Below are 455650 nucleotides of genomic sequence, written 5' to 3'. Positions count from 1 at the left end.
TCTGCACTTTCTTCATGCGCATGCGGCTGGAGTGGAAAGTGAAGCGGTCCTGCGGACGCAGCGTGGAATGGGCCTGCAGCATGGCGGGCACCTCGGTCTCCATCGTGGTGTTGGAGCTGGGGACGATCTGGCCGATGCGGTATGTCTGGGTCATGGCGTGCCTTGTCGCGCAATGCGCGTTTGATAAAGATCAGATGGGTGTGTACGCTTCATTTTTGCAAAACCCGTGCCTTCTGGCAAACGGCAATTTCATCGGGGTTTGCACCTATGTTGTGCATGAATTGCACCAAAAAATGCAATGGCAGGCTTATCCTTGCACGCCGTGGTGCACTTGATGTGACTCAAGCAATAGAGTGCATACACCTGATTTGGCTGGTTTTCCTGCATGGCATGGATAGTGCTTTTCACCCTGCAAGAGCCTGCCGCAGCAACGGCCGCCCGCCCCGTCCCATCCCCATTCCCGCAAGGAGAGAACCGTGTCCCAATCCCCCCGTATCGCCGTCGTCGGCGCCGGCCTGGGCGGCGCCGCCGCCGCCAAGCTGCTGCTGCAGGAGGGCTTCGATGTCCGCGTGTATGAGCAGGCGCCCAGCTTCTCGCGCCTGGGGGCCGGCATCCATGTCGGGCCCAACGTCATGAAGATCCTGCGCCGCATAGGCATCGAGGACGCGCTCAACGCCCAGGGCTCGCACCCCGACTACTGGTACAGCCGCCATTGGCAGACCGGCGACGTGCTGGCGCAGATCCCGCTGGGCGACTATGCCGTCAAGGAATACGGCGCCAGCTACCTGACCGTGCACCGCGGCGATTTCCACGCGCTGCTGATCGATGCGCTGTCGGACAGCGTGATGGCCTACGGCAAGTTCCTGACGAAAGTCGAGGACCGCGGCGATGTCGTCGTGATGCACTTCGCCGACGGCACGACGGAAGAGGCCGACATCGTGATCGGCGCTGACGGCGTGAACTCCCGCATCCGCGAGGAGCTGCTCGGCCCCGAGCTGCCGAAGTACGCGGGCTACCTCGCCCACCGCGCCGTGTTCCCCACGCCCGAGGTCAAGGCGGGCATGCTGCCCTTCGACGCCTGCGTGAAGTGGTGGAGCGACGATCGCCACATGATGACCTACTTCGTCACCGGCAAGCAGGACGAGCTCTACTACGTGACCGGCGTGCCCGTCGAGCAGTGGGACCTGAACGACCGCTGGCTGCCGAGCAGCAAGGACGAGATGCGCGAGGCCTTCTCGGGCTGGCATCCCACGGTGCAGGCGCTGATCGACGCGACGGTGGAGGTGACGAAGTGGTCGCTGCTGGAGCGCGACCCGCTGCCGCTCTGGAGCCGCGGCCGCCTGGTGCTGCTGGGCGATGCCTGCCACCCGATGAAGCCGCACATGGCACAGGGCGCGGCGATGGCGATCGAGGACGGCGCCATGCTGGCGCGCTGCCTGAAGGAGGTCGGCGCGCACAACCACGAACTCGCCTTCGCGCTGTACGAGGCCAACCGCGCCGGGCGGGCGAGCAAGGTGCAGCGCATCTCGCACGACAACACCTGGCTGCGCACGAACGAGGACCCGTCCTGGTGCTTCGGCTACGACGTGTTCAGTATCCCCCTGGTGGAACCGAAGGTCGCCGCCGCGGCCTGATACTCCCCTGCCGCCGCCGAAACGCTTTCCATGGGACATCCCCTCCAATCCAGCAGCACGGCCCCCGGCCTCCGGCTGAGGGTCAACGGCCGCGCCTGCGACGTGCCCGCCGCGCCCGGCACGGCGCTGCTGCACGTGCTGCGCAACGACCTGGAGCTCAATGGCCCGAAGTACGGCTGCGGCCTGGGCGAGTGCGGTGCCTGCACGGTGCTGATCGACGGTGTGGCCGCGCGCTCCTGCGTGATCCCCGTGCAGGCCGCCGTGGGCCGCGAGGTGACCACGCTCGAAGGGCTCGGCTCGCGCGCATGCCCGGGGCCCACGCAGCAGGCCTTCATCGACTGCCAGGCGGCCCAGTGCGGCTATTGCCTCAACGGCATGGTCATGACCGTCGAGGCCCTGCTGCGCCGCAATCCCCATCCCTCGGAGCAGGAGGTGCGCAGCGAGCTGCACCACAACCTCTGCCGCTGCGGCACGCATGTCGAGATCCTGCAGGCCGCGCTGCGCGCCGCGCAACTGCGTGCGGGCGGCACGGGCGTGGATGGACTGGCGGACGATGCGGGAGTGCGTCCATGAGCCTGCCCGTCCGTTCCATCGCGCCCCCTGTCACGGATGTGCCGGGCGTGCCCGCGGATCTCCTGCACGGGCTGGCCGTGCGGCCCGACCGCATGGGCTGGGACGGGCTGCGCTACCAGGGCGATGTACTGGCCGATGCCCGGCTGGACGATGCGCGTGCCATGGCCGGCGTCGTCGCGGCGGTGCGCAGCGGAAACTTCCTGGGCGTGGTCGCCATGGCACCGGTCCATGCGCAGCAGGCGGCCGTGGCCCTGGCGCCGGTCTGGCGCGGGATGGATGCCGGTGGCGGTGCGCATGAGCCGCTGCCCGGTGCCCCGGTGGGCGATGCGTTCGTCTGGAACCCGCCCCGCACCGACGTGCCTGCCGGCGCGCGCGCCATCGCCTGGTGCATGGGCGACCATGCCAGCCTGTGGCTGCCCCGTTGCGCGCCGGATGTCCAGGCCCTGGTCGCCAGCGAGATCGCAGCGCTGCTGCAACTGCCCGTGCAGGCCGTGCGACTGTTCGTGCTGGACGGCGCTGCGCCGCCCGCGCTGGCATTGATGGACGCGGCGGCCGATGCGGCGCTGCTGTCCCGGGCCGTGGCCCGGCCCGTCAGCGTGACGTGCGGGGTGGGCTGCGAGCCGTGCGCGCTGGCACTGCAACCCGAAGTCCGGCCCTCCATGGTCACCGGCGCCGGCGCAGGCACCGCGTTGCGGCAGGCCCAAGGCGCAGGGCAAGCGCCAGCCCCCTTTGTCTTTTCCTCACCGCTGCCCTGGGCCGTGCGGCCCAGCTGCGCCCGCCTGCTGGGCCAGTCCGATGCGGCTCGCGCTGCGGCCCTGCCCGGCGTGCAGCACGCCGGCACCGTGCAGGGCGGGCGGCATGCACGCCACCTGTCGCAGGCCGGGGTGGACGATCTCAATGCCGCGCAGGTGTTCGCCAGCGAAAGCCTGTGGCACGAACAGGCGCTGGAGCAGGGGCAGGATCCGCTGGACTGGCGCCTGCGGCACCTGCCCGAAGGCCCGGCGCGCGACCTGGCCACGCGCGTGGCGCAGAGCGCGCCGTGGCCCGGGGACGGGCAGGAGGCGGATGGCCGCCTCCACGGCCGGGGCTTCGCGGCCGCCTGCATGCAGAGCCTGGATACCGAAGGCCGGGACCGCGTGGTCTGGAGCGCCTGGGTGGCCGAAGTGGCCGTGCATCCGCAGACCGGCGAGATCGAAGTGACCCGCGTCGCCGCGGGCCACGACAGCCAGCACCTGCAGGCAGCGCAGGGCGCCAGCGTGCACGCGCATACCGTGGAGCACGATGCGCGGTGGCTGGCCAGCGCACGCCGGCTGCTGGGCGCACCGGCCGCCTTCGACACATGGAACAGCCCGGCCTCCACCGAAGAGGCTCCGGCCGCGGGCGGTGAACTCCAGGCGGGAGGGCCGGGCGAAAAGGCCCTCGTCCGGCATGGCCAACTGGACCTGGACGGCGTGGCCACCTTGCCCGCCGCCGCCGCGATCGCCAACGCCATCCGCCATGCCACGGGCGTGCGCCTGCGCGAAGTGCCGTTCCAGACCGAGCCGCTGCGCCTCGCGCTGTCCGGCGAAGCGGGTGCGGGCGGACAGCCGGAGCGCAGCACGCTGCGCCGCGGCCTGGGCTGGCTCGCGGCCGGTGCCGCGGGCATCGCGGGCCTGGCCGCCATGGCGTGGCCACTAAAGCCGGCGCTGCCGCTCACCGACGGGCCCGATGCGTCGCTGTACTCGCCGCAGGCCATCGAGCGCGGCCGCCTGGTCGCGGCGGCCGGCGACTGCGTCGTCTGCCACACCGCGCCCGGCGGCGCCCCGAACGCGGGCGGCCTGGGCCTGGAGACGCCGTTCGGCACCATCTATTCGACCAACATCACGCCCGACACGGAGACCGGCATCGGCCGCTGGTCGTATGCGGCCTTCGAGCGCGCGATGCGCCAGGGCATCCACCAGGACGGCCGCCAGCTCTATCCGGCTTTCCCTTACACGGCTTTCGCCAGGCTCAGCGACGGCGACCTGCAGGCGCTCTACGGCTACCTGATGTCCCGGCCCGCCGTGCAGGCCCGGGCGCCCGAGACGCAATTGGCCTTTCCCTACAGCCTGCGCCCTGCCATGGCCGGGTGGAACCTGCTGTTCCACGACGCCACGCCCTTCCGTGCCGATCCGACCCGCAGCGCCGAATGGAACCGGGGCGCCTACCTCGTGGAAGGCGCGGGCCACTGCGCGGCCTGCCATTCCCCGCGCAACGCGCTGGGCGCGGAGAAGGGCGGCATCCACTACCTGGGCGGCGGCGAGGCCGAGGGCTGGAGCGCGCCCGCGCTCAACCGCCTGGCCGACGGCCCCCGGCCCTGGAGCCGCGAATCGCTCTACCAGTACCTGCGCACGGGCTTCTCCGCGCGCCACGGCGTGGCCGCCGGCCCCATGGCCCCCGTGATCCACGGACTGGCCGAACTGCCCGATACCGACGTGCGCGCCATCGCCACCTACCTGCTGGAACTGCCCGGACGCGCGCCGCAGGCCGCCCCGGCCGCGCATCCTGCACCGGTCACCGTGCCGGCCTCCACCCCGGCCACAGAGGTGGCGGCGCCCGTACGCACCCTGGACCGCCACGCCAGCGGCGAGCGCATCTACCAGAACGCCTGCGCCGTCTGCCACGAGGCCGGCAGCGGCCCGACCCTGTTCGGCGCGAAGCCGCAGCTGGGCCTCAACACCAACCTGCATGCCGCCACGCCGGACAACCTGGTCCAGGTCATCCTCCACGGCATACAGCAACCAGCCAACGACGCCCTGGGCTACATGCCCGGCTTCGGAGACAGCCTGGACGACCGGCAGATCGCCGACCTGCTCGGCTACCTGCGCGCCCGCTTCGCACCCGGGGAGAAAGCGTGGCCGCAGGACACGGACACGGTCCGCCGGCTGCGTGCCGCGGCGCATGCGGGTGCGCCATGACCACATGACCCGGCAAGCGCGGGCCGCGGCATGCGGAGCCGCGGACAAGAAGAGGAAAAGCGGGAGGAAGGTTTTTCGCGATCGGCCCCTCCGGGTGGCGCAGGAAGGGCCGATCGCACCAGGGGTTTTCTGGCAGGGCGCGTGCCGGCACGGCGGCGCGGCCTGGCGGAAGGGGCATATCAACAGCTAGCGGTGACGACCACAGGAGTTCCCATGTCATCTTCATTCGTTTCGGTGGAAAAAGGCATCCAGACAGCGGGTGTCGGCCGGTTCCAGTACCGGCTCTTCGTGATCTTCGGCCTGGTGTGGCTGGCCGACGCCATGCAGGTGCTGTCCATCGGCTTCAGCGCACCGTCCATCGCCAAGACCTTCGGCAAGACGGTGCCCGAGGCACTGCAGACCGGCACCTTCTTCTTCATCGGCATGCTGATCGGCGCCTTCGTCTTCGGCCGCCTGGCCGACCGCATCGGGCGCCGCCCGGTGCTGATGATGGCGGTGGTGATCGATGCCTGCGCCGGCGTGGCCTCGGCCTTCGCGCCCGAGTTCGCCTGGCTGCTGGTGCTGCGCTTCATCACCGGCATCGGCGTGGGCGGCACGCTGCCCGTGGACTACACCATGATGGCCGAGTTCCTGCCCAGCGACCGCCGCGGGCGCTGGCTGGTGCTGCTGGAATCGTTCTGGGCCGTGGGCACCATCTTCCTGGCCATCCTGGCCCTGGTGGCCGTGTCCTGGGGCAACGATGCCTGGCGCGTGATCTTCTTCGTGACCGGCATTCCGGCGCTGGTGGGCGTGGTGCTGCGGTTCTACATCCCCGAGTCGCCCATGTACCTGAACCGCAACGGCAAGTCCGACCAGGCGCGCCAGGTGCTCGAGCGCGTGGCCAAGGTCAACGGCAACACCACGCCGATCCCGCCGCTGCAGCCCGAGAAGCAGGAGCGCAAGTCGCTGTTCGCGCTGTTCTCGGTGGAACTGCGCCGCCGCAGCCTGGCGCTGTTCCTGGCCTGGGCGCTGATCTCCATCGCCTACTACGGCGTCTTCGTCTACCTGCCGGTGAAGCTCGGCAGCGAGGGCTTCGCCTTCATGCGCGGCCAGGTCTTCCTGGTAGTGCTGGCCCTGGTGCAGCTGCCCGGGTTCGCGCTCTCGGCCTACGGCGTGGAGCGCTGGGGCCGCAAGCCCACGCTGATCGGCTTCCTGCTGCTCAGCGCGGTGGGCTGCATGTTTTACAGCCTGGGTTCGTCGCCGTTCGTGGTGATCGGCTCCACCCTGCTCATGAGCTTCTCGCTGCTGGGCACCTGGGGGGCGCTCTACGCCTTCACCCCCGAGGTCTATCCCACCGACCTGCGCGCCAGCGGCATGGGCATGGCGGGTGCCGTCGCGCGCTTCGGCGGCCTGTTCGCCCCGGCCATCATCGCGCCGATCATGGCCACGCATTTCACGCTGGCCTTGGCCGTGCTGTCCGCCATGCTGGTGGGCGGCGCGCTGTCGATCTGGGCGGTGGATGTGGAATCGCGCAACCGCGCGCTCGATTGAAACGGGCCCCCGGCAGCGGCCGCGAGCGCAGTTGCCGGGGGGCGCCGTCCACCAGCCTTGCCATGCGCGCTCCCTACAATCCCAGCATGCCAGACAAGACCGCGACCGAGGATGAGGGGTATGTGTTCTCCGAACAGGTGGGGCATCTGCTGCGCCGCGTGTACCAGCGGCACACGGCGCTGTTCCAGCAGTACATCCCGGACTCCCAGCTGACGGCCGCCCAGTTCGTGGTGCTGTGCTCCCTGCACGACCAGGGCAGCAGTTCCCTGGCCGAGGTGGTGAAGGCCACCGTCATCGACCAGGCCACCATCCGCGGCGTGGTGGATCGACTGAAGCAGCGCGGCCTGATCAGCGTGGACCACGACCGCGTGGACCGGCGCAAGGTGGTGATCGAACTCACGGACGAGGGCCGAGACCTCGTGCGCACCATGCAGCCGTTCGCACGCAGGATCACCCAGAGCACCTACGGCCGGCTCAACCCTGCGGAACGGCTGGCGCTGGATTTCCTGCTGCGCAAGATGCTGGAAGGTGGTGAGGACGAGTAGCCAGCCTTCTTCCGGACCCCGAGTGGAGCGTGCCGAGGTGGCGCCCATGCCGCAGCCGGCCATCGCCGGCGTGAGTGAAAACCAACCCCGTTTCCTGCCATGAACTACATCAAACCGCTCAGCTTCCTGACTGCTTCGCTACTGGCCTGCTGCGGAGCCGCAGCCCAGACGGCCTGCCCCTCGGGCGTCGCCCCCGGCAGCGCGCTGTGCGGCCCAAGCTCCGATGGAGAAGCCGCAGCGCCTCCCCGGCCGACCGGCGAATGGATCAAAACGTGGGGCGCCATCGCTACCTCTCCCAGCGGCAACGGCGGAGTGAGTTCCCGCCAACTGTCCGAAGAGGCTGCCCGGAAAAAGGCTTTGGAGAACTGCAGGAGCGCCGGGACCCGGGATTGCAAGGTGGAGTTCGTCTACCAGAATCAGTGTGTCGCGCTGGTACATCCGGTGCAGGCCATGGGCGCCGCGTTCACCACGGCTGCTACGGCTGAGGAGGCGGTGCGCCTGGGCAAGGCCAGGTGCGCTGAGCTGGGAAAAGGAGAGTGCAAGGTGGCGATCTCCGAATGCTCAGAGCCCGTCTTCAGGAAATTCTGACAGCGCGAAAGCGGAAAGTGGTGCCGCCGCGGAACTTCCTGCTGAACAGGCAGGCCGGCCCATCGGATCCGGGTCCGCATCACCACATCCGCCGCAGCGCATTGTCCCGGCGCACCAGGGCGTGCCAGAGCGCCGCGGCGATGTGCAGGCCGATCACCCAGTAGAAGGCCGTTCCCAGCCATTCGTGGGCGGATTCGAGCGTGCCGGCGAACTGCTTGTCCACCCACGCGGCGGGCCAGGGGATGGATGCCTCCGTGAACGGCAGGCCGATGCCGCGGCCGCTCACCAGGCGGCAGGCCATGCCCAGCAGGGGCTGCACGATGAGGAAGGCATAGAGCAGGCCATGCCCCAGGTGCGCGCCGATGCGCAGGGGCGCCGGCAGTGGCGGATCGATCGGCGGCTGCGGCGAGCGCCAGCGCGCGAGCAGCCGCGGCAGCACGAGCAGCAGTACCAGCATGCCGAGCAGGAAATGCGATTCCACCATCAGCAGGCGGCTGTCGCTGCCGCGCTCGAAGGCCTTGCGCAGGTTGATGCTGGCATAGGCCAGCGCGACGAGCGCGAACATGGACCAGTGCAGCAGGCGCAGCGTGGCCGAATACTTGGAGGGCGTGTTCATCGTCGGGGCTCCTCGTGGGGGATGGCATGCGGGCACCGGATCTGCCTGCCAACGCGCGAGAGTGTGCCATGCCGCCCAGCGGAATTCCTGCTGCGGCGCAGGCGGGCAGGCTGACCGGGCCCTGCAGGGGAGCAAGGCCCATGGCGGCCATCCTCAGCCCGGAACCCGATAGTGGTACCCATAGGCCGTCCTGAACCCCATCGATTCATACAGCCGCAGCGCAGGCGTGTTCTGCGCACGCACCTGCAGGTAGGCGCTGGCCGCCCCGGCCTCGCTGCCCCAGTGCAGCAGGGCCTGCACCAGGGCGCGGCCGCGCCCGCTGCCCCGGTGTCCGGGCGCCACGGCCAGGTCGTACAGGCCTACCGCGTGGCGTTCCAGCACCGCCAGGCCGAAGCCCACGGCATGGCCGTGGGCGTCCCGCTGCAGTGCGTAGCCCACCGGGTGGGCGATGGCCTCGAGGATGCTGCGGTGCAGGTTGCGGTGGTGCAGGGCCACGCCATTGGCCGCCGCGAAGCCTTCCAGCCACGCGGGCGATGGCGAGGTGCTGACCAGGGTGCTGCCATCGGGCCGGGGCATCGAGCCCGGCGGCAGGGGCCGTTGCAGCACCAGCGAGGGGTCGAAGTGCTGGTAGCCCGCGTCCGCCAGTGCCAGGTCGGCTTCGGCCGGCGCCAGGGGCGTGATGCGGAACACGGCGGGCAGTCCATGCCGCGCGTACAGTGCTGCCGCCGCCTCGCGCACGCCATCGAACGGCGCACCCGGCACCAGTGCATTGGCCGAGTTGGCGCGCTTGGTATAGCCGCCCGACAGCCGGAACACCCAGCCTGCGTGGAATACCGTCTGGTGCGCGGGCCAGGCGTTGAAGGCGCGCTCTTCCAGCGCGCGGACGAGGGTTGCAGGGGCTGTGTCGGTCATCGTTCCTGTGCCTGTACCAGCAATGCGAGGGTGGACAGCGTCCGCAGCAGCGCTCCGCGCTCCGGGGACCGCAACTGCGCGGGAACGCCTTCCAGCAGCGCTGCCGTGCGGTCCAGGCCGGCGTGCCGGAGTTGGCGCGCCTGGTCCCGTGCCCGCGTCTCCAGCCCGCCCGGCTGGTGGCGCAGGCCCTGGCGCAGCCACTGTGCCAGCCATTGCGACGTGGCGCCGAGGAGGGCCTGAACACCCTGGGGTGTTTCGCTGGCCGTGCGCAGCGCGAGCGCCTGTGCGGCGGGGGCCTCGATCTGCGGCACCACCGCACGCTGGTCCGTGAGCAGGGCCAGCGGCTGCATCACGGCGCGGCCCTGGTGCAGGGCCGCCGGCCCCGCGACGGCGCGCAGGCTGCCCCATTCGCCCGACAGCGTACGCGCCAGCGCATCCACCGCGCCCGGCGCCGCCGCACGGTGCGGCAAGGCGAGATGCAAGGCGGCGGAGGCCGCATCTGCAGCGCCATCGCCATCGCCATCGCGGCGCACGATCCGTGCGTGCAGCACCTGCGCGGCGGCGTCCCAGGTGCACTCGTCGGCGTGCATGCCCGGAAAGGCCACCACGTGCAGCGGGCCCGATGTGCCCCCGGCCGCGCCCGTGGCCGCCTGGCGCGGCTGCACGAATTCCGGAGGCGCGTTGCGCAGGCGCTCCACCAGCGACTCCACGCTGCCCTGGCGCAGCGGGGCACCCAGGTCGTCCCAGGCCGTGGGCGACAGGGGCATCACGCCCGTCTGGCGCGCGCCGGAGCCGATGTCGATGGCGCCGTTGGCGCGCCGCGTCGCGGTCTTGGTGATGACCTGCCCCGCTGCGACCTGCCGCAGCGGAAAACCCGCCACCCGCCGGCCGGACAGCGCCTGCCCGGGGCCGCCTTCGCCGCGCGGCCACTGGCGCTCCAGCACCGTCACGGTCTGCGTGTCCGGGTCGGCGAAGAGCACGCTGGCGCCTTCGGCCGCGTCGTCGGCCCACAGCGCCGCGCCCAGCGATACGAGCTTGAGGTGGTCCAGCGCCACCTCGCCTTTCACCCCGATGCCCAGGACCTGGCTCGCATGCAGCGGCGGTCGCGTCGTGCCCGGCGGCTGCCCGGAGGCGTCCTCCGCATGCGCCGCGGCGCGCGGCCGCGCCCACAGTTCTGCAGCCACCTGCAGTGTCCGCGCCGGGTCGTCGCGGCTGCTGCGCGCCTGCTGGGACTGCAGCAGCAGCGACAGCTCGGCCAGGCCGTCGTCCACCCAGCGCCAGCCCAGCGCCTGCGCCTGGGCGCGCACGGCACCGAAGCGCGCGGCCAGGGCCATGGGAGGCTGCGACGTGCCTTCGAGCCACAGCGCCAGCAGCAGTTCGTCCAGCGCCTCGCGCAACTGCAGGGCTTGCGGAGCGCGCAGGCGCCCGGGGGGCGGCGCCGCGGCCACCGGGGCTGGACCACCGCTTTCGGGCGCCGCTGGCGGCGCATCGCCGCGCGGCGCGACCTCCACCATGGCCTCGTCGCCACCAGGAGCCAGTTCGCCCGCGGCCCGGAAGGCCCAGAGGGCCACCACCACGTGGGCGCAGCCGCTGCCCTGCTGGCAGTCGCAGCGTGCATGCACCAGCGAACTGCGCGAGAAAAAGCGCACCGTGCACATCGGCAGCCGCGCCGCGGGCGGAACCGAGGGGCTCTGCCAGGGCTGTACCGCCACCACCGGCCGCGACGCCGCCAGGCGCGCGGCCTGCTCCAGCACGGAGGGCGCGATGCTGGCCGCCACCGCCGCATCATCGAAATGGGCGGGGCTCCAGGGCCCCTCGGCCGCGGGCGCAGGAGCGGCCACGGCGGCTTCAGCATCGCCGCCACTGTCACTGCCGTCGCCGGCCCCAGGCGCGGCGTTGCGTGCATGGTCCTGCTGGTAGGCCAGCACCAGCATCACGCGGTGCCGGCACATGCCGCTGGCCGCGCAGGTGCATGCCGCATCGCGCAGCGTGCGGCCCGGCGGCAGGCGCGTGCGCGCGCCATCGGCGAACTCCGCCACCACCGTGCCGTCGGCTTCCGTCGCCAGGCGGGGCAGCAGGCCCGCGGCCACGTCCTTCTGCGCGCGCTTCACGAAGCCCGCGTTGGCCAGGGCGGTGAGCGCCTCGGCCGTGAGTTCGAGCAGGTCGGCCCGGTGCCCGGCGGCGCTCATGCCTGCACCTTCTCGGCCAGCCAGGCCGCGAGCTGCCCCGGCGTCATGGCGCCCACCTGCGCGCCCTCGCGCACGAGCCGCGCGGCCATCTCCCGGTCATAGGCGGGTTCGGCCTGCGCATCGAGCGCGGCCAGGCCCAGCACCCTGGCGCCCGCGCCGGTCAGCGCCTTCACGCGGCGCACCAGCTCGCCCGGGCCGCCGCCCTCGTAGAAATCGCTCACCAGAACGACGATGGTGCGCGAAGGATTGGCCACCAGCGACTGGGCATAGCCCACGGCCTTGGCGATGTCGGTGCCGCCGCCCAACTGCACCTTCATGAGCAGCTCCACCGGGTCGGACACGTCGGCCGTCAGGTCCACCACCTGCGTGTCGAACGCGACCAGCCGCGTGCGCATGCCCGGCAACTGCCAGAGGCACGCGGCCATCACGGCGCTGTGGATGACGGAATCCACCATGGAGCCGCTCTGGTCGATCAGCAGCACGATGTCCCAGGGCTCGGCATGCCGGCGCGTGCGGCTCGCGAACACGGGCCGCTCCAGGTAGAGCTTGCCGCGCGCCGGGTCCCAGCGGCGCAGGTTGGCCGCCAGGGTGCGCTGGAAGTCGAAGTTGCGCGCCACCTTCAGGCGCGAGAGCCGGCGCCGGTCGCGGCTGCCGCCGAAGGCCTGCCGCACCTCGGTCGCGAGCTTCTCCATGATGCGCCGCACGACCTCGGCGACCAGCCGGCGCGCGGCGGCCAGCACCTCGGGGTTCATCAGGTGCTTGGTGTGCAGCACCGCGCGCAGCAGCGATTCGGAGGGCTCGATGCGTTCCAGCACTTCGAGGTTGGTCACCACCTCGTCGATGCCGTAGCGCTCCACCGCGTCGCGCTCCAGGCGTTCGATCACTTCCTTGGGGAAGAGCGTGTGGATGGCGTTGATCCAGTCCGGGGTGCTCAGTGCCGATGGGCCCAGGCCTGCGCTGCGCTCGCCGCGTTCGGCGCGATCGCCATCGCGGCCATAGAGCCATTCGAGGGCCGCATCGGCCGCCTGCGCGGCTTCGCCGAGTGCGCCGCAGGCCGGCTCGGCCGGTTCGCCCAGCAGCAGGCGCCAGCGCTGCAGGGGATCGGGAATGGAGAGGGTCATGCCGGTGCTTCCATCCCGGTATCGATGGGCAGGCCCCAGGCGGCCAGCCGGGCAGCGGCTGCCGCCTCGCCAGCGCGCGCGGTGGCGATGTCTTCCGGCGAGAAGCCGCCGGCCTGCGCCGCGGTGAGGGTACGCCGCGGCAGGTGCTGCGCGCCGTGCAGCGCGAGCACCTGGCCGGCCAGGTCGCCGCGCTCGCGCGGCGGCAGCCAGGCGAACGCCGCGCGCAATGCCGGCAGGGCGAGGATGAACTCCGCATCGTCCAGCGCCCGGATCCGCCGGTCCATGCCCGCCGCGAAGGCCGGCTGGGTGGCCAGCGTTTCGCGCGCCAGGGCGAGCAGGCCGGCCAGCGCGTCGCCCAGGGTGGATGCCGTCATGGCGCCCAGCAGCGCCAGGGCCTCCTCCACAGCCTCGGGGGGCGCGGCATCGCCCGTGCCGGGGCGCCCCGACAGCGCCAGGACCGCGCCGAGCGCCGCGCCGCGGCCGACGGGGGCCGCCTGCGGATCGGCGGCCTTGCGCTGCCAGACGGCGATGGCCCGCGCGGGCTCCAGGGCCAGCGGTGCTGCCGCGCCCTCGTGCAGGTCGGCGAGGTGGTCCGCCACGATGCGGTGCAGGGCGCGGTGGCCCCGCAGGTGGTCCTCGACGTCGGCGGGTGCCACCGCGGCGGGGGCTTCCAGCAGCCAGAGCGCGCGGTCGAAGCCCGACTCCACCGCCACACGCAGCGCGGGCGCGCCCGCCATGCCCAGCCACCGGCCGTGCCGCAGCAGCGTGTGCAGCAGCCCCAGGGCCGGCGCCAGTGCCTCGAAGCGCGGCTCCTGGCCGATGGCTTCGCCGAGCTCTCGCAGCAACCCGTCGCTCACGGACGGCAGGCCTGCCCAGGCGGCGCGGTTCAGTCCTTCGGCCAGCGGCACGATGCGGCCGCGCGCGCGCCGCAGGTCGTCCTCGAGCCGGGCGCGCGCGGCATCCTCCAGCGTGGCGCCCCAGGCGCCCGCCTCGATGAGGGCGGCCTGCTGCTCCAGCGGCTCGCCGAGGCGCCAGGCCTCCTCGCGCTCGCCCGACATCGCTTGCGCCGGGCCGCGCGTGCGCACCACGCCGGGCAACTGCAGCAGGGCCAGCCGGTGCAGCACGCGGCTGCGGGCGCGGTCCCGGTCCTGCAGCAGGTCGAGCGTGACCGTGCCGCGCAGCTCCAGCCCGTGCGCGGCCAGCTCCGCCTGCACCGCCGCCACCAGCGGCGGCTGGGGCGTGCCGGGCGCGAGGCGCCCCACGGCGTCCCCGGCGAGCACGTCCATGGCTTCCACCAGCACCGGGTCGGTCCCCGCGCGCAGCGGGCCGCGGTAGGTCCAGGGCAGCGGTGCATCCAGGGCATCCTTCACCAGCGCACCGGCGAGCGCGTCCAGCCAGTCCGAGCGCAGGGGCTGCCGGTGCCCGCGCAGCCGCGCCAGGCCATTCGCCCGCGCATGCACGGCCATCAGGTCGGCCGTGGAGGCTGGCAGCTTGCGGCCGCGCAGGCGCTGCACCACGTGCCGCAGCGCCTCGCGCGCGGCGCCCTCGGGGCCGTGCTCCCACAGCCATTGGTAGTACTGCGGCGAGGGCATGCCGGAGGCATAGCCGGCGAAGGCATCGAGCCTGCGGAAGGTGTAGGGCACGAGGTAGGAGCCGAAGCGCGGCGCATCCTCCGGAGTGGCCGGAGTGGCCGGAGTGGCCGGAGCGGATACGGCCTCTTGCGCGGCGCCGTCTTCGCCGGGCCGCGGCACCACCGGCTCGCATTCCGGCAGGCCACGCCAGAGCCGCGCGAGTGCCGGGGCGTGGTAGCCGCCGCAGACCACCAGCACCGGGCCCGCGCCGCGCGCCATGGCCCACGCGATCCAGCGCGCCATCATGCGTTCACGCGCCTGGTTGCCCTCCGAGCCGGCCTCCCCATCTCCGCGCAGGTGGCTGAAATAGGTGGACAGGCGCAAGGCAAGGCTGTCGTCTCCACCGCTCCCCGCGTCATCCCCCGGCCCCTCGTCCTCGAAGAGATGGTCCCACAGCGCATCCCGGCCCTGCACCGCGAGCTTGTCCGCGAGAGTGCGTTCATAGGCTTCCGCGCGGGCCTGGTGTTGCGCATCGGCCGCATCGGCGTAGCGGTTCTCCAGGTGCGCGAAGGCCGGATGCCAGGCGGGCAGGTCGATGAAGCACACCTGCGCCCCGGTTTCGCGCCCGGCCTGCAGCGCCTGCCATTCGGGCGAATGCTCGGCGAACGGCGTCCACGATCCGCGGTGGGTGTCGCCGTGCGACAGGTAGCTGTAGATCGCCACCGGCAGCCGGTGCGGCAGGGCGAGCTCATCGAGCCGGCCGTTGAAGTCCGCCGGCCCCTCGATCAGCACGAAGGCCGGCCGCAGCGCGCGGATGCGCTCCGCCACCAGCCGCGCGCAGGCAGGGCTGTGGTGGCGCACACCGAGGATGACGGGATCGGCGCCCGGCACCGCGGCGTCCTTCACGGCAGCCGGTGGCGCGCTTCGTAATACGCGCGCCAGTGCGCGCCGGAGCGCTTGGCCGCCTTCTGCTCGAAGTAGCGGCGCAGCTTGGCGCGGTCGTCGGCGTTGTCCTTGACCACCGTCCCGGCAATGCAGTCCACCAGGTCGGCGGGCGAGCCCTCGCGCTGCTCCAGGAACCACGCGCGCACGCCCACGGCATGGGCCACGTTCACGGCCTCCGCAGTGGACATCACGGCCGAGAGGCGGTCCATGGCTGCATCCGCGGTCGCACCGCGGCCATCCGCCGGAGCGCCGCGCAGGTCGCGGAACGTGGAGACCAGCAATTCCACCACCGGTTGCGGCACGGCATGCGGAATGCCGCTCTGCGAGAGCAGCCGCGCGCTGGCATCCTGCACCAGCGACATTTCGCGGTCGAAGTCGAGGATGGGGAACACGGTCTCGAAGTCGAACCGGCGCTTGAGCGCCGCGCTCATTTCGTTCACGCCGCGGTCGCGCGTGTTGGCCGTGGCGATGATGTTGAAACCCTCGCGCGCATAGAGCATGGCATGCTCGCCCGCGAGCTCGGGCACCGCCATCACCCGGTCGGAGAGCATGCCCAGCAGGCAGTCCTGCACTTCCAGCGGCGCGCGCGTGATCTCCTCGAAGCGCACGATGCGCCCCTGCTGCATGCCCTGGTAGAGCGGCGCGGGCACCAGGGCGCGCGGGCTGGGCCCTTCGTTGATCAGCAGCGCATAGTTCCACCCGTACTTGATCTGGTCTTCCGTGATGGAAGCGCCTCCCTGGATGGTCAGCGTGGAGACGCCCGAGATCGCCGTCGCGAGCAGCTCGGACAGCAGCGACTTGGCCGTCCCGGGCTCGCCCACCAGCATCAGCCCGCGGCCGGTGGCCAGCGTCACCAGCATGCGCTCGATGCCCGCCACGGGCGCCACGATCTTGGGCGCGATGCCCAGTGCCGCATCGCCGAGGATGAAGCTGCGCGCGGCGCGCAGGCCCATCGACCAGCCCGGCGGGCGCGGGTCGGTGTCCTGGGCGCGCAGGCGCTCCAGTTCTGCGGCATGGAGGATTTCTGCGGGTGGGCGCTGCAGCGGGGCACCGGCGCTCGCGGCGTCGCCGGAAGGTGTCTTGGTGCGGGAAGTGGCCATGGTGCGGTGGGGTGGATTCAGGAAAGGGGAGTGGGCCGCCATGCGGTGGCGCGTCAGGCGCGCAGCCCCTCCATGTCGCGCACGAGTTCGCTGGCGGAGATGGGGTCCAGCCGCCCGATGGGCTCGGCATTCTGCATCTCGCCCCAGGCCGTCGGCTTGCCGACCTGCACGTCGCCCAGCTCCTGCTCGGGGTATTCGTCCACCATGCCCACGATGATGCCCGGGTCCAGGTGCAGCTCGATCACGCGGTCGGCGCCCAGCGGCTTGGTGAAGTACCAGATGCCGCCGCCATCCTGCGCCTGTCCTCTGCGCCAGCCCTTGTTCACCAGGCCCAGCACGCGGCCCGTGGGCACCTTGGCCTTGGTCCAGCGCGAGAGCTTGATGTCCGCCTTCTCCGCCTCGGTCAGCGTGTAGGTGTCGCGGCCGATCTGCGGGAAGGGCTGCAGCAGCTCGTAGTCCGCGAAGACCTGCCCGAAGGCCGCCGCGTCCGCGGGCGTGATCTCCAGCGCGTGCGGCACGCCGATGCGCACCTGTGCTCCCTCCGGAATGTCGAAGGGATCGTCCTCGGCCGTGGTGGCGCTGCCATCCTCCGCCACGCGGAAGCAGGCCGCGAGCCGGCCGCCATAGCTGCCGCCGTCCTCCACCTCGTACACGCCCCAGACCAGGCGCTGCACGATGTGGCGCACCAGCGGGTGGCCGGCCAGGAAGGTACGGAACACCTCCGGTGTCCACCGCCGGCGCGCGCACATGGCCACCTCCAGCCGCAGCAACTGCTGGCTGGCGATGGTGCGCGCATCCTTCTTCAGCAGCTTGAAGCGCTCCACCGCCTCCTGCGAGAGCGCGGGGTCGTCGGTCTTCTTGGGCTTGGGCAGGTCCGGCAGGCGTGCGCCGTCGCCGCCATCCGCCGAAAGCTCGCGCACATAGGGCTTGAGCGCCTCGTCGAATCCCACCTTGAAGGCGCGCGTCCCGAAGTCCAGCCGCAGCGTGCCTTGTGCGTCCAGTCCCAGGTCGGGCGCGAGCCGGTCCTCCAGTTCCTCGGGCGTGAGGCCGCGCGCCTCGGCGATCGCCGCGATCTTCTCGCGCGCCTTGTCCTGCAGGCCCTTGAACTTGATCTTCTGCGCGATGCCGTTGAGCAGCATCAGCGCCACGTCGGTGCCGATCTGCGCGAGCACGTCCAGCCCGGTGACGGCGCGCGCATGGGCGGATTCGCCCGGCCACGCGCGGATGAACGGCGTGAGCCGGCGGGCCGTGTCATCGGTGCCGAGCAGCCCGAGCGCGGTCAGTGCCCAGCCCTCCTTCGAGGGGCCACCGGCCTCCAGCCAGGCGCTGAAGGCGTCCCAGGCGAAGTCGGCCAGCGAATCGGGCGTGCAGGCTTCCCGCACCAGGGCGATGCCGGCATACACCCCCTCGCTGGTGGGGAAGGTGAGCATCTGCCCGAGCGCGTCGAGCGCCACGTCCGGCAATGCCTTGCCCTGGCCGGTGCCACTGCGCAGCACCGGCCGCCGCCAGCCGCGCGGTTGCCAGAATTCCGGCAGCTTCGCGCGCTTGGTGGGGAAACGGTCCAGCGGGCTCTCGTCGAGCACCGCGCGCAGCGCCTCCACCACGGCCTCGTCGCCATGGCGCGCCGCCACCTCCAGCAGCAGCGCCTCGTGGCCTTGAGCGCAAAGCAGGCGCAGTGCCGAACCTGCGCAGTCGCGCGCCTCGCCGGCCTTGCCCAGCGCCGGCGCGATGAGCGCGCAGGCCGCATGCTCGGGGTATTGCAGCAGCCATGCGCGGCCGGTGGCCCGCGCGGTCTTGAGCTTGGCGAAAGCCCGCGCCGCGGTGGGCGCGATCTCCACGGCGCCGTAGTGCATCGCCCAGGCCAGGTTATCGGCCGGTTTCAGTCGCACCATGGCAGCGAGTGCCGGCAGCGCGGGCAGGCCCAGCGTGGCGATCGCGTGCCCGATGTCGCTGCCTTCCGTCTCGCCTGCCACGGCGTTCCAGAACGGCACGGCCATCTCCGGCGGCAGGTGGGCCACCGCGGTGGCGTCGAGCGTGTACCAGTAGTAGCGTTCACGGCGGCGCTCGGCCACCAGGGCACGCCAGGCCGCGACCAGCGCTCCGGCATCTCGTGCGCGGATGGCCCGTGCGGCATCGTTGCGCATGGGCACATACTGCTGCTTTTTCCGGGTGTCGAAGCCCAGCAGGTTCAGCATCTCGTCCACGTCCTGGGCGGCGCTGGCATACCGGTTCATCTGCCAGGAGGACAGGCGCCGTGCTTCCTCGCGGGCGCCCAGCGCCCATTGCTCCACGGGCGCCAGCGGCAGCGGCTCCAGTGCCAGTACCGCCACTGCCTTCCGGGCTGCCTTGGCCAGCCACGGCGGTCGCGCCAGCACATCCGGCAAGTCGTCCGGGCCCGCCACCTCGGCGGGGCCGGAGAGCAGTGCCAGTTGCCGGTCCACGGCGCCCTGCGCAGCGGCGTCCAGCCAGGGGCGCAGCAACGGCATGCTGTCGCCGTGGGCACGCAGCAGGCGCGAGAGCATGGGGGTCAACAGGCCCGCGTCCTTGCCGTCGGCCGCCACCAGCCGCGACAGCGCGGTGATGCCCGCCAGCGGCCAGCGGTCCACCGCGAGCGATAGCCGCGCGAGCGCGCCCTTGGAACTGCTGGCCACCTTGGCCAGCGCCAGCACGGCCTCGGGCGTGCCGATCGCGGCGAGCGCCTCGCCCGCAGCCTCGTCGGCGGCACCGCGCTCCAGCACCGCCACCGCGGCGGAGCCGCGCTCGCGCACGGCGGTAGCCACCATGCGCCCGTGGCCCCAGAAGCCCGAGGAATAGGACAGCCGCGTCCTGGCGGCGATCGCCAGCGCGGCAGGGTCCTGGGCCGTCAGCAGCAGCCAGTGGGCCGTCTCGGGCGTTTCCTTTTCCGCAGCCAGCCGGTGTGCCAGCGCATCCGACAGGGCGGGCCGGTCGGGCAGCAGCAGCGCCATCACGGGCTGCCGGCTGGGGTGCAGGGAGGGCAGGGCGGCTTCGATCCGGTCTGCGCAGGCCTCCCATTCGGCCTGCGGCGCGGCCGCGAGGTAATTGCGGAAGGTCTCCTCGCCCTGGCCCAGCGGACCGCGCCAGCCGTTGGACATCGGGTGCGTCACCGCGCCGGACAGCTGCAGGCGGCGCTGCTGGGCCTGGGAGTCGTACACACCCGTGACCTCGATCCGCTGGGCCGCGATCAGGATGTCCACCGCGCCGGGCAGCCCGTACTGCGCCACCAGATAGTCCACCACTGCGGCGCCGCCCGCGTTCTCCCCGTGGTAGCCGGACATGGACAACGCCAGCGCCAGCAGTACCGCATCGGCCTCTGCGTCGGGTTGCGGGTCCGGCCGGGCCAGGCGGTCGGACATGCGCTGCAGCACATCGCGCAGCGCGGCGTCAGTGCCCGGCAGGTCCAGCTGCACGTCCAGTGCTCCCCGGGCCCGCTGCCAGGCCTGCGCCAGCGGCACGGTCTGCACCGGGGGCGGGAACCGGCGCGTGGCATAGGCCTCGCGCTCCATCTGCGGCGACAGGCGCACCGGATCGCCCTGCGCGAGCCAGGGCGCCACCGGCATCGCGCCGTCGCCGGTTGCCGCCACGGAGGCTGCCGGCGTGTCGTCGGTAGATGCCGCCTGGACCGCGCGGGCCGCGGCATCCGCGATCAGCGCCCGGGCACGCTCCTGCGCCCGCTTGGAAACCTGTGCCGTCGTGCCCCACCCCTGCAGCAGGCCTTCCGACTTGAGTTGCTCGAACGCCATGCCGGCGCCCTGGTCGCTCACCCCGTGCTGGCGCTTGAGCACCGCCGCCGAGAGCACGTCGTCCACCTTCAGGCTGCCTTCCGCGATCTGCGCCCACGTGGCCGCGACCGCGCGCTCGCACTGCGCGTCCAGGCCCTCGACCGGCGCTGCCGCCGTGCCCTTTGCCGATGCAGCCGATGCGGTGTCCGGGGTATCGCCAGGGAGGGGGGCAGGAGAAGGAGGCTTCGCTGGTGCCGGCTTCGCGGGCGCTGGCGACGCGCCGATGGCCGCTCCCGGTGCCACCCCCACTTCCGCATAGCCCTTGCCCGTCTTTTCGGTGACCAGCCTGGCCATCGCGGCCGTGGCCTTGGCCGTATCGGCAAATGGTTTGGTCTGGCTCTGGCCGGCGGTGCCGATGCGGCCCCACCGGATGTTCAGGTCGGAGCCGGCCTGCTCCACTTCCCAGAACTTGCTGGAGCTTCCCTCGATCAGTTCGAAACGGCGCATGAAGTCGTGAATCCTTTCGGAAAAAGAGCCTCAAGGGGCAGCGGCCCACGGGCCGCCGGTGCCGGCCGGATGCCGGCCGGGATCAGGGGCTGCGGGCCGGCGGGCCCGCGCCCTCCGTGCCTTCGGCGGGCACCGGCCCGCCGCCCTGGGCGGCGGCAGCAGCGGCCGCCTGCTCCTGGCGTTCCTTGGCCATCTGTTCCACCAGTTGCTGCCGGCCCTGCTGGGCCACGGCGATCATTTTCGCGCGGTCCTTGTGGTGCGGGTACATGCGGTCGGCCAGGGCGATGTTGTGGTGGCGGAAGCGGTTCGCCAGCGCCTCGGCCTCGGCGGCGGGCATGCCCATCACCTCCAGCACGGTGCGCGCGGTCTTCAGGCTGGACTCGAACACCTCGCGCTCCACCCGCGTCACGCCCAGGTCGCGCAGCGCGTTCCAGTGCGTCACGTCGCGCGCGCGGGCCACGATCTCCAGCTGCGGGAAATGCTTGCGCGCCATCTTCACGATCTTGAGCGACTGCTCGGTATCGTCCACCGCCACCACCAGCACGCGCGCCTGCGCCGCGCCCGCGATGCGCAGCAGGTCCAGCCGCGTGGCGTCGCCGTAGAACACGCGGTAGCCGAAGGTGTGCGCCACCTCGAGCATGTCCACGCTGTGGTCCAGCACCGTGGCCGGTACGCCCTGGGCCAGCATCATGCGGGCCACGATCTGGCCGTAGCGGCCGAAGCCCGCGATGATCACCGGGGCCTCCTGGGGCTCGGATATCTCTTCCACCTCCGGCGGCGCACCGTCCTTCAGGCGTGCATGGCGGCGCAGCAGCACGCGGTCCATCGCCGTGAGCAGCAGCGGGCTCAGCAGCATCGACAGCGCCACGGCGCCGATCAGCAGCGATGCCGTCTCCGCCGGGATCGCCCCCGCGCCCGCGCCGGTCTGGAACACCACGAACGCGAACTCGCCGCCCTGCGCGAGCAGCAGCGTGAACACCGGCCGCTCCTGGTAGGCCATGCCGGTGGCCCGCGCGAGCGTATGGATCACCACGGCCTTCACCGCCAGGAATCCGAACAGCAGCGCCAGCATGATCCAGGGCGACCGCATCAGCACGCCGAAGTCGATGGTCATGCCCACGGCCATGAAGAACAGGCCCAGCAGCAGGCCCTTGAACGGCTCCAGGTCGGTTTCCAGCTCGCGGCGGTATTCGCTCTCGGCCAGCAGCACGCCGGCCAGGAAGGCGCCCAGCGCCATCGACAGGCCCACCGCCAGCATCAGCATGGCCGTGGCGACCACCAGCAGCAGCGCCGCAGCCGTGAAGATCTCCGGCGTGCGGCTGCGCGCGATCCAGCGCAGCAGCGGACGCAGCAGCAGGCGCCCGCCCAGCACGATCGCGCCCACCACGCCGACGATTTTCGCGGCCTCCAGCGCCAGGCCGCTGGCCGTGTGGGGCTGCGCCGCGCCGCCCGCGCCCTCCGCGCCCGCGGCCAGCAGCGGCAGCAGCGCGAGGATGGGGATGGCCGCCACGTCCTGGAAGAGCAGGATCGAGAACGCCTTCTGCCCGCTGTCCGTGCGCATCAGGTTGCGCTCGGCGAGCACCTGCAGCGCGATCGCGGTGGACGACAGCGCCAGCCCCAGCGCACCGACCAGCGCCACGCGCCACGGCAGCCCGCAGGCCCAGGCCACCGCCCACAGCAGGGCCGCGCAGCCCAGCACCTGTGCGCTGCCGAGCCCGAAGATCGGCCGCCGCATGCTCCAGAGCCGGCTCGGCTGCAACTCCAGGCCTACCAGGAACAGCATCAGCACCACCCCGAACTCGGCGAAATGCAGGATGTCCTGCACGTTGCTCACCAGTCCCAGGCCCCACGGGCCGATGGCGATGCCGGCCGCGAGGTAGCCGATGATGGCGCCGAGCCCGAGCGCGCGCGCAATGGGCACCGCCAGTACGGCGGCGCCGAGGTAGAGGAATCCGTAGGTGAGCCAGGTGGGTGCGTGGGCCATGGACGCGGTGTCGGCAGCGGCAGGAGCGAGGAGAGGAGGCGGAAGAGGGAGCGCCGGGGCATTGTGCCCCGTTAACATGCTCCACCGTGTCGGCGGTCATGCCGGCACGGCATCCCCTTTCCATTGTCTCCTGCTGTCTTCCCATGGATTTTCACACCTGGCTCGCCTTCGCCGCCGCCGCCTGCCTCATCGCCCTCTCGCCCGGTTCCGGCGCCGTGCTGTCCATGAGCCACGGGCTGGCCTACGGCGTGCGCCGGACGGGCGCGACCATCCTCGGCCTGCAACTGGGCCTGCTGCTCGTGCTGGTGATCGCCGGTGCCGGCGTGGGCTCGCTCCTGCTGGCATCCGAGACCGCGTTCAGCGCGGTGAAGGTGATGGGCGCGTGCTACCTGATCTATCTCGGGTTCACCCAGTGGCGTGCGGGCGGCGCCTCGGTGTTCGGCGACGAAGGGGCCGCACCCCCCGCCTCCTGGCGCCGCCGCTGCGCCGCCGGCTTCCTCACCAACGCCACCAACCCCAAGGGCATCATCTTCATGGTCGCGGTGCTGCCGCAGTTCCTGACGGAGTCGCGGCCCCTGTGGACGCAACTGCTCGCGCTGGGCGCCACCATGGTCGTGGTGGACCTCACCGTCATGCACGGCTATGCCGCCAGCGCCAGCGCGCTGCGGCGGCTGCTGCGCAGCCCCCGGGCGGTGCGCAACCAGAACCGCGTCTTCGGCGGCCTGCTGATGGCCGTGGGCGCCGGGCTGTTCTTCGTGCGGCGCGGCGGGCAGCACGCCTGACACGGGGCTGCCTGCACGGCCACACTGCTGCCACGGACGGTTTGCGCCGTCACGCCGTGGCGCTACCATCGGCGTCCCGTACCGAACGAGTTCCGCCATCGAGGAGTCGCACATGCCCGTGATCGCAGTGGCAAACCCCAAAGGGGGTGTCGGCAAGTCCACGCTAGCCATGAACGTGGCCGGCTATTTCGCGAGCCAGGGGCACACCGTCGCCCTCGGCGACCTGGACCCCCAGCAGTCGTCCCGCCTCTGGCGCAGCCTGCGGCCGCCGGCCGCGCGCGCCATCGCCGACTGGGAAACGCCCGCCGGCGCCGTGCCGCGCCCCCCGCGCGACGCCACCCATGCGGTGCTGGACACCCCGGCCGGCCTGCACGGCGCGCCGCTCAAGGAGGTGCTCAAGCTTGCGGACAAGGTGGTGGTGCCGCTGCAGCCCAGCGTCTTCGACATCTTCGCCACGCGCAGCTTCCTCGACGAACTGGCGGCCCACCGGCAGGCGGCGTCCACGCAGATCGGCATCGTCGGCATGCGCGTGGACTCGCGCACCATCGCCGCCGACAAGCTGCAGGAATTCGTGGAGGGGCTGGGGCTGCCCGTCCTGGGCATGCTCCGCGACACCCAGAACTACATCCACCTCGCGGCGCAGGGGCTGTCGCTGTTCGATGTCTCGCCCGGCCGGGTCGCGCGCGACCTGGAGCAGTGGAAGCCCATCTGCGACTGGCTCTCCGCAGGCTGACGGCGCTGTCGCCGGGCCGACACGCCGCGGCGAGGCCCGCCCACTACAGTGCGGGCATGAAGAAGACCTTTCATTCGTATTCCGAACTGGCGGCCTGCGTCGGCAGCGAGGTGGCCGTCACCGAGTGGATCACCGTCACGCAGGAGCAGGTGAACCGGTTCGCCGAGGCCACGGGCGACCACCAGTGGATCCATGTCGATCCGGAGCGTGCCGCACAGGGGCCTTTCGGCGGGCCCATCGCCCACGGCTTCCTGACGCTGTCGCTGCTGCCGCGCTTCTTCGAGGCGGCCTTCGATATCGAGGGCGCGCGCATGGGTGTCAACTACGGCCTCAACCGCGTGCGCTTCATGTCGCCCGTGCCCGTCGGAAGCCGGTTGCGGGCGCGGCTCATGCTGCAGGCCTGCGAGCCTGCGCCGCCCGATGGCGTGCAGATGACCTGGCAGGCCACGATCGAGCGCGAGGGCGTCGACAAGCCCGTGTGCGTGGCCGAATCCCTCACCCGGAACTACGGCGCGAAGCCCTGATCGTTTGAACACAGGCCCGCTTCGCGCGGGCGCCGTGCAGGCGTGAAAAAGCCCGCCGGGCCGGAGCCATGGGCGGGCTTGCGGTTGCGTGCGGCGCCCGCACGTCCCGTCGCCGGGGTGCAGGTCGCCGCGGCGCGGTCTCAATGGTCGCCGCTGACGATCTCGTGCGAGCGGGCGGCCGCGATGGCTTCGGCGCGCACCTGTTCGCGGGTCACCACCTGGGTGTTGCCATTGGACAGGGCCAGCGGAGCGGGAACATCGGTCCAGTCGCCGCCGCGCGGCAGCGTGCCGTTCTGGCGGGCGGCCACCAGGTCGGCGATCACGGCTTCGCGCGTCAGCGTGCTGGGGGTGCTGTCGTTCACGGCCGGGTAGTTGTTCCAGTCGCCCTGGATGCGCGTGTCGGCCTGGGCGGAGAAGGCGCTCAGGGCGAGCAGGGCGGCGGCAATGGCAAGAGGCTTGCGGTTCATGGTGTGGTCCTTTCAGGCGGTCTGTCCGTGCGTCGGGGAATGTCCGGGCAAGGCCGGCTTGCTGCGCGGAGGCGCGGCGCCGGTCTTGTCCTGCCTCGGTGAGCCCGACGGGTCGCTCATCGATGGGTTCGACTGTACGCAGGGTTAACCCCCAGAAAAACAGCATCGGTGGCAATGATTAATTCATGAAATTGAAATAATCTGATTTCATGAATTCCCTTCATTGCGATCATGGATAGATTGCTCACCATGCGCGTCTTCCAGTCCGTGGCGGACGAAGGCGGCTTCGCGGCTGCCGCACGGGCGCTCGACCTGTCACCCGCCGCCGTCACCCGGCTGGTGGCCGACCTGGAGGACCACATCGGCACGCGGCTGCTGCAGCGCACCACCCGCAGGGTGTCGCTCACGGAAGCCGGGGAGGCCTACCTGCTGCGGGTGCGCAGCATCCTGGCCGACGTGGACGAGGCCTTCGCCGTCGCCCAGGCGCACACGTCCGAGATCGCCGGCGTGCTGCGCCTTCTCGCGCCACCGGCGCTGGCCGTGCACATCCTGGCCCCGCTGGTCGCCGGCTTCCGCCAGGCCCATCCGCGGGTCACGCTGGAGATCCACGCCGATGCTTCGCTCGACCCGCCGATCGGCGACTACGACATCACCCTGCTCGGTGCCGACGAGCGCTTCAACGCCAACGTCATCGCCCGGCCCATCGTCTCGCTCGACGGCATCGTCTGCGCCTCGCCCGAGTACCTGCGCGCGCACGGCATTCCGCAGGTGCCGGAAGACCTGAAGCACCACCAGTGCCTGCTGCGGCGGCGTTCCGAGACCCGGCCCGGCGTGATGCGCCTGCTCGAGGGCGGGGACGAAGGGCGTGCGGTGGAAGTCGCGGTCCAGCCTGTGTGCGTATCCAACCACATCGACACGCTGCTGCGCGCCACGCTGGACGGGGCGGGCATCAGTTCGCAGCCGCTCGACCTGACGGCGCCCTACCTGCGCAGCGGCCGGCTCGTGCGCGTGCTGGAGTCCTGGACCACGGGGCACTTCACGCTGTATGCGGCACTGCCGAGCCGCAAGTTCATGCCCGCGCGCACCCGGGCCTTCCTGGATTTCCTGAGCCAGCGCACGCGGCTCTCCATCGAGGAGGCGATGCAGGCCCCGGGGGCACAGGGGTAGGGCGGTGGAAAACCGGCCTTCAGGCCGGCTCGGGCAGCGCGAAGCCGTTCTGCCGCCAGGCCTCGTACACCGTCACGGCGACGGCATTCGACAGGTTGAGGCTGCGCTGGCCCGGGAGCATCGGCAGGCGCAGGCGCTGGGCGGGCGGGAAGGCGTCCCGCAATTCGGGCGGCAACCCCCGGCTTTCGGCACCGAACACGAACCAGTCTCCCGGGAGGAACAGGCTCTCGTAGACCGTGTGCACCCCGTGCGTGGTCATGGCGAACACGCGCTCGGGGTTGGGCTGGGCGTCGCGCAGGAAAGCCGTCCAGCCTGCGTGCTGCCGGACTTCCGCATACTCGTGGTAGTCCAGGCCCGCGCGCTTCATGAGCTTGTCTTCCATGGAGAAGCCCAGCGGTTCCACCAGGTGCAGGGTACAGCCCGTATTCGCGGCCAGCCGGATCACGTTGCCGGTGTTGGGCGGAATTTCCGGTTCGACGAGGACGATGTGGAACATGGACCTATTGTGTGCCGCAGCGTGCGGGCGCCCAGGCGCGGTGGATGGCAGATTGCAAAAAAATGTATCGGGCGGCGCAGCTCGCCGGCCCGGCCATTTGCCCTCCCTCCACGACCTTCAGGCCGTGCGCGCCAGCACCACCGCGTCCACCCGGGAGGCACCGGCCTGCAGCAGTACGTGTGCGGCAGCGTGCAGGGTCGCACCGGTGGTCATCACGTCGTCCACCAGCACGATGCGTTTGTCCCGCACCCGAGCGGCCCGGTCCGGCGCCACGGCGAACACGCCGTCCAGATTGCGCAGCCGCCCGGCGCGCGACAGGCTGCTCTGCGCCGGCGCGGCCCGCAGGCGCACCAGCGTGCGGGCGTCGCATCGATCCGGCGACAGCGCTGCCGCCAGCAGCGCCGACTGGTTGAAGCCGCGTTCGCGCAACCGCTCCGGCGCGAGCGGTATCGGCAACACCGCATCCGCCGCATCGAGCAGCGGCTCGGTCCAGGGCGCTGCGCGCACCAGCAGGGCCAGGCTGGCGGCCCAGCCGGGATCGGAGTGGAATTTGAACCCGGCCAGCGCGTCCGACCACGGATAGCCGTAGTCCACCGCGGCGACACAGGCCGACAGGGGCGGAGGATCGCGCAGGCAGTCCCCGCACCGGCGCACGCCCGCGGGCACGGGCAGGGCGCAGGTCGTGCACCGGGGGCGGGGCTGGGCGAAGCGCTCGGCGCAGGCATCGCACACGCGGCGCGCCGGCCAGGCATGGCAGACCGCGCACTGGCTGGGCACCGCACGGACGGCGGCCGCGAGCCCGTCCGATATCCCCGAGAACCACTGCTTCCACATGGCATCAATATACTGCCCGACCCGCTTCCCGCCCTCCGCCCCCGATGTCCGCGCCCCCCGACCGCCAGCTTCCCCCCACCATCGACCCGGCCGCCGCCGCGCGCTGGCATGCGGCCGCGCCCGCTGCCTCCCCGTGGCTGCACGAAGAGGTCGCGCGCCGCATGGAAGACCGGCTGCAGTGGATCCGGCAGGCACCCGCGGCCTGGGCCGACTGGGACCCGGTGCGCGGCGGCCTGCAGGGGCACGGGCTGGTGGCCCGCCGCTATCCCGGGGCCGTGGCGTGGATCGCCGAGACCGCGCCGCGGCACCTGCCGGCGGCCCGCGAGGCGCTTGCGCGGCCCTGGTGGAGCCCGGGGCGCTGGGCGTCCGGCGCCCCGCGGTTCGGCCTGCCCCCGGACGGCGGAGTGCAGATGCTCTGGGCCAACATGGCGCTGCACCTCTCGGCCGATCCGCAGGCGCTGATCGCCCGCTGGCACCGTGCGCTGGCCGTGGACGGCTACCTCATGTTCTCCTGCCTGGGGCCCGACACCGTGCGCGAGCTGCACGCGCTCCACGCGGCCCTGGGATGGCCGCCCGCGGGGCACGCCATGACCGACATGCACGACTGGGGCGACATGCTCGTCCAGCAGGGCTTCGCGGAGCCCGTGATGGACATGGAGCGCATCACCCTGACCTTCGCCACGCCCGCGCGGCTGCTGCAGGAGCTGCGCGAACTCGGCCGCAACTTCCATCCCGCGCGCTTTCCCGCGCTGCGGGGCCGCGCCTGGCGCGACCGGCTCGAGCAGGCGCTGGCCGACCGCCTCGCCAGCCCAGACAACGGGGGGCAGCTCGCGCTCACCTTCGAGATCATCTACGGCCATGCCTTCAAGCCCGCCCCGCGGCTCAAGGTGAGCGAGAGCAGCGCGGTCTCGCTGCAGGACATGCGCGCCATGCTGCGCCAGGGGCGCACGCCCGGGCCCTGACGGCCACCCCGGCCGTGCGCCGCGCCGTGCGGCGGGTTTTCCCGGGCGGCTACGGTCGGTGACCTGAATCAACCGCAAGCTACAATTTACGGGTTATGGGGCTTGGCCAGCCCGTGCGCAGCATGCACGGGCCACGCACCCCGCGCCGCGCGCCTGCCCGAGTGCGTGGCGCCTTCGCGCGCCATGACCCGGCCGACCTGTCGCACGGCCGCCTCCTTCCTTCTCATGGTTTGTACTGGGCTGGGCCGCGGATGGCGCCTGCGCTATTGCAATCGCGACACGGGGACGGCATGCTGCGCCATGCACGGCTGGCCGCCTTGCAGGGTGGCTGGCCGGTGCATGCAGGGACAGGAGAGAGACACCCGCGCGGCGCTGCCGGCACCGCGCGTTCGATCACGCCGGGTTCATGCGGAACCCGGGGCACCGCGGCCGGGGGCCGCCGCGCCCCGGCTGTCGGAATCCGCATGCCCCTCGGGCGCCGCCCGACCCACGCGGGCGCACCCAGGGGAAAAGGGTTAATTGAGGCTGAGAAGTGAGAACTATGAAGAAAAGCATTTCCAACCCGCTGCCTTCGTTGCTGCTGCTGTGCGGAGCATGGGTGGGGGGCGCTGCGCACGCGGTGCAGGACCTCCCCGGCGGCCCGGCCGTGCGCCAGCTCAATCTTGCACCCCCGGTCACACGCATCGCCGAGGAGCAGCATTTCCTGCACTGGATGATGCTCGTCATCTGCACGCTGATCTTCGTGGGCGTGTTCGCGGTGATGTTCTATTCCATCTGGAAGCACCGCAAGTCGCAGGGCGCCAAGCCTGCCAACTTCCACGAGTCCGTCACGGTCGAGGTCATCTGGACCATCGTCCCCTTCATCATCGTGATCCTCATGGCCCTGCCGGCCACCAAGGTGCTCGTGGCCCAGAAGGACACCACCAACGCCGACCTCACGGTGAAGGTCACCGGCTACCAGTGGAAGTGGGGCTACGACTACATCAACGGCGAGGGCCAGGGCCTGGCCTACATCTCCACGCTCGACAGCAGCCACCGCCGGCTCTCCGACAGCGGCAACGTCGCGGATGCGCCGCCGGACTACCTGCTCAAGGTGGACAACCCCCTGGTCGTGCCCGTGGGCAAGAAGGTGCGCGTGATCACCACCGCCAACGACGTCATCCATTCGTTCATGGTGCCGGCTTTCGGCATCAAGCAGGACGCGATCCCCGGCTTCGTGCGCGACACCTGGTTCCGTGCCGACAAGGTCGGCGACTACTACGGCCAGTGCGCAGAGCTCTGTGGCAAGGAGCATGCCTACATGCCCATCCATGTGAAGGTGCTCTCCGCCGCCGACTACACCCAGTGGGTCGCCGCCGAGAAGAAGAAGGCCGCCGCCAAGGCCGACGATCCCAACAAGGTCTGGACGCTGACCGACATCGTCGCCCGCGGCGAGAAGGTGTATGCCGCCAATTGCGCCGCATGCCACCAGCCCAACGGCAAGGGCGCCGGCCCCATCAAGCCGCTCGACGGCTCGGCCATCGTGAAGGACGAAGACCACACCAAGCAGATCCACATCGTGCTCAAGGGCGCGGCCGGCGGCGCCATGCCCTCCTGGGCGCAGCTCAGCGACACCGACCTCGCGGCCGTGGTCAGCTACACGAAGAACGCCTGGTCCAACAAGACCGGCCAGATCGTCCAGCCCTCGGAAATCGTGGCCCAGCGTGGCAAGTGAGACAGCTAAAGCATTGAGGAACCCGACATGAGCGCAGTTCTCGACCCCACCGGGCATGCCGCCGGCCACGACCACGGCAGCCACGACCACGACCATGCACACCACGGCCCCACGGGCTGGCGCCGCTGGGTGTTCGCCACCAACCACAAGGACATCGGCACGCTGTACCTGCTGTTCTCGTTCACCATGCTGATGATCGGCGGCATCCTGGCGCTGCTGATCCGCGCCGAGCTGTTCCAGCCCGGCCTGCAGATCGTGAATCCCGAGCTCTTCAACCAGCTCACCACCATGCACGGCCTCATCATGGTGTTCGGCGCCATCATGCCGGCCTTCGTGGGCTTCGCGAACTGGATGATTCCGCTGCAGATCGGCGCGTCCGACATGGCCTTCGCGCGCATGAACAACTTCAGCTTCTGGCTGATGATCCCGGCCGCGCTGATGCTGGTCAGCTCGTTCTTCATGCCCGGCGGCGCACCCGCCGCGGGCTGGACGCTCTATGCGCCGCTCACGCTGCAGATGGGCCCGTCGATGGATGCCGGCATCTTCGCCATGCACATCCTGGGTGCCTCGTCCATCATGGGCTCGATCAACATCATCGTGACCATCCTGAACATGCGCGCTCCGGGCATGACGCTCATGAAGATGCCCATGTTCTGCTGGACCTGGCTCATCACGGCCTACCTCCTGATCGCCGTGATGCCCGTGCTGGCCGGTGCCATCACCATGACGCTGACCGACCGCCATTTCGGCACCAGCTTCTTCAACCCGGCAGGCGGCGGCGACCCGGTGATGTACCAGCACATCTTCTGGTTCTTCGGCCACCCCGAGGTGTACATCATGATCCTGCCGGCCTTCGGCATCATCAGCCAGATCGTGCCTGCCTTCAGCCGCAAGAAGCTCTTCGGCTACGCCTCCATGGTGTATGCCACCTCGTCCATCGCCATCCTGTCGTTCATCGTGTGGGCCCACCACATGTTCACCACGGGCATGCCGGTCACGGGCCAGCTGTTCTTCATGTACGCCACCATGCTGATCTCCGTGCCCACGGCCGTGAAGATCTTCAACTGGATCGCCACCATGTGGCGCGGCTCCATGACCTTCGAGACGCCCATGCTCTTCGCCGTGGGCTTCATCTTCGTGTTCACCATGGGCGGCTTCACCGGCCTCATCCTTTCGATGGCGCCCATCGACATCCAGCTGCAGGACACCTACTACGTGGTGGCCCACTTCCACTACGTGCTGGTGGCCGGCTCGCTGTTCTCCATGTTCGCGGCCTACTACTACTGGGCGCCGAAGTGGACGGGCGTGATGTACTCGGAGCGCCGCGGCCAGATCCATTTCTGGGGCTCGCTCATCACCTTCAACATCACCTTCTTCCCGATGCACTTCCTGGGGCTGGCCGGCATGCCGCGCCGCTATGCCGACTACCCCATGCAGTTCGCCGACTTCAACATGGTGGCCTCCATCGGCGCCTTCGGCTTCGGGCTGATGCAGGTGTACTTCTTCCTCGCCGTCGTGCTGCCCGCCATGCGCGGCAAGGGCGAGCCTGCACCCCAGCGCCCGTGGGAGGCCGCCGAGGGGCTGGAGTGGGAGGTGCCGTCGCCGGCCCCGTTCCATACCTACGAAACCCCGCCCAAGCTCGACGCATCCGCCACCCGCGTGATCGGCTGACGGTACAGGCCTGGAAGGAGCGCGAGCGACATGGCGACACCCGAGCAGAAGAAGGCGAACCTGCGCATGGCCATCATCCTGGCGAGCATTGCCGTGGCCTTCTTCATCGGCTTCATGGTCAAGATGGCCTGGAGACTATGAGGCACCCCCTGAGTCGCTGCGCGCCTTCCCCCTCCAGGGGGACGACGCCCGTGGACCGGCGAAGCCGGTTCCACGGCGCCTGCTGGCGTGGCCTGCTCCGCGGCCTTCGGATGGGTGAAGCCGTGTCGGGTTGCTGCGTCCTGCGGATCGTGCCGCAGGAGGAAGGGGTCCGATGAGCCGCCGCCGCGAGAACTTCAAGATGGTGGGCAAGCTGGCCGTGATCTCGGCCGGCATGTTCGCGTTCGGCTACGTGCTCATTCCCATCTACAAGCACATCTGCGAAGTCACGGGCATCAACATCCTCTCGCTGTCGGAGCGGCAGGTGCCGGGCAACGGCGTGGCGGGCCGCGACGTGAAGCTGCCCGCGAACACGCAGGTGGACACCAGCCGCACGATCACGGTCGAGTTCGATGCCAACGCGCGCGGTCCGTGGGACTTCAAGCCCGCCCGCTCCTCCGTCCAGGTGCATCCGGGCGAGCTCACCACCGTGATGTACGAATTCCAGAACGTGCAGAACCGCCGCATGGCGGCCCAGGCCATCCCGAGCTATGCACCCCGGCAGGCGGCGGCGCACTTCAACAAGCTCGAGTGCTTCTGCTTCAACCAGTACACGCTCGAGCCCGGCGAGAAGCGCGAATGGCCGGTGGCCTTCGTGGTCGATCCGCGCCTGCCCAGGGACGTGACCACGATCACGCTGTCCTATACGTTCTTCGAGGTCGGCGGCAAGACGCCGCCGGCGCCCTCCACCGTGTCCGCGGCTCCGCAGTCCCACCCGGAGGCCGGCTCATGACGGGATGGCGCCATGAACCCCGCCACGCCTCCCCCACCGCGCGCCCCGGATCGCTGTGGCGCACGGTGCGGGCCGTGGCATGGTCGCTGCTGGGCATCCGCAAGGGCGACGAATACCGGCAGGACACCGAGCGCATCAACCCGCTGCACATCATCGCGGTCGGCCTCGTGGCCATCGTGCTGCTGGTGGCAGGCCTCATCGCCGTCGTGAACTGGGTGGTGTAGCCGCCCGGTCCGATCCCGAGAAGACGAAAGACGACAAGAAGGAAAGAGACAGGAGCCAGCCATGAGTGCATCCACCCCCCAGGGCACCACGCCGTACTACTACGTTCCCGCGGAGTCGCGCCATCCGGCCATGGCCGCCGCGGGCCTCTTCTTCGTGATCCTCGGCGCGGGCCAGTGGGTCAACGGCCACGACTGGGGCAAGTATTCGCTGTTCTTCGGCCTCGCCTGGTGGCTGTTCGTGCTCTACCAGTGGTTCCGCGACGCGGCCCGCGAAAGCGAGGGTGGCCTCTACAGCCGCAAGATCGACCTCTCGTACCGCTGGAGCATGAGCTGGTTCATCTTCTCCGAAGTGATGTTCTTCGGCGCCTTCTTCACCGCCCTGTGGTGGGCGCGCTCGCATTCCGTGCCGGCGCTGGGCAGCCTCGACAACGCACTGCTCTGGCCCGACTTCAAGGCCGTGTGGCCCAGCATGGCCGCGGGCGCCACGGCCTCGCCCGCCGGCATCGTCGAGCCCTTCCAGACCGTGGGCCCCTTCTGGCTGCCCACCATCAACACCGCGTTGCTGCTCACCTCCGGCGTCACCCTCACCATCGCCCACCATGCCCTGCGCGAAAGCCACCGCGCACGCGCCATCGGCTTCATGTGGGTCACCGTGGTGCTCGGCTTCGTGTTCCTCTGCGTGCAGGGCTACGAGTACTTCCACCTCTACACCGAGCTGAACCTCAAGCTCAGCTCCGGCGTCTTCGGCTCCACGTTCTTCATGCTGACGGGCTTCCACGGCTTCCACGTCTTCGTGGGCATGCTGATGCTGCTGTTCATCACGCTGCGGCTGCAGAAGGGCCATTTCACCGCGGAACGCCACTTCGGCTTCGAGGGTGCCGCCTGGTACTGGCACTTCGTGGACGTGGTGTGGCTGGGCCTGTACGTGCTGGTCTACTGGCTCTGAGCCGGCGCCCGCACCGGCAGGAAAGCGCCTCCGGGCGCTTTTTTGCATCCGGGGCCGGCGGAGGAGAGGGGTTTGGAGCCGCTCCTAGCGCCCGACGGGCAGGCCCGTGGGCTGGATGTAGCCCAGCTTCCATGCCGCGAGCAGGCACAGGAAGAGCAGAATGGACAGCCCCACCCGTACCGCGAGCGCCCGGGCCATGTGCCGGCCGCGGCGGGCGTCGTCCCGCCCCGTGCGCATCATGAAGAAAAGCGCCGACGCGAGGCTCGCCAGAATGGCCAGGAAGGCCAGCACCACGACGTATTTCATGCAGCCCATTATCCGCAAGCGCACCAATGGTGCCAGGGGTTTCCGCCCGGACTGGCGCTTCTGGTGCATCACCGCCGCCACCGTCGCCACCATGGCCGCCACCGCGGCACTCGGCCGCTGGCAGCTCTCGCGCGCGGCGGAGAAGCAGGCCTGGCAGGCCATGGTCGATGCACGGCAGGCGATGCCGCCCGTGCCCGCCACTGCCCTGGCGTCGCTGCCGCCTGTCTCGGGCCCCGGGGGAACCGGCACGAAAGCCCCCGCCGAGGACGGCGCATCCGGCATGCCCGGCAGCAATCCCCTCGTACACCGTCCGGCGGTGCTCCGGGGTCGATGGCTTCCCCAGGATACGGTCTTCCTCGACAACCGGCAGATGCAGGGCCGCCCCGGGTTCTTCGTCCTCACGCCGCTGCAGCTCACCTCGCGGGGGGCCGAGGGGGCCGTAGTCCTCGTGCAGCGCGGATGGGTGCCGCGCGATTTCCAGGACCGCACGCGCCTGCCCGAGGTGCCGGCACCTGCGGAAGATGTCGAAGTGCATGGCCGCATCGCGGCGGCGCCTTCGCGGCTCTACGAGCCCGGTGGGCCGGCTTCCGCCGCAGGCGGCGAGGGGTCTTCCCGCATCCGGCAGAATCTCGACCTGGCGGCCTACCGCGCCGAGACGGGGCTGCAGCGGCTCGCCCCCCTCACGGTGATCGAGACGGGCGGGCCCGACGGTCCGCTGCTGCGCGACTGGCCGGCGGTCGATGCCGGGGTCGCCAGGCACCATGGCTACGCCTTCCAGTGGTTCGGGCTCTGCGCCCTCGTGGCAATCCTCTATGTCTGGTTCCAAATCGTCCGACGCTTCATTCGCCCAGGCCGCCAGCCGGCCCCCCCCGCCTGACGGCCCGGGTTCCTCCCATCCGCTGGGCCTGAGCGTGCACGGCCTGCCGGCCGCGGCGGATGCCGTGGCGGCGCTGGAAAAGCGCGCGGGGCAGGGCCGCTGGAAGATGCTGGGCGTGCTGCTGGTGTGCGCCGCCCCCGTCATCGCGTCCTACACCGCCTATTACCTGGTGCGCCCGGAGGCCCGCCGCAGCTACGGCGAACTCATCGATCCGCAGCGGCCCCTGCCCGATGCCCTGGCCACCCGCGGCATCGACGGCACGGCGTCCGGACCGCTGGGCGCGCTGAAGGGGCAGTGGCTGCTGGTCAGCGTGGCATCCGGCGCCTGCGACGAACCGTGCCGCAACCACCTCTACCTGCAGCGCCAGCTGCGCGAGAGCCTCGGCAAGGACAAGGAACGCATGGACTGGGTCTGGCTCGTGACCGACGCGGCCCCGGCCCCGGCCGAGATCGCCCCCGGCCTGCGCGATGCCGTGGTGCGCCGCGTGGACGCCCAGGCGCTCGCGGCATGGCTGGCCCCGGCCCCGGGCCATGCGCTGTCCGACCATCTCTTCGTCGTGGACCCGATGGGCCACTGGATGATGCGCTTTCCCGCGCGCATGGACTCCGCGGGCGCTGCACGGGCCAAGCGCGACCTGGAGCGGCTCATGCGGGCCTCGTCGTCGTGGGACCAGCCGGGCCGCCCGGAGGCACGGCCATGAGCCGCGCCTGCCCGGGCGCGCGCGGGGCGATGCCCACCGGAGGTGCCGCGCCATGAACGCCACCCAGCCGCTCTACGATTTCGCGCCGCTCGCCGAGCTGATGCTGCTCGGCCTCGCGATCGCCCTCGGGCCTCTGGCCTGGGTGGCGTGGCGCAACCGCCATGGATCGCCCGTGCGGCGCTGGCAGGCGCTGGCGATCCTCACGCTCTTCCTCACGTTCGACCTGGTGCTGTTCGGCGCCTTCACCCGGCTCACCGATTCCGGGCTGGGCTGCCCCGACTGGCCCGGCTGCTACGGCAATGCGAGCCCGGTGGGCGCCCGCGCGGAGATCTCCGCCGCGCAGGAAGCCATGCCCACCGGCCCGGTCACGCACCGCAAGGCGTGGGTGGAGATGGTCCACCGCTACCTGGCCTCCGCCGTGGGCGTGCTCATCATCGCGCTCACGGTGGGCGCATGGTGGCAATGGCGCCGCCACCGCCGTGCCGGCACGGATGCCGGGCAGGAGCGCATGGCCGTGCATCCCTGGTGGCCCACGGCCACGCTCGTGTGGGTCTGCCTGCAGGGGGCCTTCGGCGCCTGGACGGTGACCATGAAGCTTTTCCCCGCCATTGTCACGCTGCACCTCGTCGGCGGCATCGTGCTGCTGGCCCTGCTGTGCGTGCAGGCCGTGCGGCAGACCCAGGCCTCGCGCGGCATCGCGCCCGCCCTCCTGGCGCCTGGCCTGCGCGCATTGCTCGTGGTGACGGCGGTGCTGGTGGGCCTGCAGATCCTGTTGGGCGGCTGGGTGAGCACCAACTACGCCGTCCTGGCCTGCTCCACCTTCCCCACCTGCCAGGGCAGCTGGTGGCCCGACATGGCCTTCCCGGAGGGTTTCCAGATCTGGCGGCCTCTCGGCCTGCTGCAGGACGGCAGCCACATCAGCTTCGCAGGCCTCACCGCCATCCACTATGCCCACCGGCTGGCGGCCTATGCCGTGCTGGCCGCGCTCGCCCTGCTGGCCTGGCGCCTGCGCGCCGTGCCGGCATTGCGGCCGCAGGCCCGCTGGCTGGCGGGGCTGGCGCTGCTGCAGTTCGCCACCGGCCTGTCCAACGTCGTGCTCGACTGGCCGCTGGTGGCCGCCGTGCTCCACACCGGCGGCGCAGCCGCCCTCGTCGTCGCGCTCACCTGGACCCTGGCCGCCAGCCGGGCCGTGGGTGCCAGGGACAAAATGTCCACCCCCCGCGCGGTTGAAACCGCTGCGGGTGCCCCGAGAATTTCTTCGCCATGAGTGCCGCTTCCGCTTCCACCGCATCCCCCGCGGTGCCTTCCCGCTTCTCGCAGTTCTACGCGCTGACCAAGCCGCGCGTGGTCCAGCTCATCGTTTTCTGCGCATTCATCGGCATGGTGCTCGCGGTGCCCGGCCTGCCGAGCGGGGCGCAGTGGCTGCACATGGCCATCGCCTGCTTCGGGATCTGGCTGGTGGCGGGCGCCGCCGCAGCCTTCAACTGCCTCGTCGAGCAGCACATCGACGCCAAGATGAAGCGCACCGCCTGGCGCCCCACGGCCAAGGGCGAGTTGTCCAACGCCCAGACGCTCGCCTTCTCGGCACTGCTGTGCCTGGCCGGTTCTCTCGTGCTCTTCGCCTGGGTCAATGCGCTCACCATGTGGCTCACCTTTGCCACCTTCGTGGGCTACGCGGTCATCTACACCGTCGTGCTCAAGCCGCGCACGCCGCAGAACATCGTGATCGGCGGAGCCTCCGGCGCGATGCCGCCGGTGCTGGGCTGGGCGTCCATGACGGGCGACGTGGGCCCCGAGCCGCTGATCCTCTTCCTCATCATCTTCCTCTGGACGCCGCCGCATTTCTGGGCCCTCGCGCTCTACCGCGTCGAGGACTACCGCAAGTCCGGCCTGCCGATGCTGCCCGTCACCCACGGCAATGAATTCACGCGCCTGCAGGTGCTGCTCTACACCTTCATCCTGTTCGCCGGCTGCCTGATGCCCTTCGTGTACGGCATGAGTTCCTGGATCTACCTGGCCGCGGCCGTGGTGCTCTGCACCGGCTTCTGCGCCTATGCCTTCCGCCTCTGGCGCAGCTATTCGGATGCGCTCGCGCGCAAGACCTTCCGCTTCTCCCTGATCCACCTCAGCCTGCTCTTCGCGGCGCTGCTGGTGGACCACTACGTGCTCTGAACTGCCATGCCCATGCACAAACGCACCCTTCTTCGCAGCGCAGCGGCCTGCGCCCTGCTCGCCGGCGCGGCGGGCCTGCTCGCGGGCTGTTCCAAGGAACAGGCCCCGTCCTTCCAGGGCGTGGACATCACCGGCGCGGAGTACGCGCGCGACCTGGCGCTGCCCGACCACAACGGCCAGCAGCGCCATTTGAAGGACTTCGCCGGCAAGGTGGTGGTGGTCTTCTTCGGCTACACCCAGTGCCCGGACGTCTGCCCGACCTCCATGGCCGAGCTGGCCGAGGTCAAGCGCTCGCTGGGGGCGGACGGCGACCGTCTGCAGGGCCTGTTCGTCACGGTGGACCCGGAGCGCGACACGCCCGAGGTGCTCAAGGCCTACATGACCAATTTCGACCCGAGCTTCCTGGCACTGCGCGGCACGCCCGAGCAGCTCGCTGCCGTCGCCAAGGACTTCAAGATCTACTACAAGAAGGTGCCTGGCAAGACGCCCACGAGCTACACCATGGACCATTCCGCGGGCAGCTACATCTACGACCCCGCCGGCCGGCTGCGCGTGTACCACCGTTACGGCAGCGGGGCGCAGGCGCTCGCTTCCGACGTCAAGGCCCTGCTGCAGGCCCCCGCCGCCTGAGCTCGGAGGGCAGGGCGGGACGCGCTCCGCACCGCGGGGCCGGCGTGCCTGCCCAGGCCGCGGAGGCGTCACACGCCGAGCGCCTGCGGAGCGGCGGCGCGCGTCGCGGGCGCGGTACGCGCCACCCGCCAGGATGCCGGCCGCGCCGTATCGCGCGCAGATGGCGTGGTGCGCCTCACGGGGGAGGGGGGCGGTGGCGTATCCTCGGCCCGTACCGCCTGGCTCGCCAGCAAGGCGACCAGCGGTGCGCGCACGATGGCGCAATGCCAGCGGTCGTGGCGCACCACGGCCCCCTGCTGTGCCAGCTGCGTCAGCGACCGCGCAATGGTTTCCCGGGTGGTGGCCAGCAGGGAGGCCAGCACCGTATGGGTGGGCAGCCGCACGAGCGTGCTGCGCTGCAACTGGGACAGCTGCAGCAGCGCGCTGGCCAGTTGGGCAGGCACGCCGCGCAGGTGCAGCAGGCCCGACCAGTCCGCCAGCCGTGACTGCGCCTGCGCTTCCTCGTGCAGCAGCGCCTGCAGGAATTCCGAATCCAGCCCGCCGGAGCGCACCAGCGCGGCAGCCGGCAGCCTGCACAGCCGTCCTTCCTGGACCGCGACCCAGGTCAGGCGCTCGGCCGTGCCGAGCACCGCACCGGTGCCGAGAGCCTGACCGCAGCCCGCCATGGCCACGGGGCGCGCCACCTGGTCGGGGCCCGTGCGCTGCAGCAGTGCCGTTCCCACCTTGAGCACCGACAGGGAATCGGCCGTTTCCCCCTGGAGCTGGAGGACATCCCCCTTGCGGAACCGGTGCTCCTGCACGAGCGTGGGCCAGGACACCCTCGCGGCATCGCTCTGGCGGCCGATCAGGCACTGGTGCCGGCTGGAGCATTCATGGCAGTTCTGGCGGTCCGTTTCGGAGGCGTCGGAGAGGGACATGGCCGGCTCAGGCGTAGGCCACGTCGCCATGGCGGCTCGGCACGAGGGTGCCGGCGGAAAGCGACATCATGAGCAGTGCGATCCGCTCATGCAGGATCACGGTCTTCTGGTTGCCGGAGTCCACCATGTGTTTGCGCAACGCTTCGCGCACCGGCGCCTGGCCGGTGACGTCGATCACGATGTCCGCCGCGGCGCCATGCTGCTGCAGCAGGTCCATATAGTCCTGGTGGACGGGCACGCCATGGCTGCGTGCCAGGGCGACGCCGGGCAGCGAGAGATCCAGTTCCGCCACGCCCAGCACCTGGACGAAAGGCGCGGCCAGCAGCTGCCGCAGCAGCGGCGTGCCCGTCTGGCCGGCACCGATGACGATGATGCGGAATGTTGGCATGGCAGGGAACTCCCGGAAGTTGGATCGATGACAGGAGTCTGCAGGCGCGACGCCCTGGCGGGCATGATCTACATCAATGGCCGCGCTGCGTTCGCTGGGGCGGGGCGCCCGCGTGCCGTCAGTCCACCCGGATCTTCTGCGCGCGGATCACCTGCTCCATCTGCGACGTGTCCGCCTCGATGCGGCGGGCCAGTCCTTCCGCGGAGGTGCCGGCCACCTGCCAGCCCTGCTGGAACAGCGCCTCGCGCACTTCCGGCGTCCGGGCGATCCCGGCGATCGCCGTGGAAAGGCGCGCCCGGTGGGCGGAGGGCATCGACGCGGGCGCGGCGAAGGCATTCCAGATCTCCAGCTGGAAGTCCTTCACGCCAGCCTCGGCAAGGCTCGGGATCCCCGGCACGAGCGAACTGCGGCCGGCCGAGGTCACGCCCAGCAACTGTAGCTTGCCGCTGCGTTGCTGTGCCACGGCCAGCGCCGGCGGCAGCAGGGCCATCTGCAACTGCCCGCCGAGCATGCCCATGGCCACCTGCGGATAGCCCGGATACGGGACATGCACCGGCGCGATGCCCGTGCGGGCCTTGAGCAGTTCGGTCCCGATATGTCCCATGGTGCCGACGCCGGGCGTTCCGTAGCTCCAGCGGTCGCCCGCCTGGCGGGCTGCCTCCAGGAAGGTGCGTGCATCCGCATGGGCCGGCACCCCCGCCTGCGCCACGGGCGCCGTCAACACCAGCGGCGACACGCCCACGAGGCTCAGCGGCGCAAGATCCTTGTGCGGATCGAAGGGCAGCGAGGGGTTGACCAGCTTCGCGATGGTGAAGTTGACGTTGATGAACAGTCCGATGGTGTGGCCGTCCGTCGCCTTGGCCACGGCATCCGCGCCGATGTTGCCGCTGGCGCCGACCTTGTTCTCCACGACCACCGGCTGGCCCAGCGCACGGGCGAGCGGATCGGCGAAGGTGCGGGCCGTCAGGTCGGGCGAGGAGCCCGGGGGAAATCCCACGATGATGCGCAACGGCCTGGACGGCCACGCGGCACCCTGTGCCGGCGGCGGCGCTGCCACCGCCCATCTGCAGCCCAGCAGGGCGGCTCCGGAAGCGAGGATGCGGCGGCGGGCCAGGGAGATGGGAAGCGACTTGTCTGGGCGTTGCATGGAATGTGCGGCAGATGGAAAAAAAGGCGCGCTACCCGTCCAGGTAGCACGCCCGATTATCGCTGTCGCCACGAATATTCCGTAGCGCGAAACGACGTGAAGGGGTCAGGCGTATTCCGCCAGCGCCTTCTTCATCTTCTTCATCGCGGCCACTTCGATCTGCCGGATGCGCTCCGCGCTCACGCCGTACACCGCCGCAAGTTCATGCAGCGTCATGCCACCCGAGCCGTCGTCGTTGACCTTGAGCCAGCGCTCCTCGACGATGCGGCGGCTGCGGTCGTCCAGCGTGGCCAGCGCATTCGCGATGCCGTCCGTGGCCAGCACGTCGCGCTGGCGCGATTCGATCATGGCGGTCGGCTCATGCGTGCCGTCGGCCAGGTAGGCGATGGGGCCGTAGGCCTGTTCACCATCGTCCGACGGGGCCGGGTCCAGCATCACGTCGCCTCCCGACAGGCGCGTTTCCATCTCGATGACTTCTTCGCGCTTGACGTTGAGCTGCTGGGCCACGACGTCGATTTCCTGCTCGGAGAGCGTCTCGCGGTGGGTACCCGTGTTCCCGGCGGCGGAATCGGCCTTGAAGCCCTGCTTCATCGAGCGCAGGTTGAAGAACAGCTTGCGCTGGCTCTTGGTGGTGGCCACCTTCACCATGCGCCAGTTCTTCAGGATGTACTCGTGGATCTCGGCCTTGATCCAGTGCATCGCGTAGCTCACCAGCCGCACGTTCTGGTCCGGATCGAAGCGTTTCACGGCCTTCATCAGGCCCACGTTGCCTTCCTGGATCAGGTCGCCGTGCGGCAGGCCGTAGCCCAGGTACTGCCGGGCGATCGACACCACCAGCCGCAGGTGCGACATCACCATCCGGCCCGCGGCTTCCACGTCGTTGTGCTCCTTCAGCCGGCGGGCATAGGTGCGTTCCTCCTCGGCCGTCAGCATCGGCAGACGGTTCACGGCGGAGATGTAGGCATCCAGATTGCCCAGCGGGGGGATCAGGGCCCAGGCATTGGCCGGTGCGAGCGCGGTGGCGGCGGTTCCAGACTGAATCGTCATTCCAGAAATCCTTTCTTCCATGCTTTCACTTTAGCAGTCTATTGGAGGGAGTGCTAAGGTCGAAGTTCCTTTCCCTGCGTAGGACTGGGGATGTCTGCGAAGTGGGAGGGCGATTTCCGTCGGTTCCTGTCGACTCCCGGTGGGGCTTGTACTTTTCTCGCTGAGTTTTGTACTCGTCCGGCAAGGCTATTGGCACGTAAGCTTTTGATTCTGCACCCGCGCACTGCCGAGTCTCCGTGCGGTGCGACATCGCTTCGACCTCACCCACTCTCAACGCGGACGGAGCGCCGGAAGATCAGCACGAGGTGGGCTAGCTTGCATCGACCGGTGAAGCTCTGCTCAGGTGTTATCTTTGAAAGAAAGACACCGTGAGTACGTTGATGGAACAAGAGATCCAGCGCAGGACGGTGTTGGTGCAGGGCTTGATGGGTATCGGCAGTAATGACAACCCAGGCGGGCTCCGCTGGCGCATGCGAATAGGAACACCGTGACACTTGAACTTCTGGGCGCCTTCGGCAAGAGCTTTCTCTTCGTGGTGGCCGCGCTGCTGCCGATCCTGAACCCGGCCGCCACGGCGCCCATCTTCCTGGGCCTGACCGAGGGTGCATCACCGAACACGCGCGCGCTGCTGGCGCGCCGCATCGCACGCAACATGTTCTGGCTGCTGCTGGGTGCCATGCTGGTCGGTTCCTACGTATTGGAGTTCTTCGGCATATCCTTGCCCATCGTGCGCGTGGGTGGCGGCATGATCGTGGCGGCGACGGCCTGGCGGTTGCTGACGGCCACGCAGGCCACGGTGGACAGCCGCACCGAACTGGCCGAGAGCTTCACGCCCGACATGGCGCGGCGCCAGGCTTTCTACCCGCTCACCTTCCCGGTGAGTTGTGGGCCCGGCTCGATCGCGGCGGCCATCACGGTGGGTGTGTCGCTGGCCGACGCGCGGCTGTCGCTGTCACTGGCGCGGATGGGCGGCGGCGTGCTGGCGCTGCTGTCCGTCGCCGTACTGCTGTATTTCGCCTTCCGCTATGCACAGCAGCTGCTCAAGCCGCTCGGCGAAGCCGGCTCGGTGATCTTCCTGCGGTTGTCGGCTTTCATCCTGCTGTGCCTGGGCGTGCAGATCGTGTGGGATGGCGTGTACGAGCTGGGCGTCGCGATGTTGCGCGACGGGATGCTGCCAGTGCATTCTTGAGCGAAAACCATTAGTGGCGAATGTGGGCGCAAGGCGGTGAGTCGCCGGGCCGCGGCAGGATCCGCCTTCGCTGCCGCAGACTTTCGGCGTCGGCCGACAGGCCCCGCTGCAATGCGTGGACACCATGCCGCATGACCGCGTCGCCACCCGCTCTCCCTGGCGCTCCCTCGAGCCCACCTGCACATCCGATTGCAAGCCCGTCTTCTACCACCCGCGCCTCGACCCGCGACCTGACGCAAGGGCCCATCGGCCGCACCCTTCTGGTCTTCGCGCTCCCCATCCTGGCTGGCAACGTGCTGCAGTCGCTCAACGGCTCGGTCAACGCGGTGTGGGTGGGGCGCTACCTGGGCGAGGCGGCGCTCACTGCCACGGCCAATGCCAACAACATCCTGTTCCTCTTGATCGGCGCGGTGTTCGGCGTGGGCATGGCGGCCACCATCCTCGTGGCGCAGGCCATGGGGGCGCGCAACCCGCAGCAGGCGCGCCGCGTGATCGGCACCAGCGCGACCTTCTTCGGCGGCACGGCGGTGCTGATCGCGGCGGCCGGCCCGCCACTGTCGCGCGAGATCCTCGGATGGATGGGCACACCTGCCGCAGCCCTCCCGCTGGCCGAGGCGTACCTGCGGACGCTGTTCCTGGCCGTGCCGCTGCTCTACCTGTTCGCTTTCATCTCGGCCGTGCTGCGCGGTGCGGGCGACACGCGCACGCCGTTCCTGTTCCTGCTGCTGGTGGTGGTACTGGATACAGCGCTGAACCCGCTGCTCATCTTCGGCTGGGGGCCCGTGCCGCGCCTGGGTATCGCCGGCTCGGCCATGGCGACGCTGGTGGCCAATGCCACCAGCTTCGTCGCGCTGCTGGCCTGGCTGCGCTGGCGCCAGCACCCGCTCTGGATCGGGCGGGCCGACTGGCGGCTCTTCGTGCCCGACGGGGCCATCCTGCGCGCGCTGGTCGTCAAGGGGCTGCCGATGGGGGCTCAGATGGTGATGATCTCCACCGCCATGCTGATGCTGATGGGCCTGGTCAACGCGCAGGGCGTGGTCACCGCGTCGGCCTATGGCGCCGCGCTGCAGCTCTGGACCTATGTGCAGATGCCGGCCATGGCCATCGGGGCGGCCTGCTCGTCCATGGCGGCGCAGAACGTGGGCGCCGGCCGCTGGGAGCGGGTGGACGGCGTGGCCCGCAGCGGCACGCTGTTCAACTTCGTGCTGACCGGCGCTATCATCATGCCGCTGGTGCTGCTGGACCGCACGGCGCTGTCGCTCTTCCTGCCTGCCGGCAGCGCGTCGCTGGAGGCGGCGCGCCACTTGAATCACATCGCCGTGGGCTCGTTCCTGTTCTTCGGCGTGACCTTCGTGCTTTCGGGCGTGGTGCGCTCCACCGGCGCGGTGGTGCCGCCGCTCATCATCCTGGGCCTGGCGCTCTGGGGCATCCGCCTGCCGATCGCCTACGGCCTGCAGCCGTGGCTGGGCGCGGATGCGATCTGGTGGAGCTTTCCGGCGAGCGCGCTGTGCGCCATGCTGATGTCGATGGCCTACTACCGCTGGGGCCGCTGGCGCCAGGCGCGCATGCTCGCACCGGCCGAGCCGGTGGTGGCGACCCCGGCCGAAGTGGGTGGCCTGCCGCCGTCGCCGGTCTGCGCGCAGGCAGGCGCAGCGCACGGGTCACCCGGCCAGCAGGCCTGGCAGTCCGGCGCGACGCACCGGCCGGCTTGATGCTTTCCATGGCGGCAGGGGGTGCGCGTTCATAGCGCACATCGACAGCGCCAGCGTGGCTTTCATGCCGTGAGGGCAGCTGTGGGGCGGGAGAAACCCACTGCAGTATGGGAGGCGCGGCCGTCGCCCAGGTTGAACGTCGCCACGCCCCGCACGAGATCCTCGGCCTGCTTTTTCAGGCTGCCGGCCGCCGCCGCCATCTCCTCGACCAGCGCGGCGTTCTGCTGCGTGGCCTGGTCCATCTGCGTGACCGCTTCGCCCACCTGGCCCACGCCCGATGCCTGCTCCACGCTGGCGGCGCTGATCTCGCCCATGATGTCTGTCACGCGGTTAATTGCGCCGACGATCTCCGTCATGGTCGTGCCGGCTTGGTCCACCAGGGCGTTGCCGGCGGTCACGCGCTCCACGCTGGCGCCGATGAGGTTCTTGATCTCCTTGGCCGCGTCGGCGGAGCGGCCCGCCAGGCTGCGCACCTCGCTGGCCACCACCGCGAAGCCGCGCCCCTGCTCGCCGGCGCGCGCGGCTTCCACGGCGGCGTTCAGCGCCAGGATGTTGGTCTGGAAGGCGATGCTGTCGATCACCTGGATGATGTCGGAGATCTGTCGTGACGACTCGTTGATGCCGCGCATCGTCTCCACTACCTGGCTGACCACCTGCCCGCCCTGCATCGCGACGGTGGCCGCGTTCTTGGCCAGCTGGTTCGCCTGGCGCGCGCTGTCGGCGTTCTGCTGCACGGTCGATCCCAGTTGTTCCATGGAGGCGGCGGTCTGCTCCAGCGCGCTCGCCTGGCTTTCGGTGCGGCCGCTCAGGTCCTGGTTGCCCTGGGAGATTTCCGCGCTGGCCGTGGCCACGGCTTCCGCGTTGTGGCGCACGTTGCCCACGGTCGTGCGCAGGTGCTCACGCGTGTCCTCCAGCGCCTGCAGCATCTGCGCCAGTTCGTCGCGTCCGGAGGCCACCACCACGTGGCTCAGGTCGCCCCGTGCCATGCGGTGCGCCGCATCGGCGCACAGCCGGGCGCGGCGCGACAGGTTGCCCGCCAGCATCACCGCGATCACACCGCTCAGGCCCACCATGGCGACCAGCCCGGTCACCAGTTCCACGCGGCCCTGGTGATAGGTCTCCATGGCACGCCCGGCGGCCAGATCGCTGCCTTTGTTGTTGATGGCGATCAGGTCGTCGAGGCCCTTGTTGGCCGCGCGGTATGCAACGCCGGCAGGCCCCACGAAAATCGCGCGCACCGCCTCGATGTTGTTCTCGCGCGCGAATTTCAGCTGCTGCGGCAGCGTCGAGCTGTAATCCGCCACCTGGGTGCGCAGTTCCTGGTAGATCCTGCTCTCCTCGGCGCTGGTGAACAGGGGGGCGGCCTCTTCCACGGACTTGTTCAGTGCCGTGCTCGCGTTCTCCACCGTCGCGATCGCCTGGGGCATCGGCGAATTGGGTCCCGCAAGGATCAGCCCCAGGCGGGCAATGCGCAGGGCCGACAGGTTGCGGCTGATCGCCCCGGCAGCGGACACGCTGGGCAGCGACTTGCGGGAAATCTCGACCGAGCGATCGTTCATGCTCGACAGGTTGGCGATGCCCAGCAGGCTGACGATACAGGCGATGACCAGCACCAGCCCGAAGCCGGCGATCAGTTTGGACCGTATCGTCCAGTTGTCGAGGTTCATAGAGTCTTTCGTTAGGGAGCCGCGCATGCGCTGCTATCTAGGTTGCAGGTTTGCGAATGCATGCGTGGCGAGTTTGTTAAAGATCGCACTTAATGTAATCATATGTAATGAAGTTGGCATTTCTGTAGGAAGAGAGCTCTTCTTTGGCCGAAACCTTCCCTGGACGATCGGCACTGCCCCCGGTCCTCAAAGCAAATCGCCCGCCACCGGCTATCCGGTGGCGGGCGATTCGATGCGCTCCAGGGCGGGCGGCGCGTCAGGCCATGGCCTGCATCTCTTCCATCAGCTCCTCCTTGCGGGCCTGCAGCGTCTCGCGCATGGCCACCAGGTCGAGCTTGCGGGATGCGCGGGCCTTGACGAAGATTTCGTTGCGCTCTTCCTTGACGTGGTGGTCGATGTATTCGCCCAGGACGGTCACCTTGGCATCGAACTTGTCGTCCATGGCATCACCATCCTGGATCTGGGCGATGAGGTCCTTGGCGCTGGCGTGCTCGACCTCGGCCTCGTCGAGCAGGTCGGTCTCGCGCAGCGCTTCGCGCAGGGCCGGGTAGAAGATCTCCTCCTCGATCTGCGCGTGCACCGTCAGCTCCAGGCAGATCTGCTGCGCCAGTTCGCGCTTCTTGGCGATGGACGTCTTCGATTTGGAGCCTGCGAGTTCTTCGTACTCCTTGAACATCTTCTTCACCTTGCGATGGTCCGCATCCAGGAGGCTGCAGGCATCGGCAGGGGTCCGCTGGTTCGTCGTCGTGGGCATGGCGTTTTCCTCGTAAGGTGTTGGAAAGCCCATTGTCTTTTTGCCGTCACGCCTGGCCGTAGGAGCGGCGCCTGTGTATCCGTCTTCCCACGGCGCTGCGGGCCATGCGAATGGCTCCTGTCGAGCTGGTGCCGGATCGGCGCAGCATGGGCGGTGCCGCAGCGGCGCATCCGCGTGCGCACCTGGTTTCAGGGGCGATGCTGTCGCTGCTGCGGCTGGAGGGCTTCCGGTGGGGCCATGCGCCGCAGTGTCCCGTCGAAATGCGGTGCGTCGGAATTCCAGTGCAGTTGCCTGATCAGGTGGTGGATCTCGTCCGGAGCACCCTGCAGGTAGCGGCGGAGCGCGTGGCCGTCGTCCAGGCGGGCAGGGTCGTCCTGGAGGAACACCCCCATGCGCCTCAACAGGGTCTTGCCACCGGCGTTCTCGATGAGCTTCCAGTGCGTGGCCTCGTAGCGATATCCCGCAGCCCGGGCGGCGCGGGCCTGGGCCCTGCGGTGACTGTCGCCCAGGGCGTAGTCGGGCGTGGTGGTCCCCGCCATGCTGCGCACATCGTTGTAGGCCGTGATGTCCACGGTCGGGGTGCCTGGCAGGTCCGTGCGGATGTCCGCCGTCGAGGCGAACGACACCACGACGTTGCGGTGGAACAGGGTCTTCTGCTCCTGGGCGGAGTAGCCCAGCGCCTCCATGTCCTGGCGCATGGCGTTGTCCATCTGCTGCAGGGCCGCGATGCCGGAACTGTGGGCCAGGAATCGCAGGGGCGGCGTTCCCGCGACCGCCCGTGGATCGACGCGGCGGGCGGCGCTGCCGTCTTCGTGGAGTGGCAGGCCGGCGGCGCGCGCCACGGTGCCATCCATGCGGCGCATCAGGCGTTCGGGTTCCTGCACCAGCCGTGGAAGCAGGATGGCTTCGTAGAGCAGCCGCGAGGCGTGGCTGACGATGGCGGCATGCCGGTCGGTTCCCAGCAGGAACCGGTGGTGCAGCAGGCTGGCCTCGACCAGCGGCAGTCCGTCACGGTCCTGTCCGGTATGCACGAAGCCGATCACGTGCAGCGCCGCGGCATGGGACGGCACCACGCTCCGCAGGAACGAGAGAAAGGCCGCGGCGAGTTTCTTGGCCTGCCGGATGCCTTCCGCGTAGTGCGTGTCGGTGGTGCAGGGCAGCACGACCCACTGGCTCCTGCCGAGCTCGTCCTGCAGGTTGCGGAGATCGATGGTGTCCCCCGTATCGGCATGGAACGCCAGGATGCCTTGCGATTTGGGCTCGGCTTCACTGCGCGCGCGCAGGCCCCGGTATGCTTCTTCCATGCCCAGGAAGAGATTCGCCATGAAGGCGTTGTAGCCCGGCAGCCGGCGCAGCCCGAAGTGCTCCACCTCCATACGGTGCTGGCCGAGGCGGCAGGGCAGGGAGGCGATGTATTCGATGAACCGCAGGTCCCGCCCCTTCCTTTGCGACGGCGGGGCCAGGAAGCTGCCGGGAGCCACGCCTGCACGGGCAGCCAGCCGTTGCAGCGCTTCCTCGTAGAACGATGCGTCCTGCCCGGCTTCCAGCAGCAGTTCCCATGCATGGTTGAGCGGCTGGATCTCGTAGGGGTTGCGGAACGCGCGCGCGCCCTGCATGGGGTAGCGTTCCCGCTCCTCGATGAAATAGCGTACGTACAGGCCCGCCTGCCGGATGAGGTCGCGGGCGGTGGCCGCCGCGTTGGCGGGATCTCCGCGGCCGTGGCGCGACAGCTGCGCGCGCAGCCATTGCTCGCGGCGCTCGAACGCGGGTCGCAATGGCGCCAGGGCGTGCACCAGCGCTTCCATCGGACTCGCAGGCGCGGGGCCGCCGGCGCCAGCGAGGGATGCCGTGGCCTCCATGGCCGCCAGGAACAGTGTTTCCGCCGACGAGGGCATGCGCAGTGCCTGCCGGGTGGCCTCGGCGGAGAGCACGCGGCAGCCGAGCGCTTCCAGCTCTTCGCGGAGCCAGCGCACCTGCTCCGCGGTCCGTCCCTTGCGCAGGCCTCCCGGGACGTTCCGGTCCGGCACCGTCAGGCCATCTTCCAGGCCCACGCGCACACCGTCGAGCTGCAGGCGCACGGCCAGGCGGGGCAGCAGTTGCTGCATCGGGCCCGGCATCAGCACGGAGATCCGGGCCGTGGGAAGCCGGTGTCGTATCTGCTCCACCACCGGCGCCAGCGCGGCCGCGGCCATGTCCAGTGCACGGTCGATACCGGGGGCGTCACCGGCCTGCAGCAGCGCGAAGATGGCCTGGCGTTGCACGGCGGGGATGAGGGAGTCGTCCTCGAACGCCTCGCCGGCGCGGCGGTACTGGTCCACGCCGGCCACCAGCATCAGCAGGCACGGGCTTCCGGCTTCTTCCAGGCGCGGCCTGAAATCTTCCAGCGTGTTCTGCAGGATCGTGTGGTTGAAGACCTCGATCTCGGGGCGTATGCCATGCCTGCGCGCATGGTCCAGCTGCCGCTGCAGGAAGTCCGGGGTGTTGAGGTATCCCCCTCCGGACTGGAACAGCACTTCACCCGGGCTGAGCGAGGAGAGTTCCGGGGGCATGCCTTCGGGTTCGTAGGGCCTGAGGTGCTCGCGGCGGATGGTGCTGCCGGAGTCCCCGCCGCCCCGCACGCTGGTGGAGAGGTTGAGGATGGCCAGCGGAACCTGTGCGCGCAGGCGCGGGACGATGGCCTCGTAGTCGTCCGGGGCGATGCGGTTGGGTTGCGGGCCGGTGAGCAGCGACAGGGACGACCAGGGCAGCTTCCATGCCTGCCCGCCACGCTCGCGGGTGTGCAGGTGGAGGATGGCGGCGCCTTCCCGGACAGCCGCCACGCATTCGTCCACGATGGCGGCGGGCGCGACCGGCAGCCAGCAGGTGGCGCCCTTGCCGGACAGCGCGAAGCCCGTCCCGGCGTGGCACCAGCCGGCATCGGAGAGCCCGTCCACCACGCCGGTGCCGCAGGAATGGAGCAGGTGGACGAGGTCGGGCGGAATGTACGACTCCACCGCGCCGGCATGCGGCCACGCCAGCCCGCCATTTTCGTCGCTGGTCCAGCCCTGGCCCGTCAGGTGCACCACCAGCTCCCTCGAGGCTTTTTCGGAGCCGATCCTGGCGAACCATGCCGCATCCAGCTGCCGCAGGACCGGGCCGTCCGGGTGGTACTGGAAGACGCCATCCCGCGCGCGCAGGCCGGCCTCGCGGCGCCAGCGTTCGAGCCACTCCGCCGTGGGGGCGATGGCCCGGAGGAAATCCGCACCCATCGGAATCCGGGTGGATTCGCTCGCCAGCAGGCCACCCGGCGCCACGGGCTCCCATCCGTTGCGGCTCTCGAGTGCCGCTTCCAGGCCGCCGATATGCCGCACCAGTGCTGCGGAAAGGTATTTCGGCCCCAGCGGCTCGATGCTGCGCGGCACAGCGCCCACCGGGGCTGCGGTAATGAATATCTCGTGCACGGATCCCCGGCTCGTTGATTGCGAGGGCCGGATTATTCAACGGGGAGGATTGCCGGAAATGGACACTCGTCGGAACGAAGGTTCGAAATTTATTATGTTTCAGATAAATAGATTTTTCATAGCGATGTATTGCTCTGGCCGCTCAGGGTGAGCATATTGCGGGCGCCGGTGGAATCGGTACCTTTTGTCGATGGACATGGCGCCGCTCGGGGAGGGGGGATTATTTTTGCCGAACAGGGTTCGGCTTTTTCCGAAGGAGTTTCGATGCAACGTCTGCAAGGAAAAACCGTCCTGGTCACTGCGGCGGGCCAGGGTATAGGCAGGGCCAGCGCCCTGGCGATGGTCCGCGAGGGGGCCGAGGTCTGGGCCACGGACATCAATGACCAGGCGCTGTCCCAACTCGCGGCCGAAGCCGCGGCCGAGGGCTGCGCATCTCTGCGAACGGCCCGCCTGGACGTGCTGGACAGCGAGGCGGTCAACGCCTTCGCCCGGCACACGGGCCGGGTGGACGTGCTGTTCAACTGCGCGGGCTACGTGCACCAAGGCGACATCCTGGCGTGCGAGGAAGGGGAATGGGACTTCACTTTCGACCTGAATGTCAAGTCCATGTACCGCACCATCCGCGCCTACCTGCCATCCATGCTGGCAGGGGGCGGTGGCTGCATCATCAACATGGCCTCGGCGGCGTCCAGCGTGAAGGGTGTGCCCAACCGGTTCGCCTATGGCGCCTCCAAGGGCGCGGTGATCGGTCTGACGAAGCCGCTGGCGACCGACTATGTGCAGAAGGGGATCCGCTGCAACGCCATCTGCCCGGGCACCATCGAGTCACCCTCGCTGCGGGGGCGCATCCGGGAGCAGGCCGCGCGCTCCGGCGCCGGCGAGGCCGAAGTCCGGGCCGCCTTCGTGGCACGGCAGCCGACCGGCCGCGTGGGGCGCCCCGAGGAGGTGGCCGCGCTCGTGGTGTACCTGGCGAGCGACGAGTCGTCCTTCACTACCGGCGCCATCCACCTGATCGACGGCGGCTGGTCCAACTGACGAAGCTTCGCCGGGAATCTGCCCCAAGCTCCGTTTCCCGGGTGGACCCTGCCTCAAGCGAGCAGCGCCTGCGCGAACTCGCGGGCGCTGAAGGTTTCCAGGTCTTCCAGCTTTTCGCCGACGCCGATGAAATACACAGGTATGGGGCGCTCCTGCGCGATGGCTGCCAGCACGCCGCCCTTGGCCGTGCCGTCGAGCTTGGTGACGATGAGGCCGGTGAGCTGCAGTGCGTCGTCGAAGGCCCGCACCTGCGCGAGTGCGTTCTGGCCCGTGTTGCCGTCGATCACCAGCAGCACCTCGTGCGGCGCCGTGCCATCGGCCTTGGTGATGACGCGCTTGATCTTCTGCAGTTCCTGCATCAGGTGGAGCTGTGTCGGCAACCGGCCCGCCGTGTCCACCAGCACCACGTCCTTGCCGCGTGCCTTGCCGGCGCTCACGGCATCGAAGCTCACGGCGGCCGGATCGCCGCCCTCCTGGCTCACGATTTCCACGGTATTGCGGTCGGCCCACACGCCGAGCTGCTCGCGCGCGGCGGCCCGGAAGGTGTCGGCCGCCGCCAGCAGGACCGCGGCGCCTTCGGTGGCCAGGTGCCTGGTGAGCTTGCCGATGGAGGTGGTCTTGCCGGCACCGTTGACGCCCGCCACCATGATCACGGTGGGCGTGTGGCGTCCGATCTCGAGGGGCTTCTCGAGCGGGCGCAGCAGGTCCGCCAGGGCATCGGCAAGCAGTCCCTTGACCGCCGCGGGATCGGTGGCCCTCGCTTCCTTCACGCGCTGCCGGAGATCCTGCAGCAGGTGTTCGGTGGCCTTGACGCCCGTGTCCGCCATCAGCAGCGCCTCTTCGAGTTCATCGTAGAGCGCATCGCTGATCTGCGTGCCGGTGAAGACGGTGGCGATGCTGGTGCCCGTCTTGCGCAGCCCGTTCTTGAGCCGGTCCAGCCAGCCCTTGCGCTCCTGCCCGGCTTCCGGCAAGGGCTCGGATGCGGTGGCCGCCATTGCCGGCGGCGTGGTGGCGGGGAGGAGCTCTGGAGCCTGGGGGACAGGCAGCGGCGCCGCTGTCGGGCTTGGCACAGCCGGCATGGGAGCGGCCACAGGGCCCGGCTGTGGTGGAACCGGCGCTGTGGGATCCTGCGGAGCCGGGGGCCTGGCGAACGGATTGCGCAGCCAGCCGAAAGCGCCGGGGGCTCCAGAGGTGCCTGGCGCTTCGGCGGCTGCAGGTCCGGCCTCCGGCACGGCGGGCATGGAGACCGGCATGGCATCGGGCAGGGCCGGGGCAATGTCGGCCGGTACCGGGGACGGGGTCTCCGCAGCGGGAGCAGGGGTGGGCTTTTTCTTGAAAAAACTGAACATTGGCAGGTTCTTAGAATCGCACCCATTCTATGAAACGCGCACTTACCCTCCTGGGCCTGCTGGCCTGCGTTCACGCCGGGGCCCAGACCCCTGCCACCACCACGTCTTCTCCCTCGCCTGCGTCGGCGCAAGGTGCCCAGCCCGGGGCCCAGGTGCCCGGCGTGCGCCAGTACACGCTGCGCAACGGCATGCAGCTGTTCGTGCAGACCGACCGTCGTGCCCCCACCGCGGTGCACATGGTGTGGGTGCGGGTCGGATCGATGGACGAGGTGGACGGCACATCGGGCGTCGCCCATGCCCTGGAGCACATGATGTTCAAGGGCACGAAGACGGTGCCGCCAGGCCAGTTCTCGCGCCGCGTGGCCGCGCTGGGCGGGCAGGAAAACGCGTTCACCAACCGCGACTACACGGGTTACTACCAGCAGATTCCCGCGAAGCGCCTCGCGGAGGTCATGCGGCTGGAGTCCGACCGGTTCGCGCACAACCAATGGCCGGACGCGGAGTTCAAGAAGGAGATCGAGGTCATCAAGGAGGAGCGGCGCATGCGCACGGACGACCAGCCGCGCGCGGCCCTGATGGAGCAGCTCAACGCCGCGGTGTTCACCGCGTCTCCTTACCGCAGGCCGGTGGTCGGCTGGATGAGCGACCTCGATGCGATGACGCCGGATGATGTCCGCGCGTTCCACCGCCAGTGGTACGTGCCCGCGAACGCCGCCGTCGTGGTGGCCGGCGACGTGGACCCGGAAGCCGTCCGCAAGCTTGCCGATGACACCTATGGCCGCATTCCCGCGGCAGCGGTGCCGGTGCGCAAGCCGCGCACCGAGCCAGCGCAGCGCGGCCTGCGCCGCATCGATTTCAAGGCACCTGCGGAGCAGGCCTTCGTCGCGATGGCGTTCCGGGTACCGGGGCTGCAGCGGCTGGAGCAGCTCACCGATTCCGACCGCGATGCGCTGGCGCTGATGATGCTTTCGGGCGTGCTGAGCGGCTACGACGGCGCGCGGCTGGAACGCGCTCTCACGCAGGGCGCCGACAGGGTGGCCGACGGGGCGGACAGCGGTGCATCCGTCATGGGCCGGGGGCCGAGCCTGTTTCTGCTGAGCGGCATTCCCGCGGGCGGCAAGACGGCGCAGCAGGTCGAGGCCGCGCTGCGGGCCGAGGTTGCCCGTGTGGCGCGCGAGGGGGTGGGTGATGCCGAACTCTCGCGCGTGAAGACGCAGTGGGCGGCATCCACCATCTACGCGCGCGATTCGCTGCAGGCGCAGGCGAGCGACCTGGGAAGCAACTGGGTGCAGGGCCTTCCGCCCGATGCCGACGCGCGCCTGCTGGCGCTGCTGCGCGAGGTGACGCCGGCGCAGGTGCAAGCCGTGGCCGCCCGCTATTTCGGCGACGACCAGCTGACCGTGGCCACCCTGGTGCCACAGCCGGTCGCCCCCGGTTCCCGCCGCCCCGCCGCGCCCGCGAGCGCCGACGGCCGCATGCACTGACGCGCCGCCCGCCGGAAGGAATTTCCCATGATGCCCCTTGCAATCAAAAAAACCGCCCTCCGCGCAGCGTTCGCGGCCGCAGCAGGCCTGATGGCCGCACAGTCCGCCTGGGCGCTGCTGCCCATCCAGCATTGGACCGAACCCAGCGGCGCGCGTGTCTGGCTCGTCGAAAGCCCCGGCATCCCGATGGTGGATGTGCAGGTCGATTTCGATGCCGGAGCACGGCGCGATCCCGCCCCGCAGGCCGGCCTGGCGGCGGCCGCGGCCGCCATGTCGTCCAAGGGCGTGCGCGCCGACGGTGCCGAACCCGCGATGGACGAGAACGCCCTGGGCGAGGCCTGGGCCGATCTGGGCGCGAGCCTGCAGGCGTCCGCGGAGCGGGACGGCTTCAGCTACGGGCTGCGCTCGCTTAGCGATGCCGACCTGCTGGACCGCGCCGCCCGCCTGGCCGCGCGGCAGATCGCCCAGCCGGCCTTCGCGCAGGATATCTGGCAGCGCGAGCGCGCGAGGTGGAGCGCCTCGCTGAAGGAAGCGGAAACACGGCCCGGCACGGTGGCCGCCAGGGCTTTCTCGCAGGCCGTCTATGGATCCCATCCCTACGGCCAGCGCGCCACGCCGGAGACGCTGGCACGCATCGAAGTCGCGGACCTGCAGAACTTCCACGACCGCTACCTGCAGGCCTGCCGGGCTCGGGTGAGCATCGTGGGTGCGGTGAACCGGGAGCAGGCCCGAGCCCTGGCCCGGACGCTGCTCTCGCGCCTGCCGGCCTCGGACGCCTCGGGCTGCGCCGCATTGCCCCCGGTGCCGCCCGTGCAGCCGCTGGCCCAGGCGCAGGAGGAGCGCATTCCATTCGCCTCGGCCCAGGCGCACGTGCTGATCGGCCAGCCCAGTTTTCCGCGCAAGGATCCCGATTTCCTCGCGCTGCTCGTGGGCAACCACATCCTGGGCGGCGGCGGCTTCACGTCGCGGCTGACGGAGGAGGTGCGCGAAAAGCGCGGACTGAGCTACAGCGTGTACAGCCAGTTTTCCCCGGGGCTGGATGCCGGCCCCTTCGTCGTCGCGCTGCAGACGCGCCCGGACCAGGCGGAGCAGGCCGTTCAGGTGTCGCGCGACGTGCTCGCCCGCTTCGTTGCCGAAGGTCCCACGGCCACGGAATTGCGCGCCGCCAAGGACAATTTGATCGGTGGCTTCGCGCTGCGCATCGATAGCAACCGCAAGCTGCTCGGGAACGTCGTGAACATTGCCTGGAATGACCTGCCGCTCGACTATCTCGAGCACTGGACCGACCGGGTGGAAGCGTTGACCGCGGAGGGCATCCGCGCGGCGATGGCACGCAAGCTGCAGCCGGCGCGGATGGTGACCGTGGTGGTCGGCGGGAGCGCGCCATGAGCCCGGCGCCGCGCAAGCCTGCTGCGCCCCAGCGCCCCGCGGCGAGTTCGGCAGCCCGGCAGGGCGGGCATGCCGGTGCGGGCGAAGTGCGCATCATCGGCGGGCTCTGGAAGCGCACGCGGCTGCCGGTGCCGCCGCGCCCGGGGTTGCGGCCCACGCCGGACCGGGTGCGTGAAACCCTGTTCAACTGGCTGGGGCAGGACCTTGCGGGATGGCGCTGTATCGATGCCTTCGCCGGCACGGGCGCGCTCGGCCTGGAGGCTGCATCCCGCGGAGCGGTGGAAGTGCTGCTGGTGGAAAGCGATGCGGCACTGGCCGATCAGCTGCGGCGTTCCTGTGAAAAGCTGGGCGCCACGGCGGCGCGGGTGCAGCGGGGCGACGGCGTGGCCGTCCTGCGCCAGCGCGGGCCGGGCTCCGCGCATTTGGTGCTGCTCGATCCGCCTTTCGACGGCGGCCTGTTCGAAGCGGCCCTGGCGGCTGCCGCTCCGGTGCTTGCGGAGGATGGATTCATCTATCTCGAGGCGCCGCAGCCCTGGGACGATGCGGCGCTGGCACCCCTGGGCCTCGCCATCCATCGCCATCTGCGGGCGGGCGCGGTGCATGCCCACCTGATCCGCAAGCTCTAGCGCCGCCTCGCGCGGCAAGGCGCCATGCCATGGTCCATGGACCGGATGCGGCTTTTCGCGCCCGTCCGGCCTGGGGCGCAGGAGCGCCGCAATAATCCGCTCCACCGACTGCCTTCAATCCAGGAGATCCGCCCGCCATGGTCCAGAACGTCATCGCCGTCTATCCCGGCACTTTCGATCCCATCACGCTGGGCCACGAGGACGTGGTGCGCCGCGCCACGCAGCTGTTCGGCAGCGTGATCGTGGCGGTCGCCGCGGGCCACCACAAGAAAACGCTGTTCAGTCTGGAGGAGCGCATAGAGATGGTGCGCGAGGCGGTCCGGCCCTATCCCCAGGTGCAGGTGGAAAGCTTTTCCGGCCTGCTGCGCGACTTCGTGGTCGCGCGCGGCGGCAAGGCGATGGTGCGCGGCCTGCGTGCCGTCACCGACTTCGACTATGAATTCCAGCTCGCCGGCATGAACCGCAGCCTCATGCCCGAGGTCGAGACCGTCTTCCTCACCCCGAGCGACAAGTACCAGTTCATCAGCAGCACGTTCGTGCGCGAGATCGCCGTGCTCGGCGGCGAAGTGGACAAGTTCGTGTCTCCCGGGGTCTGCCAGCGGCTTACCGACAGGGTGCGGGCGATGTCCCCGGCGGGCTGATGCCCCTCCGGGCCCGCCCGGGCCTCACGGGTGAACGATGTCGTGCACGAAGCGCAATTTGGCCAGCGCCCCGGACGACAGGGCGAAGGGGTAGGCGTCCTGCTGGCCCAGGCTCCGGTTCAGGCTGTTGAGCAGCAGCGTCAGCGGCACCCATTCCTGCACCATGGCCTCGAAATCCGGCCGGTCCGTGGCGAACGGATTGCCCACGCGGTAGCTCTGCACCACGCCGCTTTCCGGGATTTCCAGGCCCGTGTGGTAGCTGGAGGCGGTCTCCAGCAGATCGACCATGTGCAGGTAGTGGGCCCAGGTTTCTGCCCAGTCTTCCCAGGGGTGGGCGGTGGCATAGGCGCTCACGTGGCGCTCGCGCCATCCGCCCAGGTGCGGGCTGCTGGCGTAGTAGGCCTGCAGGGCCTGGGCGTAGTCCTGGCGTTCGTCGCCGAAGACCGAGCGAAACTCCTCCAGCCGGCCCGATTCCAGCAGCAGGTGGTCCCAGTAGAAATGGCCCGATTCGTGCCGCAGGTGGCCGAGCAGGGTGCGGTAGGGTTCGTGCAGGGCGAGCCGCCGCCGGGCGCGTTCGTCGTCGTCCGCTTCGGCCACGTTGAGCGTGATGGTTCCGGCTGCATGCCCCGTCATCACGGGATGGCCGGGCTGGTCCGCCAGGAATTCGAAGACCGGGCTGGCACCGTCGGGCGCGGGTTGCAGGCCCAGGCGTGCGAGGGTGTAGTAGAGCTGCCGCTTGGCATGCTCGATCTGCTTCCAGCGGCGCAGGTTGGCAGGTTCCGAGAGGTCGGGAAGGATGCGTGTCTGGCGGCACGACCTGCACAACTGCTGCGGATCATCGGCGGACACCGCGAAGTTGCACGCGGCGTGCGCGACCCGGTTGTGGCACATCCGGTACAGCGGCGAGGCGCTGCCCTGGCGGCGCGACGGCACCCGCTGCCACAGATCGGTATCACCCTGCAGGCCCGGCACCGCAGGCACCAGAGCCGCCATGGTGAGCTGGTCAGGCAGGAAGGCCAGCTTCGCGCCGCAGTGCAGGCACTGGACGCTGTCGAAGAAAACGAGATGACCGCACTGGTCGCAATTGAAAACCTGCATGGTTGCGAAGCATAGGGCCTGTGCGGTCCGTCTTCGGATGGACGGGCCGATGGCGGCCACTTGCGGCGAGCAGTGGGCTCTGCCGTTGGAGACTGCAAAAGAAAAACAGGCTCCATGGGGAGCCTGCTGTGGCAAGGGAGGGCCGGGCGGTCGGGCCGCCGGCCCGCGTGCATCAGGGACGCACGACGATGCTGTTGCGCACTTCGCGCACGTGCTTGGTGTTGCGGGCGATGGCTTCCGCACGATCCTTCTCGGCCTGCGACTTGGCGAAGCCGGACAGCTGCACCGTGCCGTTCAGCGTCTCCACGCTGATGGACGTGGCGGACACCGACTTGTCTTCGGCCATCTTGGCCTTCACGGCGGTGGTGATGCCGGCGTCATCCACGTAGGAGCCCACGGTCTGCTGGTCACGTGCCACCGAGCATCCGGTGGTGACGATGGTGGCGCCAGCGAGGGCTGCAAAGGCGAGTGCACGAGCGTACTTCATGGTTATTTCCTTGGTTTGGTTGAGAGAACACGGGTGCGGGGACATCCTTCAGTCCGCCGGCCTTCTGCACCCTCCTTGCCGGTGGACTGCCTGCGAGGGCCGGCTGCGCCTTCAGCGGTGCAGCCAATCCTTGAGTTCGTCGGCATGCTCTTCCTCGTCGGCGAGGATGCCTTCCAGCATGCGGCGCGTGGTGGGGTCCTTGTCGCCGATCAGGGTGATCATCTGCCGGTAGGCCTCGACAGCGATGCGTTCGGCCACCAGGTTGGCGCGCACCATCGCCTTGAGGTCCGACGACTCGTCGTACTGCGCGTGGCTGCGTTCTTCCAGCGTGCGGGGGCGGAAGTCCGGCTCGCCGCCCAGTTGCACGATGCGCTGGGCGATGAGGTCGGCGTGGGCCGCTTCCTCGTTCGCATGGACCAGGAATTCCGCGGCGATCGCGGGAGACTCCAGACCGTCGGCCGTGAAGTAGTGGCGCTTGTAGCGCAGCACGCACACGAGTTCGGTCGCCAGTGCATCGTTCAGCAGCTTCACGATGGCGTCGCGGTGCGGGCCGTACGCAGGCGTGACGGCGCCTTCGTCGAGATCCTGGGTGGCCGCGTACTGGAGGGCTTTCTCGTCCAGGGTGAGCGATGCAGTTGCCGTGGGTGTGGAGTTCGGGGTGGTCATGGAGCGCCCGTGGAATGTTGTTGTGGATATGGGGCGGGCCGGTGGTGGAGGGCTGCTGGAGGCTTCCGTTCCCGGTCCCGCGTACTCAAGTCAGGAGATCAGTAGTCGCGGCCCCGGGGGCGGCGTGCCAGCATGCACAGCGTGGCCACGAAGGCGCCGGCGGCTGCCGCGATGGCCAGCGACTTGCCGGGCTGCTCCGAGACGTAGCGGGCGGTGGCGTCGGCGGCCTGGTTGAATTGCCGGCGGGCGCGCTCGCCGGTGTCGGCGCAGTAGGCGATGCCGCGGGAGGCGAGGTCCTGGGCGCGTGCAGCCAGGTCGTCGATCAGGGGATCCACGTCGCTCTGCAGTTCCCGCACCTTGCGTTCGGCCTTGTCCAGGGTCTTGTTCGCCGCGCTGCGGGTGGTGCGAACGGCGTCCTGGGCGTTGTCCAGCATGTCTTCGGCCACGTCGTGCGCGGTGTCTGCAGCCTTGTCGGCGAGTTTCTGTGCTTCCATGGTTTCTGTTCCTCAGGTAGTCGGGTCGTCAGGGCAGGCAGGTCGGTTCGTTCAACCGCGCTTGAGCAGGCTCAGCACGAAGGTGACGACGGCCATGATCACGAACACGAAGAACAGGATCTTGGCGATGCCGACGGCGCCCGCTGCGATCCCACCAAAGCCGAAGAGTGCGGCGATCAGTGCGATCACCAGAAAAACGACTGCGTAATGCAACATATCTTTCTCCTCTTGGACCGGAGGGCCGGTCGGTGGTTGGTCGATGGCGCTGTCGCGTTGGCGCCTGGGATCCAATGTAGATTTGGGGGCGCGCACAGGCTGCCGGCCCCCGGCGCGCAGCGCTGTAGGACGCGGCCGACCACCGCCGCGGCAAGTGCGCAGCGCTGGAAAACGGGGGGAAAAGTCCACACCGAAAGCCGCCGGAAACGGCGCAGCGAGGTGCGTGGAAGCGACTGCAGCGGGCGCGTGGCGTCGCCCCGGGGCGTTCAGTGCACGACGGGCAGCACGGCAGACACGAGCGTGCCTTCGTTGGCCTCGGAGGTGACCGTCAGGCGCCCGCCGGCGGCCTCGACGCGATGGCGCATGCCCATGAGCCCGTGTGCGGAGGTCTGCACCTTGCTGGTGTCGAAGCCCGAGCCGTTGTCGCGGATCTGCACCGCCACGTGGGTGGGATAGTTGTGCACGGCCACCAGCACCTTGGTGGCATTGGCGTACTTGCCGATGTTGGTCAGCGACTCCTGAACCATGCGGTAGATCGTGAGTTGCACGGCCTCCGGCAGCTCCACCGATTCGAGATTGAGCTCCACGTCCACGCTGCTGCGCTGCTCGAACTCGCGCGCGAGGATCTCCAGCGAGGCGGTCAGGCCCAGGTTGAAGAGGGACGAAGGCCGGAGGTCCTCGATGATCCTGCGCTTGAGCGCGATGCCGCTGTTCAGGGTTTCGGTGAGGTGCTTGAGCCGCTCGGCGATCTCGGGCGACTGCGCGTCGATCTTCGACTTCAGCCGCGCGACGTCGAGCTTGGCTGCGGTGAGCAGTGCCCCCAGTTCGTCGTGCAGTTCGCGGGCCAGGTGGCCCCGCTCGTCCTCGCGCACCTGCTGCAGGTGGTTCGCCAGTTCGGTCAGCGACGCGGTGCGTTCGCGCACCAGCAATTCCAGCCGGTCGCGTTCGCGCTGCAGGGCTTCCTGTTCCCGTTCCTGGGCGGTCTGCAGGGCGCTGGCCTGGCGCAGGTACATGTAGAACGCGAGCAGGCCGATGGCCACGACGGTCGCGATGCCGATGCGCGAAAGGGTGAGGGAGTGGAGGATCTCGTCGGTGTGGTGCGTGGAGCGGTCCGCGCTGCGCTGCGCGAGGCGGCCGGACAGCGTGCGGATGGCATCCATGTTCTCCTTGCCGACATCGGTGGAGAGGACGAACTTCCAGGCGTCGTCGTTGTTCTGGCGGCGCAGGCGCAGGCTCAGGTCCAGCTCGGACATCTTGCGGGAGATCTGTCGGGAGAGCTGGGTGAAGTCTTCCTGGTCTTCCGGAGAGGAGCGGTAGATGGCCCGCAGTTCTTCCAGGTTGGCATCGATGGTGGATGCCGCCTTCTGGTAGGGCTGGAGGTAGCGGTCGTCGCCCGTGAGCAGGTAGCCGCGCAGGCCGGTTTCCGCGTCCAGCATGTTCTGCATCATGCGGTTGAGCGCGGCGCGGGTCGTGTAGGTGCTCGACAGCGCGCGCACGGCCTCGTTGGACCGCGCGTATCCGGCCTCATTGATGCCAACCAACGCAGCGGCTGCCAGCAGCGCCAGGGGCAGGCTGACAGCCATCTTGCGAAAATTGGACCAGCGCATATGTATGTTTCTCCGGTAGGGATGGGGGTGAATTCTGGATAATGTCACCAGCCCGCAGCAATCGCCGCAGGCACGCTCCCGCAACGGTGGATGGGCCACCTGACCAATGATGGGCAGCCCAGCTGCCTCTTGAAAGAAACTCTCAATGATCAAGATCGGCATTGTGGATGACCATGCGATTGTCCGCTCGGGATTGCGACAATTTCTGTCAGAACATGTAGACCTTCGCGTAGTCGGCGAGGCCTCGAACGGCCGCGAGGCCATCGACCTCGTGCGCAACCACGAGATCGACGTGCTGCTGATGGACCTGTCGATGCCCGGCCAGAGCGGCCTCGATGCGCTGGCCATGCTGCGCGCGAAGGCGCCGGACATGGGCATCCTCATCCTGAGCGGGTACCCCGAGGAACACTACGCGATCAACCTCATCCGCCAGGGTGCCAGCGGCTACCTGAACAAGGAATGCGACCCCAAGGAGATCGTGGAAGCCATCCGCACCATCTCGCTGGGCCGCCGCTACCTCACGCCCGCCGTCGCGGACCTGCTCGCGCAGCAGCTCAATCGCAAGGACGACGCGCCTCCGCACGAGCAGCTGTCCGAGCGCGAGTTCCAGGTGTTCCTGAAGCTGGCCAAGGGCGAGACTGCGGGCGACATCGCCAAGTCCCTGTCCCTGAGCGTCAAGACCGTGAGCACCTACCGCACGCGCCTGATGGAGAAGATGGCGCTGTCGTCCAACAGCGACCTGACCTACTACGCGCTGAAGAACAAGCTCATCGATTGATCGCTGGATTGTTTGCGGCAGGGCATCGCGCCCTGGCGCGACGTGCGGCCAGATCTTCGTCGGACCTGTTCGTCATGCCGCCTCGTCTGGCCTGCGGTCTAGCCAAAGGACGCTGGCACATGCCGTGTCGCGGCATATGTGGATCGCACGTTGCCGCGCGTCCAGGACCCCGGAGGGATGGATTCCTTCCGGGGTTTTGTGCTTCATGGGATGGGACGCTGCACCGTGCGGCTGCACGCATGCGGGCCTGCGGCAACGGAGGCCGCAGGAAGATCCGCCGTGGCGGGGAAAACGATTGCGCTGTCAGGCGTTGCTGGCGGACTTGCGCAGCGTGCTGTGTTCCACGCAGTACTCCACGAGGGCGTCTATCTCGTTGGATTTGTCGAAGACGGCGTCCACGCCGAGCTGGGCGCAGCGCACGCGAACATCGGGGGTGGCGTAGTTGCTCAGGACGACCATCTTCTGGCGTGCCGTGCGGTCGCGGCAGGCAGCGAGGATGCCCAGGCCACTGCCTTGCCTGAGGAAAAGATCCACGATGGCCAGGTCCCATTGTTCGGGGTTCGCGGCCAGCCACTCCTTGCCTTCGTCTTCGGTTTCGGCGACACCCACGGCTTCGACTTCCGCCAGCTCCTCCAGCGTGCCGATCAGGTTCTCCCGGATCGTGGCGTTGTCTTCGACGATATAGGTGCGCAGTTTCACTGTGAGGCCGGTGCCGCTGAAGGCGTCGGATGGGAGGGGTTGATCACGGCTCTACTTTATAGGGAGAGAGCCGGCATTCTGCCAGCAGCAGGGTGTTACCCCGGTAGGATTTCTCCTACCGAAGCACTTCGCCGCTGGCACCCTTTTTTGCGTGCCGTGTTCCGCACACGCTGCAGGCCGGGTCGCGGCCGGCGCGCATGGAGGTCCACTCCATGGAGAGGCCGTCCAGCATGAGCAGGCGCCCTGCGAGCGATCGTCCTGCCCCGCAGAGCAGCTTGAGCGCCTCGGCCGCCTGCATGGCGCCGATGATGCCGACCATCGGTGCGAACACGCCCATCGTGGAGCACAGCACTTCCTCGAACGCCGCCTCCGGAGGAAAGAGGCAGGCATAGCAGGGTGCATCCGACGCGCGCGGGTCGATCACGGTGATCTGTCCGTCGAAACGGATCGCCGCGCCGGCCACCAGGGGCACGCGGTGGCGCACGCAGGCGGCGTTGACGGCCTGCCGTGTCGCGTAGTTGTCGCTGCAGTCCAGCACCACGTCCGCGAGCGGCACGTGGGCGTCGAGCCAGGCCGGATCCACGCGCAGGGGCAGGGCCTCGACCTGCACGCCGGGGTTGATGGCCTGCACGGCCTGCGCTGCCGAAGCCACCTTGGACTGGCCGACGCGCTGCGTGGTGTGGGCGATCTGCCGCTGCAGGTTGGTCAGGTCCACGGTGTCGGCATCGACCAGGGTCAGGCGGCCCACGCCTGCCGAAGCGAGGAACAGGGCTGCAGGCGATCCCAGGCCGCCGGCACCGATGACCAGCGCGTGGGCGGCGAGCAGCCGTTCCTGGCCTTCGATGCCGATTTCTTCGAGCAGGATGTGGCGGGAGTAACGCAGGAGCTGGTCGTCGTTCATGGATGGGGCGTGGTGCGGGCGGGAGCGATGGGGGGCACGAAGGCACAAAGCAAAAGGCCGGACCCCTCGGAGTCCGGCCCTCGCTGGAAGGATGCATCCCGCCGGTCAGTTGTCCTTCTTCTCTTCCTTGCGCTCCGTCTGCGTCTTGCTGACGACGACGGTCAGGCCCTTGAGCTGGTTGAGGGCCTGGGTGAGCTGGAAGTCCTTGTCGGTTCCGAACTCGGGCATCTTGTTGCGCTCGGCGACGGGCTTCTTGGCTTCTTCCTCGAGGCGCTTGCGGGCTTCCTCGCGGGCCTTCTCGCGCGCTTCGTCCTTCTGCTCCTCGCCCTGGCCGCTGGTCAGGTGCTTCTCGAGGTCCGCCTCGCGCATGCGCAATGCGGCGAAGGGGTCCCCGTCGGGGCTGTCGTCCACCATGATGTCGGGGACGATGCCCTTGGCCTGGATCGACTTGCCGCTGGGCGTGTAGTAGCGCGCCGTGGTGAGCTTGATGCCGGTGTCCGGGCCCAGGGGGCGAACGGTCTGAACCGATCCCTTGCCGAAGGTCTGGCTGCCCATGATGGTGGCGCGCTTGTGGTCCTGCAGCGCGCCGGCGACGATCTCGCTGGCCGAGGCGGAGCCCTCGTTCACCAGCACCACCAGCGGAACGCTCTTGAGCGCTGCAGGCAGCCGCTTGAGCGGGTCGCCGGCACCGCGGCGCTGGTAGAACTCGGGCGAGGCCTTGTAGACCGCCTTGCTTTCCGCGAGCTGGCCGTTGGTGGACACGACGGTCACATCTTCGGGGAGGAAGGCGGTGGAAATGGCCACGGCCGCGTCGAGCAGGCCGCCGGGGTCGTTGCGCAGGTCCAGCACCATGCCCTTGATGTTCGGATCCTGGCGGTAGATCTCCTCGACCTTGCGCACGAAGTCGTCCACCGTGCGTTCCTGGAATTGCGACAGCCGGATCCAGGCATAGCCGGGCTCGATCTCCTTGCCCTTCACGGACTGGGTCTTGATCTCCTCGCGCGTGACGGTGACCGGGAAGGTGCGGCTCTCGTCCTTGCGGAAGATGGTGAGCGTGACCTGGGTGTTGGGCTCGCCGCGCATCTTCTTCACGGCTTCGTTGAGGGCGAGCCCCTTCACTGCCGTGTCGTCGATCTTGGTGATCAGGTCGTTGGTCTTCAGGCCCGCGCGGAAGGCCGGGGAGCCCTCGATGGGGGACACGATCTTGATCAGGCCGTCTTCCTGGGTGATCTCGATGCCCACGCCCACGAAGCGGCCCGTGGTGCCTTCGCGGAATTCCTTGAAGGACTTCTTGTCGAAGTACTGGGAGTGCGGATCGAGGCTGGACACCATGCCGGAGATGGCGTCGGTGATGAGCTTCTTGTCGTCCACGGGCTCGACGTAGTCGGTCTTGATGAGCCCGAAGACCGCGGAGAGCTGCTGGATTTCCTCGAGGGGAAGCGGAGTCATGGCTCCGCGGGCGACGGTCTGCAGGGAGACCGTGGTCAGAGCGCCGGCAACGACGCCGACCGACACCCATCCTGCGATTTTGAGTTTGTGGCCCATTCGAAAAACACCTTTGCCGGTTCTAGGTCCAATATACACCCCCTTGGAAAGGGCAGGCGCGGCGCAGTTCCGCGCCCGCGGGGCTTTTTGGCGCATCGGGGCCGCCTCGCGGGTTTACCCCGCCGCCTGCGGCCCGTGGGGTCAGGCCTTGCCCTGGGACGCGACCGCGGCGGCCGCCTGGGCCGCGGCCTCGGCATCGCCCAGGTAGTAATGGCGCAGCGGCTTCAGGTCGTCGCCCAGTTCGTAGACCAGGGGAATGCCGTTGGGAATGTTCAGCCCGACGATGTCGTCGTCGGAGATGCCGTCCAGGTACTTGACCAGCGCACGGATCGAGTTGCCGTGGGCGGCGACCATTACGCGCTGGCCCGATCGCATGGCAGGCGCGATGCGCTCGTTCCAGAAGGGCAGGACGCGGGCGACGGTGTCCTTCAGGCATTCGGTGAGCGGGATCTGCTCGGCATCGAGGCCCGCGTAACGGATGTCGCCGCGCTCGCTGCGCGGATCGGTGGCCTCCAGGGCCGGCGGGGGTGTGTCGTAGCTGCGGCGCCAGACGAGCACCTGCGCATCGCCGTACTGCTTGGCCATGTCGGCCTTGTTGAGCCCCTGCAGGGCGCCGTAGTGGCGCTCGTTGAGGCGCCAGCTGTGCTCCACGGGCAGCCAGGTGCGGTCCATCTCGTCCAGGACATGCCACAGGGTGCGCGTGGCGCGCTTGAGCACGCTGGTGAAGGCCAGGTCGAACTCGTAGCCTTCGGCCTTCAGGAGGCGGCCGGCGGTCTTGGCCTGCTCGATGCCGGTGGGAGTCAGGTCCACGTCGGTCCAGCCGGTGAAGCGGTTTTCGAGGTTCCAGGTGGATTCGCCGTGGCGGATCAGGACGAGTTTGTGCATGGTGGCTGGAGGATGGGGAAGCTGTGGAATCGGACGGGTCAAACGCCGCATTCTAAAATTGCGGGGTTTGCTTTCCCCAAGGACCTCCGTGAATTTCTTCATCGACAACTGGTATCTCGTCCTCGTCGCGCTGGTTTCGGGCGCCATGCTGCTCCTGCCGGTCTTCCGCGAAGCCGCGGGCGGCTCGCTCACCGCGGCGCGCGCGGTGCAACTCATCAACCGCGAGAAGGCCGTGGTGGTCGATGTCTCCGAGCCCGACGAGTTCGCGGCCGGCCATGTCGGCGGCGCGAAGAACGTGCCGCTGGGCCAGCTGGAGGAACGGCTGCCGCAGGTGGTCAAGAACAAGTCGGTGCCGCTCGTGCTGGTGTGCGCCAAGGGCGCCCGGGCGCAGCGCGCGGTGGCGGTGGCCAGAAAGCTCGGCTATGACAAGGCCGAGGCGCTCGCGGGCGGGCTGAAGGCCTGGCGCGATGCCAGCATGCCGGTTGAAAAGGCCTGAAGCGGCACCACGTGCCCCTCACACCCTACGCAATCTTCCAGGAAGGCCGCCCCATGCAACCCGTCAAGATGTACACCACCGCCGTCTGCCCCTACTGCATCCGGGCCAAGCAGATCCTCAAGTCCAAGGGCGTGGAGCAGATCGAGGAGGTCCGCGTGGATCTCGACCCCGAGGCCCGCTCGCACATGATGGAGATCACCGGACGGCGCACGGTGCCGCAGATCTTCATCGGCGACACCCACGTGGGTGGCCATGACGACCTGGTCGCGCTCGACGGCCGCGGCGGCCTGATGCCCCTGCTCGGCGCCTGAAAGGCGCACCGGCCGGGCGCTGCATAATGCGGCCCCGGGTGCTGCCCGCTGCGGGAACGAGACGTCCCCGGCGGGCTTTGTCTTACCTGGCCCTTTTCCCGTTTCCGAATCGAAAGAACGACCTCATGTCCGAAGAAAATCCCGTGTTCCAGATCCAGCGCGTGTATCTGAAGGATCTGTCCCTGGAGCAGCCGAACTCGCCCCAGATCCTGCTGGAGCAGGAGCAGCCCAACGTGGACATCCAGCTGGGCGTCGAGGCCTCCCCCGTCGCCGACGGCATCTTCGAGGTCGCGGTGACGGCCACGGTGCAGACCAAGATCAAGGACAAGACGGTGTTCCTGGTCGAGGCCAAGCAGGCCGGCATCTTCGAGATCCGCAACATTCCGGAAGACCAGATGGGCCCGATCATGGGCATCGCCTGCCCGCAGATCGTCTATCCCTACCTGCGCGGCAACATCGCCGACGTGATCACGCGCGCCGGCTTCCCGCCCGTGCACCTGGCAGAGATCAACTTCCAGGCCATGTACGAGCAGCAGCAGTCGCAGCTGGCCTCGGCCGCGCCGACGCCGGGCGTCACGCAGTAATTCTTCCCACCGGGCGCCGCCGCACGGCGGCGCGTCGCAGCCGGGGACTGCGAGCGGTTCCCCTGCCGAAACCGCAACGACCTCCCTCATGAAGATCATCGTGTTCGGTGCAGGCGCCTGGGGCACCGCCATGGCCCTCAGCGCGGCCGCGCACCCGGCCGGACATGCCGTGACCCTCTGGGCGCGCGATGGCCGCCAGGCCGCCGCCATGCAGGCGGCGCGCGAGAACGCCCGCTATCTTCCCGGCATCGCCTTTCCCCCGGCCTTCGCCCTCGCGAGCGGTGCGCCTTCCGGGGCGCTTGCGTCCAGCCGGGCCGACCTGGCCATTGTCGCGACCCCCATGTCCGGCCTGCGCGGCATGCTGGAGGCGTTGCGCGACGCGGCCATTCCCGTGGCCTGGCTCTGCAAGGGTTTCGAGGCCGTTCCCGCAGGTGGCGAGGCCGCGTCCCAGGGCCTGATGGCGCACGAGATCTGCAGCCAGGTGGCCCCGCGTCTGCGTGCGGGTGCGCTCAGCGGCCCCAGCTTCGCGCTGGAGGCGGCGCAGGGGCGGCCCACTGCGCTGGTGGCCGCAAGCCGCGATGCGCAAGTACGTGAATTGCTCGTGGAAGCATTCCATGGGCCCACCCTGCGCGTTTATGCCAACGAGGACATCGTGGGCGTGGAGGTGGGGGGCGCCGTGAAGAATGTTCTGGCCATCGCCACCGGTCTTTGCGATGGGCTGGACCTGGGAACGAACGCGCGTGCCGCGCTCATCACTCGGGGCCTGGCCGAAATGAGCCGGCTCGGGCTCGCGCTCGGCGCGCGGGCGGAGACGTTCATGGGACTTTCAGGACTGGGCGACCTGGTGCTGACGGCCACGGGGGACCTGTCCCGCAACCGCCGCGTGGGCCTGGCGCTCGCCCGGGGGCTCACACTGGACCAGGCGGTGGAATCGCTCGGCCATGTGGCCGAAGGGGTGTACAGCGCGCGGACGGTGGTGCGGCGTGCAGGCCAGCTCGGCGTGGACATGCCGATTGCGCAGGAAGTGGTGGCGCTGCTGGATGGCCGATCGACCGCTTCGGAGGCCGTGGCACGGCTGATGGGACGTGGCCCCGCAGCGGAACTGCGCTCCTGCTGAGCGTCGCCCCCGCGGTGGGCCAGCGTGGGAGCCAGCGCACCGGCCACCCACGCCGCCGAGGCGCATCACACCACGCCGAAGAGCATCAGCAGCAGGACGAGGGACAGCGGGACGCCGAGGAGCCACAGGATGATGGGCATGGTCTTTCTCCTGAAAGGTGGGTTGAAGATGCCTCCACCTTAAGACCCGGGCGCCCCGCGGATTGTGCGCGCGCGGCACCTGCCCGCGTAGGTGCGCACCTTCCCGCCGCGCGGGACATCTCGTGCCGAGCTGCTCAGAATTCGAGGTTGTCGATGAGCCGGGTCGGGCCCAGCCGGGCCGCGCCCAGGGCCACCAGCGTGCCGGCTTGCGGTGCGTTGTCGGGGCGCTGCAGGTCGGCCCTGCGGCGCACCACGAGGTAGTCGGGCTGCCAGCCCCGGCTGCGCAGCGCGTCGCTCGCCTCGGCCTCCAGTCCGGGCCAGTCGGTGACGGGGCGCGAGAGTACGGCATCCGACAGGGATCGCAGGGCGCGCGACAGCTCCACCGCCTGGGCGCGTTCGGCCGGTCCCAGGTAACCGTTGCGCGAGCTGAGGGCGAGTCCGTCCGGGGCGCGGCAGGTGTCCCCTGCCACCACGTCCACCGGCAGGGCGAACTGCTCCACCATGCGGCGGATCACCATCAGCTGCTGGTAGTCCTTCTTGCCGAACAGGGCCGTTCCGCCGCCGGTCGTGCCGAACACGGCGGAGAACAGCTTCATGACCACGGTACAGACGCCGGTGAAGAAGCCGGGGCGGAACTGCCCTTCGAGCAGGTCGGCCAGCAGGGGATCGGGCTGGACCTTGAAGGTCTGTGCCTGCGGGTAGAGGTCCGTCTCGCGCGGGGCGAAGAGGATGTCGCAGCCTGCGGCTTCCAGTTGCGCGCGGTCGGCCTCCCAGGTGCGGGGATAGCTGTCGAAATCCTCGTGGGGTAGGAACTGGAGGCGGTTGACGAAGATGCTGGCGACGCTCACGTCGCCGAGCGCGCGGGCCTGCCGCACCAGGGACAGGTGCCCTTCGTGCAGGTTGCCCATGGTGGGGACGAAGGCCGGGCGGCCCCGGCTGGCGAGCGCGGAACGCAGGTCGGCGATGGAGTGTGCGATGAGCATGGAGAAACGGCTGGAAAGGCGGTGGCAGGATGGCCGGACGTGGCGGGAGGGCAGGAGGCGTTACCAGGCGTGCAGCGCATCGTCGGGGAAGCGCCCCGCCTTGACGGCCTGCACGTAGGCTTCGATGGCGCCGCGCACGCTGCCGGCCTGGGCCATGAAATCGTGCGCGAACTTCGGGTTCTTGCCGAGGTTCACTCCCAGCATGTCGTGCAGCACGAGCACCTGGCCGGCCGTGCCGCTGCCGGCGCCGATGCCGATGGTGTGGCAGCGCGGCAGGGCGTCGGTCACTTCGCGCGCCAGCGTGGCGGGCACCATCTCGAGCACCAGCATGGCGGCACCCGCGTCCTGCAGTTCGTTGGCCTGGCTGCGCAACGCGCGCGCGGCTTCGTCGCTGCGGCCCTGGACGCGGTAGCCGCCCAGGGAATGCACCGTCTGCGGGGTGAGGCCCAGGTGTGCACAGACCGGCACGCCGCGCTCGACCAGGAACCGGACGGTGGGTGCCGTCCACCCGCCGCCTTCGAGCTTGACCATGTGTGCTCCTGCCTGCATCAGCGTGCAGGCGCTGCGCATGGCCTGTTCGGGGCTTTCGGCGTAGCTGCCGTAGGGCAGGTCGGCGATCAGCCAGGCCGTGCCCTGCACCCGGTGCAGGCCCCGCGCCACGCTGGCCGTGTGGTAGGCCATGGTGTCCAGGGACACGCCCACCGTGCTGGGCAGGCCCTGGCAGACCATGCCGAGCGAATCGCCCACGAGCAGGCATTCCACGCCTGCCGCATCCGCTACCGCGGCGAAGGTGGCGTCGTAGGCCGTCAGCATGGTGATCTTCTCGCCGGCCTCGCGCATCTGCGCCAGGCGCGGCAGGCTCACGGGGCGGCGCTGCGGCAGGGGGGAGGCGGGGGGCAGGGTGCCGTAGGGCGTGGCGGCGTTGGCGGGCGTCGGCGTTGGCTCGGTCATGCAATCAATCCTCGGGAAACGCGAATGAGCCGCGAGTCTAAGCCGGCGTCCAGGCCGGTCCGCCGGAGTGCTCTTCCGGAGCCAGGGGGCACCCATGTGGGCAAGTGCGCGTTGCCGGTATGCTCGCGTCCCATGACGAATTTGTTTCAGCCAGCCGCCGCCATGGCCGGCGATGCGCAATCGCAGGCCGTGGTGCAGGCCGACGTGGCCCGCGCCCTGGAAGAGGACGTGGGTGCGGGCGACCTGACTGCCGCCCTGATCGATCCGGCGCGGCGCGCACGCGCGCGTGTGCTGGCCCGCGAAGAGGCCGTGATCTGCGGTGCCCCCTGGGCCGAGGCCGCGCTGCGCGCGCTGGATCCGGGCGTGCGGCTGACCTGGCACGTGGCCGAGGGCCAGCGCTGCGCGGCCGACCAGGTGGTGCTGGAGATCGAGGGCCAGGCGCGGGCGCTGCTGAGCGCCGAGCGCACGGCGCTCAATTTCCTGCAGTTGCTGTCGGCCGTGGCCACCAAGACCCGGCGCTACGTCGATGCCGTGGCGGGCACCCGCGCGCAGATCGTGGACACGCGCAAGACCCTGCCCGGACTGCGACTGGCGCAGAAGTACGCCGTGCGCATGGGTGGGGGCACCAACCACCGCATCGGGCTGCACGACGCGGTGCTCATCAAGGAAAACCACATTGCCGCCGCGGGAGGTGTCACGGCCGTGCTGCATGCGGCGCGTGCCGCGGCCGCGCAGGCGAAGTTCATCGAGATCGAGTGCGAGACACTGGAGCAACTGCACGAGGCACTGTCGGCCGGCGCCCGCATGGTGCTGCTGGACAACATGCCGCTGCCGATGCTGCACGAGGCCGTGCGCCTGAATGCCGCGCATCCGGCAGGGCCGGCCATCCTGGAGATTTCCGGGGGCGTGACGCTGGAGGGCCTGCGCGCATTGGCCGAGACGGGCGTGGACCGCATCTCCATCGGCACGCTGACCAAGGACGTGAAGGCCACCGATTTCTCGATGCGCATGCAGGATCCGGCCTGAGTCGCCCTCCGCACGCTGCACAGCGCGTTTTCCGCAACCCCGACGAGGCCCCGCAGAATCGGCCCGACAGGCACCCCACCATGACCACCGACACCCTCGCCCTCAAGCCCGTGGAATACGAACAGCCCGCCAGCGAGGGCGGGGGCGCGTGCTCCACCCGCCACGCCTGGGCCCGCGTGCCCGCGGAGCCCCTGCCGGCCGAACGCGCCGCGCTCAAGGAGCGCATCCGCGCGCTGCTGCGCGAGAAGAACGCGGTGATGGTGTCGCACTACTACGTGCACCCCGACCTGCAGGACCTGGCGGAGGAAACCGGCGGCATCGTCAGCGATTCGCTGGAGATGGCCCGATTCGGGCGCGACCATGCCGCGCAGACGCTGGTCGTCTCGGGGGTGCGCTTCATGGGCGAGACGGCGAAGATCCTGTCGCCCGAGAAGACCGTGCTGATGCCCGACCTGGACGCCACCTGCTCGCTGGACCTGGGGTGCCCGGTGGACGCATTCAGCGCCTTCTGCGACGCCCATCCGGACCGCACCGTGGTCGTCTATGCCAACACCAGCGCCGCCGTGAAGGCGCGGGCCGACTGGCTGGTCACCTCCAGTTGCGCGCTGGAGATCGTGGGCGCGCTGCACGCCGCCGGCCACAAGATCCTGTGGGCGCCCGACCGGCACCTGGGGGCCTATATCCAGCGGGAGACCGGGGCGGACATGCTGTTCTGGAACGGCGCGTGCATCGTGCACGACGAGTTCAAGGCGGCGGAACTGGAGATGCTCAAGCGGGAGCATCCGCACGCCCGGGTACTGGTGCATCCGGAGAGCCCGGCCGAGGTGGTAGCCCTGGCGGATGCGGTGGGCTCCACGAGCGCGATCCTCAAGGCGGCGCGCGAGATGGACGCACGCGAGTTCATCGTGGCGACGGACAACGGGATGATGCACAAGCTGCGTGCGCTCAATCCGGACAAGGTGTTCCACGAGGCGCCCACGGCCGGCAACAGCGCCACCTGCAAGAGCTGCGCGCACTGCCCCTGGATGGCCATGAACGGCCTGGCCGACGTGGCGCGCGTGCTGGAAACCGGCGCGAATGCGGTCCACGTCGATCCAGCGCTGATTCCCCGGGCGCGCCAGCCCATCGACCGCATGCTCGCGTTCACCGCGGCGCTCAAGGAAGGGCAGCCTGCAGGCGCCCTGGTGCCGCGCATCGGCGCGGCATGATCTCTTCGGCCCGCATCGATTTCTCCACGCCGCTGGATCCGGCGGCACCGCGGCTGCGCCTGGCCTTCGCGGAGCCGCGCGAGGTGCTGGTGGCCCGCTCGCTGCAGGAAGTCCGCCCCGTGCTCGAAGCGGTGGACGCCGAGGCACGGCGGGGGGCATGGTGCGTGGGCTACCTGCGCTACGAGGCGGCGGGAGCGTTCGATGCGGCGCTCGCGACGCATCCTGCCGGCGGGCCTCTGGCGTGGTTCGCCGTGTATGGCGCTCCCTTGCCGGCAGGCGAAGTGGTGGACGTGGGCGGGATGGCCGAGGCCGGCAGGGCATCCGCGTCGGTGGAGGGGTGGGGCGGTCTGGACCGCCAGGATTTCGATGGAGCCTTCCGGCGCATCCAGCAGGCCATCCGCGACGGCGAGCTGTACCAGGTCAATTTCACGGCGCCGCTGAGGGGCCGGTTCGAGGGCCGCCCGGCGGCATTGTTCGAAGCCCTGCAGCGCGCGCAGCCGGACGGGTATGCCGCGCATATCGATACCGGAGACGAGCAGGTGCTGTCGGTGTCGCCCGAACTGTTCTTCGACTGGCGATCGGGCCCGGCGGGCGGATCGATCCTGGCCCGCCCGATGAAGGGCACGGCACCGCGGGGCGACACCCCCGAGACGGACGCGGCCTGGGCGGAACATCTGCGCACGGCCCCCAAGGAGCGGGCCGAGAACGTGATGATCGTGGACCTGCTGCGCAACGATCTCTCGCGCATCGCCGAGCCCCACAGCGTGGCCGTGCCGGCGCTGTTCCGTACCCAGGCGCTGCCCACCGTGTGGCAGATGACGTCGGACGTGACGGCCCGCACGCGGCCGGGCCTGGGCCTGGCGGACGTGTTCGCCGCGCTGTTTCCTTGCGGATCGGTCACGGGCGCGCCGAAGGTGCAGGCGATGCGGACCATCCGTGCGCTGGAGGCCGGGCCGCGCGGTGTGTACTGCGGGGCGCTGGGGGTGGTTCGGCCCGACGGCCCGCCCGGAGAGGGCGGTATCGCGGCCACGTTCAACGTGCCGATCCGCACCGTGGTGCTGCGTGGCGGCGCGGCGGAGTGCGGCATCGGCAGCGGCATCACCTCCGATGCGCAGGCGGATGCCGAATGGGACGAGTGGCGCCACAAGCGGGCCTTCGTGGAGCGGGCCAGCCAGCCTTTCGAGGTGCTGGAGACGCTGGCGCTGCAGGATGGGGCCTTTCGCCACCGGGAGGAGCACCTGGCGCGCATGGCCGGATCCGCAGCGCATTTCGGGTTTTCGTGGGATGCAGGCCGCGTGCAGGCCTGCCTGGACGCACTGGCGGCGGAGCATCCACGGGGCCGGTGGCGCGCGCGGCTGCTGCTGGATGCCGCCGGCCGGCCGCGTGCCGAAGCCTTCGCGTGCCCGGAGGTGCCGGTACCGGTGCGGCTGGCGCTGGCGGACCGGCCCTTCAGCGCGGCGCACGGCGAGTTCGTGCGCCACAAGACCACGCGGCGCGCGCACTATGCGGCCTTCGCGCCCGCCGTGCCGGGGGTGTTCGATACGGTGCTCTGGAACGAGGCGGCGGAGATCACCGAGGGGACCTTCGGCAACATCGCGGCGCTGCTCGACGGGCGCTGGGTCACGCCGCCGCTGGCCTGCGGGCTGCTGCCCGGGGTGGGGCGGGCGGTCGCGCTGCGCGAGGGGCGGCTCGTGGAGGCCGTGGTCCGGCTGGAGGACGTGCCCCGCGTGCGCGGATGGGCCTTCCTGAACAGCCTGCGGGGCTGGCTGCCTGCGGAACTGGCCTCCGGCTCCTGAGCGAGCTGCCGGCACCGGCTTCGTATCCGCGGCCGGCTGCTTCGCATCGCCGCGCATGGCTTCGCGCCGTGCCTCCGGCATGACCGCCGTATCGATACCCTGCTGGGGCGGACCTGTGGTTGCGGGTCGCGGCGGCCGGGCATCCATTCCCGGCATGCCGTAAGTGCCCGCGCGGGCGTGCTCCAAAAGCGCACGTTGTGGCAGGGACCGCCGCTTTTCGATACACGACAAGGATTTCTCATGCGATCGCCTCACCAGCCCGCGGCAGCCGACAACGGCGCCGCCACGTTCCAGAGCCCGCCGCTCGACACCCATGATTTCATCCGCGCCGCTGCCCGTGCGCTGGGCATGGACAACGCCGGGATCGACCGCGCGGCGGAGGATGGTGGCTGCGCGATCGGCGACCTGCTGATCACCGTGGCGCCGCTGTCGCCTCCGCCTGGCAGGCAGGATGCGATGCCACGGCCGGAGGTGCAGGTGATGCTCACCGTGGTCATGCGGCAGAGGTTTTCCGACATGCCGGCGCAGGATGCGTCCGCGCTGCTGGCCAACGCGCCGGGGCTGCTGGCGGGGTTCGATGCCGCGATCGGCTGCCTGCCGGAAGGCGAGGCGACCTTGCACCGCCGCGTGACCCTGCCCGCCGGGGATGCCGAAGGGCAGGCACTGGCAGGCGAGATGGTGGCCACCGCGCGCCTGGCCACCCTGGTCTTTTCCCCCGGCATCGCAGGAGGCTGACATGACCGCCCCCATTTCGCGCAAAGGTCCCCCCATCGGGCCGGATGCGGCGCGCGCGACAGAGACACGTCCTGCAGATGCTCCCGCCGGCCGGCCTGCTTCCGAGTCCCTGGCCGCTCCGTCCGGGTTGGCGCGGCGTGCGCCCCAGCCCCAGGGCGGCGTGGCCGGCAGGACCCGGACCGCGGCCCTGCCGCAGCGCCCGGCGGTGGCGCGCCAGGCCGCTTCACCCGCCGGCACGCCGGTGGCAGCGCAGCGCAGGGCGGCCGCCAGTACCGCCGATGGCGCCCGGCTGCTCGCGGCCCTGCAGCAGGACCTGTCGATGCCTGGCCACCAGGAGGCCGCCCACGGCGAGGCGATCCTGCATGGACAGGCGGCGCTCGCCGGCCTGGACCGGTCGCTGCCCTCCGACCTCGCCGGTGCCCGCCGGGGCGCCGAGCAGGCCGCGCTGGCATCCGGCGCCCTGCACGGCGCTGGCAGGATGCCGGACGCCGCCGTGGAGGCGTTGCTGGATGGCACTGCCAGCCGGCGCGCCGAGGCCATGGTCGGCGCCATGGCGCCGCTTCCGTCGCTGCCGTTCGAGCCGATCGACGAACGCGCGATCGTGCCGGATGCCATGGTGCAGGGGATGAACGCGCTGGAGGCTGCCTCCGGGACAGCACTGCGCGAGCGGGCCCGCTCCCTGCAGGAGGACATCACGACGCCGGGCAGCGACGGCAATGTGCTGGCCGCGCAGATCGCCCTGGGGGCCGTGGCCCGCGGTGGGCACGCGGAGGCCGGCCGCCACGTGGGTGCCGCGCTGGTCCTGCGCCTGCAGGCATCGACCCTGCCGGTGCCGGACCTGGGCGTGCTGCGCGCGGCCGTTTCGTCAGGGGCCGTCCGCGGGCCCGCCGCGCTGGCGAAGGTGATGGAATCCGCCGTGGCCGCGCCGCTTTTCATGGCAGAGCCCGCGGCCGGGGATACGGAGGCGCGCGCACCCAGCCCGGTGCAGGGCGTGCTGGCGCGGCGTGCCGCGCAATCGGTGGGCCGCTCGTCCGCCGCGATGGCGGAGCTGGCCCGGTCCGTGTCGGCCCCCGGTTCGCTGCCGCAGGCCCGCGCCCTGGCGGAAGATGCGCCGGAGCGCGGGGCCCTGCAGCGCAGCGGCCGTGCCGTCGGCCAGTCGATCGGTGCCTTCCAGGCCATCGCATCGCTGATGCGGCCCGTGGCCGGCTGATCCCGTGGCCGGAGCGCCTCCGGGCGCTCGCGCGCAGCGGAACCCGGCGGCGGAAAAGGCTAGGTCAGAGCTTTTCCTTGACGTAGGACGCACGGTCCATGTCCACGATCTCGACGCTGAGCTGGACCATCACGCCGGCAGGCCTGGGCGTGTGCTCGCGCAGGACCGCACCGACACGGCCGGCCAGGTCCTGCTTGGCTTCGGGCGTGCGGCCGGAGAGCAGGCGCAGTTGCGCATGCACGAAGGCGCGCCCGGCTGGCTGCGTGCCGATGGCGAACCGCTCGGCGGTGGTGAAACGGCTCTTGAGGTCGGATTCGGCCAGGATCTCGGGGCTGGCAGTGAGGGAGGCATTCACTGCCTCCAGCACTTGCGCTTCGGGGAAGGGGCGCAGGTTGTCGCTGTATTCGATGACGAGATGGGGCATGGCGTCGCAGGGTCTGTGATGAGAGGGGAAGTCAAAGGGTCAGCCGCGCGGGAGCGCCAGGTCGAGCACGCAGCCGTCGCCGACGGCATCGCGCCAGACCCGCACCCGGCTGGGCGGCGGATCGAGGTCGCCGAGCGCATCGGCGATGAACACGCAGAGATTCTCGAGCGTGGCGGGGCCCAGGCCCGGCACTTCGTCGAGGAGGTGGTGGTCCAGGCGCTCGCGCAGCTGGGCGCAGCGCGCGCGCAGGTGGCCCAGGTCGATCACCATGCCCGTGGCAGGATGGCGCGGGCCGGTGACGGAAATCTCCGCGTGGTAGGTGTGGCCGTGGATGCGGCGGCTGCCTTCGGCTTCGATTTCGCGCTGCAGCGTGTGCGCGGCATCGAAGAAGAAGCGTTGGTGGACGGTGAACAGCATGGTCGGGAGACGAAGGCGAAAGGGGCGCCGCTTCAGCGGATGCCCGTGAGTTTGTGGGTCTGCAGGCTCAGGCGCCAGGCGGGCCGCTCCATGCAGGCGGCGATGCACAGGCTGGTGTTGGCGGCCTGCTCGGGCCCGTCCATGGGCTGCAGGAAGCGATGTTCGAAGCGGGTCGCGTTTTCGAGTTCCGCGAGGTCGAAGCCGGGTTGCGGCCAGACCAGCTTGAGTTCCTGGCCTGCGCGCTGCACCCAGGGCGCGCCCGCCTTGGGGCTCACGCAGAGCCAGTCGATGCCGGGCGGGGCGGCGACGGTGCCGTTGCTTTCCACCGCGATGCGCATGCCCCGGGCGTGCAGCGCGTCGATGAGCGGGGTGTCGAGCTGCAGCAGCGGCTCGCCGCCGGTCAGCACCACCAGCCGGTGGTCGGCATCGTGCGCCGGCCATTGCGCGGCGATCACGTCGGCCAGCGCATCGGCCTGCGCGTACTTGCCGCCCAGCGTGCCATCGGTGCCGACGAAGTCGGTATCGCAGAAGCGGCAGATGGCGCTGCTCCTGTCTTCTTCGCGGCCGCTCCAGAGGTTGCAGCCGGCGAAGCGGCAGAACACGGCGGGCATGCCGGCCTGGCCGCCTTCGCCCTGCAGGGTGTAGAAGATTTCCTTGACGCTGTAGGTCATGCGGCGGCCTCCTGGGGCAGTACGGACCGGGCAGTCGGGGCGATGTCGGCCAGCGCATCCACGAGCCGTGCCACGTCCGCCTCGGTGTGGGCCGCAGACAGGGCGATGCGCAGCCGCGCCGTGCCCTCCGGTACCGTCGGCGGCCGGATCGCGGGCACCCACAGGCCCCGCGCGCGCAGCGCTTCCATGGCGGCCAGCGCCTCGTCGTTGGCACCGATCACAAGCGCCTGGACGGCAGTGCGCGACGTGCCCAGTTCCCAGTGCGTGTCCTGCAGCACGGGAGCGAGGCCCGCGCGCAGCTGTGCGATGCGGGCGTCGAGATGCGCGCGCAGCGCATCCCCGCGCTCGATGAGGCCGAGGCTGGCCTGGAGCGTGCGCGCCAGCAGCGCGGGCGCGGCAGTGGCGAAGATGTAGCTGCGCGTTTTCTGCAGCAGCCATTCGATGAGGACCTCGCTGCCGGCCACGAAGGCCCCGGCAGCGCCTGCCGCCTTGCCCAGCGTGGCCATGTAGAGCACGCGCTGCGACGCCCGCGGCCCGGTCAGGCCCGCTTCGGCGAGGGCACCGCGGCCCTGCGGTCCTAGCACGCCGAAGCCGTGGGCATCGTCGAGCAGCAGCAGGGCGTCGTGGCGCTCGCAGAGCGCATGCAGCGTGCGGATGTCTGCGACGTCGCCGTCCATGCTGAAGACGGCATCGCTGACCACGAGCTTGCGCCGTGCGGGACTGGCCGCAAGCTGGGCCTCTAGCGCCCCGAGGTCGCCGTGGGGGTAGCGGTGGATCGTGGCGCGCGAAAGGCGTGCCCCGTCGATCAGGCAGGCGTGGTTGAGCGCATCCGAGAACAGCGCGTCGCCCGCGCCGACCAGCGCCGGCACGATGCCGATGTTGGTCGCGTAGCCGGCGTAGAAGTAGAGCGCCCGGGGCAGCTGCACGAAGCGTGCGAGGTCGTCCTCGAGCGCGGCATTGGCCTGGCTGTGGCCGCTCACCAGCGGAGAGCCGCCCGATCCCACGCCGAATTCCCGTGCACCCGCGCAGGCGGCGTCGGCGAGTTCGGGATGGCTGGCCAGCCCCAGGTAGTCATTGCTGCAGAAGGCCAGCATGGGCTGCCCGTCCACATCCAGGTGCGCGCCCTGCAGCGGCCGTACCGCGCGCCGGCGGCGGCGCAGGTGGACGGCGTCGAGTTCCGCCAGGCGGGCGGGCAGTTCGTCGAGCCAGGAGGGAGCGAAGGGAAAGGTCGTCATGCGGAAGGCGTGGTCCAGGAATCGGGCAGCGTGAACGGCGTGGCGCGCGGGTCGGGCTGCCGCTGGTGCGGTATGTCGGCGAGCAGGGGCGCCTGCAGGCGCTGCCGCAGCCAGGCGATATTGTCCTCCGCCGCCAGCATGGCAGGGTCGATGCGGCTGGCGATCCAGCCGGCCAGGGGCAATCCGCGCGCGCGGATGGCATCGGCCGTGAGTGCCGCGTGGCTGAGGCACCCCAGGCGCAGGCCCACGACGAGCACCACCGGCAGGCCGAGCGCCTGGGCCAGGTCGGCGCCAGTCTCGGTGTCCGAGAGCGGCACGTGGAAGCCGCCGGCACCTTCCACCACGACGGCATCGGCCTGCGCAGCGAGTGCTCCGCAGGCCTGCACGATGGCGGCGATATCGATGCGCGTGCCCGCACGCCGCGCGGCGATGTGCGGCGAGAGCGGGTCGGGCAGCAGCACGGGATTGTCCAGCGCGGGCGCCACCTGGACCGTGGAGGCGGCGCGCAGGGCCAGCACATCCTCGTTGGCGAGCGTGCCGCCGGGGCCGATGGGCTCCGCGCCCGCGGCGATGGCCTTCATGCCCACCACGCGCGCATGGTGGCGCGCGAGCGCATGCAGCAGGCCGGCGCTGGCGAGCGTCTTGCCCACGCCGGTGTCGGTGCCGGTGACGAAGCAGCCGATCATGGCAGGCTCCTTTCGGCGGCCGCAGCCGCGCCAGGGGCGCCGGTCTCTTCGGCCAGCGTGGCGTCCAGCGCCGCGAGCGCCTGCCGGCCCAGGTGTGCGATGGCGTCGTCGTCCAGCACGTAGGGCGGCATGGCGTAGAGCGTGCGGCCGATGGGCCGCAGCAGCAGGCCGCGCGCCATCGCGTGGCGGTGGTAGCGGCGCGCGAAGTCGGGTGCCGTGCCTTCCACGTCCCAGGCCCAGAGCATGCCGAGGTGGCGCGCGTGCCGCACGCGCGGGTGGGCCGAGAGCGGCGCGAAGGCCGCGTGGAAGAGCGGTGCGCGCCGTGCGTTGTGCGCCAGCGCATCGGTCTGGGTGAACAGATCGAGCGTGGCCAGCGCCGCGCGGCAGGCGAGCGGGTTGCCGGTGTAGGAGTGCGAATGCAGGAAGCCGCGCGCCACGTCGTCGTCGTAGAACGCGGCATACACCGCATCGGTGGTGAGCACGGCCGACAGCGGCAGGGTGCCGCCCGTCAGGCCCTTGGAGAGGCAGATGAAGTCCGGCCGGATGCCGGCCTGCTGGTGCGCGAACATCGTGCCGGTGCGGCCGAAGCCGGTCGCGATCTCGTCCACGACGAGGTGCACGCCGTAGCGGTCGCACAGCGTGCGGGCCTGCCGCAGGTATTCGGCATCGTGCATCGCCATGCCGGCGGCGCACTGCACCAGCGGCTCCACGATGAGCGCGGCGGTGGTGGCATGGTGCTCCTCCAGCCAGTCCTGCAGCACGGCGGCGGCGCGGCGCGCCACGGCGGCGGCGTCCTCTCCGGCCGCGGCGCCCCGCGCATCGGGGCTGGGCACGGTGGCGCCCAGGCGCACGAGGGGGGCGTAGGCTTCGCGGAACAGGCCGATGTCGGTCACCGCGAGCGCGCCCACGGTCTCGCCGTGGTAGCCGCCTGCCAGGCCGATGAACCGGCATTTCCCGGGCCGGCCGTGGTTGCGCCAGAAATGCGCGCTCATCTTGAGCGCGATCTCCGTCGCGGCCGAGCCGTCGCTGCCATAGAACGCATGGCCGAGCCCGGTGAGCGCGGCCAGGCGCTCGGAGAGCTCCACCACTGGCGCGTGCGTGAAGCCCGCGAGCATCACGTGGTCCAGCCGCGCCAGCTGGTCGGCGATGGCCTCGCGGATGTGCGGATGTCCGTGGCCGAAAAGGTTGACCCACCACGAACTGATGCCGTCCAGGTAGCGGCGGCCGTCGTCTCCTTCCAGCCAGGGGCCGGCCGCACGGGCGATGGCCACGGGCGGATCGGCCTCGTGGCGCTTCATCTGGGTGCAGGGATGCCACACGCTGGCGATGCTGCGGGCGGCGAGGGAAGTGTCGTCTCTGACCATGCGTCTGCAGGAAAGAAAAAAGGGGCCCGGCGCCGGTCAGCGGACCGGCGGCACGAGGAGGGTGGGGGCCGCGGGCGCGGCCATGGCGGGCCAGTCGCGGCTGTAGTGCAGGCCGCGGCTCTCGCGCCGCTGCTGGGCCGAGCGCACGATGAGCTCGGCCACCTGCACGAGGTTGCGCAATTCCAGCAGGTCGCGGCAGACATGGAAGTTCGCGTAGAACTCGGCGATTTCCGCCTGCAGCAGCGCGATGCGGTGCGCGGCGCGCTCCAGGCGCTTGTCGGTGCGCACGATGCCCACGTAGTCCCACATGAAGCGGCGCAGTTCGTCCCAGTTGTGCGAGATGACCACGCGCTCGTCGGCATCGGTCACGCGGCTGTCGTCCCAGGCGGGCAGGGCCGGAGGCGGGCTGGAAACGGGCGGCGCGGCGAGGATGGCATCGGCGGCGGCGCGCGCGAACACCATGCACTCCACCAGCGAATTGCTCGCCAGTCGGTTGGCGCCGTGCAGGCCGGTGCAGGCGGTTTCGCCGATGGCATGCAGGCCCGCCAGGTCGGTGCGCCCCGCGAGGTCGGTGAGCACGCCGCCGCAGGTGTAGTGCGCGGCGGGCACCACGGGGATGGGCTGGCGCGTGAGGTCGATGCCCAGTTCCGCGCAGCGTGCGAGGATGGTCGGGAAGTGCGCCTGCAGGAATTCCGGGCTCTGGTGCGAGATGTCCAGGTGCACGCAGTCGAGCCCGTGGGTCTTCATCTCGAAGTCGATGGCCCGGGCGACCACGTCGCGCGGAGCGAGTTCGGCGCGTTCGTCGTGCGCCGGCATGAAGCGCGTGCCGTCGGGCCGCAGCAGCCGGCCGCCCTCGCCGCGCACCGCTTCGCTGATCAGGAACGACTTGGCCTGCGGGTGGTAGAGGCAGGTGGGGTGGAACTGGATGAACTCCATGTTCTGCACCCGGCAGCCCGCACGCCATGCGGCGGCGATGCCGTCGCCCGTGGCCGTGTCCGGGTTGCTGGTGTAGAGGTACACCTTGCCCGCGCCCCCCGTCGCCAGCACGGTGTGCGGCGCGCGGAAGGTGTGCACGGTGTCGGTGGCCTCGTCGAACGCGTAGAGCCCCAGGCAGCGCTGCGGGCCGGGCAGGCCGAGCTTGCGGGCGGTGATCAGGTCCACCAGCGTGTGCTCTTCCAGCAGGGTGATGCCGGGCGTGGCGCGCACTGTGTCCAGCAGGGTGCGCTGCACGGCCGCGCCGGTGGCATCGGTGGCATGCACGATGCGCCGCGCGCCGTGGCCGCCTTCGCGCGTCAGGTGCAGCCGGCCCGGCGCTTCCTCGGAGAACGGCACGCCCAGGGTCTGCAGCCACTGGATGGCCTGCGGCGCGCCTTCGACCACGGCGCGCGTGGCGGCGAGGTCGCACAGTCCCGCGCCCGCCACGAGCGTGTCCTGCACGTGGGCATCGAAGGTGTCGCCCTCGGCCAGCACGGCGGCGATGCCGCCCTGCGCCCAGCCGCTGGCGCCGTCGGCCAGTCCCCGCTTCGTGAGCACGGCCACGCGGTGCGTGGGGGCGAGATGCAGCGCGGTGGACAGGCCCGCCAGGCCGCTGCCGATGATGAGTACGTCGTAATCGAAGGAGGCCATGCGGTTCGGAAGGGATGGAAGTCGGATGGGGCCGCTGTCCGCCGGAGGGCGGTGCCGCGGCGGCGGTTCACACCGGGGTGTAGGCCAGGCGCACGTAGATGGGCGCGAAGGCTTCCGCCTGGGTGATCTCGATCAGTGTTTCCTTGCCCAGCTCCAGCAGGGCGATGAAGGTCACCACGAGCACCGTGGAGCCCTTGGAGGGATCGAACAGTTCCTCGAACTCGACGAAGCGCCGGCCCTGCAGTGTCTTGAGTACGGCGCTCATGTACTCGCGCACGCTCAGTTCCTCGCGGGTGATGCGGTGGTGCTGCACGAGTTTCGCGCGCTTGAGGATGTCGCGCCAGGCTTCCTGCAGTTCGGCCACGTGCACGTCGGGAAACCGCTGCACCAGGCTCTGCTCGATGTGGACCTGCGCGCGCAGGAAGTCACGGCCGTACTGCGGGGCCCTGCCCAGGTTGGCCGCCGCGAGCTTGATCTGCTCGTATTCCAGCAGCCGGCGCACCAGTTCGGCGCGCGGGTCTTCCGGCTCCTGGGCGCCTTCCTGCTTCTTGGGCGGCAGCAGCATGCGCGACTTGATCTCGATGAGCATCGCCGCCATCAGCAGGTACTCGGCCGCCAGTTCCAGGTTGCGGCTGCGGATCTCGTCCACGTAGCCGAGGTACTGCCGCGTGACATCCAGCATCGGGATGTCGAGGATGTTGAAATTCTGCTTGCGGATGAGGTAGAGCAGCAGGTCCAGCGGGCCCTCGAAGGCCTCCAGGAACACTTCCAGCGCATCGGGCGGGATGTAGAGGTCCTGCGGCAGGGCGAACAGGGGCTCTCCGTAGAGCCGCGCCACGGCGTCGCCGGCCGCACCGCCGGCGGCGTCCTGCGCGGCGTCACCGGCGTGCGGCGGGGCGTCCATGGTGTCGGCGCTCATGCGCTGCATTCATCCGGATGGGGCGGGCCGCCCGCCGATCGACGGCATGCCGGCCGGTCCATGGGCTGTGCGGTCAGCCCTGGGTCTGGTACACGTAGGGCTTCTGGGCGACGCGGGCTTCGTCGTATTCCTCCCAGATGTCGCGGTCCACCTGCTTGTCCCACAGCAGGGCGCGGCCCGCCACCTGCTGGGCGTCGAGTTCGGGCCGGTCGGACTTGAGCTTCTGGATGAACTGGGTGGCGTCGGACTGGTAGTCGGGGCGGCGGAAGAAGGACATGGCAGGCGGATCGAAGTCTTTGTAACAACCGGAGATTTTACCGGGGCCGGACGCGGCTACCATTTCCGGCTGGCGTTCCCGGCCGCTCCGGCGGCCGGGGCCGCACGTCCCCCCTGCATTCCGCGCCTGGCGCGCGCCCGCTTTTCCCCCTTTATCGATGACGCTTGCCCTGTCCCCTGCATCCTCCCTCCATTCCCTGACCCTGCCCGGCCTTCCCGGGCCTGCCTCCCCCGCACGCCGCCGCGCGCTGGCCGTCGCCGCCGCGGGCGGCGCGGCGCTCTGGCTGCTTGCCGCCTGCGACCCCCAGCGCATCAGCGAACTGGAAGAGGGCGTCTCGACCGAGGCCGACGTGCGCGCCCGCTTCGGCGAGCCCGAGCGCATCTGGGACGAGCCCGGCGGCGCGCGCACGCTCGAATACAACCGCCAGCCCGCCGGGCACCAGAACTACATGATCACCATCGGCCCCGATGGCCGCATGAGCGCGCTGCGCCAGGTACTGGCCCCCCACGTGTTCGAGACCATCGTTCCCGGCATGCTCATGGAGGAGGTGCGCCGCAGCCTCGGCAAGCCGGCGAAAATGATGACGTTCGAACGCAAGGGCGAGACCGTCTGGGACTGGCGCTGGAACGACGGCGGCAACCAGCCCATGGTGTTCAGCGTGACCTTCGACCTCCGCGGCCGCGTGCTGCGCAGCGGCAGCACGGCCGAGCTGCAGGACGGCCGCTGAGCCTGCGCGGTGGAGGTGCCGCCGCTGGCCTCTGGCCCGCCGCTTGCATGGCTTCTGTACCTTCCCCCTGCACCTCCCGCCGCTGCTGCCTGCCATGCCATCCACGCCGCCCGATCCCATTCCGGTTCCCGTTCCTTCGCTGCGGCATGGCCGCTACGAGGATGTCCAGGCGCTGGTCGCTGGCACCCTGTTCGTGGCCATGGCCCTGATGCTGTTCGGGCAGGCCGGGCTGCTCATCGGCAGTACGGCCGGCATCGCGTTCCTGCTGCATTACCTGACGGACGTGTCCTTCGGCAAGCTGTTCTTCGCCGTCAACCTGCCCTTCTACTGGTTCGCCTGGACGCGCATGGGGCGGGAGTTCACCCTCAAGACCTTCCTGAGCGTGGCCCTGCTGTCGCTGCTCACCGAAATGTTTCCGCACGTGATGCACGTGGACTACCTCGATCCCCTGTTTGCGGCGGTGCTGGGTGGCCTGCTGCTGGGCACGGGCTGCCTGTTCCTTGCGCGGCACAAGTCGAGCCTGGGCGGGGCCACCATCGTCGCGCTGTACCTGCAGAACCGGCACGGTATCCGTGCGGGCAAGGTGCAGATGGCGATCGACTGCACCGTGCTGGCGCTGGCCCTTTTCGTGGTGCCGCCCGAGCGCGTGGGTTATTCGGTGCTGGCGGCGGTGGTGATGAGCGTGTTCCTCTGGATCAGCCACCGGCCGGGGCGCTACGTGGGGGAGTAGGGCGCGGCAGGGTATGGCGGTGCGGGTGCGGCCTGCACCGGGGCCGGACGGATCGACTCGCGGATATGGATGCCGCTGTTGTCGGAGTCGCCACCCGTGACGGCATCCGCCGCCATGCCCACGCCCTTGCCGACGATCTTCACCGTGCCGATGGCGGCGTCGGCTGCCAGCCCGACGGCGCTCGCGGTGACGCCGACGGCCGTGGTGGCCACGCTCACCACGGTGCAGCCGGCGAGCGCGGACAGGCAGACTGCCAGAGCGAACGGCCGCGTCAGGGCGCGCAAAAAGCGCGAAGCAGCACGCATTGCGGCCCTTTCTTTTCGTGTCAGTAAACCGTGGCGCAAAGCGCCGCCCGCAGCGGCCCCCATAGGTCTCAACGGGGGCCGACCATCGGACATGATAGTGTTTGCTCTTCCGGCAATGAGGAGTCGCTCCGGTCAGGCGATTTCCTGTTGTTGAATCCCTTCAACGATGGATAGGCCGTCACGTTCCATTGGTAGCTCCCCCTGCGCTCCATTTCGATCACTGAGTAGCGGCATTGGTCGTTCAATTTCTCGAAGTGGAGAGCTATGCGTTCTGGACGGGGGCCTTGGCTTTTCTCCAATACTTCGTATCGCGTCGAATGGCATGAACTGAAAGCCGAGCGCCATTCAAGGGTTTTCTTTTGAACCTTCAAGATGCCGGAGCAGGCCCTGCCAGTTCCCTCGAAAACGCCTGAAACAGCCTGGTCTGCGGCAGCCGCAGTTACCTGGAAGGCTCCCAGGCAGGCTGCAAACGCGATATGCCGCATTGAGTGCATATCGGCGTCTTCATCTTTCGCCTGAAAGGAGGCGGGATGCGACGATGACGCCCAAATGGACCGTGTCAGCCGCTCTCAATCACCGCACCCGCATGCCCGGCGTAGCCCCAGGCCACGGGTTCAGCACATGGATGCCCGGATGCGCCTTCTCGTCGCCGTGGCTGGCGGCAAGCACCATGCCCTCGGAGACGCCGAACTTCATCTTGCGCGGCGCGAGGTTGGCGACCATCACCGTCAGTTTGCCCACGAGTTCCTCGGGGCGGTAGGCGCTCGCGATGCCGGAAAAGACGTTGCGGTGGCGGCCTTCGCCCACGTCGAGCGTGAGGCGCAGCAGCTTGGTGGAGCCCTCGACCGGCTCGCAGTTCACGATCAGTGCGATGCGCAGGTCGATCTTCGCGAAATCGTCGATGGTGATGGTGGGGGCGATGGCCTCGCCGCCCGGTGCATCCGCTCCGGCATCGGCGGCAGCGGACGCTGCGGGTGTGGCAGCGGCGGCCGGGGCCTCGAACAGCGCCTCGAGCTGCTTGATGTCCACGCGCTGCATCAGGTGCTGGTAGGCCCCGATGGCGTGGCCTTCGCCCAGCAGGGCGGGCGCATCGGCGAAGGTGAGCGGCTGGACGTTCAGGAACGCTTCCACCTGCGCCGCCAGGGCCGGCAGCACGGGCTTGAGGTAGAGCGTGAGCAGGCGGAAGGCCTCGATGCAGGTGGTGCAGGCGGCCTGCAGCGCGGCTTCCTGGCCTTCCTGCTTGGCGAGTTCCCAGGGCTTGCGTGCGTCCACGTATTCATTCACGCGGTCGGCCAGCAGCATGGTCTCGCGCACGGCGCGGGCGGTGTCGCGCCGCTCATACGCCTCGGCGATGGCGCCGGCCTGGGCGCGCAGGGCCTCCAGCAGTGCCGCGCCGTCGGCATCGGGCGTGCCGAGCCGGCCGCCGAAGCGCTTGGTGAGGAAGCCGGCGGCACGGCTCGCGATGTTCACGAACTTGCCGATCAGGTCGCTGTTGACCCGCGCCATGAAATCCTCGGCATTGAAGTCGATGTCCTCGTTGCGGCCGTTGAGCTTGGCCGCGAGGTAGTAGCGCAGCCATTCGGCGTTCATTCCCAGGCCCAGGTACTTCAGCGGGTCGAGTCCCGTGCCGCGGCTCTTGCTCATCTTCTCGCCGTTGTTCACGGTGAGGAAACCGTGCACGAAGACCGCATCCGGCGTCTTGCGGCCGCTGAACTTCAGCATCGCGGGCCAGAACAGCGTGTGGAAGGTGACGATGTCCTTGCCGATGAAGTGGTACTGCTCCAGCTGCGGATCGGCCACGTAGTCGTCGTAGCTCTGGCCGCGCTTTTCCAGCAGGTTCTTGAGCGAGGCGAGGTAGCCCACGGGCGCGTCCAGCCAGACGTAGAAGTACTTGCCCGGTGCGTCCGGGATCTCGATGCCGAAGTAGGGCGCGTCGCGGCTGATGTCCCAGTCGCCCAGGCCTTCGCTGGTGGTGCCGTCGGGGTTGGTGCGCACCGAGAACCATTCCTTGACCTTGTTGGCCACTTCGGGCTGCAGGCGGCCGTCCTGCGTCCATTCCTGCAGGAAGGCCACGCAGCGCGGGTCGGAGAGCTGGAAGAAGAAATGGTCGGAGCTTTTCAGCACCGGCTTGGCGCCGGAGAGGGCCGAATAGGGCTCGATCAGGTCGGTGGGGGCGTACACCGCGCCGCAGTTCTCGCAGTTGTCGCCATACTGGTCCCTGGCGTGGCAGCGCGGGCATTCACCCTTGATGAAGCGGTCCGGCAGGAACATGTTCTTCTCGGGGTCGAAGAACTGCTCGATGGTGCGCGTCTCGATCAGGCCCGCGGCCTGCAGGTCGCGGTAGATCTGGCGGGCGAGTTCGTGGTTCTCGGGCGCGTCCGTGCTGTGCCAGTTGTCGAAGCGGATGTGGAAGCCCTCCAGGTAGGGCTTGCGGCCGGCGGCGATGTCGGCCACGAACTGCTGCGGCGTCTTGCCGGCCTTCTCGGCGGCGATCATGATCGGCGCGCCGTGCGTGTCGTCCGCGCCGACGAAGTTCACCTCGGCGCCCTGCATGCGCTGGAACCGCACCCAGATGTCGGCCTGGATGTATTCCATGATGTGGCCGATGTGGAAGTTGCCGTTGGCATACGGCAGGGCGGTGGTGACGAAGATCTTGCGTGCGGGCATCGGGAGCGGGCTTTCTGAGGGGAGTGCGGCCCGGGCGGAGGGCTCCGGGCGCAACGGATGATTTTAAGAGCCTCCCCGGTCCGGCGCCGCGCCGGCCGCCGTCACCTGCGGCGCAGCAGGTTGGTTTTCGCCAGCTCGACGATCTCGTCGCCCCGGCCGTTCATCACCGCCCGCGCGGCGTACAGGCTGAAGCCCTTGACCTGTGCGGCCCGGATCTTCGGCGGCATCGACAGCTCCATCGGGTCCACCCGTACGTCCACCAGGGCGGGGCCGTCGTGGGCCAGCGCCCGCACCAGGGCGGGCTCGAGTTCGTCCGAGCGGGCGACGCGCAGGCCCAGAAAGCCCATGCCGTTCGCGATGGCGCTGAAATCCGGGTTCTGCAGCGCGACGTTGGTGTCCAGGTAGCCCGAGGCCTTCTGCTCCATCTGCACGAAGCCGAGCACGCCGTTGTTGATGAGCACGATCTTGATCGGCAGCTTCATCTGCACTGCCGTGAGCATGTCGCCCATCAGCATCGCGAGGCCGCCGTCGCCGGAGATCGACACCACCTGGCGGTCGGGTCGCACCGCCTGCGCGCCCAGGGCCTGCGGCATCGCGTTGGCCATCGAGCCGTGGTTGAAGGAGCCGAGCAGCCGGCGCCGGCCGTTCATGCGCAGGTAGCGGGCGGCCCAGATCGCGGGCGTGCCGACATCGAAGGTGAATACTGCATCGTCGGCCGCCAGCCGGTCGAGCGTGGCCGCCACGAACTGCGGGTGCAGCGGTTCGTCGCCGGCGCGCGGCGACGCGAGCGCGTCCAGCTCCTTGCGCGCCGCCTGGTAGTGCTCGCGTGCCTTGTCGAGAAAACCGGTGTCGCGGCCCGGCTCGATGAGCGGGGCCAGCAGGGCAGCAGCCTCGCGCACGTCGGCCACCAGCCCCAGGCGCAGTTGCGCGCGCCGGCCCAGCGCGCCGGGATCGCGGTCGATCTGCACGATGGCCGCATCGTCCGGATAGAAGTCGCGGTAGGGGAAGTCCGTGCCCAGCATGAGCAGCGTGTCGCACTCGCGCATCGCGTGGTAGCCGGACGAGAAGCCGATCAGCCCGGTCATTCCGACGTCGAACGGGTTGTCCCACTCCATGTGCTCCTTGCCGCGGAAGGCATGCACGATGGGCGCGGCCAGGGCCCTCGCCAGGGCCACGACCTCGTCGTGCGCTCCGGCCGTGCCGGCACCGGCCAGGATGGTCACGGCGTCGGAGCCGTTCAGCAGCGCGGCAAGTTCCGAGAGCGCTGCCTCGTCCGGAAGCATGCGGGGCGCGGCCGGCGGCGCGAAATCCGGCCGGGCGCCCTCGGGCGCGTCGAGGGTGGACACGTCGCCGGGCAGCACGATCACGGCCACGCCGTGGCGGCCGATGGCCGTGCGCATCGCGCGGTGCAGCACCTCGGGCAACTGTTTCGGGTCCTGCACCATCTCGCAGAAATGGCTGCATTCACGGAACAGCTCGGTCGGGTGGGTTTCCTGGAAGTACCCCAGGCCGATCTCGCTGCCGGGGATGTGGCTGGCAATGGCCAGCACGGGCTGGTGGTTGCGCTGGCAGTCGTAGAGCCCGTTGATCAGGTGCAGGTTGCCCGGCCCGCAGCTGCCTGCGCACACCGCGAGCCGCCCCGTGACCTGGGCCTCGGCACCCGCGGCGAAGGCGCCGGCCTCCTCGTGGCGCACATGCATCCATTCGATGCCGCCGTGCCGGCGCAGGCTGTCGTTGATGGCGTTCAGGCTGTCGCCGGTGACGCCCCAGATGCGTTGCACGCCGGCGTGCGCCAGGGTCTCGACCAGGAGGTCGGCCACCGATTTCGCCTTGGAGGAACCAAAAATGCCCATCGCCAGGAACTCCCTGGAAGTTGCGGTCAGGTCATTCTAGGTACGCCGGAGCCATCGGTGTAAACCCTGAATGTCGGACGTTTTCGCTTTCAGCGGGAAGGCTGCCGCGCCGGGGCCCGGACCGGCTGGCCCGCGTCGTGCCAGCCGAAAAAGCGGCAGATCTCGGCGCGGCGCGCGAGCGCGTCCTGCCGGCCGAGCGCCATGAGTTCGCGCGTGTACCCGGGCTCGAACAGCAGGTAGCTCGCCAGCGCGGCGCCGCGCACGTCCCGCTCGTTGGCGGTCACGCCCAGGGCGCCCAGCAGGGTGCGCACGGGTGCGGGCAGGTCGCCCACGTGGCGGGCCGCCAGCGCATCCAGCCGCTGCGACGGGGCGATCACCAGCAGTTCCAGCGGCCGCAGCGGGCTCAGCGCCCGCGCCTCGGGCGGGATCAGCGCCAGGGTCTGGTTGATGCGCTGTGCGCGCTCCACGTCCACCGCCAGGGCATCCAGGAAGATGTTGGACAGCGCATGCCCCGCCACCTGGGCGAGCGTCGGGTAGGCCGGCACGGTCTCCGCGGACAGGTCGCCGGCCGGCTCGTGCATGCGGCCCGCGCCGATCACCAGCACGCGGCCGGCGCCCAGGTGGATGGCCGGAGCGATCGGCGCGGACTGGCGCATGGAGCCGTCGCCGAAGAACTGGGTCCGCCCGTCCAGCTCCAGCGCGGTGGCCGGAAAGACGAACGGGATCGCCGACGAGGCCAGCAGGTGGTCATGGGTGATGCGGCCCCGTGCCGCGCGGCGCTGCTGCCGCTGCCAGGGCGCGAGCGAATCGGCGGCTTCGAAGAAGGTGATGTGCTCGCCCGAGGTGTAGCTGGATGCCGTGACGGCCAGCGCCTGCACGTGCCCCGCGCGGACCAGGCGCGGCAGGCGCGAGAGCGGCACCAGGCGGGAGAGCAGCTCCGCCAGGGGGGCGTTGTCCAGCAGCGAGCGCGGTCGCATCCGCCGCCAGCGGGCCAGCGCCCAGCCCAGCGAGAGCAAAGTGAGCCAGCGCGCTCCGCTGCGCATCACGCTCAGCGAGTCCGCGCGATAGACCTGCTGCGCGTGGAAGCCGCTCCACACGTGCGCGATGCGCCGCACCGCCCGGTCGAAATGGTCCGCCCCGCAGGCCAGGGCGGCGGCGTTGATGGCCCCGGCGGACGTGCCGGTGATGATGGGAAAAGGGTTGGGCTCGCGCCCCGCGCCGCAGGCCTTGCGCAGGTCGGAGATGGCCTCCAGCACGCCCACCTGGTAGGCCGCGCGTGCGCCGCCGCCCGTGAGCACGAGGCCGGCCGGGCGCTGCGCGGTGGCTCGGGACGGCGCGGCTGCCATGGGAGGGGCGGCCGCTTCAGCGGCCCGTGCCGGCCGGGGCCTTGAGCAGCAGCGCGGCCACGGCGGGGCCGTCCAGGATGTCCAGCCCGTGGCTGCGCGCGAAATCCCGGGCCGCATCGCTCACGGCGCCCAGGGGCGCGAGGTAGGCGCCCGAGGCGCCATCCTGCGCCTGCACCGCGGCCTGCAGTTCGCGCAGGGGCTCCACGCCGTGGGTGCCGGCCTTCCAGCGGCGGGCGCCCACCAGCACGGCATGCCCGCCCTTGTCGAGGCGGAAGTCCGCCGCGCCACCGGCCAGCCGCTGGACGGTGTAGCCCTCTGCCAGCCAGGCACGCTCGAGCCGGTCCGCGAGCGTGCGCCAGGGCAGGGCGCCGGCCTCGTCCAGCGCTTCCTGCAGGCGTGCGGCACTGGGTGCGTTCCATTGCCGCCAGGCCGCCATGCTGCCCACGCCGACCAGGGGCAGCACGCCCACGGCCGCGAACGGCGCCACGTGCGCCGGCAGCAGCGCCCCGCAGGCCAGGGCGATGGCGCCCGCCGCGAGGAAGCTCACCCACCACGGCGAGCGCAGCAGGATGGCGAAAAGCGAGTTGGGGGCCATCTTCAGTTTCACGGAACGGCAATCCTCAAAAGCAAAAAAACGAAAAACCGCGGCATTGTCCTGCGCCGCGCGAGGGTGGAGGGCAGGGAATAGACTACCCGGCCCCAAGGAGATTTACCGATATGGCAGTGACTGAACAGGCGCTACTCGCGGCGCTCGCGAGCGTACGCGATCCGCACACGGGCAAGGATTTCGTTTCCACGCGCGCGCTGCGCGACCTGCGCATCGAGGGCGGCGCCGTGTCCTTCACCGTGGAACTGGGATACCCGGCCCGCAGCCTGGAAGCCGCCCTGGCGGGCGAGCTGGAGGCCGCGGCGCGCACCGTGGAGGGCGTGGAGCGGGTGTCCGCCACCATCGCCACGCGCATCGTCGCGCATGCGGTCCAGCGCGGCGTGCAGGTGCTGCCGCAGGCGCGCAACATCATCGCCGTCGCCTCGGGCAAGGGCGGGGTGGGCAAGAGCACCACGGCTGCCAACCTCGCGCTCGCGCTGGCATCCGAGGGCGCGCGCGTGGGCGTGCTCGATGCCGACATCTACGGCCCCAGCCAGCCGATGATGCTGGGCATCGCGGACCGGCCCGAGAGCGCCGACGGCAAGACCATGGAGCCGCTGCGCAACCATGGCGTGCAGGTGATGTCCATCGGCTTCCTGGTGGAGCCCGACCAGGCCATGATCTGGCGCGGGCCCATGGCCACGCAGGCGCTGGAGCAACTGCTGCGGCAGACGAACTGGCAGGACCTGGATTACCTCGTCGTGGACATGCCCCCCGGCACCGGTGACATCCAGCTCACGCTCTCGCAGCGCGTGCCCCTCACGGGCGCCGTGATCGTGACCACGCCGCAGGACATCGCGCTGCTCGACGCCCGCAAGGGCATCAGGATGTTCGAGAAAGTGGGCGTGCCCATACTGGGGGTGGTGGAGAACATGGCCGTCCATGTCTGCAGCCAGTGCGGGCATGTCGAGCACATCTTCGGCGAGGGTGGCGGCCGCCGCATGGCCGAGGAGAACGGCATGGCCTACCTGGGCGCCCTGCCGTTGGACCTGCAGATCCGCCTGCAGGCCGACAGCGGCACCCCCACCGTGGTGGCGGAGCCCGCTGGCGAGGTGGCGAACATCTACCGCCGGGTGGCGCGCGAGGTGGCCGCGAAGATCGCGACCCAGGCCAAGGACTTTTCCTCGAAGTTCCCCACCATCGCGGTCAGCAAGGACACCTGAGCCGATGGTGCCGCTCCGGCGGCACCGCGCAAGCCCCTTCGTTGATCGCCCGTTCAGTAGAAAAAGTCAATTGCTTTTGCTGACTTGATCTATTGACGCGCGTCAACCGCAGCGTTGAAACTCCGCGCATCCGGTAACTGTTTCCGGATTTTTCATCAAGCGGAATACAACAACCTTGCGTTAAGGAGCGGGCATGGCGGATACACGACCAGGTTTTCTGGACAAGGAGCGGATCATCGCGGGACCGGGTTTCAACCGGTGGCTGGTGCCGCCGGCCGCGCTGGCCATCCACCTGTGCATCGGCATGGCCTACGGCTTCTCGGTGTTCTGGCTGCCGCTCTCCAAGGCGCTGTCCACCGCCGGCACGGGCGCGACGGCCTGCCCGAAGGACATGAGCTTCTTCGCCGAGCTGTTCGCCACCGGCTGCGACTGGCGCGTGGCCACCCTGGGCTGGATGTACACGCTCTTCTTCGTGTTCCTGGGCTGCTCGGCGGCCATCTGGGGCGGCTGGCTGGAGCGCGCCGGCCCGCGCAAGGCCGGCGTGGTTTCGGCCCTGTGCTGGTGCGGCGGCATGCTGCTGTCGGCGCTGGGCATTTATCTGCACCAGTTCTGGCTCATGATCCTCGGCTCCGGCGTGATCGGGGGCATCGGGCTGGGCCTGGGCTACATCTCGCCGGTGTCCACCCTCATCAAGTGGTTCCCCGACCGCCGCGGCATGGCGACCGGCATGGCCATCATGGGCTTCGGCGGCGGCGCGATGATCGGCTCGCCCCTGGCGGTGGAACTGATGAAGACCTTCTCCACGCCCACGGACGTCGGCGTGATGCAGACCTTCGTGGTGATGGCACTCGTCTATTTCGTGTTCATGATGGCCGGTGCGCTCGGCTACCGCGTGCCGCCCACGGGCTGGAAGCCGGAAGGCTGGACGCCCCCGCCGCCCTCCGCCAACGCGATGATCACGCAGCGCCACGTGCACGTGAAGCGCGTCTGGGGCATCCCGCAGTTCTGGCTCGTGTGGATCGTGCTGTGCATGAACGTGAGCGCGGGCATCGGCGTGATCGGCATGGCCTCGCCCATGCTGCAGGAAGTCTTCGGCGGCTCGCTCATCAACGTGCCCGCGAAGTTCGGCGAACTCGACAAGGGCCAGCTCGCCGCCATCGCCGCCGTGGCCGGCGGCTTCACGGCGCTGCTGTCGCTGTTCAACATCGGCGGCCGCTTCTTCTGGGCCAGCCTTTCCGACAAGCTCGGCCGCAAGATGACCTACGTGGTGTTCTTCGTTCTGGGCGGCCTGCTCTACGCGAGCATCCCGGGCTCCGCCAGCGCGGGCAGCAAGCTGCTGTTCGTGGGCGCGTTCTGCATCATCCTCTCCATGTACGGCGGCGGCTTCGCCACGGTGCCCGCCTACCTGGCCGACCTGTTCGGCACGCAGTTCGTGGGCGCCATCCACGGCCGCCTGCTCACCGCCTGGGCCACCGCCGGCATCCTGGGCCCGGTCGTAGTGAACTACATGCGCGAATACCAGCTCGGCCTGGGCATCCCGCGCGAGCAGGTCTACAACCAGACCATGTACATCCTCGTGGGCATGCTGGTGATCGGCCTGATCGCCAACCTGATGGTGCGCCCGCTGGCGGCCAAGTGGTTCATGAGCGACGAGGAACTGGCCCACGAGAAGAAACTGGCCCACGAGAAGGCCGTCGCGGCCGAGGTCGGCACCGGCGCGGGCGCGGGTGGCGGCACCACCAGCCCGGCGCTGGTCGCCTTCGCCTGGGCCGCCGTGGGCATCCCGCTGGCCTGGGGCATCTACAAGACCCTGGTGAGCGCGGCCAAGTTCTTCCATTGAAGGCGAGGAAGCCGGCATGCTGCCCCGAAGCCTCGCCCGGCGGATCCGCGCGGCGGCGCGGGCCTTCGCCGCGGTCCACCAGGGCGGCTTCGACCTGCAGCCCGCTCCCGCGGGCCAGCCGCCCGTGCTGCGCTGCGGCGGCCGCGTCCTGAACGGCGACTTCGCGGCCATCGACCGCTTCACCGGGCAGACCGGCGTGCGCGGCACCGTGTTCGCCCGCCAGGGCGACGACTTCGTGCGCATCGCCACGTCGGTGCGCAAGCAGGACGGCGAGCGGGCCGTGGGCACGCTGCTGGACCGCTCCCACCCCGCCTACCGCGCCCTTGCCGCGGGGCGCCCGTATGCCGGCTACGCCACGGTGTTCGGCCGGCAGAACCTCACCCGCTACGACCCGGTCCGCGATGCGGCAGGCCAGGTCGTGGGCGTGCTCTATGTCGGGCTGGACGTGAGCGGCATGCCCGCGCTGGGCGCGGCGGCGCGGCTGGCGTTGTCGGTGGTGGTCGCGCAGTACGCGATCGGCGCCGTGGCCTGGGCGCTGCTGCCGCCCCTGCAGCTGGCCTGGCTCGCGGTCTCGGTGGCCCTGCCGCCGGTCGTCGCCGCCGTGGTGTACGTCCTCGCGCGGCGCGGTATCACCCGGCCCGTGGCCGAGGGCTGCTCCGCGGCCCGGCGCGTTGCCGCGGGCGACCTCACCACGCAGATGCACGTCGATCGCCGGGACGAGGTGGGCCAGATGCTGCAGGCCATCAACGGCATCGGCGTGGGCCTCACCGGCCTGGTCACGCAGGTGCGCCAGGGGGCTGAATCGTTGCGCGTGGCCACGCGCGAGATTGCCGAAGGCAACGGCGACCTGGCTTCGCGCACCGAGCGGCAGGCAGGCGAGCTGAACGCCGCGGCTTCGGCACTGCAGCGGCTTACGGCCACCGTGGCGCAGAACGCCGAGCATGCCCGGCAGGTGAACGGCCTCATGGGCGAAGTCTCGCAGGCCTCGGCGCAGAGCGGCGAGGCGGTGGAGCGTGTCGTGCAGACCATGGCCGGGATGCGGGAGGATGCCCACCGCATCCAGGACATCATCGGCATCATCGACGGCATCGCCTTCCAGACCAACATCCTCGCGCTCAACGCGGCCGTCGAGGCGGCGCGCGCGGGCGAGCAGGGCCGCGGTTTCGCGGTGGTGGCGGCGGAGGTGCGCGCGCTCGCGCAGCGCTCGGCCGGCTCCGCGCGGGAAATCCGAACGCTGATCGCGGCGTCGGTGGAGCGGGCGGACGGCGGCAGCGGCCTCGTGGATGCAGCCCGCGCATCCATGCAGGGCATCGCGGGATCGATCGGCGACGTGACCCGGCTCATCGAGGGCATCGCCGCGGCCAGCAGCGAGCAGAGCCAGGGCATCGAAGGCATCCATGACAGCGTGGGCCGCATCGAGCAGATGACCCAGCAGAATGCGGCCCTGGTCGAGCAGGCCGCCGCGGCGGCATTGCGCATGCGCGAGCAGGCGGCGGGGCTGGCCGACGCGGCCGCGAAATTCAGGACCCCCGCATGACCGCGCGCTCCCGTTGCCCTGCCGGCGGCCATGGGCCGCGCCGCGATAACCCGGCGCCTGCAAGGGCCTGGGCCTGCGGCGTAGCCTGTGGGCCGTGCGTCCGGCGCGATGCGGGCGGCCGTGCTGCATCCATCCGCGATGATTCCGTTCCAAGGAGACCACGATGAGCGAACAGAAAATCGAGTTCTACAAGGGCCCGGCGGGAGGCTGGGGCGCGCTCAACAGCGTGAAGAACACCCTGCTGCGGCAGGACATCCCCCTCAAGGGCGCCAAGACGCTGCTCTCGGCCAACCAGCCCGACGGCTTCGACTGCCCCGGCTGCGCCTGGCCGGACCGCAACCATGCCTCCACTTTCGAGTTCTGCGAGAACGGCGCCAAGGCCGTGGCGGCCGAAGCCACGGCGCGCCGCGCAGGCCCGGAGCTGTTCGCGCGGCACACGGTGGCCGAACTGGCCGCGCAGAGCGACTTCTGGCTGGAAGACCAGGGCCGCCTCACGCACCCCATGGTGTACGACGCCGCGAGCGACCGCTACGTGCCGATCGCCTGGGACGACGCCTTCGCGCTCATCGCCCGGCACCTGAACGCGCTGCCCGACCCCGACCAGGCCATCTTCTACACCTCCGGCCGGGCCAGCAACGAGGCCGCCTTCCTCTACCAGCTCTTCGTGCGTGAATACGGCACGAACAATTTTCCCGACTGCTCCAACATGTGCCACGAGCCCAGCGGCAGCGCCATGCGCCCGCAGATCGGCGTGGGCAAGGGCACGGTCACGCTGCAGGACTTCGAGCAGGCCGACGCGATCTTCATCTTCGGCCAGAACCCCGGCACCAACCACCCGCGCATGCTGGGCGAGCTGCGCGAGGCCCACAAGCGCGGCGCGCAGATCGTGAGTTTCAACCCGCTGCGCGAGCGCGGCCTGGAGCGCTTCGCCGACCCGCAGAGCAAGATGGAGATGGCCACCCTGGGCTCCACGCCGATCAGCACGCATTACTTCCAGGTGCGCGTGGGGGGCGACCTGGCCGTGGTCAAGGGCATGATGAAGCACTTGGTGGAGGTCGAGGACCGCGAGGGCGGCGTGCTGGACCATGCCTTCATCCGGGAGCACACCACCGGCATCGAGGCGCTGCTGGCGGACCTGCGGGCCGAATCCTGGGCGCTCATCGAGCAGGAGTCGGGCCTGTTCGAGGCGCAGATCCGCGCCGCTGCCGAGGTCTATCGCCAGGCCCGCAGCGTCATCGCCTGCTGGGGCATGGGCATCACCCAGCACATGCATTCCGTGGCGACGATCCAGATGATCGTCAACTGGCTGCTGCTGCGCGGCAACATCGGCCGCCCCGGCGCAGGGCCGTGCCCCGTGCGGGGCCACAGCAACGTGCAGGGCGACCGCACCATGGGCATCTGGGAAAAGCCCCCGGCCGCGCTGCTGGACCGCCTGCAGGAAGTCTTCGGCTTCGAGCCGCCGCGCGAGCCCGGCGTGGACACGGTGGAGGCCATCCAGGCCATGCTGGACGGCAAGGCGCGCGTCTTCTTCGCGCTGGGCGGCAATTTCGCCGCGGCCACCCCGGATACCTACGAGACCTGGAAGGCACTGCAGCGCTGCGACCTCACGGTGCACGTGACCACCAAGCTCAACCGCAGCCACATCGTGCACGGGCGCGAGGCGCTGATCCTGCCCTGCCTGGGCCGCACCGAGATCGACATGCAGGCCGCCGGCCCGCAGGGCGTGACGGTGGAGGACTCCATGAGCATGGTGCACATCTCCGTGGGCATCAATCCGCCGGCCTCGGAGCACCTGCTGTCCGAGCCCGCCATCGTCGCGCGGCTGGCCGCGGCCACGCTGGGGGCGCGCAGCCGCGTTCCGTGGCTCTGGCTCATCGAGGACTACGCCCGCATCCGCGACAAGATCGAGCAGGTGTTCGCCGACTTCAAGGACTTCAACCAGCGCATCGCCGTGCCGGGGGGCTTTCGCCTGCGCAACACGGCCAGCGAGCGCATCTGGAACACCGAGGCGCACAAGGCCGTCTTCGTGGCCCACCCGGTGCCGCAGGACACTCCCGTGCACCAGGCCCGCGCCCGCACCCGCGACACCGTGGTGTTCACGCTGCTCACCACGCGCTCGCACGACCAGTACAACACCACCATCTACGGCCACGACGACCGCTACCGGGGCGTCTATGGCCAGCGCCGCGTGGTCTTCATCCACCCCGAGGACATCCGCGCGCTGGGCCTGAAGGACGGCGACTGGGTCGATATCCAGACCGTGTGGAGCGACGGGCAGGAGCGGCGCGCCGACCGCTTCAAGCTGGTGGGCTACGACATCCCGCGCGGCAACCTCGCCGCCTACTACCCAGAGACGAACCCGCTGGTGCCGCTGTCGTCCGTGGCGTTGAACGCGGGCACGCCGACCTCCAAGTCCATCCCCGTCGTGCTGGTGCCCAGCGCCGCGGTGGCCGGGGCCACGGCCGAGGGCCCGTCCGCCGAAGTGGCGCCTGCCGCCGTCTGAGCCCGCCTTGACCGTTCCGGACGACGATTTCACCGCCGCGCTGCTCGCGGCGCTCGCCGAACTCGATGCGCCGCAGGGTGTGTCCCTGCCGCGCCTTGCCAAGCGCCTGGGACAGCCCGGCAGCGCCGTGCTGCGCCGCCTGCACCTGCTCGGCGACGCCGTGCTGGGCGGCACGCCGGGGCCCGGATGGGTGCGCGTGGCCCAGGACGGCGACCGCTGGCTGGCCCACCTCACCGAGGCCGGGCGCGTGCGGGCGGCCAGCAGGGTGGCCCATGGGGTGGGCGATGCCTGTGCCATGTCGGCCGCTGCAAGTGGGCCGGACGCACCGGGCGACGATGAAGCGCCTGCCGCGCCCGTGCCGGAGCCCGTGGTGGCGCGCCCCGTGCAGCGCCATGCCGGGGTGTCCGGCGACACGCCGGCCGCTGCCGGGGCCCCGCCGGCGGATGCCCTGGCCTGGCAGGACGATGCCGTGGCGTCGGAAGTGCCCGTCGCCCTGGTCTTCAACGGCCTCTCGCATGCCGTCATGATGGCCACGCCCTCGGACCTGCAGGCCTTCGCCCTGGGTTTCGCGCTCAGCGAGGGGCTGATCGACACGCCCGCGGACTGCCGCGGCATCGAGGTGTTCGCGCGCAGCGGCCCGCAGGCCGGCGGCAGTGGTGTGGCCTGCGAGGTGCACCTGGAGATCGCCACGCGCTGCTTCGCGCGCCTCAAGGAACGGCGCCGGGCGCTGGCGGGCCGCACGGGTTGCGGCCTGTGCGGCATCGACAGCCTGCAGGCGCTGGACCTCGTGCCCGAACGCGTCCGCGCCCGCCCCTGGGCGGCGGCGCTGCCGGCCGGCGTGGTGCTGCGCGCGGTGGCCGCCATGCCGGCCCTGCAGGTGCTGAACGCCGCCGCGGGCGCCCTGCACGCGGCGGCCTGGGCCACGCCGGACGGCGAACTGACGGACCTGCTGGAAGACGTGGGGCGCCACAACGCGCTCGACAAGCTCATCGGCCGCCTCGCCCTGCAGGGGCGCTCCGGCGAGGACGGCTTCGTCGTGATGTCCAGCCGCGCCAGCTACGAACTGGTGCGCAAATGCGCCCGGCTCGACATCCCCTTGCTCGCCACCGTCTCCGCGCCCACCTCCCTGGCCGTGGATCTGGCGGCCCAGGCCGGCATCGCGCTCTGGGGCTTGTGCCGCCCACCCCGCGCGGTGCGCTACACCGCCAGCACCGACTCCTGAACGGCGCAGCACAGGCCGGTCGCACCGCTGGCGCGGTGCCCGGGCATGCGGATTGCCTGACCCGGAGACGGGCTGCGGCGCCGCGTTGGCGCCCCGGCCCGCCTTTCCCTTCAGGAGGCACATTCCTTATGGCATCCCCATCTTCCGGTTCCCCCACGCCGTCCCCTTCCAGCCCGCAGCCGCCGGGCGGCCAGCCCGGCCGCGATCCGCTGTCCTTCGGCATTTCCGTCGCGGGCGAGGAAGACCCGGGCGCGGCGTTCGACAACGAGACGCCGCAGGCCAGCGGCCCGGCCGGCGCGGCGCCGCAGCCGGGCGCATCCGACCAGCCCGCAGGGCAGGGCGGGCGCGATCCGCGCCCGGCCACGCCCCCGCTGGCGCCGGGCGACGAAGCCGCGCCCGGCACGCCCGGCACGGGCGAGAACCTCTGCCCCGCCTGCGGCGGCACGGGCCGGCGCGAAGGCGCGCCCTGCACCGAATGCGCCGGCACCGGCCGGGTGACCGTCGGCATCGGCGGCGCCTGACCGGCGCACCGGCTGCCGTGGCCCCTGGTGCCCGTACGGGCGCGCAGTGCACCGTGCGGCCGGGTGCCCCGGCGCAGCGGAGGGCTGCCGCGTTTGCGCTAAGGTAGCCGCCCATGACCTCCCTGCCGCCCTTCATCCAGCTGGGCTGGCGCATGCTCCGGCGCGACCTGCGCGCGGGCGGCCTGCGCCTGCTCACCGTCGCCGTGGCCCTGGCCGTCGCGGCCCTCACCTCCGTGGGGTTCTTCTCCGACCGCCTGCAGGGCGGGCTGGAGCGGGACGCGCTGCAACTGCTGGGCGGCGACGTGGTCATCGCCAGCGACCAGCCCACGCCCGAGGCCTTCATCGACAAGGCGCGCGCCCTGGGCCTGCGCGGCGTGACCACCATCGGTTTTCCCACCATGGGACGGGCGGACGATGCCCAGGGCGGCGCCAGCCGGCTCGTGGCCCTCAAGAGCGTGGAGCCCGGTTATCCGCTGCGCGGCAGCCTGCAGACCACCGATGCACCGGGTGCGCCTGCGGCGGCCACCCGTGACATCCCGGCGCGCGGCGAGGTCTGGGTCGATCCCGCGCTGCTGGAGTCCCTGGGCCTGAAGCTGGGCGATCCACTGCTGCTGGGCGATGCGCGCCTGCGTATCGCTCGCACCATCGCCATCGAGCCCGACCGCGGGGCCGGCTTCATGAGCTTCGCGCCGCGCGCCATGGTGAACGCTGCCGACCTGCCCGCCAGCGGCCTCGTGCAGCCGGCCAGCCGGCTCACTTACCGCTTCGCCGTGGCCGGCGACGCGCCGGCCGCCGTGCAGCAATACACCGCCTGGGCCGCCGAGGCCGTGCAGGCGCCCGGCGTCCATGGCGTGCGGGTGGAGTCGCTAGACAGCGGCCGCCCGGAAATGCGCCAGACGCTCGACCGCGCCCGCAAGTTCCTCAGCCTGGTGGCCCTGCTGGCCGCGCTGCTCTCCGCCGTGGCCGTCGCCCTGGCCGCACGCGGCTTCGCCAGCGACCATCTGGATGCCGCCGCGCTGCTGCGCGTGCTGGGGCAGAGCCAGCGCGGCATCGCGGGCGGCTACGTGGTGGAGTTCGCGCTGGTGGGCCTCTTCGCCAGCGCCGTGGGCGTGGCCCTGGGCTACGCGGTGCACCATGTGTTCGTGCTGCTGCTCGCCGGCCTCGTCGAGGCCACCTTGCCCGCCCCCAGCCCCTGGCCCGTGGCCTTCGGCTTCGGCATGGGGCTCACCCTGATGATGGCCTTCGGCCTGCCGCCCGTGCTGCAACTGGCCCGCGTGCCGCCGCTGCGCGTCATCCGGCGCGACCTGGGCGCCCTCAAGCCCGCATCGCTCGCCGTGCTCGGCGTGGGCGTGGCCGGCTTCGCGGCGCTGCTGCTGGCCGTGAGCAGCGACCGCAAGCTCGGCCTCATCGCCGTGGGCGGCTTCGCGGGCGCGGTGGTGCTGTTCGCGCTGCTCGGCTGGGTGGCCGTCAGGGTGCTGCGCGCCAGCGTCAACGAGGCCACGGCGCCGCGCTGGCTGGTGCTGGCCACGCGCCAGATCGCCGCCCGGCCCGTCTATGCCGTGGTGCAGGTCAGCAGCCTGGCCGTGGGCCTGCTCGCCCTGGTGCTGCTCGTGCTGCTGCGCACCGACCTCATCGACAGCTGGCAGCGCGCCACCCCGGCCGACGCGCCCGACCGCTTCGTCATCAACGTCATGCCCGACCAGGCCGACGCCTTCCAGGCCGCGCTGCGCGACGCGGGCGTGCGCCGCTACGACTGGTTCCCCATGATCCGCGGCCGCCTCGTCGCCATCAATGGCCGCGAAGTGGGCCCGCAGGACTACACCGACGACCGCGCCAGGCGCCTCGTGGACCGCGAATTCAACCTCTCCAACGCCGTGAAGGCGCCGGAGCACAACACTGTCGTGGCCGGCCGCTGGACGGAGGGCGCTGCCGGCGAGATCAGCGTGGAGGACGGCATCGCCGAAACCCTGGGCCTGAAGCTGGGCGACACCCTGCGCTTCGACATCGCCGGCGTGGCCAGCGAGGCGCGCATCACGAGCCTGCGCAAGGTGGACTGGAGCTCCCTGCGCGCCAACTTCTTCGTCATGTACACCACCGACCGCATGCCGCCCGAGCTGCCCGTCACCTACCTGGCGGCCTACCGCGCACCCGCCACGCCCGGCTTCGACAACCGCCTGGTGCAGGCCTTCCCCAACATCACCAACGTGGACATGGGCGCCACCCTGGCCCAGGTGCAGCGCGTGCTGGGGCAGGTCGTGCGGGCCGTCGAATTCCTGTTCGGCTTCACGCTCGCCGCCGGCCTGGTCGTGCTCTTCGCGGCCGTTACCGCCACGCGCGAAGAGCGCGCCCGCGAATTCGCCATCATGCGCGCCGTCGGCGCCCGCGCCAGCCTGCTGCGCCAGGTGCAGCGCGCCGAACTGGCGGGCATCGGCCTGCTCGCGGGCTTCCTGGCCAGTACCGTCGCCGTCGCCGTGGGCTGGGCCCTGGCGCGCTACGTGTTCGACTTCCAGTGGACCGCCTCCCCCTGGGTGCCCCTGGCCGGTGCCCTCGCGGGTGCGCTACTCGCCCTGGCTGCGGGGTGGTGGGGCCTGCGCGAAGTGCTGCGGCGGCCGGTGGTGGAGACACTGCGGCGGGCGGCGGAGTGATTGAATCAACAAGTGAGTGAGTCAGAAGAAGGAGGGCAGGACACGGATCGACCGGATGGGGGCCCGGGATCTGCGGAGGCTTCGGCGAGGCGTGCCATAGTCCGCGGATGACGACGATCGACCCTTCTTCTTCCCAAGACCCGGCCTCCGTTTCCACCCCCGCTCCTACTCCGGCCCCATCCCCGGCAGCCTCTGTCGAGGCAGTAGAGCAGCCATCTCCTGCCGCCACGCCCTTCGCATGGATCGGCGGCGAACCCGCCGTGCGCACCCTCGTGGACCGCTTCTACGACCTCATGGACCTGGAGCCGGAATACAAGGAACTGCGCGCCGCCCACGGCACCACCCTGGCCGATGCGCGCGACAAGCTGTTCTGGTTCCTCTGCGGCTGGCTCGGTGGGCCCGACCACTACATCGAACGCTTCGGCCACCCGCGCCTGCGCATGCGGCACATGCCGTTTTCCATCGGCATCAAGGAGCGCGACCAGTGGGTGGCGTGTATGGACCAGGCGATGGGGGAGACCGGCGTGCCCGAGGCGCTGCGGATGAGGCTGCGGGAGAGTTTCATGGGGACGGCGGATTGGATGAGGAATCGGGGTGGGTGAGTGCAAACCTGAACCAGTTTTTGAACTTTCGTTCTGCGCCCTTTAAATAAAGCCGAGGTCTACCTGGCGACGAATTTAATATGGAATGCTGTGCACCAAATCCAAGCGGAATTCAATAGGGTAGCAAGATGTCGTCTTCGCTCATTCGAGGAATCGCGCGGATGACAAGAGACCTGAGATCTTCATAGTCGTCAGGTTTTATGGATATTTTCCAGCTATAGAGGAAATTCAGACTTTCTTCAGCCGGTTTGAGCCGTAGGGCTATTGATGTTATGTATGGTATGTCATATTCGGAGTTCCATAGGTCTGCAAGTTGTTCATCCCATGCGTCTGTTGGCTCCGAGGTGCTTCCAATGATGGCGTCGGTAAGTGATATTTTCCTTTGGAAATCATATTCATTTTTTATTTTAATCTCTTCGAGGATGCTAGTGATTTCATCCCTCTGGATGAACGCTCCTGCTTCTAAGGATTTGACGTAAATTGATATATCTTCAACCAGTCCGAGATCTTGATTTTTGCTTCGATTGAACCCTATTTCTAGCCTTCTTGCATAGCGTTTTAACGTTGCTTGAGTGGATGGTTTCAGGTGTATAAGAAGTTCTGCATTGAATTGTTTTGGAAAATTTTTGCGTTTTCTTGATGCTGGTGTGAAGGAGGTATCTTGACTTCCCGGGGGCGTAGCTAGCAGGCTTCTCGAAAAATTGATTATCTTCTCTCTTTCTTGCGTTTCAATATTAGGAAGAATAGAGGTCGAAGCACAGTCCAGACTAAGGAGGGTGATAAGTTCAATGAGAAATTCAGGCACTTGCTAGTCTTGGCGAACTGCGGGCGCACTCATGCCAAGGCAGCCAACAATTTGCGCCGTACCAGCCAGAGATTGGCCAGCGCAAACAGCGTGTGCAATTGCGCGGTGTTCTTGGCCAGTCCTCTGTAGCGTACCTTGGCATGCCCGAACTGGCGCTTGAGCACTCGGAATGGGTGTTCGACCCGCGCCCGGATGCCGGCCTTCACGCGCTCGAGTTGCCGGGTCAAGGCCTCGATCGGCTTGGCCGGATCCAGCAGGCGGCGTTTGCCGGGCCGCATGGCGATGTGCCAGCTCACGTCGCGCCTGGCATCAGGGCGTTGGCCGGCGCCTTGGTAGCCAGCGTCGGCATAGGCATCGTGGTCGCTTGCACGCAGCAGACTGTTGGCCTCGATCACATCATTGACCGCGCCGCTGGTGCCGCGCACTGTATGCACCAGGCCCGAGTCGGCATCCACTCCGATGTGGCACTTCTTACCCGTTGTACCACTGCTGCCCCTTGCGGCTTTGCTTCATCTCCGGGTCGCGCTCGCCGCTACTGTTCTTGGTCGAGCTGGGTGCTGCGATCAAGGTGGCGTCCACCACCGTGCCGCTCTTGAGCATCACGCCCTTGGCGCTGAGCAGATCGTTGACGGTCTGCAGGATCTGCACAGCCAACTTGTGCTTCTCCAGCAGGTGTCGGAACCGCAGAATCGTGCTCTCGTCGGGCAGCCGCTCATCCCAGCCTCCGAGCCCTGCGAACTCACGAAACACCGGCATGTCGTGCAACGCTTCCTCCATGGCCGGGTCGCTTAGCGCGAACCACTGCTGCATGAAATGGATGCGCAGCATGGTCTCGCATGGGAATGGAGGACGTCCCCGCCTGCCTTCGGGTAGGTACGGCGACACCAGGGCCACCAGCTCGGCCCACGGTACGACCTTCTCCATCTCATCCAGGAACTCCCGGCGCCGCGTTCGCTTCGCCGTCATTCCCAAGCCCAGGCTGTGCTGCTTCATGTGCCGTATCGTCTCAGGGCTTCACGTCGATGCCAAGCACGTCGCGGGGCGGTTTATGCAGACCTTCCTTAGGAAGGGCGGCGTGGAAATGGCATGCTCTTTTATCAATGGTCATCTCTTTTCACTTTGATGGTATTTCAGAAATCATTGCCGTTTTATTTTTTTACTGTTGATCAGAACTATCTCGCAATGCTTCTTGTGAGAGAACTCTGTCAACCTGTCCTGCAAATGGATGTGGTCCGTTTCATTAAAATCCATTTCGTGAGCAGAGTTGATAAAAAATAGCCCTATTTTGCGCAATGTGGCTGGGTCAGCAGATATGGCGATCTCATGAGTCTTAAACGATCTTTCATCATCCTTAGATGTGGCGTACAACTGAAATTTGTTGATTTTCATTTGTCAAAATTTGGAGTGCAAATGCTTTAAGCTTCTCGGAAATTTCAATAGCTTCCTCCACGGAAATCTCTACAGGGTCACTATCTCTGGTGACTGCTTTTAGATGTATTGATAATGCTTGTTCAATCCAAATTTTATTTCTTCGTTGTTTGACTCGAAGAAGCTTTGCTCGTCAATTTTGTTTTGCACATACTTATCCTGTAGCGGGAGAACGGGTGGCGCTCTGTACGGGTGAATATTTTTCACCTTCCCTGGCCTTATCTGTGTATGCACTCAAGCTCAAGTAATCCCTTGATACGTAGGTTATGGTGAAGGGAGTGGAGTTTCGGCGATCTGCGATCTTCCGTTCAAGCGTGAGCGTTCCGAAAAATAAAGATAGAAATAAAATATCTTGCGAATTACGTAACATTTCTTGTTATTATTGTGTATTCTTCTTGTGAAATCGTCGGCCCCCATCCGACCCCTCTTGGCAAGAGATTTAAGATGACTGCGTCAATTGATTCGCAGTTTGCGAGATTGGTTATGTTTAATAATTGTAGGAGAAAGGACCGAGATTCGCTGTGATCGCTTGTGTACAGGGCGCAGAGCCCGATTTCTGTTGAGTAATCGGTCACTTGGCTTGCTAGGCCGTTTAGCTCTTGATCTATTTTCTTGAAACTCTCGGGAACAGGGTCGCCTCTGCCATTAATCGGCAGGGTTGCTCCAATATTTTCCCACTCTAGGAGGTTGTCCTTGACCAAGATTGATAGCTGATGAAGCACCAAGATCTCAATGTCTTTAGTGAGCCTCCCCTTTTCTTTGAAAAAATGGTGAACAATAACTCCCCCTAATGCTTGCATTGAACGGGTAGTTAGTGATTTTAAAAAGTCTTCACTCGATAACATATTTTACTCCGAATGCTTTTAATAGCTCACTGCAAACGTCGCATGGACACTTGGGTTTTCCATGCTTGCCGCTGACACTTCCCTTGCCTCTAACATCCACCACTGTTATTACTGCACCTTCAAGACTGCGCCCCTTATTTTTCGCTCTAGCTATTGCATTGACTTCGGCACACTCTCCACTATAAGAGTTTTGAGGTATATCTTTCAACTTGTTTGACACCTCATCGTTCATTTGGCCGCCCTGGTTTCGGCCGGCAGTTATGGTTCCGTCTTTGTGGCGAATAACTGCGACTGTATTGGGTCTTGATGATGCTGGAAGGTTTTGGGCCCTATTGGCAAGGCTTCCGGCAGTCGCTGCTAGGCCTAGCGGATCAATCCATGTGGATGCATTACTGGCGTAGATAAAGAGATTGTCACCACCTTTTAATCCTATAGGATCTTCGCTAACGAACCTGCCTGAAGCTGGATCGTAATATCTATACCGGTTGTAATGGAGCCCTGTTTCTTCGTCGAACTGCTGCCCTTGAAGTCGGAAAGGTTGATCAATAAACCCAGAAACGGCACCACGTGTGTTTTCTTTGCGAACCGTGTGCCAACTTGCTCCAATTTCATCCTCCCTGCGCCGTAGTCCAAGCAGGTTATCGGTACCCGTAGCCGACCTCGGGACGGCCCGCAACGCCGCCTCTCCCCATACCTTGTAATCGACCGCCCAGGCAATCTGCCCATAGACATCGGTCAACTCCAGCGGCGCCCCGATCTGGTCGCAGTGGTACCAGTAAGTATGTTGTTCCTCTGCCGTGCCCTGGATGGTGGCCAGCGGCACGAAGCTGTCTGGCTCATAGATGAACAGCGATCCGCGCCCGCCCCGCTGGCTGTGCACCATCAGGTCCCCATCCCAGAGATAGTGCGTGGAGCCGAACCTATCGCTCTTGGTAACGCGGCGGCCAAGGGCATCGTAGGCGTAGCGGGTGGCCTGCGTCACGCCGTGTCGGGTGGTGGTGGATTCGACCAGTTGGTGGTCGGCGTTCCAGCGCAGTTCGATGGTTTCGTGGTGGCCGGCCTTGCGATTGCCGCGCGTGCGCTTCGTCACGTTTCCGTGGAGGTCGTACTCGTAGTGCAGGTCCTGGTAGAAGCGCAAGCGGTTGTCGCCCACCACGACCAGTCCTTGCTGGGGTATGCCCTGGCCTGCCTGTTGGCGCTGCATCTGCGCTTCGTTGGCGTCCAGCAGGTTGCCTGCGGGATCGAAGGCGAACAGTTCCCTGGCGAGTGCGCTGCCTTGGGCAGGCAGCGCGGCGAGGATGCGCCCCGTGGGGTCGTAGCGGAAATCCTGTCGGCCGCGCAAGGTGTCGGCACGCGCGATGAGCTGGCCCGTGGCATCGTATGCGTAGGCGCGTTCCAGCACCGCGCTTGACGCATTGGATCCCGCTGGCGCCATATTCCCGCTGCCCCGCAGGCTGGCGCGGTGGCGCACGAGGCGGCCCGCCGGATCCCAGCCGTAGTGGCTGGTGGCGGCGCCCTGGCTTCGCTCGATCTCACGGTGCAGTGCGTCGCGCTCGATGTCGGTGATGACTTCGTGGGCGCTCTGGTCGTCCGTTGGCGCGATGTTGATCTGGTGCAGATGCCCGGAGCCGTAGAACAGCCAGTTCAGCGTGCGCCCGTCGGGAAGGCCCGTGCTGATGCGGTTGCCCAGCGGATCGTAGGCGTGGGTGAGCGTGCGGACCAGATCGTTGGAGACCGGATGGCCCGGGCGACTGCGCACGGTGCCGGTCCCTTGCCCGATCAATGTCTGTGTCTCCGACAGCAACTGCCCCACCGGGTCATAGGCAAAGGCGAGGTGCGCCGCGCCATTGCTCGCCTGGGTGAGGCGGCCCAGCGCGTCATAGCGATAGCTCGACTCCTCCACGGTGCCATGCCCGTGCGACCGCTTGGCCAGCAGCCGGCCGAGCGCGTCGCGTTCGAAACGCGTGGCCTTGCCCGGGCCGGCCTCGCAGCCTCCTGCTTCGATCACGTGGGTGAGCTCACCCGCGGGGTTGTAGACGTAGCGCTGCCAGCGGCCGTCGAAGCCGATCTCGTCGGTGAGTTGGTCGCGCAGGTCGTAGCGGAAGGTGGTCTGCGCGCGGTTCTCGTTGATGAGAGAGACGAGACGGCCGGCGGCGTCGTAGTGGTAGGCCAGGATGCGGCCGGCCGCGTCCTGGCGGGTGAGGGGGCGGCCTGCGCCATCGTAGGTGTAGCGGGTGGTCTGGCCGAGCGGGTCGGAATAGGCCAGCAACTGGCCTTCTCCGTTCCAGGCGTATTGGTGGACGGCGGATGCTCCGTTCGTGCCGGGCTCTTCCACGCGCACCAGCCTGCCTGTGCCGTCATAGGCGTAGCGCGTGGTGTGACCGAGCGCATCGGTGCGTTCCAGGATCTGCCCCATCGGGCCGTAGGCGAAGCGTGTGGTGCGGCCCGAGCAATCGGTGGTGGCGACAAGGTTGCCGGCCTCGTCCCACGACAGGCGCCGCGTGCCGCCGCGCGCGTCGGTGATCTCCACGGGCCGGCCCTGTGCGTCGTAGGCGTAGCCGGTGGCCTGTTCCAGGGGATCGATGGAGCGTACGAGATGGCCGCGAACGTCGTACTCGCGCCGCCATGCATGGCCCATGGCATCGCGCAGCACGGTGACGAGGTCCCGCCGGTCGTATTGCAACTGCGTGCTCTGCCCCAGCGCATCGGTGACCTGCACGATGTTGCCCCGTGCGTCGGTTCGCAGGCTGGTGCGCCGGCCCAGCGCGTCGATGCGTCCGCGCGGGGTGCCCGTGGCGTCGAAGGGGGTTTCCTCGCGCACGGCCTCGGGCGTGCCTTCTGCGGTGATGGTGGCCACGATGTTGAAGCGCGCGTCCCAGTGGTAGGCGGTGACGCGGCCCAGGCCGTCGATGTGGCGGGTGATGCGCTCGGCGGGGAAGTAGGCGAAGCGGTCGTCGTCCTGGCCGGGCACGGGCGTGTCGGCACACCAGGAGCGCAGCACGCGGCCCTCGGGGCTTTCGTGGTCGTATTGGGCGAAGTAGCGGTGGCCGCTGGCCTTGCGGTAACCCACCAGCACGCCCGAGCGCCAGGCATATTGGCGGTAGGGGGCGGCGCCGTGGTGGGTGGCGACGAGCTGGCCGTGGGCATCGTAGTCGTAGCGCGCAAGTTCGGTGGGTGCATGGCCAGGCACGAGGAGTTCGACACGTGCGATGCGTTCGCCCTGCAGGGCATCGTGCGTTGCGGGGGCCGGGGAGCGCTGCCATGCCAGGCGAAGGTGGCGGCCGGCCGTGTCGGTGAGGCCCGTGAGGCGCAGCGGGCGAAAGGCTGCGGCGAATGGATCGGGGCTGGGTCGTGCCGCCACTCCTTCACGCGCCCGGCGTTCTCGCTCCTGGCGGCCGCTCCAGGTCAACGGCTCTGTCGTGCCGCCCCCAGTGCCGGGTTCCATGGGCTCCCAGTGCATTGCGATGGCGTTGCCATCGCGGTCCTGCAGACGGGCGAGCGGCAGGCGCCACTGCTCGGGGGCCTCGCGGCGGAAGTGATGTTGCAGGCCGCTCTTGTGCTCGACGATCCACAGGTCGGCGCCAGGGCGGCGCACGGTGAATTTCTCGTAGGGGTCGAAGTAGTCGGTGCCCTCGGGCACCAGGGGCAGAGGGACATGGCGTCCGGCTTCGTCCAGCAGCACCATCCCCTCGGCCGAAAGGCGCAACTGCTGCGCCACCGGGTGGCTCCAGCCGCGTCCGAAGGGGCCGTCTTCGGCCAGGCCCGAGCGATAGCGCCTGCGCCAGGGCAGGGACAGCAATGGGCCGGGGCCGGGCAGCGTGAAATCTGTCTCGTCCATGAGCTTCTGCCCGCTGGAGATGAGCACCGGGCTGCCGATGGCGCACGATTCGCAGGGGCCCTTGCCGTGGGGCGGCTTGGTGTCGCTCTGCGCCGTCGTGGGCTTTTTGTCGTTATTCCCCTTGCTCTTCGTGTGCATCTTGAACTTCTTGCCGGCCAGGGCCAGAAGAAGCGCAAGACCGGCGCCGAGCAGCCACTTCGCCAGACGCTTGCGGGCAGCCTCGCGCTGCGCCTCCGTCATGGGGGAGCTCCAGGTTTCCATGATGGACTTCAGTTCTTCGGCGGCCGCGATGCCCGACTCCCCCAGGGTCATGATGCGATCAGCGACGACCGCGCCGCCCAGGACCTGCCCGACCACCGGCACGCCCTGCGCTGCGGTGGCCGCCATCGAGAGCGCCAATCCGCCGTAGGTGGCCGGGTCCTTGAGCATTTCCATGATCTGGTCGATCTGCTCCTGGGCCGCCCCCTCGAAGTGCTCGACCTTCATACCGCCCAGGACGTCGGCGCCGTTCCTGACCGTCTGCTGGATCTCGGGGGCAAGCTTGCTGAGGACAGAGTTCGTCAGCGTGGTCACGCCGTTCACGACCATCTCGCCTGCTTCGTGAACCACCGTCTTCACGTAGGTCACGTGTTCGTTGACCTTGTCGCGCACGTTGGTGAACAGGCCCACGATGACGCTGACCGGGTCATGCTTGCCCTGGTCCATGGCGCCGTAGCGGTTGGCCATCTGCGTGCCGTGCTCGCGGATGGTGCCCAGCGGCACATCGATGGCGCGGCTGTTGTTGGCATGCCATGCCACGCCGGGCGTGCCGCTGGTCTTGAGCTTGACGGGGGTGGCCGGCTCGAAGGTCCATCCGTTGGCGACCTGGGTGATCGCGCCGTTGCCCCCGCTGAAGATATGCGTTCCCATGCTCGGTCGGCTCCCTGCTCTTGTTCGTTCCGTATTCGTTCTTCTGTCCGTCAGTCGCCGCGCTGGAGGAAGCGCGACGAATACGTGCGTACTGGTTCCATGGCCGTGCTTTCGTCCGTTCGTGATCGGGTACCAGGTCGATCAGGCAGCGCCACCGTCCGCTCCAGCGCCACCGCTGCGGCGCCAGTGCCCTCGTCGAGTGCCCAGGACAGCACCGAATTCGGCGGGCGCTCGTCATGCCATGCACGCTCGGCGGCCAGGGCCCAATGCACGGGCCCGGTGGCGGCGCCCACCTGGCCGATCACGGCAGCGGGCTCCCAGTCGGTGGGTTCCAGGTCCGGGGCAGCGCGCACGCGGGCGGTCACCTGGGCGAGCGCCCGCCATGCGGAGCCATCGAAATCCGAGATGCCATAGCCCACGTCCTCGCCCTGCCAACCTGCCTGGGCCAGCGCGTTGCGCAGCACCTGTTCGAGCGCGCCGGTATCGGGAGGCTGTGGTGGCCTCCTGTGCGGGCCGCTGCTTTCCGCCAGGGCGGGGGCATGCAGCACGAGGCGGCGCTCGCTGCTGGCGTGGGTATCGGGCACGCTGGCCAGCCACAGGCAGGCCGCCGCCTCGCTCGCCACGCAGCCTTCCGGTGTGCGGTCCGTGAGCAGCGCGCCGTCCGCGTAGCCTCGGGCCAGCCGCGGCGCATCGAGCAGGCTGTCCACGGCCATGAGCAGTGCGGTGCCACCGGGTGCCGGGCTGCGCTGCAGCGCAGACAGGGCCGCGAAGCCCGCCGTGTGGCCGCCGCGCACGAAGCGGCAGGGCAGTGTCGTCCAGGGCGCTTCGGCCCCGGCTCCGGCCCAGCGTGCCAGCTCTGCAAGCCCCGATCGCCAGACCTCGGCGCAGCTAGCATCGTCCAGCCATGCGGGCAGGGCCAGGACCATCTGGCCGGGGATGGGAAGGCGGGCAATGCCTGCCGGGTTTGCAGCGCCCGTTGCGGTCTGGAGGCTGGCAGCGAGATCCGCCAGCGCGGCGCCCAGCAGGCGTGCCAGGCGCGGGATGCCGGTCGTGTCGCCGGTGATTTCCGGGCAGGGGGCCGTGGTGATGGGATGCGGGCCGACGGCGGGCCAGGCGGACTTGCGGAAGCGCTTCTGCAGGCCCACCCAGGAGGCGGCCGATTGCCATGCGCGCGTGCCGGCCGAAGTGACGGCGCCGCAGTGTTCGATGCGCCAGAGGCGGGTGGGCGAAGCGGGGGAAGGGGAGGCCATGGGAACTGCGTGCGTCAGGCGGGCTGCGCGGAAGGTCGTGCGGTGTGCGATGGCACGGTCGAAGGCGAGCGGGCATGGGCAGCGATGTGCACGAGGCCGATGTCTTCCCGGGCCGGGAGGGCGATGGCAGTGCGCCAGAGCAGGCCGGCGAGGCGGTCGCCGGTGTCCGCCATCAGCGTGTCCCAGCGCATCTCCTGCGGAGGCAGCAGCGTGCCGCCGGTGGTTTCCGCCTGGGCGGTGAGGGCGATCTCCGGCCAGGTGAAAAACAGCGGCCCTGCTGCGTCCATGCCGTGCAGCCCCAGGCGATGGCCGGGGCGCGGGGACTCGCGCAGTTGCAGCGCTTCGGGCGCGGCGTTGTAGTGCCGGGGGGCGAAGTCCTCCGGCAATTCGGGAGCGCGTGTGGCGCGCCAATGTTCGTCGAAGGTGCCCTGCAGGTCGCGGCGCGGCACGTGGTGGGGCGGGACCGAACCCAATGCGGCGGGCTCGGGACGGTCGTTCCAGTCGCGCAGTAGCCGGTCGGCCGATTCCACCCAGGGCAGGGGCCGGCCCCGGGCATCGGCGGCCGTGCGGTGGTACCCCATGCCTTCCGGGTTGGTTTCGATGGCATGGTGCTCGCCCGTGGCCGGGTCGGTGTACTGGCCGCCAAAGGCGAAGGGGCGCAGCAGCGGGATGCGCGATGCCGTGTGCGTGCAGTCTGCGCGCAGGCGGCCCAGGCCACCGAAGTCGGCCGTCCATGTCCGGGGCGCGAAGGCGCGCAGGGCCAGCAGGCGGCGTGCCGTGGGGCCGGCCAGGACATCGACAGCGGCATCCATGGCGCGCGCGGGTTGGCCGCCGGGCGCCACAGCCCAGGCATGGAGCAGCAGGTCGAAGCAGGGCTTCGGCGGCACGTGCTCGGTTTCGATGCGGCTCCAGCATTCATTCGCCCGGTCCGCGATGGCGGCGGCCTGTGCGTCTTCGAGCGGCAGGCTGCCCAGCGTTTGCTGCAGGCCGCTGCGGTACAGGGGCGCTTGCCGCTCCGCAGGGGCGAGGCGCGCAGGTGCGCCTTCCGTATGGGACAGCAGCCAGCTGCCTTTCACGACGACCACCAGGACGGGGCCCATGTGTGCATCCCGGTGCACGAACGTCTGGGCCCGGAACGGCGTGTGGTTGAGGATCTCGCAGCTCATGGGTTGTCGCTGCCGTCTTCGAGCGAGGCGATCAGTTGCACGGCCTCGACGGCGGCCATCTGGCGCGTGGCCAGGTCTTCCGGCTGCAGGGGGAAGCATCGGGTGCCGTAGCGTGCATGCTCGGTGTACAGCCAGCGCCGCAGGGTATGGCCCACGTCGAAGGCCTGCTCCAGGCAGGCGCGCGGCGACCAGGGGCGGGCACCGCGCAGGCGCACCGGCTCCAGCGCCCAGAGCCGCTCCTTCATGGCGGGATCGGCCCAGGAGGTGACGTCTTCGGGCGCGAGACCGGTGCAGCCGTTGGCGGCGAACACGCCGCAGGCCAGTGCGCGCAGCGCGCCCTGTCGCGCCTGCGGGCTGGCCCCTTGCGTGTTAGCCAGTTCCGGTGGCACCTGCCCGAACACCAGCTGCAGCACGTCGCGTTCTGCCGGGCTCACGGGCCGGTCCTGCCGTTCGATGAAATCCAGCACGGGCAGCAGGCCGCGTGCCTTGCCGGTGAGCGCCACCACGCGCAGCGCGGTGTCGTTGGGCACGCGCAGCCCGCCCACCACCGCGTCCAGCGCGGCGTCGGGCTCGCGGGCCGCCCAGAGGGCCATGGCCGCATCGGCGGCCAGTGCCCAGCCGACCGGATGGGACTGCTCGTTCGGGCCGTCGGGCGCGGTGATGCGGGTGATGTAGCTGCGCACCTCCGCTGCCAGCCGCTGCCCGCCGGTGATGGCCAGTGCCCGCAGCGCCGTGATCTGGCGCGACAGGTCCTGGCCCTGCAGCACTTCGGCCCAGCGTTCTTCCGCGCGGGGCGGCAGCGCGTCCATGCCGGCGCATGCCAGCAGGCAGGCATCCTGGTCGGCGCCGTTGCGGGCTGCGGCATAGACGGCATCGGCCTGGACCGGAAGGGCCAGCCGGCCGGCCAGTTGCACGCCGCAGTCCCGCAGCACGGGGTTGGCGGCACTGAGCAGCCGAGCGCAGGTGTCGGGCTTGCCATGGAACCACAAGGCATCGCCCACGGCGTCGGGGTGCTCGGCCAGCAGTGCTTCGATGAGTGCGAGGCGCGCGCCCGCGTCCGGCTCATGGTGTTCGGACAGCATGGTTCGCACAAAGGCCGCGCCGGTCTGGTCTTCTGCCGGTGCTGCTGCGGCGGCTTCAGCAGCGGCGTCCAGGCAGGCGGGCCCATAGTAGCGGCAGACCGCGAGCAGGGCGTCCAGCCGCTGGTCCACGGCCTTGAGGGCGCGGACCGTGTGCCCACCGCGCAACAGACCCGCGCGGCGGCCGTAGGCGCGGATGGCGATGCCCATCTGCCGCGGCAGCATGCCGGGCAGCGGGGGCGGGGCGATCGATGGAACAGAGGACATCGTCTGAAAGTGCAATGACGCGCCCTGGTAGGCACGGCCTCGGGTCTATGGCGGAAAAGGGCAACCGCCTGGCCTGACGGCGGGCGGCATGCCGGTCAGTTGAGCTCGATGGAACCGCCTTCGATGCGGTGCGTCTCGATCGCGGCCGACGTGATCTGGTGGGCGCGCGTTTCCACGGAGCCGTCCTTCTCGAACTGCATCCGGGTGTCGCCGCAGCGCAGTACCACGCGGCCCACGGCAGCCAGGTCGATCTGCGCCACTTCCAGCGCGAGGCTGCCGGTGTCGCGGTCGAACTGCCACGGCGGGCAGGCCGGCGCTCCCGGGGCCGGCCAGGCGGCCACGATCAGGGCCGGTAGCGCCGCCCCGTTGCCATTGGTGCCTTCCTGGCCTTCTGCAGGGAGCGCGGCCAGCACGGACTGCCCCGTGATCACGCCCGGCACCTGTGACGCCAGTGCGGCGCGCCATTCGCGGCCGTGGCAGAGAATGACGGCTTCGCCATGCTCCACGCGCAGCACCTGGGCGGGCAAGAGTCCGAAGGCCGCGCCGGCATGCGGCTGGGCCGAAGCGGTGCCGGCGGCTTCGCCGGATGCGCGCAGCACGCGGAGGTCAGTTTTCATGGATACCTCCGGAGTTGGTGGTCACGTCGCTGGCGCCGATCAGCTTGATGCTCTCGCCGTTGGCGGTGATGGTGCCGTCGGCCTGCAGGATCAGCGTGCTGCCGCCCACCTTGAGGGTGATGGATTCGGCATCCATCGTGATGCTCGATCCGCCTCCTCCACCGCCACCGCCTTGCGGTGACGAGGCCACGATGTTCTTGGGCCCGCCCGCACCAGACGGACCTCCGCCGCCACCGCCCCCACCACCGCCCACGGTGAGCGTGTACTTGGTACCCACGTCCGTGCTCTGGTTGGAGCCGACCTTCACGCTGCGGTCACTGCCGACCATCGTGGTCTGCGTGCTCCCGACCACCGTGGCCATGACGGCGCCCACGTTGAGGTTGTACGCCACGCCGACGTTCTCCATCCGCCCCACCCCCACGTTCTGCATGTAAGCAATGCCGATGGTCTCCGTCTTCATCTTGCCGACCTTGATCGACCAGTTGTTGCCGATCTTGTCCTTCTCGTTGCGGCCGATGGTCTTCGTGCGGTTCTTGCCGATGGAGACCGTCTCGTCGATGCCGACGTCCTCGCGGCGGTTGTCGCCGATGCTGATCGTCTCGTCGTGGTCCACCCGCTCGGTGCGGTTGTTGTGCACCGTGATCTTTTCGTCGCGGTCCACGGTCTCTGTCCGGTCGCGATGCACGATGGTGGTCTCGTCCCTGTCGATCGTCTTGCGCCGGTCCTGACCCACCCACTTATCCTCATCGTTCTCGACTTCGGTGAGCTGGTCCTTCTGCGCATGCAGCCACAGCTGCTCCGCGCCCTTCCTGTCCTCGAAGCGGATTGCGTTCGCATCGCCCGCGCCGTTCTTCATCCCGTCGCCGAAGGCCCCGCCCTTGCTCGACTTCGTCTTGATGCCCGATTGCGTGGCATTGCCCGGCAGGCCCCAGGGCGGCATGTTGGCCGCGTTGTAGACGCAGCCCAGGATGATCGGGTAGTCCGGGTCGCCGTTGAGGAAGTCCACGATGACTTCCATGCCGATGCGCGGCGTGAACACGGCGCCGAAGCCGGGGCCGGCCCAGCTGGTGGAGACGCGCACCCAGCAGCTCGAGTTCTCGTTCATCGAGCCGATGCGGTCCCAGTGGAACTGCACTTTCACGCGGCCGTACTGGTCGGTCCAGATTTCCTCGCCGGGCGGGCCCACGACCACGGCGGTCTGGGGGCCGGTGGTGCGCGGGCGCGGGGTGGTCACCTCGGGGCGGTAGGGCACGGAGGTGGGGTGCACCTCCATGCTGAATTTCTGCACGGAGCCGGCCTGCGTCTGCCCGGCGCCGCCCGTACCCTGGGTGGCCTGCACGTTCTCTTCCAGGTGGTAGTGCACGCGGGTGACGAGGTACTGCCGGTTCTGGTCGCCGCGCGGGTAGTTCTCCAGCACGATGGTGTAGCCCGGGGCGATGCTGCGCTTGTTCAATTCGGCGTGGGCGCGCTCGCGGGCCGCCATGCCTTCTTCCATGTGCAGCCGGGTATAGATCTCTCCGTCGGAGAACTCGGTGTAGCCGCCCGGCCACTCGTAGCGCTCGTAGGCATCGTGCGCATGGCCCGGGGGCGACTGGCGCATCTCGGAAAGATCGGCGCGCGGCTTGGTGAAGTCGTAGTCGTCCAGGTAGGCGCGACCGGGCGCGACGCCCTGGCCCATGCGCCAGGCGAAGATGTGCTCGCGGTCGGCGATCGCCGTCTTGCCCGGCGGGTAAAAGGGAATCACGTGCCCGCCTGGCAGCGGCGCGTGCGACGCCACCACGTCGTCGGCGAAGACCACCGTATGGCTGCCGCTGGCATGTTCCACGAACCAGTAGATGCCCTCCGATTCGCACAGCCGGGAGATAAACTGGTAGTCGCTCTCGTGGTACTGCACCGTATAGGGCCGGCTGCGGTAGCCGCGCGTGAGGCGCAGCACGAAGGGCCGGCCGTAGCGCGAGAGCACCTGCGAGACGATGGCCGGCACGTCCATTTCCTGGAAGATGCGGAAATCGGTGCGGCGCGTGGCGAGCCACAGCCACGGCTGCAGGGTGAGCCGGTAGGCGATCTGCGCGGAGGTGTCCTGCCCACGCATGCCGAAGCGGGTGACGATGCCGTCCAGGTAGCGGCGGCCCAGGCCTTCGGTTTCGATGGAGACGGTGGTGCCCAGGCCGAGCAGGGCCTTCGGGTCGATGCCCTTGTCCTTCGAGAGCAGGTCGATCTCGAAGCCATACAGCGCCGACAGCGCTTCCTCTCCTTGCAGCTGGCGGAACTGCAGGGCCTCTCCCAAGGGTGTCTGAATGGTCACGCGGCGTTGCGTCATGCGATCAACTGTTTCCAGCCGTTATTTTTGTGGCGCGAATTATGGTGCGGTTCGCCTCGCGAACGCGTGCCACCGTCGAGCCAATTGCATCCAAATGTTCGACGTAGTGATGTGGAAGGCTGCAGTTGCCGGCGGTTCATGCCGCATCGGCATGGAGTCATGGCGATGTCACACGGCCGGCCAACACTGGCGGCTTTCTTTCGTTACCCATCCCACTCCATGTCTCCACATTCCCCTTCCGCTGCCCTGCGACTGCCCCGGTTCCCGCTGGTGGCCCTGTGCGCGATCCCCTCGCTGTTCCTGGCCGCCTGCGGTGGCGGCGGCGATGGCGGCAGCTTCACCAGCAGCAAGCAGGCCACCGCCACGCTGGCCGTGCTGGAAACCACCGACCTGCACTTCAACGTGCGCAGCTATGACTACTTCAAGCTCGCCGAAGACAAGTCGTACGGCTTCGAGCGCACGGCCACCCTGGTGCGCCAGGCCCGCAAGGAGTTCGCGAACACGCTGCTGGTGGACAACGGCGACACCATCCAGGGCACGGCCCTGGCCGACTACGAAGCCGTGGTGAAGACCATTCCGTGCAACCAGCAGCTGTCGATGTACAAGGCGATGGGCGCCCTGGGCTTCGACGTGGGCACGCTGGGCAACCACGAGTTCAACTACGGCCTGCCGTTCCTGAACCAGGTGCTGGGCGGCGGCATGCAGGTCGATGGCGTCGATTCGAGCGTGAAGTGCGCCGGCGCGGGCTACCCCACGGTGCTGGCCAACGTGTACAGCAGCAAGACCCGCCAGCCGCTGATCCAGCCCTACACGCTGATCGAGAAGACGGTGGTGGCCACCGATACCGACGGCAAGGAAGTGAAGCTGCCGATCAAGGTCGGCGTGATCGGCTTCACCACCCCCGGCATCATGAACTGGGACAAGCGCTACCTGGACGGCAAGGTCTATACGGAAGGTGCCGTCGAGGCCGCCACCAAATACGTGCCGGAACTGCGCGCCAAGGGCGCCGACGTGGTCGTGGCGCTGCTGCACGGCGGCCTGGACGCCAGTGCGTACACCTCCACCATGGAGAACCCGGGCCTGTACCTGTCCAAGGTGTCGGGCATCGACGCGATGGTGATGGGCCACCAGCACAGCGTGTTCCCCGACACGGCAGCCACGCCGGCCTTCACCCAGGCGGGCGTGGACAACAAGGCCGGCACCATCAATGGCGTGCCCGCGGTGATGGCCAGTTCCTGGGGCAAGGCCCTGGGCGTGGTCCGCCTCGCGCTGAAGTGGGACGGCAAGGCCTGGACCGTGGACAGGAGCGCGTCGAAGAGCGAGCTGCGCAACATCCAGACGGGCAAGGACGCCGCGGGCAAGGCCGTGTTCGTGGATGCCGACAGCAGCATCGCGCCGCTGGTCGAAACGCAGCACCAGGCCACCATCGGCTATGTGAAGACGCCCATCGGCAGCACGGACTTCCGCATGAGCACGCTGTTCGCCGACGTGGGCGATCCGGGCGCGATCCAGATCGTGAACCAGGCGCAGCAGGCCTACGTGTCGGCCTACATCCAGGCCAACCTGCCGCAGTACAAGAGCCTGCCGGTGCTGTCGGTGAGCGCGCCCTTCAAGTCCGGCTTCCAGGGCGGCGCCGACTACACCGACGTGGCCGTGGGCCCGCTCGCGATCTTCAACGCGGCCGACCTGTACCTCTACCCGAACACCGTTTATGCGGTGAAGGTGAACGGCGCGGACATCAAGAACTGGCTGGAGGCCGCGGCCAAGCGCTTCAACCAGATCGACCCGGCGAAGACATCCGAGCAGGCGCTGATCAGCACCTTCCCGGGCTACAACTTCGACATGTTCACCACGGCCGACGTGCAGTACGAGATCGACGTCACCCAGGCCGCCGGCAGCCGCATCAGGAACCTGACCTACAAGGGCCAGGCGATCGACCCGGCGCAGGAGTTCGTGATCGCCACGAACAACTACCGCGCGACCAGCGGCAAGAGCTTCATCGACAAGCTGGACGGCTCCGGCACGATCTGGGCGTCTCCCGACGCGAACCGCGACGTGGTGATCGACTACATCCGCAAGAACCCGTCGGTGACGCGCACGGCCAACGGCAGCGCCAAGAGCTGGCGCTTCACGAAGGTGAAGACCGCCGGCCCGGTGGTGTTCAGCTCCGGCGCCAATGCCCTGTCCGTGGCGCAGGCCGCCGGCCTCGCCAACATCTCCGTGCTGGCGGCCGACGACGGCTCGGGCAAGGGCACGTCGAAGTACGCGCTCGACCTGTCGAAGTAGACAACGGGGGCGGCAGGTGTCCGGCGGGCGGTGCCGGGCGGGGCCCCGAGGGGCCGCCGGCACCGCCTTGCTGCATCCGTCAGTCGTCCAGCTTCTCGCGCAGCACCTTGCCGGTGGTGGGCTCGATGCGCAGTTCCACCGGCTGGTTGGCGGCGTTGGTGGCCTCGGCTTCCCAGAAGCCGTCGTCGTAGTCGATGTCGCGGATGCGGGTGTATCCCGCCACCTGCAGGGCCTGCTGGACCTGGTCCGCGCTCAGCACCGGCTGGCCGTTGAGCGTGCCGCCGCTGCGGCCCACCTGGCTCAGCACCTCCAGCGTCGCGGGGTGCAGCACGAATTCCACCTTCTCGCCCTGCAGGGTGGACTGGCGCGCCTTCGCTTCCCAGAAACCGTCGTCCAGTTCCACGTCATAGACGACGGCGTAGCCCGCGGCGCGCAGCCGCTGCGTCACCTGCTCCACGCCGGGCAGGGCGCCGCCGATGTCGCTCTTGCGCACGGCGGTGAAGCTGCCGTCGGCATCCTTCACCAGCACGGTGGCGCGGGCGCCGTCGCTGGAGACGGCGCTGGCCGTCCAGTAGCCATATTGCTTCTGCAGGTCGTGCGGCGCGACATACTGGTTGCGGGCCATCACATCGACGGCCTCGGCAGCGCTCAGGGCCCAGGCCATGGAGGGCAGGGCGGTGGCGGCTGCGGCGGAGAGGGCGATCGTCACGAGGGTTTTCTTGTTCACGGTGTTTCCTTTCGATGTTGCGATGGTTGGCAGGTGATGGCGGCAGTGTGTGCCGCGGTCCCTAAATCCACCGTGAAGCGCCCGTTCATGGTCCGTTTAACGCGGGCCGCAATAATCGGGCGATGACACGACCGACACCCGGTGCTTTCCTGCGGGCCGCTGCCCTTGCCGCGGCGGCGCTCGCGTGCGCGCAGGTGCCCGCCGCCGAGCAGGACGCCGCGCGGCGCGGCGTGCTCGCCGGCCAGCTCAAGCCCCTCAACAGCATCATTGCGGACATCGGGCGCAAGTACGGGGGGCGCGTCATCGAGGTGGAGACCAAGAGGGGCCGCCAGGGTGAGCTCCGCTACGAGATCAAGGTTATCGACGCCCGGGGCGAGAAGCACGAGGTGCTGGTGGACGCGGCCTCCGGCGCCGTGGTCGCGCGCGAGCGCGAATGGCCGACGCAGCCCGTTGCGCTGGCGCAGATGGCCCGCTACATCCGGCAGCTGGAGCAGAAGTACGGAACCCGCGTGGTGAACGCGGAATTCGAGCGCGACGGCCAGGGGCAGGCGGTGTACGAGGTCAAGCTTTCCGAGCGGCCCGCCGGCGAGACGAAGCTGCTGCTGGATGTGCGCACGGGCGAGGTGCTGCACCCGCCAGAAGCCGGCGCCGTGCAGCCTCCGCCCAGGTCCATGGCGGTCATGCTCGAATCGCTGCAGCCGAAATTCTCCGGGCTGGTGCTGGAGGTGGAGCTGGAGACCGACCACCGCCGGCGCCCCTACTACAGTGTCGAACTGCAGCAGCCCAACGGCTTCAAGCTGGAACTGGAAGTGGATGCCGCCACCCTGGAGGTGACGCGGCAGAAGGTGGACGACGACTGATGCGTGTACTGGTGGTGGAAGACGACGTGGCGCTGGCGCGGCAGCTGCGCGAGGCCCTGGAGGCCGCGGGCTTCGCGGTGGACGTGGAGCACGACGGAGAGGCCGCGTCCTTCGCCGGCAGCGTGGAGGCCTACAGCGCCGCGGTGCTCGACCTGGGCCTGCCGCTCAAGGACGGGCTGAGCGTGCTGCACGACTGGCGCGAGGCCGGCTGTGGCTGGCCCGTGCTGGTGCTCACGGCCCGCAACCGCTGGAGCGACAAGCTCGCCGGTTTCAATGCGGGGGCCGACGACTACCTGACCAAGCCGTTCCTGATGGACGAGGTGGTGCTGCGTCTGCGGGCCATGCTGCGTCGCGCGGCCGGGGCCGCCGCCGCGGTGATGCGCGCGGGCCCGCTGGAATACGACGCGGTGCAGGGCCGGTTCTCGCTGCACGGACAGGCGCTGCAACTCACCGCGCAGGAGCACAAGATCCTGGCGTATTTCATTCACCATCCGGGTCGGCTGCTTACGCGCACCGACATCGCCGAGCACGTGTACGCGCGCGACCTCGATCCGGATTCCAACACGCTGGACGTGCTGATCGGCCGCATCCGCCGCAAGCTCGGCGCCGCGCCGCAGCTGGTGACCGAGCGCGGCCAGGGTTTCCGGCTCGTGGCCTCCGGGGCGCCGGGCTGACGCATGGCGGGGCCGGCCATGACGGACGGTGCAAGCCCCAGCCATGCGCCGGAAGCCGCGGCACCGGCCGCTCCGGTGCCGCCTGCGCGGGGCATGTCCGCATGGGCGCTCCGGGTGGCCCAGTGGCCCATGGCCACGCGCATCGCGTTGCTGGTGCTGATCCCCATGCTGCTGCTGGTGTCCGCGGGCGGGCTGTGGATGCGCGGGCAGATGCACCGCAGTCTGCTGGAGGGCTTCGAGCAGGTGTTGCGCGACAAGGCCCAGCGCGTGGGCGCGCGGCTGCAGCCGGGCCCGGCGGGGCAACTGCGCGAGGCCGCGGGCGGGGCGGACGAATTCAGCGCCATCTATGCCGGCTGGTACTGGCGGGCCGAGGCCGGCAGCGAGGTGCTGCGTTCCCGCTCGCTCTGGGACATGGGCAGCCTGCCGGCCGGGCCCGGTCCGGTGCCGGGATCGGCCGTGCTGCACCCGGCCACGGGCCCGATGCAGGAGCCCCTGCTGGCGCTCACCGTCCCCATCGCGCTGGGCCAGCCTCCCGTCGCGGTGGCGCTCACGGTGTATGGCCCCGCCGACCAGCTGCAGCGCAGCGTGCGGCAGATCGACCGCAACCTGCTGGCGGCCGGTTGCGTGCTCCTGGCCCTGGCCGGCGTGCTGGCCTGGCTGCAGGTGCGCGTGGGGCTCGCACCGCTGCGCCGGCTGGAGGCGCTGATCGCCACGCTGCGCGGGCCGCAGGGTGCGGGATCCGATGTGGCGGAGCACCTCGCGGCGCCCACGGGCAGGGACCTGCAGCCCCTGCAGAGCGAGCTGGCCGGCCTGCTGGCGCACAACGCGCACGTGGTGGCGCGCGCGCGGGCCCATGCGGTGGACCTGAACCACGCCCTCAAGAAGCCCCTGGCGCTGCTGGGCGCGCAGGCCAGCGCGCACCCCCAGGTGGCCAGCAGCGAAGTGCGCCGCCAGGTCGAGGCCATGGCACAGCTGGTGGACCGCTACCAGGGGCGCACGCTGAGCGACGCCCTGCACGCCCACCCCGGTGCCGGCGCGCCCGCGGTCGATGTGCGCGAATGCGTGGGCCAGGTGCTGCGCATGATGCAGCGACTGCATGCCGCGCAGGAACTGGACTGGGTGCTGGAGGACCGCGCCGCGGGCCCGGTGCGGTGGCGCGGGGAGCGGGCGGACCTGGAGGAGGTGCTGGGCAACCTGCTGGACAACGCCGGCAAGTGGGCGGCCTCCCGGGTGCGGGTCACGCTGTCGGCCGATACCGTCGCCGGCCACGGCCGCCTGGGCCTGGACATCGAGGACGACGGCCCCGGCATGACGCCCGAGCAATGGCAGGCCGCAGGCCGGCGCGGCGTGCGGTTCGACGAGTCGGTGCAGGGCAGCGGCCTGGGACTGGCGATCGCGGGCCAGATCGCCCAGGCCTACGGCGGCCGGCTGGAGCTCTATCGCAGCGCGGACCTGCGGGGCCTGGGCGTGCGGCTGGAGATGCGCGGCCTGGTCCTGCCTGCAGGCAGCCCGGCCGGCTAGCTGGCCGGCGCGGTGCGGCGGCGGCCCGGCTGCAGCAGCACGACCAGCGCGCCGGCACCGCCTTCGGCCGGGCGCGCCTGCACGAACGCCAGGACTTCCTTTTTCTGGACGAGCCAGCGCTGCACGCGGCCCTTGAGCACGGGTGTCCTGCCGGGCGAGCCCAGGCCCTTGCCATGCACCACGCGCACGCAGCGCAGGCCGGTGCGGTGGGCCAGCCGGATGAATTCACCCAGGGCCTCGCGCGCCTCGTCGGTGCGCAGGCCGTGCAGGTCGAGCTGGCGCTGAATGCTCCAGTGCCCGGCGCGCAGGCGGTGCGTCACGTCGGTGCCGATGCCGGGGCGGCGGAAGCTGAGCTGGTCGTCCACGTCCAGCAGCGTGCTCACGTCGAACTCGTCGCTGATCGATTCCCGCAGCACGCGTTCCTCGTCGAGCTCGCGCTGCACGGGCTGCGGCTCGGGCGGTTCGGGCAGGTGCCAGCGGCGCTCCTGCGTGCCGCGCAGGGCCTGCACCGGGCCGACCGCATCCTGGAAGAGCATGCGCTCCGCCCGTGCGCGGCGCGCGGCCTCCTGCCGCTCGCGCAGCAGCCGGGCCTCGCGCTCGGCGGCCTCGGCCAGCGCCTTGCGCAGCGGTTGCAGGTCCTGGAGGGAGCGGGCTTTCACGGTCATGGAATGCCGGTTGTATCCGATCCGCGCGCTGGCCTGCGGCGGCGTGCGGAGTAACCGGAAAAGCCGTGCGGGCCGGCTTGCGCCCCTGGGCCGCCAGGCTCCTAGACCCAGATGTCGTTGGGCGCCGTGCGCTCGCCGCCGGCATCGCCCGTGTTGGCCACGCCGCGCGGCTCCACCAGCATCAGCCAGACCTCGCCCTGCGCGCTGGGGCGGTGGGGCGTGCCCCGCGGCACGACGAACATGTCCCCGGCCCGCAGGTGTACGGCCGTGTCCGGCAGGTCGATGCGCAGGTGCCCGCGCACCACGATGAAGGCTTCGTCGGTAACGTCGTGCTGGTGCCAGATGAAATCGCCGTCGATCCTGGCGAGCTTGAACTGGTAGTCGTTCATCTCCGCCACGACCCGGGGCTGCCACAGGGCGTCGATGAGAGAAAACTTGTGCGCGAGATCGATGGCGGCAGGAGCCGCCTTCGGGGTGTTGGCGGTGCCGGGAATGGTGGAGAGGGTCATGGACGTGAGACAGGTGATGGAAACAGCGCCACAGCTTAGGCAGCGCTCCATCCGCCGTCTTGCACGATCGTGCAACCTGTCTGGCAGATTCCGGAAACAGGTTCTCAGCGCCTGCCCTGCATCCGGACCCAGCGCGCGGGCGGCACGCCGAAGGCCTGTACGAAGTGCCGCGTCATGTGGCTCTGGTCGTGGAAACCTGCCGCTGCGGCCGCCTCGGCGAGCGGGGTGCCCCCGGCGATCAAGCCCCGCGCCAGGTCGAGGCGCCGCAGCACGAGGTAGCGGTACGGGCTGGTGCCGTAGAGCGCCCGGAAATCGCGCGACAGGCGCCAGCGGTCCTGCCCGCTCGCCCGCTCGAGGTCCGCCAGCGTCAGGGGGTGCGGCGACTGCAGCTGGGCGTGCAGGAAGTGGCGGGCCCGCTCCGCGGCCTGCCAGTCGCAGGTGCGGCGCCCGCCGGCCGGCCCAGACACCGCGCACAGCGCCTGGGCCAGGTCGAAGAGGGCGTCGTCTTCTTCCAGGGCGTCGAGCGGAGCATCCATGCGGCGCAGCAGCGCCTCGACGGGGGCCGCCAGCCGCGGGTCGGACGTGATGCCGCCGGGAACGAACGGCAGCGGCCGGCCGCCCAGCATGGACTGCAGCAGCGCCGGGGGAACGTACACCATGCGGTAGCGGAAGCCGTCGCCGGTGCCCGCGTGGCCGTCGTGCAGTTCGTCCGGGTGCAGCACGAGCGTCTGGCCCGGCAGGCTGTGGCGGTGCTCGCTGCGGTAGCGGAAGCTCTGCACGCCCGACAGCGTACGCCCGATGGCATAGGTATCGTGCCGGTGCGGCGCGTAGCCGTGGCCCTGGAAGTACGCCTCGATGCAGGGGATGCGCTCAATGTCGCCTGCCTGCCGGACCCAGTCGTGGGGGGAGGGGTGTTGTGTCATCGCGAAGCTGCCGGTTCCAGGTACTCCGCCGCGATGAATTGCGTGGCCTGGGCCGGGTTGAAATTGTCGTCGCTCACGAACACGATCACGCGGCCGCCGCCGGGCAGGGGTGGCCCCCAGGCCATGCCCTCGAGGTTGTCCACGGCATCCAGGCCCGGGCCCGGCATGTCGGCCACGAGGGTCTTGGCGGCCGGAATGTGGTTGCCGGGTTCCAGACGTTCGAGCGCCAGCGTGTCGGTGGCGCTGCGGGTGTCGATGCGGTAGAGGCGCGCGGAGAAGCCCGCCCCGGCGCTGTAGGCACGCTCCAGCACCAGCAGGTGGCCGGGGCCGTCCGCCAGGATCTCGCTCACGCCGTTGAGCCGGGGCCCCCAGGGAATGCGCCGTTCGCGGGACACGGCGTCCGGCACGTAGGCGATCTGCCGCAGCGCCTGTCCGCTGGCGATGTCGAGGGCCGTGATGCGCAGCGGCCCGCCGGGCGCCTGCCGCGTGGGCAGCGGGCCATCCTGCCGCCAGGCGCCTTCCATGGCCAGCCAGGCGGTGCGGCCGTCGGGGGACAGGGCCAGGCCCTCCAGCGTGCGGTTGGGGCGGGGGCCGCGTCCGCCACCGGGCTGCGGCTGGAAACCCGGGGGCAGCGGGAATTCCCGCACGGCCGACCCGTCGGCGCGGCTTTCGCGCAGCGACGGCCCGAACCCCCGCGAGAAATCCCCCTCGCTGGTCCAGAGCAGGTTTCGGCCGCCGGGCAGCCAGCGCACGGCCTCGGGATCGACGACCTCGCCGGCGGCCGGGCCGCCGCGGCGGGCCTGCAGGGCGGACGGGAAGGGCTCCCCGCCCGGCTGGCGCAGCGTGACGGCGCCGGTGAGCCGGGGCGTTTCCAGCGCGTCGGCACGGTAGCGCAGGCGAGCGGTATAGAAGCGCGCCGGCTGGTGCGCGGAGCGGTCGTCGCTCAGCAGCACCCACTGGTCGTGCACGGGGTCGTAGTCGATGCCGGAAATACCCCCCACCGTGCTGCCGAGGAATTCCGTGCCGGGCGGAAGGCTCGCGGTGCCGATCCAGCGCAGGCGCGCAGCGCCCGGAGGTGTCCCGGGCCCGTGCGGCGCGAGGGGGGCGATCGGTGCGGGCGCGCAGGCCGCGAGCAGGGCGCCCAGCGCCAGCGCGGCGGCCAGGCGGGCGGCGCGGGCCGGTCGGCCCGGGCCGGGGTCGCGGAATGGGGCCGCGGGGGTCAGAGCAGGCCTTCTTCCGCCATGGACAGCGAGGCGCCCGGCGCGACGATGATGTGGTCCAGCACCCGGATGTCCACGAGCCGCAGGGCGTCGGTCAGCGACCGGGTGAGGGTTTCGTCCGCGCGACTCGGCTGCACCTGGCCGCTGGGGTGGTTGTGCACCAGCACCACGGCGGCGGCGTGGTGGTGCAGCGCGCGCACCACCACCTCGCGCGGATAGACGCTGGCCTGGGACAGGGTGCCGCGGAACATTTCCTCCATGGCGATGAGGCCGTTCTGGCTGTCCAGGAAGAGCACCGAGAACACCTCGTGCGGCTTGCCGCCCAGGTGCAGCTGCAGGTAGTCGCGCACGGCGCGCGGCGAGTGGAACAGCTCGCGCTTGGGCAGCGTCTGCACCAGCATGCGGCGCGCCAGCTCCAGCACGGCCACGAGCGACGTGCGCTTGGCGGGCCCCAGGCCCTTGATGCGCTTGAGGTCGTCGGCATCGGCCTGCAGCAGGCCGCGGATGCCGCCGAACCCGCCGCGCAGCGCGCCGGTGGCCGGGTCGGGCAGCGCGGGCGAGAGCAACTCCTGCGCCATCTGCATCACGCCCTTGCCCACGATGCCCGTGCGCAGGAGGATGGCGAGGAGTTCGGTATCGGAGAGGGAGGAGGGGCCGCGCGCCAGCAGTCGTTCGCGGGGGCGGGCTTCGATGGGCAGAGTCTTGAGAGCCATGGGGTTGCACAGAAGGAAGGACAATCGGGGCAGACACCGTGACCGCGGATGGGCGGCATGGATACTGGGTTTTTATACACCATCCGCAAGCTGACAGGCGCTTTTGTCCATGATTTCCAACGCTTTCCCTTCCGTGCCCACCGTGCAGCCCGGGTCCTTCCTGACCCTGCACTACCGCCTGGCGGGCCCTTCGGGCGATGTCATCAACACGTTCGGCGACAAGCCGGCCACGCTGTCCCTGGGGGCCGGCGAACTCTCGCCCGCGATGGAGCAGCGCCTGATCGGCCTGGCGGAAGGCACCCGCACCACCTTCGAGCTGCCGGCCGGCGAGGCCTTCGGCGAGCGCAACCCCGAGATGCAGCAGTGGGTGGCGCGCCGGCTGCTGGCCGAGCTGGGCGATCCCGACGAGCAGTACACCCTGGGCGACGTGGTGCAGTTTCCCACGCCCGACGGCACGGGCAGCTATGCCGGCGTGGTGCTGGAGGTGCGGGACGACGGCGCGGTGCGCTTCGACTTCAACCACCCGCTCGCGGGCCAGCCCGTCACCTTCGAGGTGCAGCTCATCGGAGTGCTCTGACGCCATGGCCATCCAACCCCAGGAAATCGTTCTGGCCGAGCCGCGCGGCTTCTGCGCGGGCGTTGACCGCGCGATCGAGATCGTCGAGCGGGCGCTGCAGAAGTTCGGCGCGCCGATCTACGTGCGCCACGAGATCGTGCACAACACCTACGTGGTCAACGACCTGAAGGCCAAGGGCGCGATCTTCATCGAAGACCTGGCCGAGGTGCCGCCCGGCGCCACGCTGGTGTTCAGCGCGCACGGCGTCAGCAAGGCGGTACAGGCCGAGGCCGAGGCCCGGGGCTTCAGCATCTTCGATGCCACCTGCCCCCTGGTCACGAAGGTGCACGTGGAAGTGGCCAAGCTCGCGAAGGAAGGCTACGAATTCATCATGATCGGCCACAAGGGCCACCCGGAGGTCGAGGGCACCATGGGCCAGCTGGACCACGGCATCCACCTCGTGGAGGACGTGGAGGACGTGGCCCGCGTGCAGCCGGCGCAGACCGCGAAGCTGGCAGTGGTCACGCAGACCACGCTGTCGGTGGACGACGCGGCCGAGATCACCGCTGCCGTGCGCGCACGCTTCCCGCAGGTGCGCGAACCCAAGCAGCAGGACATCTGCTATGCCACGCAGAACCGCCAGGACGCGGTGAAGGTGCTGTCCGGCCAGGTGGATCTCGTCATCGTGGTGGGCAGCCCCACCAGCTCCAACAGCAACCGGCTGCGCGAACTGGCGGTGCGGCTGGGAACGCCCTCCTACATGGTGGACAGCGCCGACGAGCTGCGGCCGGAGTGGTTCGAGGGCGTGGCCCGCGTCGGCCTCACGGCAGGCGCGTCGGCCCCCGAGGTGCTGGTGCAGCAGGTGATCGACCGCATCCGGGCGCTGGGTGCGGTGTCGCTGCGCCGGATGGACGGCATCGAGGAGACCGTGAAATTCCCGCTGCCCAAGGGCCTGAAGCTCGACGCGGCCACCGGCCTGGAGATCTCCCAGCGCACGCCCGAGACGGGGGCGGGGCGGCCCTGACCGGCCTGCTGCACGGCCCGTTCCGTGGCGCGCGCACGCCACGGCCGGGCCAAATCCCTACGCCGCCGGGCATTGAATCCCCCATCCGGGGTAGGACTTCTTACAATTTGAGTCCGATTCACTCCGAGGGAGCCTTCACTCCCTGTCTATGGAAATAGCAATACTTTTCGCCCTCATCCTTCTCAATGGCCTGTTTGCCATGTCCGAGCTGGCGCTGGTTTCCGCGCGCAAGACCCGGTTGCAGAAGCTGATCGATGAGGGCGATACCGGCGCCATCGCCGCCATGAAGCTCGGCGAAGACCCGACGCGCTTCCTCTCCACCATCCAGATCGGCATCACCTCGATCGGCGTGCTCAACGGCATCGTCGGCGAGGCCGCCCTCGCAGCGCCGCTCGGCGAGTGGCTGCTGTCTGTGGGCATGCCCGAGAAGGCCGCCGGCTACACGGCGACGGGCCTCGTGGTGGTCTTCATCACCTACTTCTCCATCGTCGTGGGCGAACTGGTGCCCAAGCGCCTGGGCCAGAGCTACCCCGAGACGCTCGCCCGCCTGGTGGCCCGCCCCATCAACTGGCTGGCGCTCGCCACCAAGCCGTTCGTGCGGCTGCTGTCGGTGTCCACCCAGGCCCTGCTGCGGCTGCTGGGCGTGAAGGAGAACACCGCCAGCGCCGTGACCGAGGCCGAGATCCATGCCGTGCTGGCCGAAGGCACGAGCGCGGGCGTGATCGAATCCCACGAGCACCAGATGGTGCGCAACGTGTTCCGCCTGGACGACCGCCAGATCGGCTCCCTCATGGTGCCGCGCGCCGACGTGGTGGTGCTCGACGTGGAGGACTCCTTCGAGGAGAACCTGCAGCGCATCGAATCCTCCGACCATGGCCGCTTCCCCGTGGTGCGCGGCGGCATGGAGAACGTGCTGGGCGTGCTCAATGCCCGCCAGTGGCTCTCGCGCTCGCTGCGCGAGGACGTGCGCGACCTCGCGGCCCAGCCGCTGCAGTCGGCCCTCTACGTGCCCGAGACCATCACCGGCATGGAGCTGCTCGACAACTTCCGACAGTCCGACCTGCAGATGGCCTTCGTGATCGACGAGTACGGCGAGGTGCAGGGCATCGTCACGCTGCGCGACCTGATCGAGGCGATCACCGGCGAATTCCACGCGCGCGATCCGGAAACCTCCTGGGCCGTGCAGCGCGAGGACGGTAGCTGGCTGCTCGACGGCCACATCCCCGTGCCGGAGCTCAAGGACCGCCTGGGCCTGGACACCGTGCCCGAGGAAGAGCGCGGCCGCTACCACACGCTGAGCGGCATGGTGATGCTGCTGACCGGCAAGCTGCCCAAGGTGACCGACACCGTGCAGTGGGAAGACTGGCAGTTCGAGGTGGTGGACATGGACGGCAAGACCATCGACAAGGTGCTCGCCAGCCCGCTGCCCTCGGTCGAGATCGCGCAGCCCCAGGGCGCGGCGATGGCCGACTGAGCCTTCAGCTCCAGAGGTCGAGCGGCGGATCCGCCGCCACCGCGCGCAGGATGTCGGTGCGCGAGATGAAGCCGGCGAGCGTGCCGTGCTCGTCCGTCACCGGCAGCCCGGGCAGGCCTGTGTTCAGCAGCACCCCGGCCACGCGGCGCAGTTCCGTGTTCGGGGCCACCGTGGGCACGGGGCTCACCATGACTTCCGACACCGGCCGGCGCGCGAGGTCGATCGCGGCCTTCACGCTGCCGGGCTCGGGCAGCAGGTCGAGCGGCGCCATGTCGGCGCGCAGCAGCAATCCCACCACGTGTCCCTGCGCATCCACCACGGGTGCCTGCGCGACGTGGTATTCGGCCAGGGTCTGCCAGGCGTCGTTCACGCGCACGTCGGGCGGCACGGAGAGGGAGCCGGAGGTCATCACGTCCCGCACGCGGGTCAGCGGCTGGCGCGCCTGCTGCGGCCCCTGCTCCGTCTGCGCGTAGGCGCTCACGGCCACCTGGGCCCGCAGGTTGACCGGGGCCGCCGGCGCGGCGTCCGGGGCGGGCAGTTCCGGTTCGCGGTCGGACACGTCGGGCCCGCGCGTGCGCAGCGCCTGGGGCCGCTGCACACGGCGAACGGGCGATACCTGGTCCAGCTGCTCGGGGCCGCCGCGGTACATCTGGCCCGAGGGGCCGAACACGAAGAACATGGGACGCATCTCCTGCTGAAGGCCGGCCGCATCGCGCGGCCCGTGCCATGTTATCGGCACCCCGCGCCGAAGGTGTGCATACACTGTCAGGTTTCGCCTCCGAATCCCGGGGCGCCGTTCCACCGCATTTCTCCTGGTGTCCGCTTCATGATCGACCGTTCCGCCATTGCCTCCGCGCGGCAGCGCCTGGCCGCCCATCCCGACTTCCTCCGCACCACGCCGCTCATGCGCCTTTCCGGCGGTTCGCTCGACCTGGGCTGCGCGGAGGTCTGGCTCAAGCTGGAGCACCTGCAGGTGGGAGGCAGCTTCAAGGCCCGCGGCATGCTGAACCGCCTGCTGGCCCAGCCGCTGCCGGACAGCGGCGTGATCGTGGCCTCCGGCGGCAATGCCGGCATCGCCACCGCCGCCGCCGCGCGCTCGCTGGGCACGCGCTGCGAGGTGTTCGTGCCCGAGGTGTCGCCCGAGGCCAAGCGCGCCCGCCTGCGCGCCCTGGGGGCGCAGGTCGTCGTGGCCGGGCCCACGTACGCCGAGGCGCTGCAGGCCTGCCTGGAGCGCCAGCGCGAGACCGGTGCGCTGCTCACCCATGCCTACGACCAGCCCGAAGTGGTGGCCGGTGCCGGCACCCTGGCGCTGGAAATGGAAGAGCAGGCCCGGCGCCTGCCCGACAGCGTGCTCGTGAGCGTGGGCGGCGGCGGCCTGATCGGCGGCATCGCCGCCTGGTGCGAGGGCCGCGCCCGCGTCGTGGCGCTGGAGCCAGAAGGGGCACCCACGCTGCACAGCGCCCGGGCCGCGGGCATGCCCGTGGACGTGGCGGTGGGCGGCATCGCCGCCGATTCGCTCGGCGCCAGGCGCATCGGCGACATCGCCTGGCAGGTGTCGCAGCGCCATGTGCAGGAATCGCTGCTGGTGTCCGACGACGCCATCCGCACGGCGCAGCAGTGGCTGTGGCACGAGCTCAAGCTGGCGGTGGAGCCGGCGGCGGCGCTGGGCATCGCGGCCCTGCAGAGCGGCGTGTACCGCCCCCGGCCCGACGAGACCGTGGGCCTGGTGCTGTGCGGTGCCAACTGCGACCCGGCCACCGTGGCCTGAGCTCCCGGGCCCGCCGGGCGGGGGAGGGGCCGTAAAATCGCCGGCTATGCTCGACATCCTCCTCCTTCGCAAAGACCTCGATTCCGCCATCGCGCGGCTGGAAACCCGCAAGAAGCCCCAGGCTTTCCTCCAGGTGGAGGCCTTCCAGTCCCTCGAGTCCGAGCGCAAGACGCTGCAGACGCGCACCGAGGAGCTGCAGTCGCGCCGCAACCAGCTCTCGAAGCAGGTCGGCCAGCTCAAGGCCAGGGGCGAGAACGCCGATGCCGTGATGGCCGAAGTCGGCGGCCTGAAGGCCGAGCTGGAGAGCTCTGCCGCGCGCCTTGAGCAGATCCAGGCCGAGCTGCACACGCTGCTCGTGGCCGTGCCCAACCTGCCGCACGAGAGCGTGCCCGTGGGCAGCGACGAATCCGGCAACGTGGAAGTGCGCCGCTGGAGCCCGGATGGCCAGGACCCGAAGCCGCTCGGCTTCCCGGCCAGGGACCATGTGGACCTGGGTGAGCCGCTGGGCCTGGATTTCGACATGGGCGTGAAGCTCTCGGGCTCGCGCTTCACCGTGATGAAGGGGCCGATCGCCCGCCTGCACCGCGCGCTCGCGCAGTTCATGCTGGATGTGCAGACGCGCGAGCACGGCTACACCGAGTGCTACGTGCCCTACGTGGTGAACGCCGATTCGCTGCGCGGCACGGGCCAGCTACCCAAGTTCGAAGGCGACCTGTTCGCTGCGAAGAAGGGCGGCCAGGACGGCGAGCCCGTGCCCGACAACGCGGCGCTCTACCTGATCCCGACCAGCGAGGTGCCGCTCACGAACTTCGTGCGCGACCAGGTCGTGCCCGAAGCCGAACTGCCCATCCGCCTCACGGCCCACACGCCGTGCTTCCGTTCCGAGGCCGGCAGCTACGGCCGCGACACGCGCGGCATGATCCGCCAGCACCAGTTCGACAAGGTCGAGATGGTGCAGATCACCCACCCGGACCGCAGTTACGAGGCCCTGGAGGAGATGACCGGCCACGCCGAGGCCGTGCTGCGCAAGCTCGGCCTGCCGTACCGCGTCATGTCGCTCTGCACGGGCGACATGGGCTTCGGCGCCGCCAAGACCTACGACCTGGAAGTGTGGCTGCCCGCGCAGAACACCTACCGCGAGATCAGCTCCGTGAGCAACTGCGAGGCCTTCCAGGCCCGCCGCCTGCAGGCGCGCTTCAAGAACGCCCAGGGCAAGAACGAACTCGTGCACACGCTCAATGGCTCGGGCCTCGCCGTGGGCCGTACGCTGGTGGCGGTGCTGGAGAACTACCAGCAGGCCGACGGCAGCGTGGCGGTGCCGGAAGTGCTGCGGCCGTATCTGGGCGGCGACAACGTCCTGCGGTAAACCGCGTTCACGGTCCCGGCTTCCGCGCCGGCGACCTCGTCGGGGGCGTCGCGGGTTGCGCAAGGATCGCGCCGCTCACGATTTCGAGCATGCGCTCGGAGCGCCCGGCATGCGATGGCTGGTCGCGCAGCCATGCGAGCGCGGCGATCAGGTCGAACAACTCGTCGCCGTCCATGTCGGCGCGTGCCTTCCCATCCGCCTGCGCACGCGCCAGCAAGGCTGCGCCCGCGGAGCGCAGCCGCACGCAGGATGCGTGCAGCGCAGAGGATTCATCTTCTATGGCGGACATCATCGGCGCAATGACACCACGCTGGCGATGGGTGAAGGCAATGATCTCCCGCAGCCAGGCCAGCAGCGCCTGGTCCGGGGCCGCTGCCGTGCACAGGGCATCGGCCCTGGTCGCCAGGTCCTCGAAGTCGTTGCGCAGCAGCGCCTCGAGCAGGGCTTCGCGGGTGGGGAAGTGGCGGTACAAGGTTCCCAGGCCGACCTCGGCGCGCCGGGCGATGTCCCGCAGTGAAGCCTCTGCACCGGTTTCGGCCAGCGCCTCGCGGGCCACGTGCAACAGGCGTTGGTAATTTTTCTGGGCATCGATGCGCATGCGGGCCTTTACAAGTGGATCACTGCTCCGTATATTCGGAGCACTGTTCCTGTCAGGATACGCCATGCACCGTTCCGAAGAAAAGCCCCGCACCATGAAAGCGGTCCGCCAGCACGCGTTCGGCGGCCCCGACGTGCTCCACTACGAGGATGCGCCCCTGCCGGTGCTGCGGCCGGGCGAGGTGCTCATCCGGGTACGCGCGATTGGCTTGAACCCGCCAGACCTGTACCTGCGCGAGGGCTACAGCCTCCTCCCCCCGGAATGGCGCCCCCCGGTGGCGTTCCCGCTGATCCTGGGCACGGACGTCTCGGGGGTGATCGAGGCGGTGGCAGAGGGCGTGGAAGGGCTGTCGCCAGGCGACGCCGTGTACGCCATGGTGCGGTTCCCGAGCGGACTGGCCGGCGGCAGCCAGGCGTATGCGCAATACGTCACCGCGCCCGCCAGCGAGGTCGCGCTCAAGCCGGCGGGGATCGACCATGTGCACGCCGCGGGCGCGCCGATGTCGCTGCTGACGGCCTGGCAGTTCCTGATCGCGCTGGGCCACGATGTCACCAATCCCCTGCAGCCCGCGCAACACGTGCCGGTGCCGTTGCGCGGCAAGACCGTCGTGGTCAACGGGGCGGCCGGCGGCGTCGGCCATTTCGCGCTGCAGCTGGCCAGGTGGCAGGGCGCGCGCGTCATCGCGGTGGCTTCCGGCAAACACGAAGCCTTCGTGCGCCAGCTGGGCGCCGAGACGTTCCTCGATTACACCCAGGTGAAGCCGGAGGAAATATTGCACGACGTGGACCTGGTCGTGGATGCCGTCGGTGGCGCCAGCGCCGGCAGGTTCCTGCGCACGCTTCGCCGCGGCGGCGCATTGTTCCCCATCTTCCCGCTCGGCTTCGACGGGCACGACGCGGCGGCGGCGCTGGGCGTGACGGTGTCCACCACCCAGGTGCGCTCCAGCGGCGCGCAACTCGGCGAACTCGCGGCATTGCTGGATGCGGGCTCGGTGCGCGTCGCCATCGACAGCACCTTCGCACTGTCGCAGGTGCGGCAGGCCCACGAACGCGCCGGGCGAGGGCACATCCAGGGCAAGATCGTCATGACGGTGGAATGAGGGCGGGGGGCGCCATAGGTGTCCAGTGGTCTAATGCGGTGCTGATCCTGGCCCGCTCCCCGGCAACACACTCATTCATGCGCAGTATCTTCCACCTGGCCTACAACGTTCGCGACCTGGACGAAGCCCGGCGCTTCTACGGACAGGTCCTCGGCTGCTCCGAAGGGCGCAGCACCGACACCTGGGTCGATTTCGACTTTTTCGGCCACCAGCTGTCCCTGCACCTGGGCGAGCCCTTCGCCACGGCGCGCACCGGCCACGTGGGCGATGTCCTGGTGCCGATGCCCCACCTGGGCCTGGTGCTGGAGCTGCCTGACTGGCAGGCCATGGCGGACCGTCTCAAGGCCGCAGGCACGGCATTCGTGCTGGAGCCCCAGGTTCGCTTCGAAGGCCAGCCCGGCGAGCAATGGACGATGTTCTTCATGGACCCCTTCGGCAATCCCATCGAGATGAAGGGCTTCCGCAGCCTCGACGATCTGTACAAGGCCGCCTGAGTCGTCCCGTGCTGGGGAGATGGGGCGAGCTGCGTGCGTTGGGCGTTGTGCCCTGCAAACTTCCTGCTACAATCGCACGCTTCGACACGAATGCAGGAGAGGTGGCAGAGTGGTCGAATGTACCTGACTCGAAATCAGGCGTAGTGGCAACACTACCGTGGGTTCGAATCCCACCCTCTCCGCCAAATGAACAAAGCCCTTGAATGATTTCAAGGGCTTTTTTCTTTGTGCGGCATGGCTTCGAAGTTGTTTGTCCAAAACGTCCAACTTCCATGTCCAACTACACGTGTTCTGCATCTCCGCCAGCGACAACTCAGCCGGGCTCCGATGCGCTGGCACCCGAGCCTGTTTCCTCAACGTTCGGAGCTTCCACTGGCAACCCGAAAGCGACGCTCAGCGACTCTGACGCGTCCGACACCTGCCTTTCGGGCTAGGCACCTCGTCTGGGTTTAACTCACTTTCCAGGGGCGCCAATGGCATCTGGTACATGCGCTTGGTCGTGCCCGAGCACATTCGGGCCCACCATAGGGAGCTACTCCGCGTAAGGTGGCCCTAAGAGCGGCTAACACGACCTGTTCATAGCCCAGCGCGAAGCAGCTATGCTTGGCGCCCTCATGGCAAGAAGACCCGTCAGCAAAGAACTGTGGCGACAGCTGCAGCCGCTCATCCCGGCCTTCGTGCCCTCGGCCAAAGGCGGGGCGCGCAAGCGCACCGTCAGCGATGAAGCCGCACTCAATGGCATCCTATTCGTGCTGCACACCGGCATCGCCTGGGAGGACCTGCCGCAGGAACTCGGTTTTGGCAGTGGCATGACGTGCTGGCGGCGGCTGCGCGACTGGAACGCTGCCGGGGTGTGGGAGAAGCTGCACCACGCCATGCTGGTGCGCCTGCGCGAGCACGACCAGATCGATTGGAGCCGGGCAAGCATCGATGGCTCGTCGGTACCAAGCCCCCGGGGGGCCAGGAAACAGGGCCCAACCCCACGGACAGAGGCAAACTCGGCTCCAAGCGGCACATCGTCGTAGACGCGCGGGGCATTCCGCTGGTGGTGCTGGTCAGTGGTGCGAATCGGCACGATTCGATGATGTTCGAGAAATGCATCGATGCTCTGCCAGCCGTCAGGGGACTGCAGGGCAAGCCGCGTCGCAGGCCATCGAAGCTGCACGCCGACAAGGGCTACGACTATGAGCGCTGCCGTGTCTTCCTGAGACAGCGGGGCATCGCCAGCCGGATTGCCAGACGAGGCATCGAAAGCAGCGAGCGGCTGGGTCGGCATCGGTGGGTGGTGGAGAGAACGCACGGATGGTTTGCAGGCTTCGGCAAGCTGCGCATCCGATTCGAGAGGCGGCTGGACATCCACGAAGCGCTATTGAAACTGGCGGCAGCGATCATCTGCGCGCGCTTCGTGGATCGGTGGTGTTAGCCGCTCTAAAGAGCGTCTGATGTTGCCCCCTTATTCCCGGCCCGTCCTATTCGCAATAAAGCGACTGGTCCATCGATGGCTCCAGCCGCACCCGGGCGGCCTGTTGCCGCCTGAATTCCCGAGGCGAGCGCATTTTCAGCGACGAGTGCGGATGCACCTCGTTGAAGTGCTCGAAGGCTGCTGACAACTGTGCCAGCACCGTCCTTGCGTCACGTAGGTCCATGCGCGCTACGTAGTCGCGCTTGAAGGTGTTCACGAAGCTTTCGGCCATGCCGTTGCTCTGCGGGCTGCACACGGGCGTGTTGATGGGTTTGAGGCCCAGTGCGCGGGCCAGCGCTCGCGTCTCGGCTGCGATGTAAGCCCCACCGTTGTCGCTCAGGAACTCGAGCTCCTGGCCCGCCGGCACTGCCTCCACCGCGCCGAAGCGGCGCTCGGCCGCTTCAATGAGCATCTCGCGCACGGGCTCACCCGGCAGTCCCTTGCCTTCCCAGGCCCGCCAGGCCATGACCTCCCGGTCGCAGCAGTCCTTCGTGAAGGTGGCTGTCACGGTCTGACCCGAGTCGCACTTGATCTCCAGGCCGTCGGAGCACCATCGCAGGTCACTGCGCGAGACCGCCACACGGCCCTCATGCGTGCGTGCCGACTGGCGTCGGCGCGGTGCCTTGGGCAGCAGCAGGCCGGCTGCTGCCATCACGCGATAGACGCGCTTGGCATTGACCCTGGGACCACCCTGAGCCGCGCGCTGGCGGTTGACCAAGGCACAAGCGCGTCGATAGCCATAGCTGGGCAACTGCGCAATCTTCTGGCGCAGTTCACCAAGCAGCGCGGCATCGTCCGTAGGCGTGCGGTGCCTGCGGCCATCGCGCCAGTCTTCATCGCGCCCGAGCAGGTCGCGCACGTGCGAGCGCGCCAGCCCCATCGTCCGGCAGACCGTCTTCACTGGTCGTCCCCGGGCAACAAGGGCGAGCGCGCAATCCACTTTTTTTCGGCTGCGTACTCCACGGCTTCCTTGAGGACTTCGTTCTCCAGGGTCTTCTTACCGAGCACGCGCTGGAGCTTGGCGATTTCCGCACGAGCAGCAGCCAGCTCGGATGCCGGCACCCCGGCTTCGCCAGCAGACACAGCGGTCAAGGCCCCCTGGCGTTCGAGCTTGCGCCACTGGAACAGCAGCCCCGCCGAGACGCCTTCCTGGCGAGCCACCAGCGACACACTCATGCCTGGTTCATAGGTGCGGCGCACCAGGGCCGCCTTCTCTGCGAGGGACCAGCGCCTGCGGCGCTGGTCCTTCACCACTACCTCTACTGACTCCGTATGTCTAGTCATATGCACAGTCCTGTTCCTATCTCCAAAGATAAGCGACAGGACGGGGCCGGGGAATCAGGGGGCTATCTCACGTCGCGCTCGCAAAATCGCGACAAATGTGCTTAGACTTCTTTGTCAAGTACGGCTCTGGAGCTCCCATGACGTGCTCCCCGATAGCCGCACCAGCCGAATGGAAATGAGGACCGTCAACTTGGAGAATGACGGACATGAGGAAGAGTCGATTCACGGAGCAGTAGATCATTGGTTTCCTGAAGCAGGCCGAAGCGGGCTTCGCGGTCAAGGAGGTCTGCCGGCAGGGCGGGTCCAGCGAGCCCACGTTCTACAAGTGGCGAGCCAGGTACGGCGGCATGAATGCCGAGGAAGCCCAGACTGCCCTGGTCCGAGTGGTGGATGACACCCTGGCGCAGCCAACTCGGCCCGCATCCGTGGCCGGCCGTAGTTCTCACGGGAAACCCACATGCACCTGCCTGATCCGCTCGGTGACCACCAGGTCGTCCACCGCGCTGGCTTGGCATTCGGTACCGTCAGTGGTAAAAACCGCTGTGGGACATGCCCAGCACCCGGCACATCGTTCGAACGGGGAAGTCGGCCAGGTTCGCGTCCATGAGTTCGAAGACGGTGTGAACGTCTTGTCGCTCTTGGCGGCGAACCAGGCCGTAGCCTTTGCCAGGATGTCGCGCTCCATCTGCACTTGCCGCAACTGCCGGCGCAGCCTTGCCGGCTCCTCGCGTTCGCTCTCGGAGAGCGCACCTGCCGCCTGGCTCCGCGACGCTTGGCCCCCAGTGGCGCCAACCCAGTTGGCGATGGTTTGCGCGGTTACCCCGAACTCGCGCGCCAATTCTGCTGGTGTCCTGCCCGATCGCACCAGCTCCACCATCTGCTCTCGGAACTCCGCCGGATACGGCGGCCTTGTATTGCCCATTTTGAACTCCTTGCTCTACAGCGTAAGGTGTCCGTCAAACCGGGGCAACTTCAGTCGCGGACTTGCTTCTGAATATCCGCGTAGCCCGCCTCATCGATTTTGAAAGCCTTTTTGCATTGAGGGCAAATGATTTTATGCAGGTCTTCTTGGAATTAAAGATCGTTAAATTTCCTTTGGCGCCCTGAGCCAGTCTGAAACACACGTCGGGAAACAGGCGATACGGTACCCAACCGGGGCTAAGGCATCCTGAGCAGCGGACGTATCAACATGGCCCGTGCGTAAAGCGATGCCGCCAGGGCATTCAATGCAGATTCCTCTCAACCGATGCGGGAGTACGGGTAAGAATTCTTGATTTGATAGGCCAAGAACTGCCCCTTGGAGCCTGCCTGAATGAGTTGCTCAAAAAGCGTCTGCGTCACGTTGTAATACTGGTAGATGGCACCGCTCGTGAACTCCACCTCCAAAGTCTGAGACGGTTCGTCGTACCCGATAGCGGCAATGTTGGAGGAGGCTACTGGTTCTCGGTTCATTGTTTATCTCCCTGTGGTTCTGGTGTGTCTTCGACTGGAACTCGCACGATGCCAAGTTCTTGCGTGACTGCAAACGTCCTCTGAGCTCGCCACGAGGCCACGACTCGGTCATACCCTTCCGCTATCCGCTTGGTAGCCCAGGCTTCGGAGACCTTGGGGTCAGAACTCTTTGGGCGATGCTCAAGTGCGGGCAACGTGACGCGGCATCGCACCGGAAGTCTGGCGGCCTCTCCGGCGACGATGGCTTCCCCCGTTCTTAACACCGGCAGTAGGTCCACTAGCCCACCGAGGTTATCGGGAAGTGCTCCTTTCACACGGGCGCGGTCTTCTGGGTTCGACAGCCGCAAGGCCAAGATAGTGCCGCACTGTGACAGGATGGTCTCATCGACCTCGGCGGGGCGCTGTGAAACCACCATCGCGCCAATCCCGTACTTGCGGCCTTCCTTGGCGATGCGCTTAACTATGTCAGCAGCCGGGCCATCTTCCTTCGCGCCGGATAGGTAACGGTGTGCCTCTTCCATCACGACCAGCAGCGGGCGGTGTATTCCCCCTTCGGTTTTCTCGCGGCTCCAGTAGAGTGCCTCGTAAACGATCCGCAAGATTGAGCCTACAAGTGTTGTCAACACGGAGCTTGGTACGCCCGAAAGGTCCAGGATTGTGACCGGCTTCTCGTGTCCCAACCAGTCGTCCAGGAGTTTGTCCAAGTCAAGTTGAGCGGTTCCATTCAGCGCAGGTTCCCACGGGCCGGGATGAAGGATGAAGTCGAATCGATGGTCGAGCAGCCGAGAACGCATCAGATTTAGCTGTCGGCGAATGCCCCTTGCTTGCGTATTCAAGAATGGTCCAGCAGAGCCCAGTGCCGCAGGGGCGTACTTGGGAGGCGTGAGAGACACAGGGTCACCCGCCTGCTCCAGTGCAGGCTGGTCTCGCTGTGGTCCGTTGAAGGTCCGCATCTCGAAGTCGATGAGGTCGTACCAGCACTGTTTGAGGCTGAACGGTACCGGGCTATCGACTGTGAGCGACTGTGGATCCAATCCTGCGAAGTTGGCCGCCGCCAGCACCGAAGTCTTCATTTCCTGGATCTTGTCGGAGAATGCAATCTCTTGGTTCTCAGTCAGGCCTCCTGCAACGAAGTCGAGGAGGTCTTTCGCTTGAAGCGCCCAGTAGGGTACGAACAGCGGGCGTTCACCGGGTTGTGGCGTAGCGCTGTACACACGGGCAAAGTCCGCCAGGGCATGAGTGTATTCCCCGTGCAAATCGAGAAGAAGTATCCGAGACGCTGGTGCACCGCTTTCTTGATTTGGTCGAACAATTGACCGCAACAGACTGGCGACGGTTGTCGACTTGCCTGAGCCTGTTGATCCCAAGACAGCGGAGTGCCGAGTGACCAGTGCGTCCAGAGAGAGTTTGACGGTGATACTCTCGGAACTGGATAGAGTGCCGATCGCGATCTGGTCCAGGCCTTCGCTCCCATAGATGCGCTTGAGGTCTCCTTCACTAACGATGTGCACTGCGTCGTTGATGGATGGCAGTTGGCTAAGGCCGCGCTCAAAGCGCTGACCGAGGGCTTCTCCTGCGAGTTCCACGGTCATCCAGCGTCCACCGCTCCCTGCTTTGGAGTCTGCCGATGCACCGACCTCGCTCACGATTCCGAATAGGTCTTGGTAACCCTGAGGTATACGCACGAAGCCCCCAACCTGAGCAACGCGGTACATGTGCCCTTCGATCATCGCGATGCCTGAAGCTAGGGACTCGGCCAGGGACACAGTTACGGTGGGACCCGAAACTGAAGTCACCAAGCCAAGGAAGGTAGGATCTTTGGCGCTCACAAGTTAGTCTCCCCCGCAGTCGCTAGAGCAACTGCGACGGCAGCGGGTGCGCCACCTCCCAGTGCTGCGACGGCGGCATCGGGTGTCATGGCTCGTGCACTCAAGTCGGTTGCTTGTGCAAGAGCGCAGAAGCGAGTGAGCAGCGCAAAGTCTCCCAGCAGGAACTCGCTCGGCCCCCCTTGCCATCGTGCACCCCAGAAGGTCGCACGGATATCTTCCCAGTTCTTTGGGGGGTCTCCGGGTCGCCATGTTCCTTTGACACCTCCGATCACTGCCCCGTCGGACGCATAAACCGACAGATTGGGACGTTCGTATGCCAATTTGCAGGCTGGCTCTTCAGACGCCAGATGCATATACTGAAAGGCCATCACCGAGGCGTTTGCATTCATGGCAAGTGCTTCGTCCAACACGGCGCAGATGTGTGCGTCACGGAACGAGAAGCCAGAGGTGAGCAAGATGCTGTCCGGGGTCAGAAGAAACTGGCGCAGCCGCTCGAACAGGGCCGAGTATGGTTGCTTCTGGGTCAGCTCATACTTCAGATGGTCGGGATAGACGAGTTGGGATGCAGCCCGCCCGCGGCCGCGAACAACGGAGTCGCCTTCTAGAGCCCAGCCTAAGGAGCCGTGCAGCTTCCACAGGCGAGACCACCTTGGTGGTAGATCGTCGCTGGCGACGCTAACGGGATCAAAGAAGGGCAGATGTCCTCCAGTGAAGCCATCGAAATACGAGGCACGGGATCGCTCGAAAGCCTCTTCGAACAATAAGTCGTAATTGGTCGTGAAGATTTCGACGGCATGCGCCCGAAGCGTTCCGCTGACCCAGGACACTAGCTCCGTGTATGCGTTCCGTTCCTTGGGCAGGGGGACACCCACCACCTCGCCAATCTTCTTGCACACCTCTGCACCGAGGGCCTTGTATCCTTCGGAGTCAAGTCCATGAACCTGAGCGGGCCCGAGCGCCTGCTGCAAGAGTCGAATGCGAGTGAGTATCGATTCAATGTTTGCGGTAGCACCAAGTTCTGCACGAATCGCCTCCGCGGCAGCCTTCTGCTGTCCGGCCAACGCTTCAATCGCCTGGCTGGTCAGTGCCTCCACACCCGGCATCAATGAGTGTCCGCCTTCTGATACCAGCGTTCCTGTGTCATTTATTCGGAGCGACATTGGTGCTCCAGCACCGACCAGCAGGCCAATGCGCTTCCGACCTTGGGACAGGATCTGTCGGAGGTCCGACATGAAGCGGTCAGGATTGTGGTAAGTGTGCAAGCGGACCCCTCTCTGAACTTCTAGTAGGCCCATTCTGCACGCGTTTTATTGGAGGGCACTATGCCTGCGCTCAATGAACCGCACAGTCTAAAAAGGCTGCGCGCGGCGCGACCGTCTGCTGGGCAATTCAATACCGGGCGTTCATCGAGCGGCGCACCACGGGCCGCAATCGCTGCAGAACCCATCTCCAACGTGGCGGCTTCAGTCTGATTACTGAAGTTCACCAGCGACTGCTTGGCGGCGTCTCAACACTAGAAGACGCGGTCAAGGGCCACGCACCGCGCCGCTATACATTCGGTGCATGTGGGGGTAGGTCATGGTGGTCGCCTCATCCTGTGGCTCAGGAGTTCCTACACGGATGTACTTAGCAGAGACTGTCACTGGTAATCTAACGACATGGGGCAGCTCGGTCGGAGTCACTGAAGCCGAAGCCCCTAGCCCTAACAAGAGTACAAGGCGACAGCACGAAGGGACCTGGGACCGAATGACCTCAAGCACTGAGACCGTCAGGCGTCTCGCGGCGATGACGGATGCCGCCGCGTTCGAACGCATCGCGGCTGCCGTTCTGCGGGAGAGCGATCCTTCCCTTTACCGGAGCATCTCCCATCCTGGAGTTCAGCCAGGCGGCAAGACCGTGAAGGCACCCTTCGACAACATCGGATGGTTGAATCAGCCGAATGGCCAGCCGCGGCTAGTCTGTGCAGCGCATACCACGGAACAGCATGACCTGACAGGAAAGTGGCTTCACAATCCATCAACCGTGAAGGTAAGGAAGCCTGGCGGAAAGCCGACGAAGTCAGCGGGTGACCTTGTCAAAGGCATCGAGGAAATCGAGGAGTTGCGCAAGGCCACGCCCGGCCTAGAAGTGACCTTTGCCCTCACGACCAACCTCGAGGTATCCCTTGAGCTGCTGGTCGCGGCCAAGACGATGGCGGGAGCTGCGAAGGTCGACCTGGACGTCTGGTCTGTCTCCCGAATCGCACACTTCCTCGACACTGACCCGAAGGGCCAGCTCATTCGAAGGTCTCAGCTTGGCGCACCGGTTGAACTTTTGTCACTTGAGCTTCTGCTGGATATGGGGCGGCGTAGCTTTCGAGATCATATCCCGCATGCATTGGTGGAGGATGCCATCCACCGCGACAACTTCGTTCTCGGCCGCGCCGACAGCCTTGTCGTCGGAGACTCCGGGATGGGGAAATCCACGGCGTGCGCAGCGGTCCTGAGTTCACGCATCGAGGGTGGATTGCCGGCAATCGTTGTTCCGGCGGAGTATCTCGACGCGGCGCCCACGTTTGAAGAGGCGCTCGACAGGGAGCTTCGTCGTCAGGAGCCTGGCCTCGAACCGGCTGCCGGCGCGAAGGCGGTGTCATTGTGCACGGTCGATGCGCCCATGTTTGTCCTGCTCGAAGACGTTAATCGCTCGCCGAGCCCAGGTCGGCTCTTAAACAAGATCCTCGCGTGGGTCACTGCGTCATCTGGCGCAGGCTCCGGCGGCCGAGGATGGCGCGTAGTCTGCCCGATCTGGCCTCGACATATCGATGCGATTGAAGACCAGAAATCGGCATTCAAAGTCGTGGAGGTCCTCCGGATCGACAGGTACAGCCAGTCGGAGGCCGTCCGAGCCATCATGACCCGCGCGACGGCGCTAGGCGTACCGATGGACGAAGGCGGTGCGGCAACCGTTGCTTCAAGGTTGGGATGCGATCCCCTTCTAATCGGTCTGCATGACCTCCAGTCCGAGGCTATGGCTACAGGCGTCATTCGGTCCTACGTCGATGAGCGCCTTCGTGTCGTGTCCATCGAGTCTCAGGTGACACCCACCGAAACCGTTGATGCCGTGCATCGCCTGCTGCGACACGGGCTGGAGCGGCGAAATCTGTCCCCCAATTGGGATGAGATCAGGACCTGGATCCAGGAAAAAGAGGTTATCCACACGCTGCGATGCGTCTTCCGCGAAGGGAGCGTCATCCGGCTGTCTTGCTCCGAGAAGGGTGAGGTGATCGCGTTCAGGCATGACCGTGTCATGCACGCGCTGGCGAGCGGGGCTGTGGCTGAAGTCCTAGGAGGCCAGCCGCCGGAGTATGTGGCTGATCCATTCTTCGCCGAGCTGGTCGCAGGAGCGGCGGTGCAGGTGAATCTACCTGAACAGGCATTGCTCACGCTGACCGTCGCCAGCCCGGTAGTGGCCGCTCATGCGTTGAAGCTCGCTTCGGAACAAGATAGTCCGTACGCCGACGTGGCCGCGCAAGCGCTCGAGGGCTGGCTGCTTCGACCCGAGACGGCAGATAAATTGCAGGCCAGTCGAAGGTACGCAGTGGCGTCTGTCCTCGCGGAGACCACTTCGCTCCACGTTTTGCGCTTGGCCGAGCAGTTTCCCCGAGATGATTCCCTTTGGTGGGACCCTCTGTGGGTTGCCGCGTTTCGAAACGGTGATCTCCGATCCGGGTTCGCGTTTCTTTCACGTTTCGACCTTGGCATGACCGTTGCCGGCAAGCACAGCTTGCTGTCCCTGGTCACTAGGACGTACGGCGATAGTCTGGTCGACGCCATCGGCGAGAACCTGCAGCGTCTTGACCTCGACCAGTTCCGGCACCACGGCGTAAGGACGGGTGCGTTGAGGCTTGCCGGATATGTTGGAGCCGCGAAGCTGGCACCAGCCATACGTGCGTGCTGGGAGCGGGACACTGAGAATGAACGGGACCTTCGGTCCTACCTGTTTGCGGCTGCACGTTGTTGCGGAGACGAGGCTGCGGCAACTCTCGACCCCATCCTTGACGCGTGGGAGACCATCCCCGACGACCCGGACTCAACCATAGGCCAGCCGATCAATCGTGTGGCGTCGGAGGGGGTGTCGTGGGAGTTCAGGCATTACCCACCCTATGACGCGGTGAGCCATTTCATTGCTAGAGCTACGACATCTGCGAGACTGGCCTGGCCTATCACCTACATGCTGCGAACGGTCGACCACCCCCAAGCCGTGGAGCACGTCGCGCGCTACGCGGCCTCCCGGGCCTCGGATATTTTTATTGACCACCTGCTGTCGGACTGGCAAGGGCGTTCGAGCAGCCCTGCCAGACAGATGTCTTCTGCCTCGAAGGATCGGCTTTTGAATATCGCCCTTGCCGAACATGAGGCCGAAAACGTCCGGAGGCAGGCGTTCTCGTTCTGGGATCGGTCCGCCGCACCTACCGACCTGCCGGCCTTGAGGAGCATCCCCGAGGGCAGTCTCCTCTTTGAACGGGCCCTTCGGGCCAGGGCTCGGCGGCGGGACTACTCGATCACGCCACATTTGCTGCTCAAGATCAAGGAAGATCCCGACCGCTGGATCAGCGCCGGACTTCATATCTGGTCGAGCCTGATGACCGAAGCACTTGAGTCCGCACTAGACCAACTGGCAGCGAAGCCGGATGGCGAAGGAGCAGACCTTGGCCACGAAGTCGCATCTGCGATGATCTTCGTCGATCCAGCACGACGTGTGGCGATGCTAAGCGCCAGGTGGGCAAGGTTAAAGACCATCCCCGAGATGGTTCAGGTGGCCCTTCTTACGGTCGGACCCGCGGCGGCTGCGTTGGTGCAGGAAGCCATCGCTGGAGCACCTAACCCTGGCACGCTGCTCAAGTACCTCGCTGTGACGGCGACCATGACCTCAAACGGACGGCGGCCCCTGGAGACTGTGGACCAGCTTCGCAACTTGGTCCCAGTCATGCAGCATCTGTCTGACGGGGACATCGTCATCCTCTCGGCCACGTGCGAGAAGAATGGCTGGGCCGACTTCAGGCGCCAACATCTCGAGCCACGCTTGGGAGCAATGCCCAATCGCTCTTCCTTCCTGACGGGTGATCCTGTTGATCTTTCCGCCTTGGATAAGACGCTTAAGCCTGAGCCCGGGGTGATAGTCAGTCTCCACCGCTGGCTTGAAAATTCGGTACGCCGAGGGATGGGGCGAGGCGCGTTGGTCAAAGAATTGATGCAGTGGCTGAGAACAAACCATCAGGAGCGCGCCATTCAGATCGTTGGCGGCATCATTAGTGCGGAGGGAACCCGCAACGAGCTGCTTTTGTTTGAGGAAACTGCCAAGCAGCTGCCAGATGCCTCAGCGCTCCTTGAAGCCGTCCGATTCGACGTTTTTCGGAGAAGCCTCGCATGAGACCTCATCTCCGTCCGTAGTGCCGGGCTGGGCTTCCCCCAGTTTCCCGGACACATCAAATGACATGATGTGGTGATGGGGCAAACATGCCAAGGACGAGAAGAGCGTTTACGGACGAGTTCAAGCGAGAGGCAGTGAATCTTGCCAAGCAGCCTGGGGCGATGGTCACATACATTGCGAGGGACTTCGGTATTGACCAGAGCGTGCTGCGGCGGTGGATCAGCCAGGAGCTAGGGGGTGTTATGGATATGCGGGCCAATAGACCTTTGCGCAGCGAATCGGCATCGGAGGTAGAGCGGCTGCAACGAGAGTTGCGCCGGGTCAGCACGGAGCGCGACATCCTAAAAAAACGCTCGGCTACTTTGCAAGGGTCCCGCAGTGAAGTATGCCTTCATCGCTCGCCATCGTGATGTGTGGCCGACGCGAGCCATGTGCCGGGCAATGAACGTGTCTGCCAGCGGGTTCTATGAGTGGTTCGGCAGGCCTGCCAGCGAGCGCAGCCAGACCGATGCGAGGCTCACGCGCAGCATTCGAGAGAGCTTCGAACTCAGCGATCGCACCTACGGCAGCCCGCGGGTATGGCACGACTTGAGGGCTGCCGAGAGACATGCGGCATCCATCGCGTGGCACGCCTGATGAGGCTGGCCGATCTGCAGGCCAGGCGAAAGCGCCGCCGGCTTCCCGGAGATGGCGCGAGCAGGCTGGAGAGCCACATCGCGCCCAGCCATCTGCAGCGTGAATTCGAGGCGCTGGAGCCCAACCGGAAATGGGTCGCCGACTTCACCTACATCTGGACGGCCGAGGGCTGGCTCTACGCCGCTGCCGTGATGGACTTGTATTCAAGGCGAATCGTTGGCTGGTCGATGAGCGATAGCATGCAGGCCAGGATGGTGAGCGATGCGTTGCTTATGGCCCTGTGGCGCCGTGGCAAGCCCGCTGCGCTGATGCATCACTCCGATCAAGGCAGCTAATACACCAGCGACGAGTTCCAGCGGTTGCTCAAGAGCCAGAACATCACCTGCAGCATGAGTCGGCGTGGTGAATGCTGGGACAACGCGGCAATGGAAAGCTTCTTCTCGATGCTGAAAACCGAGCGCTGCGCTCGAACGATCTACCGTACCAGGCAGCAGGCCAGAGCCGACGTGTTCGATTACATCGAGCGGTTCTACAACCCGCTCAGGAAGCACTCAAAATTGAACTATCTCAGCCCGGTTCAATTCGAGGAACGACAGTGCTTGAAGGGCTAGGCAAAGCGTCTGGGAAACTGGGGGAAGCCCAAAGGCGCGTTCCTGCTGCACAGACCTGCCGACCTGGCGCAGGCCCGGCGCATGGTGAGCCAGTCAGTTCCCATCTACAACAACCAACGGCCTCATCTGTCGTTGAAAATGCAAACGCCCGATGCTGTGCACCGGGCGTCTCTGGTCGGCCAATGCCGGTCTGTTCAGTGATCCAGGTGTCAACCTAGATCAGGACGGGTCACCGCTGCGCGACTTCGGGCCAGCCGATGGCTACCCTGCAAGCTGTGGCGCGGCAATCAGCGGGACGGCTGCCTCCGGCGGCCTCCCCGCCATCTTCCGGGCCCGCACGCTCTCCAGGAACGTTTCCTCCGGCATCGGCCGGCCATGCAGCCAGCCCTGCTGGGACGGGCAGCGGTTGGCCTGCAGGAAGTCGGATTGCTCCTGCGTCTCGACGCCTTCGGCCACCACGTGCAGCCCGAGGTGGGAGCCCATCGACAGGATCGAGCAGACGATGCCGACGCTGGCCGTGTCGCCGGGCAGGCCGTTGATGAAGCTGCGGTCGATCTTGATCTCGTAGAGCGGCAGCTGCCGCAGGTAGGCGAGGCTCGAGAAGCCCGTGCCGAAATCGTCGATCGAGAACCGCACTCCCAGTTCGACCAGTTCCGCGAGGCGTTCCGCCGCATGGTTCACATCGGTGATCAGCAGGCCTTCCGTGATCTCCAGGATCAGTCCGGACGCGCAGGCACCGGTCGCCGCCAATGCGTGGCGGACCTCATCGACGAAGCCCGGATGCTTGAACTGCGCCGGACTGATGTTGATGGCCAGGGTCAGCGAGGGATCTTCCCGGTGGAGGTCGGCGAGGATCCTGCAGCCGGTCTTCAGCACCCAGGTGCCCAGCTCGATGATGAGGCCGGAGGCCTCCGCCAGGGCGATGAACTGGTCCGGCGGCACCATGCCGCGCTCGGGATGCCGCCACCGCAGCAGCGCCTCGCCCCCCGTCAGCTGGTTGCGGGCATCGTGCTGGGGCTGGATCTGCAGGAACAGTTGCTCCGAGCCGATGGCCGCATGCAGATCCTGCTCCAGCGCCAGGCGTTCGTGGAAGCCCGCCAGCATGTTCTCCTCGAAGAAAACGGGATGGTTGCCGCCCTGCGTCTTGGACCGGCGCAGGGCGAGTTGCGCTTCGCGCAGGGCGTCGAGGCCGCTGGCCGTATGGGCATGGATCAGGCTGATGCCCGCGCTCGCGCGGATGCTCAGGGAGCCCTGGCCCGCGTTGAACGGCGCGGCCAGGCTGTGGAGCAGCTTGGCGGCGACACCTTCCACCAGGTGGCGGACGTCGTGGTCGATGCGGCCTTCCGTGCGCAGCAACACGACGAATTCGTCGCTTCCGGTGCGTGCCAGCGTGTCTCCACGCCGCAGGACGCGTTTCAGCCGCCGTGCGGTTTCGCAGAGCACTTCGTCGCCGACCTGGGTGCCATGGGCCACGTTGAGCAGCTTGAACTGGTCGATGTCCAGGCAGATGACGCCCGTCGGTCCCTCGCCGCCTGCCATCGGGCCCCGCTCCGATGCCAATTGCTCGAGCAGGTGCCGGCGATCCACCAGGCCGGTCAGGGCATCCCGCTGCTGTGGTGCCACGGCGGCCGGAAGGCCGGCCTCTTTCCGGGATGCTGCGGCGTCTTCGTCCTGGCTGGTGATGCCGGTTTCGGCGATGGCGATCCCGCCTTTGCCTGCCTGCTTGACGGCATACATCGCCGCATCGGCGGCATGGATCAGCGTCTTGACGCTGGTGGCGTGTGCCGGGTAGCTGGCCACGCCGACGCTCGCGCCGACCCGGGCCGATTCCCCGTTGGGCAGCACGAACGGCGCCTTGAAGCTGTCGATCAGCTGCTGCGCCAGGTCCGACACGCTGGGGTGGAGTGCGTCCACGCCCGCGATGATCACCACGAGTTCGTCGCCTCCCAGCCGGCCGATGACGTCGCAGTTGCGCTGGAAGAGCATGCGCAGCCGCTGGGCGGCCTCGACCAGCACCGCGTCCCCGGCGGCGTGCCCCCAGCGGTCGTTGACGGACTTGAACCCGTCGAGATCGATGAACATCAGCGTGACGTCGCCCGGGTCATGGCCCGGGTGGATGGCATGGATGTGCTGTCCGAGCAGGGCTTCGATGTAGGAGCGGCTCTTGAGCCCCGTCAGCGCATCGTGCTCCGCGCGGTAGCGCGCGGCGCTCTCCTGGTTCTTGCGCCGGGTGATGTCGTAGAGCACGCCCTCGACGTACTGCTCCGGGGCACCGGCGCTTTCCATGCACGACACCATGCAGTGGACCCATACCTTCGTGCCGTCCGGGCGGATCAGTTCGAGGTCTTCGGCTTCCGGCTCCAGGGAGGTGCGGGCGCGTTCGATCAGCTGCAGCAACTGGGCCGAGCGGACGAAGAAGGTCGGGATGAAGTCCCCGGCATGGGCGTTGATCTCCTGGCCGGCCTGCAGGTGGAGCAACCGCTCGAACGCCGGGTTGGCGTGCAGCAGCTGCCCCGCCGGCGAGAGGATGAAAATGCCCGCGCTGGTCGAGTCGAAGATGCCCCGGTAGCGTGCCTCCAGCGCGGAGATTTCCTCGCGCATGCCGCGTTCTCGCTCGAGTGCGTCCTGCTGCAGTTCCAGCAGGCGGTTGACCGCGGTGGTGACGATGCCCACTTCATCGACGGCATGGCGCGGGTTGATCGATATGCGGCGCGCCGTGCCGGGCATGATCATGGCCAGCTCCGCCGCCAGCCGGTGCATGGGCTGGGACAGCATGCGCCGGGCCAGCATGCTGAATACGCCGAGCACGCCGGCCAGCAGCACGGTGATCGCCACGACCAGCTGGGCCGCCTGCCAGCCTGCCTCGGCGTTCATCCGCTGGTAGTTCAGCCAGACCTGCAGATCGCCGATGTGCCCTTCGAGCCTGAAGGGCGACACCAGGGGCGACTGGAAGGTGGGCTTCGCCGGGGCATTTCCGTCGGTGGCATCCAGGCCGGCATCCGGGTTGGCCTTCGCCGCCATCGTGACGCCGGCGGCATCGCGGACGCCCACGCGGGCGACCGCAGGGTGGTGGGCCAGGCCGTCCAGCAGTTCCTTGAGCAAGACCTCGTCCCGCGCATACACCCCGACCGCCACCGTCTGCTGCACGGCCGCGGCGATGGCGCGCGCGGAGGCTTCGGAGTTTTCCAGGTAGTGCGACTTGGCGCTGAGGTACAGGACGATGGCCACGAGGATCGCCATCACGCCCGCGACGCTCACGACCGCCCACTGGAAGCGGCGATGGAGGCTTTTACTGCGCATGGGGAGCGGGGCGGTGGTGGGAAGGCACGTGCAGCATCACGGAAGGTGCATCACCACCCGCACCGAGCTGTCCTGCGGGGGACGGGTGATGTAGCCGATGGCCGAGGGATCATTGCGCAGGCGCTGCAGCATGGCCGTGTCGTCCTCGGCGGTCTGCGGCGGCCGCACCTGGCCGGTGAAATGCAGGCGGGCCCAGTAGCTGTTGATGCGGGCGATGTCCATGCCGGTCAGCAGTTGGTAGAACTCGGCGCGCGCCGGACCGTCGCGTTTCTGGTCGAGCGGGGTGGCAGCGCTGCCGTCGGGGAAGGCGCGGGTCCTGCCGGTATAGATGGCCACCAGCTCGTTCTGGTTCACGGACTGCAGCGGACTCTGCGCGGACACCACCACGTAGATGGGGGCGGAAGCCACGGTGAAATGCAGCGCATGGACCGCCAGCGCGATGGCGGCCAGCATGCGCGGGAGGTTCGGGAGTGCGCGTGGCATCACTGGCCCCATACGAAATCGACCAGCAGGGAGACCAGGGTGCCTTTGGCGGCCTGCCCGTCGTGGTTGCGCCAGCCTGCCGCGCCGTTCTGCCGGACGTGGAACCGGTCGACCTGGAACTTGAGCGCGGCATTCGATGCGAAATCCCATCGAAGACCCACGCCGAACGTGCTCTGGTCGAAGCGGAACTGGTTGGCCGCGTAGGTGGCGTAACCTGCCAGCATCTGGGCCTGCCGGGCCGCCGCGGGGCCCGCCACGGGCGCCAGCGAAGAGGCCACGTCGGGAGTGGCCAGGGCCGCCTCCTGCGGCTTCACCCGGCTGGCGAGGGCGTAATAGGTAACCGTGTCCCTGCGCCAGGCGGCGCTGGCGTAGGCCCGGTAGGCATCCAGCGTGCTCCCGGGAATGTTCAGCCGGCTGCCTTCCGCCACGAAGGTCCAGGGGCCACTGTCATATTGGGCTGCGAGCGCCAGGTAGCTGGTTGCGCCGCCGGCCCAGAGCCTGTCGCCGAGCGGTGTGACCGCTTGCCGCACTCCGGGCAGGGGGGACTGCCGGAGGCTGTCGATGCCCTGGCGCAGCGCCTCGTATTCCGGGCCCTGGTCCAGGTCCACCCGGGCGTGCATGTAGCTGAGTTTCAGCAGCAGCCCGCCCGCTTCCCGCGACAGCCCGAGCGCCAGGATGCCATCCGCTTTCGCCGGCCGGTGGGACCGGCCGCCGTCGGTGGTATTGGTACTTATCGTGCCGGTGGTGGCACGCAGGCGCCACGACGAACCGCCCGTATCCCATCGCTGCTCCACGTCCAGGCCATCGATGGCCACGACCGGCGCGAAGGCATAGAAATCGGCGGGCGGGCGCGCCCAGGTGAATGCATAGCCGACATTGCGGCTGTCGGAATACAGGAACACGTCCGGGCTGACCCGGCCCATGCGGAGGCGGGTATTCGCCCAAGGCCGGTAGCCGACATAGGCCTGTTCGATCGCTTCGCCGGAGAACGCACCCTTGGCCCTGGGCAACAGGACGCCCTGCGCGGCGGCCTCCCAGCCGCTGCTGTGGCTCCAGTCGATTTGCGCGCCGAGCCTGGAATCCGTCGTGGCGCTGAAGTCTGCCGCAGCGCCTTTCTGCGCGGTGCTGCGGATCAGACCCCAATGCGGGGCACCGCTTTTGTGGACCACGCCCACGGTGCCGAAGCCGCTGAGGGAGATATTGTTTTCCGTGGCCTCCTGGGCCTGGAGGGGCATGCCCTGGCCCAGGGTGAGCGCCAGTGTGGCAAAGGAGATTCTGCGTACAGAACGTGCTCCGGGACGCGGCGCTGTCTTCGGCCGCTCCGCCGGAGGGAAAGTGGTTGTTCTGGTGATCAAGATGGTCTGCGAGCCAGGAAATCCTGAATCTCCCGAAAATGGGGTGAATAATCGTATTTATGATTATTCTTTTATTTTCAGCAGAAAAGAATGAATCAACTGCAAACAAATTGTACTTCTTGATGCATTTTTGCCACTGAAAAAGATATTTTTGCGATTTCTATTTGTTGTTTTTTGGAAAATATGTCATCGGACTTCCCGAGGTTGCGTAGGACGCCGGACGTCTGACTGGCCGCAGGGAGTTCATCCGGCGGCGCCATGCTGGTAGAGTGCATGCAATGCGCCGGCCTTCCATCCGGCGCACCCGAACAATGGAGCAGTGAAGCTCCCACCGATCTTCCAGGTCGGTGGGAGCTTTTTTTTTGGAGGGCAGGGCGTATGCCAAAAGGACAATCGGCCCACTGGCGGGTGGGGGTGCTTTTCTCCACCACGGGCGTCACCGCCGCGGTCGAGCGGACGCAGCGGGCGGCCACGCTGCTGGCGATCGACCAGATCAATGCGGCGGGCGGGGTGCTGGGGCGCAGCATCGAGCCCATCGTCCACGACCCGGGCTCGCAGCCGCGGCGCTACCGCGAGCTGGCCGAGCGCCTGTGCGACGTGGACGGCGTGACCGTGATCTTCGGCGGGTACATGTCCAGCACCCGCAAGGCGATGCTGCCGGTGGTGGAGGCGCACCGCGCGCTGCTGTTCTACCCGACGCTCTACGAAGGCTTCGAGTACTCGCCGCACTGCGTCTATACCGGCGCCGCGCCCAACCAGAACTCGGTACAGCTGGTGCGGTACCTCGCGCGCCACTATGGCAAGCGGGTGTTCCTGGTGGGTTCCGACTATGTCTATCCCTATGAGTCCAACCGCATCATCGCGGACCTCTTCAGGCAGTCGGGCGGCAAGGTGCTCGACGAGATGTACGTTCCGCTGCGGGTGGCGGACATCGACATGGGGAAGGTGCTGCGGCGCATCCAGGCCGCCCGGCCCGACGTGGTCTATTCCACCGTAGTGGGCGACGGCATCGCCCGCTTCTACGAGGCCTACCGGGATGCCGGCTTCGACACGCGCATCCACCCTATCGCCAGCCAGTCGACCCAGGAGGCCGAGGTGGCGCAGATGGCGCCCGGCGTGGCCGAGGGCTGCATCACCGCGGCGCCGTACTTCTCGACCCTGCAGTCGGAGGCCAACCTGCGCTTCGTGGAGGCCTACCGCGCGCGCTACGGGGCAGACATGCCGATCACGGCATGCACGGAGGCGGCGTACTTCCAGGTGTACCTGTATGCGCAGTCGCTGGCCCGTTCGGGCGGCGACCGCATGAACCAGCTGCTGCCCCACCTGCACCAGCACGCATTCGACGCACCGCAGGGCGCGGTCCGCATCGATGGCGACAACCACCATACCTACCTCTGGCCGCGCGTGGCGCGCGTCGATGCCCAAGGACTGTTCCAGGTGGTGGACGACCCCGGCTTGCAGGTCAAGCCCGACCCCTACATGATTGACAACCGGCTCGATCCGCTTGAGCGGAGACTGGCCTGACAGCAGGAGGCAGGATGTCTGTTGCCAAGTTGCGCGAACTGCTCGAGCTGAAGGTGGTGGTCGTGCATCCGCCCGACGAGGAAGGCGCGGCCCTGATCGGCCACATGCGGCGCATCGGCTGCCTGGTCAGTTCGGTCTGGCCGATGCCCACCGCCCCTGCCAACAACACCGACGTGCTGTTCCTGCTGATCGACGGCGAGGAGCGGGCGGCCACGACGGCATTCCTCAAGGCCCTGCCGCAGCCGCGGCCGACGGTGATCGCCATCGTCAACTACGAGGATCCCGGCACGCTGCAGATGGTGCTGGAAAGCGGGGCCCTGGCGGTGGTGCAGAAGCCGATCAAGCCGCTGGGCCTGCTGGCCACGCTGGTGACCGCGCGCAGCCTCTGGACCGAGCGCCAGGCGCTGGCCAAGGAAAACCGCAAGCTGCGCCGCAAGATCCTGAGCGACCAGACCATCAGCCGCGCCAAGACCATCCTGATGGTGACCCGGCAACTGGATGAAGCGGCGGCCTACCAGACGATCCGGGAGCAGGCCATGGCCAAGCGGGTGCCGATGGACGACATCGCGAATTCGATCATCCACATGGAATCTCTATTGAAATCTTCCGCATGAGCCGATATAAATACGGCACCGCATCGCAATTTGAGTTGACGGTGTGGTGACTGCGGCATCCCCTGTTCACAGGCCATGACGCGGTTGGTCCGGCAAGCGGTCAACGCTTGCCAGGCCCAGGCAATGAAGCCTCCCGGAGCGGTCATCCCGCGCCTGGAGGTTTTTTTTTGCCTGCGCCCGACAGTGCTGTCGGCTGGTTCTGCTTCGTCCCGGTTCATCAATCCGGCGGTGCGCTCCATGCCTGCGCCGCCCTGTCAACAAGGATCCGCCATGCCGAACACGACACGCCGTCGTCTCCTCGCTTCTTCCGCCGCCACCGCGGCCGCCCTCGCGACACCTGCGTGGATGCGCTCCGCCCACGCTGCCGAGACCATCAAGGTCGGTGCCCTGTATTCCCAGACCGGAGGCCTCTCCATCGTGGAGAAGATGCTGGCCAATGGCGTGCTGATGGCCGTGGCCGAGATCAACGCCGCGGGCGGCGTGATGGGCCGCCAGGTCGAGGTGGTGGTGGAAGACGGCGCTTCCGACCCGAAGATCTTCAACGAGAAGGCGTCCAAGCTGGTGGTGCGCGACCGCATATCGACGGTGTTCGGCTGCCACACCTCCGCCAGCCGCAAGGCGGTGCTGCCGGTGTTCGAGCGCCGCAATGCGATGCTGTTCTACCAGACGCACTACGAAGGTTTCGAGTGCTCCAAGAACGTGGTGTACAGCGGTGCCGTGGCCAACCAGCAGCTGGGCAACTACATCCCGTGGATGGTCAACAAGCTGGGCAAGAAGAAGATCTTCATCGTCGGCTCCAACTACGTCTATCCCCGCGAGATGGCCAAGGTCAGCAAGAAGCTGATCGAGCAGGCGGGCGCGCAGTGGGTGGGCGACGAGTACCTGGAGCTCGGCCACTCCGAGTGGGCCAGCATGGTGCGCAAGATCAAGGAGTCGGGGGCCGACGCCGTGCTGTCCAACGTGGTGGGCGACTCGATCATCGCCTTCTACCGCGAATACAAGAACCAGGGCATGTCGCAGGCCGCCGTGCCGATCTGCGCCACCGTGACCGGCGAGATCGAGATCGCCGCGATGGGCGCCGAATACGCCGCCGGCAGCTATACGTCGGTGCCGTATTTCATGTCGATCGACACGCCGGCCAACAAGTCCTTCGTGGAGCGCTACCGCAAGTTCGTCAACGACCCGAAGGCCGTCACCTACCACTCGCTGGAGGCAGCGTACTTCCAGGTGTTCCTGTGGAAGCAGGCGGTGGAGGCCGGCAAGTCCGCGACGGCCGACGCGATCCGCGCGCACATCGGCGGCCAGTCGTACGACGCGCCGGGCGGCAAGGTGCTGATCGATCCGGAGAGCCTGCATGCCTGGGTCACGCCGCGCATCGGCCAGTGGCAGGCCGACGGGCAGAGCAAGGTGGTGGATGCCGCGCCGAAGCCCGTGCGGCCGCTGCCGTACTTCGCCTATGGCGAGACCGACACGAACCTGATGTGCACCACCAAGGGTGCGGTGAACGTCAAGTCCTGAGCTCCCGGGCGCCATGCGGCCGCGCCACCCGGCGCGGCGGCGCCTGCCTGCCTTCCTTCCATGGGAACCATATGCTGGATGTCTTCTTCATCGGCCTGAGCGTGGGCGCGATATTGCTGCTGGTGGCGCTGGGGCTGGTCATCACCTACGGCGCCATGGGCGTGATCAACATGGCCCACGGCGAAATGATCATGGTGGGCGCCTACACCGCGGTACTGGCGCAGATCTGGCTGGGATGGGGGCTGATCGCCTCGATTCCGCTGGCCTTCGCCAGCGCCGCGCTGCTCGGCCTGCTGATCGAGCGCTGCGTGGTCCGCAAGCTCTATGGACGCCTGGCCGATACGCTGCTGGCGACCTGGGGCGTGGCGATCCTGGTGCAGCAGGCGGTACGGCTCGAGGGCGGGCTGAGCTTCTTTGGCATCCACGTGCAGGGCCTGGGGCCCGGGCTGCAGAACCTGCCCGTGCCGGAGATGCTGCAGGGTGTCGTGCAGGTCGGCGGGGTGGCCATCAATGCCTACCGCGCGTTCATCGTGGCGAGCACCGCCGTGCTCACGCTCGGCACCTGGTTCCTCCTCTACCGCACCACCGTCGGCATGCAGGTGCGCGCGATCATCCGCAACCCGCGCATGGCCGCGGCGTGCGGCATCGACGTGCAGCGCGTCAACGCCTGGACCTTCGCCTTCGGCGCGGGCCTGGCGGGCGTCGCGGGCGTGCTGGTGGCGGGCTTCAAGACCGTATCGCCCGACATGGGCACGACCCTGGTGGTGGACGGCTTCCTCGTCGTGGTGGCGGGCGGCCTGGGCAGCCTGCTGGGCGCGGTGGTGACCGCGGTCGTGCTGGGCGAGGTCAACGGCGTGATCGCCACGCTGTCCAACGACATCGTGGGACGGGCCGTGGTCTTCGGCCTGGTGATCCTGCTCATCGTCGTGCGGCCGCAGGGGCTTTTCTCTTTCAAAGGGCGCTGAACCATGACTGCCTCCTTCGACCGGCGCGCGACCTTCGCCGCCTACGGCGCCTTCCTCCTGCTCGTGGCCCTGGCTCCGCTGGTGCTCGATCCCTTCTGGCTCAACCGCATCGCCAAGTACCTGGTGTACGGCATGCTGGGCGTGGCCATCGCCCTGGGCTGGGGCTATGCCGGCATCCTGAACCTGGGGCAGGGGCTGTTCTTCGGGCTGGGCGCGTACATGCTCGCCATGGCCCTCAAGCTCGCCAGCCCCGCCAGCCAGCAGCCGGGGGCGCACGGCCCGGTGCCGGACTTCATGCTGTCCAACGCCGAGCCGGGCGCCATCGTCGATCTGTGCTGCATCAACCGCGGCGCGTTCCTGTGGCAGCCGTTCCAGCACCAGGGCTTCGGCCTGGCGATGGGGCTGCTGCTGCCGATGGCGGTCGCCTTCGTGCTGGGCGCGGTGGTGTTCCGCAAGCGGATCGCCGGTGTCTTCGTCTCGATCATCACGCTCGCGGTGGTGCTGCTGGTGCGCCTGCTGCTGGTCGATGCGCAGCCGCTCACCAATGGCTTCAACGGCCTGACCGACCTGGCCTGGCTGCGCATCGGCGGGCTGGAGTTCGATCCGTTCGGCCTGCCGGCCTATTACCTCGTCGCCGGCACCCTGGCGGTGGTGCTGGTGGGCACCCGGCTGCTGGTGGCCACGCGCGCAGGCCTGATCCTGAAGGCCGCTGGCGAAGACCCGCTGCGCGCCCGCTACCTGGGCTTCGACGTGGCGCACTACCAGACCTTCTTCTTCACGCTGTCGGCCGGCATCGCCGCCGTGGCCGGCATGCTCTACGTGGTGGTGGCCGAGTTCGCCTCGCCCAGCTTCATGGACCTGGCGTTCTCCATCAGCATGGTGGTGTGGGCCGCGGTGGGCGGCCGGTCGTCCCTGCTGGGGGCCTGCCTGGGCGCCATCCTGATCAACCTGCTGGAGGCCACGGCGAGCGAGACGCCGGCCCTGGTGGAGGCCTGGAAAGTGGTCGTGGGCCTGGTCTTCGTGCTGGTGGTGCTGTATTTGCCCAAGGGCATCGCGGGCTGGGGGCACGACCTGCTGGCACGCCGGCGCAGGCCTGCCTCGCACGCCGGGAAAGTCCCGCAGGCTGTGCAGCCCGCAGAGGCCGCGCCCGTCCTTCCCGCCCGGGAGGCCGCATGACGCCCGTCGCACTGCAATTGGACGACATCGGCGTGCGCTTCGGCGGCTTCAAGGCCGTGGACGGCGTATCGCTCACCGTGCAGGAAGGCGAGCTGCGTGTCCTGCTGGGCGCCAATGGTGCCGGCAAGACGACGTTGATGGACCTCGTCTCCGGCAAGACGGCCAGCACCCAGGGCCGCATCCAGCTGTATGGCCGCGACATCACGCACTGGCCCGAGTACCGGGTGGCGCGTGCCGGCATCGGCCGCAAGTTCCAGATCCCCAGCGTGTTCCGGGAGCTGAGCGTGCGCGACAACCTGCGCGTGGCCAGCTGCCGCGAGCGCTCGATCCTGCGCAACCTGCGCTTGCGCTTCGGCAGTGCAGCGGAGACGCAGATCGACGAGATCCTGGCGCTGACCGGCCTGGAGGCCGAGCAGCACCTGCAGGCCGCGTTCCTGAGCCACGGGCAGACGCAGTGGCTGGAGCTGGGCCTCCTGATCGCGCAGAAGCCGCAGGTGCTGCTGCTCGACGAGCCCACGGCAGGCATGACGCAGGCCGAGACGCTGCGCACCTCGCAGATCCTCAAGGCCCTGCGCGGCCGCCACACCATCCTGGTGGTGGAGCACGACATGGCCTTCGTGCGCGAGATCGCCGAGCGCATCACCGTGCTGCACCTGGGCAAGGTGCTGGCCGAGGGCGACGTGGAGGCCATCGAACGCGATCCCCGGGTGCGCGAGGCGTACCTGGGCTCACACGGGATCAGCACACCATGCTAGAACTGAAGAACGTCCACAGCTACTACGGGCGCAGCCATGCGCTGCACGGTATCGACCTGCGGGTGCCGGCCGGCCAGGTCACGGCCGTGCTCGGGCGCAACGGCATGGGCAAGACCACGCTGCTGCGCACCCTGGTCGGCAGCCTGGTGCACAGCACGGGTGCCATCCTGCTGGACGGCGCCGACATCGCCGCGCAGCCCACGCACCTGCGTGCACGTGCCGGCATCGCCTATGTGCCGCAGGGCCGCGAGATCATTCCCGATTTCACAGTGCGGCAGAACATCCTGATGGGTGCCTTCGCCCGCCAGGGGCCGCGCGAGGTGCCGCCGCTGGCGCTGGAGCTGTTTCCCTACCTGGCCGCGAACCTCGACCGTCCCGGCGGCGTGCTGTCCGGCGGCCAGCAGCAGCAGCTGGCGATCGCCCGGGCGCTGGCCGCTGCGCCCAAGGTGATGCTGCTGGACGAGCCCAACGAAGGCATCCAGCCCTCGGTCGTGCAGGAGATCGAAGCCGCCATCGTGCGCCTGAATGCCGAGCTGGGCATGACCATGGTGCTGGTGGAACAGAACATCGGCTTCGCCCGCCGCGTGGCCAGCAGCTTCGCCATGCTGGAGAAGGGCGCGATCGCGGTCGCCGGCCCCATCGCCGGCCTGACCGATGCGGTGGTCGATCGCTACATGACCATCTGAGCCGGCTCCAGGCCTCCCTCCCTCTTTTTCTCCGTTGTTCATCCACAGGAGCCCTTCATGGTCCCTTCACCCTTTACCGCTGCCGCCGTCCAGTTCGAACCGGTCCTGAATGCCAAGGAACGCAATGTGCAGGCCCTGCTCGCCCTGGTGGACGAAGCCGCCGCGGCCGGCGCGCGCCTGGTCGTCACGCCCGAGATGGGCACCACCGGCTACTGCTGGCACGACCGCGACGAGGTCGCGCCGGTGGTCGAGCCGATCCCCGGCCCCACGACGGAACGCTTCGCCGCGCTGGCAAGCGCGCGCGATTGCCACATCGTCGTCGGCATGCCCGAGGTGGATCCGTCCACCAACCTCTACTACAACAGCGCGGTGCTGATCGGCCCCGGCGGCGTGGTCGGCGTGCACCGCAAGAGCCACTCGTACATCTCCGAGCCGAAATGGGCAGCGCCCGGCGACCTGGGCCACGCGGTGTTCGAGACGCCGCTGGGCCGCATCGCCCTGCTGGTCTGCATGGACATCCATTTCATCGAGACCGCGCGGCTGGAAGCGCTGGGCGGCGCCGACGTGATCTGCCACATCAGCAACTGGCTGGCCGAGCGCACGCCGGCGCCCTACTGGATCACCCGCGCAGCCGAGAACGGCTGCTACCTGGTCGAGGCCAATCGCTGGGGACTGGAGCGCACCGTGCAGTTCAGCGGCGGCAGCTGCGTGATCGCGCCCGACGGCGAGATCCTGGCCGTGGTCGATGACGGCGACGGCATCTGCTATGCGCAGATCGACCCGGCCCGCAGCCGCGCCCGCGAGTTCCTGGGCGAGCCGGTGATGGCGCAGCGCCGGCCGGAGCACTACCCCGCGCTGATGACCAACACCTTCCTGTGGAACCCGTCGGATTTCTTCCGCCTCTATGGGCACCGCCCGCTGCCGCCGGGCCGGCGGTCGGTGGTCTCGGTGGCCCAGTTCGCGCCGCAGCCGGAGGCCGGCGACAACCTGGCCGCCATCGCGCACTGGGCCGATGAGGCCCGGCGGCGCGACGGGGCGGAACTGGTCGTGTTCCCCGAGCGGGCCCTCACGGGGCTGCACGACCCCGTCCGGAGCGCCGTGCCGGCGGGCGGCGACGCGGTGGATGCGGTCGTGCACATCGCGATGCGGCTCGGCCTCTACCTGGTGGTGGGCTTTGCCGAACGCGATGGCGACAGCCTCTACAACAGCGCGGTGCTGGCCGGGCCCGAAGGGCGCATCGGCATCTATCGCCAGCTGCACCTGGCGCAGCAGGACCGCGCCTGGGCCACGCCCGGCGAGCGCTGGGCGGTGCACGACACGCCGCTGGGCCGCCTGGGCCTGCTCATCGGCCACGACGCCAGCTTTCCGGAGGCGGGCCGCGTGCTGGCGCTCGAGGGGTGCGACATCATCGCCTGCCCCGCGGCGCAGAGCGAGCGATTCACCGGTGCGCATGCGGGCTCCGCCGTGCGGCAGAACTACCCGATCCCCACGGGCAGCGATCCGCTGCACTGGCACCTCTACCGGGCACGCGCCGGCGAGAACAACGTCTATCTGGCATTCGCCAATACGCCCGAGGGAGGGCGCAGCGGCGTCTTCGGCCCGGACAGCTTCGAGTTTCCGCGGCAGGAAAAGCTGGTGTGGGAGGAGGAAGGCATCGCCAGCCTGGCCACCGACACCCGCGCTGCCGAGGGCAGCCGCTACCCCACCAGCGTCGTCCGCCGCAAGGACCTGGTGCTGATGCGCCTGCCGCACCATTACAAGCCGCTCATCGCTACCGGCGGATAGCCGCCAGCGAGCGGTTCGCCGACGCCAGCCGGGCGGGGGCACGTCCCGCGTGCTATACATTGACTGAAGCAACCCACCATCCGAGAGGACCGCATGCCGATGTCGATCAAATCCCTCCTGAAATCCTCCGTCGCGGCGCTGGCGATCGCCGGCGGCGGCGCGGCATCCGCCCAGGGCACGCCCATCGATGCCGCGGCGTTCGACGCGCTGGTGGCGCAGGGCCCCGTCGCCAGCGCCGAAACCATCGCCGCGAGCCCCTGGGCCAGCAAGATCAAGCAGGCCGGCACGCTGCGCCTGGGCGGCACCCAGACCTCGAACCTGTTCTCGCTGCTGAACGAGAAGGACGGCAGGATGCGCGGTTTCGACGCCGGCATCGCCCAGCTCCTCACGCGCTACATCCTGGGCGACGCCTCCAAGGTCCAGTTCACGCAGGTGACCTCGTCCACGCGCGAGCAGGTGCTCGTCAACGGCCAGGTGGACACGGTCATCGCGACCTATTCCATCACCCCCGCCCGCGCCGAGAAGATCTCGTTCGCGGGCCCGTACTACACCTCGCAGGCCGGGGTGCTGGTGAAGGCGAACAACCAGGCCATCCAGTCCTACAACGACCTGGGCGGCAAGAAGGTCGCCACGCAGGCGGGCTCCACGGGGCCGGCCATCCTCGCGCAGTTCGCGCCCAAGAGCACCGTGCAGGAGTTCCAGACGCACCAGGAGGCGCTGGATTCGCTGCGCCAGGGCCGCGTGGCCGCCTACGTGACCGACTACACGCTGCTGCTCAACACCCTGAGCCTGGGCACCGGCGACGCGAAGCTCGCGGGCGCCCCGTTCGGCGCGCAGGACCCGTACGGCATCGGCCTGCCCAAGGGCTCGGACGGCGTGGCCTTCGTGAACGCGTTCCTGAAGAAGATCGAGGCCGACGGCACCTGGGCCAAGCTCTGGACGATCGCCATCGGCCAGCGCACGGGCAGCACGGCCGTCCCCACGCCGCCTGCGCTGCCCTGAACCGATGGGCGAGGTAACCAGGCTCCTGGCCGACCAAGGGCCTGCCTTCTGGCAGGCCCTTTTGCTGACCTGGAAGCTCACCGCGCTGTCGTTCGTGCCGGGCGTGCTGCTGGGCATGGGGGTGGCGATGCTGCGGCTCTTTCCGCTGCCGCCGCTGCGCTGGGTGCTCACCCTCTACGTCGAGACCTTCCGCAACATCCCCAGCGTGGCGCTGCTGATCTTCATCGTGTTCGCGCTGCCCGATCTCGAATTCGTGATCGACTACGAGCCCAGCGTGGTGCTGACCCTGGTGCTGGTCTGCTCCGCATTCACGGCCGACTACGTGCGCTCGGGCATCAATACCATCCCCGGCGGCCAGGTCGAGGCCGCGCTCAGCTTAGGCATGCGGCCCGCGCGCATCATCTGGTCGGTGGTGCTGCCGCAGGCGCTGCGTTCGGTGGTGCAGCCGATGACCTCGCTGCTCATCGCGCTGATGCTGTCCACCTCGCTCGCGTCGCAGGTGCCGTTCCCGGGCCGGGAACTCACCACGCTCGTCTCCAAGATCGCGACCGACTCCGCGGCCGGCATGGCTGCCTTCGCCGTCGCGGCCGCGATGTACGTGGCCACCGGCCTGCTCATCGCGTGGGCGGGCGCGGCGCTGGACAGGAAGCTGCGGATCCTGCGATGAACCGGTCCCTCGAAGACATCCTGTTCGGCGCGCCGAACCCCCGCACCCGCACCGTCACCCGGGTGGCGAGCGCGGTCGCGGTGGGCCTGCTGCTGCTGCTCGCGGCCGGCATCGCGTTCCGCTTCCATGCCGCCGGGCAGCTCGATGCCCGCTACTGGAAATTCTTCGCCTGGCCGACGACCTGGGCCTTCCTGGCCAAGGGCCTGCTCGGCACGCTGGCCTCGGCGGCGATGGCCGCGGTGATCGCGCTCTCCCTCGGGCTGGTGCTGCTGGCGGGGCGCCTGGCGCGGTACCGGCTCGTGCGCTGGCCGGCCGTCGCGGCCATCGAGTTCCTGCGGGGCACGCCGACGCTGCTGCTCATCTACGTGTGCTTCCTGGTGCTGCCGTCGGCCGGCATCAAGCTCGGCACCTACTGGATGCTGACCCTGCCCATCGGACTCAGCACGGCCGCCGTGGTGGCCGAGGTCTATCGCTCGGGCGTGCTCGCCGTGCCGCGCGGCCAGGCCGATGCCGCGCGCAGCCTGGGCATGAAAGAGACCCAGGTGTTCTTTGCCATCGTGTTTCCGCAGGCGCTGCGCTACATCGTGCCGGCCCTGGTCGCGCAACTGGTGATCGTGGTGAAGGACACGACCTTCGGCTATGTCGTCACCTATGGCGAGCTGATGCAGAACGCGCGGGTGCTCATCGCCAACTACCACTCGCTGGTGCCGGTGTATCTCATCGTGGCGGCGCTGTACTGCCTGGTGAACTACGCGATTTCCCGGGCGAGCCGGCGGCTGGGCCGGCCGGTGCATTGAGCGCGGCACGGCGCAGGTCCTCGGTGGTTTCCCCTGCGCCGCAGGGGCGCCAGCCCGGGGGCTGGAACAGGTAGCCCAGCGCCTCGGGCACCGAGCGCGCGCCGCGCAGGTCGCGCCACAGGCTGCGCCACTGGTCGAACTCGATCTTCAGCAGGTTGTAGCCCGTGACCGGCCGGACGAGGCCGTAGCGGCACGGCAGGTCGGGGCGCTCGGCGATGTAGGTGCCGAACAGCCGGTCGAAGACGATCAGCACGCCTCCGTAGTTGCCGTCCAGGTATTCGAGATTGGACGCATGGTGCACGCGGTGCGCCGAGGGCGTGTTCAGGATCCATTCGAGCGGGCCCAGCCGGGGGATCCAGGTCGCGTGGATCCAGAACTGGTAGAGCAGGTTCAGCGACAGCATGACCAGGATCACCTTCGGCGGCATGCCGAGCAGGGGCGCGGCCATGAAGAACAGCAGCGTGCCGGTGAGCTTGCCCGTCCAGCCGAAGCGGTAGGCGGCCGACAGGTTCAGGTCGTTCGGCGAATGGTGGATCGCGTGGGTGCACCAGAACCAGCGCACGCGGTGCGCGGCGCGGTGGTACCAGTAGTAGCAGAACTCCTGGGCGATGAAGCAGGCGGCCCAGCCGGTCCAGTGGTCCATGGGCAGCGTCCAGAGCCGGTGCTGGTAGAGCCAGTCCATCGCCTGGCTCCAGAACGCGAGCGGCAGCAGCCAGCGCAGGGGGTACTCCCGCACCAGGAAGTCGATGAGCGACACCCCGCTCGCACGCCAGTCGTACCGGGGCCCCGCCGCGCGCAGCGACAGCACGGCGGCCTCCGCGGCGGAGGCGACCAGCACGGTCAGTACCGCGAACTTCAGGATCGTGTACAGGAGCTCCATGCCGCCAATCTGGCGGAAAACGCGCGGTGGCGCCAGTGCGATGCGACGGAAGGCACGGCAGGGGAGCGAACCGGGGGATGGACGGCGCCGCCTGCCGTGGGGGCTTTCGCCGGGGCGGTCAGGCGGCCTGGCGGCCCCTCGCTGCCAGCGATGCCGCCAGCAGCCGCGCGGACTTCGCGTTCACGCCCTTGCCGGTGATCGACAGCGCCGGCGGATGGGCGAGCATGTGCGCGAACACCTGCTGCACTTCGTCTGCGCGGATGTCGCCGATCAGCGCGATCGTGTCGGCCAGCGGCGTCACGGTGCCGTGCGCGAACACCTCCTCCACGGCCCGCTCCATCGTCGCGAAGGGCCGCTCGCTGGCGCGCACGCGCGAGACCGTGAGCTGGTTCTTCGCGCGCTCCAGGTGCACCGGATCGATGGCGGCTGCCTGCGCATGCAGCAATTCGCCCGTGGCACGCACCAACTCTTCGACCTTGTCCGGCGTGGTCACCGCATGCACCAAGAAGTTGAGCCACGCGTCGCCACTGTCGATCGTGGCGTCGGCGTTGTAGGCCAGGCCCAGCCGCTCGCGCACCGTGTCCACCAGCGGCGAGGACATGCCGCCGCCGAACAGGTTGGCGGCCAGCGCTGCGGCCAGGCGCCAGCGTGGGGGCAGCATGGCCTGCACCGTGCCGGCACCCTGCCATTCCGGCCCAAAAGGACCGGGCAGCGGATAGGCGATGTTCAGGAACACCTGCGACACCTGCGTGAAGCGCCGCGCCACGGCCTGACCGACGTGCGGGGCGGGCGTGGGCGGCTGCACCCCGGCGCCATCGGCGGCCTGTGCCCCCGATGCGGACAAAGACGCGGGCATGGCAGAGAACAATTCCTCCGCTCGCCGCATCCATGCATCGACGTCGAAATTCCCCGCAGCCGCGACGATGGTCTTGCCGGCCACGTAGTGCCGCTGCACATGGCGAACCAGGTCGTCGCGCGTGAAGCCCTCGATGTTCTCCACCGTGCCGATCACCGGCATGCCCATGGGATCGTCGCCCCACAGTGCACGGTCCAGCAGGTCGCTGGAGCTGTCCTCCGGGTCCTCGTCGTACTCGATCGCCTCCTGCCGGATCACCTCCAGCTCGCGCTGCAGCTCGGCCTCGGGGAAGGTGCTGTGCAGCACGATGTCCGCCGTCATGCCGAGCAGCTGCAGCGCATGCTGGCCCAGCCCGGTCATGAAGTAGCCCGTGCTGTCCTTGCCCGTGTAGGCATTCACGTCCGCGCCCAGCCGCTCCGCATCGAGGTTGATCGCCTGCACCGAGCGCGTGGCCGTGCCCTTGAAGGCCATGTGCTCCAGCACGTGGCTGATGCCGTTGGTGTCCGGCGTCTCGTCGCGCGAGCCCACGCGCAGGAACACGCCGACGCTGGCACTCTGCACGTGGGGCATGGGGAGGGCGAGGAGGCGGACGCCGTTGGGGAGGGTGTGGAGGAGGGAAGTGGGAGAGGGGGGATGGGCCATCGATGGTCTGGGCAGGGAATCTTTGCGCTTCTATCGGACAGACGCGGCGTATCGTTCCATGGCTCGCTGCCTGCATGCCGCATTGTCGTCGGGCCGTGATGGAGCGTGTGATACGCAGGTGTTGCGTTCCGAGGGCGCATAGGCGGCAGATTGGTATTTTGATAAAGATTAATGGTTTTGATAAATTTTGTTGATGCGACTTGGCGCTTCCAATAGCCCTGTGCGTGAATGAACATTTGCAAACAAATTGCCTGCGTCGGAAGCCTTTCCAACTCATCGTTACGCCTTCTATCATCGCGGCCGTTTCAACTTGACTCTGCAGCAACCGAGGGGCTGCAGCCATAACAATGACACGCCGCGTCACCATCCAGACGCCCCTGGGAGAGCAGCTGCAGTTCCGGCAGCTGCGGGGCAGCGAGGAGCTGAGCCAGCTTTTCTCCTTCGACATCGACCTGCTCTCGGAGGGGCGCGACATCGATCCCAAGGCGCTGCTGGGCAAGACGGCGACGGTGGAGATCGAGACCGAAGGCGGTGGCAAGCGGTACCTGGATGGCCTGGTCACGCGCTTCGGCATGCAGGGCCAGGACCACCGGCTCTATTCGTACCACCTGCGCCTGCAGCCCTGGCTCTGGGTGGCCACGCGGCGGCAGGATTTCCGCATCTTCCAGTTCAAGACCGTCCCGCAGATCGTCCAGGAGGTGCTGGGCCGCTACGGCTACCCGATGCAGCTCAAGCTCACGCGCGCCTACCGCGCCTGGGACTACTGCGTGCAGTACGGCGAGAGCGATTTCGACTTCGTCTCGCGGCTGCTCGAGCATGAAGGGGCGTACTACTACTTCCAGCACGCGAGCGGCCAGCACACCCTGGTGATCGCCGACGACATCGTGGCCGGCCACGAGCCCTTGCCGGGCGCGGCCGTGATCCCGTTCTACCCGCCCGAGAAGTCGGCCGTGGCGGACCGCGAGAACATCCACGCCTGGACGCTGGGCGAGGAGATCAAGCCGGGCCGGTACTACAACGACGACTACGATTTCAAGAAGCCGAGGTCGGATCTTTCCAACATGCGCCAGCAGCCCCCGGGGCATGCGCACGATGCGTACGAGATCTACGAATGGCCGGGCGGCTACGTGCAGCACGGCGACGGCGAGCAGTACGCCCGCGTGCGGCTGCAGGAAGGCCTGACGGGCCACAGCACCGTCCGGGGCGAATCCCGCCACCGGAGCCTCGCGACGGGCTACACCTTCACGCTGGAGAACTACCCGCGGGGCGACCAGAACCGCCAATACCTCATCACCGGCGTCACCTACCACCTGCACGAGAACCCGCGCAGTTCCTCGTTCAACAGTGCGAAGCCAGGGGAATCGCTCAAGCACAACGAAGAGCAGGGGTCGTTCCAGAAGTTCAGCCTCACGGCCCAGCCCACGAGCCTGCCGTACACCCCCGCCAGAAAAACCCCCAAGCCGCGTACCACCGGCCCGCAGACGGCCGTCGTGGTCGGCCCGGCCGGGGAAGAAATCTGGACGGACGAATACGGCCGCATCAAGGTGCAGTTCCACTGGGACCGGCTGGGGGCGATGGACGAGAACTCCAGCTGCTGGATGCGAGTGGCGACGAGCTGGGCAGGCTCGGGATTCGGCGCGATCTCCATCCCGCGCATCGGGCAGGAAGTGATCGTCGATTTCCTTAATGGCGACCCGGACTATCCCATCGTCACGGGCAGCGTCTACAACGCCGCGAACATGCCGCCCTGGGCCTTGCCGGGCAATGCCACGCAGTCGGGCATCAAGACCAAGTCGAGCAAGGGCGGGGCGTTCGGCGACGGGATGAAGAACGGCGCGGGCGATGCGAACGCGATCCGCTTCGAGGACAAGAAGGGCGCGGAGCAGGTGTGGCTGCACGCGCAGAAGGACCAGCTCATCGAGGTGGAGAACGACGAGGACCACTGGGTGGGGCAGGACCGGCGCAAGACCATCGACCGGGACGAGACGAACACCATCCACCGGGACCGTACGGAGACGGTGGACCGCAACGAGAAGATCACGGTGCATGGCTGGCGCACCGAGGAGGTCGATGGCGACGAGACCATCACCATCCACTCCAACCGCAAGGAGCGGGTGGACCACAACGAGACGATCTCCATCGGCGACAACCGCGACGAGACCGTGGGCGCCAACGAAGACATCCGCATCGGCAACCACCGCAGCAAGACCGTCGGGCAAAGCGAAAAAGACCGCATCGGCACCAGCTGGAACATCCGGGTGGGCACGATGAAGACCGAGACCATCGGGATGACGGCCATGCAGAACGTGGGCCTGGCCAAGATGGTGAACGTGGGGCTGGCCTACAGCGTCAACATCGGCGGCGTGCGCAACGACATCGTGGGCGCGAACTGGACCCGCACGGTCGTCGGCAGCGATTCGGTCAGCGTGGGTTCGGACCGCAAGGCGAGCGTGAGCGGCGCGGACAGCCTGGAGGTGTCGGGCGCGCTCACGGTGAAGGCCAAGACCATCACGCTGGAAGCGGGCGACGAGATCACGCTGCGCTGCGGATCGAGCACCGTGCGGCTCACGCCTGCGCTCATCGAAGTGCTGTCCTCGCTGGACAAGCTCAACTGCTAGGCGCACCGATGCGAGGTGCTCCGCGCGCACGTGCGCAGGAGCGGGCATCGCAACCACCATACAGAGAGCCACAGGTACTGCTTGCTTGAAAGAGCGCAGTGCCTTGGCCTTGTGGGCGCCACGACGAAGAACAAACAAGCAAGCAAGGGGAAACAAAAATGAGCGGCAAACCCGCGGCCCGGCAGGGCGACTTGACGAAAAAAGGCGGCCCGATCGTCCAGGGCTCGGCGACGGTGCTGATCGGCTCGGCAGGCGGCGTGGCGTGCTCGGAGTGCCCCGGGGGCATGGCGGTGGGCAACCCGGTGAACCCATCGCTGGGCGCAAAGGTGCTGACAGGGGCCGATGAACTGGACTTCGCGCTGCCGGGGCCGCTGCCGCTGGCGTGGCAACGGGTGTACAGCAGCTATGTGAACGCAGAGCACGGCGCGGCATGCGGGCTGCTGGGGTATGGCTGGAAGCTGCCGCTGGAGCTGCGGCTGCGGCTGGAATCGGACCGGGTGGTGCTCTTCGATGCCTCGGGGCGGGCGATCACGTTCGACGAGGCGCTGCAGCCGGGGCAGGCGCTGTACAGCAGCAGCGAGGACCTGTGGCTGTTGCGGGGTGGGGGCATGGCTGGCTCCACGGCCCCATCCTCCACCCCGGCCGAACTGCTGCCCTGGGCGCAGCAGCCACGCTGGTCGCACGTGCCGGCCGTGCTGCGTGCGGACCCGGGCTGCGTCATCTCCGTGCCGGGGGCGGGCGGTGCAGGCGCACCGGCCTGGGTCTTCCTGCCGGCAGGAGCATCGACCGAGGGAACAGCCGCGGGCCATGTCCTGCACGCCGTGATCGACCGCTTCGGCCGCAGCCAGCGCTACCAGTGGGGCGAGGAAGGCGAACAGCAGGGTCGTGTCGTAGGCATCACCGATGGCACCGGGCGCCGCTATGCACTGCGCTATGAGCGCATCGCGCCGGATGCCACTGCAGCCCGCAAACCCGGCAGGCCGAATGAGTGCGGACATGCACGCCATGCGCTGCTGAGCCCCGACGACGGCGTGCGCCTCGTGGGCGTGGACTGCACGCTCAACCCGCTCGATCCTGCGGTGGTGCCCGGCACCGCCCCGCGCCCTCAACCGCTCGTGGGCTACCGCTACGACAGCGCAGGCAACCTGGCCGAGGTACTGGGCGCGGACGGCACGGTATTGCGTCGCTTCGGCTATGACGCACTGCACCGCATGACGGAGCACCAGGTGCGCCAGGGTCCGCGGCACCGCTACGTGTACGAGGACCAGACCGCGCAGGGCCGTCGCCAGGGGCTGGCGGCGCGCCCGGGTGCCCGCGTGGCCGAGCAACACAACGAAGAGGGACTGTCGTACTTCTTCGAGTACAGCGAAGTGCCTCCCAGCATCGGTGAAGGTCCAGCGGGCCCGGCGTGCAGCAGCGCGGTGGTGCGCGACAGCCTGGGCCGCACGACGACTTACCACTTCGAGGGCGAAGGCGGGCTCAAGCGCCTGGTGCGCCTCGTGGCCCCGGACGGGGCCGAACAAGGATTCCGATACGACAGCGCCGGCCGGCGGCTCTCTGCCACCGATGCGCTGGGCCGCACGACATGGTGGCGCTACGACGGCGCAGGCCGGCTGCTGGGCGTGCAGGGCCCGGATGGCCGCAGCACCCAGCAGCACTGGGGCGCGGCGGGCAGTGCGCAGGACGGGTTGCTGCTGGCGAGCCAGGACGCGGCAGGCCTGCGCACGCACTACCGCTACGACGACTGGGGCCGTCTAGTGGAGGTCGCGATGCTGCCGGAAGGAGGAACGGGCGAGGCGGCAACACTGCAGGCCCTCACCACACGCTTCGAATACGCACAACCCCAGCAGGATGCTGAGACCGGCGCGACGACATTCCCGCCCCACACGCTCGCCTGGTGCGACCAGCCCGTGGCGATGATCGACGCCCAGGGCGGGCGCAGCCTCTACGCCTACAACGCCTGCGGCCAGCTCGCACGGCACACGGACTGCTCCGGCCGCAGCCAGACATGGCGCCACGGCGCCTGGGGCGAGGTGCTGGAGACCACGGATGCGCTGGGCCAGCGCACCCAGCTGCACCACGTGCTGGAACATGGCGCCCTGCGGCTGGTGGGCGTGCAGCAGCCGGGCAACACGGCGGTGCGCTACCGCTGGTCGGCCGCCGGCACGCTGGAGGCAACCACGTACGGCACGCACGACGTGCTGGAGGGCACGGGCGAGCCCGCGGGCACCAGCACGACGGTCGCCTACCGCCACGACCTCTGGGGCCGGGTGGTAGAGCAGGTGCAGGCGGGCCGGGGCGTGCAGTTGCGCTACGACGTGGCCGGGCGGCTGCAGGAACTTGTCAACGAGAACGGCGACGTGACCCGCTTCGTGCACGACGCGGCCGACCGGCTGGTGCAGGAAGTGGGTTTCGATGGGCGCAGCCAGGTGTATGGCTACGACGCGGCGGGCCAGCTCACGCACACGGGTGATGGGCATGGCGAGGGCCACCACCCGGGCGCGGCAGCGCGGCCGGAACTGGGCGCAGTGGTGCGAACGCGGTTGCACTACGACCTGGGCAGCCGGCTGGTGGCGCGCGTGGCCGTGCGGCTGCCTGCACCGGAGCCCTCCGATACCGAACCTCACGCGATACTGCAGATCCAGCGCTTCGAGCACACCGCGGCCGGAGCCCTGCTGCAGGCGCGGACGTGGGAAGCAGAACTGTCCCACGGGATCGAGCCCATGGCTGTGCCGACGGCCCTGTCTGCTGACTCCTCGCGTCCAGGGGCTGCCACAGGCCGACCCATCCCCCTCGCCGAACGCTGGCTGGCGCTGAATACGCAGGCACTGTTGTCCCTGCTGGATCGCCCCGGCGATCCCGCCCAGGCCCCGCTGGCCGCCGCCCTGCAGGCGCAGCGGCTGCAGCCCGAGGCCCGCGTGGCGCTGGCACGCGATGCCTTCGGGCGCGTGTGCGGAGAGACGCAAACGCTGTACCGGCAGGCCACACAGTTGCAGGCACCCCATGCCGGTGGCGAGCCGCCCGTGGAATTCGAGCACACGATCACCCACACCCTGGGCCCGCTGGGCCAGCGTACGGCCACGCAGGCCCAAGGCCTGGGCACGTTGCAGTGGCTGGCCTACGGCTCGGGCCATGTGCACGGGCTGCTGCTGGACGGTCAGCCGCTGGTGGACTGGGAGCGCGATGCGCTGCACCGCGAGGTGGGGCGCACGCTGCACCTGCTGGAAGGCCAGGACAACGCAGACCTGCCGGCGATCGTGCATGCGCGCCAACTCGACCCGATGGGCCGGATGCTGCACCAGGACTGGCGCGGCCTGCGCCATGCGGCGCCCGTTGTTCCTGCTGATCCGGCAAACGAATCCGAGACAGGTCCCTCTTCCGCCGCGGGCCGCATCGCCCCGGCGCTGGGTCCCCTCTCCACACTCGCCCAGCGCCGCTACTGGTACGACCCGCTGGGCCAACTGGTGGGCGTGCAGACACCGGGCGAGGCCACGCGCTACGGCTACGACGCCTGGCAGCGCCTGAGCGGGCTGCACCGTGCGGGCCAGGGTACGCAGGAAGTCCGGCAGCACTGGGCGCTCGACCCCGCAGGCAATCGCCTGCCCGCGCCCCCGGAGGCCGGCGTGATGGCACCGCACGCCGATCGGCAGGCGTGGGCCCGCGAGGTGCGCGATCATCTGCAAGACCCCGACTTCGACCTGCTGCGCGCGGGCGACGGACCCGGCGAGCGTGCGGGCCCGGTCACGCACTGGCCGGGCAATCGCATCGGGTGGAGCACGCCGGAGCGGGACAGCGACGGCCAAGGTACCCCGATCCGCTACCGCTATGACGCCTTCGGCAACCGGGTGCAGGCGCTGCACGCTGACGGCCGCGCGCAGCGATTGCGATATGACGCCCTGCACCAGTTGCGCGAAGTCTGGCAGCGCGAGGGAACGCGTGGCGCCTGGCAACGGGTGGCCTGCTACCGCTATGACCCCTTCGGCCGGCGGCTGGCCAGGACCGTCATCGGCGATAGCCGATACAACCATGGAGCCGCATTGGGCTCCGCGGCCACTACCTATGCTGGCTGGGACGGTGATCGTCTGATGCATGTCGAAGGCCCGCAGGGATTGCAGCACATCCTGTATGAGCCGGACTCGTTCGTGCCGCTGCTGCGGCTGGAGCGGGACCGGGCCATCCCCACACCCGTGCAGGCCATGTTCGCGTTGGAAAACCAAGGCGGCGAATCCCACGCGGCGGCCCTGTTCGGGGAATTGCCGCGTGCACAGCGTGAATGGCTGGAGCAGACTCTGAACGACGCCCTGGGGCCGCACGGCGACGCACTGCGGGCCCGCCTGCAGGCAGGCCTGCCCGAAGAAACCGGCGTACTGCTCTCCGCAGGCCTCCGCTCTGTGCATCAGCAACGGCAGTCGGCCGCCCAGGCCCACGCGACGCGCATCCGCCATGTCCTGTGTGATCACCTGGGCACCCCCATCGCCCTGGTGGACGCCAACGGCCCGCAGGCGGGCCTGGTCACCTGGGCTGCCACGTACCACGCCTGGGGTGCCGTGCGCGAGGAATACGATCCGCACGGTATCGGCCAGGACATCCGTTTCCAGGGGCAGCAATTCGATGCCGAGACGGGATTGCACTACAACCGGTTCCGGTACTATGACCCGATGTTGGGGCAGTATGTGACGCAGGATCCGATTGGGTTAAAGGGAGGGTTAAATAAATCAAATTATTCTGGGAGTAGTCCTGCAATAAATTGCGATCCGAAAGGTTTGGACTTTAAAGATAAGGCAACCAAGGGTGGGGAGGTTGGTTATGAGGTATACGATGCTAAAAGCACCTATGAGTCAGGAAGTAAACGAGCATGCCTCATTAGGCAAATAACAAATCGGCAGATTGCCTATCAGGAGTTGCTGGGTAAAATGGGGAGCGGTAAACCTCTTTCAGACTGGGAGAATGAGGCGCTCAGATACTTGAATCAACAACATCCACGAGACAAGTTAACTGCAATGGCTATAGGGTTTGAGTATGGGAGTGAGATATATACAAGTGTTGGAACCAGCCAAGGAAGCCTGATATCCATAGCTAAAGATGCTATTCTGGGGATTTTTGGCGAGCAAAAGGGTAAGAAAAATCAAAGTAGAATAGATCCTGGCCCAGGCAGAGGGCCTTGGTGTGTTGCGACGTTGAAGGAATGCGATGAGGATTAAAAGATTGAGTATCGTTTTAATCGGCGTTATCGTGGGATATTTCATCTACTTCGCTGTAAATGGTGTAATGACCAGAAATATTTGCACGACTGATCAATGTGTCGTTATCAAGGGTGATTGGAAGAAAGTTGATCTTGTATCGGGTCCTAAAGTTTTGTCGATTTATAAAAAAAATATATTCGGGGGAATGGAGGATGGTATCGACATCTATCCTATTGAAAAAGGATCAGTTCTCCCGAAAATTCTCGATGCCGCATTTAAACCTTTGTATGTCACGCCGCTGGGTGCCGTGGGGTCAATAGATGATAATAATCCTGCTATTAAGGAGAAAAACTATTCTGGATTGTTTGATGGAAAGTTGTATATTCCAGGAAAAAGGGTGTTAATCAGTTGTCAGAAGAAAAGTTGTTTGGACGATATTGTGGATATAAGATCGAAAGATGATTGATTGGGTCTTTGTTCTTCCAGGAAATAATTCTTGAAAAAGAATATTGTTTATCTTTTTGTAGTCTCTGGGGTTGTTGTTTCGCTGGCATGTTTTTTTGTCTGGATAAAATCAGGAATACCCAATCTTGAGACACTTGTCCCTCCAGCGCGCTGCGGAAAATCTGCGTACAACGACGAAAATGACAGAAGGCGGATTTCTGTAAACTGTCGGGATTACACTGGTAAAGTGCAGACGGTTGTTGTAAGGAAATTCGATAGCAAGGATGATTTGGCAAAAATGAATTTTGCTTTCAAAAATGGAGTGGGCTTGGATGGGTTTTTGTGTACTCAATTAAACGGTTTGCATGCGTGCTTTTCTGAAGTTGAAAAAATAATGGTCTCTTCAATTGTCGATGAGGCGGTTGTTTTTTATGTTTTGCAATATAACGAAGGAAGAAAAAATAAGGATAGATAAGGTGAGGCTGCTGAGCGGGCGCATCTGTAAAAGCTGCCCTTGCTTTCGCGCTCATGTGCAATTTCCGTAGTGCGCTAAGATGAAAATTAGATCAACGTTATTGGTGTTGATAACGATCTCCCTGATATGGTTTTTTCTATGCATCATGCAGCCTTTTGGAAATCATATCGTTGCCATAACTCATCCTTCAAGCGCATATAAAGAAAGAAACCTCTATGAAAAATTATTTTTAAATAAGAATATCTCAATGGCAAGAGTCAGATTGCTGGGGCCTTCTTGCGACGCCCCGTTGTTGATCAATGAAAATAAGTTCTTCTTTAAATATGCTCGCGGCAGAAATGGTGCTTTATCCGGCGCCATTGAGTTGCTGGGAGCTCGAAGAAATGAAATGTCAGAAATCGAGATTAAAGATTCACTATTTTTAATCGACAGCATTTCAAAAAAATGCAATCCTAACCGAGGTATTGGTGTAACACCTCCGCTCGCCAATGCAATTCTCTTGGGTGAAAAAGATGTTGTCAGAATTCTCTTGAAAAATGGTGCTAATGCGAATTTCAAATACATTAGCGAAAACAATCAGAAAAATATAGGCATTAATGATTTTGTCAATGCCAGAATAAGAAGAGAAATCCAATATTCAGGATTGGTAAGTGAGGAAACAAAAGAAATAATTCTATTGCTCGAAAAGAAAAGATAACATCCGCGTCAGATGCTATTCGTACCTATAAAAATGTCCGGCGCCGAAGAAATTTCCGCATCCGCTGCAGGTCCTGCTTCCGACTCGCTGGCTCCGGTGGAGGTACGCGCGCCTTGGTTTGTTTATTGGTCTGCGCGATGCCTTCGCTGCCCTGCGCTCGACTGACCGCATTTCCTCCTCGTGCGCTGCTGATGGTGCTCGCTGCCTCACGTGTGTTCGCTGCGACAGAAAACTCATAAGACGCTCTATGCCGGCGCACAGGAGGCATGGGCATGAGGCATACCCGCAGGCTGGCGCAGAGCATTGTTGCCATCCGGGCTGCGACGTACGATCCACGGCATTCCCGGCTCTGTGCGGCCAGCCTCCCGCGAATCCATCGCTGCGGCACGCGCACTCCCTGCCCCATGCCCATTCCCGACCCGAACGAGATTCCCGCGGCGCCGCACCGCCTCTCCCGCCGCTTCCGCCTCCTCGGCCCGGTCGCCCGCACGCTGCGGTGGTGGATGTGGGCCGCGGTGGCCGGGGCACTGGCGGCGGCGGCCACCGTGGCATTCCGCGCGCTGGTGCAGGGGGTGGAGCACCTCGCCACCGGCCATGCCGGCGGCCTGGTGGAAGCCGCGCGTTCCCTCTCGCCCTGGCGCCGCGTGGTGGTGTGCACCGTGGGCGGCGTGCTGGCGGGCCTGGTGCTCGAATGGGGTGGCCGCTGGGCGGCGGCCGGCCCGCGTGGCGATGCGCACCTGGACTACATCGATGCCGCGCGCGCCGGGCGGGTGGACCTCAACGATCGCACCACGCTCGTACGTTCGGCATCGGCCCTGCTGTCGGTCGGCACGGGCGCCTCCATCGGGCGCGAGGGGCCGATGGTGCAACTGGCGGCCTGGCTGGCCGCGTGGCTGGCCCGGGTGGTGCCGATCGCCCCCGAGCAGCGCAGCGCCCTCATGGTGTGCGGCATCGCCGCCGGCATCGGATCGGCCTACCACGCGCCGGTGGCCGGCGTGGTGTTCGTGCTGGAACTGGCGCTCGGCTTTTTCGCGCGCCATGCGGTCGCGCCCGTGCTCATCGCCGCGGGCACCGCCAGCGCGCTCATCCAGTTGCTGGTGGACCCCAAGCCGCTCTACGACGTGCCGGCGGTGGCCGTGGAGCCGACCAGCCTGGGGCTGGCCCTGGTGGCGGCCGTGCTGTTCGGCGCGGTGGGCTGGACGCTGCTGCACCTGCTGGAGGGCAGCCGCCGGGCTTTCGGGCGCGTGCGCTCCCTGCCGGCGCGCCTGGGCCTGGGCGGGCTGCTGGTGGGCGCGCTATCGGCCTGCGTGCCCGAGGTCTGGGGCAATGGCTACAGCGTGGTGTCGTCGGTGCTGCAGGGCGGGCACCTGTGGCAATGGATCGTGGTGGTGATGCTGACCAAGATCGTGGCGACGGCCCTGAGTTCGGGCAGCGGCGCCATCGGCGGCGTGTTCACGCCCTCGCTATTCGTCGGCGCCACGGCCGGCAGTGTGCTCGCCCAGCTCGCGGCCCTGGCGCTGCCCGCCGCCTGGGTGGGCGACCCGCGCGCGCTGGCCATCATCGGCATGGCCGCCGTGCTCGCGGCCGTGACCCATGCCCCGCTGATGGCCATCGTGATGGTGCTGGAGATGACGAACCAGTTCCAGATGACGGTGCCGGTGATGCTGGCCTGCGCGGTGGCGTATGCGGTGAGTACGCAGTTCGGGGGGCGGCCGTTGTATGGGAATCCGATTGAGGGGCAGCGGTGAGGTGGCGTTTAGCTCTATCCAGTCTTTGCTGGGGAGTGTGTCTATGGCCGATTCAGGCTGAGAGCGGTTGCTCGCGGGTCATTGGGTGAGTGACTGCTCTCGGCCCATACAGGAAATGGCGATGCGATGGTAGGCATCCGAAGAGTAGACACTCAACGCCGGAATTGTCCGGCACGCAGCATCATTTCGCTACGAGGCTTAACCTTATCGGCACGCCATGGCCGCGTCGAACGACCTATCAGGGCTCTCGCTCATTTTCCCGGAGCCATGAAGAAGATGTCATCGAGCGACGCGTAGAGATCGACGCTTGTTGCGAGCTCAGAATTTAGAGCGGCTAACACCACCGATCCACGAAGCGCGCGCAGATGATCGCTGCCGCCAGTTTCAATAGCGCTTCGTGGATGTCCAGCCGCCTCTCGAATCGGATGCGCAGCTTGCCGAAGCCTGCAAACCATCCGTGCGTTCTCTCCACCACCCACCGATGCCGACCCAGCCGCTCGCTGCTTTCGATGCCTCGTCTGGCAATCCGGCTGGCGATGCCCCGCTGTCTCAGGAAGACACGGCAGCGCTCATAGTCGTAGCCCTTGTCGGCGTGCAGCTTCGATGGCCTGCGACGCGGCTTGCCCTGCAGTCCCCTGACGGCTGGCAGAGCATCGATGCATTTCTCGAACATCATCGAATCGTGCCGATTCGCACCACTGACCAGCACCACCAGCGGAATGCCCCGCGCGTCTACGACGATGTGCCGCTTGGAGCCGAGTTTGCCTCTGTCCGTGGGGTTGGGCCCTGTTTCCTGGCCCCCCGGGGGCTTGGTACCGACGAGCCATCGATGCTTGCCCGGCTCCAATCGATCTGGTCGTGCTCGCGCAGGCGCACCAGCATGGCGTGGTGCAGCTTCTCCCACACCCCGGCAGCGTTCCAGTCGCGCAGCCGCCGCCAGCACGTCATGCCACTGCCAAAACCGAGTTCCTGCGGCAGGTCCTCCCAGGCGATGCCGGTGTGCAGCACGAATAGGATGCCATTGAGTGCGGCTTCATCGCTGACGGTGCGCTTGCGCGCCCCGCCTTTGGCCGAGGGCACGAAGGCCGGGATGAGCGGCTGCAGCTGTCGCCACAGTTCTTTGCTGACGGGTCTTCTTGCCATGAGGGCGCCAAGCATAGCTGCTTCGCGCTGGGCTATGAACAGGTCGTGTTAGCCGCTCTTAGCCCCGAACTGAACGAGCAAACCCAGACTTGCTTTCCTAGGCGCATCGCTTCCTCAATGAGAGGTAGATAGTCTCCGTCACCGCTGAGTAGCAGGAGCAGTTCGGCGCTCGGGAGGTGAGCCGCTCGCATAACGTCGATCACGATGTTGATGTCGACATTTCGAGTTTTCCGGCTTTTGGAACTTTTGTGAAAGATTCGCGGCACCAACTGCATCGAAGCGTCGGGGGTGTGCGGATCGGTGTCATGACTGAACTGGTACTCAGTTCCCGCAATCTGCGTCCTGATCTCTGAAATGCGCTGCTGGTCTCCGGTGGCGCTTGTGTAATAACTCACTCGCTGAATGTCCATGCACGACCAAGTGGTCATGCCAGCGTGCCACACGAAAGTATCGGGGATGTGGACAATCCCTTTCTTCGGTTTGCGACCCTCAGCCACCATCGCTTGGTAACGCATAACCAAATTTTCACCGTCAACGAAGACGTAAGCCTTGGACACTGGCATTTCTTGAGCCCTAACGTGGTGTAAGCGGATCGTTAGCGATTCCTGCCCAAGATTTAACCATTCTCCAAAGCTGCCGCTCGTGATGTCGGTTCCTGGCGCCGAAACCCGCTGTCGGGCGCCAGCGACTGCAGGGCGACAACCGCTGAAAAGCTGTCTTTCCGAACGCGAAGGTGCCGAGGCTTTTTCGACCCAACCAGAGAAACAAGGTGGCGATGCACTTGCGCGGCGCCGCTGCAGTTGCAAATCACCCCCGCACCAACACCAGCCCCGGCGGCAACGCCTCCCCAAACACCCGCCGCTGGTCCGCCTCATCCAGCGCCGTCACCTCCCGCACCATCGCCACCCAGCCCGGCGCGGCCTGCGCGGCTTCCAGTTGTACGGCGATCCGCAGGCGAACCTCCTCCGGCAGATCCCGCGCCCGGTCCCCCGTGGCCTGCGCGATCTGGGCCACGGCGAAGGCCGCGGCCTCGTGGCGCGCCCAGTCCGGCGCGATGTCGGCCTCGATCTGCGCGAGCCAGCCCTGCACGGTGGCGGGGGGCAGCACATGGTGCACGCTGGCGTACAGCGGCTGGCGCGCGCCCAGGCGGCCCAGGGCCCACCAGAGTTCGGCCGTGGGGCGTTGCGGTTGCTGCTGTCGCTGTTGTTGTTTCAGCCGCTGCAGCAGCCAGCCGCCGAACTGCGTCTTGTCGGCCGGCTGGATGCGTTCGAACGAGGCCGCCATGCGCAGCAGTTCGTCGGGCGCCTGCATGCGCGGGCCTTCGGGGGCGGGGATGTCGGTGCCGCCCGCGGGCTGCAGGTAGTAGGCGATGACGTCATAGACCATCTGCTGCTGTTCTGCGTCCAGGCCGCCCGCGATGCGGCGCCAGAGGGTCCACCATTCGGACCATTGCTGGCTGTCGTCGCTGTGGGCGATGCCGGGGCCGAACAGTTCCCACATCTGCTGCATGCGCCAGCCGTCGAGCGGGTCGCCGAAGCCGGGGCGCAGGGTGAAGCCGACGAGGTTGAACCAGGTGCGTTCGTGCTGGGCGGAGCGGCGGCGGCGCTTGGCACCCTGCAGCAGGGCGCCGAAGAGGGTGCGCAATAGCTGCGTGGGCCAGGTGGCGCGGTCGCCGAGCAGGCGCTCGAGGGTGGCGCGCAACTGGCGGACCTCTTTCGCATCCACGCCCTGCTGCTTCTTGCCGCCATAGACGCGGTCGATGGCGGCGAGGGCTTCGGGCAGGCGCGGGTGGGTGGCCGTGGCCTTGGCGTGGGAGGCGGCGGAAGGGAGCTTGGCGCCGGCATTCGCGTGGAGGTCTGCGTCGGCACCTGCATCGCCATCGGCCTGCGCATCCTGCGTGACCGCATCGCCGCGCAACTGGAATTCGAGTTGCCAGCGCTGGGGACGCGGGGCGTTCACGGCCACGCAGTGCATTTCCAGCGTGCCGACGTCGGTGATGCGGGCTTCGAGCTGTACCTCGACCTGTGTCGCACCGCCCGCCTGCGTTTTGGGCAGCACGGTGGCGATGGGGGGCAGGCGCTGCAGGCCTTCGTCGCCGTCCTGCAGGGGGACGAGGTCGCCGGCACGGTGGTGGCGATCGGTGGCGCTGGTGGCCAGGTTGAAGCGCACGGGCCGGCCCAAACGCAGGCGGAAGCGCCGGTCCGCGAGCCGCACGGTGTCGCCCTCGGGCGTGCCGTGCGGCAGCACGCAGACGCCCTGGCCGTCGTCCAGCGCAAGGTAGTAGGCACGGGCTGCGCTGCTGCGGATGCGGGGCGCGCTGCCGGCGCGGGCCATGGCGTAGGCGACGGCGCCGCGCGCGACGGCGGCGTCGAGGCGGGGTTCATCGACCTCCAGCAGGCGGATGGGCGGGGCGCCGGCCGGCTGCCAGCCGCGCAGGGTGGCGAGCAGGCGGTCGCGCAGGGCCTGGGCGTGGAACACGCCGCCGTTGAGCAGCACGGTGTCGGGCAGGGCGCCGCCCTGGCGCTGCAGGAAAGCGGCGATGTGGCGGGTGATGGCGGCGTCGTGGGCGTAGGGCAGGCCGAATTCGACGAGGGCGCCGCGGGCACGCACAGGCTGTGCATCCGCCGCGACCTGCGGGAAGAAGCCTTCGACCAGCAGCCGGTCCACGTCGGCGCGCGTGAGGGTGGCGGAGCGCGCGCCGCCGATCAGCCGGCTGCCGCTGCCTTGGAGCGTGACGGTGGTCTCCGCGGGGCCGTCTGGGGCGAGCAGGCGCTCCTTGGCGCTGCGGCAGCGCTGGGTGAGCTGCGCGAGCTGGATGGCCGAAAGCGGGGCATGCGCGGGCTGGCCTGGCTGGCCGGGTTGGGCCGTGGGCCCGCCCGACAGTCGCGGCTCGATCCAGCGCGCGAGCGCGAGGTCCATGTTGTCGCCGCCGAGCACGAGGTGGTCGCCCACGCCGGTGCGCGCGAGCTGCGGCTGGCCGGCGGCGTCCAGCCTGACGTCGATCAGCGTGAGGTCGGTGGTGCCGCCGCCCACATCGACCACGAGCAGGCGGCGCGTGTGGGCGAGTGGATTGGCCAGATCGGCGCGGTGGGCGAAGACCCAGTCGTAGAACGCGGCCTGCGGTTCTTCGATGAGGTGGACGGGGCCGAGGCCGGCGAGTGCGGCGGCCTGCAGGGTGAGCTGGCGCGCGCCTTCGTCGAACGAGGCGGGCACGGTGAGCACGGTGGGCTGCTGCGCGAGCGGCGCCTCGGGGTGGGCGTGGTCCCAGGCGTGGCGCAGGTGGCGCAGATAGCTGGCGCTGGCCTCCAGCGGGGAGACCTTGGGCACCTCATGGGGCGCGCCCCAGGGCAGGATGGCGGCGGTGCGGTCCACGGCGGGGTGCGACAGCCAGCTCTTGGCGCTGGCCACGAGCCGGCCGGGCGTCTGCTGGCCGAGTTCGCGCGCGAAGGCGCCGAGGATGGCGGGCTCTTGCGATGGCCAGGGCAGGGGCAGGTCGGCCGCCGCGAGCGCGCCTTCGGCCGCATGGAAGCGCAGCGAGGGCAGCAGGGGCCGCGGCGCGACCTCGCCGGCCGCGATGCTCTGGGGGATCGAAAAGACCTGGATGTCGTCCGAGCCCAGGGGCGCGAACGCGAGCACGGTGTGGGTCGTGCCCAGGTCGATACCGATGCGGAAGGCGGGCGCCATCACGCGTCGCGGACGTCGAACTCCACCTTCCACTGCGCGCCGCCCGAAGCCTCGGCCAGCAGTTCCAGCGTGCCGATGTCGGTCACGCGCGCGCGCAGCTGCACGGGCACGACCTCGCCCGCGGCGCGGCCTTCGGCGGGCAGCGTGGCTTCGATCTGCGCGAGTTCCTGCAGTTCTTCGGGCGACCAGAAATCCAGCAGGGTGCCGGGCTGGTCGTCGCGCCGCACGGACGATCCGAAGAAGCGGAAGCGCACGGATTCGCCGACCACGAGGCCCAGTTGCTGCGGCGGCAGCGGCGCCTCGGAGCCTTCCTCCATGCCGAAGGGCGCGACGCACAGGGCCTGCACGGGCGGCTCCAGGCCGGGCACGGCGGGCATGCTGGATTCGATGCCGACGTAGTAGGCCTGGGCCGTGCCGCCGCGGATGCGGATGCCGCGGCCCTGGCGCACCTGGCCGTAGTAGGCGGCGCCGCGCGCGACGGCGTGGTCCATGTCGGCGCCCTGCAGCAGGCGGGCGGCGGGCGCGCCGTCGGCGGCGAGCCAGGCGTTGAGCGTGGAGAGCACCCGATCGGCCAGCAGTTCGGACTTGAACACGCCGCCGTTGAACAGCACGGCGGTGGGGTGCAGGAAGGTGGCGCCCTCGGGCTGGGCGAAGCCCGGCAGCTGCGCGGTGGCGCCGACCTGGCGGCCCAGCAGCGCGGCGAGGTGGCGGGTGACGGCGGCATCCTGCGCGTAGGGCAGGCCGATCTGCGTGAGGCCGGCGCGCGGGCGGGTGATGGGCCGGGCGCTGCTCTCGACGGCCGGGAAGAAGCCTTCGAGCAGGATGGTGGAGAGCAGCTCGCGCTGCAGCTCGGTGCGGATGGAGCCGCCTATGAGCCTGGAGCCGCGGCTGGGCACGACCAGGGGCACGCTCTGCAGGCCGGGGTCGCTCAGCAGTTGTTCCTTGGCCAGGCGGCAGGCGTAGGTGAGCGCGCGCATCTGCCAGGGGTCGAGCTGTTTGCCTTCGGCGGCCAGGCCGCGCGCGACGCCGTGGGCCAGGGCCAGGTCCATGTTGTCGCCGCCGAGCAGGATGTGCTCGCCCACGGCCACGCGGTTGAGCTGCAGGTTGCCGGCGTCTTCGGTGACGGCGATGAGCGAGAAGTCGCTGGTGCCGCCGCCCACGTCGACGACGAGGATCACGTCGCCCACCTGCACCTGCTTGCGCCAGTCGCCCGCGCTGCCGGCGATCCAGCTGTAGAGCGCGGCCTGGGGTTCCTCCAGCAGCGTGATGCCCTGGTAGCCGGCGGCCTGGGCGGCCTCGGCCGTGAGTTCGCGTGCGGCCGGGTCGAACGATGCGGGAATGGTGACGGTGACGGACTGCTGGTCGAACGGCGCCTCGGGGTGGCGGTGGTTCCAGGCGTCGCGCAGGTGCTGCAGGTAGTGGGTGCTGGCGGCCAGCGGCGAGATGCGTTCGACCTCGGGCGGCGCGTCGGCCGGCAGGATGCCGGCGCGGCGATCGACCCCGGCATGGCCGAGCCAGCTCTTGGCGCTGGAGACGAGGCGGATGGGGGTGAGCGCGCCGTGGCTGCGCGCCCATTCTCCGGTGATGCGGCCGGGCGAAGCGTTCCAGGGCAGGGCCAGGTCGCCGGGCGCGAATTCGCTGTCGTGCGGCACGTAGAGGAAGGAGGGCAGCAGGGAGAAGTCCTGCACGGCGCCGGGGCCGCTTTGCTGTGCGACGGGCAGGATCTCGGGCGCCGCGCTTTCGCTGTGCAGATCGACCCAGGAGAGCGCGCTGTGCGTGGTGCCGAGGTCGATGCCGATGGCGTATTTCGCGCCGCTCACAGTTCGACCTCCGCGGGGGCGATCACGCGGGTGTCGTGCCCTTCGGTGAGGGCGGGCAGGCGCACGGCGGTGGCGCGCCAGCCCTTGTGCTGCAGCGTGCCGGTGAAGGGTGGCTGGCCGACCACGTTGCCGGTGACGCGCACGGCGGCGGCGTCGAAGCCGGCGGGCAGCGTCAGGCGGCTGCCTTCGGCTTCGGTGCGCACGGGTTCGAGATCGAAGGTGTCCTGCAGCACCTTGCGGGCGCCGCCGTGCAGCAGGCGCGCGGCGCCGCCCACGTCGGCATCGGAATAGGCGCCGATGTCTTCCTGCAGGAAATCGACGAAGCGCGATTCGCGCTGCAGCAGGGCGAGCAGCTGCAGGGCGGCATCGACATCGGCCGTGGCACGCACGGGCGCGGGGGCCGGCACCGGGGCGGGCGGCGGGGGCGGCGGTGCCTGCACGGGCGCAGGTGCGGGAGCGGGCGGCGGCACTTCGCTGGCCAGGGGCGCGCCGCTGCGCAGCGCCTGCACGCGCGCGGCCAGGCGGCCATCGCCCAGCAGGGCGAAGAAGCTGCCGATGGCCAGGGAGAGGCGGGAGAGGAAGGGGAGTTCTTGGGGTTCGGTCATGGGTCTGTGGTGGCGCCATGGGGCGCGACGGGCAGCGGGTGGGCCGGGCTGGCGCCGGGCCGTGTGACCGCTATTGTCTTCAATGCGGGAAAGCAGTTGTAAAACCCGAGGATTCCGCGCGGCCCTGCCGGGTGGCGGGCAGGCATTGCAGCGCGCCGAAGACCAGTTCGAACACCGTGAACCCCAGCACGATCGCGCTGGCGCCCTGCACCACGGCATGGATCTGCGCCGCGGCGAACAGCAGCCGGGCGAGGGCGTCGAGGCGGCCCAGCAGGATGGAGGGCGACAGCAGCCTCGCCAGGGACCACGCGACCACGACCGAGCCCAGCAGGTTGGCCAGCAGCATGTGCGTGGCGTCCAGCGGGTGGACGGTGCCGGGCAGTTGCCAGTGCAGCGCCAGGGCGGCCAACTGCGCGTACAGCCAGGCGAAGGTCCAGGGCAGGGCGAAGGGCCAGGTGACCAGCAGGTCGTACCAGGCGCTGGCGCGCACGATCCGGAGATAGGAAGAGGGAGTCATCGGTGCATTCGCGATTCGCGGGTGGTGGAAGAGGGCGCGAGCTTCCACCCTGAAGTAAGCTTCAGGGTCAACCACTTTTTTTATTCCGCACCCGCTGCGGGGCGGCTGCACGCATGCGCATCGGAGAACTGGCCGAACTGTCGGGCCTCAGCCGGGAGGCACTGCGCTTCTACGAGCAGCGGGGGCTCATCCGGGCCCGCCGCCAGGACAACGGCTACCGGGACTATCCGCCGGAGGCGGTGATGCTGGTGCAGTACATCCGCACCGCGCAGCAACTCGGTTTCACGCTGGCGGAGATCGGCGAGCGCCTGCCGCAGCTGTGGGACGCGCCGGACCCGGCACCCGCGCTGGCGGCGGTGCTGGCGCACAAGCTGTCCGAGATCGATGCGCGCATCGCGGCGCTCACGGAGTTGCGGGCCGTGCTGGCCGGACGCATCGCGCTCGCCTGCCCGCTGGAGCCCGGGTGATGCGGTGGGACCTGCCGCGCAGCATGGGCGTCCTGCTGGCCGCCGGCCTGCTGGCGGGTTGCGGGCGGCCGGCTCCCGGGCCTGCGGGCGAGGTGGAAGCGGCGCTGCGGGAGGCCGGCCCGGGCGAAGTGTTCCAGGGCCTGCTGGCCGGGCAGCCGGTGCACCTGGTGGTGCACGACTGCGAGGTGTTCCGCGTCCGTGATGCAGTGGGCGGCGGGCGCACGTGGGAGCGGGTGCTGGCGCCCGAGCCCTATCCTTTTTTCACGCGGTGCGAGCGCCAGTCGCTGGCCGCCGATGCGGGCGGCGTGACGGCCACGCTGGGGCGCATGGCCCTGGGGGCTGGCGGGTGCTGCGCGAGCGGCGGCACCTACCGGTCGGACGACGGCCGGAACTGGACGAAAGCGCCCTGGACGGCCTACCGGGCGGCTGGTGCGGGGGCGCTCCGTCCGGTCGCGCTGTCCGGTGGATCCGCGGAGGTGTCTCCGCCTTCGAAAGGATGGTGGCACGGCGTGTGCGGGCAGGACCAATCCGTGATCATGTCCGCCACGCACCGGGATGCCGGTGACGACTTGCCCTGGCGCGGGAAGGCCAGCGTCACCAGGCGTGAGAGGTCGGGCTCCAGCAGCCGGCTGGCCTGCAGCCGGCCGCTGGCGCGCTCCTGCGCGATGGAGTAGGGGCCCAGCACGGTGTAGAGCCCTGTCGTCGAGGTCACCAGCTCCTTCTGCAGCGTCAGCGAGTCCGCTTCGACGACGGCATCCAGTTTGAAGCCCTGGCTGCGGGCGGTTTCGTCCAGCGCGGTGCGCCACTGGCTGGGCCGCCGGGGCAGCACCAGCGGCAGTCCCTGGAGGCGGCGGAAATCGATGCCGGGCAGGGCGGTGAGGGGGTCGCCGGGAGCGGAGACGAGGAAGGTGTGGGCCACGGCCAGGACTTTTTCCTCGCTGCCCCGCGGCGGCTGGAAGCGGAAGACGATGGCCATGTCCACGGAGCCGCTGTCGAGCATGGCGTTGAGTTCGGTGCCCTGGGCCTCGACGACGTTGAGCCGGATGCCCGGGTGTTCCTGCCGCAGCCGCTGGAACACGCAGGGCATGAGGTGGTGCGCCGCCGAGGGAATGATGCCCAGGCGGACTTCGCCGCTCAGCGTACCGGCTTCGGTACGCAGGCTTTCCGACAGTGCCTCGGTTTCGTGCAGCCAGCGCCGCAGCCGGGGAAGCGCGCTGCGTCCCGCATCGGTCGGCACCACGCCGCGCCCGGTCCGCACGAACAGTGCCGTACCGAGCTGCTTCTCGAATTCGCTCACCTGCCGGCTGATGTGGGACTGCGCCGTCTGGCGCCGTGCCGCCACCTTGTTGATGCTGCCGCTGTCGGCGACTTCCAGGAGCAGGCGAACGCTCTCGATGTTCATGCGGGGTTTCCCGGTTATCTGCGTTTTGGCAATTCTGAAAGCTCTGAATCTTATCTGCACAGATAGATGGCGAATTCCTACATTGCACAGGCCTGTGCCGGGCGGCCATCGTGGATGGGCCGCGCGGCGCCTTCTTCCCAGCCTTCCGAGGACACCGCCTTGAAAATAGCCTCCTTCCAACACGCCGGCCAAGCCACCTACGGGGTCCTGCGCGGCGACGACTTCCTGTTGCCGGGCGACGACTTCCTGCGCCGCCATCCCGACCTGCGTTCCGTGCTGGCGGCGCAGGCCCTGCCTGCGCTGGCCGACGCCACCGCATCGGGCGCACGCGCCGTCCGCGCGGCCGACACCCGCGCCCTGCCGGTCATCCCCCAGCCCGGCAAGATCATCTGCGTGGGCCTCAACTACAAGACCCACGTGGCCGAGACCAGGCGGGCCGACAGCGAATACCCGTCGCTCTTCCTGCGCTTTACCGATTCGCTGGCCGCGCAGGGCGACGAGGTGCTGCGTCCATCCTTCTCCGAACGTTTCGACTGGGAGGGCGAGCTGGCCTTCGTGATCGGCCAGGGCGGGCGCCATATTCCCAAGGCCGACGCCTTCGAGCACATCGCCGGCTATGCCTGCTTCAACGACATCAGCGTGCGCGACTGGCAGCGCCACACGCACCAGTTCACGCCGGGCAAGAACTTCCCCGGCACCGCGCCCTTCGGCCCCTGCCTGGTGACCCGCGACGAGGTGCCCGACGTGGCCCGCCTGACGCTGGAAACGCGGCTGAACGGCGAGGTGATGCAGCACGCCAGCGTGGGCGACCTGATCTTCGACATCCCGACCATCGTCGAATACGTCTCGCGCTTCACGCCGCTCTCGCCCGGCGACGTGATCGCCACCGGCACGCCCGGCGGCGTGGGTGACCGCCGCGAGCCGCCGCGCTACATGAAGCACGGCGACACGGTCGAGGTGGAGATCACCGGCCTGGGCATTCTGCGCAACCGCATCGGAACGGACGCCTGAGGCGCGGGCAAGCAGATGGCAAGCAATTCCACCACCCCCAACGCGCGCAAGCTGCGCATCGCCGTGGACATCGGCGGCACCTTCACCGACATGGCGGCGTTCGACGAGGCCACGGGCCAGCTGCTGTTCGGCAAGGCGCTGTCCACCCATGGCGCCCTGGTCAACGGCATCCAGTCCACGCTGGACAGCGCGGACATCGATCTGAAGGACGGCAACCTGTTCCTGCACGGCTCGACCATCGCCATCAACACGCTGCTGGAGCGCAACGGCGCCAACACCGCGCTGCTGATCACCGAGGGTTTCCGCGACATCTACGAGATCGGCCGCGTGAACCGGCCCGACGCCTACAACCTGTTCTTCAACAAGCACCAGCCGCTGGTCAGGCGCTCGCTGCGCTTCGAGGTGGCCGAGCGCCTGCGCGCCGACGGCAGCCTGCACAAGCCGCTGGACGAGGCGGCGGTGCGCGAACTGGCGAAGGAATTGAAAGGCCAGGGCATCGAGGCCGTGGCCGTGCTGCTGCTGCATTCCTACCGCAACCCGGCCCATGAGCAGCGCGTGAAGGCCATCCTGCAGGAAGAGCTGCCGCAGGCCTTCGTCTCCGCGTCGCACGAGCTGAGCCAGGAATACCGCGAATTCGAGCGCGTCTCCACCGTCGTGGCCAACGCCTACGTGGGCCCGCGCGTGTCGCAGTACCTGGGCCAGCTGGAAACGCACCTCTCGGCCAAGGGCTTCGGCGGCGACTTCTACGTGGTCCAGTCCACCGGTGGCCTGTTCCCCATCGAGCATGCCCGCGTCGGCTGCGTGCGCATGCTGGAGTCCGGCCCGGCGGCCGGCGTGATCGGCGCGCAGGCGATCTGCGCGCAACTGGGCATGGGCGATGCCATCGCCTTCGACATGGGTGGCACCACCGCCAAGGCCGGCGTGATCAGCGAGGGCCGGCCGCTCACGACCGGCTCGGCCCTGATCGGCGGCTACGAGCGCGCGCTGCCCATCCAGATCCCGATGATGGACATCCACGAGGTCGGCACCGGCGGCGGCTCCATCGCCCGCGTCGAGACCGGCAACGCGCTGCGGGTGGGCCCGCAGAGCGCGGGCTCCATCCCCGGCCCGGTGGCCTACGGCCGCGGCGGCCAGGAGCCGACGGTGACCGACGCCAACCTGGTGCTGGGCCGGCTCGATGCCGACAACTTCCTGGGCGGCGAATTGAAGCTCGACCTGGTGGGCTGCCAGCGCCAGATGGCCGAGCGCGTCGCGACGCCGCTGGGGCTGGATCCGACCGAGGCGGCCGACGGCATCCTGCGCATCGCGGTGACGCAGATGTCGCATGCCGTGAAGGCCGTGACCACCGAGCGCGGCCTGGACGCCGGCAGCTTCACCATGGTGGTCTATGGCGGCGCGGGCCCGCTGCACGCCTCGGCCATCGCGCGCGAGATCGGCATCCGCAAGGTGCTGATTCCGTATGCGCCGGGCTATTTCTCGGCCTACGGCATGCTGTTCTCCGACCTGCGCTACGACTATGTGCGCTCGGTGTTCCGCAAGCTCAATGACGTGTCCTTCGACGAGATCGAGGAGGCGTACAGAAAGATGGAAGACGAGGGCCGCGCCGCGCTGGAGCAGTCCGGCGTGAAGGCCGACGGCGTGGTGATCGAGCGCGCCGCCGACATGCGCTACGTGGGCCAGGAGCATGCGGTCACCGTGGACCTGCCGCTGGCCTTCTTCGAAAGCCGCGACCGCTCGGCGATCAAGCGCCAGTTCGACGAACTGCACAAGGTGCGCTACGGCACCTCGGCGCCCAAGGAGCCGGCCGACCTGGTGAGCCTGCGCGTCACGGTGCTGGGCACCATGAAGAAGCCGCCGAAGCACCAGGTGGCGCAAGGCAGCGACAAGCCCGAGGCGGACGCGCTGCGCGCCGTCAAGCCGGTGTACTTCCGCGCGGGCGGCTGGGCCGAAACGCCGGTCTTCAAGCGCGACCTGCTGCGCGCCGGCAATTCGATCTCCGGCCCCGCCCTCATCGAGGAGCACGCCTCCACCACCGTCGTGCAGCCCGGCGACGCGCTGCGCGTGGACGAACTCGGCAACCTGCAAATCGCCATCGGAAGCGACCGCACATGAGCACCTACACCACCCCCGCAGCGGCCGCCGGCACCGGCGCCGCCGTCGATCCGGTCACCGTCGAGATCATCCGCAACGGCCTCTACGCCGTGACGGAGGAGATGAAGACCAACCTGACCCGCACGGCCTACAACCTCATCATCTACGAGGCGCTGGATTTCACCGTCGGCCTTTTCACCAAGGAAGGAGACACGGTCTCGATCGGCCTGGGCCTGCCGATGTTCATCCGCGGCATGTCGGAAACCGTGAAGGCCAAGATCCGCCACTTCGGCTACGAGAACATCCTGCCCGGCGACATTCTGGTCACCAACGACGCCTACACCACGGGCAGCCACCTGAACCACTTCACCTTCACCATGCCGGTGTTCCACGAAGGCCGGCTCGAAGGCTTCACCTGCTGCATGGCGCACTGGCTGGACGTGGGTGGCACGCTGGGCAACGTCACCACCGACATCTTCAGCGAAGGCATCCAGATCCCCATCGTCAAGTACCAGCGCGAGGGCGTGGTCAACCAGGACCTGATCGACATCATCGCCATGAACGTGCGGCTGGCCGAGCGGGCACTGGGCGACCTGCGCGCGCAGATCACCGCCATCACCACCGGCGAGCGGCGCTACGTGGAGCTGCTGCAGCGCTACGGCGCCGACGCGGTCAACGGCGCCATCCGCCAGATCATGGATTCGTCCGAGGCGGTGGCGCGCAAGAACACGCTGTCCATCCCCGACGGCGTCTACGAGGCCGAATCCTTCATGGACGACGACGGCCTGGAGATCGGCAAGCGCATCCCCATCCGCGTCAAGGTGACGGTGCAGGGCGACGAGATGACGGTGGACCTGTCGGACGTCTCCAAACAGGTGCGCGGCTTCTACAACTCGGGCTTCACCACCGGCATCGCTTGCGCGCAGGTGGCCTACAAGTGCCTGACCACGCCCACCGACTATCCGGTCAACGATGGCAGCTTCCGCCCGCTCAAGGTGGTGATGCCCATGGGCACGGTGGTCAGCGCCGAGCGGCCTTACCCGATGCGGGTCTGGATGACCTTCCCGATGACGGTGATCGACACCATCTTCAAGGCGCTGGCGCCGGCCATTCCCGACCGCTCCATCGCCGGCCACCATGCCGACTTGGTGTTCCCCAACATCCACGGCATCTCGCCGGAGGACGGGCGCCTCTTCATCGTCGGCATCGGCCCGCTGGGCGGCGGCTGGGGCGCCAAGAGCCGCGAGGACGGCGTTTCCGTCACCGTCTGCATCAACGACGGCGACACCCACAACAGCCCCACCGAGCAACTGGAAGCCAAGTACCCGGTGCTGGTCGAGAAGTACGAGATCCGCAAGGATTCCGCCGGCGCCGGCCGGTACCGCGGCGGGCTGGGCGCGGAGATGGTGGTGCAGGCGCTCTCGCCCTTCACCGTGACCACCCGCATCGACCGCGTCCACTGCAAGCCCTGGGGCCTGGAAGGCGGCGGCGACGCGATGGGCAACGGCCTGGCCGTGCGCCACAAGGGCGAATGGAAGACCGACCATGCCAACGCCAAGATCTTCAACGTGCGGCTGGAGCGCGGCGACGCCTACAAGATGCTGTCGGGCGGCGGCGGGGGCTTCGGCGACCCGCTGGACCGCGAGATCGACAAGGTGGCCGAAGACGTGCGCGAAGGCTATGTGAGCGCCGAAGTGGCCCGCGAGGTGTACCGCGTGGTGCTCGATGCGCAGGGCCGCGCCGACGCGGAAGCCACGCAGCGCCTGCGCGCCGCGCCGCGCAGCCCGGCCGCCGGCACCGCCGCCACCCCAACCGCCGCCTGGGACGGCCAGTGACCGTGGCCGAAGCCAGCGACTGCATCGCGCAGCGCACCGACGCGCTGCTGCGCCTCTGGAGCGACCTGGCGATGCGCCACGTCGCGCTGGGCGGCGCATGCGGCTGCGGCACGGGCGGCATCAGCCTGCGGCTCGAAGACTTCGAGCTGGACATCTTCGACTACCTGCAGGACGCCGGCCTGCGCTCGGGCGAGCCGGCGGTGGCCGCGTTCTTCGAGGACTGGGGGCCGGCCGCGTCCCGGCCCGAGCCGGTGCGCCTGCTGCTGCAGCGGCTGGGCGAGGGCGCGATCGGGCCCGGCGGCGCGGAATGGATCCTGGCGCGGCTGGAGCGCAGCCTGCGCTCGTTCGCGAGCCTGCACGGCTCGCAGGCGGAGTCCTGACATGGCGGGCCATTTCTCGGCCTTGCTGTCGGCGGAGCAGCCCGGCGGCGAGCGCATTCCCGTCACGGTGCTGACCGGCTTCCTGGGCAGCGGCAAGACCACGCTGCTCAACCGCCTGCTGTCCCAGCCGGAGCTGGAGGGCACGGCCGTCATCGTCAACGAGTTCGGCGAGGTCGGCATCGACCACGACCTGATCACCCACACCACCGAAGACACCGTGCTGCTGGCCAACGGCTGCCTGTGTTGCGCCGTGCGCGGCGACCTGGTGGAGGCACTGTGCGCGCTCGCGCAGCGCCCCGGGCCGCCCTTGCGCCAGGTGCTGATCGAGACCAGCGGCCTGGCCGACCCCGCGCCCATCCTGCGGGTGTTGATGGGCGACCCGGCGGTCTCGCGCCACTTCGCGCTGCGCGGCGTGGCCTGCACGGTCGATGCGGTGCTGGGCCTGCGCACCCTGGCCGCGCACGCGGAAGCCGCGCAGCAGGCGGCCGTGGCCGACCTGCTGGTGCTGACCAAGACCGACCTGCTGCCGCAGGAGGGGAACGGCACGGGCGCCATCCTGCGGGCGCTGGAGCGTATCAATCCCGATGCGTCCGTCGTGCAGGGGCCTGCCGCGCAGATGGGCGCGCTGCTGGCGCTGATGCGCCGGCCGGCGCCTGCGGGCCGCGAGGCGGGCCAGGACCTGGCGTACCGGCCGCCGCCATCGCGCGCCACGGCCCTGGCCGGGGCTGCGGAGCCGGTCCATGCCGGCGGCATCGCTTCCTTCGTGCTGGTGCGCGACGTGCCGCTGCCGCTGGAGGCGTTCGCGGACTGGCTCGACATGGTCGTGGCTTCGCGCGGGGCGGACCTGCTGCGTGTCAAGGGGCTGGTGCACACCACGGACGACCCGCGGCGCCCGCTGCTGGTCCACGGCGTGCAGCACCTGTTCCCTCCGCCCGAGCGGCTGCCTGCCTGGCCGTCGGGCGACACCCGCACGCGCCTGGTCTTCATCACCCGCGGGGTGGACGGCGATGCGTTGTCGGACACCCTGGACATCCTCGTGCGCAGGCACGCGCGGCGCCCGCCCTCGTGAGCGCGGCACCGACCCGGTTCCTTTCGGCTTCACAAGAAATTTCAAGGAGACAAGCATGAACAAACGCCAATGGCTGCGGGCCTTCACGGCTCTCGCGGCGGCATGCGCCGCGTCCGGTGCGATGGCACAGGCCGCTGCTGCCCACTTTCCCGAGAGCGACCGCGTGGTCCGGATCATCGTCCCGTTCGCGGCGGGCGGCGGGGTGGACAGCGCGGCACGCCTGCTGGCCGAGCAGATGCGCAAGCAGCTGGGCACCAACGTCATCGTGGAGAACAAGGCCGGCGCGAGCGGTACCGTGGGAGGCCGTTTCGTGCAGGCCGCGCCGGCGGATGGCTACACGCTGCTCTTTTCCGCAGCGACCCAGGTGCATACGCGGCAGGTGATGAAGAATCCGCCCTACGACCCGCAGGCCGATTTCTCGCCCGTGGCGCGCATCGGCGAAGCGCCGCTGATGCTGATCATCTCGCCGCAGCAGCCGGAAAAGAAGCTCTCCGAGGTGCTCCGGTCGGCCGGCGCGAAGCCCGAAGCCTGGACCGCCGCGCTGCCTGCGTTCGGTGCGCCCAGCCACCTCGCGACCCTGCTGCTCGCCAAGGAGGGGAAGGTGTCCTTCACCTACGTTCCCTACAAGGGCACCCAGCCGGCACTGATCGATGTGGCGGGCGGCCAGGTGCAACTGCTGCTCGACTCGATGGTGTCGCTGCTGCCCATGGCCAAGTCGGGCAACGTCAAGCCGATCGCCATCACCGCGAAGACGCGCAGCCCCCTGCTGCCGCAGGTGCCGACCTTCGCCGAAAGCGGCATGCCGCAGTTTTCCTACGCTTCCTGGTACGGCCTCTGGGCGCCCCGCGGCACGCCGGCCGACCGCATCGCGGTGCTCAACAAGGCCGCCAGTGCAGCGGTGTCCGAACTGGCCCGCTCGGGTGCGTTCGCCAACCTGGGCATCGAGCCGGTGAACGAATCGCCCGAGCAGTTCCGGCAGTACATCGCGCACGAAGTGACGCAGGGCGCCGAGCTGCTGCGCAACGCCGGCTTCAAGCCGGAGTGAGAGCACCCCGTAACGAGGACAACCCATGCATGCAAAGACTTTGCTGAGCGCCGCCGCCCTGTCGGCCACGGCCATTGCGGGCCTGCCGGCCTTCGCGCAATCATCGCTGACCGTGTTCGGGGTCATCGATGCGACCGTCCAGCACGCCAGCCAGGGCGGCGCTTCGGTGAACCGCCTCAACGGCAGCGGTGGCAACCAGATCAGCCGCCTCGGATTCCGGGGCGTGGAGGACCTCGGCGGCGGGCTGTCCGCGGGCTTCGTGCTCGACATGGGGCTGAATGTCGACACGGGCACGGGGGGCGTCACGTCGGCCAACAACCAGACGGCCGCCGCATCCTCCGGACTGGCGTTCAACCGCCGCTCCACCGTCAGCCTGAGCAGTACCCGGTGGGGTGAAATGCGGCTCGGCCGCGACTTCACGCCGACCTACTGGAACCTCACGTTGTTCGATCCTTTCGGCACGGCGGGCGCGGGGTCGGCGGCCAACATCATCCAGGGCAGCCTGTCGAAGGTGTCCACGGTGCAGACGGCGCTGCGCGCCTCCAACTCGGTCGGCTACTTCCTTCCCTCCATGAGCGGTTTCTACGGGCAGTTGATGTATGCCATGGGGGAGAACGGCTCAGGCGCCCCCAACGGCACGAGCAAGGACGGCAACTACGCCGGCCTGCGCGTGGGCTACGCGGCCGGTCCCCTGAATGTCGCCATCGCCCACGGCCGGACGTCGCTGGCTTCGGGCGACGTGTCCACGACCAACGCGGGCCTGGCCTACGATTTCAAGGTCGCCAGGCCGATGCTGCAGCTCTTCCAGGACCGCAAGGACGGCGTGGCCGCGCCCAGCCGCTCATCGGGCTTCCTGGTGGGCGCGCAATTTCCGGCGGGGCCGGGCTACATCCCGGTGTCGTACAGCCGCATCGGGGACAACGCCGCGGTGGAGCGCAAGGCGACCCAGCTGGCGATCGGCTACGTCTACAACCTCTCCAGGCGCACGGCGGTGTACACGACGTTCTCGCGCATCGGCAATGCCGGCGGCGCGGCGCTGAGCGGGGGCGGGGTGCCGGGCGTGGCGAGCGCGGCATGGCGCGGCACCGACATCGGCATCCGGCATACCTTCTAGCCACCGCGCCGCACGCCCGCGCGCCCCGCAGCCGTCACTGCATGAACCAGCCGTGGCTCACCACCAGCGACTGGCCGGTGAGCGCATTCGTGGGGAAGGCGGCGAACAGCAGGGCGGCGCGCGCCACGTCGTCGGTGGTGGTGAATTCGCCGTCCACCGTTTCCTTGAGCATGACGTTCTTCACCACTTCCTCTTCGGTGATGCCCAGGGTCCTGGCCTGCTCGGGGATCTGCTTTTCCACCAGGGGCGTGCGCACGAAGCCGGGGCAGATCACGTTGGCGCGCACGCCCTTGGCGGCGCCCTCCTTGGCGACCGTCTTGCACAGGCCGATCAGGCCGTGCTTGGCCGTCACGTAGGGGGCCTTGAGCTTGGAGGCTTCCTTGGAGTGCACCGAGCCCATGTAGATCACGCTGCCGCCGCGGCCCTGGGCGTACATGTGCTTCAAGCAGGCGCGCGTGGTGAGGAAGGCGCCGTCCAGGTGGATGGCGAGCATCTTCTTCCAGTCGGCGAAGCTGAATTCCTCCACCGGTTGCACGATCTGGATGCCGGCGTTGCTCACCAGGATGTCGATGCCGCCGAAGGCCCTGGCGGCCTCCTCGACGGCGGCGTCCACCTGGGCCTCGTCCGTCACATCGACGGCCACGCCCAGGGCCTGGGCGCCGGTGGCCTTGAGCTCGTCCGCCGTGGCGGTGGCGGCGTCCTTGTTCAGGTCGGCGATGACGACCTTCGCGCCTTCCTTCGCGAAGAGGGTGGCGATTTCCTTGCCGATGCCGCTGGCCGAGCCGGTGATGAAAGCGACCTTGTCCTTGAGTTGCATGGGATTGTCCTCGGGGTTGACGAATGGGATGGAAAGAAGCGGGGAGGGGTGGCGGACCGGTCAGGCGAGGTAGTCATGCTCCACGGTGCCCAGGGCCAGCGTCATGTCGGCGATGTAGTGCACGGCGGATTCCACCTTGCGCACCGGCAGGTCGGCCACGGGCGCCAGCGCATGCGGATGCAATTCCAGCGAGGCCGGGGCCGTCCAGGCGCCGTGCAGGGTCACATCGACCATGTGGTAGCGCACCAGCTCGCAGATGCGCGGCGTGCCATCGACATGGGGAATGATCTTGAGCAGGAAGTTCGGCTGCGCGATGCCGGCGAGCACGGGACCGGGGTCCAGCTGCCGGTGCTTGAAGCCCATGGTGGCGCTGGCCACGCGCACGCGGCCGTAGTCGAGCGTGCCGACGATCACGTCGGTCTCGTAGCTGAAGGCCGGGTTGGCGAGCTTCTTGGGAAAGCCCCACAGCTCGCGCCCACCCGCGATGGGAGGGTGGTCGTCGAGGTACATCGCATGCACGTAGGCGCCCTGTTCCACGCCACGCGCGGTGCGCAGCTGCACGGGGATCACCTGGCCCGACTCGGTGTAGTCGCCGAAGCCGGTGGAGTCGGGCATGCGGATGAATTCGTACTTCACGAGCGGCTCGGTCACTTCGAGCGGCTCGGGCACCACGGCGCGCAGCGCGTCCAGGTCGGTGCGGTAGGTGATGACCATGAACTCGCGCCGCATGAAGCGGTAGGGCCCCGGGGGAAAGGCGGGGCTGGTCAGGGGCATGGCGAAAGCCTGCTGGCGGACGTCTTCGATCTTCATGCGGGCACTTTCGGATGGAAGGGGGGAAAGGCAGGAGGGATCTTCGCTGCCAGTCTTGCCAGGGCCGCTTAGAAACGGCTTAAACGGTGGCGTGACGGGGCCGCGTCCTACAGGCCGCCGGGCTCGCCCACCGGGTGGCGCACCCGCGTGGCGCCGGGCTCGCTCAGGTCGAAGGTGGTCACGCCGTTGCGGGCCTCGCTGCGCAGCCACTCCGGGTGCGCGAGCGTGGCCTGCATGTCGCGCATGCCGGCCTGCCAGTGTTCGCGCACCGTGGCGCGCGAGAACTCGTAGTCCTTGGAGTCGCGCTCGTAGGGCCGGCCGCGGTAGATCAGGTGGACGATGTCGATGGGCGCGTGCGTGAACTGCGCGCGCAGGGTTTCCACGCTCGGGTCGCCCTGCAGCGCGGGCGGCAGCTTGTCGATCAAGTCGGCCAGGGCCTGCTGCAGGTTGACGTTGGCCGACAGCGCATCGGTGTTCATGCGCGTGCGGCTGGAGTACATGATGTCCTTCTGCCGCTGCGCCACTTCCGAGAGTGTGGCCGGCAGGGCGCCGCGGGCGCTGAACAGGTCCACCTGCAGCACCACCAGCGGGCGCGTGCGCGGATGCACGTCGAGCACGTACTGCAGCGGGGTGTTGGAGACCACGCCGCCGTCCCAGTAGTCTTCGCCGTCGATGTGCACCGCCGGGAACCCCGGAGGCAGGGCGCCGCTGGCCATGATGTGCTCCGGGCCGATCGCCTGCTCGGTGCTGTCGAAATACACCGAGTTGCCGGTACGCACGTTGACGGCGCCCACGCTGAGCCGCACCTCGCCATGGTTGATGCGGTCGAAATCCACCAGCCGCTCCAGCGTGCCCTTGAGGGGGCTGGTGTCGTAGTAGCTGGTCACGGGGGCGGAGGCGCCCAGCAGCAGGGCCGGGTCCAGGCGCGGCTGGAAGAAGCCGGGGATGCCGAACAGCGCCCCGGTGGCGGCGCTCCACTGGTTGAGCAGGGCGCGGTCGCCCAGGTACTGCGGCACCTGCTGCCCGAAGCCCGAGGACACGAGGTTCCAGAACTCCTGCAGGCGCGCGACGCGGCGCTCCGGCGCGTTGCCGGCGATGAGCGCCGCGTTGATGGCGCCGATCGAGACGCCCGCGACCCAGTCGAGGGCCGGATGCGCATCGAACAATGCCTCGTACACGCCTGCCTGGTAGGAGCCCAGCGCGCCGCCGCCCTGGAGGACGAGGGCCCGGTCTGCGGACTCCATGTCCACGCCGGCCGCGGGCATGCGGACGCCCGGCAGGGGGCGGGAAGGAGCGGCGGGCGGGCGGGGTGTCCTGGTCTTGGTGCTCATGCGGGTGCCTGGCGGATGGAGGGAAAGGCCCGGGCGGCGGGCCCACGCGATGGAGCAGCGGCGGTACTGCCGGGTTCCCCAATATACGCACCTGCGGCCGGGCGGGGCACGGCGGTGGTCTTTCCCGTGCCCGGACCGTGCGGTGATCGAAACAATTTTTACCGCACTGCCGCAACTTCATAAATACAAATAATTCGCATTACTTGTTTTGTTTGTATCATCGCTTTCCGCGCGTCGGAACCACCGCCGCCCATTCCAGGAAAGCGATGTCTATGTCCTTCATGCCGTTGTCAGAACCCTCCCTGGCCGATGTTTTCGTGGCGCACCGTGCGCAGCTCTGGCGCGTGGCCCGGCAGATCGTCAATACCGAGGACCTGGCGGACGACGTGGTGCAGGATGCCTACCTCAAGCTCGCGGAAGGTCCCGGGCGCGTGGCGGAGCGGCCCATCGGCTACTGCTGCCAGGTGGTGCGCAACCTGGCGCTGGACTATTGCCGCAGGCACCGCGTGGAAGCGAGCTACCGCACCTTCGACGTGGACGTGGAGGCTATCGACGTGCCGTGCCACCGCTCCCCCGACCGCCATATGTGCGAACAGCAGGTGATCCATGCGATCGACGAGGTGCTCTCGCAACTGCCGCCGCGCACGCGCATGGTGTTCGAGCTCTACCGCATCGAGGGCCTCACGCAGCGCCAGATCGCCGAACGCCTGGGCTGCGCGCTGGGGCTGGTGAACGGCCTGATCGCGGAAGCGGCGAAGGCCGTGGCGCGCTGCCGCGTCCACATGATGGCGGGGCAGTGACCCTGGTCCGGCGCCCAAAGCGGGCTGACGGGGCGGCCTGACGGGCGGCCGCAGCGGGGTGCAGGCGGCCCGCGCGGCGGCGCTACTGTCGGGATGCGCTAGGCTCGGCGCATGACTGCTTCCCCCGATGAAGATCCCGTATGGGACGCGGCCTGGACCTGGGTCCAGCGCGAATTCGACCGCGAGACGTTCGACGAGGCCGCGCGCGCCGAACTGGCCGCGTGGCTGCAGGCGGACCCCCTGCATCGCCAGCGCCATGAGGAGGCCGCGCAGCTGTGGCGGCTGGCCGGCAGGGTGCCGCGCCGCACGGACGATGGCGACGGGCATTCCTGAAACGTGCCGCAGCGGCCCCGGGTGCCCGCCGCGATGAACAGATGGCGCCGCCAACCGTCTTGTGAAGGCAGGCCCGCCCGGATGCGCTCCCCATTTTTCAGGGGGCGGCGCGGCGGGGCTGGATGTTCAACCGCACAAGGGATGCACCGATGTCTACGAGCTGCTTCGACCGCGAGGACGAAACCTTCATCGTCCTGATCAACCACGAGGAACAGTATTCGATCTGGCCGCACTGGAAGGCCGTGCCCGAGGGCTGGAAGGCCGTGGACGGCGTGCGCGGCGACAAGAAGACCGTGGTGGCCTACGTGGACGGCGCCTGGACCGACATGCGGCCGAAGTCGCTGCGCGACTGGATGGCGCAGCAGGACGCCGGGGCCGCGGCAGAAGGTTCCACCGCCGCGGCGGCCTGACGGCGATGGCCATGGCGAGCGACGCGGATCTGGTGCTGCTGTGCCTGCCCTGCGCGGGCGCGAGCGCGACGATGTACCTGCGCTGGCAGCGGCGCCTGCCCCCCGGGTTGCGGGTGGTGCCGGTGGAGCTGCCCGGCCGCGGCGCGCGCATGGGCGAGCCGTTCGCGCGGTCGTATGCCGATCTCGTCGGCCCGCTGGCGGAAGGCTGCCTGCGCGCCGCCGGTGGCGCCGCGTTCGCGCTCTTCGGCCACAGCATGGGGGCGCTGCTCGCCTATGGCGTCGCCTGCCGCTTGGCAGCCGTGGGCGCCGCCGTGCCCACTGCACTGGCCGTGTCGGGCTGTGCCGCGCCCGCGCTGCGCAGTGGCGAGCGCTATGCGGAGCCGCTGGACGATGCGCGCCTCATCGCGGATCTGCGCGAGCAGGGCGGCACGCCGGAGGCGGTGTTCTCCGAGCCTGAGCTGCTGCGCATCACGCTCGACGTGCTGCGGGCGGACTACCGCCTGTGCCATGGCTTCCGCCGGCCGGAGGGCCTGGAGGGCGCGGCGCCGCTGTCCTGCCCCGTCCACATCTTCGGCGGGCGGGCCGACCGCATCGCCGCGGCCGAGCTGCAGGCCTGGGCGCGGGAGACGCGCGGCCCGTCGACCCTGGACTGGTTTGGCGGCGGGCACTTTTTCCTGCGCGAGGAGGAGGACCGCTTCCTGCGGACCCTGGCCGCGCGCATGACGGCACCGGGGGCGACGCGCGGCGCGCAGCCCCTGGCGGCCACCGCCTGACCGCGGCCACCCTTTTTTCCTGCTTCCTTTTCTGGTTTCCCGCGCTGCCTCCGGCGCCGCGGGCTGGCAGCGCCTTTGCGCGCACGAGGAGTTCCACATGAATGAAATGCCGATGCAATTCAGGCGCCAGGCGCCCGAAGGGTCCGAACTGCCGCTGCTGATCACGCCGAACCGGCCCGGGGAAGGGCTGCTCGATGCCTTCGGCCGCCTGCGTCCGCGCATCGAGGAGGCGCTGCCGGCCGTGGGCGGGGTGCTGCTGCGCGGGTTCGACGTGCCGGCCGTGGAGACCTTCCAGCAGTTCGCGGCGGCCTTCGGCGATCCGCTGCTGAAGTACGAGTTCGCCTCGACGCCGCGCTCGGCCGTGGAGGCCTCCACCGGGGCGGGGGTCTATACCTCCACGGAGTATCCCGCGCACCAGACCATTCCCCTGCACAACGAGCAGGCCTACACCCGCGAGTGGCCCATGCGCATCTGGTTCCACTGCGTGACGGCGGCGCCGGAGGGGGGCGAGACGCCGATCGCGGACAGCCGGGCCATTTACCGCCGCATGCCCGAGCGCATCCGCCGCCTCTTCGAGCCCGGCGTGCTGTACGTGCGCAATTTCGGCGAGATGGACGTGCCCTGGCAGAAGGTGTTCAACACGGACCGCCGCGACGCGGTGGAGGCGTTCTGCGCGAAGGCGGGCATCGCCTGGGAGTGGAAGGGCGACGGCGGGCTGCGCACGCGGCAGCTGTGCCAGGGCATCGAGGTCCACCCCGTCACGGGCGAGACCGTGTGGTTCAACCAGGCCCACCTGTTCCACATCTCCGCGCGCGACGCGGAAGAGCGCGAGGTGCTGGAGGAGGTGCTGGGCATCGACAACGTGCCACGCAATACTTTCTTCGCCGATGGCTCGCCCATGCCCGATGCGCTGATGGACGAGGTGCGCGCCGTGCTGGACGCCGAGACCGTGTCCTTCCCCTGGGAGAAGGGCGACGTGGTGATGCTGGACAACATGCTGGCGGCCCATGCGCGCGCACCTTTCAAGGGGCCGCGCAAGGTGGTGGTGGCCATGGCGCGGCCCCACGGCAACCTGGGAGCGGGCGCATGAACGCGAAGGATCTTGCACTGTCCGCCGCCCTGGGCGCGGAGGCGGCGGCGCCGCGCAATTTCGTCGAGCGGCTGCGCACGCTGGCCGATGAGCGGCCGGACGCTGTCTGGCTGACGGTGGTGGACGAGCCGCAGGGCGGCCGGCGCGAAGTGGCGCTGACCTACGCGGAGTTCGCGCGCCGCGTGCACGCCCTGGCCGCGCGGCTGCAACAGCGGTTCGCCCCGGGCGAGCGCGCGCTGGTGCTGCAGGACAACGACGAGCACTATGCCGCCAGCATGCTGGCGTGCTTTCACAGCGGCATCGTCGCGGTGCCGGTGTTTCCGCCGGAATCGCAGCGGCCCCAGCACCTGGCGCGGCTGCAGGGCATCGCGCGGGACTGCGGCGCGGCCTGCGTGCTGACCACGACGGAGTGGGAGGCGATGGTGCGCGCCGGCTTCCCCGGCCTGGAGGTGATCGCGGGCGATGCGGTGGACCTGGCGCTCGCCGGCACCTGGCGCACGCACGAACCGGCGGACGACGACCTGGCTTTCCTGCAGTACACGTCCGGCTCCACGGGGCATCCCAAGGGCGTGATGGTGACACACGGCAACCTGATGGCCAACGAGCGCGCCATCCAGGAAGGCATGGCAACGGGGCCCGAGGACTGCTTCGTCTCGTGGGCGCCGCTGTTCCACGACATGGGCCTGATCGGGGGACTGCTGCAGCCGCTCTATTGCGGGGCATCCCTGGTGCTGGTATCGCCGCGCTATTTCCTGGAGCGGCCCGCGCGCTGGCTGGAGCTGGTGTCGCGCTACCGCGGCACGGTCAGCGGCGGGCCCGACTTCTCGTACCGCCTCTGCCTGGAGCGCATCAGCGACGCGCAGGCGCAGGGGCTGGACCTGTCGCACTGGCGCGTGGCCTACAGCGGGGCGGAGCCCGTGCGGGCCGACACCATGGCGGCCTTCGCCGAACGCTTCGCGGCCCAGGGTTTCCGCGCAGGCGCGGTGCATGCCTGCTACGGCCTGGCCGAGGCGACGCTGTACGTGACCGGTGTGCGCCCCGGGCAGGGCCTGTGGGCGCGGGGCTTTTCCGCGCAGGCGCTGGCCGTGGGCGCGGCGGAACCGGACGATGCGGGCACGGGGCCGCTGCTGGTGGGCTGCGGTGGCCCGGCGAGCGGGCATGCCGTGCAGATCATGGACGTGGCATCGCTCGCCCCCGCCGACGCGGGCTGCGTGGGGGAGGTCTGGGCGAGCGGGCCCAGCGTGGCGGCGGGCTACTGGGGCCAGCCGGAGGCGACGGCCGCCACCTTCGTGGAGCATGGCGGCCGGCGCTGGCTGCGCACGGGCGACCTGGGCTTCCTGCATGAGGGGCAATTGGTCGTGACCGGGCGCACCAAGGACCTGATCATCCTGCGCGGCCACAACGTCTATCCACAGGACGTGGAGCGGGCCATCGAAGCCGAGGTGGAGGCGGTGCGCAAGGGCCGCGTGGCCGTGTTCCCGGTGCAGGGGGCGCAGGCCGAAGGCATCGGCGCGGCGGTGGAGGTGTCGCGCGGCATGCAGAAGCTCGTGCCGCCGCAGGCGCTGGTGGAGGCCCTGAGCGCGGCCGTGAGCGAGGCGGTGGGCGAGCCGCTGTCGGTCGTGCTGCTGCTGCAGCCCGGCACGCTGCCCAAGACCACCAGCGGCAAGTTGCAGCGCAGCGCCTGCCGCGCGGCCTGGGTGGAGCGCAGCGCCGATGCCTACGCCATCCACGAGTGGGGGCGCTTCGTGCGCGGCGGGCCGCAGGAGGCCGCCGCGTCCGGCGGCGGCGCCCTGGATGCGCTCGAATCCGAGGTGGCGGGCATCTGGCAGGACGTGCTGCGCGCCGCGGCGCCGCAGGCGCTGGACCGCAACTCGCATTTCTTTGTGCTGGGCGGCAATTCGCTCGCGGCCACCCAGGCGGCGGCGCGCATTGCGCAACGCTTCGGCGTGGCGTTCGCGCCGCGCGTGCTGTTCGACCATCCGCGGCTCGGTGCTTGCGTGGAGGCCCTGCGCGCGGCCATGGCCGTGGCGCCCGCGGGCAGCGCCGGCGCCGGTGCGGTCGCGAGCGCCGTGGAGCCGCTGCCCCCGGCCCTGCGCGGCGGGAACCGTCCGCTGTCGCATGCCCAGGCGCGCCAGTGGTTCCTCTGGAAGCTGGCGCCCGCGGAGGCCGCCTACCACGTGGGCGCGGCGCTGTGGATCGAAGGGGAGTTCGATGCCGCTGCGGCCCAGGCCGCGCTGGAGGACGTGGCGCGGCGGCAGGCGTCGCTGCGCACCGTGTTCGGCGAAGGCCCGGATGGCGTGCCGTTCCAGCGCGTGGAGGAGATGCCGGCCATCGCGCTCGAGGTGGCGGACCTGGGCCGCACCGCCTGCTCGGAGCGCGACGATGCCGTGCGCGAGCGGCTGGACGCACTGCAGTCCCGGCCCTTCGACCTGCTGCAGGGCCCGCCGTGGCGGGTGGCGCTGCTGCGCCTGGATGCGCGCACGCACGTGCTCGCCGTGGTGATGCACCACATCCTCTCGGACGGCGCATCGATGCAGCTCTGGGCCGCCGAGTGGCTGGAGGCCTATGGCGCGCGCCGCCAGGGCCTGGCCGCGCGGGGCATGCCGCAGCTGCAGTACATCGATTACGCGGCCTGGACCGCCGGCCGGCTGGAAGCCGGCGAGGGCGAGCGGCAGTGGGCCTGGTGGCGGGAGCGGCTGGCCGATTGGCACGCGACGCCCTGCGAGGTACGTCCGGACCATCCGCGCCCGCCGCGCGCGTCCTACACCGCACGCCGCCATGCCTTCGAGGTGCCGGCGGCGGTGGTGCAGGGCCTGCGCGCGCTGCAGGCGCGCGAGGGCGCGACCTCCTTCATTGTGCTGCTGGCGGCCTTGCAGGTGCTGCTGTCCCGGTACACGGGCCAGCCGCGCGTGCGCGTCGGCGCGGCGGTGGCGCAGCGGGGCGTGCCCGGCGTGGACGGGCTGATCGGCCTTTTCGTGAACACCCTGGTGCTGCCGGGCGCGGTGGGGCCCCAGGCCACGCTGCTCGGCGTGCTGCGCGACGCGCGGGAGATGGTGCTTGGGGCCCAGGCCCACCAGGAGCTGCCTTTCGACCGGCTGGTGGAGGCCCTGCGGCCGGAGCGCAGCGCGGGCGCGAGCCCGCTGTTCCAGGTCATGCTCAACCACCTGGCGGAAGACGATCGGCTGTTGCAGGCGGTGCCGGGGCTCGCCGTGCGGGCCGAGCCGCTGCAGGGGCCGCAGGCGCAGTTCGAACTGGTGCTGGAGGCGCGCGAGCGCGGCACCGGGGCGCTGTCGCTCACCTGGGTGTATGCGGGCGAGCTGTTCGAGCCTGCCACCATCGAGCGGCTGTCCGGCCATTTCCTGGCCCTGATGCAGGCGATGGCCGAGGGCCCGGAGCAGCCGGCGGGCGCGGTGGAGTGGCTTGCGCCCGCCGAGCGCGCGCAGCTGGACGCATGGAGCCGCAACGGCCACCGCGAGAGCCCGCCCGTGCCCGTCTTCCGGCAGCTGGAGGCGCATGCCGAGCGCCAGCCGCAGGCCACGGCGCTGCTGTTCGGCGATGAGGCCATCGGCTACGGGGCGTTGAACGCGCGGGCCAACCGCCTCGCGCACCACCTGCTGCGCGAGGGGTTGCGGCCGCAGTCGCTGGTGGGCATCTGCATGCAGCGCTCGACCGAAATGATCGTGGGCATGCTGGCGGCGATGAAGGCGGGATGCGCCTACCTGCCGCTGGACCCCGAGCTGCCGGCCGGGCGGCTGGGCGACATGCTGGAGCACAGCGGCGCAGCCTGGGTGCTGTCGCATGCGGCGACGGCCGGGCAGGTGCCCGCGCTGCCGGGCGTGCGGGTGATCGGCGTGGAAGGACTGCAGAACGCAGTGCCCGGCGATGCGGAGAACCCCGGCATCGCGGTGCATGGCGAGCAACTCGCCTATGTCATCTACACCTCGGGTTCCACGGGGCGGCCCAAGGGCGTGGCCGTGCGCCATGCGGCGCTGCACACCTGCATGGCCTGGATGCAGGGCACCTACGGGCTGACCGCGTCGGACACGGTGCTGCACAAGGCGCCCTTCGGTTTCGACGTGTCGTGCTGGGAAATCTTCTGGCCGCTCACGGCCGGCGCCCGCCTGCTGGTGGCGCCGCCGGGGGCGCACCGCGATCCGGAGCACATCGTGCAGTTGATCGAGCGCCACCAGGTCACCACGCTGAACTTCGTGCCGTCCATGCTGCGGGCCTTCCTGGACCATCCGGGCATCGAGCACCGCACCCGCTTGCGGCATGTGATCTGCGGGGGCGAGGCGATGCCCGAGACCCTGCAGCGCGAGGCCCTGCGGCGCCTGCCGGGTGCCACGCTGCAGAACCTCTATGGGCCCACGGAAACGACGATCCATGTCACCCGCTGGACCTGCCGCGACGAGGCCGGGCCCGTGCCCATCGGGCGGCCCATCAGCGAAACGCAGGCCTGGGTGCTCGATGCGCAGCTGCAGCCGGTGCCCCAGGGCGTGGCCGGCGAGCTTTACATCGGCGGGGCCCTGCTGGCGCGCGGCTACCTGGGCCAGCCGGGGCTGACTGCCGAGCGCTTCGTGGCCGATCCGCAAGGGGCGGGCGGGCGCCTGTACCGCACCGGGGACTGGGTGCGCTGGAATGCCGAAGGGCAGATCGAATACCTGGGGCGCATCGACCACCAGGTGAAGCTGCGCGGCCTGCGGATCGAGCTGGGCGAGATCGAGTCGGCGCTGCGCGCGCAGGCCGGCGTGAAGGACGCGGTGGCCGTGGTGCGCGGCGCAGCGGGTGCCGAGTCGCTCGTAGCCTACGTGGCGGGCGAGGGAGACGCCGTGGCGCTGCGCGCGGCGCTGGCGCAGCGGCTGCCCGGCTACATGGTGCCGCGCGCCATCGTGGTGCTGGATGCGCTGCCGCTCAATGCCAATGGCAAGGTGGACCGGGCCGCGCTGCCCGATCCCGAGCCTGCAGCGGGCACCGGCAACGGCGAGCCCGCAGCCCCGCAGGGCAGCACGGCGCACCGGCTGGCGGCGCTGTGGAGCGAGCTGCTGGGCGTGCCGTCGGTGGGCCTGCAGGACAACTTCTTCGACCTGGGCGGCCACTCGCTGCTGCTGGTGCGTGCCCACCGCCGGCTGGAGGACGAGTGGGGTTGCCGGCTCGCGCTGGTGGACCTGTTCCAGCACCCCACGGTGGAATCGCTCGCGCGCCGCATCGACCAGGCCACGGGTGAGAGCGAAGGCGAGGGCGGCCCGGCGCATTCCGGCGCTTCCGCCGCGCCACACCTTGCCGACGACCGCGCGCGCCGGCAGCGGGCTGCGCTGCTGCAGCGCCGCGCCCATCTCCAAGGAGCCCGGGAATGAATGCACCCATCGACTCTCCCATGATCTCTTCGCAGGCACCGAGCGGGCTGGAGATCGCGATCGTCGGCATGGCGGGGCGGTTTCCCGGCGCACCGGATGTCGAGACCTTCTGGCAGCGCATCCGCGACGGCCTGGATTCCGTCAGGACCTATTCGGATGCGGAGCTCGAGGCCCTGGGCGTGCCCGAGGCGCTGCGCCGCGATCCCGACTATGTGAAGGCGGGCGTGCCGCTCGACGGGTTCGACCGTTTCGACGCGGAGTTCTTCGGTTTCACGCCGCGCGAGGCCGAGCAGCTCGATCCGCAGCAGCGGCTGTTCCTGGAAAGCGCCTGGGCCTGCCTGGAGCATGCCGGCTGCGATCCGGCGCGCTGGGACGGCAAGGTGGGCGTGTACGGCGGCGAAGGGCCGGGCGTGTACCTCATGCGCCACCTGCTGCCCGCGGCCGGGCTGGACGCGGGTTCCGGCATCGCCGACGTGCTCGGCCTGATGGGTGCCAACGCGCCCAGCTCGCTCTGCGCCCGCGTGGCCTACAAGCTGGACCTGCGCGGCCCGGCCGTGAGCGTGCAGACGGCCTGCTCCACCTCGCTGGTGGCCGTGCACATGGCCTGCCAGTCGCTGCTGGGCCACGAATGCGACATGGCGCTGGCAGGCGGCGTGTGGCTGAACCTGCTGCAGCAGGGTGGCTACCGCTACCAGGCCGGCGCGATCCTGTCGCCCGACGGGCATTGCCGCGCGTTCGATGCCGATGCCGGGGGCACGGTGATCGGCAGCGGCGTGGGCGTGGTCGCGCTCAAGCGGCTGGAGGATGCGCTGCGCGACGGCGACACGGTGCATGCGGTCATCAAGGGCAGCGCGGCCAACAACGACGGCGCGGCCAAGGTCGGCTTCACCGCGCCCGGCGTGGACGGGCAGGCCGAGGTGATCCGCGCGGCGCAGCTCGTCGCGGGCGTTTCGGCGGACACCATCGGCTATGTGGAGGCGCACGGCACGGGCACGGTACTGGGCGATCCCATCGAAATGGCCGCGCTCACGCAGGCATTCCGCGCGGACACGGATCGGCGCGGCTTCTGCGCGGTCGGCTCCGTGAAGACCAACATCGGCCACCTGGACGCGGCGGCGGGCGTGGCGGGGCTCATCAAGGCCGCCATGGCCCTGAAGCACGCGCAGTTGCCGCCGAGCCTGCACTGCCGGCAGCCGAACCCGCGCATCGATTTCGCATCCAGCCCCTTCTACGTCAACACCGAGGCTGCCCCGTGGCCCCGCGGTGCCTTCCCGCGCCGCGCGGGCGTGAGTTCGTTCGGCATCGGCGGCACGAACGTGCACGTGGTGCTGGAAGAGGCGCCGCCGCCGCTGCCGCGCGCGGTCCGCGCCGTGGACGATCAGGCAGGGCGGGGCAGGGAGGACGCAGGAGGCGTTCCGGAGCCGGAATGGGAGGTGCTCCCGCTGTCGGCGCGCACCGAGGCCGCGCTGCACGCATCCCGCGCGCAGATGGCCACCCACCTGCGCGGTGCGGCTCCCGAGGCGCTGGCGGACATCGCGCACACCCTGCAATGCGGCCGCCGGGCCTGGGCCTGGCGGACGGCCGTGGCGGCGCACGAACCCGGCCTGGCGGCGCAGCGGCTGGAGGCCCCGCTGCCCGCGGCCCGGCGCGTGCCGGCTGCCGCGCCGGAGGTGGTGTTCCTGTTTCCCGGTTCCGGCGCGCAGCACATTGACATGGCACACGGGCTCGACCGGCGCAGTGCGGTGTTCCGGCAGGCGCTGGACGCATGCGCCGCCGTCCTGCTTCAGGAGACCGGGATGGACCTGCGGGCGCTGATCCAGCCCGCGCCCGGCCAGGAAGCCGAGGCTGCCGAACGGCTCGCGCGTGTCGAGTGGATGCAGCCCGCACTGTTCGCGGTGGAATACGCGATCGCACAGTGGTGGATGTCGTGCGGCGTGCGGCCCGCGCTGATGCTGGGCCACAGCCTGGGCGAGTATGTCGCGGCCTGCCTGGCCGGCGTCTTCACGCCGGAGGATGCGATGCGCATCGTGATCTGGCGCAGCCGGCTCATGGCCGGCCTGCCCGCAGGCGCGATGACGGCGGTGCCCTTGCCGGAGGCGGAGATCGCCCCGCTGCTGTCCCTCGGCTGCGACCTGGCCGCCGTGAACGGCGATGGGCTCTGCGTGCTGTCCGGCCCGGCCGCCGCGATCGATGCGGCGGAAGAGGCGCTGCGCGCGCAGGGCCATGCGCCCCGCCGGCTGCACGTGGCCGTGGCCATGCACTCGCGCATGGTCGAGCCCATCGTGGCGGAACTGGAGCGGCGCATCGCCGCGGTGCCGCGCCATGCGCCGCGCATTCCTTTCCTCTCCAATGTCACCGGCCGGCCGATCACGGCCGAAGAGGCCATGAGCCCGGCCTACTGGGGAAGGCACCTGCGGGGCACCGTGCGTTTCCACGAGGGGCTGGACGCGGTGTTCGCGCGGCCGGGGCGCGTGGTGCTGGAGGCGGGGCCCGGCGAGTCCATGGCAGGGCTCGCGCGGCGGCATGCGCAGGCGGCAACGGCTGCCGGCATCTGGGCCAGCCTGGCCCATCCGCAGCAGCGGGACCGCGACGCGCAGCAACTGGCCCAGGCCCTGGCCGGCCTGTGGACGGCGGGCGTGGAGATCGACTGGCCCGCCACGCGCGGCGGCGCCCGGCGCCGGAACGTGCCGCTGCCCACCTATCCGTTCCAGCGCCAGCGCTTCTGGGTGGAAGCCGGTGCGCCAAGGCCGCAGGACGATGCATCCGCGGCGCAGCCGCAGGGGCTCTATTACCTGCCCGCCTGGCAGCGCAGCGGCGCGGTGCCGCCGGCCGCAGGGCCCGGCCCGGGCGATACGGTGTTGCTGCTGGGCGGCGCGGGGCTGCCGCTCGCGGAGCGCCTGGCACGGCGCCTGGCGGAGCGCGGAGCGCGCGTGGTAAAGGTGGCAGCGGCCGAAGGCTTCAGGGACGACGGCGGTGGCGGCTTCGCGCTGCGGCCGGAGGAGCGCGCCGACCATGCCGCGCTCTGGCGCGCGCTCGGGCCGGTGACGCATGCCTTCCACTGCTGGGGGCTGGAGGAGGACTGGGAGCAGGGCTACTTCAGCCTCCTGGCACTGGTGCAAGGCCGCGAGGACGCGGGCCGGGACGGGCCGCTGTCGCTCACCATCGTGATCGACCGGGCCGAGGAAGTGGCCGGGAACGAGCCGCTGGAGCCCGGCCGAGCCACGGTCGCTGCCCTGGCGCGCGTCCTGGGCCAGGAAATGCCGCGTATCGCCTGCCGCGTGGTGGATGTGCTGGTGCCGAACGCCGGCAGCGCCGCCGAGGCGCAACTGGCCGAAGCACTGGCAGGCGAGCCGGCGCGCCCGGTCGACGAGTTCTGCGTGGCCTGGCGCGGCGCGCAGCGCTGGGTGAAGACCTATGAGCCGGTTCCTGCGCCCGCGGCCTGCGCGCAGCGCCTGCGGCAGGGCAGCGTGGTGCTGGTCACGGGCGGGCTGGGCAGCGTCGGCCTCGCGCTGGCGCGGCACCTGGGTCGGCGCCATGGCGCGCGGCTGGTGCTGCTGGGGCGCACGCCGCTGCCGCCGCGCGGGGAATGGGAGGGCCTGCTTGCGCAGGCGGACCTGCCCGCCGCCCAGCGCCGCAGGCTCGTGCAGCTGCAGGCGATGGAGGCGGACGGCACCGAATGGATGGCCGTGGCGGCCGACGTCACCGACGCGGCGCAGTGGCGCGGCGCGCTGCAGGCCGTGCATGCGCGCTTCGGCGGCGTGAATGGCGTGGTGCATGCCGTGATGGAGCCGGGCGGCGGCATGCTGGCCACCCGCACGAGGGCGGAGGTGGAGGCCGCCTTCGCCGCGAAGATGCAGGGCACGTTGGTCATGGTGGACGCCCTGCGCGGCGAGCCGGTGGATTTCGTGCTGCTGTGCTCGTCCGTCGCCAGCTGGGTCGGGGGCCTGGGCCGCAGCGACTACGCGGCCGCCAATGCCTGGCTCGATGCCTTCGCCACCGCCAGCCGGCGCGACAGCCCGTGGCCGGTGTTTTCGGTCAACTGGGATGCCTGGCGCGATGTGGGAGTAGGTGCCGACATGGACGTGCCCGAAGGGCTGGGCCTGGACGAGCGCACGGGCATGGAGGTGTTCGACCGGGTGGTGAACGGGCCGCTGCAGCCGCAGACGCTGGTGTCGGTCACGCCGCTCGCGCAGCGCCTGCGCCCGCTGGACGGGCTCGTCGATGCGCTGGAGGCCGCGCCGCCGCCGGCGCCTTCCGGGGGCACCGCGCACCCCCGCCCGGTGCTGTCCACGCCCTACCGCGCGCCGGAGGGCGAGCTGGAGGACAACCTCGCGGCGCTGTGGACCGAGGCCCTGGGCATCGATGGCATCGGCGCCGACGACAACCTCTTCGAGCTGGGCGGCGACTCCCTGCTGGCGATCCGCCTGCTGGCCCGCGTACGCAAGGCCTATGCGGTGGATATCCACCCCGCGGCCTTCTTCAAGGCCCCGCGCATCGCCGACCTGGCGCAGCTCGTGGAGCTGCGGCTGATCGAGGACATCGAGCGCGGCGCCGCAACTTCTTCCGTTTCCCTGCAGGCCGATTGACATGAGCGACAGTCCCCTTCTTTCCGAGCGCCGCGCGCGCCTTTCTCCCGAACAGCAGGCGCTGCTGCGCCAGCGGCTGGGCGGCCGGCCCTCCGCCTCCGGCGGGGCGGAGCCGGGCCATGCGCCCGCCCTGGACGTGCTGCCGCGCAGCGGCCTGCCAGAGGGGGCCGAGGCGCCCCTGTCCTGGGCCCAGCAGGGCCAGTGGTTCCTCTGGCGCATGGACCCCGGCAATACGGCCTACCACGTGGGCGGCGGGCTGGATTTCGAAGGCCCGCTGGATGCCGCCGCCCTGCATGCGGCGCTGCAGGCCCTGGTGCGGCGCCACGCGGGCCTGCGCACGGTCTTCGGTGAAGGCGACGACGGCACGCCCTGGCAGCGCGTGGAGCCCGCGCGGGAAGTCCCGCTGCCCTGCACCGACGTTTCAGGGTGGGCGCTGGCCGATCGCGATGCCCGGCTGGAGGCGCTGGCGCGCGAGGTGTGCGCGGAGCCGTTCGACCTGCGCCGGGGCCCGCTGCTGCGCTGCGCGCTCGCGCGGCTGGGCCCGCGGGAGCACCGGCTGCTGTTCATGATGCACCACATCGCCTCCGATGCCTGGACGGTGGAGCGCATCCTCGACGAATGGGCGCGGGGCTATGCGGATGCGCTGGAAGGCCGTGCGCCATTCGATGCGCCCCCGGCGCTGCGCTACGTCGATTTCGCGGTCTGGCAGCGGCAGTGGCTGCAGGGGCCGGAGGCCGCACGGCACCGGGATTACTGGACACGGCAGCTCGCTGAAGAAGCGCCCGTGCTGCAGATCGGCCGGGGCGCTGTGGCCCCGGCGCTGCAATCGCCTCCGGCACCGGAAACCGTGGCCGCGCAGCATCTGCTGGCCGTGCCCGCCCCGCTGGCGCAGGCACTGCGCCAGCGTGCCCGCGCGCACGGCACCACGCTGTTCTGCGTGCTGCTGGCGGCCTTCCATGCGGTGCTGTTCCGCCATGCCGGGCATGCCGTGCAGCGCGTGGGCGTGCCCGTGGCGGGACGCAACCGGCCGGAGACCGCCGACATGGCCGGCGTCTTCATCAACACGGTGGTGATGCAGGCGCGGCCCGCGCCGCAGATGCCGCTCTCGGCCCTGCTGGCGCAGGTGCATGCGACCGCGCTGGAAGCCCGTGAGCACGAGGACCTGCCGTTCGAGCATGTCGCGCAGGTGCTGCGGCCCGAGCGCACACAGGAAGGTGGCGGACTGTTCCAGTGCATGTTCAACCACCTGGGCGAGGGCGGCCGGCCCCTGGCGGGCTGGCCGGGGCTGGCCGTGCGCCGCGTCGATCCCGGGCTGCGCGCGGCGCCGTTCGGGCTCACGCTGGAGACCATGGAAAACCCCGGGGGCGGGCTGCTCGCCGCTTTCCGCTACGACGCGGCGAAGTTCACACCGCAGGAAATGGCGGAAATCGCCGGCCATTACGAACGCATGCTGGATGCGCTGGCCCATGACCCCGGGCGCCCCGTCGGCGAAGTCGCCATGCTAGGCGATGCCGAGCGCGCGCGCCTGCAGGCATGCTCGGCAGGCGGGGACGCCGTGGCGATGGACCTGCCCGTGCACCGGATGTTCGAGCGCCAGGCGGCGCTGACGCCCGATGCGCCCGCCCTGGTGTCCGGCGACCGCGAATGGACATATGCGCAGCTCGACGCACGCACCAGCCGCCTCGCACGGCGGCTGCGCGCTGGCGGCGTGGGCCCGGAGACGCTGGTGGGCGTGGCGCTCGCGCGTGGCTCGGACATGGTGGAGGCGCTGCTCGCTGTGCTGAAGGCCGGCGGTGCCTACGTGCCGCTCGACCCCGAACTGCCGGCGGATCGCATCGCCTACATGCTCGGCGACTGCGCACCGGCGCTGGTGCTGACCGACGCCGCCCACCGCGCCTGCCTGCCGTCGGAGATGGCGCAGCCCGTGGTCCTTCTGCCCCTGGAGGATGCACAGCCGGGCGATGGTGCGGAAGCCGCGTGCCCGCCCGCGGCACTGCATCCCGAGCACCTGGCCTACGTGATCTATACCTCGGGTTCCACCGGCCGGCCCAAGGGCGCGGCCAACCGCCACGGCGCGCTGTCGAACCGGATCGCGTGGATGCAGCAGGCCTACGGCCTGGGCCCGGGCGACACGGTGCTGCAGAAGACGCCCTTCGGCTTCGACGTGTCGGTATGGGAATTCTTCTGGCCGCTCGCCGTGGGCGCACGCCTGGCGGTGGCGCCCCCCGGCGCGCACCGCGAGCCCGCGCAACTGCAGGCGCTCATCCAGCGGCATGCGGTGACGACGCTGCACTTCGTGCCCTCCATGCTGCAGGCCCTGCTGGCGCAACTGGATGCAGAGGCCTGCGCCAGCGTGCGGCGCATCGTGTGCAGCGGCGAGGCGCTGCCGGCGGAGGTGCGTCGCCAGGTGCTGGAGCGCCTGCCCGGCGCGGCGCTCTACAACCTCTACGGCCCGACGGAGGCCGCCATCGACGTCACGCACTGGACCTGCCATGCGCAGGAGCGCGGCCCCGTGCCGATCGGCCGGCCCATCGCCGGGCAGCGAACCTACGTGCTCGATGCCGCGCTGCAGCCCGTGCCGCCGGGCGCGGCGGGCGAGCTGTTCCTGGGCGGCGCCGGGCTCGCGCGTGGATACGCTTCCCGGCCGGGTCTCACGGCGGAACGCTTCGTGGCCGATCCGTTCGAAGCGGGTGCGCGGCTCTACCGCACGGGTGATCTCGTGCGCTGGCGCGAGGATGGCGCCCTGGAATACCTGGGTCGGCTGGACCACCAGGTGAAGATCCGCGGCCAGCGCATCGAGCTGGGCGAGATCGAGGCGCGCCTCCTGGCCTCGCCCGGCGTGCGCGAGGCCGTGGCGGTGGCCGCATCCACGCCTGCGGGCACGGCGCTGGTGGCTTACTGCAGTCCGCACGCGGGCGCCACCCTGGACGGCGAGGCGCTGCGCGCGCGGCTTGCCGCAGAGCTGCCCGAGGCCATGGTGCCCTCGCAGATCGCGGTGCTGCCGGAGCTGCCGCTGAACGCCAACGGCAAGGTGGACCGCAAGGCGCTGCCCTCGGTGCAGCCCGCTTCCACTGCGGGCTACACCGCCCCGCAGGGGGAGGTGGAGGAGGCGCTGGCGCGCATGTGGTGCGAACTGCTGGCGCTGCCGCGCGCCGGCCGCACCGACCACTTCTTCGCCCAGGGCGGCCATTCGCTGATGGCCATGCAGCTCGTCGCGCGCGTGCGCTCGGGCTTGCAGGCCGAGATTTCGGTGCGGGACGTCTTCCTGCACCCCGTGCTGGCGGACTTGGCGCGGTGCGTGGAAACCGCGCGCCCGCAACGTCCCGTGGCGGACGCGCTGTCGCGCCTCGATGCTTTCCTCGACGATATGGAGATGGCCGGATGAGCGATATGGATGCATTTTCCCCCCAGGTCCGGATGGCCCGGCGCTTCATGCGGCTGACCGATGCGCAGCGCCGCGCCGCCTACGCGAAGATGCGCGAAGAGGGGCTCACGATGGGCCAGTTCCCCATCCTGCCGCGCGAGGCGCAGGACGGCGAGGCCGACGCCGCCCAGGCCCCGCTGTCGTACGCGCAGATGCGCCAGTGGTTCCTGTGGCAGATGGAGCCGCAGGGCTCGGCCTACCACATCACCGGGGCATTCGTGCTGCGGGGCGCCCTCGACGTGCCCGCGCTGGAGGCCGCCTGGCGCGACGTGATCGCACGGCATGCCGCGTTGCGCACCGTCTTCCGCGCCGATGCCGAAGGGCATCCCCACCAGCAGGTGCTGCCGTCCGTGGAGTTCGGCGTGCACCGGATCGACCTGTCGGACCTGCCCGAGCCCGAGCGGTGCGCCCGCGCCGAGGCCGCCGCCCGCGCCTGCTGCGAGACGCCCTTCGACCTGGGCGAGGGCCCGCTGCTGCGGGTCTGGCTGCTGCGCACGGGCGTGGAGGAGCACCGGCTCGTGGTCGCCATGCACCACATCGTCTCGGACGGCTGGTCGCTGCGCGTGCTGGTCGAATCCTTTGCCGGGCGCTACCGCGCCCGCCATGCCGGCGAGGGCGCCGATGCGGCATCCGTGCCCGCGCTGCAGTACACCGACTATGCCCTCTGGCAGCGCCAGTGGATGGAGGCCGGTGAAAAAGAGCGCCAGCTCGCGTACTGGCGCGCCCGCCTGGGCGGCGAGCAGCCCGTGCTGCAGCTACCCGCGGAGCACCCGCGCCGCGCCGATGGCCGCTACCGGGCGGCCATGCATGCCTGGGACCTGCCCGCGGACCGCGTGCGGGCACTGCGCTCGGCGGCGCAGGCGCGCGGCATCACCCCGTTCATGGCGCTGCTCGCGGCGTTCCAGGCGGCCCTGTACCGCTGGAGCGGGCAGCAGGACGTGCGCGTGGGCGTGCCGGTGGCCAACCGCGGCCGCGTGGAGACGGAAGGGCTGGTCGGCCTGTTCGTGAACACCCAGGTGCTGCGCCTGCAGGTCGATGGCCGCATGCCGCTCTCCGCCACGCTGGACGCGGTGCGCGACGCCTCCCTGGAAGCCCAGGCCCACCAGGACCTGCCCTTCGACCAACTGGTCGAGGCGCTGCAGCCCGGCCGCAGCCTGGCCGCGCCGCCGCTGTTCCAGGTGATGTTCAACTACCAGCAGCACGACCACCGCGCGCTCGCCGGCCTGCCGGGCCTCGCGCTCGAGCGCTGGGACATCCCGGGCCAGACCGCCCAGTTCGAACTCATCCTGGGCGCGGTGGAGGACGGGCAGGGCGGCCTGCGCCTGGAGTTCCATTACGCCCGCGAACTGTTCGAAGCCGGCACGGTGCGCCGCATGGCGGGCCACTACGAAGCCGTGCTCGCGGCCGTGCTGCAGGTGCTGGAAGGTACGGGCGATCCGTGCGTGGGCGACGTGCCCCTGCTGGCCGGTGGCGAGGTGCGCCAGTTGCGCGAATGGGGCGATTGCCCGCGCGCACAGCCCCATGCCGAGCCCGTGCACCGCCTGTTCGAGCGCATGGCGCGGCGGCAGCCCGATGCGGTGGCCGTGGAGGCCGGGGACATGGCCTGGAGCTACCGCGCGCTGGACCGCCGGGCCAACCATCTCGCGCACCACCTCACGCACCACCTCGCTGCGCTGGGCGCCGGGCCGGAGCGGCGCATCGGTGTCGCCCTGTCGCGCTCGCCCGAGCTGGTGGCCGCCCTGCTGGCCGTCCTCAAAGCGGGCGCGGCCTTCGTGCCGCTGGACCCGGCCTATCCGGCCGAGCGCCTGGCCCACATGGCGCGCGACAGCGGCATGGCGCTGCTGCTCACCGAACGCGCCCTGGCGGGGCGCATCCCGCTGCCGCCCGGCGTGGCCTGCATCGCCTGCGACGGCGAACCCGGCGCATGCGATACGGGGCCGGACGTGACGGTGGTGCCCCACCAGCTGGCCTATGTGATCTACACCTCCGGCTCCACCGGACTGCCCAAGGGCGTGCTGGTGGAGCATGGCCCCTTCGCGGCCCACTGCGTGGACACCGCCGCCTGCTACGAAATGGGGCCGGGCACGCGCGAACTGCATTTCCTCTCGTTCGCCTTCGACGGCGCGCACGAGCGGCTGTTCACCGGGCTCACCTGCGGCGCCGCGGTGGTGCTGCGCGACGACACCCTCTGGACCGCCGAAGAGACCCTGGAGGCCCTGCGTACGCGCGGCATCACGCATGCGGGCTTTCCGCCGGCCTACCTGGGGCAGCTGGCCGACTGGGCCGGGCGGGCAGGGGGCGATGCGCCCGCGCTGGAGCTGATCTCCTTCGGCGGCGAGGCGATGCCGCGCGAAGGCTTCGACGCCGTGCGCCGCCACCTGCGGCCGCGCCTGCTCATCAACGGCTACGGGCCCACCGAGGCCGTGGTCACGCCCATGCTCTGGAAGGTGGATGCGCTCGCCTGCTTCCCCCAGGCCTATGCGCCCATCGGCCAGCCGATGCCGGGCCGCACCGCCCATGTGCTGGATGCCGACCTGCAGCCCGTGCCGCGCCACGTGCCCGGCGAGCTGTACCTGGGTGGCTCGGGCCTGGCGCGCGGCTATGGCGGGCGGCCGGGCCTCACGGCGGAGCGCTTCGTGGCCGACCCCTTCGGCAGCGGCGGGCGCCTCTACCGCACCGGCGACCGGGTGCGCTGGCGCGAGGACGGCCAGCTCGAATACCTGGGCCGCACCGACCACCAGGTGAAGGTGCGGGGCTTCCGCATCGAGCCGGGCGAGATCGAGGCCGCGCTGCGGGCCGCACCGGGCGTGGGCGAGACCGTGGTCGTGGCGCGCGAGACGGCGCAGGGCACGCGGCTGGTCGCCTATGTCGCCCCGGTGCCGGCCTCCGTGCCCGCGACACGGGCCGCGCTGGACGAAGGCGCCCTGCGCGCGCACCTGGAGCGCAGCCTGCCGGACTACATGGTGCCGTCGGCCATCGTCGTGCTCGATCGCCTGCCCACGGGCCCCGGCGGCAAGGTGGACCGCAAGGCGCTGCCCGAACCGCCCGAAGCCTCTGCCGCCCAGGCGGGCGGGGCGCCGCGCGGCGAAGCCGAACAGGCCGTCGGCCGCGTCTGGTGCGAGGTGCTGGGCCGCGCCGGAGTGGGCCGCGACGACAACTTCTTCGAACTGGGCGGCGATTCCATCCTCAGCCTGCAGATCGTGGCCCGGCTGCGGCTGGCCGGCTGGCGTGCCACGCCGCGCCAGCTGTTCGAGCGGCAGACCATCGCCCAGCTCGCGGCCGTCATCGAGCGCCTGCCTTCCGGCGAGGCCCGGCCTGCCGGCCCGGCGCGCGGCGAGGTGCCGTTGCTGCCGTTCCAGCGCGACTTCTTCGCCATGCCGATGCCGGCCCGCCACCACTGGAACCAGGCCGTGCTGCTGCGCAGCCCCGCCCCGTTGCAGGCGCAGGCCCTGCGCGGCGCGCTGCGCGCGGTGGCGGAGCGGCACGATGCGCTGCGCCTGCGCTTCACGCGGCAGGAGGGGGCGCCCGGTGCGGCTGGGGAAGCGGTCTGGACGCAGCGCTACGAGGACACCGCCACGGCCCTGTCCGGATGGGACGATGTGCTGTGGATGCGCGCGGCGGACGGCCCCGCCCAGCTCAGCGCACTGTGCGAGCAGGCGCAGTGCAGCCTCGACCTGGAGCACGGCCCGCTGCTGCGCGCCGTCGCCGTCGCCCTGCCGGGCGGGGACGCGCGGCTGCTGCTCGTCATGCACCATCTCATCGTCGATGGGGTGTCCTGGCGCATCCTGCTGGACGACCTGCAGCAGGCGTACGCCCGCTGCCTCGCGGGCGCGCCGGCCGCGCTGCCGCCGGCCTCCAGCGGGCTCGGCGAATGGGCCGCCGTGCTGCAGCGCTACGGGCAGGACCACGCCGACGAACTGGCGCACTGGGCCGCCCTGGCCGGCTGCCCGGCGGAGCTGCCCTGCGCGCGGCCCGAAGGCCCGCGCACCGCGGCCCAGCAGCAGTCGGTCTCCATCCGCCTGGACCGGTGCGCCACCGAGGCCTTCCTCGCGCAGGCGCCCGCGGCCTACCGCACCCAGGCCAACGACCTGCTGCTCACCGCCCTCGCGCGTGCGCTGTGCCGCTGGAGCGGCCACGACCGCGTGCTGGTGGACATCGAAGGCCACGGCCGCGAGGACCTCGACCCCGCGGTGGACCTGTCGCGCACCGTGGGCTGGTTCACCTCGCTCTACCCCGTGGCGCTGGACGCGCGGGGGCCGCTGGGCGACGCCGTGCGGCGCGTTAAGGAGACGTTGCGTGCCGTGCCCCGGCACGGCGTGGGCCATGGCGCGCTGCGCCACTTCGGCACCCCGGAGCAGCGCGAAGCCCTGCAGGCGCTGCCGCGCGCGCAGGTGGTATTCAACTACCTCGGCCAGTTCGACGCCCGGCCGCAGGACAGCGCAGGTGGATGGACGCTGGCGCCCGAGCCGGCGGGCCCCTTCGTGGATGCCGGCGCCCCGCTCACGCACGAGTTCACCGTCAACGGCCGCGTGCTCGCGGGCGAGCTGTCGATGGATGTGCTGTTCAGCGGCGCGCGCCACGATGCCGCCGCGGTGCGCGGCTGGATGGCGGATTTCGAGCGCGAGCTGCGGGCGCTGATCGATCACTGCGCGCAGGTGCCGCAGGGTGCCACGCCTTCCGACTTCCCGCTCGCGGGACTGGACCAGGCGGGCCTGGACGCGCTCGGGCTGGACTGGGCGCAGGTGGAAGACCTGTATCCCCTCTCTCCCCTGCAGGCGGGCCTCGTCTTCCAGACCCTGCTGGACCCGGATGCGGCCGCCTACCGCAACCAGCTGCGCATCGACTTCCGACACCTGGACGCGGACCGGCTGCGCGCGGCCTGGGAAGCGGCCTTCGAGCGCCACGCGGTGCTGCGCAGCGGCGTGCTGGCCGAGGGCGCCCGGCCCCTGCAGTGGGTGGCCCGGGCCGGCAGGCTGCCGTGGCGCGAGATCGACGCGCGCGGCGATATCGATGCACGCGGTGGGATCGGTGCACGCGATGCACGCGCCCGCCTGGACACGATCGCGCAGGAGGAGCTGGCGGCCGGCTTCCCCGGCATGCAGCCGCCGCTCATCCGTTTCGCGCTGGTGCGCACCGGCGAGCACGGCCACCACTTCATCTGGACCATGCACCACGTGCTGCTGGACGGCTGGAGCACCTCGCAGCTCATGGCCGAAGTGCTGCGCCACTATGCCGGCGAGCCCGATGCCGCGCCGGCCGGCCGCTACGGCGACTACATCCGCTGGCTCCAGCTCCGCGACGCCGAGGCGGACCGCACCTGGTGGACCGGGGCGCTGGGCGGCGTCGAAGAGCCGACGCTCCTGGCCCGGTGCCTGCAGCGCGGCGCGCCTGCCGAACCCTCCGAGCGGGGCGAGGGCACCGCAGGGCTGGAAGCCGGTGAGGTACGGAAGTCCTTCACGCAGGAGGAAACCGCGCGCCTGCAGGCCTTCGCGCGGCGCGAGCGCATCACCCTCAACACGCTGGTGCAGGCGGCCTGGGCCCTGGTGCTGCAGCGCCATGCCGGGCAGGAGACGGTGGTGTTCGGCACCACCGTGGCGGGCCGCCCGGCAGAGCTGCCGGGCGCCGAGCGCGCGGTGGGCCTGTTCATCAACACGCTGCCCATGGCCTGCACCCCGCGTTCCGGCGCGGCCGTGGGCGACTGGCTGCGGGAACTGCAGGCGCAAGGCCTGCGCATGCGCGAACACGAGCACACGCCGCTCTACGACATCCAGCGGTGGATGGGCACGGACGCTGCGGGGCTCTTCGATACGCTGCTGGTGTTCGAGAACTACCCCGTCGATGGCGCCCTGCACGCACTGCCCGCGGGGCTGGAGGCCGAAGTGGCCGCCCAGCGCGAGGAAACGCACTACCCGGTCACGCTGCTGGCGCTGCTCGAGCCGGTGCTGACGCTGCAGCTGCGGCACGACCCCGGGCGCATCGGTGCCGCCGCGGCCGGCATGCTGGCGGACCAGCTGGTGCGCGGGCTGCGCACGCTCGCGGAGGATGCCGGCCGCGCGCTGGGCTCGCTGGACGTGCTGGCCCCGGCGGACGCCCGCCAGGCCCCGGCCCCCGTGGCAGTGGACGGCAACGACACGATCCACCTTTTGTTCGAGCGCCAGGCCCGCCTGCGCCCCGACGCCGTCGCGTTGCGCTTCGAGGACGATGCGCTGACCTATGGCGAGCTCGACCGCCGCGCCAACCGGCTGGCGCACCGGCTGCGCGCCGAGGGCGCCGGGCCGGAGGCCCGCGTCGGCGTCGCGCTCGGCCGGGGGCTCGACCTGGTGGTAGCGCTGCTGGCCGTGCTCAAGTCCGGCGCGGCCTATGTCCCGCTGGACCCCGACTATCCCCCGGAGCGGATCGCCTACATGGCGGCCGACAGCGGCATGGCCTGCGTGGTCACGCAGGACGGCCTGTGGGACGCCTCGCCGCTGCCCGCGGGCCTGGCCGTCGTCGATCCGCAATGCGATGCCGGCGCCTGGCCCGACACACCGCCGGCTGTGGCGGTGCATCCGGACCACCTCGCCTACGTGATCTACACCTCGGGTTCCACCGGGCGACCCAAGGGCGCGCAGTTGTGCCATCGCCAGGTGGTGCGGCTGCTGCGCGGCACCGACGGCTGGTTCCGGTTCGGTCCGGAAGACGTCTGGACGCTGTTCCATTCCTGCGCGTTCGATTTTTCCGTGTGGGAGCTCTTCGGCGCGCTGTGCACGGGCGGGCAACTGGTCATCGTCCCGTACTGGGTGAGCCGCTCCCCGCAGGACTTCCTGGCGCTGTTGCGCACGCGGCGCGTGACCGTGCTCAACCAGACGCCGTCCGCCTTCGGGCAACTGGTGGGCCTGCCCGCCACCTACGAGCCGCCGCCGGCCGGCATGCCGGAGCTGTCGCTGCGCGTGGTCATCTTCGGCGGCGAAGCCCTCGACCCGCAGCGCCTGCGGCCCTGGATCGCGCATTTCGGCGATGCGCGGCCCGAGCTGGTCAACATGTACGGCATCACCGAGACCACGGTGCACGTTACCTGGCGCCGCATCACCCGGGCCGACCTGCAGCCGCAGCGCAGCCCGGTCGGCATGGCGATTCCCGACCTCGGCCTGTGCGTGCTCGATGCGGACCTGCGGCCCGTGCCGCCCGGGGTGCCGGGCGAGCTGTTCGTCAGCGGCGCGGGCCTGGCGCGCGGCTACCTGCGCCAGCCCGCGCTGACCGCGCAGCGCTTCGTCGCGCACCCCTCGCCGGGCATGCCCGGGGAACGCCTCTACCGCACCGGCGACCGCGTGCGCTGGGGCGAGGATGGCGAACTGGAATACCTGGGCCGGGTGGACCACCAGGTGAAGGTGCGGGGCTTTCGCATCGAATTGGGCGAGATCGAGACCCGGCTCCTGGCCCAGCCGGAAGTGCGCGAGGCGGTGGTGGTGGCGGAGCAGGGGCCGGGGGGGGCGCGCCTGGTCGCCCACGTGAGCGCCCAGCCCGGCCTCGCGATCGACGTCGCCCTGCTGCGCGAGCGCCTCGGGGAGTCCCTGCCGGATTACATGGTGCCGGCCGCGGTGCTGGTGTCGGACGGGCTGCCGCTCACGCCCAACGGCAAGGTGGACCGCCGGGCGCTGCCGTCGGCGGCCCAGGCCCTGCCTGGGGCCGGCGCGCCCGGCGAGCCGCCGCGCGAGGGCGTGGAGGCGGCCCTGGCCGCGCTGTGGCGCGAGGTACTGCAGGTCGATGCCATCAACCGGCACGACCACTTCTTCGAGCGGGGCGGGCACTCGCTGCTGGCGGTGCAGCTCGTCGCCGCCATCCAGCGCTCCTGGGGGCGCACCGTGGCGCTGCGCACGGTGTTCGAGGTGCCGGTGCTCGCCGACCTCGCCGCGCGCCTCGCGGCCGACGGCCTGGTACCGCAGGCGGGTGGCGCCGCCGTGGCCGACGACCCGGCCCGGCGCATCGACGCCCTGCTCGGGGAACTGGAACTCTGAATCACGAACGGGAAAGACGACCACCGCATGACCACCGAAATGCACGAGCTCTCGCGCCGCTTCGCGGCCCTCACCCCTGACAAGCGCCAGGTGTTCCTGGAGCGGCTGCGTGCCAGCGGCATCGGCTTCGAGGCCCTGCCCGTGGTGCCCCGGGCCGCCGCCGGCGAAGCGCCCATGGCCTATGCCCAGCGGCCCCTGTGGCTCGCGTGGCAGCGCGATCCCGCTTCACCGGCCTACAACCTCGCCGGCCGCATGGCGCTGCCGGATGGGCCGGGTGCGCTCGACGCGCCGGATGCCGCCGCGGTGCACCGCGCCCTGGCCACGCTGGTGGCTCGCCACGCCGCGCTGCACACCTGCTTCGGCTGCGACGCGCAGGACCAGCCGGTGCAGCGGGAAGACCCGCAACAGCGCTTCGGCTGGTCGGTGCGCGAATGGAGCATGCCCCGCGCGCAGGCGCAGGAGGCCCTGGCCGCGCAGGCGCAGGCCTTCGCCATAGAACCCTTCGACCTGGAGCGCGGCCCCGTCTTCCGTGCCTGCCTGCATGTCTTCCCCGAAGGCGCGCCCGAGCTGGTGCTGTGCGTGCACCACATCGCGGCCGACGGACAGTCCATCGGCCTGCTGCTGGCCGAATTGCGCGCGCTGCTCGCCGCGCCGGGTGAAGCGGCAGCCGTCCCGGCGGCGCCGGGCGCGGCAGCGCTGGGCTATGCGGATTACGCCGCCTGGCAGCGCCACTGGATGGAGGCCGGCGAACTGCAGCGCCAGATCGGCCACTGGCGCGAGCGCCTGCGCGACGCGCCGCTCGCGACCGCGCTGCCGCTGGACCGGCCCCGCACCGCGCGGCGCGGCACGCAGGGCGGCATGGTTACAGCGGTGCTGGACGGGGCCGTATCCGCCTCGCTGCGCGCGCTGGGCCGCGCGCATGCGGCCTCGCCCTACCTGGTGTGCCTGTCCCTGCTCGGGCTGCTGCTGCATCGCCTGGGCGGCCAGGACGACCTGTGCATCGGCGTGCCCACCACCACGCGGGACCGGCCCGAGCTGGCCGGCGTCGTGGGCCATTTCACCAACGTGCTGGTGCTGCGGCTGCAGGCCGATCCGGCCTGGACCTTTGCGCAGTGGCTGGAGCATGTGCGCGACCGCTTCGTCGAGGCCAAGGCCCACCAGGAAGTGCCGCTGGACATGCTGGTGGACGCGCTCTCGGTGCCGCGCGTGCCCGGCCTGCATCCGCTCTTCCAGGTCAAGTCCACCCAGCAGCAGGCCGCACCGCGCGGGGCGCAGAAGCAGGCCGCGGCGGCTGGAAGCATCTCCGTGGACGAGGTGCATTTCGACCTGAGCGTGGACGTGCTGGACGATGGCGACACCCTCTCGTTCGGCATCGCCTACGCGGCCGACCTGTTCGACCGCGACACCATCCTGCGCCTGTCCGACGGGCTGCGCCTGCTCGCGCGCCAGGCGGCCGGCGGCGGCATCCCGGCCATCGGCCAGGCGGCGCTGCCGCCCGTGCCCGAACTGCGCGGCGAAGACAACGCATGGCCCTGCGCGAACGTGCTGGAGGCCTTCGCCGCCGCCGCGCGGCGCGATCCCGCCGCCCCGGCCATCGCGGCGGGCGGGCGCACGGTCACCTGCGCGGAGCTCGACCGCGCGAGCGCCGCCTGGGCGCAGCGCCTGCAGGCCCATGGCATCCGTGCGGAAGACCGCGTGGCCGTGTGCCTGGAGCGCGGCCCGGAGTTCGTGCTGGCCTGGCTCGCGGCGATGCGGGCGGGGGCCGTCTGCGTGCCGCTGGACCCGGCGCTGCCGCCTGCCCGGCGCGACGAACTGCTGCACGACTGCGGCGCCGCCCTGCTGGTCGGCGATCTCCCTCACCCTCCGGAAGGCGTGCCGCAGTGGCGCATGGATTTCGGTGCGTCCGGCGGTGCGCCCGGCGGTCCGGCCACCGCGCCGCCGCCTGCGATCCGCCCGCTGCACCCCTCGCAGGGCGCCTACATGATCTACACCTCCGGCTCCACCGGGCGGCCCAAGGGCGTGGTGGTGCCCCACGGCGCGCTGGCGAACTACGCCCAGGGCGTGCTCCAGCGCCTGGATGTGGGGCCGGGCCGCTGCTTCGCGATGGTCTCCACGGTGGGCGCGGACCTGGGGCATACCGCGCTGTTCGGCGCGCTGTGCTCGGGCGGCTGCCTCTACCTGCCCTCCACGGCCGAGGCGTTCGACCCCGACGCGTTCGCGGCCGGCATGGAGCGCTGCGGCGCCGACGTGCTGAAAATCGTCCCCAGCCACCTGCGCGGCCTGCTGAATGCACGCCATCCCGCCGCGGCGCTGCCGCGCCATACCCTGGTGCTGGGCGGCGAGACGGCCGACGACGAACTGCTGCGCACCGTGCGCGCGCTGCGCCCAGGCCTGCGCATCCTCAACCACTACGGCCCCACCGAAACCACGGTGGGCGTGCTCACCCATCCCGCCGCGCCGCCGGACGAGGGCCCGCGCGGGTTCACCGCGCTGCCGCTGGGCCGGCCCCTGCCGGGCATCCGCGCCCATGTGCTGGACGCCCGCCTGGAGCCCGTGCAGCCCGGCATGCCCGGCGAGCTGTACCTGGCCGGGCGCGGGCTCGCGCGCGGCTACGCCGGCCGGCCCGGCACCACGGCGGAGCGCTTCGTCGCCTCGCCCTTCGAGGCCGGCGAGCGCCTCTACCGCACGGGCGACCGCGTGCGGCTGCGCGGCGATGGCGCACTGGAATTCCTCGGGCGCGCGGACGACCAGGTCAAGATCCGAGGGTGGCGCGTGGAGCCCGCAGAGGTCGCCCAGCGCCTGCGCGAGTGCGCCGGCGTGGCCGATGCGGTGGTGGTCGCGCGCGCCCGCGAAACCGATGGCGCCATGGCCCTGCATGCCTACGTGGTGCCCGCCGATGCCGGTGCGCCCACCGATCCCGGCGCGCTGCCGGCGCAACTGCACGCGCAGTTGCAGGCGGCACTGCCGGCCTGGATGGTGCCGGACCACATCCTGCCCATCGCCGCGCTGCCGCTCACGCCCAACGGCAAGCTCGACCGCCGGGCCCTGCCGCTGCCCGCCGCCGCTGCGCCCGAGGAAGCCGCCCGCAGCGAGCCCCCGCGCGGCCCCCTGGAAGCAGCGATCGCCAAGGTATGGAGCGAGGTGCTGCGTGTCGATCACGTCGGCCGCGACGACAACTTCCACGCGCTCGGCGGCGATTCCATCCTGTGCCTCAAGCTGGTCGCCCGCCTGCGCCGGCAGGTGCCGGGCGGCGCGCAGGCGAGCCTGGCCGATGTCATGCAGTCCCCCACGCTCGCGCACCTGGCGCAGCGGCTGCGCGAACGCTTCGAGGGCGCGCACGACGCGGTCTGCCTGCAGGAAGGCGGCGACGGCGTGCCGCTCTACTGCCTGCCCGGCATGGTCGTGAACACGCGCGAATTCCTGCCGCTGGCCGAAGCGCTGCGCGGCGAGCGCACCGTGCATGCCTTCGTGAGCCATGTGTACACGCGGCAGCGCTGGCGCGGGTTCGCGGTGGAGGCCCTCGCGGCCGAGTACGCCGACTTCATCGCGGCCACCGCCGCGGGCGGGCGGTGTGCGCTGCTGGGCTGGTCCTCCGGCGGCGACCTGGCCGTCGAGACCGCACGGCGCCTGCAGGGCCGCGTGGAGGTCGCCTTAACCGCGCTGGTGGACGTGCACCGCACGGAGCCCCTGCGCGCCGGCCGCCCGCTGTCCGCGGCGGAGCGCGCGCAGGCGCAGGCCCGGCTGGATGCCTGGCTGGCCGCTTCCACCATGGCCGACCGCTGGCGTGAGCTGCTGGCGCGCATGGGCGATGAAGAACGCGACGGCGTCCTGCAGCAACTGATCGATGCCTCCCAGCCCCTGCCGCTGGACGGCGAGGGCGAGGACAGCCACGAATACCTGCTGTGGACCACGCTCGACAAGCGCATGCAGGCCTGCCGGCACACGCCTGCCAGCGACGGGCTGCCGGTCCACCTCTTCCAGGCGGGCCGCTCCGTGGAAGAGGGCGCGGCGCTGCGCGACTGGTCCACGCTCGCGGACGTGCGCGGCGTGCAGGTCGTGGAAGGCGCGGGGCACCTGGACATCATCCGCCAGCCCGCCTTCATCGGCGCCCTGCGCGACGCCCTGCGCGCAGCCGACGGCACCCCACGCGCCTGAAGGGAAGGCAGGCGCCTGAAAACGCCTGCCTGAACGAAAAAAGGGGAGCGGCGCACTGCCGCTCCCCTTCGCGTTTCCGGCAGGCCGAGGGCCTTCGAGCCGCTCTTACCAGCGGTACGTGGCCGTCGCCACCACCCGGCGCGGATCGCCGTAGTAGCAGTTGCCGTACTGGTCGCAGTTGCCGATGTAGGTCTTGTCGCCCAGGTTGCGCACGTTCAGCGCGAAGCTCCAGCGGTCGATGTCGTAGCCGATCATCGCGTCGAACACGGTGAAGGACGGCACCTTCGCCGGCGCCGCGTCCAGGTCGCCATGGTTGGAGCCGGTGTAGCGCGCCCCCAGGCCCACCTTGATGCGGTTCGCGAACCGGTAGTCCACCCACAGCGCCGCGGCGTTGCGCGACACCGCCGTGAGCGGCTTGCCGATCTCGCGGGCCGTGCTGCTGGCCGTGATCTTCGCCGTGGGCGTGTAGCTGTAGGAGCCCACCACGTTCAGGCGCGGCATCAGCTCGGCCGAGGCTTCCAGCTCCAGGCCGCGCACCTGGATCTCGCCGGTCTGGCGCGGCACGAAGTTGTCGTCCGCGGTCAGGTAGTTCTTGCGGCGCAGGTCGAAGATGGCGGCGCTGTAGCGCTGCTTGCCGCCCTCGGGCTGGTAGCGCACGCCGGCCTCGTACTGGCGGCCGGTCTCGGGCTTGAACGGCTGGCCCGTGGCCGGGTTGCGCATGGCCGTGGGCACGAACGATTCGGTATAGCTCACGTACGGCGCCCATCCGCCTTCGGCCAGGTAGGTCAGGCCGGCGCGCTTGGTCGCCTTGTTTTCCGACACCCTGGTCTGGCTGCCGTCCAGCCGGCTGTCCGCATCGCTGGTGGCGCGGTCGTAGCGGGCGCCCAGGGTGAGCACCCAGCGGTCGCGCCACTTGATCTGGTCCTGCAGGTAGAAGCCGGTCTGCGCGAGCGTGGCGACCCCGTCGTACCACGGCGCGGGCAACTGCACCGCGCCGCCATACACGGGGTTGTAGATGTTCAGCGGGCTCGCGGAGCCGCCACTGTAGCTGACCTGGTCGATGCGGGTGCGCTGGTATTCCAGCCCGGCCAGCACGGTGTGCTGCACGTCGCCCGAGCGCAGGCGCGCCTCCAGCTGGTTGTCCAGGTTCAGCGCGTGGATGCGCTCGTTGCTGCCCGACACCGTGCGCCGCAGCGTGGAGAAGTTCGCCGGATCGCGCGGGTTCGCCGGGTTCACGGTGATGAAATTGCGGCCCTGCACCGCGGTGTAATCCACCTCGAGCCGGCCGTAGCGCGCGTTCTGCCGCACCGTGAAGGCATCGTTGATGCGGTGCTCGAACAGGTAGCCGATCATCGCGGTGTCCATGTCGAACCGGTTGTAGCCCGGCTCCCCGGCGAACAGGTCGCTCGGGATGGTGGTGCCGATGGCTGTCGGCACCAGCGAGCCCACGGCCGGCCGCGTGCGCGAGTACACCCCCGCGCGGGTACGGCCGAACTGCGACAGCACGGTCAGGCTGGTGTCGCTGGAGGGCTTCCACGTGAAGGCCGGGGCGATGAACGTGCGGTCGTCCTTCATGTCGCCCGCCGGCAGGTCGGCATCGCGCGTGAGCGCGGTCAGGCGGTAGAGCAGCTTGCCGTCATCGCCCACCGGGCCCGAGACATCGGCCGCGATCTGGCGGCGCCCGTGGTCGCCGATCTGCACCTGCACCTCGCGCAGCGGCTCGGCCGTCGGGCGCTTGCTCACGGCGTTCACCAGCCCGCCGGGGCCGCTCATGCCGTACAGCACCGAGGCCGGGCCGCGCAGCAGCTCGATCCGCTCGGCGCCGTAGCTCTCCACCGGCCAGATGCCCCAGTTGCCGTTGTTGCGCAGCGGCATGCCGTCCAGGTAGAAGCCCGGCGAATAGGCATCGAAGCCGCGCAGCGAGATCCAGTCGTAGCGCGAGTCCGCCCCGAAGCGCGTGGGGATCACGCCCGGCGAGTAGCTGAGCGCGTCCTTCACCGTGCGCGCGCCCTGCGCCTCCATCAGGTCCGCCGGGATCACCGAGATGGACTGCGGCGTCTCGATCAGGGGCGTGTCCGTCTTGGTGGCGGTCGCGCTGCGGCGCGCCGTGTAGCCATTCACCCGGCCCGTGGCGCTCTCCTCGGCGCCGCCGGTCACCGTGACCGTCGGCAGGGTGGTGGAGCCGGCGGAGGCCTCCTGCGCCCCCGCCAGCGGGGTGGACAGCACGGCCGCGGTGCCGAAGGCTGCGGTGATGGAAGCGTGCAGCAGGCGCTGCCGCGCAGGCCTCGCGGCGGAAACATGGCGCATCGGAAAACCCCCTTCAGAAATGGAATAAGTGCAGAAGTGCGGAATGCATACGAATTGTAATGAGAATGTTTCTTATTAACCAGTGCGCAGTTACGTTTTTTCCGTGACTGCTCATGTCCGGGGCAGCCACAGGCCGTCGTAGAAGTAATGCTCGCGCAGCAGCATCACCAGCTGCGCGCGCTTGTGCGGCAGGTCGAACTCCTTGACCTTCGCGTAGCCGGACTTGTCGAGGTTGCGGATCTGCTGGTGGTGGTCGATGCGCGGCTCGCCCAGGATGCGCTGCGTGCGCGGGTCGCACAGGAACAGGTAATGCGAGATCGAGGTGAGCCAGGCGGTGGCGAAGGCCTTGCCCCGGAACGCCGGCTCCCCGACCAGCACATGCCAGCCGCGGTCGTAGTCGTGCGCGTCGTAGAAGGGCGCGATGCGGCTTTCCTTGGTCCAGTACGCCTCGAAATACGCGAACGGCTCGCCGTCCAGGCTGGCGATCATCGAATGCATGTGCGGATCGCGGGCGATCCCCTCCAGATAGGCGCGGTGCTTCTGCAGGTCGCCTTCTTCTTCCCAGATCACCGCCACGTCCGGGTCGTTCATCCAGCGGTTGAAGCGCGGCAGGTCCTCGTCGATGTCCAGGCTGCGGAATGTGAACGTGCGCTCCAGCCAGGGGATGTAGCGCTGGTAGAGCAGCCCGCGCGGCTTGGGCGCGCGGCGCGGGTGGTAGCGGCCCTCCGTCAGCGCGAAGCGCTGGGCCATCGGCGGCGGCACCTCGGGCCGCCAGAGCCCGGGCTGCTGCCACAGCGTATCCCGGCAGGCGCGCCAGCTGCCGTCCGCCGCCGGCAGCACTACGCCGGCCTCCGCCAGCGCGGCCAGGGCCTGCGGCTCGGCGGGGTGCAGGGCCAGGTCCCTGCATTCCGGATGCGCGGCAAAGGCGGCGTCCAGCGCCGCGAGCGCGTGCGCTGCCGGCGCCGGCCGGGCGCCCTCCGCGGTGGGCCGCAGCGCCAGGTCGCCGCCGTGCCCGGACAGGGTCCAGTGCGATGCCGGCTCCGCCGGCCCGCCCTCCACCTGCAGGGAGGATCCGTCGATGCGCACCGCATGCGCCTGCCCGTCCGCGTAGGACAGGAAGGGCCGGCCGGCCCCGGCCTGGGCGTTCGCAGGAGCGGAGGAAGGGGAAGAAGTCGGGGTATGGGGCGTGGCGAATTTCACGGTCTGTCTCCTGGTCCTCAAGGGTGGAATGGCGAAGCGGGCCGGGGCGCGCCCGACAGGTGCGGGGCCAGCAGTTGCAGGCCCTGGTGGAGCGCGGGGAACAGGCTGCGGTGGAAGTTGTTCCAGCGCAGCTCCAGGATCGTGTCGGCCGGGTCGATCGGCGTGCCCAGCACGTCGTAGATCACCTCGCCCGAATCGATCCCGTCATCGACGTAGTGCAGCGACGCGCCGGTCCGAAGGATCGGCGTGACCGGCTCCGTGGCCATGCGCTGCCAGTCGGTCACGCGCTCGCCGCGGGCCCCGTGCAGGGCGTCCAGCGTGGCGTGCGCACCGCGGCGCCGGTAGGGCGACTCCAGCCGGGTGATGCCCGGGTGGATGTTCACGATGCGGCGGTGGAACGGCGCGCCGGGCTGCACCAGCGCATCCAGGATGACCAGCAGGCCGTCGAGCACCACGATGTCGGCCTGCAGCGATTCGAGCGTGCGCTGCAGCGCGGCCTCGAAGGCCTGCTTGCCGGCCGCGCGGCCCGGATCGGCCAGCGGCAGGCGGCGGTACTCCGACGGCACCGGCCGCAGCAGGTCGCGCAGCTTGCGGTCCTGGGTGGCGAGTTCGTGCGGAAAAATCCAGCGCTCCCCCGGCGTGCAGGTGAAGCCGTAGCCGTTCAGCGCCGCGCGGTCCCGCGGCGATTGCGGGTCGTCGTCGAACACGATGCCCTCCAGGGAATAGGCTTCCCCGAGCGGCGTGGTGTCGAGCGCATGCGCCAGGTATTCGAGCGGGGAGGGCATGTAGCGCCGCCCGCCGCGGTAGTCGATGAACTGGCCGGCCTGGTCGGCGGCCGCATTGCGCAGGGACAGTATGTAAACGAGCTTGGCCTGTGGCATGGAAGGGCAGGGGTTGGAGGTCGGAACGTTCTGAAAATTGAGCGGATCGTGTTGCGCAGTGCCGCGGTGGAGTGCCTGCGGGACGCTTCAGCCCGGGCCGGCCGGCTGCGCGTCCGGCGTGTCGGCGCAGGCATCCGGCCTGCGCCCGGCCGGCGGTGCGCGGTGCCGCGGGTCCAGCGGGCAACGGCCGCAATAGCCTTCGCCGGCCAGGCGGTAGTACAGGCAGCACTCGCGGTGCAGCGCCACGGATTCGATGCCCTGCGCCGTGGCCATCGCCACCACGCGGCGCGGGCGGCACAGCGGATTGGCGCGTGGCCCGCCGGCGGCGGGCCAGAGGGGCGCCTGCAGCAGGTCGGCGGCATCCTGCGCGATGGCGGGCTGCTGCGGCGCGAGCCGCACCGCCTGCTCCAGCACCGCTTCCAGGTGCCGCGCCGCATTGCTCCACAGCACCTTCTGCGGCACGCGCGCCACCTGCTCCAGGGCCGTGAACAGCGGCGCCCAGTGCTGCCAGACCAGCGGCGCGTAGCGCTGCGCGGCGGGGGCGCCCGGCAGTGCGGTGCCGATGCCGTCCAGGTATATGCCGCGCACCCGCCCGTCCGCGGCCAGGTCCAGGTGCAGCGCTTCCAGGCCTACGGGAAACACCTGCCCCAGCACGCTCGCGGCGGCGGCCACCGGTGGCACCAGCACGCCCAGAGTGTCGAGCACCCAGGCCGAGGCCGCCGCGCGCAGGTCCTTCGCCTCCGGCCCCTGCAGCCCCCACACCGCGGCGGCGTACCGGCGCAGCAGGTCTTCCAGTTGCGCCGGCTCGAGCAGCCGCGCGCCCGGCCACGCGCCCCCGGGCGCAGGCCCGGCATGCAGCCGCTGCGCAAGCGGCGCGAGCGCGCCAGGAAAAAGCGGCCGCAGCAACTCGATCATGGCGAGCGGCGGACGGGGAGCCAGAGGGGCGCGAGGGCGCAGTGCATTCCAAGGTGACGATCCAGCGCGGCGCTTGTTCATCCGCCCTGCGCGCGGTGGCCGGGAATGCCCCTGCGCATGAACATCCCCGCGCCCGCAGCGTCTTTGGAGCAGGCGTCCCGCCTTGCAACCAGCCCTCGACGGGCGGAAAGAGATCTTGCGCATGACTGCAGCCCCCGCTCCGCGTGCCCCGGCTTCCGAGGTGGCGCGGCTCCTCCGGCCCTTCCTTCCGTGGATCGCCCTCTCCACGGTGTGCGGCCTCGCCGCCGGCATCGCCACCGTGCTGCTGCTGCGCACGGTCAACGACGTGCTGCACAGCGAAGGCGGCATGTCCGGCGGCATGCTCTGGACCTTCGTGGCCCTGTGCGCCGCCGCGCTCTTCGGGCGCCTGGTGGCCGACGTGTCCACCAACTACGTCGGCCAGAAACTGGTGGCGCAGGTGCGCGTCGGCCTGGCCCGGAAAATCCTGTCCGCCCCCATCGACGCGCTGGAGCGCTACCGCACCCACCGCCTCATGCCCGTGCTGTCGCAGGACGTGGACATGATCAGCGACGCCGCCTTCGTGCTGTCGTCCGCGCTCATCGCTTCGGCCGTGATGCTGGGCTGCCTCGTGTACATGGCCTGGCTGTCCCTGCCGCTCTTCGGGCTGGTGGTGCTGGCGCTGGTCCTCGGCGCCAGCCTCCAGGTCGTGGCGCAGACGCGGGCCGAGAAAGGCTTCTGGAAGGCCCGCGAACACGAAGACAGCCTGCACAAGGCCTACCGCGCCATCAGCGAAGGCGCGAAGGAGCTGCGCATGCACCGCGAGCGCCGCGCCCGCATGCTGGACGGGCAGGTGGAGCGCATCGTGGCCCGGATCCGCGAGGTCAACGGCCGCGCCATCAACACCTACGTCACCGCCACCGCCTTCGGCTCCGCGCTGTTCTTCCTGCTCATCGCCATCATCCTCGGCTGGGCCGCCTTCCAGCCCACCGAGCCGGCGGTGCTCAGCGGCTTCGCGCTGGTGCTGCTCTTCCTCAAGGGGCCGATCGACCAGATCGCCGCCACGCTGCCCCACATGGGCCGCGCCAAGGTGGCCTTCCTGCGCATCGCCGACCTGTCGGCGCGCTTCGCCACGCCGGAGCCCCACCTGCACCAGGACCGCCCCGCGCCGGCTCCGGTGCTGCACGAAGGCATCTCGCTGCAGGGCCTGCGCTACGCCTTCGAGCCGCCCGCCGACGGCGGCGAGCCCTTCGTGCTCGGCCCCATCGACCTGGAGCTGCGCCGCGGCGAGATGGTCTTCATCGTCGGCGACAACGGCTCGGGCAAGACCACCCTCATCAAGCTGCTGCTGGGCCTGTATGCGCCGCAGGAAGGCGAGGTGCTGATCGACGGCGTGGCCGTCACCGCCGAATCGCGCGACGACTACCGGCAGCTTTTCACCACCGTGCTCTCGGACTTCTACCTCTTCGAGGACCTGGCCGGCGCCGGCGAGGGCAGGGCGGGCATGGCGGCCCTGCCCGAGGCCGCGCGCCCCTACCTGGAGCGCCTGGAGATCGCCCACAAGGTCAGCATCCGGGACGGCGCCTTCAGCACCGTCGATCTCTCCACCGGCCAGCGCAAGCGCCTGGCGCTGGTACATGCCTACCTCGAGGGCCGCCCGGTCATGGTCTTCGACGAATGGGCCGCGGACCAGGACCCGGCCTTCCGCCACCTCTTCTACACCGAACTGCTGCCCGAGCTGCGCGCCAAGGGGCACCTGCTGGTCGTGATCTCGCACGACGACCGCTACTTCCACCTGGCCGACCGCGTCGTCCACATGAGCGCGGGCCGCATCGCCGGCAACCGCGTGCGCGCCGGCCGCGAAACCCTGGCCGCCTGACCGTCAGTCCCGTCCCTATTTCCAAGGAGTTGTCATCCCATGCAGCACATCCATGACCTGATCGGTATCGGCTTCGGCCCCTCCAACGTGGGGCTGGCCATCGCGCTCGAAGAGCACCGCGCCGCCCACGGCCGCGCGCCCCAGGCCTTCTTCATCGAGCGCCAGCCGTCTTTCGCGTGGCATCCGCACATGCTGCTGGACCATGCGCACATGCAGATCTCCTTCCTCAAGGACCTGGCCACGCTGCGCAATCCGCAAAGCCGCTTCACCTTCCTCAACTACCTGCACGAGCAGGGCCGGCTGCAGGACTTCATCAACCTCAAGAGCTTCTACCCCAGCCGCCACGAGTTCAACGACTACCTGGGCTGGGCCGCGCGCCAGTTCGAGGGCCAGTGCGCCTACGGCGAAGAAGTGTTCGAGGTCCTTCCGGAGCCGGGCCCGGACGGCACCGTCGAGCAACTGCGCGTGCGCTCGCGCAATGCGGCCGGCCGCGTGCAGGAGCGCCTGGCGCGCAACCTCATCGTGGGCGTGGGCGGCACCGCGCGCATCCCGGAAGTGTTCCGCGGCCTGCAGGGAGACCCGCGCGTCTTCCACTCGAGCACCTACCTGCGCGACATCGCCCGCCAGGGCGCGGCGCGCAGCATCGCCCTGATCGGGGCCGGGCAGAGCGCCGCGGAAATCTTCATGGACCTGCAGGGCCGCCCCCATGCACCCGAGGTGGACTGGGTGATGCGTGCGCGCGCCATCCGCCCCTCCGACGACAGCCCCTTCGTCAACGAAATCTTCAACGCCGACTTCACCGACTACATGTTCGGCCGCTCCGGCCCGGAGCGCGAATCGCTGCTGCGCGAATACGCCCACACCAACTACGCCGTCGCCGACCTGGAACTGATCCAGCAGGTCTTCAAGACCTTCTACGAACAGCGCGTGACCGGCGGCCGGCGCCTGCGCATGCTGCGCCAGCACGAAGTGCGCGCCGCCCGTGCGGATGCCTCCGGCGTCTATTTCACCTTCCATGACCGCGAATCCGGCGAGGAAAGCACCGTGCGCTACGACGCCGCCGTGCTGGCCACGGGCTACGAACGCGCCGCCCACCGCGACGTGCTCGCGCCCCTGGCCCCGTACCTGGGCGACTTCACCGTCGATCGCCACTACCGCGTGCAGACCACCCCGGGCTTCCGGCCCGCGATCTTCCTGCAGGGCGCCTGCGAATCCAGCCACGGCCTGAGCGACACGCTGCTGTCCGTCACCGCCGTCCGCACCGGAGAAATCGGCCAGGTGCTCGCCGCCGCGCTGCCCCCGGCCCGCGAGCCGCTGCGCACGCGCGGCCCGGACGCCCCGGCACGCAGCGGCACGGGAGGCACCGAGCGGGAGACGCAGCACCTGCACGTGGCTTGAGGCCACCGGGCCCTTGCCCGCAGCGGCCGTGCCCGGCACCGGCAAAGCAGGGCCGCTGCGCCTGCCCCCGCCATGCGGACAATCCGGGCCATGCCGCCATCGTCCATGACCCAGCCCGTCCCGTGGCCCCTGCCGCCGGAGGTGCCCCTGGCCCTCCGTGCCTGGCGTGTCCCGCTCCCCCTGGAGGCACCCATCCCCGCGGACGACTGGGCCATCCTCTCCCCCGCCGAGGCCGACCGCGCTGCGCGCCTGCGCCAGCCCGCCGACCGCGTGCGCTGTGCCTGCACCCGGGCCGCGCTGCGCCGCCTGCTGGGCGAGCGCATCGGCCTGCCCCCGCAGGATGTGCCCCTGGCGGCCGGCACCCATGGCCGGCCCATGCTGGCGGGCCCGGTGGGCCGGGAAGGGCGTGAGAGGCTGGATTTCAACGTCTCCCACTCCGGCGCATACGCGCTCATCGCCCTGGCGGAAGGCCCCTGGGCCGTGGGCGTGGACGTGGAGCGCTGCGATGCCTTCGGCGCGCACGGCCTCGCGGACCCGGCCGCGCTCGAATCCCTGGTCCTGTCCCCCCGCGAGCGGGCCGCACCCCATGCCGCACGGCCGGATTTCCCCACCTTGTGGACCGTGAAGGAAGCGGTCCTCAAATGCATGGGCCTCGGCGTGGCCGAGCACCTGCCGCACGTCTGCGTGGAGCGGCGGGAGGCCGCTGGGGGCAGGGGTGGGGTGGAAGTGGTACTGGAGGGCCCGCTGCAGGACTCGGCCGTACAGGCCTGCGTGCTCGCCGCGCCGCCCGGCTACGCCGCCGCCCTGGCCTGGGCCGCTGCGGGAGCCGGTACGCCCCGCTGACCGGGCACACCGTTTGCCGTGTCTCCTGGCAGGAGCCTCCCGCTCCGGGCCGGCCGGCCGCGACCGCCCGCTTCGCAGCAGGCGGGGGAGGGGAGGCGCATCGGCAAATTTGCAGCAAGGAGCGACCATGCCCGCCACGAATTCCCGCACCCCCTGGCCCTTCCCCACGGCCGACGCCCATCCCTCACCCGCACCCGCGGCTGGCCCCGGCACGGACAGCACGGCCGGCGGACTGCAGGTACAGGCCGTCGAGGAAGACACGCTCGACAGCGCCGTGGAAGAGACCTTCCCCGCGAGCGACCCCGTGTCCGTCGTCAGCACCAAGTCCGTTTCCGCCGACGAGGGGGCGGCGGAAGACCCGAAGGCCAGGCGTTGACGCCAACGACCGCGCCGATGCCGACGCCAGCACCGGCAGCCGCCGGACGGCCCGGCCCGGCCGCACGGATCCGATGAACCCACCACAACCAGCGCCCCTGCTGCCCTTCGGCATCGTGATGGCCCTGTGGATTGCCGCGGGCGCGGCGGACTGGTGGTGCCACCGGCGCACCCGCATCGAAGCGACCACCACGGGCCTCGCGGAATCCGCCTTCCACTGGGCGCTGTTCCTGCAGATGGGCGCTGCCGTCCTGGCGGCCCTCCTGCTCGAGCCCACCGCCGGGCTCGTGGCCTTCCTGCTGGCCATGTGGCTGCTGCACGAGGCCGCCACCTGGCTGGAACTGCGCATGGTCGCGCCCGCGCGCACCATCACCCCGCTGGAGCAGATGGTCCACAGCTTCATGGAGATCCTGCCCCTGGCGGGCATCCTGCTGCTCTGCCAGCCGGCGCTGGAGGCGTGGCTGGCGGTGCCGGAGGAGGGCACCAGGGGCACGCTGGACTGGCGCTGGCGGATGCGTTCGGAGCTGCCTCCCTGGCCGGTGCTTGGGGGCTTCGCCGTGGCGATCGCTCTGTGCAATGGGCTGCTGCTGGCCGAAGAAAGCTGGCGGTGTTGGAGTGGGGCGCGTGCGGGTGGCCGTGCGCGCGTCCTGCGGGACTAGCTCTCCGAAGCCAAGGGCTTTTTGCACTCCCATCGCGCTGCCCGCCACGCCGAGCGCAGCGCCCGAAAACCGCCGCGGGAGCGCGAAAACCCGGTCCAGGCCGCGCAGCCTGGCGGCGTGGTGAATTTTGCAGCGACGACTGCATACGGGGCGTTCACCTATATCCAAATTTTTTACAGCGACAAAGCCGATTTAATTCGAACACCCACCTGCGACCTGTAGAGTGCGGACTGCGCTGTGCTCAACAATGCCCTGCGCGAACTTCTCGAATCCAGCATGCAGCAGACGACTGGCTTGATTATCAAACCCGTCGTGCATAGTGCTATCCGGGATTTTTTGGGTATTCAATCTGTATTTCACCAGAGGCAGTGTATGCAAAGCCGTTTTATCGGTTGGTCGGAAAAAGTGCTCGATGTGAACGATATACAGGCAGTCTCAAGGGATATTGACCGATACGGGTTTGCCATCGTCCGCGATGAATGGCGGTTCGATGCTTCAGACTTCGAACGCATGGCCGAACTCTATGGCCTCGGCCCCATGTACCAGTCCGAATTCAACCGCCGCATGCATACGGAAGGCATGTCCACGCGCGGCGTGAACCAGGTCGGTGGCTTGGCGAGCGGGCAGCATGATGTGTTCAATGGAACGGCAGGCGCGGCCTTGCATACCGATGGGTCCTATTTGCCCATCGGCACGATCAAGACGTCGATCCTGCTTTGCAGGCAGCATGCGGCTTCCGGCGGCGAATCGATACTGTTCGACAGCCTGTCGGCATTCCGGGCCCTGTCCCGCCATGATCCGGGGCTTGCCCGAAGCCTGCTGGCCCCGAAGGTGTTCCGGCGCAGATCGACCGATCCACGCCTGGATCAACAGTACGAACACATCGGCCCGGTGTTTCACGCCGGAGAAAACGGTGAAATGGCGGGCGGCTTCACCCTCGACGTGACCGCGGACTGGGACTATTCCCGCCGCGCCGACCCCCGGGTGATCGATGCCGTGGCTTACCTGAAACATCTTGCCGAGCCAGGCAGTGCATATACGCTGAGCTTCACCCTGCAAAGAGGGCAGGCATTGGTCATGCGCAATGACCAGCTTTCACATGGGCGAAACGCCTATATCGATGATCCGGCCCACCCCCGCGTCCTGCTGCGAGGCCTGTTCCTCTCCGCTCCACACGCCACGCAGGAAGCGCTCCCGGCCGCTCCCATTCACCAGTCCGTGCATCCGGCACAGTGCAGATGACGGATACGACGGAATACACGCTGGCATCCCGGTGGTCTTCATGGATGTCCTGTGACGAGAGTGAGCTCGCCACGCGCATCCGGAGTGATATCGAGGAATACGCGGTCGGCAATGACATGGCATCGGCCATCGTCGCATTCGTGCATGAATACCGCGCCGGCGGGAAGAACTGGAGCCGCGCAGGGTTGCGCGGAGACGAGGCGCTGGCACCCATGCGGGCCCTCGCGGAGCGATCGCCCGGGATATTCGACCTCATGCGTGCCCAGGTCGCACAGGCCGAGCACAACAAATGGCTGGGCAGCAGCCTGCCCGAAAGCGTCGCGCTCGCGCAGAAGCAATATACGAAATTCGCCATTGTTTCGACCCCGCGCTCCGGCACGCATCTCCTGCGGACGCTGCTCGGCTCACATCCGTGCATCGAGATGCACGGCGAGGCATTCAACCGGTTCGGCCAGCACCTGCTTCCGTATGCACAGGAAAGCACCGCGCAGCACATCCTCGACCGGCATCTGTTCCGGCCGTATTTCGAATACGTGGAAGCGGTGGGTTTCGTGCTTTTCCGGGATCTCGACACCGAATGGGCTGGTGCAAACATATGGGAGGCCCTGGTTGGCCTGCAGGACCTGAAGATCATCCTGCTGGATCGACGCAACCGGCTCGAGCGCCTGGTGTCACTGAAGAAAAGCCTGCGGGACCAGATCTGGTATGTCGGTCGCGACGACAAGAGGCATAGGCAGGAAATCAGGCTGACCATCCCACCAGCGGAACTCATCGAATTCATCGACCAGGATCTTGCCAATCGGGCCGAATTCCTCGACTGCTTCAGCCGCCACGCAATCCTCACCGTCGAATACGAAGACCTTCTCGAAAATCCCGGGCCCGTGCATGCGCAATTGCTCGATTTTCTCCAGGTATCGGCCGTGAGGCTCGTCCCTGGAACAGGAAAAAAAGAAACATCGTCGATGGCATCGGCGATCGAAAACATTCATCAATTGAAATCCGAACTTCAGGGGACGCCGTATGCACGCCATGTCTAGATCCCGCGGTTACTGGCCGCCTTATACCCCCATGGGCTTCGATGATGAGCGGCCAAGAATCGTGCGGGGCGAAGGAGCCTGTCTCTACGACGATGCAGGGCGGCGTTACCTGGATGGCATATCGGGCAGCTACAACCATTGCCTGGGCCATTCCCACCCGGCCCTGATCGATGCGGTCAAGCAGCAGATGGATACGCTGGTCCACGCATGCAATATCGGTTCGAGCACGGTACTGCCGGAGGCCCTCGCGGAACGGCTCATCGACGCGTCTGCACCCATGGGGCTCGCGCACATGTTCCTCGTGGGAAGCGGCAGCGAGGGGGTCGAGGCCGCACTGAAGATGGCGTGGCAATACCAGGTCAACCGTGGGCGCCCACAGCGCACGCATGTGGTGGCCATCGATGGCGCCTATCACGGCTGCACGCTGGGGGCGATGATCGCGACGCGGCGTGCCTTCATCAACGAAGGAGCATTGCCACTGGTCGCTGCCTGCTCGCTAACGATGCCCGCGCCGCTCAGCATCGACGATTTGCCGGCATGGGAAGCACTTCTGGCCGAACATGGCTCGACCGTGGCAGCGATCATCATCGAGCCGGTGATGGCAATGGCAGGAACACGCCAGTTCCCGGAGGGCTTCCTGCGATCGCTATCGTCGCTCGCCAAGGCCCACGATATTCCCCTGATTTGCGACGAAGTCTATTGCGGGATCGGCCGAACCGGAGTCTTGTGCGAGTCGTTCTCCCAGGGTGCCAGCCCTGACATCGTCATTTTCAGCAAGAACCTCGGAGGCGGTTTCCCCATCACCGCCGTGATGGCCACGGCCCACATCGCCGACAGCTTCTCATCACAGCCCGTCCCGCTTCTCCGGCATGGGCACACGCAGTCCGGCAATCTTCTGGGCTGTCGCGCTGCCTTGTTCATTCTGGATTATCTGCACGCACATGGCTGCTTTGAACATGTTCGAACGAGCGGCACACGGCTGCTGCAGTGGATTCGCGAGAAGTTGCCGACAGTCGATGATGCCGTGACCGTGCAAGGAAAAGGGCTGATGCTGTCGATCACTTTCGATTCCGCCGATACCTGCAGGCGTGTGCAAAACGACGCGCGCCGGCAGGGTTTGATCGTCGGGGCTGCAGACCGGCACCTCAAGCTCGCTCCCCCTTTCACCATCGATGATTCCGAGATGGAAGAGCTGGTCCACCATCTGATCCGGGCCATAGGCAACGCGCCGCGCCATTGATTCATTGTTGTGCGAAGAAACATATGACATCGGGATATTTCTCGCTCGGGCAGATCGCCGGGGGCAAGCTCCATCACACACCTTTCAACTGGGGGGAACTGCAGAACATATGGAGCAACGATGCGCTGGCCCGGAAGCTGGCCAGCGAGTTCCCGACGGAAGGTTTCAACTTCCGCGAACGCAACGGTGGGTACTTTTACCGGCGCACCATCGTCCCCCTGGGCTCTTCCGGTGTGGACGATCCCGCAACCCTGTCCGATGCATGGCAGGCGTTGGGCAAGGAACTGGTATCTGGTGCATTCCGGTCGGCCATGGCCGCTTTCAGCGGCACGGACCTGGCGGAATTCCCGATGGAGGCCGTGGCATTCCGTGGAGGCCAGAACACGCACTACCTGCCGCATGTCGATGCATCGCTGCGCCGGGGCTTTCGCCTGATCATCTACTTCAACGCCCGCTGGCAACCAGAGTGGGGTGGGCTGCTTCGCATTCTCGATCCGCGGGATCACCACCAGGCCTGCCACACCGTCGTTCCCGTGGTGGGAAATGCCACCGTGATCATTCGCGATGGGCAGTACGAAGATACCTGGCATGAGGTCACGCGACTGTCCGAAAAAGCAGGCCTGACCCGAAACACGCTCAACGTCACGTACTATGAACCAGGGACAACCCACACAGCACAGTAAGGCCTCCATGGTTCCCGGCCGCGGGAGAACGATCGTCATGCTCTACGGCCCGCCTGCCGTGGGGAAATTGACCGTTGGAAAAGAACTGGCGAAGAAATGCTCCGCTGCGCTGTTTCACAACCACCTGACGCACGACATCGCGATCGTCCTGCTCGGCGACAACAGCAGTTTCGAAAGCCGGCGGCGGTTTGCGTGCCGGTTGAGGCTCAATGCCATCGCGTTGTTGCTGGAGTCCGATGCTCGGGACATCATCACGACCTTCTGTTATGAAGGGCCCCATGACGACTGGTATATCGATGGGCTCAAGGCGCTGTGCGCGGAACACCAAGCGACCCCGTATTTCATTCAACTGAAGGCGCGCAACGATCAGCTCATGGGCCGGGTGGAAAACGCAGACCGGCGTGCGTTCAGGAAGGTCAACAGCGGTGAACAGCTTGCTGTGATCCTGGAGCGATGCGCTTATGGGATTCCGATCCGCGCGGACAACCATCTCTGTATGGATACCTCGGATCTTTTACCCGATGAGGTTTCGGGTGAGATTACGGAATGGCTGGCAACAGCGCAGTGCGGCGGCGTTCGATCTGTGTGCGGAGGCCTCGCGGCAGCACCAGAGGAAACCTTTCACAACCCCTGACCCGGGCGGGTCAGAGTTGAGCATCGGGGGTAGGCGCGCACATTCCAGTGATTTGACTGGGCCGTGGTGCCTCGACTGGGGTGAGGCGTGCCGCGAGACTCGGATCGAGCCCTCACCGGCTCGTGGCCTTCCTGCTGGCCATGTGGCTGCTGCACGAGGCCGCGACCTGGCTGGAACTGCGCATGGTCGCGCCCGCGCGCACCATCACGCCGCTGGAGCAGATGGTCCACAGCTTCATGGAGATCCTGCCCCTGGCAGGCATCCTGCTGCTCTGCCAGCCGGCCCTGGAGGCGTGGCTGGGGGCGCCGGAGGAGGCCAGGGGTACGACGCTGGGCTGGCGCTGGCGGATGCGTTCGGAACTGCCTCCCTGGTCCGTGCTCGGGGGGATTCGCCGTGGCTATTGCGGTGTGCAATGGGCTGCTGTTGGCGGAGGAGAGTTGGCGGTGCTGGCGTGCGCTGGCGGTGGGTCGTGCGCGTGTCCTATCGAACTAGCTCTTTGTTTCAAAGCCGACGGTGAGCACTCTGGTTCAGGCTTGTTAATGTCAACAAACTCTCATCGAACGAGTAGGGGTACGCTCTCTCGTGGAACTTCGGTTGCGGACAAAGGACTAGCAAATGGCTGAGATCGCCCCTTGCTGACAGTTAACTTTGGCCTGCAGGCGTCGGCTTTGCAGCGATTGCAGTCGGTCGCGGATGAGGATTCGGTGGCAGCTACAGGGGCAGAAGCAGCCGCTAAACCCGCTCTTGAACAGTGCCGCCCATTCAGAGTTGGCGCTCCATCCAACAAGCTCTACACCGTCTTCTTCGAAGACATCTATGGTACCGGTCGCGATTAATCCCTGGCGCTTCCAGAAGCGCTGGGACCGACCGTTTGTGCTCGCGTAGCTGAGGAATACGGAAGTCGTTCTCACGCTTTGCCCTGGTCATGCCGACGAAAAACACGCCGGGGTCGGAATTTTTTTGTGATACGTTACAAACAAGTAAGAAGAAGCGATCAAGAGGAGTTCTGGATGAAGGAAATCAGTGGCCGGGCTTTCGCGGAGCGGTTTGCTCTGAACCCTTTGGGCTTTGCGTGGTTGCTCGGTGCCGGAGCCTCCGCCACGGCGGGCATACCGACGGGCTATCAGATGATCCAGGAATTTCGCCTGCGCCTTTTCGCTTCGGAAACCGGCATCAGCCTGCGGGAAATCGACTCGGCGGACCCCGTTTGGCAATCGCGCATCGACCTCCACCATGAGAGAAAGAGGCTCCTCCCGCCCAAAGGGGACCCCTCTGAATACAGTCGGGCGTTCGAGGCCCTGTATCCCACGCCCGAAGATCGGCGGCTTTTCATCCGGAATCAGGTTAGCAAGGGGAGTCCGTCGCTTGGCCACAAAGTGTTGGGCTCGCTCCTGGGAGCAAGAAAGACCCCATGCGTATTCACAACGAATTTTGATTCGCTGATCGAAAGCGCTGCCACCATTGCGTCACAACTGCTACCTGCTAGCGAACGCGGCACGCCCACTCTAGCCGCGATCGACAACGCAGCCCGCGCCGAAACCTGCTTGCGCGAGAGCGAGTGGCCGCTGATCGTAAAGCTGCACGGCGACTACCAGTCGGTCGAACTCAAGAATACCGATCAAGAACTAGTGCAGCAAGACACCCAACTGCGCTTGGTGTTGACCCAATCGCTGCAGCGGTTCGGGCTGATCATCGTCGGGTACAGCGGGCGCGACGATTCCGTCATGCAGGCTTTGAATGCGGTCCTTCGATCGCCCGTTCGCTATCCCAAGGGCATCTACTGGCTGTGCCGTGACGCCGACAGCCTGCTCCCTGCGGTTCGGGAATTCCTTGAACAAGCCGAATTGGCACAGGTGGATGTGCACATCGTCAAGGGCACCACTTTCGACGAACTGTGCGGAGACATCGCAGACGTCACGGACCTTCCCGCCTCGCTCGTCTCCCATGTGTTCGGCGACCGCAGCAGCGCCGCTGTTGCGCAGGTACCGCTTCAGCGGCAGGCGGCCCTGAAAGCGCCGGTGCTGAGGCTGTCGGCCATACCGCTGCTTGAGATGCCCAGATCTGCCCGAAAAATCAGCCTGAACGCGAAGGCGGGTATCGCCGACATTCGCGCCTTGCTCAAGCAGGCGGGTGTGCGAGCCACCGTTGGGCAGGCGGGCGGCCCGGGTGTACTGGCCGCATTCGGACCCGACGCGCCGCTGAAAGAAGCGCTCGCCCCCTTCGGCGCGACGTTAGCCGGCGAGGTCGGGCTGGACATCGCCAAGGACTCCTGGGCCAAAGGCGTGCTCTACGATGCCCTCGTTCGCGCACTCTGCAGGGAACTGCCACTCTTCGCCCGATTGCATGGCCGCGGCCATAGCCTGTCGGTGTCACGTCCGAACCGTGAACTCCCCAGGGAACTGGCCCAGGCCAGACAAGACCTGTTGTTCCGACTGAAGGCAGCGTATGGCTCCGAATTGACCGGACCGGTTCCGGGCACTTCCGGCAGATACTCCGAGGGCCTGTCGATCCGGCTGGAGCACGCCGACGATCGCTGGTGGGCTGTGTTTGAGCCTGCGACCTTCATTGACCTAGATAACCGCACACCTGATGCCGATACCTCGCAGGCAATCGCCGAATGGCGCAAGGCCGAGGATTGGCGCAGAGAGCGATGGGTCCAGAAGTACAACCAACGCTGGTCCCCGATCCTAGACGCCTGGGTAGAACTGCTGACCCACGCCCACGGATCCCGGCGTAGTGCCTACGGTTTGGCCCAGGGAACGGGTGTCGATGCAATGTTTGAGTTGGGCGCCAAGACAGCACGCAGCAGGCCTGCGCACGACCATGACTTCTTTCATGTGCAGCGGGGGCAACGATGAGTGTCGAGAAGCCGCTATCGATCAGTTTGCCTGCCTTCACGTTGTTGGATGAGCCCGAACTGGCCTTCGCATCTGGAAACCCCAAGGCCCGACACCGGCACCCATTGCTGGGACTGTCGAGGTTCGGCGCGTTTGACCAAGCGTCGTATCGGCACTATAGCCGTGACCTTCGCGTCGCGTATGTGGGCCCCAGGTCAGGCGCCTCGCTGTTGCGCGATATGCGGGAAAGCTTGCGCGGACCTCAGCGCAACACCGACAACAACAGCTATGCCCAGGCTTATCCAGGATTCGAGAACATCTTCGGAGTGGACTTGCTCAGTGCCGATAAGCAAGCCCATGTCGTATGGCCTGAAGAACTGTACGACCTCGGTCAAGGCGACACGGTCAGCGAGCGGGTGCGCGCCGCACTTCATCACGCACTCAGGCGCCTTGAGGCGACGCGCGCCGAGTTTGACGTGGCCCTGGTGTACTTTCCTGACCGTTGGCTTGCACATCTTCGAACCAAGGAGTTCGATGCGCACGACGAGCTCAAGGCGCTGGGCGCTCAGTTGGGCATTCCGACCCAGGTCATCAACGACAAGTCGCTGAAATTCGGCAACTGGGGGGCAAGGGCGTGGCGCCTGTCCGTGGCGTTGTACGCGAAGGCCGGTGGGACGCCTTGGAAGCTGGCGCCAATCGAGGGCATACCCGAGGACACTGCCTACATCGGCTTGGCCTATGCCATTCGTCGATCATCGGACGAAGCCCACTATGTGACTTGCTGCTCACAGGTTTTCGACATGGAAGGAGGCGGCATGCAGTTCATTGCCTTTGAGGCGAATGACGCCATCGCCGACGAAGCCGAAGCGCGACGCAACCCCTTTCTGTCGCAGGCTGACATGCGAGCGGTCCTCACCCGCAGCATTCGGCTCTATCTTGAAGGACATGCGGGCCGCGTACCGCGTCGCTTGGTGATACACAAGACCACTGCCTTTACCGAGAGCGAGCTCAAGGGAGTGCAGGACGCGACGCAGTCGATCCCAGAGGTCGAGTGTATCGAGATCGGATCGAGCTCCGCATGGAGAGGCGTCTGGATGGTCGAGATGCCAGGCAAGCAACCCAGCATCCAGGCAGCGCGCTTCCCTGTTCCACGCGGCACTCTGGTCATGACCTCGGGCAACGCGGCGCTCCTGTGGCTGGCCGGTAATGCACCTTCCGCCGTTGGCGGTAGGGATTACTTCCAAGGTAGCAAGAGCATCCCGAAACCCATTGTCCTTCGTCGTCACATGGGACGCGGCCCCTACGAACTTCTGGCTTCCGAAGCCCTGGCGCTGGCCAAGATGGACTGGAACAACGATGCGCTATACGACCCCTTGCCGGTGACTATCATGTATTCGCAGCGGCTGTCACGCACCATCTCAAACGTGCCAAGCCTACCCGCGCACAGCTACCCGTATCGATTGTTCATGTGAGAACGACACACATGAATCGAGGGGCTTGTGTGACCTGCCCCCTGTAGCCATACCAATCATTGGGAGAGAGGTCCAGGGTTTTGCAGGTTAACTGATCCTGCATCAATGGTGGATGGTTCGCGGTGCCTGGCTGCAAAAGCGGAAGGTGGTATCCGGCCAATGCTCCCGTGGGACCGCACTTCGTTGTAATCCTGGCGCCACAGGGCAATGACCTCCCAGGCCTGGGCCAAGGTCTCGAACCAGTTCTCGTTGAGGCATTCGTCCCTGAACCGGCCGTTGAAGCTTTCGATATAGGCGTTCTGGGTGGGCTTTCCCGGCTGGATCAGGATGTGCTCGATACCTCGCGCCTGCAACCAGGCCATGAAGGCCCGGCAGGTGAATTCCGGACCGTTGTCGGTCCGGATGGCCTGTGGGTAACCTCTGAAGCATGCTGCGCGCTCCAGCACCCGGGCGACATGGGCCCCGGGCATCGACAGATCCACCGCGATGTCGATGCACTCGCGGGTGAAGTCATCGGTGATGGTCAGGCATTTGATTCGCCGGCCATTGGCCAGTGCGTCGCTGACGAAGTCCAGGCTCCAGGTCTGGTTGGCACGCAGGGCGGCAACCAGCGGTGTCCGCTCGCCGCAGTACCTCCTGGCCTTGTTGCGCTTGCGTACCGCCAGGCCCTGCTCGCGGTAGAGGCGATACACCTTCTTGTGGTTGGTGCCTGGAAACTCGCTGCGCAGCATGTCATGCACACGGCGATACCCGAGGCGCCGCCGCTGCATGGCCACGGCGTGGATGCGCTCGCGCAGCCGCACCGTGCAGGCGCCGGGCTGCGGCGGGTGGCGCCAGGCATCGCGGGAGAGCCCCGCAAGAAGGCAGGCCCTGCGCTCGGAGATCTGGGAATGCTCCAACATCCGGGCGATGGCCTTGCGCTTGTCCTGCGGGGCTAGCGCTTTACCCCGAAGCCGATCTTGAGAGCTTCGAGATCCAAGTGAGCCTCGGCCAGCAGCCTCTTGAGCCGGGCATTCTCGACCTCCAGCTCCTTCAGGCGCCGGGCTTCCTCGGCATCCATGCCGCCGTACCTGGCTCGCCACTTGTAGAACGTGGGCTCGCTGAAACCGCCCTGCCGGCAGACCTCCTTGACCGCCAGGCTGGCCTCAGCCTGCTTCAGGAAACCGATGATCTGCTGCTGCCGTGAATCGACTCTTCCTCATGTCCGTCATCCCCCAAGTTGGCGGACCTCACTTCCATTCAGATGGTACGGCTGTGGGGGCGCATGTCAGTCGAAAGTGCGGTAAGAACTGGTTTATTAATCCTTGAAATTAATGGTGGCTGTTATTTGTGAGTGAATATTTGTGATGATATTTTTATCTTGGGGGGATAGTATGGCAATGTATACGCCGACGTTGGCGTTGCAGTAGTATGTGGTTATTATATTTATTTTATTAACGGATTTTATTTTTGTTGTATAGATATGCTTCCCTAAATTTTTTGCTTTTTCAATATTGGGTGGGGGAACGCCTTGAATTCCATCCTTGATCAGTTGGTCGAATTCTTTGGAGCATGTGGATTCGACGTTGAGGGACGTGGTTGAATTTTCCCTCTTGAAATACTCAATGCTGACCGTGGGATCAAGAGTGCCATTGCTGTTGTATAAAAAAATCCGTTTTTCCCTATCATCCTCAATTCTTAGATCAGCATTGACGGTAAAAGAGAAAAGAGGTGTGTCTACGTTTGTTGCATGGGCTGCAATATTAAGAGTTGAGGAAATTGAGAGAAAAATTAAGCAATTAGTTAATTGCATAAAATCCATCAGAAATTTTTTGTCTGCACACCCTTATGGGCTAGCGAATAGAAATTTCCTTGCTGCCAATCTTGGTTAGTCGGTTTTTTGAGAATACCATCGGTATGTCGTCTAGCCAGACTGTGCCTCCTTCGTCTTTTGTGATTGCTTGAAAATCTTTGCTATTGTCTGAAATTGTTTGAATTTCTTTTATGATTTCATTTTTGCTCTTGTCTTTCCACTCATGTAAAAGCGTGAGTTGCAATATCGATAGCGATCTGTCTGTGCTGGCTTGACTTGCTCTTACATAGCTGAGGGTAATTGATCTGTCGATCAAAAAATAGCCAAGAATAATATTGCTTGTGAAAAGGGCAAGGCAGGAGATTGCCAAGATCAACACCGATTTTTGCATTATTTCGTAGCCCTCATTTTCTTTTGATGGATATCTGCATTGGCTGAATTGCTATGTATTTTTGATTGCCCGCGCTGGCGATGGACCGCGAGCGTTAGTGGAGCCGAGGATTTGCCGCTCTATTCCTGAGCGTTGCTCGTGACAGGATCGCACAACTTCGGGAGTGATTTTTTCGGATGCCCAAAACATTTCCAAGTCATGGAGTTGTCCATTTTTTGAGCAGTCAAAAGAACGAAGTTGTGGTGTTTGTAATCTATGCCTATTAAGCCTTGAGTGGTTATGAAATAGTTTATATTGTTGTCTGTGGTCTTGGTAAGACTGGCTTTCGCTGAATCGCATTCGGCCACGTCAACTCTATTATCTGTCCAACATCTTTCGACTGCTTTCAATGTCGCCGAAAGTGTTTGGATCATGGTCATAGAAGACGCTTTTTGTTCGATGATGGTGTCGGTCTTGTAGCTGACCCAGCCTGCAAGGAAAATTATAAATAATAGAAAAATAATCGCAGTAAAAATTTTATATTGCTGCAATATTTTTGTGTTTGTGAATGATGATTTTTTATGATTTATTTGGGTCACTGTATCTAACCATGGACTAGGGCAGTTGCTCTATGTCATCGGTTGGCGCAATAGTTGGGTGATGATGGTTGCGGTAATTTTTGCGCCTCAGGGGTTCTTCTTTTGTATTGTTAGGCTTGAATTTGATAATATCTTTGCAGTGTGTGTTGCATGGTTATTTTGATTGGTTGATATGATCTGCGCTTTTTGGGTTGCGAAATGTTTTTATGGATCGATAGAAAAAAAATGCTGAAATTAAAAAAGATGCTCCAATAAAAATCATCGCGATGAATGGCTGGCGGCATCTGAAAAATTCATGAGTGATGGAGAATTTTCCTTGACAGGGGCCACTTGCCAAGCTGGCAGAAGAAAATAGCCACATGACACTCCATAAAAAGACAAGAAAGAAAATTAAACCTAATAGTGATAAAGTGAAGGCTTTCGATTTTTTGCTCATTTAAAACCCCCATAGAAATGGATTGTCAAATGGAGAGAGATTAGGTGTAGGCTGTGGAACTCTCGCATTTTCCAGAACTTCACTGGCAAAAGACTGGCATTGATTTGTGGGCCCCCACCTGCCCAATGGCCTCCCAAGTTTCAGCTGCTCATTGACTTTCTTTTCATCCACATCTTTGATGAGGGTGCAAGTCATCCCTGTTTTATCTCGTTCGCTGTGATCGCAAACTTGAACCTTGTCTCCTGGTAAATCTCCAGATGCATTGCCTGCGTTGCCGCAATCACTTTTTATAGCACCCATTCCCGCTTCAATGGTGTCTGTCTTGATCCAATGATGATCAAGCGGATTCCACGATATGCCGAATGCTGGCTGTTTGCAAAGATAGACATCCAGCCCAGTGGGATCAGTGAAAGATTTTGGGTTTTGTCTGGCGTATGCGTAATTGTTGGGGCCGCCCCTCAACCCGATCGGATCCTGCGACACATACCTCCCCATCCCCGGGTCATAGTACCGGTGCCGGTTATAGAACAACCCCGCCCCGTCCCCTTCGTCGTGCTGCCCCTGCATGCGGATCGGCTGGTGCAGCCCCAGCGGGTTGTGCTCATTGATCGTATTCCCCCACGGGTCCAGCTCGATCTGCCAGTCTATGCGGCCCTGTGTGTCGATGAGCGCCAGGGGCGTGCCCAGGTGGTCGCAGTGGTAGAGGTGCAGGTGCGTGATGGCGGCGCCTTCCCCGCGCAGTTGCCGCTGCAGGCGCTCGGCATCCCAGCCCATGCTCTGCAGGTGGCGACGCGTGTGGTCGCTGGCGTCGTGGAGCAGTTCTTCCTGCAGCGCCTGCAGGGGCGCGTGCTGCGCGCGGTCGCCGGGTTCGGCGGCGCCCAGCAGCTGCGCCAGGGTGGGAGGTTCCGCGCAGGCCGCCGTCTGGATGCGCAGCAGGGGCATGAAGGTGCCCGGGTGGTAGAGCGTGTGGATGCGCTGCGCGTCCTGCGGTCGCAGCGGGTCGCGCAGTTCGGTGAGGGTGAGGGCATCGCCCTGCCAGCCGTGGCAGCGCTCGGTGACGGTGGAGGTCGGCTGTTGTTGCGGGCCGTTGTCCTGCGAGCGCTCGATGCGGCTGGCGATGCGCCGGCTGAAAACGTCGTAGTGGTGGATGCGCCGGATCCGCTCGCCCGTGGTGTGGTCGATCTGCTCGTGGGCGACGAGGCATTGGGCGTGGTCCCAGTGCAGGCGGTGGGTCTGCCGGCCGTCGGCATGCGTTTTTTCCACGAGGTTGCCGCAGGCGTCCCAGCGGTAGCGCCAGGGGCCGTGGGCCATGACACGGTTGTCGGGCCAGCGGTCGCGGGCGTGGCCGGGCAGGGCGCTGCCCTCCTGGCGCAGCAGGTCGAAGGCCGGGTCGTGCAGGTGGCGGCGCACCTCGCCGGCCCAGTCCCCGCGCGGGCCGCCCGTGGCGTCGGCAGAGGGCTGCCAGGGGTTGCCGGCCGGGTCGTAGCGGTAGTGCAGCGGCTCGCGCCCGGGCAGGTGCGCCGCGGCCAGGCGGCCGGCCGTGTCGTAGGCATGGTGGATCGTGCCCTGCGGGGTGTCGATGCGCGCGAGCCGGCCGGCCGCGTCGTAGTGGTGCTGGCGCGCCAGGGCCGGCAGCCCGGGCAGGCCACCGGACGGCCGGGGCACGCCGGCCTCGGCCTTGCCGTGCACGGAAAGCGCCTGCAGCCGCGATAGCGCATCCCGGCGCCAGCGGGTCTGGCTCGCCCCGAAATCCAGCGCCACGGGCCGGTGCAGGCCGTCGCGCTCGATGTGCAGCAGGGGCTCGCCGTCCAGCAACAGGCCGTGCACGTGGCCCGGGCCGTAGGCCAGCCACTGCAGCGGCGGCAGGCCGGGCAGGTCGGCGCCGGTGGGCACGCCCCCGGCGTCCAGGGCGTGCGTGCTCTCGTGGCTCCAGAGCAGGGCGCCATCGGCGGCGCGCATCTCCTGGCGCTCGCCCAGGATGCGGCCCAGGCGGTCGCGCCGCAGGTACACGCTCACCTCGTGGCGGTGCATGGCAGTGTGGTGGTGGGCGGCCACCAGCTGTCCGGCGCCGTCGTGCTCGAACCGCTCGGTGATGGGCGCTTGCTGCGTGGTGCCCGGCAGGGGCGTGATGGTGCGGGCCTGCAGTTGCCCCGTGCCGCTCCATTCGTAGTCGATGGCGTGGCGCGCGTCTTCGGTGCGGATGCGCTGGCCGCCCCGGTCGTAGGCATGGCGGGTCACGAGGCCATCGAAGCCGGTTTCCGCGGCGAGCCGGTCGCGCACGTCGTAGGTGAAGCTGTGGGCCCGCGCATTCTCGTTGTGCAGTTCCACGAGGCGGCCGGCGAGGTCGTAGCGGTAGTGCTGCGCGAACCAGTGCGGCGGGGCCGGGGTGCCCGGGTTGCCGTCCTGCGGTTCGGGAGTGGGGCGGCTGCCGTATTCGTAGCGGACCACGCGGCCCCAGGCATCGTGCGCGAAGCGTTCGCACAGGCCGCCGGGGTGGTCGATGGCGATGAGGTCGTCGCCTTCGGGGGCGTAGCGCCAGCGTGTGGCGCGGCCCAGGGCGTCGGTGGATTCGGCCGGCCGGCCCAGGGCGTCGTAGGCCGTGCGCAGTTCCAGCCCTTCCTCGCCCTGAACACGCACCGTGCGGCCCCAGGCGTCGTAGTGAAAGCGCGTGGCGCGCCCGCTGCAGTCGGTGCGGCAGGCCAGCAGGCCCAGCGCGTTCCACTGCAGCGTGCTGGTGCCGCCGCGGGCGTCGGTGATGGCGGTGGGCAGGTCGGGGTGCGCTGCCGTTGGCTCGGGGTAGCGGTAGTGCGTGGTGTGGCCGAGCGGGTCGGTATGGCGCACGAGGCGGCCCCAGGCGTCGTGCTCCCAGGTGGTGACGAGGGGGTCGCCCATCGGGCCCTCCGGTGCCGGGGCCTGGTGGCGCAGGGGCAGGCCCAGTGCGTCGTGCGCGATGCGGTGGCTGCGGCCGGCCGCATCGGTGATGCCGATGACGAGGCCCGTGGCCGCGTCGATGGTGTGCTGCGTGCGGCGGCCCAGGGCATCCGTGTGCTCCAGCAGGCGGCCCGCGGCGTCGTATTTCCAGGTGGAGCGGGCGCCGTCCGCCTCGATGCGCTCGGCCACGCGGGCCAGGCCCCCCGCGCCGGAGAACACGTAGCGGCGCTGGCGGCCCAGCCCGTCGGTGACCAGCGTGCTGGCGCGCGCCGGCTGCGGTGGCGAGGCCGCCGGGTCCGCGGGGAGCGGGGTGTAGTCGAAGCGCAGGTCCAGCCCGTGCGGCGTGGTCTGCGCGGCCACGCGGCCCTGGGCGTCGTAGGCATAGCGCGTCATCGGGCGGCCGGCGCGGGCATGGCCGGTCATGCGGCCCGGGTGGGCCGCGTCGCCGTATTCGAAGCGGCGCACGGTGCGGCCCGTGCGGTCGGTCACCTGGGCCAGCTCCCCGCGGCCGGTATAGGCGTAGCGCACCAGTGCGAGCGGCGCGGGCAGCGACTCCGGGGCCTGGTGCGGATCGGCCTGCAGCCACACGGCCACGAGGCGCACGCCGCTGTCCGCACCCCAGCCATGGGCGGCTGGCGAGGCCGGGGACACGCGCTCCAGTTCGAAGCCGTAGCGGCGGCCGGCGCCGTCGGTGATGCTGCGCAGGTGGCCCGCGAAAGGCCCGTCCGCATGGCGCTCGTGGCGCTGCACGCGGCCGAAGCGGTCGCAGATGCCGTGCAGCACGCCGTGCGGGGCCGCGCGGTCGCCCGTGTTGCCCGTGCCATCCGTGCCGGCCGCCGGGCCGTCCGGCGCGGCGGGCACCGGTCCCGGCGCGAACACCCACCAGGGGCCCAGCGGCGATGCGGTGGCCACGGTGATGCGCGCATCGGTGCGCACGGACTCCGGCAGGGCACTCCACAGGCGGGCGAGGCGCCCGGCATGGCCGCCCTGGTGCGCGCCCGGCAGGTGCTCCGTGCCGCAGCGCACGAGCCAGAGGCCTTCGCTGGGGCTGTGGGCGATCTCGCCCGGCGCCAGGGCCTCGAAGGCGATGCGGCGCCCTCGGCCGTCGTGCAGGTGCAGGGCCCCGGGCGCGCCATCGCCTGCGGCCCGATGCGCCACGCGGGCTTCTCCGGGCAGCCACCAGCCCGGCCCGAGCAACCCCACGGGTGCCGCGTCGGGGCCCTGGTAGCTGGAGTACGAGCGCACCAGCGCGAACGGCAGCGGGCCGGGCAGGGCGAAGTCTTCCTCGTCGGGCAGCACCTTGGCGCCCAGCAGCGGGTTCACCGGATGGCCTTCGGTGATGCCGCCCGGGCACACCGAGCAGGCGATGCCGCCGGCCGAGCCGATCAGCACGGTGTGCGAGCCCTGCACGATGGGCCCGCCTTTCTTGGTCAAGTCTGTCTGGCGTGCGGCTGGCTTACCCTGGGTCATGCGGTGCGGCCCGGCCAGCGGCGGCCGAACGGTGGAGTTCAAAACGGCCGCGATGATAGGAAGCGCATTTCAGGCAGGGAAGGGCTTCCGGAAATTTGTTTTGTGTCGGAGTGTCTTTGGTTATCGAGGGGCAAACGAGGCGTTATGACTGAGGCGGACGGCCCCACGGGGCGGCCCTCCCGCGCTGCCGTGGGTTTTCGCGCTTGCAGTCATTTTGATAATTCAACGATAATTGAAATATGGAAGAAAACGATGCCGTCCGGGCCCTGCTGGCCCTGGCCCAGACCGTGCGCCTGCGGACGTTCCGGGCGCTGGTCGTGGCGGGCCCGGAGGGCATGACCCCCGGCGCGCTGGCCCAGGCGCTGGACGTGTCCGCCACCAGCCTGTCGTTTCACCTCAAGGAGCTGGCCCATGCGGGCCTGGTGACCCAGGAACGCCAGGGCCGCCACCTCATCTACCGTGCCGCCTTCGACCGGATGAACGGCCTCATGGCCTACCTCACCGAGAACTGCTGCCAGGGGCAGCCGTGTTCGTGGCGGTGAACCTCATCAGCCTGCTTCCCGATGCCGCCCGCCGGCCATCCTTTTCCCTTCGCGAGGATCACTCCCATGAGCGACATCACGATCTACCACAACCCCGACTGCGGCACCTCGCGCAACGTGCTCGCACTCATCCGCAACAGCGGCGTCGAGCCTACGGTCATCGAGTACCTGAAGACCCCGCCCGACCGGGCCACGCTGGAACGCCTGGTCGCCGCCATGGGCACACCCGTGCGCGATGTGCTGCGCGAGAAGGGCACGCCCTATGCGGAGCTGGGCCTGGCCGAGCCGCAGTGGAGCGATGCGCAACTGATCGACTGCATGCTGCAGCACCCCATCCTCATCAACCGGCCCATCGTGGTGACGCCCCTGGGCACGCGCCTGTGCCGCCCGTCGGAAGCGGTGCTGGATATCCTGCCCGGCCCGCAGCAAGGTGCGTTCTCCAAGGAAGACGGCGAACCCGTCATCGACGCGAAAGGCCGGCATGTCCACCAGCGCTGACCTTCCGAACATCGATCCGGAACTGCTGCATCCGATCGACCTGCAGCGCCTGTGGCCCGGGGAGCGTGCGACGCACCCGCCGCGCATCCTGCTGCTGTACGGTTCGCTGCGGGAACGCTCCTTCAGCCGCCTGCTGACCGAGGAGGCCGCGCGCCTGCTGCGCGCCCTGGGAGCCGAGCCGCGCATCTTCGATCCCGCCGGGCTTCCCCTGCCGGATGGTGCGCCGGAAGACCACCCCAAGGTGCGCGAGCTGCGGGAACTGGTGCAGTGGTCCGAGGGCATGGTGTGGACCTCGCCCGAGCGCCACGGCGCGATGACCGGCATCATGAAGATCCAGATCGACTGGATCCCGCTCGCCCTGGGGTCGGTGCGGCCCACGCAGGGCAAGACGCTGGCGGTGATGGAGGTGTCGGGCGGGTCGCAGTCCTTCAATGCCGTCAACCAGCTGCGGGTGCTGGGCCGGTGGATGCGCATGCTCACCATCCCGAACCAGTCTTCCGTCGCCAAGGCCTTCCAGGAGTTCGACGAGGCCGGGCGCATGAAGCCGTCGCCTTACTACGAGCGCGTGGTGGACGTGATGGAGGAGCTGGTGAAGTTCACGCTGCTGACGCGCGACTGCGGGCCCTACCTGGTGGAACGTTACAGCGAGCGCCGCGAAAGCGCGCAGGCGCTGTCCGACCGCGTGAACCTGCGGAGCATCTGACGGCGGCGCGGTGCGCCGCCTTCCGCGTTGGCGCGCTCAGGCTTCGCTGGCCTGCAGCAGGGCCTGCAATGCGGCTTCCACGTCGCCGGCCTCCACGCCCTCCACGGGCGCCAGGTGGGCCGCCAGCGCCGCCAGGGCGCCGGGTTCCTTCTGCAGCCGGGCGATCGCCTGGCCCGCGTCGCGCGGCGCGGTGAAGCCCGTGCTCTGCAGCAGCAGGCGGCCGTCCGCGGCCACCAGCTTGAAGTAGAAGCGGCCGTCGGCCTCGCGGTACTGCTTGAACGAGGGCAGGGCTGTGGCTTTGGCGGCCGCGCGTGGCGCGCTGGCGGCAGCCGCACCGCCGCGCAGGCTGCGCAGGCCCACGGCATGGCGCAGGTCGCGCAGCAGGGGGCCGGCCTCCGCACGGGCCTTCTCGGCGCCCGCGAGCAGGATGTCCTCGATGCGGCCCGGGTCGGCGATCAGCGCGTCGTAGCGCTCGCGCATCGGCCCGACCACGCCGTCCACGCGCTCGAACAGGATCTGCTTGGCCTCGCCCCAGGCGATGCCCTCGGCGAACTGCCGGCGCAGCGCCTCGGTTTCCGCGTCGGTGGCGAATGCGCGGTAGATCTGGAACAGGGCGGAGCCCTCCGTGTCCTTGGGTTCGCCGGGCGCGCGCGAATCGGTCTGGATGCTGTTGATCAGCCGGCGCAGCTGCTCGCGCGGCGAGAAGAGCGGGATCGTGTTGTCGTAGCTCTTGCTCATCTTGCGGCCGTCCAGCCCGGGCAGCGTGGCCACGTGCTCGTCGATCGCCGCCTCGGGCAGCACGAAATGCTCGCCGTAGAGGTGGTTGAAGCTCGACGCGATGTCGCGCGCCATCTCGATGTGCTGCACCTGGTCGCGCCCCACGGGCACCTTGTGCGCCTTGAAGGCCAGGATGTCGGCGGCCATCAGCACCGGGTACATGAAGAGGCCGGCCGTCACGCCGTCGTCCAGCTCCCGGCCCGCGGCCTCGTTCTTGTCCTGCGATGCCTTGTAGGCATGGGCGCGGTTGAGCAGGCCCTTGCCGGTCACGCACGACAGCAGCCAGTTCAGCTCCGGGATCTCGGGGATGTCGGACTGCCGGTAGAACGTGACGTGCTCCGGGTCCAGGCCCGCGGCCAGCCAGCTCGCGGCGATCTCCACCGTGGAGCGCTGGATGCGCGCCGGGTCCTCGCACTTAATGAGCGCGTGGTAGTTCGCCAGGAAGTAGAAGCTCTGCACGCCGGGCCGCTGGCTGGCCGCCACCGAGGGGCGGATCGAGCCGACGAAGTTGCCCAGGTGGGGCGTGCCCGTGGTCGTGATGCCGGTGAGAAAGCGCGTGGTGCTCATGGTCGAAGCGGCTCGGGGCCGGAGGAAACGGAAAACGGAAACGGAAAGAAGGGCGGGCCGCCGCACGGCCCGCGGGCGCCGCGCCGGCTCAGCCCAGCAGGGCCGTGAGCGGCGTGAGCAGCAGGTTGATGGCCGAATAGCCCAGGGACATCAGCGGCCGCAGCCACACCGTGCCCACGATCCCCGCCACCACCAGCGCCAGCACGATGAAGAAGCCGTAGGGCTCGATGCGCGAAAGCCAGCTGGCCTGCCGCCAGGGCAGCAGCCCCACCAGGATGCGCCCGCCGTCCAGCGGCGGCAGGGGGAACAGGTTGAACGCCCACATGACGAGGTTCACCAGCACGCCCGCGCGCGCCATCTCCATGAAGAAGCGCTCGTCCACCCCGAAGCCCACCAGCATCACCAGCAGCACCGCCCACAGCACCGCCTGCACGAAATTGGAGGCCGGCCCCGCGAGCGCGACCCAGATCATGTCCCGCTTGGGGTTGCGCAGGTGCCCGAAATTCACCGGCACCGGCTTGGCATAGCCGAACAGGAAGGTGCCCGACGTCGCGAAATACAGCAGCAGCGGCATCAGGATCGTGCCCACCGGATCGATGTGCTTGAGCGGGTTGAGCGTGATGCGCCCCATCATCAGCGCGGTGTTGTCGCCGAAGTGGCGCGCGGCATAGCCGTGGGCCGCTTCATGCACGGTGATCGCGAAGAGCACCGGCAGGGCGTAGATGAGGATGGTTTGGATGAGGTTGGAGAAGTCCACCGGCCGATTGTCTCAGAGGCCGTGTTGCGCACCGCGTACGCGGCAGGGGAACCCCTTGGACCGGCTGGCCCGTGCCGGCGGTAGGATGTTCAATTGTTGCCAAATGCAACCACGCAAAACCAACAGCAGGAGACACACGTGATGGCTTGGGATGGATGGAGAACGGGGACACGGCTCGTCCTGGCCTTCGGATCGGTGGCGCTGCTGGTGGCATGGCTCATGGGCGTGGGGCTGTCCGACATCGGCCGGGCGCAGGACGCCCACCGCGCCGTGCTGCAGGCGGCGTCGGCCCTGCCGGACGCTGCCCAGCGCGCGCCGATCGAGCGCGCGGTCGCCGCGGCGGAGTCCGAGCTGTCCGGCATGCGCGCCTGGCTGCTGGGCCTGGGCTGCGCGGTGTTCGTGGTGGCGGGCGCGGCCTTCGTGCTGCTGCGCCGCGGCATCGTCGCCCCGCTCGACCAGGCCATCCTCATCGCCGAGACCGTCGCCGCCGGCGACCTGAGCCAGGAGTTCAGCTCCGACCTTCAGGGCGATTTCGGGCGCCTGCTCGGGGCGCTGGGCACCATGGAGGACACGCTGACCGAGCTCGTCTCGCGCATCCAGCAGTCCACCCATGCCATCGGCGCCAGCGCCGGGGAGATCGACGCCGGCAACGGCGACCTCGAGCGCCGCACAGGCGAGCAGGTCGCCTCCCTGGCCGAGACCGCGCAGAGCATGGAGCAGCTCACCGCCACCGTCCGCCAGAACGCCGATCGCGCGCGCTCCGCCAGCGGCCTGGCCGTGCAGGCCTCGGGCACGGCCGAGCGCGGCGGCGCCGTGGTGGGCCAGGTCGTGCAGACCATGCAGGCCATCAGCGGCAGCTCGCACAAGATCGTGGACATCATCCAGGTGATCGAGGGCATCGCCTTCCAGACCAACATCCTGGCGCTCAACGCGGCCGTGGAAGCCGCCCGCGCGGGCGAGCAGGGCCGCGGCTTCGCGGTCGTGGCTTCCGAAGTGCGCAGCCTGGCGCAGCGCAGCGCGGTGGCCGCGCGCGAGATCAAGGGCCTGATCGACGCATCGGTGGAGCAGGTACGCAGCGGCGCCGGGCTGGTGGACGAGGCCGGGCGCACCATGCAGGACATCGTCGGCGCGGTGGGGCAGGTCAGCGGCCTGCTGGCGGAAATCTCGCACGCGCTGCAGGAGCAGAGCGACGGCATCGTCCACGTGAACCAGTCGGTGGCGCAGATGGAAGGCACCACGCAGCAGAACGCCGCGCTGGTGCAGCAGGCCTCGCGCGCGGCCACCGCGCTCAACGACCGCGCGCAGGACCTCCAGCGCGCGGTGGGTGCGTTCAAGCTGGATTGAGCGGTCTCTACAGCCCCAGCGCCGACAGCGGTCCGCGGCCCTCGCGCACCACGCGCGGATCGCCGCCCGTGGCCATGTCGGTCAGGTCCACCACGGTGGTGGGCTCCAGCGGGCAGGCGCCCGCGTCCACCACGGCATCGATCTGGTGCTCGAAGCGCGCGCGGATCTCGGCGGGGTCGTTCATCGGCTCCGTCTCGCCCGGCGGGATCAGCGTCGTGGCCAGCAGGGGCGCGCCGTGCAGCTCCAGCAGCAACTGCAGCCCCTTGCGGTCGGGCACGCGCAGGCCGATGGTCTTGCGCTGCGGATGGCTCACGCGGCGCGGCACTTCCTTGGTCGCGTCCAGGATGAAGGTGTAGGGGCCGGGCGTGGCCTGCTTGACGAGGCGGTACTGCCGGTTGTCCACGCGGGCGTAGTTCGACACTTCCGAGAGGTCGCGGCACAGCAGCGTCAGGTGGTGCTTCTCGTCCACCTGCCGGATGCGGCGCAACCGGTCCACGGCGTCCTTGTCGTCGAGCTGGCACACGAGCGCGTAGCTGGAGTCCGTGGGCACGGCGAGCACCGCGCCGCGGGCCAGCAGGGCCGCGGCCTGCTTGAGCAGCCGGGGCTGCGGGTTGTCGGGGTGGACTTCGAAGTACTGGGCCATGGGGTTCTCAGTGGGCGCGCCGCACGCGGTCGGCCAGCAGATCCCACACGGGCGTGAGGGTGCCGGGCAGGGGCGGCAGCGTGCCCAGGTCGGTGTGCGATTCGTCGGGGCTGTGGAAGTCGCTGCCGCGCGAGGCGGCCAGGCCGAATTCCTGTGCCATGGCCGCGTAGGTCACGTATTCGGCCGCCGTGTGGCTGCCCGTGACCACTTCGACACCCTGGCCGCCATGCTGGCGGAATTCGGAAAACAGCGCGTATTCCTGCGTGGCCGAGAACTTGTAGCGGGCCGGGTGCGCGATCACGGCCATGCCGCCGGCCTGCGTGATCCAGCGCACCGCATCGCCCAGCGCGGCCCAGCGGTGCGGCACGTAGCCGGGCTTGCCCTCGGTGAGGAAGCGGCGGAACACCTCGGAGGTGTCGCGGCACACGCCCGTCTCGACCAGGAAGCGCGCGAAATGCGTGCGGGAGATGAGTTCGGGATTGCCCACGTAGCGCAGCGCGCCTTCGTAGGCGTCACGGATGCCGACCTGCGCGAGCTGCTGCGCCATTTCCTGCGCGCGCTGGCCGCGGCCTCCGCGCGTGTCGGAGAGGCCCTGCACCAGCTGCGCATCGTCCGGGTCGAAGCCGAGCCCGACGATGTGCACCGTGGTGCCGATGAAGGTCACCGAGATCTCCACGCCCGTGAGGTAGTCCATGCCCTGCGCCGCCGCGGCGGCCATGGCGCGGTGCTGGCCGCCGACTTCGTCGTGGTCGGTCAGGGCCCACAGCTCGACGCCGTTGGCGCGCGCCCGCTGTGCCAGCGCCTCCGGCGTGAGCGTGCCGTCGGAGACCACGGAGTGGCAGTGCAGGTCGGCGTTCAGAAAGAGGGTGGTCACGGATTCATTCTAGGCGCGCTGCGCGCAGTGCGGTGGCGGCCGCCGGGCCGATGGCGCGCAGCCGGGACGACCGGGGAGCCGCTAACGCTTTCCCGAAGCGTTGAAAAGGGAGCAGGCACGCGGATGCACCCCATCAGCGTAACTCCTATTTGATTTTTATCAAGGAAGTGTAAAAAAATGCATCAAATGGCATTCGCAATGCGTGGCTTGGCCGCGACCGGTGCGGCCCCCTGTCCGGTTTTACCTTTCGAAGGATGATGTATGGCGTCTTTTTTCCCGAATTTCACGGTGAAGCGCAAGCTGTGGTTCATCGTGCTGGGGCTCCTGGGCAGCATGCTGGCGCTCCTGGTGGGCGTATTGGCCTATGTGACGCGTGTCGAGGAGAGAACGACCGAAAACCTGCAGGCCATCGGAAAGCGCGTCGCCATGGCGGAGCGCTGGAAGGGCATGACCCAGCTGACGGTGGAGCGGCTGGAATTGGGCAGCCTGGTGGCAGATCCGGCGCTGACCACCCGCCTGAACGATCGCGTCAAGTCCATGCTGACTTCCATCGGCGCATTGCAAAAGGAGATCGTGGATGCGGCGGACACGCCGGAGGACAAGGCCCAGCTCGAGCGGATCGCGGTGGCGCGCGCCGAGGCATTGAAGGTCACCGCGCGGTTGCAGGGCACGCCGGACATCGAGGCCCGGCGCAAGATGGTGGAAGAGGCCTTGATGGGCACGGTGGCCCGGTATATCGCGGCGCAGGATGCCTTCATCCAGTTGCAGGAATCCCAGCGGCAAGCGGCGATAGCGCAAGGATGGCGGGGCCGGGACCGCGCCCTCTGGTTCGCGGCGGGCGCCAGCGCGCTGGTGCTGCTGCTGGGCATGGTTCTGGCCAATCTCGTCGTGCGCTCCGTCACCGCCCCTCTGGCGCGTGCCGTGGACGTGGCCGAAGCGATCGCCCGGGGAGACCTGACGGCCCAGGTGCAGGACGAGCGCAAGGATGAACTGGGACAGTTGCTGCGTTCCCTGTCGGCCATGTCCGCGCGGCTGCGCAGCCTGGTCTCGGAGGTGCGGTCGGGGGTGGAATCGGTGTCCGCTGCCTCAGGTGAAATCGCCAGCGGCAACCAGGACCTGTCCGCCCGCACCGAGAATGCCGCCGCCAGCATCGAGGAGACCGCGGCCAGCATGGAGGAGTTGACGGCCACCGTCTCCCAGTCTTCCGAGACGGCGCGCCAGGCCAACCAGCTGGCGGCTTCCGCGGCGACGGCAGCCCGTCGGGGCGGCGACGTGGTGGGCGGCGTGGTCGCCAGCATGCAGCAGATCACCGACAGCTCACGCAAGATCAGCGACATCATCTCGGTGATCGACGGCATCGCCTTCCAGACCAACATCCTGGCGCTGAACGCGGCCGTCGAAGCCGCCCGCGCGGGAGAGCAGGGCCGCGGCTTTGCCGTCGTGGCCAGCGAGGTGCGCAGCCTGGCCGGCCGCTCGGCCGAAGCCGCCAAGGAAATAAAGGCGTTGATCCATGCCTCGGTGCAGAACGTGGAGTCCGGCTCGCTCCAGGTCGCGCAGGCGGGCGATGCCATGGGCGAGATCGTCAGCGGCGTGCAGCGCGTGTCCGATCTCATCGGCGAGATCACGGCCTCTTCGTCCGAGCAGCGCGACGGCATCGCCCAGATCAACCAGGCCATCACCCAGCTGGACCAGATGACCCAGCAGAACGCCGCGCTGGTGGAAGAATCCAGCGCCGCCGCTGGCGCCATGCGCGACCAGGCTCGCCGGCTGGCGGAGGTGGTGGCCGTGTTCAACGTGGGGGTCCTGGCCGCCGCGCCGGCGCGGCCCGTGATCCCGCCACCGGCACCCGCGGCACGCCCTGCCGGGGGCGGCTCCGGCAATGCAGTGGCTCGGGCCCCGCGCCCGGCGCTGGCGCCCGCGGCCGCGCCGCGTCCGGTGAAGTCCGGGGCCGTGCAGGTGCGGTCCGCGCCATCCCCAGCCGCCACACCGGCGCCGGCACCGGCACCGGCACCGGCACCGGCGCCGCGCGCGGCTGCCGCGCCACCCGCTGCGGCCCCGCAGGCATCCGCCCGGGCCGCCTCCACGGCCGACAGCGACTGGGAAACCTTCTGAGCGCCTGCTCAGGTCTGCGCGCCCTCCACCAGGAACTGCACCCGCCGCTCGCCCTTCCACTCGTTCACGTCGAGCCGGAACGCCAGCAGCACGCGCGCCGGCAGCGGCTCCGTGTGGCCGAACCAGATGCCGTCCACCGGGCGGCCCTGGTGCAGCAGCTTGAGCGACAGGTGGTTCTTGCCTTCGCCCACGAGGCGCTGGCTCACGATCTCCACCTCTTCGCTGAAGGTCGGCGGTGCGAAGCCCTGGCCCCAGACCTCGCGGTGCAGCGTGTCCACGAGTTCGGCGCGGCAGTATTCCGGCGACAGCGGCCCGTCGGTGTCGAGCCGGCGCATGAGCGTGGCGGCATCCAGCCACTCCTGGGCCACCTGGGCGAACGCGCGCTCGAACACCGGAAACTGGTCCTTCGCCACGGTGCAGCCGGCGGCCATCGCATGGCCGCCGAACTTCAGGATCACGCCCGGATGGCGCTTGGCCACCAGGTCCAGCGCATCGCGCAGGTGGAAGCCCGGAATGGAGCGGCCCGATCCCTTGATCTCGTCCTCCTTGCCCGGCGCGCTGCTGGTGGCGAACACGAAGGTCGGCCGGTGCAGCCGGTCCTTGATGCGCGAGGCCACGATGCCGACCACGCCCTCGTGGAAGTCCGGGTCCCACACGCTCACCGCGGCCGGCGGCTCGTCGTTTTCGCCGAACAGGCTCTCGGCCATCAGCAGGGCCTGCTCGCGCATGCCGCCCTCGATCTCGCGCCGCTCGCGGTTGATCGCGTCGAGCGTGCGTGCCAGTTCCGCGGCCCGGCCCGGGTCGTCGGTCAGCAGGCATTCGATGCCCAGCGTCATGTCCGCGAGGCGCCCGGCCGCGTTGATGCGCGGGCCCAGCGCGAAACCGAAATCGAAGGTGGTCGCCACGGACGCCTTGCGGCCCGCCGCATCGAACAGCGCCGCGATGCCCGCCGGCATGTGGCCCGCCCGGATGCGCTTGAGCCCCTGCGCCACCAGGCGCCGGTTGTTCGCGTCCAGCCGCACCACGTCGGCCACTGTGCCCAGCGCGACCAGCGGCAGCAGCGGCTCCAGCTTCGGCTGGCTGGCCTTGTCGAACACGCCGCGCTCGCGCAGCTCCGCGCGCAGCGCCATCAGCACGTAGAACATCACGCCCACGCCGGCGATGGACTTGCTCTCGAAGGTGCAGCCCGGCTGGTTGGGGTTCACGATGGCGTCGGCCGGCGGCAGTTCCGGGCCGGGCAGGTGGTGGTCCGTCACCAGCACCGACAGGCCCAGCGCCCTGGCCTCGGCCACGCCCTCCACGCTGGCGATGCCGTTGTCCACGGTGACCAGCAGGTCGGCCCCGCGTTCATGCACGCGGCGCGCGATGGCCGGGCTCAGGCCGTAGCCGTCGGCGATGCGGTCGGGCACCAGGTAGTCCACCTGGCGCGCACCCAGCAGCCGCAGGCCGCGCACGGCCACGGCGCAGGCCGTGGCCCCGTCGCAGTCGTAGTCGGCCACCACGACGATGCGCCGGTCCTGCGCGATCGCCTCGGCCAATAGCGCCGCGGCCTCGCGCGTGCCCCGCAAACCGGGCGGCGGCAGCAGCCGCGCCAGCGCGTCGTCGAGCTCGTCGTGCGCGGTCACGCCGCGCGCTGCGTACAGCCGCGCGAGCAGCGGATGCACGCCCGCCTGCTCCAGCGCCCACACGGCGCGGGGCGGGATGTCCCGGGCCACGATCTTCATAGCTGCTCCTGCACGGATTGGAAGCGCACGGGCCGCAGCCTGCGCCGCAGGCGCTCCAGCAGGCCCGTGGGCGCCGTCTCCCAGGCCATCGCGCTGCGCTCGCCGCACAGCGTCAGGCGCGCGGCGCCGCCGCGCTCCACATGGTCCGCCAGGCGGGCGACCGGCCCGGCATCCAGCGCCTTCCAGCCCTCGCCCCAGGCGCGCCAGTCCTCGTGCAGCGCGGCATCGCGCAGGGCCTGCGGCACCTCGGCCGGCGCAACGGCGGCCGGTACCTGCTCGGGCAGGCGGCCCGCGCCATGCACCCAGAAGGCGTTCACCGGCGCCTGCCCGCGCCCGGCGCGCGCGTCGTTGAAGGGATGGGTGTAGAGCAGCATCTGCATCTCGCTGTGCAGGCGGTGCAGCAGCCGCGCCCGGGCCGCATCGGGCATCCAGGCGCGCACGTCGCGCTGCACCACCCGGTCCAGCGAGGCCGTGGCCAGCCCGTCGAACAGCGCCGAGCGCGCCAGCCAGCGCGTGGGCGCGTGGTAGGCCAGATCGATGCCGTCCTCCGCGAACCAGGGCGCGAGGATGTCCATCAGCGCGCGCGATGCGGCCTCGTCCAGGCCCAGCGCGGCCGGGTCCGCCAGCATGACCTGGTCGGCGCCCACCTGCCACTGGCAGGGCGTCACCCAGGCCCAGGCCGAACCGTCGGCCGGGCCCGGCTGCGCCGCATGGCGCTCCCAGGCCGCCCAGGGCGTGGTGCCGGCGCGGCTGGCCGGCAGGCCCAGGTGGCGCGCCAGCGCGCGCTCGTGGGGCGGGGTGAAGTCGGATTCCTCGCCGGCATCCGTGCCGGCGGGCGACAGGCGCGCGAGCAGCCGGTCCAGGTGGGGCAGGCCGAGGCCCTGCAGGGCCTGCCGGCACCCCGGCGCCGTGCTGGCCGCCAGGGGAATGAGCAAATGGTGGATCTCCGACATGGCGGGTATTGTCCGGGATGCCACAATCGGCGCCGTCCCGGTGCTGCCAATCCCGTCGCGGCGCGGGGCCGCTTTTTCCCCACCATGCAACTTCCCTACGAACTGGCCCTGGGCTGGCGCTACACCCGGGCCGGACGCGCCACGCGGCGCAACGGCTTCATCTCGTTCATCTCCGGCGTCTCCATGCTGGGCATCGCGCTCGGGGTGGCCGCCCTCATCATCGTGCTCAGCGTGATGAACGGCTTCCAGAAGGAAGTGCGCGACCGCATGCTCAGCGTCGTCTCCCATGTCGAGATCTTCGCGCCCCAGGGCGCCGCGCTGCCCGATCCGGCGCTCACCATGGCCGAGGCCCGCAAGAACCCCGAGGTCGTGGGCGCCGCGCCCTTCGTCGGCTCGCAGGCGCTGATCGCGCGGGGCGAGGACATGAAGGGCGCCCTGGTGCGCGGCATCGATCCGGCCCGCGAAGGCGAGGTGACCGACCTGGCGGCAAAGAACGCCGACGCCGTGCAGACGCTGACGCCGGGCAGCTTCCACGTGGTGCTGGGCGTGGAACTGGCGCGGGCGCTCGGCGTGCGCGTGGGCGACCCCGTCACCCTCATCGCGCCGGGCGGGCAGGTCACGCCGGCCGGCGTGGTGCCGCGCCTCAAGCAGATGACGGTCTCCGGCCTCTTCGAATCCGGCCACTACGAATACGACTCCGCCCTGGTCCTCATGCACCATGCCGACGCCGAACGCATCTTCCGTCTGGAAGGCCCCACCGGCATCCGCCTGAAGCTGCGCGACCTGCACCAGGCGCCGGAGGTGACGCAGGAACTCGCCCGCTCCCTTTCCGGCGACCTGCTGATCCGCGACTGGACGCAGCAGAACCGCACCTGGTTCGCCGCCGTCCAGCTCGAAAAGCGCATGATGTTCATCATCCTCACGCTCATCGTGGCGGTGGCGGCCTTCAACCTGGTCTCCACCCTGGTCATGACCGTGACCGACAAGCGCGCCGACATCGCCATCCTGCGCACCCTGGGCGCCAGCCCGCGCAGCATCATGGCCGTGTTCGTGGTGCAGGGCGCGCTCGTGGGCGTGATCGGCACGGCCTGCGGGCTGGCCCTCGGCCTGCTCGTGGCCTTCAACATCGACGTCATCGTGCCGGCCATCGAGCATGCGCTGCACGCCAGCTTCCTGCCCAAAGACATCTACCTGATCAGCAAGATGCCCAGCGACCCCCAGAGCAGCGACATCACCCCCATCGCGGTCATCTCCCTCGTGCTGGCCTTCGCCGCCACCCTGTACCCGAGCTGGCGCGCCAGCCGCGTGAATCCCGCGGAGGCACTGCGCTATGAGTAGTCAGGAACACCCCCCTGAGCCGCTTCGCGGCTTCCCCCCGCTCTCGCCGTGCTGCGCACGCCGGGCGGGTGGACGCAGCCCTCGCTGCGGGGCGGCCCTTGCCTGGCTGCCACTGGACTGGGCCATGCCGGTTTCATGGGCTGTGGATGGCGCTTTGCGCGCTGGAGAATCGAGATGAACGCGGTGAACAACGAAGTGGTGCTCCAGGCCCGCGGCCTCACCAAGCGTTTCACAGAAGGCCGGCTCGACGTCACAGTGCTCAAGGGCGTGGACCTGTCCGTGCATGTGGGCGAGACCCTGGCCATCGTGGGTGCCTCGGGCTCGGGCAAGAGCACGCTGCTGCACCTGCTCGGCGGGCTGGACGCGCCCACCTCCGGCAGCGTGCAGCTGCAGGGCGCGGCTTTCGACACGCTCTCGCCCCAGGAGCAGGGGCGCCTGCGCAATACCCACCTGGGCTTCATCTACCAGTTCCACCACCTGCTGCCCGAGTTCAGCGCGCGCGACAACGTCGCCATGCCGCTGCGTATCCGCCGCGAGCCCTATGCCGCCTGCCTGGAGCGGGCCGACGCCATGCTCGCCGCGGTGGGCCTGGCCGGCCGCGTGCACCACCGGCCGGCGGAGCTGTCCGGCGGCGAGCGCCAGCGCGTCGCCATCGCGCGTGCCCTGGTGACCCGTCCCGCCTGCGTGCTCGCCGACGAGCCCACCGGCAATCTCGATCGCGGCACCGCCGACGGCGTGTTCCAGCTCATGCTGCAACTCGCCCGCGAGCAGGGCACGGCCTTCGTGATGGTCACCCACGACGAGGCCCTGGCCGCGCGCTGCGACCGCGTCGTGCGGCTGGTGTCCGGCGCGCTGGCGGTGGCCTGACACGTCCGGCGGACCGTTCCCGCACCGCGCGAAGGAGGATGGACATGGACCGCGCTGCCGCAGAGGGATTCCCCTTGCTGGCGATCACCCAGGGCGACCCGGCCGGCATCGGCCCGGAGATCGTCGCCAGGGCCTTCCGCGACACGCCCGCTGCGATGCGGGGCTGCTTCGTGGTCGGCGAGGTGGAAACCCTGCGCCGCGCCGCACGCTGCATCGCCCGGCCGGGCGAGCCGTCCCTGCCGCTGGCCGTGCTGGAGTCGCCTGCAGAGGCATTTGCCGCTCCGGCGCGCTGCCTGCCGGTGCTGCCCCTGCCGGGCCTGCCCGGGCCGGTGCCGTTCGGCATCGTGCATGCCGGGGCCGGACGGGCGGCGGCGGATTGCGTCACCTGGGCCGCCCGTGCCGCACTGCGCGGCGACATAGCGGGCCTGGTCACGGCCCCGCTGCACAAGGAAGCGCTGTCCGCCGCCGGCGTCCACCATCCCGGTCACACCGAACTGCTGCAGGCCGAGGCCGCGCGCCATGCCGGCGTGCCGCTCGACGAGATGCCCGTGCGCATGATGCTCGCCAGCGACGAGTTGCGCACCGTGCTGGTCAGCATCCACGTGTCGCTGCGCGACGCCATCGCGGCGGTCACGCAAGCCAACGTGCTGCGCACGCTGGAGATCACGCACGCCGCGCTGCGCCGCAGCCTGGGGCGCGATCCGCGCATCGGCGTCGCGGGCCTCAACCCGCACGCGGGCGAGGGCGGGCTCTTCGGCCGCGAGGAGATCGAGGCCATCGCCCCGGCCATCGCCCAGGCGCGCGCGCTCGGCATCGACGCGCACGGCCCCTTCGCGCCCGACACGGTCTTCATGCGCGCGCGCAGCACGCCGCAGCGCGCGGGCGAATTCGACGTGGTGCTGGCCATGTACCACGACCAGGGCCTGATTCCCGTCAAGTACCTGGGCGTGGACAAGGGCGTGAACGTCACGCTCGGGCTGCCCCTGGTGCGCACCAGCCCGGACCACGGCACGGCCTTCGACATCGCGGGGCAGGGCATCGCCGACGCCTCGAGCCTCGTCGAGGCCGTGCGCATGGCGCGGCGGCTGGCGGCCCCGGCGGACGCCGCCCCGCTCAGCGCCTGAGGCTGTCGCGGATCTCGCGCAGCAGCAGCACGTCTTCCGGCGGCGGGGCCGGGGCGGCAGGCGGGGCGGGCGGCGCCTCGCGCTTGAGCCGGTTGATTTGCTTGACCATCATGAAAATGATGAACGCGAGAATCAGGAAATTCACCGCGACAGTAATGAAACTGCCGTAGGCGAGCACCGGCACGCCCGCCTTGCGCAGGGCGTCCAGCGTGGCCGGGGTGCCGGGCGGCACGCTGCCGAGCACGAGAAAGAGATTCGAGAAATCCAGCTTCCCGAATACCAGCCCGACGATGGGCATGATGACGTCGTTCACCAGCGAGTCCACGATCTTCCCGAAGGCGCCGCCGATGATCACGCCCACGGCGAGATCTATCACATTTCCCTTCACCGCGAACTCCCGGAACTCCTTTGCAATACCCATTTCGCTTCTCCTTGATATAGCTGAAAACCCTTGCAGTATTGCCGAGCCGGAGGGGTGATAACCCCTGGAATTAACCTTACTTGCGCCGCTACAATTTGTGATTGCTCCCCCAGCGACGACCTATTGAGGACCCCCATGAGTGAAACCCCAATCGACTCCAGCAAGCGGACGTGGCTCATAGCGTCGGGCTGTGCTGGTGCGGTGGGCGGCGTGGCGACGGCCGTGCCGTTCGTGAGCACTTTCCAGCCTTCCGAGAAAGCCAAGGCCGCCGGGGCCGCGGTGGAGGTGGACATCGCCGGCCTCAAGACCGGCGAGAAGATCACCGTGGAATGGCGCGGCAAGCCGGTCTGGATCATCAAGCGCTCGCCCGAGCAGCTGGCCGCGCTGCCGGGGCTCGATCCCCAGCTCGCCGATCCCAAGTCCGAGCGCAAGCCCTCGGAGCTCACCCCCGAATACGCGCGCAACGAGAACCGCTCCATCAAGCCCGAGATCCTCGTGGCCGTGGGCATCTGCACGCACCTCGGCTGCTCGCCGAGCGACAAGTTCACCCCCGGCGCACAGCCCTCGCTGCCCGACGACTGGAAGGGCGGCTTCCTCTGTCCCTGCCACGGCTCCACCTTCGACATGGCCGGCCGCGTCTTCAAGAACAAGCCCGCGCCGGACAACCTCGAGGTGCCTCCGCACATGTACCTGTCGGAGACCAGGCTCCTGATCGGTGAAGACAAGAAGGCCTGAGGGAGACGCACATGGCTTACCGCGAATTCAAGGACATCTCCCCCAACGCCTCCACGGGCGCCAAGGTCACGAACTGGCTCGAGAACCGCTTTCCCACGGCCTTCGACGCCTACCGCGTGCACATGTCGGAGTACTACGCTCCGAAGAACTTCAACTTCTGGTACATCTTCGGCTCGCTCGCGCTGCTGGTGCTGGTGATCCAGATCGTCACCGGCATCTTCCTGGTGATGCACTACAAGCCCGACGCCGCCAAGGCGTTCGAGTCCGTCGAGTACATCATGCGCGACGTGCCCTGGGGCTGGCTGATCCGCTACATGCACTCCACGGGCGCCTCGGCGTTCTTCGTCGTGGTGTACCTGCACATGTTCCGCGGCCTGCTCTACGGCTCCTACCGCAAGCCGCGCGAGCTGGTCTGGATCTTCGGCTGCGCGATCTTCCTCGCGCTCATGGCCGAGGCCTTCATGGGCTACCTGCTGCCCTGGGGCCAGATGTCGTACTGGGGTGCCCAGGTGATCGTGAACCTGTTCGCGGCCATCCCCTTCGTCGGCCCAGACCTCGCCCTGCTGATCCGCGGCGACTATGTGGTGGGTGACGCCACGCTCAACCGCTTCTTCAGCTTCCACGTGATCGCCGTGCCGCTCGTGCTGCTGGGCCTGGTGGTCGCCCACCTGCTGGCGCTGCACGACGTGGGCTCCAACAACCCCGACGGCATCGAGATCAAGGGCCCGAACGCCCCGAAGGACGAGCACGGCCATCCGCTGGACGGCATCCCGTTCCACCCGTACTACACCGTGCACGACATCTTCGGCGTGGGCGTGTTCCTGTTCATCTTCTCGGCGGTGGTGTTCTTCGCCCCCGAGTTCGGCGGCTACTTCCTGGAGTACAACAACTTCATCCCGGCCGACCCGCTCAAGACGCCCGCGCACATCGCGCCCGTCTGGTACTTCACGCCGTTCTACTCGATGCTTCGCGCCATCACCAGCGAGATGATGTATGCCCTCATCGCCTGCGTCGTGCTGGCGGCGGGCTTCGGCGTGGTCAAGGGGCGGCTGCCCGGCTTCGTCAAGGCAGCCATCGCAATCGTGGCCGTGGTCGCCGTGGCGCTCATGCTGTCCATCGACGCCAAGTTCTGGGGCGTGGTGGTGATGGGCGGCGCCGTCATCATCCTCTTCTTCCTGCCCTGGCTCGATCACAGCCCGGCCCGCTCCATCCGCTACCGCCCGGGCTGGCACAAGTACCTCTACGGCATCTTCGTGGTCAACTTCGTGGTGCTGGCCTACCTGGGCGTGCAGCCGCCGTCCCCGATCGGCGAGCGTGTCTCGCAGGTGGGAACGCTGTTTTACTTCGGCTTCTTCCTGCTCATGCCCTGGTGGAGCCGCCTGGGCGAGCCCAAGCCGGTGCCCGACCGCGTGACCTTCGCCGCGCACTGATGCGGGCCGGAACGACGACCATGAAAAAAATCATCCTCACGCTGATCGCCTCGCTCGGGTTCGCCCTGGGCGCGCACGCCGCGGAAGGCGGCATCGCCTGGGACAAGGCCCCGGTGCGCACGAACGACACGGCCTCGCTGCAGAACGGCGCCAAGATCTTCGTCAACTACTGCCTGAGCTGCCACTCGGCCGCCTTCATGCGCTACAACCGCCTGAAGGACATCGGCCTGACCGACCAGCAGATCAAGGACAACCTGCTCTTCACCACCGACAAGGTGGGCGAGACCATGAAGGCCACCATCGATCCGCGGCAGGCCAAGGACTGGTTCGGCGCCAACCCGCCCGACCTCACCGTGATCGCCCGCTCGCGCGCCGGCCACAACGGCACCGGCGCGGACTACCTCTACACTTTCCTGCGCACGTTCTACCGCGACGACACCAAGGCCACGGGCTGGAACAACCTCGCGTTCCCCAGCGTCGGCATGCCCCACGCGCTGTGGCAACTGCAGGGCGATCGCCGCCCGGTCTTCGAGGAACACGAGAGCCACGGACACAAAACCCAGGTCTTCAAGGGGTGGGAGCAGCTGACTCCGGGTACCATGTCGCCCCTCCAGTACGACGAGGCCGTGGGTGATCTCGTCAACTACCTGCAGTGGATGGGCGAGCCGGCGCAAAATACGCGGGTTCGCGTCGGGGTGTGGGTGCTGATCTTCCTCGGCGTCTTCACGGTGATCGCCTGGCGGCTCAACGCGGCGTTCTGGAAGGACGTCAAGTAAGCTCGGCCGCCGTCTGCAGCATCGCGCCGCCTTCGTGCGGCGCATTTCGCTTTCCGGAGTGGACGCGCGAGCGCCCACTCTTTTTGATTTTTAGGAGCTTCCCACCATGATGGTGCTTTATTCGGGTACGACCTGTCCCTTCTCCCATCGCTGCCGCTTCGTGCTGTTCGAAAAAGGCATGGATTTCGAGATCCGTGATGTGGACCTGTACAACAAGCCCGAAGACATCAGCGTGATGAACCCCTATGGCCAGGTGCCCATCCTGGTCGAGCGCGACCTCATCCTGTACGAGTCGAACATCATCAACGAGTACATCGACGAGCGCTTCCCGCATCCCCAGCTGATGCCCGGCGACCCGGTGGACCGCGCCCGCGTGCGCCTGTTCCTGCTCAACTTCGAGAAGGAGCTGTTCGTCCACGTGAACGTGCTCGAGTCGCGCGCCACCAAGGGCAACGAAAAGGCGCTGGAAAAGGCCCGCTCGCACATCCGCGACCGCCTCACGCAGCTCGCCCCGGTGTTCCTCAAGAACAAGTACATGCTGGGCGAGAACTTCTCCATGCTCGACGTGGCGATCGCGCCGTTGCTCTGGCGGCTCGACTACTACGGCATCGAGTTGTCCAAGAACGCCGCACCGCTGCTGAAGTATGCCGAGCGCATCTTCTCGCGCCCCGCCTACATCGAGGCGCTCACGCCTTCCGAGAAGGTCATGCGCAAGTAATGCGGCGCGGCCGCATCCGCGCGCCGCATTCCGCTTCCCAGAAGCTTTTTTGCCAGACGCCGACATGATGAATGCCCAGGACTCCACTTCCACGCGCCCCTACCTGATACGGGCCCTGTACGAGTGGTGTACCGACAACGGCTTCACGCCCTACATCGCGGTGCGCGTGGACGATTCCGTCCAGGTGCCCCGCGAATACGTGAAGGACGGCGAGATCGTGCTCAACATCAGCTACGACGCCACGAGCGCCCTGCAGCTGGGCAACGATTTCATCGAGTTCAAGGCCCGCTTCGGCGGCAAGCCGCGCGACATCATGGTTCCCGTGGGCCGGGTGATCGCGATCTATGCGCGCGAGAACGGGCAGGGCATGGCCTTCCCGCCACCGGTGGACATGCTGGCACCCGGCGCGGGCGGCCTGTCCGCGGGGCTGCTGGATGCCGGCGCGGCGACCGAAGGCACCGTGCCGGAACCGTCCGCCGACGAAGACCGGGTGGTGCAGCTGGTGCCCACCGACGGCGGCACGGGCCCGGCGGACGAGCCGCCGCGCGGCCCGGCCCCTGCCGGCGGTGGCCGCCCGTCGCTCAAGCGGGTGAAGTGATTCCGGCCGGCCCTGGCCGGCAAGCCGCCGTTCCCGCCCGGGAGCGGCATGCGCGCTAGAATGCGCGTTTCGCCGATTTAGCTCAGTTGGTAGAGCAACCGCCTTGTAAGCGGTAGGTCGTCAGTTCGATCCCGACAATCGGCACCATCTTTTTTCGCCGTTCGCCTTCCAGCCCCTGGCCGCCCGCATGCCGGGTCTTCAGGTTTGGATTTTCAGGCGAATGGCGTTAACCTCCCACCCCCGGCTGTGCAGATGCGCCTGCAGTGCAGGCAGCAGTTGCCGCACCTTCGCCGCCGCCGCATTGTTGCGGACCAGCAGGCACCAGGTCGCGCCCTCGATCGGCCCTGCCTGGATGGCCGGCCGCAGGGTGGCGGGAATCAGCAACTCGACGGCCCGCAGCCGCTCGCTCGAGTCGCGCGTCAGGCTCGCCAGCCGTGCCAGCGTGGGGGAATCCTCGGTGGCCTGCTGCAGCGTGACGGCGTGGTGACGGCGGTTCATGGGGGCAATGCGCCGCGCGGCGCGGAGAAACGAAGTGCAGTTGATTATCACGGACGCCTGGCTGGCGCGCAGCCGCGCCATCCATCTCTCGGGCCTGCGCCTGGCCGCCTTCGGGCTGCTGCTGTCGGTGGCGGTGATGCTCATGGCGGCGCTGCTCTACCACTGGGTGTTCCTCAAGGGCGCCCGGGAGGGCTGGCCGGTGGTCGGCACCCTGGTGCGGCTGGCCACGCGGGACGAATCCGCCGAGCGCGACCGCTTCCTGCGGGCCAACCTGGACGCCATGGCCCGCAAGGTCGGCGAGATGCAGGCGCGCATGCTGCAGCTGGAATCCCTCGGCGAGCGCGTCTCCGGCCTGGCGGGCATGTCGCCCGCGGAATTCTCCCGCCCGCCGGGGCAGGGAGGGGCGCTGGTCTCCAGCCGGCCGATGGAGATGGACGAACTGCAGCACACGCTCGACGCGCTCGCCGAACTCACCGACCGCCGGGTGGACCTGCTCACCGTGGTCGAGTCCCGCCTGTTCGACCAGCACATCCGCAAGAACATGGTCCCCACGCAGGAGCCCGTGCTCGGCAAGACCGCCGGCTCGGCCTTCGGCTGGCGCATCGATCCCTTCACCGGCCAGTCGGCCCTGCACACGGGGCTGGATTTCCAGGCGGACACCGGCACGCCCATCCTGGCCGCTGCCGGCGGCGTGGTCGTGGCGCAGGAATTCCATCCGGCCTACGGCAACATGGTCGAGATCGACCACGGCAACCAGCTGGTCACCCGCTACGCCCATGCCTCCCGCACCTTCGTCAAGCGCGGAGACCTCGTGCGCCGCGGCCAGAAGATCGCCGAGGTCGGCACCACCGGCCGCTCCACCGGCCCGCACCTGCATTTCGAGGTGCTGGTGCAGGGCGTGCCGCAGGACCCGCAGAAATTCCTGCATGCCGGTGCGGCGGGCGCCGCACCCGGCACGCAGGTGGCGGCGAAGGCCGCCGCGCCTCGCAGGTAAAATCCCCCGCTCCGGAATCGCTGCCCCTGGTTGCAGAACTTGCAAGCAGTGGTAGCGTCCCCCATCTGAACCCACTTCATCACTAGGGATTCGGGTCGCGCCGCCCGCGCATGCGGGCCGCGGTCCTGTTCGCATGGCCTCCAACTTCCTCACCAAACTATTCGGCAGCCGCAATGACCGGCTCCTCAAGCAATACCGCAAGACGGTGGCCCGCATCAACGCGATGGAGCCGGAGTACGAGAAGCTGAGCGACGATGCCCTGCGCGCCAAGACGGAGGAGTTCAAGGGGCGCGTCGCCCGGGGCGAGTCGCTCGACGACCTCCTGCCCGAAGCCTTCGCCGTCGTGCGCGAGGCCTCCAAGCGCGTGATGAAGATGCGCCACTTCGACGTGCAGCTGCTGGGCGGCATGGCGCTGCACTACGGCAAGATCTCCGAAATGCGCACTGGCGAGGGCAAGACCCTCACCGCCACGCTGCCGGTGTACCTGAACGCGCTCAGCGGCAAGGGCGTGCACGTGGTGACCGTGAACGACTACCTCGCCAGCCGCGATGCGCGCTGGATGGGCCGCCTCTACAACTTCCTCGGCCTCGCCGTGGGCATCAACCTGCCCCAGATGCCGCGCGAGGAGAAGCAGGCCGCCTACGCCGCGGACATCACCTACGGCACGAACAACGAATACGGCTTCGACTACCTGCGCGACAACATGGTGTACGAGGCGCACGATCGCGTGCAGCGCGCCCTCAACTTCGCCATCGTGGACGAGGTGGACTCCATCCTCATCGACGAGGCGCGCACCCCGCTGATCATCAGCGGCCAGGCGGAAGACCACACGGCGATGTACATCGCCATGAACAAGGTCGTGCCGCTGCTGGTGCGCCAGGAGGGCGAGGCCGATCCGCGCACGGGCGAGGGCGTGACCAAGCCGGGCGACTTCACCATCGACGAGAAGTCCCACCAGGTCTTCCTCACCGAGCAGGGCCACGAGACGGCCGAGCGCGTGCTCGCCGCGCAGGGCCTGATCCCCGAGGGCGCGTCGCTCTACGACCCCTCCAACATCACGCTCATGCACCACTTGTATGCGGCGCTGCGGGCCAACCACCTCTACCACCGCGACCAGCACTACGTCGTGCAGAACGGCGAGATCGTCATCGTGGACGAGTTCACGGGCCGCCTCATGTCCGGCCGCCGCTGGAGCGAAGGCCTGCACCAGGCCGTGGAAGCCAAGGAAGGCGTGGAGATCCAGGCCGAGAACCAGACGCTGGCTTCCATCACCTTCCAGAACTACTTCCGCCTCTACAACAAGCTCTCGGGCATGACCGGCACGGCCGACACCGAGGCCTACGAGTTCCAGGAGATCTACGGCCTCGAGACCGTGGTGATCCCGCCCAACCGCCCCAGCAAGCGCGACGACCAGCTCGACCGGGTGTACAAGACCACGCGCGAGAAATACGACGCCGCCATCCAGGACATCCGCGAGTGCCACGAGCGCGGCCAGCCCGTGCTGGTGGGCACCACGTCCATCGAGAACTCGGAGATCATCGACGACCTGCTGAACAAGGCCGGCCTGCCCCACCAGGTGCTCAACGCCAAGCAGCACGCCCGCGAGGCCGACATCGTGGCCCAGGCCGGCCGCGCCGGCATGATCACCATCGCCACCAACATGGCCGGCCGCGGCACCGACATCGTTCTCGGCGGCAACATCGAGAAGGAAGTGGCCGCCATCGAGGACGACGAGTCCCTGGACGAGGCCACGAAGCAGGCCCGCATCGCCGCGCTGCGCGAGCAGTGGGCGGCCGACAACGAGAAGGTCAAGGCGCTGGGCGGCCTGCGCATCATCGCCACCGAGCGCCACGAGTCCCGCCGCATCGACAACCAGCTGCGCGGCCGTTCGGGCCGCCAGGGCGATCCGGGCTCCTCGCGCTTCTACCTGAGCCTGGACGACTCGCTCATGCGCATCTTCGCGGGCGATCGTGTGCGGGCCATCATGGAGCGCCTCAAGATGCCCGACGGCGAGGCCATCGAGGCCGGCATCGTCACGCGCAGCATCGAATCCGCGCAGCGCAAGGTCGAGGCCCGCAACTTCGACGTCCGCAAGCAGCTGCTCGAATACGACGACGTGGCCAACGACCAGCGCAAGGTCATCTACCAGCAGCGCAACGAGATCCTCGACGCGGCCGACCTGTCCGGCGTGATCGCCGGCATGCGCGAATCCTGCCTGACCGACATCGTGCGCCAGTACGTGCCCGAGGAGTCCGTGGAAGAGCAGTGGGACCTTCCCGCCCTGGAAAAGGTCCTCGCCGACGAATGGCAGATCCGGCTGCCGCTGCAGCAGGAAGTCGAGAGCGCCCAGGCCATCACCGACGAAGAGATCCTCGAGAAGGTCCTCGCCGCAGGCAACGCCGCGTTCCAGGCCAAGGTGGACATGGTGGGCGCGGAGAACTTCCACCAGTTCCAGCGTGCGGTGCTGCTGCAGAGCTTCGACTCCAACTGGCGCGACCATCTCTCCGCGCTCGATTACCTGCGCCAGGGCATTCACCTGCGCGGCTATGCGCAGAAGCAGCCCAAGCAGGAATACAAGCGCGAGGCGTTCGAGCTCTTCCGCCAGCTGATCGACCAGGTCAAGAACGAGGTCACCCGCATCCTGCTGACCGTGCAGGTGCAATCGCCGTCGGAACTCGACGAGGCCGCCGAGGCGCTGGAAAGCCGTGCCGAGCAGATCGCCAACGTGACCTACACGGCGCCCACCGAAACCGGCGAACCCGAGACCCTGCCCGATCCGCGCACGGCCGCGGCCGGCGGCGACGGCCTGAACCTGCCCGAAGGCGTGCGCATCGGCCGCAACGACCCCTGCCCGTGCGGCAGCGGCAAGAAGTACAAGCAGTGCCACGGCAAGCTGGCATGATGCCGCGCTGACCCTTTTCGCTCTCGCCGCAGGGGCCGCCACAGGCGGCCCCTGCCACATCCTCCTTCGCCCTTTTGCTGCTTTCCGAGGAATTCCGCATGCCCGTGAACCTTTCCGCTCCCGTTGCCGCCGACCTGCACCCGGTCGCCGGCGTCCGCATCGGCGTCACCGAAGCCGGCGTCCGCAAGGCGGGCCGCAAGGACGTGACCGTGTTCCTGCTCGACGAAGGCGCCACCGTGGCCGGCGTCTTCACGCAGAACCGCTTCTGCGCCGCGCCGGTCCAGGTGTGTCGCGAGCACCTCTCGCAGGGCGGCTCCGTGCGCGCCATCGTGGTCAACACCGGCAATGCCAATGCCGGCACCGGCGCCGACGGCCTGGCGCGCGCCCGCGCCACCTGCGAGGCGCTCGCCGGCCATCTGGGCGTGCAGGCCGCCCAGGTGCTGCCGTTCTCTACCGGCGTCATCATGGAGCCGCTGCCCGTGGACCGCATCGTCGCGGGCCTGCCCGCCGCGATCGCCGATGCGCAGCCCGCGCACTGGGCGCGCGCTGCGGAAGGCATCATGACCACCGACACGCTGCCCAAGGCCTTCAGCACCCAGGTGCAGATCGGCGGCGCCACCGTCACGGTGACCGGCATCTCCAAGGGCGCGGGCATGATCCGCCCCAACATGGCCACCATGCTGGGCTTCCTTGCCACCGATGCCTGCATCGCCCCCGAACTGGTGCAGCCGCTGGTGCGCGAACTGGCCGATGCGTCGTTCAACCGCATCACCATCGACGGCGACACCTCCACCAACGATTCGTTCGTGCTGATGGCCACGCACCGTGCGGGCAACCCGGTGGTCGGTTCGCTCGACAGCGCCGACGGCCAGGCCCTGCGCGCGGCGCTGCGCGAAGTGGCGCAGAAGCTGGCCCAGGCCATCGTGCGCGACGGCGAGGGTGCCACCAAGTTCATCGCCATCCGCGTGGAGGGCGGCCGCACCGCCGAGGAGTGCCGCAAGGTCGCCTACGCCATCGCCCATTCCCCGCTGGTGAAGACCGCCTTCTTCGCCAGCGACCCGAACCTGGGCCGCATCCTGGCCGCCGTCGGCTACGCCGGCATCGACGATCTGGACCAGACCCGCATCGACCTCCACCTCGACGACGTGCACGTGGCCGTGCAGGGCGGCCGCCATCCCGACTACCGCGAAGAGGACGGCCAGCGCGTGATGAAGCAAAGCGAGATCACGGTGCGCGTGGGGCTGGGCCGCGGCGATGCCGTTGATACCGTCTGGACCTGCGACCTGAGCCACGACTACGTGACCATCAACGCCGACTACCGCTCCTGACCCCTGTTCATCCCATGAACGATCGCTTCGACCACCTCCTGCAGCGCGCCGAGCAGCTCATCGACCGCATCGAGTCGGTGCTGCCCCGGCCGCTTTCCGCGCCCGACTGGAACGCCTCCGTGGCCTGGCGCTACCGCCGCCGCGGCGGCGGGCACGGCGCGCTGGAGCCCGTGCGCCATGTCGCGGGCATCGCGCTCGAAGACCTGAAGGAAATCGACGCGCAGAAGGAAAAGATCGAGCGCAACACCCGGCAATTCGTCGAAGGGCGCCCGGCTAACAACGTCCTGCTCACGGGCGCGCGCGGCACCGGCAAGTCCTCGCTCATCAAGGCCTGCCTGCAGGCCTATTCCGGACAGGGGCTGCGGCTCATCGAGGTGGACAAGTCCGACCTCACCGACCTGCCCGACATCGTCGATGTGGTGGCCGGCCGGCCCGAGAAATTCATCATCTACTGCGACGACCTGAGCTTCGAGGAAGGCGAGTCCGGTTACAAGGCCCTGAAGTCCATCCTGGACGGCTCCGTGGCCGCCTCGGCACCCAACGTGCTGGTCTACGCGACCAGCAATCGCCGGCACCTGTTGCCGGAATACATGAAGGAAAACCTCAGTTACACGCACACGGCGGATGGCGAAGTGCATCCGGGCGAAGTGGTGGAGGAGAAAATCTCCCTGTCCGAGCGCTTCGGCCTCTGGGTGAGCTTCTACCCCTTCAGCCAGGACGAATACCTCGCCATCGTCGCGCAGTGGCTGTCCGCGCTCGGCGTTCCGGCCGCGGCCATCGAGGCGGCCCGCCCCGCCGCGCTGGTCTGGGCGCTGGAGCGCGGCTCGCGCAGCGGCCGGGTGGCCTACCAGTTCGCTCGGGACTTCGCGGGGCGCGCCGATGGCTGAGTCCGCCGCATCCGGCGCCCAGCGCGCCCACACCGAGGTGGCAGTCGGCATCCTGTTCCGTCCCGATGGCGCCATGCTGCTGTCCACGCGGCCGGCCGGCAAGCCCTATGCGGGCTACTGGGAGTTTCCCGGCGGCAAGCTGGAGGCCGGCGAAACCGTCGAGCAGGCCCTGCGCCGCGAACTCATCGAGGAACTGGGCGTCACCATCGGCCCGGCGTCCGTCTGGAAGGTGACGGAGCACGACTATCCCCATGCACTGGTGCGCCTGCACTGGTGCAAGGTGCATGCATGGACGGGTGAGTTCGAGATGCGCGAAGGCCAGTCCATGGCCTGGCAGCACTGGCCGCTGGACGTGTCGCCGGTGCTGCCCGGCGCCTACCCGGTGTTGCAGTGGCTGGCGGAGGAGCGCGGCCTGCCGTTCGATCCAGGCCTGCTGCCCAAGGCATAGCCGAGCCGCGCCGCTGCGTGCGCAGTGCTGTCCCCGTCGCACCGGCAGGGGCCGGGCGGGGTGGCCTTCAGTGTTCCGGCGGACGCTGCTGGTGGTCGCCGAAGGCGTCCTCGTCGGGCGGCGCATCGGCCGCCATGCGGAAATCCTCTGCCGCCCAGGCGCCCAGGTCGATCTGCCGGCAGCGCTCGCTGCAGAACGGCCGGGACCGGTTCTCGGGTGCATACAGGCTCCTGCCGCCACAGGTGGGGCAGTCCACCCAGAGCTGGCGGGACGCCGGGGCCGGCGCGTCTGCCCGGCGGGAATCGTCGTCGCGCGAAGTCATGGTCAAACCCTCGTGCAGGCTGCCGGTCACGCGCAGAGCGTGAGCTCGAAGGCCGCGTCTTCCTGCACGGGCTGCAGCTTGCCGTCGGCATCCTGCCGCATGAGCCGCACGGACACGATGAGCCGGTTGCCGCTGATCTCCGGCACCATGTTCCAGGCCGGGTCGATCCGCAGCCGCAGCAGCTGGAAGGTGCGCCCCTGGGGCAGGGTCTGCTGGAACTGCCCGTGGTCGGCCGCCACCTTCTGCGGCATGCCCGAATCGCGCAGCAGCTTGAGCAGCACGTAGAGCGATTCCGCCAGCGGCGCGAGGTGGTTCGCCCAGCCTTCGAGATCGTGCTGGCGCTTCTCGGGCGAATGGTGCTGCCATGCGTAATAGGCGGGCAGGTCGAAGCCACAGGTGCCGCCGGGAATGCCCACGCGGCTGCGGATGCTCATCAGCCATTCGTTCTCGGTCAGGGCCTGGCCGGCCTTGCCGGTCTGCGCGTTCAAGGCCGAGAAGCAGTGGTCGAGTTGGGCGACGACGCCGTCGAGCACCGCCTCGGAGATCGATGGGTTGCCCCGGTAGCCGTCGAGCTGGTGGCGCTGCCTTTCCAGGTCCTTGAGCACATCGGACTTCAGGTCGGCCCGGGCCGCCACGTCCATGATCTCGAACAGGGTCACGAGCGCGAAATGGTGGTCCAGCGGGTGCGGGCGGGGAATCAGCTCGCCCAGGCGCCGGAAGAGCTGTTCCAGCCGCAGGTAGGTTCTGAGGCGTTCGTTGAAGGGGTATTCGTAAAGAATCACGCTGCAGGGTTCCTGGGGGCGCACGGCGGGCGCTGCCGGCATCGCGCGTCCCATATCGCCCGCATCATAGCCCGAAGCCATCGGCGATTCGCCGGACCTCCGCCCGCAGGGTATCCAAAGGTATTCGGTCGTTGTGGAGCACCATGTCCGCGACGGCACGGCGTGCGGCCCGCGGCGCCTGCGACGCGATGATGGCCCGCACGGTGTCCGGGTCCAGCCCGCTGCGGGCCTGCACGCGCGCCACCTGGGTCGCCTCGGAGCAGTCCACCACCAGGATGCGGTCGAGCTGCGGCGGCCAGCGCGGCGATTCGGCCAGCAGGGGGATGTCGAACACCACCACCCTGGCGCCGCGTGCCGCAGCCTGCCCGGCCTCCGCATGGATGGCCTGGGCCACCAGCGGATGGACGATCGCCTCCAGCCGCTGCCGCGCCCCGGCATCCCGGAAGGCCAGCTCCCGCATGCGGGCCCGGTCCATGGCGCCGTCCGCATCGATCATGCCGTCGCCGAAGGCTCTGCGGATCGCGGGAATGGCGAGTCCGCCGGCCGCCGTCGCCGAACGGGCGATCCGGTCCGCATCCACCAGCGCGGCCCCGAACTTCTGCAGCCATTGGCCGACCGTGGTCTTGCCGCTGCCGATGCCGCCCGTCAGGCCCAGTCGCAGCGGGGCAGGGGAAGGTGCCGTGCCCGTCACAGGCCCAGGGATCCCAGGATGCCTTGCAGTATGCGGTCGGGGCCGAACAGCATGGCGGCGAGCCCGGCTCCGGCGAGGAACGGCCCGAAGGGAATGTAGCCCCCTTCCCTCAGGCCCCGGGTGAACTTCATGCCGATGCCGATCAGCGCCCCGATGACCGAAGACATCAGGATGATCGGCACCAGGGCCTGCCAGCCGAACCAGGCGCCCAGCGCTGCGAACAGCTTGAAGTCACCGTGGCCCATGCCTTCCTTGCCCGTGGCCAGCTTGAACGCCCAGTACACCGCCCAGAGCGACAGGTATCCGGCCGCCGCCCCGGCCACCGATGCGAAGAGCGGCACCGAGGTCCACTGGAACGCCGAGGCCAGCAGCCCGCCCCACAGCAGCGGCAGCGTGATGTCGTCCGGCAGCAGGGTGGTATCCCAGTCGATGCAGGCCAGCGCGACCAGCGCGGCGGAAAACGCGCACCAGGCCGCCGCCGTCGGCGTCGCGCCCCAGTGGCGGGCGCAGAACCAGAACAGCAGCCCGGTCGCGAGTTCGACGGCCGGATAGCGCGGGCTGATGCGGGTCTTGCAGGCCGAGCATTTGCCGCCCAGCCAGAGGTAGCTCAGCACCGGAATATTCTCGTGCCACCGCACCGCATGGCCGCAGGCCGGGCACCGCGAGCGCGGCGTCACGAGGTTGAAGGGCTCCGCCTCCGGCTTCTCCGCGGCGGCCGTGGCCGTGGCGGCACCCGGCTGCGAGCGCAGGTATTCCTCGCACTCGGCGGCCCAGTCGGCCTCCATCATGCGCGGAAGGCGGTGGATGACGACGTTGAGGAAGCTGCCGATCAGCAGGCCGACGAGGCCGAACAACGCGGCCTGCAGCCAGGGTTCGAACCCCATCAGACCACCTGTCCCAGCTTGAAGATGGGCAGGTACATCGACACCACGATGCCGCCGATGATGGTGCCCAGGAACACGATGATGATCGGCTCCATGAGGCTCGACAGCCCGGCGACCATCTCATCGACCTCTTCCTCGTAGAAGTCGGCCGCCTTGCCCAGCATGTGGTCGATCGAGCCCGACTCCTCGCCGATGGCGCACATCTGTATCACCATGGACGGGAACACGTTCGCGTTGCCCATCGCGGCCGTCAGGCTGGTGCCGGTGGAGACTTCCTGCTGGATCCTTTCGGTCGCCATGGCATAGACCGAGTTGCCCGAGGCGCCGCCCACCGAATCCAGCGCCTCGACCAGCGGAACGCCCGCCGCGAACATCGTGGAGAGGGTGCGGGTCCAGCGTGCCACGCAGGACTTGTCGATCAGGGCGCCGAAGACCGGAACGCGCAGCAGCACCCGGTCCATGAACATCTGCATCTTCTCGTTGCGCCGCCACGCCTGCATGAAGAAGAAGGCGCCACCGCCCAGCACGCCGAAGATCAGCCACCACCATTTCACGAAGATCTCGCTGACGCCCATCACGAACAGCGTCGGCGCCGGCAGGTCCGCGCCGAACGAGGTGAACACCTCCTTGAACGCGGGGATCACGAAGATCATGATGACGGTGACCACGACGAAGGCCACGATGATCACGGCCGTCGGGTACATCAGCGCCGAGCGGATCTTCGACTTGATGGCCTCGGTCTTCTCCATGTAGAGCGCGAGCCGGTCGAGCAGCGCTTCCAGGATACCTGCGGCCTCCCCGGCTTCCACCAGGTTGCAATACAGGCTGTCGAAATACATCGGGTACTTGCGGAAGGCCGCATTCAGCGACGTACCGGTTTCCACGTCGGCGCGGATGTCGTTGAGCAGCTTGGTGACCGACGCGTTGGTGTTGCCGCGGCCCACGATGTCGAAGGCCTGCAGCAGGGGCACCCCGGCCTTCATCATCGTGGCCATCTGCCGCGTGAAGAGCGCGATGTCCTTGGGCTTGATCTTCTTGCCGCCGCGCATGCGGCGCTTCTTGATCTTGGTGGGCAGCACTCCCTGCCGGCGCAGCGTCGCCTGGACCTGGTTCTCGCCCAGGGCCCGGACCTCGCCGCGCACGACCTTGCCGTGGCGGTCCTTGCCTTCCCACTCGAAAACGAAATCCTTGATGTCCCTCGATGCAGCGGTTGCCATGCGGGCCCCTTGAAGATGGATTGCAGCGTTGTTATTCGTTCGTCACGGCCAGCACCTCTTCGAGCGAGGTCAGGCCCAGCCGCGCCTTGTGGAGTCCGGATTCGCGCAGCGACCGCACGCCTTCGGCCTTTGCCTGCTCCGCGATTTCCAGCGCGCTGCCGTCGCGCAGGATGATGCGCTGGATCTCCTCCGAGATCGGCATGACCTGGTAGATGCCGACGCGGCCCTTGTAGCCGTTGTTGCAGGCGGAACAGCCCACCGGGCGGTAGGTCACCCAGGAGCCGTCGATGTCCTCTTCCTTGTAGCCCGCCTCGAGCAGCGTCTCGTGGGGGATGTCCGCCGGCGCCTTGCACGCAGGGCACAGCCGGCGGGCCAGGCGCTGCGCCGTGATCAGGATCACGCTCGATGCGATGTTGAAGGGCGCGATGCCCATGTTGCGCATGCGGGTCAGCGTGGTGGGCGCGTCGTTGGTGTGCAGCGTGGAGAGCACCAGGTGGCCCGTCTGGGCCGCCTTGATCGAGATGTCCGCGGTTTCCAGGTCGCGGATTTCCCCCACCATGATGATGTCGGGATCCTGCCGCAGGAACGACTTGAGCGCCGTGGCGAAGGTCAGCCCGGCCTTTTCGTTCACGTTGACCTGGTTGACACCGGGCAGGTTGATTTCCGACGGGTCTTCCGCCGTCGCGATGTTCACCCCCGGCTTGTTCAGCAGGTTCAGGCAGGTGTAGAGCGACACCGTCTTGCCCGAGCCCGTAGGTCCCGTCACCAGGATCATGCCGTAGGGCCGGCCGATGGCATGGAGCAGGCGCTCCTTCTCCTCGGGCTCGTAGCCGAGCGCATCGATGCCCAGCTTGGCGCTGCTGGGGTCGAGGATACGGATCACGATCTTCTCTCCGAACAGCGTGGGCAGCGTGCTCACGCGGAAGTCGATCACCCGGTCCGGTCCCACCTTGAGCTTCATGCGCCCGTCCTGGGGCACGCGCTTTTCCGAGATGTCCAGGCGGGAGATCACCTTGATGCGCGAGGCCAGCTTCTCCTTGATCGCGATGGGCGGCGAAGCGATCTCGCGCAGCTCGCCGTCGATCCGGAAGCGGACCCGGTACTGGTGCTCGTACGGCTCGAAGTGCAGGTCGGACGCGCGCATGTTGAACGCGTCCAGCAGCATCTTGTGCAGGAACTTGACGATGGGGGCGTCTTCGACCTCCGTCGCGGCCGTGTCCTGCGCTTCGGTACTCTCCTGCGACGGCAGGTCATCGAACTCGAAATCGCCCCCCGACACCATGCTTTCCATGGTCTCGGTCGTGGACTTGGTGGTCGCATCCACCAGCCGCACCAGCTTGTCGTACTCGGCGATGATCCAGTCCACGCCCATCTGGGTGGTGAACTTGATCTTCTCCGCAGCCTCCTGGTCGGTGGGGTCTGCCGTCGCGACGATGAGCCGGTTGTTGCGCTTGCTCAGCACGATGACCCGGTACGCCTGGCAGATCTTCGGGTCCAGCACGTCGCGCGGCAGGCGCAGCGGATCGATGGCCTCGATGTCGAGCAGGGGGGCGCCGAACACCGACGACACGGTATGCGCCAGGTTGATCGGGGAGACCGAACCCGAACCGGTCAGCTCCGCGATGAAGCTGCTGCGGTTGACCTGGGACTTCCGGTAGATGTCCTCCGCCACCTTCTGGCTCAGCTGCCCGGCCGAGATCAATGCCCGCCCCAGGCCGGGCAGGGCGATACTGGAAGCATCCTTGAGGGCGTAATCGGCGTCAGCCATGTAACCAGAGGAGTCGATAGGTTGGAAAGTGAACCATCCTATCATCGCAACCGCAAAGCTCCGTGCATGGCATGGCCGGCAATCGGGGTGGCTCGCGGCATGTTGCGCAGCCGCTGCGTAACCATGGCGCGGGGCTTGCAGGGAAATGACCCGGCAGTGGGCACTTCGTGCTGTTTTTGTCTTCCGGGCCGGCACCCGCAGTGGTGTCGTGCTTTCGCGTCACTGGCGCGTTGAGACGTGCTTTCCAGAAACGACAAAGCCGCGTTGCCGCGGCTTTCGTGGATTCCTGCTGCTGCCAATGCCGCAAGGAATCTGGTCGGGGTGAGAGGATTCGAACCTCCGGCCTCTACGTCCCGAACGTAGCGCTCTACCAGGCTAAGCTACACCCCGTATGTGTTGGAAGACCTGCAGCGCCTGTTCAAACGCGCCTGTCTAATAGCTGAGACGCCAATTGTAGCAAACCTTCGGTGTACTTATTGGAAGGAAGTGCGGATAGTGCGCGAATGGCTTCCTGGGCCTGGGCGGCGGCGGCGGCGCGCGTGGCCTCCAGGGCGCCGGTTTGCTTCACGATCGCCAGGATGGCGGGCAGCTCGTCGAGCGATCCCTGCTGGATGGCCGTCTCGATCAGCTGGCGCTGGGCCGCGTCGCCGCGCTGCATCGCGATGATCAGGGGCAGGGTGACCTTGCCTTCGCGCAGGTCGTCGCCGAGGTTCTTGCCCATTTCGGCGCTGTTGCCGTCGTAGTCCAGCACGTCGTCGATCACCTGGAAGGCCGTGCCCAGGGCCTTGCCGTATTCGGCGCAGGCCTCTTCGATGGGTGCGGGGGCGCGGGCCAGCACGGCCGCGAGGCGCGCGCTGGCCTCGAACAGCTTGGCGGTCTTGGAGCGGATGACCTCCAGGTAGCCCTGTTCGTCGAGCGTCGCGTCATGGGTGTTCATGAGCTGCTGGACTTCGCCCTCCGCGATGATGTTGGTCGCCTCCGACAGGATCTGCATGACGCGCATGTCGTCCGCGTCCACCATCATCTGGAAGGCGCGCGAGTGCAGGAAGTCGCCGACCAGCACGCTCGCGGGGTTGCCGAAGTTCTCGTTGGCCGTGGGGCGCCCGCGCCGCATCGTGGATTCGTCCACCACGTCGTCGTGCAGCAGCGTGGCGGTGTGGATGAATTCGATCACCGCCGCCAGGTTGAACCGCTGGGCGCCCTGGTAGCCGAGCGCGCCGGACATCAGCAGCAGCAGCGCCGGGCGCAGCCGCTTGCCGCCGGCGGAGATGATGTAGCGGGCAATCTCGCCGATGAGGGGGACGGAGGACTGCAGTCGGAGGCCGATGACCTTGTCCACCTCATGCATGTCTTCTGCAATCAGTGCAAGGATGGCCGAGGTGTGGGGCTGGGCGGACAAGGCGAGGGCGGTCTGCGAGGTGAAAGGAGCATTATAGGAACGGCCATGCGGTGCACGGAGGACACCGGCCGGCGCCTGCAGCCTGCGCCCCGCGCAACGCCTATGTACAAGAAGGGCGACGCATGCTATATTGCGTGGTTCCGTAAAAACGTTTTTGCGGAAACATCACTTCTCAAGAGGTTTACATGTACGCGGTCATAAAAACCGGCGGCAAGCAGTATCGCGTTGCTTCCGGCGAAAAAATCAAAGTAGAACAGATTGCTGCGGACGTAGGCCAGGAAATCGTGATCGACCAGGTTCTGGCAGTCGGCAACGGCGCTGAACTCAAGGTCGGCACGCCCCTGGTGTCCGGCGCAACGGTCACGGCCACGGTCGTGGCCCACGGCAAGCACGACAAGGTCCGCATCTTCAAGATGCGCCGTCGCAAGCACTACCAGAAACGCCAAGGCCATCGCCAGCAGTTCACCGAACTGCAAATCGGTGCGATCGCCGCTTAAGGAGCAGACACCATGGCACAGAAAAAAGGCGGCGGCTCTACGCGAAACGGGCGCGATTCCAAGCCCAAGATGCTCGGCGTGAAGGCATTCGGCGGTGAGCTGATCAGCGCCGGCTCCATCATCGTGCGCCAGCGCGGCACGAAGTTCCATCCCGGCACGAACGTCGGCGTGGGCAAGGACCACACGCTGTTCGCCCTGGTGGACGGCCACGTGTCGTTCGGCACCAAGGGTGCGATGTCCAAGCACACGGTCAACGTGACGCCCGCCTGAGCGGTTCCGTCCTGACCATGCAGTGAAGCCCCGACCTGTCGGGGCTTCGTCGTTTTGAGCTTCTGCGCCTCGGCGCGCGAGGGCTCCCGGCCGGGGCGGAATCCCCGTTTTTGTAAACTCTCTTCATGAAGTTCGTCGACGAAGCCTTTATTGACGTGGCCGCAGGGGATGGCGGCAACGGCTGTGTATCGTTCCGGCACGAGAAGTACAAGGAATTCGGCGGACCCAACGGAGGGGATGGCGGGCGCGGCGGGCATGTGTTCGCCGTGGCCGATCCGAGCCTGAACACGCTCGTGGACTACCGCTATTCCCGCCGGCACGAGGCCAAGCGCGGCGAACACGGCATGGGTTCCGACATGTTCGGCGCGGCAGGGGACGACATCACCCTCAAGATGCCGGTGGGCACCATCATCTCCGACGCGGAAACCGGCGAGGTGCTGTTCGAGCTGCTCAAGCCCGGCGAGACCATCACCATCGCCAAGGGGGGTGACGGCGGTTTCGGCAACATGCGCTTCAAGAGCGCGATCAACCGCGCGCCGCGCCAGAAGACGCCCGGCTGGCCGGGCGAGCGCCGCAACCTCAAGCTCGAGCTCAAGGTGCTGGCCGACGTGGGCCTGCTGGGCATGCCCAATGCGGGCAAGTCCACCTTCATCGCCGCCGTTTCCAATGCGCGGCCCAAGATCGCCGACTATCCCTTCACCACGCTGCACCCCAACCTGGGTGTGGTGCGGGTCGGCCCGGAGCAGAGCTTCGTGGTCGCGGACATCCCGGGGCTGATCGAAGGCGCCTCGGAAGGCGCCGGGCTGGGGCACCAGTTCCTGCGCCACCTGCAGCGCACCCGGCTGCTGCTGCACGTGGTGGACCTGGCGCCTTTCGACGAGGGCGTGGACCCGGTCGCGCAGGCTGCCGCGATCGTCGGCGAACTGCGCAAGTACGACGCCGAGCTCTATGAGAAGCCGCGCTGGCTGGTGCTCAACAAGCTCGACATGGTGCCGGGCGACGAGCGGGCCGCGCGCGTCAAGGATTTCGTGAAGCGCTTCCGCTGGAAGGGGCCGGTGTTCGAGATTTCGGCACTCACCCGCGAGGGCTGCGAACCCCTGATCCAGGCCATCTACCAGCATGTGCGCGCCCAGCAGCAGGCCGAGCAGGTGCAGGAAGTGGTCGATCCGCGCTTCGCGGGCGACGCGCCTTCGGAGTGACGGGCAGGGCCGCCATCCCCCGGTGGGTGGCGGCACGGGAGCCGTCGTGGCGGCTGGCGCTAGGTACAAAAAAGACGGGGATACATGGTTTCGAGCATATTGCGAGATGCGCGCCGCATCGTGATCAAGGTGGGTTCCAGCCTGGTGACGAACGAGGGCCGGGGGCTGGACGAGACGGCCATCACCGAATGGAGCCGGCAGATGGCCGCGCTGGTGAACGGATCCGGCGGCCCGCGGCGCGAGGTCATCATGGTGTCCAGTGGCGCGATTGCCGAGGGCATGAAGCGCCTGGGCTGGTCCACGCGCCCGAGCGAGATCCATGAACTGCAGGCTGCTGCCGCCGTCGGCCAGATGGGGCTCGCGCAGATGTACGAGACCAAGCTGCGCGAACAGGGGCTGGGCAGCGCCCAGGTGCTGCTGACCCATGCGGATCTCGCGGACCGCGAGCGCTACCTGAACGCGCGCTCCACGTTGCTCACGCTGCTGCGCCTCGGCGTGGTGCCCGTCATCAACGAGAACGACACGGTGGTCACCGACGAGATCAAGTTCGGCGACAACGACACCCTGGGCGCGCTGGTCGCGAACCTCGTGGAGGCCGATGCGCTGGTCATCCTGACGGACCAGAAGGGCCTCTACACGGCGGATCCGCGGCGCGATCCGCATGCGCAGTTCGTGCACGAGGCGGCGGCCGGCGATCCTTCCTTGGAGGCGATGGCGGGCGGCGTGGGCTCCAGCATCGGCCGCGGGGGCATGATCACCAAGATCATCGCGGCCAAGCGCGCGGCCGGCTCGGGGGCTTCCACGGTGATCGCCTGGGGGCGCGAGCCGGACGTGCTGCTGAGGCTCACGCAGGGCGAGGCCATCGGCACCCTGCTGGTGGCGCAGACCGCCAAGAAGCAGGCCCGCAAGCAGTGGATGGCCGACCACCTCCAGCTGCGCGGTGCCGTGACGGTGGACGTGGGCGCCGCTGCAAAGTTGCGGCAGGAAGGAAAGAGCCTGCTGCCGATCGGCATGGTCGCGGTGGAGGGCGAGTTCTCCCGGGGCGACGTGATCGCCGTGCGCGACCCGGCAGGCGCGGAAATCGCCCGCGGGCTCGCGAACTACGCCAGCGCCGAGGCGCGACTGCTGTGCCGCAGGCCGTCCTCGGAGTTCGAGCGGCTGCTGGGCTACAGCGCCGAACCGGAAATGGTGCACCGGGACAACCTGGTGCTGTCCGGCGGCTGAGCCAGCCCCGTCGCCAAAGCAGAAGGGCGCTCCATGGAGCGCCCTTTTTTTGTGCGGCCGTGTCAGCCGGCCGACTTCTGGATGCCGGGCATGCCCGGATCGCCATCCCCCGTCCGGGGATCGGGGTCGAAGCTGGCGCCCGGCGGCAGCTCCATGCCCGGATGGACCAGCAGGGAGGTGGTCCGCAGTTGCGTCGTGGTGCCGAGCGAGACCTCCGGAACGCCTTCGCGCTGGCGCATGCCGCTGCGCAGGTAGCGGTTGCGCTGGTCGTTGCGCGGCAGGAAGCGCGCCAGCTCGGTCAGGGCCATTTCATAGACGCCGCGCTTGAACTCCACGACGACGTCCAGCGGAACCCAGTAATCGTTCCAGCGCCAGGCATCGAACTCGGGGTGGTTGGTCGCCCGGAGGTTCAGATCCCAGTCGTGGCCGACGAGCTGGAGCAGGAACCAGATCTGCTTCTGGCCCTTGTAGTGGCCGCGTGCGTCACGGCGGATGTACCGGTCTGGCACCTCGTAGCGCAACCAGTCCCTTGTGCGGGCCACCACGCGGACGTGGCACGGCTGCAGCCCCACCTCCTCGTGCAGTTCACGGAACATGGCCTGCTCGGGAGTCTCCCCTCGATCAATGCCACCTTGCGGGAACTGCCAGCTGTGGGTGCGGATCCGCTTGCCCCAGAACACCTGGTTCCTCTGGTTGAGCAGGATGATGCCGACGTTGGGCCGAAAACCGTCCCGGTCGAGCATAATCTAACCCCAATTTTTAAAACTGTATCCATTATGCACGGGCATGGGTGCGCGGCAAGCGTACCGGCCCGGATGGTGAATTCCTCGTGCAATGAAAGCTTCCCAATTTTTCGTTTCCACCCTCAAGGAAGCCCCGGCGGACGCCGAGGTGGTGAGCCACAAGCTCATGACGCGCGCCGGGCTCATCAAGAAGCTGGGCGCCGGCATCTACAACTACATGCCCATGGGCCTGCGCGTGATCCGGAAGGTGGAGGCCATCGTGCGCGAGGAAATGAACCGCGCCGGGGCTGTCGAGGTCACGATGCCCGTGGTGCAGCCCGCGGAGTTCTGGCAGGAGACGGGCCGGTTCGACAAGATGGGACCCGAGCTGCTGCGCATCCGGGACCGCCACGGCCGCGACTTCGTCGTGCAGCCGACCAGCGAGGAAGTGGTCACTGACATCGCGCGCCAGGAGCTGCGCAGCTACAAGCAGCTGCCCAAGAATCTCTACCAGATCCAGACCAAGTTCCGCGACGAGCGCCGCCCGCGCTTCGGGCTGATGCGTGGCCGCGAGTTCATCATGAAGGACGCCTATTCCTTCGACCGCGACCAGGCCGCGGCCAAGGCCAGCTACCAGGTGATGGCGCAAGCCTATCGCCGCATCTTCGACCGGTTCGGCCTCACCTACCGTGCGGTCGCCGCCGACAGCGGCGCGATCGGCGGCGACCTGAGCGAGGAGTTCCAGGTGATCGCTGCCACGGGCGAGGATGCGATCGTCTATTGCCCGCAGAGCGACTACGCGGCGAACATGGAGAAGGCCGAGGCGCTGCCGCCGCAGGGCGCGCGCGGCGCTGCGTCGCAGGCGCTCGCCAGGACCGCCACGCCCGGCAAGAGCACCTGCGCCGATGTCGCGCAACTGCTCGGCGTGCCGCTGCAGGCGACCGTGAAATCGCTGGTGCTCGCCACCGATGAAACGAATGAATCCGGCGAGATCGTCCGCAGCCAGGTCTGGCTGCTGCTGTTGCGCGGCGACCACGACATGAACGAGATCAAGGTCGGCAAGGTGCCCGGCCTGGATGCAGGCTTTCGCTTCGCCACCGTGGGCGAGATCGAGGACCATTTCGGCTGCAAGCCGGGCTACCTGGGCCCGCTGAACCTGCGCCAGCCCGTGAAGCTCGTGGTGGACCGCGAGGTGGCGGTCATGGCCGACTGGATCTGCGGTGCCAACGAGGTGGACTTCCACATGACCGGCGTGAACTGGGGCCGCGACCTGCCCGAGCCTGACGTGGTGGCCGACCTGCGCAATGTCGTGGCGGGCGATCCGTCCCCGGACGGCAAGGGCGCGCTGGCGATCGAGCGCGGCATCGAGGTGGGCCACGTGTTCTACCTGGGCACCAAGTACAGCCGTGCCATGAACGCGACCTTCCTCGGCGAGGACGGCAAGCCGGCCTTCTTCGAGATGGGCTGCTACGGCATCGGCATTACCCGCCTGCCCGCGGCGGCCATCGAGCAGAACCACGATGAGCGTGGCATCATCTGGCCGGACGCGATCGCGCCGTTCACGGTGGTGGTGTGCCCGATCGGCATGGACCGCAGCGAAGAGGTGCGCGCGGCGGCCGAGAAGCTGCATGCCGACCTGCTCGCAGCCGGCGTGGACGTGATCCTGGACGACCGCGGCGAGCGCCCGGGCGCGATGTTCGCCGACTGGGAACTCATCGGCGTGCCGCACCGCGTGGTGCTGTCCGACCGGGGCCTCAAGGAAGGCCAGGTCGAGTACCAGCACCGCCGGGACGCGGCGGCGACCAAGGTGGCGTCGGCCGATATCTTTGCCTTCATCAAGGATCGAATCAAGGTATGAACTGGGGTGGTGGGGTGAGGGGCGGGACGCCCGGCAGGGGCCTGTCCCGGCGGGCGTGCGTGCTGGCCGGTGCGTCCTCAGGATTGGCCGGGTGGCTCGGCGTGCCTGCGACCGCCCATGCGGGCGGGCAGCTGGAAGAGCCGCTCATGGATTCGGTGCGCACCGCGCTCACGTCCGCGATCGCCAACCAGGCACCGCCCGAGCCGAATTTCTCGACCACGGAAGCCCGCCTGCACTACCTGCGCTGGCTCGGCACCATGAGCGACCGCCTGCGGCGCCGCAAGCCGGACTGGGAAGTGCGCCGCGACTTCCTGCAGACCGTGTGGTATGAGTCCAAGCGCGCGGGCCTCGATGTTTCGCTCGTGCTCGGACTCGTGCAGGTGGAGAGCGCGTTCCGCAAGTACGCCGTCTCCAGCGTGGGCGCGCGCGGCTACATGCAGGTGATGCCGTTCTGGACGCGCGTCATCGGCGATGGCGATGCGAGCAAGCTGTTCCACATGCAGACCAACCTGCGCTTCGGCTGCGTGATCCTGCGCCACTACCTGGACCGCGAGCGCGGCGACCTGTTCATGACGCTCGGTCGCTACAACGGCAGCCGCGGGCGTTCGCCGTACCCGGATGCGGTGTTCGCGGCGCAGCGCAACTGGCTGTTCGAGGAGCGCGTCCGGTCCGCCTGAGCGGGCCGATGCGTGGCGTTCAGCTGCCCGGTGCCGGCGCTGCCGGCCCGGGGCCTGCCGGGTGCGCACCACCTTCCTGCAGGCGCGACACCATGATCTGGTCGATGCGATAGCTGTCCACGTCCAGCACCTCGAACTTGTAGCCGCCCCAGTTCACGCTGTCCGTGCGGCGGGGCACGCGGCGCAGCATCACCATGAGGAAGCCCGCCAGGGTCTCGTACTCGCCGGCATGGGGCAGTTCGTCGAGGTGCAGGGCCCGCAGCACGTCGCCCACGGGCGTCACGCCGTCGATCAGCCAGGAGTTCTCGTCGCGCCGGACGATCTGCTCCTCGTCGTCCGGGCCGATCAGGTCGCCCATCACCGTGCTCATCACGTCGTTCAGGGTGACGACGCCCACGACGAGGCTGTACTCGTTGACGATCACGGCGAAGTCCTCGTGCACTTGGCGGAACTGGTCCAGCACCTCGGCCAGCGAAAGGCGGTCGGGCACGATCAGCACCTTGTGCACGAGGCCTTCGTCCTTCAGGGAGATGGGCTGGTTGTTCAGCACGCGCTGGAAGAGGTCCTTGGCATCGACGTAGCCGACCACGTGGTCGATGTCGCCCTCGCACACCGGGTAGGTGGAGAAGGGCTCCGCCGCGATGCGCGCGCGGATAAGCTGGTCCGGGTCGTCGCGCAGGAAGAAGGCGATCCGGTCGCGCGGCGACATGGCGCTGCTCACGGGTCGGGAGTCGAGTTCGAACACGTTCTCGATCACCTGCTGCTCGCGGGCCGCCAGCACGCCGGCCCGGGTGCCGGCCTCCATCATGGCCAGGATGTCGTCGGACGTGATGCGGTCGTCGCGCAGTGACGACAGGCCGAGCACGCGGAACAGCAGGTCGGCGGCGCGGCTGTAGAGCCAGACGACGGGCCGCAGCACCGCCATGAGAACCGCCATTGGCCGCGCGACGACCACGGCGAGGCGCTCGGAGTTGACCATGCCCAGGCGCTTGGGGAACAGGTCGGCGAACAGGATGAAGAGCGAGGTGATGGTGAGGAACGACGCCAGGAAGCCGAAGGTCTCGGCGCGCGCGTCGCTGAGCCAGAGCTGGAGCAGGGCGGTGAAGTGGGGGCTGAGCGCGCCTTCGCCGACGATGCCGCCGAGGATGGCCACCGCGTTCTGGCCCACCTGCACCACCGTGAAGTAGTCGCCCGGCTGTTCCTGCATGCGCATGACGCTCTCGGCGCGCGCCTCGCCTTCGTCGGCGAGCTGGCGCAGGCGCAACCGGCGTGAGGCGGCCAGGGAGATCTCGGCGACGGAGAAAAAGGCGCTGGCCACGATGAGGAGGCCGATGAGGAAGAAACTTTGCGACAGGGTCATGGGACGGGCGGGCGCCGCCATGGATGTGTCGTGTGAAGGGCCGTGCGCCAGCGTCCCGAGTGTACGCGGGCCGTGCGGGCGCGGCCGTGCGGAACAGTCCAGCCGGCTTGCGCGGCGGATCAGCGGGGCATGCGGCGCGCGGCGGCCCCTCCGCCGTGCCCGCACGCCGTGCAGGAAGGGCCGGCTATTGCACGAAACCCATGCGCGGCTTGCCGGACGCGCCGCGCGGCAGGTCGGCCACCTCGACGGTGGAGCGGTGCTGCAGCCGCGCGTTGCCGAAGCCCGTCATGAGTGCCCGGCGCATCTCGCGCGGGGGCATCTGCGCCAGGATGTCCAGCACGTCGGCCTGGGGTTCGGGGTCGATCAGCCGGCCCCAGTCGTGGCCCTCGCGGATGCCCTGGTAGAGGTTGCGCGCGATGGTGCGGGCCTGCTCGGGCGAGGGCGCCTGGACCTCGAACACGTTCATGCGGTTGAGGATGGGGTCGGGGATGCCGCGCTCGTCGTTGGCGGTGGTGATCCAGATCACCTGGCTGGCGTCGATGGCGATTTCCGCGAACTCGTCGGTGAAGCTCTGGGCCGTGTCGTGTTCCAGCAGGCCGTAGAGGGCGCCCAGCGGGTCGTACTGCGCATCGGGGGCGGCCTTGTCGATCTCGTCCACCACGATGACGGGGTTGGCGTATTCGCCATCCACCAGAGCCTCGAACACCTTGCCGGGGCGCGCGCCCTTCCATTGCGAGGACGAGCCCGAAAGCAGCCATCCGGCGGTCATGGAACTCATGGGCACGAGGTTCATGCCGGTGCCCAGCAGTTCTGCCAGCTGGCGCGCGAAGTGGGTCTTGCCGATGCCGGGCGGGCCCAGCAGCAGCATGGGCGTGACCTCCAGGCCATCGCGGCTGTCCTGCGCGAGGGCGACGTGGCGCTTCACGTCGTCGAGCACGTCGGTGAAATTGGGAAGCTGCCCGTAGAGCCCCGCCATGTCGGGCACGCCCGAGGGCTTGACCTGGAAGCGTTCGGGCCCGCGTTCGAGCATGCGCTCGTACACGGCGCGCAGCGTTTCGTATTCACGCTGGCTGCCGGCGTCCTGGAGCCGGGCGAGCTTGCGCTCCACATCGCCGGGCCGGAACACGTTGCGCAATTGGGCCACCGGCAGGCCCATCGAAGGCGATTGCGGGACAAGGCTGTGTGTCGTCGTCATGGCGCGCTCCTGGTTCGTTGGAGTGAAAGGGCACGCAACCATTCAAGCACACAACATGCCGGGTTCCAAAGATGGAAAAACCCCGTCAACCGGTAGCAGTTGTCCGACAGCCACGCCCCATGGGCCGCGCACCTTCGCGGGCATGAAAAAGCCGCCCGGAGGCGGCTGGGGAGGCGGGACGGCCGCAGGCCGCCTGCCGGGGGCTCAGGCCTGCGCCTGGCCGCCGAGCACCTGCTGCAGTTCGCCGGATTCGTACATCTCCATCATGATGTCGGAGCCGCCGATGAACTCGCCCTTCACGTACAGCTGCGGGATGGTGGGCCAGTTGCTGTATTCCTTGATGCCCTGGCGGATCTCCTGGTCTTCCAGCACGTTCACCGTGGCCACGGCCTTGGGGTCCACGCCGCAGGCCTTGAGGATCTGGATGGCGCGGCCCGAGAAGCCGCACATCGGGAAGCTGGCGCTGCCCTTCATGAACAGCAGGATGTCGTTGGACTTGACGAGGGCGTCGATGCGTTGCTGGGTGTTGTCGCTCATGGGTTGCTCCTGTAAGGGGCCGCGGTCGGGCGGCCATGGGGGATTATTTCACTGCGGCCCCGAAGAGGGAGGCATGCACCATGTGGAGGCATGCGCCGGGGTTTCCAGGGGGCTGGCTGCGGCAGGCGCGCCGGGCATGCGTCCGCCGGTGCAGCGCGCATGGCCGGCGAGGTCGGCGCGGCTCTGCACCTCGGCATAGCCCGCGCTGCGCAGCAGCGCCTGCACGGCCTGTGCCTGGTTCCAGCCGTGCTCCAGCAGCAGCCATCCGCCCGGCGCCAGGCGGCTGGCAGACTGCACGACGATGGTGCGTATGTCGTCCAGACCGTCCGGCCCGCTCGCCAGGGCCTGCCGCGGCTCGTGCACCAGGGCCGCCAGGTGTGGATCGTCTTCTTCGATGTAGGGTGGGTTGGACACGACAGCGTCGAAGGGGCCGGAGATGCCGTCCAGCCAGCTCGTGCGGACGAAGTCCACGGGCAGATGCAGCCGCTGCGCGTTGGCCCGGGCGACCGCGAGCGCGTCCGCGCTGGCATCCACGGCCAGCACCACCTGCGCGCCGGGCAGCCCGTGCCGCAGTGCCAGGGCGATGGCGCCGCTGCCCGTGCCCAGGTCCGCCACGCGCGGCGCGGGCAGGGGCTGCAGGACCTCCAGGGCCCAGTCCACCAGCGTTTCGGTATCCGGGCGCGGGTCGAGCACGCGCGCATCCACCTGCAGCGGCAGGCCGTAGAACTCCTTGCGGCCCGTCAGGTAGGCCACGGGTTCGCCGGCCTGCCGGCGCGCGCAAAGGGCCTGGAAGCCCTCCTGCCCGGCGGTGGACAGCCGGTCCCCGTCATGGGCGAGCAGCCAGGCGCGGCCGGCATCGGGGCGACCCAGCAGGTGCAGCAGCAGCATCTGCGCATCGATGCGCGCGAGGCCGAGGGCTTGTGCATGCGCGAGGGCCTGGGCGATCGTCACGGGCTCCGGAGGGGGGGCAACGGCGTCTTTCATGGCGCGATGGACATCAGGCCGCCGATTCCAGCTCGGCCAGCAGTTCGGCTTCCCGCGCGTGGCGCAGGGCGTCCAGCACCTCGCCCAGGTCGCCTTCCATGATGGCGAGCAGCTTGTAGAGCGTGAGGTTGATGCGGTGGTCGGTAAGGCGGCCCTGGGGGAAGTTGTAGGTGCGGATGCGGTCGGAGCGGTCGCCCGAGCCCACGAGGCCCTTGCGCAGCGCGGCCTCCTTGGCGGCGCGCTCGCTGCGTTCCTTTTCCTGGATGCGCGCCTGCAGCACCTGCAGCGCCTTGGCCTTGTTGCTGTGCTGGCTGCGGCCGTCCTGGCATTCGGCCACGATGCCGGTGGGCAGGTGGACCACGCGCACGGCGGAGTCGGTCTTGTTGATGTGCTGGCCGCCCGCGCCGCTGGCGCGGAAGGTGTCGATGCGCAGGTCGGCCGGGTTCAGCGTGATCGCCTGCTGCTCGTCGGGCTCGGGCATCACGGCCACGGTGCAGGCGCTGGTGTGGATGCGGCCCTGGGTCTCGGTGGCGGGCACCCGCTGCACGCGGTGGCCGCCGGATTCGAAGCGCAGAGCGCCATAGACGCCGTCGCCTTCCACGCGCAGCACGACTTCCTTGTAGCCGCCGATCTCGTTGTCGCTGGCGCTCAGGATCTCCACCTTCCAGCCGGCCGTGGCCGCGTAGCGCGTGTACATGCGGGCCAGGTCGCCCGCGAACAGCGCGGACTCGTCGCCGCCCGTGCCGGCGCGGATTTCCAGGAAGGCGTTGCGCGCCTCGTCGGGGTCGCGGGGCAGCAGCAGGCGCTGCAGCTCGTCCTCCAGCTGCACCAGCTCGGCTTCGGCGGCGGAAATTTCTTCCCGGGCCATGTCGGCCATGTCCGGGTCGTCCAGCATCTCGCGCGCGCCGGCCAGGTCGGCCTCGCGCTGGCGGTAGCGCGCATAGCGGCCAGCGATCTGCGTCACCTCGGCGTGCTCGCGCGAGATGGTGCGGTACTGGGCCATGTCGGACATGATGTCCTCGCGCGAGAGCAGGAAGTCGAGCTCTTCGAGGCGTTGGGCGTAGCGCTCCAGCTGGCTTCTGAGGAAGGGTTTCATTCGGGGGAGAGAGGATGGCTGCGGTCGTTGTTCGCAGACCGGGGCATCCGGGTGCGGATGCGGGAGGCCAGAGAGGGTGAGGCTTGGCGGCAGGGCGGCGGGCGCCGCTACAGGCCGCTCTTGGACTGCGAGCGCAGGAACAGGCGGGAGACGGTCTGGGCCGTCTGGGCGCGCGTGTCGGCATCGCCCGCGCGCAGCTCGGCCAGGGTGCCGTGCAGCATCTTCTGCGTGAGGCCGCGCGAGAGCGCTTCCAGCACGGCGTCCATGTCCTCGCCCCTGGCGATGAGCTTCTTGGCGCGTGCGATCTCCAGCGCACGCCATTCGTCGGCCTGGGCGTGGATCTGCTGGATGAGCGGCACCACGCCGCCCACGGGGCTGCGCTGGTCCATCCAGTGCATGAAGCTCTGCACGCCCGCGTCGATGATGGCCTCGGCCTGCGCTACGGCCGCCTGGCGGCTGGCCTGCGCGGTCTGCACGACGCTGGCGAGGTCGTCCACGGTGTAGAGGTAGATGTCCTCGAGCGCCTTCACCTCGGGCTCGATGTCGCGCGGCACGGCCAGGTCGACCATGAACATGGGGCGGTGGCGGCGTTTTTTGAGCGCGCGCTCGACGGCGCCCAGGCCGATGATGGGCAGGCTGCTGGCCGTGCAACTGACCACGGCGTCGAACTCGTGCAGGCGGTCGGGCAGGTCGGCCAGCCGCATGACCTCGCCGCCGAAGCGGGAGGCGAGCTTTTCGCCGCGCTCCAGCGTGCGGTTGGCGATGGCGAGGCTCTTGGGATTCTTCGCAGCGAAGTGGGTGGCGGCGAGCTCGATCATCTCGCCCGCGCCCACGAAGAGGATGCGGATCTCCGTCAGGTCTTCGAACAGCTGCCCGGCCAGGCGCACGGCGGCGGCGGCCATGCTGATGCTGTGGGCGCCGATCTCGGTGCTGGTGCGCACTTCCTTGGCAACGGCGAAGCTGCGCTGGAAGAGCTGGTTGAGCGTGGTGCCGAGCGCGCCGGCCGTCTCTGCCGCGCGCACGGCGTCCTTCATCTGGCCGAGGATCTGGGCCTCGCCCAGCACCATGGAATCGAGCCCGCTGGCCACGCGGAACGCATGGCGCGCCACGAGGCTTTCCTCGAGCGTGTAGGAGTGCGAGCGCAGCAGCGAAGGGCTCACGCCGCCGCTGTGGGCGAGCCAGTCGAGCGTGTGGTCCAGCGCGGGTTGCTGGCCGGCGCAGTAGATCTCGGTGCGGTTGCAGGTGGAGAGGATGGCGGTTTCCACCTGCGGATGGCGCGTGGCGCCGCCCAGCGACTGGCGCAGGCCTTGCAGCGTGGGCGCGATCTGGTCGATGGCGAACGCAAAACGGCCGCGCAGATCGAGCGGCGCGGTCGTGTGGTTGATGCCGAGGGCCCAGACTGCCATAAGCGGTGATTATAAAATTTCCATCCCGCCCGTGTGCTTCCCGCAGCACAAGGGTCTTGATCTGCGTCATGCCCTTGCGCTATGGACCCGACTGCCGCCGCACTCCACCTGCTGAATTTCATGGCGCCTGCCCTCGGCGTGGCGCTGTTGCTGGCCTGCCTGGCTGCGCTTTGCTTTCGCGGGGCGCCTCGCAGCGTCGGTTTCGTGGGGCAGGTGGCCGCGGGCTTTGCCGTAGGCCTGGGGGTGTGCGTGGCCGGGCTGGTGCTGACGGGGCGGGACGGGAAGATGCTGACCTATGCCGCGCTGGTGGCGGCCTGCGGCACGGTGCAGTGGGTGTTGCTGCGCGGCTGGCGTTGAGCACTCTCAGTGCATGCCGCTGCCGCAGGGCTGAAGACCTCCCTGCGCCCGCCGGCCTCTCAGCACCGCGAGGCTGAGCCCGGCCGTGATCCAGGCGGCCAGCCCTCCATACAGCATCACCCAGCCGAAGCCCTGGACCACGACCTCCTGCAATGGCACCATGCTCGCGCCCGGCAGGGAGTGGCCGGCCAGCAGTTGCTGCGCGCCGGCCAGGTCGCCCCCCGCGAGCCGCTGGGCCAACGCCTGCAGCAGGCCCGGTTCCACCGCCGGGCCCCACAGCCCGCGCAATGCGGCCTGTATGCCCGCCACCAGCACCAGGCCCATTACGGCGATGTGGATGACCAGCGTGATGAGGCGTGCGCTCACGTCCATGCCTGACGCCATGCCGGCGCGGTGCGGCGGCACCGAGGCGGTGGTCATGTTGGTGGCCGGCGTCGTGGTCAGTCCCAGCCCGATGCCTGCGACGAGCGCGCCGGGCAGCACGGTCCAGCTGCCCAGGTGGGCCAGCAGGCTGCCGCCCCACATCAGCATGAAGCCCAGCCCGATGACGAAGAGCCCGGAGGGGATCACCCAGGCCGCCTGGTAGCGCAGCAGCAGCCACTGGGCGACAGGCGGCATGACCAGGAACGGCACCGTATAGACCAGCAGCATCAGGCCGGTGGCCGTGGTGTCCAGGCCCACGCCGGCGCTGAAGTAGAAGGGCAGATAGATCATGAAGGGCCAGTAGCTGCAGTTCATGCCGACGCAGGCCAGGATGCCGCCAGAGAAGTCGCGGATCGCGAACACGGAGAAGTCGAACATCGGGCGGGGCTGGCTGCGCTCCACCGCGACGAATGCCGCCAGGCTGGCGGCGGCCAGGGTGGCCAGGCCGAGGACGGCAGGGCTCTTCCAGCCGAGGCTTTCGCCCTGCATGAGGAAGCCGGTGAAGCCGAGCACGGCCAGGGTCAGCGTGCCGAGGCCGGCCCAGTCCAGCCGGTGCTCCCGTGCCTGTGGGTCGCGGGATTCCGCCACGCCGGCGCGGATCAGGGCCAGCGTGAGCGCGGACAGCGGCACGTGCACGAGGAACACCCAGTGCCAGCTGGAGGCCCAGACGATGGCGCTGCCGGCCATGGGGCCGAAACCCAGCCCGACGCCGGCCACCACGCCCCAGACCGCGAAGGCGCGGCCCCGCTCCCGGCCGTCGGGAAACTGGTGCGAGAGGAGGGCGATGGAGCAGATGAACATCGCGCCGCCTGCGATGCCCTGCACCAGCCGGCCCAGGATGAGCACGGGCGTGGAGCCGGCCCATCCGCACCAGAGCGAAGCGAGGCCGAACGCCAGCACGCTGAGCATGAAGACGCGGCGGCGGCCATAGCGGTCCGCCAGGGTGCCGGTGGCCATCAGCACCGTGGTGCAGCCGATGGTGTAGGCATTCATGATCCATTGCAGGCCCTGGAAGTCGGCGTGCAGTTCCTGGTCCAGCACGGACAGGATCACGGGCACGCTGGAAATCTCCAGGCCGAACATCAGTGCGGAAAGGCAGATGGCGGCCAGCGCCAGGGCCTGGGATGTTGGACGGTGGGCAGGCATGGGATGGGTCTCCAGAAAGAAGGCCGGAAAGGCAGGTGCCATTCTGGAAAGACTGGCTTCATGATGCAAATGATTAAATAATGTGGGATTCAGTTAATTTTTTAATTTATAGGGCGCGATGACCATCGACACCGGATTGCTGCATACCTTCGTCGCGGTGCATCGCAACCAGGGCTTCACCCGTGCGGCCCAGCAACTGCACCTGACGCAGTCCGCCGTCAGCCACCAGATCCGGCGGCTGGAGGCGCTGGTGGGTCGGCCGCTGTTCCGCCGCACGACCCGGCGCCTGGGCCTGACGGCCGATGGCGAGGATCTGCTGCACCACGCCCAGCGCGTGCTGCAGGCACAGGAAGCGCTGGAGCGGCATTTCCGTTGCTCGCCGATCGAGGGCACCGTGCGCCTGGGGGTGCAGGAGCACTTCATGAGCGATGGCCTGCCGCAACTGCTGCACCAGTTCGCGCGCAGTTGTCCGCATGTCCGCCTGGAGGTGAGCGTGGGCCTCACGCTCGACCTGTCTGCCATGGTGCGCGAAGGGGATCTGGACCTCGCCGTGATCACCAGCACGTCGGAGGTGAGCGGCGGCATCCTGCTGCGGCGCCTGCCGATGGTATGGGCTGCCGCCGAGTGCTGGGAGCGGCTGGACGGCGCATCGCTGCCGCTGGCCTATTCCCCGCTGCCTTGCGTGTGCGGCCAGATCGGGATCGATGCGCTCGAGCGGGCCGACATCGCCTGGCACAAGGCCTTCAGTTCGCACAGCCTGCACGACCTGCGTGCCGCCGTGCTGAGCGGCCTGGCGGTGGCCATGTTCACGAGCGACAACATGCGTCCCGGCATGGTGCTGCTGGACGAGCGCGACGGGTTGCCGCCACTGCCCATGATGGATTACATGCTGGTGTACAGCGATGAGTCGGTGCAGGACAGCCGTGCGGCGGTGCAGGAACTGGGGCGGCTCATCGAACAGGCCGAATGGGCCTCGCAGGAGGTGGCCGCCAAGGGGCTGCAGCGCGGGCGGACGGCGCGTTAGCTGCCAGAGCGCCGGCAATCGCCGCGAAGCCGCCATCACACGGGTATTGCCCCTGCCTCCATGGCCGCTCCCGCCTTAAGCTGCCGTCTCCATAACACCGACATTCACGGAGACTTCCCATGCGCTTGCGCACCTGGCTCACCGCCGCCACCCTGGCCTGTCTGTCCGCGGCCGTCCTGGCCCAGCCCGCCTTTCCCTCCAAGCCCATCCGCGTGGTGGTCGGCTTCCCGGCCGGAGGCCCGCTGGACCAGCATGCGCGGCTGCTGACCGACAAGCTGCAGGCCGTGCTGGGCCAGCCGGTGGTGGTGGACTACAAGGCCGGTGCGGGCGGCACGGTGGGCGCGCAGGATGTGATGAAGGCGCCGCCGGACGGCCATACGCTGATGCTGGCCAACACGGGGGTGATGGTCATCAACCCGGCGCTTTACAGCAAGCTGCCGTACTCCACGCTCAAGGACTTCACGCCCATCGCGCGCACGGCGATGCAGCCGCTGGCGCTGCTGGTCAATCCGAAGCTGCCGGTGCGGAACCTGCAGGAGTTCATTGCCTACGCCAAGGCGCGGCCGGGGCAGGTGAACTTCGGCTCGGCGGGCAACGGGGGCATCAGCCACCTGGTGCCGGAGATGTTCAAGACGGCGACCGGGCTGTTCATGGTGCATATCCCCTACCGCGGCAGCGCACCGGCCTTCACCGACCTGATGGGCGGGCAGGTGCAGTTCATGGCCGAGAGCATTCCGCAGGCGGCGGCCTACCACCAGCAGGGCAAGGTGCGTGCGCTGGCCGTCACCAGCCGGGCGCGCAATCCGGCGCTGCCCGATGTGCCGACGGTGATCGAGGGCGGCATCCCGAATTTCGAGGTGGTGGGCTTCTACGGCTTCCTGGCGCCGGCCGGCACGCCGAAAGACGTGGTGGCGAAGCTCAGCGATGCGTTCGGCCAGGTCATGCAGTCGCCCGACGTGAAAAACCGCATGGTGGCGCAGGGCGCAGACCCGGCCTTCCTGGGCGCCGATGCGTTCGCCAGTTTCCTGGCGGCGGAAATGCCGCGCTGGGCCGTGGCGGTGCAGCAGTCCGGCGCCAGGCTGGACTGAGCTGCGCCGGACTGGGCTGAAGCAGCCAGCGGGCCTGCTGCGGTGGCCTATGCCGTACCCGGCGTGGGCGTGCCGGCCGGATCCCTGGGCTGGAGGGCGGCGGCGGACAGCGGCGCCACGGCGGTGGTGGCCGGGGGCGAGAGCGCCAGGCCCGCGGCGCGCAGCGATTCGAGGATGGAGAACAGCAGGTCGCTCTTCACGCCACCGGCGTTGCGCGGGTTGCTCACGTAGCCGATGGCCAGGAAGGTGAGGGTGCCGCTCACGATGTCTTCCAGCGTGACGCTGGGCCCGGGGCTCTCCAGGATGCTCTCGTGCGCCTTGAAGGCATCCAGGATCAGGGCGCGCATGCGCTGGGCGTCGGTGTCCAGCGGGGCCGGCAGGCGCAGCAGCACGCGGCCCTGCGAGCCGCCCCAGGTCATGTTGCGCACAGTCTTGGTGATGAATTCCGAGTTGGGCACGATGACGGTGGAGTGGTCGCCCAGCTGGATCTCGGTGGCGCGCACGTTGATGCGGCGAATGTCGCCTTCGGTGTCGCCGAGCTTGACCCAGTCGCCCACCTTCACGGGCCGCTCTGCCAGCAGGATCAGGCCCGAGATGAAGTTCTGCACGATGGCCTGCAGCCCGAAGCCGATACCCACCGACAGCGCGCTCGCGACCCAGGCGATGCGCTCCACGCTGATGCCCAGCGCCGCCAGCGCGGCCGCGATCACCATCACGCCGCCGAAGTAGCCCAGCAGGGTGGTGATGGAGCTGCGCATGCCCGGCTCCAGCGTGGTGCTGGGGAAGTACCGGTCGCTGAGCCAGCGCTTGATCACGCGGATGCCGATGAAGCCCGCGATGACGACGCCCAGCGCCGTCAGCAGGGCCTGCGGTGCCAGCGCGAAGTTGCCGAGGTTGAGGCCCTGGTCCATCGCGCTGCCGCGGCGGAACAGCTCGTCCGGGCCGGTGCCGAAGGGGGCCAGCAGGGCGATGATGAGATAGAAGAACAGCACGACGCGCAGGGCGCCCGAGAGCACGACCGCCGCCTGGTCGAGCAGGCCCGGGTCGATGCCCATGCCCGTGTGCAGGCGCCGCCCGAAGCCGCTGCGCGAGGAGAGCAGGGCATCGCAGAGGTCGTCCACCAGTTGGTAGAGCAGGTAGGCGGTAGCGAAGGCGACGCCGCTCCAGACCATCTGCCGCGCCAGGGCCCCGGCCAGCGCGATGTAGCCGAAGGCGACCAGCAGCACCACGGCCAGGGAGGCGATGCCCGCGCAGGCGACCAGCAGGCCGACCCAGAGCGGGCGTGGCGGCGTGGCGGCCGGGGCCGGAGCGGCATCCTCGCCGCTGGCCGGCTCCTGCGCCGATGCGGGCAGCGGCGCGTTGAGCTGCCGCACCGATGCGGCGACGACGGCGGCCACCAGCAGCGCGAAGCAGGCCTGGGCGGTGACTTCCGCGGCAAGGCTGGCGCCCACGGCGGCGTTGATCTCCGTCACCATGCCGCCGAGCGCCGCGATGATCGCGATCCACCAGGGGTAGGGGCTCAGCCGGCGGGCGAGGTCATCCGGCAACGCGGGCAGGCGCCAGGAACTGCGCTTGCGCGAGAGCAGCGCGTGCCCCAGGCCGATGGCGAAGGCCGCGAAGACCGCCATGCCCACGGCGGAGTGCCCGAGCCCGTCGAGTCGCTCGCCGAGGTTGTCGCCCGCGTCGAGCCCGCTCAGCAGCCACTGCGCGGCGGTGCCGGTGAAGATCACGTTCGCCAGCACGGAGGCCGAGGCCAGCAGGGAGCGCCGCAGCCGGCCCGCGGGCAGCTTGGCCGGCGCGAGGCGCACGAGCAGGCGTTCACCGGCCCAGTTGCCGGCCACCAGGAGCAGCAGCGCCCCCAGCAGGCTGACGAGGAAGGTCCGGCGCCGCTCGGGTTCGAGCGCGCGCTGCGCGGCCTGTTTGGCCTCGATGGCCAGCACGGACAGGCGCTCGGTGTCGGTGGGCCATGCGGTGCGCAGGTTGCGCCAGAAGGCGGCGCCCAGGGGTGAGTCGGCACGCGCGGTGAGTTCGGCCTGGAACTGCTGGCGCCGCTGGCGCAGGAGGTCGGCGCCGAGTTGTTCCGCATCGACGGCGATCAGGCGCGCGAGCTTGAGGTCCGCATCGACGGTGGCGCGCTGCTTGGCGAGGGCGCTGCGCTGCTGGACGACGTCGGGCGAATCGGCGGGCGCGCCTTTCTCGGGGGCGGGGCCGAGTCCGGCGAGGCGGCTGTCCAGGTCTGCCAGGTCGGCCGTGCGGCGGGCCACCACCTGCTCGGCCGTGGCACCGACGGCGTAGGCGTCGTTCACGAGCTTGCGGCCGTCGTCCTGGTCGCCGAGCTTGCGGGGGATGGCTTCCAGGCGCTTGCGCAGCTCGTCCACGGAGGGCAGGGGCGTGTCGGGATCGACGATGTCCGCCGCGGCGGCTGCCGCAGCGGCTGCGGCGGCCCGGGATGCCGCAGCGCTGCCGGCGGATGCCGGGGCGGAGGCGGGCGCCTGCGGGGCGGCCTGTGCCGTGCCGGGCGGCCCGGCCAGCAGGCAGGCCGCCAGGAGGACCAGCGCCCGCACGGAGTGCGGAAGGCGCCGCAGTAAACGCATCAGGGAAAGGGAGTGAATGGTCGCGTCCATGGCTGGACCCGCGAGGGTATCACCGTGTCGCCGGGTACCGCAGGTCCCTTCCCGCAGCGGCTACCCCTGTGCCAGCGCTCGCATCGGAGTGCGGGGTGGCTGGCTGTCCATCGGCCCGGGGTCGCGCGGCAGGCGGAAGACGGCCACCGCATCCACCAGGCTCTGCGCCTGGTGGCGCATATGGCTGGCGGCAGCGGCCATTTCTTCCACCAGCGCAGCGTTCTGCTGGGTGGTCTGGTCTATGCTCCCCACGGCGCTGCTGATCTGCGCCACGCCGGTGCTTTGTTCGCCGCTGGCAGCGGTGATGTCGCCGACGATGCCGGTGACGCTGCGGATGGCGCCCACGATCTCGCCCATGGTGGTGCCGGCGGCATCCACCAGCGCAGTGCCGCTATGCACGCGGCCCACGCTGTCGCCGATCAACCCCTTGATCTCGCGGGCCGCCTCGGCGCTGCGGCCTGCCAGGCTGCGCACCTCGCTGGCCACCACCGCAAAGCCGCGGCCCTGGTCGCCTGCGCGGGCTGCTTCCACGGCAGCGTTCAGCGCCAGGATATTGGTCTGGAAAGCGATGGAGTCGATCACGCCGATGATGTCGGCGATCTTCTGCGAGCTGTGCTGTATGCCCTGCATGGTCTGTACCACATCGGCCATCACGGCGCCGCCGCGCACCGCCACCTCGCTTGCGGCCTGCGCCAGCCGGTGGGCCTGCACCGCATGGTCGGCGTTCTGGCTGACCGTGCCGCTGAGCTGGCCGGTAGCGGCCGCCGTCTGCTGCAGCGCGGCGGCCTGCTGCTCCGTGCGGTCGCTCAGGTCCTGGTTGCCCTGTGCAATCTCGGCGCTGGCCGTCAGCACGCGATCCGAGGTCTGCCTCACGCTGTCAACCACCACGCACAGGCTGGCCTGCATGCTGGCCAGCGACTGCATCACGGTGGCCACTTCGTCCAGTCCGCGCACGTCGATGGGCTGCGTGAGGTCGCCCCGTGCCACCGCATCGGCCACCAGGGCAGCGCGCCGCAGGGAGCGGGCGATGCCGCGGACCAGCGCCAGGCCGAAGAGCGCCGCCAGCAGCACTCCGGCTGCGATCGCCGCCCCGAGAACGGCGCGCAGGGTGCCGAAGCGGGCCACGGCGAGCGCATAGTCCTGTTCGGCGAACTGCCGGCTGAGATCGACGGCCGAGGCGATGCTCTTGTCCAGCGGGTCGTAAAGCGCATCGAACTTGCGCACCGCCAGCACGCGGACGGCTGCGATGTCGGCGTCCTTCAGGGCGGAGAGCGCGGGGCCCAGGCCTTCCTGCATGATCTTCCGGCGCTGCTCGCCCGTCCGCTGCACCGCCTCGCGCAGTTCCGGCTCCAGTGGCAATGCCTGGATCCGGCTCCAGAGTTGATCGGACAGGACCACGTTCTCCCGGGCTTCCCGAAGCGCCTGCTCGACTTTTTCGGGAGAGGGCGAGAGCAGGGCGCCCGACACGAGCTGCCGGTTGCGCGCCGTCAGGTAGCGCAGGTCGGCGATCGCGATCTGCGCCGTCAGCCGTTCCCTGTACATCGACTCGAGCGCGTGATTGGACCTGGCGATGCCAAGCAGCCCGACCGCCCCCACCGCCACCAGCAGCGCCGACAACCCGCCCAGCAGCCACAGCAGCCGCGTGGAAATCTTGAAATTCCGCATAACCTCGCCCCTTGGACCATCTTGTAAATTGATGTGTCATTTCGCCCAGCGGGAGCGATTGTGTCCTCCAGGGTGGGCGGTATGGGCGCGGATGCCCTCTGCATCCGGGTAAACAGGGGTGTGTTTTTTGGCGGGATGCGATCGCGATTTCGATATGCCAGCACGCAGCCCGGGCGGCTTCAACCCATCGCGGGACTGAACAGATCCACGCGGTCGGTGATGATGCCGTCGGTGCCGAGGTCCAGCAGGCGCTGCGCGGCCCACTCGTCGTTCACCGTGTAGCTGAGGGTGCGCAGGCCGCAGTCCTTCACGGCGGCGACGTGTTCCGCCGTCCAGAGCGCGTGGTGGCAGACCACGGCCGCGCAGCCCAGCTGGCGGGCTGTGTCGAGCCAGCCATCCGGCAAGCTGTCGAGCAGCAGGCCGCGCGGCAGCAGCGGGGCCGCGTCCCGCGCACCCGCGAGGGCCGCGACCTTGAACGAGGTGAGCAACGGCGGCACTTCGGCCTGGTGCCAGAGGCGCGCCGCCAGCGATGCCACGGCCCGGCCGGTTTCCTCTTCGGTGCCTGGCGTGGGCTTGATCTCGATGTTCAGCAGGTAGCCGTTGGCCAGGCAGTAGCGCGCGAGGTGCTCCAGGGTCGGCAGGGGTTCGCCCGCGCTGCCGCGGGAATGCCAACTGCCCGCGTCGAGCTGCGAGAGTTCGCCCCAGGGGCGGTCGCCAGCGGTGCCCCGGCCGTTGGTGGTGCGCTCCAGGGTGGCATCGTGCAGCAGGAAGACGACGCCGTCGCTGCTGAGCTTGGCGTCGCATTCGAACATGCGGTAGCCGTGGTGCGCGCCGAGCCGGAAGGCCGCCAGGGTGTTCTCGGGGGCCAGCCGGCCCGCGCCGCGGTGGGCGATCCATCGGGGATAGGGCCAGTCGGCGGGGGGCGTGGTGGATGGGGTGGCAGTCATGGCGATGGACTATAGAACCGCTGGCCGCGGCCCATGGCGCTCAGGGAGTCAGGATCTGTTCGCCGAACTTGAGCAGGTTGCCGTGGGGATCGTGCACGTAGAGCTCGCGCATGCCCCAGGGACGCTCCACGGGCGGCGGCAGCACCAGCCCCCGTTGCGTGAATTCGGCATGCAGCGCGCGCACGTCGCCACGCGCGTAGCAGGAGGTGTTCTCGGCGATGTGGCGCTCGCCGCAGAGCCAGAAGTGCAGTTCACAGCCGTCGCGCGTGGCGATGAGGTAGTCATCGGTGCGCGATGCGACCGTGAAGCCCAGGCGCCCGGAATAGAAGGCGGCGCTCTCGTCGAGGTCGAGGGACGCCAGCACCGGGATGGTGGCGTGCAGCGGGGCTGCGTGTTCCATGCGGGCGGTGCCGGCGCAGCTCAGAGCCGCTTGCCGGAGGCGGCGTCGAACCAGTGCAGCCGGTCCATGCGGGGCTCCACGTGGATGGTGTCGCCGGGCTGGGGATGGTGGGAGCCTTCCTCGATGCGCACGATGACCGGCTCGTCCCCGCCACCCGACTGCAGGCGGCCATAGACGAGGCGCTCGGCGCCCAGCAGCTCGACCGTCTCCACGCGCAGCTCCCAGCCCACGCTGGAGATGTCGATGTGCTCCGGCCGGATGCCGAGGATCGCGCCCTGCCGCCCGCCCGGGGCGTTCTTCAGCAGGTTCATGGGCGGCGAGCCGATGAAGCTCGCGACGAAGGTCGATGCGGGCGTGTGATAGACCTCTTCGGGCGTGCCGAACTGTTCCATCACGCCGCCGTTCATCACGATCATGCGCTGGGCCAGCGTCATGGCCTCGACCTGATCGTGCGTGACGAAGAGGCTGGTGATGCCCAGTTCGCGGTGCAGCTTCTGGATCTCCAGGCGGGTCTGCGCGCGCAGCTTGGCGTCGAGGTTGGAGAGCGGCTCGTCGAACAGGAACACCTGGGGCTGGCGCACGATGGCGCGGCCCATGGCGACGCGCTGGCGCTGGCCGCCGGAGAGCTCGCGCGGCTTGCGCTCGAGCAGGTGGCCGAGCTCGAGGATCTTCGCGGCCTTGTCCACGCGCGCCTTGATTTCGTCCTTCGGCACCTTGGCGATCTTCAGGCCGTAGGCCATGTTCTCGAAGTTCGTCATGTGCGGATAGAGCGCGTAGTTCTGGAACACCATGGCGATGTCGCGCTGGGCCGGCTCCAGATCGTTGACCACGCGGTTGCCGATGGCGATCTCGCCGCCGGAGATTTCCTCCAGGCCCGCCACCATGCGCAGCAGGGTGGACTTGCCGCAGCCCGAGGGGCCGACGATGACGATGAATTCGCCGTCGGCGATTTCGGCGTTCACGCCGTGGATCACCTGGTTGGCCTTCGGGCCGTGGCCGTAGCGCTTGACGACGTTGCGCAGGGAAAGAGATGCCATGTTGCGATGGGGTTCGTAGCGGGATGCGTGGGTGGAATGGGCGTTTTCAGGGGGGTGGAGGACTACTTCTCGGTGTCCACCAGCCCTTTCACGAACCATTTCTGCATGAGGATCACCACCGCGGCGGGCGGCAGCATGGCCAGGATGGCGGTGGCCATGACGATGTTCCATTCGTTCTGCCCGTCGCCGCCCGCGATCATGCGCTTGATGCCGATCACCACGGGGTACATGTCCTCGCTCGTGGTCGCCAGCAGCGGCCAGAGGTACTGGTTCCAGCCGTAGATGAACTGGATCACGAAGAGCGCGGCGATGGAGGTGCGCGACAGCGGCACCAGCACGTCCTTGAAGAAGCGCATGGGCCCGGCGCCGTCGATGCGCGCGGCCTCGACCAGTTCGTCCGGCACCGTGAGGAAGAACTGCCGGAAGAGGAAGGTGGCGGTGGCCGACGCGATCAGCGGCACCGTGAGGCCCGCGTAGCTGTTGAGCAGCCCCAAGTCGGACACCACCTGGTAGGTGGGGCCGATGCGCACTTCCACCGGCAGCATCAGCGTGATGAAGATCAGCCAGAAGCACAGGCCCTTGAACGGGAAGCGGAAGTACACGATGGCGAAGGCCGACAGCAGCGAGATGGCGATCTTGCCCACCGTGATGACGATGGCCGACACGAAGCTCACCCACATCATGCGGGCCACCGGCGCGGTGGAGCCGGCGCCCTGGTCGCGCCCGAAGAGGGCCGCCTTGTAGGTGTCCCAGAAGTTCGTGCCGGGCAGCAGGGGCATGGGCGCCTGCACGATTTCCTGGGCCGTGTGGGTGGAGGCCACGAAGGCCAGGTAGAGCGGGAACGCCACGATGACGATGCCCAGGATCATGATGAAGTGCGCGAGGATGCCGCGCGTGAGGCTGCGTTCGACCATGTCAGTACTGGACTTTCTTTTCAACGTAGCGGAACTGCACGACGGTGAGCGCGACCACGATCAGCATCAGCACCACGGATTGCGCCGCGGAGCCGCCCAGGTCCATGGCCTTGAAGCCGTCGTAATAGACCTTGTAGACGAGGATGGCCGTGTCCTTGCCCGGGCCGCCCTGCGTGGCGGCATCGACGATGGCGAAGGTGTCGAAGAACGCATACACCACGTTGATGACCAGCAGGAAGAACGTGGTGGGCGAGAGCAGCGGGAACTGCACGCTCCAGAAGCGGCGCCACGGGCCGGCGCCGTCGATGGCGGCGGCCTCGATCAGCGACTTCGGGATGGACTGCAGCCCCGCCAGGAAGAAGAGGAAGTTGTAGGAGATCTGTTTCCAGACCGAGGCCATCACGATCAGCGCCATGGCCTGGCCGGAGTTGAGCAGGTGGTTCCAGTCGATGCCGAAATGGCCCAGCGCGTACGACACCACGCCCAGCGAGGGCGAGAACATGAAGACCCACAGCACGGCGGCCACGGCCGGTGCCACGGCGTAGGGCAGGATCAGCAGGGTCTTGTAGAACATGGCGCCCTTGACCACCCGGTCGGCGAACACCGCCAGCAGCAGCGACAGCACGATGCCGCTGGCCGCCACCAGCACCGAGAAGAACGCCGTGGTCTTGAACGACTCGATGTAGCCGGGGTCGTCGAACAGCCGCCGGAAGTTCTCCAGCCCGACCCATTCGGTGGACGTGCCGAAGGCATCCTGCATCTGCAGCGACTGCACCAGCGCCTGGCTGGCGGGCCAGAAGAAGAAGACCACGATGATGGCCATCTGCGGCGCGATGAGCAGCCAGGGCAGCCAGGCGGACTGGAATCGGACGCGTTTTTCCATGGCGGATGCGGTTACCTTGTGCCCGGCGTGCGCCGCCGGGCTGTCGAATGACGAAAAGACCCTCCCCGCGCATGCGGGGAGGGCCGGTACGGGAGGGCGGACGCCGGCCGGGCCGGCCCCGGGGGCCGCCTCCGGAGGCGGCGGGAATCAGCCCTTGTTGGCCTTCTGGAAGCGCTCGAGCTGTTCGTTGCCGCGCTTCACGATGGCGTCGAGCGCTTCCTTGGCGGTCTTCTTGCCGGACCAGACCTGCTCGAGTTCCTCGTCCTCGATGGCACGGATCTGCACGTAGTTGCCCAGGCGGATGCCGCGGCTCTTGTCGGTCACCTTGCGGATCATCTGCGTCACGGCGACGTCGGTGCCGGGGTGCTCCTTGTAGAAGCCCGACTTCTCGGTCAGCTCGTAGGCGGCGGTCGTCACGGGCAGGTAGCCGGTGCGCTTGTGGCTGGCCGACTGCACTTCAGGCGTGGAGATGAACTTGAAGAACTCGGCCACGCCCTTGTATTCGGCGGGCTTCTTGCCGGCCATCACCCACAGGCTGGCGCCGCCGATGACGGTGTTCTGCGGCGCGCCGGGAACGTCGGGGTAGTAGGGCAGGGGGGCGAGGCCGTAGGCGAACTTGGCGTTCTTGGCCACGTTGCCGTAGAAGCCCGACGACGTGTTGATCATGGCGCACTCGCCGGAGACGAAGCTCGCCTCGGGCACGTTGCCGCGGCCCTTGTACACGAACAGGCCCTGCTTGGCCATGTTGGCGAGGTTCTCGATGTGCCGCACGTGCAGGGGCGAATCGACCTTCAGGCGCGCGTCGAGGCCCTGCAGGCCGTTGGCCTTGCTCGCGAATTCCACGTTGTGCCAGGCCGAGAAGCTCTCCACCTGCGTCCAGTTCTGCCAGGCCGTGGTGAACGGGCACTTGTGGCCGGAGGCCTTGAGCTTGGCGGCCGCGTTGACCACTTCCGGCCAGGTGGCGGGTGCCTTGTCGGTGGGCAGGCCGGCGGCCTTGAAGGCGTCCTTGTTGAAATAGAAGATGGTGGTGGAGCTGTTGAACGGGAAGCTCAGCATCTGGCCGTTGGGGGCCGTGTAGTAGCCGGCCACGGCGGGAATGTAGGCCTTGGGATCGAACGGCGCGCCGGCGTCCTGCATCACCTTGCCCACGGGCACGATCGCCCCCTTGCTGGCCATCATGGTGGCGGTGCCCACTTCGAACACCTGCAGGATGTGCGGCGCGTTGCCGGCGCGGAAGGCGGCGATCGAGGCCGTCATGGATTCGTCATAGGTGCCCTTGTAGGTGGGCACGATCTTGTAGTCCTTCTGGCTCTCGTTGAACTGGCGGGCCAGGTCGTTCACCCATTCGCCGTTCACGGCCGTCATCGAGTGCCACCACTGGATCTCGGTCTGGGCATGGGCCGGAATGCAGGCGGATGCGGCGATGGCGGCGGCCAGGGCCAGGTGCTTGGTCTGCATGGAAACTCCTCAAAGTATGGCGATGTGAAAGCGGCGCATGGTATGCGCGCTACATGTCATCGGTATGTCGTTGTCGCATGGACAGGGAGTTCCACGGATCGGGAACTTCCCTGGATGAAGGGCTCTGTGTGGCGGAATTGTGTCTGTTTTGTGACGGTGTGCCGGGCTCGTCCGTCGCCTGTGTGACCGGGATTCCGCTTGGTGGATCGAAAAGCCCCGCGGGTACAGGGTTTCTTCCCATTGCACAATGGTCGGCCGCCTGCAAGGCGTCCGCCCTGCTTTCTTCCCTTCCTTACTTCTCCTTCCCCGTAGTTCCATGACCAAGACATCGCTGGACAAGAGCAAGATCAAGTTCCTTCTGCTGGAGGGCGTGCACCCCTCCGCGCTCGACGTGCTGCGCGGCGCGGGCTATACCCAGATCGAGGCATTGCCGGGGGCGCTGGAAGGCGAGGAACTGCACCGCAAGATTGCCGATGCGCATTTCCTGGGCATCCGGTCGCGCACCCAGCTCACGGCCGAGGTGTTCGCGCATGCCCACAAGCTCGTGGCCGTGGGGGCCTTCTGCATCGGCACCAACCAGATCGACCTGGACGCGGCGCGCGAGCGCGGCATCGCCGTCTTCAATGCGCCGTATTCCAACACCCGCTCCGTGGCGGAGCTGGTGCTGGCCGAGGCCATCCTGCTGCTGCGCGGCGTGCCCGAGAAGAACGCTGTGGCGCACCGCGGCGGCTGGCTCAAGAGCGCCGAGAACGCCTACGAGATCCGCGGCAAGACGCTGGGCATCGTCGGCTACGGCTCCATCGGCACGCAGCTGTCCGTGCTGGCCGAGGCGCTGGGCATGCATGTCGTCTTCCACGACGTGGTCAGCAAGCTGCCGCTGGGCAACGCCCGCCAGGCACCCTCGCTGCAGGCCCTTCTGGCGCAGAGCGACATCGTGACCCTGCATGTGCCCGAACTGCCCTCCACGCAGTGGATGATCGGGCCGGAAGAGATCGCGGCCATGAAGCCGGGCGCGATCCTGATCAATGCGGCGCGTGGCACCGTGGTGCGCATCGAGGCGCTGGCCGAAGCGATCCGCGCGAAAAAGCTGCTCGGCGCGGCCATCGACGTGTTCCCGGTGGAGCCGCGCAGCAACAAGGACGAGTTCACCTCGCCCCTGCGCGGCCTGGACAACGTCATCCTGACCCCGCACATCGGCGGATCCACCATGGAGGCGCAGGCCAACATCGGGCTGGAGGTGGCCGAGAAGCTCGTGAAGTACAGCGACAACGGCACCTCGACCTCGTCGGTGAACTTCCCCGAGGTGGCGTTGCCGGCGCACCCGGGCAAGCACCGCATCCTGCACATCCACCGCAACGTGCCGGGGGTGCTGTCGGCCATCAACCAGGTGTTCGCCGACAACCAGATCAACATCGCCGCCCAGTACCTGCAGACCAACGAGAAGGTGGGCTACGTGGTGATCGACATCGACGCGCAGTCGTCCGAGCTGGCGCAGGACAAGCTCGCGAGCGTGCCGGGCACGATCCGCAGCCGCGTGTTGTTCTGAACATGGGCCGGGGCGGCGCAGCCTTTCCGGCCATTCTGAATACGGGACGGGAAGATGGCCGACAACATGTTTTTTGAATCAATTGATACATTTGGTGACTTTTGAGTCCCATCCGGCAATTTTCAAAAACATGAACTTCTCCCACATCAAACTCGCGCCGCGGCTGGGCCTTGCCTTCGCCGCCATGGTCGTTCTCTCGGTCTTCCTGGGGCTCTTCAGCCTGCGGCAGATGTCGCAGCTGCAGGAGCAGACCAGCACCGTGGTGGACAACAACCTGCCGTCGGTGATGATCCTGTCGGAGTACCGCCGCAATCTCGACTTGATGCGCCGCGTGGAAGCCCTCCTGCTGCTGGAGACGCCTGACAAGGAGCAGGGTGAGTACCGTGCCTCGTTCGACAAGACGGTCGCCAAGTTCGAGGAACTCAACCGGACCTACGTCGAACCCACGTTGATTGGCAGTCCTGGCGAGGCGGCCCTGGCCGCGGCCTTCAAGAAGGACCTGGCGGCCTACATCGCCGCCGCGTCGCGCATCCGCGCGTCCGCGCAGGACCGGGGCCAGCACGCGGAACTGCTGAACCACATGCTGAACACCACGCGTGGCCTGTACTTCTCCACCAGCGAGCAGCTCGACAAGGTCATCCAGTACAACGTGGACCAGGCCAAGGACGCCTCCAGTCTGGCCATGCAGATACTGACTGGCGGTCGCAACTGGCTCGTCGTGACGATGGCCGCCGCCGCGGCCATCGCCGCGCTGCTGGCCGTGGTCATCGTGCGCAGCATCGTGCACCCCCTCAACCGCGCCATCGATGCAGCCCAGCAGGTGGCGGAGGGCAATCTGGCCGTCGAACTGCGCTCCGACGGCCGCGACGAGGTGTCCCGGCTGCTGAGCACCCTCGTGGGCATGCGCGACACGCTGGCGCGCATCACCGGCGAGGTCCGCCGCAACGCGGAAAGCGTGGCCACGGCCAGCGCCCAGATCGCGCAGGGCAACGGGGATCTGTCCGCCCGGACGGAGCAGCAGGCGGCTTCGCTCCAGCAGGCGGCGGCGTCGATGGAGCAATTGGGCTCCACCGTGCGCCAGAACGCCGAGAACGCGCGCCAGGCCAGCCAGCTGGCGGTCAGCGCGTCGGGTATCGCGAGCCAGGGCGGCGAGGTGGTCGGCGAAGTGGTCGAGACCATGAAGGGCATCAACGAGGCCTCGCGGCGCATCGGCGACATCATCGGCACCATCGACGGCATCGCCTTCCAGACGAACATCCTGGCGCTCAACGCAGCGGTGGAGGCCGCGCGTGCCGGCGAGCAGGGCCGGGGTTTCGCGGTGGTGGCAGGCGAGGTGCGCAGCCTGGCGCAGCGCAGCGCCGAGGCCGCCAAGGAAATCAAGAACCTGATCGGCAACAGCGTCGAACGGGTGGAGCAGGGCACGGCGCTGGTGGACAAGGCCGGCGCCACGATGACCGAGGTCGTCACCTCGATCCGGCGCGTGACTGACATCGTGGCGGAGATCAGTGCGGCGAGCAGCGAGCAAAGCGAAGGCGTGGCCCAGGTGGGCGCGGCGGTGACCCAGATGGACCAGGCCACGCAGCAGAATGCCGCGCTGGTGGAGGAATCCGCGGCGGCCGCCGGCAGCCTCAAGACCCAGGCGGAACAGCTGGTGCAGGCCGTGGCGTTCTTCCGCACGGCCCCGGGGGCGGCGGCCCGCAGTGCACCGGTGGCGCCCATGCCGACAGCGGCGGCGCCCATGGCGATGGTGGCGGCACCCGTGCCTGCGCGGGCCAGGCCGGCGCAGGCACCTGCCCTGAAATCCGCGCCCCCGGCCCGGGCCGTGGCCCCGAAAGCCCGGATCGGCGCTTCCGCTGCCCCGGCGGCTTCCGGTGCGTCCCGGTCCGCTCCCCGTGCCGCGGGCGGGGAAGACGAGTGGGAGAGCTTCTGAAGCCGGCCTGCCCGGGCAGACGGGCGTGGCGCCGGGGCCCGGCGCGCTGGAGGCCGCTGGCTTAAAATCGCGGCCCCTCCCAAGGTTGGGAGCGTCCGCGCTCCCCAGGTGATCCCCCGATGAATGCACCCACTGAGTTGGCAGTCCTGACACAGGCCGCCGAGCCCACTCGCCTGCGCGAGATTCCGTACAACTACACCTCGTTTTCCGACCGGGAAATCGTCATCCGGCTGCTGGGCTCCGACTCCTGGGACGTGCTGGACCAGTTGCGCCGCGAGCGCCGCACCGGGCGCTCCGCCCGCATGCTGTACGAGGTGCTGGGCGACATCTGGGTCGTGCAGCGCAATCCCTACCTGCAGGACGACCTGCTGGACAACGCGGGCCGCCGCAAGATGCTGGTGGACGCGCTGCAGCACCGGCTGTCGGAGATCGGCAAGCGCCGCACGCCCGGCGAGGACGCCGAGCGCGACCGCCTGGTGGGCCAGCTGGTGGAGGCCGCCCGCAGGGCCATCGCGCAGTTCGACGCCACCTTCGTGGAGGCCGCCCAGCTGCGGCGCCAGGTGCAAAAGCGCCTGGGCCGCCACACGGCCAAGGACAACATCAAGTTCGACGGCCTCTCTCGCGTGTCGCACGTGACCGACGCCACCGACTGGCGCGTCGAATACCCGTTCGTGGTGCTCACGCCCGACACCGAGGCCGAGATGGCCGCGCTGGTCAAGGCCTGCATCGAACTGGAACTGACCATCATCCCGCGCGGGGGCGGCACCGGCTACACCGGCGGGGCCATTCCGCTGACCTGGCGCAGCGTGGTCATCAATACCGAGAAGCTCGAGGCCATGACCGAGGTGGAGATGCGCCGCCTGCCGGGCATGGACCGCGAGGTGGGCACCATCTGGACCGAGGCCGGGGTGGTCACCCAGCGCGTGGCCGATGCGGCAGAGCGCGCGGGCTTCGTCTTCGCGGTCGATCCGACCAGCGCGGAGGCTTCGTGCATCGGCGGCAACATCGCCATGAACGCGGGCGGCAAGAAGGCCGTGCTCTGGGGCACGGCGCTGGACAACCTGGTCAGCTGGCGCATGGTGACGCCCGAGGCGCAGTGGCTGGAGGTCACGCGCCTCGACCACAACATGGGCAAGATCCACGACGTGGAGACGGCCACGTTCGAGCTGCAGTACTTCGAGGCCGATGGAAAGACGCCGATCCGCACCGAACGTCTGGCCATCCCGGGCCGCACCTTCCGCAAGGAAGGCCTGGGCAAGGACGTGACGGACAAGTTCCTCTCCGGCCTGCCCGGCATCCAGAAGGAAGGCTGCGACGGCCTCATCACCAGCGCGCGCTGGGTGGTGCATCGCATGCCGGCGCACACGCGCACCGTGTGCCTGGAGTTCTTCGGCAACGCCAAGGACGCCGTGCCGAGCATCGTCGAGATCAAGGACTTCATGTTCGCCGAGCAGAAGCGCTCGGGCGTGCTGCTGGCGGGACTGGAGCACCTGGACGACCGCTACCTGAAGGCGGTCGGCTACGCCACCAAGAGCCGCAAGCACGGCGGCGGCCTGCCCAAGATGGTGCTGTTCGGCGATATCGCGGGCGACGACGCCGACGCCGTGGCGCGCGTGACCAGCGAGGTCGTGCGCATCGCCAACTCGCGCGCGGGCGAGGGCTTCATCGCCATCAGCCCCGAGGCGCGCAAGAAGTTCTGGCTGGACCGCAAGCGCACGGCCGCCATCAGCCGCCACACCAACGCCTTCAAGATCAACGAGGACGTGGTGATCCCGCTGCCGCGCATGGCCGAATACACCGACGGCATCGAGCGCATCAACATCGAGCTGTCGCTGCGCAACAAGCTGCAGCTATGCGATGCGCTGGAGGCGTTCTTCCAGCGCGGCAACCTGCCGCTGGGCCGCCAGGACGATGCGCAGGAGATTCCCTCGGCCGAGCTGCTGGAGGACCGCGTGGCCCAGGCCGTGGCGCTGATCGGAGAGGTCCGCGCGCTCTGGAGTGGCTGGCTGGCCGATGTGGAGACGCTCTTCCCGCAGCTGCAGGACCACACCCTGCGCGCGAGCTGGAAGACGCAGCTGCGCGAGCCGCTCGCCAAGATCTTCCCCGGCGCGTCCTTCCAACCCATCATGGACGAGGCGCAGGCCATCCACCAGCGCGTGCTCAAGGGCCGCGTGTGGGTCGCGCTGCACATGCATGCAGGCGACGGCAACGTCCACACCAACATCCCCGTCAACAGCGACGACTACCAGATGCTGCAGACGGCCCACGAGGCCGTGGCCCGCATCATGGTGCTCGCGCGCAGCCTGGACGGCGTGATCTCGGGCGAGCACGGCATCGGCATCACGAAGCTCGAATTCCTGACCGACGACGAGCTGCGCCCCTTCGCCGACTACAAGCGCCGCGTGGACCCGCAAGGCCGCTTCAACAAGGGCAAGCTGCTGCGAAGCCAGGAGCCCGCTGCCCGGACGGAACAGGCGCCCGCAGCCGTCTCGGCCCGCGAGTCGCTGATGTACTCCGACCTGACCAATGCCTACACGCCCAGTTTCGGGCTGATGGGGCACGAGTCGCTCATCATGCAGCAGAGCGACATCGGCGCCATTGCCGACTCGGTCAAGGACTGCCTGCGCTGCGGCAAGTGCAAGCCCGTGTGCGCCACCCACGTGCCGCGCGCCAGCCTGCTCTACAGCCCGCGCAACAAGATCCTGGCCACCTCGCTCCTGGTCGAGGCCTTCCTGTACGAGGAGCAGACGCGCCGCGGCGTCTCCATCAAGCACTGGCAGGAGTTCGAGGACGTGGCCGACCACTGCACCGTCTGCCACAAGTGCTACACGCCGTGCCCGGTCAAGATCGACTTCGGCGACGTGACCATGAACATGCGCAACCTGCTGCGCAAGATGGGCAAGAAGACCTTCCGCCCGGGCAACGCCCTGGCCATGGGCATGCTCAACGCCACCAATCCCGACACCATCAAGCTGATGCGCTCGGCCATGGTGGAGGTGGGCTTCAAGGCCCAGCGCATGGCCGTCGATCTGCTGCGCGGGTTCGGCCGCAAGCAGACTGCCCACCCGCCCGCCACGGTGGGCACGGCGCCGGTCAAGGAACAGGTGATCCACTTCATCAACAAGAAGCTGCCCGGCGGCCTGCCCAAGAAGACGGCGCGCGCGCTGCTGGACATCGAGGACAAGGACTATGTGCCGATCATCCGCAACCCGGCCGCCACCACGGCCGAGACGGAGGCGGTGTTCTACTTCCCCGGCTGCGGCTCCGAGCGCCTGTTCAGCCAGGTGGGCCTGGCGACCCAGGCCATGCTCTGGCATGCGGGCGTGCAGACCGTGCTGCCGCCGGGTTACCTGTGCTGCGGCTACCCGCAGCGCGGCAGCGGCCAGTTCGACAAGGCCGAGAAGATGATCACCGACAACCGGGTGCTGTTCCACCGCGTGGCCAACACGCTGAACTACCTGGACATCAAGACGGTGGTGGTGAGCTGCGGCACCTGCTACGACCAGCTGCAGGGCTACCAGTTCGACAAGATCTTCCCGGGCTGCCGCATCATCGACATCCACGAGTACCTGCTCGAAAAGGGCATCCAGTTGCAGGGCAAGGGCGCGTACCTCTACCACGAGCCCTGCCACAGCCCGATGAAGCAGCAGGACGCGATGAAGACCGTGAAGGCGCTGGTGGGCGAGCAGGTGGTCAAGAGCGAGCGCTGCTGCGGCGAGTCCGGCACGCTGGGCGTGACCCGGCCCGACATCTCCACCCAGGTGCGCTTCCGCAAGGAGCAGGAGATCCGCAAGGGCGAGGCCACGCTGCGCGCCAGCGGCGCCGTCGCCCCGCAGGAGAACGTGAAGATCCTCACCAGCTGCCCCAGTTGCCTGCAGGGCCTGAACCGCTACCAGGACGATTTGCAGAACGGCCTGCTCGAGGCCGACTACATCGTCGTCGAGATGGCGCGCGAGATCCTGGGCGAGAACTGGATGCCCGAGTACGTGCAGCGCGCCAACGCGGGCGGCATCGAGCGGGTACTGGTGTAATGGCCTCCACCTGTCCCCTGTGCAGCGGCGACGGCGGCACGCTGGTCTGGCGTGGCAGGCTGATGCGCGTGGTGCATGCCGGCGAGGAGGCCGACCGCGGATTTCCGGGGTTCTATCGCGTCATCTGGAACACGCACGTGGCGGAGTTCTCGGACCTGGCCGGCACCGAGCGCGAGCGCTGCATGGCCGCCGTGGCGGTGGTGGAACAGGTGCTGCGCGAGCAACTGCAGCCCGCGAAGATCAATCTCGCGGCCCTGGGCAACATGGTGCCGCACCTGCACTGGCACGTGATCGCCCGCTTCGGGTGGGACAGCCACTTTCCCGCGCCCGTCTGGGCGCCGGCCCAGCGTGAGCGCGACCTGGTGCAGGAGGCCGCCGTGCAGGGCCGGAGCGAAGCCATCGCGCAACTGCTGCGCGAGCGACTGGCCCAGGCCGGACTGGACTAGGACCGTCAGTCCGCCGTCGTCACGCGGTTGCGGCCCGCATGCTTGCTGGCATACAGCGCCCCGTCGGCGCGGGCGATGGCGGCCTCCAGCGATTCGCCACTGCGCAATTGCGCCACCCCCAGCGAAAGGCTCGCCGGGATGGCGAGCGCCCCATGGCGGGCCGGACGGTCGGCCACGGCGGCGCGCATGCGTTCGGCCAGGGCCTGCGCGTCCGCCAGGGCGCATGTGGGCATCACCACCAGGAATTCCTCGCCGCCCCAGCGCGCGAGCAGGTCGCGGGCGCGGCTGCTGCGCGCCAGCAGTTCCGCCACGTGCACCAGGACCCGGTCTCCGGCCTCGTGGCCGTGGGTGTCGTTGATGCGCTTGAAGTGGTCGATGTCCGCGATCACCACGGCCGTCGGCTGCCCGGCCTGCCGCGCCTGCGCGATGCGTTCCTGCGCGAGGCTGGCCAGGCGCCGCCGGTTGGACAGCCCCGTGAGCGGGTCGGTGGCGGCCTGGTCTTCCAGCCGGCGCTCGGCGCGCAGGACCGAGCCGTAGTAGTAGCGCGCGGTGTAGGCCGCCATGGCGAACACCACGGCCACGTTGAACGCATGCGTGACCGAGAGCCCCAGGTCGCCGAGCGGTGCCTGCGCGCCGTAGCGGCGCGACAGCTCGTACATGCCGATGTAGAAGACGAACAGCGCGAGCAGCATCACCGGCGTGATCCTGCGCCGGCCCCGGCCCACCACGATGGCGGGAATGAACATCAGCAGGTAGTAGTGGAAACCGCTGTTCCAGCCGACCAGCCAGGTGCCGAGGGCCGAATGGCCCACCACCTCCAGCCAGATCAGCGACAGCGCGGCGACGTTGCGGCGCTGCCCCAGCAGCGCGTAGGCTGCCGCGTACATGGCGATGCTCGCCACATTGATCCAGGTCAACAGCGGCGACCCGAGCAGCAGGAAGAGGGGGATGAAGGCCGCGTCCACCGCCGCGGCCATCACTGTCACGCGCTGCGTCATCACCCAGAAGGCCTTGCGCGCCAGGCGCCCCTCCGGGGCGGGATGGAGCGCGGGAATGGCGGGGGCGTCGTTGCCTGGCATGGTGGGCTGGTGGGCGGCTGGTGGGACAATTCTCGTCCACGAATGCAAGAGTTGCTACCGCGGCATCCCACGCGGCAGAAAAATGAGAGAACCTTCCATGGCAGACCAGCAAGCGGCGGCCGCCGCGCCGCAATCGCTCACCGTGCACGGTGCGTCGCGCGTGCTCGAAATCGCCTTCGACGATGGCGCGAGCTTCCGCATCCCCTTCGAGTTGCTGCGGGTGTATTCGCCCTCGGCGGAAGTGCAGGGCCACGGCCCGGGCCAGGAGGTGCTGCAGACGGGCAAGCGCGATGTGCAGATCACTGCCATCGAGCCCGTGGGCCATTACGCGATCAAGCCCGTGTTCTCCGACGGACACCAGAGCGGGCTCTTTACCTGGCCGTACCTGTACCGGCTCGGGCGGGACCAGGAATCGCTCTGGCAGCAGTACCTGCAGCGCCTGGCGGATGCCGGCCTCGATCGCGATGCGCCCATGCCGGCAGCGCGCAGCGGCGGTGCCGGCGCCGGTGGCGGCTGCGGAACACACTGAGCGTATGCTCTAACATTGATAGCGCCAGCGGTCTTTTCCACGAGCGCTGGCGCCGGTTTTTTCTTCAAGCCCCGCGTACCTGCTGCGCGACACATGTCCCAACCCCTTGCGGGGTTGTCGCTGTCTGCGCGGCCCCTGCGCTCTTAGCATCCCCACCATGAGCACCACCCATTTCGGTTTCCAGACCGTGGACGAGAACGACAAGGCGCGCCGCGTGCGCGGGGTTTTCGATTCCGTCGCTTCCAAGTACGACGTCATGAACGACCTGATGTCGGGCGGCCTGCACCGCGCGTGGAAGGCCTACACCGTGATGGTCGCCAACCTGCGCGAGGGCCAGCGCGTGCTGGACATCGCCGGCGGCACGGGCGACCTGGCGCGTGCCTTCGCGAAGAAGGTGGGCGCGAGCGGCACGGTGGTGCACACCGACATCAACGAATCCATGCTGCGCGTGGGGCGCGACCGCCTCATCGACGAAGGCACCGTGCTGCCCACGCTGGTCTGCGACGCCGAGCGGCTGCCTTTTCCCGACAACCATTTCGACGTGGTGAGCGTGGCTTTCGGCCTGCGCAACATGACCCACAAGGACGTGGCCATCGCCGAGATGTGCCGCGTGCTCAAGCCGCGCGGCCGGCTGCTGGTGCTGGAGTTCTCGCAGGTGGCCAAGCCGCTGCGCAAGCCCTACGACTGGTACTCCTTCAAGGTGCTGCCGCGGCTGGGCCGGCTGGTGGCCGGCGACGACGCGAGCTACCGCTACCTGGCCGAGTCCATCCGCATGCATCCGGGCCAGGAAGAGCTCAAAACCCTCATGCAGAAAAATGGCTTTGGGCATGTGGACTATCACAACATGACTGGCGGCATCGTGGCCCTGCATGTTGGAATCAAGTGCTGAACTGGGACGAAGCACGCGTTTCGGATAACTAAACCGAGTGGAGATGACATGATGAAATTCTGGTCTGTGGCTTTGGTGGCGATGCTCGCGGTGGTCCACCTGGACGCCGATGCGCGCCGCATGGGCGGCGGCAAGTCGGTCGGCAAGCAGTCGAGCAACGTGACGCAGCGCGAGGCCGCGACCCCGCCGGCCACGCCGGCGGCTCCCGCGCAGAACGCCGTGGGCAACAGCCCCGCCAACGCAGCCGCGGCCAAGCCTGCGGCGGCGCCGAACGCGGCGCCCGCTGCCGCTCCCAAGAAGCCGTGGGGCGCGATGCTGGGCGGCCTGGCCGCGGGCCTGGGCCTGGCATGGCTGGCGCACTCCCTCGGGCTGGGCGCGGCCTTCGGCAATTTCCTGCTGATCGCGCTGCTCGCGCTCGCGGCCTTCGCTGTGATCGGCATGGTCATGCGCTCGCGCAGGCCGGCTTCCGCGGCTGCCGCCGGCGGCGCGCCCTTCGCCTTCCAGGGCGCCGGCTCCGCGTCGCCCTCCGATGCGGCCGTGCCGCGCCAGTACAGCCCGCAGAACGTGGGCAACGATGCCTCCGCGCGCCCCTTCGAGCGCAGCGGCATGGCGTTCGACGCGTCCCGCGCCGCCGGCAGCGGCGTCGTGATCGGCTCCGCGCTCTCCGGTTCGCAGAACTGGGGTGTTCCGGCCGACTTCGACACGCAGGGCTTCCTGGATGCCGCCAAGCGCAACTTCGTGACGCTGCAGGCCGCCTGGGACCGCTCGGACATCGCCACGCTGCGCTCGATGATGACCGACAGCATGGTCGATGAAATCCGCTCGCAGCTCGGCGAGCGCGAATCCCTGCGCGGTGCCAGCCAGCCCAACCACACCGACGTGGTGATGCTGGAGGCGCAGCTGCTGGGCATCGAGGACCTGGGCGACGGCTACATGGCCAGCGTGGAGTTCTCCGGCATGATCCGCGAGGAGCCCTCCGCAGGCCCGAGCCCGTTCCGCGAGGTCTGGAACATGACCAAGCCCAAGAGCGGCACCAGCGGCTGGCTGGTGGCAGGCGTGCAGGCGCTGCAGTGAAACCGGCGGGGCCGGCCTGCCGCACGGCGGGCCGGGCTCCAATGGCACGGACCGTGTACGGGCAAGCTTTCTGGCGTCCGGGCGAGTTCGGGGAATAATCGGGGACTATGGCAGCACCACAGTCCCCTTTTTCGTTCCTGGAAGGCCTCTTCGAGCGCCTGGCCAGCGGCCCCCAGCCCCCGCAATGGCTGGTGCATGAGGTGCAGCACCGCCTGGTGCTGCTCGTCAACCACGTGCTCATGCAGGAACCCGAGGCCATGGAACGGCTCGTGCGCCAGAGCGGCAGCGTGGCGCGCGTGCAGTGGCGCATCTACTCCATGTCGCTGCGCGTGACGCCGGCCGGCCTGTTCGACCTGGCCGGCGAGGCGGCCGTGCCCGACCTGCGCATGGAAATCACCGATACCTCGCCGCTGTCGCTCGCGCAGGCGGCCCTGCGCGGCGACAAGCCGGCCATCCGCATCGAGGGCGACGTGCAGCTGGCGGCCGAGATCCAGTGGCTGGTGGACCATGTGCGCTGGGATCTCGAGGAAGACCTCTCGCGCCTGCTCGGCGACACGCCGGCGCATGCGATCTGCACGGCCGCGCGGCGTGCTGCGCAGGCGCTCAAGCAGTTCGTGGGCATGCGCATGGGAGGGCGTCCTCCGGCGGACGGCTCCGCCCAGGCGGCGGCCCCCGGTTCCGACCGCGGCGTTCCATGAGCCGGCTTTTCCGCGGCGCCACCATCGTCTGGGTGGTGCTGCGCTATGGACTGGATGAGCTGGTACTGACGAGCTTCCAGAAGCCCTGGCTGCGCCTGCTGGCGCGCATCGTCTCCTTCGGCCGCAAGCTGGACGCGCCGCGCGGGCAGCGCCTGCGCGAGGCCCTGGAACGGCTCGGGCCCATCTTCGTGAAGTTCGGGCAGGTGCTGTCCACGCGGCGCGACCTGCTGCCGCCGGACATCGCCAACGAACTGGCGCTGCTGCAGGACCGCGTCCCGCCCTTCGACCCGGACGTGGCCGTGGCCACCATCGAGCGCGCCTTCCGCCGCCCCGTGGGCGAGGTGTTCGTCTCGTTCGAGCGCGTGCCCGTGGCGAGCGCCTCCATCGCGCAGGTGCATTTCGCCGTCGTCCGCGACCGCCATGGCGTGGAGCGCGAGGTGGCCGTGAAGGTGCTGCGGCCCGGCATGCTGCCCGTGATCGACAATGACCTGGGGCTGATGCGCGCCATGGCCGGCTGGGTGGAGAGCCTGTCGGCCGATGGCAAGCGCCTGAAGCCCCGGCAGGTGGTGGCGGAGTTCGACAACTACCTGCACGACGAGCTGGACCTGATCCGCGAGGCCGCCAATGCCGCGCAGCTGCGCCGCAACATGGAGGGCCTGGGCCTGGTGCGCATCCCGGAGATCCTCTGGGACTTCTGCCACCCGGAAGTGCTGGTGATGGAGCGCATGAAGGGCGTGCCGATCAGCCAGATCGAGCGGCTGCGCGCGGCCGGGGTGGACATCCGCCAGCTGGCTCGCGACGGCGTCACCATCTTCTTCACGCAGGTCTTCCGCGACGGCTTCTTCCACGCGGACATGCACCCGGGCAACATCCAGGTGAGCCTGGAGCCGGGTTCGTTCGGCCGCTACATCTCGCTGGATTTCGGCATCGTCGGCTCGCTCACCGAGTTCGACAAGGAATACCTGGCGCAGAACTTCACCGCCTTCTTCCGCCGCGACTACAAGCGCGTGGCGGAGCTGCACGTGGAGAGCGGCTGGGTGCCGGCCGACACGCGCATCAACGAACTGGAGTCGGCCATCCGCGCCGTCTGCGAGCCGTATTTCGACCGCCCGCTCAAGGAAATCTCCCTGGGCATGGTGCTGATGCGGCTGTTCCAGACCTCGCGCCGCTTCCATGTGGAGATCCAGCCGCAGCTCGTGCTGCTGCAGAAAACGCTGCTCAACATCGAAGGCCTGGGCCGCCAGCTCGACCCGGAGCTGGACCTCTGGAGCACGGCCAAGCCGTTCCTCGAGAAGTGGATGCTCGACCAGATGGGGCCGCAGCGGCTCTGGCGCGAAGTGAAGGCCGAGTCGCCGCATTTCGCGAAGATGCTGCCCGAGCTGCCGCGCCTGCTGCACGACTACCTGCGCCACAAGCCGCACGACCACCGGCGCGAGATGCAGGAACTGCTCGCCGAGCAGCGCCGCACCAACCGGCTGCTGCAAGGCATCATCTACGGTGGCATGGGTTTTGTATTGGGGCTGCTGGCACTGCAGTTCCTGATCCGCATCCGGTTCTTCCACTAAGCCCCTGCAGCGCCGCCCGCGCATCCTCTCCACCCACAACCCTCACTTCGCGACATCGAGGAGCATGCCGTGCTGCTGACCCTGGTCATCGTCTATCTGCTGGTCACCATCGCCATCGGGCTGGTGGCGGCCAGGCGCGTCAAGAACACGGCGGATTTCGCCATCGCCGGGCGCCACCTGCCGCTCTACATGATCATCACCACCACCTTCGCGACCTGGTTCGGTTCGGAGACGGTGCTGGGCATTCCCGCCAAGTTCATCCAGGGCGGCCTGGGCAACGTGGTGGAAGATCCCTTCGGTGCCGGCTTCTGCCTGATCCTGGTGGGCATCTTCTTCGCCGCGAAGCTCTACCGCATGACGCTGCTCACGATCAGCGACTACTACCGCGAGCGCTACGGCCGGGCGGTGGAGATCATCTGCTCGCTCATCATCATGCTGAGCTACCTGGGCTGGGTCGCGGCGCAGGTGACGGCGCTGGGGCTGGTGTTCAACCTGCTCTCGGGCGGCGCCATCAGCATCCCCGCGGGCATGACGATCGGCGTGGTGTCCATCCTCGCCTACACGCTCTTCGGCGGCATGTGGTCGGTGGCGGTGACCGATTTCATCCAGATGATCATCCTGGTGGCGGGCCTGGCGATCATCGCCGTCTTCGCGGGCGAGATGGCGGGAGGGGCCGGCAAGGTGATCGACTTCGCCGCGGGCCGCGACCTGTTCCGCTTCCTGCCGGAGCCGAAATTCCACGACGTGGTGTTCTTCGTCGCGGCCGGCATCACCATGATGTTCGGTTCGATCCCGCAGCAGGACGTGTTCCAGCGCGTGATGTCCGCCAACAACCTGAAGGCCGCCACGCGCGGGCCCGTGATCGGCGGCATCTGCTACATCCTGTTCGCCTTCGTGCCCATGTTCCTCGTGGCCAGCGCGCTCATCATCATGCCGGCGGAGACGGCGGCGCTGCTGCAGGACGATCCGCAGAAGGTGCTCCCCACGCTGGTGCTCGAAAAGATGCCTTTCGTGATGCAGGTGCTCTTCTTTGGTGCGCTGCTGTCGGCGCTCAAGTCCACCGCCTCGGCCACGCTGCTGGCGCCCAGCGTCACGTTCACCGAGAACATCTGGCGCCAGTTCCGCCCCTCCGTGACCGACCGCGAGCACCTGCGCACCATGCGCATCAGCACCCTGGTGTTCAGCCTGCTGGTGCTGGCGTATTCGATCCGCATGCAGGGCACGTCCATCTACGAGCTGGTGTCCGGCGCCTACCAGGTGCCGCTGGTCGGCGCCTTCGTGCCGCTGGTGTTCGGCCTGTACTGGAAGCGTGCCACGACCCAGGGCGCGCTGTGTGCCATCGTGCTGGGCCTGGGCTTCTGGCTGGCGTTCATGGCGCTGCCCGTGGGCGAGGTGTTCCCGGCGCAGCTGGCCGGCCTGCTGGCCGCCGTCGCGGGCATGCTCGCCGGCTCGCTGGCACCCCAGTGGGTGGGCAATCGCCACGGATCCCACCACCGGGTGGCGGGAGCGGAGTGAGCCGCGCGGGCCGCGAAAAGAGGGCGGGCAGGGGTGGCGGAGCGCCTGCCTATAATTGAAGGTTTTGCAAACCCTCCTTCGCGCCTTCAATAGCACGGTAAAAAATGCCTATCTATGCCTATAAATGCGGCTCCTGTGGCCATGCCAAGGATGTGCTGCAGAAGATCTCCGATGCCCCGCTCACGGTCTGCCCCGCCTGTGGCGCCGAGACGTTCTCCAAGCAGGTCACGGCCGCCGGCTTCCAGCTCAAGGGCTCGGGCTGGTACGTGACCGATTTCCGCGGCGGCAGCGGCGGCGGCACCAGCGCCCCGGCTCCGGCCGCGGAAGGCGCCGCGGCGCCCGCTTCCGCCCCTGCGGCGGCACCTGCACCAGCGCCGGCGGCTTCCCCCGCGGCGCCTGCCGCACCCACTTCCAAGAGCTGAACGCCCCTCGATGTCCGCTTTGCGCAAATGGCTGTTCACGGGCCTGCTGGTGATCGTGCCCGGCGTGATCACCGCCTGGGTCCTGCACTGGATCATCAGCACGCTCGACCAGACGCTGCAGATCCTTCCCGAGAACTGGCAGCCCGACCGGCTGCTGGGCTTCCACATCCCCGGCTTCGGCGTGCTGCTCACGCTGGCCATCCTGCTCGCGGTCGGCGCGCTGGCCAGCAATTTCGCGGGCCGCAAGCTGGTGGAGTGGGGCGACCGGCTCGTGAGCCGCATCCCGGTGGTGCGCTCGATCTATTCGAGCGTCAAGCAGGTCTCGGACACGCTGTTCTCCGAAAGCGGCAACGCCTTCCGCACGGCGGTGCTCGTGCAGTGGCCGCGCGAGGGCGTCTGGACCGTCGCGTTCATCACCGGCACGCCCAGCGGCGAAGTGGCCGCCTACCTGCGTGACGGCTATGTCAGCGTCTATGTGCCGACGACGCCCAACCCGACCGGCGGCTATTTCGTGATCCTGCGCAAGAGCGACTGCGTCGAGCTCGACATGAGCGTGGATGCCGCGCTGAAGTACATCGTGTCGATGGGCGTGGTGGCTCCCCCGGACCTCACGCTCCCCGATTCCAAGTAACCCTTTACCTTTCGGCGCGTCCCGCACGGTCGCGCTCGATACCTCCCTCCAGTTTGGGCGCCCCTCGCGGGCGCAGGAAGAAGCACCCATGGCCATGCGTTCCCACTATTGCGGTCTCGTCACCGAAGCCCTGATGGGCCAAACCGTCACCCTCGCGGGCTGGGTGAACCGCCGCCGCGACCATGGCGGCGTGATCTTCATCGACCTGCGCGACCGCGAAGGCAACGTGCAGGTGGTGTGCGACCCCGACCGTGCCGACATGTTCAAGACGGCCGAAGGCGTGCGCAACGAGTTCTGCGTGCAGATCAAGGGCCTGGTGCGCGCGCGCCCCGAGGGCACGACCAACGACAACCTGAAGAGCGGCAAGATCGAGGTGCTGTGTCACGAGCTGAACGTGCTGAACCCCTCGGTGACGCCTCCGTTCCAGATGGACGACGAGAACCTGTCGGAGACCACGCGCCTCACGCACCGCGTGCTCGACCTGCGCCGCCCCTACATGCAGCGCAACCTGATGCTGCGCTACAAGACGGCGATCCAGGTGCGCAACTTCCTGGACAAGGAAGGCTTCATCGACATCGAGACGCCCATGCTGGGCAAGAGCACGCCCGAAGGCGCGCGCGACTACCTGGTGCCCAGCCGCGTGCACGACGGCCAGTTCTTCGCGCTGCCGCAGTCGCCGCAGCTCTACAAGCAGATGCTGATGGTGGCCGGCTATGACCGCTACTACCAGATCACCAAGTGCTTCCGCGACGAGGACCTGCGGGCCGACCGCCAGCCCGAGTTCACGCAGATCGACTGCGAGACCTCGTTCCTGGGCGAGGAAGAGATCCGCGCGATCTTCCAGCGCATGGTGACCGAGGTGTTCAAGACCCAGCTGGACGTGGACCTGGGCGAGTTCCCGATCATGACGTACCAGGATGCGGCGTTCCGCTTCGGCTCCGACAAGCCCGACCTGCGCGTGAAGCTCGAGTTCACCGAACTCACCGATGTCATGAAGGACGTGGACTTCAAGGTGTTCTCGGGCGCGGCCAACATGCAGGGCGGCCGGGTGGTGGCCCTGCGCGTGCCCGGCGGCGCGCGCGAAGAGGGCGGTCTCTCGCGCGGCGAGATCGATGCCTACACCGAGTTCGTGAAGATCTACGGCGCCAAGGGCCTGGCCTACATCAAGGTCAACGACCTGGCCAAGGGCCGCGACGGCCTGCAATCGCCGATCGTGAAGAACATCCACGACGCGGCCATCGCCGAGATCCTGAAGCGCACCGGCGCGCAGAGCGGCGACCTGCTGTTCTTCGGCGCCGACAAGCTGAAGGTGGTCAACGACGCGATCGGCGCGCTGCGCCTGAAGATCGGCCACAGCGAATTCGGCAAGAAGAACGGCCTGTTCGAGAACGTCTGGGCACCCCTCTGGGTGGTGGATTTCCCGATGTTCGAGTACGACGAGGACGACGCGCGCTGGGTGGCCGTGCACCACCCCTTCACGGCGCCCAAGGACGGCCATGAAGACCTGATGGACACGGACCCGGGCCGCTGCATCGCCAAGGCCTATGACATGGTGCTGAACGGCTGGGAGCTGGGTGGCGGCTCGGTGCGGATCCACCGCGCCGAGGTGCAGAGCAAGGTGTTCGCGGCCCTCAAGCTCACGCCCGAGGACGCCCGCGCCAAGTTCGGCTACCTGCTCGACGCGCTGCAGTACGGCGCGCCCCCGCACGGCGGCCTCGCCTTCGGCCTGGACCGCCTCATCACGCTGATGACCGGTGCCGAGTCGATCCGCGACGTGATCGCCTTCCCCAAGACGCAGCGCGCGCAGGACCTGCTCACGCAGGCGCCGAGCCCGGTGGACGAGAAGCAGCTGCGCGAGCTGCACATCCGCCTGCGCAACCCGGACGCCGCCAAGGCCGCCTGACCGGAGGCCGGCAACGGTTTCCAATCCATGGCAGGGGCCTCGCGGCTTCTGCCATTTTTTTTTGCGAGGAACCTGTCATGCGGAATTTCGCGAAGGGTGCCGCGGCCCTGGCGGCGGTATTGGCCCTGGCGGCCTGCGGCGAGAAGAAGACGGAACTGGGCGAGGGTGGTTCGGTGGTGAGCGGTTCGGCCGGCCCCCAGGGCGCGCGCAACGCGGCGCACGAGCTGGTGCGCTGCGACGCACCGGTCGCCACGCTGGCGCTGGCCGAGAACCCGAACGGCTACGTGATGGGCTCGGCCTACCAGCTGCCGGCGTCGCCCGTGCCGCTGGTCAAGCTGCTGGCCCAGCAGAGCGGATGCTTCCGCGTGGTGGACCGCTCCGCCGGCCTGCGCGGAACGGTGCAGGAGCAGGACCTGCGCGAGGCGGGCGTGCTGCGCAAGGACACCACGGTGCACAAGGGCCGGGGCTACGAGGCGCAGTACACGCTGACCCCGAGCGTCACCTTCAGCGAGCAGGACGCCGGGCGGGGCCTGGGAGGCATCCTCGCCATGATCCCCGGGCTGCGCGACATGGCCGGCCTCATCGGCCTCGCGGAACAGGTGAAGTTCAAGGAGGCCCAGACGGCCCTGCTGCTGTCGGACAACGAGACGACGGAGCAGGTGGCCGCCGCCACGGGGGCCGCCCGCACCACCGACCTGGGCGTGGGCGGCCTGATGCTGGGCCGCCTGGGCGGGGGCGCCGGAGCCGGCTGGAGCAATACCAACGAGGGCAAGGTGATCGCCGCGGCATTCCTCGACGCGCACAACCAGCTCGTGGCGCAGGTGCGCGCGCTGCAGGCGAAGGAATTGCCGCCGGCGGTGCCCGTGCGCAAGGCCCCGGAAGGCGGCTGAAGGGGGCGCTGCTCCGGGCAGGGCCGCGCCCTGGGCGATCAGGGTTCACGAGAACCCGGCAGGTGTGATATTTGCTTAAAGTGACAAAACCTTTCCATATCCCGCATTTTTCAAAGGAAAGGTGGAGTCCGCAACGTGTCCACTTCGCCCATCGCATCCCCGGAAGAATGGCTGCGCTACATGCCCGCCGCGCAGCAACAGCAACAGGAGCTCAGGCTCGTCGAAAGTGCGTGGGACCATCTCTCGCTGCTGTCGTCGCTCTCGCTTTTGTCCACCAAGGCTTCTTCGGGCAGCGACCTGGCACGCGCGCGCCATGACTTCGCCGCGCTTTCCGGGGAGCTCATGCGCGGGCTGGCCGGGGAAGCGCTGCGCAACCGCCTGGACGACCTGGCGAACCGCGCGCAGATCTGCATCGACGTGCTGGTGCGCAACCTGTTCGAACGGACCGCGGACATCGGCTTCCTGGCGCTGGACGGTCCGCTGTCCAGGTACCTCGACGAGGGGCTCCATGGCCCGGCCGAGCGCGCGGCCATCGAGTCCCGCCTGAAGGCGTACGCCGGCAAGTACACCGTGTACGGCAACATCTTTCTCTTCGATGCGCAGTGCCGCCCTTGTGCCTGCCTGAACGGGGACCTGCCCGCGACCGGCGTTGCGCTGCACGAGCGCGACCAGCAGTTCCTGCGCGAGGTGCTGGGCAGCGATGCCGCCTACGTGGAGCACCACGCCGTGCACGGGTTCACCGGCCGGAGCATGCCCACCCTCGTCTATGCGCACCGCGTCGTCCGCGAAGGGCGCACCGTGGGTGTGCTGTGCCTGGAGTTCCGCCTGGCGGATGAGATGCCCGCGATCTTCGCGTCCCTTCGCGATACCGGCGAGGGCGAGCCGTCCGGTATCGATGCGGTGCTGGCCATGGTGGACGGCGAGGGCCGGGTGCTGGCATCCGGCGATCCGCTGCAATTGCCGGTGGACTGGCGCATTCCCGAGGCGGGGAGCGGTGCGCCCGACGCCGGGCAGGTGGTGCGCCACATGGGGCGCCGGTACCTGCTGGCGGTCCGCCGGACACAGGGCTTCCAGGGCTACGCCGGTCCGGGCTGGCGCGGCGTGGCCATGCTGCCGCTGGACGGTGCCTTCGAGGAGCGCGCGAAGGTTTCGGATGGCCGCGCGCACCTGGCTGGCCGCTCGGACCTGCTGTCGGAGGAACTGCGCGGCATTCCGCTGCGGTCGGCCGCCATCCAGTCCGCCCTCGAGCGTTCGGTGTGGAACGGGTTGCTCGAACTGAACCAGCTCGGCGTCGGGGAATCCGGCGGCGAAGCGGCGGCGGCCCGGGAGGTGGTTTTTGCGCGCACCCTGCTCTCGGAGATCGGCGCCACCGCGCGCAAGACCGCCCGGGCCTTCGCCGCGGCACTCGAGGGCCTGTACGGCGTGGTGACCCAGTCGCAGTTGCGGGATGCGCAGAGCCGTGCGTCCCTGGCCATGCAGATCCTGGACCGCAACCTGTACGAGCGCGCGAACGACTGCCGCTGGTGGGCGCTCACGCCCCGGTTCGCGCAGACGCTGGCGGAGGGGGCCGTGCGTTGCGAAGCCTCTGCCGCGGTGCTGGCTGAAATCAATGCGCTCTACACGGTCTATGCGTGCCTCGTGCTGTTCGACCGGTCGGGCCGGGTGGTCGCGGTGTCGCGGCCGGACCGCGCCCACCACGTGGGAATGGTCCTCGACGAACCCTGGGTGGCACGCTGCCTGCGGCTGTCCTCTGAGCAGGCCTACACCGTGAGCGACTACGTGGAAAGCCGCTTCCATCCGGGCTCGCCCACGTTCGTCTATGCGGCGGCGGTGCGTTCGGGGGAGGATGCCGCTGCGCTGGGTGGCGTGGCCGTCGTGTGGGATGCCGCCCAGCAACTCGACTCCATCCTGGCCGACTGCGCCGCCGGCCTGGGCGAGCAGGACCTGCTGGCTTTCGTCGATGCCGCTGGCACCCTGGCGCGGGCCGGCCGTACCGGCGCTACGGGTGCGCAAGAGGCTGTGACCGTGGCACTGGACGCGCTGCGGGTGGCGCCCGGCGAGCGCATGGTGTCGCTCGGCGGCGGCGTGTACGGCGTGGGTGTCGCCCAGGGCCATGGCTACCGCGAATTCCGCGCGCAGGACGGCTACCAGCACGGCCTGCGCTGCATCGCGCTGCGCCGCCTGTGCGCCAGCGATGATTCCGCTGGCGGCGGTGGGAGGAGCGTGCCGGTGCCAGTGGCATCCGCGCCGCGCCGGGAGGCTGGCAGCGAACTGCAACTGGCCACCTTCCTGGTCGGCGAGCACTGGTTCGGGATCGGTTCGGCCCATGTGGCTGCTGCCGCGCAGGATGTCCCCGTGCTGCAGGCCGGGCGCGCCCGGACCCCGTTCCTGGGGTTGGCCCAGATCGGGGAGCGGGTATGCCCCGTGGTGGACATGCACTCGCTCGTGGCGGACCAGCGCGGACGGGCGGGGCGGACGGGCCTGCCGCCCGGTGCGCACCAGTTGATCGTCCTGCGGATCGGCCTGGACGACGGGCGCACGGGTGAATTCGCGCTGCGGGTGGATGGGCTCGGCCCCATGCTGGACATGGATGCGCGGCAATTGCAGCCCGTGGCGTGGCCGTCGGCCGCCGGGCAGGCGCCCCTGATCGACGCGGTGCTCTCGGTGCCCCTCGATGGGGGTTCTGCGGGCAAGCGCATGCTGTGCCGCATCGGCGCCCCGTGGCTGCGCCAGTGCGCCGCCGGCGCGCTGGGGCCGGAGCCGCCGCTGGACCTGGCGGCGGTCGTGGCAGGCGGCTGATGCACCGGCAACCCGTGCCTCCGCAGGCACCTCCGGCCAGCGGCGCTGCGGGCTACAAGATTCCCGAGTCGGTGCTGGTGGTGATCCATACGCCCTCGCTCGAGGTGCTGATGATCCGCCGCGCGGGCGGTGGCGAGCCGCACTGGCAGTCCGTCACGGGCAGCAAGGACTGGCCGGAGGAAGCCTTCGAGGCTGCGGCGGTCCGGGAGGTGTTCGAGGAGACCGGCATCGACGCGCGCGCGCCGGGGCATGTGCTGACGGACTGGTTCCTGGAAAACGAGTACGACATCTGGCCGCAGTGGCTGCACCGCTATGCACCGGGCGTGGTGCGCAATCGCGAGCGGCTGTTCGGGCTGTGCGTGCCCGCGGGCACGCCGGTCGTGCTGAGCCCGCGGGAACACGATGCCTGGCAGTGGCTGCCCTGGCGCCAGGCCGCGCTGGCCTGCTTCTCGCCATCGAATGCCGAGGCCTGCCTGTGGCTGCCCCGGTTCGCGGAGCGCGCCGCTCGGGGCCCCGCCGGGTGAGCGTTGGGCCGGGCGCTCAGACCGGGCGCAGGCGCAGCATGTCGGCGGCATCCTCGTCCGCGCCGGCCTCCTGGGCTGGCGGGGAGGTGCCGCCCCTGGCCGCTGCGGGGGCAGGGGCCCGGCCGCCGCGCAGCACCAGTTCGCCGGGCTTGCGCTCCGTTCCCTGGCCGAGCATGGCCCGGGCCGGGGCATGGCCGCAGCGTGCGCGCAGTGCGTCGATGCGCTCCTGGCGATCGGAGGCCACGGCCGCTTCCAGCCGGGCGGAGTAGCGCGTGAGCACCTGCTGCGCCAGGTCCAGCAGCTTGGTGTTCAGCGTGGATTCCGCATGCACGAGGAGCTGGTCCACCGCACCCGCGGGATCGCCGCCCAGGCTGCGGGCAATGGCTTCCTCGGCCGCCCGGTTCACCCGGGGCAGGCAGGCCCGCAAGGCTTCCGCATACTCCGGGCAGAGGCTGCCCGCGCGTGCCAGCAGCTCGCACAGGCTGCGCGTGTTGGAGTAGCGCATGCCCAGCGATTCGATCCATCCGGGCGCGTCCGGCAGGTCGATGGAGGTGCGCGTCAGCACGGCCAGCAGCCCCACCAGGTTGCATGCGGCCTCGAAGTCGAAATCCGGGGCCGTGGCCTCCGCCGCCATCGCGCGCACGCCGGCCACGGCCTGTGCGAACTGCCGCTGCAGGATCAGCTGCAGGGCGCGGACCACGTTCTCGAAGCGCAGCAGACGCTGGCTGGCCGGATGGCGCTCGCGGATGCGCGCGAAATCCGCCATGCAGCGCTCCAGCCCCTTGCGGTCGGTCGTGTCGAAGTAATTGAACGCGAGCAGCACCACCGACTGGTAGTCGAAGAGCTTGGAGTCCAGGCCGAGTACCGCGGCGCGGGAGAGCATCCTGGTGGCGGTATCGTGGTCGCCGAGGTAATAGGCCATCATGCCCAGCTTCTGCAGCCGCACGATGGAATCGGGCGTGAGCTGCGCCGCGGTGCGGTAGGTGCCGAGCGCTTCCTCGAACTGGCCCATCTCGACCTGCGCGCGTCCGAGGACATCGTAGGCGTCGGCGAACGACGCGTCGTCGCTGATGATGCCCTGCAGGGTGTTGACCGCGCGCGGCGCCTGGCCGGCCTCGATCTGCGAGCGTGCCACGCCCAGCTTGGCCCAGGGCAGGGCGCGTGCCTCGATCACGGCCTCGAACAGCGTGCGGGCCTCGTCGTGCCGGCCCAGCCGCAGCAGCAGTTCGCTGCCGATGCGCGCCGCATAGAGCCAATAGGGCTGGCGTGTCTCGAAGCGCTGCACGCAGAGCTTTGCCGCGCCTTCGAAGTCTTCTTCGCCGATGGCGTCGAAGATGGGCCTGAGATGGTTCTTGCGCAGCCGCGCGAGCGACAGCCGTTCGAAGAGGGCACTGGGCGTGAACGGCTTGAGCAGGTAGCCGTCGAGGGCGGATTCGGCCGCTTCGGCCACCGCTGCGTAAGACGCCTCGGCCGTCACCATGAAGAAGACCGTGGAAAAAGGCAGCATCTGTGCGCGGCGCAGGTCGTCGAGCAGCGTCTGCCCCGACTGCCCTGCCTCCGCGAAGTACTGCTCGCACAGCACGTAGTCGAACATGTTGTGCTCCAGGCGCGCACGCGCGTCCTGCACCCTGCTGCACTGCACCACGCGCGCGATGCCGTATTCCCGCAGCTGCGCCACGAGGATGCTGCGCGACGTGGCATTGCCATCGATGACCAGGGCCTGCGATTCGGCGAGGTGGACGGCTTTGGCGCTGGACATGGAAGGCCGCGGCGCGGCGAGGGAGGAGTGGGAGAGGCGAAACGCCAGTGTAGGGCCTGGAGGCCGGGAACGGGAGAGGGAAAGTGCGGGACCCCGGGCGGCTGCGCCACAATCGCGCCATGGAACCATGGGACGTCTCCGACGGCGCCGGCATCCTCCGGATCGCCACCTACAACATCCACAAGGGCGTGCAGGGCCTGGGACCCGCCCGCAGGCTCGAGATCCACAACCTCGGCCACGCGGTCGAACAGCTGGACGCCGACATCGTCTGCCTGCAGGAGGTGCGCAAGGTGCACCGGCGCGGTGCGCAGCATTTCCCGCGCTGGCCCGAGCTTCCCCAGGCCGAATTCCTCGCCCCGGAGGGCTACGAGGCGGTATACCGCACCAATGCGTTCACGCGCCACGGCGAGCACGGCAACGCGCTGCTCACGCGCTGGCCCGTGATCGGCCACCAGCACGAGGACATGTCGGACCACCGTTTCGAGCAGCGGGGGCTGCTGCATGTGGAGGTCGAGGTGCAGGGCCGCCGCGTGCACGCCATCGTCGTCCACCTGGGCCTGATCCCGGGCAGCCGGGTGCGGCAGGTGGCGCAGCTGCAGCGTTTCGTCGCGCGGGAGGTGCCGGACGGCGCACCGCTGCTCGTGGCGGGCGATTTCAACGACTGGGGCCAGCAGGTCAAGCACGCGCTGGCGGCCTTCGGCCTGCGCGAATACGAAGGGGAGCCGCGCGCGCTGACCTATCCCGCGCGCCTGCCGCTGGTGCAGCTGGACCATGTGTACGTGCGCGGCATGGAGCCCATGGGCCTGCACGTGCCGCGCGGGCGCATCTGGTGGCGCATGTCCGACCACCTGCCGCTGATCGCGGAATTCCGGCTGTGACGCCGCCGGCCCCGCGTTCCGCCGCGCCGGCGGCCAACCCCGCGCCGCGGCGCGGCGTGCCGCGCTTCACCCTGCACCGGCGCCGCGCGGCACCGGCGGCCTTGTCCGGCGGGCACCGCGTGGCGCTGCTGCAGGGCTCGGCGGAGCTGTTCTCCGCGCTGGTGGCCGACATGGATGCGGCGCTCTCGGACATCCAGTTCGAGACCTACATCTTCGACTGCACCGGCTCCGGAGCCGACATCGCGGAGGCGCTGATCCGCGCGGCCCGCCGGGGCGTGCGCGTGCATCTCGTGGTGGACGGGGTGGGCACGGGCCGCCTGTGCTCGCCGTGGCCCGAGCGCTTCGAGGAGGCCGGCGTGCGCATGCAGGTGTACTCGCCGCTGGGCCCGCTGGGCCTGCTGCTGCCCAGGCGCTGGCGGCGGCTGCACCGCAAGCTGTGCGTAGTGGACGGCTGCGTGCTGTACTGCGGCGGCATCAATGTGCTGGATGACCTGCACGACCCCAACCATGGCGCGCTGGAGTCGCCGCGCTTCGATTTCGCCGTGCGGGTGGAGGGCCGCCTCGTGGAGGAGGCCGGCGAAGCCATGGAACAGGTCTGGTGGCGCCTGCAGGCCACGCGCGACGCGCGGCAGCGCCGGCTGGCCGACCTGATGTGCGATCTGCGCGCCGCCGCGCAGGCGCGCCAGGCGGAGCGCCTGGCCCGGGAAGCTGCGCCCGGCGGGGCCGCGGCGGCACACGGGCTGCGGGCCGGGCTGCTGCTGCGCGACAACCTGCGCAACCGCAGCCGCATCGAGCGCGCCTACCGCCGCGCGATCGGCAATGCGCGCCACGAAGTCATCATCGCCAACGCCTACTTCCTGCCGGGGCGCAAGCTGCGGCACGCGCTCGTGCTGGCCGCGCGCCGCGGCGTGCGCGTGCGGCTGCTGCTGCAGGGGCGCTACGAATATTTCATGCAGTACCACGCGGCACGCCCGGTCTATGGCGCGCTGCTGGCGGCCGGGGTGGAGATCCACGAGTACGCGCCGAGCTTCCTGCATGCCAAGGTGGCGGTGATCGACGCGCAGGGCGAGCACCCCTGGGCGACCGTCGGTTCGTCCAACCTCGATCCGCTGTCCATGCTGCTGGCGCGCGAGGCGAACGTGGTGGTGGAGGACGCGGGATTCGCGCGGGCGCTGCGGGCGCGGCTGGTGGACGCCATGGAGCACGCCGGCCGGCAGCTGGACCCGCAGGCCTACGGGGCGCGACCCTGGGGCCAGCGGCTGCGCGACCGGGTGGCGTTCGCGCTCATGCGCCTGGCCCTGTGGGTGACCGGCAGCCGCTACTGAGGCTGCCTTCCCCAAACGTTCTTTTGCTATTGATTTGGTAGCTTGGTGTGGCCGTCCCGCGCCGCCGGAGGCGGTGAAACCCTTGTCGAGCCGAGGTGGCGCATCGCTGGTACCATCGCTTGCATGTTCACACACCTCGCCGACGATCCGGACAGCGCGCCCCCGCCCGAAGGCGCGCCTGTCTCGGCCAAGATCCGTGAGCGCCTGCTCGCGGCCCGCAAGCGGTTCCATGCCAATGACAACATCGCCGACTTCCTGGAGCCCGGCGAACTCGAGCAATTGCTCGACGAGGTCGAGGCCAAGATGCAGGGCGTGCTCGACAGCATGGTCATCGACACGGCCGGCGACCACAACACCCAGGACACCGCCCGGCGCGTGGCGAAGATGTACCTGGGCGAGGTGTTCCGGGGCCGTTACGTCAAGCAGCCCGCGATCACCGAATTCCCCAATGCCGAGCACCTGAACGAGCTCATGATCGTCGGGCCGATCACCGTGCGCAGCGCCTGCAGCCACCATTTCTGCCCCGTGATCGGCAAGCTGTGGATCGGCGTGCTGCCCAACGAGCACACGAACGTCATCGGCCTGTCGAAGTACGCGCGCCTGGTGGACTGGGTCATGGGGCGCCCGCAGATCCAGGAGGAGGCCGTGGTGCAGCTGGCCGACCTCATCATGGAAAAGACCCAGCCCGACGGCCTCGCGATCGTGATGGAGGCCAGCCACTTCTGCATGTCCTGGCGGGGCGTGCGCGAGATGGACAGCAAAATGCTGAACTCGGTGATGCGCGGCGTCTTCCTGAAGGACGCTGCGCTGCGCCGGGAATTCCTCTCGCTCATCCCCGGAAGGACCTGACATGCTCGTACGCCTGCTCTATGCGAGCCGCGCGGTGGACACCTCCAGCGCGGCCATCGAAGACATACTGGCCCAGTCGCGCCAGCACAACCCGGGCAGCGGCATCACCGGGGTGCTGTGCTATGGCGGCGGCGTGTTCCTGCAGGCCATCGAGGGCGGCCGCTCCGCCGTGAACGAACTCTACGGCCACATCCTGCGCGACCCCCGCCACAAGGACGTCGAGCTCCTGCACTTCGAGGAGATCGAGGAGCGCCGCTTCGGCGGCTGGACCATGGGCCAGGTGAACCTCGGCCGCATCAACCATTCGACCCTGCTGAAGTATTCCGAGAAGCCGGAGCTGGATCCGTACCTGGTGTCCGGCCGGGTCTCCCTGGCGCTGCTGGAAGAGCTCATGGCCACGGCGTCGGTCATCGGCCGCGCCTGACGCGGCCCGCCTGCAGCCCACGGTTGCCGGGCGCTTTCCGATCCGCCATTCCGCTATTGCCCTGCCGCTGCGGGGCTCCGCATGCCCTTTTCCGCCTTCGCACTCATCCTGCTGGCCGGCCTCATCCACGCAGGCTGGAACATCGTCGCCAAGAAGGCGGGGGGTGATGCGCGCTTCGCCTTTTTCACCTCGGTGGTGATGATGGTCGTGTGGGCCCCGGTCGGCATATGGCTGGGCCGGGAGGCCGTGCCGCTCTGGGGCGCCGTGGAATGGGGCTTCGTGGCTGCGAGCGGACTGCTGCACGTCGCCTACTACGTGATCCTGCTGCGTGGCTACCGCAAGGCGGACCTCACCGTGGTGTACCCCGTGGCGCGGGGATCGGGGCCGCTGCTGTCCTCCTTCGTGGCCATCGCCTTCCTGGGCGAGCACATCAGCGCGCTGGGCCTGGCCGGCATCGCAGGCGTGGTGGGCGGGGTGTTCCTCATCGCCGGCGGACCGGCGCTGCTGCGGGCATCGCACGATCCCGCCGCGCGCGCCCGGGTGCACAAGGGCATCGCCTACGGGCTGCTCACGGGCGCCTTCATCGCGAGCTACACCGTGGTGGACGGCTATGCGGTCAAGATGCTGCTGATGTCGCCCATCCTCGTGGACTACATGGGCAACTTCGTGCGGGTGGCACTGCTGGCTCCGGTCGTGCTGCGCGACGTGCCCACGGCGCGCCGGCTGTGGCGCGCCCAGTGGCGCTTCGCCGTCGCCGTGGCGGTGGTGAGCCCGGTGGCCTACGTCCTGGTGCTCTATGCGATGCAGGAGGCGCCCATGTCGCACGTCGCGCCGGCCCGCGAGGTGTCGATGCTGTTCGCGGCCCTCATCGGCGGCCACCTGCTCGGAGAAGGCGACCGCGCGGCCCGCCTGGCGGGCGCCGTGCTCATCGCGGCCGGCGTGGTGGCGCTGGCGCTGGGGTAGGGCCTTTCACAAGCCCTGGACCATGGCGGCACCGGCACTCCCTCCTGCTCCCGGCCCCGGGCCGTTGCTGCTCGGCTGCGACTTCTCCAGCAGCCCGAGCCGGCGCAAGCCCATCGTGCTCGCGGTCGGCCGCGAACGCGGTGGCCGGGTGGCGCTGTCGGGGCTGGAGCGGTTCGAGACGCTGGAGTCCTTCGGTCGCTGGCTGGCAGCTCCCGGTGCCTGGGTGGGCGGCTTCGACCTGCCGTTCGGCCTGCCGCGCGGGCTGCTGGAGGCTCTTGGCTGGCCCGTGGACTGGGCCGGCAGCATGGCCCACTACCGCAGCCTCACCCGGCCGCAGATCCGCGAAACGTTCGCGGCTTTCTGCGCCGCGCGTCCCGTGGGCGCGAAGTTCGCCCACCGGGCCACTGACGGGCCGGCCGGCTCCAGCACCTCGATGAAATGGGTGAACCCGCCCGTGGCCTACATGCTGCACGCGGGGCTGCCGCTGCTGATCGACGCCGGTGTCCACCTGCCCGGGCTGCAGGCGGGCGATCCGGCGCGCGTGGCGCTGGAGGCCTATCCCGGCCTGCTGGCGCGCGAGATCCTCGGACGGCGCAGTTACAAGAGCGACGAGGCGGCGAAGCAGACCACCGAGCGCTTCATCGCCCGCAAGGACCTGATCGCGGGCCTGGAATCGGGCGCCACCCGCCTCGGCCTGCGGCTGGCGCTCACGCATGCGCAGCGGGACGCTCTGGCCGGCGACGCGAGCGGCGACAGCCTGGATGCCGTGCTGTGCCTCGTGCAGGCCGCCTGGGCGGCGCAGCGCCATGCCCGGGGCGACCCGCTCTACGGCCTGCCTGCAGGCCTGGACCCGGTCGAGGGATGGATCGTGACCGCGCCGTTTCCCGGCAGCTGATCGCGCACGCCGAATTCCCTGCTTTGCGCCAGCTTCACGCGGGCGCCTCACAATGCAGCCAGGATCGCCGCGGACATCGGCGGCGAAAGGAGTTCCGCATGCTCGACAAGGCCACGGCAATAACGACGCCAGGGCGCCGCGCCGCCTGCGCCGCACTGGCAGCGCTGTGCTGCATGGCCGCGCACGCCGGCCCGGCCGCCTGGTACTACTGGCGCAGCAAGGTGGATGGCCAGCGCGTCTGCGCGCAGGTGTCCCCGGGCCCGGGCTGGGAGCGCGACAGCGAACCCTACGAAGGCCCGGGATGCACGGCGCCGCGCAAGGTGTTCGTGATCCCGATGCGTTGATCCCTGGCTCCGCCCGCCGCAGCAGGCCCTGTCAGCCAGCCAGGGCGGTCTTGGCGAGGGCGGACATCAGGTTTCTGGCGTCCGTGGGTGCGGCCACCTGCCCGGCCCCGATGACTTCCACCACCCCCGTACCCCGCGTTGGCACGGTGGCCGGGCGGAACAACATGCCTGCGGGCCCCTCGGTGGCGGCCAGCAGCGTGAGCGGGTCGTAGAGGTTCAGCCGGCTGATGCTCTCCCACACCGCGTCGAAGGAAGCCTCGGCGGATGTCCGCCACGCCTCGAAGGCCTGCGCGCCTTGCCCGGGGCGCGCGACGAAGGTGTCATAGAACCACCGCTTGTCGAGCCGGGCAATCTGGCCTTCCACGATGCCTCGCCACAGATGCCTGAGTGCGTCACGCTGGATGTCCATCAGGTAGCTGCCCACCGGGTGGCCGGTCTTGCCCAGCGCTTCGTAGAGCTCCGGCGGCACTGCCGCTTGGTAGGCGGCCTCCTTGCTGACGATGCGCAGGGGAATGCCGTATTCCTGGGCCGTGCGGTAGAACGCGCGCGCGGCGGCCTGGTCGGTGTGGTTGTTGTAGGCGCGCTCGTCGGGCTGCACCCATCCTTCGGCGTCCGGGGCGTGTTCGATGCCGCCCATGATGACGATGCGTTCCACCTTCTCCCTGACGAGCGCGGGGTGCTGTTGCAGCAGGGCATTGGCATCGGTCATTCCGGCGATTGCCACCAGCGTGGCCCTGCCTTCCAGGCGTGCCAGGCTGCCGCCGATGTCCTGTCCCGCTTGCGCCCCCAGGCGCTCTTGCGGAGCGCGCAACGGCTCTCCGCGCCGCAGGAAGACACCATGGTCTGCCGATCTGCGGCCGATGTCGTAATCGCCGCCTGCCGATACGGCGACCGCGGGCATGCCGAGGGCATCGAATACCCCCTTGGCGAACCGCGCGCGCTCCTTCCTGACTTCGGCGGGGCCGAGGGTGGTCACGACATGGTGGATCCTCGCCAGCCCCATGTCCTGCAAGGGCTTCCCGATGACGAAGGACACCGCGTCGTCCGGATCCTTGTTGGGATCGCTGAACAGAATGCAGTTCTGCGGCCGCGCGGGGCGGTATTGCCTGAGCCGCTCTAGGACCGCGGCTTCCGCTGCGGACAGGGGCGGCGGTGTCCGCGCCGGGCGCGGGCTTTCCGACCGGGTCCACAGCGCCGCGAACAGCAGTGCGGACCAGAGCGCTGCCGTCGGCGCCTGCCGGGGTGCGCGCAGCCCTGCGCGGGGTGGTGGACGGCCCAGGCCCGGCCCCCGGATGCCGCGCAGTTCTGCCAGCGGTCCTGCTGCATCGCGGCGGGACGAGCGGCGGCTCGAGGAAGCAGGAGCCGTGCCGATGTCGCCGCCAGGCACGGGGGACGCGGCCCGGGCGGGTTCGGCGCGGCCGGTAGGGAATGATGGAGGAATGGATGTCATCGTTCCATCCTGCGCGAACGCCGGCAATTGCCGGATGGAAGAGCGCAGGGCCTTGCAGTACCGCGAAGCGCAACACGACCTGCGTGCCCGCGCCTGCGTGCATCGCGTCAAACGCTCTCGCGCTCCACGATCGAGAACCCGATGTCCACGCGGGGTTCCGGCACGGCGCTACCCTCCGCCCGGTCGGCAATGAAGGACGCGGCGATCCGGCCGATGCGCGTGCCGTCGATGCGCACGGTGGTCAGGCTGGGCGCCAGGGTGGCGGCGAACTCGATGTCGCCGAAACCCACGACGGCCAGGTCCCGCGGCACCGCGATGCCGCGCTCGCGGGCCTCCGTGAGCACGCCCAGCGCCAGCATGTCGGAGCTGCAGAACACGGCGTCGATGTCGGGGACTTCCTCCCGCAGCGCAGCCAATGCATCGCGCCCCTGGGCATGCGACGTGGGGGCGGGCACCCACCTCAGGACCGGCTCCTGCAGGCCCAGTTGCCGGGCGGCCTCGGAAAACCCCCGCTGGCGCCGCGCGGCGCGTTCGTCGTCACCGCTGACGAGCGCCAGCCGGCGCCGCCCGCGGCCATGCAGGTAGCGGCACACCGCCTCGCCCAGCCGCTCGTGCGACAGCCCCACGAGCATGTCGATGGGCGTGGGCGTGGTGTCCCAGGTTTCCACCACGGGAATGCCCGAAGCGAGCAGCAGGCGCCGTCCCTCGGGGGAATGCATCACCCCCGTGAGCACGATGCCGTCCGGCCGCCGCCCGACGATGGCGCGCAGCAGTTCGTCCTCGCGCGACGCCGCGTAGCCCACCTCGCCGAATACGACCTGGAAGCCGCGCGCATGCAGCGCATCGGTGAGCGACTGGATCATTTCCCCGAACAGCTGGCCCCGGATGGTGGGTACCAGGGCCATGACAAGGTGACTGCGTGCAGAGCGCAGGCCGCCCGCCAGCAGGTTGGGTACGTAGCCCAGGGCGGACACGGCTTCCTCCACGCGGGCGCGGGTGGCCTCGCTGACCTGCCGCGGCGTCTTCAGCACGCGGGAGACCGTGATCATCGACACCCCGGCACGGTCGGCCACTTCCCGCAGGGTGACGGTGGCGCGCGGAGCCGGCCCTGGGCGGGCGGCCGGACCGGGGGGGAGGGGAGGGGAATCGGGGGGGAGGGCCATCTGGCGAGTCTAGGGTGTGCTGCCCAGCGTGAGGTCGCCGGATGGCGGATCCATCCACCCACGATGCAGGGTTTACCCTCTGCATTTGGCGAATGTTAACGTTAACATTCGCAAAACAGCAACCATCTTGAATGACTAGCTCAAAGACGCTCAGCAAAGTCATCGCGCCAGGGCGACCTGGTGCGAGCGATCGCGTTCAGGATGACCAGCAGCTTGTGCATGCATGCCACGAGGGCGACCTTCTTGGCTTTGCCCGCGGCCAGCAGCTTGGCGTAGAACACCTTGAGGACGGGGTTGAAGCGCGTGCCGACCAAGGCTGCGACGTAGAGCACGCGCCGCACGTCGGCGCGGCCACCGAAGATGTGGCGCTGGCCCCTGAGCGTGCCCGAGTCTCGGTTCATGGGCGCCAGACCGACCAGGGCCGTGATCTGCTTGCGATTGAGCTGGCCGAGTTCGGGAAGTTGCGCCAGCAGCGTGCAGGCGGTCGTCGGCCCCACGCCCTTGACCGAGGTCAGCAGTTTGGCCAGGTCGGCGTGGTGAGTCTGGACATGCGCCTTGAGCTCGTCATCGACATCGTGCAATTGCGCCGCGATGGCATCCATGATCGCCAGGATGCTGGGCTTGGCCTTGCGGTGGGCCACGCCCAGGCGCTGGCGCTCGGACACCAGCATGGTCAGCAGTTGCCTGCGGCGCACCACCAGGGCCGTGAGCTCGCGGCGCTCGTCGTCGGCCAGGGCACGAGGCTGGTGGCCTTGCGCATCGAGCATCGAGGCAAAGCTGCGCAGAGCTTGCGCGTCGATGCGGTCGGTCTTGGCCAGCTTGCCCACGCAGCGCGCGAAGTCGCGTGCCTGGCGAGGGTTGACCACCGACACGCGCAAGCCCGCGCCCGCCAAGGCCAGCGCGAGGTCTTGCTCATAGCCGCCGGTGGCCTCCATCAGGATGAGCCTGGGCGCCAGCGGTGCGAGCCATTGGCACAGCTGGGCATGGCCGGCTTCGTCGTTGGCCAGATTGAGCGTCTGCAGTTCGCCCGTGACAGCCACTTCGAAGCTGTTCTTGGCGATATCGATGCCCACGTAGACGAGTTCACTCATAGCGGTTCTCCAACTCCCAGCCTTACGAATACGAAATGTGTTCGGTCAACCATTCGGGATGCGGCAGAACAAAGGGACCACCACCGTGCGCCCTGGGCTGTCATTCGAGCTCGCGCTCGCAGGAGACACAGGCTGCGCGGCGGTGAGTCAACCCGTTCAATGGCCAAGGCCGGCCGGCCTGCCTTGACGACTGAAGTTTGAACCAACTGAGACATATAAGGAGACAAAAGCCATGCCCGCCACCCGATTCCGCCGGTGCCTCTGCGCCGCCCTTTCGCTGTCCGCCATGCTCTGCACGGCGACGCCCGCCCTGGCGCAGGGCGCCTGGCCCGACAAGCCGGTCACCATCATCGTGCCCTTCCCTGCGGGCGGCTCCACCGACATGGTGGCGCGCGCCATGGCCCAGTACATGGGAGACAAGCTGGGCCAGAACTTCGTGGTGGACAACCGGCCCGGCGCGACCGGCACCATTGGCGCCGGCTTCGTGAAGCGCTCGGCCCCCGACGGCTACACCCTGCTGGTGTCCTCCCTGGGCGCTTTCGTCGTCACGCCGCACCTGCAGAAAAACGTGCCCTACGACGCCACCAGAGATTTCGACTACATCACCGTGCCGGTGCAGGCACCGAACGTGCTCGTGGCCAACGTGGCGCAGAAGGCCCGCACGGTGCCGGAGGTGATCGCCCAGCTCAAGGCCCAGCCCGGCAAGGTGAGCTTCGCGAGTTCCGGCAACGGCTCTTCCGACCACCTTGCCGCCGAGGTGTTCTGGCAGCAGACCGGCACGCAGGGCCTGCATATCCCCTACAAGGGTGGTGCGCCGGCCATCAACGACCTGCTGGGCAACCAGGTGGATTTCTCGTTCCAGAACGTGAACGCCGTGCTGCCGCACATCCGCGCGGGCAAGCTGCATGCCATCGCCGTCACCGGCAGCAAGCGTTCGCCCGTGCTGCCCGACGTTCCCACGCTGGCCGAGGCCGGGGTGGCGGGTGCCGAGGTGTATTCCTGGCAGGGCATGGCCGCGCCCAAGGGCCTGCCCACCGCCGTGAAAGACAAGCTCGCCGCCGCCGCCATCGCGTCGATGAAGGACCCCGCCGTGCGCAAGCGCATGGAAGAACAGGGCCTGGAAATCGTGGCGAGCACGCCGGCCGAGTTCACGGCTTTCCAGGCCCGCGAATGGACCCGCTGGAAGCAACTCATCGAAACGCGCAAGATCACCTCGGACTAGTGAACAGCACCTCCCTGAGCGGCTGCGCCGCTGGCGTGGCCTGCTCCGCGGCCATCGGACGGTTACAGGGCGCGCGTTGGACACCGCACCAGCGGGCCGCCATACCCACTTTCCTTTTCTCATTCACCATGACACCTTCCGACAACCTCCAGGCCCCGGGCGCCACGCCCGTCATCACCGACCTGCGCGTCGTGCCCGTGGCCGGCCACGACAGCATGCTGCTGAACCTGAGCGGCGCACACGGCCCCTTCTTCACGCGCAACCTGCTGATCCTGCGCGATAGCGCCGGCCGCACCGGCGTGGGCGAAGTGCCGGGCGGCGAGAAGATCCGGCAGACGCTGGAGGACGCGCGTGCGCTGATCGTGGGCCAGGGCGTGGGCAACCACCGCGCGGTGCTGAACGCGATGCGCGCGCGCTTCGCCGACCGCGACAGCGGTGGCCGCGGCCTGCAGACCTTCGACCTGCGCGTGACGATCCACGCGCTCACCGCCGTGGAGTCGTGCTTCCTCGACCTGCTGGGCCAGCACCTGGGCGTGCCCGTGGCCGCCCTGCTGGGCGACGGCCAGCAGCGCGCGGCCGTGCAGGTGCTGGGTTATCTGTTCTACGTGGGCGACCGCCGCAAGACCGACCTGGCCTACCGCGACGAATCCGGTGCGCATGACGACTGGTTCCGCCTGCGCAATGAAGAAGCGCTCACGCCCGAGGCCATCGTGCGCCTGGCCGAGGCCACGCATGCGCGCTACGGCTTCGCCGACTTCAAGCTCAAGGGCGGCGTGCTGCGCGGCGAGGACGAGGTGGAGGCGATCCGTGCGCTGCATGAGCGCTTCCCGCAGGCACGTGTCACGCTCGACCCCAACGGCGGCTGGCTGCTGAAGGATGCCGTGCGCCTCACGCGCGACCTGCACGGCGTCATGGCCTATGCCGAAGACCCGTGCGGCGCCGAGGGCGTGTATTCCGGCCGCGAAGTGATGGCCGAGTTCCGCCGCGCGACCGGCCTGCCCACGGCCACCAACATGGTCGCCACCGACTGGCGCGAGATGTCGCACAGCCTGTCGCTGCAGTCGGTGGACATTCCGCTCGCCGACCCGCACTTCTGGACCATGGCCGGATCGGTGCGCGTCGCCCAGGTGTGCGAGGCCTTCGGCCTGACCTGGGGCTCGCACTCCAACAACCATTTCGACGTGTCGCTCGCCATGTTCACCCACGTGGCGGCCGCCGCGCCCGGCAAGGTCACAGCCATCGACACCCACTGGATCTGGCAGGACGGACAGCATCTCACGCGTGCGCCGTACCCAATCGAAGACGGGCAGATCCAGGTGCCGCAGCGCCCCGGCCTGGGCCTGGAGCTGGACATGGATGCGGTGGAGGCCGCGCACCGGCTCTACCTGCAGCATGGCCTGGGTGCACGCGACGATGCGGTCGCCATGCAGTATCTGGTGCCGGGCTGGCGCTTCGACAACAAGCGGCCCTGCATGGTGCGCTGAAGGGCAGGGCACTGCCCGGCGGTTCGGGCGGATGCCCTACAGCCGCGTGCGGCAGAGCGCGGTAGGGTCTTCAGGTGGGCCGCCTTCCGGCGACGGACGGCGGCTCCGTTCTTTTCCAGGAGACCCTTGCATGCTGAAGCTCAAGAACCCTGGCCTGCTGCGCGAGCAGGCCTATCTGGACGGCCAGTGGGTGGACGCCGACGACGGCGGCACCATCGACGTCACCAATCCCGCCACGGGCGACACCGTGGCCCGGGTACCGCGCATGGGCGCGGCCGAGGCCCGCCGCGCCATCGAGGCCGCGAACCGAGCCTGGGGGCCCTGGCGCCGGAAGACCGCCAAGGAGCGCGCCGCCATCCTGCGCCGCTGGAACGACCTCATGCTGGCGAACACCGACGACCTGGCCGCGATCATGACCGCGGAGCAGGGCAAGCCGCTGGCCGAGGCCAGGGGCGAGGTCACCTATGCGGCCTCCTTCATCGAATGGTTCGCGGAAGAGGGCAAGCGCGTACACGGCGATACCCTCGCCTCGCCCGCGGCCGACAAGCGCATCGTGGTGCTCAAGGAGCCGATCGGCGTCTGCGCAGCCATCACGCCGTGGAACTTTCCTGCCGCGATGATCACGCGCAAGGCCGGCCCGGCGCTCGCGGCCGGCTGCCCCATGGTGCTCAAGCCCGCCAGCGCCACGCCGCTCTCGGCACTCGCCCTCGCGGTGCTGGCCGAGGAAGCCGGCGTGCCGCCCGGCGTGTTCAGCGTGCTCACCGGCAGCTCCGGCGACATCGGTGGCGAGATGACCTCCAACCCGCTGGTGCGCAAGCTCACCTTCACCGGCTCCACCGAAACCGGCCGCGCCCTGATGCGACAGAGCGCCGACACGATCAAGAAGCTCTCGCTGGAGCTGGGCGGCAACGCGCCCTTCATCGTGTTCGACGATGCCGACCTGGACGCGGCCGTGCAGGGCGCCATCGCCTCCAAGTTCCGCAACGCCGGCCAGACCTGCGTGTGCGCCAACCGCATCTACGTGCAGGCCGGCGTGTACGACGCCTTTGCCAACAAGCTGGCCGAGGCCGTGCGTCGCCTGAAGGTCGGCAATGGCATGGACGAAGGCGTGGAGCAGGGCCCGCTCATCGACGATGCCGCCGTGAAGAAGGTGCAGGAGCACCTGCAGGACGCCGTGGCCAAGGGCGCGCGCATCCTCACGGGTGGCAAGCCGCATGCGCTGGGCGGCACCTTCTTCGAGCCCACCGTGCTGACCGGCGCCACGCCGCAGATGCAGCTCTCGCGCGAAGAGACGTTCGGCCCGGTCGCGCCGCTCTTCCGGTTCGAATCCGACGAAGAGGCCATCCGCCTGGCCAACGACACCGAGTTCGGCCTGGCGAGCTACTTCTACAGCCGCGACATCCAGCGCGTCTGGCGCGTCGCCGAATCGCTCGAATACGGCATCGTGGGCATCAACACCGGCTTGATCTCGAACGAGGTCGGCCCGTTCGGCGGCGTGAAGCAGTCGGGCCTGGGGCGCGAAGGCTCGCACTACGGCATCGATGACTACGTGGTCATCAAGTACCTGTGCCTGGGTGGAATGGCGTCGTGAAACTGCATTGCAAAATGGTCTGACGGAATAGAATATCCATTCATTTATCTATTCATTAATCCATTCAAATGCACTCTGACGCGCTGCGCCTGGCGCTGCGGAAGGGGCCCCAAACCGCGCGTGCGCTGTCCGAGCGCCTGCGCGTGAGCCAGCCGACCATCTCCCGGGCGATCGCAGTGCTGGGCGACGAGGTGCTGCGGCTGGGCAGGGCCCGATCTATTCAGTATGTGCTGCGCGATCTCTCTCGCGGCCATGCCGCCATTCCCGTCCACCGCGTGGATACCGAAGGACGCACGCGCTGGCTGGGCGATCTGTTGCCAGTGCATCCGGACGGTTATGTCATGCAGCAGGCCGATGGCGTGGCGCGGCACAGCGACGGTCTCCCGTGGTGGCTCTTCGATATGCGGCCCCAGGGCTACCTGGGGCGGGCATTTCTGCTTCGCCACGGCGGCGCCCTTGGGCTTCCGCAGCGGCTCTCGGACTGGTCGGACAAGGATGTCGTGCGCGCCCTGATCTCCCAGGGAGGTGATCCCGTGGGCAACCTGCTGCTTGGCGACACTGCAGTCCACCAGTTCGTGCACGGTCCGGCCCCCGTGCCGATCCCCCTGCAAGACAAGGCAGCTGCATACGCAGCGCTTGCCGATGCGGCAGCGCGGGGCGAAGTGCCCGGATCTTCCGCCGGTGGGGAGCAGCCGAAATTCATCGCCTTTGCCGAGACCACCTCAGGCCCCCGGCACGTGCTGGTGAAATTCACCGAGGCCGAGCCCGGCCCTGTGAGCGAGCGCTGGCGCGACCTGCTGCTGGCCGAGCATCTCGCCCTGAATGTGCTGTCGGACGCCGGGATTCCGGCGTCCCGCACTGCCGTGATCGACCATGCGGGACAGCGGTTCCTTGAGGTGGAGCGATTCGACCGTGCGGGGCCGACAGGGCGAATCGGCCTTTTCTCGCTGGCCGCGCTGGACGCCGAGTTCGTGGGCCAGGGCACAGGCGGCTGGCCGTCGATCGTTCAGGCGCTGGTCCGGCAGCGGTGCGTGTCCCCCGAAGCGGTGGATATGGCCAGCCGGCTCTGGGCGTTCGGCACGCTGATCGGCAATACCGACATGCATACCGGCAACCTTTCATTCATTTCCGGGCAGGGGCGGCCATATGCGCTCGCGCCGGCGTACGACATGACCCCGATGGCGTTCGCACCGCGCCGCGGCGGGGGCGTGCCGGCAGCGGTGCCCGATCCTGTCATCCTGCCCGCTGTGCCTTCGAGGATATGGAGGGATGCCGTCCTGATGGCCCGGCAGTATCTGGCCGCGCTGCGTGGCGTTCCGGGTTTCAGCGATCGCTTCACTGCGTGTGTGCACGCGCTGCAAGCCCATGTGGATACCGCCGCCGCACGAATCGCAAGGCTGGGCTAGCGCGGCGGCAGGCGCAGGCCCGCGACCGGCCGCTCAGGCCTCCACCAGCGCCAGGTAGGCCCGCCGCGTTTCCGGCGATACCGATTCCACCAGCTGCTGGTGCGGCGTGCGGTGGCGGGCCACCATGCGCGCCGAGGCTACCGTCTTCGACTTGCAGAACCAGTGGCAGGTGTGCTGCATCAGCAGCAGTTCCGCCGTCAGCGTGAAGGCTTTGTCGCGCTGCGTGAGGCCGGCATCGTTGCGTACGCCGCGCGCGATGCCCTGCGCATGGACGACGAACACCTGCCGCAGGTCGAACGATGCCGCGGGAAACAGCTGCAGCGCGAAGGGCAGGGCCACCGGAATGCGGCTCACGCGCGTCTTCTCCGGCGGTATCTGCGAAAACTCCGCCGCGAAGCGCTGGAACTGCTCCGCCAGTTGCTGCTCCGTGGTGCGCAGCAACTGCCAGATCTGGTCGCGCCGCGCTTCTTCCTTCTCGCCGAGCGCCCGCAGATAGCCCTCCAGCAGGTTCTCCATGAGCTTTTCGATCTGGTAGTTCGCCAGGTGGCGGGCGAGCAGGCCGATGCGGCGGCGCTGCTGCCGCAGGTTCAGCATGTGCACGCCGGCGGCGATGAAGGCCGCCATGATCAGGGTATCCATTCGGTGGTGGTATCCAGGGGAAGGTGGGGTCGGAAAAAAAGGGTCACGCCCACGACAGCGCCGACAGGTCGTTGGCGAAGATGGGCATGTCCTTCCACAGGCCGCGCAGGTTGCGGTTCGCCACCGTGGCCCATTGCGCCTGGTAGAGGAAGGCGTGCACGCAGTCCTCCGCCAGCAACCGCTGCGCATCGCCCAGCAGCCGGGCCCGGTCGGCGGGCTGGGCTGTGTTCCTGATCTGCTCGTAGAGCGCGTCGAACCGCGGCGAACGGTATCCCCAGTAGTAGTCGGGCTTGGCGAAATTGCCCAGGTCGAAGGGCTCCACGTGGGAAATCAGCGTGAGGTCGTAGTTCTTGTTGGCATAGGTGCCGCTCAGCCACTGCGCCCATTCCACGTTCCGCGGCTTCGCCACGATGCCCACCTTGGCCAGCTGCGCCGCGATCACTTCCCCGCCCTGGCGCGCATAGGGCGTGGGGGGCAGTGTCATCGTGAGCTCGAGCGGCGTCTTCACCCCGGCCTCTGCCAGCAGCCGGCGGGCCTTGTCGGGGTCGTAGGGGTTGATTCCCGTGGTGTCCACGTAGCCGAATGCGCCCGGCACGTAATGGCTGCCGATGGGAACGCCCAGCCCGTCCGCGCCGCCCTGGATCACCGCCTTGCGGTCGATGGCCGCCGCGATGGCCCGGCGCACGCGCACGTCGTCCAGCGGCTTGCGCTGGTTGTTGATCGCGAGGATGGTCTTGGCGCGCGAGCCGCTCACGATCACCTGGAAGCGCGGGTTGGCCTTGAACTGGGGCACGCTGCGGGGCGCCACGCGCGGGAACGCATCCACGTCGCCCGCCATCAGGGCCGCCACCTGGGCGGCAGGATCGGAGATGAAGCGGAACACCGCACGGCGGATCTTCGCCGTGCCCGGCGTGCGGTAGCCGTCCCATGCGGACAGCGTGACGGACGCTCCCTGGCTCCAGGCCGTGAACTGATAGGGCCCCGTGCCCACCGGCCGCACGCCGTTGCCCTCCGCACTCGTGGGCTCCACGATCGCGGCCGTGGCCTGGCCGAGCAGGAACAGCAGGTCGGGATCGATCTCCTTGCCGATGACGGTCACCGTGTGCTCGTCCACCACCTGCGTGGCGAGGTTCGCGAAGGTGCGCTTGTCCTTGTTGGTGCTTCTCTCGCCGGACGCGCGGTCGAAGGAATACTTCACCGCCGCGGCATTGAACGGAACGCCATTGTGGAATTTCACGCCCTGGCGCAGGTGGAACGTGATGGTCTTCAGGTCCGGGGAGATATCCCACCGTTCCGCCAGCAGCGGGGAGGTGCTGCCGTCGGGGTTGATGCGGGTCAGCGTTTCGAACACGTTGTAGAGCGTGATCTCGCCGATGGCCGACGCCGCACCGGATGTCGGATCCAGGCCCGGCGGTTCCAGCGTCATCGCCAGCACGACGGTGTCCTTGCGGGGCTGGGCCAGGGCAGGCAGCGGCAGTGCCAGCGGCGAAGCGGCCGCTGCGGCGAGGAGGGTGCGTCGGTCGATGGGCATGGGCGTTGGTGTCTCCGGTCGGTCCGGGTGTGTTTGTACACCACGCGGCGCATTCCGCCCCGCCGGCCTGCATCACCAGGCCGTGCGGCTCAGAGAAATGCCTGCCTTTGCCGCCGCAGGGCGTCCCGGTCGATGCTGGCCTGCAGCACGTCCAGGTCGGCGTTGCACACCCCCTTGCGGGCGAAGTGGGCCTTCCATCCATCGACCGTGCGCGCCACCTGCTGTACCAGTTCCAAGGCCCTCGGCGCGCGGATGCCGAATTCGCTCAGTTCCGTCATGGCGTTGTCGAGGCTCGATTCGGCGCCGGCCGTGCCCACCGACATGGCCTGGTAGCCCAGGTTCTGCAACGTCGGCACCACGTCGTAGGCGGGCGAGAGTGCGTAATAGCCGTCGAAGTCCAGGCGCAGGCTGTGATTGCGTTCGTGGTCGTCAGTGTTGTCCATGAGGATGTTGAACACCATGCGCCTGAACAGCTCCTCCCGCTGAGCGGCCTGTGTATCCGGATGGCCGAGCCGCAGCAGGACGGTGGCCAGGGCCCCGTAACTCTCGTCCAGCCCTGCCGCGCGCAGTGCCGTCCGCGCCGAGATGCAATGCATGCGGTGGCGGCCGAGCCGGTCGAAGCGCTGGATCGTCAATGCGTGGCGGGCCTTGCCGTGGCGCGGCGGGACGGGCAGCACGCCCGTCTGTGCCACGTCGATGCCGGCCATCGCGGCCAGGGTCATGGTGGCGTGCTCGACCAGGGGCGTGTCCACCGTGTCGTCCAGTTCGCTGAACTTGACCAAGCATGGTCCTTCAGCGGTGTGCAGCAGGGCCTTGGGCCGCGCACCGCCCAGTGTGACCCCGGGCTGCAGAAGACGCCGCATGGCCTCCGTGACCGGGGCCTGGGTCTGCGCCTCGTCGATGGCCGCGCTCAGCATCCCCAGGTCCCGCAACTGCGGATAAGGGCCCAGTGTGCGCGGCACATACTGCCGGGCCGACACAGACACCCCCAGCGCCCCGAACCGGTCGTCGCCCGCGAACAGCAGCATCTCCAGGATCGACAGGCGCGCCGGTCGGTCGATATGGCGGATGATGCGCTCGCCCCAGCGGTCCGGCCGGGCATCGTCGATGGCGCCCGGTGCGCTGCCTTTCTCCGTCGCCGTGAATGGAGGGCCCGGCATGATGGGCAGGTCCTCGCTCAGCGGGAAATGCCACCAGCCCTCGTCGTACGAGAAAGTGGCGCAATCCGGCACCAGTTCCGACAGCCGCAGCGTGCCGACCTTCACCGGGTAGTCGGGGTTCACCAGGGCCCACAGGTGCAGTTCATCCTGCGGAACGTAGGTGCGCGGGTGGACAGGGCCGTTGTCGGTCATTCGCGTGGGAGCTTCGTGGGATGCAGCAGCGCCGCCAGCCCGGCCGCCTGGCTGGCAGCATCAGGGCCCGGCTCGGACACGCCGAATGCCGGAAGCGGCCCGGAGGCTCGCGGTACCCGAAGCCTGGCGGGTTCCCTGCCGTCGCGGGGCCGCGACGCGGGGCCGCGCGAGCGTGCCCGGGCCACCTCCCGTTCCAGCGCCGCCCGGTCATGCGCGGGGGCGGCCAGGTCCGCGAGCCCCTGCGCCTGGTTGATCAGCCACAGGCACATCACATAGGAGGCCATGGCCACGGAAGGATCTCCGCGCTCGATGCGCGCCATGGTGGGCTGCGATACCCCCAGCTTCCTGGCCCACTGCGCCTGCGTTTCACCGCGCCGCTTGCGGGCGGTGGCAATATTTTCGGCGAGCTGGCCGATCTGTTGCAGTACGGCCTGGGGATAGTCGGCAGGACGGGTGTTCTGGCGAGGCATTCATAGATGTTATCCGGATGCCATGAAAACGTAAATCTATGAATTAATTATCCATGGAAGCATGAGATGGCCGTTTCTAACGGCCATGGGCGGGAAGCACCCGAGGAACGGCTGCCACCAGTTCGCGGGTGTAGGGATGCACAGGGGACCTGAACAGCACTTCGGGGCTCCCGCGCTCCACGATGCGGCCTTCCCTGAGCACCACGACCTCGTCGCACAGATGGCGCACCACGGCCAGGTCGTGGCTGATGAGCAGCAAGGAAAGTCCGGCATGCTCCTGCAGGTCCTGCAGCAGGTTCAGCACCTGGGCCTGCACCGAGACGTCGAGCGCGCTCACCGGCTCGTCGGCCACGACCAGGGCCGGGCGGGTGACGATGGCCCGCGCGATCGCGATGCGCTGGCGCTGGCCCCCGGAAAACTCGTGCGGATACTTGCCCGCGTCGGCCGGGCGCAGGCCCACCTGGGCGAGCACTTCGGCCACGCGCTCGCGCTGCTGCGGGCGGGGCAGGCCTTCCAGCGCGGCCAGCGGTTCGGCCACGATGCGCTCCACGGTCATGCGCGGATCCAGCGAGCCATACGGGTCCTGGAACACCATCTGCACGTCGCGCCGTGCTGAGCGCAGGTCCGCCGCGCCGAGTGCGTGCAGATCGCGTCCCCGCAGCCGCACCTGGCCCGCGGTCGGCGTGTCCAGCGCCATCACGAGCCGTGCCAGCGTGGATTTGCCCGAACCCGATTCGCCCACCACGCCCAGGCTGCGGCCGGGCGCCAGCGTGAAATCCACGCCGTCCAGTGCCCGGAAGCGGGGCGCCGGCGTCCACAGGCGCTCGCGCGGCAGCGGGTAGTCGCGCACCAGGCCGCGCACTTCCAGCAGCGGTGCCGGCATGCCGTCCGCCTCTGCCGCAGCGCGGCCCTGGGTGTGTTGCCCGCTCACCGCCCTGCCTCCGCCGTCTGTGCTGCCTGTGCTGCCTTCACGGCTTCCAGCCGGATGCAGCGCGCATGGTGCGCCGGCCCTACGGCCACCGGCTCCGGCAAGCCGGCGTCGCAGTCCGGCACCGTGAAGGCGCAGCGGCCCGCGAATGGGCAGCCCGGTGGCAGCGCGCCGATCTCCGGCACCGTGCCGGGAATGGTCGGCAGCCGCGCCCGGCCGCTTCCATTTCCTCTTCCGGCCTCGTCCGCCCAGCGCGGCCGCGCGGCGAACAGCCCATGCGTGTAGGGATGGGCACGGTGCGCGAACACCTCGCGCGTCGGGCCGTCCTCGACCACGCTGCCGCCGTACATCACCAGCACCCGGTCCACGTTCTGCGCGACCACGCCCAGATCGTGCGAGATCAGCACCAGCGCCATGCCCCGCTCGGCCACGAGCCCCGCGATCAGCTCCAGGATCTGGCGCTGCACGGTGGCATCCAGCGCGGTCGTCGGTTCGTCGGCGATCAGCACGTCCGGCCCGCAGGCCAGCGCCATCGCGATGGTGATGCGCTGGCGCTGCCCGCCCGAGAATTCATGCGGATAGGCGTCGAAGCGCTGCGCTGCCCGCGGAATACCCACGCGGTCCAGCAATGCCACCGCCTGCATGCGCGCCTCGGCCCGCGCCAGGCCGAGGTGCCGTCGCAGCGGCTCGGCCACCTGCGCGCCGATGGTGTGCACGGGGTTGAGCGCCGTCATCGGCTCCTGGAACACCATCGCGATGCGCCGTCCGCGCAGGCGCGCCAGTTCGGACTCGGGCATGTCCAGCAATTCCTGGCCATCGAAGCGCACACGGCCCGTGGCCTGGGCGCCTTCGGGCAGCAGGCCCATGAGCGCCATCGCGGTGAGCGACTTCCCGCAGCCCGACTCGCCCACCAGGCCGAGCGTGCCGCCGCGTGCGAGCGTGAAATCCACCCCGCGCACCGCCCGCGCCATGCCGTGGCGGGTGGGCAGGTCCACCTGGAGGCCGCGCACCTCGAGCAGAGTGCCCGGAGCGGGAACATGGGAGGAGGGGAGGAACGTCCCGGAAGTCACTGGCGGTCCTTCTTCGCTCAGCGGCGGCGCGCCAGGCGTGGATCGAGCAGGTCGCGCAGCCCGTCGCCCAGCAGGTTCAATCCCAGCACCGCCAGCGCGATCGCCAGCCCGGGCCACACGGCCAGCAGGGGCGCCTGGTACATCAGCGTCTGCGCCTCGCTCAGCATCCGGCCCCAGGAAGGCTGCGGCGGCTGCGTGCCCAGGCCCAGGTAGGACAGGGCGGCTTCGGCCAGGATCGCCAGCGCGAACTGGATCGTCGCCTGCACGGTCAACACGGCGGCGATGTTGGGCAGCACGTGCTCCAGCGTGATGCGCCACGGGCCCTTGCCGCACGCGCGCGCCGCCAGCACGTATTCCCGCGCCCAGACGGCCTTGGCCGAGGCGCGCGCCACGCGTGCGAAGGTCGGGATGTTGAAGATGCCGATGGCGATGATCGAATTCACCACGCCGGCACCCCAGACGGCGGTCAGCATGATGGCCGAGAGGATGGCGGGAAACGCGAACGTGAAATCCGCCAGGCGCATCACCGCCTCTTCCACCCAGCCCCGCCGGGCCGCGGCCAGCAGCCCCAGCGCCGTGCCGGCCGTGAGCCCGATGCCCACCGCGATCACACCCACCAGGATCGAATTGCGCGCCCCCACGAGCAGCAGCGATGCCACATCGCGCCCATACGCGTCCGTGCCCAGCCAGTGTGCGGCTCCGGGCGGCAGGAGGGTCGCTCCCATGTCCATGTCGTTGGGCGACCCGGGCGTCCACGCGAAGGACAGCCCCGCCGCCAGCGCCATCAGCAGCGTCAGCGCAGCCCCGATGGCGAAGCTGGGATGCCGCAGGGCGCGACGCAGCCCGTCCGCCGCCGTGGCGGGGCGGGTGGCGGCGGGCCCGGGGGCGTGGATCGGCGGGCGCATCAGAGTCCGCTCGCTTTCACGCGGGGATCGATGGCCGCGTAGAGCAGGTCCACGGCGAAGTTCACCACGATCACCATGGCTGCCAGCAGCATCACGCAGTTGCGCACCACGACCAGGTCGCGGTTCGCGATCGACTGGAAGATCAGCCGGCCCAGCCCCGGCAGGTAGAAGACGTTTTCCACCACGATCGTGCCGGCCAGCAGGTTCGCGAACTGCAGTCCCATGACGGTGACCACGGGAATCATCGCGTTGCGCAACACGTGGCCCCAGAGCGCCGAACGCCGCGACATGCCCTTGGCCCGGGCCGTACGCACGAAATCCTCGCGCAGCACCTCCAGCACCGCAGAGCGCGTGATGCGCGCGAGGATGGCTGCCTGCACCACCGCCAGCGACACGGCGGGCAGTAGCAGCGCCTGCAGCGCCGCGAACGGGCCACCGCCCGATGCCTCCGTCCAGCCGGGAAATCCTCCCGCCGAGAACCACTGCAGCTTCACCGAGAACAGCAGGATCAACAGGATCGCGAACCAGAAATTGGGGATCGCGATGCCGATCTGCGCCAGCCCCATCACCCCCACGTCGCCCCAGCGGCGATGCCGGGATGCCGCGTACACCCCTGCCAGCAGCGCGAGCACGGTCGTGATCGCCATCGCCATCACCGCCAGCGGCACCGTGAGTGCCAGCCGTTCCAGGACCAGGTCGCGCACGGGCGTGCCGTAGGCCTGGCTGGTTCCCATGTCGCCCGACAGCAGGCCACCGATCCACTGCACGTAGCGCAGCGGCGCGGGCTGGTCCAGCCCCAGCCGGGCGGCCAGGGCCGCCACCGCCTCGGGTGACGCGTCGGGGCCCATCATCACCTGCGCGGCATTGCCGGGCAGGATCTCCAGCACCAGGAACACGACCACCGATGCCCCGGCGAGCGTGGCGGCGAACGTGAGCAGGCGCTTGAGCAAGAACGGTCCCATGGAGGCGGCGGTCGTGGGCGTGGGCGTGAAACGCGCAGCATAGCGGCAAACCGCACGGGGTCGCCGTCCCGTGCCGTGTGCGCATCCCCTGGCGCGGCATGGGGATGGAGGGCTGGGATAATCCTGCGCATGACGCCCGTTTCCCGCACGCCCGCCGTGCGCCGTTCCGCCCGGAGGCACCCATGGCCCTGATGATCACCGACGAGTGCATCAACTGCGACGTGTGCGAGCCCGAGTGCCCCAACCACGCCATCTACCTGGGCGAGGCCACCTACGAGATCGACCCGGACAAATGCACCGAGTGCGTGGGGCACTTCGACGAGCCACAGTGCGTGCAGATCTGCCCCGTGGCCTGCATTCCCGTGAATCCCCTGCACGCCGAGAGCCGCGAGACGCTCCTGCAGAAGTACCTGCGCCTGACCGGGGCAGCAGGTGCAGATCAACCGGCGCGCCCCTCCGAACTCCCCGAATAGAGCGCGGGGCCGTGCACCGCGGGGCGAATCCGCCTACTGGTTGCCGGGAGCTGCCGGCGCGTCCCCCGGCGCCGCAGCCGGCCGCGGGGGCTTCGGCCGCGGCGGTTTGGTCGTGTGCACCAGCAGCGTGGCCTTGTCCATGTCGCCGGCCAGCATGGCGGGCGCGGCTTTCAGCGAATGGGCAATGCTGTCCTCGATCAGCGTGCGGTGGTCGGGCGACGGCTTCTTGAGCACCCAGTTCGCCACCTCGGCCTTTACGCCCGGATGCCCGATCCCGATGCGCAGGCGCCAGTAGTCCGGCGAGCCCAGCTGGGCGTGGATGTCGCGCAGGCCGTTGTGCCCGGCGTGGCTGCCGCCGCGCTTGAGCTTGGCCTGTCCCGGAACGATGTCCAGCTCATCGTGCGCCACCAGGATTTCCTGCGGCTGTATCTTGAAGAAGCGGGCCAGCGCGGCCACCGACTTGCCCGAGAGGTTCATGAAGGTCTGCGGCTGCAGCAGCCACACGCTCTGCCCGTTCACGTTCGCCCGTGCGACCAGTCCGTGGTAGGCCCGCTCGGGCACGAGGTGCACCTTCAGGTCGCGGGCCAGCCCGTCGATCCACCAGAAGCCCGCGTTGTGCCGCGTGGCGTCGTAATCCGGCCCGGGGTTGCCCAGGCCCACAAACAGTTTGATCATGGTGCGCGCGATTATCCGGGGAGCGCCGGCAGGCACTTCAAAAAGCAACGGCCCACGCGCTCGCAAGCGGTGGGCCGTGGCCAGCGAAGGTGGCCCGCCAGGGGCCGCCTTCTGTCAGCGGGCAGGAATTACTTCTTGCCCTTCTTGGCGGGAGCGGGAGCCGGTGCGGCAGCGCCTTCGGCCGGAGCCTCGACTTCGGCCACCGGCGTCACCACGGACACCAGCACCGGGTTCTGCTGGCTGCCGCGCACCACGGCGGACACGCCGCGGGGCAGCTTGATGTCCTTCAGGTGCAGCGAACGGCCCTTTTCCAGCTTGCTCAGGTCCACGTTGATGAACTCGGGCAGGTCGGAGGGCATGCAGGACACGTCCAGTTCGGTCGCCACGGGGTTGACCATGCACTTGTCGATCTTCACGGCCGGGGATTCCTCGGCGCCGGAGAAGTGCAGCGGCACCTTCATGTGCAGCTTGGTCTTCTCGTCCACGCGCTGGAAGTCGATGTGCAGGACGAGTTGCTTGTAGGGGTGGTATTGCACGTCGCGCAGCAGGACCTTGCTGGTCTTGCCGGCCAGTTCCATGTCCAGCACGCTGGAGTGGAAGGCTTCCTTCTTCAGGGCGTGCCACAGGGCGTTGTGGTCCACCTCGATGAGTTGGGGTTCGGCGGAACCGCCATAGACGATGCCGGGCGTCTTGCCCGAATTGCGCAGACGGCGGCTCGCACCCGTACCTTGCTTTGCGCGCTCAAAAGCGACGAAGTTCATGTTTCACTCCTGTGGGGGCCTGCCGCGACCAGCGGGCCCTGCGTTGACAAAGACCCGCGCCGTCAAGGCCGCGGGCCGTAAAGGTTCCCGAACGCGCAAGCCTCCCGAAGGAGGCTTGGCATCGACTGCCCGGCCGGAAGGCCGGGGCAGGGGAGGATGGAATCCTCAGTCCGAGAACAGGCTCATCACCGACTCTCCCTTGGCGATGCGCTGGATCGTCTCGGCGATCAGCGGTGCCACGGAGAGCTGGCGAATCTTGGCGCATCCCTTCCCGGCTTCGCTCAGGGGGATGGTGTTGGTGACGACCACCTCGTCGAGCGCGTCGCCCTGGGAGATGCGGTCGATGGCGGGGCCCGAGAAGATCGGGTGCGTGCAATAGGCGTACACCTTCTTGGCACCGCGCTCCTTGAGGACCTCCGCGGCCTTCACGAGGGTGCCGGCCGTGTCGATCATGTCATCCATGATCACGCAGTTGCGGCCTTCGATCTCGCCGATCACGTGCATCACTTCCGAGACGTTGGCCTTCGGGCGGCGCTTGTCGATGATGGCCAGGTCGCAGCCGAGCTGCTTGGCCAGCGCACGCGCACGCACCACGCCGCCGACGTCGGGCGAGACGACGATGAGGTCTTCGTAGTTCTTCTGGCGCAGGTCGCCGAGCAGCACGGGGGACGCATAGATGTTGTCCACCGGGATGTCGAAGAAGCCCTGGATCTGGTCGGCGTGCAGGTCCATGGTCAGCACGCGGGCGACGCCGACGGCCTGCAGCATGTTGGCCACGACCTTGGCAGAGATCGGCACGCGCGTGGAGCGCGGGCGGCGGTCCTGGCGGGCATAGCCGAAGTAGGGGATCACGGCACTGATGCGCTCGGCAGATGCACGCTTGAGCGCATCGACCATGATCAGCAGTTCCATGAGGTTTTCGTTCGTGGGAGCGCAGGTGGACTGCACCACGAACACGTCGCGTGCGCGGACGTTCTGCTTGATTTCCACGGTGACTTCTCCGTCGGAGAAGCGTGCCACATCGATGGCGCCGAGGCTGGTGCCGAGATGCCGGGCGATATCAGCGGCCATGCCTGGATTGGCATTGCCGGTGAAAACCATGAAGTCGGGGTGGTTGGCTTGCATGCGAGACCCAGCAGTCTGAAGTAAATGCCCGAAGCGAAAAGCTTTGGCAGGGGAAGAAGGATTCGAACCTTCGCATGCCGGAATCAAAATCCGGTGCCTTAACCAGCTTGGCGACTCCCCTACACAGGTTGACTGCCTGATGGCAATCCACCTCAATCTTCATCTGCTGCCCACCCTGCGAGGGGGTGGAGCCTCAGATTATCACATACTTTTGCCCTCCATCCGGTGGGCAGATCGAATAAATCGATCGCATGTGTCATTTGCGCAAACACCGCACTTCCCGAGCCGGTCATCCTCGCCTGCAATCCCTTGTGCTCCAGCCAGCGGATGGCTTCGGAGACCTCGGGGCAGAGCAGTTCTGCGACCGGCTGCAGAACGTTTTTACCAAATTGGTAGTGTGCTGCAGCAAAGCCTGAGATTGTAGCACGCTCTGAATTGCGTTCCAGCGAAGGAGACGAAAAAATCGATTTCGTATCCAGTCCGGCTTCGGGCTTGACCACCACGAACCGGCTCTCCGGCAGCGCGTGCACGTTCTCGAGCGGCGTGATTGTCTCACCGATTCCCTCGACCCAGGCGTTCCTGCCGCGCAAAAAGAAGGGAATGTCGGCGCCGAGCGACAGGCCGATGCGCTCGAGCGACACGCGGCCCAGGCCCAGGCCCCAGAGCCGGTTGAGGGCGAGCAGCGTGGTCGCCGCGTCAGAGGAGCCGCCACCCATGCCGGCCTGCGCGGGGATGGACTTCTCCAGGATGATGTGCGCGCCCTGCCGCGTGCCCGTGGCCTCCTGCAGCGCCCGCGCCGCGCGGGTGCAGAGGTCGTCGGCAGGCAGCCCGGCACCCGTGTCTTCCCGGCTGATCCCGCCGTCCGCGCGCAGTTCGAAATGCAGCGTGTCGCACCAGTCGATCAGCATGAAGGCCGACTGCAGCAGGTGGTAGCCGTCAGGCCTGCGCCCGGTGATGTGCAGGAACAGGTTGAGCTTTGCCGGGGCGGGCAGGTCGTGGAGCGCGCGCATGGATCGGCTCAGCGGTCCAGCACGATGCGCAGCGTGGCCTCCGGCAGCGGACTCTGGCGCTGGGCGGTCAGCCGGCCGTCATCCAGCCGGCTGGTATCGACCGTCCAGCCGGGGACTGCCACGGCGTCGCCATCGAGCCAGGCGAAGAGCGCGGCGACGGGCAGGGCGCTGCCCGTCAGCTCGAGCACCAGCGCGTCGAGCGATGGGGAGGTGCGGCGTTCGCCGCCCTTTTGAAGCACGGCGCCGGCAGGCGACCATTCCAGGGTGGCGAGCACGTTGCCCAGGGGATTCAGGAGCACGAGTTCTCCGTGCTGAGGTCCGCCACTCAGCTCGAACCCGGCGCTGACCGGGTTCACTGCGGGGTCATCCACCTGCAGCGCCATGCGGCCGTTCCATCGCCGGGTACCCGCCTGCTCCGCGGTCCTGGACGGACGGGGCGGGCTGGCGCATCCCGCCAGCACCAGGGCGCATCCGGCCAGGGCTCCGACCAGGCTGCGGCGCAGCGGCATCGCCGGCAAGGGCGCCGCCCTCACGGCACGGCCTTCAGCCGCTTGATGGTTTCCTGCAGCGTCTCGTTGTCCTTGTTCAGCTGGAGCCCGGTGCGCCAGACCTCCAGGGCCCTGGAGCGTTCGCCCATGGTCCACAGCACCTCGCCCAGGTGGGCCGCGATCTCGGGATCGGGCTGGCGCTGGAAGGCATCGCCCAGCAGGCGCGCCGCCTCGGCATGGTTGCCCAGGCGGAACTCCACCCAGCCCAGGCTGTCGGTGATGAACGGGTCCTTGGGCGCGTAGGTCAGGGCCTTCTGGATCAGCTGACGGGCCTCCTGGAGGCGGATGCCGCGCTCGGCCAGCGAATAGCCGAGCGCGTTGTAGGCGTGGTGGTAGTCGGGGCGCTTTTCGATGATCTGGCGAAGCAGCCGCTCCATGCCAGCCAGGTCGCCGGCCTTCTCGGCCAGCATGGCCTGGTCGTATGCCAGGTCGTAGTCTTCGGGCGCCATGGCGACGGCCTTGCCCTGCACCTCGAAAGCCTTCTGGTATTGCTTGGCGTCGCGCAGCAGCTGCGCCTCGGCCACGAGCTTCTGGCGTTCTTCCAGCGGATTGCGGGCCGGCAGGCGGCGGATCAGTGCGATGCCTTCGTCCAGCTTGCCCTGCCGTGCCAGGAGCGAAGCGCGCCGCGTCTGGGCGGCCAGGAGTTCGGCCGAGTTCTCGATCTTGCCCAGCCAGGCTTCCGCCTGGGCGAGGTCACCGCGCTTTTCGGCGATCTGCGAACGCAGCAGGTAGGCCTGGCCGATGGCGGCCTTGCGCGGGTCCGCGGGCGGATAGGACTGCAGCAGGCGTTCGAACTGCTCAAGCGCCGCTTCGGATTCCTGCAGCCGGTCGGATTGCAGGGCCAGGGTTGCCTTCAGCAGCCAGGCCTCGGCCATGTCCGGGGCTTCCCGCGTGAGCAGGTCCACCTGCGTCCCGGCTTCGGAATAGCGCTGCAGGTTGAGGAGGACGCCCGCATAGGCCATGCGGATCTCCGGCTGGGGCTTGCCGCCGCCCATGTAGCGGGCCACCAGCGGCTCGGCGTCGGCTTCTCCTGCTTCCATGAGCTGCAGCGAGAGCAGCGCCGCGGCGTCCAGCGTGGGTTCCTGCGCCAGGGCTTTGCGGGCGGCCTCGAGCGCGCCCTTGCGGTCGCCGGCGGCAAGCCGCATCCGTCCCAGCGCCGTCCAGGCGAGCGGGCCGGCCGCCGGGTTCTCCAGCTGGTCCGCCAGGGCCTTCTCGACGATGGCGGCCGCGGCGGCCTTGTCCGGTGCGCGTCCGTACAGTTGCGGAATGGCCTGGAGGGTCAGCAGCCGGTCCTTCGCCGGGGACTGCGCCAGTTCCTGCCGCAGCAGGTCGCCCGTCTCGGGAATGCGGTTGAGCGCGATGAGGATCTGGAGCAGGTAGCGATTGGCCTCGCGCGACTGGGGCTGGGCTTCCTTCCAGGCGCGCGCGGCCGCCAGGGCGTATTCGCCGGAGCGCGACTGCAGGGCGATTTCCGTCGCGCGCCGGTAGAGCTGGGCATCGCCGCTGCGCCGGGCCGCCTCGAGCATGAGGGCATAGCCTGTGCCGGGGTCTCCCTGGCTGGTGCTCAGTTCGCCGACGAGGATGTCGTAGAACAGCTCGGCGTCCAGGGCTGCACGGGCTTCGCTGTTGGGGATGTTCTCCACCTGCAGTTCCGCCTGCGGGGCCCGCGCGGATGGAGGTGGGGGAGCAGCCGGTGCCGCGAAAGAGGGCGCCGCGACGGCACACAGTGCGCACAGGAATGCGGCACTCCGAAGTCGATGTGATTGCTCCATCGACTCATAATAATCCATGCCAGATACAGTTTCCGGAGCCCGACCATATGCCTGAGTTGCCCGAGGTGGAAGTCACGCGCCGCGGCATCGCGGACGCCATGGCGGGCGCGGTGATCGAGTCCGTGGTCCTGGGGAAGTCACTGCGCTGGCCCCTGGGCTGCGCTCCGGAAGACCTGCACGGCCTGCGCGTGGTGGCCGTGCGGCGCCGCGGCAAGTACCTGCTGTTGGACCTGGACCGCGGCATGCTGCTGATCCATCTGGGCATGTCCGGGAGCCTGCGCTTCGACCGGAGTACCGAGTCGCCCGGCGCGCACGACCATTTCCTCATGGCGACCAGCCGGGGCACCCTCCGCCTGAAGGACCCGCGCCGCTTCGGGGCCGTCGTCTGGGCGGATTCCGAGACGAGCCCGCAGGCGGTGAAACTGCTGGGCCGGCTCGGGGTGGAGCCGCTCGGCGATACCTTCACGCTGGAGGGATTCGTGGCGGCGCTGCGGGCCAGCCGGCTGCCCGTCAAGCAGTTCCTGCTCGGGGGCCGGGCGGTGGTCGGTGTCGGCAATATCTATGCGTCCGAGGCGCTGTTCCTGGCCGGCATCCGGCCGACGGCGCGTGCCTCTTCGATCGGGCCGCTGCGCGCCCGGCGCCTGCACGAGGCGATCCGCACGGTGCTGGCCCGCGCGGTGGAGCGCGGCGGCAGCACACTGCGGGATTTCGCCGGCGTGGATGGCAATGCCGGGCATTTCCAGCTCGAAGCCCACGTCTATGGGCGCGAGGGCCTGCCGTGCCGTACCTGCGGAACGCCGATACGCTCCATGCGGCAGGGCCAGCGCAGCACGTACTATTGCATCCGCTGCCAGCGGCCGTGATTTGGGCGGGCAATCTGGCCCGGGGTGCTGATATATTTTGCATGTGCCTGCAGGGCCGCAGCGCAGCATCCACCTCCAGGAGCACCGTGGGACCTTCTTTCAACGAGCAATTCGACCAGCATGGCGCCTGGCGGCGCGCTTTCGCGCTGCAGCTGAAGCACCTGGGGGAATGGATGTCGTCGCATGCCCTCATGGATGCGGCCATCGAGGAAAAGCTGCGCCGCCTGGAAGACCAGGTGCGCAGCGACAAGGTCATGGTCGCATTCGTCGCGGAATTCTCGCGCGGCAAGTCCGAACTCATCAACGCGATCTTCTTCGCCGACTATGGCCGCCGCATCATGCCGGCCAGCGCGGGGCGCACCACGATGTGCCCGACCGAGCTCGGTTACGACCCGGCGCTGCCCAACAGCCTGAGGCTGCTGCCCATCGAGACGCGCACGCAGCCCCAGGGGCTGGCCGAATGGCGGCTGCGGCCGGACCAGTGGAGCGAAGTGCCGCTGAACGTCGGCGACGCCGAGCAGCTGGCCCAGGCCATCGAGAAGGTTTCGGAAGTGCGCCGGGTCACGCAGGACGAGGCTCGCGCCCTCGGCTTCTGGCACGACGACCAGCCGCAGGAAAACCCCGTGCCCGACGCGAAAGGGCTGGTGGAGGTGCCTGCGTGGCGCCATGCGCTGATCAACATCCCCCACCCCCTGTTGCGCCAGGGCCTGGTCATCCTGGACACCCCCGGCCTCAACGCCGTGGGCGCGGAGCCCGAGCTCACCATCAATCTCATCCCGCAGGCCCATGCCGTGGTGTTCATCCTGGGTGCGGATACCGGCGTCACGCGGTCGGACCTGGAGATCTGGCGCCAGCACGTGGCGCCGTCCGTGGGCCATGCGGATGCGCAGCTGGTGGTGCTCAACAAGATCGATACCTTGTGGGACACCCTGAACTCCCCGACCCAGGTGCAGGAGCAGCTGGACCGCCAGCGCCTGGCCTCCGCCGACATGCTGGGCGTGGCACCCGACCAGGTGCTGCTGGTGTCCGCCCAGAAGGGCCTGGTGTCCAAGATCCATTGCGACGACGTGCTGCTGGAATCGAGCGGACTGCCGGCGCTGGAGGACGCGCTGGGGCAGGGCGTGATGGGCAAGCGCCAGGCCATCCTGCGTTCGGCCGTGACGGCCGGCGTGGCCTCCCTGCGCTCGGAAGCGGGCCGGACGATCAATATCCGCCGGCGCGACCTGGACGACCAGATGCTGGAGTTGCGCAGCCTGCGCGGCAAGAATGCATCGGTGATCGAGTCCATGCGCGTGCGCATCGAGCAGGAGCAGCGCGAATTCGACGCCAGCGCCGCCAAGATCCAGGCGGTGCGTGCCGTGCACCTGAAGCTGCTGCGCGACATCTTCCATGACCTGGGCGCGCGCTCGCTGAAGGCGGAGATGACGTCGCTGGTCGAAACCCTCCAGCAAAAGGGTCTGAAGCTCGGGGTCCGCAAGGTGTACGCGGAGACGTTCGAGCGCCTGCGCGCCATCATGGACAAGGCCCAGGCGTCGGCCACCGAGATCCACTCCATGCTGGGGGGGACGTTCCGCCAGCTCAATGCGGATTTCGGCTTCTCCCTGCAGGTGCCCGCCACGCCCCGGCTCGATGGCTTCCTGACGGAGATCCAGCAGATCGAGGCCCGCCACCTGCAATACATCGGCGTGGGCAACACCCTGCGGCTGGCGCAGCCCGATTTCACCCACCGCCTCGTGCGGGCTCTGGGAATGCGGCTGCGTACCGTGTTCGAATCGGCCGCGAACGACCTGGAGTTGTGGAGCAAGTCCGCCACGGCCCAACTCGACGCGCAGTTGCGCGAGCGCAAGCGCAGCTTCGCCCGGCGCATCGAGGCGGTGGACCGCATCCAGCATGCCGCCAGCGGACTCGTGGAGCGCATCGCGGAGATCGAGCAGGCCGAGCAGGAACTCGCGCAACTGGAGGCCCGCCTGCACGAACTGACGGAGCAGCTGGCTTCCCTCCCGGCGGAAAACGGCAAGCCCCAGCTCCGGACGCCGCTGTCCGCATGAAGCGCGCGGCCCCCGACATCGCCACCGAAGTGGTGCGCTGGCAGGCCGTGCATGGCCGCAACCACCTTCCCTGGCAGCAGACGCGCGACCCCTACCGGGTCTGGCTGTCCGAAATCATGCTGCAGCAGACGCAGGTCAGCACGGTACTGGACTACTACGTGCGGTTCCTGGAGCGGTTTCCCGACGTGCGGGCCCTGGCCGCGGCGCCGGAGGACGACGTCATGGCCCTCTGGAGCGGGCTCGGCTACTACAGCCGCGCCCGCAACCTGCACCGGTGCGCCAAGGAAGTCGTGGAGCGTTGCGGCGGGGAGTTTCCGCGCTCCGCCGAGGCGCTGGCCGGCCTGCCCGGCATCGGCCGTTCCACGGCCGGCGCGATCGCCTCCTTCTGCTTCGCGGAGCGCGTGCCCATCCTGGATGCAAACGTCCGGCGGGTGCTCACCCGGGTGCTCGGTTTCGATGCCGACCTGGCCGTCGCCCGCAACGAGCGGGACCTGTGGGATCGCGCCAGCGAACTGCTGCCGCTCGACGACCTGCAGGAATCCATGCCCCGCTACACGCAGGGCCTGATGGACCTGGGCGCGAGCCTCTGCACGCCGCGCAAGCCTGCCTGCATCCTCTGTCCCCTGCAGCCGCAGTGCGCTGCGGCCCGGGCCGGCAATCCCGAGGATTACCCCGTGCGCACGCGCAAGCTGCTGCGGCGGGCTCAGGCATGGTGGTTTCCGCTGCTGCACGATGGCGAGGGTCGCCTCTGGCTGCAGCGCAGGCCGTCCGAGGGCATCTGGGCCGGCCTGCATTGCCCACCCATGTTCGACAGCCGGGAGGAGGCCCGGGACTGGCTGGCGCAGCGCGGCGTGGTCCGCCCGCCACGGGAACTGGATGCCGTGTTCCATGTCCTCACGCACCGGGACCTGCACCTGCATCCCCTGCTGGTGCCCGGGCCGGAGCATGTCGCGCCCGGCCAGGCCGAAGCCGGGCAGGAGGGGGGCTGGTACACGGCCGCGCAATGGAAGGCGCTGGGATTGCCGGCCCCCGTGCGCAAGCTCCTGGATCAATTGCGGCTGCCCGCCGCCTAGCGTCCGTCGAGTTCCCGGTGGCGTCGCAGTGTCGTCCAGCGGTCTGAAAATTCCGCTGCGAGTCGCTCGACGAGATAGACGGACCGGTGCTGTCCGCCCGTGCAGCCGATCGCCACCGTGACATAGCTGCGGTGGTTCTGTGCCAGCGGCTCGAGCCAGTGCCCCAGGAAGCCGGAGATGTGTTCGCGCATCTGCAGCACCTCCGGGGCCTGTTCCAGGTAATGCACCACCGGCTGGTCCTTGCCCGTGAGGTGGCGCAGGCCCGGCTCGTAATGCGGGTTCGGCAGCATGCGCACGTCGAAGACATAGTCCGCGTCCACCGGCACGCCCCGTTTGAACGCGAACGACTGGAACACCAGCGTCAATTGACCTGGCAGCGCCGGCATCAGGCTCTTCACGTAGCCCTGCAACTGCGCGGCGCGGATCGCGCTGGTGTCGATGACGTGCGATTGCTCGCGCAGGTCGGCAAGCAGTTCGCGCTCGAGCTCGATGGTTTCCAGTAGTGCATGTGGCTCGCCGTACCATTCGTCGCGGGACAGCGGATGGCGGCGGCGCGTTTCCGAAAAGCGGCGCACCAGCGTGTCCGTGGTGGCATCCAGGAACAGCGAGTGCACGGTCACGCCTTCCGCTCGCAGGCGGCGCAGCTGCTGCGGCACCAGGGGCAGCGCCGTGGCGCTGCGCACGTCCATGGCGATGGCCACCCGGTTGCCGTGGTGCTGGTGCTCCAGCGCCACGAAGGCCGCGAGCAGCTCCGGGGGCAGGTTGTCCACGCAGTAATAGCCCGCGTCTTCCAGCGCGTGCAGCGCCACGGACTTGCCGGAACCCGACATGCCCGTGATCAGCACGATCTCCAGGGTGTTGGCCGTCATGCTCTGGCTCCCTTGGCTGCCGCGCGGCTGTTGTCCAGCATCTCGCGGGCGTGCGCCAGGGTGGCGGCCGAAGCGCGCTCGCCGCCGAGCATGCGTGCCATTTCCTGGATGCGGCGGTCGCCTTCCGCGGCGGCCACCGTGCTGACCGTTCCCTGCTGGCGGGAGCGCTTGGACACGACCAGGTGGTGGTCTGCGCACGCGGCCACCTGCGGCAGGTGGGTCACCGCCAGTACCTGCCGGTCGCGGCCTAGCCGCTGCATCAGCTGCCCCACGGTTTCCGCAACGGAGCCGCCGACACCGGAATCGACCTCGTCGAAGATCAGCGTCGGTGCTTCGCCCAGGCGGCTGGTGGTCACCGAGATCGCCAGCGAGATGCGCGACAGTTCGCCGCCCGAGGCCACCTTGCCGATCGGGCGAGGCGTCACCCCCTGGTGGCCCGCGACCAGGAATGCCACGCTGTCCAGCCCGTGGGGACCAGGCTCGGCCTGCGTGTCGAGCGCCACGTCGAAGCGGCCGCCCTTCATGCCCAGGCCCTGCATGGCCTGGGTGATGGCGCGCGCGAGCTGTGGAGCCGCCTTGGCGCGCTTCTGCGAAATCTCCCGGGCAGCCTGCATATAGGCGGCTTCGCTTTTGCGGGCCTGCTCCGCGAGGGCTTCCACATCCGAGGCCCCGTCCAGGCGTGCGAGCTCTTCCTCCCAGCCGGCGAGCAGTGCGGGCAGGTCCTGCGGCTGGCGCTTGAAGCGCCGTGCCAGCGACATCCAGAGCCCCATGCGCGCATCCAGCGTTTCGAGCCGGTCAGGGTCCACGTCGGTGTGGCGCAGGTAGGCCTGGAGCGAATGCGCCACGTCCGATGCCTGGGCCAGGCAGGACGCCAGCACGTCCAGCATGGACTGGAACTGCGGGTCGAGCGACGCCTTGCCTTCGAGCAGGCCGCGGGCGCGCACCAGCGGGCCGTGAGCGCCCGATTCATCATCCTCCAGCGCCGACAGCGCGTCCTGTGCCGTGTCGATCAGCGCCTGCGCATGCGACAGGCGCGTGTGCTGCGCGTTCAGCTCTTCCCATTCGCCATCGGCGGGGGCGAGCTTCTGCATCTCCGCGATCTGCCACTGGAGCCGGTCGCGCTCCTGCTGGATGTCGTTCTGGCCCGCAACGGCGGCATCCAGTGCCTTGCGGTCGTCGCGCCAGCGCGTCCAGAGGGGCTGCAGGCCTTCCGGGCGGATGCTGCCGTACGCATCCAGCAGGCCGCGCACCGCGTCCGAGCGCGTGAGGCTCTGCCAGGCATGCTGTCCGTGGATGTCGAGCAGGTGCGATCCCAGGGTGCGCATCTGCGTCGCGGTCACCGGCACCCCGTTGATCCACGCGCGGCTCTTGCCCTGGGTGTCGATGGTGCGGCGCAGCAGCAGGCCGTCTTCCGGAGGGATGCCCGCATCGTCCAGCCAGGCCGCGATGGCAGGGGTGCCATCGAACTCCGCGCACAGGTCCGTGGACGCCGCACCTTCCCGGACCACGCCCGGGTCGGCACGCGCGCCCAGCAACAGCTGCAGCGCATCGATGAGGATGGACTTGCCGGCGCCGGTCTCGCCGGTCAGGACGGTGAATCCGGTATGGAGGTCGAGCTCGAGGGACTCGACGATCACGAAATCACGCAGAGCAATCCGCTTCAACGCCATGCTCAGTAGCCTCCTTCGTTCCAGCGGAGTTTCTTGCGCAGCGTGGCGAAGTAGTTCCAGCCGCGCGGATGGAGAAAGCGCGCCCGGTAGTCCGAGCGCTGTACCAGGATGCGGTCGCCGTGCTGCAGGGACGCGAGCGACTGCATGTCGAAATTCGCGCTGACATCGCGCCCGCTGACGACTTCCACGGCCACTTCCATGCTGTCCGACAGCACGATGGGCCGGTTCGACAGCGTATGCGGCGCGATCGGCGCCAGCACCCAGCCGGGAATCGTCGGGTGCAGCATCGGGCCGCCTGCGGACAGGGCATAGGCGGTGGAGCCCGTGGGCGAAGCGATGATGAGGCCGTCTGCGCGCTGGTTGGACACGAAATGGCCGCCCACTTCCACGCGCAGTTCCACCATCCCGGACGTGGAACCGCGGTTGACCACCACGTCGTTCATCGCCAGTGCCTCGAACACGCACTGGCCCTGGCGCATCACCCGGGCCCGCATGAGGGGGCGCAGGTCTTCCTCGTACTCGCCCCGCAGCATGGGCTTGAGAACCGTCGGGTACTCGCCCAGGGGGATGTCGGTGATGAAGCCGAGCCGGCCCTGGTTGATGCCGATGAGCGGCGTGCGGTACTGGGCGAGTTGCCGGCCGACGCCCAGCATCGTGCCGTCGCCGCCCACCACGAGGCAGAGATCGCAGTCCAGCCCGATGCGCTCCACGGAGAGCGCCGGGTAGTTGGTGAACCCCGTGTTCGCGGCGGTATCCGCCTCGAGGGCGACCTCGCACCCCTCGTTGGCCAGGAATCTGGCGATGCCGTCCAGCGCGTCGCGCGAACTGTCGGACATGCCTGCAGAAGTGGGCGCCTGGTACTTGCCGACGAGCGCCACGCGTTGGAACCTGAGCTTCATCACGGAAATTAGATCATTAAAATGATTCAATGCTCGACGACCGTGCCAAGTTGTTGCTCAAAGCGCTGATCGAGCGCTACATCGCCGACGGCCAGCCGGTGGGTTCGCGCACGTTGTCGAAGGCGTCGGGCCTGGACCTTTCCCCGGCCACCATACGCAACGTCATGGCCGACCTGGAGGACATCGGGCTGATCGCCAGCCCCCATACCTCCGCGGGCCGCATCCCCACCGCCAAAGGCTACCGGCTGTTCGTTGACACCATGTTGACGGTGCAGCGCGGTGAGCTGTGCTCCCCCGAGCTCGCGGCCGACCAGCCGCAGAAGGTCATCGCGAACGCCGCGCAGCTGCTGTCGAGCCTCTCGCAGTTCGTGGGCGTGGTGATGGCTCCGCGCCGGCCGTCGGTCTTCCGCCACATCGAGTTCCTGCGCCTCTCGGAGCGGCGCCTGCTCGTCATCATCGTCTCTCCGGACGGGGATGTGCAGAACCGCGTCATCTTCACCGAAGTGGACCATTCCCAGTCGCAACTGGCCGAGGCCGCCAACTTCCTCAACAGCCACTATTCCGGCCTGGGGATGGACGAGGTGCGCGAGCGGCTCAAGACCGAGGTGGACCAGTTGCGCGGAGAGATCGCTTCCCTCATGCAGGCCGCGGTGAACGTCGGCTCCGAGGCCATGGCCGCATCGCAGGAGGAGGTTGTCATATCCGGCGAGCGCAACCTGCTGGCCCTGAGCGATTTCTCCAACGACATGGGCAACCTGCGCAAGGCCTTCGACCTCTTCGAGCAGAAGACCCAGATACTGCGCCTGCTCGACGTCTCCAACCGGGCCGAAGGCGTGCGCATCTTCATCGGAGGCGAAAGCCAGGTCGTGCCTTTCGAGGAACTGTCGGTGGTCAGCGCCCCGTACGAGGTGGACGGGCAGGTCGTGGGCACGCTGGGCGTCATCGGCCCCACGCGCATGCCCTACGACCGCATGATCCAGATCGTGGATATCACCTCCAAGCTGGTGACCAATGCGCTGAGCCATCGCCGCTAGGACGACCCACTCGGATAGCACTTGCGGATGGCTACTTGCCGTCGCTCCACGTACCGCCCTTGATCACCGCGGTCGAGGTTTCGCAGGCTTGCCGCTTCTGCTGGATGGCATCGGCCGACAGTCCGTAATAGTAGGCATCGAGCGGTCGGCCCATCAGTCCCTTGCACGCACCGCTGGCAGGCCGTGGACATTGGCGCATGAGTGTCACCTTGCCCGGCTTGCCACCGAACCCGGCCGATGCCTGTGCGACCGCGTCGCAGCTGCTCTTGAGTTGCTCCGCCGTGACGTCGGACGAGAACTCCATGCAGTCTTTCACCGCCGTACTGGAACCCGCGACGGAGATGGTTCCCTCGATCACGCAGGCGCGGTTGGCGGACCAGGCCGCAGGGGCGACGAACAGGCCGATGACGAGCAATGGGGCGGCAATCCTCATGTTTTCTCCAATCCGGGCGGGCCGTGTGCGTGCCAGCCATACGTTTTTCAGCTTCCAGGCCGATGGGATCCCTGCACCCGAACCGGCTGGTTCTGCGAGGGGAACGCAGATTTATACGGGGTCGCCCCTCCGGCTGGTCCCCCGCCATGGCAGGAATTGCGTAACCCCTTGTGTCGGTTGGACCGGACCAGCCGCGGCGCGGCTGCGCCGGGCGGCTCAGGATTCATCCATCCGGACGCCGCGCAGCCTGGAGATAAGTTCCACCCGGTTGCTCGCGCCGAGCTTTTGCAGGATGGCCGTGAGGTGTTCCTTGACCGTGTGCTCCGACAGATGCAGCGCATTCGCGATGGGTTTGTTGGGCAGTCCCTCCAGGACCAGCGCGAGGATTTGCCCCTGGCGCGGGGTCAGGCCGAGATCGGCAGGTGACAGATGGATCTCGCGGGGTGTCGTGGCACCGATGGCTGTGGTGGTAGCCGTGCTGGAAAGGCATGCCGTCGCCCCGGAGTCGAACCAGGAGGCGCCATCGAGCACGGCATTGATGGCGGCGTGGAAGGTCTCGGGCGGTTCCCGCTTGTGGATGAATCCGTGGGCGCCGCTGGCCCGGGCCTTGAGCACAATGGCTGGATGGTGGTCCGCGCTCACGATCAGCACGCGTGTCCCGGGGGACATCGCGAAAAGGTTGTCGATGAAAGACGTCGCGGCACCCTCCGCGAGCCAGAAGTCCACCAGCGCCAGGATGGGCGAGCCGTGCGAGGCAATGATGCGCAGGGCCTCGGATGTTTCGTGGGCATGGCGGGCTTCCTCCAGCCGGGGGTGGAGGCGCAGGAACTCGGCCATGCCACGTGCAACGAGTGGATGGTCATCGATGACAAGCGCGTAGTGCGCCAGCGGAAGGCGGGAAAAGGCGGACAGGGGCATACGACGTTCTGGCGACCAGGCCGGATCATCAAAAGCAACTCGACCGTAACTTTCGAGGGTAACCGATACGCTGGCGCGGACCAGTTACAAAACCTGTGTCCAGGCGTCCGAGTGAAACGGGCCGTGCGGAGGCTCTTTCGTGTCCCATATGCTGGGTTCCAGGAGCCGGTCAGCAAGCCAGGGGGTTGCGCGTTCCGCAAAACCGCATGCAGGGGTTTTTGGGGTGGCCCGGCTGCGTATGCGACAATCGCTGGCTGTGGGCCGTTAGCTCAGTTGGTTAGAGCAGAGGACTTGACGGGGAGGTTCCTGTCCCCAGGCAACGGCCTGGGAATGGAGCGGCACCCAATGGGTTGCTCAAGGTAAGTTCACTCTGCCTTGAAGTAGAACTTCTCAAATTCGGTGAACGCTACTGCGCGTCCTGCGCGCTATGCCAACGCCGAGCGAAGCCCTCCACAAGGGGGGAACGTGTAGAGACTCGACGGGAAGGCCGAAAGGCAAGACAGAGTCCAGGCCACGAACCGGAAACGGGCGGCGAAAGCCGAAGTGGCACGCATAATCCTTTGGTCGCTGGTTCGAGCCCAGCACGGCCTACCACATACACGAGATGGACGAAGCGCGGCATGGGGCGACGATCCCACGCGGCGCTGACCGTTCGAAAGGGCGCTGCGCTGCTGGTTCCCCGGCCTTGCCGACGGGCTGGGCCTTTGACCACATCCATGCCGGTGCCCGCATCTTCGGGCCCCCGCCTGCTATCGCCCACGATCGTTTCTTTCTGTTTAATAAGACGTGGCTGACTTGCCGGGTGTTTAAACGTCGTGGCTTTCCGGCGGGTCGTTAAACATGGCGAACAACGGGTGCGTTCAGATCTTGCGTCCGTTCCAGATCCATATCACCTTGCCGAGGATCTCCACCGTGTGCTTGCCGTCCAGCACATCCACCGTCTTGACGGTGGGGTTGTCGCTGCTGATCTCGTAGGCACCGTCGAGCCGCTGGCGCACGCGCTTGATGAAGAGGCGGTTCTGTGCTCCCAGGACATACACCCCGTCCACCTCCACCGTGCGCACGCCCGCGTCCACCAGCAGTACATCCCCGTCCAGGAACGTGGGTTCCATGGAATCCCCATAGGCGTGGATGAAGCGCAGGTTCTCGGGGGTGCTGAGGCCGCGCAGCGTCCTGCCGATCCAGGTGGGCGAAAGTGTGAGACGGCCCACCATCACGTCCTCGTGCGCCATTTCGCTGCCAGCGCCCATGGATGCTGCATTCGCCAGCTGCGGCACCGTCACGCTGCCCGATGTGGTCACCGCTGCGGGCTGGGCTGGCCTGCGGTGTGCCGGGGCAGGCTGCCTGTCGCCGGTCAGCAGCCACGCGGCGGAGCAGCCGATGAGTTCTTCCGCTTTCAGTGCGCCGGCCTTGGAAACACCCCGCATCTCCCAGTTCTTGATGTTCTGCGGGGACTCTCCCAGCAGGCGAGCCACGGCGGACTGGCCGGTGACGTCCTTGAGCTCGGAGGCGGCTTGGTAGAGGCGTAGGGCGCTTTCATGCATGGCGCCATTGTCCACCGTTTAAACAAAATGTTGTTAAACAAATTGTTTGACTTGGGTTTAAACATGATGTTAAATGGAGGCATGGATCGAGACACCGCGCCAGACTCTGCACAGGTGCTCCCGGTCTGCCCGACGCCCCTCACCCCTGAAGGAAGACCATGTACCACAACGATTCCCGCACCGTCCAGGAGGCCTACAGCACCGCCGGCAACTCCTCCAATCTCCGTCTTTGTGTACGCGAGGGCGCTTCCCGATCGGATGCGGACCTCCTGGTGGCTGCCGGCTGGAGCCGCTCCCGCGTCGGAGGGGCGCTGCTGCGGCTGCATTCGGAGTACGACGGGGCAGACCATTCGCGCATGCCGCGGGCCGACATGGTTCATTCGTCGCCGAAGGAGCCGCCGCAAGACGCGGATCAACGCCTCGCACTCCAGCATGCCCAGGTGTTCGCCCGCCTGAAGACGCTGCCGCAAGTGCGCGAGCAACTGGCCGCGCAGGCGACCCGTTGGCGCATCGATGCGCCGCATTCCGTGGCCGCCGCAGTGCTGTACTGGTGGCTTCAGCCGACGTGCTCGGCGTGCGAAGGCCGCAAGTTCGAGTCCATGCCGGGTGCGGCACGGCTTTCATCCAGGGCGTGCAAGGCGTGCGCCGGCACGGGCCTGTCTCGCGTGCCGCATGGCGAGGCGGGGCGCCGCATGGCCAACTTCATCGATGACTGCGTGCACCGGGCTCGCCAATCCATCGGAAACCGCTTGCACTCCATCAGGAGCTGAATTAGAATTGCACCAGTCGATTGCAGAGGATGCTTATCCTCTCGCCCGACGCCTCTTTGTCGAATGCCCGCAACTATCAGACTTCTGGTCTGGGTGGTGTGCGGTAGATCCTGATGAAGATGCACGTCCATTTTTCCGAAGCCCGCAGTGTTCGCCCTGCGGGCTTTTTCTTTGGCTATGCAAAAGCCCGCGCAGCGCTTGCTGTCGCGGGCTTTTTTGCATCGAAAGGTCCGCCATGCAGGCAATGAGATGCGCCCGCTGCGGCCGCAAGCGGGGCGCACTCACGCGTCCGGGCATCCAGGTGTCTGCATTGCGGCACCTCCTCACGCACGACTCGCCAGCCCCGGCCCTGGCGTGAACATCCGGGCATTTCCCGAGCGGCTACGGAGCCTGTCAGGTTTCTCCCGTCGCGCCGTCCCTCCACTTTCCGGCCTCACGGCCATCTTCGCCCGACAGGGCATCCACCCGCCCGCGCAAGCGGGCTTTTTTCATTGAAAGGCACAACATGGCTGTCTCCCTTCCCGACGGTGCAACCGTCGCCATCGCAACCGGCTACGGCACCGCCAAGGCCATCACCGCCATCTCCAACGCGGCGCCCGGCGTGGCCACCAGCACGGCGCACGGGCTGGCCAACGGCGCGTTCTTCGAGCTGAAGTCCGGCTGGCAGAAGATCAGCGAGCGGATCTTCAAGGCTGCCAATGTCGCAGCGAATGCGCTGGAAATCGCAGGCTCCGACACGGCCGACGTGAACCGCTTCCCGGCGGGCTCGTCCGCCGGTTCGCTGCGCGAGATCCTGGCCTGGACCCAGATCCCGCAGATCCTGGAGTTCACCACCAACGGCGGTGACCAGCAGTTCGCGAACTTCTCGTTCCTCGAGGAGGACTACGAGCGCCAGCTGCCCACGGTCACCGGCGCGCAGTCCATCCAGATCGGCATCGGCGACGACCCCACTCTGCCCGGCTACCAGGCGCTCAAGGCCGCGGGCGAGTCGCGCGCGATCCGCGCGGTCAAGGTCGCGCTGCCCAACGGCTCGGTGATCCTCTACAACGGCTATGTGTCGTTCAACGAGACCCCCACCCTGACCAAGGGCCAGGTGATGCAGGTGCGCGCCACCATCTCCCTGCAGGGCCGGCCGGTTCGCTATACGGCCTGATCCAGGGCCGGTGCGCCAAGGCCCTGCGGGGCCTTTTTCATGCCCCGCCGAACGTATGCGGCGAGGGCTTTTTTTCTTTTTTCGAAAGCACAACATCATGGCAAAAATCGTCCTGGGCAAGCGTCCCGAATCGTTCAAGCGCAAGGTTTCCTTCCCGATGCTCGATGGCACCACGGGGGTGATCCACTGCGAATTCTTCTACCGCACGAAATCCGAATTCGGCCAGCTCGTCGATGAGATCGCGGAGGCCGCGGCCATACCCGCATCCGGCAGCCCCGGCACGATCAGCGACATTCTCGGCAACGCCGTGCGAAAGAACGGCGACTACCTCCTGAAGATCGTCAAGGCCTGGGACCTGGAAGACGTGGAGGTCAACGCGGAAAACGCCACGCGGTTCGCCGACGAGATTCCCGGAGGCGCCACGGCGATCTTTGATGCCTATCGCGAAGGCTGCGTCGAGGGCAAGCTGGGAAACTGACCCGCATCGCGCGCGCCATGTACGAGCCCCAGGCCGGCGACGCCGAACTGGCCGCGTGGGGGCTGGAGCGCCGCGATTACGACGATACGGCTACCGAAGTGTGGCCGGAGAACTGGCCCGTCTATGTACTGTGGTCGCGCATCTGCAACCAGTGGCGCGTGGGCATGGCCGGTGCCGTCGCACTGGATTACGGCGTGCTGTTCCATGAGCTGGACCGCGCCGGCCTGGATCCCGACACATATGAAGAGCGCTTTCGCGACATCCAGGTGATCGAGTCCGAGGCGCTCACGGTCTTCGCCGAGAGGGCGGAGAGGGAGCGGGCGCGCATCGGCGGGGCGGCATGAATTGCTGCGCCCGCATGCGCGGCTGTCCGCCGCCACCCGGCACCGTACGGGGCCCGCCTCTGGCGGACTTTCATTTTCCAGGCCGCCCGGCTGCATGCCGCGCGGTCTTTTTTTACATGGGCAGGAGCTATGTCCGACAACACAGTGCAGGGCACACTTCAACAGGATGCAGAGCAGGCGCTGCGGGCCCTGGCCAGCATGGAGGCCGGAGTCCGCCGCATGATTGAACGCCTGCTTCAATCGGAGCAAGCGCTGCGTGGCGGCGGCGCGGCGATGGAAACCTATGGGGCATCGGTGGCCCAGGCTTCGGCGGCCATGCAGGTCCTGCCCGTGCAACTGGCCGCCATGGCTGCCGGCCTGATCGCGGGACAGGAGCCGATCGCGTTGCTTTCGGAGCAGGCCGTGAAGCTGGCGGAAGCTTTTGGCGGCATCGCTCCGGCAGCGGCGGCCGTGGGGGAAGCCGTCGCGACGATGGTGAATCCATTCACTGCGGCCGCTGCCACGGCAGTCGTTTTGACGGTGGCCTACCAGCAAGGGAAGCAGGAAGCGGATGCCTATGCGCGCGCAATCGCCTTGTCGGGGAACGCCGCGGGTCTTACGGTTTCGCAAATGCAGGATGCCGCCAGTGCCGTCTCGCAGACCGTGGGTACCCAGCACGAGGCCGCGCGAGTGATCGCGCTGCTCGGCGAGTCGGGGCAGGTGGCAGCGGAGGATCTGCAGCGCTTCACCGAGACGGCGCTGCGCATGGAGCGCGACGTCGGCGTGGCGGTGGCGGATACCGTGAAGGCCTACGTCGAGCTGGGCGAAAAGCCGGTGGAGGCTTCGCGCAGGCTCAATGAGCGCCACAACTACCTCACTGCCGCGGTGTACGACCAGATCAAGGCGCTGCAGGAGCAGGGTCGAGCGTCGGAGGCTGCCGCCCTGGCGCAAGGTGCATACGAGCGGGCCATGGCAGGAGTGGCCGACACGATGCACGACCGCCTGGGCTACCTGGAGCGCGCATGGCGCGGCCTTGGTTCGACCGCCAAGGGTGTCTGGGACCAGATATTGGGTATCGGCCGACCCGCTTCGATTTCCGAGCAGATCGCCGGGGTGCAGGCGCAGATCGAGCAGCGGCAGCAGCGCAACCAGTCCATCGGCATCCAGGATGGCAAGGCGACCAGAGACTTGCAGGACCAGCTGGCTCTCCTGCAGGAGCAGCAACGCAGGGAAAGGCGGGCTGCCGAGTCTCGGGCGGAAAACGCCAGGACAGAGAGAGAGGCGGTCGAGGCCAGCGACCGAGCCAGCGAGGAAAAGAAGCGCAAGGCGTCCTCTTCCCCGCATGGGCCATCGCCGGTGGCCGTAGCCAGGACGGAGCGCGGCTGCTGCGTCGGCAAAACGGCCGACAACTGCGCGGTCGCAGGCCGGAACATGGCTGCCGGAAGCAATACGGCAGCACCCGGACTCACCATGAGCGCTGACACCGCTGGCGGCAGTGCCGGCAAAGAGCGCAACGAGGAACTCGAGAAGGCCCGCCGCGCCTACGCCGCGCTCATCGACGAGGCAGGCAGAACCGCCAAGGCGATCGAGCAGCAGGCGTCCGAACTGGAAGCCTCCAATGCGCTGTGGGGCAAGGGAAAGGTCGAGATCGAGGAATACCGGCTTTCGCTCATCAAAGCCAAGATCACGGAACTGGAATCCGGCAGCGACTCCAGCTATGAGCCCGTCTACGTGGACAAGCTGCGCGAGCAGGCCGCAGCCCAGGAACGGAAGATCAACCAGACTCGCGTCGCGGAGCACAACGTGCTCCAGAAGCAGGCCGACGACATGCTCCGTTCGGCCGAAGCCAGCGTCGCCGCAGCCGAGCAGGAAGCCAGCCTGGCGTCGTTGACGGCGGTGGAGCGGGCCAAGATCGTCGCGCAGCGCCAGATCGAGGCAAAGTATGCGGAGAAGCTGGCCGAGGTCGAGCGAAGCAGTGATCCGGACAAGGCGAAGGTGCGCGAAACCCTGGAGAAGGCCCAGCGCAAGGAAACCGAGGCGGCCGTGGCCAAGGTCGTGCGCGACGATTGGGCGAAGACGGCGGATCAGATCCAGCAGTCGCTGACCGACGCCCTGTTCAAGGGCTTGGAGAGCGGGAAGGACTTCGGCCGGCACCTGAGGGATGCGTTGAAGAACATGTTCAACACATTGGTGTTGAGGCCTGTGATCAGCGCGATCGTGAAAGCCGGTGTCAGGGGCAATAGCGAGTGCGCTGACCGGCGACGGCGGCGGTGGCGGCGGAGGCTTTTCATTGCTTGGCAACGCGGGCGGCTTGCTCCAGCTGGGTGGTGGCGCGTTTGGCATGGGGATGAACGCAGGGGTATCGGCTCTTTTTGGCGAGGCGGGCTTCCTCGGTGCGATGGACGCGGCAGGTATCGCTATGGGTGCCGGCAATATCCTTGGAGGTATCGGCACGATCATCGGCGCACTGGGGCCTATCGCTCTGGGTATAGGGGCACTGGTGGCGATCATCAGCAGCCTGGACGACAGCGGCACCCTGCACCAGGGATCCACCGTGCAGTACAGCGCTGACAAGGGGTTCGAGCGCAGCGTGGAGGACCATGCGTTCGGGGTGAACCTGGGGATGATGTATTCGGCCGAAACCGACAAGGCCGTTTCGTCCGTCGCCAAGGGCGTGGTGGACCTGCTCGATGGATTCGGCAAGGCCTTCGGTCGCAATGGCAAGTACGAGATAGCCACGGGCTTTGCCGACGACTCGTCCAAGGACGGTGCCTGGGGCACGCTGCGCATCTCGCGCGACGGCAAGAATCTCGTGAACTGGGAGGACAACCGGCAGAGCAAATGGGCTGCACGCGAATTCGCTGATGGGCCGGAGGGGTACAAGCAATACCTTGCAGCGGTGGCGAAGGATACGCGCCAGGTGCTGCTCGACATGGACCTGCCGAGCTGGGCAGACCAGATCCTGAACGACCTCGGCGCTGAGGTGAACATGGAGGGGCTCCAGGCTGCCGTGGCGCAGATCGGCAAAATCGAATCGGTTTTCCAGACGATGTCGAGCACGCTGGTCGGTTTCGCGGGCATCAGCGACGAGGCGTTCGCAGCACTGATGAAGGTGGCGGGTGGCGTGGAGGCGCTGGGGTCCAGTGCCGCGACCTACTACCAGAAGTTCTATGACAGCGGAGAGCAGCGCGAGGCGGCCCGCAAGCAGATCGAGAAACAGCTGTCGGCTGCGGGAATCCAGCTTCCCGACATCGATGCGTCGGATGCGCGCAAGCAGTACCGCAGGCTGGTGGAGGCCCAGGATCTCAATACCGAGGCAGGACGGAAGGCCTATGCAGTGCTGTTGCAGCTCGCGGGGGCCTTCGATGCGGTTGCGGTGTCTTCCGAGGAGGTCGCACGCAAGCAGCAAGCCATCTCGGACAAGCGCTGGGATCTCGAGCAGCGCCTGCTGGTCGCCGAGGGCAAGAACCGGGAGGCGCTGGACATGCGCCGCAAGCAGGAATATGACGCGCTATGGAAGCTCGATCCGGAACTGGCAAAGCTGGTCAACCGTATCTGGGAGCTGGAGGATGCCGCTTCCGCGGCCGCGGAGGCCGAGGCCAAACGCAAGCAGGATCGCGAGGACGCCTATGGTCGCCTGCAGAACGCCGCCACGCTGGAGAGCGAGCGCCTCAATGCGCAACTGGAGTCCATCGACGCCCGGCGCAAGGCCATCGACACCCAGCGCGAACTGGCGCAGGAGTCGCTGTCGCTCGTCAATGGTGTATTCGAACTCGTGCGCAGCAATGCCCGCGAGTTGTATGGGCAGGTGGGCACCACCGCCACCATGCAGGCGGCGCGTGGATGGGCCTTCGTGGAGCAGTCGCTGGCGACGGCCCGTTCCACGGGTTATCTGCCTGACCAGGCATTGCTGCAGGAGGCCATCGGTGCGGCGCGCAGCGGCCTGGAGCCGGGCAACTACGCCACGCAGTTCGAGCTGGACCGCGACCGGCTGGGTTTGGCCGGCACGCTGTCCCAACTGGAGGCCATCAGCGGCGGGCAGAAGAGCGTCGCCGAGCAACAGCTCGCGGCGCTCAAGGGCCAGTCCGAAGCCCTCGATGCGCAGACCGATGCGATCAACCGGCAACTCAAGGCGCAGCAGGAAATGCTGGATTACTGGCGCCGGCAGATCGACATCGCGAACGGAACCTTTGATGCAACGTTGAGCGTTGCCGCAGCGATCGACAAGTTGCGTTCCCTGCTGGGCAAGGGCGAGGGCGACGGCTCTGCTTCCCCTGCTCCTGCCTCCGGTTCGGGCAGCGGCGGAGCCGTGTGGGGCGGCACCAGCGGAGGCCATGCGAGCGACGGCGGTGCCGCGGCCGCACAGGCCAGGTACCGGCGCCTCACATACCTGGGGACGGCAGGCATCGGATACGAGCCGGTCATCGACCAGGCGCTGATCGCGCGGCTCGACAAGCTGTCCCCGCTGTACCACTCGTTCGACGGAACCGGCGACCTGGTCGGGCTGCTCAAGGCGATCAAGGGGGCAGGGGGAACGCTGGACGACCTCTCGATCCTGAGCGGCTACTGGGTGTCGGACTGGGTGAAGGCTGCCGCGTCGGTGGGTTTCCCGGCCTTCGACCAGGGGACGAACTATGTCCCGCACGACACCCCCGCCATCGTGCACAAGGGCGAGCGGATCATCCCGGCCGCCGACAACCGGGCGTTAATGGCCTCCATCGATCGCAGTGAGCAAAGCGGTGCCTCCGCGCTGCTCGCCGAAATGCAGGCCCTGCGCGAGGACAGCCGCCAGCAGGCGGGAGAGACGGCGCGCCTCAACGCCCGCGTGGCGAAGGTGCTGGAGCGGTGGGACGGAGACGGCATGCCGCAGCAGAGACAGGAGGAAATCGCATGAGCAAGCAGACATTGACCGTGGTGCGGCCCCTGGTGGTCACGCCGGCCATGCTGGTAGGCAGCAACGTGCCGGAGTCCGACCATCCGCCCTGGTCGGCAGGCACGACCTATGCCAAGGGCGCGCGCGTCGTCCAGGCCACCGTGCACAAGGTGTACCAGAGCACGCAGGACGGCAACGTGGGCAAGGACCCTGCGGTGGACCCCTCTGGCGCCTGGGTGGAGGTGGGAGCGACGAACCGCTGGAAGGCCTTCGACCGGTCCGTGAGTTCGCAGACTGCGCAGGCCGCCAGCATCCAGTACCGGTTGCGGCCCGGGCAGGCCGTCACGTCGATGGCGGCCCTCCACGTCACGGGGGCGATACGCCTGCGCGTGCGCATGGTCGATCCGGCCTACGGCACGGTGTACGACCGCACCGAAGACCTGTCGTGGGTACCGGCCGCGCCGGACTGGTGGGAGTGGTATTTCGGAGAACACCGGGCTCCCAGCCAGTCGGTGCTGATGGACCTGCCGAGCTTTCCCGGGGCGGACGTGCTGATCGATCTCGATGGCACGTCCGCCCTGGCCGTGGGCGTGCTGCTGCTGGGCCAGGTGCGGACTTTCGCGCTGGGCGTGAAGGCCGGTGCGCGCGTCGGCATCCAGGACTACAGCCGCAAGGAGCGAACGGATTTCGGGGACGTGGTGGTGGTGGAGAGGGCCTTCGCCCGGCGCGCCAGCTTCTCGCTGCTGCTCGATGCCGCTGAGGTGGACGCCTTCAACGACTTCCTGGCCGAAGTGCGCGCCACTCCCTGCCTCTGGATCGGCTCTTCCCGATACGAATCGACCACGGTGTACGGCTTCTACAAGAGCTTCGACATCGTGATTTCCTACTACGACTACTCGGACTCCGAACTGGAGCTGGAAGGACTTACATGACCGACATCGTTTCCCCGCCCATCATCACCGCCATGCCGCCGGCGCCGCAGCCGACGGACACGCCATCGGATTTTCAAGGCCAAGGCGTTCGCGAGCGTCGCTGCGCAGGCTGCCTTCGTTCCGCAGGCGAATGCCCTGGGCGCCAACATGTTCCAGAACGCGACGGCCGCGGGCGAGAGCGCGGCAGCAGCGGCGGCCTCCGCTGCCACGGCGGTCGCCCAGGCTGGCAATGCTGCCGCCGCGCGGGCCGCGTCCGAGGCGGCGCGCGACACTGCAATCATCCAGGCGGACAACGCCAGCACGGCGCGCCAGGCCGCCGAGGAGGCCCGAGGTGCCGCTACCGGTGCAGCCCAGGCTGCGGCCCGGGATGCCTCAGCCGTGGCGCAGGGGCTAGGTACCATCTCGGGGGGACCCGTGGCCAGCATCAATGGTTTTAAGGGTGTGGTCACGATTCCCATTCCTGCAGTCGCCGATCTGGGCAACGCAGATCTTGCGTCTGCGGTGAATGCGGGCTTCTACCGCTTTGGATCGCCGGTGGCTGGCGCGCCCGTGGGGGTTTCCAATGGTCAACTGCTGGTGCTTCGCGGTCCTGACGGCGCCGCAACGCTGGCGCAACTGGCCATTGGCTCCAACGGGCTGGTCCATGCACGGGGAATGGCCGGCCTGCCTGGCAATGCCTCCGCATCGCCGTGGCGGCGCATGGCCATGCTCAACGAGCCGTCCCAACTCACCGATGGCGTCATGGATCTGTCGAAGGGCATGCGATTCCACCTGGGCATCAACGGCTCGACGGTGGCCCTGTCTTTCGTCAACGTGCCAGCGGACAGCGCTTCGGTGCTCCTGGAGATCAGCTTCATGATCGGAGGTGGCTTCACCCTGCCAGCAGGTTCCGTCTGGGCCAACGGCACGATACCCACCATCGTCACCGGCAAGCGCCATCTGCTTTACTTCGAAAAGTGCTTCGTGGGCAACGTGGGCTGGTACGTCTCTGCACTGACGGGATTCGCAGCATGATCCGGCCGCAAATGTTTTCGGGCGGCGCACTGCCGCTCGCGGATCCGGGCGAGGTGATCTTCCAGAGCGCGGGGGCGTCCAATTCACAGACCGTCTTCAACTGGGTGGTGCCGGCCGGCGTGTATGAGGTGTGCATGCTCGGCGTCTCCAGCCACAAGGCCTATGCGACCCGGGTTTCTCGTGGCGGCAACGATCTGCTGAACACGACATGGGCATCGGGAACCAACAATGCCCATGGCGGCGACGGAGGGGATGCCCGCAACGTCAATACTGTCTACAACGGGGGCGGTGGCGCTGGTGGTTACTCCGGCCCTGGCGGGCTCGGCATGTACCAGCGCGACGAGGGAATGGGCAACTACTCACTCATCAAGGGTACCGACGGACAGGGTGGTGGGGGGGGCGGTGGTGGCGGCGGACAAACATACCAGGGCCGCGGTGGCGGGGTCGGCATCTACGGGATTGGCGCGAATGGCGCAGCAGGCTTGATCTCCACACAAGGCTCTCCGGGAGGGACGGGAAGCGATAAAGGCCTTTATCGTGCCGGAGCGGGCACTTTGCACAATGAATGGAGTGCTGCGGGGTTTCCCTACGCCAAGCCAGGCGGCAATCTGCGGTACCGCAACGCGCTGGCGGTGATTCCTGGCGAGACACTCACGATCACGCTGGACTTCTGGATTCGCGACAACGCGGCCGGAACCGGGGCGATTGTGCGCATCCTTTGGGGAGGCGAAAGGTCTTTCCCTTCCAACGCTCCGGTGAACACGCCCACCTGACCGAGTGCGGCTCAGGTTCGGATCCCGGCATCAACACCAGCATTCCGTCAGCAATTCAGCTGGCAAATACGCCGATGGCGTTGAAGGTGACTTCGACGGTGACGCGCCCTGGTGGCGCTGCGACAAGCTCGCATGGCGCAACAACGCGGCAGTCACTTCGGGGCAGACCATCTCGCACTCTATACCCCGGTGGGCTTCGGGATCGTCCCCGGGAGTCCTCCGACCTATCCAGACAACGCTCACTCAGAAAGTGTGAAATGCAGTTCATCAATACACAGACCAGGCGCTGGCCCATGTCCATGGAGGACGTCGTGGCCGAAGAGCAGGCAGCTGGCGTCATCGCCGTGATCGGCGACGGTTATCAAGGGCATGGCCCCTATCGGACGGTTGGACAAGGCGAGCAGCCTCTACATGATCCGCTGACCGAATTCATCGTGCCGCTGGCCCCTGAGGCCGATGAGGATGGCAACTGGGTCCAGGGTTATGAAGTCCGGTCCATGTCGGCCGGCGATATCGAGCAGGCCCTCCAAGCCGACAAGGCGCGGCTGATGGCCGCGGCAACGGCTCGGCGCCGGGCTGCGGAAGCAGGGGGCTTGACGCTTGCAGACGGCAAGCGGCTTGGCACGTCCATAGAGGACCAGAACCGCATCACTGGGTTGGTTGCGAACGCGGAAATTGCCGGTCTCGTGTCCTTGGACTTCAAGTCCGAGAGTGGCTGGATCACGCTGTCGGTGGGCGATCTGCACACCGCCGCCGCCGCCATGGTCACGCATGTGCAGGCCTGTTTCTCTGCAGAACGCAAGCACCACGAGGCCATCGCTGCGCTGCAGAACAGGGCTGATGCTGCTAGGTACGACATAGAGGCCGGTTGGCCGATATGACCGCGACAGCTGCCACTCGGTGCCTGCGTCCAGCAGGTTTTTTTTCGCCCGCAGACTTCGGAGGATGCATCAATGAACAAGACTACAGCCGGGAGGCTCATGAGATTCGACCCCACCATCAACACCGGGACCATCGTCCAGACCCTGGTGTTCGTGGGCTCCGTGACGCTGGCCTATGGTGCCTACCGCGAGGACCAGACGCGGCAGGACGGACGCATTGCCCAGGTCGAGGTGCTGGCCGAGAAGGACCGCGACGCCACCCGTGAATCGCTGCGCGAGATCAAGGGCCGGGTGGACGACCTGCAGCGCAGCAACCAGGACATCAAGGAGTCGCTTGCGATCCTGCGCGGGCATGCAGTGGAGCCGGGAGGACGCAAATGACCATGGTGACTTCCGGGCGCGGCATCGCGCTGATCGAGGAGTTCGAGGGTTTCCGCGCCCAGGCGTACCGCGATCCCGTGGGCATCTGGACCATCGGCTACGGTTTCACGCGCGGCGTGCGTGCCGGGGACACGATGACGCGCGAGCAGGCCGATGCCCGCCTGCGCCAGGAGCTGGGCGAGTACGAGGCGGGCGTGGCGCGGGCCACGGGCGGCCGGGCCACGCAGGCGCAGTTCGATGCGCTGGTGTCTTTCGCGTTCAACGTGGGCGTCGAGGGCATGGCCGCTTCCAGCGTCCTGCGGGCGCACAACCGTGGCGACCACGAAGCTGCTGCGCGGGCATTCGCCCTGTGGAACAAGGCCGGAGGCAAGACGTGGCCCGGGTTGACCCGGCGCCGTGCCGCAGAGGCTGCGCTGTACCTGGGCGATGCGCCTGCCGGCATGCCCCGGGCCGTCGAGCCCGAGCGCACCATGGCAGAGAGCACGATCAACCGCGCAGGCGTCGCCGCAGGCAGCACTGCGGCGGTGGCCGCCATCGCCGAGACGGCGCGGGCGGTCAGCGACATCAAGGCCAGCGCGGACAGCCTGGGTGACTGGCTGCAGCCGTTGCTGATGGTGGCCGTGGTGGCGCTGTGCTCCTATATCGTCCGTGAGCGGATCCGTGTACGGCGGGAGGGCTGGTCATGACCCCGCTGCACTGGCTGCTGCTGGGGAGCATGGCGGGCAACGGCTTGCTGGGCTGGGCGTGGCTTGGCGAGCGGGACGCGGTAGCTGCGGCGCAGGCGGAGGTGTCTGCCCGGGGGCGGCAACTGGCCGGCGCGCAGGGCGCTGCGCAGGCATGCACTGCCGCCGTGGATGCCCTGCGCGCCCAGGCCGACCAGCGGTCGCATGCGGCTGCGGAGGCTCGCCGTGCCGCCGCAGCCCGCGCGCAGGCCCGGGACCGGCGCGCGGATGACATCCTGGCCCGGCCCATGCCGGTGCCTGGCGACGCGTGCGCCAGCGCCCAGGCCCGAGTGCAAGCCTGGCTCCAGGAAAGGAGCAAGCCATGAGCATGGGGAGCGCGTGCATGATGGTGCTGCTGGCCATGGCATCGCTGGCGGGATGCGCCGGCACGACGCACACCGATGTCCTGCAAGTCCGAATACCGGTGCCGGTGGCTTGCCAGGAGCCGGTGCCCGAGCGTCCCTCCATGCCCACGGAGGCGTTGCGGCCCGGTGCTTCGCTCGATGACTTCGCGCGTGCCGCGATGGCAGAGATCGAGCGCCGTGAGGGCTACGAAGGCCGGCTGGCTGCTGCCCTGGAGGCGTGTCGCATGCCGTTCGTTGCAGTTCCTGGAGCCGCGCCATCGCCGGCGCCGCGTCCCGATGCTTGAAAAGCCGCTTTTTTCTTCGGCAGGCCGGATTTCTGTACTACAATAGCGTTCTGCTTCTGATGCGACGGAGTTGATCCGAAAGGTTCAAAAAAGTCTCTCAGAAGTTCTTGAAGAGTGGCAAAACCATGCTATAATTCAAAGCTTAGCGGCTGTAGCTCAGCTGGATAGAGTACTTGGCTACGAACCAAGGGGTCGTGGGTTCGATTCCTGCCAGCCGCACCAAATGGTAAGCCTCGTGATGTCAAAGTCACGAGGCTTTTTCCATTTTCTGCCAGCTGCCGCTGGTGGTCGTCATCATCACCTGGAGCCGACCGATCCATGAGCAAGGCCTTCACCAAGGAAACGGACAACGCCCCCGACGACGATGCGGAGCTCCCGTCCGCGCCGCCGTTGCCCGCCGGCAGCAAGAACTACATGACGCCGGCAGGCTATGCGCGGCTGCGGTCCGAACTGCTCGAGCTGATGGACAACGAGCGGCCGAAGGTGGTGGAGGTCGTTCACTGGGCTGCGAGCAATGGCGACCGTTCCGAGAACGGCGACTACCTCTACGGCAAGAAGCGCCTGCGCGAGATCGACCGGCGCATCCGCTTCCTGACCAAGCGCCTGGACATGGCCGAGGTGGTCGATCCTTCCCTGCACCACGGCAGCGACCAGGTGTTCTTCGGCGCCACGGTCACCTACGTGGACGACCTGGACGTGGAACGGACGGTGACCATCCTGGGGATCGACGAGGTGGACAGCAGCCAGTCGCAGGTGAGCTGGGTGTCGCCCGTGGCGCGCGCGCTGCTGAAGGCGCGCGAGGGCGACGAGGTCCGGCTGGGGACGCCTGGCGGACTGCGCACGCTGGAGATCCTGCGGGTCGAATACCCCGCACGGACGCCTTCCTGAGACCCTTCCTGCGCCCATTGGGGGCGTGAAGGGGGGGCGGCTAGGGCGACGGAAGGATGCGGAAGGCGCGCAGGACGGCCGTGGTGCGCCGCAGGTTGCGCAGCGCGGCCTCGACGTGCGCCTGGTCGCGCACGGCCACCACGAGGCGCAGGTCGGTCGTGTCCATGGCCTTTTCCTCGTCCATGTCCACATGCACGATGTCCGCCTCGGAGCTGGCGAGTTCCGCGGCGATGCGTGCCAGCACGCCCTTGCCGTTGGTGACAGTCACCACGATGCCGGTTTCGAACATGCGGGTCGGCTCGTCCGCCCAATCGACGGTGATGAAGCGCTCGCTGTCCTTGTGCTGCAGCTTCTTGGCCACACCGCATTGGGCGTTGTGGACGACGAGGCCTTCGCCGCGGCCCAGGTAGCCGACGATCGGGTCGCCCGGTACCGGCCTGCAGCAGCTGGCGTACTGCACGGAGGCGTTCTCGCTGCCGTCTAGCGTGACGCCGCCCTGCGAGACATTTTCGTGCGAGGTGTAGCGCTCGCGGGTCAGCAGCAGGGCGTCGGGGCGGTGGCCGTGTTCGGCCATCAGCACCATGAGCCGTTTGGCCACGATGCCGGCGATGCGCTTGCCCAGGCCGATGTCGGTCATCAGCTCGGTGCGCGTGCGGTTGCCGGTGAAGCGCAACAGCTTGTCCCAGAGGGCCTGGTTCTCGTCTTCCGACGGCAGGCGCTCCAGCCCTTCGGCGCGCAGGGCCTGGGTGAGCAGCTTCTCGCCGAGGCCGGCGGACTCGGTGTGGGCGAGCGTCTTGAGGTAGTGGCGGATCTTTGATCGGGCTCGCCCGGTGCGCACGAAGCCCAGCCACGCGGGGTTGGGGGTGGAAACGGGCGCGGTGATGATCTCCACCACGTCGCCGTTCTTCAGCTCGGTGCGCAGCGGGACCTGCTCGTTGTTGATCTTCGCGGCTGTGGCCCGGTCACCCACGTTGCTGTGGATGGCATAGGCGAAATCGACCACCGTGGCGCCGCGGGGCAGGGCCATGATCTGGCTCTTGGGCGTGAAGACGTAGACGGCGTCCGGGAACAGGTCCACCTTCACGTGGTCCCAGAACTCGGCGGCGTCGCGCGTCTCGTTCTGGATGTCCAGCAGCGACTGCAGCCACTTGGTGCCCAGGCGTTCGGCCGTGCTGCCTTCGGCGTTCTCGGCCTTGTAGAGCCAGTGCGCCGCAACGCCGGCTTCGGCCACCACGTGCATCTCCTCGGTGCGCATCTGGAACTCGATGTTGACACCCGAGGGGCCCACGAGCGTGGTGTGCAGCGACTGGTAGCCGTTGAGCTTGGCGATGGCGATGTGGTCCTTGAACCTGCCCGGCACGGGCTTGTAGAGCTGGTGGAGGACGCCCAGTGCGGTGTAGCAGTCGGTCACCGACGACACGATCACCCGGAAGCCGTAGATGTCCGTCACCTGGGCGAAGCTCAGGTGCTTGGTGTCCATCTTCTGGTAGATGGCGTAGAGCGTCTTTTCGCGGCCGGCGAGCCGGGCCTTCATGCCGATGCGGGCGAAGGCGGCGTCCACCTCGGCCTGCACTTTCTGGATGAGGTCGCGCCGGCGGTTGCGCGCCTTGTTCACCGCCTTGGAGAGGGTGGCGTAGCGCCACGGGTGCAGGTGGCGGAAGGACAGGTCCTGCAGTTCGCGGTAGGTCTGGTTCAGGCCCAGGCGGTGGGCAATGGGGGCGTAGATCTCGAGTGTCTCGGATGCGATGCGGCCCCACTTGGTGCGGGGCATGTCCGAGAGCGTGCGCATGTTGTGCGTGCGGTCCGCCAGCTTGATCAGGATGACGCGCACGTCGCGCGCCATGGCCAGCAGCATCTTGCGGAAGGATTCGGCCTGGTTCTCCTCGCGGGTGTTGAACTGCAGCTTGTCGAGCTTGGTGAGGCCGTCCACGAGTTCGGCGACCTGCGGTCCGAAGCGCTCCAGCAGGTCGGCCTTGGTGACGCCGCAGTCTTCCATCGCATCGTGCAGCAACGCCGCCATCAGGGCCTGGGCGTCGAGCTTCCAGGTGGCGCACTGGGCGGCCACCGCGATGGGATGGGTGATGTAGGGCTCGCCGCTGCTGCGCAGTTGCCCCAGGTGGGCCTTGTCAGCGAATTTGTAGGCCTGCCGCACCTGCTCGATGCTGGCTGCATCGAGGTAATCGAGGTTCTCGGTGAGCGAGGCGAAGCTGGCGGCGGCCGCATTGGCGGCTGCCGCGGACACGCCCGCCGCCGGGGCGCTGCCGGGGCGCGGCTCCGGGGCGGAGGGTTTGGTCAGGACCTCATTCATACCCTGAAATGTAGCGTGCTCGCGCCATGCCGGCCGGAGGCAAAAAAAAGCACCGCCTGGCGGTGCTGTTGCTCGGGGCGTGTGGAATACGCCCAGGGGTGACGGCCGGCAGGTTCAGCCGGGCACCTTCTTGAGCATCTCCAGGCCGATCTTGCCTTCGGCGATCTCGCGCAGGGCCGTCACGGCGGGCTTGTTGCGGCTCTCGATCTTGGGGGCGTGGCCCTGGCTCAGCATGCGCGCGCGGTACGTGGCTGCCAGGACGAGCTGGAAACGGTTCGGGATGTGCTCGAGGCAGTCTTCAACGGTGATGCGTGCCATGCGGATTCTCCTGGCGGTCTAGACGATATTGAGGGATTCGAAGGTGTCGGCACGTGCCCGGCGCTGGGCTGCGTACTTGAGCCGCTGGGCGTGAACGACGGTTTTCATGTCGAAAAGCGCCCGTTCGAAAAGCTCGTTGATTATAACGAAGTCGAATTTCTCGGCCTGCGCCATCTCGATGGCTGCATTCTTGAGCCGCAGCTCGATCACGTCGGGAGCGTCCTCGCCGCGGCGCTCCAGCCGCGAGCGCAGCTCTTCCCAGCTCGGCGGCAGGATGAAGATGAGCACGGCGTTGGAGAAGGCCTCCTTCACCTGCATGGCCCCCTGGAAGTCGATCTCGAGGATCACGTCCGCGCCCTGCCCGATGCGCTCTTCGATGCTCTTGCGGGAGGTGCCGTAGCGGCGGCCGTGCACGTGCGCCCACTCGATGAAGCCGTTGGCGGCGACCATCGCGTCGAACTCCTGCTCCGAGGTGAAGAAGTACTCGCGCCCATGCCGTTCCTGGCCGCGCGGAGGCCGCGTGGTGTGGGAGACGGAGGGCTGCACGTGGGAGTCGAGTTCGAGCAAGGCCTTGACCAGGCTCGACTTGCCTGCGCCGCTCGGCGCCGCCACTACGAAGAGATTTCCGGGATAGTCCATACGGGATGTGCGCGGGCTGCTATCAAAACAGGAGAATTATCGCTCACTCGATGTTCTGGACCTGTTCGCGCATCTGCTCGATGAGCACTTTCATGTCCACGCTGATGCGGGTCAGGTCCATGGCGGCGGACTTGGAGCCGAGGGTGTTGGCCTCGCGGTGCAGTTCCTGGATGAGGAAGTCCAGCCGCTTGCCGATCTCCCCGCCCTTCTTCAGCAGGCGCTCGATCTCGTCGAGATGGGAGTCCAGGCGCGTGATCTCTTCCGCGACGTCGATGCGGATGGCGAACGCGGTGGCTTCCGCCAGGGCCCGGTCCTGTGCCGCCTCGGGCACCGGCACGCCTTCGGCCAGCGCCATGGCTTCCTTCCAGCGCTCCAGGAAGCGCTGGCGCTGCTGGTCCACCAGCTGGGGCACCAGGGGCGTGGCCTGGCGTGCCAGGGCGCGCAACTGCTTCAGGCGGTCCTGCAGCATGGCGGAGAGCCGCTTGCCCTCGCGCTCGCGCGCCGCCACCAGGTCTTCCAGGGCCCGCTGGGCGAGGGCCTGGATGTCCTCGGGGCTCCAGGACGCGGAAGACGCCGAGGAACCTGCGCACAGGCGCAGCGCGTCCGCCACGGACAGCGGCGCAGCGGACGGCAGCCAGGCACGGACGGAGTCCTGCGCCGAATTGAGCTGCTGCAGCATGCGTGCGGAGGGTGGGGCGATGAGGCCCTGGGCTTCCGATTCGATGGAGGCGCGCACCTCCACCTTGCCGCGCTTGAGGTGCTGGGTGACGAGGGCGCGCAGGCCCGGCTCCTGGGCCCGGAGCTCGTCGGGCAGGCGGAAGGAGAGATCCAGGAAGCGGCTGTTGACGGAGCGGATCTCGATACCCAGGCGGGCGGGGCGGGCACCGCTGTCGGCATCGGTGGCGGAGGCTTCGAGCTGGGCGCTCGCGTAGCCGGTCATGCTGTAAACTGCCATCGGACTTTTTCGGTGATTGCTTGCGATCCGGCGATTATCCGGGTTCCTTTTCCCGATCGGGACGCGTCCAGGTTTTTTCGCGAATATGTCAAAAATCAAGCCGGCCCCCCTGCCGCCCGACACCATGCTGGGCGGCTACCGCGTGGTACGCCGGCTCTCCTCCGGCGGCTTCGGCGTTGTGTACCTCGCAGTCGATGCGGAAGGCCAGCAGGTCGCCATCAAGGAGTACCTGCCTTCCTCCCTCGCCACGCGCTCGCCGGGCGAGTTGCTCCCGAAGGTGCCCCCCGAGAAACTGTCGCTCTATCGCCTCGGACTCAAGAGCTTCTTCGAGGAAGGCCGCGCCCTGGCCCAGATATCCCATGCCTCGGTGGTCAGCGTGCTCAACTTCTTCCGGGAGAACGAGACCGTCTACATGGTGATGAACTACCTGGAAGGCGCCACGCTGCAGGATTTCATCATCACCGCGCGCGACCTGAAGACGCAGAAGGTGTTCCGCGAATCGACGATCCGCTCGCTGTTCGACGAGGTGCTGCGGGGCTTGCGCATCGTGCACCAGCACAAGATGCTGCACCTGGACATCAAGCCGGCCAACATCTTCATCACCGACGACAACAAGGCCGTGATGATCGACTTCGGTGCTGCGCGGGAGGTGCTGTCGAAGGAGGGCAACTTCATCCGGCCGATGTACACGCCCGGCTTCGCGGCGCCCGAGATGTACCGTCGCGATTCCTCCATGGGGCCGTGGACCGACATCTACGCCATCGGCGCCTGCATCTATGCCTGCATGCAGGGCTTTCCCCCGAACGAGGCGCCGCAGCGTGCGGAGAAGGACCGGCTGTCGCTGGCCCTGAGCAAGCTCCGGGGCGTCTATTCAGACAACCTCATCGAGGTGGTGGAGTGGTGCATGGCGCTCGATCCGCTCTCGCGCCCGCAGTCGGTCTTCGCGCTGCAGAAGGAGCTGAGCCGCGAGGGCGAGCGCCGCTACACCAAGCTGTCCGTCGGCGAGAAGATGCGGCTGCAGCTCGATACGCTGGTATCGGATACCAGGAAGAACGTACAGAAGGTGGGCGAGGCCACGCGCCTCGGCGGAGGGGCGAAACAGAAATGAAATTCTCGGTCTTCCAGGTGAGCCGCCGCGGCGGCCGCGAGATCAACGAGGACCGGATGGGCTATTGCTACACCCGGGAGTCCGGCCTCTTCGTGCTGGCCGATGGCATGGGGGGGCATCCGGAGGGCGAGGTGGCCGCGCAGATCGCGGTGCAAACGGTGTCCGCCGCGTTCCAGCGCCAGGCCAAGCCCACGCTGCCCTCGGTGGACGCCTTCCTGGCCGAGGCCCTGCTGGCCGCACACCACCAGATCCTGCGGTATGCCAGCGACCGGGGCATGCTGGACACGCCCCGCACCACGCTCGTGGCGGCGGTGGTGCAGTCGGGCAGCGCGAGCTGGGTGCATTGCGGGGATTCCCGCCTCTACATGGTCCGCTCCGGCGAACTGCTCACGCGCACCCGCGACCATTCCTACATGGAGCTCCGGAATGCCTCCCTGCCCGGCATGGACCGCATGAACCGCAACGTGCTGTTCACCTGCCTGGGTTCTCCGACCAAGCCCATCTACGACATCACGGGGCCTGTCGCGCTGGAGCAGGGCGACCGGTTGCTGCTGTGCTCCGACGGCCTGTGGGGCGCGCTGGACGACGCCTCCATCGCGCGCCAGCTCGGAAGGCTGCCGGTGTCCCAGGCGGTGCCGGAGCTGGTGGAGGATGCCCTGCGCAGGGCGGGGGATAGCAGCGACAACGTCACGGTGGTGGCCATGGAGTGGGAAACTCCGGATACCTTCGAATCCACCCAGGGCATATCGACGCACAGCATCGGCGACGACGGCTTCGAGTCCACGATCCAGGCCGGGCCGTTCGAGGCGGGCGCGGGCGACGAACTGGACGATCTCGACGACGAAGCGATCGAACGCTCCATCGCCGAGATCAACGAGGCCATCCGCCGCTCGGCTGCGCGCAAGGCCTGAAGCCGCGGCGCAGGCTGTGCCCGGCGCTGCCTCGGCGGGCGCTCCTGCCGTGCGGGCCGTGCGCTTTCCATGCCGGCCGCGGCCGGGTGGCCCATTCAATCCCTTTCACACGCGCTTGCATCCCATGCCTTCATCCTCCCTTTCCGTCCCTTTCGAGCGCAGCGCGGGCCGCGGCGTCGATGCCCTGCGCCCCGTACGCATCACCCGCCACTACACCATGCATGCGGAAGGCTCGGTACTGGTCGAGTTCGGGCATACCAAGGTGCTGTGCACGGCCTCTGTCGAGGAGCGGGTGCCTCCGCACAAGCGCGGCAGCGGCGAAGGCTGGGTGACGGCGGAGTACGGCATGCTGCCCCGCGCGACCCACACCCGCAGCGACCGCGAGGCCGCGCGGGGCAAGCAGAGCGGCCGCACGCAGGAAATCCAGCGCCTGATCGGCCGCAGCCTGCGGGCGGTGTTCGACCTGCGCGCGCTGGGCGAGCGCACCATCCAGCTCGATTGCGACGTGCTGCAGGCCGACGGCGGCACGCGCACGGCAGCCATCACCGGTGCCTGGGTGGCTGCGCACGATGCCGTGTCGGCCCTGCTGGCGGGCGGGAAGATCGCCGCGTCGCCCATCACGGCGCCGCTGGCGGCCGTGTCGGTGGGCATTGTGCAGGGCACGCCGCTGCTTGACCTGGAATACACCGAGGATGTGCAGTGCGACACCGACATGAACGTCGTCATGATGGACGGCGGCCGGTTCGTCGAAGTGCAGGGGACGGCCGAAGGCGTCGCGTTCACGCGCAGCGAGATGGACCGGCTGCTCGACCTGGCCGCGCAGGGCGTGGACGCGCTCATCGCGCTGCAGCGGCAGGCATTGTCGGTGCCTGCATCCGGCGTGTGAGCCCCTTTTTCCGAAAGCCATTCCACCATGAAACTCGTCCTCGCATCCAACAACCGCGGCAAGCTGGCCGAACTGCAGAGCATGTTCTCTCCCCTGGGCGTGGAGCTGGTGCGGCAGGCGGACCTCGGCGTGGGCGAGGCGGACGAGCCTTTCCATACCTTCGTGGAGAATGCCCTGGCCAAGGCGCGTTTCGCCGCGGAGCACACCGGACTCCCGGCGCTGGCCGACGATGCGGGCCTGTGCGTGGATGCCTTCGGCGGCCAGCCGGGCGTGCAGACCGCGTACTACGCCACCCGTTTCGGCTACGAGAAGGGCGATGCGAACAACGTGCGTGCGCTGCTGGAGCAGATGCAGGGCGTCGCTTCGCGGCGCGCGGCGATGGTGAGCACGCTCGTGGCGGTACGCAACCCTGAAGATCCGGAGCCCCTCATCGCCGTGGGCCGGGTGGTCGGCGAGATCACCACCGAGCCGCGCGGCAGCGGGGGCTTCGGCTTCGATCCGGTGATGTTCATCCCGGAGTTCGGCAAGACGTTCGCCGAGCTGCCGGTGGAGGTGAAGAACGCGCACAGCCACCGGGGACGGTCGGCGCAGCAGATGCTTGCGCTCATGCGGGAACGCTGGTTCTGACCCGTCCCGGCGCCCAGGCCCGAACGCCTCGCCCTTCCTGCATTCCCCCGTCTTCCAACGTTTCCCTTCCCGTGTCCATTCCCATCGTTCCTGCCGCCCATCCGGGCGCCGAAGAGGCGCCCGCTCCGCTGCGCGACGTGCGGCATTCGATGCGGCCCGGCGTTCTGAGCCTGGGCGCCCCGCCGCCGCTGTCGCTGTACGTGCACCTGCCCTGGTGCCTGAAGAAGTGCCCCTACTGCGATTTCAATTCGCATGAGGCGCGGGGTGGCGCGGGGGCGCTGCAGGAGCAGCGCTACCTGGATGCGCTCATGGCGGATCTCGAAGCCGCCTTGCCGCTCGTCTGGGGGCGCACGGTGCACAGCGTGTTCATCGGCGGTGGAACGCCCAGCCTGTTCTCGCCGGAAGCCATCGACCGGCTGATCAGCGGGGTGCGGGCGCGGCTGCGGCTCGAGGCGGACGCCGAAATCACGCTCGAGGCCAATCCCGGAACCTTCGAGAAGGACCGCTTCCGCGCCTACCGCACGGCCGGGGTGACGCGGCTGTCCGTCGGCGTGCAGAGCTTCGACGACCGCTTCCTGCAGGCGCTGGGGCGGGTGCATGACCGGGCGCAGGCCCTGGCTGCAGTGCAGGAGGCCGCACAGGCGTTCGATACGTTCAACCTCGACATCATGTACGCGCTGCCCGGGCAGAGCCTGGAGGACCTGGAACAGGACGTGGCGCTGGCGCTGTCGCTCCAGCCGCCGCACCTGTCCATCTACCACCTGACCATCGAGCCCAACACCTATTTCGCGAAGTTTCCTCCGGTGGTGCCGGAGGACGACCTGGCCTATGCCATGCTGGACCGGATCACCGAGATGACGGAGACGGCGGGGCTGCGCCGCTATGAGATTTCTGCCTATGCCCGTCCGGGGCACCAGTGCGTGCACAACACGAACTATTGGCAGTTCGGGGACTATCTCGGCATCGGCGCGGGGGCGCACGGCAAGCTCAGTTTCGCCCACCGCGTGGTGCGGCAGGTGCGGTTCCGCGATCCGCAGCGCTACATGGAGCAGGCCCTGGCCGGCAACGCCGTGGCGCAGGACCACGAGGTGCGCAGGGCGGATCTGCCGTTCGAGTTCATGCTCAATGCGCTGCGCCTGCGCGAAGGTTTCGCGCTGCAGGATTTCGCGGACCGTACGGGACTGCCGCTGAGCGCCATCGCGGGCGCGCTGGACGAGGCCGGGCGCAAGGGCCTCATCGTGAGGGACGCGGCGCGTGTGCGCCCCACGGAGCGCGGTTTCGATTTCCTCAGCGACCTGCAGGAGCTCTTCCTGGCCGATTGAAGCGGGTTCGGGGCGGGCCACGGCCCGCGGTGGGCCTGATCAGCCGCAGCGGGCCGCGGTGATGCGTCCGGACGCATCCACCTCGAGGTTGAGACGCTGCGGGTCGTATTCCTTGGTAACGATCTGCCCGGGGCGCAGCAGCCGTGCGAGTTGGGACCCGGACCGCACGCGGGCATCCTCGACCACTCTCGCGGTGCTGTTCTGGCCGATCAGTGCCTGGGCCGGCTGGGCGTTGCAGGTGCCGCCCATGGGGGCCCCGGTCGGTCCGACCGGGGCCGGCGCGGGCTGTCCGCCCCACGGCATGTTCGCCGTGCTGCAGCCACCGGCGAGGAGTGCGAAGGCGGCGGTGGCGAGAAGGCTGGCAGTGGTGCGCATGGATGGAAGCTCCGTCATCTGGAAAAGGTGGGCAGGGTGTCTGGTGCCGGACCTTAGCGCAGCGGGCGGTCCGGGACCGTCACGAGCGGTAACACGCGGCTGCCGCGGGTGCCGGCGTCACGGACGCTGCGCAGCCGCGGCCGAGGTTTCCAGCCCGAGGGCCCGGATGCGCGCGGCGGCTGCATTGGCTTGCGACGCCGAGGTGAACGGGCCGGCGCGCACCCGCAGCAGTTCGCGGCCATCCGCCGCGGTGACCGGCTGCGTGCTTGCCGGAATGCCGGCTCCGCGCAGCATGCCGTGCGCGCGTTGCGCATTCGCAGGTTCGGCAAAAAGGCCGACGTTGATGTAGAGCTTGCGAGCGGGTACCGCTGCGGAATCGGTGCGGTCCGCCGTGGCCGGCGCGGCTGGGCGCGAAGCCGTGGGGGCGGCCGTGCGGCGGGAGGCGGCGCTGGCTGGTGCCTGGACCGGCCGGGCCGATGCGGGTGCGGATGCCGCCGGAGACCGCGCAGAGGCGTTGCCAGGCACTGTGGGGGATGAAGCACTGGACGCAGCGGATGCCGGTACCACGGCCGGGGAGGCCGAGGAAGCTGCCGGGGCCGGACTTGCCGTGGCCCGGGGCGCCGCGCTGGCAGTCTGCCGGGGCGGCGTGGGCAGGGATGTGGCCGCCGGGCTGCTGCTCGGCGGCGCTGCCGCCCCGGAGCTTGCCGACGCCGACGCCTGCACCGAGGGAGCAGAGGGCCGGGATGCTCCGTCGGTCGGCTCGGCTGCCGATGGTGCAGAGGTGGGTGCCGCAGCGACGGGGACGGAGGCCGGACCCGCGGTGCCTGCGGCCGATGCGTCCCCGGGCAGGAGGGGCGGCGCGTCGGATGCAGGTGCCTGCGCGGTGGACGCCGAAGCCCGTGGGCCCTCCGCGGCAGCAGGCGGGGCGTGGGCGGCGGAGGAAGGTCCCATGGCGGACAGGTCCGGCTGGAACAGCAGCAAGGCGGCCATCAGCAGGGCCAGCACGGCGTTGGCCGCGCCGATCCAAATGAGCCGGCGCTGCGTCGGCGCATTTTCTTCCAGCCGTTCCTGGGCCTGGGCGAGCGTGGCGGAGGCAGCGAGCGCCTTGGTGATCCGCTTGCGGATTTCGCCATGGACGATGGCGTTGCCGTAGAGCCCCGGGATCACGGTGGCCGCCAGCAGCACCGCCAGGCCCAGGCCGGCGAGCACGGGAAGCGGCCAGGTGCCGGTGTAGCGGCCGACCCCGACGGCCAGGAGCGCCAGGCCCTCGAGTGCGGCGACGTAGACGAGCGCTGCGCTCCACAGCTGCCGGAACACCATCCAGTTGAGCGTGAGCAACGCGGCTGCCCAGTTCCATCCGGGCAATGTGCGGCCAGCCTCGTCGAAGCGCTCGAAGGCGGGCAGGTACCTCGCCGCGCCAATCGGGCCCAGGGCGGCGCGGTACAGCGCGGCCATGGTGCTTTCCGTGGAGCGTCGGGCGGTGGTGGCGGCTGTGACCGCGTAGGCCGAGGGTGCGGACATGGTCCGGATTCTGGCATGGGCCGCGCGCGGCCCGGCAGGCCGCCTGGCAAGGAAAAGCGCGGTTTTGTCGCCGGCCTGGGCGGCGCGGTGTCCGACAGGCAGGTGCCGCGGTGGCTTCCAACATGGCGTGCATGGAGGCGCCCGAACCGCTCGTGCCTGGCCCATCCTGCGTGGAAAGCGTGGGGTGGCGATGAGCGGCGGGTGCCGCGCCTTTCACGCATCTGCTTGGAAAGAGGTCTGGCAATGGAATCAATCGAAGGCAACAGGGAGGCCATGCGGCCCCTGGCGGTGGTCACTGGAGCATCTTCCGGAATCGGCCTGGAACTGGCGCGGTGTGCCGCCCGGGGCGGCTACAACCTCGTGCTGGCGGCGGACACCCCCCTCAACGGAGCGGCCGACGCATTGCGTGCCGAAGGCGCCGAGGTCGAGTTCATCCAGGTGGACCTGGCCACGGCCGAAGGGCTGGAAAAGCTCTGGGCGGTCATTGGCGACCGCATGGTGCATGCGCTCATGGCCAATGCGGGCCACGGCCTGGGCGGGGCCTTCCTGGACCAGCCTTTTGCCGACGTGCGCCACGTGATCGATACCAACGTGACCGGCACCGTGTGGCTGGTGCAGCGCGTGGCGCAGCGCATGTGTGCGGCCGGCCGGGGGCGCATCCTCATCACCGGATCGATCGCCGGTTTCCTGCCCGGCAGCTTCCAGGCCGTGTACAACGGCACCAAGGCGTTCGTCGATTCGTTCGCGGCCGCGCTGCGCGACGAACTGCAGGATTGCGGGGTGACGGTGACCTGCCTCATGCCGGGCGTGACCGACACCGGGTTCTTCGAGCGGGCGGGCATGCTGGACACGAAGTTCGGCACCCAGTCCGACAAGTCCGATCCGGCCGAGGTGGCGCGCACGGGCTACGCCGCGATGGAGGCCGGGGAGGCGGACGTGGTGGTGGGGCTGGGCAACAAGCTGCAGGTGGCCCTGGCGAAGATGGCCCCCTCCCAGCTGGTCGCGGCGCAGCACCGCAGGATGGCCGAGCCCGGCACGGCCGACCGCTGACGCTGGCGGCGCACCACGGCCGTACGGCGCAGCCGGTCCGGGCTGCTCGCTCAGCCGTCAGCGTGCTCCAGGGTGTAGAGGCCCACGTCGATATGCCCCGTGCGGAAGCCGGCTTCGCAGTAGCACAGGTAGTACTCCCAGAGTCTGCGGAACGGTTCGTCGAAGCCCAGCGGCTCGATCGACGGCCAGGCGGCCTGGAAGCGCTGGCGCCATTGGGCCAGGGTGGTGGCGTAGTCGGGGCCGAAGGTCTCGCTGGAGCAGATGCGCAGGCCCGCGCCCGCGGCCTGGCTGGCGAGCGCCGAAGGCGAGGGCAACATGCCGCCGGGGAAGATGTACCGCTGGATGAAGTCCGCCCCCGAGCGGTAGTGGTCGAAGTGGCGGTCCGCGATGGTGATCACCTGCAGTACTGCGCGCCCGCCCGGTCGCAGGCGGGCGCGCAGTGTGGCGAAGTAGGTGGGCCAGTAGGCCTCGCCGACGGCTTCCAGCATCTCGATGGAGACGATGTGGTCGAAGGTGCCGGGCACGTCCCGGTAGTCCTGCAGCCGCAGTTCCACGGAATCCTGCAGCCCTGCCTGCCGCATGCGCTCCTGCGCGAAGCGCAGTTGTTCTGAAGACAGCGTGATGCCCGTCACCCGGGCGCCCCGCCGGGCCATGTCCTGCGCCAGCGCACCCCAGCCGCAGCCGATTTCCAGTACCTCGTCGCCGGGTTGCAGTGCCAGGTGCTGCGCGATGCGGTCCAGCTTCACGACCTGGGCCGCCTCGAGCGATTCCGAGCCCGTGGGATAGATCGCGCTGGAGTAGAGCATCGACGGGTCCAGCCACTGCGCGTAGAAGTCGTTGCCCAGGTCGTAGTGGAAGGCGATGTTGCGCCGGCTTCCGCCGCGCGTGTTGGAGCGCAGCAGGTGGCGCAGCCTGCCGGCCCAGCGTGCCGGCCAGCCGCCTCCGATGGCGCGGCTCCAGGGGGCCTCGTTGCGGCTGCCGCATTCCAGCAGGGCCACGAGGTCCGACGTGGACCATTCACCCCGGCGGTACCCTTCCGCCAGGCCGAGGTCGCCGCCGGTCAGCAGCCGCCACACGGGTTTCCATCCGTGCAGGACCAGCGTCGCCTGCGGTCCGGGCTCTGCGCCGGCGCCGTGCAGGGCCCTGCCATCCGGCAGGTGCACCGAGAGTGATCCGCAGGCCATGCAGGAGAGCAGCCTGTGCAGCAGGGGCTCCAGGGGCCGGTGCAACCAGGGCCGGGCAGCGGAGCGACGCCCATGCGGCAGGTGGTGGGCGGACGATTCCGTGGACAGGCCGCTCGCGGCCTTCGTGGGCGAGGTGGAGGAGGGCGTCATGTTTCTTCGGGGCGGATGATGGTGAGGTGCCGCTCGGGGGCAGGTGGCTTGGCATGGACTTTCACGCCCTTGAGCCAGATCTGCAGCGCTTCCCAGTGGATCGCGCCCATCACCTTCAGCGTGAGCAGGGGATGCGTGAAGAAGGCCCGGGCGAGCGCGCTGTCCGTCAGGGGCCGCAGGCGCAGCCGCCATGCCGCGTGGAGCACGGGGCCGGCGGCGTCGCCAGCCGTCACGCCGAGCGACAGCCCGTCGCCGGGGACCTGCGGGCGCCGCAGGTCGAACGCATAGCGCAGGGACAGGGGCAGGAAGGGCGAGACGTGGAAGGACTTGTCGCACCCATGGCGCTGCCGTGCGTCGTGCGCCTGTGCACCGGGCACCTCAACCAGGTAGCTGTGGCGCTCGCCGAAGGTGTTATTCACTTCGTAGAGCACCGCGAGCAGGCCGCCGTCGGGCCGGTGGCAGGCATACACCGTGAGCGGGTTGAAGGCGTATCCGAGGATGCGCGGCATGGTCAGCATGCGGATGGGACCGATGCCGGCCAGGATGCCTGCTGCGGCGAGCTGGCGCTCCACGTGGCTGCGCAGCCTCTCGCCCGTGCCCGTGCCGTAGTCCCGTTCGTGCAGGCTGAACAGGTTGAACCGGTTGAGGGAGAAGAACCGCAGCCGGCGCGCCAGTTCCGGCAGCTCGTCCACGTCCAGCCAGAGTGCATGGACGCGGTAGCGCAGGCGATGGCGTGCAGGGCGGTGGCGCTGGTGCGTCACTTCCCCGAGGCACAGGGCGCTGCCGGGTACCGGCGCGGTCGCGGGAATCATGCGGAGGCTCCGGGCGCATGCGCCGGCGTGCAATGGATGCGGCCGGATTCGTTCGGCACCGACCAGGGGCGCCGGACGCCGCCCAGGGCCTCGGCCACGGCGAGGCCTGCCTGCAGCCCGTCCTCATGGAAGCCCGCGCCGAAATAGGCTCCGCAGAACCAGGTGCGCCGCTGTCCCTGGAGGTTCCACAGTTGCCGCTGGGCGCGCAGCGCGTCGCCGTCGAAGATGGGGTGTTCGTACGTTTGCGTGTGCAGCACGCGGCGGGGATCGGGTTCGCGGACCGGGTTCAGGGTCACGAACAGGGGCAGGTCGTCCGGCAGGTGCTGGAGCCGGTTCATCCAGTAAGTCACGCTCAGGCCGTCTGCCAGGCTGCGGTCGCTGTCGTAGTTCCAGCTGGACCAGACCGCGCGGCGGCGCGGCATCAGGGCCGGGTCGCTGTGCAGCACGGTGCGGTTGCGGCTGTAGCCGAACGCGCCCAGCCAGCGCGACTCCTCCGGCGTGGCATCGGGCAGCAGGCGCAACGCCTGGTCGGCATGGGTCGCGATCACCACATGGTCGTGGCGGCGGGATTCCCGTGCGTCGGCAGTGCGGACGTGGATGCCGCCGTCCGTGCGGCGCACCTCCACGGCGGGCCGCTCGAGCGACAGTCCGTCCTGTCCCAGGGCGGCCACGAGCTTGTCCACATAGCGGCGGCTGCCGCCCCGGACCGTGCGCCAGGCGGGCCGGTGGCCCAGGTTGAGCAACTGGTGGTTCTCGCAGAACCGGACGAAGGACTCCGTGGGGTACTCGCCGATGCGTGCGGCGGGGGTGGACCAGATGGCCGCCGCCATGGGGTAGAGGTGGTCTTCGCGGAAGGCACGGCCGAAGCCGCGGCGGTCCAGGTATTCATCCAGCGGCATCAGGCCCATCTGCTGCGCGTCGCCCGGGGCGAGCCGGTAGAAGCGCACCAGGTCCCGGAGCATGGACCAGAAGCGCGGGCGCAGCAGGTTGGCGCGCTGAGCGAACAGGCCGGACAGGCCGGAGCCGGAATATTCCAGCGCCCCGCCGTCCATGCTGACCCCGAACGACATGTCCGTGGCAACGGTTTCCACCCCGAGGTGCGCGAAGAGGGCGGTGAGGTTGGGATAGGCCGATTCGTTGTAGACGATGAAGCCCGTGTCGACGGCTACGGTGCCGGCCGGCCCCTGCACGTCCACCGTATGGCTGTGCCCCCCGGGCCGTGCATCGGCCTCGTACACGGTCACCCGGTGGCGGCTGGCCAGCAGCCAGGCTGCGGCCAGGCCGGAGATGCCGCTGCCGATGACGGCGATGTCGAGCGGGCCGTTGCGCGGTGCCCCGCCTGCGGAGCCGCCGCCAGCGGCGGACATGTCTGGTGTCGTTCTCATTGGAGTCCTCGGATGCTGCCGTGCTGTACGCATCTGCCGGGCTCTTGGATTGCGATGCCGCGGGGCGTGATCTAATCCGCCCATCGCTGCGTAATGGCAGCATCATGACCATCGTCCGCAAGCCCCTGGCAGAGCAGCCTCCCGCGAGGACCGCTTCCACTCTGCCTCCCTACCTGTCGATTGTGTCGAAGTATCACACCGAAGGACTGCCTTCATCGCCTTCGTCGGAAGCCTGGATCGCCCTGGTGCGCGCCGTGGCCGACCACGGGGACCGGCAGGCCTTCGCGGCGCTTTTCAAGCATTTCGCCCCGCGGGTGAAGGCCTACCTGATGCGCCTCGGCCTGGCGGAGGGCGTGGCGGAAGACCTGGCGCAGGAAGCGATGGTCAATCTCTGGCGCAGGGCGGGCACGTTCGATCCGGCCCATGCGGGTGTCTCCACCTGGGTGTTCACCATTGCGCGGAACCTGCGCATCGACCATCTGCGCCGCAAGTCCAACCAGTTGTCCGACAGCGACGAGGGGCTCGACATCGCCATGGACGACGATGGCCCCGAGGAACTGACCTACGCCGCCCAGTGCGAAAGCGATGTGCGGCGGGCGATCGAATCGCTCGCCCCCGAACAGGCGCAGGTGCTGCGCCGCTCCTTCTTCGAGGACCAGCCCCACGCCCGGATCGCCGAGGACCTCGGCATCCCGCTGGGGACCGTGAAATCCCGCGTGCGCCTGGCCGTACGCCACCTGCGCCGCCTGCTCGGCGCCCATGCGCCATGACGATCCACCACCACCCTGGAGATGACCTGCTGCTCGACCTGGCCGCGGGACGGCTGTCGCCGGGGCCGGCGCTGCTGGCCGCGGTGCATGCCGAGATGTGTCCGCAGTGCGGGCAGCGCCTCAGGGCCCTGGAGGCCGTGGGAGGCGTGTTGCTGGAATCGCTGCCGCCCTGCACGCTGAGGCCCGATGCTCTTTCCCGCGTGCTGGGGGCCATCGATGCCCTCCCTGGGGACGAGGCACGCCGGCCGGGTGCGGCTACCCCGCCCGTGGCGGGCGGCCCCGACTGGCCTGCGGGAGCCTCGTGGCCGCAGGCGCTGCGCGGCATGGCGTTTTCGCCCTGGAAATGGATTGCCCCGGGCATGCGCTGGAGCCGTCCTCTCTCGCCGCCGGCCGGCGACGTGAACGTGTTCCTGCTGCGCATCGGCCCCGGCCGCAGCCTGCCTGCCCATACCCATGGCGGGCTCGAATGGACGCAGGTGCTGCACGGCGCCTTCCATGACGGGCATGCGCTGTTCGGCGCGGGGGATTTCGATGCTGCCGACGGCAACGTGCACCACCAGCCGGTGGTGCAAGGGCCGGGGGACTGCATCTGCCTGGCGGCGGTCGATGGCCGCCTGCGCTTCGACGGGATGCTGGCGCGGCTGGCGGGCAGCCTGGTGGGCATGTAGGGCCGACCCGGGCAGGGCCAGGCCCTGGCCGCTCAGGCCGATGCGGGCGGAAACCACCGCAGGACCACCGCGCAGGCGATCGCGCTGGCGGCCCCGGTGGCGACTGTCCCCCAGGCCATGTCCATGGCGGTGACATGCCAGGGCCAATCCCGCAGCACGGCCTGGTTGGTCAGCCCGAAGGTGGCATAGGCCACCAGCCCGAGCGCGGCGCCCAGGCCCAGCGCCTGCTGCCAGCTTTGCTTTTCCACGCCCGGCACGACGGCGAAAAACACCATGCCCGCCACGTACAGCAGGTAGAACACCACCGCGGGGGCGATGGAGACGCCTTCCTGCATGAGGTGGCCGATGTTGGGACGATACAGGCGCTGGGCCATGGTGCCGAGCCACACGGAATCCAGGGCGAGAAAGGCGAGGGCGGTGGCGGCGTAGGCGATGGCGTAGGTGCGTGGCATGGTCGGCTTTCAGAGGGTGGAAACGGAAGGGTGTGCGGCAGTGCGAGGGGAGTGCGGATGCCGTCAAGGCAGCCGGTAGCTGAGCTTGCGCCCGCCATGCACGGTGGAATCCAGTCCCACCCACTCTCCGGTATCGGTGGCGTACCAGACGTCGATGGGGTTGCGGGGCCCCGTGATGCGCCAGCGCGTCGCCGCGCGGGGCTGGCCGCGCACGGTGATGGAGCCGTCTTCCTCCCGGGATATCTGCACCGGCTCGAGCTTCCCGCTCTGCGGGTCTAGCAGTTGCCGCGATTCCAGGATGGCCGGATTCCAGTAGGCGAAGCTGCGCGTGCAGGGGGTGTCCGGCGCGAATTCCTGGCGCACCGTGCTGCGTTCGCCGTCGTCGTCGGTGTCGGCCGCGATGCGCCTCAGGCAATTGCCACGCCACTGCTCCCGGGCTTCGTGCCGGTACCGGTACACCGCGATGCCCAGCACTTTCACCGTGAAGCGGGCCGAGCTTTCCAGCTGGCGGCTGCCGCCCTCCAGGGCGCCGAGCCGGAACCGGTGCTCTCCAATCGGGCTGCCGTCCAGCGACACGGCAAAGTTCCATTGCTGCTCCGTCGCGCCCTGCGCATGGGCGCCCGCCGTGGCCGCTGCCAGCAGCAACCCGGCCACCAGGGGCCGCGTCAGCGTGGCGGCCCGCAGGCAGCGGGGGCGTGCGGGCCCGTTCACGAAGGCCTCCCGGACCGCGGCGGCATGGGGATGAAGGCGCTCGTGCGGCGCTGGTACTCGCGGTAGGCCGGCCTGCGCGAGTGCATGTCCTTTTCGAGCAGCGCCACCCCCGAGACCCGCAGGAGCAGCGTGGTCATCAGCGCGGGCGAGAGGATGCTCCAGAATGCCGGCATGCCGGCCATCCCCACTGCCGCCAGCCACAGGCCCCACCACACGCAGGCCTCGCCGAAGTAGTTGGGGTGCCGGGTATAGCGCCACAGGCCCTGGTCCATCACGCGGTCCCCATGGCCCCCCTGGCGCTTGAACCGCGCCATCTGCGCGTCCCCCACGGCCTCGAACACCAAGCCGAAGACGGCCAGTGCCAGGCCGGGCAGGGCCTGCCAGGCAGTGCCCGGGCGGAAGAACGCCACCGCGGCGAAAAGCGGGGCGGATACCACCCACGCCAGCACCGCCTGCAGGCCGAACACCAGGTAGAGGCTCCTGATCCCGAAGCGCTCGCCGTGGCGCTCCCGCATGGCCTGGTAGCGGCGGTCCTCGCCGTGGCCCCAGTTGCGCAGCGTGATGTAGACGGCGAGCCGGGCGGCCCAGGCGGCCGCCACGCCGACGACCCACCATGGCGCACCGCCCCCGGATGCGGAGTCGAGCCGCAGGGCATACACCACGCCGGCCCCGGCGATCATCGGGCCCCAGACCCGGTCCACCAGGCTCGCGTCGCGGCGGGCCAGGCTGACGGCCCAGGTGGCCAGCGCCGCGGCGATGGTCCATGCCAGGCCGCCCAGCGCGGCCTGCCAGGCGTCCGTGCCAAGGAAATCCGCCATGCCGGCCTCCTGCCCTGTCAGGCCGCGCCCTGCGCGGGCCGCTTGTCGAACAGGTAGTGGCTGACCCACCACTGCTGGCCTTCGCCGTAGGCGAAGAGTTCCTCGACGGCCAGGAAGAAGAGCCGCCAGCGCGTCCACCAGGTCTCTGCCTCATGGCCATACACCTGCTTGAACAGCGGCTGGAGCTCCGCGTGGTGCGCGTCCATGTTGTCCAGCCACGCCCGCGATGTCTTCGCGTAGTGGGTGCCGTCCCATCGCCAGCGCCGCGCGACGCGCAGGTCGTCCTGGCAGTGCAGGGCCAGATCGTCGCTGGGCATCATGCCGCCCGAGAAGAAGTGCTCGCTCATCCAGTCGCTGGCGTCCCGGGCGACGAACGGGTAGGGCGCCTCCCGGTGGGTGAACACGTGCATGAAGAAGCGGCCGTCGTCGGCCAGCCAGCGTGCCACGTGCGAGAAAGCGCGGGGCCAGTTGCGCAGGTGCTCGAACATTTCCACCGACACGATCCGGTCGAAGCGCTCCGGGGTGTCGAAGACGTTGAAGTCGCAGGTCTGCACGCGCACATTGCGCAGTCCGCGGCGCGCGGCTGCGGCCTCGATGTACTGGCGCTGGGAGTGCGAATTGGAAATGGCCGTGATCGCGCTGGCCGGATACCGCGCGGCCATCCACAGCGTCAGCGATCCCCAGCCGCAGCCCAGCTCCAGGATGCGCTGCCCGTCCTGCAGGCCGGCATGCTCGCAGGTCTCGGCGAGGGCGGCCTCCTCGGCCTGCTCCAGGGTCGTGGTGCCGGCCGGCCAGAGGCAGCAGCTGTACTTGCGGTGGGGCCCCAGCACCTTGCCGAAAAATTCCGCAGGCACCTCGTAATGCTGCGCGTTGGCTTTCTCCGGAACCAGGGCCAGCGGCGCCGAACGGATGCGCTCCAGGAAGGCCTGGGTCTGCTCCGCCGCGGACACCCCGTCGCCGCTGCGCAGTTCGGCGAGCCGGTCTTTCAGCAGCCGGCGGATGCCGTGCCGTACGAGCCGGTCGGGCAGCAGGCCCCGTTCGACGAGGCGGATGGCGGTGGCGGTGTTCTGCAGCATGCGAGGGGCTCCGGCGTGCGGCGTGCCGGTTGGCCCGCCTGGTTCCGGCCTGTACGCGGCGACCCCCTTTTTGGATTGCAGGACACCGGCGCGCCGGCATCCCGTGTCGGCCTCCGCGGGCTCAGGTCTTGGTGCCGGTGGCGCCGTCGAGCACCATGCGCACGCGGCGTGCGAGATCCGCCAGGCGGTATGGCTTCTTCAGGATCTCGAATTCGCTGGGTGCGACGTTGGCAAGGCTGCCCATGTCGCGGTCGAAGCCGGTGGTCAGCAGGATATGGATGCCCGCCACCGTCTTGCGCATCTCGCGGGCCAGTTCGTAGCCGTTCAGGCCACCGGGCATCACCACGTCGGTGAAGAGCAGGTGCGGCAGCGCGGACGGCTCCAGCGAGCGAACGAGCTTGAGGGCCGCGTGCGCGCTGTGGGCCACGTGGACCGTGTACCCCAGGCCTTCCAGCATGGCCTGGGCGAGGTCGGCCACCTCGACGCGGTCGTCCACGACCAGCACGGTTTCCGTGCCGCCGCGTGCATGGGGGGCGAGCGACTCCACCAGCTCGGGGTGCGTGCGCCCGTGCACGGCGGGGAAGTACATGCGCACCGTGGTGCCCACGCCGACTTCCGAATAGATCGTGACGGCACCGCCCGACTGCTTGGCGAAACCGTACACCATGGACAGCCCCAGGCCCGTGCCCTTGCCTTCTTCCTTGGTGGTGAAGAACGGGTCCATCACGCGCGGCACCATGTCGGCAGGGATGCCCGAGCCGGTGTCGGTGACCGACAGGGTGGCATAGCGACCCGGCGGAAGGCCGGAGAAGGCATGGCCGTCCTGGGCGTGCAGCTCGATGCCCCGTGTCTCGACCCGGATGCGGCCCCCGTTGGGCATGGCATCGCGGGAGTTGAGCAGCAGGTTGAGCACCGCCACTTCCAGCTGTGTGGTGTCCAGTTCGCAGTTGGGTACGTCCTCACCGAGCACGTAGTCGATCTGGATTTCTTCGCCGAGGGTGCGTTCGGCCAGCGAAGCCATGCCCGTGGCCATCGCGTTCAAACTGACGACCCGGCCCTGGAGCTTCTGCTTGCGCGAGAACGCCAGCAACTGCTGCGTGAGCGTGGAGGCCTTGCTGACGGCGCTGCGGATGCTGTCGATGGAGCGGTCGATGTCCTCGCGGGCGAGCTTCTGGCTGCGGTTGCGCACGCGCATCACGTCCAGGTGGCCGGACATGACCTGCAGCAGGTTGTTGAAATCGTGCGAGATGCCGCCGGTCAACTGGCCGAGCGCTTCCATCTTCTGCGCCTGCGACAGCGCTTCCTCGGCGTCGCGGCGCCGGCTCACGTCGAGCTGGGAGGCGAAGAAGTAGACCAGTTCGCCGCGGGCGTTATAGACCGGCGAGATGAACAGCGCATTCCAGAACGTGGAGCCGTCCTTGCGGTAGTTGAGCAGCTCCAGTGAAATCTCGCGCCGCTGCTCGATGGCTTCGCGCAGGGCCGCGACCGTGTTGCGGTCGGTGGCAGGGCCCTGGAGGAACCGGCAGTTGTGCCCGAGGATGTCCTGCGGCTGGTAGCCCGTCATCGAGACGAAGGCCCGGTTGCAGAACACGATGGGGTTGTCGGGCTGGCGCGGATCGGTGACCAGCATCGGCATCCGCGTGGTTTCGATGGCCGCGAAAAAAATGTCGTCCTTGTGTTCGGCGACTTCGGACGGGGCGCCTTCCGCGACGAAGGGGCGCTCCTGGCCGGTGATGGGGGGCTTCTCGCTGCTCATCCGGCGGACTATACGGACAAACCGCCTTCCTGCACATTTCCCCCGGCGTGGCCACCCTGTAGGCGCAGGCGCCGCCCACTGCAGCTGGCGGTGGCGTCCTACGCGGCGTGGCGTGGCCGGAGGATGAAGGCCGGCGGCTTCCTTGCCAAGATCGCCCCCAAGGAGGATCGGTTCCATGTGGGATTTCGACGTGGATTGGCTGGAGCTGGTGCTGCGCGGCGTGCTCGTCTATCTCGCCCTGCTGTGCATGCTCCGGGTTTCCGGCAAGCGGACGGTCGGGCAGTTCACCCCGTTCGACCTGCTGGTGATCATGCTGCTCAGCGAGGCGGCCAGCAATTCGATGACGGGGGGCGACAACTCCCTGCCCGGCGGCCTGCTGGTGTGTGCAGTGCTGATGGCGCTGAACGCGGCCGCAGGGTTCCTGAGCGCACGCAGCCGCGCGGTGGAGGCCGTGCTGGAAGGCGAGGCCGTGCTGGTGGCGCGCGACGGCCATGTTTTCCGTGATGCGCTGCGCCGCCACCGGGTATCGCGCAGCGACTGGGAAAAAGCGCTGCGCGAGGCCGATTGTGACGAGTCTGCGATACGGCTGGCTTTCCTGGAAGCAGACGGCAGCATCGTCATCCAGAAGACGCAGGGCGCGCAGACGGAATGACCCTGGCCGGGCGCGGCAACACGGACGCAGTCCCTGCCCATACAGATGCGCGCCGGATTCGGAGCTTTCCTACGGCGCCGGTCCAGGGCGGCAGTGAATCCTTGGCGGCATCTTCATTGCCCGATGCCTGCCACCCGTGTCTTCCGCCGCCTCCCTCCGCCGAACCCGTCTGCCGCGCCACCAGGATGTGCTGCTCCTCGTGGACGTGGTCAATCCGCTGAACTTTCCCGGTGCCGATGACCTCCTGCCGGGCGCCCTGCGTGCCGCGCGTGCCACCCTGCGGCTGCGCGAGCGGCTGGAGAGCCGCCGCGTGCCGGTGATCTATGCCAATGACAATTACGGCACGTGGCACAGCGAATTCAGCGACCTGCTCGCAGCCTGCCGGCAATTGCCCGGAGCGCGGGGAGAACTGGCCCGCCTCATGGCCCCCCGGCCGCGCGACCTGACCCTGCTCAAGCCCTGCCATTCCGCGTTCCAGTCCACGCCGCTGCTGCACCTGCTGCGGCAGATGGGGACGCGGCGCGTCATCGTCGCCGGCCTGGCCGCGGACATGTGCGTGATGCTGAGCGCCACCGATGCACGCATGCTCGGCTACGACGTCTGGGTGCCCGGGGACTGCACCGCCGCCGAAAGCCCCACGCGCAAGCGCAGCGCCCTGCGGCAACTGGAAGAGGCCTTCCAGTGCGATGTGCGCCCCGGAAACCTGCTGTGACAGTTCCAGCAGGGATGGCGGGGCTTGTCCTACGCCCAGGCTGCAGCGGGCCGCCCAGCATGGATGCATCGCACATGCATTGCAGAGGAGATTTTCATGGCAGACGACAAGACCAAGGTGGGTGGCGCGGACCGGCGACTCATCAACCTCTCGGAAGACTACGAAGTGCGCGACTGGGCCTCCGTGCTCAATTGCGATGAATACGAACTGCGCAGGGCCGTGCAGGCCGTCGGCAATTCGGCGGAGGCCGTGCGCAGCTATCTCGCGCAGAACCGCGAGCGCGCGCACTGACGGACCGACGCACCGGAGAACACCCATGAAGCCTGACGACACCTCCAACCCGAACTTGCCCGAAACATCCCGCGAAGCGATCGCGGCTTCAGGGCAGGAGCGCCGGCGCGACACCGGCCACTATGACCAGTACGGCATGCGCGACGACCCTCGTCCCGCCGCCACCCCGGCCGGTGCGGAGAACCTCGCCACCGGCGAAGGCGCGCGCCGGTTCGGCGCCAGCGGCGACGAGAGCACCTACGGCAACCGCGAGCGCCAGCGCCCCGGCGACCAGCATTCGGACCGGCTGCAGACCGGGCCGATCGCATCGGTCGATTCCTCCGGCTCGGCGCGGGGCCGGGGGCTCGACTACGGCGGTGACCAGCCCGAAGGCCCCATGCCGTCCTCCCGCCAGGGCGCGGCGCTGATCGGCGAGACGCGCGACCGCGGCCGCCAGCATTGACTGGTACGGCCGGCCTGCACGATGCGTGAAGACACCTTGCCGCCAGGCCGCAGCCTGCGCCCGCTGGCCTGGGCCGGTGGCTGCATCGGCTTCAGCCTGGGCGGCTTCTTCGACGGCATCCTGTTGCACCAGGTGCTGCAGTGGCATCACCTGCTGAGCCGCGTGCGTTCCCCTGTGCTGGAGGACATCCGCGCGCAGATCCTGGCGGACGGGCTGTTCCATGCCCTGATGTATGTCATCGCGGCCGTCGGGCTGTGGCGACTCTGGAAGGCGCGTGACCTGCTCGTCGCATCCGGCGCCGACCGCCGCCTGGCCGGCAGTGCCTTGCTCGGTTTCGGGCTCTGGCACCTGCTGGACGCCGTGCTGTCGCACTGGCTGCTGGGCCTGCACCGCGTGCGCGACGCGTCGGAAATACCGCTGGCGTGGGACGTCGGCTGGCTCGCGGTGTTCGGCCTGGTGCCTCTGTGCATCGGCTGGCGCCTGCTGAAAGACCTGTCCGGTGGCCATGGAAGCGGCCCTGGCGGTGAAGGCCGCCGCCTCATGCCCGAGAACGGTTCCGTTGCGCAGCCGGCCGTGCGGGGCTCCGGCCCCGGTGGGGCGCGTCGCTGGCTGGGCGCCGTGCTGCTGGTCGGTGGCGCGGCGCTGGCCTCGCTGTGGCCGCAGGGCGACCGCGGCGGCGATGTCATGGTGCTGTTCCGGCCGGGGATTTCCGCGGCCGACGCCATGGGACGCCTTGCCGCTGCCGATGCGCGCGTGGTCTGGGCGGACCGGTCCGGTGCGCTGTGGGCCGTGCGTGTGGACGACCCGGCACAGGCCGGCCGCCTGTACCGGCAGGGCGCCTGGCTCGTGAGCGATTCGCGGCTGCGCTGGGGATGCTTTTCCTGGATGGGCGCCGGGCCTTCCGCGTGAGCGCGGGCATCCCTTCACTTTCCCTTTTCTTTTCCTTGTCCCTTTCATCACAGCAAGAAGGAGCATTCCATGAACCACCGCCACCTGATGATTTCCGCGTCCGTCGCCCTGGCGTGCGTCGCATACGCGGCCGGAGCGGCCGCACAATCCCAGCCACCGGCCCAGTCCCCCACCCACGAGCAGCCCCGGGCCGGCGCCGCCCGGGCCGTGGATGGCGCGGAAGGGCAGGCGTCGCGCCTGACGCGGGCCGACAAGTCCTTCCTGGACGATGCCGCCCACAACGGCCATGCCGAGGTCAAGAGCAGCCAGCTCGCGCTGCAGAAGGCCCAGAACCCCAAGGTGCGCGCCTTCGCGCAGCAGATGGTGGATGACCACACCAAGGCCAACCAGGAACTGGCCGCCCTCGCCGCCGGGAAGAACGTGCGCGTGCCCGAAGGGCCGTCGCTGGTGCAGGAGGGCAAGCTCAAGCTGCTGGGCACCGCCGACGGCGCGGACTTCGACAAGCGCTACATGGAGACCATGGGGCTGCAGGCGCACCGCGACACGGTCGAGCTTTTCGAGAAGGGTGCCCGGGAGGCGCGTGATCCGGAAGTGAAGGCGTTTGCGCAGAAGACGCTGCCGAAGCTGAAGCAGCATCTGGAGATGGCGCAGCAGGTGGCGGGGGAGGTGGGGGTGGGGGCGGACAAGGTGGATGCCGCCCGCAAGCCGTAGTCCGGTGTGCCCCGGAGAAACGCGGCGGTTCAGGCCACGGATTCCCGGCCTGCCACCCTCGCGCACACCCGGAGGTCCGGACCGACCTGGGCGACCGAGCGGATGGTGAGCCCGAGCGCCTGTCCCAGGTCCGGAAGGGGGCCAAATGGCGCGATGCCTCTTCCTTGCCCCAGGAGCTTGGGGGCGAGATAGAGCAGCACTTCGTCCACCAGGCCGGCCGCGCACAGCGCTCCGCTGGCGATGGCGCCTGCTTCAACATGCACCTCGTTGGCCTCCCGCGCTGCGAGGTCCGCCATCACGTCGCGCAAGGCAACCCGCCCATCGGGACCCGGCAGATGCACGATGGTCGCCCCGGAGGCGCAGAGCGCGCGCTCCCGCGATTCATCCCGGATCGCGCAATAGATCACTACGTCACGGGCTTGAGCTCGCAGCAAAGCGGCATCCGGCGGGGTGCGCAAGTGGCTGTCGAGCACCGCGACCCAGGGCTGGCGTTCGGTGGGCACCTCGCGCACATCCAGCCGCGGATCGTCCGCGAGCACGGTGCCCACGCCCGTGAGGACCGCACAGGCCCGCGCGCGCCAGGCATGCACGTCAGCCCGCGCCGCGGCGGAGGTGATCCATTGGCTCTGCCCGTCCGGCAGTGCCGTGATTCCGTCCAGGGACGCTGCGGACTTCAGCCGCACCCAGGGCATGCGCCGCACCATGCGGCTGAGAAAGCCGATGTTCAGCTCCCGTGAGGCCTCTGCGCCCGGGCCGACTTCCACTTCGACCCCCGCAGCGCGCAGGCGCTCGAACCCCTGGCCGGCGACTCGCGGGTTGGGGTCACCCAGCGAGGCGACCACGCGGGCGATGCCAGCTTCGACCAGCGCATCGCAGCAGGGCCCCGTGCGTCCGTGGTGGGAGCAGGGCTCCAGGGTGACGTAGGCGATGGCGCCCTGGGTGGCATGGCCGCGTGCCCGGGCATCGCGCAACGCCATCACTTCTGCATGGGGCCCGCCGGCGCGCTGGGTCGATCCCTGGCCGATGATCTGCTGGCGGGCATCGACCAGTACACAGCCCACGCGGGGATTGGGGGAGGTCCTGTAGAGCCCTTCTTCTGCTAGCCGGAGCGCAAGTTGCATGAAATCGGTAGGGAGAGAGGCCGGGGCGACAGGCGTGGACATCCCGGCATTTTGCGCTGACTGGTCGGGTTGGCTTGCCGAACGGCATCGCTAGGCACACGCACCAGCCCTAAGATTCCGGCATGGCCGATAACAGTTTGTTGTACTCCTTACGTTCGCGCAGTCGGGCGGGAAGAGCATCGCCGCGGCATTGGGAGTCGGGGTTTACCCTGATCGAGGTCCTGGTGTCCATCGTGGTGCTTTCGTTCGGAATCCTGGGGCTGGTCGGGGTGCAGGCCTTCGCGCTGCAATCGACGCGCGAGGCCCGCCTGCAGGCCCAGGCAGCCAACTTGGCCCGCGAAATGGCGGAGATGATGCGCGGCAACAACCAGATCGGCATCAAGAGTGATGCCAGCTTGAACCCGTACCTCATCAATCTGCAAAGCCCGTTGAGCCCGGCGACCCCCAGCTACTGCCTGGGCGTGGCGTCGTCGTCCGCCTGTGCTGATGGCACGGCCGTTGCGCGCGCGGAATTGACCGATTGGCTTACTCGGCTGGATGCTGCCCTGCCCGGCGCGCGGGTGGTCATCTGCTTCGACAAGGCACCCTACGACAGCAACGGCATGCCGCAATGGAACTGCACTGCTGGAACTGCCGGCGTGGATGAGGTCGCGGTGATCAAGATCGGCTGGACCCGCAAATCCACGCTGCGCGCGTCTGCTACCAGCGATGGCGTGGAAACCGCCACGGCCACCGGCAGCTATCCCTACGTGGTGTTTCCCGTCACGAGCGGCAACCCGATGGGGGCCCCTTCGCTATGACTCGCTTTTCCCATCCCGTGACCCGCCGGTTACGGCAGAACGGCCTGACGCTCGTAGAGCTGATGGTCGCCATGGTCATCAGCCTGCTGATCGTGCTGGCCGCGGCCGTGAGCCTCGTGGTCGCCCGGCAGGGCTTCAACAACGTCGACGCTGCATCGCAACTGCGCGACAACGCCCGTTTTGTGGAAGACATGGTCCAGCGCCTGGGCGTGCAGGCGGGCTACCGCGATCTGTTCCATGCAGCCTACGATGAAAGCGCCAGCACCACCGGGCTTGATCCGTCTGCGGTGCCCAATACCTTCGTCTATGGTTTCAACAACAAGGCGCGCGCATCTTCAGACAACTGGTACGAAGCCAGTACGGCCCGCACTTCAGGCAGTCTGGGATACGGCAGCGACGTGCTCGTGCTGCGGTTCCAGCCGGCGACATCCAACAGCGATGCCACCAAGACGGACAAGGGAATGATTGACTGCTCCGGCAATACCCCCCAGGTGGGTGCGAAAGACCGCTATGACCGGGTGACGAGCGTGCTGCATGTCGCGATCAGCAATGACGGGGAGCCCGCACTGATGTGCACGACCTGGACACGCGATCCTGCGACGGGAAATCTCTCGCGGTCCGACCCGCTTCCCCTGATATCCGGCGTCGAGGATTTCCAGGTGCTCTACGGCGTGGACGGCATTCCCGCCAACAATGCCACCATGCCCGCCGCGTCGACGGTGGACAGCGTTCAGGACCGTTTCCTGCGCGCCGATCAGATCACGGTGTCGGATTCGCTGGTGTCGGCCGCAAACTGGCGCCGTGTGCGCAGCATCCGGATCGGCATGGTGCTGCGAGCCGCGCCGAACTCGGCCGTGGACCGCACCTCCCAGACCTTCTACCCCCTGGGCACTGCCAAAGGGTCGAGCGGAGGGTCCATCGGCAGCATGTTCGCCGATACCACCAACGATCCCGGCACCGTGTTCACTCCCGCGGCCGACGGCCGGCTGCGGCAGGTGGTCACTTTCACCGTGCATTTGCGCAATAACCAGCGGGAGCCTGGATGATGTCCCGATATCAGCCTGAAATACGCGCACGAGGCGGCGCGCCCTGTGGCCGCTCGGAGGCTGGCATGTCGCTGATCGTCGTCCTGCTGATACTGGTGGTGGTCTCCATCCTGGGCGTGGCGGGAATCCAGATCTCGATGATGGGCGAACGCTCGACCCGCAACGACCGCGACAAGCAAGTGGCGTGGCAGTCCGCGGAGGCAGCGCTTATCGATGCGGAGCTGGACATCCTCGGCAAACCCGATGCCGCCACGGTTACCAAGCGTGGGGAAGTCTTCAAGCGGGGCAGCACGGACGTCACGAAGTTCCTCCCGGGTTGCGGGGGAGATCAAAGCGCCAAGAACCTGGGTCTTTGCTACACCCTGCCCGGCGTCGCGCCCGCATGGTTGACGGTGGATCTGGCCTCGTCCACGAATCCCCAATCAGTGGCCTTCGGCACGTTCACCGGCCGTGCTTTTCCGTCGGGGCAGGCCGGTTTGCAGCCGGCCGCGCCGCCGCGCTACGTGATCGAATTGGTGGAAGACCCCGAGGGCGCCCGCACCACGGCGCCCAAGGACCGCAAATACATCTACCGCGTGACCGCCATGGGATTCGGCCCTAGTGCCTCCACCCAGGGCGTCCTGCAGATCGTCTACAGAAACTGAGCCCGCCATGAACTCCCAGAGTCCATCCCACCGGCCCTCCCTGCGTCAGCGGGGCTTCATCAACAAGCCATTCCTGGGGGCCGTGGCCGTCCTCGTGGGCCTTTTCGCGTTTGGCACATCATTCCTGGCGATGGGAACGGGTGCTCCCGTCACCACGCCGCCGATCAACCTGTCCAGCGACCCGCTGTACGCGGTGAACGTGAAGGACAAACCCACCATGGCCCTGGCCCTGTCGGTGGAGTTTCCCACCGTGGGCGCCCAGTACGTCAACGTGCCCAATACGAATACCGATGATTCGTACGCCAACACCAAGGAATACCTCGGCTATTACGACGCGGAAAGCTGCTACCAATACAACGACGCGCCGACCGAGACGCCTGAAAGTGGGAGGACTGCCGCCGATTACAAGCGCTTCGATCCCATCGGAAGAGCCACGAACCGCAAGTGCAGCAATGCATTCAGCGGAAACTTCCTGAACTGGGCCACCAATTCGGCCGTGGACATGCTGCGCCTTGCGCTCTCCGGTGGGGACCGCTATGTCGATACCTCGACTTTGACCATCCTGCAGCGGGCCGTGCTGCCGAACGGCGATCCCATCTGCATGTGGAACTCGAACAACTTCCCGGCCAAGCGGCTGACGAAGGACGGGGGAGGGGCGAACTCCTATTGGGGCGCCGTGCCGACTGCCATGGTGACCGGCGCCAACGGCAACGACATCTGGGTGGCCAACACCCTGAACCGGGTGTACTTCCGGGCGGGGTCGTCCGCCGCGGGATCCTGCTCCGACACGAGCGGATATACGCTCGGCGCTCCCACCACAACGCAGAGCCGTGGCACGACTACCTACCAGAACAACGTAGCCTTGCCGAACGATGCCGTACTTTGCACTGCGGAAAATTCCATGTGCAACTTCACCGGCGTGCGCGAGGTGTGGTTCGGTGTTCCTCCCACCCGGCTGACCCCGCGGGGGAACTGGGCCATCGTCCCCGCCTCGAATGGCATCAATTGCAACTACCAGGTGATTGGTGATCCCGCTCCTGGCCAGGGCAAGAGTTGCTATACGCGTCCCTACACAGGTACGTGGCAGCCCCCCCAGACCACGGCCCTCAATTCCGACGGTTTCTTCTATTCACGCGTGCAGGTCTGCAACAAGACCGACGACCTGCTGCAGGATATCCGTGACTACGGCCTGTGCACCCAGTACCCGAGTGGCAACTACAAGCCCGTGGGCGTGATCCAGAAGTATTCCGACCAACTCAGGCTGGCGGCTTTTGGCTACCTGATGGACCAGACGGCGAGCTACAACAATGGCCGCTATGGTGGCGTTCTGCGTGCACCCATGAAATACGTCGGTCAGAAGACCTTCGATGTACTGGGGCGCGAGGAGACCGCGACGAATGCGAAGTCCGAGTGGAATATCAACACCGGCATCTTCAACAAGAATCCCGAATCGGATACTGTCTTCGGCATCAGCGGGGTGATCAATTACCTGAACCAGTTCGGACGGACCGGGCCCGTGCCCGGGCGCTACAAGCAATACGATCCGGTCGGGGAGTTGTATTACCAAGCGTTGCGCTACATGCAGGGCCTGCCGCCCACCGCGGATGCGATTTCCGGTCTGGGCACTCCGTCCACCGGCAGCGCGCTGTACGACGGCTATCCCGTCTATACCGACTGGACGAACATCGATCCTTATGGGGGGGCGCGTTCCTCCTCCGAGAACTATTCGTGTGTGCGCAGCAACATCGTGGTGATCGGGGACATCAACACCCACGACGGCAATTGGCGCAACATCCCCACCTCCGATGATCCGGCCAACAATGCCACGAACTTCCGGACGTGGCACCAGGTGGTGCAGTCGTTCGAGAAAGGCATTTCCACGGCCTACGTGGACGGCCAGGGCGTGAACCGCACGACGTCCAATCCGAACACTGCCAATCCGAATGTTCCTGCCAACAGCCAGACCAGCCAGATCATGGGGTACGCCTACTGGGCGCATACCCAGGACATCCGCGGCACCCGGTGGACTGCGGCGACCGCCAAGCAGCGCCCTGGCCTGCGTGTGAAAACGTTCCTGTTCGACGTGAACGAATACGCAACCCAGAACGACGCCGCTACCCGGCAGACGCGCAACCAGTTCTTCATGGCCGCCAAATACGGTGGCTTCAATTCGACTTCTTCGTCGTCATCGAGCGGTTCGCCGGATCCGTACAACACTTACGGCAATCCTTTCAGGAACCAGATCACCGATACGAACGACAACAATGTCTGGCAAAAGCCAAGTGCTCCCGGTGAGGCATCCAGCTACTATCTTCAGAGCGATGCGCGTGGCGTGCTTGCCGCGTTCAGGGCGATCTTCGAGAACTCGATCGGAAGTGCGCGCAGCATCGCCGGCAGTTCCTCTGCTTCTCGCGTGCAGGCCAGCACCGACAATTTCCTGTATTCCGCGAAGTTCGACGTCGCTTCATGGACGGGCGACGTGATCGCCGAGCAGATCACGCGTTCCGGGAGCGGTTCGTCGGTCGGCCTTTCCGTGTCGTCCAATCCGGTGTGGAGTGCCGCTGCCCGCCTGAAAATCAAAAATGCTGCCGATCGGAAGATTTTCGCCGGCCATGGCAGCCGGCTGGCTGCGACGGAATTCACCTGGAGCGCAATCAACGGCAAAGCGATGCAGACGTCCCTGAGCAAGGCTTCGCCTAGCGCTACGGCGGATTCGCTGGGGCCGGACCGGTTGAATTACCTGCGTGGTGTACGCACCAATGAAGGCGCCGGTGCGCAATTCCGGGTACGTACGGAACTGCTGGGGGATATCGTGAACTCCGGAGTCACATTCTCCGGCCCTCCCGCGGCAGCCTTCACGGGTAACAGCTATGCATTGTTCAAAACCGAGAATGCCGGTCGTTCTCCAGTCGTGTTCGCAGGTGCGAATGATGGCATGCTGCACGCCTTTGCAGCGCAGACGGACACTGGCAAGGGAATCACCGCAGGCGATGAGCTGTTTGCCTATATTCCCAGCTGGATGGGCCCCAAGCTCTCGGCCCTTACTTCGCCGACCTACGTCAACAATCACCAAGCCTATGTCGACGCACCCTCGGCCGTGGGAGAGGCTCAGGTGGCATTTACGTCGGGTGCTGGCAGTGCTACCGACTGGAAGACCGTGCTCGTTTCCGGTACCGGCGCCGGCGGCCGGGGAGTGTTCGCGCTCGACGTCTCCAAGCCGGAAACCTTTGCAGTCGGCAATGCGCTGTGGGAGTTCACTGGCGCTGATGATGCAGACATGGGTTTCGTGGTCGGACGTCCGCAGATCCTCAAGTTCCGGACCGGCGCAGATACCTACCGCTGGTTTGCCGTCGTGGCCAGCGGCGCGGACAATTATTCCAGCAGCTTCGACAACGGCGGCGGCGGTGGCCGTCCGGCGCTCTTCCTGCTCGCACTGGACAAGGCGTCGGGGGATGCATGGGTCGAAGGGACCAACTATTTCAAGCTGATTTTCCCCGTGGATACGGCTGTGGCGGCCACCGTAGCCACGGGTATGGCGAATTTCACGCCGCTCTACGCCCTTGCCGGCGACGTGACGCAGATCTATGCCGGCGACCTGCATGGCAAAGTCTGGAAGCTGGATTTCACCTGCACGAGAAGCAGCGCCACCGATACGTCCTGCACGTCTTATGGCTACAAGGCTACCAGCAACTGGACGGTCGCCGGCCTGAGCAGTTTCGGGTCTGGAGGCACACCTTATCCGTTCTTCATCGCCAAGGATGCTTCCGGCAATGTCCAGCCGATCACGTCGGCACCCCAGCTCTTCACCGGCCCGATCGTGGACGGCAAGGAAACGTTCTACGTGCTGGTGGGCACGGGCAAGTACCTGGAATCATCGGACCGGACTTCCACCCGGGCGCAGAGCGTATATGCGCTCTACGATAACGGATCCACCACGGCGGACTCTTCCAACCCTGCGTCTGCCATATCCGGGCGCAGCCGGATGACTGCAGGCACGGTGAGCACCTCGGCGCAAACGGTGACTGTCCCCAGCTTCAAATGGGGAAGGCCCCAGAGCGACGGAGACACTACCCAGCGTGCCGGCTGGTATATCGATCTGCCGACTTCCGGGGAGCGATCCATCAGCGGTTTCACCGATCTGGGCGGGCTGACGGTGGCATTCAGCACGGTCATTCCCGGAGATGTCGCCTCTGCGGGCGCCTGTGACGCCAATCCGGGCTCCGGCCGCCAATACACTCTGGATGTCTCCCTCGGCAATGGCTCCACTGCCGAATCCAGGGTGGGCCTGCTGAGCGCATTCGTGGTGATCGAGGACACCGCCAGTTCTACGGTGACCAATTACGATAGCACTGGCCAGGCGATTCGCACGATCATGAAGCGCAGCCTGCAGACCGGCTCCTCGGGTGTTACCGAAGGCAAGAGCACCACAGTGCAGGAGGTGGTCGGCCGGCTCAGCTGGCGGCAGATCTACGATTACCGGCAACTGCGCAAGGATGCGACAACCCCATGACACACCATCGTTCAATCCGTGGTTTTTCCCTGCTGGAGCTGATGATCGTCGTGGCGATCGTCGGTATCCTGGCGGCGGTGGCCTATCCCGCCTACAACGATTCCGTACTCAAGGGCCGGCGCGCCCAGGCGCGCACCGCGCTGGCGGAACTCATGCAGCAGCAGGAGCGTTTCCTCACGCAGCGCAATTGCTACCTCGGTTTCAGCAATAGCGGAGGTACTGCGACCGCCACGGCGAATACTGCCTGCGGTATTGCTGCCTCCTTCACGGTGCCTTTCAAGACGTATGCAGGCGAAAGCCTCGGCTCGGCGAGCTACCAGCTGTCGGCCACGACCTGTAGCAGCACCTTGACACTGTCGGACTGCGTGAAGGTGGTAGCCAGCCCGGTCAAGGCAGACCCCGCCGTAGGAGATATCTCCATGACCAGCACGGGAGTCAAGTCATGCACCGGAACGGCCAGCAGCACCAATCCCAAGCTGTGCTGGCCATGAAGATGCCCCTGTGCCACGGGCTTCAGGCCCGCCAGCGCCGCCTGGTCGCCAGGCATGCCCGGGGCTTCACCCTGATCGAACTCATGGTGACGATGGTGCTGGTGGCCGTGCTCCTGCGCATCGGCATTCCTAGCTTCGTGAGCTTTCAGCGCAATTCCGAACTAACCTCTGCCGCCAACGGGCTGCTTTCGAGCGTCAACTCGGCCCGTACGGAGGCCATGAAGCGCAACATGAATGCAGGAGTAGTTCCTGCCTCCGGCAGTTCCTGGGCGGGGGGGTGGACTGCATTCGTGGATGTCGATGGCGATGGTTCCTTCGATGCGACCAAGGACCTCGTGCTGTCCACCCAGCCGGCGCTGGCATCGTATTTTTCCGTGACCGGTACCGGTACTGCGACAGGCAGTACCCCCACCATCTTCTTCAACTCTTCGGGCTATGTGAAGGACTTCGGCAACGTCACCATGGAAATCGCGCGCAACGATCTTTCCGATGCGGCGCTGCTGGAACAGACGCGCCGGGTCATCATCTTCAAGACGGGCCGCGTGCGCGTCTGCAAGCCGACGTCCGCGACAGATGCCGCGTGTGCCAGCGGCGGCAGTTGACGGTCTGCGGGCCGGCTTTCGGCGGCTGGCCCCTCCCTAAGCCCCCCCGATCTCCCGCCAGATCGCCGACAGCGGCAGCACCTTGTCCACGCCCCCCCGCTTGATCGCCTCCTTCGGCATGCCGAAGACGACGCAGCTCTCTTCGTCCTGGGCGGTCGTGCGGGCGCCGGCCTGGTGCATCTCGAGCAGGCCGGCGGCGCCGTCGTCGCCCATGCCGGTCATGATGATGCCGTGGGCGTTGGCGCCCGCGCATTTGGCCACGGAGCGGAACAGCACGTCCACGGAGGGGCGGTGGCGGTTCACCAGGGGGCCGTCGAGCACTTCCACGTGGTACTGGGCACCGCTGCGCCGCAGCAGCATGTGCTTGCCTCCCGGGGCGATCAGTGCGCGGCCGGGGACGACGCGGTCGTTGTTTTCCGCCTCCTTGACGGCGATGCGGCACAGGCCGTCCAGGCGGCTGGCGAAGGCAGCGGTGAATTTTTCCGGCATGTGCTGCACGATGACGATGCCGGGGCATACGCGGGGCAGGGCGGTGAGCACCTCTTCCAGAGCCTGCGTGCCGCCGGTGGAGGTGCCGATGGCCACCACGCGCTCGGTGGTCTGGGCCATCGCGCGGCCCGCACCGGGCGGCAGGATGGCGTCGGCGGTGTTTTTGCCGGGCGGGGGCGCCATCGCGGGCGCTGCAGGCTGCCGGGCCAGGCGCCGCACGTTGGCGCGCGCCGCGGCGCGCACGGTGGCGACCAGTTCGTCCGCGCTCTCGGTCAGGAAGCTCTTGAGGCCCAGCCGGGGCTTGGTCACGATGGCCACCGCGCCGGCGGCGAGCGCCTCCATGGTGGTCCTGGCGCCTTTTTCCGTGAGGGTGGAGCAGATGACGACGGGCGTGGGGCGCTCGGCCATGATCTTGCGCAGGAAGGTGATGCCGTCCATGCGGGGCATCTCGACATCCAGCAGGATCACGTCCGGCCACTGGTGCTTCATGCGCTCCATGGCCAGCAGCGGGTCGGCTGCCGCATGCAGCACCTCGATGCCGGGCGCCTCCCCGAGCAGGCCGGTGAGTACCTGGCGCACGACGGCGGAATCGTCCACGACGATGACTTGGATGGGTTTCATGGGGATGGTTGGCTGTGCTGTGAAGCGCTGGAAGGGGGGCGGCTACGGCTGCCGCAGTGCGGCCGGCGGGACCTGGCGGACCCAGACCGCGCCGCTGGCGACGTCGAACACCACCTGCCGGTGGCCGTCGCCGAAAAGGTGTTCGCTGCGGACGCCGATGCCCCGCCCGGCCAGCAGTTGCCGTGCGGCGTGGCCGTTGCGGGTGCCGACGGAGTCCATCGCGGGCCGGGGCCGGGTGGGAAACATGTTGCCGCCGCCGAAGATCTTGGCTTCGCATTCGGCGATGGACACGCGCTGGCGCCGCAGGCCGCGCACCATCAGCTCCAGCGCCTCGTCGCCATAGCGGCCGTCCAGTTCGCCGGGCCGGGCGGGGCGGCCGCGGTCGGCCAGCAGGAAGTGCGACATGGCGCCGATGCGGCGCGCGGGGTGCCACAGCGTGATCGCCACGCAGGAGCCCAGCATGGTGCGTAGCCGCATGGTGTCGTCACCCACGAAGTATTCCCCCGGTTGGAGGAAGACGTCCATGGGCCTGAAAGACGTCGGCACGTGCGGCTCCGGACATCATGGCTTGCGATAGACCGAGGGTGCGATCTGCACCATGGCGGCATCGATGCCGTGCAGGCTCTCCGAGTGGCCGATATAGAGGTACCCGCCCGGCCGGATGAACGAGATCACGCGGGCCACCACGTCGCGCTTGGTGTCGCCGTTGAAGTAGATCATCACGTTGCGCAGGAACACGATGTCGAAGCTGCCCAGGTCGGGGAGCCGGGTGTTCAGGTTGGCGTGAAGGAAACGGACCTTCTGGCGCAGCTCGCGCGCCACCAGCAGCGTTCCCGCCTGGGGCCCCTGGCCCTTCAGGCAGAAGCGCCGCAGGTAGGGTTCGGGGATCTGGCGGGCGCGCTGCTCGGGGTAGTGGCCGGTGCGGGCCTTGTCCAGCATGCGCGTGCTGATGTCGGTGCCCACCACCTCGAAAGGCTGGCTGCCTCGGCAGTCCGCCAGGACCATGGCGATGCTGTAGGCCTCTTCGCCGCTGGAGCTGGCGGCGCTCCACACGCGGAACGGCGAGGTGGCGCCGGGCTGCTGCGCGGCGCTGCGCAGCAGCTCGAAATGCCGAGATTCGCGGAAGAAATAGGTTTCGTTGGTGGTGAGCAGGTCGATCGCCATCTGCACTTCGGCGGGATCCTGGCCGCTTTGCAGCAGCGCGAAGTATTCCGAGTACCCCGCCACCCGGGTCGCGTGCAGGCGCTTGGCCAGGCGCCCGCAGACCAGGGCTTTTTTCGCCGGTGACAGGGTGATGCCGGCCGCATCGAAGATGAAGCGCTGGAAGTTCCCGTAATCGCGATCGGAGATGGTTCTGGATGGCATGGGTGGCAGTGGTCAGGGAAGCCGCAGGGCGTCCAGGCGCGTGCGGTGGGTGCGGTTCCAGGTGGGCAGGTCTTCCCCGGGCATCGCCTTGGCGATCAGCCAGCCCTGGGCACTGGTGCAGCCGAAGTCCTGGAGCAGGCGCCAGTCTTCCAGGTGTTCCACGCCTTCGGCCACCGTGGAGAGGTTGAGCCGCCGCGCCAGGTCGAGCGCGGACTCGAGGATCACGCGCAGGCTCTTGCGGCGATGGGCGCCATGCACGAACGAGCGGTCTATCTTGAGTTCGGAGAAGGGTATGCGCGAGAGCTGCTGCAGCGAGGAAAACCCGGTGCCGTAGTCGTCGATGGACAAGCCGAACCCCTTGAGCCGCAGGCGCACCAATGCCGAGTGCGCGGCGCTGGAGGTTTCCACCATCGATCCTTCGGTGACCTCCAGCATCAGTTGCGACGGCGCCAGGCCGTACCGCAGTTGCCGCGCGCATATCTCGTTCACGATGTCCGGCAAGGCCAGCAGCTGCGGCGACAGATTGATGGACAGCGTGAGCCGCATGCCGCGCGATTGCCAGGCGGCGCACTGCAGGAAGCTGCGCTCCATCATGGACAGCGTCAGTGCGTGGATAAGCCCCGCGCTCTCGGCCAGCGGAATGAATTCGTCCGGCGGCACCATGCCCAGCACCGGATGGTTCCAGCGTGCCAGGGCCTCGACCCCCCGGAGCATGCCGGTGCGGGTGTCCGCCTTGGGCTGGAAGTGGGGCGTGATGCCTCCTTCGCGGATGGCCTGTTCGAGCATCGCTGCATCGATCGGCATGCGGGGGGCGCGGCGCCGGTCGGCGGCGGGCGCCGACGGCGACAGCACTTCCTCCAGCACCGCCTGCAGGTCGCCGCTGGCCAGCGGCTTGTGCAGCCCGCGCACCACCGACGTGCCCAGCGACTGGACCGAATCCAGCAGCGCATCCCCGTGTGCCGACAGCAGCAGGATCGGAATGCGCAGGCCTTGCTGCTGCAGGGCTTCGATGAGTTCGATGCCGTCCATTTCGGGCATCTCGAGGTCCACGACGACCAGGCTGGGCTGCGGGTCCATCGCCGCGATCACCTCCAGGGCATGGCGGCCATGGCAGGCCTCCAGCACCTGCCCGATGCCCAGGTCGTGGCAGAGCCGCACGGCATGCTGCCGCTGCGGTGTGCTGTCATCGACGACGAGGACCGAGCAGGCGGCCGCACTGGGCAGGGACGGGTCAGGGGCGTTCATTCGGTGGCGGGCGTGGTCGGGCGCAGCGGGGCGGGGCTTCTCAGCGGGGCTCGGCCGTATCGGCCGGCAGCCGGGCCAGTTCGGCCAGTGCCTGCGTGGAGAAGGCGCGGTCCAGGTTCAGCAGGACCACCAGGCGATCGCGCACCTTGCCCATGCCCTGGATGAAGTCTGCCTGGATGCGGGCCCCGAAGGGGGGAGGGGGCTCGATGTCGGCCGGACTGATGTCGATGACTTCGTTGACGGCATCCACCACGACGCCGATCACCTGGCGTTCCTGGTCCGCACCGACTTCGACGATCACGATGCAGGTGCGCTTGCCCACGGCCGCGGGTTCGCCGCCGAAGTGCGCCTGCAGGTCGATGACGGGCACCACGGCGCCGCGGAGGTTGATGACGCCGCGCACGGAGCGCGGCATCATCGGCACCGCGGTCGGTTCGCCGTATTCGATGATCTCCTTGATCGCAAGGATGCCGATGGCGAACATTTCGCGCCCCAGCTGGAACGTGAGGTACTGTGCCGCTTCAGCGGCGGCCGCCTCGGACGGGGCCGTGGAGGCGGGGGAATGCTTGGCGTTGGGCATGCGGGCGTCCTCGGCAATCATCAATAGCGGGTGAACTGGGATTCGTCGATCCCGTCCGCGCCCGCGGCGCCCGCGAAGGCGAGGCTGGGGCCGGCCTTGCGGGACTGCACGGGTTTTCTTGCCGCAGCGGTCCGGGCTGCGCTGGAGGCGGTGCGGGCCGGCGTTCCTCCGGAGAGCTTGAAGAAGCCCATAGCCTGCTGCAGTTGCTCGGCCTGGCTGCTCATTTCCTCGGCGGTGGCGGCGAGTTCCTCGGAGCTGGAGGCGTTCTGCTGCGTGGTCTGGCTGAGCTGGCCGACGGCGGCATTGATCTGGCCCACGCCGGAGGATTGCTCCTCGCTCGCGGCGGTGATCTCCTGCACGAGGTCGGAGGTCTTGCGGATGCTGGGCACCATCTCGCCCAGCAGGGTGCCGGCGCGCTCGGCCAGCTCGACGCTGGAGCTGGCCACGTCGCCGATTTCCTGGGCGGCGACCTGGCTGCGCTCGGCGAGCTTGCGCACCTCGGCGGCGACGACGGCGAAGCCCTTGCCGTGCTCGCCGGCCCGTGCTGCCTCGATGGCGGCGTTCAGGGCCAGCAAGTTGGTCTGGTAGGCGATGTCGTCGATGATGTTGATCTTCTGGGCGATCTGCTTCATGGCCACGACGGTGGCCTTGACGGCCTCGCCGCCTTCGGTGGCCTCGGAGGCGGCCTTGGTGGCCATGCTGTCGGTGAGCTTGGCGTTCTCGGTGTTCTGGGAGATGGAGGCGGTCATCTGCTCGAGCGATGCGCTGGTTTCCTCGACGCCGGCGGCCTGCTCGCTGGCGGCCTGGCTGAGCGACTGGGCGGTGGCGCTCACCTCTTCCGAGGCGCCCGCCAGGGCTTCCGCGCCGCTGTTGACGTCGGTCACCACGCGCGAGAGCTTGTCCACCATGTTCTTCATCGCGGCCAGCACGCTGGTGGTGTCGCCCTGGCGGGTGGAGATCTGCAGCGTCAGGTCGCCGTTGGAGACGGCGTTGGCGATCTCCGCGACGTAGGCGGGCTCGCCTCCCAGTTGCTTCACCAGCGAGCGGGTGATCAGGAAGGCCAGGGCCAGTGCCAGTACTGCGCAGGTAGCCAGGATGGAGATGGTGAGCGTGCGCGCATGGGCATACGTGGATGCGGCATCCGCGGCAGCCTTGTCGCTGCCGGCGACGTTCAGGTCGGACAGCTTGTCGGAAAGGGCCCGGACCGTGTTGTAGGCCTTGCGTGCGTCACCGTCGAGCACGGCGCGGGCTTCGGCCATGTTGCCCTGCTGGATCAGGGCCCCCATTTTCTCGTGCTCGGCGAACATGGTCTCCATGGCCTCCTTGCTCTGGTCATAGAGGCGCTGTTCCTCCGGGGAGCTCACCAGCTTGGCGTAGTCTGCCCAGAGCTTGCGGGTGGCCGCGATGCGTTCCACCCCCTCCTTGACGGACTCCCGCACTTCGGCGGGATTGGTGTCCATGAGCGTGCGCATCTCCAGCACCCGCAGGCGGTTGATGTTCGACTTGGACAGCATGATGGTCCGGACGCTGGGCAGCCAGTTGGTGGCGATGTCCTCGGTGGACTGGTTCACCGTGGCGAGCTGGTTGATGGCGTAGGCGCCCAGCCCGACCATCAGGGCCAGCACGATGAGGAAGGCTCCGAAGAGCTTGGTCGATAGTTTCAAGGGGCCGAACATGGTGATGTCCTCCGGTGTGAGACGAAAAGAGGGGCGGGCAGGTCAGTAGCGGGCGAACTGGGATTCGTCCACTCCATCGGCGAAGGCGGTGTCGGCAAGGGCCAGGCTCGGCTTGGGCTTGCGGGCCGCCAGCGGCTTCCTGGCCTGCCGGCTCCGGGCCGCGGGCACCGCGGCCTTGGCTGGCGTGCTGCCGGCCAGCTGGAAGAAGCCCATGGTCTGCTGCAGCTGCTCGGCCTGGCTGCTCATTTCCTCGGCGGTGGCGGCGAGTTCCTCGGAGCTGGAGGCGTTCTGCTGCGTGGTCTGGCTGAGCTGGCCGACGGCGGCATTGATCTGGCCCACGCCGGAGGATTGCTCCTCGCTCGCGGCGGTGATCTCCTGCACGAGGTCGGAGGTCTTGCGGATGCTGGGCACCATCTCGCCCAGCAGGGTGCCGGCGCGCTCGGCCAGTTCGACGCTGGAGCTGGCCACGTCGCCGATTTCCTGGGCGGCGACCTGGCTGCGCTCGGCGAGCTTGCGCACCTCGGCGGCGACGACGGCGAAGCCCTTGCCGTGCTCGCCGGCCCGTGCGGCCTCGATGGCGGCGTTCAGGGCCAGCAGGTTGGTCTGGTAGGCGATGTCGTCGATGATGTTGATCTTCTGGGCGATCTGCTTCATGGCCACGACGGTGGCCTTGACGGCCTCACCGCCTTCGGTGGCCTCGGAGGCGGCCTTGGTGGCCATGCTGTCGGTGAGCTTGGCGTTCTCGGTGTTCTGGGAGATGGAGGCGGTCATCTGCTCGAGCGATGCGCTGGTCTCCTCGACGCCGGCGGCCTGCTCGCTGGCAGCCTGGCTGAGCGACTGGGCGGTGGCGCTCACCTCTTCCGAGGCGCCCGCCAGGGCTTCCGCGCCGGCGTTCACCTCGGTCACGATGTCCGACAGGCTGGTCACCGTCTTGTTGACGTATTCCTTCATCTGCCCGAAGGCGCCCTGGTATTCGGCGGTGATGGTCTGCGTCAGGTCGCCCTGGGCGACCGCGCCCATCACGCGCACCACGTCGTCGATGCTCTCGCCCGACATGCGCACCATGTCCTTCACCGTGTTCAGCAGGCTGCTCTGGTCGCCCGGCCGGGTGGCGACCTGCACGGTGAAGTCGCCCTTCGCGACCTGGCGCATCACCTCGGCGGCATATGCCGGCTCGCCCCCGAGCACGTTCTGCAGTCCGCGCACGATCACCATGGCGATGATGGCGGCCAGCGCCGCGGCCAGCAGGCTGCCGAAGACCAGCACGGCGTTGGTCGTGGCGTGCCGGGATTCCGCTTCCCGGCTGCGCACGGCCAGCAGTTCGCTTTCGGAGCCGCGGGCCTGGGCGAGCAGTTCACGCATGCGGTCCATGTGCTGCTTGCCCTTGGCGGCGGTCACGCTGGCCACCACGGCATCCATGGACGCCTTGCCGTCCTTCACGCTGCGGCGCAGGGCGATCTCCGGCTCCAGGACCTTCGTGATCCACTCCTCGCTGGAAGCCTGGATGCTCGCGAGCCGCTCCTGCTGCTTGGGGTTGTCCTGCGTGAGGGCCTTGGCCTTGTCCAGGTGCTGCCTGAGGCTGGCCAAGCCTGCCTTGTAGGGATCGAGGAACGCGTCCTCCCCGGTGAGCGCGAAGCCCCGTTCGCCGGTCTCCACGTTGACCAGGGCGTCGAGCACGTTGTCCATCTCGGACATCACCTCGTAGGTGTGGACGTTCCAGCGGTTCGCCTCCGTGAGCGCCCCGAAATTGATGTACGCCGTGCTGGTGAGGATGAGCAGGATGGCGAGGATGGTCCCGAAGCCCAGATAGAGCCTGGTTGCGACCTTGAGATTTTTGAACATGGGGATGCCTTCAGGGCGATGGGATGTCTGGATGGGGGCGGTGGCCGTCATTGCGACGCGGCGCCCACGGCGTCGGATGCGTTGCGCTGCGAGGCCATGGCCTTCGCCGCGAGCGCGGGAATGTCCAGGATCAGCGCGACCTCGCCGGTGCCCAGGATGCTGGAGCCGCTGATGCCCTGGAGGTGGGCGAACATCTGCGCCAGCGGCTTGATCACCGCCTGCGCCTCGCCCAGGAGCCGGTCCACGATCAGGCCGAAGCGCTGCGAGCCTTCCCGGACCACCACGATGCTCTGGCGGGAACCGGCCGGGTCCGGCACATGGAAGAGTGTGCGCAGCCGGATGAACGGCAGCACGCGCCCGCGCAGCTCGGTGTAGTCGTGGCCGCTGTCTTCCCGGAACTCGATGCACTCCTCGATGGATTCGAGCGGCAGCACGAACACGGAGCGCCCCACGGCGACCTGGAAGCCGTTGATGATGGCCAGCGTGAGCGGCAGCCGCACGGTGGTGGTGGTGCCCAGGCCCGGGCGGCTGTCGAGGGACACCGTGCCCCGCAGCGCCGCGATGTTGCGCTTGACCACGTCCATGCCGACGCCCCGGCCCGAAAGGTTCGTGACCTGGTCGGCCGTCGAGAAGCCGGGCTCGAAGATCAGGTTGTAGATGTCCTCGTCCGGGAGCGCCTTGCCCGCATCGACCAGGCCGCGCTCGACGGCCTTGGCGAGGATGCGGTCGCGCGACAGGCCGCCCCCGTCGTCGCCCACCTCGATCACGATGCTTCCGGAGTCGTGGTACGCATTGAGCGACACGGTGCCCCATGCGGGCTTGCCGCGCTCCGTGCGCAGGGCGACCGGCTCGATGCCGTGGTCCATGCTGTTGCGCACCAGGTGCGTCAGCGGATCGGCGATCTTCTCGACCACGGTCTTGTCCAGTTCGGTGTCTTCGCCGCGCACCTGCAGGACGATGTCCTTGCCGATTTCGCGCGAGACGTCGTGCACCATGCGCTGGAACCGGTTGAAGGTCGCGCCGATGCGGACCATGCGCAGCTGCAGTGCGCTGTCGCGGATCTCCTGGACCAGTCCGTTGAGGGTGGAATGCGCCTCCTGCAGGGCCACGTTCTGTACGTGGCGGCCCGCCTGCGTGGCCGTGGCCGTGGCGGTGATGAGCTCTCCCACCAGGTCCACGAGCCGGTCGAGCTTTTCCGCATCGACCCGCACCGACTGGTGCTCGGCCGAGCGGCTTTCCTTGATCTGCTTCTGGCGCACCAGCGCCGCCTCCACGATCGGCTGCTGCACGCGGCGCTGCTCCACCAGCAACTGGCCGAGCGGCTCGGTCGCGCCGTGGTGCTGCAGCTGCAGGGCCTCGTCGAGCTCCCGGCGCGTCAGGCTGCCGCACTGCACGAGGATTTCGCCCAGGCGCACCGAGGCATCCTGCCCGTGGGCGCCCATGGTGCCAATCAGGTCGATGTAGCGGGAGATCTCGCTGTCCGGCGGAAGGATGTGCACCACGCAGTCATCGAGCACGAACTCGAAGGCGCCTTCGATGTCGGCCTTGCCGGCACTGCTGCGCAGCGCGATCTCGAAGCCGAGATAGCAGGACTCCGCGTCCATGTCCGCCAGCGCGGGCAGGTCGTCGGGCAGCGTGGCGATGCCCGTGATCGTGCCGAGCTTGTTGAGGTAGCGCAGGAACGACAGGGGATCCATGCCGTTGCGCAGCACGTCCCGGCCGAAGCGCAGGGAGATGTGCCAGTGGTCCGGTGCGCGGCCTCCGGCCGCGGCCGGCGCCGGGGCGGCAAGGCCGTCGGCCGGACGGACGGGCTGGTCGGTGCGCGGCGCGGCGCCGGCATTCTCCAGCAGCCGGTTCAGGCCTTCCAGCAGCGGCTGCGCGTCGGCCTGCAATTGCTCGTCGGCCTGGGTGTGGCCGGCCGCCGCGGCCGCCACGAGGCGGCCGGTGTGGTCGCCGCAGGCCAGCAGCAGGGAAACGACCGATTCATCGAGGGGGATGGCGCCGTCGCGCACCTTGTCGAGCACGCTTTCCGCGACATGCGTGAAGTCCACGATGAAGTCCAGGCCGAACAGGCCCGCGGACCCCTTGATGGTGTGCGCCGCGCGGAAGATCGCGTTCACCGAGTCGGAGGGATCGTCCTCCTGCAGCACCCCCAGCAGGGCCTGCTCCATGTCCTCCAGCAACTCGCCGCTCTCGGCGATGAAGGCCTGCAGTGCCTGTTCCATGTTCATGGGGCGTCTCCCTCGGTCGGTGTGCCGGCGGCGAGGGTCTCGCCGAAGAATGCGGACAGGTCGAACAGCGCGAGGACCTCCGACACCGGCGCATTGCAACCGGTGAAGCGCAGCCACTGGCCCCGGGCCTGCGCATCGCGGCGGGCGGCCATGAGCAGCTGCACGCCTGCGCTGTCGATCTCGGTCACGCCCGCCAGATCGATTTCCAGGCCCTCGGGGCTGTCGGAAAGCGCGGCGAGCAGGCCTGTGCGCGTTTCCGCGGCCCGGTAGATGGTGAGCTCGCCGTCGAGGGCCAGCGTGGTGATCGATGTCATGGCAGCACCAGCTTTTCCACGGCCGACAGCAGGGTGGGCGGCTGGAACGGCTTGGTCACCCAGGCCTTGGCGCCGGCCAGCTGGCCCTCGCGCTTCTTCGCCTCCTGGCTTTCCGTGGTGAGCATGATCACCGGGGTGAAGCGGTAGGCCGGCATGGCCTTCACGGTCTTGAGGAAGGTGATGCCGTCCATGTTCGGCATGTTCACGTCGCTGATGATCAGGTGCACCTTCTGGCCGGTAAGCCGGCGCAGCGCGTCGCTGCCGTCGCAGCCTTCGATGACGTCGTAGCCTGCGCCCCTGAGCGCGATGCCCACGACCGACCGCACGGAAGCGGAGTCGTCCACGATCAGAATGGTCTTTGCCATGAAAAAGGTCCTTCAGAAAAATGTGATTTCTTCGTGCTGCGAGGGCGCAGGCGCGTTTGTCTTTGCCGAGCCGGCGCGGTGCACGGCGCGCTCGCTGGCCATCGCGTAGGTCGCCTCGAGTTCCTGCAGCAGCGGGCCGGCATCCAGGGGGCGCAGGGCGCCTTCGCTGGCGCACAGGGCGTGGTGGTTCTGGACGACCGAGGGCATGCGGCCGATGTTGTCGCGCACGTGGCTGAGCACCTGGCTGACCCGGTCCTGGAACTGCAGCTGCACGAGCGAGTCGTTCACCTCCAGCTGGATCTGGCGGCTGTCGTGGCGCAGCAGGTCCGCCGACTGCGCCAGGTGGTCCGTCAGGTGCCGGAACTGTTCCAGCACCTGGGAAATGCGGCTTTCGGAGTCGGCCATGACGCGATGCTCCTGGTTCTGCGACAGCTGGGCCGCGGCACGGGTCTCGTTGATCGCCGAATGGATCGCGTTGATGGCCGCGATGATCCGGCGCCCGGTGTCCCCGGACATCTGCGACAGCGAGCGCACTTCCTGCGCCACCTGCGCGAAGCCGCGGCCGCGTTCGCCCGCGTGGGCCGCTTCGATGGTCGCGTTGATCGCGAGCAGGTTGGTCTGCTGGGCGATGCGGGCGACCGCTTCGGCCATGTCCTGCAACTCTCCCACGAAGCGTTGCAGGTCTTCGATCTTGGCCAGCATCTGCGCCTTGCCCTGCATGGCGTCGCGCAGCGATCCCACCAGTTCCTGCAGTTGCGCCTGGCTGCGGGCGTACACGGCTTCCGCGTCCCCCGGGCCCGCTCCATCGCGCGCCGACTGGTCCAGCGTGCGCGACAGCTGCTGCACGATGTTGGCGAACCGGGCGCTGAGCTGCGCGATTGCCTCTTCCATCTGGCCGCGCGACGATTCGATCTGCCCCGACCAGACGGGCGCCATGGCGGCGCTGAAGGCCTCGAACTCCGCGATGAGCCCGAGAAGTTCGTCCGGCGCGGTGCGCCGGGGCCGCCAGGCAATCCAGCCCCCCACCGCGCCGCAAGCCACGAGCGCCACGGCACAGGACACGCCCGCCAGGCTCGCACCGGACAACCCGAGCGCTGCGACCGCACCGAGCAATCCGGTGCATGGCGCGACCAGGCCGTTCCAGGCCTTTTCCCTATCTCCGTTCATATGGCAATGCCCCCCTTGAAAGCAGCCAAGGAAAGAGATATGGGCCTTGGTCTGCCGATAGGACAACCTTAAATCTCAGGCTGCGCGAGCATGGGGACCGAATTGACAAAGTTGCGGTACCCATTCGGCCAATTGTAAGTAGATTTGATAAATTTAGTAGTGTTTCGGCAAAAAAAGTTTATTTCTCTGCGGAAAGTGTGAAAATCTGGTCCACATGCAGACCAGGACAACAACATCTATCGTTTCCCGGAGCGGGCACCGCGCGGACATCGCTCCCTTGCTGATCCGCCTGCTGGTCTCCAGGGCCTGGACCCGCGGCCTGACTGCGGAGCGGCTGACGCGCGGGCTGGACCTGGGGCCGCAGGAGCTGGATGCCCCGGGACTGCAGGTGTCGTACCGGCAGACCCTGGAGGTCACCCGCCGTTTCTGGAGTGCGGCGCCCGGCATCGAGCAAGGGTTGCGATTCGGGGGGCAGGCGAACATCGTGGCGCTGGGTGCGCTGGGGCTGGGCATGATGGCGTGCGCGAACGTCCATGACATGCTGCAGTTCCTCATCGAGTTCCAGCGCGCCGGGGGCTGCCTGCTGAACGTGTACAGCGAGCGGACGGAACAGCATTTCCACATCGTGGCCCGGCCCCGCGTCGATGATCCGGAAGTCGAGCCCTTCCTGGCGGTTTACACGCTCGCATCGATCCATGCCATGGTGCAGCAGGTGCTCGGCGCGGAATTCCATCCCCTGCGTGTGCAGTTCGCGCTGCCGCGCCCGGCGGACCTGGTGGAGTTCGAGCAGGCCTTCGGCTGCCGGGTCGAGTTCGAAACGGGCGACCACCGGCTGAGCCTGCCGCCGCAGGCCCTCGCGCTCAGGACGGCCGAGCCCAGCGTGGTGGCAAGGATGCGGGCACTGCTGCTGGAGGCCTGGCCACCCGGACCGTGGACGGACCTCGGTGCCGCCGTCGTGCAGGTACTCCGGCGCTGCCAGACGCTCGCGCCCCCGCTGTCGGACATCGCGGCCGCGCTGAATCTCGGCGAACGCACCCTGCGCCGCAGGCTGGCCGAGGAAGGGTTGACCTACCGCGGCCTGGTGAGCGAGGAGCGCCGGCGCCGCACGCTCACGATGGTGTGCCGCTCCAGCCATTCGATGGAAGACGTGGCGGAGAAGACGGGCTACTCCAGCGCGCGCAGCCTGCGCCGCGCCGTGCAGCGCTGGACGGGCACCGGCCCGTCGCTCGTCCGTGCGGCAGCCCGGGCTGCCTCACACGCCCCCGTGGCGGAGCAGGACCCGGGTGCTACCGGCTCCGCGGCAGCGCCAGGGCCGGAAAGCTCACAGGGACCGCAGCCCGGCGGCCGCGGTGCGACCCGAGGCCCGGGAGGCCCGCGGGGTTCGAAGTAGGTTGCCGCGTGCTATGACCCGCGCCAGCGGGCATGCCGCACGCCCAGGTGCAGCTGCTGGATGCGGCGGTGGATGGTGGAGCGGCTGACGCCGAGCTGGCGCGCGGCCTCCGAGACGTTGCCCTGGCATTGTTCGAGCAATTGCTCCAGCGCCTGCGCGGCGGACCCGCTGGCGGGGTGTGCCGGGGCGGTCCCGGGTGGCGTGCTGTCCGCCGCCAGCAGCGCATCGGGCAGGTGTCCGGGCCCGATGGTGCCGTCGCCATCCTCCCCGCACAGGGCCGCGGCATAGCGCAGCGCGTTGTGCAGCTCGCGCAGGTTGCCGGGCCAGGCATGCGCGGCCAGCACGGCGCGGGCGGCGTCGCCCAGGTGCAGGTGGCTGCCCAGGGAGGCCAGCATCCGGTCGGCGATCACCTGCAGGTCGCTGCGCTGGCGCAGCGCAGGCAACTGCAGTTCGGCGGCGTTGAGGCGGTAGAGCAGGTCTTCGCGGAAGCTGCCGCGCCGCGCCAGTTCGGCCAGCGGCCGGTGCGAGGCCGAGATGAAGCGCACGGACACCGCCCGCGGCGCGCGGGCGCCCAGCGGGGTGATTTCGGATTCGGACAGCACTCGCAGCAGCTTGGCCTGCAGGGCCGGCGGCATGTCGCCGATCTCGTCGAGAAACAGCGTGCCTTCGTGCGCCGCGGCGATCAGCCCCTCGCGGCCCCTGGCGGCTGCGCCGGTCCAGGTGCCGGGCAGGTAGCCGAACAGTTCGCTTTCCAGCAGCGCCTCGGGAATGGCTGCGCAGTTGATGGCGATGAAGGCGCCGCTGCGGCCGCTGGCGGCATGCAGCGCGCGGGCCAGGTATTCCTTGCCCGCGCCGGTCTCACCCTGCACCAGGATGGGCAGCATCTGCGGCGCGAGCCGGGCCGCCTTGCGCAGCAGCGCCTGCAGTGCCGCATCGCCCGTGTCCAGCGCCTGGAGCGCCGGAGGCAGCGGCGGCTCGGCCTGCGTGCCCTGCGCGCGCAGCTGGCGTGTGCGGCGCTGCGGCTCCATGGCATGGGCGAAGAGGATGCTGCCGTCGCGGGCGCGGATGATGCGCTCCTGCGCCGGGCGGTGGCGGCGCAGCTCGGGCAGGTGGCGCAAATCCACGTCGAAAAATCGCTCCAGCGGCTGCCCGATGAGCGTCCGGCGCTGGCGCCAGTCCAGTTGGGCTGCGGCTGTCAGCAGGCGGGCGCCTGCGTGGGTCATGGCGCGGATGCGGCCGCGCGCATCCACGCTGATCGAGGCGTCGGGATCGACATCGAGAAAGTCGGGTGACTGTGCCAGGCGCACCACCCAGTCCTGCCCGGACTGCGCCATCAGGTTGGCATGCTCCACGCGCCGCGCTGCGGCCACGACGAGGTTGAGCGCCAGGTTCTGGCTGGCCCGCTCGGCGGGCGAGCGCAGCAGCGACAGGTCGAGCACCGCCGCCAGTTCGCCGCGCAGATCGTAGATGGGCGCGGCCGTGCAGGACAGGCGCGTGTGCGTGAAATCAAAATGGTCGCTCTGGTGTACGGTCAGCGCCTCGCCCGTCTCCAGGCAGGCGCCCACGGCCGAGGTGCCGGAGTGTTCCTCGCGCCATTGCGCACCCAGGTACAGGCCTGCGCGGCGCAGGTCGCCAGCGTCCGCCTCGTGCCCGAGGAAGTCCACCGCCACGCCGTGCCGGTCCGCCAGCAGCAGCACGTAGTCCAGGCCCTTGAGCTGCTGGTACAGCCGCTCCAGCGCATGGCGGGCGATGTGGATCAGCGGCCCGGATTCCTCGCGGTGCGCGCGCAGTTCGCCATCGGGAACGATGTGGGCTTCGCTGGTCTGCGCCGGGTCGAGCCGGTGGTGGTCGATGCAGCGGCGCCAGCTGCGCAGCACGGCGCGGTCGCGGTCCTGGCTGCCCGTGGGGTAGCCCGAGCCGAAGGCTTCGATTTCCTGGACGTGCGAGGCGTAGGACTGCAGAGGCATGGCGTGGAGTCGATGCGGTCTTGGAACGTGCCGTGGGCGATTGTGTGCCCGGGGCCGTGCCTCACCCATCGAGATTTACCCATTGCTACTGCTGCGCTGCAGCACGCGGGGTGCGACAGGTGTCGCACGGTGCGCCGCCTGTCGCGTGCGGCCACCACCGCCGGCAGGGCAGGGAGCAAGGGGTTTGTACCAGGGGCGCGCTGCCAACCCGTTGATTTGCCTGGCATCCGGCGCCGGCCAGCGGTGCCCGGCATGGCTGGCATGGCGGTTGCCTTGAACCGTACCGCCCGGAAAAAAACCAGCGGGCATGACCACCATCCAAGGAGACAACGATGACCGATACGACGGCTGCAGCCCGCGCCCAGGCGCTGCTCGACCGACTCAACCGCGCTTTGGCGGACCGCGACTTCACGGCCGCGAGCCGCCTGTTCGCCGAGGAGTGCTACTGGCGCGACCTCGTGCTGCTCACCTGGAACATCAAGACCCTGGAAGGGCAGGGCCAGATCGCCGACATGCTGGCCGCGCAGCTGGACGCCGCCGCGCCCGTGCGCTTTGCGCTGGACGAGCGCGAGACGGTGGAGGAAGCCGACGGCGTGCTGTCCGCCTGGATCGTGGTCGACACGCGGCATGCGCGCGGCGGCGGCCACGTGCGCATCCGGGACGGGCGCATCTGGACGCTGCTGACGGCCGCCCAGGAGCTGAAGGGGTATGAGGAACCCCTGGGCACGCGCCGCCCGATAGGGGCCGAGCACGGCATCCGGCGCGGCCGCCAGACCTGGCTGGAGCGCCGCCGCCAGGAGGCCGAGGAACTGGGCCGCGAGAAGCAGCCCTTCGTGCTGGTCATCGGCGGAGGGCAGGGCGGCATCGCGCTGGGCGCGCGGCTGCGCCAGCTGGGCGTATCGCACATCGTCATCGACCGCCACGCGCGCCCGGGCGACCAATGGCGCAACCGCTACAAGTCGCTGTGCCTTCACGATCCCGTCTGGTACGACCACCTGCCGTACCTGCCCTTCCCGGACAACTGGCCCGTGTTCGCGCCCAAGGACAAGATCGGCGACTGGCTGGAGATGTACACCCGGGTGATGGAGGTGAACTACTGGCCGTCCACCAACTGCCTGAACGCCCGCTTCGATGAAGACAGGCAGGAGTGGGAAGTCACCGTGGAGCGCGATGGCGAGACGCTGGTGCTGCGCCCGAAGCACCTGGTGTTCGCCACCGGCATGTCCGGCAAGGCCAACGTGCCCAAGATCCAGGGCCAGGACGTCTTCCAGGGCGAGCAGCAGCACTCGTCGCAGCACCCCGGCCCGGACGCCTATGCGGGCAAGAAGGTGGTGGTGATCGGCGCCAACAATTCCGCGCACGATATCTGCGCCGCCCTGTGGGAGCACGGCGCCGACGTGACCATGGTGCAGCGCTCGTCCACGCACATCGTGCGCTCCGAATCGCTGATGGAGATCGGCCTGGGCGACCTGTATTCGGAGCGTGCCCTGGCCAACGGCGTGACGACCAAGAAGGCGGACCTGATCTTCGCCTCGCTGCCCTACCGCATCATGGCCGACTTCCAGGTGCCGGTGTACGACCGCATCCGCGAGCGCGATGCGGAGTTCTACCGCAAGCTCGAAGCGACCGGCTTCATGCTGGACTTCGGCGACGACGACTCGGGCCTGTTCATGAAGTACCTGCGCCGTGCCTCGGGCTACTACATCGACGTGGGCGCCTGCGACCTGGTGATCGACGGCAGCATCAAGCTGCAGGCGGGCAAGGAGATCAGCCACCTCTCGGAAAACGCCGTGGTGCTGGAGGACGGCACCGAGCTGCCGGCGGACCTGGTGGTCTATGCGACCGGCTACGGCTCCATGAACGGCTGGGTGGCGGACCTGATCAGCCAGGAGGTGGCGGACAAGGTGGGCAAGGTCTGGGGCCTGGGCTCGGACACGACCAAGGACCCGGGCCCGTGGGAGGGCGAGCAGCGCAACATGTGGAAGCCCACGCAGCAGGAGGCCCTGTGGTTCCACGGCGGCAACCTGCACCAGTCCCGCCACTACTCGCTGTACCTGGCGCTGCAGCTCAAGGCGCGCCAGGAAGGCCTGCCCGTGCAGGTCTATGGCCTGCAGCAGGTGCACCACTTGCGCTGACGCAAGGGCCGGATGGGCCCACCGGATCAAGATGGACGGCAGTGTGCCGTCCTGTCCCCCCACCTGACACATCAGAAAGTCGAATCATGAAAGCAGCACGTTTCCACGGCCGTGGCGATATCCGCATCGAAGACATTCCCGAACCCGTGGTGGAGCCCGGCACCGTGGGCATCGAAGTGGCCTGGTGCGGCATCTGCGGCACCGACCTGCACGAGTTCATGGAAGGGCCGATCTTCATCCCGCCCTGCGGCCATCCGCACCCCATCTCGGGCGAATCCGCCCCCGTCACCATGGGCCATGAATTCTCCGGCGTGGTCTATGCCGTGGGCGAAGGGGTGACAGACATCCAGGTCGGCCAGCACGTCGTGGTGGAGCCCTACATCGTGGCCGACGACGTGCCCACGGGCCCGGGCGACCACTACCACCTGTCGAAGAACATGAACTTTATCGGCCTGGGCGGGCGCGGTGGCGGCCTGTCCGAAAGGATCGCCGTCAAGCGCCGCTGGGTGCATCCCATCTCCGACGCCATTCCGCTGGACCAGGCCGCGCTGATCGAGCCGCTCTCGGTGGGCCACCATGCCTTCACCCGCAGCGGCGCCAAGGCCGGCGACGTGGCGCTGGTGGGCGGGGCCGGCCCCATCGGCCTGCTGCTGTCGGCCATCCTGAAGGCCAAGGGCCTCACGGTGATCGTCACCGAGCTGAGTGGCAAGCGAAAGCAGAAGGCGCGCGAATCCGGCGTGGCCGACCACATCCTCGACCCCTCCGAGGTGGACGTGGTGGCCGAGGTGATGCGGCTCACCGGCGACCAGGGCGTGGACGTGGCGTTCGAATGCTCCAGCGTCAACAAGGTGCTCGACACCCTCGTGGCCGTAACCAGGCCCACGGGCGTGGTGGTGATCGTCTCCATCTGGAGCCACCCGGCCACCATCAACGTGCACAGCGTGGTGATGAAGGAACTGGACGTGCGCGGCACCATTGCCTACTGCAACGACCACCAGGAAACCATCAAGCTCGTCGAGCAGGGCAAGATCAACCTGGAGCCCTTCATCACCCAGCGCATCCAGCTGGAGGACCTGGTGGCCAAGGGGTTCGACACGCTGATCCACAACAATGAATCGGCGGTGAAGATCATCGTGCAGCCGCGGCTGAAGTAGGGGGCAGGCTACAGTGCGGCGGCCGCGGCAGGTCGCCGGACCGAGACCACATCGGTGCATCGGCCTACATCGGTGGTACCCGGGGCCACTTACTCTTGGATCTCGCCGTGCCGCCAACCAGACCAGGAGTGAACATGCAGTCATCCGCAGCCAAGCCAGACCTCGTGAACCTCGAAGATCCCGATTCCGTCGCGCGATGGGTCCGGGAACTGGACACGACCGAGAGCCAGTTGAGAGATGCCGTCGCCCAGGTGGGCACGAAGGGCGCCGATGTCGAAATGCACCTCAAGGGCGCGCGCAGCTCCACCAATGAAGACCGCATGAAACAGGCGCCTGCTGCGGGGCAATAACTGCTCTATGCGCCACCTGTCCCGTGCCGTGCGAAAGCATTCCGGCCCAGCTCCCGCGCCGTGGCGACGTGGGATGCAGCGCTCTCGCCATCGATGCCATACAGGATCGTGGAAGTGACCACCCTGGCGCCGCAGTAGTCGAAGATGCCGTGATCGATCTGCGTGCGCAGCGCCTTGTCGTAGCCATGCCGTGCATACGTTCCCTCGTCCGCGGCGCCGATCCCGACCAGGTGGACCGCGAGACGCCCGAGTCGCTTCTCGATGGCGCCTTCCGGGGTTTCTGAATACGCCCAGCCGTTGGAGAAAACGCGGTCGATCCAGCCTTTGAGCTGCCCTGGGAACGACCACCAATAGACAGGGTACACCAGCACCAGCGCATCGGACCGGTCGATGCGCTGCTGCTCGCGCAGGACGTCGGGCGGAGCGGATGCCTTCATGAAGAACGTGGCCCGGTCTGCCGGGTTGAATGCGGGCTGGAACCCCTCTGCCGCAATGTCTGCGAGTTCAGTGGTGTGCTGGCCGATCGCTTCAACGCCCCCGGCAAACGAGCGCGCGACAGCGTGGGTGAGCGATTGGGGATCGGGGTGGCTGACGACGATGAGGGCATGCATGGAACATCCTTGTGGTGCAATTAAACTACTGTTCGTATATTAGCACTGCAAATTACTTTTGGTAGGTTATCCATGTCAAGCCAGCCGAAGACGCCCGATGCGGGCCGCGAGATCAAGCGGCGCCTTCCCAAGGAGGCCCGGCAGCGCCAGCTGCTGGATGTCGCGTGGTCCATCGTTCGCAGCGAAGGCAGCGATGCGCTCACGCTGGGCTACCTGGCCGAGCGCGCGGGCGTGACGAAGCCCGTTGTCTATGACCATTTCGGGGCGCGCAACGGCTTGCTGGCAGCGCTCTACGAGGAGTACGACAGCAGGCAGCACGCATTGCTGGACGAGGCCCTTGCCGCCTGCGCCAGGACGCTTCCAGCGGTCGCCCAGGTCATCGCCGCGAGCTACGTCGGGTGCGTCATGGCCATGGGCCGGGAAATGCCGGGCGTGAGCGCGGCGCTGGCGGGCTCACCGGAGCTGGAGGCCTTGAAGAAGGCGCATGAAACCCTCTTCATGGACAAGTGCCGCCGCGCGCTCGCGCCTTTTGCGAAAAAACCTTTGAAGCAGGCTGCCATGCGCGCCATGCTGGGGGTGGCCGAAGCGGTGTCCTTCGCGGCGCTGGCAGGGGAGGTGGACCCCGTGGACGCAGAGGAGGAGATCTACGACGCGATCCGGCGGATCGTGCGCAGGGGGTAACAAGCCCCCCGCGCTGCGCCGCGCGCGAGGGGCTTTTTCAGCTTTGCCTCAATTCGGGAAGGTAACGCCGACCAGCGGACTGCGCAGGCTGGCCGCGTTGCGCGCCGACAGCGTGTAGCTGCTGCTGTCGTCGGTCGAGAGGTCGCTCACGAAGAAGAAGCCTTGCGCGGCACGCTGGTTCATGGCGGCCAGCTTCTGGTCCGTGGTCTGCTGCAGGTTGACGGCGCTCAGGTCGTATTCGACGGGACCGTTCTGCGCCGAGCTCTTCTCGAAGACCTGCGCGATGGCGCCGCCCTGCAGCGAGAACGCGCCCAGGTAGAACCCGCCCTGCGCGCCCTGTTCGTTCAGCCGCTGGCGCAACGCGTCGCCGCTGGCCATGCCGCCGGAGCCGGACACGGGGATCACGGTGTAGGAATAGGTGGTGGCGCTGGAGTCCTTGGCGTAGAGGTTGAAGCTGTCCTGGCCCGCGCCGATCGGGCCGACCAGCCGGAAGCCCCGTGCGCCCTCGGCGTTCAGCTGGGCCTGGAAGGCATCGCTGCCCAGGCTGCCGGAGATGGCCTGCCGCTCGTAGGAATAGGTGGCGCCGCGCGCCGCGTCGCGCACGGTCAACAGGCTGATGCCCGGGCCGTCGCCGGACATGTAGGGCCCCTTGAAGACGAAGCCGCGTGCGCCCTGCTGGTTGAGCTGGGCCACCAGGCCATCGCCCGATTCGGCCTGCGCCACCGTCTCATAGGTCAGCCGCGAGTTGCTGTGCGCGGTGTCGGTCACATAGAAGTCGTTCTGCGCGCTGCCCCCCGTCACCATGGCCGACAGGTAGGCATAGCCGCGCGAGCCCTGGTCGTTCATGGCGGCCAGCAGCGCAGCACCGGAGGCTGCGGGCTGGGCGATGTACTGCCCGGTGACCTGGGCCGGAGTGGTGCCGCCACCGCCATTGCCACCTCCGCCCCCACCGTTGCCGCCGCCATTTCCGCCACCGTCCACGCCTCCACCGCCCCCGCCATTTCCGCCGCCTCCGAAGACGTCGCCGCCACCACCGCCGCCTCCGCAGGCGGCCAGGCAGGCAGTCAGGGCAAGGGCCGCAGCGCGGCGGGTCATGGCAAGAGCATTCATGGAAATCCTTGGGTTGCTGAGTGAGGAAAATTATTTGCGCCAGGCCCGAGCGGAGCTCACCCCACCAGCGCATGGTTTTTGTTTCACGCTGTAGCCCTGTGGATTCGCTGTGCGTCCTGCCGAAGGCCTGAAGACCCAACGCGCACGAGTTTGCGAGCCCGTGGGTGCCTACACTCGCTGACACTTTCTGCGCGATGTCTGCGGCATGTCGTGCGACGTCATGCCGACTGAAAGGCAGTCACTTGCGGGGCACCACGTCTGCCGTGCGCGTGCCCTGGGCGGGAACCCGGGCGCCGTCGATCCAGGCGCTCCCGTGTTCCTGCATGGTGCTCAGGCGATGCTCTGCAGGGCCGTGCGGATGCAGCCGGCGATCTCGCCGATCTGCGCCTCGCTGATCACCAGCGGAGGCGAAAGCACCAGCGTATCGCCCGAGTTGCGCACCAGGACGCCGGACTCGAAGCAGGCCAGGTGCGCTGCCTGGGCGCGCGCGCCAGCGGCACCCGCGCGCGGCGCCAGTTCCACGGCGCCCAGCAGGCCGATGTTGCGCACGTCCACCACGTGCGGGGCATCGCGCAGGCCGTGCAATGCGGCCTGCCATACCGGGGCGATGGCCTGCACGCGCGCAGCCAGGCCCAGTTCTTCGTGCACCTCCAGCGTGGCCAGGCCGGCTGCGCAGGCCAGCGGGTGGGCCGAGTAGGTGTAGCCGTGGAACAGTTCGATTCCATCGGCCGGCCCCTGCATGAAAGCCTCGTACACGCTGTTGCCCACGATCACCCCGCCCATGGGCACGGCCCCGTTGGTCATGCCCTTGGCGCAGGACATCAGGTCGGGCGTGACGCCGAAGGCCTGGGCCGCGAACGGCGCGCCCACGCGCGAGAAGCCGGTGATCACCTCGTCGAAGATCAGCAGGATGCCGTGCTGCGTGCACAGCTCTCGCAGGCGCTGCAGGTAACCCACGGGTGGCGGGTACACGCCGCCCGAGCCGGTGACGGGCTCGACGATCACCGCCGCGATGGTGGCCGGGTCGTGCACCACGAACAGCTGCTCCAGTGCATTGGCGTAGTGCGCGCCCGTGGCGGGCTGGCCGCGCGAGAAGCGGGCGTCGGCATCGTAGGGCAGGGGCAGGTGGGCGGTGTCGGGCAGCAGCGGGCCGAAGTCGCGCTTGTGGCGCCCGAGGCCCGCCACCGAGAGGCCGCCGAAGCCCATGCCGTGGTAGCCCTTGGCGCGGCCCACCAGCAGGGTGCGGCGCGCATCGCCGCGCGCCTGGTGGTATGCGCGGGCGATCTTGAGCGCCGTGTCCACTGCCTCCGAGCCCGAGTTGGTGAAGAACACGTGGTCCATGCCCTCGGGCGCCAGATCGGCAATGCGCCGGGCCAGGGTGAAGGCGTCCGGGTGGCTCATCTTGAACGACGACACGAAGTCCATGCGGCCCGCCGCCTCGCGGATCGCCTCGGTGATGCGCGGCTGCCCATGGCCCGCATTGCAGCACCACAGGCCTGCCATGGCGTCCAGCACCTGGCGGCCGTCACCGGCGGTGTAGTGCATGCCCTGTGCAGCGGTGAACAGCATGGGCTGCTGCTGGAACTGGCGCTGGGCGGTGAAGGGGAGCCAGAAGGCGGTGTCGTTGGATGTGCGGGAATGGGGGGCAGAGGTCATGGGGCTCTCGGTGGGGGTTGCGACCCTTGTTATTATGTTTTTTGTTAAAACAAAAATCAAATTGCAACGCTGCACGCGAGGTCGAGGTTTCCGCCTTCAGGTCTTGGGTGGTGGCCTCAGGCGGCTGGCCACTTGGAGGTGGCGCAGCATCAGCAAGGCGGCCAGTTCCTGGTCTCCGGCCTGCATGCGGTCCAGCATCTCCAGGTGCTCGCGGCAGTTCACCTCCATG

Annotated in this window: 388 protein-coding genes, 5 tRNA genes and 4 pseudogenes (2 of these 397 only partly in view); 214 read left to right on the top strand and 183 right to left on the bottom strand. The window is 68.6% G+C overall.

The window, feature by feature from the left end; all coding sequences use genetic code 11:
* Positions 1-154 carry the 5' portion of a maleate cis-trans isomerase family protein gene (locus ACAV_RS18955; protein WP_013596194.1) on the bottom strand. 626 nt of this gene lie to the left of the window's left edge, so 154 of the gene's 780 nt are visible here — the first part of the coding sequence; the start codon lies at positions 152-154; its stop codon lies off the left edge, out of view.
* A 322-nt stretch (positions 155-476) separates the two neighbouring features.
* Here ACAV_RS18955 and ACAV_RS18950 point away from each other — a divergent pair, with 322 nt between their 5' ends.
* From ACAV_RS18950 to ACAV_RS24230, 6 genes are all read left to right on the top strand, one after another.
* A complete protein-coding gene (locus ACAV_RS18950) occupies positions 477-1634 on the top strand; it encodes an FAD-dependent monooxygenase (protein WP_013596193.1) in 1158 nt (385 codons plus the stop codon).
* 30 nt (positions 1635-1664) lie between these two features.
* Complete coding sequence (locus tag ACAV_RS18945; RefSeq protein ID WP_013596192.1) at positions 1665-2207, top strand: (2Fe-2S)-binding protein; 543 nt, start codon at positions 1665-1667, stop codon at positions 2205-2207.
* Entirely contained in the window at positions 2204-5143 is a 2940-nt protein-coding gene (locus tag ACAV_RS18940; RefSeq protein ID WP_013596191.1) for a c-type cytochrome, read from the top strand. Before ACAV_RS18945 ends, ACAV_RS18940 begins: the two co-directional genes overlap by 4 nt.
* A 213-nt stretch (positions 5144-5356) precedes the next feature.
* A complete protein-coding gene (locus tag ACAV_RS18935; RefSeq protein WP_013596190.1) occupies positions 5357-6673 on the top strand; it encodes an MFS transporter in 1317 nt (438 codons plus the stop codon).
* Between the two features lie 86 nt (positions 6674-6759).
* Positions 6760-7218 (top strand): MarR family winged helix-turn-helix transcriptional regulator, encoded by a 459-nt coding sequence (locus ACAV_RS18930; protein ID WP_041829348.1) that lies wholly within the window; start codon positions 6760-6762, stop codon positions 7216-7218.
* 99 nt (positions 7219-7317) lie between these two features.
* Positions 7318-7806: a DUF4189 domain-containing protein gene (locus tag ACAV_RS24230; RefSeq protein WP_013596188.1), complete on the top strand. Its 489-nt coding sequence runs from the start codon at positions 7318-7320 to the stop codon at positions 7804-7806.
* Positions 7807-7885: 79 nt separating this feature from the next.
* Here ACAV_RS24230 and ACAV_RS18920 read toward each other — a convergent pair whose 3' ends face one another.
* The 8 genes from ACAV_RS18920 to kefC all read right to left on the bottom strand — a co-directional run bounded on the left by ACAV_RS18920 (position 7886) and on the right by kefC (position 22491).
* Entirely contained in the window at positions 7886-8422 is a 537-nt protein-coding gene (locus tag ACAV_RS18920; RefSeq protein ID WP_013596187.1) for a cytochrome b, read from the bottom strand.
* A 153-nt stretch (positions 8423-8575) separates the two neighbouring features.
* Entirely contained in the window at positions 8576-9334 is a 759-nt protein-coding gene (locus ACAV_RS18915; RefSeq protein ID WP_013596186.1) for a GNAT family N-acetyltransferase, read from the bottom strand.
* Positions 9331-11523: a YehQ family protein gene (locus ACAV_RS18910; RefSeq protein WP_013596185.1), complete on the bottom strand. Its 2193-nt coding sequence runs from the start codon at positions 11521-11523 to the stop codon at positions 9331-9333. Before ACAV_RS18910 ends, ACAV_RS18915 begins: the two co-directional genes overlap by 4 nt.
* Positions 11520-12644 carry a VWA domain-containing protein gene (locus ACAV_RS18905; protein ID WP_013596184.1) on the bottom strand — a complete coding sequence of 375 codons (1125 nt, stop codon included), beginning with the start codon at positions 12642-12644 and terminating at the stop codon, positions 11520-11522. Before ACAV_RS18905 ends, ACAV_RS18910 begins: the two co-directional genes overlap by 4 nt.
* The gene (locus ACAV_RS18900) at positions 12641-15121 is read right to left on the bottom strand and encodes a DUF5682 family protein (RefSeq protein WP_157768793.1); all 2481 of its coding nucleotides are present in this window, start codon (positions 15119-15121) and stop codon (positions 12641-12643) included. Before ACAV_RS18900 ends, ACAV_RS18905 begins: the two co-directional genes overlap by 4 nt.
* The gene (locus ACAV_RS18895; protein WP_013596182.1) at positions 15118-16260 is read right to left on the bottom strand and encodes an ATP-binding protein; all 1143 of its coding nucleotides are present in this window, start codon (positions 16258-16260) and stop codon (positions 15118-15120) included. Before ACAV_RS18895 ends, ACAV_RS18900 begins: the two co-directional genes overlap by 4 nt.
* A gap of 53 nt (positions 16261-16313) precedes the next feature.
* Positions 16314-20507, bottom strand: a complete 4194-nt coding sequence (locus ACAV_RS18890; RefSeq protein ID WP_013596181.1) for a WGR and DUF4132 domain-containing protein — start codon at positions 20505-20507, stop codon at positions 16314-16316.
* Between the two features lie 82 nt (positions 20508-20589).
* On the bottom strand, positions 20590-22491 hold the full coding sequence (gene kefC / locus ACAV_RS18885) for a glutathione-regulated potassium-efflux system protein KefC (RefSeq protein WP_013596180.1): 1902 nt from the start codon (positions 22489-22491) through the stop codon (positions 20590-20592).
* Between the two features lie 143 nt (positions 22492-22634).
* Here kefC and ACAV_RS18880 point away from each other — a divergent pair, with 143 nt between their 5' ends.
* The 3 genes from ACAV_RS18880 (at position 22635) to ACAV_RS18870 (ending at position 24530) form a co-directional block, all read left to right on the top strand.
* Positions 22635-23273, top strand: coding sequence for a LysE family transporter (locus ACAV_RS18880; protein ID WP_013596179.1), 639 nt, complete (start codon positions 22635-22637; stop codon positions 23271-23273).
* A 112-nt stretch (positions 23274-23385) separates the two neighbouring features.
* On the top strand, positions 23386-24006 hold the full coding sequence (locus ACAV_RS18875; protein WP_013596178.1) for a nucleotide-binding protein: 621 nt from the start codon (positions 23386-23388) through the stop codon (positions 24004-24006).
* Positions 24007-24062: 56 nt separating this feature from the next.
* On the top strand, positions 24063-24530 hold the full coding sequence (locus ACAV_RS18870) for a MaoC family dehydratase (protein ID WP_013596177.1): 468 nt from the start codon (positions 24063-24065) through the stop codon (positions 24528-24530).
* Between the two features lie 140 nt (positions 24531-24670).
* Here ACAV_RS18870 and ACAV_RS18865 read toward each other — a convergent pair whose 3' ends face one another.
* A complete protein-coding gene (locus ACAV_RS18865; protein ID WP_013596176.1) occupies positions 24671-24997 on the bottom strand; it encodes a DUF4148 domain-containing protein in 327 nt (108 codons plus the stop codon).
* Positions 24998-25228: 231 nt separating this feature from the next.
* Here ACAV_RS18865 and ACAV_RS18860 point away from each other — a divergent pair, with 231 nt between their 5' ends.
* The gene (locus ACAV_RS18860) at positions 25229-26164 is read left to right on the top strand and encodes a LysR family transcriptional regulator (protein ID WP_013596175.1); all 936 of its coding nucleotides are present in this window, start codon (positions 25229-25231) and stop codon (positions 26162-26164) included.
* A gap of 19 nt (positions 26165-26183) precedes the next feature.
* On the opposite strand, the gene ACAV_RS18855 is transcribed toward ACAV_RS18860, so the two are convergent.
* Complete coding sequence (locus ACAV_RS18855) at positions 26184-26660, bottom strand: tRNA (cytidine(34)-2'-O)-methyltransferase (protein WP_013596174.1); 477 nt, start codon at positions 26658-26660, stop codon at positions 26184-26186.
* 117 nt (positions 26661-26777) lie between these two features.
* Entirely contained in the window at positions 26778-27494 is a 717-nt protein-coding gene (locus ACAV_RS18850) for a ComF family protein (protein ID WP_013596173.1), read from the bottom strand.
* 44 nt (positions 27495-27538) lie between these two features.
* Here ACAV_RS18850 and ACAV_RS18845 point away from each other — a divergent pair, with 44 nt between their 5' ends.
* The 7 genes from ACAV_RS18845 (at position 27539) to ACAV_RS18820 (ending at position 33942) form a co-directional block, all read left to right on the top strand.
* Entirely contained in the window at positions 27539-28456 is a 918-nt protein-coding gene (locus tag ACAV_RS18845) for a class I SAM-dependent methyltransferase (RefSeq protein ID WP_013596172.1), read from the top strand.
* A gap of 541 nt (positions 28457-28997) precedes the next feature.
* Positions 28998-30170, top strand: coding sequence for a cytochrome c oxidase subunit II (gene coxB, locus ACAV_RS18840; RefSeq protein ID WP_013596171.1), 1173 nt, complete (start codon positions 28998-29000; stop codon positions 30168-30170).
* A gap of 27 nt (positions 30171-30197) precedes the next feature.
* On the top strand, positions 30198-31841 hold the full coding sequence (gene ctaD, locus ACAV_RS18835) for a cytochrome c oxidase subunit I (RefSeq protein WP_013596170.1): 1644 nt from the start codon (positions 30198-30200) through the stop codon (positions 31839-31841).
* A gap of 30 nt (positions 31842-31871) precedes the next feature.
* Positions 31872-31982, top strand: coding sequence for a cytochrome oxidase small assembly protein (locus ACAV_RS24995; protein ID WP_013596169.1), 111 nt, complete (start codon positions 31872-31874; stop codon positions 31980-31982).
* Between the two features lie 172 nt (positions 31983-32154).
* A complete protein-coding gene (locus ACAV_RS18830; protein ID WP_013596168.1) occupies positions 32155-32772 on the top strand; it encodes a cytochrome c oxidase assembly protein in 618 nt (205 codons plus the stop codon).
* Positions 32769-32996 (top strand): DUF2970 domain-containing protein, encoded by a 228-nt coding sequence (locus tag ACAV_RS18825; protein WP_013596167.1) that lies wholly within the window; start codon positions 32769-32771, stop codon positions 32994-32996. The genes ACAV_RS18830 and ACAV_RS18825 overlap by 4 nt, the downstream gene beginning before the upstream one ends.
* Before the next feature lie 61 nt (positions 32997-33057).
* Positions 33058-33942, top strand: a complete 885-nt coding sequence (locus ACAV_RS18820) for a cytochrome c oxidase subunit 3 (RefSeq protein ID WP_013596166.1) — start codon at positions 33058-33060, stop codon at positions 33940-33942.
* Between the two features lie 84 nt (positions 33943-34026).
* Here ACAV_RS18820 and ACAV_RS18815 read toward each other — a convergent pair whose 3' ends face one another.
* Positions 34027-34248 (bottom strand): twin transmembrane helix small protein, encoded by a 222-nt coding sequence (locus tag ACAV_RS18815; RefSeq protein ID WP_026433067.1) that lies wholly within the window; start codon positions 34246-34248, stop codon positions 34027-34029.
* Here ACAV_RS18815 and ACAV_RS18810 point away from each other — a divergent pair.
* The 5 genes from ACAV_RS18810 to ACAV_RS18790 are packed head-to-tail and all read left to right on the top strand — an operon-like array spanning position 34247 to position 38627.
* The gene (locus ACAV_RS18810) at positions 34247-35125 is read left to right on the top strand and encodes an SURF1 family protein (RefSeq protein ID WP_041828820.1); all 879 of its coding nucleotides are present in this window, start codon (positions 34247-34249) and stop codon (positions 35123-35125) included. The genes ACAV_RS18815 and ACAV_RS18810 overlap by 2 nt on opposite strands.
* Positions 35061-35825, top strand: a complete 765-nt coding sequence (locus ACAV_RS18805; protein ID WP_491893127.1) for a redox-active disulfide-containing membrane protein — start codon at positions 35061-35063, stop codon at positions 35823-35825. The genes ACAV_RS18810 and ACAV_RS18805 overlap by 65 nt, the downstream gene beginning before the upstream one ends.
* A 52-nt stretch (positions 35826-35877) precedes the next feature.
* Positions 35878-37092 (top strand): COX15/CtaA family protein, encoded by a 1215-nt coding sequence (locus tag ACAV_RS18800; RefSeq protein WP_013596163.1) that lies wholly within the window; start codon positions 35878-35880, stop codon positions 37090-37092.
* Positions 37089-37997 carry a heme o synthase gene (gene cyoE / locus ACAV_RS18795; RefSeq protein ID WP_013596162.1) on the top strand — a complete coding sequence of 303 codons (909 nt, stop codon included), beginning with the start codon at positions 37089-37091 and terminating at the stop codon, positions 37995-37997. The genes ACAV_RS18800 and cyoE overlap by 4 nt, the downstream gene beginning before the upstream one ends.
* Positions 37998-38003: 6 nt before the next feature.
* Positions 38004-38627, top strand: coding sequence for an SCO family protein (locus tag ACAV_RS18790; protein WP_013596161.1), 624 nt, complete (start codon positions 38004-38006; stop codon positions 38625-38627).
* A gap of 68 nt (positions 38628-38695) precedes the next feature.
* On the opposite strand, the gene ACAV_RS18785 is transcribed toward ACAV_RS18790, so the two are convergent.
* The 4 genes from ACAV_RS18785 to rpoH form a co-directional block, all read right to left on the bottom strand.
* On the bottom strand, positions 38696-39544 hold the full coding sequence (locus tag ACAV_RS18785; RefSeq protein ID WP_013596160.1) for a Crp/Fnr family transcriptional regulator: 849 nt from the start codon (positions 39542-39544) through the stop codon (positions 38696-38698).
* 7 nt (positions 39545-39551) lie between these two features.
* A complete protein-coding gene (locus ACAV_RS18780) occupies positions 39552-39932 on the bottom strand; it encodes a Gfo/Idh/MocA family oxidoreductase (RefSeq protein ID WP_013596159.1) in 381 nt (126 codons plus the stop codon).
* Between the two features lie 118 nt (positions 39933-40050).
* Positions 40051-41079: a Bug family tripartite tricarboxylate transporter substrate binding protein gene (locus ACAV_RS18775; protein WP_013596158.1), complete on the bottom strand. Its 1029-nt coding sequence runs from the start codon at positions 41077-41079 to the stop codon at positions 40051-40053.
* 105 nt (positions 41080-41184) lie between these two features.
* Positions 41185-42126, bottom strand: coding sequence for an RNA polymerase sigma factor RpoH (gene rpoH, locus ACAV_RS18770; protein WP_013596157.1), 942 nt, complete (start codon positions 42124-42126; stop codon positions 41185-41187).
* Between the two features lie 487 nt (positions 42127-42613).
* Here rpoH and ACAV_RS18765 point away from each other — a divergent pair, with 487 nt between their 5' ends.
* Complete coding sequence (locus ACAV_RS18765; RefSeq protein ID WP_013596156.1) at positions 42614-43315, top strand: MarC family protein; 702 nt, start codon at positions 42614-42616, stop codon at positions 43313-43315.
* Between the two features lie 131 nt (positions 43316-43446).
* Complete coding sequence (locus ACAV_RS18760; protein ID WP_013596155.1) at positions 43447-45027, top strand: MATE family efflux transporter; 1581 nt, start codon at positions 43447-43449, stop codon at positions 45025-45027.
* Between the two features lie 62 nt (positions 45028-45089).
* Here the strand turns inward: ACAV_RS18760 and ACAV_RS18755 are convergent, their stop codons facing one another.
* From ACAV_RS18755 to ACAV_RS18745, 3 genes are all read right to left on the bottom strand, one after another.
* On the bottom strand, positions 45090-46694 hold the full coding sequence (locus ACAV_RS18755; protein ID WP_041828819.1) for a methyl-accepting chemotaxis protein: 1605 nt from the start codon (positions 46692-46694) through the stop codon (positions 45090-45092).
* 256 nt (positions 46695-46950) lie between these two features.
* On the bottom strand, positions 46951-47448 hold the full coding sequence (locus ACAV_RS18750; RefSeq protein ID WP_013596153.1) for a hemerythrin domain-containing protein: 498 nt from the start codon (positions 47446-47448) through the stop codon (positions 46951-46953).
* 188 nt (positions 47449-47636) lie between these two features.
* Positions 47637-50888, bottom strand: coding sequence for a beta-keto acid cleavage family enzyme (locus ACAV_RS18745; RefSeq protein ID WP_013596152.1), 3252 nt, complete (start codon positions 50886-50888; stop codon positions 47637-47639).
* Positions 50889-51152: 264 nt separating this feature from the next.
* Between ACAV_RS18745 and ACAV_RS18740 the strand changes: the two genes are divergently transcribed.
* A complete protein-coding gene (locus ACAV_RS18740) occupies positions 51153-51923 on the top strand; it encodes an SDR family oxidoreductase (protein WP_013596151.1) in 771 nt (256 codons plus the stop codon).
* A 53-nt stretch (positions 51924-51976) separates the two neighbouring features.
* On the opposite strand, the gene ftsY is transcribed toward ACAV_RS18740, so the two are convergent.
* Positions 51977-53272: a signal recognition particle-docking protein FtsY gene (ftsY, locus tag ACAV_RS18735; protein WP_013596150.1), complete on the bottom strand. Its 1296-nt coding sequence runs from the start codon at positions 53270-53272 to the stop codon at positions 51977-51979.
* A 29-nt stretch (positions 53273-53301) separates the two neighbouring features.
* On the opposite strand from ftsY, the gene ACAV_RS18730 reads away from it, so the two are divergent.
* The 4 genes from ACAV_RS18730 to coaD all read left to right on the top strand — a co-directional run bounded on the left by ACAV_RS18730 (position 53302) and on the right by coaD (position 57412).
* Positions 53302-54756, top strand: coding sequence for a M16 family metallopeptidase (locus ACAV_RS18730; RefSeq protein ID WP_013596149.1), 1455 nt, complete (start codon positions 53302-53304; stop codon positions 54754-54756).
* 27 nt (positions 54757-54783) lie between these two features.
* A complete protein-coding gene (locus ACAV_RS18725; RefSeq protein WP_013596148.1) occupies positions 54784-56145 on the top strand; it encodes a M16 family metallopeptidase in 1362 nt (453 codons plus the stop codon).
* Positions 56142-56771, top strand: a complete 630-nt coding sequence (rsmD, locus tag ACAV_RS18720) for a 16S rRNA (guanine(966)-N(2))-methyltransferase RsmD (protein ID WP_013596147.1) — start codon at positions 56142-56144, stop codon at positions 56769-56771. Before ACAV_RS18725 ends, rsmD begins: the two co-directional genes overlap by 4 nt.
* 137 nt (positions 56772-56908) lie before the next feature.
* On the top strand, positions 56909-57412 hold the full coding sequence (gene coaD, locus ACAV_RS18715; RefSeq protein ID WP_013596146.1) for a pantetheine-phosphate adenylyltransferase: 504 nt from the start codon (positions 56909-56911) through the stop codon (positions 57410-57412).
* 24 nt (positions 57413-57436) lie between these two features.
* Here the strand turns inward: coaD and ACAV_RS18710 are convergent, their stop codons facing one another.
* The 6 genes from ACAV_RS18710 to ACAV_RS18685 form a co-directional block, all read right to left on the bottom strand.
* A complete protein-coding gene (locus tag ACAV_RS18710) occupies positions 57437-58510 on the bottom strand; it encodes a zinc-binding metallopeptidase family protein (RefSeq protein ID WP_013596145.1) in 1074 nt (357 codons plus the stop codon).
* Between the two features lie 172 nt (positions 58511-58682).
* The gene (locus ACAV_RS18705) at positions 58683-58997 is read right to left on the bottom strand and encodes a BON domain-containing protein (protein WP_013596144.1); all 315 of its coding nucleotides are present in this window, start codon (positions 58995-58997) and stop codon (positions 58683-58685) included.
* Positions 58998-59108: 111 nt separating this feature from the next.
* Positions 59109-59663, bottom strand: a complete 555-nt coding sequence (locus tag ACAV_RS18700; protein WP_013596143.1) for a ferritin-like domain-containing protein — start codon at positions 59661-59663, stop codon at positions 59109-59111.
* A gap of 98 nt (positions 59664-59761) precedes the next feature.
* Entirely contained in the window at positions 59762-60157 is a 396-nt protein-coding gene (locus ACAV_RS18695; protein WP_013596142.1) for a hypothetical protein, read from the bottom strand.
* Positions 60158-60208: 51 nt separating this feature from the next.
* Complete coding sequence (locus tag ACAV_RS24225; RefSeq protein ID WP_011796896.1) at positions 60209-60373, bottom strand: DUF1328 domain-containing protein; 165 nt, start codon at positions 60371-60373, stop codon at positions 60209-60211.
* Between the two features lie 266 nt (positions 60374-60639).
* Entirely contained in the window at positions 60640-61980 is a 1341-nt protein-coding gene (locus tag ACAV_RS18685; protein ID WP_013596141.1) for a sensor histidine kinase, read from the bottom strand.
* A 145-nt stretch (positions 61981-62125) separates the two neighbouring features.
* Between ACAV_RS18685 and ACAV_RS18680 the strand changes: the two genes are divergently transcribed.
* Positions 62126-62758, top strand: coding sequence for a response regulator (locus ACAV_RS18680; RefSeq protein WP_013596140.1), 633 nt, complete (start codon positions 62126-62128; stop codon positions 62756-62758).
* Positions 62759-63061: 303 nt separating this feature from the next.
* On the opposite strand, the gene ACAV_RS18675 is transcribed toward ACAV_RS18680, so the two are convergent.
* The 4 genes from ACAV_RS18675 to gpmA form a co-directional block, all read right to left on the bottom strand.
* Positions 63062-63457 carry a response regulator gene (locus ACAV_RS18675; RefSeq protein WP_013596139.1) on the bottom strand — a complete coding sequence of 132 codons (396 nt, stop codon included), beginning with the start codon at positions 63455-63457 and terminating at the stop codon, positions 63062-63064.
* A gap of 115 nt (positions 63458-63572) precedes the next feature.
* Positions 63573-64358: a HesA/MoeB/ThiF family protein gene (locus ACAV_RS18670; protein WP_013596138.1), complete on the bottom strand. Its 786-nt coding sequence runs from the start codon at positions 64356-64358 to the stop codon at positions 63573-63575.
* A 105-nt stretch (positions 64359-64463) separates the two neighbouring features.
* On the bottom strand, positions 64464-65903 hold the full coding sequence (locus ACAV_RS18665; RefSeq protein ID WP_013596137.1) for a S41 family peptidase: 1440 nt from the start codon (positions 65901-65903) through the stop codon (positions 64464-64466).
* Positions 65904-66044: 141 nt separating this feature from the next.
* Positions 66045-66788, bottom strand: a complete 744-nt coding sequence (gene gpmA / locus ACAV_RS18660; RefSeq protein WP_013596136.1) for a 2,3-diphosphoglycerate-dependent phosphoglycerate mutase — start codon at positions 66786-66788, stop codon at positions 66045-66047.
* An 88-nt stretch (positions 66789-66876) separates the two neighbouring features.
* Here gpmA and ACAV_RS18655 point away from each other — a divergent pair, with 88 nt between their 5' ends.
* The 4 genes from ACAV_RS18655 (at position 66877) to ACAV_RS18640 (ending at position 69296) form a co-directional block, all read left to right on the top strand.
* Positions 66877-67284: a rhodanese-like domain-containing protein gene (locus ACAV_RS18655; RefSeq protein WP_013596135.1), complete on the top strand. Its 408-nt coding sequence runs from the start codon at positions 66877-66879 to the stop codon at positions 67282-67284.
* A 53-nt stretch (positions 67285-67337) separates the two neighbouring features.
* Complete coding sequence (gene grxC, locus ACAV_RS18650; protein ID WP_013596134.1) at positions 67338-67595, top strand: glutaredoxin 3; 258 nt, start codon at positions 67338-67340, stop codon at positions 67593-67595.
* A 125-nt stretch (positions 67596-67720) separates the two neighbouring features.
* On the top strand, positions 67721-68179 hold the full coding sequence (secB, locus tag ACAV_RS18645; RefSeq protein WP_013596133.1) for a protein-export chaperone SecB: 459 nt from the start codon (positions 67721-67723) through the stop codon (positions 68177-68179).
* 88 nt (positions 68180-68267) lie between these two features.
* A complete protein-coding gene (locus tag ACAV_RS18640) occupies positions 68268-69296 on the top strand; it encodes an NAD(P)H-dependent glycerol-3-phosphate dehydrogenase (protein ID WP_013596132.1) in 1029 nt (342 codons plus the stop codon).
* Positions 69297-69570: 274 nt separating this feature from the next.
* Here ACAV_RS18640 and panC read toward each other — a convergent pair whose 3' ends face one another.
* The gene (panC, locus tag ACAV_RS18635; RefSeq protein ID WP_013596131.1) at positions 69571-70419 is read right to left on the bottom strand and encodes a pantoate--beta-alanine ligase; all 849 of its coding nucleotides are present in this window, start codon (positions 70417-70419) and stop codon (positions 69571-69573) included.
* Positions 70420-70479: 60 nt separating this feature from the next.
* Entirely contained in the window at positions 70480-71370 is an 891-nt protein-coding gene (gene panB, locus ACAV_RS18630; protein ID WP_013596130.1) for a 3-methyl-2-oxobutanoate hydroxymethyltransferase, read from the bottom strand.
* A gap of 132 nt (positions 71371-71502) precedes the next feature.
* Here panB and nadC point away from each other — a divergent pair, with 132 nt between their 5' ends.
* The 5 genes from nadC (at position 71503) to ACAV_RS18605 (ending at position 77345) form a co-directional block, all read left to right on the top strand.
* The gene (nadC, locus tag ACAV_RS18625) at positions 71503-72396 is read left to right on the top strand and encodes a carboxylating nicotinate-nucleotide diphosphorylase (protein WP_041828818.1); all 894 of its coding nucleotides are present in this window, start codon (positions 71503-71505) and stop codon (positions 72394-72396) included.
* Positions 72397-72476: 80 nt separating this feature from the next.
* Positions 72477-73604 (top strand): quinolinate synthase NadA, encoded by a 1128-nt coding sequence (gene nadA / locus ACAV_RS18620; protein ID WP_013596128.1) that lies wholly within the window; start codon positions 72477-72479, stop codon positions 73602-73604.
* Entirely contained in the window at positions 73601-75400 is a 1800-nt protein-coding gene (locus tag ACAV_RS18615; RefSeq protein ID WP_013596127.1) for a chorismate-binding protein, read from the top strand. Before nadA ends, ACAV_RS18615 begins: the two co-directional genes overlap by 4 nt.
* A gap of 240 nt (positions 75401-75640) precedes the next feature.
* Positions 75641-76135, top strand: coding sequence for a hypothetical protein (locus tag ACAV_RS18610; protein WP_013596126.1), 495 nt, complete (start codon positions 75641-75643; stop codon positions 76133-76135).
* 1 nt (position 76136) lies between these two features.
* The gene (locus ACAV_RS18605) at positions 76137-77345 is read left to right on the top strand and encodes a hypothetical protein (protein WP_013596125.1); all 1209 of its coding nucleotides are present in this window, start codon (positions 76137-76139) and stop codon (positions 77343-77345) included.
* A gap of 64 nt (positions 77346-77409) precedes the next feature.
* On the opposite strand, the gene ACAV_RS18600 is transcribed toward ACAV_RS18605, so the two are convergent.
* From ACAV_RS18600 to ACAV_RS18560, 9 genes are all read right to left on the bottom strand, one after another.
* On the bottom strand, positions 77410-77769 hold the full coding sequence (locus ACAV_RS18600; RefSeq protein WP_013596124.1) for a 5-carboxymethyl-2-hydroxymuconate Delta-isomerase: 360 nt from the start codon (positions 77767-77769) through the stop codon (positions 77410-77412).
* 39 nt (positions 77770-77808) lie between these two features.
* Positions 77809-78186 (bottom strand): 6-pyruvoyl trahydropterin synthase family protein, encoded by a 378-nt coding sequence (locus ACAV_RS18595; protein WP_013596123.1) that lies wholly within the window; start codon positions 78184-78186, stop codon positions 77809-77811.
* Between the two features lie 32 nt (positions 78187-78218).
* Positions 78219-78857, bottom strand: a complete 639-nt coding sequence (gene queE / locus ACAV_RS18590; protein WP_013596122.1) for a 7-carboxy-7-deazaguanine synthase — start codon at positions 78855-78857, stop codon at positions 78219-78221.
* Positions 78854-80092 (bottom strand): 8-amino-7-oxononanoate synthase, encoded by a 1239-nt coding sequence (gene bioF, locus ACAV_RS18585; protein ID WP_013596121.1) that lies wholly within the window; start codon positions 80090-80092, stop codon positions 78854-78856. The genes queE and bioF overlap by 4 nt, the downstream gene beginning before the upstream one ends.
* Entirely contained in the window at positions 80089-80778 is a 690-nt protein-coding gene (gene bioD / locus ACAV_RS18580; RefSeq protein WP_013596120.1) for a dethiobiotin synthase, read from the bottom strand. The genes bioF and bioD overlap by 4 nt, the downstream gene beginning before the upstream one ends.
* Positions 80775-82142, bottom strand: a complete 1368-nt coding sequence (gene bioA / locus ACAV_RS18575; RefSeq protein ID WP_013596119.1) for an adenosylmethionine--8-amino-7-oxononanoate transaminase — start codon at positions 82140-82142, stop codon at positions 80775-80777. The genes bioD and bioA overlap by 4 nt, the downstream gene beginning before the upstream one ends.
* Before the next feature lie 36 nt (positions 82143-82178).
* Complete coding sequence (gene nadB / locus ACAV_RS18570; RefSeq protein WP_013596118.1) at positions 82179-83768, bottom strand: L-aspartate oxidase; 1590 nt, start codon at positions 83766-83768, stop codon at positions 82179-82181.
* Between the two features lie 67 nt (positions 83769-83835).
* Positions 83836-84687, bottom strand: coding sequence for a segregation and condensation protein A (locus ACAV_RS18565; RefSeq protein ID WP_041829340.1), 852 nt, complete (start codon positions 84685-84687; stop codon positions 83836-83838).
* Positions 84688-84760: 73 nt separating this feature from the next.
* Positions 84761-84964, bottom strand: a complete 204-nt coding sequence (locus ACAV_RS18560) for a DUF3460 family protein (RefSeq protein WP_013596116.1) — start codon at positions 84962-84964, stop codon at positions 84761-84763.
* Positions 84965-85121: 157 nt separating this feature from the next.
* On the opposite strand from ACAV_RS18560, the gene ACAV_RS18555 reads away from it, so the two are divergent.
* Together ACAV_RS18555 and ACAV_RS18550 are read left to right on the top strand one after the other, a co-directional pair.
* On the top strand, positions 85122-85691 hold the full coding sequence (locus tag ACAV_RS18555; RefSeq protein WP_013596115.1) for a hypothetical protein: 570 nt from the start codon (positions 85122-85124) through the stop codon (positions 85689-85691).
* Positions 85692-85785: 94 nt separating this feature from the next.
* Positions 85786-86421, top strand: a complete 636-nt coding sequence (locus ACAV_RS18550; protein ID WP_013596114.1) for a YitT family protein — start codon at positions 85786-85788, stop codon at positions 86419-86421.
* Here the strand turns inward: ACAV_RS18550 and ACAV_RS18545 are convergent.
* The 5 genes from ACAV_RS18545 to ACAV_RS18525 all read right to left on the bottom strand — a co-directional run bounded on the left by ACAV_RS18545 (position 86406) and on the right by ACAV_RS18525 (position 93187).
* Positions 86406-86726 carry a hypothetical protein gene (locus ACAV_RS18545; protein ID WP_013596113.1) on the bottom strand — a complete coding sequence of 107 codons (321 nt, stop codon included), beginning with the start codon at positions 86724-86726 and terminating at the stop codon, positions 86406-86408. The genes ACAV_RS18550 and ACAV_RS18545 overlap by 16 nt on opposite strands.
* 573 nt (positions 86727-87299) lie before the next feature.
* Positions 87300-89393, bottom strand: coding sequence for a methionine--tRNA ligase (metG, locus tag ACAV_RS18540; protein ID WP_013596112.1), 2094 nt, complete (start codon positions 89391-89393; stop codon positions 87300-87302).
* A gap of 101 nt (positions 89394-89494) precedes the next feature.
* Positions 89495-91246 carry a ubiquinone-dependent pyruvate dehydrogenase gene (poxB, locus tag ACAV_RS18535; protein ID WP_013596111.1) on the bottom strand — a complete coding sequence of 584 codons (1752 nt, stop codon included), beginning with the start codon at positions 91244-91246 and terminating at the stop codon, positions 89495-89497.
* A gap of 89 nt (positions 91247-91335) precedes the next feature.
* Positions 91336-92592, bottom strand: coding sequence for a patatin-like phospholipase family protein (locus ACAV_RS18530; protein ID WP_013596110.1), 1257 nt, complete (start codon positions 92590-92592; stop codon positions 91336-91338).
* Between the two features lie 16 nt (positions 92593-92608).
* On the bottom strand, positions 92609-93187 hold the full coding sequence (locus tag ACAV_RS18525; protein ID WP_013596109.1) for a restriction endonuclease: 579 nt from the start codon (positions 93185-93187) through the stop codon (positions 92609-92611).
* Between the two features lie 122 nt (positions 93188-93309).
* Here ACAV_RS18525 and apbC point away from each other — a divergent pair, with 122 nt between their 5' ends.
* The 8 genes from apbC (at position 93310) to ACAV_RS18485 (ending at position 105271) form a co-directional block, all read left to right on the top strand.
* The gene (gene apbC, locus ACAV_RS18520) at positions 93310-94401 is read left to right on the top strand and encodes an iron-sulfur cluster carrier protein ApbC (RefSeq protein ID WP_013596108.1); all 1092 of its coding nucleotides are present in this window, start codon (positions 93310-93312) and stop codon (positions 94399-94401) included.
* A 193-nt stretch (positions 94402-94594) separates the two neighbouring features.
* Positions 94595-96241: an OFA family MFS transporter gene (locus ACAV_RS18515; RefSeq protein ID WP_013596107.1), complete on the top strand. Its 1647-nt coding sequence runs from the start codon at positions 94595-94597 to the stop codon at positions 96239-96241.
* A gap of 16 nt (positions 96242-96257) precedes the next feature.
* Complete coding sequence (locus ACAV_RS18510) at positions 96258-97778, top strand: methyl-accepting chemotaxis protein (RefSeq protein WP_013596106.1); 1521 nt, start codon at positions 96258-96260, stop codon at positions 97776-97778.
* Positions 97779-97941: 163 nt separating this feature from the next.
* Positions 97942-100281 (top strand): FdhF/YdeP family oxidoreductase, encoded by a 2340-nt coding sequence (locus tag ACAV_RS18505; protein WP_013596105.1) that lies wholly within the window; start codon positions 97942-97944, stop codon positions 100279-100281.
* Between the two features lie 7 nt (positions 100282-100288).
* Positions 100289-101503: a formate dehydrogenase accessory sulfurtransferase FdhD gene (fdhD, locus tag ACAV_RS18500; protein WP_013596104.1), complete on the top strand. Its 1215-nt coding sequence runs from the start codon at positions 100289-100291 to the stop codon at positions 101501-101503.
* Between the two features lie 128 nt (positions 101504-101631).
* Positions 101632-102024 carry a hypothetical protein gene (locus ACAV_RS18495; protein WP_013596103.1) on the top strand — a complete coding sequence of 131 codons (393 nt, stop codon included), beginning with the start codon at positions 101632-101634 and terminating at the stop codon, positions 102022-102024.
* A 113-nt stretch (positions 102025-102137) separates the two neighbouring features.
* A complete protein-coding gene (locus ACAV_RS18490) occupies positions 102138-104669 on the top strand; it encodes an ABC transporter permease (protein ID WP_013596102.1) in 2532 nt (843 codons plus the stop codon).
* 107 nt (positions 104670-104776) lie between these two features.
* On the top strand, positions 104777-105271 hold the full coding sequence (locus ACAV_RS18485; RefSeq protein ID WP_013596101.1) for a group II truncated hemoglobin: 495 nt from the start codon (positions 104777-104779) through the stop codon (positions 105269-105271).
* A gap of 112 nt (positions 105272-105383) precedes the next feature.
* On the opposite strand, the gene ACAV_RS24745 is transcribed toward ACAV_RS18485, so the two are convergent.
* From ACAV_RS24745 to ACAV_RS18450, 9 genes are all read right to left on the bottom strand, one after another.
* Entirely contained in the window at positions 105384-106076 is a 693-nt protein-coding gene (locus ACAV_RS24745) for a hypothetical protein (protein WP_157768792.1), read from the bottom strand.
* A gap of 29 nt (positions 106077-106105) precedes the next feature.
* Positions 106106-107069 (bottom strand): IS5 family transposase gene (locus ACAV_RS18480; protein WP_099046140.1). Its coding sequence is split into 2 segments (ribosomal slippage): positions 106106-106555 and positions 106557-107069, totalling 963 coding nucleotides; the frame shifts between segments, so codons are not numbered across the junction.
* A gap of 144 nt (positions 107070-107213) precedes the next feature.
* Positions 107214-107465, bottom strand: coding sequence for an Imm32 family immunity protein (locus tag ACAV_RS24740; protein WP_157768791.1), 252 nt, complete (start codon positions 107463-107465; stop codon positions 107214-107216).
* A gap of 870 nt (positions 107466-108335) precedes the next feature.
* On the bottom strand, positions 108336-113096 hold the full coding sequence (locus tag ACAV_RS18475) for an RHS repeat-associated core domain-containing protein (protein ID WP_013596100.1): 4761 nt from the start codon (positions 113094-113096) through the stop codon (positions 108336-108338).
* A 50-nt stretch (positions 113097-113146) separates the two neighbouring features.
* Entirely contained in the window at positions 113147-114346 is a 1200-nt protein-coding gene (locus tag ACAV_RS18470) for a hypothetical protein (RefSeq protein ID WP_013596099.1), read from the bottom strand.
* 14 nt (positions 114347-114360) lie between these two features.
* Entirely contained in the window at positions 114361-115512 is a 1152-nt protein-coding gene (locus ACAV_RS18465) for a DUF2169 family type VI secretion system accessory protein (RefSeq protein WP_013596098.1), read from the bottom strand.
* Entirely contained in the window at positions 115509-116858 is a 1350-nt protein-coding gene (locus ACAV_RS18460; RefSeq protein WP_049791136.1) for a hypothetical protein, read from the bottom strand. The genes ACAV_RS18465 and ACAV_RS18460 overlap by 4 nt, the downstream gene beginning before the upstream one ends.
* Positions 116859-116953: 95 nt before the next feature.
* On the bottom strand, positions 116954-117475 hold the full coding sequence (locus tag ACAV_RS18455; RefSeq protein WP_013596096.1) for a hypothetical protein: 522 nt from the start codon (positions 117473-117475) through the stop codon (positions 116954-116956).
* Positions 117465-119795 (bottom strand): type VI secretion system Vgr family protein, encoded by a 2331-nt coding sequence (locus ACAV_RS18450; protein ID WP_013596095.1) that lies wholly within the window; start codon positions 119793-119795, stop codon positions 117465-117467. Before ACAV_RS18450 ends, ACAV_RS18455 begins: the two co-directional genes overlap by 11 nt.
* Positions 119796-120014: 219 nt before the next feature.
* On the opposite strand from ACAV_RS18450, the gene ACAV_RS18445 reads away from it, so the two are divergent.
* Positions 120015-122081, top strand: a complete 2067-nt coding sequence (locus ACAV_RS18445) for a bifunctional 2',3'-cyclic-nucleotide 2'-phosphodiesterase/3'-nucleotidase (RefSeq protein ID WP_013596094.1) — start codon at positions 120015-120017, stop codon at positions 122079-122081.
* 79 nt (positions 122082-122160) lie between these two features.
* On the opposite strand, the gene ACAV_RS18440 is transcribed toward ACAV_RS18445, so the two are convergent.
* Positions 122161-122808, bottom strand: a complete 648-nt coding sequence (locus tag ACAV_RS18440; RefSeq protein ID WP_013596093.1) for a PepSY domain-containing protein — start codon at positions 122806-122808, stop codon at positions 122161-122163.
* Between the two features lie 122 nt (positions 122809-122930).
* On the opposite strand from ACAV_RS18440, the gene ACAV_RS18435 reads away from it, so the two are divergent.
* The 3 genes from ACAV_RS18435 to ACAV_RS18425 are packed head-to-tail and all read left to right on the top strand — an operon-like array spanning position 122931 to position 125863.
* Positions 122931-123668 (top strand): PepSY domain-containing protein, encoded by a 738-nt coding sequence (locus tag ACAV_RS18435; RefSeq protein WP_013596092.1) that lies wholly within the window; start codon positions 122931-122933, stop codon positions 123666-123668.
* Positions 123668-124342: a response regulator transcription factor gene (locus ACAV_RS18430; protein ID WP_013596091.1), complete on the top strand. Its 675-nt coding sequence runs from the start codon at positions 123668-123670 to the stop codon at positions 124340-124342. The genes ACAV_RS18435 and ACAV_RS18430 overlap by 1 nt, the downstream gene beginning before the upstream one ends.
* Before the next feature lie 18 nt (positions 124343-124360).
* Positions 124361-125863, top strand: a complete 1503-nt coding sequence (locus tag ACAV_RS18425; RefSeq protein WP_157768790.1) for a sensor histidine kinase — start codon at positions 124361-124363, stop codon at positions 125861-125863.
* On the opposite strand, the gene ACAV_RS18420 is transcribed toward ACAV_RS18425, so the two are convergent.
* From ACAV_RS18420 to radC, 5 genes are all read right to left on the bottom strand, one after another.
* Positions 125860-126528, bottom strand: coding sequence for a Smr/MutS family protein (locus tag ACAV_RS18420; protein WP_013596089.1), 669 nt, complete (start codon positions 126526-126528; stop codon positions 125860-125862). The genes ACAV_RS18425 and ACAV_RS18420 overlap by 4 nt on opposite strands.
* Positions 126529-126629: 101 nt before the next feature.
* On the bottom strand, positions 126630-127037 hold the full coding sequence (locus ACAV_RS18415; protein ID WP_013596088.1) for a cupin domain-containing protein: 408 nt from the start codon (positions 127035-127037) through the stop codon (positions 126630-126632).
* A gap of 104 nt (positions 127038-127141) precedes the next feature.
* On the bottom strand, positions 127142-127960 hold the full coding sequence (locus tag ACAV_RS18410; protein WP_013596087.1) for an AraC family transcriptional regulator: 819 nt from the start codon (positions 127958-127960) through the stop codon (positions 127142-127144).
* Entirely contained in the window at positions 127957-129096 is a 1140-nt protein-coding gene (locus ACAV_RS18405; RefSeq protein ID WP_081463163.1) for an esterase-like activity of phytase family protein, read from the bottom strand. Before ACAV_RS18405 ends, ACAV_RS18410 begins: the two co-directional genes overlap by 4 nt.
* Before the next feature lie 83 nt (positions 129097-129179).
* Positions 129180-129893: a RadC family protein gene (gene radC / locus ACAV_RS18400; RefSeq protein ID WP_013596085.1), complete on the bottom strand. Its 714-nt coding sequence runs from the start codon at positions 129891-129893 to the stop codon at positions 129180-129182.
* Positions 129894-130002: 109 nt separating this feature from the next.
* Here radC and ACAV_RS18395 point away from each other — a divergent pair, with 109 nt between their 5' ends.
* The 3 genes from ACAV_RS18395 to ACAV_RS18385 all read left to right on the top strand — a co-directional run bounded on the left by ACAV_RS18395 (position 130003) and on the right by ACAV_RS18385 (position 132947).
* Entirely contained in the window at positions 130003-130470 is a 468-nt protein-coding gene (locus ACAV_RS18395) for an FKBP-type peptidyl-prolyl cis-trans isomerase (protein WP_013596084.1), read from the top strand.
* A gap of 4 nt (positions 130471-130474) precedes the next feature.
* Complete coding sequence (gene ispH, locus ACAV_RS18390; protein ID WP_013596083.1) at positions 130475-131473, top strand: 4-hydroxy-3-methylbut-2-enyl diphosphate reductase; 999 nt, start codon at positions 130475-130477, stop codon at positions 131471-131473.
* A 148-nt stretch (positions 131474-131621) separates the two neighbouring features.
* The gene (locus ACAV_RS18385; protein WP_013596082.1) at positions 131622-132947 is read left to right on the top strand and encodes a hemolysin family protein; all 1326 of its coding nucleotides are present in this window, start codon (positions 131622-131624) and stop codon (positions 132945-132947) included.
* 4 nt (positions 132948-132951) lie between these two features.
* Here the strand turns inward: ACAV_RS18385 and ACAV_RS18380 are convergent, their stop codons facing one another.
* Positions 132952-133626: a CBS domain-containing protein gene (locus tag ACAV_RS18380; RefSeq protein ID WP_013596081.1), complete on the bottom strand. Its 675-nt coding sequence runs from the start codon at positions 133624-133626 to the stop codon at positions 132952-132954.
* A gap of 147 nt (positions 133627-133773) precedes the next feature.
* On the opposite strand from ACAV_RS18380, the gene ACAV_RS18375 reads away from it, so the two are divergent.
* Together ACAV_RS18375 and serS are read left to right on the top strand one after the other, a co-directional pair.
* Positions 133774-134715, top strand: coding sequence for a threonine/serine dehydratase (locus ACAV_RS18375; protein WP_013596080.1), 942 nt, complete (start codon positions 133774-133776; stop codon positions 134713-134715).
* Positions 134716-134761: 46 nt separating this feature from the next.
* Positions 134762-136081, top strand: coding sequence for a serine--tRNA ligase (gene serS / locus ACAV_RS18370; RefSeq protein ID WP_013596079.1), 1320 nt, complete (start codon positions 134762-134764; stop codon positions 136079-136081).
* 7 nt (positions 136082-136088) lie between these two features.
* Here the strand turns inward: serS and ACAV_RS18365 are convergent, their stop codons facing one another.
* Positions 136089-136679, bottom strand: coding sequence for a TetR/AcrR family transcriptional regulator (locus tag ACAV_RS18365; RefSeq protein ID WP_013596078.1), 591 nt, complete (start codon positions 136677-136679; stop codon positions 136089-136091).
* Between the two features lie 64 nt (positions 136680-136743).
* Between ACAV_RS18365 and ACAV_RS18360 the strand changes: the two genes are divergently transcribed.
* From ACAV_RS18360 to ACAV_RS24220, 4 genes are all read left to right on the top strand, one after another.
* The gene (locus ACAV_RS18360) at positions 136744-137778 is read left to right on the top strand and encodes an NADP-dependent oxidoreductase (protein ID WP_013596077.1); all 1035 of its coding nucleotides are present in this window, start codon (positions 136744-136746) and stop codon (positions 137776-137778) included.
* A 77-nt stretch (positions 137779-137855) separates the two neighbouring features.
* The gene (locus tag ACAV_RS18355; protein WP_041828817.1) at positions 137856-138272 is read left to right on the top strand and encodes a VOC family protein; all 417 of its coding nucleotides are present in this window, start codon (positions 137856-137858) and stop codon (positions 138270-138272) included.
* A 95-nt stretch (positions 138273-138367) separates the two neighbouring features.
* Positions 138368-138457, top strand: a tRNA-Ser gene (locus ACAV_RS18350).
* A 429-nt stretch (positions 138458-138886) separates the two neighbouring features.
* A protein-coding gene (locus ACAV_RS24220; protein ID WP_167539399.1) for an IS5 family transposase occupies positions 138887-139695 on the top strand; the annotation gives its coding sequence in 2 pieces (ribosomal slippage) (positions 138887-139217 and positions 139217-139695; 810 coding nt in all).
* 46 nt (positions 139696-139741) lie between these two features.
* Here the strand turns inward: ACAV_RS24220 and ACAV_RS18335 are convergent.
* Positions 139742-141018, bottom strand: a protein-coding gene (locus tag ACAV_RS18335) for an IS3 family transposase (protein ID WP_085944745.1) whose coding sequence is annotated in 2 segments (ribosomal slippage) — positions 139742-140673 and positions 140673-141018 — 1278 coding nt in all. Because the reading frame shifts where the segments join, the coding sequence is not laid out codon by codon here.
* A gap of 236 nt (positions 141019-141254) precedes the next feature.
* On the opposite strand from ACAV_RS18335, the pseudogene ACAV_RS24215 reads away from it, so the two are divergent.
* Positions 141255-141386 (top strand): annotated as a pseudogene (locus ACAV_RS24215) (transposase); the annotation flags it as partial.
* Between the two features lie 28 nt (positions 141387-141414).
* Here the strand turns inward: ACAV_RS24215 and ACAV_RS24210 are convergent.
* The 4 genes and pseudogenes from ACAV_RS24210 to ACAV_RS24200 all read right to left on the bottom strand — a co-directional run.
* A pseudogene (locus tag ACAV_RS24210) lies at positions 141415-141940 on the bottom strand (transposase); the annotation flags it as partial.
* Positions 141941-142257: 317 nt separating this feature from the next.
* The gene (locus ACAV_RS18320) at positions 142258-142470 is read right to left on the bottom strand and encodes a KTSC domain-containing protein (RefSeq protein WP_013596073.1); all 213 of its coding nucleotides are present in this window, start codon (positions 142468-142470) and stop codon (positions 142258-142260) included.
* Positions 142467-144200: an ATP-binding protein gene (locus tag ACAV_RS24205; protein WP_013596072.1), complete on the bottom strand. Its 1734-nt coding sequence runs from the start codon at positions 144198-144200 to the stop codon at positions 142467-142469. The genes ACAV_RS18320 and ACAV_RS24205 overlap by 4 nt, the downstream gene beginning before the upstream one ends.
* A gap of 95 nt (positions 144201-144295) precedes the next feature.
* Positions 144296-145561, bottom strand: coding sequence for an SIR2 family NAD-dependent protein deacylase (locus ACAV_RS24200; RefSeq protein ID WP_157768789.1), 1266 nt, complete (start codon positions 145559-145561; stop codon positions 144296-144298).
* 484 nt (positions 145562-146045) lie between these two features.
* On the opposite strand from ACAV_RS24200, the gene ACAV_RS18315 reads away from it, so the two are divergent.
* The 3 genes and pseudogenes from ACAV_RS18315 (at position 146046) to ACAV_RS24195 (ending at position 151156) form a co-directional block, all read left to right on the top strand.
* The gene (locus tag ACAV_RS18315) at positions 146046-149708 is read left to right on the top strand and encodes a hypothetical protein (RefSeq protein WP_157768788.1); all 3663 of its coding nucleotides are present in this window, start codon (positions 146046-146048) and stop codon (positions 149706-149708) included.
* 86 nt (positions 149709-149794) lie between these two features.
* Positions 149795-150955, top strand: a pseudogene (locus tag ACAV_RS18310) (IS3 family transposase).
* A 9-nt stretch (positions 150956-150964) separates the two neighbouring features.
* Entirely contained in the window at positions 150965-151156 is a 192-nt protein-coding gene (locus tag ACAV_RS24195) for an integrase core domain-containing protein (protein WP_081463138.1), read from the top strand.
* 60 nt (positions 151157-151216) lie between these two features.
* On the opposite strand, the gene ACAV_RS23860 is transcribed toward ACAV_RS24195, so the two are convergent.
* From ACAV_RS23860 to ACAV_RS18295, 3 genes are read right to left on the bottom strand one after another with little or no spacing between them, the layout of a single operon-like run.
* Positions 151217-154255: a sensor domain-containing protein gene (locus ACAV_RS23860; protein ID WP_013596069.1), complete on the bottom strand. Its 3039-nt coding sequence runs from the start codon at positions 154253-154255 to the stop codon at positions 151217-151219.
* 36 nt (positions 154256-154291) lie between these two features.
* Complete coding sequence (locus ACAV_RS18300; RefSeq protein WP_225981691.1) at positions 154292-154738, bottom strand: hypothetical protein; 447 nt, start codon at positions 154736-154738, stop codon at positions 154292-154294.
* Positions 154738-155973, bottom strand: a complete 1236-nt coding sequence (locus ACAV_RS18295) for a hypothetical protein (RefSeq protein WP_013596067.1) — start codon at positions 155971-155973, stop codon at positions 154738-154740. The genes ACAV_RS18300 and ACAV_RS18295 overlap by 1 nt, the downstream gene beginning before the upstream one ends.
* Between ACAV_RS18295 and ACAV_RS24930 the strand changes: the two genes are divergently transcribed.
* The 12 genes from ACAV_RS24930 (at position 155972) to ACAV_RS18240 (ending at position 167582) form a co-directional block, all read left to right on the top strand.
* On the top strand, positions 155972-156187 hold the full coding sequence (locus tag ACAV_RS24930; RefSeq protein ID WP_167539386.1) for a hypothetical protein: 216 nt from the start codon (positions 155972-155974) through the stop codon (positions 156185-156187). The genes ACAV_RS18295 and ACAV_RS24930 overlap by 2 nt on opposite strands.
* Positions 156188-156471: 284 nt before the next feature.
* Positions 156472-157617, top strand: a complete 1146-nt coding sequence (locus ACAV_RS18290; RefSeq protein WP_013596066.1) for a transporter substrate-binding domain-containing protein — start codon at positions 156472-156474, stop codon at positions 157615-157617.
* Between the two features lie 14 nt (positions 157618-157631).
* Entirely contained in the window at positions 157632-158231 is a 600-nt protein-coding gene (locus ACAV_RS18285) for an ANTAR domain-containing response regulator (RefSeq protein WP_013596065.1), read from the top strand.
* Between the two features lie 270 nt (positions 158232-158501).
* Positions 158502-159749 (top strand): transporter substrate-binding domain-containing protein, encoded by a 1248-nt coding sequence (locus tag ACAV_RS18280; protein ID WP_013596064.1) that lies wholly within the window; start codon positions 158502-158504, stop codon positions 159747-159749.
* A gap of 71 nt (positions 159750-159820) precedes the next feature.
* Complete coding sequence (gene urtB, locus ACAV_RS18275; RefSeq protein ID WP_013596063.1) at positions 159821-160714, top strand: urea ABC transporter permease subunit UrtB; 894 nt, start codon at positions 159821-159823, stop codon at positions 160712-160714.
* A 3-nt stretch (positions 160715-160717) separates the two neighbouring features.
* Entirely contained in the window at positions 160718-161890 is a 1173-nt protein-coding gene (gene urtC / locus ACAV_RS18270; RefSeq protein ID WP_013596062.1) for an urea ABC transporter permease subunit UrtC, read from the top strand.
* Entirely contained in the window at positions 161887-162645 is a 759-nt protein-coding gene (gene urtD, locus ACAV_RS18265) for an urea ABC transporter ATP-binding protein UrtD (RefSeq protein WP_013596061.1), read from the top strand. The genes urtC and urtD overlap by 4 nt, the downstream gene beginning before the upstream one ends.
* Positions 162639-163331, top strand: coding sequence for an urea ABC transporter ATP-binding subunit UrtE (gene urtE, locus ACAV_RS18260; RefSeq protein WP_013596060.1), 693 nt, complete (start codon positions 162639-162641; stop codon positions 163329-163331). The genes urtD and urtE overlap by 7 nt, the downstream gene beginning before the upstream one ends.
* Positions 163332-163388: 57 nt before the next feature.
* The gene (locus ACAV_RS18255; RefSeq protein WP_013596059.1) at positions 163389-165116 is read left to right on the top strand and encodes a nitrilase-related carbon-nitrogen hydrolase; all 1728 of its coding nucleotides are present in this window, start codon (positions 163389-163391) and stop codon (positions 165114-165116) included.
* A 99-nt stretch (positions 165117-165215) separates the two neighbouring features.
* Positions 165216-166118, top strand: coding sequence for a glutamate ABC transporter substrate-binding protein (locus ACAV_RS18250; RefSeq protein WP_013596058.1), 903 nt, complete (start codon positions 165216-165218; stop codon positions 166116-166118).
* Between the two features lie 4 nt (positions 166119-166122).
* Positions 166123-166785 carry an amino acid ABC transporter permease gene (locus tag ACAV_RS18245; protein ID WP_013596057.1) on the top strand — a complete coding sequence of 221 codons (663 nt, stop codon included), beginning with the start codon at positions 166123-166125 and terminating at the stop codon, positions 166783-166785.
* Positions 166782-167582: an amino acid ABC transporter permease gene (locus ACAV_RS18240; RefSeq protein ID WP_013596056.1), complete on the top strand. Its 801-nt coding sequence runs from the start codon at positions 166782-166784 to the stop codon at positions 167580-167582. The genes ACAV_RS18245 and ACAV_RS18240 overlap by 4 nt, the downstream gene beginning before the upstream one ends.
* Here ACAV_RS18240 and ACAV_RS18235 read toward each other — a convergent pair.
* Together ACAV_RS18235 and ACAV_RS18230 are read right to left on the bottom strand one after the other, a co-directional pair.
* Positions 167503-168462, bottom strand: coding sequence for a sterol desaturase family protein (locus ACAV_RS18235; protein ID WP_013596055.1), 960 nt, complete (start codon positions 168460-168462; stop codon positions 167503-167505). The genes ACAV_RS18240 and ACAV_RS18235 overlap by 80 nt on opposite strands.
* Before the next feature lie 118 nt (positions 168463-168580).
* Positions 168581-169960, bottom strand: a complete 1380-nt coding sequence (locus tag ACAV_RS18230) for a M16 family metallopeptidase (RefSeq protein ID WP_013596054.1) — start codon at positions 169958-169960, stop codon at positions 168581-168583.
* 347 nt (positions 169961-170307) lie between these two features.
* Here ACAV_RS18230 and ACAV_RS18225 point away from each other — a divergent pair, with 347 nt between their 5' ends.
* The 6 genes from ACAV_RS18225 (at position 170308) to ACAV_RS18215 (ending at position 181125) form a co-directional block, all read left to right on the top strand.
* Entirely contained in the window at positions 170308-172578 is a 2271-nt protein-coding gene (locus ACAV_RS18225; protein WP_013596053.1) for a type VI secretion system Vgr family protein, read from the top strand.
* Between the two features lie 158 nt (positions 172579-172736).
* Complete coding sequence (locus tag ACAV_RS18220) at positions 172737-177779, top strand: RHS repeat-associated core domain-containing protein (protein WP_013596052.1); 5043 nt, start codon at positions 172737-172739, stop codon at positions 177777-177779.
* A gap of 4 nt (positions 177780-177783) precedes the next feature.
* Positions 177784-178227, top strand: a complete 444-nt coding sequence (locus tag ACAV_RS24735; protein ID WP_157768787.1) for a hypothetical protein — start codon at positions 177784-177786, stop codon at positions 178225-178227.
* Positions 178228-178257: 30 nt separating this feature from the next.
* Positions 178258-178680 (top strand): hypothetical protein, encoded by a 423-nt coding sequence (locus ACAV_RS24730; protein WP_157768786.1) that lies wholly within the window; start codon positions 178258-178260, stop codon positions 178678-178680.
* Between the two features lie 145 nt (positions 178681-178825).
* Positions 178826-179377, top strand: a complete 552-nt coding sequence (locus ACAV_RS24725; RefSeq protein WP_157768785.1) for a hypothetical protein — start codon at positions 178826-178828, stop codon at positions 179375-179377.
* Between the two features lie 404 nt (positions 179378-179781).
* The gene (locus ACAV_RS18215) at positions 179782-181125 is read left to right on the top strand and encodes a chloride channel protein (RefSeq protein ID WP_244875485.1); all 1344 of its coding nucleotides are present in this window, start codon (positions 179782-179784) and stop codon (positions 181123-181125) included.
* Positions 181126-181459: 334 nt separating this feature from the next.
* On the opposite strand, the gene ACAV_RS24190 is transcribed toward ACAV_RS18215, so the two are convergent.
* From ACAV_RS24190 to ACAV_RS18180, 6 genes are all read right to left on the bottom strand, one after another.
* A protein-coding gene (locus ACAV_RS24190) for an IS5 family transposase (RefSeq protein ID WP_167539399.1) occupies positions 181460-182268 on the bottom strand; the annotation gives its coding sequence in 2 pieces (ribosomal slippage) (positions 181460-181938 and positions 181938-182268; 810 coding nt in all).
* Positions 182269-182300: 32 nt separating this feature from the next.
* Positions 182301-182831 (bottom strand): NYN domain-containing protein, encoded by a 531-nt coding sequence (locus ACAV_RS24720; RefSeq protein WP_041828815.1) that lies wholly within the window; start codon positions 182829-182831, stop codon positions 182301-182303.
* A gap of 244 nt (positions 182832-183075) precedes the next feature.
* Positions 183076-185952 (bottom strand): Hsp70 family protein, encoded by a 2877-nt coding sequence (locus tag ACAV_RS18195; protein WP_013596050.1) that lies wholly within the window; start codon positions 185950-185952, stop codon positions 183076-183078.
* Positions 185952-187772 (bottom strand): Hsp70 family protein, encoded by a 1821-nt coding sequence (locus tag ACAV_RS18190; RefSeq protein ID WP_013596049.1) that lies wholly within the window; start codon positions 187770-187772, stop codon positions 185952-185954. Before ACAV_RS18190 ends, ACAV_RS18195 begins: the two co-directional genes overlap by 1 nt.
* Positions 187769-188377, bottom strand: coding sequence for a DUF2760 domain-containing protein (locus tag ACAV_RS18185; protein WP_013596048.1), 609 nt, complete (start codon positions 188375-188377; stop codon positions 187769-187771). The genes ACAV_RS18190 and ACAV_RS18185 overlap by 4 nt, the downstream gene beginning before the upstream one ends.
* 79 nt (positions 188378-188456) lie before the next feature.
* Positions 188457-188894 (bottom strand): hypothetical protein, encoded by a 438-nt coding sequence (locus ACAV_RS18180; RefSeq protein ID WP_013596047.1) that lies wholly within the window; start codon positions 188892-188894, stop codon positions 188457-188459.
* A 113-nt stretch (positions 188895-189007) separates the two neighbouring features.
* On the opposite strand from ACAV_RS18180, the gene ACAV_RS18175 reads away from it, so the two are divergent.
* A complete protein-coding gene (locus ACAV_RS18175; RefSeq protein ID WP_013596046.1) occupies positions 189008-189361 on the top strand; it encodes a MerR family transcriptional regulator in 354 nt (117 codons plus the stop codon).
* 415 nt (positions 189362-189776) lie between these two features.
* On the opposite strand, the gene ACAV_RS18170 is transcribed toward ACAV_RS18175, so the two are convergent.
* Positions 189777-190763 (bottom strand): LysR family transcriptional regulator, encoded by a 987-nt coding sequence (locus ACAV_RS18170; RefSeq protein ID WP_013596045.1) that lies wholly within the window; start codon positions 190761-190763, stop codon positions 189777-189779.
* 159 nt (positions 190764-190922) lie between these two features.
* On the opposite strand from ACAV_RS18170, the gene ACAV_RS18165 reads away from it, so the two are divergent.
* From ACAV_RS18165 to ACAV_RS18135, 7 genes are read left to right on the top strand one after another with little or no spacing between them, the layout of a single operon-like run.
* On the top strand, positions 190923-191774 hold the full coding sequence (locus ACAV_RS18165; RefSeq protein WP_041829321.1) for a fumarylacetoacetate hydrolase family protein: 852 nt from the start codon (positions 190923-190925) through the stop codon (positions 191772-191774).
* Positions 191775-191789: 15 nt separating this feature from the next.
* Positions 191790-193886, top strand: a complete 2097-nt coding sequence (locus ACAV_RS18160; RefSeq protein ID WP_013596043.1) for a hydantoinase/oxoprolinase family protein — start codon at positions 191790-191792, stop codon at positions 193884-193886.
* Positions 193883-195700: a hydantoinase B/oxoprolinase family protein gene (locus tag ACAV_RS18155; protein WP_013596042.1), complete on the top strand. Its 1818-nt coding sequence runs from the start codon at positions 193883-193885 to the stop codon at positions 195698-195700. Before ACAV_RS18160 ends, ACAV_RS18155 begins: the two co-directional genes overlap by 4 nt.
* Entirely contained in the window at positions 195697-196080 is a 384-nt protein-coding gene (locus tag ACAV_RS18150; RefSeq protein WP_013596041.1) for a hypothetical protein, read from the top strand. The genes ACAV_RS18155 and ACAV_RS18150 overlap by 4 nt, the downstream gene beginning before the upstream one ends.
* 1 nt (position 196081) lies before the next feature.
* The gene (locus ACAV_RS18145) at positions 196082-197149 is read left to right on the top strand and encodes a CobW family GTP-binding protein (RefSeq protein ID WP_013596040.1); all 1068 of its coding nucleotides are present in this window, start codon (positions 196082-196084) and stop codon (positions 197147-197149) included.
* 55 nt (positions 197150-197204) lie between these two features.
* A complete protein-coding gene (locus ACAV_RS18140; RefSeq protein WP_013596039.1) occupies positions 197205-198194 on the top strand; it encodes a Bug family tripartite tricarboxylate transporter substrate binding protein in 990 nt (329 codons plus the stop codon).
* Between the two features lie 25 nt (positions 198195-198219).
* Positions 198220-199308 (top strand): porin, encoded by a 1089-nt coding sequence (locus tag ACAV_RS18135; RefSeq protein WP_013596038.1) that lies wholly within the window; start codon positions 198220-198222, stop codon positions 199306-199308.
* A 34-nt stretch (positions 199309-199342) separates the two neighbouring features.
* On the opposite strand, the gene ACAV_RS18130 is transcribed toward ACAV_RS18135, so the two are convergent.
* The 3 genes from ACAV_RS18130 to ACAV_RS18120 form a co-directional block, all read right to left on the bottom strand.
* On the bottom strand, positions 199343-200125 hold the full coding sequence (locus ACAV_RS18130) for a 3-hydroxybutyrate dehydrogenase (protein WP_013596037.1): 783 nt from the start codon (positions 200123-200125) through the stop codon (positions 199343-199345).
* A gap of 60 nt (positions 200126-200185) precedes the next feature.
* Positions 200186-200935 (bottom strand): acetoacetate decarboxylase, encoded by a 750-nt coding sequence (locus ACAV_RS18125; protein WP_013596036.1) that lies wholly within the window; start codon positions 200933-200935, stop codon positions 200186-200188.
* A gap of 107 nt (positions 200936-201042) precedes the next feature.
* On the bottom strand, positions 201043-202266 hold the full coding sequence (locus tag ACAV_RS18120) for a DUF3734 domain-containing protein (protein ID WP_013596035.1): 1224 nt from the start codon (positions 202264-202266) through the stop codon (positions 201043-201045).
* Between the two features lie 266 nt (positions 202267-202532).
* Between ACAV_RS18120 and ACAV_RS18115 the strand changes: the two genes are divergently transcribed.
* The 10 genes from ACAV_RS18115 (at position 202533) to ACAV_RS18070 (ending at position 231185) form a co-directional block, all read left to right on the top strand.
* The gene (locus ACAV_RS18115; protein WP_013596034.1) at positions 202533-203066 is read left to right on the top strand and encodes a sigma-70 family RNA polymerase sigma factor; all 534 of its coding nucleotides are present in this window, start codon (positions 202533-202535) and stop codon (positions 203064-203066) included.
* Positions 203067-203177: 111 nt separating this feature from the next.
* On the top strand, positions 203178-203399 hold the full coding sequence (locus ACAV_RS18110) for a hypothetical protein (protein ID WP_013596033.1): 222 nt from the start codon (positions 203178-203180) through the stop codon (positions 203397-203399).
* Between the two features lie 149 nt (positions 203400-203548).
* Positions 203549-203809 (top strand): MbtH family protein, encoded by a 261-nt coding sequence (locus tag ACAV_RS18105; RefSeq protein ID WP_013596032.1) that lies wholly within the window; start codon positions 203549-203551, stop codon positions 203807-203809.
* A 5-nt stretch (positions 203810-203814) separates the two neighbouring features.
* Positions 203815-204582, top strand: coding sequence for a thioesterase II family protein (locus ACAV_RS18100; protein WP_013596031.1), 768 nt, complete (start codon positions 203815-203817; stop codon positions 204580-204582).
* Positions 204583-204679: 97 nt separating this feature from the next.
* A complete protein-coding gene (locus tag ACAV_RS18095) occupies positions 204680-205672 on the top strand; it encodes a TauD/TfdA family dioxygenase (protein WP_013596030.1) in 993 nt (330 codons plus the stop codon).
* Positions 205669-211026, top strand: coding sequence for a non-ribosomal peptide synthetase (locus ACAV_RS18090; protein ID WP_013596029.1), 5358 nt, complete (start codon positions 205669-205671; stop codon positions 211024-211026). The genes ACAV_RS18095 and ACAV_RS18090 overlap by 4 nt, the downstream gene beginning before the upstream one ends.
* Entirely contained in the window at positions 211023-215612 is a 4590-nt protein-coding gene (locus ACAV_RS18085; protein ID WP_013596028.1) for a type I polyketide synthase, read from the top strand. The genes ACAV_RS18090 and ACAV_RS18085 overlap by 4 nt, the downstream gene beginning before the upstream one ends.
* A 1-nt stretch (position 215613) precedes the next feature.
* The gene (locus ACAV_RS18080; protein WP_013596027.1) at positions 215614-218997 is read left to right on the top strand and encodes a non-ribosomal peptide synthetase; all 3384 of its coding nucleotides are present in this window, start codon (positions 215614-215616) and stop codon (positions 218995-218997) included.
* On the top strand, positions 218994-227030 hold the full coding sequence (locus tag ACAV_RS18075) for a non-ribosomal peptide synthetase (protein WP_013596026.1): 8037 nt from the start codon (positions 218994-218996) through the stop codon (positions 227028-227030). The genes ACAV_RS18080 and ACAV_RS18075 overlap by 4 nt, the downstream gene beginning before the upstream one ends.
* 27 nt (positions 227031-227057) lie before the next feature.
* Complete coding sequence (locus ACAV_RS18070) at positions 227058-231185, top strand: non-ribosomal peptide synthetase (protein WP_013596025.1); 4128 nt, start codon at positions 227058-227060, stop codon at positions 231183-231185.
* A gap of 105 nt (positions 231186-231290) precedes the next feature.
* Here the strand turns inward: ACAV_RS18070 and ACAV_RS18065 are convergent, their stop codons facing one another.
* From ACAV_RS18065 to fhuF, 4 genes are all read right to left on the bottom strand, one after another.
* Positions 231291-233492, bottom strand: a complete 2202-nt coding sequence (locus tag ACAV_RS18065; protein ID WP_013596024.1) for a TonB-dependent siderophore receptor — start codon at positions 233490-233492, stop codon at positions 231291-231293.
* Positions 233493-233603: 111 nt separating this feature from the next.
* A complete protein-coding gene (locus tag ACAV_RS18060) occupies positions 233604-234692 on the bottom strand; it encodes a GNAT family N-acetyltransferase (protein WP_013596023.1) in 1089 nt (362 codons plus the stop codon).
* 17 nt (positions 234693-234709) lie between these two features.
* Positions 234710-235573: a formyltransferase family protein gene (locus ACAV_RS18055; protein ID WP_013596022.1), complete on the bottom strand. Its 864-nt coding sequence runs from the start codon at positions 235571-235573 to the stop codon at positions 234710-234712.
* Positions 235574-235660: 87 nt separating this feature from the next.
* Complete coding sequence (fhuF, locus tag ACAV_RS18050; protein ID WP_013596021.1) at positions 235661-236488, bottom strand: siderophore-iron reductase FhuF; 828 nt, start codon at positions 236486-236488, stop codon at positions 235661-235663.
* A gap of 202 nt (positions 236489-236690) precedes the next feature.
* Here fhuF and ACAV_RS18045 point away from each other — a divergent pair, with 202 nt between their 5' ends.
* The 10 genes from ACAV_RS18045 (at position 236691) to ACAV_RS18000 (ending at position 246496) form a co-directional block, all read left to right on the top strand.
* On the top strand, positions 236691-238385 hold the full coding sequence (locus ACAV_RS18045) for a cyclic peptide export ABC transporter (RefSeq protein WP_013596020.1): 1695 nt from the start codon (positions 236691-236693) through the stop codon (positions 238383-238385).
* Positions 238386-238424: 39 nt separating this feature from the next.
* Positions 238425-239783: a lysine N(6)-hydroxylase/L-ornithine N(5)-oxygenase family protein gene (locus ACAV_RS18040; RefSeq protein WP_013596019.1), complete on the top strand. Its 1359-nt coding sequence runs from the start codon at positions 238425-238427 to the stop codon at positions 239781-239783.
* A gap of 105 nt (positions 239784-239888) precedes the next feature.
* Positions 239889-240626 carry a 4'-phosphopantetheinyl transferase family protein gene (locus tag ACAV_RS18035; RefSeq protein WP_244875484.1) on the top strand — a complete coding sequence of 246 codons (738 nt, stop codon included), beginning with the start codon at positions 239889-239891 and terminating at the stop codon, positions 240624-240626.
* Positions 240627-240753: 127 nt separating this feature from the next.
* Positions 240754-241002 carry a hypothetical protein gene (locus tag ACAV_RS18030; protein ID WP_013596017.1) on the top strand — a complete coding sequence of 83 codons (249 nt, stop codon included), beginning with the start codon at positions 240754-240756 and terminating at the stop codon, positions 241000-241002.
* Between the two features lie 73 nt (positions 241003-241075).
* Complete coding sequence (locus ACAV_RS18025) at positions 241076-241660, top strand: hypothetical protein (protein WP_013596016.1); 585 nt, start codon at positions 241076-241078, stop codon at positions 241658-241660.
* 237 nt (positions 241661-241897) lie between these two features.
* Positions 241898-242902: a TauD/TfdA family dioxygenase gene (locus tag ACAV_RS18020; RefSeq protein ID WP_225981698.1), complete on the top strand. Its 1005-nt coding sequence runs from the start codon at positions 241898-241900 to the stop codon at positions 242900-242902.
* Complete coding sequence (locus ACAV_RS18015; RefSeq protein WP_013596014.1) at positions 242899-243939, top strand: sulfotransferase family protein; 1041 nt, start codon at positions 242899-242901, stop codon at positions 243937-243939. The genes ACAV_RS18020 and ACAV_RS18015 overlap by 4 nt, the downstream gene beginning before the upstream one ends.
* A complete protein-coding gene (locus ACAV_RS18010; protein ID WP_218918152.1) occupies positions 243923-245179 on the top strand; it encodes an aminotransferase family protein in 1257 nt (418 codons plus the stop codon). The genes ACAV_RS18015 and ACAV_RS18010 overlap by 17 nt, the downstream gene beginning before the upstream one ends.
* A 23-nt stretch (positions 245180-245202) precedes the next feature.
* Positions 245203-245862, top strand: a complete 660-nt coding sequence (locus ACAV_RS18005) for a 2OG-Fe(II) oxygenase (RefSeq protein WP_013596012.1) — start codon at positions 245203-245205, stop codon at positions 245860-245862.
* Positions 245863-245899: 37 nt separating this feature from the next.
* Positions 245900-246496 carry an AAA family ATPase gene (locus tag ACAV_RS18000; protein ID WP_013596011.1) on the top strand — a complete coding sequence of 199 codons (597 nt, stop codon included), beginning with the start codon at positions 245900-245902 and terminating at the stop codon, positions 246494-246496.
* Between the two features lie 112 nt (positions 246497-246608).
* Here ACAV_RS18000 and ACAV_RS25200 read toward each other — a convergent pair whose 3' ends face one another.
* On the bottom strand, positions 246609-246734 hold the full coding sequence (locus tag ACAV_RS25200; RefSeq protein WP_013596010.1) for a hypothetical protein: 126 nt from the start codon (positions 246732-246734) through the stop codon (positions 246609-246611).
* Between the two features lie 772 nt (positions 246735-247506).
* On the opposite strand from ACAV_RS25200, the gene ACAV_RS17995 reads away from it, so the two are divergent.
* Together ACAV_RS17995 and ACAV_RS17990 are read left to right on the top strand one after the other, a co-directional pair.
* On the top strand, positions 247507-249354 hold the full coding sequence (locus ACAV_RS17995) for an SIR2 family protein (RefSeq protein WP_013596009.1): 1848 nt from the start codon (positions 247507-247509) through the stop codon (positions 249352-249354).
* On the top strand, positions 249351-250805 hold the full coding sequence (locus ACAV_RS17990) for an argonaute/piwi family protein (RefSeq protein ID WP_013596008.1): 1455 nt from the start codon (positions 249351-249353) through the stop codon (positions 250803-250805). Before ACAV_RS17995 ends, ACAV_RS17990 begins: the two co-directional genes overlap by 4 nt.
* Before the next feature lie 56 nt (positions 250806-250861).
* Here the strand turns inward: ACAV_RS17990 and ACAV_RS17985 are convergent.
* The 5 genes and pseudogenes from ACAV_RS17985 to ACAV_RS17975 form a co-directional block, all read right to left on the bottom strand.
* Positions 250862-252007: pseudogene (locus ACAV_RS17985) on the bottom strand (IS3 family transposase).
* A gap of 95 nt (positions 252008-252102) precedes the next feature.
* Positions 252103-252606, bottom strand: coding sequence for a hypothetical protein (locus ACAV_RS24715; RefSeq protein WP_157768783.1), 504 nt, complete (start codon positions 252604-252606; stop codon positions 252103-252105).
* Between the two features lie 31 nt (positions 252607-252637).
* Positions 252638-252988, bottom strand: a complete 351-nt coding sequence (locus ACAV_RS24710; protein ID WP_110088608.1) for an Imm58 family immunity protein — start codon at positions 252986-252988, stop codon at positions 252638-252640.
* Between the two features lie 119 nt (positions 252989-253107).
* A complete protein-coding gene (locus ACAV_RS24705) occupies positions 253108-253566 on the bottom strand; it encodes a hypothetical protein (RefSeq protein ID WP_157768782.1) in 459 nt (152 codons plus the stop codon).
* Positions 253567-254002: 436 nt separating this feature from the next.
* Positions 254003-258367, bottom strand: a complete 4365-nt coding sequence (locus ACAV_RS17975; RefSeq protein ID WP_225981699.1) for an RHS repeat-associated core domain-containing protein — start codon at positions 258365-258367, stop codon at positions 254003-254005.
* A 275-nt stretch (positions 258368-258642) separates the two neighbouring features.
* Between ACAV_RS17975 and ACAV_RS17970 the strand changes: the two genes are divergently transcribed.
* From ACAV_RS17970 to arsH, 3 genes are all read left to right on the top strand, one after another.
* Positions 258643-258945 (top strand): ArsR/SmtB family transcription factor, encoded by a 303-nt coding sequence (locus tag ACAV_RS17970; protein WP_013596006.1) that lies wholly within the window; start codon positions 258643-258645, stop codon positions 258943-258945.
* A 66-nt stretch (positions 258946-259011) separates the two neighbouring features.
* Complete coding sequence (gene arsC / locus ACAV_RS17965; RefSeq protein ID WP_013596005.1) at positions 259012-259443, top strand: arsenate reductase (glutaredoxin); 432 nt, start codon at positions 259012-259014, stop codon at positions 259441-259443.
* Positions 259427-260146 carry an arsenical resistance protein ArsH gene (gene arsH / locus ACAV_RS17960; protein WP_013596004.1) on the top strand — a complete coding sequence of 240 codons (720 nt, stop codon included), beginning with the start codon at positions 259427-259429 and terminating at the stop codon, positions 260144-260146. Before arsC ends, arsH begins: the two co-directional genes overlap by 17 nt.
* Positions 260147-260182: 36 nt before the next feature.
* On the opposite strand, the gene ACAV_RS17955 is transcribed toward arsH, so the two are convergent.
* The gene (locus tag ACAV_RS17955; RefSeq protein WP_013596003.1) at positions 260183-261490 is read right to left on the bottom strand and encodes a tryptophan--tRNA ligase; all 1308 of its coding nucleotides are present in this window, start codon (positions 261488-261490) and stop codon (positions 260183-260185) included.
* An 88-nt stretch (positions 261491-261578) separates the two neighbouring features.
* Positions 261579-262247 (bottom strand): site-2 protease family protein, encoded by a 669-nt coding sequence (locus ACAV_RS17950; protein ID WP_011796751.1) that lies wholly within the window; start codon positions 262245-262247, stop codon positions 261579-261581.
* 141 nt (positions 262248-262388) lie between these two features.
* Between ACAV_RS17950 and ACAV_RS17945 the strand changes: the two genes are divergently transcribed.
* Entirely contained in the window at positions 262389-263591 is a 1203-nt protein-coding gene (locus ACAV_RS17945) for a methyl-accepting chemotaxis protein (RefSeq protein WP_013596002.1), read from the top strand.
* Between the two features lie 7 nt (positions 263592-263598).
* On the opposite strand, the gene ACAV_RS17940 is transcribed toward ACAV_RS17945, so the two are convergent.
* Both ACAV_RS17940 and ACAV_RS17935 read right to left on the bottom strand, forming a co-directional pair.
* On the bottom strand, positions 263599-264234 hold the full coding sequence (locus ACAV_RS17940) for an L-threonylcarbamoyladenylate synthase (RefSeq protein WP_013596001.1): 636 nt from the start codon (positions 264232-264234) through the stop codon (positions 263599-263601).
* Between the two features lie 7 nt (positions 264235-264241).
* Positions 264242-265108 carry a 3',5'-nucleoside bisphosphate phosphatase gene (locus tag ACAV_RS17935; protein ID WP_013596000.1) on the bottom strand — a complete coding sequence of 289 codons (867 nt, stop codon included), beginning with the start codon at positions 265106-265108 and terminating at the stop codon, positions 264242-264244.
* Positions 265109-265369: 261 nt separating this feature from the next.
* Between ACAV_RS17935 and ACAV_RS17930 the strand changes: the two genes are divergently transcribed.
* Positions 265370-267220 carry a methyl-accepting chemotaxis protein gene (locus tag ACAV_RS17930; protein WP_013595999.1) on the top strand — a complete coding sequence of 617 codons (1851 nt, stop codon included), beginning with the start codon at positions 265370-265372 and terminating at the stop codon, positions 267218-267220.
* 8 nt (positions 267221-267228) lie between these two features.
* Here ACAV_RS17930 and recJ read toward each other — a convergent pair whose 3' ends face one another.
* Together recJ and ACAV_RS17920 are read right to left on the bottom strand one after the other, a co-directional pair.
* Positions 267229-268944 (bottom strand): single-stranded-DNA-specific exonuclease RecJ, encoded by a 1716-nt coding sequence (gene recJ / locus ACAV_RS17925; RefSeq protein WP_013595998.1) that lies wholly within the window; start codon positions 268942-268944, stop codon positions 267229-267231.
* Complete coding sequence (locus ACAV_RS17920) at positions 268941-269897, bottom strand: phosphoglycerate mutase (RefSeq protein ID WP_013595997.1); 957 nt, start codon at positions 269895-269897, stop codon at positions 268941-268943. The genes recJ and ACAV_RS17920 overlap by 4 nt, the downstream gene beginning before the upstream one ends.
* Before the next feature lie 84 nt (positions 269898-269981).
* On the opposite strand from ACAV_RS17920, the gene ACAV_RS17915 reads away from it, so the two are divergent.
* The 3 genes from ACAV_RS17915 to pdxA all read left to right on the top strand — a co-directional run bounded on the left by ACAV_RS17915 (position 269982) and on the right by pdxA (position 273226).
* Complete coding sequence (locus tag ACAV_RS17915) at positions 269982-271235, top strand: lipoprotein-releasing ABC transporter permease subunit (RefSeq protein WP_013595996.1); 1254 nt, start codon at positions 269982-269984, stop codon at positions 271233-271235.
* A 174-nt stretch (positions 271236-271409) separates the two neighbouring features.
* Positions 271410-272102 carry a lipoprotein-releasing ABC transporter ATP-binding protein LolD gene (lolD, locus tag ACAV_RS17910; RefSeq protein WP_013595995.1) on the top strand — a complete coding sequence of 231 codons (693 nt, stop codon included), beginning with the start codon at positions 271410-271412 and terminating at the stop codon, positions 272100-272102.
* Between the two features lie 44 nt (positions 272103-272146).
* Positions 272147-273226, top strand: a complete 1080-nt coding sequence (gene pdxA / locus ACAV_RS17905) for a 4-hydroxythreonine-4-phosphate dehydrogenase PdxA (RefSeq protein WP_013595994.1) — start codon at positions 272147-272149, stop codon at positions 273224-273226.
* Here the strand turns inward: pdxA and mscL are convergent.
* Entirely contained in the window at positions 273216-273647 is a 432-nt protein-coding gene (gene mscL, locus ACAV_RS17900; RefSeq protein WP_013595993.1) for a large conductance mechanosensitive channel protein MscL, read from the bottom strand. The two genes, pdxA and mscL, sit on opposite strands and share 11 nt — an antisense overlap.
* Before the next feature lie 135 nt (positions 273648-273782).
* Here mscL and petA point away from each other — a divergent pair, with 135 nt between their 5' ends.
* The 6 genes from petA to ACAV_RS17870 all read left to right on the top strand — a co-directional run bounded on the left by petA (position 273783) and on the right by ACAV_RS17870 (position 278051).
* Positions 273783-274382, top strand: coding sequence for a ubiquinol-cytochrome c reductase iron-sulfur subunit (petA, locus tag ACAV_RS17895; protein ID WP_013595992.1), 600 nt, complete (start codon positions 273783-273785; stop codon positions 274380-274382).
* 11 nt (positions 274383-274393) lie between these two features.
* Positions 274394-275812 (top strand): cytochrome b, encoded by a 1419-nt coding sequence (locus ACAV_RS17890; protein WP_013595991.1) that lies wholly within the window; start codon positions 274394-274396, stop codon positions 275810-275812.
* 20 nt (positions 275813-275832) lie between these two features.
* Complete coding sequence (locus ACAV_RS17885) at positions 275833-276588, top strand: cytochrome c1 (protein ID WP_013595990.1); 756 nt, start codon at positions 275833-275835, stop codon at positions 276586-276588.
* A gap of 106 nt (positions 276589-276694) precedes the next feature.
* On the top strand, positions 276695-277306 hold the full coding sequence (locus tag ACAV_RS17880; RefSeq protein ID WP_011796735.1) for a glutathione S-transferase N-terminal domain-containing protein: 612 nt from the start codon (positions 276695-276697) through the stop codon (positions 277304-277306).
* A gap of 67 nt (positions 277307-277373) precedes the next feature.
* Positions 277374-277904 (top strand): ClpXP protease specificity-enhancing factor, encoded by a 531-nt coding sequence (locus tag ACAV_RS17875; RefSeq protein ID WP_174270305.1) that lies wholly within the window; start codon positions 277374-277376, stop codon positions 277902-277904.
* Between the two features lie 71 nt (positions 277905-277975).
* Positions 277976-278051: transfer RNA gene (locus ACAV_RS17870), tRNA-Thr, on the top strand.
* Between the two features lie 51 nt (positions 278052-278102).
* On the opposite strand, the gene ACAV_RS17865 is transcribed toward ACAV_RS17870, so the two are convergent.
* The gene (locus ACAV_RS17865; protein WP_013595988.1) at positions 278103-278402 is read right to left on the bottom strand and encodes a hypothetical protein; all 300 of its coding nucleotides are present in this window, start codon (positions 278400-278402) and stop codon (positions 278103-278105) included.
* A 7-nt stretch (positions 278403-278409) separates the two neighbouring features.
* Between ACAV_RS17865 and ACAV_RS17860 the strand changes: the two genes are divergently transcribed.
* The 5 genes from ACAV_RS17860 to ACAV_RS17840 all read left to right on the top strand — a co-directional run bounded on the left by ACAV_RS17860 (position 278410) and on the right by ACAV_RS17840 (position 284961).
* Entirely contained in the window at positions 278410-279396 is a 987-nt protein-coding gene (locus tag ACAV_RS17860) for a M23 family metallopeptidase (protein ID WP_013595987.1), read from the top strand.
* 133 nt (positions 279397-279529) lie between these two features.
* Entirely contained in the window at positions 279530-282298 is a 2769-nt protein-coding gene (secA, locus tag ACAV_RS17855) for a preprotein translocase subunit SecA (RefSeq protein WP_013595986.1), read from the top strand.
* Positions 282299-282396: 98 nt separating this feature from the next.
* Entirely contained in the window at positions 282397-283626 is a 1230-nt protein-coding gene (gene argJ, locus ACAV_RS17850) for a bifunctional glutamate N-acetyltransferase/amino-acid acetyltransferase ArgJ (RefSeq protein WP_013595985.1), read from the top strand.
* A 14-nt stretch (positions 283627-283640) separates the two neighbouring features.
* Entirely contained in the window at positions 283641-284513 is an 873-nt protein-coding gene (locus tag ACAV_RS17845) for an ATP-binding protein (protein WP_013595984.1), read from the top strand.
* Positions 284506-284961 carry an NUDIX domain-containing protein gene (locus ACAV_RS17840; RefSeq protein ID WP_013595983.1) on the top strand — a complete coding sequence of 152 codons (456 nt, stop codon included), beginning with the start codon at positions 284506-284508 and terminating at the stop codon, positions 284959-284961. The genes ACAV_RS17845 and ACAV_RS17840 overlap by 8 nt, the downstream gene beginning before the upstream one ends.
* A 67-nt stretch (positions 284962-285028) precedes the next feature.
* Here the strand turns inward: ACAV_RS17840 and ACAV_RS17835 are convergent, their stop codons facing one another.
* From ACAV_RS17835 to ACAV_RS17800, 8 genes are all read right to left on the bottom strand, one after another.
* Complete coding sequence (locus ACAV_RS17835; RefSeq protein WP_013595982.1) at positions 285029-285283, bottom strand: DNA gyrase inhibitor YacG; 255 nt, start codon at positions 285281-285283, stop codon at positions 285029-285031.
* Between the two features lie 26 nt (positions 285284-285309).
* Positions 285310-286065, bottom strand: a complete 756-nt coding sequence (gene zapD, locus ACAV_RS17830) for a cell division protein ZapD (RefSeq protein WP_041829314.1) — start codon at positions 286063-286065, stop codon at positions 285310-285312.
* A 64-nt stretch (positions 286066-286129) separates the two neighbouring features.
* Entirely contained in the window at positions 286130-286756 is a 627-nt protein-coding gene (coaE, locus tag ACAV_RS17825; protein WP_013595980.1) for a dephospho-CoA kinase, read from the bottom strand.
* A complete protein-coding gene (locus ACAV_RS17820) occupies positions 286753-287640 on the bottom strand; it encodes a prepilin peptidase (protein ID WP_013595979.1) in 888 nt (295 codons plus the stop codon). Before ACAV_RS17820 ends, coaE begins: the two co-directional genes overlap by 4 nt.
* Entirely contained in the window at positions 287640-288857 is a 1218-nt protein-coding gene (locus ACAV_RS17815; RefSeq protein ID WP_013595978.1) for a type II secretion system F family protein, read from the bottom strand. Before ACAV_RS17815 ends, ACAV_RS17820 begins: the two co-directional genes overlap by 1 nt.
* 31 nt (positions 288858-288888) lie before the next feature.
* Positions 288889-290625 (bottom strand): type IV-A pilus assembly ATPase PilB, encoded by a 1737-nt coding sequence (gene pilB / locus ACAV_RS17810; protein WP_013595977.1) that lies wholly within the window; start codon positions 290623-290625, stop codon positions 288889-288891.
* A 313-nt stretch (positions 290626-290938) separates the two neighbouring features.
* Positions 290939-291015: transfer RNA gene (locus ACAV_RS17805), tRNA-Pro, on the bottom strand.
* 28 nt (positions 291016-291043) lie between these two features.
* Entirely contained in the window at positions 291044-292024 is a 981-nt protein-coding gene (locus ACAV_RS17800) for a polyprenyl synthetase family protein (RefSeq protein WP_013595976.1), read from the bottom strand.
* Between the two features lie 185 nt (positions 292025-292209).
* On the opposite strand from ACAV_RS17800, the gene rplU reads away from it, so the two are divergent.
* The 4 genes from rplU to proB all read left to right on the top strand — a co-directional run bounded on the left by rplU (position 292210) and on the right by proB (position 295214).
* Positions 292210-292521, top strand: a complete 312-nt coding sequence (gene rplU / locus ACAV_RS17795) for a 50S ribosomal protein L21 (protein ID WP_011796717.1) — start codon at positions 292210-292212, stop codon at positions 292519-292521.
* Between the two features lie 12 nt (positions 292522-292533).
* Entirely contained in the window at positions 292534-292791 is a 258-nt protein-coding gene (rpmA, locus tag ACAV_RS17790) for a 50S ribosomal protein L27 (RefSeq protein WP_013595975.1), read from the top strand.
* A 125-nt stretch (positions 292792-292916) separates the two neighbouring features.
* Positions 292917-293990 (top strand): Obg family GTPase CgtA, encoded by a 1074-nt coding sequence (gene cgtA, locus ACAV_RS17785; protein WP_013595974.1) that lies wholly within the window; start codon positions 292917-292919, stop codon positions 293988-293990.
* Positions 293991-294074: 84 nt separating this feature from the next.
* On the top strand, positions 294075-295214 hold the full coding sequence (proB, locus tag ACAV_RS17780; protein WP_013595973.1) for a glutamate 5-kinase: 1140 nt from the start codon (positions 294075-294077) through the stop codon (positions 295212-295214).
* Between the two features lie 62 nt (positions 295215-295276).
* Here proB and ACAV_RS17775 read toward each other — a convergent pair whose 3' ends face one another.
* Positions 295277-295957: an RNA pyrophosphohydrolase gene (locus ACAV_RS17775; RefSeq protein ID WP_013595972.1), complete on the bottom strand. Its 681-nt coding sequence runs from the start codon at positions 295955-295957 to the stop codon at positions 295277-295279.
* A 91-nt stretch (positions 295958-296048) separates the two neighbouring features.
* Between ACAV_RS17775 and ACAV_RS17770 the strand changes: the two genes are divergently transcribed.
* Complete coding sequence (locus ACAV_RS17770) at positions 296049-297794, top strand: proline--tRNA ligase (RefSeq protein ID WP_013595971.1); 1746 nt, start codon at positions 296049-296051, stop codon at positions 297792-297794.
* Complete coding sequence (locus ACAV_RS17765) at positions 297791-298471, top strand: lytic transglycosylase domain-containing protein (protein WP_013595970.1); 681 nt, start codon at positions 297791-297793, stop codon at positions 298469-298471. Before ACAV_RS17770 ends, ACAV_RS17765 begins: the two co-directional genes overlap by 4 nt.
* Before the next feature lie 19 nt (positions 298472-298490).
* Here the strand turns inward: ACAV_RS17765 and paeA are convergent, their stop codons facing one another.
* The 6 genes from paeA to hemA all read right to left on the bottom strand — a co-directional run bounded on the left by paeA (position 298491) and on the right by hemA (position 305049).
* On the bottom strand, positions 298491-299831 hold the full coding sequence (gene paeA / locus ACAV_RS17760; protein WP_049791130.1) for a polyamine export protein PaeA: 1341 nt from the start codon (positions 299829-299831) through the stop codon (positions 298491-298493).
* Positions 299832-300015: 184 nt separating this feature from the next.
* The gene (locus ACAV_RS17755; RefSeq protein ID WP_013595968.1) at positions 300016-301026 is read right to left on the bottom strand and encodes an AAA family ATPase; all 1011 of its coding nucleotides are present in this window, start codon (positions 301024-301026) and stop codon (positions 300016-300018) included.
* 204 nt (positions 301027-301230) lie between these two features.
* On the bottom strand, positions 301231-301563 hold the full coding sequence (grxD, locus tag ACAV_RS17750; protein ID WP_013595967.1) for a Grx4 family monothiol glutaredoxin: 333 nt from the start codon (positions 301561-301563) through the stop codon (positions 301231-301233).
* A gap of 48 nt (positions 301564-301611) precedes the next feature.
* Positions 301612-302547, bottom strand: coding sequence for a peptide chain release factor N(5)-glutamine methyltransferase (gene prmC / locus ACAV_RS17745; RefSeq protein ID WP_013595966.1), 936 nt, complete (start codon positions 302545-302547; stop codon positions 301612-301614).
* 13 nt (positions 302548-302560) lie between these two features.
* Complete coding sequence (prfA, locus tag ACAV_RS17740) at positions 302561-303643, bottom strand: peptide chain release factor 1 (RefSeq protein WP_013595965.1); 1083 nt, start codon at positions 303641-303643, stop codon at positions 302561-302563.
* Positions 303644-303750: 107 nt separating this feature from the next.
* Complete coding sequence (gene hemA / locus ACAV_RS17735; RefSeq protein ID WP_013595964.1) at positions 303751-305049, bottom strand: glutamyl-tRNA reductase; 1299 nt, start codon at positions 305047-305049, stop codon at positions 303751-303753.
* A gap of 81 nt (positions 305050-305130) precedes the next feature.
* Here hemA and ACAV_RS17730 point away from each other — a divergent pair, with 81 nt between their 5' ends.
* On the top strand, positions 305131-305406 hold the full coding sequence (locus tag ACAV_RS17730; protein ID WP_013595963.1) for a hypothetical protein: 276 nt from the start codon (positions 305131-305133) through the stop codon (positions 305404-305406).
* A 6-nt stretch (positions 305407-305412) separates the two neighbouring features.
* On the opposite strand, the gene ACAV_RS17725 is transcribed toward ACAV_RS17730, so the two are convergent.
* Positions 305413-306975 carry an MFS transporter gene (locus ACAV_RS17725; RefSeq protein WP_013595962.1) on the bottom strand — a complete coding sequence of 521 codons (1563 nt, stop codon included), beginning with the start codon at positions 306973-306975 and terminating at the stop codon, positions 305413-305415.
* 118 nt (positions 306976-307093) lie between these two features.
* Here ACAV_RS17725 and ACAV_RS17720 point away from each other — a divergent pair, with 118 nt between their 5' ends.
* Both ACAV_RS17720 and ACAV_RS17715 read left to right on the top strand, forming a co-directional pair.
* A complete protein-coding gene (locus ACAV_RS17720; RefSeq protein WP_013595961.1) occupies positions 307094-307999 on the top strand; it encodes a LysR family transcriptional regulator in 906 nt (301 codons plus the stop codon).
* Between the two features lie 119 nt (positions 308000-308118).
* Entirely contained in the window at positions 308119-309087 is a 969-nt protein-coding gene (locus tag ACAV_RS17715) for a Bug family tripartite tricarboxylate transporter substrate binding protein (RefSeq protein ID WP_013595960.1), read from the top strand.
* A gap of 47 nt (positions 309088-309134) precedes the next feature.
* Here ACAV_RS17715 and ACAV_RS17710 read toward each other — a convergent pair whose 3' ends face one another.
* The 8 genes from ACAV_RS17710 to ugpB form a co-directional block, all read right to left on the bottom strand.
* Positions 309135-311711: a DUF3772 domain-containing protein gene (locus ACAV_RS17710; RefSeq protein WP_013595959.1), complete on the bottom strand. Its 2577-nt coding sequence runs from the start codon at positions 311709-311711 to the stop codon at positions 309135-309137.
* 60 nt (positions 311712-311771) lie between these two features.
* Positions 311772-313376: a methyl-accepting chemotaxis protein gene (locus ACAV_RS25195; RefSeq protein ID WP_013595958.1), complete on the bottom strand. Its 1605-nt coding sequence runs from the start codon at positions 313374-313376 to the stop codon at positions 311772-311774.
* A gap of 179 nt (positions 313377-313555) precedes the next feature.
* Complete coding sequence (gene ugpQ, locus ACAV_RS17700) at positions 313556-314323, bottom strand: glycerophosphodiester phosphodiesterase (RefSeq protein ID WP_013595957.1); 768 nt, start codon at positions 314321-314323, stop codon at positions 313556-313558.
* 40 nt (positions 314324-314363) lie between these two features.
* On the bottom strand, positions 314364-314723 hold the full coding sequence (locus tag ACAV_RS17695) for a bleomycin resistance protein (RefSeq protein ID WP_013595956.1): 360 nt from the start codon (positions 314721-314723) through the stop codon (positions 314364-314366).
* Positions 314724-314743: 20 nt separating this feature from the next.
* Positions 314744-315760, bottom strand: coding sequence for a sn-glycerol-3-phosphate import ATP-binding protein UgpC (locus ACAV_RS17690; RefSeq protein ID WP_013595955.1), 1017 nt, complete (start codon positions 315758-315760; stop codon positions 314744-314746).
* A 62-nt stretch (positions 315761-315822) separates the two neighbouring features.
* On the bottom strand, positions 315823-316674 hold the full coding sequence (ugpE, locus tag ACAV_RS17685) for a sn-glycerol-3-phosphate ABC transporter permease UgpE (protein ID WP_013595954.1): 852 nt from the start codon (positions 316672-316674) through the stop codon (positions 315823-315825).
* A 1-nt stretch (position 316675) separates the two neighbouring features.
* The gene (gene ugpA, locus ACAV_RS17680; protein WP_013595953.1) at positions 316676-317557 is read right to left on the bottom strand and encodes a sn-glycerol-3-phosphate ABC transporter permease UgpA; all 882 of its coding nucleotides are present in this window, start codon (positions 317555-317557) and stop codon (positions 316676-316678) included.
* Positions 317558-317704: 147 nt separating this feature from the next.
* A complete protein-coding gene (gene ugpB / locus ACAV_RS17675) occupies positions 317705-319015 on the bottom strand; it encodes a sn-glycerol-3-phosphate ABC transporter substrate-binding protein UgpB (RefSeq protein WP_013595952.1) in 1311 nt (436 codons plus the stop codon).
* Positions 319016-319331: 316 nt separating this feature from the next.
* On the opposite strand from ugpB, the gene serA reads away from it, so the two are divergent.
* From serA to ACAV_RS17655, 4 genes are all read left to right on the top strand, one after another.
* Positions 319332-320561 carry a phosphoglycerate dehydrogenase gene (serA, locus tag ACAV_RS17670; RefSeq protein WP_013595951.1) on the top strand — a complete coding sequence of 410 codons (1230 nt, stop codon included), beginning with the start codon at positions 319332-319334 and terminating at the stop codon, positions 320559-320561.
* A gap of 130 nt (positions 320562-320691) precedes the next feature.
* Entirely contained in the window at positions 320692-322491 is a 1800-nt protein-coding gene (locus tag ACAV_RS17665) for a methyl-accepting chemotaxis protein (protein ID WP_013595950.1), read from the top strand.
* 119 nt (positions 322492-322610) lie between these two features.
* Complete coding sequence (locus tag ACAV_RS17660; protein ID WP_013595949.1) at positions 322611-326522, top strand: DUF3683 domain-containing protein; 3912 nt, start codon at positions 322611-322613, stop codon at positions 326520-326522.
* The gene (locus tag ACAV_RS17655) at positions 326522-326968 is read left to right on the top strand and encodes an HIT family protein (protein WP_013595948.1); all 447 of its coding nucleotides are present in this window, start codon (positions 326522-326524) and stop codon (positions 326966-326968) included. The genes ACAV_RS17660 and ACAV_RS17655 overlap by 1 nt, the downstream gene beginning before the upstream one ends.
* 5 nt (positions 326969-326973) lie before the next feature.
* Here ACAV_RS17655 and ACAV_RS17650 read toward each other — a convergent pair whose 3' ends face one another.
* Positions 326974-328047, bottom strand: a complete 1074-nt coding sequence (locus ACAV_RS17650) for a GGDEF domain-containing protein (protein WP_013595947.1) — start codon at positions 328045-328047, stop codon at positions 326974-326976.
* A 97-nt stretch (positions 328048-328144) separates the two neighbouring features.
* Between ACAV_RS17650 and ACAV_RS17645 the strand changes: the two genes are divergently transcribed.
* From ACAV_RS17645 to nudB, 12 genes are all read left to right on the top strand, one after another.
* Entirely contained in the window at positions 328145-328576 is a 432-nt protein-coding gene (locus ACAV_RS17645; RefSeq protein WP_013595946.1) for a gamma-butyrobetaine hydroxylase family protein, read from the top strand.
* Between the two features lie 157 nt (positions 328577-328733).
* A complete protein-coding gene (gene ubiE / locus ACAV_RS17640; RefSeq protein WP_013595945.1) occupies positions 328734-329465 on the top strand; it encodes a bifunctional demethylmenaquinone methyltransferase/2-methoxy-6-polyprenyl-1,4-benzoquinol methylase UbiE in 732 nt (243 codons plus the stop codon).
* A gap of 48 nt (positions 329466-329513) precedes the next feature.
* Positions 329514-330539: a Tim44 domain-containing protein gene (locus tag ACAV_RS17635; protein ID WP_013595944.1), complete on the top strand. Its 1026-nt coding sequence runs from the start codon at positions 329514-329516 to the stop codon at positions 330537-330539.
* A 107-nt stretch (positions 330540-330646) separates the two neighbouring features.
* Entirely contained in the window at positions 330647-331237 is a 591-nt protein-coding gene (locus ACAV_RS17630; protein ID WP_013595943.1) for a hypothetical protein, read from the top strand.
* Positions 331234-332802 (top strand): ubiquinone biosynthesis regulatory protein kinase UbiB, encoded by a 1569-nt coding sequence (ubiB, locus tag ACAV_RS17625; protein WP_013595942.1) that lies wholly within the window; start codon positions 331234-331236, stop codon positions 332800-332802. Before ACAV_RS17630 ends, ubiB begins: the two co-directional genes overlap by 4 nt.
* Before the next feature lie 69 nt (positions 332803-332871).
* A complete protein-coding gene (locus tag ACAV_RS17620; protein ID WP_013595941.1) occupies positions 332872-334317 on the top strand; it encodes a high affinity choline transporter 1 in 1446 nt (481 codons plus the stop codon).
* A gap of 104 nt (positions 334318-334421) precedes the next feature.
* Positions 334422-334739, top strand: coding sequence for an FmdB family zinc ribbon protein (locus ACAV_RS17615; protein ID WP_013595940.1), 318 nt, complete (start codon positions 334422-334424; stop codon positions 334737-334739).
* Positions 334740-334749: 10 nt separating this feature from the next.
* Entirely contained in the window at positions 334750-335370 is a 621-nt protein-coding gene (locus ACAV_RS17610; protein ID WP_013595939.1) for a DUF502 domain-containing protein, read from the top strand.
* Between the two features lie 88 nt (positions 335371-335458).
* Positions 335459-337273: an aspartate--tRNA ligase gene (aspS, locus tag ACAV_RS17605; protein WP_013595938.1), complete on the top strand. Its 1815-nt coding sequence runs from the start codon at positions 335459-335461 to the stop codon at positions 337271-337273.
* Positions 337274-337350: 77 nt separating this feature from the next.
* Complete coding sequence (locus ACAV_RS17600) at positions 337351-338163, top strand: CsgG/HfaB family protein (protein ID WP_013595937.1); 813 nt, start codon at positions 337351-337353, stop codon at positions 338161-338163.
* A gap of 135 nt (positions 338164-338298) precedes the next feature.
* Positions 338299-340962, top strand: coding sequence for a chemotaxis protein CheW (locus tag ACAV_RS17595; protein WP_013595936.1), 2664 nt, complete (start codon positions 338299-338301; stop codon positions 340960-340962).
* Complete coding sequence (nudB, locus tag ACAV_RS17590) at positions 340962-341486, top strand: dihydroneopterin triphosphate diphosphatase (RefSeq protein WP_013595935.1); 525 nt, start codon at positions 340962-340964, stop codon at positions 341484-341486. Before ACAV_RS17595 ends, nudB begins: the two co-directional genes overlap by 1 nt.
* 16 nt (positions 341487-341502) lie before the next feature.
* Here nudB and ACAV_RS17585 read toward each other — a convergent pair whose 3' ends face one another.
* Positions 341503-343245: a response regulator gene (locus ACAV_RS17585; protein ID WP_013595934.1), complete on the bottom strand. Its 1743-nt coding sequence runs from the start codon at positions 343243-343245 to the stop codon at positions 341503-341505.
* Positions 343246-343364: 119 nt separating this feature from the next.
* Here ACAV_RS17585 and ACAV_RS17580 point away from each other — a divergent pair, with 119 nt between their 5' ends.
* The 7 genes from ACAV_RS17580 to ACAV_RS17550 all read left to right on the top strand — a co-directional run bounded on the left by ACAV_RS17580 (position 343365) and on the right by ACAV_RS17550 (position 348923).
* Complete coding sequence (locus tag ACAV_RS17580) at positions 343365-344123, top strand: endonuclease/exonuclease/phosphatase family protein (RefSeq protein ID WP_013595933.1); 759 nt, start codon at positions 343365-343367, stop codon at positions 344121-344123.
* Positions 344124-344179: 56 nt separating this feature from the next.
* Positions 344180-345448 carry a cardiolipin synthase ClsB gene (gene clsB / locus ACAV_RS17575; RefSeq protein WP_174270304.1) on the top strand — a complete coding sequence of 423 codons (1269 nt, stop codon included), beginning with the start codon at positions 344180-344182 and terminating at the stop codon, positions 345446-345448.
* Positions 345449-345571: 123 nt separating this feature from the next.
* On the top strand, positions 345572-346297 hold the full coding sequence (gene folE / locus ACAV_RS17570) for a GTP cyclohydrolase I (protein ID WP_013595931.1): 726 nt from the start codon (positions 345572-345574) through the stop codon (positions 346295-346297).
* 1 nt (position 346298) lies between these two features.
* Positions 346299-346721 (top strand): BLUF domain-containing protein, encoded by a 423-nt coding sequence (locus ACAV_RS17565; RefSeq protein WP_013595930.1) that lies wholly within the window; start codon positions 346299-346301, stop codon positions 346719-346721.
* An 81-nt stretch (positions 346722-346802) separates the two neighbouring features.
* The gene (locus tag ACAV_RS17560) at positions 346803-347684 is read left to right on the top strand and encodes an EamA family transporter (RefSeq protein ID WP_013595929.1); all 882 of its coding nucleotides are present in this window, start codon (positions 346803-346805) and stop codon (positions 347682-347684) included.
* A 22-nt stretch (positions 347685-347706) separates the two neighbouring features.
* Complete coding sequence (locus ACAV_RS17555) at positions 347707-348579, top strand: DUF429 domain-containing protein (protein ID WP_013595928.1); 873 nt, start codon at positions 347707-347709, stop codon at positions 348577-348579.
* A gap of 98 nt (positions 348580-348677) precedes the next feature.
* On the top strand, positions 348678-348923 hold the full coding sequence (locus tag ACAV_RS17550; protein ID WP_013595927.1) for a hypothetical protein: 246 nt from the start codon (positions 348678-348680) through the stop codon (positions 348921-348923).
* A 31-nt stretch (positions 348924-348954) separates the two neighbouring features.
* On the opposite strand, the gene xopQ is transcribed toward ACAV_RS17550, so the two are convergent.
* From xopQ to ACAV_RS17535, 3 genes are all read right to left on the bottom strand, one after another.
* Positions 348955-350373, bottom strand: coding sequence for a type III secretion system effector XopQ (gene xopQ / locus ACAV_RS17545; RefSeq protein ID WP_013595926.1), 1419 nt, complete (start codon positions 350371-350373; stop codon positions 348955-348957).
* Between the two features lie 107 nt (positions 350374-350480).
* A complete protein-coding gene (locus ACAV_RS17540; protein WP_013595925.1) occupies positions 350481-351536 on the bottom strand; it encodes a LacI family DNA-binding transcriptional regulator in 1056 nt (351 codons plus the stop codon).
* Positions 351537-351676: 140 nt separating this feature from the next.
* Positions 351677-352627, bottom strand: a complete 951-nt coding sequence (locus ACAV_RS17535; protein ID WP_013595010.1) for an IS110 family transposase — start codon at positions 352625-352627, stop codon at positions 351677-351679.
* A gap of 232 nt (positions 352628-352859) precedes the next feature.
* Here ACAV_RS17535 and ACAV_RS17530 point away from each other — a divergent pair, with 232 nt between their 5' ends.
* The 4 genes from ACAV_RS17530 (at position 352860) to yjjJ (ending at position 358330) form a co-directional block, all read left to right on the top strand.
* Positions 352860-353849 (top strand): Bug family tripartite tricarboxylate transporter substrate binding protein, encoded by a 990-nt coding sequence (locus tag ACAV_RS17530; protein WP_013595924.1) that lies wholly within the window; start codon positions 352860-352862, stop codon positions 353847-353849.
* 128 nt (positions 353850-353977) lie between these two features.
* Positions 353978-355333, top strand: coding sequence for a glucarate dehydratase (gene gudD, locus ACAV_RS17525; RefSeq protein WP_013595923.1), 1356 nt, complete (start codon positions 353978-353980; stop codon positions 355331-355333).
* A 130-nt stretch (positions 355334-355463) separates the two neighbouring features.
* Positions 355464-356924: an NADP-dependent succinate-semialdehyde dehydrogenase gene (gene gabD / locus ACAV_RS17520; RefSeq protein WP_013595922.1), complete on the top strand. Its 1461-nt coding sequence runs from the start codon at positions 355464-355466 to the stop codon at positions 356922-356924.
* Positions 356925-356992: 68 nt separating this feature from the next.
* Positions 356993-358330, top strand: coding sequence for a type II toxin-antitoxin system HipA family toxin YjjJ (gene yjjJ, locus ACAV_RS17515; RefSeq protein WP_013595921.1), 1338 nt, complete (start codon positions 356993-356995; stop codon positions 358328-358330).
* 33 nt (positions 358331-358363) lie between these two features.
* Here yjjJ and ACAV_RS17510 read toward each other — a convergent pair whose 3' ends face one another.
* From ACAV_RS17510 to ACAV_RS17475, 8 genes are all read right to left on the bottom strand, one after another.
* Positions 358364-358969, bottom strand: a complete 606-nt coding sequence (locus ACAV_RS17510) for a hypothetical protein (RefSeq protein ID WP_041828812.1) — start codon at positions 358967-358969, stop codon at positions 358364-358366.
* Positions 358970-359012: 43 nt separating this feature from the next.
* The gene (locus ACAV_RS17505) at positions 359013-360500 is read right to left on the bottom strand and encodes an ABC transporter substrate-binding protein (RefSeq protein ID WP_013595919.1); all 1488 of its coding nucleotides are present in this window, start codon (positions 360498-360500) and stop codon (positions 359013-359015) included.
* Between the two features lie 89 nt (positions 360501-360589).
* Positions 360590-361852, bottom strand: a complete 1263-nt coding sequence (locus ACAV_RS17500) for a type II toxin-antitoxin system HipA family toxin (RefSeq protein WP_013595918.1) — start codon at positions 361850-361852, stop codon at positions 360590-360592.
* Positions 361849-362322, bottom strand: a complete 474-nt coding sequence (locus tag ACAV_RS17495) for a helix-turn-helix transcriptional regulator (RefSeq protein WP_013595917.1) — start codon at positions 362320-362322, stop codon at positions 361849-361851. Before ACAV_RS17495 ends, ACAV_RS17500 begins: the two co-directional genes overlap by 4 nt.
* Before the next feature lie 76 nt (positions 362323-362398).
* Positions 362399-363205, bottom strand: a complete 807-nt coding sequence (locus ACAV_RS17490) for an ATP-binding cassette domain-containing protein (protein WP_225981726.1) — start codon at positions 363203-363205, stop codon at positions 362399-362401.
* 44 nt (positions 363206-363249) lie between these two features.
* Positions 363250-364320, bottom strand: a complete 1071-nt coding sequence (locus tag ACAV_RS17485; RefSeq protein ID WP_013595915.1) for an ABC transporter ATP-binding protein — start codon at positions 364318-364320, stop codon at positions 363250-363252.
* 17 nt (positions 364321-364337) lie between these two features.
* Positions 364338-365225 (bottom strand): ABC transporter permease, encoded by an 888-nt coding sequence (locus ACAV_RS17480; protein WP_013595914.1) that lies wholly within the window; start codon positions 365223-365225, stop codon positions 364338-364340.
* The gene (locus tag ACAV_RS17475; RefSeq protein WP_013595913.1) at positions 365225-366187 is read right to left on the bottom strand and encodes an ABC transporter permease; all 963 of its coding nucleotides are present in this window, start codon (positions 366185-366187) and stop codon (positions 365225-365227) included. The genes ACAV_RS17480 and ACAV_RS17475 overlap by 1 nt, the downstream gene beginning before the upstream one ends.
* Positions 366188-366369: 182 nt before the next feature.
* On the opposite strand from ACAV_RS17475, the gene ACAV_RS17470 reads away from it, so the two are divergent.
* Entirely contained in the window at positions 366370-366660 is a 291-nt protein-coding gene (locus tag ACAV_RS17470) for a YfhL family 4Fe-4S dicluster ferredoxin (protein ID WP_013595912.1), read from the top strand.
* Between the two features lie 33 nt (positions 366661-366693).
* On the opposite strand, the gene pth is transcribed toward ACAV_RS17470, so the two are convergent.
* The 7 genes from pth to ACAV_RS17435 all read right to left on the bottom strand — a co-directional run bounded on the left by pth (position 366694) and on the right by ACAV_RS17435 (position 372569).
* The gene (pth, locus tag ACAV_RS17465; RefSeq protein ID WP_013595911.1) at positions 366694-367335 is read right to left on the bottom strand and encodes an aminoacyl-tRNA hydrolase; all 642 of its coding nucleotides are present in this window, start codon (positions 367333-367335) and stop codon (positions 366694-366696) included.
* Between the two features lie 128 nt (positions 367336-367463).
* Positions 367464-368096, bottom strand: a complete 633-nt coding sequence (locus ACAV_RS17460) for a 50S ribosomal protein L25/general stress protein Ctc (protein WP_013595910.1) — start codon at positions 368094-368096, stop codon at positions 367464-367466.
* 165 nt (positions 368097-368261) lie between these two features.
* Positions 368262-369221 carry a ribose-phosphate pyrophosphokinase gene (locus ACAV_RS17455; RefSeq protein ID WP_013595909.1) on the bottom strand — a complete coding sequence of 320 codons (960 nt, stop codon included), beginning with the start codon at positions 369219-369221 and terminating at the stop codon, positions 368262-368264.
* A 44-nt stretch (positions 369222-369265) separates the two neighbouring features.
* Positions 369266-369342, bottom strand: a tRNA-Gln gene (locus ACAV_RS17450).
* A gap of 31 nt (positions 369343-369373) precedes the next feature.
* The gene (gene ispE / locus ACAV_RS17445) at positions 369374-370231 is read right to left on the bottom strand and encodes a 4-(cytidine 5'-diphospho)-2-C-methyl-D-erythritol kinase (RefSeq protein ID WP_013595908.1); all 858 of its coding nucleotides are present in this window, start codon (positions 370229-370231) and stop codon (positions 369374-369376) included.
* An 8-nt stretch (positions 370232-370239) separates the two neighbouring features.
* On the bottom strand, positions 370240-370764 hold the full coding sequence (locus tag ACAV_RS17440) for a lipoprotein insertase outer membrane protein LolB (protein ID WP_174270278.1): 525 nt from the start codon (positions 370762-370764) through the stop codon (positions 370240-370242).
* Entirely contained in the window at positions 370761-372569 is a 1809-nt protein-coding gene (locus ACAV_RS17435) for a tetratricopeptide repeat protein (RefSeq protein ID WP_013595906.1), read from the bottom strand. The genes ACAV_RS17440 and ACAV_RS17435 overlap by 4 nt, the downstream gene beginning before the upstream one ends.
* 29 nt (positions 372570-372598) lie before the next feature.
* Here ACAV_RS17435 and mutM point away from each other — a divergent pair, with 29 nt between their 5' ends.
* The 3 genes from mutM to mutY all read left to right on the top strand — a co-directional run bounded on the left by mutM (position 372599) and on the right by mutY (position 376535).
* On the top strand, positions 372599-373414 hold the full coding sequence (mutM, locus tag ACAV_RS17430; protein WP_013595905.1) for a bifunctional DNA-formamidopyrimidine glycosylase/DNA-(apurinic or apyrimidinic site) lyase: 816 nt from the start codon (positions 372599-372601) through the stop codon (positions 373412-373414).
* An 86-nt stretch (positions 373415-373500) separates the two neighbouring features.
* On the top strand, positions 373501-375462 hold the full coding sequence (locus ACAV_RS17425; RefSeq protein ID WP_013595904.1) for a dynamin family protein: 1962 nt from the start codon (positions 373501-373503) through the stop codon (positions 375460-375462).
* Positions 375459-376535, top strand: a complete 1077-nt coding sequence (mutY, locus tag ACAV_RS17420) for an A/G-specific adenine glycosylase (protein ID WP_013595903.1) — start codon at positions 375459-375461, stop codon at positions 376533-376535. Before ACAV_RS17425 ends, mutY begins: the two co-directional genes overlap by 4 nt.
* On the opposite strand, the gene rapZ is transcribed toward mutY, so the two are convergent.
* Genes rapZ through ACAV_RS17405 form a run of 3 tightly spaced genes read right to left on the bottom strand, consistent with a single transcriptional unit; the run spans position 376532 to position 379973 of the window.
* The gene (gene rapZ / locus ACAV_RS17415) at positions 376532-377404 is read right to left on the bottom strand and encodes an RNase adapter RapZ (protein WP_013595902.1); all 873 of its coding nucleotides are present in this window, start codon (positions 377402-377404) and stop codon (positions 376532-376534) included. The two genes, mutY and rapZ, sit on opposite strands and share 4 nt — an antisense overlap.
* Complete coding sequence (gene recN, locus ACAV_RS17410; RefSeq protein WP_013595901.1) at positions 377401-379074, bottom strand: DNA repair protein RecN; 1674 nt, start codon at positions 379072-379074, stop codon at positions 377401-377403. Before recN ends, rapZ begins: the two co-directional genes overlap by 4 nt.
* Positions 379075-379076: 2 nt before the next feature.
* A complete protein-coding gene (locus tag ACAV_RS17405) occupies positions 379077-379973 on the bottom strand; it encodes an NAD kinase (protein ID WP_013595900.1) in 897 nt (298 codons plus the stop codon).
* Between the two features lie 29 nt (positions 379974-380002).
* On the opposite strand from ACAV_RS17405, the gene hrcA reads away from it, so the two are divergent.
* Positions 380003-381007 carry a heat-inducible transcriptional repressor HrcA gene (hrcA, locus tag ACAV_RS17400; RefSeq protein ID WP_013595899.1) on the top strand — a complete coding sequence of 335 codons (1005 nt, stop codon included), beginning with the start codon at positions 380003-380005 and terminating at the stop codon, positions 381005-381007.
* 31 nt (positions 381008-381038) lie between these two features.
* Here the strand turns inward: hrcA and ACAV_RS17395 are convergent, their stop codons facing one another.
* From ACAV_RS17395 to ACAV_RS17385, 3 genes are all read right to left on the bottom strand, one after another.
* Positions 381039-381440, bottom strand: a complete 402-nt coding sequence (locus tag ACAV_RS17395) for a hypothetical protein (RefSeq protein WP_013595898.1) — start codon at positions 381438-381440, stop codon at positions 381039-381041.
* A 216-nt stretch (positions 381441-381656) separates the two neighbouring features.
* On the bottom strand, positions 381657-382358 hold the full coding sequence (locus ACAV_RS17390) for a LuxR C-terminal-related transcriptional regulator (RefSeq protein WP_013595897.1): 702 nt from the start codon (positions 382356-382358) through the stop codon (positions 381657-381659).
* 860 nt (positions 382359-383218) lie between these two features.
* Positions 383219-383902, bottom strand: coding sequence for a S24 family peptidase (locus tag ACAV_RS17385; protein ID WP_013595896.1), 684 nt, complete (start codon positions 383900-383902; stop codon positions 383219-383221).
* A 158-nt stretch (positions 383903-384060) separates the two neighbouring features.
* Here ACAV_RS17385 and ACAV_RS17380 point away from each other — a divergent pair, with 158 nt between their 5' ends.
* From ACAV_RS17380 to greB, 15 genes are all read left to right on the top strand, one after another.
* Positions 384061-384672: a hypothetical protein gene (locus tag ACAV_RS17380; RefSeq protein ID WP_013595895.1), complete on the top strand. Its 612-nt coding sequence runs from the start codon at positions 384061-384063 to the stop codon at positions 384670-384672.
* Between the two features lie 505 nt (positions 384673-385177).
* Positions 385178-385825 (top strand): phage tail protein, encoded by a 648-nt coding sequence (locus ACAV_RS17375; RefSeq protein ID WP_013595894.1) that lies wholly within the window; start codon positions 385178-385180, stop codon positions 385823-385825.
* Between the two features lie 97 nt (positions 385826-385922).
* On the top strand, positions 385923-386303 hold the full coding sequence (locus tag ACAV_RS17370) for a phage tail assembly chaperone (protein WP_013595893.1): 381 nt from the start codon (positions 385923-385925) through the stop codon (positions 386301-386303).
* 17 nt (positions 386304-386320) lie between these two features.
* On the top strand, positions 386321-386647 hold the full coding sequence (locus ACAV_RS17365) for a DUF1799 domain-containing protein (RefSeq protein ID WP_013595892.1): 327 nt from the start codon (positions 386321-386323) through the stop codon (positions 386645-386647).
* 129 nt (positions 386648-386776) lie between these two features.
* On the top strand, positions 386777-389197 hold the full coding sequence (locus ACAV_RS23855) for a phage tail length tape measure family protein (protein WP_049791128.1): 2421 nt from the start codon (positions 386777-386779) through the stop codon (positions 389195-389197).
* Between the two features lie 2319 nt (positions 389198-391516).
* Positions 391517-392431, top strand: a complete 915-nt coding sequence (locus tag ACAV_RS17355; protein WP_013595891.1) for a carbohydrate-binding protein — start codon at positions 391517-391519, stop codon at positions 392429-392431.
* A gap of 147 nt (positions 392432-392578) precedes the next feature.
* Positions 392579-393445 carry a hypothetical protein gene (locus tag ACAV_RS17350; protein WP_013595890.1) on the top strand — a complete coding sequence of 289 codons (867 nt, stop codon included), beginning with the start codon at positions 392579-392581 and terminating at the stop codon, positions 393443-393445.
* Positions 393442-394218: a hypothetical protein gene (locus tag ACAV_RS24990; RefSeq protein ID WP_013595889.1), complete on the top strand. Its 777-nt coding sequence runs from the start codon at positions 393442-393444 to the stop codon at positions 394216-394218. The genes ACAV_RS17350 and ACAV_RS24990 overlap by 4 nt, the downstream gene beginning before the upstream one ends.
* Positions 394219-394475: 257 nt before the next feature.
* Positions 394476-395099, top strand: coding sequence for a DUF4376 domain-containing protein (locus ACAV_RS24690; protein WP_041828809.1), 624 nt, complete (start codon positions 394476-394478; stop codon positions 395097-395099).
* A 99-nt stretch (positions 395100-395198) separates the two neighbouring features.
* The gene (locus tag ACAV_RS17335) at positions 395199-395480 is read left to right on the top strand and encodes a hypothetical protein (RefSeq protein ID WP_110088654.1); all 282 of its coding nucleotides are present in this window, start codon (positions 395199-395201) and stop codon (positions 395478-395480) included.
* Positions 395477-396166, top strand: a complete 690-nt coding sequence (locus tag ACAV_RS17330) for a lysozyme (protein ID WP_013595886.1) — start codon at positions 395477-395479, stop codon at positions 396164-396166. The genes ACAV_RS17335 and ACAV_RS17330 overlap by 4 nt, the downstream gene beginning before the upstream one ends.
* Positions 396163-396528, top strand: coding sequence for a hypothetical protein (locus ACAV_RS17325; protein WP_013595885.1), 366 nt, complete (start codon positions 396163-396165; stop codon positions 396526-396528). The genes ACAV_RS17330 and ACAV_RS17325 overlap by 4 nt, the downstream gene beginning before the upstream one ends.
* Positions 396525-396851, top strand: a complete 327-nt coding sequence (locus ACAV_RS17320; protein WP_013595884.1) for a hypothetical protein — start codon at positions 396525-396527, stop codon at positions 396849-396851. Before ACAV_RS17325 ends, ACAV_RS17320 begins: the two co-directional genes overlap by 4 nt.
* Positions 396852-396996: 145 nt before the next feature.
* Positions 396997-397073: transfer RNA gene (locus ACAV_RS17315), tRNA-Arg, on the top strand.
* 96 nt (positions 397074-397169) lie between these two features.
* Positions 397170-397739, top strand: a complete 570-nt coding sequence (gene greB / locus ACAV_RS17310) for a transcription elongation factor GreB (protein ID WP_013595883.1) — start codon at positions 397170-397172, stop codon at positions 397737-397739.
* A 40-nt stretch (positions 397740-397779) separates the two neighbouring features.
* On the opposite strand, the gene ACAV_RS17305 is transcribed toward greB, so the two are convergent.
* The 4 genes from ACAV_RS17305 to ACAV_RS17290 form a co-directional block, all read right to left on the bottom strand.
* Complete coding sequence (locus ACAV_RS17305; RefSeq protein ID WP_013595882.1) at positions 397780-400047, bottom strand: RelA/SpoT family protein; 2268 nt, start codon at positions 400045-400047, stop codon at positions 397780-397782.
* 114 nt (positions 400048-400161) lie between these two features.
* Positions 400162-400365: a DNA-directed RNA polymerase subunit omega gene (rpoZ, locus tag ACAV_RS17300; RefSeq protein ID WP_011796632.1), complete on the bottom strand. Its 204-nt coding sequence runs from the start codon at positions 400363-400365 to the stop codon at positions 400162-400164.
* Positions 400366-400383: 18 nt separating this feature from the next.
* Positions 400384-401004 (bottom strand): guanylate kinase, encoded by a 621-nt coding sequence (gmk, locus tag ACAV_RS17295; RefSeq protein ID WP_013595881.1) that lies wholly within the window; start codon positions 401002-401004, stop codon positions 400384-400386.
* A gap of 43 nt (positions 401005-401047) precedes the next feature.
* Entirely contained in the window at positions 401048-401959 is a 912-nt protein-coding gene (locus ACAV_RS17290) for a YicC/YloC family endoribonuclease (protein ID WP_174270277.1), read from the bottom strand.
* A gap of 85 nt (positions 401960-402044) precedes the next feature.
* Between ACAV_RS17290 and ACAV_RS17285 the strand changes: the two genes are divergently transcribed.
* From ACAV_RS17285 to hemW, 5 genes are all read left to right on the top strand, one after another.
* On the top strand, positions 402045-403067 hold the full coding sequence (locus ACAV_RS17285; RefSeq protein ID WP_013595879.1) for a serine/threonine protein kinase: 1023 nt from the start codon (positions 402045-402047) through the stop codon (positions 403065-403067).
* Positions 403064-403978: a PP2C family protein-serine/threonine phosphatase gene (locus ACAV_RS17280; RefSeq protein WP_013595878.1), complete on the top strand. Its 915-nt coding sequence runs from the start codon at positions 403064-403066 to the stop codon at positions 403976-403978. Before ACAV_RS17285 ends, ACAV_RS17280 begins: the two co-directional genes overlap by 4 nt.
* 124 nt (positions 403979-404102) lie before the next feature.
* A complete protein-coding gene (gene rph, locus ACAV_RS17275; protein WP_013595877.1) occupies positions 404103-404864 on the top strand; it encodes a ribonuclease PH in 762 nt (253 codons plus the stop codon).
* Positions 404865-404891: 27 nt separating this feature from the next.
* Positions 404892-405491 carry an RdgB/HAM1 family non-canonical purine NTP pyrophosphatase gene (gene rdgB / locus ACAV_RS17270; RefSeq protein WP_013595876.1) on the top strand — a complete coding sequence of 200 codons (600 nt, stop codon included), beginning with the start codon at positions 404892-404894 and terminating at the stop codon, positions 405489-405491.
* A gap of 71 nt (positions 405492-405562) precedes the next feature.
* Positions 405563-406813, top strand: coding sequence for a radical SAM family heme chaperone HemW (gene hemW / locus ACAV_RS17265; RefSeq protein WP_013595875.1), 1251 nt, complete (start codon positions 405563-405565; stop codon positions 406811-406813).
* Positions 406814-406852: 39 nt separating this feature from the next.
* Here hemW and ACAV_RS17260 read toward each other — a convergent pair whose 3' ends face one another.
* Positions 406853-407188: an I78 family peptidase inhibitor gene (locus ACAV_RS17260; RefSeq protein WP_013595874.1), complete on the bottom strand. Its 336-nt coding sequence runs from the start codon at positions 407186-407188 to the stop codon at positions 406853-406855.
* 117 nt (positions 407189-407305) lie between these two features.
* Positions 407306-408709: an SPOR domain-containing protein gene (locus tag ACAV_RS17255; protein WP_013595873.1), complete on the bottom strand. Its 1404-nt coding sequence runs from the start codon at positions 408707-408709 to the stop codon at positions 407306-407308.
* A 243-nt stretch (positions 408710-408952) separates the two neighbouring features.
* On the opposite strand from ACAV_RS17255, the gene ACAV_RS17250 reads away from it, so the two are divergent.
* A complete protein-coding gene (locus tag ACAV_RS17250) occupies positions 408953-409759 on the top strand; it encodes an SDR family NAD(P)-dependent oxidoreductase (RefSeq protein ID WP_013595872.1) in 807 nt (268 codons plus the stop codon).
* 50 nt (positions 409760-409809) lie between these two features.
* Here ACAV_RS17250 and ACAV_RS17245 read toward each other — a convergent pair whose 3' ends face one another.
* From ACAV_RS17245 to ACAV_RS17235, 3 genes are read right to left on the bottom strand one after another with little or no spacing between them, the layout of a single operon-like run.
* Entirely contained in the window at positions 409810-411093 is a 1284-nt protein-coding gene (locus ACAV_RS17245; RefSeq protein WP_013595871.1) for an SAM-dependent methyltransferase, read from the bottom strand.
* Complete coding sequence (locus tag ACAV_RS17240; protein WP_013595870.1) at positions 411090-411905, bottom strand: DUF1365 domain-containing protein; 816 nt, start codon at positions 411903-411905, stop codon at positions 411090-411092. Before ACAV_RS17240 ends, ACAV_RS17245 begins: the two co-directional genes overlap by 4 nt.
* On the bottom strand, positions 411902-413290 hold the full coding sequence (locus ACAV_RS17235) for an NAD(P)/FAD-dependent oxidoreductase (protein WP_013595869.1): 1389 nt from the start codon (positions 413288-413290) through the stop codon (positions 411902-411904). The genes ACAV_RS17240 and ACAV_RS17235 overlap by 4 nt, the downstream gene beginning before the upstream one ends.
* A 104-nt stretch (positions 413291-413394) precedes the next feature.
* Between ACAV_RS17235 and ACAV_RS17230 the strand changes: the two genes are divergently transcribed.
* A complete protein-coding gene (locus tag ACAV_RS17230) occupies positions 413395-414060 on the top strand; it encodes a sigma-70 family RNA polymerase sigma factor (protein ID WP_013595868.1) in 666 nt (221 codons plus the stop codon).
* Positions 414057-414728 carry a ChrR family anti-sigma-E factor gene (locus ACAV_RS17225; protein WP_013595867.1) on the top strand — a complete coding sequence of 224 codons (672 nt, stop codon included), beginning with the start codon at positions 414057-414059 and terminating at the stop codon, positions 414726-414728. Before ACAV_RS17230 ends, ACAV_RS17225 begins: the two co-directional genes overlap by 4 nt.
* Before the next feature lie 32 nt (positions 414729-414760).
* On the opposite strand, the gene ACAV_RS17220 is transcribed toward ACAV_RS17225, so the two are convergent.
* The 5 genes from ACAV_RS17220 to ACAV_RS17200 all read right to left on the bottom strand — a co-directional run bounded on the left by ACAV_RS17220 (position 414761) and on the right by ACAV_RS17200 (position 419541).
* Positions 414761-415180: a DUF2177 family protein gene (locus ACAV_RS17220; RefSeq protein WP_013595866.1), complete on the bottom strand. Its 420-nt coding sequence runs from the start codon at positions 415178-415180 to the stop codon at positions 414761-414763.
* Between the two features lie 63 nt (positions 415181-415243).
* Positions 415244-415891 carry a DUF6134 family protein gene (locus tag ACAV_RS17215; protein WP_013595865.1) on the bottom strand — a complete coding sequence of 216 codons (648 nt, stop codon included), beginning with the start codon at positions 415889-415891 and terminating at the stop codon, positions 415244-415246.
* Complete coding sequence (locus ACAV_RS17210; RefSeq protein ID WP_013595864.1) at positions 415888-416709, bottom strand: DUF1295 domain-containing protein; 822 nt, start codon at positions 416707-416709, stop codon at positions 415888-415890. Before ACAV_RS17210 ends, ACAV_RS17215 begins: the two co-directional genes overlap by 4 nt.
* Positions 416710-416726: 17 nt before the next feature.
* A complete protein-coding gene (locus tag ACAV_RS17205) occupies positions 416727-417785 on the bottom strand; it encodes an SAM-dependent methyltransferase (RefSeq protein WP_013595863.1) in 1059 nt (352 codons plus the stop codon).
* A gap of 121 nt (positions 417786-417906) precedes the next feature.
* Positions 417907-419541: a hybrid sensor histidine kinase/response regulator gene (locus ACAV_RS17200; protein WP_013595862.1), complete on the bottom strand. Its 1635-nt coding sequence runs from the start codon at positions 419539-419541 to the stop codon at positions 417907-417909.
* Between the two features lie 175 nt (positions 419542-419716).
* On the opposite strand from ACAV_RS17200, the gene ACAV_RS17195 reads away from it, so the two are divergent.
* From ACAV_RS17195 to ACAV_RS17170, 6 genes are all read left to right on the top strand, one after another.
* Positions 419717-420193 (top strand): DUF421 domain-containing protein, encoded by a 477-nt coding sequence (locus ACAV_RS17195; RefSeq protein ID WP_013595861.1) that lies wholly within the window; start codon positions 419717-419719, stop codon positions 420191-420193.
* A 187-nt stretch (positions 420194-420380) separates the two neighbouring features.
* Entirely contained in the window at positions 420381-420905 is a 525-nt protein-coding gene (locus tag ACAV_RS17190) for a cysteine hydrolase family protein (protein ID WP_110088662.1), read from the top strand.
* Between the two features lie 96 nt (positions 420906-421001).
* Entirely contained in the window at positions 421002-421196 is a 195-nt protein-coding gene (locus tag ACAV_RS17185; protein WP_013595859.1) for a DUF3606 domain-containing protein, read from the top strand.
* Positions 421197-421221: 25 nt separating this feature from the next.
* Complete coding sequence (locus ACAV_RS17180; protein WP_013595858.1) at positions 421222-421638, top strand: hypothetical protein; 417 nt, start codon at positions 421222-421224, stop codon at positions 421636-421638.
* A 21-nt stretch (positions 421639-421659) separates the two neighbouring features.
* Entirely contained in the window at positions 421660-422547 is an 888-nt protein-coding gene (locus ACAV_RS17175) for a DUF2243 domain-containing protein (RefSeq protein WP_013595857.1), read from the top strand.
* A 69-nt stretch (positions 422548-422616) separates the two neighbouring features.
* Positions 422617-423258 (top strand): DUF4142 domain-containing protein, encoded by a 642-nt coding sequence (locus ACAV_RS17170; protein ID WP_013595856.1) that lies wholly within the window; start codon positions 422617-422619, stop codon positions 423256-423258.
* Between the two features lie 29 nt (positions 423259-423287).
* On the opposite strand, the gene ribD is transcribed toward ACAV_RS17170, so the two are convergent.
* Positions 423288-424421 carry a bifunctional diaminohydroxyphosphoribosylaminopyrimidine deaminase/5-amino-6-(5-phosphoribosylamino)uracil reductase RibD gene (gene ribD / locus ACAV_RS17165; protein ID WP_013595855.1) on the bottom strand — a complete coding sequence of 378 codons (1134 nt, stop codon included), beginning with the start codon at positions 424419-424421 and terminating at the stop codon, positions 423288-423290.
* Positions 424422-424501: 80 nt separating this feature from the next.
* Between ribD and pilV the strand changes: the two genes are divergently transcribed.
* The 6 genes from pilV to ACAV_RS17135 all read left to right on the top strand — a co-directional run bounded on the left by pilV (position 424502) and on the right by ACAV_RS17135 (position 432472).
* Positions 424502-425179 (top strand): type IV pilus modification protein PilV, encoded by a 678-nt coding sequence (gene pilV, locus ACAV_RS17160; RefSeq protein WP_013595854.1) that lies wholly within the window; start codon positions 424502-424504, stop codon positions 425177-425179.
* Positions 425176-426225 (top strand): PilW family protein, encoded by a 1050-nt coding sequence (locus ACAV_RS17155; RefSeq protein WP_013595853.1) that lies wholly within the window; start codon positions 425176-425178, stop codon positions 426223-426225. The genes pilV and ACAV_RS17155 overlap by 4 nt, the downstream gene beginning before the upstream one ends.
* 65 nt (positions 426226-426290) lie before the next feature.
* Entirely contained in the window at positions 426291-426869 is a 579-nt protein-coding gene (locus tag ACAV_RS17150; protein ID WP_013595852.1) for a pilus assembly PilX family protein, read from the top strand.
* 7 nt (positions 426870-426876) lie between these two features.
* Complete coding sequence (locus tag ACAV_RS17145; protein ID WP_013595851.1) at positions 426877-431379, top strand: pilus assembly protein; 4503 nt, start codon at positions 426877-426879, stop codon at positions 431377-431379.
* The gene (locus ACAV_RS17140) at positions 431376-431870 is read left to right on the top strand and encodes a type IV pilin protein (RefSeq protein ID WP_013595850.1); all 495 of its coding nucleotides are present in this window, start codon (positions 431376-431378) and stop codon (positions 431868-431870) included. Before ACAV_RS17145 ends, ACAV_RS17140 begins: the two co-directional genes overlap by 4 nt.
* Positions 431867-432472 carry a GspH/FimT family pseudopilin gene (locus ACAV_RS17135; protein ID WP_041829304.1) on the top strand — a complete coding sequence of 202 codons (606 nt, stop codon included), beginning with the start codon at positions 431867-431869 and terminating at the stop codon, positions 432470-432472. The genes ACAV_RS17140 and ACAV_RS17135 overlap by 4 nt, the downstream gene beginning before the upstream one ends.
* A gap of 36 nt (positions 432473-432508) precedes the next feature.
* On the opposite strand, the gene ACAV_RS17130 is transcribed toward ACAV_RS17135, so the two are convergent.
* The 11 genes from ACAV_RS17130 to ACAV_RS17080 are packed head-to-tail and all read right to left on the bottom strand — an operon-like array spanning position 432509 to position 444367.
* Positions 432509-433582, bottom strand: a complete 1074-nt coding sequence (locus ACAV_RS17130) for a protein-glutamate methylesterase/protein-glutamine glutaminase (protein WP_013595848.1) — start codon at positions 433580-433582, stop codon at positions 432509-432511.
* A 42-nt stretch (positions 433583-433624) separates the two neighbouring features.
* Complete coding sequence (locus tag ACAV_RS17125) at positions 433625-434107, bottom strand: chemotaxis protein CheD (RefSeq protein ID WP_013595847.1); 483 nt, start codon at positions 434105-434107, stop codon at positions 433625-433627.
* 36 nt (positions 434108-434143) lie between these two features.
* On the bottom strand, positions 434144-434947 hold the full coding sequence (locus ACAV_RS17120) for a CheR family methyltransferase (protein WP_013595846.1): 804 nt from the start codon (positions 434945-434947) through the stop codon (positions 434144-434146).
* A 12-nt stretch (positions 434948-434959) separates the two neighbouring features.
* Positions 434960-436192 carry an EAL domain-containing response regulator gene (locus ACAV_RS17115; protein WP_013595845.1) on the bottom strand — a complete coding sequence of 411 codons (1233 nt, stop codon included), beginning with the start codon at positions 436190-436192 and terminating at the stop codon, positions 434960-434962.
* A 40-nt stretch (positions 436193-436232) separates the two neighbouring features.
* Positions 436233-436772, bottom strand: a complete 540-nt coding sequence (locus tag ACAV_RS17110) for a chemotaxis protein CheW (protein WP_049791265.1) — start codon at positions 436770-436772, stop codon at positions 436233-436235.
* 20 nt (positions 436773-436792) lie between these two features.
* Positions 436793-438448: a methyl-accepting chemotaxis protein gene (locus ACAV_RS17105; protein WP_013595843.1), complete on the bottom strand. Its 1656-nt coding sequence runs from the start codon at positions 438446-438448 to the stop codon at positions 436793-436795.
* Between the two features lie 42 nt (positions 438449-438490).
* Complete coding sequence (locus tag ACAV_RS24165) at positions 438491-440290, bottom strand: methyl-accepting chemotaxis protein (RefSeq protein ID WP_041828806.1); 1800 nt, start codon at positions 440288-440290, stop codon at positions 438491-438493.
* 47 nt (positions 440291-440337) lie between these two features.
* Positions 440338-442521, bottom strand: coding sequence for a chemotaxis protein CheA (locus ACAV_RS17095; protein ID WP_013595841.1), 2184 nt, complete (start codon positions 442519-442521; stop codon positions 440338-440340).
* Positions 442518-442835: an STAS domain-containing protein gene (locus ACAV_RS17090; protein WP_013595840.1), complete on the bottom strand. Its 318-nt coding sequence runs from the start codon at positions 442833-442835 to the stop codon at positions 442518-442520. Before ACAV_RS17090 ends, ACAV_RS17095 begins: the two co-directional genes overlap by 4 nt.
* Positions 442832-443200 carry a response regulator gene (locus tag ACAV_RS17085; RefSeq protein WP_013595839.1) on the bottom strand — a complete coding sequence of 123 codons (369 nt, stop codon included), beginning with the start codon at positions 443198-443200 and terminating at the stop codon, positions 442832-442834. Before ACAV_RS17085 ends, ACAV_RS17090 begins: the two co-directional genes overlap by 4 nt.
* A gap of 12 nt (positions 443201-443212) precedes the next feature.
* Complete coding sequence (locus tag ACAV_RS17080) at positions 443213-444367, bottom strand: methyl-accepting chemotaxis protein (protein ID WP_013595838.1); 1155 nt, start codon at positions 444365-444367, stop codon at positions 443213-443215.
* Between the two features lie 277 nt (positions 444368-444644).
* On the opposite strand from ACAV_RS17080, the gene ACAV_RS17075 reads away from it, so the two are divergent.
* Positions 444645-445757: an AraC family transcriptional regulator gene (locus ACAV_RS17075; protein WP_244875483.1), complete on the top strand. Its 1113-nt coding sequence runs from the start codon at positions 444645-444647 to the stop codon at positions 445755-445757.
* Between the two features lie 11 nt (positions 445758-445768).
* Here ACAV_RS17075 and ACAV_RS17070 read toward each other — a convergent pair whose 3' ends face one another.
* Positions 445769-447724, bottom strand: a complete 1956-nt coding sequence (locus ACAV_RS17070; protein ID WP_013595836.1) for a sigma-54-dependent Fis family transcriptional regulator — start codon at positions 447722-447724, stop codon at positions 445769-445771.
* Between the two features lie 332 nt (positions 447725-448056).
* Between ACAV_RS17070 and ACAV_RS17065 the strand changes: the two genes are divergently transcribed.
* The 3 genes from ACAV_RS17065 (at position 448057) to ACAV_RS17055 (ending at position 451363) form a co-directional block, all read left to right on the top strand.
* Positions 448057-449859: an NAD(P)/FAD-dependent oxidoreductase gene (locus ACAV_RS17065; protein ID WP_013595835.1), complete on the top strand. Its 1803-nt coding sequence runs from the start codon at positions 448057-448059 to the stop codon at positions 449857-449859.
* 86 nt (positions 449860-449945) lie between these two features.
* Positions 449946-451013 (top strand): 2,3-butanediol dehydrogenase, encoded by a 1068-nt coding sequence (locus ACAV_RS17060; RefSeq protein WP_013595834.1) that lies wholly within the window; start codon positions 449946-449948, stop codon positions 451011-451013.
* A 134-nt stretch (positions 451014-451147) separates the two neighbouring features.
* A complete protein-coding gene (locus ACAV_RS17055) occupies positions 451148-451363 on the top strand; it encodes a DUF3606 domain-containing protein (protein ID WP_013595833.1) in 216 nt (71 codons plus the stop codon).
* A gap of 5 nt (positions 451364-451368) precedes the next feature.
* Here ACAV_RS17055 and ACAV_RS17050 read toward each other — a convergent pair whose 3' ends face one another.
* Entirely contained in the window at positions 451369-451974 is a 606-nt protein-coding gene (locus tag ACAV_RS17050) for an NAD(P)H-dependent oxidoreductase (protein WP_013595832.1), read from the bottom strand.
* Positions 451975-452046: 72 nt separating this feature from the next.
* On the opposite strand from ACAV_RS17050, the gene ACAV_RS17045 reads away from it, so the two are divergent.
* Positions 452047-452655 (top strand): TetR/AcrR family transcriptional regulator, encoded by a 609-nt coding sequence (locus tag ACAV_RS17045; RefSeq protein WP_013595831.1) that lies wholly within the window; start codon positions 452047-452049, stop codon positions 452653-452655.
* A gap of 48 nt (positions 452656-452703) precedes the next feature.
* Here the strand turns inward: ACAV_RS17045 and ACAV_RS17040 are convergent, their stop codons facing one another.
* From ACAV_RS17040 to ACAV_RS17030, 3 genes are all read right to left on the bottom strand, one after another.
* Positions 452704-453765, bottom strand: a complete 1062-nt coding sequence (locus ACAV_RS17040) for a hypothetical protein (protein WP_013595830.1) — start codon at positions 453763-453765, stop codon at positions 452704-452706.
* Positions 453766-454095: 330 nt separating this feature from the next.
* The gene (gene aptA, locus ACAV_RS17035) at positions 454096-455421 is read right to left on the bottom strand and encodes an omega-aminotransferase AptA (RefSeq protein WP_013595829.1); all 1326 of its coding nucleotides are present in this window, start codon (positions 455419-455421) and stop codon (positions 454096-454098) included.
* Between the two features lie 96 nt (positions 455422-455517).
* Positions 455518-455650 carry the 3' portion of a GntR family transcriptional regulator gene (locus ACAV_RS17030; protein ID WP_013595828.1) on the bottom strand. The gene runs 743 nt beyond the window's last position, so only the last 133 of its 876 coding nucleotides appear in the window; its start codon lies beyond the right edge, outside the window — the gene reads right to left on this strand; the stop codon is at positions 455518-455520.

Source organism: Paracidovorax avenae ATCC 19860 (genome assembly GCF_000176855.2).
GTDB lineage: Bacteria > Pseudomonadota > Gammaproteobacteria > Burkholderiales > Burkholderiaceae_C > Paracidovorax > Paracidovorax avenae.
The sequence above is the reverse complement of the archived record's forward strand: the minus strand, read 5'-3'. Positions and strand labels throughout refer to the sequence as shown.

What these genes read in the sequence shown, in the direction of transcription:
- ACAV_RS18945 (WP_013596192.1), top strand. Translation starts at nt 1,665, where the DNA reads ATGGGACATCCCCTCCAATCCAGCAGCACGGCCCCCGGCCTCCGGCTG.
- ACAV_RS18940 (WP_013596191.1), top strand. Translation starts at nt 2,204, where the DNA reads ATGAGCCTGCCCGTCCGTTCCATCGCGCCCCCTGTCACGGATGTGCCG.
- ACAV_RS18935 (WP_013596190.1), top strand. Translation starts at nt 5,357, where the DNA reads ATGTCATCTTCATTCGTTTCGGTGGAAAAAGGCATCCAGACAGCGGGT.
- ACAV_RS18930 (WP_041829348.1), top strand. Translation starts at nt 6,760, where the DNA reads ATGCCAGACAAGACCGCGACCGAGGATGAGGGGTATGTGTTCTCCGAA.
- ACAV_RS24230 (WP_013596188.1), top strand. Translation starts at nt 7,318, where the DNA reads ATGAACTACATCAAACCGCTCAGCTTCCTGACTGCTTCGCTACTGGCC.
- ACAV_RS18920 (WP_013596187.1), bottom strand. Translation starts at nt 8,422, where the DNA reads ATGAACACGCCCTCCAAGTATTCGGCCACGCTGCGCCTGCTGCACTGG.
- ACAV_RS18915 (WP_013596186.1), bottom strand. Translation starts at nt 9,334, where the DNA reads ATGACCGACACAGCCCCTGCAACCCTCGTCCGCGCGCTGGAAGAGCGC.
- ACAV_RS18910 (WP_013596185.1), bottom strand. Translation starts at nt 11,523, where the DNA reads ATGAGCGCCGCCGGGCACCGGGCCGACCTGCTCGAACTCACGGCCGAG.
- ACAV_RS18905 (WP_013596184.1), bottom strand. Translation starts at nt 12,644, where the DNA reads ATGACCCTCTCCATTCCCGATCCCCTGCAGCGCTGGCGCCTGCTGCTG.
- ACAV_RS18895 (WP_013596182.1), bottom strand. Translation starts at nt 16,260, where the DNA reads ATGGCCACTTCCCGCACCAAGACACCTTCCGGCGACGCCGCGAGCGCC.
- ACAV_RS18890 (WP_013596181.1), bottom strand. Translation starts at nt 20,507, where the DNA reads ATGCGCCGTTTCGAACTGATCGAGGGAAGCTCCAGCAAGTTCTGGGAA.
- kefC (WP_013596180.1), bottom strand. Translation starts at nt 22,491, where the DNA reads ATGGCCCACGCACCCACCTGGCTCACCTACGGATTCCTCTACCTCGGC.
- ACAV_RS18880 (WP_013596179.1), top strand. Translation starts at nt 22,635, where the DNA reads ATGGATTTTCACACCTGGCTCGCCTTCGCCGCCGCCGCCTGCCTCATC.
- ACAV_RS18875 (WP_013596178.1), top strand. Translation starts at nt 23,386, where the DNA reads ATGCCCGTGATCGCAGTGGCAAACCCCAAAGGGGGTGTCGGCAAGTCC.
- ACAV_RS18870 (WP_013596177.1), top strand. Translation starts at nt 24,063, where the DNA reads ATGAAGAAGACCTTTCATTCGTATTCCGAACTGGCGGCCTGCGTCGGC.
- ACAV_RS18865 (WP_013596176.1), bottom strand. Translation starts at nt 24,997, where the DNA reads ATGAACCGCAAGCCTCTTGCCATTGCCGCCGCCCTGCTCGCCCTGAGC.
- ACAV_RS18860 (WP_013596175.1), top strand. Translation starts at nt 25,229, where the DNA reads ATGGATAGATTGCTCACCATGCGCGTCTTCCAGTCCGTGGCGGACGAA.
- ACAV_RS18855 (WP_013596174.1), bottom strand. Translation starts at nt 26,660, where the DNA reads ATGTTCCACATCGTCCTCGTCGAACCGGAAATTCCGCCCAACACCGGC.
- ACAV_RS18850 (WP_013596173.1), bottom strand. Translation starts at nt 27,494, where the DNA reads ATGTGGAAGCAGTGGTTCTCGGGGATATCGGACGGGCTCGCGGCCGCC.
- ACAV_RS18845 (WP_013596172.1), top strand. Translation starts at nt 27,539, where the DNA reads ATGTCCGCGCCCCCCGACCGCCAGCTTCCCCCCACCATCGACCCGGCC.
- coxB (WP_013596171.1), top strand. Translation starts at nt 28,998, where the DNA reads ATGAAGAAAAGCATTTCCAACCCGCTGCCTTCGTTGCTGCTGCTGTGC.
- ctaD (WP_013596170.1), top strand. Translation starts at nt 30,198, where the DNA reads ATGAGCGCAGTTCTCGACCCCACCGGGCATGCCGCCGGCCACGACCAC.
- ACAV_RS24995 (WP_013596169.1), top strand. Translation starts at nt 31,872, where the DNA reads ATGGCGACACCCGAGCAGAAGAAGGCGAACCTGCGCATGGCCATCATC.
- ACAV_RS18830 (WP_013596168.1), top strand. Translation starts at nt 32,155, where the DNA reads ATGAGCCGCCGCCGCGAGAACTTCAAGATGGTGGGCAAGCTGGCCGTG.
- ACAV_RS18825 (WP_013596167.1), top strand. Translation starts at nt 32,769, where the DNA reads ATGACGGGATGGCGCCATGAACCCCGCCACGCCTCCCCCACCGCGCGC.
- ACAV_RS18820 (WP_013596166.1), top strand. Translation starts at nt 33,058, where the DNA reads ATGAGTGCATCCACCCCCCAGGGCACCACGCCGTACTACTACGTTCCC.
- ACAV_RS18810 (WP_041828820.1), top strand. Translation starts at nt 34,247, where the DNA reads ATGCAGCCCATTATCCGCAAGCGCACCAATGGTGCCAGGGGTTTCCGC.
- ACAV_RS18815 (WP_026433067.1), bottom strand. Translation starts at nt 34,248, where the DNA reads ATGAAATACGTCGTGGTGCTGGCCTTCCTGGCCATTCTGGCGAGCCTC.
- ACAV_RS18805 (WP_491893127.1), top strand. Translation starts at nt 35,061, where the DNA reads ATGTCTGGTTCCAAATCGTCCGACGCTTCATTCGCCCAGGCCGCCAGC.
- ACAV_RS18800 (WP_013596163.1), top strand. Translation starts at nt 35,878, where the DNA reads ATGAACGCCACCCAGCCGCTCTACGATTTCGCGCCGCTCGCCGAGCTG.
- cyoE (WP_013596162.1), top strand. Translation starts at nt 37,089, where the DNA reads ATGAGTGCCGCTTCCGCTTCCACCGCATCCCCCGCGGTGCCTTCCCGC.
- ACAV_RS18790 (WP_013596161.1), top strand. Translation starts at nt 38,004, where the DNA reads ATGCCCATGCACAAACGCACCCTTCTTCGCAGCGCAGCGGCCTGCGCC.
- ACAV_RS18785 (WP_013596160.1), bottom strand. Translation starts at nt 39,544, where the DNA reads ATGTCCCTCTCCGACGCCTCCGAAACGGACCGCCAGAACTGCCATGAA.
- ACAV_RS18780 (WP_013596159.1), bottom strand. Translation starts at nt 39,932, where the DNA reads ATGCCAACATTCCGCATCATCGTCATCGGTGCCGGCCAGACGGGCACG.
- ACAV_RS18775 (WP_013596158.1), bottom strand. Translation starts at nt 41,079, where the DNA reads ATGCAACGCCCAGACAAGTCGCTTCCCATCTCCCTGGCCCGCCGCCGC.
- rpoH (WP_013596157.1), bottom strand. Translation starts at nt 42,126, where the DNA reads ATGACGATTCAGTCTGGAACCGCCGCCACCGCGCTCGCACCGGCCAAT.
- ACAV_RS18760 (WP_013596155.1), top strand. Translation starts at nt 43,447, where the DNA reads ATGACCGCGTCGCCACCCGCTCTCCCTGGCGCTCCCTCGAGCCCACCT.
- ACAV_RS18755 (WP_041828819.1), bottom strand. Translation starts at nt 46,694, where the DNA reads ATGAACCTCGACAACTGGACGATACGGTCCAAACTGATCGCCGGCTTC.
- ACAV_RS18750 (WP_013596153.1), bottom strand. Translation starts at nt 47,448, where the DNA reads ATGCCCACGACGACGAACCAGCGGACCCCTGCCGATGCCTGCAGCCTC.
- ACAV_RS18740 (WP_013596151.1), top strand. Translation starts at nt 51,153, where the DNA reads ATGCAACGTCTGCAAGGAAAAACCGTCCTGGTCACTGCGGCGGGCCAG.
- ftsY (WP_013596150.1), bottom strand. Translation starts at nt 53,272, where the DNA reads ATGTTCAGTTTTTTCAAGAAAAAGCCCACCCCTGCTCCCGCTGCGGAG.
- ACAV_RS18730 (WP_013596149.1), top strand. Translation starts at nt 53,302, where the DNA reads ATGAAACGCGCACTTACCCTCCTGGGCCTGCTGGCCTGCGTTCACGCC.
- ACAV_RS18725 (WP_013596148.1), top strand. Translation starts at nt 54,784, where the DNA reads ATGATGCCCCTTGCAATCAAAAAAACCGCCCTCCGCGCAGCGTTCGCG.
- rsmD (WP_013596147.1), top strand. Translation starts at nt 56,142, where the DNA reads ATGAGCCCGGCGCCGCGCAAGCCTGCTGCGCCCCAGCGCCCCGCGGCG.
- coaD (WP_013596146.1), top strand. Translation starts at nt 56,909, where the DNA reads ATGGTCCAGAACGTCATCGCCGTCTATCCCGGCACTTTCGATCCCATC.
- ACAV_RS18710 (WP_013596145.1), bottom strand. Translation starts at nt 58,510, where the DNA reads ATGCAGGTTTTCAATTGCGACCAGTGCGGTCATCTCGTTTTCTTCGAC.
- ACAV_RS18705 (WP_013596144.1), bottom strand. Translation starts at nt 58,997, where the DNA reads ATGAAGTACGCTCGTGCACTCGCCTTTGCAGCCCTCGCTGGCGCCACC.
- ACAV_RS18700 (WP_013596143.1), bottom strand. Translation starts at nt 59,663, where the DNA reads ATGACCACCCCGAACTCCACACCCACGGCAACTGCATCGCTCACCCTG.
- ACAV_RS18695 (WP_013596142.1), bottom strand. Translation starts at nt 60,157, where the DNA reads ATGGAAGCACAGAAACTCGCCGACAAGGCTGCAGACACCGCGCACGAC.
- ACAV_RS24225 (WP_011796896.1), bottom strand. Translation starts at nt 60,373, where the DNA reads ATGTTGCATTACGCAGTCGTTTTTCTGGTGATCGCACTGATCGCCGCA.
- ACAV_RS18685 (WP_013596141.1), bottom strand. Translation starts at nt 61,980, where the DNA reads ATGCGCTGGTCCAATTTTCGCAAGATGGCTGTCAGCCTGCCCCTGGCG.
- ACAV_RS18680 (WP_013596140.1), top strand. Translation starts at nt 62,126, where the DNA reads ATGATCAAGATCGGCATTGTGGATGACCATGCGATTGTCCGCTCGGGA.
- ACAV_RS18670 (WP_013596138.1), bottom strand. Translation starts at nt 64,358, where the DNA reads ATGAACGACGACCAGCTCCTGCGTTACTCCCGCCACATCCTGCTCGAA.
- ACAV_RS18665 (WP_013596137.1), bottom strand. Translation starts at nt 65,903, where the DNA reads ATGGGCCACAAACTCAAAATCGCAGGATGGGTGTCGGTCGGCGTCGTT.
- gpmA (WP_013596136.1), bottom strand. Translation starts at nt 66,788, where the DNA reads ATGCACAAACTCGTCCTGATCCGCCACGGCGAATCCACCTGGAACCTC.
- grxC (WP_013596134.1), top strand. Translation starts at nt 67,338, where the DNA reads ATGCAACCCGTCAAGATGTACACCACCGCCGTCTGCCCCTACTGCATC.
- secB (WP_013596133.1), top strand. Translation starts at nt 67,721, where the DNA reads ATGTCCGAAGAAAATCCCGTGTTCCAGATCCAGCGCGTGTATCTGAAG.
- ACAV_RS18640 (WP_013596132.1), top strand. Translation starts at nt 68,268, where the DNA reads ATGAAGATCATCGTGTTCGGTGCAGGCGCCTGGGGCACCGCCATGGCC.
- panC (WP_013596131.1), bottom strand. Translation starts at nt 70,419, where the DNA reads ATGCTCATCGCACACTCCATCGCCGACCTGCGTTCCGCGCTCGCCAGC.
- panB (WP_013596130.1), bottom strand. Translation starts at nt 71,370, where the DNA reads ATGACCGAGCCAACGCCGACGCCCGCCAACGCCGCCACGCCCTACGGC.
- nadC (WP_041828818.1), top strand. Translation starts at nt 71,503, where the DNA reads ATGACGAATTTGTTTCAGCCAGCCGCCGCCATGGCCGGCGATGCGCAA.
- nadA (WP_013596128.1), top strand. Translation starts at nt 72,477, where the DNA reads ATGACCACCGACACCCTCGCCCTCAAGCCCGTGGAATACGAACAGCCC.
- ACAV_RS18615 (WP_013596127.1), top strand. Translation starts at nt 73,601, where the DNA reads ATGATCTCTTCGGCCCGCATCGATTTCTCCACGCCGCTGGATCCGGCG.
- ACAV_RS18610 (WP_013596126.1), top strand. Translation starts at nt 75,641, where the DNA reads ATGCGATCGCCTCACCAGCCCGCGGCAGCCGACAACGGCGCCGCCACG.
- ACAV_RS18605 (WP_013596125.1), top strand. Translation starts at nt 76,137, where the DNA reads ATGACCGCCCCCATTTCGCGCAAAGGTCCCCCCATCGGGCCGGATGCG.
- ACAV_RS18600 (WP_013596124.1), bottom strand. Translation starts at nt 77,769, where the DNA reads ATGCCCCATCTCGTCATCGAATACAGCGACAACCTGCGCCCCTTCCCC.
- ACAV_RS18595 (WP_013596123.1), bottom strand. Translation starts at nt 78,186, where the DNA reads ATGCTGTTCACCGTCCACCAACGCTTCTTCTTCGATGCCGCGCACACG.
- queE (WP_013596122.1), bottom strand. Translation starts at nt 78,857, where the DNA reads ATGACCTACAGCGTCAAGGAAATCTTCTACACCCTGCAGGGCGAAGGC.
- bioF (WP_013596121.1), bottom strand. Translation starts at nt 80,092, where the DNA reads ATGACGACCTTTCCCTTCGCTCCCTCCTGGCTCGACGAACTGCCCGCC.
- bioD (WP_013596120.1), bottom strand. Translation starts at nt 80,778, where the DNA reads ATGATCGGCTGCTTCGTCACCGGCACCGACACCGGCGTGGGCAAGACG.
- bioA (WP_013596119.1), bottom strand. Translation starts at nt 82,142, where the DNA reads ATGGTCAGAGACGACACTTCCCTCGCCGCCCGCAGCATCGCCAGCGTG.
- nadB (WP_013596118.1), bottom strand. Translation starts at nt 83,768, where the DNA reads ATGGCCTCCTTCGATTACGACGTACTCATCATCGGCAGCGGCCTGGCG.
- ACAV_RS18565 (WP_041829340.1), bottom strand. Translation starts at nt 84,687, where the DNA reads ATGAGCGCCGACACCATGGACGCCCCGCCGCACGCCGGTGACGCCGCG.
- ACAV_RS18560 (WP_013596116.1), bottom strand. Translation starts at nt 84,964, where the DNA reads ATGTCCTTCTTCCGCCGCCCCGACTACCAGTCCGACGCCACCCAGTTC.
- ACAV_RS18555 (WP_013596115.1), top strand. Translation starts at nt 85,122, where the DNA reads ATGACGCTTGCCCTGTCCCCTGCATCCTCCCTCCATTCCCTGACCCTG.
- ACAV_RS18550 (WP_013596114.1), top strand. Translation starts at nt 85,786, where the DNA reads ATGCCATCCACGCCGCCCGATCCCATTCCGGTTCCCGTTCCTTCGCTG.
- ACAV_RS18545 (WP_013596113.1), bottom strand. Translation starts at nt 86,726, where the DNA reads ATGCGTGCTGCTTCGCGCTTTTTGCGCGCCCTGACGCGGCCGTTCGCT.
- metG (WP_013596112.1), bottom strand. Translation starts at nt 89,393, where the DNA reads ATGCCCGCACGCAAGATCTTCGTCACCACCGCCCTGCCGTATGCCAAC.
- poxB (WP_013596111.1), bottom strand. Translation starts at nt 91,246, where the DNA reads ATGGGCATTTTTGGTTCCTCCAAGGCGAAATCGGTGGCCGACCTCCTG.
- ACAV_RS18530 (WP_013596110.1), bottom strand. Translation starts at nt 92,592, where the DNA reads ATGGCAGCCGCGCCGTCCCGAGCCACCGCGCAGCGCCCGGCCGGCCTC.
- ACAV_RS18525 (WP_013596109.1), bottom strand. Translation starts at nt 93,187, where the DNA reads ATGGCCCCCAACTCGCTTTTCGCCATCCTGCTGCGCTCGCCGTGGTGG.
- apbC (WP_013596108.1), top strand. Translation starts at nt 93,310, where the DNA reads ATGGCAGTGACTGAACAGGCGCTACTCGCGGCGCTCGCGAGCGTACGC.
- ACAV_RS18515 (WP_013596107.1), top strand. Translation starts at nt 94,595, where the DNA reads ATGGCGGATACACGACCAGGTTTTCTGGACAAGGAGCGGATCATCGCG.
- ACAV_RS18510 (WP_013596106.1), top strand. Translation starts at nt 96,258, where the DNA reads ATGCTGCCCCGAAGCCTCGCCCGGCGGATCCGCGCGGCGGCGCGGGCC.
- ACAV_RS18505 (WP_013596105.1), top strand. Translation starts at nt 97,942, where the DNA reads ATGAGCGAACAGAAAATCGAGTTCTACAAGGGCCCGGCGGGAGGCTGG.
- ACAV_RS18495 (WP_013596103.1), top strand. Translation starts at nt 101,632, where the DNA reads ATGGCATCCCCATCTTCCGGTTCCCCCACGCCGTCCCCTTCCAGCCCG.
- ACAV_RS18490 (WP_013596102.1), top strand. Translation starts at nt 102,138, where the DNA reads ATGACCTCCCTGCCGCCCTTCATCCAGCTGGGCTGGCGCATGCTCCGG.
- ACAV_RS18485 (WP_013596101.1), top strand. Translation starts at nt 104,777, where the DNA reads ATGACGACGATCGACCCTTCTTCTTCCCAAGACCCGGCCTCCGTTTCC.
- ACAV_RS24740 (WP_157768791.1), bottom strand. Translation starts at nt 107,465, where the DNA reads ATGAAAATCAACAAATTTCAGTTGTACGCCACATCTAAGGATGATGAA.
- ACAV_RS18475 (WP_013596100.1), bottom strand. Translation starts at nt 113,096, where the DNA reads ATGGGAACGCATATCTTCAGCGGGGGCAACGGCGCGATCACCCAGGTC.
- ACAV_RS18470 (WP_013596099.1), bottom strand. Translation starts at nt 114,346, where the DNA reads ATGGCCTCCCCTTCCCCCGCTTCGCCCACCCGCCTCTGGCGCATCGAA.
- ACAV_RS18465 (WP_013596098.1), bottom strand. Translation starts at nt 115,512, where the DNA reads ATGAGCTGCGAGATCCTCAACCACACGCCGTTCCGGGCCCAGACGTTC.
- ACAV_RS18460 (WP_049791136.1), bottom strand. Translation starts at nt 116,858, where the DNA reads ATGTCCTCTGTTCCATCGATCGCCCCGCCCCCGCTGCCCGGCATGCTG.
- ACAV_RS18455 (WP_013596096.1), bottom strand. Translation starts at nt 117,475, where the DNA reads ATGAAAACTGACCTCCGCGTGCTGCGCGCATCCGGCGAAGCCGCCGGC.
- ACAV_RS18450 (WP_013596095.1), bottom strand. Translation starts at nt 119,795, where the DNA reads ATGACGCAACGCCGCGTGACCATTCAGACACCCTTGGGAGAGGCCCTG.
- ACAV_RS18445 (WP_013596094.1), top strand. Translation starts at nt 120,015, where the DNA reads ATGTCTCCACATTCCCCTTCCGCTGCCCTGCGACTGCCCCGGTTCCCG.
- ACAV_RS18435 (WP_013596092.1), top strand. Translation starts at nt 122,931, where the DNA reads ATGACACGACCGACACCCGGTGCTTTCCTGCGGGCCGCTGCCCTTGCC.
- ACAV_RS18430 (WP_013596091.1), top strand. Translation starts at nt 123,668, where the DNA reads ATGCGTGTACTGGTGGTGGAAGACGACGTGGCGCTGGCGCGGCAGCTG.
- ACAV_RS18425 (WP_157768790.1), top strand. Translation starts at nt 124,361, where the DNA reads ATGACGGACGGTGCAAGCCCCAGCCATGCGCCGGAAGCCGCGGCACCG.
- ACAV_RS18420 (WP_013596089.1), bottom strand. Translation starts at nt 126,528, where the DNA reads ATGACCGTGAAAGCCCGCTCCCTCCAGGACCTGCAACCGCTGCGCAAG.
- ACAV_RS18415 (WP_013596088.1), bottom strand. Translation starts at nt 127,037, where the DNA reads ATGACCCTCTCCACCATTCCCGGCACCGCCAACACCCCGAAGGCGGCT.
- ACAV_RS18410 (WP_013596087.1), bottom strand. Translation starts at nt 127,960, where the DNA reads ATGACACAACACCCCTCCCCCCACGACTGGGTCCGGCAGGCAGGCGAC.
- radC (WP_013596085.1), bottom strand. Translation starts at nt 129,893, where the DNA reads ATGGCTCTCAAGACTCTGCCCATCGAAGCCCGCCCCCGCGAACGACTG.
- ACAV_RS18395 (WP_013596084.1), top strand. Translation starts at nt 130,003, where the DNA reads ATGATTTCCAACGCTTTCCCTTCCGTGCCCACCGTGCAGCCCGGGTCC.
- ispH (WP_013596083.1), top strand. Translation starts at nt 130,475, where the DNA reads ATGGCCATCCAACCCCAGGAAATCGTTCTGGCCGAGCCGCGCGGCTTC.
- ACAV_RS18385 (WP_013596082.1), top strand. Translation starts at nt 131,622, where the DNA reads ATGGAAATAGCAATACTTTTCGCCCTCATCCTTCTCAATGGCCTGTTT.
- ACAV_RS18380 (WP_013596081.1), bottom strand. Translation starts at nt 133,626, where the DNA reads ATGTTCTTCGTGTTCGGCCCCTCGGGCCAGATGTACCGCGGCGGCCCC.
- ACAV_RS18375 (WP_013596080.1), top strand. Translation starts at nt 133,774, where the DNA reads ATGATCGACCGTTCCGCCATTGCCTCCGCGCGGCAGCGCCTGGCCGCC.
- serS (WP_013596079.1), top strand. Translation starts at nt 134,762, where the DNA reads ATGCTCGACATCCTCCTCCTTCGCAAAGACCTCGATTCCGCCATCGCG.
- ACAV_RS18365 (WP_013596078.1), bottom strand. Translation starts at nt 136,679, where the DNA reads ATGCGCATCGATGCCCAGAAAAATTACCAACGCCTGTTGCACGTGGCC.
- ACAV_RS18360 (WP_013596077.1), top strand. Translation starts at nt 136,744, where the DNA reads ATGCACCGTTCCGAAGAAAAGCCCCGCACCATGAAAGCGGTCCGCCAG.
- ACAV_RS18355 (WP_041828817.1), top strand. Translation starts at nt 137,856, where the DNA reads ATGCGCAGTATCTTCCACCTGGCCTACAACGTTCGCGACCTGGACGAA.
- ACAV_RS18320 (WP_013596073.1), bottom strand. Translation starts at nt 142,470, where the DNA reads ATGAACCGAGAACCAGTAGCCTCCTCCAACATTGCCGCTATCGGGTAC.
- ACAV_RS24205 (WP_013596072.1), bottom strand. Translation starts at nt 144,200, where the DNA reads ATGATCGAAGGGCACATGTACCGCGTTGCTCAGGTTGGGGGCTTCGTG.
- ACAV_RS18315 (WP_157768788.1), top strand. Translation starts at nt 146,046, where the DNA reads ATGACCTCAAGCACTGAGACCGTCAGGCGTCTCGCGGCGATGACGGAT.
- ACAV_RS23860 (WP_013596069.1), bottom strand. Translation starts at nt 154,255, where the DNA reads ATGCGCAGTAAAAGCCTCCATCGCCGCTTCCAGTGGGCGGTCGTGAGC.
- ACAV_RS18300 (WP_225981691.1), bottom strand. Translation starts at nt 154,738, where the DNA reads ATGCCACGCGCACTCCCGAACCTCCCGCGCATGCTGGCCGCCATCGCG.
- ACAV_RS24930 (WP_167539386.1), top strand. Translation starts at nt 155,972, where the DNA reads ATGCCCTGGCCCAGGGTGAGCGCCAGTGTGGCAAAGGAGATTCTGCGT.
- ACAV_RS18295 (WP_013596067.1), bottom strand. Translation starts at nt 155,973, where the DNA reads ATGCCCCTCCAGGCCCAGGAGGCCACGGAAAACAATATCTCCCTCAGC.
- ACAV_RS18290 (WP_013596066.1), top strand. Translation starts at nt 156,472, where the DNA reads ATGCCAAAAGGACAATCGGCCCACTGGCGGGTGGGGGTGCTTTTCTCC.
- ACAV_RS18285 (WP_013596065.1), top strand. Translation starts at nt 157,632, where the DNA reads ATGTCTGTTGCCAAGTTGCGCGAACTGCTCGAGCTGAAGGTGGTGGTC.
- ACAV_RS18280 (WP_013596064.1), top strand. Translation starts at nt 158,502, where the DNA reads ATGCCGAACACGACACGCCGTCGTCTCCTCGCTTCTTCCGCCGCCACC.
- urtB (WP_013596063.1), top strand. Translation starts at nt 159,821, where the DNA reads ATGCTGGATGTCTTCTTCATCGGCCTGAGCGTGGGCGCGATATTGCTG.
- urtC (WP_013596062.1), top strand. Translation starts at nt 160,718, where the DNA reads ATGACTGCCTCCTTCGACCGGCGCGCGACCTTCGCCGCCTACGGCGCC.
- urtD (WP_013596061.1), top strand. Translation starts at nt 161,887, where the DNA reads ATGACGCCCGTCGCACTGCAATTGGACGACATCGGCGTGCGCTTCGGC.
- urtE (WP_013596060.1), top strand. Translation starts at nt 162,639, where the DNA reads ATGCTAGAACTGAAGAACGTCCACAGCTACTACGGGCGCAGCCATGCG.
- ACAV_RS18255 (WP_013596059.1), top strand. Translation starts at nt 163,389, where the DNA reads ATGGTCCCTTCACCCTTTACCGCTGCCGCCGTCCAGTTCGAACCGGTC.
- ACAV_RS18250 (WP_013596058.1), top strand. Translation starts at nt 165,216, where the DNA reads ATGTCGATCAAATCCCTCCTGAAATCCTCCGTCGCGGCGCTGGCGATC.
- ACAV_RS18245 (WP_013596057.1), top strand. Translation starts at nt 166,123, where the DNA reads ATGGGCGAGGTAACCAGGCTCCTGGCCGACCAAGGGCCTGCCTTCTGG.
- ACAV_RS18240 (WP_013596056.1), top strand. Translation starts at nt 166,782, where the DNA reads ATGAACCGGTCCCTCGAAGACATCCTGTTCGGCGCGCCGAACCCCCGC.
- ACAV_RS18235 (WP_013596055.1), bottom strand. Translation starts at nt 168,462, where the DNA reads ATGGAGCTCCTGTACACGATCCTGAAGTTCGCGGTACTGACCGTGCTG.
- ACAV_RS18230 (WP_013596054.1), bottom strand. Translation starts at nt 169,960, where the DNA reads ATGGCCCATCCCCCCTCTCCCACTTCCCTCCTCCACACCCTCCCCAAC.
- ACAV_RS18225 (WP_013596053.1), top strand. Translation starts at nt 170,308, where the DNA reads ATGACACGCCGCGTCACCATCCAGACGCCCCTGGGAGAGCAGCTGCAG.
- ACAV_RS18220 (WP_013596052.1), top strand. Translation starts at nt 172,737, where the DNA reads ATGAGCGGCAAACCCGCGGCCCGGCAGGGCGACTTGACGAAAAAAGGC.
- ACAV_RS24725 (WP_157768785.1), top strand. Translation starts at nt 178,826, where the DNA reads ATGCAGCCTTTTGGAAATCATATCGTTGCCATAACTCATCCTTCAAGC.
- ACAV_RS18215 (WP_244875485.1), top strand. Translation starts at nt 179,782, where the DNA reads ATGCCCATTCCCGACCCGAACGAGATTCCCGCGGCGCCGCACCGCCTC.
- ACAV_RS24720 (WP_041828815.1), bottom strand. Translation starts at nt 182,831, where the DNA reads ATGCCAGTGTCCAAGGCTTACGTCTTCGTTGACGGTGAAAATTTGGTT.
- ACAV_RS18195 (WP_013596050.1), bottom strand. Translation starts at nt 185,952, where the DNA reads ATGGCGCCCGCCTTCCGCATCGGTATCGACCTGGGCACGACCCACACC.
- ACAV_RS18185 (WP_013596048.1), bottom strand. Translation starts at nt 188,377, where the DNA reads ATGACCGAACCCCAAGAACTCCCCTTCCTCTCCCGCCTCTCCCTGGCC.
- ACAV_RS18180 (WP_013596047.1), bottom strand. Translation starts at nt 188,894, where the DNA reads ATGACTCCCTCTTCCTATCTCCGGATCGTGCGCGCCAGCGCCTGGTAC.
- ACAV_RS18175 (WP_013596046.1), top strand. Translation starts at nt 189,008, where the DNA reads ATGCGCATCGGAGAACTGGCCGAACTGTCGGGCCTCAGCCGGGAGGCA.
- ACAV_RS18170 (WP_013596045.1), bottom strand. Translation starts at nt 190,763, where the DNA reads ATGAACATCGAGAGCGTTCGCCTGCTCCTGGAAGTCGCCGACAGCGGC.
- ACAV_RS18160 (WP_013596043.1), top strand. Translation starts at nt 191,790, where the DNA reads ATGGCAAGCAATTCCACCACCCCCAACGCGCGCAAGCTGCGCATCGCC.
- ACAV_RS18155 (WP_013596042.1), top strand. Translation starts at nt 193,883, where the DNA reads ATGAGCACCTACACCACCCCCGCAGCGGCCGCCGGCACCGGCGCCGCC.
- ACAV_RS18145 (WP_013596040.1), top strand. Translation starts at nt 196,082, where the DNA reads ATGGCGGGCCATTTCTCGGCCTTGCTGTCGGCGGAGCAGCCCGGCGGC.
- ACAV_RS18140 (WP_013596039.1), top strand. Translation starts at nt 197,205, where the DNA reads ATGAACAAACGCCAATGGCTGCGGGCCTTCACGGCTCTCGCGGCGGCA.
- ACAV_RS18135 (WP_013596038.1), top strand. Translation starts at nt 198,220, where the DNA reads ATGCATGCAAAGACTTTGCTGAGCGCCGCCGCCCTGTCGGCCACGGCC.
- ACAV_RS18130 (WP_013596037.1), bottom strand. Translation starts at nt 200,125, where the DNA reads ATGCAACTCAAGGACAAGGTCGCTTTCATCACCGGCTCGGCCAGCGGC.
- ACAV_RS18125 (WP_013596036.1), bottom strand. Translation starts at nt 200,935, where the DNA reads ATGAAGATCGAAGACGTCCGCCAGCAGGCTTTCGCCATGCCCCTGACC.
- ACAV_RS18120 (WP_013596035.1), bottom strand. Translation starts at nt 202,266, where the DNA reads ATGAGCACCAAGACCAGGACACCCCGCCCGCCCGCCGCTCCTTCCCGC.
- ACAV_RS18115 (WP_013596034.1), top strand. Translation starts at nt 202,533, where the DNA reads ATGTCTATGTCCTTCATGCCGTTGTCAGAACCCTCCCTGGCCGATGTT.
- ACAV_RS18110 (WP_013596033.1), top strand. Translation starts at nt 203,178, where the DNA reads ATGACTGCTTCCCCCGATGAAGATCCCGTATGGGACGCGGCCTGGACC.
- ACAV_RS18105 (WP_013596032.1), top strand. Translation starts at nt 203,549, where the DNA reads ATGTCTACGAGCTGCTTCGACCGCGAGGACGAAACCTTCATCGTCCTG.
- ACAV_RS18100 (WP_013596031.1), top strand. Translation starts at nt 203,815, where the DNA reads ATGGCCATGGCGAGCGACGCGGATCTGGTGCTGCTGTGCCTGCCCTGC.
- ACAV_RS18095 (WP_013596030.1), top strand. Translation starts at nt 204,680, where the DNA reads ATGAATGAAATGCCGATGCAATTCAGGCGCCAGGCGCCCGAAGGGTCC.
- ACAV_RS18090 (WP_013596029.1), top strand. Translation starts at nt 205,669, where the DNA reads ATGAACGCGAAGGATCTTGCACTGTCCGCCGCCCTGGGCGCGGAGGCG.
- ACAV_RS18085 (WP_013596028.1), top strand. Translation starts at nt 211,023, where the DNA reads ATGAATGCACCCATCGACTCTCCCATGATCTCTTCGCAGGCACCGAGC.
- ACAV_RS18080 (WP_013596027.1), top strand. Translation starts at nt 215,614, where the DNA reads ATGAGCGACAGTCCCCTTCTTTCCGAGCGCCGCGCGCGCCTTTCTCCC.
- ACAV_RS18075 (WP_013596026.1), top strand. Translation starts at nt 218,994, where the DNA reads ATGAGCGATATGGATGCATTTTCCCCCCAGGTCCGGATGGCCCGGCGC.
- ACAV_RS18070 (WP_013596025.1), top strand. Translation starts at nt 227,058, where the DNA reads ATGACCACCGAAATGCACGAGCTCTCGCGCCGCTTCGCGGCCCTCACC.
- ACAV_RS18065 (WP_013596024.1), bottom strand. Translation starts at nt 233,492, where the DNA reads ATGCGCCATGTTTCCGCCGCGAGGCCTGCGCGGCAGCGCCTGCTGCAC.
- ACAV_RS18055 (WP_013596022.1), bottom strand. Translation starts at nt 235,573, where the DNA reads ATGCCACAGGCCAAGCTCGTTTACATACTGTCCCTGCGCAATGCGGCC.
- fhuF (WP_013596021.1), bottom strand. Translation starts at nt 236,488, where the DNA reads ATGATCGAGTTGCTGCGGCCGCTTTTTCCTGGCGCGCTCGCGCCGCTT.
- ACAV_RS18045 (WP_013596020.1), top strand. Translation starts at nt 236,691, where the DNA reads ATGACTGCAGCCCCCGCTCCGCGTGCCCCGGCTTCCGAGGTGGCGCGG.
- ACAV_RS18040 (WP_013596019.1), top strand. Translation starts at nt 238,425, where the DNA reads ATGCAGCACATCCATGACCTGATCGGTATCGGCTTCGGCCCCTCCAAC.
- ACAV_RS18035 (WP_244875484.1), top strand. Translation starts at nt 239,889, where the DNA reads ATGACCCAGCCCGTCCCGTGGCCCCTGCCGCCGGAGGTGCCCCTGGCC.
- ACAV_RS18030 (WP_013596017.1), top strand. Translation starts at nt 240,754, where the DNA reads ATGCCCGCCACGAATTCCCGCACCCCCTGGCCCTTCCCCACGGCCGAC.
- ACAV_RS18025 (WP_013596016.1), top strand. Translation starts at nt 241,076, where the DNA reads ATGAACCCACCACAACCAGCGCCCCTGCTGCCCTTCGGCATCGTGATG.
- ACAV_RS18015 (WP_013596014.1), top strand. Translation starts at nt 242,899, where the DNA reads ATGACGGATACGACGGAATACACGCTGGCATCCCGGTGGTCTTCATGG.
- ACAV_RS18010 (WP_218918152.1), top strand. Translation starts at nt 243,923, where the DNA reads ATGCACGCCATGTCTAGATCCCGCGGTTACTGGCCGCCTTATACCCCC.
- ACAV_RS18005 (WP_013596012.1), top strand. Translation starts at nt 245,203, where the DNA reads ATGACATCGGGATATTTCTCGCTCGGGCAGATCGCCGGGGGCAAGCTC.
- ACAV_RS18000 (WP_013596011.1), top strand. Translation starts at nt 245,900, where the DNA reads ATGCTCTACGGCCCGCCTGCCGTGGGGAAATTGACCGTTGGAAAAGAA.
- ACAV_RS25200 (WP_013596010.1), bottom strand. Translation starts at nt 246,734, where the DNA reads ATGAAGCTGTGGACCATCTGCTCCAGCGGCGTGATGGTGCGCGCGGGC.
- ACAV_RS17995 (WP_013596009.1), top strand. Translation starts at nt 247,507, where the DNA reads ATGAAGGAAATCAGTGGCCGGGCTTTCGCGGAGCGGTTTGCTCTGAAC.
- ACAV_RS17990 (WP_013596008.1), top strand. Translation starts at nt 249,351, where the DNA reads ATGAGTGTCGAGAAGCCGCTATCGATCAGTTTGCCTGCCTTCACGTTG.
- ACAV_RS24715 (WP_157768783.1), bottom strand. Translation starts at nt 252,606, where the DNA reads ATGGATTTTATGCAATTAACTAATTGCTTAATTTTTCTCTCAATTTCC.
- ACAV_RS24710 (WP_110088608.1), bottom strand. Translation starts at nt 252,988, where the DNA reads ATGCAAAAATCGGTGTTGATCTTGGCAATCTCCTGCCTTGCCCTTTTC.
- ACAV_RS17970 (WP_013596006.1), top strand. Translation starts at nt 258,643, where the DNA reads ATGGAAGAAAACGATGCCGTCCGGGCCCTGCTGGCCCTGGCCCAGACC.
- arsC (WP_013596005.1), top strand. Translation starts at nt 259,012, where the DNA reads ATGAGCGACATCACGATCTACCACAACCCCGACTGCGGCACCTCGCGC.
- arsH (WP_013596004.1), top strand. Translation starts at nt 259,427, where the DNA reads ATGTCCACCAGCGCTGACCTTCCGAACATCGATCCGGAACTGCTGCAT.
- ACAV_RS17955 (WP_013596003.1), bottom strand. Translation starts at nt 261,490, where the DNA reads ATGAGCACCACGCGCTTTCTCACCGGCATCACGACCACGGGCACGCCC.
- ACAV_RS17945 (WP_013596002.1), top strand. Translation starts at nt 262,389, where the DNA reads ATGGCTTGGGATGGATGGAGAACGGGGACACGGCTCGTCCTGGCCTTC.
- ACAV_RS17940 (WP_013596001.1), bottom strand. Translation starts at nt 264,234, where the DNA reads ATGGCCCAGTACTTCGAAGTCCACCCCGACAACCCGCAGCCCCGGCTG.
- ACAV_RS17930 (WP_013595999.1), top strand. Translation starts at nt 265,370, where the DNA reads ATGGCGTCTTTTTTCCCGAATTTCACGGTGAAGCGCAAGCTGTGGTTC.
- recJ (WP_013595998.1), bottom strand. Translation starts at nt 268,944, where the DNA reads ATGAAGATCGTGGCCCGGGACATCCCGCCCCGCGCCGTGTGGGCGCTG.
- ACAV_RS17920 (WP_013595997.1), bottom strand. Translation starts at nt 269,897, where the DNA reads ATGTCGGAGATCCACCATTTGCTCATTCCCCTGGCGGCCAGCACGGCG.
- ACAV_RS17915 (WP_013595996.1), top strand. Translation starts at nt 269,982, where the DNA reads ATGCAACTTCCCTACGAACTGGCCCTGGGCTGGCGCTACACCCGGGCC.
- lolD (WP_013595995.1), top strand. Translation starts at nt 271,410, where the DNA reads ATGAACGCGGTGAACAACGAAGTGGTGCTCCAGGCCCGCGGCCTCACC.
- pdxA (WP_013595994.1), top strand. Translation starts at nt 272,147, where the DNA reads ATGGACCGCGCTGCCGCAGAGGGATTCCCCTTGCTGGCGATCACCCAG.
- mscL (WP_013595993.1), bottom strand. Translation starts at nt 273,647, where the DNA reads ATGGGTATTGCAAAGGAGTTCCGGGAGTTCGCGGTGAAGGGAAATGTG.
- petA (WP_013595992.1), top strand. Translation starts at nt 273,783, where the DNA reads ATGAGTGAAACCCCAATCGACTCCAGCAAGCGGACGTGGCTCATAGCG.
- ACAV_RS17890 (WP_013595991.1), top strand. Translation starts at nt 274,394, where the DNA reads ATGGCTTACCGCGAATTCAAGGACATCTCCCCCAACGCCTCCACGGGC.
- ACAV_RS17885 (WP_013595990.1), top strand. Translation starts at nt 275,833, where the DNA reads ATGAAAAAAATCATCCTCACGCTGATCGCCTCGCTCGGGTTCGCCCTG.
- ACAV_RS17880 (WP_011796735.1), top strand. Translation starts at nt 276,695, where the DNA reads ATGATGGTGCTTTATTCGGGTACGACCTGTCCCTTCTCCCATCGCTGC.
- ACAV_RS17875 (WP_174270305.1), top strand. Translation starts at nt 277,374, where the DNA reads ATGAATGCCCAGGACTCCACTTCCACGCGCCCCTACCTGATACGGGCC.
- ACAV_RS17865 (WP_013595988.1), bottom strand. Translation starts at nt 278,402, where the DNA reads ATGAACCGCCGTCACCACGCCGTCACGCTGCAGCAGGCCACCGAGGAT.
- ACAV_RS17860 (WP_013595987.1), top strand. Translation starts at nt 278,410, where the DNA reads ATGCGCCGCGCGGCGCGGAGAAACGAAGTGCAGTTGATTATCACGGAC.
- secA (WP_013595986.1), top strand. Translation starts at nt 279,530, where the DNA reads ATGGCCTCCAACTTCCTCACCAAACTATTCGGCAGCCGCAATGACCGG.
- argJ (WP_013595985.1), top strand. Translation starts at nt 282,397, where the DNA reads ATGCCCGTGAACCTTTCCGCTCCCGTTGCCGCCGACCTGCACCCGGTC.
- ACAV_RS17845 (WP_013595984.1), top strand. Translation starts at nt 283,641, where the DNA reads ATGAACGATCGCTTCGACCACCTCCTGCAGCGCGCCGAGCAGCTCATC.
- ACAV_RS17840 (WP_013595983.1), top strand. Translation starts at nt 284,506, where the DNA reads ATGGCTGAGTCCGCCGCATCCGGCGCCCAGCGCGCCCACACCGAGGTG.
- ACAV_RS17835 (WP_013595982.1), bottom strand. Translation starts at nt 285,283, where the DNA reads ATGACTTCGCGCGACGACGATTCCCGCCGGGCAGACGCGCCGGCCCCG.
- ACAV_RS17820 (WP_013595979.1), bottom strand. Translation starts at nt 287,640, where the DNA reads ATGGGGTTCGAACCCTGGCTGCAGGCCGCGTTGTTCGGCCTCGTCGGC.
- ACAV_RS17815 (WP_013595978.1), bottom strand. Translation starts at nt 288,857, where the DNA reads ATGGCAACCGCTGCATCGAGGGACATCAAGGATTTCGTTTTCGAGTGG.
- pilB (WP_013595977.1), bottom strand. Translation starts at nt 290,625, where the DNA reads ATGGCTGACGCCGATTACGCCCTCAAGGATGCTTCCAGTATCGCCCTG.
- rplU (WP_011796717.1), top strand. Translation starts at nt 292,210, where the DNA reads ATGTACGCGGTCATAAAAACCGGCGGCAAGCAGTATCGCGTTGCTTCC.
- rpmA (WP_013595975.1), top strand. Translation starts at nt 292,534, where the DNA reads ATGGCACAGAAAAAAGGCGGCGGCTCTACGCGAAACGGGCGCGATTCC.
- cgtA (WP_013595974.1), top strand. Translation starts at nt 292,917, where the DNA reads ATGAAGTTCGTCGACGAAGCCTTTATTGACGTGGCCGCAGGGGATGGC.
- proB (WP_013595973.1), top strand. Translation starts at nt 294,075, where the DNA reads ATGGTTTCGAGCATATTGCGAGATGCGCGCCGCATCGTGATCAAGGTG.
- ACAV_RS17775 (WP_013595972.1), bottom strand. Translation starts at nt 295,957, where the DNA reads ATGCTCGACCGGGACGGTTTTCGGCCCAACGTCGGCATCATCCTGCTC.
- ACAV_RS17770 (WP_013595971.1), top strand. Translation starts at nt 296,049, where the DNA reads ATGAAAGCTTCCCAATTTTTCGTTTCCACCCTCAAGGAAGCCCCGGCG.
- ACAV_RS17765 (WP_013595970.1), top strand. Translation starts at nt 297,791, where the DNA reads ATGAACTGGGGTGGTGGGGTGAGGGGCGGGACGCCCGGCAGGGGCCTG.
- paeA (WP_049791130.1), bottom strand. Translation starts at nt 299,831, where the DNA reads ATGACCCTGTCGCAAAGTTTCTTCCTCATCGGCCTCCTCATCGTGGCC.
- ACAV_RS17755 (WP_013595968.1), bottom strand. Translation starts at nt 301,026, where the DNA reads ATGACGACGACACACAGCCTTGTCCCGCAATCGCCTTCGATGGGCCTG.
- grxD (WP_013595967.1), bottom strand. Translation starts at nt 301,563, where the DNA reads ATGAGCGACAACACCCAGCAACGCATCGACGCCCTCGTCAAGTCCAAC.
- prmC (WP_013595966.1), bottom strand. Translation starts at nt 302,547, where the DNA reads ATGAAAGACGCCGTTGCCCCCCCTCCGGAGCCCGTGACGATCGCCCAG.
- prfA (WP_013595965.1), bottom strand. Translation starts at nt 303,643, where the DNA reads ATGAAACCCTTCCTCAGAAGCCAGCTGGAGCGCTACGCCCAACGCCTC.
- hemA (WP_013595964.1), bottom strand. Translation starts at nt 305,049, where the DNA reads ATGGCAGTCTGGGCCCTCGGCATCAACCACACGACCGCGCCGCTCGAT.
- ACAV_RS17730 (WP_013595963.1), top strand. Translation starts at nt 305,131, where the DNA reads ATGGACCCGACTGCCGCCGCACTCCACCTGCTGAATTTCATGGCGCCT.
- ACAV_RS17725 (WP_013595962.1), bottom strand. Translation starts at nt 306,975, where the DNA reads ATGCCTGCCCACCGTCCAACATCCCAGGCCCTGGCGCTGGCCGCCATC.
- ACAV_RS17720 (WP_013595961.1), top strand. Translation starts at nt 307,094, where the DNA reads ATGACCATCGACACCGGATTGCTGCATACCTTCGTCGCGGTGCATCGC.
- ACAV_RS17715 (WP_013595960.1), top strand. Translation starts at nt 308,119, where the DNA reads ATGCGCTTGCGCACCTGGCTCACCGCCGCCACCCTGGCCTGTCTGTCC.
- ACAV_RS17710 (WP_013595959.1), bottom strand. Translation starts at nt 311,711, where the DNA reads ATGGACGCGACCATTCACTCCCTTTCCCTGATGCGTTTACTGCGGCGC.
- ACAV_RS25195 (WP_013595958.1), bottom strand. Translation starts at nt 313,376, where the DNA reads ATGCGGAATTTCAAGATTTCCACGCGGCTGCTGTGGCTGCTGGGCGGG.
- ugpQ (WP_013595957.1), bottom strand. Translation starts at nt 314,323, where the DNA reads ATGACTGCCACCCCATCCACCACGCCCCCCGCCGACTGGCCCTATCCC.
- ACAV_RS17695 (WP_013595956.1), bottom strand. Translation starts at nt 314,723, where the DNA reads ATGGAACACGCAGCCCCGCTGCACGCCACCATCCCGGTGCTGGCGTCC.
- ACAV_RS17690 (WP_013595955.1), bottom strand. Translation starts at nt 315,760, where the DNA reads ATGGCATCTCTTTCCCTGCGCAACGTCGTCAAGCGCTACGGCCACGGC.
- ugpE (WP_013595954.1), bottom strand. Translation starts at nt 316,674, where the DNA reads ATGGTCGAACGCAGCCTCACGCGCGGCATCCTCGCGCACTTCATCATG.
- ugpA (WP_013595953.1), bottom strand. Translation starts at nt 317,557, where the DNA reads ATGGAAAAACGCGTCCGATTCCAGTCCGCCTGGCTGCCCTGGCTGCTC.
- ugpB (WP_013595952.1), bottom strand. Translation starts at nt 319,015, where the DNA reads ATGCAGACCAAGCACCTGGCCCTGGCCGCCGCCATCGCCGCATCCGCC.
- serA (WP_013595951.1), top strand. Translation starts at nt 319,332, where the DNA reads ATGACCAAGACATCGCTGGACAAGAGCAAGATCAAGTTCCTTCTGCTG.
- ACAV_RS17665 (WP_013595950.1), top strand. Translation starts at nt 320,692, where the DNA reads ATGAACTTCTCCCACATCAAACTCGCGCCGCGGCTGGGCCTTGCCTTC.
- ACAV_RS17660 (WP_013595949.1), top strand. Translation starts at nt 322,611, where the DNA reads ATGAATGCACCCACTGAGTTGGCAGTCCTGACACAGGCCGCCGAGCCC.
- ACAV_RS17655 (WP_013595948.1), top strand. Translation starts at nt 326,522, where the DNA reads ATGGCCTCCACCTGTCCCCTGTGCAGCGGCGACGGCGGCACGCTGGTC.
- ACAV_RS17650 (WP_013595947.1), bottom strand. Translation starts at nt 328,047, where the DNA reads ATGCCAGGCAACGACGCCCCCGCCATTCCCGCGCTCCATCCCGCCCCG.
- ACAV_RS17645 (WP_013595946.1), top strand. Translation starts at nt 328,145, where the DNA reads ATGGCAGACCAGCAAGCGGCGGCCGCCGCGCCGCAATCGCTCACCGTG.
- ubiE (WP_013595945.1), top strand. Translation starts at nt 328,734, where the DNA reads ATGAGCACCACCCATTTCGGTTTCCAGACCGTGGACGAGAACGACAAG.
- ACAV_RS17635 (WP_013595944.1), top strand. Translation starts at nt 329,514, where the DNA reads ATGATGAAATTCTGGTCTGTGGCTTTGGTGGCGATGCTCGCGGTGGTC.
- ACAV_RS17630 (WP_013595943.1), top strand. Translation starts at nt 330,647, where the DNA reads ATGGCAGCACCACAGTCCCCTTTTTCGTTCCTGGAAGGCCTCTTCGAG.
- ubiB (WP_013595942.1), top strand. Translation starts at nt 331,234, where the DNA reads ATGAGCCGGCTTTTCCGCGGCGCCACCATCGTCTGGGTGGTGCTGCGC.
- ACAV_RS17615 (WP_013595940.1), top strand. Translation starts at nt 334,422, where the DNA reads ATGCCTATCTATGCCTATAAATGCGGCTCCTGTGGCCATGCCAAGGAT.
- ACAV_RS17610 (WP_013595939.1), top strand. Translation starts at nt 334,750, where the DNA reads ATGTCCGCTTTGCGCAAATGGCTGTTCACGGGCCTGCTGGTGATCGTG.
- aspS (WP_013595938.1), top strand. Translation starts at nt 335,459, where the DNA reads ATGGCCATGCGTTCCCACTATTGCGGTCTCGTCACCGAAGCCCTGATG.
- ACAV_RS17600 (WP_013595937.1), top strand. Translation starts at nt 337,351, where the DNA reads ATGCGGAATTTCGCGAAGGGTGCCGCGGCCCTGGCGGCGGTATTGGCC.
- nudB (WP_013595935.1), top strand. Translation starts at nt 340,962, where the DNA reads ATGCACCGGCAACCCGTGCCTCCGCAGGCACCTCCGGCCAGCGGCGCT.
- ACAV_RS17585 (WP_013595934.1), bottom strand. Translation starts at nt 343,245, where the DNA reads ATGTCCAGCGCCAAAGCCGTCCACCTCGCCGAATCGCAGGCCCTGGTC.
- ACAV_RS17580 (WP_013595933.1), top strand. Translation starts at nt 343,365, where the DNA reads ATGGAACCATGGGACGTCTCCGACGGCGCCGGCATCCTCCGGATCGCC.
- folE (WP_013595931.1), top strand. Translation starts at nt 345,572, where the DNA reads ATGTTCACACACCTCGCCGACGATCCGGACAGCGCGCCCCCGCCCGAA.
- ACAV_RS17565 (WP_013595930.1), top strand. Translation starts at nt 346,299, where the DNA reads ATGCTCGTACGCCTGCTCTATGCGAGCCGCGCGGTGGACACCTCCAGC.
- ACAV_RS17560 (WP_013595929.1), top strand. Translation starts at nt 346,803, where the DNA reads ATGCCCTTTTCCGCCTTCGCACTCATCCTGCTGGCCGGCCTCATCCAC.
- ACAV_RS17555 (WP_013595928.1), top strand. Translation starts at nt 347,707, where the DNA reads ATGGCGGCACCGGCACTCCCTCCTGCTCCCGGCCCCGGGCCGTTGCTG.
- ACAV_RS17550 (WP_013595927.1), top strand. Translation starts at nt 348,678, where the DNA reads ATGCTCGACAAGGCCACGGCAATAACGACGCCAGGGCGCCGCGCCGCC.
- xopQ (WP_013595926.1), bottom strand. Translation starts at nt 350,373, where the DNA reads ATGACATCCATTCCTCCATCATTCCCTACCGGCCGCGCCGAACCCGCC.
- ACAV_RS17540 (WP_013595925.1), bottom strand. Translation starts at nt 351,536, where the DNA reads ATGGCCCTCCCCCCCGATTCCCCTCCCCTCCCCCCCGGTCCGGCCGCC.
- ACAV_RS17535 (WP_013595010.1), bottom strand. Translation starts at nt 352,627, where the DNA reads ATGAGTGAACTCGTCTACGTGGGCATCGATATCGCCAAGAACAGCTTC.
- ACAV_RS17530 (WP_013595924.1), top strand. Translation starts at nt 352,860, where the DNA reads ATGCCCGCCACCCGATTCCGCCGGTGCCTCTGCGCCGCCCTTTCGCTG.
- gudD (WP_013595923.1), top strand. Translation starts at nt 353,978, where the DNA reads ATGACACCTTCCGACAACCTCCAGGCCCCGGGCGCCACGCCCGTCATC.
- gabD (WP_013595922.1), top strand. Translation starts at nt 355,464, where the DNA reads ATGCTGAAGCTCAAGAACCCTGGCCTGCTGCGCGAGCAGGCCTATCTG.
- yjjJ (WP_013595921.1), top strand. Translation starts at nt 356,993, where the DNA reads ATGCACTCTGACGCGCTGCGCCTGGCGCTGCGGAAGGGGCCCCAAACC.
- ACAV_RS17510 (WP_041828812.1), bottom strand. Translation starts at nt 358,969, where the DNA reads ATGGATACCCTGATCATGGCGGCCTTCATCGCCGCCGGCGTGCACATG.
- ACAV_RS17505 (WP_013595919.1), bottom strand. Translation starts at nt 360,500, where the DNA reads ATGCCCATCGACCGACGCACCCTCCTCGCCGCAGCGGCCGCTTCGCCG.
- ACAV_RS17500 (WP_013595918.1), bottom strand. Translation starts at nt 361,852, where the DNA reads ATGACCGACAACGGCCCTGTCCACCCGCGCACCTACGTTCCGCAGGAT.
- ACAV_RS17495 (WP_013595917.1), bottom strand. Translation starts at nt 362,322, where the DNA reads ATGCCTCGCCAGAACACCCGTCCTGCCGACTATCCCCAGGCCGTACTG.
- ACAV_RS17490 (WP_225981726.1), bottom strand. Translation starts at nt 363,205, where the DNA reads ATGCCGGCACCGCTGCTGGAAGTGCGCGGCCTGGTGCGCGACTACCCG.
- ACAV_RS17480 (WP_013595914.1), bottom strand. Translation starts at nt 365,225, where the DNA reads ATGCGCCCGCCGATCCACGCCCCCGGGCCCGCCGCCACCCGCCCCGCC.
- ACAV_RS17475 (WP_013595913.1), bottom strand. Translation starts at nt 366,187, where the DNA reads ATGGGACCGTTCTTGCTCAAGCGCCTGCTCACGTTCGCCGCCACGCTC.
- ACAV_RS17470 (WP_013595912.1), top strand. Translation starts at nt 366,370, where the DNA reads ATGGCCCTGATGATCACCGACGAGTGCATCAACTGCGACGTGTGCGAG.
- pth (WP_013595911.1), bottom strand. Translation starts at nt 367,335, where the DNA reads ATGATCAAACTGTTTGTGGGCCTGGGCAACCCCGGGCCGGATTACGAC.
- ACAV_RS17460 (WP_013595910.1), bottom strand. Translation starts at nt 368,096, where the DNA reads ATGAACTTCGTCGCTTTTGAGCGCGCAAAGCAAGGTACGGGTGCGAGC.
- ACAV_RS17455 (WP_013595909.1), bottom strand. Translation starts at nt 369,221, where the DNA reads ATGCAAGCCAACCACCCCGACTTCATGGTTTTCACCGGCAATGCCAAT.
- ispE (WP_013595908.1), bottom strand. Translation starts at nt 370,231, where the DNA reads ATGCGCGCGCTCCACGACCTGCCCGCCCCGGCAAAGCTCAACCTGTTC.
- ACAV_RS17435 (WP_013595906.1), bottom strand. Translation starts at nt 372,569, where the DNA reads ATGGATTATTATGAGTCGATGGAGCAATCACATCGACTTCGGAGTGCC.
- mutM (WP_013595905.1), top strand. Translation starts at nt 372,599, where the DNA reads ATGCCTGAGTTGCCCGAGGTGGAAGTCACGCGCCGCGGCATCGCGGAC.
- mutY (WP_013595903.1), top strand. Translation starts at nt 375,459, where the DNA reads ATGAAGCGCGCGGCCCCCGACATCGCCACCGAAGTGGTGCGCTGGCAG.
- rapZ (WP_013595902.1), bottom strand. Translation starts at nt 377,404, where the DNA reads ATGACGGCCAACACCCTGGAGATCGTGCTGATCACGGGCATGTCGGGT.
- recN (WP_013595901.1), bottom strand. Translation starts at nt 379,074, where the DNA reads ATGGCGTTGAAGCGGATTGCTCTGCGTGATTTCGTGATCGTCGAGTCC.
- ACAV_RS17405 (WP_013595900.1), bottom strand. Translation starts at nt 379,973, where the DNA reads ATGAAGCTCAGGTTCCAACGCGTGGCGCTCGTCGGCAAGTACCAGGCG.
- hrcA (WP_013595899.1), top strand. Translation starts at nt 380,003, where the DNA reads ATGCTCGACGACCGTGCCAAGTTGTTGCTCAAAGCGCTGATCGAGCGC.
- ACAV_RS17395 (WP_013595898.1), bottom strand. Translation starts at nt 381,440, where the DNA reads ATGAGGATTGCCGCCCCATTGCTCGTCATCGGCCTGTTCGTCGCCCCT.
- ACAV_RS17390 (WP_013595897.1), bottom strand. Translation starts at nt 382,358, where the DNA reads ATGCCCCTGTCCGCCTTTTCCCGCCTTCCGCTGGCGCACTACGCGCTT.
- ACAV_RS17385 (WP_013595896.1), bottom strand. Translation starts at nt 383,902, where the DNA reads ATGCATGAAAGCGCCCTACGCCTCTACCAAGCCGCCTCCGAGCTCAAG.
- ACAV_RS17380 (WP_013595895.1), top strand. Translation starts at nt 384,061, where the DNA reads ATGTACCACAACGATTCCCGCACCGTCCAGGAGGCCTACAGCACCGCC.
- ACAV_RS17375 (WP_013595894.1), top strand. Translation starts at nt 385,178, where the DNA reads ATGGCTGTCTCCCTTCCCGACGGTGCAACCGTCGCCATCGCAACCGGC.
- ACAV_RS17370 (WP_013595893.1), top strand. Translation starts at nt 385,923, where the DNA reads ATGGCAAAAATCGTCCTGGGCAAGCGTCCCGAATCGTTCAAGCGCAAG.
- ACAV_RS17365 (WP_013595892.1), top strand. Translation starts at nt 386,321, where the DNA reads ATGTACGAGCCCCAGGCCGGCGACGCCGAACTGGCCGCGTGGGGGCTG.
- ACAV_RS23855 (WP_049791128.1), top strand. Translation starts at nt 386,777, where the DNA reads ATGTCCGACAACACAGTGCAGGGCACACTTCAACAGGATGCAGAGCAG.
- ACAV_RS17355 (WP_013595891.1), top strand. Translation starts at nt 391,517, where the DNA reads ATGAGCAAGCAGACATTGACCGTGGTGCGGCCCCTGGTGGTCACGCCG.
- ACAV_RS17350 (WP_013595890.1), top strand. Translation starts at nt 392,579, where the DNA reads ATGTTCCAGAACGCGACGGCCGCGGGCGAGAGCGCGGCAGCAGCGGCG.
- ACAV_RS24990 (WP_013595889.1), top strand. Translation starts at nt 393,442, where the DNA reads ATGATCCGGCCGCAAATGTTTTCGGGCGGCGCACTGCCGCTCGCGGAT.
- ACAV_RS24690 (WP_041828809.1), top strand. Translation starts at nt 394,476, where the DNA reads ATGCAGTTCATCAATACACAGACCAGGCGCTGGCCCATGTCCATGGAG.
- ACAV_RS17335 (WP_110088654.1), top strand. Translation starts at nt 395,199, where the DNA reads ATGAGATTCGACCCCACCATCAACACCGGGACCATCGTCCAGACCCTG.
- ACAV_RS17330 (WP_013595886.1), top strand. Translation starts at nt 395,477, where the DNA reads ATGACCATGGTGACTTCCGGGCGCGGCATCGCGCTGATCGAGGAGTTC.
- ACAV_RS17325 (WP_013595885.1), top strand. Translation starts at nt 396,163, where the DNA reads ATGACCCCGCTGCACTGGCTGCTGCTGGGGAGCATGGCGGGCAACGGC.
- ACAV_RS17320 (WP_013595884.1), top strand. Translation starts at nt 396,525, where the DNA reads ATGAGCATGGGGAGCGCGTGCATGATGGTGCTGCTGGCCATGGCATCG.
- greB (WP_013595883.1), top strand. Translation starts at nt 397,170, where the DNA reads ATGAGCAAGGCCTTCACCAAGGAAACGGACAACGCCCCCGACGACGAT.
- ACAV_RS17305 (WP_013595882.1), bottom strand. Translation starts at nt 400,047, where the DNA reads ATGAATGAGGTCCTGACCAAACCCTCCGCCCCGGAGCCGCGCCCCGGC.
- rpoZ (WP_011796632.1), bottom strand. Translation starts at nt 400,365, where the DNA reads ATGGCACGCATCACCGTTGAAGACTGCCTCGAGCACATCCCGAACCGT.
- gmk (WP_013595881.1), bottom strand. Translation starts at nt 401,004, where the DNA reads ATGGACTATCCCGGAAATCTCTTCGTAGTGGCGGCGCCGAGCGGCGCA.
- ACAV_RS17290 (WP_174270277.1), bottom strand. Translation starts at nt 401,959, where the DNA reads ATGGCAGTTTACAGCATGACCGGCTACGCGAGCGCCCAGCTCGAAGCC.
- ACAV_RS17285 (WP_013595879.1), top strand. Translation starts at nt 402,045, where the DNA reads ATGTCAAAAATCAAGCCGGCCCCCCTGCCGCCCGACACCATGCTGGGC.
- ACAV_RS17280 (WP_013595878.1), top strand. Translation starts at nt 403,064, where the DNA reads ATGAAATTCTCGGTCTTCCAGGTGAGCCGCCGCGGCGGCCGCGAGATC.
- rph (WP_013595877.1), top strand. Translation starts at nt 404,103, where the DNA reads ATGCCTTCATCCTCCCTTTCCGTCCCTTTCGAGCGCAGCGCGGGCCGC.
- rdgB (WP_013595876.1), top strand. Translation starts at nt 404,892, where the DNA reads ATGAAACTCGTCCTCGCATCCAACAACCGCGGCAAGCTGGCCGAACTG.
- ACAV_RS17260 (WP_013595874.1), bottom strand. Translation starts at nt 407,188, where the DNA reads ATGCGCACCACTGCCAGCCTTCTCGCCACCGCCGCCTTCGCACTCCTC.
- ACAV_RS17255 (WP_013595873.1), bottom strand. Translation starts at nt 408,709, where the DNA reads ATGTCCGCACCCTCGGCCTACGCGGTCACAGCCGCCACCACCGCCCGA.
- ACAV_RS17250 (WP_013595872.1), top strand. Translation starts at nt 408,953, where the DNA reads ATGGAATCAATCGAAGGCAACAGGGAGGCCATGCGGCCCCTGGCGGTG.
- ACAV_RS17245 (WP_013595871.1), bottom strand. Translation starts at nt 411,093, where the DNA reads ATGACGCCCTCCTCCACCTCGCCCACGAAGGCCGCGAGCGGCCTGTCC.
- ACAV_RS17240 (WP_013595870.1), bottom strand. Translation starts at nt 411,905, where the DNA reads ATGATTCCCGCGACCGCGCCGGTACCCGGCAGCGCCCTGTGCCTCGGG.
- ACAV_RS17235 (WP_013595869.1), bottom strand. Translation starts at nt 413,290, where the DNA reads ATGAGAACGACACCAGACATGTCCGCCGCTGGCGGCGGCTCCGCAGGC.
- ACAV_RS17230 (WP_013595868.1), top strand. Translation starts at nt 413,395, where the DNA reads ATGACCATCGTCCGCAAGCCCCTGGCAGAGCAGCCTCCCGCGAGGACC.
- ACAV_RS17225 (WP_013595867.1), top strand. Translation starts at nt 414,057, where the DNA reads ATGACGATCCACCACCACCCTGGAGATGACCTGCTGCTCGACCTGGCC.
- ACAV_RS17220 (WP_013595866.1), bottom strand. Translation starts at nt 415,180, where the DNA reads ATGCCACGCACCTACGCCATCGCCTACGCCGCCACCGCCCTCGCCTTT.
- ACAV_RS17210 (WP_013595864.1), bottom strand. Translation starts at nt 416,709, where the DNA reads ATGGCGGATTTCCTTGGCACGGACGCCTGGCAGGCCGCGCTGGGCGGC.
- ACAV_RS17205 (WP_013595863.1), bottom strand. Translation starts at nt 417,785, where the DNA reads ATGCTGCAGAACACCGCCACCGCCATCCGCCTCGTCGAACGGGGCCTG.
- ACAV_RS17200 (WP_013595862.1), bottom strand. Translation starts at nt 419,541, where the DNA reads ATGAGCAGCGAGAAGCCCCCCATCACCGGCCAGGAGCGCCCCTTCGTC.
- ACAV_RS17195 (WP_013595861.1), top strand. Translation starts at nt 419,717, where the DNA reads ATGTGGGATTTCGACGTGGATTGGCTGGAGCTGGTGCTGCGCGGCGTG.
- ACAV_RS17185 (WP_013595859.1), top strand. Translation starts at nt 421,002, where the DNA reads ATGGCAGACGACAAGACCAAGGTGGGTGGCGCGGACCGGCGACTCATC.
- ACAV_RS17180 (WP_013595858.1), top strand. Translation starts at nt 421,222, where the DNA reads ATGAAGCCTGACGACACCTCCAACCCGAACTTGCCCGAAACATCCCGC.
- ACAV_RS17175 (WP_013595857.1), top strand. Translation starts at nt 421,660, where the DNA reads ATGCGTGAAGACACCTTGCCGCCAGGCCGCAGCCTGCGCCCGCTGGCC.
- ACAV_RS17170 (WP_013595856.1), top strand. Translation starts at nt 422,617, where the DNA reads ATGAACCACCGCCACCTGATGATTTCCGCGTCCGTCGCCCTGGCGTGC.
- ribD (WP_013595855.1), bottom strand. Translation starts at nt 424,421, where the DNA reads ATGTCCACGCCTGTCGCCCCGGCCTCTCTCCCTACCGATTTCATGCAA.
- pilV (WP_013595854.1), top strand. Translation starts at nt 424,502, where the DNA reads ATGGCCGATAACAGTTTGTTGTACTCCTTACGTTCGCGCAGTCGGGCG.
- ACAV_RS17155 (WP_013595853.1), top strand. Translation starts at nt 425,176, where the DNA reads ATGACTCGCTTTTCCCATCCCGTGACCCGCCGGTTACGGCAGAACGGC.
- ACAV_RS17150 (WP_013595852.1), top strand. Translation starts at nt 426,291, where the DNA reads ATGTCGCTGATCGTCGTCCTGCTGATACTGGTGGTGGTCTCCATCCTG.
- ACAV_RS17145 (WP_013595851.1), top strand. Translation starts at nt 426,877, where the DNA reads ATGAACTCCCAGAGTCCATCCCACCGGCCCTCCCTGCGTCAGCGGGGC.
- ACAV_RS17140 (WP_013595850.1), top strand. Translation starts at nt 431,376, where the DNA reads ATGACACACCATCGTTCAATCCGTGGTTTTTCCCTGCTGGAGCTGATG.
- ACAV_RS17135 (WP_041829304.1), top strand. Translation starts at nt 431,867, where the DNA reads ATGAAGATGCCCCTGTGCCACGGGCTTCAGGCCCGCCAGCGCCGCCTG.
- ACAV_RS17130 (WP_013595848.1), bottom strand. Translation starts at nt 433,582, where the DNA reads ATGAAACCCATCCAAGTCATCGTCGTGGACGATTCCGCCGTCGTGCGC.
- ACAV_RS17125 (WP_013595847.1), bottom strand. Translation starts at nt 434,107, where the DNA reads ATGGACGTCTTCCTCCAACCGGGGGAATACTTCGTGGGTGACGACACC.
- ACAV_RS17120 (WP_013595846.1), bottom strand. Translation starts at nt 434,947, where the DNA reads ATGCCATCCAGAACCATCTCCGATCGCGATTACGGGAACTTCCAGCGC.
- ACAV_RS17115 (WP_013595845.1), bottom strand. Translation starts at nt 436,192, where the DNA reads ATGAACGCCCCTGACCCGTCCCTGCCCAGTGCGGCCGCCTGCTCGGTC.
- ACAV_RS17110 (WP_049791265.1), bottom strand. Translation starts at nt 436,772, where the DNA reads ATGCCCAACGCCAAGCATTCCCCCGCCTCCACGGCCCCGTCCGAGGCG.
- ACAV_RS17105 (WP_013595843.1), bottom strand. Translation starts at nt 438,448, where the DNA reads ATGTTCGGCCCCTTGAAACTATCGACCAAGCTCTTCGGAGCCTTCCTC.
- ACAV_RS24165 (WP_041828806.1), bottom strand. Translation starts at nt 440,290, where the DNA reads ATGTTCAAAAATCTCAAGGTCGCAACCAGGCTCTATCTGGGCTTCGGG.
- ACAV_RS17095 (WP_013595841.1), bottom strand. Translation starts at nt 442,521, where the DNA reads ATGAACATGGAACAGGCACTGCAGGCCTTCATCGCCGAGAGCGGCGAG.
- ACAV_RS17090 (WP_013595840.1), bottom strand. Translation starts at nt 442,835, where the DNA reads ATGACATCGATCACCACGCTGGCCCTCGACGGCGAGCTCACCATCTAC.
- ACAV_RS17085 (WP_013595839.1), bottom strand. Translation starts at nt 443,200, where the DNA reads ATGGCAAAGACCATTCTGATCGTGGACGACTCCGCTTCCGTGCGGTCG.
- ACAV_RS17080 (WP_013595838.1), bottom strand. Translation starts at nt 444,367, where the DNA reads ATGAACGGAGATAGGGAAAAGGCCTGGAACGGCCTGGTCGCGCCATGC.
- ACAV_RS17070 (WP_013595836.1), bottom strand. Translation starts at nt 447,724, where the DNA reads ATGCCTCTGCAGTCCTACGCCTCGCACGTCCAGGAAATCGAAGCCTTC.
- ACAV_RS17065 (WP_013595835.1), top strand. Translation starts at nt 448,057, where the DNA reads ATGACCGATACGACGGCTGCAGCCCGCGCCCAGGCGCTGCTCGACCGA.
- ACAV_RS17060 (WP_013595834.1), top strand. Translation starts at nt 449,946, where the DNA reads ATGAAAGCAGCACGTTTCCACGGCCGTGGCGATATCCGCATCGAAGAC.
- ACAV_RS17055 (WP_013595833.1), top strand. Translation starts at nt 451,148, where the DNA reads ATGCAGTCATCCGCAGCCAAGCCAGACCTCGTGAACCTCGAAGATCCC.
- ACAV_RS17050 (WP_013595832.1), bottom strand. Translation starts at nt 451,974, where the DNA reads ATGCATGCCCTCATCGTCGTCAGCCACCCCGATCCCCAATCGCTCACC.
- ACAV_RS17045 (WP_013595831.1), top strand. Translation starts at nt 452,047, where the DNA reads ATGTCAAGCCAGCCGAAGACGCCCGATGCGGGCCGCGAGATCAAGCGG.
- ACAV_RS17040 (WP_013595830.1), bottom strand. Translation starts at nt 453,765, where the DNA reads ATGAATGCTCTTGCCATGACCCGCCGCGCTGCGGCCCTTGCCCTGACT.
- aptA (WP_013595829.1), bottom strand. Translation starts at nt 455,421, where the DNA reads ATGACCTCTGCCCCCCATTCCCGCACATCCAACGACACCGCCTTCTGG.